The sequence below is a fragment of the Odoribacter sp. AF15-53 genome (genome assembly GCF_003479425.1).
Lineage (GTDB): Bacteria > Bacteroidota > Bacteroidia > Bacteroidales > Marinifilaceae > Butyricimonas.
Genome location: NZ_QUHC01000001.1, coordinates 346,030 through 807,402, shown reverse-complemented (window position 1 = coordinate 807,402; position 461,373 = coordinate 346,030). Strand labels below are relative to the sequence as shown.

Annotated in this window: 360 protein-coding genes, 6 tRNA genes, 1 other RNA gene, 5 pseudogenes and 1 riboswitch (2 of these 373 cut by a window edge); of the genes and pseudogenes, 163 read left to right on the top strand and 209 right to left on the bottom strand. The window is 45.0% G+C overall.

The features are described from left to right. The 11 genes from DWW52_RS03245 to DWW52_RS03195 all read right to left on the bottom strand — a co-directional run. A protein-coding gene (locus DWW52_RS03245; RefSeq protein ID WP_118714017.1) for a PKD-like family lipoprotein crosses the window boundary here: on the bottom strand, positions 1 to 992 show its 5' portion. 517 nt of this gene lie to the left of the window's left edge; only the first 992 of its 1,509 coding nucleotides appear in the window; it begins with the start codon at positions 990 to 992; the stop codon falls past the left edge of the window. A gap of 22 nt (positions 993 to 1,014) precedes the next feature. After that, positions 1,015 to 1,719, bottom strand: a complete 705-nt coding sequence (locus DWW52_RS03240; protein WP_148315319.1) for a DUF4843 domain-containing protein — start codon at positions 1,717 to 1,719, stop codon at positions 1,015 to 1,017. 13 nt (positions 1,720 to 1,732) lie between these two features. Then, on the bottom strand, positions 1,733 to 3,232 hold the full coding sequence (locus DWW52_RS03235; RefSeq protein WP_118714015.1) for a RagB/SusD family nutrient uptake outer membrane protein: 1,500 nt from the start codon (positions 3,230 to 3,232) through the stop codon (positions 1,733 to 1,735). A gap of 12 nt (positions 3,233 to 3,244) precedes the next feature. After that, positions 3,245 to 6,625, bottom strand: a complete 3,381-nt coding sequence (locus DWW52_RS03230; RefSeq protein WP_118714014.1) for a SusC/RagA family TonB-linked outer membrane protein — start codon at positions 6,623 to 6,625, stop codon at positions 3,245 to 3,247. 87 nt (positions 6,626 to 6,712) lie between these two features. Beyond that, positions 6,713 to 7,885 carry a FecR family protein gene (locus tag DWW52_RS03225; protein WP_118714013.1) on the bottom strand — a complete coding sequence of 391 codons (1,173 nt, stop codon included), beginning with the start codon at positions 7,883 to 7,885 and terminating at the stop codon, positions 6,713 to 6,715. 40 nt (positions 7,886 to 7,925) lie between these two features. Then, positions 7,926 to 8,525: an RNA polymerase sigma-70 factor gene (locus tag DWW52_RS03220; RefSeq protein WP_233556674.1), complete on the bottom strand. Its 600-nt coding sequence runs from the start codon at positions 8,523 to 8,525 to the stop codon at positions 7,926 to 7,928. Between the two features lie 146 nt (positions 8,526 to 8,671). Further along, positions 8,672 to 10,048, bottom strand: coding sequence for a TlpA disulfide reductase family protein (locus tag DWW52_RS03215; RefSeq protein ID WP_118714011.1), 1,377 nt, complete (start codon positions 10,046 to 10,048; stop codon positions 8,672 to 8,674). A 3-nt stretch (positions 10,049 to 10,051) separates the two neighbouring features. Continuing rightward, positions 10,052 to 11,011: a hypothetical protein gene (locus DWW52_RS03210; RefSeq protein WP_118714010.1), complete on the bottom strand. Its 960-nt coding sequence runs from the start codon at positions 11,009 to 11,011 to the stop codon at positions 10,052 to 10,054. Positions 11,012 to 11,022: 11 nt separating this feature from the next. Continuing rightward, positions 11,023 to 12,585, bottom strand: coding sequence for a RagB/SusD family nutrient uptake outer membrane protein (locus tag DWW52_RS03205; protein ID WP_118714009.1), 1,563 nt, complete (start codon positions 12,583 to 12,585; stop codon positions 11,023 to 11,025). Positions 12,586 to 12,597: 12 nt separating this feature from the next. Further along, positions 12,598 to 16,218: a SusC/RagA family TonB-linked outer membrane protein gene (locus tag DWW52_RS03200; protein ID WP_118714298.1), complete on the bottom strand. Its 3,621-nt coding sequence runs from the start codon at positions 16,216 to 16,218 to the stop codon at positions 12,598 to 12,600. Between the two features lie 166 nt (positions 16,219 to 16,384). Next, entirely contained in the window at positions 16,385 to 17,539 is a 1,155-nt protein-coding gene (locus tag DWW52_RS03195) for a FecR family protein (protein WP_118714008.1), read from the bottom strand. 103 nt (positions 17,540 to 17,642) lie between these two features. On the opposite strand from DWW52_RS03195, the gene DWW52_RS03190 reads away from it, so the two are divergent. Then, a complete protein-coding gene (locus DWW52_RS03190; RefSeq protein WP_158582469.1) occupies positions 17,643 to 18,197 on the top strand; it encodes an RNA polymerase sigma factor in 555 nt (184 codons plus the stop codon). A 157-nt stretch (positions 18,198 to 18,354) separates the two neighbouring features. Here DWW52_RS03190 and DWW52_RS03185 read toward each other — a convergent pair whose 3' ends face one another. The 15 genes from DWW52_RS03185 to DWW52_RS03115 form a co-directional block, all read right to left on the bottom strand. Continuing rightward, positions 18,355 to 19,860 carry a PKD-like family lipoprotein gene (locus DWW52_RS03185; RefSeq protein ID WP_158582468.1) on the bottom strand — a complete coding sequence of 502 codons (1,506 nt, stop codon included), beginning with the start codon at positions 19,858 to 19,860 and terminating at the stop codon, positions 18,355 to 18,357. An 11-nt stretch (positions 19,861 to 19,871) separates the two neighbouring features. Continuing rightward, positions 19,872 to 20,696 (bottom strand): DUF4843 domain-containing protein, encoded by an 825-nt coding sequence (locus DWW52_RS03180; protein WP_118714005.1) that lies wholly within the window; start codon positions 20,694 to 20,696, stop codon positions 19,872 to 19,874. 10 nt (positions 20,697 to 20,706) lie between these two features. Beyond that, positions 20,707 to 22,134 carry a RagB/SusD family nutrient uptake outer membrane protein gene (locus DWW52_RS03175; RefSeq protein WP_118714004.1) on the bottom strand — a complete coding sequence of 476 codons (1,428 nt, stop codon included), beginning with the start codon at positions 22,132 to 22,134 and terminating at the stop codon, positions 20,707 to 20,709. A gap of 12 nt (positions 22,135 to 22,146) precedes the next feature. Continuing rightward, positions 22,147 to 25,485 (bottom strand): SusC/RagA family TonB-linked outer membrane protein, encoded by a 3,339-nt coding sequence (locus DWW52_RS03170; protein WP_233556672.1) that lies wholly within the window; start codon positions 25,483 to 25,485, stop codon positions 22,147 to 22,149. Positions 25,486 to 25,660: 175 nt separating this feature from the next. Beyond that, complete coding sequence (locus DWW52_RS03165) at positions 25,661 to 26,818, bottom strand: FecR family protein (RefSeq protein WP_118714003.1); 1,158 nt, start codon at positions 26,816 to 26,818, stop codon at positions 25,661 to 25,663. Between the two features lie 83 nt (positions 26,819 to 26,901). Then, on the bottom strand, positions 26,902 to 27,462 hold the full coding sequence (locus DWW52_RS03160; RefSeq protein ID WP_118714002.1) for an RNA polymerase sigma-70 factor: 561 nt from the start codon (positions 27,460 to 27,462) through the stop codon (positions 26,902 to 26,904). A 175-nt stretch (positions 27,463 to 27,637) separates the two neighbouring features. Further along, complete coding sequence (locus DWW52_RS03155) at positions 27,638 to 28,195, bottom strand: YdeI family protein (protein ID WP_118714001.1); 558 nt, start codon at positions 28,193 to 28,195, stop codon at positions 27,638 to 27,640. Between the two features lie 317 nt (positions 28,196 to 28,512). Beyond that, positions 28,513 to 30,708 carry a S46 family peptidase gene (locus tag DWW52_RS03150; RefSeq protein WP_118714000.1) on the bottom strand — a complete coding sequence of 732 codons (2,196 nt, stop codon included), beginning with the start codon at positions 30,706 to 30,708 and terminating at the stop codon, positions 28,513 to 28,515. 4 nt (positions 30,709 to 30,712) lie between these two features. Then, entirely contained in the window at positions 30,713 to 32,953 is a 2,241-nt protein-coding gene (locus tag DWW52_RS03145; RefSeq protein ID WP_118713999.1) for a zinc-dependent metalloprotease, read from the bottom strand. A 171-nt stretch (positions 32,954 to 33,124) separates the two neighbouring features. Further along, a complete protein-coding gene (locus tag DWW52_RS03140) occupies positions 33,125 to 34,690 on the bottom strand; it encodes a DUF6850 family outer membrane beta-barrel protein (protein ID WP_118713998.1) in 1,566 nt (521 codons plus the stop codon). Positions 34,691 to 34,706: 16 nt separating this feature from the next. Then, on the bottom strand, positions 34,707 to 35,927 hold the full coding sequence (locus DWW52_RS03135; RefSeq protein ID WP_118713997.1) for a DUF4876 domain-containing protein: 1,221 nt from the start codon (positions 35,925 to 35,927) through the stop codon (positions 34,707 to 34,709). Between the two features lie 11 nt (positions 35,928 to 35,938). Then, positions 35,939 to 38,962, bottom strand: coding sequence for a TonB-dependent receptor (locus DWW52_RS03130; RefSeq protein WP_118713996.1), 3,024 nt, complete (start codon positions 38,960 to 38,962; stop codon positions 35,939 to 35,941). An 87-nt stretch (positions 38,963 to 39,049) separates the two neighbouring features. Then, the gene (locus DWW52_RS03125; RefSeq protein WP_118713995.1) at positions 39,050 to 40,228 is read right to left on the bottom strand and encodes a FecR family protein; all 1,179 of its coding nucleotides are present in this window, start codon (positions 40,226 to 40,228) and stop codon (positions 39,050 to 39,052) included. 55 nt (positions 40,229 to 40,283) lie between these two features. After that, positions 40,284 to 40,862, bottom strand: coding sequence for an RNA polymerase sigma-70 factor (locus DWW52_RS03120; protein WP_233556670.1), 579 nt, complete (start codon positions 40,860 to 40,862; stop codon positions 40,284 to 40,286). Between the two features lie 111 nt (positions 40,863 to 40,973). Beyond that, positions 40,974 to 41,867, bottom strand: coding sequence for a GNAT family N-acetyltransferase (locus tag DWW52_RS03115; protein ID WP_118713994.1), 894 nt, complete (start codon positions 41,865 to 41,867; stop codon positions 40,974 to 40,976). Positions 41,868 to 42,159: 292 nt separating this feature from the next. On the opposite strand from DWW52_RS03115, the gene queC reads away from it, so the two are divergent. Next, entirely contained in the window at positions 42,160 to 42,831 is a 672-nt protein-coding gene (queC, locus tag DWW52_RS03110) for a 7-cyano-7-deazaguanine synthase QueC (protein ID WP_118713993.1), read from the top strand. Between the two features lie 106 nt (positions 42,832 to 42,937). On the opposite strand, the gene DWW52_RS03105 is transcribed toward queC, so the two are convergent. From DWW52_RS03105 to DWW52_RS03095, 3 genes are all read right to left on the bottom strand, one after another. After that, positions 42,938 to 43,753: a carboxymuconolactone decarboxylase family protein gene (locus DWW52_RS03105; RefSeq protein ID WP_118713992.1), complete on the bottom strand. Its 816-nt coding sequence runs from the start codon at positions 43,751 to 43,753 to the stop codon at positions 42,938 to 42,940. 108 nt (positions 43,754 to 43,861) lie between these two features. Continuing rightward, entirely contained in the window at positions 43,862 to 44,944 is a 1,083-nt protein-coding gene (locus DWW52_RS03100; protein WP_118713991.1) for an alpha/beta hydrolase, read from the bottom strand. A gap of 11 nt (positions 44,945 to 44,955) precedes the next feature. Further along, positions 44,956 to 45,642 (bottom strand): dihydrofolate reductase family protein, encoded by a 687-nt coding sequence (locus DWW52_RS03095; protein ID WP_118713990.1) that lies wholly within the window; start codon positions 45,640 to 45,642, stop codon positions 44,956 to 44,958. A 650-nt stretch (positions 45,643 to 46,292) separates the two neighbouring features. On the opposite strand from DWW52_RS03095, the gene DWW52_RS03090 reads away from it, so the two are divergent. Both DWW52_RS03090 and DWW52_RS03085 read left to right on the top strand, forming a co-directional pair. Then, on the top strand, positions 46,293 to 46,829 hold the full coding sequence (locus tag DWW52_RS03090; RefSeq protein WP_118713989.1) for a 6-carboxytetrahydropterin synthase: 537 nt from the start codon (positions 46,293 to 46,295) through the stop codon (positions 46,827 to 46,829). Positions 46,830 to 46,854: 25 nt separating this feature from the next. Continuing rightward, positions 46,855 to 47,670 carry a 7-carboxy-7-deazaguanine synthase QueE gene (locus tag DWW52_RS03085; RefSeq protein WP_118713988.1) on the top strand — a complete coding sequence of 272 codons (816 nt, stop codon included), beginning with the start codon at positions 46,855 to 46,857 and terminating at the stop codon, positions 47,668 to 47,670. On the opposite strand, the gene DWW52_RS03080 is transcribed toward DWW52_RS03085, so the two are convergent. The 15 genes from DWW52_RS03080 to DWW52_RS03010 all read right to left on the bottom strand — a co-directional run bounded on the left by DWW52_RS03080 (position 47,641) and on the right by DWW52_RS03010 (position 71,764). After that, positions 47,641 to 48,276, bottom strand: a complete 636-nt coding sequence (locus DWW52_RS03080) for an RloB family protein (protein ID WP_118713987.1) — start codon at positions 48,274 to 48,276, stop codon at positions 47,641 to 47,643. The two genes, DWW52_RS03085 and DWW52_RS03080, sit on opposite strands and share 30 nt — an antisense overlap. 5 nt (positions 48,277 to 48,281) lie before the next feature. Then, on the bottom strand, positions 48,282 to 49,490 hold the full coding sequence (locus DWW52_RS03075) for an ATP/GTP-binding protein (RefSeq protein WP_118713986.1): 1,209 nt from the start codon (positions 49,488 to 49,490) through the stop codon (positions 48,282 to 48,284). Positions 49,491 to 50,049: 559 nt separating this feature from the next. Next, positions 50,050 to 50,553 (bottom strand): hypothetical protein, encoded by a 504-nt coding sequence (locus DWW52_RS03070; protein ID WP_118713985.1) that lies wholly within the window; start codon positions 50,551 to 50,553, stop codon positions 50,050 to 50,052. A gap of 126 nt (positions 50,554 to 50,679) precedes the next feature. Next, the gene (locus tag DWW52_RS03065; RefSeq protein ID WP_148315318.1) at positions 50,680 to 52,092 is read right to left on the bottom strand and encodes a hypothetical protein; all 1,413 of its coding nucleotides are present in this window, start codon (positions 52,090 to 52,092) and stop codon (positions 50,680 to 50,682) included. 20 nt (positions 52,093 to 52,112) lie between these two features. Then, positions 52,113 to 52,889 carry a DUF4843 domain-containing protein gene (locus DWW52_RS03060; protein WP_118713983.1) on the bottom strand — a complete coding sequence of 259 codons (777 nt, stop codon included), beginning with the start codon at positions 52,887 to 52,889 and terminating at the stop codon, positions 52,113 to 52,115. Positions 52,890 to 52,909: 20 nt separating this feature from the next. Beyond that, positions 52,910 to 54,343: a RagB/SusD family nutrient uptake outer membrane protein gene (locus DWW52_RS03055; RefSeq protein WP_118713982.1), complete on the bottom strand. Its 1,434-nt coding sequence runs from the start codon at positions 54,341 to 54,343 to the stop codon at positions 52,910 to 52,912. 22 nt (positions 54,344 to 54,365) lie between these two features. Then, a complete protein-coding gene (locus DWW52_RS03050) occupies positions 54,366 to 57,425 on the bottom strand; it encodes a SusC/RagA family TonB-linked outer membrane protein (protein WP_118713981.1) in 3,060 nt (1,019 codons plus the stop codon). 499 nt (positions 57,426 to 57,924) lie between these two features. Next, entirely contained in the window at positions 57,925 to 58,464 is a 540-nt protein-coding gene (locus DWW52_RS03045; protein WP_118713980.1) for a sigma-70 family RNA polymerase sigma factor, read from the bottom strand. Positions 58,465 to 58,747: 283 nt separating this feature from the next. After that, entirely contained in the window at positions 58,748 to 60,169 is a 1,422-nt protein-coding gene (locus tag DWW52_RS03040; protein ID WP_118713979.1) for a hypothetical protein, read from the bottom strand. Between the two features lie 24 nt (positions 60,170 to 60,193). Next, positions 60,194 to 60,976, bottom strand: coding sequence for a DUF4843 domain-containing protein (locus DWW52_RS03035; protein ID WP_118713978.1), 783 nt, complete (start codon positions 60,974 to 60,976; stop codon positions 60,194 to 60,196). Positions 60,977 to 60,994: 18 nt separating this feature from the next. Next, positions 60,995 to 62,449: a RagB/SusD family nutrient uptake outer membrane protein gene (locus tag DWW52_RS03030; RefSeq protein WP_118713977.1), complete on the bottom strand. Its 1,455-nt coding sequence runs from the start codon at positions 62,447 to 62,449 to the stop codon at positions 60,995 to 60,997. 22 nt (positions 62,450 to 62,471) lie between these two features. Further along, on the bottom strand, positions 62,472 to 65,801 hold the full coding sequence (locus DWW52_RS03025) for a SusC/RagA family TonB-linked outer membrane protein (RefSeq protein WP_118714295.1): 3,330 nt from the start codon (positions 65,799 to 65,801) through the stop codon (positions 62,472 to 62,474). 138 nt (positions 65,802 to 65,939) lie between these two features. Beyond that, positions 65,940 to 68,600, bottom strand: coding sequence for a zinc-dependent metalloprotease (locus DWW52_RS03020; RefSeq protein ID WP_233556668.1), 2,661 nt, complete (start codon positions 68,598 to 68,600; stop codon positions 65,940 to 65,942). Between the two features lie 38 nt (positions 68,601 to 68,638). Further along, entirely contained in the window at positions 68,639 to 69,799 is a 1,161-nt protein-coding gene (locus DWW52_RS03015) for a FecR family protein (protein WP_118713975.1), read from the bottom strand. A gap of 54 nt (positions 69,800 to 69,853) precedes the next feature. Further along, a complete protein-coding gene (locus DWW52_RS03010) occupies positions 69,854 to 71,764 on the bottom strand; it encodes a RecQ family ATP-dependent DNA helicase (protein ID WP_118714294.1) in 1,911 nt (636 codons plus the stop codon). A 109-nt stretch (positions 71,765 to 71,873) separates the two neighbouring features. Between DWW52_RS03010 and DWW52_RS03005 the strand changes: the two genes are divergently transcribed. The 7 genes from DWW52_RS03005 (at position 71,874) to DWW52_RS02975 (ending at position 79,353) form a co-directional block, all read left to right on the top strand. Beyond that, the gene (locus DWW52_RS03005) at positions 71,874 to 72,713 is read left to right on the top strand and encodes a peptidyl-prolyl cis-trans isomerase (protein ID WP_118713974.1); all 840 of its coding nucleotides are present in this window, start codon (positions 71,874 to 71,876) and stop codon (positions 72,711 to 72,713) included. Positions 72,714 to 72,825: 112 nt separating this feature from the next. Next, positions 72,826 to 74,163, top strand: a complete 1,338-nt coding sequence (locus DWW52_RS03000; protein ID WP_118713973.1) for a peptidylprolyl isomerase — start codon at positions 72,826 to 72,828, stop codon at positions 74,161 to 74,163. A 15-nt stretch (positions 74,164 to 74,178) separates the two neighbouring features. Then, positions 74,179 to 75,756 carry an OstA-like protein gene (locus DWW52_RS02995; RefSeq protein WP_118713972.1) on the top strand — a complete coding sequence of 526 codons (1,578 nt, stop codon included), beginning with the start codon at positions 74,179 to 74,181 and terminating at the stop codon, positions 75,754 to 75,756. A gap of 87 nt (positions 75,757 to 75,843) precedes the next feature. After that, on the top strand, positions 75,844 to 76,149 hold the full coding sequence (locus DWW52_RS02990) for a hypothetical protein (RefSeq protein ID WP_118713971.1): 306 nt from the start codon (positions 75,844 to 75,846) through the stop codon (positions 76,147 to 76,149). Next, complete coding sequence (locus tag DWW52_RS02985; protein WP_118713970.1) at positions 76,149 to 76,421, top strand: type II toxin-antitoxin system YafQ family toxin; 273 nt, start codon at positions 76,149 to 76,151, stop codon at positions 76,419 to 76,421. The genes DWW52_RS02990 and DWW52_RS02985 overlap by 1 nt, the downstream gene beginning before the upstream one ends. A gap of 85 nt (positions 76,422 to 76,506) precedes the next feature. Further along, complete coding sequence (locus DWW52_RS02980) at positions 76,507 to 78,276, top strand: O-antigen ligase family protein (protein WP_118713969.1); 1,770 nt, start codon at positions 76,507 to 76,509, stop codon at positions 78,274 to 78,276. Positions 78,277 to 78,321: 45 nt separating this feature from the next. Then, positions 78,322 to 79,353: a hypothetical protein gene (locus DWW52_RS02975; RefSeq protein ID WP_118713968.1), complete on the top strand. Its 1,032-nt coding sequence runs from the start codon at positions 78,322 to 78,324 to the stop codon at positions 79,351 to 79,353. A 6-nt stretch (positions 79,354 to 79,359) separates the two neighbouring features. Here DWW52_RS02975 and DWW52_RS02970 read toward each other — a convergent pair whose 3' ends face one another. Together DWW52_RS02970 and DWW52_RS02965 are read right to left on the bottom strand one after the other, a co-directional pair. Further along, positions 79,360 to 80,061: a response regulator transcription factor gene (locus tag DWW52_RS02970; RefSeq protein WP_118713967.1), complete on the bottom strand. Its 702-nt coding sequence runs from the start codon at positions 80,059 to 80,061 to the stop codon at positions 79,360 to 79,362. Next, positions 79,973 to 81,361: a sensor histidine kinase KdpD gene (locus tag DWW52_RS02965; protein ID WP_158582467.1), complete on the bottom strand. Its 1,389-nt coding sequence runs from the start codon at positions 81,359 to 81,361 to the stop codon at positions 79,973 to 79,975. Before DWW52_RS02965 ends, DWW52_RS02970 begins: the two co-directional genes overlap by 89 nt. 157 nt (positions 81,362 to 81,518) lie before the next feature. Here DWW52_RS02965 and DWW52_RS20985 point away from each other — a divergent pair, with 157 nt between their 5' ends. The 36 genes and pseudogenes from DWW52_RS20985 to lepB all read left to right on the top strand — a co-directional run bounded on the left by DWW52_RS20985 (position 81,519) and on the right by lepB (position 118,586). Further along, positions 81,519 to 81,752 (top strand): hypothetical protein, encoded by a 234-nt coding sequence (locus DWW52_RS20985; RefSeq protein ID WP_158582466.1) that lies wholly within the window; start codon positions 81,519 to 81,521, stop codon positions 81,750 to 81,752. Continuing rightward, positions 81,749 to 82,786, top strand: a complete 1,038-nt coding sequence (locus DWW52_RS02960) for a BF3164 family lipoprotein (RefSeq protein ID WP_158582465.1) — start codon at positions 81,749 to 81,751, stop codon at positions 82,784 to 82,786. Before DWW52_RS20985 ends, DWW52_RS02960 begins: the two co-directional genes overlap by 4 nt. A 9-nt stretch (positions 82,787 to 82,795) precedes the next feature. Next, positions 82,796 to 83,215, top strand: a complete 420-nt coding sequence (locus tag DWW52_RS02955) for a DUF1573 domain-containing protein (protein ID WP_118713964.1) — start codon at positions 82,796 to 82,798, stop codon at positions 83,213 to 83,215. Positions 83,216 to 83,415: 200 nt separating this feature from the next. Continuing rightward, positions 83,416 to 83,724: an NVEALA domain-containing protein gene (locus DWW52_RS02950; protein ID WP_148315317.1), complete on the top strand. Its 309-nt coding sequence runs from the start codon at positions 83,416 to 83,418 to the stop codon at positions 83,722 to 83,724. A 166-nt stretch (positions 83,725 to 83,890) separates the two neighbouring features. After that, the gene (locus DWW52_RS02945; RefSeq protein ID WP_118713962.1) at positions 83,891 to 84,922 is read left to right on the top strand and encodes a BF3164 family lipoprotein; all 1,032 of its coding nucleotides are present in this window, start codon (positions 83,891 to 83,893) and stop codon (positions 84,920 to 84,922) included. A 5-nt stretch (positions 84,923 to 84,927) separates the two neighbouring features. Further along, the gene (locus DWW52_RS02940) at positions 84,928 to 85,458 is read left to right on the top strand and encodes a redoxin domain-containing protein (RefSeq protein ID WP_118713961.1); all 531 of its coding nucleotides are present in this window, start codon (positions 84,928 to 84,930) and stop codon (positions 85,456 to 85,458) included. Positions 85,459 to 85,534: 76 nt separating this feature from the next. Beyond that, positions 85,535 to 86,503: a hypothetical protein gene (locus tag DWW52_RS02935; RefSeq protein ID WP_148315316.1), complete on the top strand. Its 969-nt coding sequence runs from the start codon at positions 85,535 to 85,537 to the stop codon at positions 86,501 to 86,503. 12 nt (positions 86,504 to 86,515) lie between these two features. After that, complete coding sequence (locus tag DWW52_RS02930; RefSeq protein WP_118713959.1) at positions 86,516 to 87,058, top strand: redoxin domain-containing protein; 543 nt, start codon at positions 86,516 to 86,518, stop codon at positions 87,056 to 87,058. Next, on the top strand, positions 87,055 to 88,086 hold the full coding sequence (locus tag DWW52_RS02925; RefSeq protein ID WP_118713958.1) for a hypothetical protein: 1,032 nt from the start codon (positions 87,055 to 87,057) through the stop codon (positions 88,084 to 88,086). Before DWW52_RS02930 ends, DWW52_RS02925 begins: the two co-directional genes overlap by 4 nt. A gap of 64 nt (positions 88,087 to 88,150) precedes the next feature. Beyond that, on the top strand, positions 88,151 to 89,287 hold the full coding sequence (locus DWW52_RS02920) for a 6-bladed beta-propeller (protein ID WP_118713957.1): 1,137 nt from the start codon (positions 88,151 to 88,153) through the stop codon (positions 89,285 to 89,287). A 32-nt stretch (positions 89,288 to 89,319) separates the two neighbouring features. Next, positions 89,320 to 91,461: a hypothetical protein gene (locus tag DWW52_RS02915; protein ID WP_118713956.1), complete on the top strand. Its 2,142-nt coding sequence runs from the start codon at positions 89,320 to 89,322 to the stop codon at positions 91,459 to 91,461. Further along, positions 91,439 to 92,629: pseudogene (locus DWW52_RS02905) on the top strand (6-bladed beta-propeller). The gene DWW52_RS02915 and the pseudogene DWW52_RS02905 overlap by 23 nt, the downstream one beginning before the upstream one ends. Positions 92,630 to 92,750: 121 nt before the next feature. Continuing rightward, positions 92,751 to 93,818: a 6-bladed beta-propeller gene (locus DWW52_RS02900; protein WP_233556666.1), complete on the top strand. Its 1,068-nt coding sequence runs from the start codon at positions 92,751 to 92,753 to the stop codon at positions 93,816 to 93,818. Between the two features lie 398 nt (positions 93,819 to 94,216). Next, positions 94,217 to 94,606, top strand: coding sequence for a hypothetical protein (locus DWW52_RS20930; protein ID WP_148315315.1), 390 nt, complete (start codon positions 94,217 to 94,219; stop codon positions 94,604 to 94,606). A 10-nt stretch (positions 94,607 to 94,616) separates the two neighbouring features. Beyond that, entirely contained in the window at positions 94,617 to 95,768 is a 1,152-nt protein-coding gene (locus tag DWW52_RS02895) for a 6-bladed beta-propeller (protein WP_158582463.1), read from the top strand. 87 nt (positions 95,769 to 95,855) lie between these two features. Further along, the gene (locus DWW52_RS02890; protein WP_148315314.1) at positions 95,856 to 96,389 is read left to right on the top strand and encodes a hypothetical protein; all 534 of its coding nucleotides are present in this window, start codon (positions 95,856 to 95,858) and stop codon (positions 96,387 to 96,389) included. Between the two features lie 63 nt (positions 96,390 to 96,452). After that, complete coding sequence (locus DWW52_RS02885) at positions 96,453 to 98,588, top strand: hypothetical protein (protein WP_118713950.1); 2,136 nt, start codon at positions 96,453 to 96,455, stop codon at positions 98,586 to 98,588. Positions 98,589 to 99,132: 544 nt separating this feature from the next. Beyond that, complete coding sequence (locus DWW52_RS02875) at positions 99,133 to 99,765, top strand: DUF6266 family protein (RefSeq protein WP_118713948.1); 633 nt, start codon at positions 99,133 to 99,135, stop codon at positions 99,763 to 99,765. Beyond that, the gene (locus DWW52_RS02870) at positions 99,762 to 100,460 is read left to right on the top strand and encodes a hypothetical protein (protein ID WP_118713947.1); all 699 of its coding nucleotides are present in this window, start codon (positions 99,762 to 99,764) and stop codon (positions 100,458 to 100,460) included. Before DWW52_RS02875 ends, DWW52_RS02870 begins: the two co-directional genes overlap by 4 nt. Next, positions 100,457 to 100,762 carry a helix-turn-helix domain-containing protein gene (locus DWW52_RS02865; protein WP_118713946.1) on the top strand — a complete coding sequence of 102 codons (306 nt, stop codon included), beginning with the start codon at positions 100,457 to 100,459 and terminating at the stop codon, positions 100,760 to 100,762. Before DWW52_RS02870 ends, DWW52_RS02865 begins: the two co-directional genes overlap by 4 nt. Further along, the gene (locus tag DWW52_RS02860; protein ID WP_233556664.1) at positions 100,738 to 101,127 is read left to right on the top strand and encodes a 3TM-type holin; all 390 of its coding nucleotides are present in this window, start codon (positions 100,738 to 100,740) and stop codon (positions 101,125 to 101,127) included. Before DWW52_RS02865 ends, DWW52_RS02860 begins: the two co-directional genes overlap by 25 nt. A 43-nt stretch (positions 101,128 to 101,170) precedes the next feature. Then, entirely contained in the window at positions 101,171 to 101,740 is a 570-nt protein-coding gene (locus DWW52_RS02855; RefSeq protein ID WP_118713944.1) for an N-acetylmuramoyl-L-alanine amidase, read from the top strand. A 121-nt stretch (positions 101,741 to 101,861) separates the two neighbouring features. Next, complete coding sequence (locus DWW52_RS02850) at positions 101,862 to 102,497, top strand: DUF6266 family protein (RefSeq protein ID WP_118713943.1); 636 nt, start codon at positions 101,862 to 101,864, stop codon at positions 102,495 to 102,497. Between the two features lie 262 nt (positions 102,498 to 102,759). Then, positions 102,760 to 102,924 (top strand): hypothetical protein, encoded by a 165-nt coding sequence (locus DWW52_RS20980; RefSeq protein ID WP_158582462.1) that lies wholly within the window; start codon positions 102,760 to 102,762, stop codon positions 102,922 to 102,924. A gap of 173 nt (positions 102,925 to 103,097) precedes the next feature. Further along, positions 103,098 to 104,318: an ATP/GTP-binding protein gene (locus DWW52_RS02845; protein WP_118713942.1), complete on the top strand. Its 1,221-nt coding sequence runs from the start codon at positions 103,098 to 103,100 to the stop codon at positions 104,316 to 104,318. A 3-nt stretch (positions 104,319 to 104,321) separates the two neighbouring features. Beyond that, entirely contained in the window at positions 104,322 to 104,957 is a 636-nt protein-coding gene (locus tag DWW52_RS02840; RefSeq protein ID WP_118713941.1) for an RloB family protein, read from the top strand. Between the two features lie 98 nt (positions 104,958 to 105,055). Continuing rightward, positions 105,056 to 106,084 (top strand): 6-bladed beta-propeller, encoded by a 1,029-nt coding sequence (locus tag DWW52_RS02835; RefSeq protein ID WP_118713940.1) that lies wholly within the window; start codon positions 105,056 to 105,058, stop codon positions 106,082 to 106,084. A gap of 341 nt (positions 106,085 to 106,425) precedes the next feature. Beyond that, positions 106,426 to 106,695, top strand: coding sequence for an NVEALA domain-containing protein (locus DWW52_RS02830; RefSeq protein WP_118713939.1), 270 nt, complete (start codon positions 106,426 to 106,428; stop codon positions 106,693 to 106,695). A gap of 60 nt (positions 106,696 to 106,755) precedes the next feature. Further along, positions 106,756 to 107,790, top strand: a complete 1,035-nt coding sequence (locus tag DWW52_RS02825; protein ID WP_118713938.1) for a 6-bladed beta-propeller — start codon at positions 106,756 to 106,758, stop codon at positions 107,788 to 107,790. A 350-nt stretch (positions 107,791 to 108,140) separates the two neighbouring features. Then, complete coding sequence (locus DWW52_RS02820) at positions 108,141 to 108,416, top strand: NVEALA domain-containing protein (RefSeq protein WP_118713937.1); 276 nt, start codon at positions 108,141 to 108,143, stop codon at positions 108,414 to 108,416. A 60-nt stretch (positions 108,417 to 108,476) separates the two neighbouring features. Then, positions 108,477 to 109,514 carry a 6-bladed beta-propeller gene (locus tag DWW52_RS02815; RefSeq protein ID WP_158582461.1) on the top strand — a complete coding sequence of 346 codons (1,038 nt, stop codon included), beginning with the start codon at positions 108,477 to 108,479 and terminating at the stop codon, positions 109,512 to 109,514. Further along, positions 109,511 to 110,077, top strand: coding sequence for a hypothetical protein (locus tag DWW52_RS02810; RefSeq protein ID WP_118713935.1), 567 nt, complete (start codon positions 109,511 to 109,513; stop codon positions 110,075 to 110,077). Before DWW52_RS02815 ends, DWW52_RS02810 begins: the two co-directional genes overlap by 4 nt. Positions 110,078 to 110,168: 91 nt before the next feature. Further along, entirely contained in the window at positions 110,169 to 111,245 is a 1,077-nt protein-coding gene (locus DWW52_RS02805; protein ID WP_118713934.1) for an efflux RND transporter periplasmic adaptor subunit, read from the top strand. 140 nt (positions 111,246 to 111,385) lie between these two features. Next, complete coding sequence (locus DWW52_RS02800; protein WP_118713933.1) at positions 111,386 to 114,541, top strand: efflux RND transporter permease subunit; 3,156 nt, start codon at positions 111,386 to 111,388, stop codon at positions 114,539 to 114,541. Between the two features lie 152 nt (positions 114,542 to 114,693). Then, positions 114,694 to 117,735 (top strand): efflux RND transporter permease subunit, encoded by a 3,042-nt coding sequence (locus tag DWW52_RS02795; RefSeq protein ID WP_118713932.1) that lies wholly within the window; start codon positions 114,694 to 114,696, stop codon positions 117,733 to 117,735. Next, a complete protein-coding gene (gene lepB, locus DWW52_RS02790; RefSeq protein ID WP_118713931.1) occupies positions 117,732 to 118,586 on the top strand; it encodes a signal peptidase I in 855 nt (284 codons plus the stop codon). The genes DWW52_RS02795 and lepB overlap by 4 nt, the downstream gene beginning before the upstream one ends. Here lepB and DWW52_RS02785 read toward each other — a convergent pair. Both DWW52_RS02785 and DWW52_RS02780 read right to left on the bottom strand, forming a co-directional pair. Continuing rightward, on the bottom strand, positions 118,583 to 119,266 hold the full coding sequence (locus DWW52_RS02785; RefSeq protein ID WP_158582460.1) for a response regulator transcription factor: 684 nt from the start codon (positions 119,264 to 119,266) through the stop codon (positions 118,583 to 118,585). The genes lepB and DWW52_RS02785 overlap by 4 nt on opposite strands. Before the next feature lie 23 nt (positions 119,267 to 119,289). Next, positions 119,290 to 120,195 (bottom strand): sensor histidine kinase KdpD, encoded by a 906-nt coding sequence (locus DWW52_RS02780; protein ID WP_158582459.1) that lies wholly within the window; start codon positions 120,193 to 120,195, stop codon positions 119,290 to 119,292. Positions 120,196 to 120,319: 124 nt separating this feature from the next. Here DWW52_RS02780 and DWW52_RS02775 point away from each other — a divergent pair, with 124 nt between their 5' ends. The 5 genes from DWW52_RS02775 to DWW52_RS02755 are packed head-to-tail and all read left to right on the top strand — an operon-like array spanning position 120,320 to position 126,136. Continuing rightward, on the top strand, positions 120,320 to 120,982 hold the full coding sequence (locus tag DWW52_RS02775; protein ID WP_118713928.1) for an ABC transporter ATP-binding protein: 663 nt from the start codon (positions 120,320 to 120,322) through the stop codon (positions 120,980 to 120,982). Positions 120,983 to 121,003: 21 nt separating this feature from the next. Then, entirely contained in the window at positions 121,004 to 122,227 is a 1,224-nt protein-coding gene (locus DWW52_RS02770; RefSeq protein WP_118713927.1) for an ABC transporter permease, read from the top strand. Beyond that, on the top strand, positions 122,224 to 123,387 hold the full coding sequence (locus DWW52_RS02765) for an ABC transporter permease (RefSeq protein ID WP_118713926.1): 1,164 nt from the start codon (positions 122,224 to 122,226) through the stop codon (positions 123,385 to 123,387). The genes DWW52_RS02770 and DWW52_RS02765 overlap by 4 nt, the downstream gene beginning before the upstream one ends. Positions 123,388 to 123,397: 10 nt before the next feature. Then, positions 123,398 to 124,861 (top strand): TolC family protein, encoded by a 1,464-nt coding sequence (locus tag DWW52_RS02760; RefSeq protein ID WP_118714293.1) that lies wholly within the window; start codon positions 123,398 to 123,400, stop codon positions 124,859 to 124,861. Positions 124,862 to 124,876: 15 nt separating this feature from the next. Beyond that, positions 124,877 to 126,136, top strand: coding sequence for an efflux RND transporter periplasmic adaptor subunit (locus tag DWW52_RS02755; RefSeq protein WP_118713925.1), 1,260 nt, complete (start codon positions 124,877 to 124,879; stop codon positions 126,134 to 126,136). A gap of 44 nt (positions 126,137 to 126,180) precedes the next feature. Here the strand turns inward: DWW52_RS02755 and uvrA are convergent, their stop codons facing one another. The 5 genes from uvrA to DWW52_RS02730 form a co-directional block, all read right to left on the bottom strand. Then, positions 126,181 to 129,021: an excinuclease ABC subunit UvrA gene (gene uvrA, locus DWW52_RS02750; protein WP_118713924.1), complete on the bottom strand. Its 2,841-nt coding sequence runs from the start codon at positions 129,019 to 129,021 to the stop codon at positions 126,181 to 126,183. 996 nt (positions 129,022 to 130,017) lie between these two features. Further along, positions 130,018 to 130,170 carry a DUF4295 domain-containing protein gene (locus DWW52_RS02745; protein ID WP_072025905.1) on the bottom strand — a complete coding sequence of 51 codons (153 nt, stop codon included), beginning with the start codon at positions 130,168 to 130,170 and terminating at the stop codon, positions 130,018 to 130,020. Between the two features lie 7 nt (positions 130,171 to 130,177). Further along, positions 130,178 to 130,366, bottom strand: a complete 189-nt coding sequence (gene rpmG, locus DWW52_RS02740) for a 50S ribosomal protein L33 (protein WP_027202636.1) — start codon at positions 130,364 to 130,366, stop codon at positions 130,178 to 130,180. 11 nt (positions 130,367 to 130,377) lie between these two features. Then, positions 130,378 to 130,620, bottom strand: a complete 243-nt coding sequence (gene rpmB, locus DWW52_RS02735; protein ID WP_027202637.1) for a 50S ribosomal protein L28 — start codon at positions 130,618 to 130,620, stop codon at positions 130,378 to 130,380. Between the two features lie 98 nt (positions 130,621 to 130,718). After that, positions 130,719 to 131,978 carry a 4Fe-4S binding protein gene (locus DWW52_RS02730; RefSeq protein ID WP_118713923.1) on the bottom strand — a complete coding sequence of 420 codons (1,260 nt, stop codon included), beginning with the start codon at positions 131,976 to 131,978 and terminating at the stop codon, positions 130,719 to 130,721. A gap of 116 nt (positions 131,979 to 132,094) precedes the next feature. Here DWW52_RS02730 and DWW52_RS02725 point away from each other — a divergent pair, with 116 nt between their 5' ends. After that, the gene (locus DWW52_RS02725) at positions 132,095 to 134,200 is read left to right on the top strand and encodes a M3 family metallopeptidase (RefSeq protein WP_118713922.1); all 2,106 of its coding nucleotides are present in this window, start codon (positions 132,095 to 132,097) and stop codon (positions 134,198 to 134,200) included. Positions 134,201 to 134,390: 190 nt separating this feature from the next. Here DWW52_RS02725 and nth read toward each other — a convergent pair whose 3' ends face one another. From nth to DWW52_RS02675, 10 genes are all read right to left on the bottom strand, one after another. Beyond that, positions 134,391 to 135,032 carry an endonuclease III gene (nth, locus tag DWW52_RS02720; protein WP_118713921.1) on the bottom strand — a complete coding sequence of 214 codons (642 nt, stop codon included), beginning with the start codon at positions 135,030 to 135,032 and terminating at the stop codon, positions 134,391 to 134,393. Between the two features lie 33 nt (positions 135,033 to 135,065). Then, positions 135,066 to 135,899: an SDR family oxidoreductase gene (locus DWW52_RS02715; protein ID WP_118713920.1), complete on the bottom strand. Its 834-nt coding sequence runs from the start codon at positions 135,897 to 135,899 to the stop codon at positions 135,066 to 135,068. A gap of 126 nt (positions 135,900 to 136,025) precedes the next feature. Beyond that, entirely contained in the window at positions 136,026 to 136,841 is an 816-nt protein-coding gene (locus DWW52_RS02710; protein WP_118713919.1) for an SDR family oxidoreductase, read from the bottom strand. Between the two features lie 13 nt (positions 136,842 to 136,854). Further along, positions 136,855 to 138,081, bottom strand: a complete 1,227-nt coding sequence (locus DWW52_RS02705; RefSeq protein WP_118713918.1) for an NADH:flavin oxidoreductase — start codon at positions 138,079 to 138,081, stop codon at positions 136,855 to 136,857. A gap of 9 nt (positions 138,082 to 138,090) precedes the next feature. Beyond that, positions 138,091 to 138,852, bottom strand: coding sequence for a DUF1295 domain-containing protein (locus DWW52_RS02700; RefSeq protein ID WP_233556662.1), 762 nt, complete (start codon positions 138,850 to 138,852; stop codon positions 138,091 to 138,093). Positions 138,853 to 139,035: 183 nt separating this feature from the next. Then, positions 139,036 to 139,785 (bottom strand): CDGSH iron-sulfur domain-containing protein, encoded by a 750-nt coding sequence (locus DWW52_RS02695; protein ID WP_118713916.1) that lies wholly within the window; start codon positions 139,783 to 139,785, stop codon positions 139,036 to 139,038. Between the two features lie 131 nt (positions 139,786 to 139,916). Then, the gene (locus tag DWW52_RS02690) at positions 139,917 to 140,687 is read right to left on the bottom strand and encodes a YaaA family protein (RefSeq protein WP_118713915.1); all 771 of its coding nucleotides are present in this window, start codon (positions 140,685 to 140,687) and stop codon (positions 139,917 to 139,919) included. Positions 140,688 to 140,690: 3 nt separating this feature from the next. Continuing rightward, positions 140,691 to 140,906 (bottom strand): heavy-metal-associated domain-containing protein, encoded by a 216-nt coding sequence (locus tag DWW52_RS02685; RefSeq protein ID WP_118713914.1) that lies wholly within the window; start codon positions 140,904 to 140,906, stop codon positions 140,691 to 140,693. 29 nt (positions 140,907 to 140,935) lie between these two features. Then, the gene (locus tag DWW52_RS02680) at positions 140,936 to 143,164 is read right to left on the bottom strand and encodes a cation-translocating P-type ATPase (RefSeq protein ID WP_118713913.1); all 2,229 of its coding nucleotides are present in this window, start codon (positions 143,162 to 143,164) and stop codon (positions 140,936 to 140,938) included. A 167-nt stretch (positions 143,165 to 143,331) separates the two neighbouring features. Next, on the bottom strand, positions 143,332 to 145,002 hold the full coding sequence (locus DWW52_RS02675; protein WP_118713912.1) for a putative transporter: 1,671 nt from the start codon (positions 145,000 to 145,002) through the stop codon (positions 143,332 to 143,334). 119 nt (positions 145,003 to 145,121) lie between these two features. Between DWW52_RS02675 and DWW52_RS02670 the strand changes: the two genes are divergently transcribed. Next, the gene (locus DWW52_RS02670) at positions 145,122 to 145,667 is read left to right on the top strand and encodes an RNA polymerase sigma-70 factor (RefSeq protein WP_158582458.1); all 546 of its coding nucleotides are present in this window, start codon (positions 145,122 to 145,124) and stop codon (positions 145,665 to 145,667) included. Here the strand turns inward: DWW52_RS02670 and DWW52_RS02665 are convergent. Together DWW52_RS02665 and DWW52_RS02660 are read right to left on the bottom strand one after the other, a co-directional pair. Beyond that, entirely contained in the window at positions 145,636 to 146,556 is a 921-nt protein-coding gene (locus DWW52_RS02665; protein WP_118713910.1) for a PHP domain-containing protein, read from the bottom strand. The two genes, DWW52_RS02670 and DWW52_RS02665, sit on opposite strands and share 32 nt — an antisense overlap. Then, positions 146,549 to 147,601: a winged helix DNA-binding domain-containing protein gene (locus tag DWW52_RS02660; RefSeq protein ID WP_118713909.1), complete on the bottom strand. Its 1,053-nt coding sequence runs from the start codon at positions 147,599 to 147,601 to the stop codon at positions 146,549 to 146,551. Before DWW52_RS02660 ends, DWW52_RS02665 begins: the two co-directional genes overlap by 8 nt. Positions 147,602 to 147,878: 277 nt before the next feature. Between DWW52_RS02660 and DWW52_RS02655 the strand changes: the two genes are divergently transcribed. The 6 genes from DWW52_RS02655 to DWW52_RS02630 all read left to right on the top strand — a co-directional run bounded on the left by DWW52_RS02655 (position 147,879) and on the right by DWW52_RS02630 (position 156,695). Next, a complete protein-coding gene (locus tag DWW52_RS02655; RefSeq protein WP_118713908.1) occupies positions 147,879 to 148,331 on the top strand; it encodes a DoxX protein in 453 nt (150 codons plus the stop codon). A gap of 612 nt (positions 148,332 to 148,943) precedes the next feature. Beyond that, positions 148,944 to 150,164 (top strand): FecR family protein, encoded by a 1,221-nt coding sequence (locus DWW52_RS02650; RefSeq protein ID WP_118713907.1) that lies wholly within the window; start codon positions 148,944 to 148,946, stop codon positions 150,162 to 150,164. Positions 150,165 to 150,305: 141 nt separating this feature from the next. Beyond that, complete coding sequence (locus DWW52_RS02645) at positions 150,306 to 153,815, top strand: SusC/RagA family TonB-linked outer membrane protein (RefSeq protein ID WP_118714292.1); 3,510 nt, start codon at positions 150,306 to 150,308, stop codon at positions 153,813 to 153,815. Positions 153,816 to 153,818: 3 nt separating this feature from the next. Beyond that, entirely contained in the window at positions 153,819 to 155,387 is a 1,569-nt protein-coding gene (locus DWW52_RS02640) for a RagB/SusD family nutrient uptake outer membrane protein (protein WP_118713906.1), read from the top strand. A gap of 30 nt (positions 155,388 to 155,417) precedes the next feature. Further along, positions 155,418 to 156,122, top strand: coding sequence for a hypothetical protein (locus DWW52_RS02635; RefSeq protein ID WP_118713905.1), 705 nt, complete (start codon positions 155,418 to 155,420; stop codon positions 156,120 to 156,122). A gap of 15 nt (positions 156,123 to 156,137) precedes the next feature. Further along, a complete protein-coding gene (locus DWW52_RS02630) occupies positions 156,138 to 156,695 on the top strand; it encodes a hypothetical protein (RefSeq protein ID WP_118713904.1) in 558 nt (185 codons plus the stop codon). Positions 156,696 to 156,980: 285 nt separating this feature from the next. Here the strand turns inward: DWW52_RS02630 and DWW52_RS02625 are convergent, their stop codons facing one another. The 6 genes from DWW52_RS02625 to DWW52_RS02600 all read right to left on the bottom strand — a co-directional run bounded on the left by DWW52_RS02625 (position 156,981) and on the right by DWW52_RS02600 (position 161,691). Further along, positions 156,981 to 157,367, bottom strand: coding sequence for a DUF3037 domain-containing protein (locus tag DWW52_RS02625; RefSeq protein WP_118713903.1), 387 nt, complete (start codon positions 157,365 to 157,367; stop codon positions 156,981 to 156,983). Beyond that, positions 157,342 to 158,127 carry a HipA family kinase gene (locus tag DWW52_RS02620; RefSeq protein ID WP_118713902.1) on the bottom strand — a complete coding sequence of 262 codons (786 nt, stop codon included), beginning with the start codon at positions 158,125 to 158,127 and terminating at the stop codon, positions 157,342 to 157,344. The genes DWW52_RS02625 and DWW52_RS02620 overlap by 26 nt, the downstream gene beginning before the upstream one ends. A 184-nt stretch (positions 158,128 to 158,311) precedes the next feature. Further along, a complete protein-coding gene (miaA, locus tag DWW52_RS02615; protein WP_118713901.1) occupies positions 158,312 to 159,199 on the bottom strand; it encodes a tRNA (adenosine(37)-N6)-dimethylallyltransferase MiaA in 888 nt (295 codons plus the stop codon). A gap of 204 nt (positions 159,200 to 159,403) precedes the next feature. Further along, the gene (locus tag DWW52_RS02610) at positions 159,404 to 160,009 is read right to left on the bottom strand and encodes a hypothetical protein (RefSeq protein ID WP_118713900.1); all 606 of its coding nucleotides are present in this window, start codon (positions 160,007 to 160,009) and stop codon (positions 159,404 to 159,406) included. A gap of 13 nt (positions 160,010 to 160,022) precedes the next feature. Continuing rightward, positions 160,023 to 160,340 carry a CCC motif membrane protein gene (locus tag DWW52_RS02605; RefSeq protein WP_118713899.1) on the bottom strand — a complete coding sequence of 106 codons (318 nt, stop codon included), beginning with the start codon at positions 160,338 to 160,340 and terminating at the stop codon, positions 160,023 to 160,025. 259 nt (positions 160,341 to 160,599) lie between these two features. Next, positions 160,600 to 161,691, bottom strand: coding sequence for an alanine--glyoxylate aminotransferase family protein (locus DWW52_RS02600; RefSeq protein ID WP_118713898.1), 1,092 nt, complete (start codon positions 161,689 to 161,691; stop codon positions 160,600 to 160,602). Between the two features lie 366 nt (positions 161,692 to 162,057). Between DWW52_RS02600 and DWW52_RS02595 the strand changes: the two genes are divergently transcribed. Beyond that, complete coding sequence (locus DWW52_RS02595) at positions 162,058 to 165,324, top strand: hypothetical protein (protein ID WP_118713897.1); 3,267 nt, start codon at positions 162,058 to 162,060, stop codon at positions 165,322 to 165,324. Positions 165,325 to 165,477: 153 nt separating this feature from the next. Here the strand turns inward: DWW52_RS02595 and DWW52_RS02590 are convergent, their stop codons facing one another. Further along, a complete protein-coding gene (locus tag DWW52_RS02590; RefSeq protein WP_118713896.1) occupies positions 165,478 to 165,861 on the bottom strand; it encodes a hypothetical protein in 384 nt (127 codons plus the stop codon). Positions 165,862 to 166,190: 329 nt separating this feature from the next. Here DWW52_RS02590 and rsfS point away from each other — a divergent pair, with 329 nt between their 5' ends. From rsfS to DWW52_RS02555, 7 genes are all read left to right on the top strand, one after another. After that, complete coding sequence (gene rsfS / locus DWW52_RS02585; RefSeq protein WP_118713895.1) at positions 166,191 to 166,547, top strand: ribosome silencing factor; 357 nt, start codon at positions 166,191 to 166,193, stop codon at positions 166,545 to 166,547. Between the two features lie 9 nt (positions 166,548 to 166,556). Further along, positions 166,557 to 168,530: an ATP-dependent zinc metalloprotease FtsH gene (gene ftsH, locus DWW52_RS02580; protein WP_118713894.1), complete on the top strand. Its 1,974-nt coding sequence runs from the start codon at positions 166,557 to 166,559 to the stop codon at positions 168,528 to 168,530. 57 nt (positions 168,531 to 168,587) lie between these two features. Then, the gene (locus tag DWW52_RS02575; protein ID WP_118713893.1) at positions 168,588 to 168,797 is read left to right on the top strand and encodes a putative signal transducing protein; all 210 of its coding nucleotides are present in this window, start codon (positions 168,588 to 168,590) and stop codon (positions 168,795 to 168,797) included. Beyond that, complete coding sequence (locus DWW52_RS02570) at positions 168,784 to 169,599, top strand: phosphatidate cytidylyltransferase (protein WP_118713892.1); 816 nt, start codon at positions 168,784 to 168,786, stop codon at positions 169,597 to 169,599. The genes DWW52_RS02575 and DWW52_RS02570 overlap by 14 nt, the downstream gene beginning before the upstream one ends. Before the next feature lie 36 nt (positions 169,600 to 169,635). Then, positions 169,636 to 170,307, top strand: a complete 672-nt coding sequence (locus tag DWW52_RS02565) for a phosphatidylserine decarboxylase family protein (protein WP_118713891.1) — start codon at positions 169,636 to 169,638, stop codon at positions 170,305 to 170,307. A gap of 32 nt (positions 170,308 to 170,339) precedes the next feature. After that, entirely contained in the window at positions 170,340 to 171,155 is an 816-nt protein-coding gene (gene panB / locus DWW52_RS02560; RefSeq protein WP_118713890.1) for a 3-methyl-2-oxobutanoate hydroxymethyltransferase, read from the top strand. A 290-nt stretch (positions 171,156 to 171,445) separates the two neighbouring features. Continuing rightward, positions 171,446 to 172,132: an RluA family pseudouridine synthase gene (locus tag DWW52_RS02555; RefSeq protein ID WP_118714291.1), complete on the top strand. Its 687-nt coding sequence runs from the start codon at positions 171,446 to 171,448 to the stop codon at positions 172,130 to 172,132. 33 nt (positions 172,133 to 172,165) lie between these two features. On the opposite strand, the gene DWW52_RS02550 is transcribed toward DWW52_RS02555, so the two are convergent. The 7 genes from DWW52_RS02550 to DWW52_RS02520 form a co-directional block, all read right to left on the bottom strand. After that, on the bottom strand, positions 172,166 to 174,802 hold the full coding sequence (locus DWW52_RS02550) for a zinc-dependent metalloprotease (RefSeq protein ID WP_118713889.1): 2,637 nt from the start codon (positions 174,800 to 174,802) through the stop codon (positions 172,166 to 172,168). Positions 174,803 to 174,995: 193 nt separating this feature from the next. Beyond that, on the bottom strand, positions 174,996 to 176,276 hold the full coding sequence (locus tag DWW52_RS02545; RefSeq protein WP_118713888.1) for a hypothetical protein: 1,281 nt from the start codon (positions 176,274 to 176,276) through the stop codon (positions 174,996 to 174,998). Between the two features lie 19 nt (positions 176,277 to 176,295). Continuing rightward, on the bottom strand, positions 176,296 to 176,499 hold the full coding sequence (locus DWW52_RS02540; protein WP_118713887.1) for a hypothetical protein: 204 nt from the start codon (positions 176,497 to 176,499) through the stop codon (positions 176,296 to 176,298). Positions 176,500 to 176,516: 17 nt separating this feature from the next. Then, entirely contained in the window at positions 176,517 to 177,890 is a 1,374-nt protein-coding gene (locus tag DWW52_RS02535; RefSeq protein ID WP_118713886.1) for a RagB/SusD family nutrient uptake outer membrane protein, read from the bottom strand. A 30-nt stretch (positions 177,891 to 177,920) separates the two neighbouring features. Next, on the bottom strand, positions 177,921 to 181,577 hold the full coding sequence (locus DWW52_RS02530) for a SusC/RagA family TonB-linked outer membrane protein (RefSeq protein WP_118713885.1): 3,657 nt from the start codon (positions 181,575 to 181,577) through the stop codon (positions 177,921 to 177,923). A 196-nt stretch (positions 181,578 to 181,773) separates the two neighbouring features. Next, positions 181,774 to 182,964 carry a FecR domain-containing protein gene (locus tag DWW52_RS02525; RefSeq protein WP_118713884.1) on the bottom strand — a complete coding sequence of 397 codons (1,191 nt, stop codon included), beginning with the start codon at positions 182,962 to 182,964 and terminating at the stop codon, positions 181,774 to 181,776. A 66-nt stretch (positions 182,965 to 183,030) separates the two neighbouring features. Further along, positions 183,031 to 183,567, bottom strand: coding sequence for an RNA polymerase sigma factor (locus DWW52_RS02520; protein WP_118713883.1), 537 nt, complete (start codon positions 183,565 to 183,567; stop codon positions 183,031 to 183,033). Between the two features lie 247 nt (positions 183,568 to 183,814). Here DWW52_RS02520 and DWW52_RS02515 point away from each other — a divergent pair, with 247 nt between their 5' ends. Together DWW52_RS02515 and DWW52_RS02510 are read left to right on the top strand one after the other, a co-directional pair. After that, positions 183,815 to 184,993 carry a metallophosphoesterase gene (locus DWW52_RS02515; protein ID WP_118713882.1) on the top strand — a complete coding sequence of 393 codons (1,179 nt, stop codon included), beginning with the start codon at positions 183,815 to 183,817 and terminating at the stop codon, positions 184,991 to 184,993. A 245-nt stretch (positions 184,994 to 185,238) separates the two neighbouring features. After that, positions 185,239 to 186,639 (top strand): S9 family peptidase, encoded by a 1,401-nt coding sequence (locus DWW52_RS02510; RefSeq protein WP_118713881.1) that lies wholly within the window; start codon positions 185,239 to 185,241, stop codon positions 186,637 to 186,639. Positions 186,640 to 186,685: 46 nt separating this feature from the next. On the opposite strand, the gene DWW52_RS02505 is transcribed toward DWW52_RS02510, so the two are convergent. The 7 genes from DWW52_RS02505 to DWW52_RS02475 all read right to left on the bottom strand — a co-directional run bounded on the left by DWW52_RS02505 (position 186,686) and on the right by DWW52_RS02475 (position 200,301). After that, a complete protein-coding gene (locus DWW52_RS02505) occupies positions 186,686 to 188,665 on the bottom strand; it encodes a TlpA disulfide reductase family protein (RefSeq protein WP_118713880.1) in 1,980 nt (659 codons plus the stop codon). Positions 188,666 to 188,839: 174 nt separating this feature from the next. Continuing rightward, the gene (locus DWW52_RS02500; protein ID WP_118713879.1) at positions 188,840 to 190,252 is read right to left on the bottom strand and encodes a RagB/SusD family nutrient uptake outer membrane protein; all 1,413 of its coding nucleotides are present in this window, start codon (positions 190,250 to 190,252) and stop codon (positions 188,840 to 188,842) included. Between the two features lie 12 nt (positions 190,253 to 190,264). Further along, positions 190,265 to 193,855, bottom strand: a complete 3,591-nt coding sequence (locus tag DWW52_RS02495; RefSeq protein WP_118713878.1) for a SusC/RagA family TonB-linked outer membrane protein — start codon at positions 193,853 to 193,855, stop codon at positions 190,265 to 190,267. A gap of 58 nt (positions 193,856 to 193,913) precedes the next feature. Then, positions 193,914 to 195,083, bottom strand: a complete 1,170-nt coding sequence (locus tag DWW52_RS02490; protein WP_118713877.1) for a FecR family protein — start codon at positions 195,081 to 195,083, stop codon at positions 193,914 to 193,916. A gap of 74 nt (positions 195,084 to 195,157) precedes the next feature. Beyond that, a complete protein-coding gene (locus DWW52_RS02485; RefSeq protein WP_118713876.1) occupies positions 195,158 to 195,721 on the bottom strand; it encodes an RNA polymerase sigma factor in 564 nt (187 codons plus the stop codon). 487 nt (positions 195,722 to 196,208) lie between these two features. Next, positions 196,209 to 198,392, bottom strand: a complete 2,184-nt coding sequence (locus DWW52_RS02480; RefSeq protein WP_118713875.1) for a bifunctional (p)ppGpp synthetase/guanosine-3',5'-bis(diphosphate) 3'-pyrophosphohydrolase — start codon at positions 198,390 to 198,392, stop codon at positions 196,209 to 196,211. A 121-nt stretch (positions 198,393 to 198,513) separates the two neighbouring features. Next, entirely contained in the window at positions 198,514 to 200,301 is a 1,788-nt protein-coding gene (locus tag DWW52_RS02475) for a LysM peptidoglycan-binding domain-containing protein (protein ID WP_118713874.1), read from the bottom strand. Positions 200,302 to 200,408: 107 nt separating this feature from the next. Between DWW52_RS02475 and DWW52_RS02470 the strand changes: the two genes are divergently transcribed. Together DWW52_RS02470 and DWW52_RS02465 are read left to right on the top strand one after the other, a co-directional pair. Next, positions 200,409 to 201,233 (top strand): PASTA domain-containing protein, encoded by an 825-nt coding sequence (locus DWW52_RS02470; RefSeq protein WP_118713873.1) that lies wholly within the window; start codon positions 200,409 to 200,411, stop codon positions 201,231 to 201,233. Next, a complete protein-coding gene (locus tag DWW52_RS02465; protein ID WP_118713872.1) occupies positions 201,230 to 202,297 on the top strand; it encodes an RluA family pseudouridine synthase in 1,068 nt (355 codons plus the stop codon). Before DWW52_RS02470 ends, DWW52_RS02465 begins: the two co-directional genes overlap by 4 nt. A gap of 2 nt (positions 202,298 to 202,299) precedes the next feature. Here DWW52_RS02465 and DWW52_RS02460 read toward each other — a convergent pair whose 3' ends face one another. After that, positions 202,300 to 203,076 (bottom strand): DUF1573 domain-containing protein, encoded by a 777-nt coding sequence (locus DWW52_RS02460; RefSeq protein ID WP_118713871.1) that lies wholly within the window; start codon positions 203,074 to 203,076, stop codon positions 202,300 to 202,302. Positions 203,077 to 203,317: 241 nt separating this feature from the next. Between DWW52_RS02460 and DWW52_RS02455 the strand changes: the two genes are divergently transcribed. The 7 genes from DWW52_RS02455 to DWW52_RS02425 all read left to right on the top strand — a co-directional run bounded on the left by DWW52_RS02455 (position 203,318) and on the right by DWW52_RS02425 (position 212,340). After that, positions 203,318 to 204,691, top strand: coding sequence for a leucine Rich Repeat (locus DWW52_RS02455; protein WP_118713870.1), 1,374 nt, complete (start codon positions 203,318 to 203,320; stop codon positions 204,689 to 204,691). Positions 204,692 to 204,699: 8 nt separating this feature from the next. Beyond that, positions 204,700 to 206,073, top strand: coding sequence for a C4-dicarboxylate transporter DcuC (gene dcuC, locus DWW52_RS02450; protein WP_118713869.1), 1,374 nt, complete (start codon positions 204,700 to 204,702; stop codon positions 206,071 to 206,073). A 2-nt stretch (positions 206,074 to 206,075) separates the two neighbouring features. After that, the gene (iadA, locus tag DWW52_RS02445) at positions 206,076 to 207,221 is read left to right on the top strand and encodes a beta-aspartyl-peptidase (RefSeq protein ID WP_118713868.1); all 1,146 of its coding nucleotides are present in this window, start codon (positions 206,076 to 206,078) and stop codon (positions 207,219 to 207,221) included. A 20-nt stretch (positions 207,222 to 207,241) separates the two neighbouring features. After that, positions 207,242 to 208,588, top strand: a complete 1,347-nt coding sequence (locus tag DWW52_RS02440) for a porin (RefSeq protein WP_118713867.1) — start codon at positions 207,242 to 207,244, stop codon at positions 208,586 to 208,588. 21 nt (positions 208,589 to 208,609) lie between these two features. Next, positions 208,610 to 210,142 carry a M14 family metallocarboxypeptidase gene (locus DWW52_RS02435; protein WP_158582457.1) on the top strand — a complete coding sequence of 511 codons (1,533 nt, stop codon included), beginning with the start codon at positions 208,610 to 208,612 and terminating at the stop codon, positions 210,140 to 210,142. Positions 210,143 to 210,157: 15 nt separating this feature from the next. Next, positions 210,158 to 211,381: a porin gene (locus DWW52_RS02430; protein ID WP_118713865.1), complete on the top strand. Its 1,224-nt coding sequence runs from the start codon at positions 210,158 to 210,160 to the stop codon at positions 211,379 to 211,381. A 68-nt stretch (positions 211,382 to 211,449) separates the two neighbouring features. Next, the gene (locus tag DWW52_RS02425; RefSeq protein ID WP_118713864.1) at positions 211,450 to 212,340 is read left to right on the top strand and encodes a hypothetical protein; all 891 of its coding nucleotides are present in this window, start codon (positions 211,450 to 211,452) and stop codon (positions 212,338 to 212,340) included. Positions 212,341 to 212,379: 39 nt separating this feature from the next. Here the strand turns inward: DWW52_RS02425 and DWW52_RS02420 are convergent. Then, positions 212,380 to 213,653, bottom strand: a pseudogene (locus tag DWW52_RS02420) (AAA family ATPase). 113 nt (positions 213,654 to 213,766) lie between these two features. On the opposite strand from DWW52_RS02420, the gene DWW52_RS02415 reads away from it, so the two are divergent. From DWW52_RS02415 to DWW52_RS21185, 7 genes and pseudogenes are all read left to right on the top strand, one after another. Then, on the top strand, positions 213,767 to 215,272 hold the full coding sequence (locus tag DWW52_RS02415) for a hypothetical protein (protein ID WP_148315313.1): 1,506 nt from the start codon (positions 213,767 to 213,769) through the stop codon (positions 215,270 to 215,272). Between the two features lie 410 nt (positions 215,273 to 215,682). Beyond that, complete coding sequence (nadB, locus tag DWW52_RS02410) at positions 215,683 to 217,248, top strand: L-aspartate oxidase (protein ID WP_118713862.1); 1,566 nt, start codon at positions 215,683 to 215,685, stop codon at positions 217,246 to 217,248. Between the two features lie 174 nt (positions 217,249 to 217,422). Continuing rightward, positions 217,423 to 218,259, top strand: a complete 837-nt coding sequence (nadC, locus tag DWW52_RS02405) for a carboxylating nicotinate-nucleotide diphosphorylase (RefSeq protein ID WP_118713861.1) — start codon at positions 217,423 to 217,425, stop codon at positions 218,257 to 218,259. Positions 218,260 to 218,357: 98 nt separating this feature from the next. Further along, positions 218,358 to 219,311, top strand: coding sequence for a quinolinate synthase NadA (nadA, locus tag DWW52_RS02400; protein ID WP_255418944.1), 954 nt, complete (start codon positions 218,358 to 218,360; stop codon positions 219,309 to 219,311). Positions 219,312 to 219,376: 65 nt separating this feature from the next. Beyond that, positions 219,377 to 221,827 carry a phenylalanine--tRNA ligase subunit beta gene (gene pheT / locus DWW52_RS02395; RefSeq protein WP_118713859.1) on the top strand — a complete coding sequence of 817 codons (2,451 nt, stop codon included), beginning with the start codon at positions 219,377 to 219,379 and terminating at the stop codon, positions 221,825 to 221,827. Between the two features lie 78 nt (positions 221,828 to 221,905). Next, a pseudogene (locus tag DWW52_RS21190) lies at positions 221,906 to 222,286 on the top strand (septation protein IspZ); the annotation flags it as partial. A gap of 135 nt (positions 222,287 to 222,421) precedes the next feature. Then, entirely contained in the window at positions 222,422 to 222,952 is a 531-nt protein-coding gene (locus DWW52_RS21185; protein ID WP_233556699.1) for an NUDIX domain-containing protein, read from the top strand. Between the two features lie 135 nt (positions 222,953 to 223,087). Here the strand turns inward: DWW52_RS21185 and DWW52_RS02385 are convergent, their stop codons facing one another. Next, positions 223,088 to 224,491: a nodulation protein NfeD gene (locus DWW52_RS02385; protein ID WP_118714290.1), complete on the bottom strand. Its 1,404-nt coding sequence runs from the start codon at positions 224,489 to 224,491 to the stop codon at positions 223,088 to 223,090. Between the two features lie 150 nt (positions 224,492 to 224,641). After that, positions 224,642 to 225,421, bottom strand: coding sequence for an EI24 domain-containing protein (locus DWW52_RS02380; RefSeq protein WP_118713857.1), 780 nt, complete (start codon positions 225,419 to 225,421; stop codon positions 224,642 to 224,644). Between the two features lie 238 nt (positions 225,422 to 225,659). Here DWW52_RS02380 and purB point away from each other — a divergent pair, with 238 nt between their 5' ends. The 3 genes from purB (at position 225,660) to DWW52_RS02365 (ending at position 229,791) form a co-directional block, all read left to right on the top strand. Next, entirely contained in the window at positions 225,660 to 227,000 is a 1,341-nt protein-coding gene (gene purB / locus DWW52_RS02375; protein WP_118713856.1) for an adenylosuccinate lyase, read from the top strand. Positions 227,001 to 227,089: 89 nt separating this feature from the next. Further along, positions 227,090 to 228,913 carry an ABC transporter ATP-binding protein gene (locus tag DWW52_RS02370; protein WP_118713855.1) on the top strand — a complete coding sequence of 608 codons (1,824 nt, stop codon included), beginning with the start codon at positions 227,090 to 227,092 and terminating at the stop codon, positions 228,911 to 228,913. 2 nt (positions 228,914 to 228,915) lie between these two features. Next, complete coding sequence (locus DWW52_RS02365; protein ID WP_118713854.1) at positions 228,916 to 229,791, top strand: NADPH-dependent 7-cyano-7-deazaguanine reductase QueF; 876 nt, start codon at positions 228,916 to 228,918, stop codon at positions 229,789 to 229,791. A 38-nt stretch (positions 229,792 to 229,829) separates the two neighbouring features. On the opposite strand, the gene DWW52_RS02360 is transcribed toward DWW52_RS02365, so the two are convergent. From DWW52_RS02360 to DWW52_RS02315, 10 genes are all read right to left on the bottom strand, one after another. Beyond that, positions 229,830 to 230,018, bottom strand: a complete 189-nt coding sequence (locus DWW52_RS02360) for a hypothetical protein (RefSeq protein WP_118713853.1) — start codon at positions 230,016 to 230,018, stop codon at positions 229,830 to 229,832. A gap of 642 nt (positions 230,019 to 230,660) precedes the next feature. Further along, positions 230,661 to 231,272 carry a porin family protein gene (locus tag DWW52_RS02355; protein WP_118713852.1) on the bottom strand — a complete coding sequence of 204 codons (612 nt, stop codon included), beginning with the start codon at positions 231,270 to 231,272 and terminating at the stop codon, positions 230,661 to 230,663. Between the two features lie 229 nt (positions 231,273 to 231,501). Next, positions 231,502 to 233,091: a S41 family peptidase gene (locus tag DWW52_RS02350; protein WP_118713851.1), complete on the bottom strand. Its 1,590-nt coding sequence runs from the start codon at positions 233,089 to 233,091 to the stop codon at positions 231,502 to 231,504. A gap of 95 nt (positions 233,092 to 233,186) precedes the next feature. Continuing rightward, positions 233,187 to 233,678: a metallophosphoesterase gene (locus DWW52_RS02345; RefSeq protein ID WP_118713850.1), complete on the bottom strand. Its 492-nt coding sequence runs from the start codon at positions 233,676 to 233,678 to the stop codon at positions 233,187 to 233,189. A gap of 130 nt (positions 233,679 to 233,808) precedes the next feature. Further along, complete coding sequence (locus DWW52_RS02340) at positions 233,809 to 236,886, bottom strand: AAA family ATPase (RefSeq protein WP_118713849.1); 3,078 nt, start codon at positions 236,884 to 236,886, stop codon at positions 233,809 to 233,811. 73 nt (positions 236,887 to 236,959) lie between these two features. After that, complete coding sequence (locus DWW52_RS02335; RefSeq protein ID WP_118713848.1) at positions 236,960 to 238,213, bottom strand: exonuclease SbcCD subunit D; 1,254 nt, start codon at positions 238,211 to 238,213, stop codon at positions 236,960 to 236,962. A 7-nt stretch (positions 238,214 to 238,220) separates the two neighbouring features. Then, the gene (locus DWW52_RS02330) at positions 238,221 to 239,189 is read right to left on the bottom strand and encodes a transglutaminase domain-containing protein (RefSeq protein WP_118713847.1); all 969 of its coding nucleotides are present in this window, start codon (positions 239,187 to 239,189) and stop codon (positions 238,221 to 238,223) included. Positions 239,190 to 239,210: 21 nt separating this feature from the next. Continuing rightward, complete coding sequence (nfo, locus tag DWW52_RS02325) at positions 239,211 to 240,056, bottom strand: deoxyribonuclease IV (protein ID WP_118714289.1); 846 nt, start codon at positions 240,054 to 240,056, stop codon at positions 239,211 to 239,213. Positions 240,057 to 240,214: 158 nt separating this feature from the next. Next, positions 240,215 to 240,775, bottom strand: a complete 561-nt coding sequence (locus DWW52_RS02320) for a hypothetical protein (protein WP_118713846.1) — start codon at positions 240,773 to 240,775, stop codon at positions 240,215 to 240,217. 2 nt (positions 240,776 to 240,777) lie between these two features. Continuing rightward, entirely contained in the window at positions 240,778 to 241,362 is a 585-nt protein-coding gene (locus DWW52_RS02315) for a hypothetical protein (protein ID WP_148315312.1), read from the bottom strand. 217 nt (positions 241,363 to 241,579) lie between these two features. Here DWW52_RS02315 and DWW52_RS02310 point away from each other — a divergent pair, with 217 nt between their 5' ends. Next, a complete protein-coding gene (locus DWW52_RS02310) occupies positions 241,580 to 243,157 on the top strand; it encodes a peptide chain release factor 3 (RefSeq protein ID WP_118713844.1) in 1,578 nt (525 codons plus the stop codon). A 213-nt stretch (positions 243,158 to 243,370) separates the two neighbouring features. Here the strand turns inward: DWW52_RS02310 and DWW52_RS02305 are convergent, their stop codons facing one another. Together DWW52_RS02305 and DWW52_RS20925 are read right to left on the bottom strand one after the other, a co-directional pair. Beyond that, positions 243,371 to 244,036, bottom strand: a complete 666-nt coding sequence (locus DWW52_RS02305; protein ID WP_118713843.1) for a hypothetical protein — start codon at positions 244,034 to 244,036, stop codon at positions 243,371 to 243,373. Between the two features lie 185 nt (positions 244,037 to 244,221). Beyond that, the gene (locus DWW52_RS20925) at positions 244,222 to 244,404 is read right to left on the bottom strand and encodes a hypothetical protein (protein ID WP_148315311.1); all 183 of its coding nucleotides are present in this window, start codon (positions 244,402 to 244,404) and stop codon (positions 244,222 to 244,224) included. 200 nt (positions 244,405 to 244,604) lie between these two features. On the opposite strand from DWW52_RS20925, the gene DWW52_RS02300 reads away from it, so the two are divergent. The 9 genes from DWW52_RS02300 (at position 244,605) to DWW52_RS02260 (ending at position 254,151) form a co-directional block, all read left to right on the top strand. Continuing rightward, entirely contained in the window at positions 244,605 to 245,276 is a 672-nt protein-coding gene (locus DWW52_RS02300; RefSeq protein WP_118713842.1) for a hypothetical protein, read from the top strand. Positions 245,277 to 245,307: 31 nt separating this feature from the next. Beyond that, positions 245,308 to 245,628 (top strand): MGMT family protein, encoded by a 321-nt coding sequence (locus DWW52_RS02295; protein WP_118713841.1) that lies wholly within the window; start codon positions 245,308 to 245,310, stop codon positions 245,626 to 245,628. Between the two features lie 113 nt (positions 245,629 to 245,741). Further along, a riboswitch (TPP riboswitch) is annotated at positions 245,742 to 245,855 on the top strand. A gap of 59 nt (positions 245,856 to 245,914) precedes the next feature. Then, positions 245,915 to 246,115: a sulfur carrier protein ThiS gene (gene thiS / locus DWW52_RS02290; RefSeq protein ID WP_118713840.1), complete on the top strand. Its 201-nt coding sequence runs from the start codon at positions 245,915 to 245,917 to the stop codon at positions 246,113 to 246,115. Positions 246,116 to 246,257: 142 nt separating this feature from the next. Then, a complete protein-coding gene (gene thiC / locus DWW52_RS02285; RefSeq protein WP_118713839.1) occupies positions 246,258 to 248,012 on the top strand; it encodes a phosphomethylpyrimidine synthase ThiC in 1,755 nt (584 codons plus the stop codon). 164 nt (positions 248,013 to 248,176) lie between these two features. Beyond that, a complete protein-coding gene (locus DWW52_RS02280) occupies positions 248,177 to 250,141 on the top strand; it encodes a thiamine phosphate synthase (RefSeq protein ID WP_118713838.1) in 1,965 nt (654 codons plus the stop codon). Positions 250,142 to 250,385: 244 nt separating this feature from the next. After that, a complete protein-coding gene (locus tag DWW52_RS02275; protein WP_118713837.1) occupies positions 250,386 to 251,153 on the top strand; it encodes a thiazole synthase in 768 nt (255 codons plus the stop codon). A gap of 250 nt (positions 251,154 to 251,403) precedes the next feature. After that, on the top strand, positions 251,404 to 252,513 hold the full coding sequence (gene thiH / locus DWW52_RS02270) for a 2-iminoacetate synthase ThiH (RefSeq protein WP_118713836.1): 1,110 nt from the start codon (positions 251,404 to 251,406) through the stop codon (positions 252,511 to 252,513). A 264-nt stretch (positions 252,514 to 252,777) separates the two neighbouring features. Continuing rightward, positions 252,778 to 253,383 carry a recombinase family protein gene (locus tag DWW52_RS02265; RefSeq protein WP_118713835.1) on the top strand — a complete coding sequence of 202 codons (606 nt, stop codon included), beginning with the start codon at positions 252,778 to 252,780 and terminating at the stop codon, positions 253,381 to 253,383. 36 nt (positions 253,384 to 253,419) lie between these two features. After that, on the top strand, positions 253,420 to 254,151 hold the full coding sequence (locus tag DWW52_RS02260) for a HesA/MoeB/ThiF family protein (RefSeq protein ID WP_118713834.1): 732 nt from the start codon (positions 253,420 to 253,422) through the stop codon (positions 254,149 to 254,151). Positions 254,152 to 254,254: 103 nt separating this feature from the next. Here the strand turns inward: DWW52_RS02260 and DWW52_RS02255 are convergent, their stop codons facing one another. From DWW52_RS02255 to DWW52_RS02235, 5 genes are all read right to left on the bottom strand, one after another. Then, the gene (locus tag DWW52_RS02255) at positions 254,255 to 255,556 is read right to left on the bottom strand and encodes a glucose-6-phosphate isomerase (protein ID WP_118713833.1); all 1,302 of its coding nucleotides are present in this window, start codon (positions 255,554 to 255,556) and stop codon (positions 254,255 to 254,257) included. A gap of 18 nt (positions 255,557 to 255,574) precedes the next feature. Then, on the bottom strand, positions 255,575 to 256,165 hold the full coding sequence (locus DWW52_RS02250) for a bifunctional nuclease family protein (protein WP_118713832.1): 591 nt from the start codon (positions 256,163 to 256,165) through the stop codon (positions 255,575 to 255,577). Between the two features lie 99 nt (positions 256,166 to 256,264). Beyond that, complete coding sequence (locus DWW52_RS02245) at positions 256,265 to 257,473, bottom strand: L-serine ammonia-lyase (RefSeq protein WP_118713831.1); 1,209 nt, start codon at positions 257,471 to 257,473, stop codon at positions 256,265 to 256,267. Between the two features lie 163 nt (positions 257,474 to 257,636). Then, positions 257,637 to 257,983: RNase P RNA component class A (gene rnpB, locus DWW52_RS02240), an RNA gene on the bottom strand. 165 nt (positions 257,984 to 258,148) lie between these two features. After that, a complete protein-coding gene (locus DWW52_RS02235) occupies positions 258,149 to 258,739 on the bottom strand; it encodes a YqgE/AlgH family protein (RefSeq protein ID WP_118713830.1) in 591 nt (196 codons plus the stop codon). A 72-nt stretch (positions 258,740 to 258,811) separates the two neighbouring features. On the opposite strand from DWW52_RS02235, the gene DWW52_RS02230 reads away from it, so the two are divergent. The 4 genes from DWW52_RS02230 (at position 258,812) to DWW52_RS02215 (ending at position 262,518) form a co-directional block, all read left to right on the top strand. After that, positions 258,812 to 259,399 (top strand): DUF4294 domain-containing protein, encoded by a 588-nt coding sequence (locus tag DWW52_RS02230; RefSeq protein WP_118713829.1) that lies wholly within the window; start codon positions 258,812 to 258,814, stop codon positions 259,397 to 259,399. Between the two features lie 59 nt (positions 259,400 to 259,458). Further along, positions 259,459 to 260,469: a DNA polymerase III subunit delta gene (holA, locus tag DWW52_RS02225; protein ID WP_118713828.1), complete on the top strand. Its 1,011-nt coding sequence runs from the start codon at positions 259,459 to 259,461 to the stop codon at positions 260,467 to 260,469. A 113-nt stretch (positions 260,470 to 260,582) separates the two neighbouring features. Further along, positions 260,583 to 261,089, top strand: a complete 507-nt coding sequence (locus DWW52_RS02220) for an HAD-IIIA family hydrolase (protein WP_118713827.1) — start codon at positions 260,583 to 260,585, stop codon at positions 261,087 to 261,089. A gap of 16 nt (positions 261,090 to 261,105) precedes the next feature. Next, positions 261,106 to 262,518 carry an L-lactate permease gene (locus DWW52_RS02215; RefSeq protein ID WP_118713826.1) on the top strand — a complete coding sequence of 471 codons (1,413 nt, stop codon included), beginning with the start codon at positions 261,106 to 261,108 and terminating at the stop codon, positions 262,516 to 262,518. Here DWW52_RS02215 and DWW52_RS02210 read toward each other — a convergent pair. The 4 genes from DWW52_RS02210 to DWW52_RS02195 all read right to left on the bottom strand — a co-directional run bounded on the left by DWW52_RS02210 (position 262,515) and on the right by DWW52_RS02195 (position 266,333). Continuing rightward, positions 262,515 to 263,735: an alanine dehydrogenase gene (locus tag DWW52_RS02210; RefSeq protein WP_118713825.1), complete on the bottom strand. Its 1,221-nt coding sequence runs from the start codon at positions 263,733 to 263,735 to the stop codon at positions 262,515 to 262,517. The genes DWW52_RS02215 and DWW52_RS02210 overlap by 4 nt on opposite strands. Positions 263,736 to 263,748: 13 nt before the next feature. Beyond that, a complete protein-coding gene (gene tsaE / locus DWW52_RS02205; RefSeq protein WP_118713824.1) occupies positions 263,749 to 264,168 on the bottom strand; it encodes a tRNA (adenosine(37)-N6)-threonylcarbamoyltransferase complex ATPase subunit type 1 TsaE in 420 nt (139 codons plus the stop codon). A gap of 104 nt (positions 264,169 to 264,272) precedes the next feature. After that, a complete protein-coding gene (locus tag DWW52_RS02200) occupies positions 264,273 to 265,721 on the bottom strand; it encodes a flotillin family protein (RefSeq protein WP_199691944.1) in 1,449 nt (482 codons plus the stop codon). Positions 265,722 to 265,757: 36 nt separating this feature from the next. Then, the gene (locus DWW52_RS02195; RefSeq protein WP_118713822.1) at positions 265,758 to 266,333 is read right to left on the bottom strand and encodes an NfeD family protein; all 576 of its coding nucleotides are present in this window, start codon (positions 266,331 to 266,333) and stop codon (positions 265,758 to 265,760) included. A gap of 366 nt (positions 266,334 to 266,699) precedes the next feature. On the opposite strand from DWW52_RS02195, the gene DWW52_RS02190 reads away from it, so the two are divergent. After that, entirely contained in the window at positions 266,700 to 267,065 is a 366-nt protein-coding gene (locus tag DWW52_RS02190) for a BlaI/MecI/CopY family transcriptional regulator (RefSeq protein WP_118713821.1), read from the top strand. An 8-nt stretch (positions 267,066 to 267,073) separates the two neighbouring features. Beyond that, positions 267,074 to 268,675, top strand: a complete 1,602-nt coding sequence (locus DWW52_RS02185) for a M56 family metallopeptidase (protein ID WP_118713820.1) — start codon at positions 267,074 to 267,076, stop codon at positions 268,673 to 268,675. Between the two features lie 65 nt (positions 268,676 to 268,740). Here the strand turns inward: DWW52_RS02185 and DWW52_RS02180 are convergent, their stop codons facing one another. From DWW52_RS02180 to DWW52_RS02145, 8 genes are all read right to left on the bottom strand, one after another. Then, positions 268,741 to 271,047 (bottom strand): Gldg family protein, encoded by a 2,307-nt coding sequence (locus DWW52_RS02180; RefSeq protein ID WP_233556660.1) that lies wholly within the window; start codon positions 271,045 to 271,047, stop codon positions 268,741 to 268,743. 23 nt (positions 271,048 to 271,070) lie between these two features. Beyond that, positions 271,071 to 271,997 carry an ABC transporter ATP-binding protein gene (locus tag DWW52_RS02175; RefSeq protein WP_118713819.1) on the bottom strand — a complete coding sequence of 309 codons (927 nt, stop codon included), beginning with the start codon at positions 271,995 to 271,997 and terminating at the stop codon, positions 271,071 to 271,073. Positions 271,998 to 272,119: 122 nt separating this feature from the next. Then, positions 272,120 to 273,394: a Calx-beta domain-containing protein gene (locus DWW52_RS02170; RefSeq protein WP_158582456.1), complete on the bottom strand. Its 1,275-nt coding sequence runs from the start codon at positions 273,392 to 273,394 to the stop codon at positions 272,120 to 272,122. Between the two features lie 11 nt (positions 273,395 to 273,405). Next, the gene (locus DWW52_RS02165) at positions 273,406 to 273,627 is read right to left on the bottom strand and encodes a hypothetical protein (RefSeq protein ID WP_118713817.1); all 222 of its coding nucleotides are present in this window, start codon (positions 273,625 to 273,627) and stop codon (positions 273,406 to 273,408) included. Positions 273,628 to 273,639: 12 nt separating this feature from the next. Next, complete coding sequence (locus DWW52_RS02160) at positions 273,640 to 275,019, bottom strand: RagB/SusD family nutrient uptake outer membrane protein (protein ID WP_118713816.1); 1,380 nt, start codon at positions 275,017 to 275,019, stop codon at positions 273,640 to 273,642. 26 nt (positions 275,020 to 275,045) lie between these two features. Then, positions 275,046 to 278,690: a SusC/RagA family TonB-linked outer membrane protein gene (locus DWW52_RS02155; protein ID WP_233556657.1), complete on the bottom strand. Its 3,645-nt coding sequence runs from the start codon at positions 278,688 to 278,690 to the stop codon at positions 275,046 to 275,048. Positions 278,691 to 278,768: 78 nt separating this feature from the next. Continuing rightward, positions 278,769 to 279,932, bottom strand: coding sequence for a FecR family protein (locus tag DWW52_RS02150; RefSeq protein ID WP_118713815.1), 1,164 nt, complete (start codon positions 279,930 to 279,932; stop codon positions 278,769 to 278,771). Between the two features lie 297 nt (positions 279,933 to 280,229). Further along, complete coding sequence (locus DWW52_RS02145; RefSeq protein ID WP_158582455.1) at positions 280,230 to 280,799, bottom strand: RNA polymerase sigma factor; 570 nt, start codon at positions 280,797 to 280,799, stop codon at positions 280,230 to 280,232. A 99-nt stretch (positions 280,800 to 280,898) separates the two neighbouring features. Here DWW52_RS02145 and DWW52_RS02140 point away from each other — a divergent pair, with 99 nt between their 5' ends. Both DWW52_RS02140 and DWW52_RS21180 read left to right on the top strand, forming a co-directional pair. Beyond that, positions 280,899 to 281,270, top strand: coding sequence for a hypothetical protein (locus DWW52_RS02140; RefSeq protein WP_148315310.1), 372 nt, complete (start codon positions 280,899 to 280,901; stop codon positions 281,268 to 281,270). Positions 281,271 to 281,313: 43 nt separating this feature from the next. Continuing rightward, positions 281,314 to 282,234, top strand: a pseudogene (locus tag DWW52_RS21180) (amino acid permease). A gap of 183 nt (positions 282,235 to 282,417) precedes the next feature. Here the strand turns inward: DWW52_RS21180 and DWW52_RS02125 are convergent. The 4 genes from DWW52_RS02125 to DWW52_RS02110 form a co-directional block, all read right to left on the bottom strand. Next, positions 282,418 to 282,639: a DUF2795 domain-containing protein gene (locus tag DWW52_RS02125; RefSeq protein WP_009135471.1), complete on the bottom strand. Its 222-nt coding sequence runs from the start codon at positions 282,637 to 282,639 to the stop codon at positions 282,418 to 282,420. A 159-nt stretch (positions 282,640 to 282,798) separates the two neighbouring features. Beyond that, on the bottom strand, positions 282,799 to 284,586 hold the full coding sequence (locus tag DWW52_RS02120; RefSeq protein ID WP_118713810.1) for a chloride channel protein: 1,788 nt from the start codon (positions 284,584 to 284,586) through the stop codon (positions 282,799 to 282,801). 21 nt (positions 284,587 to 284,607) lie between these two features. Continuing rightward, positions 284,608 to 285,720 (bottom strand): DUF4831 family protein, encoded by a 1,113-nt coding sequence (locus DWW52_RS02115; protein ID WP_118713809.1) that lies wholly within the window; start codon positions 285,718 to 285,720, stop codon positions 284,608 to 284,610. A gap of 4 nt (positions 285,721 to 285,724) precedes the next feature. Then, positions 285,725 to 287,260, bottom strand: coding sequence for an NAD(P)H-hydrate dehydratase (locus DWW52_RS02110; RefSeq protein ID WP_199691943.1), 1,536 nt, complete (start codon positions 287,258 to 287,260; stop codon positions 285,725 to 285,727). Positions 287,261 to 287,377: 117 nt separating this feature from the next. Between DWW52_RS02110 and DWW52_RS02105 the strand changes: the two genes are divergently transcribed. Further along, the gene (locus tag DWW52_RS02105; protein WP_118713808.1) at positions 287,378 to 288,937 is read left to right on the top strand and encodes a peptide MFS transporter; all 1,560 of its coding nucleotides are present in this window, start codon (positions 287,378 to 287,380) and stop codon (positions 288,935 to 288,937) included. A 70-nt stretch (positions 288,938 to 289,007) separates the two neighbouring features. Here the strand turns inward: DWW52_RS02105 and DWW52_RS02100 are convergent, their stop codons facing one another. From DWW52_RS02100 to proS, 3 genes are all read right to left on the bottom strand, one after another. Beyond that, positions 289,008 to 289,880, bottom strand: a complete 873-nt coding sequence (locus tag DWW52_RS02100) for a DUF3078 domain-containing protein (RefSeq protein WP_118713807.1) — start codon at positions 289,878 to 289,880, stop codon at positions 289,008 to 289,010. A gap of 137 nt (positions 289,881 to 290,017) precedes the next feature. Continuing rightward, positions 290,018 to 291,241, bottom strand: a complete 1,224-nt coding sequence (gene pepT / locus DWW52_RS02095; RefSeq protein ID WP_118713806.1) for a peptidase T — start codon at positions 291,239 to 291,241, stop codon at positions 290,018 to 290,020. 112 nt (positions 291,242 to 291,353) lie between these two features. Next, on the bottom strand, positions 291,354 to 292,829 hold the full coding sequence (proS, locus tag DWW52_RS02090; protein ID WP_118713805.1) for a proline--tRNA ligase: 1,476 nt from the start codon (positions 292,827 to 292,829) through the stop codon (positions 291,354 to 291,356). A 213-nt stretch (positions 292,830 to 293,042) separates the two neighbouring features. Here proS and DWW52_RS02085 point away from each other — a divergent pair, with 213 nt between their 5' ends. Together DWW52_RS02085 and DWW52_RS02080 are read left to right on the top strand one after the other, a co-directional pair. Beyond that, a complete protein-coding gene (locus tag DWW52_RS02085; RefSeq protein WP_118713804.1) occupies positions 293,043 to 294,257 on the top strand; it encodes a hypothetical protein in 1,215 nt (404 codons plus the stop codon). A 26-nt stretch (positions 294,258 to 294,283) separates the two neighbouring features. Further along, a complete protein-coding gene (locus DWW52_RS02080) occupies positions 294,284 to 295,771 on the top strand; it encodes an OmpP1/FadL family transporter (RefSeq protein WP_118713803.1) in 1,488 nt (495 codons plus the stop codon). 52 nt (positions 295,772 to 295,823) lie between these two features. On the opposite strand, the gene DWW52_RS02075 is transcribed toward DWW52_RS02080, so the two are convergent. Further along, entirely contained in the window at positions 295,824 to 296,441 is a 618-nt protein-coding gene (locus DWW52_RS02075) for a DUF4923 family protein (RefSeq protein WP_118713802.1), read from the bottom strand. A 166-nt stretch (positions 296,442 to 296,607) separates the two neighbouring features. Here DWW52_RS02075 and DWW52_RS02070 point away from each other — a divergent pair, with 166 nt between their 5' ends. Then, positions 296,608 to 297,120, top strand: coding sequence for a GNAT family N-acetyltransferase (locus DWW52_RS02070; protein ID WP_118713801.1), 513 nt, complete (start codon positions 296,608 to 296,610; stop codon positions 297,118 to 297,120). Positions 297,121 to 297,314: 194 nt separating this feature from the next. On the opposite strand, the gene DWW52_RS02065 is transcribed toward DWW52_RS02070, so the two are convergent. Then, positions 297,315 to 297,388: transfer RNA gene (locus DWW52_RS02065), tRNA-Arg, on the bottom strand. Between the two features lie 223 nt (positions 297,389 to 297,611). Here DWW52_RS02065 and tpx point away from each other — a divergent pair. Beyond that, on the top strand, positions 297,612 to 298,112 hold the full coding sequence (gene tpx / locus DWW52_RS02060) for a thiol peroxidase (protein ID WP_118713800.1): 501 nt from the start codon (positions 297,612 to 297,614) through the stop codon (positions 298,110 to 298,112). Positions 298,113 to 298,157: 45 nt separating this feature from the next. On the opposite strand, the gene DWW52_RS02055 is transcribed toward tpx, so the two are convergent. Then, positions 298,158 to 299,534 (bottom strand): tryptophanase, encoded by a 1,377-nt coding sequence (locus DWW52_RS02055; RefSeq protein WP_118713799.1) that lies wholly within the window; start codon positions 299,532 to 299,534, stop codon positions 298,158 to 298,160. 257 nt (positions 299,535 to 299,791) lie between these two features. Further along, positions 299,792 to 301,096, bottom strand: coding sequence for a DEAD/DEAH box helicase (locus DWW52_RS02050; RefSeq protein WP_118713798.1), 1,305 nt, complete (start codon positions 301,094 to 301,096; stop codon positions 299,792 to 299,794). A 236-nt stretch (positions 301,097 to 301,332) separates the two neighbouring features. On the opposite strand from DWW52_RS02050, the gene DWW52_RS02045 reads away from it, so the two are divergent. Beyond that, on the top strand, positions 301,333 to 301,581 hold the full coding sequence (locus DWW52_RS02045) for a DNA-binding protein (protein WP_118713797.1): 249 nt from the start codon (positions 301,333 to 301,335) through the stop codon (positions 301,579 to 301,581). A 152-nt stretch (positions 301,582 to 301,733) separates the two neighbouring features. Next, on the top strand, positions 301,734 to 302,912 hold the full coding sequence (locus tag DWW52_RS02040; protein WP_118713796.1) for a class I SAM-dependent rRNA methyltransferase: 1,179 nt from the start codon (positions 301,734 to 301,736) through the stop codon (positions 302,910 to 302,912). A 24-nt stretch (positions 302,913 to 302,936) separates the two neighbouring features. Here the strand turns inward: DWW52_RS02040 and DWW52_RS02035 are convergent, their stop codons facing one another. The 3 genes from DWW52_RS02035 to DWW52_RS02025 are packed head-to-tail and all read right to left on the bottom strand — an operon-like array spanning position 302,937 to position 306,817. After that, positions 302,937 to 304,334, bottom strand: a complete 1,398-nt coding sequence (locus DWW52_RS02035; protein ID WP_118713795.1) for a TlpA disulfide reductase family protein — start codon at positions 304,332 to 304,334, stop codon at positions 302,937 to 302,939. Positions 304,335 to 304,350: 16 nt separating this feature from the next. Beyond that, complete coding sequence (locus DWW52_RS02030) at positions 304,351 to 305,424, bottom strand: peroxiredoxin (protein WP_118713794.1); 1,074 nt, start codon at positions 305,422 to 305,424, stop codon at positions 304,351 to 304,353. 28 nt (positions 305,425 to 305,452) lie between these two features. Beyond that, positions 305,453 to 306,817, bottom strand: coding sequence for a TlpA disulfide reductase family protein (locus DWW52_RS02025; RefSeq protein ID WP_118713793.1), 1,365 nt, complete (start codon positions 306,815 to 306,817; stop codon positions 305,453 to 305,455). A 133-nt stretch (positions 306,818 to 306,950) separates the two neighbouring features. Here DWW52_RS02025 and DWW52_RS02020 point away from each other — a divergent pair, with 133 nt between their 5' ends. From DWW52_RS02020 to DWW52_RS01990, 7 genes are all read left to right on the top strand, one after another. Beyond that, entirely contained in the window at positions 306,951 to 307,526 is a 576-nt protein-coding gene (locus DWW52_RS02020) for an RNA polymerase sigma-70 factor (RefSeq protein ID WP_118713792.1), read from the top strand. A gap of 92 nt (positions 307,527 to 307,618) precedes the next feature. Continuing rightward, complete coding sequence (locus tag DWW52_RS02015; protein ID WP_118713791.1) at positions 307,619 to 308,755, top strand: FecR family protein; 1,137 nt, start codon at positions 307,619 to 307,621, stop codon at positions 308,753 to 308,755. Positions 308,756 to 308,913: 158 nt separating this feature from the next. Then, positions 308,914 to 312,513 carry a SusC/RagA family TonB-linked outer membrane protein gene (locus tag DWW52_RS02010; protein WP_158582454.1) on the top strand — a complete coding sequence of 1,200 codons (3,600 nt, stop codon included), beginning with the start codon at positions 308,914 to 308,916 and terminating at the stop codon, positions 312,511 to 312,513. Positions 312,514 to 312,577: 64 nt separating this feature from the next. Further along, entirely contained in the window at positions 312,578 to 313,624 is a 1,047-nt protein-coding gene (locus DWW52_RS02005) for a hypothetical protein (RefSeq protein ID WP_118713789.1), read from the top strand. A 12-nt stretch (positions 313,625 to 313,636) separates the two neighbouring features. Beyond that, positions 313,637 to 317,086, top strand: a complete 3,450-nt coding sequence (locus DWW52_RS02000) for a SusC/RagA family TonB-linked outer membrane protein (protein WP_118713788.1) — start codon at positions 313,637 to 313,639, stop codon at positions 317,084 to 317,086. A gap of 12 nt (positions 317,087 to 317,098) precedes the next feature. Beyond that, entirely contained in the window at positions 317,099 to 318,610 is a 1,512-nt protein-coding gene (locus DWW52_RS01995) for a RagB/SusD family nutrient uptake outer membrane protein (RefSeq protein ID WP_118713787.1), read from the top strand. A gap of 10 nt (positions 318,611 to 318,620) precedes the next feature. Beyond that, complete coding sequence (locus DWW52_RS01990) at positions 318,621 to 319,589, top strand: hypothetical protein (protein WP_118713786.1); 969 nt, start codon at positions 318,621 to 318,623, stop codon at positions 319,587 to 319,589. A gap of 33 nt (positions 319,590 to 319,622) precedes the next feature. Here DWW52_RS01990 and glmM read toward each other — a convergent pair whose 3' ends face one another. Together glmM and gcvH are read right to left on the bottom strand one after the other, a co-directional pair. Then, positions 319,623 to 321,005 carry a phosphoglucosamine mutase gene (glmM, locus tag DWW52_RS01985; RefSeq protein WP_118713785.1) on the bottom strand — a complete coding sequence of 461 codons (1,383 nt, stop codon included), beginning with the start codon at positions 321,003 to 321,005 and terminating at the stop codon, positions 319,623 to 319,625. A gap of 145 nt (positions 321,006 to 321,150) precedes the next feature. After that, positions 321,151 to 321,525, bottom strand: a complete 375-nt coding sequence (gene gcvH, locus DWW52_RS01980; RefSeq protein ID WP_118713784.1) for a glycine cleavage system protein GcvH — start codon at positions 321,523 to 321,525, stop codon at positions 321,151 to 321,153. Positions 321,526 to 321,826: 301 nt separating this feature from the next. On the opposite strand from gcvH, the gene DWW52_RS01975 reads away from it, so the two are divergent. The 4 genes from DWW52_RS01975 to DWW52_RS01960 all read left to right on the top strand — a co-directional run bounded on the left by DWW52_RS01975 (position 321,827) and on the right by DWW52_RS01960 (position 322,179). After that, positions 321,827 to 321,903 (top strand) — tRNA-Asp (locus DWW52_RS01975). Between the two features lie 22 nt (positions 321,904 to 321,925). After that, a tRNA-Asp gene (locus DWW52_RS01970) sits at positions 321,926 to 321,996 on the top strand. A 22-nt stretch (positions 321,997 to 322,018) separates the two neighbouring features. Further along, positions 322,019 to 322,089 (top strand) — tRNA-Asp (locus tag DWW52_RS01965). 16 nt (positions 322,090 to 322,105) lie between these two features. Beyond that, a tRNA-Asp gene (locus DWW52_RS01960) sits at positions 322,106 to 322,179 on the top strand. Between the two features lie 581 nt (positions 322,180 to 322,760). On the opposite strand, the gene DWW52_RS01955 is transcribed toward DWW52_RS01960, so the two are convergent. Next, positions 322,761 to 324,005 (bottom strand): competence/damage-inducible protein A, encoded by a 1,245-nt coding sequence (locus DWW52_RS01955; protein WP_118713783.1) that lies wholly within the window; start codon positions 324,003 to 324,005, stop codon positions 322,761 to 322,763. Positions 324,006 to 324,009: 4 nt separating this feature from the next. Next, entirely contained in the window at positions 324,010 to 325,257 is a 1,248-nt protein-coding gene (locus DWW52_RS01950; protein WP_118713782.1) for a M48 family metallopeptidase, read from the bottom strand. A 293-nt stretch (positions 325,258 to 325,550) separates the two neighbouring features. Between DWW52_RS01950 and DWW52_RS01945 the strand changes: the two genes are divergently transcribed. The 5 genes from DWW52_RS01945 to DWW52_RS01925 all read left to right on the top strand — a co-directional run bounded on the left by DWW52_RS01945 (position 325,551) and on the right by DWW52_RS01925 (position 332,362). After that, positions 325,551 to 328,121 (top strand): zinc-dependent metalloprotease, encoded by a 2,571-nt coding sequence (locus DWW52_RS01945; RefSeq protein WP_118713781.1) that lies wholly within the window; start codon positions 325,551 to 325,553, stop codon positions 328,119 to 328,121. Positions 328,122 to 328,301: 180 nt separating this feature from the next. Then, on the top strand, positions 328,302 to 329,114 hold the full coding sequence (locus tag DWW52_RS01940; RefSeq protein ID WP_118713780.1) for a helix-turn-helix transcriptional regulator: 813 nt from the start codon (positions 328,302 to 328,304) through the stop codon (positions 329,112 to 329,114). Positions 329,115 to 329,229: 115 nt separating this feature from the next. Further along, positions 329,230 to 330,393 (top strand): aldo/keto reductase, encoded by a 1,164-nt coding sequence (locus DWW52_RS01935; RefSeq protein ID WP_118713779.1) that lies wholly within the window; start codon positions 329,230 to 329,232, stop codon positions 330,391 to 330,393. A gap of 14 nt (positions 330,394 to 330,407) precedes the next feature. Then, positions 330,408 to 330,599, top strand: a complete 192-nt coding sequence (locus DWW52_RS01930; protein WP_118714285.1) for a twin-arginine translocase TatA/TatE family subunit — start codon at positions 330,408 to 330,410, stop codon at positions 330,597 to 330,599. A 152-nt stretch (positions 330,600 to 330,751) separates the two neighbouring features. Continuing rightward, positions 330,752 to 332,362, top strand: coding sequence for a fumarate hydratase (locus DWW52_RS01925; protein ID WP_118713778.1), 1,611 nt, complete (start codon positions 330,752 to 330,754; stop codon positions 332,360 to 332,362). 140 nt (positions 332,363 to 332,502) lie between these two features. On the opposite strand, the gene rd is transcribed toward DWW52_RS01925, so the two are convergent. Then, entirely contained in the window at positions 332,503 to 332,667 is a 165-nt protein-coding gene (gene rd, locus DWW52_RS01920) for a rubredoxin (protein WP_065219960.1), read from the bottom strand. A 48-nt stretch (positions 332,668 to 332,715) separates the two neighbouring features. Then, positions 332,716 to 334,092 carry an aldehyde dehydrogenase gene (locus tag DWW52_RS01915; protein WP_118713777.1) on the bottom strand — a complete coding sequence of 459 codons (1,377 nt, stop codon included), beginning with the start codon at positions 334,090 to 334,092 and terminating at the stop codon, positions 332,716 to 332,718. A gap of 119 nt (positions 334,093 to 334,211) precedes the next feature. Here DWW52_RS01915 and DWW52_RS01910 point away from each other — a divergent pair, with 119 nt between their 5' ends. Continuing rightward, positions 334,212 to 335,204: a DMT family transporter gene (locus DWW52_RS01910; protein ID WP_118713776.1), complete on the top strand. Its 993-nt coding sequence runs from the start codon at positions 334,212 to 334,214 to the stop codon at positions 335,202 to 335,204. A gap of 96 nt (positions 335,205 to 335,300) precedes the next feature. Here the strand turns inward: DWW52_RS01910 and DWW52_RS01905 are convergent, their stop codons facing one another. The 7 genes from DWW52_RS01905 to DWW52_RS01875 all read right to left on the bottom strand — a co-directional run bounded on the left by DWW52_RS01905 (position 335,301) and on the right by DWW52_RS01875 (position 340,387). Continuing rightward, positions 335,301 to 335,963, bottom strand: coding sequence for an HD domain-containing protein (locus DWW52_RS01905; protein ID WP_118713775.1), 663 nt, complete (start codon positions 335,961 to 335,963; stop codon positions 335,301 to 335,303). Positions 335,964 to 335,975: 12 nt separating this feature from the next. Next, entirely contained in the window at positions 335,976 to 336,338 is a 363-nt protein-coding gene (locus DWW52_RS01900; RefSeq protein ID WP_199691942.1) for an arsenate reductase family protein, read from the bottom strand. Beyond that, positions 336,338 to 337,498 (bottom strand): nicotinate phosphoribosyltransferase, encoded by a 1,161-nt coding sequence (gene pncB, locus DWW52_RS01895; RefSeq protein ID WP_118713773.1) that lies wholly within the window; start codon positions 337,496 to 337,498, stop codon positions 336,338 to 336,340. Before pncB ends, DWW52_RS01900 begins: the two co-directional genes overlap by 1 nt. A gap of 12 nt (positions 337,499 to 337,510) precedes the next feature. Continuing rightward, positions 337,511 to 338,293 carry an isochorismatase family protein gene (locus tag DWW52_RS01890; RefSeq protein WP_118713772.1) on the bottom strand — a complete coding sequence of 261 codons (783 nt, stop codon included), beginning with the start codon at positions 338,291 to 338,293 and terminating at the stop codon, positions 337,511 to 337,513. A 4-nt stretch (positions 338,294 to 338,297) separates the two neighbouring features. Continuing rightward, positions 338,298 to 338,894: a uracil-DNA glycosylase family protein gene (locus DWW52_RS01885; RefSeq protein ID WP_118713771.1), complete on the bottom strand. Its 597-nt coding sequence runs from the start codon at positions 338,892 to 338,894 to the stop codon at positions 338,298 to 338,300. A 71-nt stretch (positions 338,895 to 338,965) separates the two neighbouring features. Beyond that, on the bottom strand, positions 338,966 to 339,646 hold the full coding sequence (locus DWW52_RS01880) for an SIMPL domain-containing protein (RefSeq protein WP_118713770.1): 681 nt from the start codon (positions 339,644 to 339,646) through the stop codon (positions 338,966 to 338,968). 153 nt (positions 339,647 to 339,799) lie between these two features. Further along, a complete protein-coding gene (locus DWW52_RS01875; protein WP_118714284.1) occupies positions 339,800 to 340,387 on the bottom strand; it encodes a flavin reductase family protein in 588 nt (195 codons plus the stop codon). 611 nt (positions 340,388 to 340,998) lie between these two features. Between DWW52_RS01875 and DWW52_RS01865 the strand changes: the two genes are divergently transcribed. Then, on the top strand, positions 340,999 to 343,275 hold the full coding sequence (locus DWW52_RS01865; protein WP_118714283.1) for a PAS domain-containing sensor histidine kinase: 2,277 nt from the start codon (positions 340,999 to 341,001) through the stop codon (positions 343,273 to 343,275). A 131-nt stretch (positions 343,276 to 343,406) separates the two neighbouring features. On the opposite strand, the gene DWW52_RS01860 is transcribed toward DWW52_RS01865, so the two are convergent. From DWW52_RS01860 to DWW52_RS01810, 11 genes are all read right to left on the bottom strand, one after another. Continuing rightward, positions 343,407 to 344,012 (bottom strand): TlpA disulfide reductase family protein, encoded by a 606-nt coding sequence (locus DWW52_RS01860; RefSeq protein ID WP_233556655.1) that lies wholly within the window; start codon positions 344,010 to 344,012, stop codon positions 343,407 to 343,409. Between the two features lie 68 nt (positions 344,013 to 344,080). Further along, positions 344,081 to 344,686 carry a TlpA disulfide reductase family protein gene (locus DWW52_RS01855; RefSeq protein ID WP_118713768.1) on the bottom strand — a complete coding sequence of 202 codons (606 nt, stop codon included), beginning with the start codon at positions 344,684 to 344,686 and terminating at the stop codon, positions 344,081 to 344,083. A 15-nt stretch (positions 344,687 to 344,701) separates the two neighbouring features. Beyond that, on the bottom strand, positions 344,702 to 346,414 hold the full coding sequence (locus tag DWW52_RS01850; protein ID WP_118713767.1) for a hypothetical protein: 1,713 nt from the start codon (positions 346,412 to 346,414) through the stop codon (positions 344,702 to 344,704). Between the two features lie 32 nt (positions 346,415 to 346,446). Beyond that, positions 346,447 to 347,007, bottom strand: coding sequence for a TlpA disulfide reductase family protein (locus tag DWW52_RS01845; RefSeq protein WP_118713766.1), 561 nt, complete (start codon positions 347,005 to 347,007; stop codon positions 346,447 to 346,449). Position 347,008: 1 nt separating this feature from the next. Further along, positions 347,009 to 347,554 (bottom strand): TlpA disulfide reductase family protein, encoded by a 546-nt coding sequence (locus DWW52_RS01840; RefSeq protein WP_233556653.1) that lies wholly within the window; start codon positions 347,552 to 347,554, stop codon positions 347,009 to 347,011. A gap of 42 nt (positions 347,555 to 347,596) precedes the next feature. Beyond that, positions 347,597 to 349,033: a hypothetical protein gene (locus tag DWW52_RS01835; protein ID WP_118713764.1), complete on the bottom strand. Its 1,437-nt coding sequence runs from the start codon at positions 349,031 to 349,033 to the stop codon at positions 347,597 to 347,599. Positions 349,034 to 349,050: 17 nt separating this feature from the next. Then, on the bottom strand, positions 349,051 to 349,827 hold the full coding sequence (locus DWW52_RS01830) for a DUF4843 domain-containing protein (RefSeq protein WP_158582453.1): 777 nt from the start codon (positions 349,825 to 349,827) through the stop codon (positions 349,051 to 349,053). A gap of 21 nt (positions 349,828 to 349,848) precedes the next feature. After that, complete coding sequence (locus DWW52_RS01825) at positions 349,849 to 351,279, bottom strand: RagB/SusD family nutrient uptake outer membrane protein (protein ID WP_118713762.1); 1,431 nt, start codon at positions 351,277 to 351,279, stop codon at positions 349,849 to 349,851. A gap of 27 nt (positions 351,280 to 351,306) precedes the next feature. Beyond that, positions 351,307 to 354,609 carry a SusC/RagA family TonB-linked outer membrane protein gene (locus DWW52_RS01820; RefSeq protein ID WP_118713761.1) on the bottom strand — a complete coding sequence of 1,101 codons (3,303 nt, stop codon included), beginning with the start codon at positions 354,607 to 354,609 and terminating at the stop codon, positions 351,307 to 351,309. Positions 354,610 to 354,705: 96 nt separating this feature from the next. Next, positions 354,706 to 355,872 carry a FecR family protein gene (locus DWW52_RS01815; RefSeq protein ID WP_118713760.1) on the bottom strand — a complete coding sequence of 389 codons (1,167 nt, stop codon included), beginning with the start codon at positions 355,870 to 355,872 and terminating at the stop codon, positions 354,706 to 354,708. Positions 355,873 to 355,954: 82 nt separating this feature from the next. Further along, entirely contained in the window at positions 355,955 to 356,512 is a 558-nt protein-coding gene (locus DWW52_RS01810) for an RNA polymerase sigma factor (RefSeq protein ID WP_118713759.1), read from the bottom strand. A gap of 283 nt (positions 356,513 to 356,795) precedes the next feature. Here DWW52_RS01810 and DWW52_RS01805 point away from each other — a divergent pair, with 283 nt between their 5' ends. Then, on the top strand, positions 356,796 to 357,386 hold the full coding sequence (locus DWW52_RS01805; RefSeq protein WP_118713758.1) for a DUF4251 domain-containing protein: 591 nt from the start codon (positions 356,796 to 356,798) through the stop codon (positions 357,384 to 357,386). A 447-nt stretch (positions 357,387 to 357,833) separates the two neighbouring features. Here DWW52_RS01805 and coaD read toward each other — a convergent pair whose 3' ends face one another. Next, the gene (coaD, locus tag DWW52_RS01800; protein ID WP_118713757.1) at positions 357,834 to 358,307 is read right to left on the bottom strand and encodes a pantetheine-phosphate adenylyltransferase; all 474 of its coding nucleotides are present in this window, start codon (positions 358,305 to 358,307) and stop codon (positions 357,834 to 357,836) included. 203 nt (positions 358,308 to 358,510) lie between these two features. On the opposite strand from coaD, the gene DWW52_RS01795 reads away from it, so the two are divergent. The 3 genes from DWW52_RS01795 to DWW52_RS01785 all read left to right on the top strand — a co-directional run bounded on the left by DWW52_RS01795 (position 358,511) and on the right by DWW52_RS01785 (position 361,427). Further along, on the top strand, positions 358,511 to 360,355 hold the full coding sequence (locus tag DWW52_RS01795) for a biotin/lipoyl-containing protein (protein ID WP_118713756.1): 1,845 nt from the start codon (positions 358,511 to 358,513) through the stop codon (positions 360,353 to 360,355). 197 nt (positions 360,356 to 360,552) lie between these two features. Beyond that, a complete protein-coding gene (locus DWW52_RS01790) occupies positions 360,553 to 360,837 on the top strand; it encodes a DUF2089 family protein (RefSeq protein ID WP_118713755.1) in 285 nt (94 codons plus the stop codon). After that, entirely contained in the window at positions 360,834 to 361,427 is a 594-nt protein-coding gene (locus DWW52_RS01785; RefSeq protein WP_118713754.1) for a YIP1 family protein, read from the top strand. The genes DWW52_RS01790 and DWW52_RS01785 overlap by 4 nt, the downstream gene beginning before the upstream one ends. A gap of 214 nt (positions 361,428 to 361,641) precedes the next feature. Here the strand turns inward: DWW52_RS01785 and DWW52_RS01780 are convergent, their stop codons facing one another. Next, positions 361,642 to 362,055 (bottom strand): hypothetical protein, encoded by a 414-nt coding sequence (locus DWW52_RS01780; protein ID WP_118713753.1) that lies wholly within the window; start codon positions 362,053 to 362,055, stop codon positions 361,642 to 361,644. Between the two features lie 340 nt (positions 362,056 to 362,395). Here DWW52_RS01780 and DWW52_RS01775 point away from each other — a divergent pair, with 340 nt between their 5' ends. After that, positions 362,396 to 363,562, top strand: a complete 1,167-nt coding sequence (locus DWW52_RS01775) for a DUF4468 domain-containing protein (RefSeq protein ID WP_118713752.1) — start codon at positions 362,396 to 362,398, stop codon at positions 363,560 to 363,562. 116 nt (positions 363,563 to 363,678) lie between these two features. Continuing rightward, entirely contained in the window at positions 363,679 to 365,199 is a 1,521-nt protein-coding gene (locus DWW52_RS01770) for a hypothetical protein (protein ID WP_118713751.1), read from the top strand. On the opposite strand, the gene DWW52_RS01765 is transcribed toward DWW52_RS01770, so the two are convergent. Continuing rightward, positions 365,147 to 365,836, bottom strand: coding sequence for a vancomycin high temperature exclusion protein (locus DWW52_RS01765; RefSeq protein ID WP_118714281.1), 690 nt, complete (start codon positions 365,834 to 365,836; stop codon positions 365,147 to 365,149). The genes DWW52_RS01770 and DWW52_RS01765 overlap by 53 nt on opposite strands. Positions 365,837 to 365,940: 104 nt before the next feature. Between DWW52_RS01765 and DWW52_RS01760 the strand changes: the two genes are divergently transcribed. After that, on the top strand, positions 365,941 to 366,402 hold the full coding sequence (locus DWW52_RS01760; protein WP_118713750.1) for an aminoacyl-tRNA deacylase: 462 nt from the start codon (positions 365,941 to 365,943) through the stop codon (positions 366,400 to 366,402). On the opposite strand, the gene DWW52_RS01755 is transcribed toward DWW52_RS01760, so the two are convergent. From DWW52_RS01755 to DWW52_RS01745, 3 genes are all read right to left on the bottom strand, one after another. Beyond that, the gene (locus DWW52_RS01755; RefSeq protein WP_118713749.1) at positions 366,374 to 366,757 is read right to left on the bottom strand and encodes a VOC family protein; all 384 of its coding nucleotides are present in this window, start codon (positions 366,755 to 366,757) and stop codon (positions 366,374 to 366,376) included. The two genes, DWW52_RS01760 and DWW52_RS01755, sit on opposite strands and share 29 nt — an antisense overlap. A 112-nt stretch (positions 366,758 to 366,869) precedes the next feature. Further along, entirely contained in the window at positions 366,870 to 367,703 is an 834-nt protein-coding gene (locus tag DWW52_RS01750) for a helix-turn-helix domain-containing protein (protein ID WP_118713748.1), read from the bottom strand. After that, on the bottom strand, positions 367,696 to 368,553 hold the full coding sequence (locus DWW52_RS01745) for a LytTR family DNA-binding domain-containing protein (protein ID WP_199691941.1): 858 nt from the start codon (positions 368,551 to 368,553) through the stop codon (positions 367,696 to 367,698). The genes DWW52_RS01750 and DWW52_RS01745 overlap by 8 nt, the downstream gene beginning before the upstream one ends. Positions 368,554 to 368,735: 182 nt before the next feature. Between DWW52_RS01745 and DWW52_RS01740 the strand changes: the two genes are divergently transcribed. Both DWW52_RS01740 and DWW52_RS01735 read left to right on the top strand, forming a co-directional pair. Next, on the top strand, positions 368,736 to 369,896 hold the full coding sequence (locus DWW52_RS01740; RefSeq protein ID WP_118713747.1) for a DUF6051 family protein: 1,161 nt from the start codon (positions 368,736 to 368,738) through the stop codon (positions 369,894 to 369,896). A 199-nt stretch (positions 369,897 to 370,095) separates the two neighbouring features. Further along, positions 370,096 to 373,296, top strand: a complete 3,201-nt coding sequence (locus tag DWW52_RS01735; protein WP_158582452.1) for a carboxypeptidase regulatory-like domain-containing protein — start codon at positions 370,096 to 370,098, stop codon at positions 373,294 to 373,296. A 150-nt stretch (positions 373,297 to 373,446) separates the two neighbouring features. Here DWW52_RS01735 and DWW52_RS01730 read toward each other — a convergent pair whose 3' ends face one another. The 17 genes from DWW52_RS01730 to DWW52_RS01650 form a co-directional block, all read right to left on the bottom strand. After that, positions 373,447 to 375,312, bottom strand: a complete 1,866-nt coding sequence (locus DWW52_RS01730) for an SLC13 family permease (protein ID WP_118713745.1) — start codon at positions 375,310 to 375,312, stop codon at positions 373,447 to 373,449. 110 nt (positions 375,313 to 375,422) lie between these two features. Then, complete coding sequence (gene atpG / locus DWW52_RS01725; protein WP_118713744.1) at positions 375,423 to 376,295, bottom strand: ATP synthase F1 subunit gamma; 873 nt, start codon at positions 376,293 to 376,295, stop codon at positions 375,423 to 375,425. A gap of 159 nt (positions 376,296 to 376,454) precedes the next feature. Next, positions 376,455 to 378,029: a F0F1 ATP synthase subunit alpha gene (gene atpA, locus DWW52_RS01720; protein WP_118713743.1), complete on the bottom strand. Its 1,575-nt coding sequence runs from the start codon at positions 378,027 to 378,029 to the stop codon at positions 376,455 to 376,457. A gap of 5 nt (positions 378,030 to 378,034) precedes the next feature. Continuing rightward, on the bottom strand, positions 378,035 to 378,583 hold the full coding sequence (locus DWW52_RS01715) for a F0F1 ATP synthase subunit delta (protein WP_118713742.1): 549 nt from the start codon (positions 378,581 to 378,583) through the stop codon (positions 378,035 to 378,037). 12 nt (positions 378,584 to 378,595) lie between these two features. After that, positions 378,596 to 379,093, bottom strand: coding sequence for a F0F1 ATP synthase subunit B (atpF, locus tag DWW52_RS01710; protein ID WP_118713741.1), 498 nt, complete (start codon positions 379,091 to 379,093; stop codon positions 378,596 to 378,598). 9 nt (positions 379,094 to 379,102) lie between these two features. After that, positions 379,103 to 379,360, bottom strand: coding sequence for an ATP synthase F0 subunit C (atpE, locus tag DWW52_RS01705; protein ID WP_027202959.1), 258 nt, complete (start codon positions 379,358 to 379,360; stop codon positions 379,103 to 379,105). A 147-nt stretch (positions 379,361 to 379,507) separates the two neighbouring features. Beyond that, entirely contained in the window at positions 379,508 to 380,629 is a 1,122-nt protein-coding gene (gene atpB / locus DWW52_RS01700; protein WP_118713740.1) for a F0F1 ATP synthase subunit A, read from the bottom strand. A 7-nt stretch (positions 380,630 to 380,636) separates the two neighbouring features. Continuing rightward, positions 380,637 to 380,870 (bottom strand): ATP synthase F1 subunit epsilon, encoded by a 234-nt coding sequence (gene atpC / locus DWW52_RS01695; RefSeq protein ID WP_118713739.1) that lies wholly within the window; start codon positions 380,868 to 380,870, stop codon positions 380,637 to 380,639. A gap of 104 nt (positions 380,871 to 380,974) precedes the next feature. Further along, positions 380,975 to 382,483 (bottom strand): F0F1 ATP synthase subunit beta, encoded by a 1,509-nt coding sequence (gene atpD / locus DWW52_RS01690; protein WP_118713738.1) that lies wholly within the window; start codon positions 382,481 to 382,483, stop codon positions 380,975 to 380,977. Positions 382,484 to 382,640: 157 nt separating this feature from the next. Continuing rightward, positions 382,641 to 383,033: a hypothetical protein gene (locus tag DWW52_RS01685; RefSeq protein ID WP_148315309.1), complete on the bottom strand. Its 393-nt coding sequence runs from the start codon at positions 383,031 to 383,033 to the stop codon at positions 382,641 to 382,643. A gap of 138 nt (positions 383,034 to 383,171) precedes the next feature. Next, positions 383,172 to 384,830, bottom strand: coding sequence for a hypothetical protein (locus DWW52_RS01680; RefSeq protein ID WP_118713736.1), 1,659 nt, complete (start codon positions 384,828 to 384,830; stop codon positions 383,172 to 383,174). 16 nt (positions 384,831 to 384,846) lie between these two features. Further along, entirely contained in the window at positions 384,847 to 385,785 is a 939-nt protein-coding gene (locus DWW52_RS01675; protein ID WP_118713735.1) for a PstS family phosphate ABC transporter substrate-binding protein, read from the bottom strand. Between the two features lie 116 nt (positions 385,786 to 385,901). After that, positions 385,902 to 386,726, bottom strand: coding sequence for an energy transducer TonB (locus DWW52_RS01670; RefSeq protein ID WP_118713734.1), 825 nt, complete (start codon positions 386,724 to 386,726; stop codon positions 385,902 to 385,904). Positions 386,727 to 386,730: 4 nt separating this feature from the next. Next, positions 386,731 to 387,402 carry a biopolymer transporter ExbD gene (locus tag DWW52_RS01665; protein WP_118713733.1) on the bottom strand — a complete coding sequence of 224 codons (672 nt, stop codon included), beginning with the start codon at positions 387,400 to 387,402 and terminating at the stop codon, positions 386,731 to 386,733. Positions 387,403 to 387,508: 106 nt separating this feature from the next. Then, positions 387,509 to 388,111, bottom strand: coding sequence for a biopolymer transporter ExbD (locus DWW52_RS01660; protein WP_118713732.1), 603 nt, complete (start codon positions 388,109 to 388,111; stop codon positions 387,509 to 387,511). A 24-nt stretch (positions 388,112 to 388,135) separates the two neighbouring features. After that, complete coding sequence (locus tag DWW52_RS01655; RefSeq protein ID WP_118713731.1) at positions 388,136 to 388,951, bottom strand: MotA/TolQ/ExbB proton channel family protein; 816 nt, start codon at positions 388,949 to 388,951, stop codon at positions 388,136 to 388,138. A 366-nt stretch (positions 388,952 to 389,317) separates the two neighbouring features. After that, a complete protein-coding gene (locus DWW52_RS01650; protein WP_118713730.1) occupies positions 389,318 to 389,710 on the bottom strand; it encodes a hypothetical protein in 393 nt (130 codons plus the stop codon). A gap of 332 nt (positions 389,711 to 390,042) precedes the next feature. Between DWW52_RS01650 and DWW52_RS01645 the strand changes: the two genes are divergently transcribed. Both DWW52_RS01645 and pgl read left to right on the top strand, forming a co-directional pair. After that, entirely contained in the window at positions 390,043 to 391,392 is a 1,350-nt protein-coding gene (locus tag DWW52_RS01645) for an MATE family efflux transporter (protein WP_118713729.1), read from the top strand. A 213-nt stretch (positions 391,393 to 391,605) separates the two neighbouring features. Beyond that, entirely contained in the window at positions 391,606 to 392,304 is a 699-nt protein-coding gene (gene pgl, locus DWW52_RS01640; RefSeq protein WP_118713728.1) for a 6-phosphogluconolactonase, read from the top strand. 47 nt (positions 392,305 to 392,351) lie between these two features. Here pgl and DWW52_RS01635 read toward each other — a convergent pair whose 3' ends face one another. Both DWW52_RS01635 and DWW52_RS01630 read right to left on the bottom strand, forming a co-directional pair. Next, positions 392,352 to 392,702, bottom strand: a complete 351-nt coding sequence (locus DWW52_RS01635; RefSeq protein ID WP_118713727.1) for an RNA-binding protein — start codon at positions 392,700 to 392,702, stop codon at positions 392,352 to 392,354. Between the two features lie 450 nt (positions 392,703 to 393,152). Continuing rightward, complete coding sequence (locus DWW52_RS01630; protein WP_118713726.1) at positions 393,153 to 393,335, bottom strand: hypothetical protein; 183 nt, start codon at positions 393,333 to 393,335, stop codon at positions 393,153 to 393,155. 589 nt (positions 393,336 to 393,924) lie between these two features. Between DWW52_RS01630 and DWW52_RS01625 the strand changes: the two genes are divergently transcribed. Further along, positions 393,925 to 395,244 (top strand): MATE family efflux transporter, encoded by a 1,320-nt coding sequence (locus tag DWW52_RS01625; RefSeq protein WP_118713725.1) that lies wholly within the window; start codon positions 393,925 to 393,927, stop codon positions 395,242 to 395,244. Positions 395,245 to 395,279: 35 nt separating this feature from the next. On the opposite strand, the gene DWW52_RS01620 is transcribed toward DWW52_RS01625, so the two are convergent. Further along, positions 395,280 to 396,263: a helix-turn-helix domain-containing protein gene (locus DWW52_RS01620; protein WP_118713724.1), complete on the bottom strand. Its 984-nt coding sequence runs from the start codon at positions 396,261 to 396,263 to the stop codon at positions 395,280 to 395,282. Between the two features lie 632 nt (positions 396,264 to 396,895). Between DWW52_RS01620 and DWW52_RS01615 the strand changes: the two are divergent. Beyond that, a pseudogene (locus tag DWW52_RS01615) lies at positions 396,896 to 398,338 on the top strand (alpha-L-fucosidase); the annotation flags it as partial. 324 nt (positions 398,339 to 398,662) lie between these two features. On the opposite strand, the gene DWW52_RS01610 reads toward DWW52_RS01615, so the two are convergent. After that, positions 398,663 to 399,610 (bottom strand): alpha/beta hydrolase, encoded by a 948-nt coding sequence (locus DWW52_RS01610; protein WP_118713722.1) that lies wholly within the window; start codon positions 399,608 to 399,610, stop codon positions 398,663 to 398,665. Between the two features lie 433 nt (positions 399,611 to 400,043). On the opposite strand from DWW52_RS01610, the gene DWW52_RS01605 reads away from it, so the two are divergent. Beyond that, entirely contained in the window at positions 400,044 to 400,667 is a 624-nt protein-coding gene (locus DWW52_RS01605; protein WP_118713721.1) for a CatB-related O-acetyltransferase, read from the top strand. A 163-nt stretch (positions 400,668 to 400,830) separates the two neighbouring features. Here DWW52_RS01605 and DWW52_RS01600 read toward each other — a convergent pair whose 3' ends face one another. From DWW52_RS01600 to DWW52_RS01560, 9 genes are all read right to left on the bottom strand, one after another. Then, a complete protein-coding gene (locus DWW52_RS01600; protein ID WP_118713720.1) occupies positions 400,831 to 401,931 on the bottom strand; it encodes a thioredoxin family protein in 1,101 nt (366 codons plus the stop codon). A 4-nt stretch (positions 401,932 to 401,935) separates the two neighbouring features. Continuing rightward, positions 401,936 to 403,285 carry a TlpA disulfide reductase family protein gene (locus DWW52_RS21175; RefSeq protein WP_233556649.1) on the bottom strand — a complete coding sequence of 450 codons (1,350 nt, stop codon included), beginning with the start codon at positions 403,283 to 403,285 and terminating at the stop codon, positions 401,936 to 401,938. Positions 403,286 to 403,306: 21 nt separating this feature from the next. Next, positions 403,307 to 404,794, bottom strand: a complete 1,488-nt coding sequence (locus DWW52_RS01590) for a PKD-like family lipoprotein (RefSeq protein WP_118713719.1) — start codon at positions 404,792 to 404,794, stop codon at positions 403,307 to 403,309. 24 nt (positions 404,795 to 404,818) lie between these two features. Then, entirely contained in the window at positions 404,819 to 405,598 is a 780-nt protein-coding gene (locus tag DWW52_RS01585) for a DUF4843 domain-containing protein (protein ID WP_118713718.1), read from the bottom strand. A gap of 20 nt (positions 405,599 to 405,618) precedes the next feature. Further along, positions 405,619 to 407,091 (bottom strand): RagB/SusD family nutrient uptake outer membrane protein, encoded by a 1,473-nt coding sequence (locus DWW52_RS01580; protein ID WP_118713717.1) that lies wholly within the window; start codon positions 407,089 to 407,091, stop codon positions 405,619 to 405,621. A gap of 19 nt (positions 407,092 to 407,110) precedes the next feature. Next, the gene (locus tag DWW52_RS01575) at positions 407,111 to 410,479 is read right to left on the bottom strand and encodes a SusC/RagA family TonB-linked outer membrane protein (protein WP_158582451.1); all 3,369 of its coding nucleotides are present in this window, start codon (positions 410,477 to 410,479) and stop codon (positions 407,111 to 407,113) included. A 124-nt stretch (positions 410,480 to 410,603) separates the two neighbouring features. After that, positions 410,604 to 412,169, bottom strand: a complete 1,566-nt coding sequence (locus DWW52_RS01570; protein ID WP_118713715.1) for a M64 family metallopeptidase — start codon at positions 412,167 to 412,169, stop codon at positions 410,604 to 410,606. Between the two features lie 21 nt (positions 412,170 to 412,190). Beyond that, positions 412,191 to 413,636, bottom strand: coding sequence for an SUMF1/EgtB/PvdO family nonheme iron enzyme (locus DWW52_RS01565; RefSeq protein ID WP_118713714.1), 1,446 nt, complete (start codon positions 413,634 to 413,636; stop codon positions 412,191 to 412,193). Positions 413,637 to 413,651: 15 nt separating this feature from the next. Next, a complete protein-coding gene (locus DWW52_RS01560; protein WP_118713713.1) occupies positions 413,652 to 414,848 on the bottom strand; it encodes a FecR family protein in 1,197 nt (398 codons plus the stop codon). A 114-nt stretch (positions 414,849 to 414,962) separates the two neighbouring features. Between DWW52_RS01560 and DWW52_RS01555 the strand changes: the two genes are divergently transcribed. Next, a complete protein-coding gene (locus DWW52_RS01555) occupies positions 414,963 to 415,517 on the top strand; it encodes an RNA polymerase sigma factor (protein WP_118713712.1) in 555 nt (184 codons plus the stop codon). A 167-nt stretch (positions 415,518 to 415,684) separates the two neighbouring features. On the opposite strand, the gene DWW52_RS01550 is transcribed toward DWW52_RS01555, so the two are convergent. Next, a tRNA-Lys gene (locus tag DWW52_RS01550) sits at positions 415,685 to 415,760 on the bottom strand. A gap of 215 nt (positions 415,761 to 415,975) precedes the next feature. On the opposite strand from DWW52_RS01550, the gene DWW52_RS01545 reads away from it, so the two are divergent. The 3 genes from DWW52_RS01545 (at position 415,976) to DWW52_RS01535 (ending at position 420,537) form a co-directional block, all read left to right on the top strand. Beyond that, positions 415,976 to 417,379: a S41 family peptidase gene (locus DWW52_RS01545; protein ID WP_118713711.1), complete on the top strand. Its 1,404-nt coding sequence runs from the start codon at positions 415,976 to 415,978 to the stop codon at positions 417,377 to 417,379. A gap of 34 nt (positions 417,380 to 417,413) precedes the next feature. Further along, positions 417,414 to 417,971, top strand: coding sequence for a helix-hairpin-helix domain-containing protein (locus DWW52_RS01540; RefSeq protein WP_118713710.1), 558 nt, complete (start codon positions 417,414 to 417,416; stop codon positions 417,969 to 417,971). A 61-nt stretch (positions 417,972 to 418,032) separates the two neighbouring features. Then, a complete protein-coding gene (locus tag DWW52_RS01535; RefSeq protein ID WP_118713709.1) occupies positions 418,033 to 420,537 on the top strand; it encodes an AsmA-like C-terminal region-containing protein in 2,505 nt (834 codons plus the stop codon). Positions 420,538 to 420,631: 94 nt separating this feature from the next. Here DWW52_RS01535 and DWW52_RS01530 read toward each other — a convergent pair whose 3' ends face one another. From DWW52_RS01530 to asnA, 10 genes are all read right to left on the bottom strand, one after another. Next, positions 420,632 to 421,438, bottom strand: a complete 807-nt coding sequence (locus tag DWW52_RS01530; RefSeq protein WP_148315308.1) for a hypothetical protein — start codon at positions 421,436 to 421,438, stop codon at positions 420,632 to 420,634. Between the two features lie 12 nt (positions 421,439 to 421,450). Next, the gene (ettA, locus tag DWW52_RS01525) at positions 421,451 to 423,127 is read right to left on the bottom strand and encodes an energy-dependent translational throttle protein EttA (protein ID WP_118714278.1); all 1,677 of its coding nucleotides are present in this window, start codon (positions 423,125 to 423,127) and stop codon (positions 421,451 to 421,453) included. Between the two features lie 307 nt (positions 423,128 to 423,434). After that, positions 423,435 to 425,987, bottom strand: coding sequence for a zinc-dependent metalloprotease (locus DWW52_RS01520; protein ID WP_118713707.1), 2,553 nt, complete (start codon positions 425,985 to 425,987; stop codon positions 423,435 to 423,437). 105 nt (positions 425,988 to 426,092) lie between these two features. Then, positions 426,093 to 427,004: a hypothetical protein gene (locus tag DWW52_RS01515; protein ID WP_148315307.1), complete on the bottom strand. Its 912-nt coding sequence runs from the start codon at positions 427,002 to 427,004 to the stop codon at positions 426,093 to 426,095. Between the two features lie 14 nt (positions 427,005 to 427,018). After that, positions 427,019 to 428,458 (bottom strand): RagB/SusD family nutrient uptake outer membrane protein, encoded by a 1,440-nt coding sequence (locus DWW52_RS01510; RefSeq protein ID WP_118713705.1) that lies wholly within the window; start codon positions 428,456 to 428,458, stop codon positions 427,019 to 427,021. Positions 428,459 to 428,470: 12 nt separating this feature from the next. Continuing rightward, positions 428,471 to 432,064 (bottom strand): SusC/RagA family TonB-linked outer membrane protein, encoded by a 3,594-nt coding sequence (locus DWW52_RS01505; RefSeq protein ID WP_118713704.1) that lies wholly within the window; start codon positions 432,062 to 432,064, stop codon positions 428,471 to 428,473. A 79-nt stretch (positions 432,065 to 432,143) separates the two neighbouring features. Next, the gene (locus tag DWW52_RS01500) at positions 432,144 to 433,268 is read right to left on the bottom strand and encodes a FecR family protein (protein ID WP_148315306.1); all 1,125 of its coding nucleotides are present in this window, start codon (positions 433,266 to 433,268) and stop codon (positions 432,144 to 432,146) included. A 453-nt stretch (positions 433,269 to 433,721) separates the two neighbouring features. Beyond that, the gene (locus DWW52_RS01495; protein ID WP_233556647.1) at positions 433,722 to 436,502 is read right to left on the bottom strand and encodes an ATP-binding protein; all 2,781 of its coding nucleotides are present in this window, start codon (positions 436,500 to 436,502) and stop codon (positions 433,722 to 433,724) included. A gap of 93 nt (positions 436,503 to 436,595) precedes the next feature. Then, positions 436,596 to 437,066, bottom strand: a complete 471-nt coding sequence (locus tag DWW52_RS01490; protein ID WP_118713702.1) for an RNA polymerase sigma factor — start codon at positions 437,064 to 437,066, stop codon at positions 436,596 to 436,598. Between the two features lie 247 nt (positions 437,067 to 437,313). Further along, a complete protein-coding gene (gene asnA, locus DWW52_RS01480) occupies positions 437,314 to 438,348 on the bottom strand; it encodes an aspartate--ammonia ligase (protein WP_118713700.1) in 1,035 nt (344 codons plus the stop codon). Positions 438,349 to 438,607: 259 nt separating this feature from the next. On the opposite strand from asnA, the gene DWW52_RS01475 reads away from it, so the two are divergent. The 10 genes from DWW52_RS01475 to DWW52_RS01430 all read left to right on the top strand — a co-directional run bounded on the left by DWW52_RS01475 (position 438,608) and on the right by DWW52_RS01430 (position 452,542). Next, positions 438,608 to 439,159, top strand: a complete 552-nt coding sequence (locus DWW52_RS01475) for an RNA polymerase sigma factor (protein WP_118713699.1) — start codon at positions 438,608 to 438,610, stop codon at positions 439,157 to 439,159. A gap of 121 nt (positions 439,160 to 439,280) precedes the next feature. Next, positions 439,281 to 440,426, top strand: coding sequence for a FecR family protein (locus DWW52_RS01470; protein ID WP_158582450.1), 1,146 nt, complete (start codon positions 439,281 to 439,283; stop codon positions 440,424 to 440,426). A 168-nt stretch (positions 440,427 to 440,594) separates the two neighbouring features. After that, entirely contained in the window at positions 440,595 to 444,173 is a 3,579-nt protein-coding gene (locus tag DWW52_RS01465) for a SusC/RagA family TonB-linked outer membrane protein (protein ID WP_233556645.1), read from the top strand. Positions 444,174 to 444,184: 11 nt separating this feature from the next. Beyond that, positions 444,185 to 446,179 carry a RagB/SusD family nutrient uptake outer membrane protein gene (locus DWW52_RS01460; protein WP_118713696.1) on the top strand — a complete coding sequence of 665 codons (1,995 nt, stop codon included), beginning with the start codon at positions 444,185 to 444,187 and terminating at the stop codon, positions 446,177 to 446,179. A 32-nt stretch (positions 446,180 to 446,211) separates the two neighbouring features. Continuing rightward, positions 446,212 to 447,093 (top strand): hypothetical protein, encoded by an 882-nt coding sequence (locus DWW52_RS01455; protein WP_118713695.1) that lies wholly within the window; start codon positions 446,212 to 446,214, stop codon positions 447,091 to 447,093. Between the two features lie 18 nt (positions 447,094 to 447,111). Next, entirely contained in the window at positions 447,112 to 447,825 is a 714-nt protein-coding gene (locus DWW52_RS01450; RefSeq protein WP_118713694.1) for an FISUMP domain-containing protein, read from the top strand. Between the two features lie 163 nt (positions 447,826 to 447,988). Next, complete coding sequence (locus DWW52_RS01445; protein WP_118713693.1) at positions 447,989 to 449,581, top strand: thioredoxin family protein; 1,593 nt, start codon at positions 447,989 to 447,991, stop codon at positions 449,579 to 449,581. Between the two features lie 10 nt (positions 449,582 to 449,591). After that, positions 449,592 to 450,752: a TlpA disulfide reductase family protein gene (locus DWW52_RS01440; protein ID WP_158582449.1), complete on the top strand. Its 1,161-nt coding sequence runs from the start codon at positions 449,592 to 449,594 to the stop codon at positions 450,750 to 450,752. A gap of 208 nt (positions 450,753 to 450,960) precedes the next feature. Further along, a complete protein-coding gene (locus DWW52_RS01435) occupies positions 450,961 to 452,232 on the top strand; it encodes a sugar MFS transporter (protein ID WP_233556642.1) in 1,272 nt (423 codons plus the stop codon). A 76-nt stretch (positions 452,233 to 452,308) separates the two neighbouring features. Next, positions 452,309 to 452,542, top strand: a complete 234-nt coding sequence (locus DWW52_RS01430; protein WP_118713691.1) for a hypothetical protein — start codon at positions 452,309 to 452,311, stop codon at positions 452,540 to 452,542. Positions 452,543 to 452,639: 97 nt separating this feature from the next. Here DWW52_RS01430 and DWW52_RS01425 read toward each other — a convergent pair whose 3' ends face one another. From DWW52_RS01425 to DWW52_RS01410, 4 genes are all read right to left on the bottom strand, one after another. Then, the gene (locus DWW52_RS01425; protein ID WP_118713690.1) at positions 452,640 to 453,218 is read right to left on the bottom strand and encodes an LUD domain-containing protein; all 579 of its coding nucleotides are present in this window, start codon (positions 453,216 to 453,218) and stop codon (positions 452,640 to 452,642) included. A 121-nt stretch (positions 453,219 to 453,339) separates the two neighbouring features. Next, a complete protein-coding gene (locus tag DWW52_RS01420; RefSeq protein ID WP_118713689.1) occupies positions 453,340 to 454,707 on the bottom strand; it encodes a lactate utilization protein B in 1,368 nt (455 codons plus the stop codon). A gap of 125 nt (positions 454,708 to 454,832) precedes the next feature. Then, complete coding sequence (locus tag DWW52_RS01415) at positions 454,833 to 455,567, bottom strand: (Fe-S)-binding protein (protein WP_118713688.1); 735 nt, start codon at positions 455,565 to 455,567, stop codon at positions 454,833 to 454,835. 139 nt (positions 455,568 to 455,706) lie between these two features. Then, positions 455,707 to 457,206 carry an L-lactate permease gene (locus tag DWW52_RS01410; protein WP_118713687.1) on the bottom strand — a complete coding sequence of 500 codons (1,500 nt, stop codon included), beginning with the start codon at positions 457,204 to 457,206 and terminating at the stop codon, positions 455,707 to 455,709. A 481-nt stretch (positions 457,207 to 457,687) separates the two neighbouring features. Between DWW52_RS01410 and DWW52_RS01405 the strand changes: the two genes are divergently transcribed. From DWW52_RS01405 to DWW52_RS01395, 3 genes are read left to right on the top strand one after another with little or no spacing between them, the layout of a single operon-like run. Further along, the gene (locus DWW52_RS01405) at positions 457,688 to 458,266 is read left to right on the top strand and encodes a YIP1 family protein (RefSeq protein ID WP_118713686.1); all 579 of its coding nucleotides are present in this window, start codon (positions 457,688 to 457,690) and stop codon (positions 458,264 to 458,266) included. Positions 458,267 to 458,277: 11 nt separating this feature from the next. Next, entirely contained in the window at positions 458,278 to 458,727 is a 450-nt protein-coding gene (smpB, locus tag DWW52_RS01400) for an SsrA-binding protein SmpB (RefSeq protein WP_118713685.1), read from the top strand. Between the two features lie 18 nt (positions 458,728 to 458,745). Beyond that, on the top strand, positions 458,746 to 459,987 hold the full coding sequence (locus DWW52_RS01395; RefSeq protein ID WP_118713684.1) for a zinc-dependent metalloproteinase lipoprotein: 1,242 nt from the start codon (positions 458,746 to 458,748) through the stop codon (positions 459,985 to 459,987). Positions 459,988 to 460,396: 409 nt separating this feature from the next. Here DWW52_RS01395 and DWW52_RS01390 read toward each other — a convergent pair whose 3' ends face one another. Continuing rightward, positions 460,397 to 461,373 carry the 3' portion of an amidophosphoribosyltransferase gene (locus DWW52_RS01390; protein ID WP_118713683.1) on the bottom strand. It continues 910 nt past the right edge of the window, so only the last 977 of its 1,887 coding nucleotides appear in the window; its start codon lies off the right edge, out of view — the gene reads right to left on this strand; the stop codon is at positions 460,397 to 460,399.

Sequence of the window (461,373 nt, the reverse complement as noted above, 5' to 3'; positions counted from 1 at the left end):
GTTCCTTCCCCCATATTATCCAACGGGGTAAAGTTTTCCGAATTTACACCATCCGGATCCATTTTCATATTAATAACCATACCCGTGTAGAGTTGAGGTTCATCACATATAGCTATCATCCTGCTGTTCAATTCATCATACATATAGATATACCCTAAATATGCGCAGTAATACATCTTGGCAATTCGGGCATTATTAAATGCCGGTAAGGTATTGTATTGACATACTTGAAAATTTCCATTCGGGTTTATACGGGTATAAACATTCCCGTCAGTCCCCAAGATTGCTTCCAATCGATTGGCATATTCCGCTTGTTTAGGAACAAAACCGGTAGGATACGCCCCCCCGATAAACTCTTCCCGCGTGGTAATAGCTTTCGAGAAATCCAAACCGTCAATCTCCACCGCACCACTTTCTTGAATAACCAAGATTTGGTCACTTTCACGTGAAAAATGTCGTCCCATACGAATAGGACCTGTTCCCAACTCTTCTCCACGAAGAGTGGTATAAATGTTCTCAAAAAGATTATAGGTTCTATTATCCCCGTCCTCATCAACACGGATATAACTTAATATCGATTGGCCATTCTGCTCGGATAAGATCGTCCATCCCGTAGAATAGCGGGAACGACTTGCAACATATATACCGTAAGTCGTTAACGCTCCCGTTGGCACATGTTCCACAACAAGGCGAATTCTATAATTCGCTATTTCCGTAAAAGTATATCGCAACTCTTTTTCCCGAGAAATTGTATCACTCCATGTATCTTGTATATCACATACCCAAGTGTATGCAAATTCTGTAGAATCCACACCCTTGTAATCTATCTCTGGCTCGATAACATATACCTCTCCTATCGAAGGTTGAGTATAAGATATACGAATATCCACGGTCGTCAACTCCGACAAATCATAATTTCCCTCGTCATCGAAACAGGCGTATAGCAACGTCATTGCTATAAAACACCCTGATAATAATTTTATTATTTTCATATTCACGCTTGTCAAACTATATTTATAACTCTTCCAACCCTAATACAGGAACTGTCATCGGATGTCCGTCTTCATCTATCGTTTCCGGTTCACCCTCGTGATCAAGCAAGTATCGCTTGAATAACAGCGCAGCTGCCCGTATTTCACTGACACTCGCCCCGGTAAGGTCTGCTTCCGTAACTTCCAAGAACAAAAGGAACTTCTTTTGCGAATAACTTCCCAAATAATACGTTTCCACGTCAGAATTCCACCAATCCGGTCTGGCCACGGTATTTGAAAATTGGATAACAGCCACTGAATTTTCCACTTTACCTACTAGTAAATCAGAAGTCGCAACCAAACGGAGTACTAATCTCACTGACCTACGGCCCAAGTCCTCGGTTTTATTCAAACGAACGTAACACGTGTCATGGAATACTCCTTGACGGAATACCATGGTCTCCGGTAACAATGAATAGTGACGGCTTTCTGCCGTGGTAAATTCCTCGTCCACGACAACACTATAAGTCAAATCCCTCTCTGCCTTGTCTCCAGCTATTTTTACCGCTATTGGCAAATCATAATCGTCCGCATTGGGGTGATAGATGAACGTGAAAATAGTGGAATCTGTCGTTGCATTTTCGAATTCGATATAATGTATTCCCGTATTGTAAGTGGGAATCTCCCTTCTATCACATCCTATCCACATAAAAATAGATAGCAATATTACAAATATTCTGTTTCTCATGATTTTTTCCTTTTTATTGTGTAATACTTTCACTATCCGGAAGCGGAATTACATATTTTCCGGTCATATCGATTGGGTATTCCCCGTTATACATACTTCGGTTCAAACGTTTATATAGATAAAACGTCTGTCCCTCGGCAATAAACTCTCGCGTGGCATCATTGTACAATACCTCCAAAAACGCATCCCGAGTCAGCGAGGTGCCCACTTCATCTGCACCCCTTGCTCTTTTCAAGGTGTTCAATATAGATATAGCCTCGGTTAAATTATGGTCGGCCAGATACTCACTCATGATATAGAACACCTCACTCATCCGCATGACAGGTAAAAGGGGATACTGGTACTGCACGTTCCACAATGCACTGACATCCTTCACGGGAACCCATTTCAACGAAAAACCGGTACTTGTCGTGTTTGACCCGATCAAGTAGCGATACCTGAAATCTTGTTCATCTCCCGCGAATAAGTTCGTACTATTTTTTATCGGGCAATAATTACCTAGCCAGTAAAAATGAGCCCGGATATAATTATCATAAACTTCGTATATATTCGTATTGTAGAAGGCCAATAAAATATCCTCAAACAATTTACATCTACGAAACTCAACATTCGTGTTACTTATATTATTTTCAGGGGTAAAACCATACCATGTTTTCTCGTTATAGAAACGATAAACCTCCTTAGCATATTCATAAGCCGTAGCCTTATCCCCTTTATATTGATAAACTCGCGCCAACAAGGCCGTTGCCGCCACGTAGTTCATACGGGTTCCTCGGTAAGCGAAAAAATCTCCCCCCTTAGCAGTACTTGTTACATTCCCATCAAAACGCATACTTGCACTCTTCATCATATCAAGATTGTATAACGTATCGTTGTATGCCAATAGTTTTTGAGCCTGTTTCAAATCATGAATAATGCTATCCAATACCACGGACGTCGGCAAGTGTGTCGGGTGAGATGTCAGGTATTTCGATACATAGGGCACGTAAGCCGCATCATCTCCCGTGACCGGGGCCGGGGCAAATAATCTCAACATATCGAAATGCACGAGCGCCCGTATACCTTTTGCTTCCCCGATAAGGATATTTCTCTCGTTTTCCCCCTCGTAGAAGAAATCGTTCCCTTGTTGTTCCGCATTCTGGATAAGCACGTTGCAATTAGCGACCGTGTTAAAAGCCGCTTCCCAAATTGCTTGAGTAACCCTCTTTACATCCGCATTCTCATAGTCATAGTTCATAACGCTACCAGAAACATCATACATGGCAATCCAAGAAGTTGGATTATAATTCTGACCAAGAAAACTGATAAACCCCCACGAAAGATTATTCCCGTAAAGCGCCTCTCCTGAAAGATTCCGATAAATGCCGTTCAGCGCCGTTCTATAACCATCGTAAGTTGCAAACAGATCTTCTTTAGATATCTCATTTTCCGGTGTTACCTCGAACCAATCGGAACAAGAGGAAAGGGAAAACAGGAACAGAACAGATAACAATATATTCTTATATGTTTTCATAAGTAAATGATTTTAGAAACTAACACTTAAACCCAAATTAAAGGTCCGAGCAAACGGATAAGATAAACCTCGTTCCTGTTTGATAGAGGAGAATGTCGCCAAATCGTTCGTGCTAGCCTGCAAACGGAGCACATCCAAACCAATTCGCCTTACCCACTCAGGATTGAAATCATAAGACAACGAGATCGAATTTATACTGAATTCGTTATTATCCTGCACGAAACGAGACGTGGATTGAGTTGTTTGGTTTCTATTAGCAATATTCTTCAATGGAGTAATATCCCCCGGTTTCTGCCAACGCTGGCTTAACACCCGCTTATCCGCATTGGATTTACTCAAATCGACACATTCCACGTGACTTAACAAAGTCGAATTATATTCTTGCGCTCCAAAAGTATACATACAGCTCGTGTACAACGTCAAACGTTTCCACCGGATATTAATACCGAAGGCCCCTTGCCCTTTAGGTTCTGTATTTCCTATAATTTGTTGTTGAGAAGATGACCACACGCTAGTAACATTACCGGAACGATCTACAAACAACTCTTCTCCATCGGCAGGATTAATCCCCAGTGATTTCATCCCATAAATAGCTGTTAGCGAACCACCTTCCTCGTATTTCAAGAATGGAAGAGATTTATCCGCGGCATTAGCATAGCTAGTATATCTCAAAGTTAAATAATCATCCACCCGTTCATTATACGCTTTCAACGCCTCGGATATTTTCATCAATTTCCCCTCATTGTGAGCAAAGTTTACAAACGCATTTACCCCGAAATCTTTACGATTGATAATTGAAGCATTAAAACTTATTTCGTATCCTCGATTTCGTGTTTCTCCCATATTATCTTTGTAAGAAGTAAAACCAGCAGAAGACGGAATTGTCACATCCGTGATCATATCCACCGTCTGACGGTTATACCACGAGAAAGTTATATTGTATTTGCTCTGGAAAAAACTAAGATCAAAACCGATATTCGTTGAGTTAGTTTTCTCCCATACTAAATTTTCATTTCCGACTCCTTGCAAAGTGGCACCGATACCAGTAGAATACCAATCATCAAATAGAATGCTGTACATATCCCGGGCTGCATAAGGCGGATAGTTCACCTTACCGGTAGCCCCGTAAGTTCCACGAACCTTGAATTGATTAATCCATGGAAGTGACCGCATAAATTCGAAATTGTGTACGTTAATCCCAGCACCAAAAGACCAGAAAGATCCCCATTGCGATTCTGAACCGAATTCGGAAGAACCGTCAAAACGGATAGACGCGTCAGCTAAAAAGATATTATCCCAAGAATAATTTCCACTAAAGAAAATACCCATCAACCGGGTCTTGTTATCTTCCCCTGAAGGCTTTTCCACGATCTCTTTCGCGTGACCTATCGTGTGTAAAGCAGCAGAAGGAAATCCTCTGTAATGAGAAGACAAATTCCCGCTCTGTGACTCTTGAGCATTGATACCGAAAGAAAGATTCAAATAATTCTTCCCGATAGAATTGTTATAAGCCAAAAAAGCATTCAGATTCCAATTGAAGTTGTCCGTGGTGTTGACATACAAATCACCCCTAGAAAAAGGATCACTGTCTGTTGAACCATAAGTTGTTGACAAGGGATCTGTAAATTTTTTACTTTCTGATTCAGTCCTCGTGATCGCAAATTGACTTTGCAATTGAAGATGATCATTAATATACCAATAAAGGCTCAAATTATTCGTTAAATTGTAAGATTCACTCCGGCTAAAATTCCCCAAACTTGCTTCATAAAGAGGATTTGGTACACCGATATTCAATTGCTTCTTGAGTTTACCATCTTCATCATATATCGCATAATAAGGTTGTTGACTTGTATAGTCACTGAACGAACCATAAGGAGAATCAGATGATCTGGATATGTCATATGACACATTATCACGGATTTGTAATTTCCCTACCCGATAATCCACGTACACTCCGACACTCATACGATCACGATAAGACTTTTTCATGACACCTCCCTCGTGCGCATAACTCAAATCACTCCCGAATCGAAACCCTTCCGTACCTCCGGATACGTACAAACTATGAGAATGATTAAACTGGTTCTGGAGGGGTTGAGCCATCCAATCTGTATTTACCCCACTGGTTATGTAGTTCTTTTTTATTGCATATTGTTCAACATCATTAGGCAAACTAAGATCATATAACCCGGATAACACTTCCGCCCGCAATTTCTCCTCCGCATTCATCAGGTTGTAATCAGAAAGATCCGGAGCCGTCAGTGAAGCGTTAAACGTGTAAGACACCTGCAATTTACCCAATTCCGGGGTTACCGTTTCGATAACGATCACACCATTTGAAGCACGGGAACCGTACATGGCCGTAGCTGCGGCATCTTTCAGGATCGTGATACTGGCAATCCGGTTCGGGTCCATATCGTAGATTTTCTGTACTTCCACCTCGTAACCATCCAAAATAAAGATTGGTAAATTCGGATTCGTTGTCAACGAGAATTGAGATATATTCCCGCCTTGTTGTGCTTCCAACCGATCCAATTGAGTTACACCATCCATCCCGGTACGTCCCCGGATATAGAACTCGGGCAGCGTGTTCGGGTTAGAACCCATCTCGTTATTCTTCACCATCCGCAAAGAAGGATCGAATACTTGCAGCACGTCGATAACGTTTCTCGGGGATATTTTCAGGATGTCCTCCTTGGTAACCGTCGTGGCCGCCCCCGTGAAACTTTCTTTCCGAATATTGGCATAACCGGTCACGATAACTTCATCCATCCCCATGGCTTCGGGTTGCATCACGAGTCTCATCGGCTTAGGATTCGGTAAACCCAAAACTTTGTGAACTTGTTTTTTCATCCCCAGGAAAGAGACCTCTATATAGATTTCATCATCCAAAGGAACGACTAATCTGAATTTACCACTTACATCGGTAGCAACTCCAGTCGTTGTTCCCTGCAACACGACCGTTGCCCCGACAATGGGCATCGAATCTCTTTCCAAAACAATCCCCTCGATAACTACCTCTTGTACGGACTTTTTAGTTTCCTGACGTTTAACCACGATAATTTGTTCTCCCGAAATCCTGTACGTGTATTCTTTACCCTGGAATACACGTTCCAACACGCTCTCGACCGTCTCGTTATTGGCCACAACCGTGATATTGCCTACATCTTTTACTTGCACGTCATTGTAAAAGAACTTGTACGATGTTTGTTTCTTCATCTCCTGGAACAACACGGAGAGAGAAACATCTTTCAGGTTTAAAGAGACTCGTTGAGGCTCTACCGGGTCCCCTTTCACCGAAAAGCATAAGAAACTTGTCCCCATAATGGTCAATAAAACTACTCTCGTGAGAAATTTTAATGACAAAGACAATGAATACTTGTTTTTTTTCATAATTTTGTCATGTTAAGTTTATAATAAGCAAAGCTTAACGCAAGGAGCATTTAAAAGTGTTGGTCGCACGAAGGGATGCTCCTTTTGTTATCTTTTAAGAATAATTCTGTCCTTATCAATAGTATAAGTTATATTCAAATTCACACACACGGCCGCTATAGCTGCTTGAATATCTTCCCGGTCAAACTCCCCGCTAAACGATTGATTAAAAACAAGTCCTGTTTCATTCACGATAGAAACACCGTACCAACGCTCCAACTTCCAAACCACATCATCAAACTGTTCGTTATCTATCACGAGAATTCCATCTTTCCATCTCACTTTATTAAGCGCATCCACCTTCACAACATTAATACACCCGTTCTTCGTGTTGAAAATGAACTGTTGATCCGGTTCTATAATAACAGAACGACTTCCCACGCTCACCCGTACTTTCCCTTCTACCAACGTGGCACTTATTTCACCCCTGTCCCCATACGTGTTTACTTCAAAATGCGTTCCCAATACTTCCGTCTTTATTTCCCGGGACACGACAACGAAAGGACGTGTCGCATCCTTAGCTACTTCAAAATAGACATTTCCACGAGCCTCAACTTCCCGGCAATCTTTACCGAAATACGTCGGATAACGCAAAGAACTCTCGGAGTTAATCCATGCTTTCGTCCCGTCGGACAACCGGACAGAGAAACGTTCTCCCACGGGAACTATAATCTGGTTATACGCCAGTTCCATTTCCCCTGTCATTTCTAAAGAGTCTTTTATCTCGTACACGATCTCCCGTTGATTCGTCCTATTAATTCTCACGCTCCCTCCCGTTCCCCCGGTTAATTGCAATGAATCATCAAGCACGTTAACCTCTTTATTATCTGCCAGCCTCAATATAATCCCTCCCGTTTGGCAAATCTCGTTCTTCAATTTTACCGGAGTATTTTCCCGAGTTCGACTGAACCATAAAACAGAAGTTAAGGCCACCGCAACCACGGCCGCCACGGAAGCGATTCGCCGGATCAACCTCAGCCGTCGCTTGGGTTTTAAAGTATTCTCCATGAAACGATAGTAATCCTTCACCCCCGCGATAAGCATATCCTGATTGGCATGTCCACCGGCTGAAAGATTCCATAACTTCTTCAACTTCTCGAAATATACCTGGTTCTCCCCCTCTTCTATCCATTTCGAGAAATATAGAATTTCTTCTTGACTCGCCCGATTCGCCAATATCCGAACCAGTAATTCTTCTATATTGAAAGTTTCATCACTCATCTTTTGTGCTTTTATACACTAAAGACAGTTAAAAAAAACTTTACCCCCAATGAGATACTGAAAAAAATAAAATAATTTGCAACACCCAATCTAACTCATCCCGTAACTTTCTCAAAGCGATGGACATATGGCGTTCAACTGTTTTTTCCGAAATATTTAATTTCTCCGCAATCTCCCGATTTTTCAAGCCATCTATTTTACTCATCATGAAAACCTCCCGGCATTTCTCCGGTAAAGTGGCAATCGCATCTTGAATAGCCTGTTCGATATCGGATTTCCACAAAGCAATCTCAGCCTCCGGAGACTGTATGACGGTTGAAAAATAGACATCGGATAATTGTTCCCGCTCGTACTTCTGAATATTCTTCTGGTGGGCCAACGTATTCAAACATCCATGATACACCGACTTGAAAAGATAAGCCTTGACGGAAAGAGAAATATTCAAAGCCTCCCGGTTTTCCCATATCTTGTAATACACCTGCTGAACCACATCCCGGGCAGCCTCCATGTCATTCAACAAACGATCGGCATAATTCAATAAAGAGTCAAAATACGTGGTATATATATCTACAAATGCAGAAATCTCACCACGTCTCAACAACGTCAACAACTCTTTATCTTCTGAATAATCCACGACCATGTATATTTTCTTTATGCAAATATAAAAGATAAAATATTACTTCTGATACACCTAAAGAATAAAAATTAAAACAAATTCCGAGTTACTTACAATTCTTACATGCAAGCAACCCGGAATTCACACGCACCAATTTACTAAAAGTAATACTATTCCCGTGATAATTGATCTAACAGTATTTTCAACTCTTTCATGGAAGATTCTATCGGCTTATAAGCAAATGCCATTCGTATCTTGAAATCTCTATCAATCAAAATAAACCGAGGAATTCCATTGATCTGGTAACTATTTGCAAAATCCCTTTTCCCGGTATGCAACTCCAGAACATTTTCCGAATGATCGTGTTGTTTCAAATAGTTCAACCAAGGGGTAATTTTCTTATCCAAAGAAATAGCAATAAATTTTATATTTTTCCCGGTATATTCATCTGCCAATTCATGGAAATTCGGAGACAACGCTTTGCAAGGATTACACCAGGTTGCCCACACATCAATATACATGGGTATACCTTTATAATCTGATAATTTATGCACGTTTCCATCCATATCTTTAAACTCGCAATCCGTCACTTCCGCCCCTGTTAAAAGATTACGTTTCTCCTTAATCTGCCCGTTTATGACACGCAACACAACAGAATCTTTCACTTTCCCTTGAATTTCCAAAAGTTCAGGACTGTATAAACGAGTCACATCATTCAACACTTGCATCAAAGTATATTCTTCTTCAAAAAGAGAATACCCCGTTCGTTTGGCAAACTCCGGATCTATCTCGTAAACAATCCCCATAAGTGCCTGACTTGTCTGCCGGTATTGCAACACATCCTGTTCTTTATGGCGTTTGCATATCCGGTAAGCATCTTTTAAGAATTTCTTTGAAAAAGCAAGTTTAAAATTTCGATTCCATGACTCGAAATCCGCGGGAGTAGATTCTCGTTGCATATTCTGTGCTGAAATCCGGTAATAATTCTGTAGCGTACCAATCACCATAAAATCAATTCGACGTTGACAGTCACTCACGAATTTTTCCGAACAAGATATACCTTTCACGACTCGTTTTAATGAATCGGCATTAACAAATACCCGTTTTCTGTAATCCTTATAAACTATCGGGAAGGTTATTTTTCCCGGGTATAGCATCTGGAATTCTAAAAACCAAGATTGATTTAGCCATGCATTTTCTTTCGCCAGATCACCAGAAAATCTCGTCTTCGTCCGGTCTCTATCATTATAATCAATAACGATCACGCTACCCGGTTTAACAAACACATTCAAAGCACCCCAATCGTACAGCTTGTAATATTCCCCCTCCGGATCAGTTATTTCCAACGAAAAGATAAGCGAATCGCCCGGAATCACCCGATTGAACTCGATCATGTCGTACTTTGTCTCCTTGATCAATTCTACCGGGTAACGTTGAAATACCGGGTGTGGTTTAATAATCACCTTCGCATTCTGCGAAAAGGAAGGTAACACACACAATATCCCGACAAATCCCCCAAGAATCTTCTTTAAACCAATTCTTATCATAACTTACTTCAATTCCACTCCTATTGATTCCATAATACCACGCATAATTTCGAACTTCTCCAATACTTTGGGATACTCGGCATACGCCGCTTCAAAATCACGTTTACTATACGAAACCACGGCCATGATAAAATCTTCAACATCTTCATCTTCCGTCACAATCTGATAACGCCAATTAGTAATATCAGGATCCGTCACGTAAGGATAATTAGAACGAGAATAATCCAAGAAACCGTATACTTCCCAACGTGCTGGTTCCAAACATATATATCCTGGATATAGAGGCTTCCGTACCATCATTCCATAATAACTTCGTTGAGTAGCAGGATCATAACTTACTCGTTTGAAAGTTTCAAGCTCGGCTACCGGATTTTTGGCCAGATAATTAATTGACAGGAAAGTAACAAGCTCATTTACCCTTTCCACCTTCTCCTCGTGCGACATTCCAGCAATAAGAGGAATATCGGCAATAGCCAAAGTTTCCATCGCCTGATGCATTTTTTTCAATGTCTTATTTCCATATTGCTCTTCATATATAGAATCCAGCAAAAGAATGGACTGTATATGAAAAACTTCCGGCACCGCGGGGAAAAAGATCTTATCCACGAACTCTATTCCCGCCAATTTATCCGCATCCTCCCGAATTAACGAAATATGCTTGGATTGAATATTATTTATATTTGACGGGTTATTCAGGTTATAGTTCAAATCCAACACCTTATAATACACGATCGGGTTGCCGTAATGATCCGATCCTCGATCCTCGCTCCCAATTGTGTCATTGCAAAAGACCGGGATTCCCCAAGTAACATACACCTCGTAAGCGGCATGCTGTACCCTATCATCGGGATTATCCTGAAGCTTGAACCACTCCTTTTCAAGAAACGAAGGTTCCAAATCATTTTCTTTATCACATCCGGTGATAAAAAACAATATTCCCAAAAGCAATATATAATATTTCATATTCTCTAAAATTAAAAACGTTTAAACATCTCTCTCTGCGGGCGAGTCGCGTTATCTACCATGTTTCCCTTGTTAAATTCAATCACCGACCGCGGGATCGGGATCACGTAAGCAGGCTCCGAATTATACTCTTTCAACTCGTAACTCCCCAAATATTCTCGTGTCCACGTCGTTGAACTATAAAAATACTGATCATGAATAATTTTTTTAGTATATGGATACTTGGTATTTACGGCATAACGTCGTAAATCAAACCAACGATGCCCCTCGAAACAAAGTTCCCGACGGCGTTCATCACGAATCAATTCTATTAATTTCTCGCCCGTCCTCCTATCCAAAGCAACATAAGTATCCTGTTTCATCCGTTTACTTCTCAACTCTTCGATCACATTCATCACCTCATCCTCACGCGAAAGCATAGCTAAAGCTTCTGCCTTATTCAATAAAATCTCGGGTAAACGCACCAAACACTCGGACGACACGACACCATCTTCACGCTCGTCCGCCAATTTTTCCACCCAGTAAGAGGGATTATTCGGATCTTTATACACCCCCAACCAAGAACCGAATCTCAAATCATTTCCGGGTTCCCGATTGAACATTTCCAGTAAATCCTCCGAAACACTAAAATTATACATACTCATCATTCCCCCCGTGGAAGAAGCAAAACAATTCCCACCTTGAGAAAAAATCGTCTCCGGAGAATCCTTGTAAGTAACGCTAACCTCTTTACTTATCGTTCCCCCTTGCCCCGGATTCACCAATGCCAATCGTTCATTATAATCCAATAAAGCATACCCGCCTTGAAGTACGGTATCAACTGACAAAAGTACTTTCTCGTACTCCTCCATGTACAGGTACACCCGACTCAAAAAAGCATGTGCCGCATGAAAACCGGCACGATACACCGTCTTATGTTCCTTCCCTTTCAACAACCGGGCTGCCGTGGTAAGATCATCCACGATACGATCATACGTCTCTTCCAATGTATTACGTTGGAAATAAACATCTTCTATATACTCCGTGGTCTTCAACGGAACACCTAAATCAGTCGAAGCCGTTGACTTCGAGTAAGGCTTAGCATAAATATTCGCCAAATAAAAATAATACACACCCCGCAAAAAATAACACTCCCCTTTAATGCGTTCGATCTCTTCCGGCTGATCATTAATCGTTTCTGTTTTAGAAAGAATGACATTCAACGAACTGATATGCTTATACAAACGTTTCCAATCTCCATCACTGACCTCCTCACCTTCCTGCATGTAAGGATACTCCGCCCAAAGATAAAAATTCGCAAGAGCCGTAAAAGCAGAACCATCAGCATTCCACCCTGTTTCTACCTGTGTAATATCATCATCCATCACATGTATCCAAGGGAAATAATATCCATCCGTACTCCCCAATCCGATCACCGAATTTTCCGTGATTTTCATATATCCATCCCCGATCAACAATTCGTCCAGATCACTCGCTGTTTTCGCGTAAGTCAAATCCTGTGAATACTCTTCCAAAAAAGAGTCACACGAGCTAAAAAAGAACAATAACAAAACTACATATATACAATTCTTCATAACATCTAACCATTAAAACGTAACACCTAAATTAACGGAATACGAGGGACGAATCGACAAATTCAACTTATTTGTTGTCCCCGACTGCGAGGGATCCTGCCCCTTTAATTTTGAACTGCAAATCGTGAATAAATTGCTTCCTGAAATCCCGATATAGGCCGACCTCAACAAAAGCTTCTTACAAAACTCTTCCGGTAACGTGTAATTAAATACGAAAGATTGCAACTTCAGATAATTGCCGCTCACTGTCCGGATATCCGAATTATCATACATCTGCCATATATTATCTGCAAAATTAATCGAATTATTATTCCCCGTCTTCCACCACGGACGCAAGGTAGCAGAATATGCCGCGTTCGACAACAATCCCGGTATGTTCGTGTGCTCTTCATCCCCCGGACGCTGCCAACGTTTCACGAACTCCCGACGCACGTTCCGTTCCGGAAGAGGAGCAACCGTTGTCCCGTTACTGTTAGATCCGTATAATTGCATCAACCGGATTTTCGAACCGAAAGAATAAGAGAAATTAAAACTTAATGACATACGTTTATAGGAAAAAGTGTTCGACACCCCTCCTTGTAAAACGGGAACTCGCGTACCGGACACTTTCATCACCCGGCGGAATACCTCCTCGCGATCCATCTTCAAATACTCTTGCTCGTGCTCTTGTTCCACGTTATAAAACATCGGTCTCCCGTCCTCCGGAGAAAGTCCCTTGAATCTGTAAGAAAAAAACGTATTCAACGGCTCGCCTTTGATTAACGCCGTACCATCCAAATAATTGGTATAAAAAATCTCGTCCTGTTCCTTCTCGAAACTATCATTATTAACCGCTTTTGTTAACAACGTGTTCAGCACTTGGCCCAACTGCGGGTCGATATCCCAGCGGAAACCACCCACTTCCGCTCCGGCCTTTAAAGGTGTAAAATTAAAACTAATCTCGAAGCCTTTGTTCTCAACAGTACCGGAATTTATCACGTAAGATTCCACGCCGTTAATATCAGCCACGGTCTTGCTCAAAAAAGCATCCTTGGTCTTTTTGTAAAAATAAGAGAACGTTCCACGAATACGGTTATTAAAAAGGGCAAAATCCACAGATCCGTTCAATGCCCCAGTCTTCTCCCAACGCAAGTTAGGATTGGGATAATGTTCTATATTCGATTCGTATTCCCCGAAATAATCATTCATATTCCCTTTCTTGATAATCAATTCGGGAGTCTGGTTACTCAGCATGTTTCCCTGGTAACCGAAAGAAGCTCTCACGGACAAACCATTCACCCAATTCACATTGCGTAAAATATTCGCTTTCATATCCCAACTGGCAGAAACCGACCACACCGGCAATATTTTCTCGTTACTGCGATCCCCGAACTTGTTTGAAGCATCCGCACGTGTATTAAAATTAAACGAATAAGCATTATTTAACGTGTATGTCAACGTCAGGTAAGCAGACATCTCGTTTTGAACATTATCTGAAATCACACCTCTCGCATCTTTCTCGTTCAACGACCAAGATGCGAAAGAAGGATACACGTTAGGATCCAAAGTTGCGATCATCTTACCTCGCTCCGGCAAATACCCGCGATGTACTTGCCGCTTCCCGTCATATTTAGAAGAAGCCAATTCGAAACCCACGGCAGCATTAATCAAGTGTTTCTGCTCGCTATCCAGAAATTTCGTGAAATCAAACTGCAAACGAGTCGTGTAATTATCGTTCCGGGTATAATCCTCCCGATATTCCCCTCCCACGGGTAACAAACTGGTAGCCTTCTGATCGGGAGTCAACACAACCCCGTAATTCGTTCCCCGCAGATTAGCCGCGTAATAAGAATTCTCATCAACAAACGTTTCCTGCATCGTATTATTGATACTGTAAGAAAATATAAACTGCGTTTTCAACCAATCATTAAAGCGATAATTCAAATTCATATTCAAAGTAATCCCGGAATTATTATACTCATCCCGGTAATTCTCCATCTCGTGTAAAGCATTAAAAGCCAAAGATCGTTGGTGACTCGCGGCCGTCGTTCCCTCCACATTGTAAAAATAATAACTTCCATCTTCATTAAACGCCGGAATGGCACGAGAAGTATTATATGCATAATCCAGTATATTCACCTCACTGTTCACGTATTCCCGCACTCCTTTATTGGCCAACATCCCGAAGGAAAACGAAAATTTATTGAAATTTCCATTAATATTCAAACTGGAGGAATAACGATCATTCTTTTCTCCTTTAATTACCCCTTTTTCGTTAGAGTATCCCAAAGAAGCATAATAACGAATATTCGTGCTCCCCCCCGACAGACTCAGCGTGTGGCTATTAGAAAATACATCTTCCGTGATCAGATCGAACCAATCGGTATTTACAGTTTCCAATCTTGAAACCTCATCCGTAAATTGCTGGTAGTTGTAAATCCCACTATTATACTTTTCAAGGGCTCCTTCATAACCAACCCAATTATTAATTGTCGGGTATGACAATCCTTTCTCTATTATTTCCCGTGAATACGCGACACGCTCTTTAGAATTCATCAAATAAATGCTTTTATCCGAATAGCGGGGTCTTGCCGTAAACTTGCCATTCAGACTATACGTCACGGAAGGAGGCCCGGTTTTTCCTTTCTTGGTTGTAATATTTATCACCCCGTTAGCCGCTTTAGCCCCGTATAACGCCGTGGCGGAAGCATCTTTCAAAATATCAATACGCTCGATATCTTCCGGGTTAATCCCGGAAATAGCATTTCCCACCAGATTCACAAAATCCAGATTATTTATTAAAGTCGGACTTACATTCACCGGATCGCGTAACACGATACCATCCAATACCCACACGGGTTCCTGATTACCAAGAATAGTTGAAGTCCCCCGAATCCTTAATTTCGGAGCCGCTCCCACCTGTCCGGAATTCTGCATAAAAATCATTCCCGGCACGTGAGACTCCAGCAACTGATCCACGGTCTGCACTCCCGGCACCTTAATCCGATCCATATCAATTGACTGAACAGCACTCGTATTTTTTCTACGATCAATCGTCTGGTATCCGGTCACGACCACCTCCGACAACTCGGAATGTTCTTCTTTCATGACCACGTTAATCGTGTCTTGTCCCGTGTACTTCATTTCCACAGTCTCCATGCCGATAAACGAATATAACAAAGAAACCTTGTCTATATCAGGCAAAAACAGCGTGTATTTACCGTTCATGTCCGTGGCCGAGCCTAAAGTCAACCCTTTTACGATTACGGTAACTCCCGGCAACGGCATTTTCTTTTCATCCGTTACCCATCCAACAACCTGCTTAGCGGTCTGTTGTCCTCTTATTTCAGAAACTTTCTGTTGCTTGATAATAACCACATTATCCTCCATCAGATAAACAAATGAAGTCCCTGCAAAACATTTATCAAGAATTTCTCCAACCGTCGCATTCTTCAGGTCTATCGAAATCGGTTTGACCGTTTTAATAGCATCACTGTCATACACGAACGAGTAACCACACACCCGGCGAATCTCGCCAAATACCTCCACTAAAGTAGCTTTTTTCATGGATATATCCATCCTTTTCTGCTGTTGCGAATACACCGAAGAAACATTCAGACTCACTAAAAACAACCATAACAATAGCGTCTTCATAATAATAGACTTTCGTGGCAATTTTCTCGGAAAGAAATTACCGTTCCTAAGATTTTTTTTCATACTTTTGTTGATAACGTTAAAAATAATAATTGATTCCATCTGCATGGAGTTGATTATAGATGACAAAAGCGGGATATATGCCAGTATATTCTGCTTTTTGTTTTCATTCTTCAACCATTACCGTACGCCCGTTCACTTTAAATTTCATGCGTCCCGTTTTCTCTATTTTCCCCAAGACATCAGCTATATTATCATACCGCTTGATCTCTAAAGAAAAATGAGCTTCTTTCAATGACGGGGATACAAAAAACACCTCCATATCATACCAACGACCAAGTTTTTCCATGATTTCTTCCAGAGAAGCCTCGTTGAAAAAACATATTCCCCGTGTCCAACTGATAAATTGTTCGGCATCCACTTCCGTAACAACTAACTCATCTCCAGTAGCGACTACCTGTTGGCCCGGTTCTACAACACGTTCACCTTGCCCGTTCGACACGTTAATCCGTCCCTCAACCAGCGTGGTAACAACACCTCGTGTATCAGAATAAGCCTCCATATTGAATAAAGTTCCCAAAACCTTTACCGCCACGTCTTTGGTTTTCACGATAAAAGGCTGTTTTTCATTTTTCGCCACCTGAAAACAAATTTCTCCTTCCATCTGAACTTCCCGAATATCACCGGAGAACCGTACTGGATAAATCAATTTCGACTCGGAATTAAGCCATACTCTGGTTCCATCTGCCAATTCCAACTCGTACTCCCCCCCACGAGGAATTACTAACGTGTTATATTCCACGGTAGAAAGGTTCATCGTATCTTTCCTGTTATATTTTATAATATCACCCGAAGCGAACACCTCGGTTCCCCCGGTCTCGACAAGTACATTTAGAGTAGAATCCGAGATATTTATTCTCTCCCCGTTTCCTAAAATTAATATAGCCTTACGTTCTTTCATTCCCTTACTTACCGTTTCGGCCAAAGGCGTTGCCGGTTCTACTTTTTCCGTTCGAAATACAACGATCGTCACCATAGCAACAAGAACTGCCGCCGCCACAGCATACCACGCCCGCAGAATCCTGCGTTTACGGGGTAATTTATTTTCAAATAACTCCCATTCACGCCCTCTATCTAAACGATGAGTATCTCGTAAATCTGTTTTTAATCGCTGAATAATTCGCTCGTATTCTTTTTCGTGCCCGGGAGAAGCCTGCCGCCACTTTTCCAGCAAAGTAATCTCTTCGTCCGAAAGAATTCCAGCAATCTTCCCCGCGATCAACTCGGCCATCCGATAACGCTCTTTTAAATCTGCATCCATATCCTATATTTTCCTAAATTCACCCCTATAACGACTAACTTTCCGGAGTGGGTGAATGAGAGGATAAAAAAAAATCATATTTTTGCGGTATAAATACAGACAAGTGGCTAGTGTACTGACAAACAGACAGGATTTTAAATCCTTTTTCGAAAAATATTTCGAACCGGTATTTCAATTCACACGAAAATACACGGGTGACGAAGCCATTGCCCACGATATTACTCAGGATGCATTTATCAAATTATACGAGAAACGGGAAAACTTTGATGTCATCGAGAAAGCAAAATCATTCGTGTACATCACGGCTCGTAACCTTTGCCTTGATCATCTGAAACATTTAAAGATTGAACACGAATACGCCCGTTCATTTCCGCTTGATGAAGCGGAAGAGCAACAATTCTTCTTTGAAGAAATTACCTATCAGGAGACATTACGCATTTTATACGAGGCCATTGATAAACTTCCCCCACAAACCCGGGAAATCATTCTTGTCGGTCTTGACGGAAAGGACAATAACGAAATTGCCGCAACGCTTAACGTTTCAGTCAACACGGTCAAAACTTTAAAAAAGAACGCTTATAAAGTACTTCGGGAATCACTGAATAGTTATAAGGCTTGGCTATTATTAACCATCCTAACTTCTGAAAGGGATATCTAAGTTTACTTTAACATATTTCCAACATTATACAGAGTACCCTACCCCATAATTTTCCTAATGCATAACAATAAAAATGATACAGAAATGAGAATTTCTGTATCATTTTATCATTCTACAAACAATCTATAAACTAAATATTATAACATCACATTATTTATTAGTATAAGAAATTAGAAGTATTATTCTCCACGTAATTTATACACGCCACACGCCCGTTTCCTTCAAAAGTAGGTTTAGTCAACGGTTTCAGGTTACCGGCATCAAACTCGTGTAACCAAACTTTATACTTTCCGTCGGCATAAGTAGCAATGGCAAAACAATTAACTTGAGCTCCATAAACATCCGATGACATTTGATTCGGATAAGCAATATGCTGCATACAAGTTACTTCCTCTCCGGCGGGAAGATCCAAAATAGCCTCCTCGTGTTGATTATCTATGAGATATTTATATAACTTGTGATCTTTTACAAAATAAATAATCCCGTAATCTGCATTTACCGCTCTTTTTTCTGCCGTTACGAAATTAAGCGTTGAAGGGATAATATCAACTTTTACAATTGGATTAGAATTTCCCCACCCTGTAGACAAATTCAACTTAACTAACATATAGTCGGAGGTTGAATGTTTTTTCATTAGAGCGTATGAGATCCATCCGCGTGACTGTGCTTGAAAATTAATAGCACTTTCCCATAACATATCGGCTTCCATATCATTGCAACTAATCGGTGCCGTAGAAGCATCAACATATCTGTTAATTCTTTGATAAGCGACATAAACAAATGATTTACTCAAATTATCAAAATAATTGGGTCCTTGTAATCCGTTCAAGCTCTTGGAAAAACTGTATTGTCCGTATAAAGCGAAGAAAGAGGTTGCATTCGTCGCACTCATACTATAAACGCTATTATTATTAACCAAATTCATTGAAACTCCATCATTTTGAACTGAAATATCCTGAAAATTTTTAACATCAAGAGATTCAAAAAATAAAGATTCAAAAGGTTTTCTAATATTGCCACTACTAAGATCCAGCACGACAATTTCTTCTTTTGCAAGTGGAAGTAACACGCTAGCATAATTATACCCCCCACCGGAAGCGACATCAGAATATTTAGAAGTAAAAATACTTTTTACGGCCTCTCCTTTCAATTTTTTCCCATCATTGTAAAAAGCGATCCAATTGTCAATACGCCCTCCATCATAGATAAAATCATAATCGGTATATTTTTCCGTGGAACCTTCATCTTTCAACAAATACCAACCGGTAGAATTAATTGTCACCACGTTCAAAGTACTCCGGAATATTGTTGTCACTCCCGTTTCTTTATTCTTGACGTTTAACACCAAATAATAAGAACCCGGTTCTTCACATATTTCATAATTCAAATCTTTTGCGTATCCAATCGTATCCGGATGATAAATAATCCCGTCCTGACGAGCTGATGTCCAAAGCTCCCACACGTACTCCAAGTCCGCTTTCGATGTAACCGTCGGCGTGATGGATAATACATCTTGACGAGATACCTTAGTGTATTTCTCTGCAATACCTTCAATCGTAACACCATCTAATTCGGCATAATCATATTTGTTATCATCCTCGAAACAAGCCACGAAAAACAAACTTATAAAAAATAACCAAACAATATTATTTATCTTTTTCATGTCCATGCTTATTAAAATGTTACCAAATTACTTGTCGGATCACCCACAATCTCTCGCATCGGAGCCAATCCATTTGCAATATTCTCGGGATCACTATTGTATTTATCCAGTTCTGTTTTAAACTTACTCTGGTAATACGCTAACAATCCAGTAACGGAAGATGCCCCATACAAAGAACGCCACCACTCGTCATCAATTTTTCCACCTGCAACTTCTATCATAAATTCATGCTTCCTCATACTGTATTTTCCAAAATAATACGATCCTTGATAAGGAAGATCCCAAAAATTCGGTTTTATTAATTTATCAGCAAACGTAATTGCATACTCCACGTCCTTCGTTACACCTCCAATTTTAAATTCATCGTTTTCAATCAATTGCAACGTCAAATAATAAATTTCTTCTTTCAACGATACATCTCTCAAAAGAATAATCGGAATATTAGCACTCACTTCTCCCGCGGGAATAACCATTAATTTTCTAGCCTCTTCGCTATCAAAAGCCACAAAATGCTTACCCGCAACAGCATTATAAGGATTTTCTGTCACCACTGAATCTACTTTCACTCCATTTTCCACGGTGTACTCGACATCACATACTGTTACCTGTTTAAAATTCACCGCCCGATCATAATCTCTCGGTCCTCCCATAGTTTCCACGTACACGTAAAGCGTGTCCCGTACCACATCATCCGTATCATAATAAAATGTCATGGATTCAGCTCTTGTGTAACCACCTAAATACACCCTGGGTTCATCACCATAGAGCATCAGATCTGCCTCGCTACAACTTATCACAGATAAAAGTAACATCGCCAATATATATATACTTCTCATATCTATCAAATTACTTGTTGTTATACTCTATTTCTCGCTCGGGAAGAGGTGCTACATAAGACTCGGGGTTCAGCGGAATATAATTTAGAGACGAAGTTGCCCCTGTCCGCTTGTAAAAGAAAAACATTTGTCCTTCAGCATAAAATTCTTTATTGAACTCCTTCTTTAATTTATTCACCCGGTCTGTTGCCAAATCTACACTACTAACACCTCTTGCAGAAGCATATTCACCAAATAAACCATTTGCCTCTGTCATCGAGGAAGTTGCCTCCATCACGATAAAGTACATTTCCGTCAAACGCACGAGAGGGATCTCATTTTTCGCTTCATTTGTCGGCTGATAATATTTTTTACAAATATAAATTTCTTCCCCGTTTTTCGTCGTTGACACCCATTGTTTCGTCTTCCGAACATCTGCAGCACTCTCGTTCGTGGGAAACACATAATATGTGAATAGAAAATTGTCCACATATTTCCCATTCCCCGTCAAACTAAAATTACTAGTAGCCTTCGTGCCTAAATCATATACACTCAACCCTAAAATATTCTCCGAAGCACAAGCCAAATCACCACTCTCCATGGTCACGCCGTTTGCCAATGTCCACATTTTCTTACCGCTCGGATCCTTTGCCCCGATCACTTTATTAGCGTAAAGAGCCGCATTTGACATATCCTGCGTCCAAAAATACAATCGTGCTTTCAAAGCCAATACGCCGTAATAATTCATACGGACCTGACGGCATATCCAGAAATCGTCTTCCACTTCGCAAGTTGTCTCGTCCTTCAAATCCTCAATTGAATACTTTAATACCGGATCAACCTCTCCCAACAAACGTTCTGCCTCATTCAGATCACCCAACAACAACTCCACGAACTGCTCGTAAGTTGAGTAATCATGCACCTCGTTAGTCACGGTTTTCACGTAAGGCAATATTTTATCCTCCGAGATCTCGCCCGTAGGCATCGGGCCGAAAAGACGTAACACATCCAAATGACAAAAAGCACGTATGGCCAACGCCTCTCCTTTAATCAACTCATAATTTCCTTTCGTAAAAATACCCTTCTTTTCATCAATCACTTCAAGAATACCGTTCACGTCGGCTATCGCCTGATAATAAGTTTTGAAAATCGCAGTAAACCTGTCTTTTACCGAACTATTCGTGTAATTATATTGTTGAATATAATTGTCCGTGTACCCGGCTGTAGTCACCCAATGCTGTCCCAGGTACTCGATCGCACCCCACATCATTTCGCCCCCGTAAAGATTAGTATTCTTCAGGCGGATATAAGCCCCGGTAAGCACGTCCCGAAATCCTTTCTGAGTTTCCAACAAGACATCTTTTCTGACCTGCGTACGAGGATTCACATCTAGCCAATCATTACAACCGGAAAATATAAATCCCATCAATGTGATTGCTATTACAAATATCTTTTTCATAATTTTCCCTTTTTAAAACATTACAGACAAAGACATGGTATACTGCCTTGAAAATGGATAAGAAAGCCCTCTCTCCCGCTTGATCGTTGACAGATAAAACAACTCTCCGGTTCCAATCGTTGCATTTATCACCGATATACCCATATGACGCATCCATTTCCAATCTTTCAATTCATAAGTCAGATTCATATTCTGACACCAGAAAGAAGTTTCATCCTGCACAAAACGAGAAGAATAATTAGATGAAGTAGTCACGTTCACCCCTTTAAAGAAAGTTTTATCCCCCGGATTCTGCCAACGATCTTTAAACACACGCTCATCCACGTTATACCTCTTATCAGCATTTTCAACCCGGTCTATCAAAGTCTGGTTATATTTCTGGCCTCCCCAGTTGAAACCGAAAGACATATTCAACGAAAGATCCTTGTAACGCACCATTGTACTCAGATTCCCTCTATATTTCGGATTAGAAATACCACAATTTACCCGATCTGCCGCACTCCATAATTTTGTTACTTCTCCATTCTTTTTCAGATAAATTTCCTCTCCCGAACTAGGATCGATTCCCAAAGAAGGAACTGCATAAATTGCATTTTGCGAATCACCTTCCCGCAATATCCGATTCGGATTAGAACCTCCAATTGACGCCAACTTTTCATTTGCAGCCTTCATCGCTTCCGACAATTTCGTGATCTTATCCTTGTTATAGGCTAGATTACCCGTAACAGACCATAAAAATCTCCGCTCCGTATCCCGCAACATCCACACACTGGCCTTCAATTCAAATCCTTTATTTTCGACAGCACCAATATTCTCGGTATAACTATCAAAACCATTCGAATAAGGCAATTCCAAAGAAGACAACAAAGCGTGAGTCTTCTCCAAATAAACATCCATATCAATGCTCACACGATTATTCAAAAATCCGCCTTCAAACCCAATATTATATTTATCGACAGTCTGCCACTCCAAATTCTTATTCCCCAAAGCCATCTGGTAAGCTCCCATCCAAATATTGTAACGATCACCCACGTAATAAGAATACGTTTCCATCGCTTGATAAGAACTAAACTGCTGACTACCGGAAATCCCGTAAGAAGCACGTAATTTCAGTCTATTGATATAAAAATTATCTTGGAAGAAATTTTCATTATGCAAGTTCCAACCCAAACCCACAGCCGGGAAAAGTGCAAAACGCTTAGAAGAACCGAACTGGGAAGAACCGTCCGTACGAAGACTAAAATCCACATAATAACGATTATCGTAAGAGTAATTCACGTTCCCCACTAAACCGATTCTTCTGGATTTTGATTCCGAACCGGAGGGTTTACCATCTTTCTCGTACTGGAGAGCCATAGACAAAAAATCCAGAGACTCATCCGAGAACCCCTCGACATTAAAGGTGTACGACCGACCGTTCGACTCGCTTAATTCCGCATTCACCCCAGCATACACCAAATGTTTATCGGCAAACAACTTTCTGAAATTCGCCGTGAAACTAGCCTCGTATCTCAAATCTTTTCCTGTTTTATATTGGTAACTTCCTTTGCGGGCAATATCTTCCCCGGTATAAGAAACAAAACTAGAATGCGTTGACGGTTTAAACATATCCCCCTCATCCGTTTGTCCCGAAATACCCACACGTCCATTAAGAGTCAATTCCGGAATCGGGGTCCACTCTATGGAGAAATTATTCGTGATATTCGTGTAATTACTCTTATCATAAGTATTCAACGTAGCGTCATACAACGGATTAGGTACACCTTTTTCACTGTTCACCCCCGAAGAACCAGCCCAATATCCCCAATTGTAAGGAGAAAAATACCGTCGCACCTTTCCGTCTTCATCATAAGGTTCCCAGTACGGATTCAACTTCACGTAATCGGAAAAAGCCCCGTATGGTGATTCCTGAGCCTTATTCAAACCAATTGACAAACGATTACTAAAAATCAAATGATTGTGTTTATATGACAAATTAATTTCCCCGTTAAAATTCTCCCGTTTAGAATCCTTCATAACCCCTTCAGTCAAATTATACTGCAAAGAAAGCGAGTACCTGAAACTCGTATCCCCACCCTCTATTCTTAAATTATGACGATGTCCGACTCCCGTACGCAAAGGAATTGATAACCAATCCGTATTCACTCCTCTCTCCACTTGGGCTAAAACAGCATTATAATACTCTTTCAATTTAATTTCCCAATCCGGTCCTAAAGTCGTGGTATGATAATACCCGGAAATCTCCTCCAACCGTAATTTATCCCGTGAATTCAACACGTGATAATCACTCAAATCGGGAGTCTCTATATTCATTTCTCCTTTGTAATAAAACTTCAATTTACCCGGTTGCGGTTCTCTCGTGGTAATCACGATAACCCCATTTGCACCGCGTGATCCGTAAAGAGCTGTTGCAGAACCATCCTTCAAAATCGTTATAGACGCCACTTCATTTTCATCCAAATCCATCATACGCTGTAACGTGGTCTCAAAACCATCCAGAATTATCAACGGTGTATTTAAATCTACACTTGTATTATCCTGTAATTCTCCCACGTTCGGTAAACTGGCCGCACCACGAATCTGTACTTCCGGTAATCGGTTCGGATTCGAGCCCAAATCATTATTTGCAATCAGGTTAAAGGCCGGATCAATATTAGCCAGGGTCGAAATCAAATTACGACCTTTAAAGTCTTTCAATTCCTTATCCGTTACCACACGAACCGCTCCCGTGTAACTCTCCCGGTTCTTCTTGAAAATACCCGTTACCACCACATCCTGTAACGTCTCGGTCAACGAACGCATAGTCACGTTAATCGTATCCGTACCCGCATACTTGATTTCTTGGGTCTCCATCCCAACAAACGAGAATATCAAAACCACATCTTTCATACCGGGAATCGTCAACTTGTAACTTCCGTCCACGTTTGTTGCAGTCCCCAAAGAAGTCCCCTTCAACAAAATAGTCACGCCCGGTATAGGTTCTTTCTTCTCGTCAACCACTTTCCCCACGATCGTGATCTCCTTCTTCGCTTCCTGCTGAGCCGTGGATAACTCCTGTTGGCGAATCACGATAATATCTCCCTCGAAGCGATAAGTCAGCCCCGTGTTCGCCAGCACTCGCCGCAACACGCTCTCGACCGCCTCGTTATCAGCTTTCACGGAGATACGCCCAAAATCTTTTGTCAGTTCCGTGTTGAACACGAAAGACAACGCCGTTTGTTTTTGAATCTTTCCAAACAGCATTTTAATCGACACGTTCTTCAAATCCAAGTTCACTTTTTCCTGTTGGGCGTGCGTGTTAGCCACAACCGTAAAAGAAAAGACGAACATCAATAATACACATAATTTCATAATCAACCATTTTTTTTGCCACCCTGATCCAGGGCAATGGCTACATAATCGATTTTTTTTCATAACTTTGTAATTGAATATTAGTATTAATGATAGGAGATGCTCGAACATCTCTTATCGATTTGCTTTGTAAGACCGGAGGATGCTCGAACACCTTCCGGTTTTCCTCTTTATATTACTTTGAAACCCAGATACTCCTATCTTTCACGGAGAACGTCACACCGACAGCACTCCCGATAGCTTTTAAAATATTGTCAATTTGATCATAACGTCGCATGTGTCCCGTGAAATGTAATCCTTTCAACTGTGGATTCACGTAAAACACGTCCACATCATACCATAATGATAGCGTGTTCATGATCTGTTCAAGGCTCTCGTCCTCGAAAACGAAAAACCCGTCTTTCCACGCCACGTACGATTCCACGTCAACCTCTTTCACCTCGATCAAAGAACGTTCTTTATTGTATTCCGCCAATTGCGAGGGACTCATACGGCATTCTTCATCCATACCCTCGGCCATAATTCCGACACGTCCTTCCACCAACACCGTTTGTACAACCCCCTCACGTTGGGTATTCACGTTAAACGAGGTTCCGTACACCCGGATTCTCATTCCATCTACAACCACGTAGAAAGGGCGCTTCTCCTCTTTCTTCACCTCGAAATACGCCTCTCCCGACACGTGAACCTCCCGTTTTTCCTCGTCAAACACAACCGGGTATTTTAATTCTGTCGCGGAATTCAGATGCACGACAGACCCGTCTGATAACGTGATATTAAACTCTCCCCCGCGAGGAGTCTTCAATGTATTATACCGTACACTTTTCTCCTTTACATTCACTTTCGAATAGTCAATCCCTTGCCTGGAACTCGTTGCGCTCGCACCCGGACTTACCGTAATATCCCAAACCGAATCCTTTTGTAAATTCACGAACTGCCCATCTGCCAAAACTAAAGTTGCTTTTGCTTCACCGGGCACGATCTTTGCCATTATCGGAACCTCAATTTCAGTTTTAGTAGTATTCAATAATAAAAATACCCCTAAACTTAAAGGTAATAAAAATATAGCCGCGTATTTTAACCAACTATATCTAACGTGAGATTTCACTCCTACCCGTTTCTCAAAACGTTCGAAAGCGGCATCATGATTTATACTCTTAAAAGCCTTGTACTTTGATCCGAAATGCCGATTATTTTTCACCCGATCAAACAAAGCCTTGTTTTTCAATGATGCATCCAACCATTGTTGCAATTCCTGCTTCTCCTCGTCAGTTATAGCTCCCGACAAATAAAGATGCATTAATTGAATCATTTTATACTTATAATCATCCATGTTTATTCGTTTTATAACCTTAAGACAAGGAAGCCTCCCGAAAGAGGTACAAGAAATTGATTTTTTTTGAAAAAATATTCGAATCAGAACATTTGAAAAGCTAACATCACGAAATATATCCCACCCAGACGCTCCCGGATATAATGCATTGCCCGCTTTTTCTGTGTTTTCACGGTCATGACCGACAAATTCAATAACGAAGCAATCTCGTCATTGCTTTTTCCATCCATGTGAAGCTGGAATATTTCTTTACATCTGGCAGGTAACTCGTCCACGGTTTTAAACAACAATCGATACAACTCATCCTCCATCACTCGCAAGTCATCATATTCCTCCGATGACTCTTCCTGAATTACAGAAGCTGCATATTTATCCTCCACGATCTTATGTCTCAAATAATTTATACTGCCATTCCGAACCGAATTATAAAGGAAACTCTTGAAACTATTATAAGAAGCATACCGGGTATCCCGTTCCCAAATAGACACGAACAAATCCTGTACAATATCTTCAGCCACCTCTTGTCGTTCCACGTAATTCATGGAAAAAAGGACCAATGTATTGTAAAACTCACGGAACAACTCCCGAAAAGCTGTTACCGACTTGGAATGAATTCGTTGTAAAAACTCGTCTTCTTGCGACATCTATCCTATATTACATCCTAGTCATAAAACTTTTGTATCTAATCACAAAACTATACTTTTTTATCGATAATCCAAATAAAAAAGAGTATCCAACAAGCCTGCTTTTCATTCAAATTACCGATTTTAACTTGCTTGCAGGCAGGACACAAGTTAGACGCGAGACATTTTATTTGGATCAATAATATTTTTCAATTCCACCAAATCCTGTTATTATTTTATTTTCTTTCGTTTTATTAATAAAGTTGTTTAATCGCTTTTCAAATTCTTCCGGTCGTTTCCTTGCGGCTTCAATATATGCAATACGGATACGTTTATACGTCTCGGAAAAACGTTGATAATTTTTCCATATTATTTTATCTTCTTTTAACCTGTCAAGTATATCATTGGGAAAAATAAAAGGATCAGACAAAACATTTCGTATTTTATCCTCAAATTTAGGATGTATCATTTTATTATCCAATAACCACCTAAGTCTTTCTTTGTTAGCTTGCGAGTACGTACTTTTAGGGTTTCTAGGTGTGAAATGCTGAATTTTATGTTCTTTGTCAAGCGACTTTATTGTACTGTCAATCCACTCGAAACAAAGGGCTTCTTCAACAGCATCGTTATATGTAATACTTTTTTTACCTGAAGATTTATTGGGAAATACAAACCAGATTTCATTGGCAGTCTCAAAGTTATCAGCCAGCCACTTTCGCCAATCTTTTCTGTTTTCAAAATATTTTATTTCCATAGACTAATGCAATCTGATAAGACAATAAATTTGTAACAAGTTGTTTTCACTAGGGTGTCTAACAAGTTTACTTTCAAACTACCACCCCTAACCCCTCCTTACACAGGCGGGGAAACCGCTTGGTAATCAACCCTCCCCCTGTGTAAGGGGGAGCCGGAGGGGGTAGTTGTTTATCGCAATGCCGACTTTTTCAGTGGCCTCGTTTATAGAGGAGGTGACCGAAGGTCGGAGGAGTTTATTGAAAGAAAACAGGACTTGTTAGACACCCCCAAAGATACTAAATCTCAGAAAAACAAATCTGTTTTTCACCCAGAAGTTTATTTTATACTTATCTCATCAAACACGTATGAGAAAGGTGCGTATTTTTCCAGTACAAACAAAATATACCGGATATCCACCGCTATCCCCCGGCATATATCCGGATCATATTGGTAATCGGAAGCGACTCCTTGCCAGATACGATCAAAATTAATACCGACCAGTTCTCCCCTCGCATTTACCACCGGACTCCCCGAATTTCCACTGGTAGTATGTATATCGGTCATAAAACACATTCTTAACTTGCCCTCGTGATCCGCGTATCGTCCGAACTCCCGGGATTGATATAATTTCTGCATTTTCTTCGGCATGTAGTATTCCTCGTCCTCCGGATGATTCAAATATTTATCATACATCCCGTCCAGCGTCGTGTAATACCGATATGATAACCCGTCTTCCGGTTCCCCTCCACACACTTTACCGTAAGCAACGCGTAAAGAACCATTGGCATCCGGATACAACATTTTATCCCGGTTCATTTCCAACATTCCTTTCTGGAAACTCTTGTACAAAGGCACCATTTTCGTCTGCCACGCTCCTCGTTGACGAGCGATACGCTCCACGTAAATCCGGTAATAGCTAATAGCCAACTGGTACAACGGGTCTTCCGTGATCACTTTCACCCCATTTTCCTTACCCGATTCCAAAAAAGTCAATAAATCCCGCTCTTTCGTGAACATGGATTTGGCAAATATATCTTGCGACAACTTCTCCACATCCCCGTCATATTGCTGCAAATATTTGATCATCACCTCTGCATGAAACTTGGCCGGCATTCCTTCATAATAACGCACCAGCATATTACGAAATGTTTTACGATCAATCTCGTACGACCAGTTTCCAAAAAACTGTTTGGTCAACCCGATTAACCGTTTGGATTCATTTTTCTGGCTGGCCTCTTTCACCGGTTTACGCCCGTTATACATGGCAACTAATTTTTCAAACTTCCCGATAAAAGGAACAATCTCGGCACCGTTCAATCCCGCTTCCGAAAAATAATCATTTGCCAGGTTATATTCGGACAATTCCTTGTAAACTTCCCGCATATCATTTAACACAGACCCGTATTCGGACTTGCGTTCCGGGGAAGCTTCAACCCATTGTTGAAAAGCCTGTTCTTCTGCTTCTTTCTTTTCGATCAATCCCATACGTCGTACACCCTGAATCTCCCCTTTCCATTTCAAATAACTATTTGAAATAGAAGACAACCGGGTTGAATAACGCAATCGCAATTCCGGGTGTTCCTCCATTTCCTGTTTCAAAATAGCCAGTTTCTCCCCCCGAATCTTTACTTTTGCCGCATTCTGACCTTCAATAATCGCCTGTAAACCAAAAGAAGGCACGTATTGACGGGTAGAAGCCGGATAACCCAACACCATAGCGAAATCATCCTCTTTCACCCCTTTTAATGAAATTTTCAAATAATTCGTGGGCTTATAAGGCACGTTTTTCTGATTATACGCACGGGATTCATTATTCTCGTTCACGTAGACCCGTAAAAAAGCAAAATCCCCCGTGTGTCTGGGCCATTCCCAATTATCGCTCAATCCCCCGAATTTACTGATAGCCATAGGAGGAGCCGCCACCATCCGAACATCCTTGAACAAACGGTACACGGACATGACATATTGATTATTGGCAAAAAGACTCTGCACACGCATTTCCAGATTTTTTTCTTTTTTCACCTCCTCTGCCAACTTCTTCCCGTTCTCGTTCACCTTACGCACGTATTCTTCTCCCGATAAACCTTGCGTCCCCTCCGTCATCCTGTCGGTCACGTCCTCCATCCTAACCAATTGTTTCACCATTAACCCCCGGCAAAAACTCTCCTCTTCCCGTCGACTCGCCCAATACCCATATTTGAGAAAATCATTCTGCGGAGTAGAGAAACGCTCTATATAACTCATGATACAATGAAAATTCGTGATCAATAAGCCTTGATCCGACACGAAACTGGCCGTACAAAAACTGGCTAAATTATCCGGTCCTTCGGTAACCAAACCGATCACCGCATCTTTCAAACAAGCCTGATTCACACTATAAATCTCCTCGGCCGAAAGCTTCAAACCCTTCTTACGCATCTCCGCGAACTTCTGATTCTTCAACAATATCGGTAACCACATTCCCTCGTCAGCACGAACTTTACCTATTGTAATTGCAAAAATTACAACACACAACAATACTAATCTCCACATATTTTTATCGTTTTAAAATATCTAACATAAATTTTGCCTCTCCCGAAGATTTTGCCCACCGTTCCAACTTCTTTTCCAAACGAACAGCTTCCCCTCGAGCAATAGCGGTTCGCAAATTCTCTGACGCTTTTTTAGGTTCTTCTTTTCCATCTGTCTCACACAATTTTTTCAAAGCAATCACGTAAGCAATCTGCCTGTTCCGGGAGTATAAATCGTCACTATTCACCTTTTTAGCGAACAAATAATTTGTAACATCCGACAAATATTCATCTAAAGAATACGTGGAAGTTATCATTCTGGACAACAAATTCGGCGACAACAACGTCCCTATTATTTCACCCTGCCGCCCCATGATTAAATCTGTCTTGTCACCAATCAAGCCAAATAGTCTATCATCAACCATCCAACTACCGGACTCCTCCAGCTGTTTCAAAACAAACAAGACAGTTTCCCTCTGCCGCTCCCGGTCCACGGGAATATAACGACGTTCTCTCTGTCCGACAGTTCCCGGCAAATAATACACGCCTCCCAAGTAAGAAGCACAATTATTCATATACTTGTAAAACTGTTTTATCCCGGCCTCATACATCTCTTTCATCCGGTCATAACTTTCTCCCTCATCCGCACACCATTCCGTTAAATGCTTCATAATATACCGCAAATTAGCAATCCCGTAAGTAGCAGATTTCAAGAGATCGTCCCCAAGCATATCCGACTGTCCCGAAGGATCGGGAACCACTGGGCCCATCGCCATATTGGCAAACAAATAGACCGGATCATCCCCTTTTTCCCGGAACATCCGGTCCAGTAACGGCAATTCTTCCTCTGGTGTATTTGCCTCGTATAAAGGTGTATACCCCCAACGGATAGCAAAATAATCAAAAGGTCCCAGCAAAGGAGGCGTCATTTTCACGCCACGAGCCGCATCCCCCGGTTGAGCCACGTAATTATTACGAGCGTAATCCATGATAGAAGCCGTGGTTCCGAATTCTCTCGTGAAAGAAGGAGAACGTAAAGAATCAACCGGGTAGGCAAACGAAGCTCTCATATTGTGCTTCATCCCCAAAGTATGCCCCGTCTCGTGAGCCACGGCATAACGGATTAATTCCCCCATTGTCTCCTCATCCAACTCTTTCCCCCGTACAGACGGATCGGCTGCAGCCGTCTGGATAAAACGCCATTCCTGCAACAGGCGAACGACATTATGATACCACAAAATATCGGCCTGAATAATCTCTCCCGAACGGGGGTCCGTCCAGATTGGCCCGGATGCGTTAGCATCTATCGTGGGAATATACCGGAAACAATTCACGGTCAAATCTTCACTATTAAAATCCTTTGACGGGAAATCTTTCACTTGCATCACGTTTTTAAAACCAATAGCCTCGAAAGCCTTATTCCAGTCCAATATCCCCAAACGGGCATATTTCTTCACCAAAGGCGGTGTTGCCGGATCAAAATAAAAAACAATCGGCTTCATCGGTTCCACGAGTTCTCCCGCCATATACTTTTCTTTATCTTCCGGCTTCGGCTCTATTCTCCACCGGGAAATATACTTGGGACGGTATACCTTCTTGGTGGTATTATAAACCGTCTTGGCGGAAGAAAAATATCCGACTCGTTCGTCGTCATAACGGGGACGCATCTGCTCTTTCGGTAATACCAACAGAGTGTAATTAATCGTCACCCGAAACGGTTCCTTTCCACCGGTATAAGCATACAAGGTCGTCACGTTTACCCGGTTCTCATGATTAGAGAACCGGACAATTCCAGAAGCTTTCGGTTCCAATCTACCTTGCTTGATTCCTCCCGGTAACGGACTGACTTCATTAATCTCATCGCTGAAATAACGAGTCACATCAATCACGGTTACCCTCCTCTCTTCTTCTCTGGCAACCACATCAAACACGTGCAGCACCGGAACCGTATTATTCCGGGCTATCAACCGGGCCGCGGGATCATCCTCCCGCCACACAGCCTGAGACACCAACTTCTCCATGTTCAACATCTTTCCATTCGACACAAACCGTACCACGATCGGATTCCCCATCGTCTGCCCCGCCGAGATATTTTTCTGTACACTCAGGTCCACAACCCTAGCACCCAGAAGTAAATCCCGTCCTAAAAGAGAATCGGAAACTTCCAAGTGATAGGCCTTTCCCCGTTTTACTATTTTCAAAGGATTCTCTGCATCTACCCGCATCACACAAAATACCAATCCTAACAGTAACAATAATTTACACATACTACAATGAGTTTATAAAGTTTATAAGGTTTATAAGGTTCATAAAGTCACGGGTGTCCTTCGGACAGTGTTTATCGGCAGCCTTGCTACCGTAGACAAAGCGCTCGCTAGGGGCCACAAACTTTATAAACCTTATAAACTTTATGAACCTTATAAACCCCTATGTACTCCCTACCTCGTTAAAATCCCGATTGAAATTCCCCCGCTGAAACGAGACCCGAAACTATCCGTGAATACATTTCCGGCATACCCTTTCACGTAAGCTGTCATGGCTGTTTTTTTCAATTTCACGGGAAACGAATATTGTAAATCAATCTTTGTCTCCAATGTTTTCGCTTTATAAAAATCCATATCCGGGCTCATCACGTTTTCCGTGAATACATTTTCTTCTACCAGATGCATGTTTGTCTCCACGGGCAAAGAACCGTTCACGGTTGCCTGCAACCACAGCTTCCCGTTTGATTTATTTATCAAACGTCCGGCACCGTTCACCCCCACGCGCAAAGTAGAAATATCACGGGTGGATTCGGGTAAAATATAACGCTCTTCCCATCGCCCGAACGCGCCTTTAATCCCGGCAAACCAACAATAATCCTTGCGGGAAATATCTCCTCTATACAACGTGTAATCAGCACTCACGTTCAAATAATTATCCTTAAACGTCACGTAATTATACAAGGTAACCCATTTCTCGGACACCATTCCGTTACTATGCGTGATATTCACCTGTTCCTGCACGAATTCCTCGGCCTGTCCTCTGGTATAATCCGCATTTATATTCAAAGCCTGTAAGAAACGGGCATTTTCCACCCGAAAACCGGAATAAAAACTAAACTTCTGCGCGTTATAATCTCCCGGCTCTTGTCTCTCCCGATCCACGACATCTTCCATCAGACGCTCGTATCCCAAAGAAAACATCCACGCCCCCTTCTCTCCTTTCAACTTGTATTGCAAATCTCCACCAACCATGTTCCCCATCGTGCGGCGATTCACTTTTCCCAACTCCGTTGTCATCCAGTAATTCTCCATTCCCTTAAACAGATAATACTCGAACTGTTTTTCCCTCTGCACCGTGGTAATATTATCCAATCGCTCTTTCCGGAAACGATAATACACGTCAAAACCCAACGCGTGCTTCTCCGATACCTGATATGTAATCGAGGGAATAATAGCATAATCAGCCATCAAAACCCGGGAACGAGGGTCACGTAAACGAGATAAATCACCAACCACGTAATCCACTCCTACCCCAAAAGTAAAACGTCCGATAGAACCGGTTGCCAGTTTTACTTTCAGATCAAACAATTGCCGATCATAACTTCCTTTCACGCTACTACCGTAATTATAAGGGCCGGTATACTCTTTCACCATCATGTCCGCCCAAGCTCTCTCGCTCTCCCGATCCATGGTGAATTTAAAACTACCCCAAACATACAAATTACGAGCAATCTTGGAATAACGTTCCGCCAGGAAATTCAGGCCATTCACCCGACTTCCCTCCTGTGCCCGGTGATAATCCCCGGAAGAATGATACACGCCCAACCACGCGTCTCCATGATCCGCCACGGGATCAAATCCCAATCCGGCCGCGTTCCGAGTTGGCAACCACAATTGCCTTACCATCTCCAGCGTTTGTTTTTCCGGAGTCACCAAATCCGTCGTGTCCGTAGAAGTCTGACTTCTTCCAACCACACTCGCCAAGAGTGCCAGACACAAGTATATATATTTTCTATACATCACTTTATACTTTTAATTATTCCTGAGGTTGTAATTCCGGTTTCGTGTAAATCAACGGTCGTATATCTGACGTACACACGAAATCTTCCAATGAATTATTCGTATCCTGCAACACGACACGCCCATCCTCTTCTACCTTAGCAACTTTTCTCTCCATACTCTCTCCCGTTCTTCCGGCTGCTGTCGAAAGCGTCTGGTAAGAAGCGTCAATCGTGGCCGGCATTCTCTTCTTCGCGAGATCCACTCCTTGGGCATTATACTTTAAAAATTCCACGCCATCCAACACCATCTTGGTCTTTATTTGCAGATACCATTGAGAAGACGCGCTAGCGTTCGGCTTTTGTTTCTTTGGCAAATCCTGTATATTCTCCTCGTAACGGAACAGGATCAACTGGTTACCCCCACCCACAACCATATTCAACCAATCAATCGTGGGAAAAGCCTTATACACGTGCGGTAACTGTTCAACCAAAGCGTTCTGGGGTTTATTAACGGCTTTTACCTCGTAATCCGCATTGCTCAGATCCAATGACAACGGGGCATCAATCGTGTGATTGATAGCTTGCCTTGCAATCAGTATACTCTCTCCCGGCCCCACTTCCCGGGTAGGCAATTGAAACACATCCTTTGCATAAATATAATCTTCCTTCTCGTCGGCAAACCAAGGCGTACTCTCCGTTTCTAACAAAGCGATATAAAGATTCTCCGTCGAAACCGCCTGATCCGAATTATTATAGAGTTCGATATACTGATCCACGTCATAATTCCGGTTATTGGCATTCTTCGTACCGGAATAGTACACCTTGCTAAATATCAAACTTTGACGGATCCCGACCTGTAAAATCAACTCCCCGCTATAGTCCTCGTAAACACTTATATTTGCCAACACTCCGTTTACCATCACATCGTTATCTTCCACCGGGGGATTTACCATATTACCATAATCCTCCTCAGGCAAAATCGTCGAAACGGATAAGTTGTATACACCGGGTTGCAAATCATGAAACACGGCCATTCCTTCCGCATCCGTAACCGTCTTGTAAGAAGCCCGACTACCCTTAATCTCGACCTCTTTATTAGCATAACGGGTATCCACGAAATCAGATTCCTGATAACGAATCTTGATCGCCACCTCACGCACCGGGGAGATATCCGCCGTTGACGGCATACATCCCCCACACAGGGAAACTATCCCGCAGAAGACCATCAAATACCGAAATATATTTATTCTTTTCATATTCTCTGCAATTAAAGTTTAATAGAAAGTTCCACTCCAAAAGCAAACGAGTTCAAACTTCTCTCGCTCAATGTTTTTGTCTGGTTACTATGTTGCCAGGGTTGATAATACGGCAGGTTATTCACGTAAAACGAAAAACCTGCAAAATCAGCGATATTCTTCGTCAGTCGTAAATTTAACAACCATATCGGCGGTTGTTTTGTACCGCTCTTCGTCTTGGGATCAATAATCTGGTCTTTCAACAAATACCCCCCGATACGGCAATCCGGATCGTTCAACATCGTCTCCGAGATCTCGTGATACTCCAATTTATTTGTCAAATATCCCACGGGAACCCGTTTCGGATTTGTTGATTTCGTGTAAGAATACCAAACAACCTGACACACGGCAGAGGCTACCATTTTCAACCTGGGAATATGGCACACGGCCTGCAACTGGGTGCTGAATTGTTCTTGAATATCCTTTTGCTTCTTACTGGGATACATCACCAAGAGGGGTGGTGTTTCCGAATCCCCGGAATAACCGACCGGGCGACTGGAAAGCATTTTAGTCGAATAACTCTCCGTTCTCATATACCCTCCCCGCAGATATAAATTCGTCCGGATAGGGTTGATTCTACCAAATTCAAAATCAAACTCGATTCCCTGATTCAAGCTCCCGCTCGTGTTTCCCGTCTCCCCGGTAGTTGTCATCACCGTATCCCGCTTGTAAGGTTTGGAATAATCTATCGTGGGTTTACCCCCGTCCGGGTTCGGTATCACGCCACCATTCGACGTGTCATAATAATCAAACGCGTAAGTCACGTAATTAGACAAAGCACCGAATCCCAAATCATTCTTATCCCGAAAAGCGGATATCGACAACACCTTACCTTTCGGCAATTTCACGTCAAATCCCACCTCGTAACGAGTTGTCGTGGAATTCTTCAATTTTGAATTATCCACTTCTATAATCCGGGTATCGTACATCATCAATTGTTCATCCGGATTCCCCGTCCCGTAATTCACGATATCGCGATCCACGTATTTCAGATCCGGGTACAAATGTATCAATCCCGGAGTCTTGGCATTTTTACCGAAAGCAGCTTTCACATCCAACCATTTCGTTGGCGATAAAGCCAAGTTCACCCTGGGGGACAATGACCACACGCTCTCATCCTTACCGGGTTGCAAATTCGTGTAACGTACACCCGCTTGGATTTTTACCGGAAAATCCTTAATATTCAACGTGACATTATCCTCAAAATAAGCCGACAACTGGTGCAATGCCGGTATTTCCCGAAAACCTCTGGGACGTGCATTCGTGGGTTTCAAAGGCAACGCGTCATCCGTGTTATAATCTCCTTCTCCCCGGTTGCGACTATATTGATATTCCACACCCATGTTAAAACGTTGATTCAGGATACCGCTTTTCACGAAAAACTCGTTACTCACCTTGGTAAACAAATTTTCAGGTTTACCGATCGTTCCTCCCGAAGTCTTGTATGACGCGGGCAACACGATCGCCTCGTGAATACCTTCCTCTTTCGCCGTGTAAATTGCCTTACGCCCCGTGGCACTTGACACGATTGCCGATGTAAAATAATCGGAACGTCCCATCGTGTATCCCACGTTATAACGCAACGTCCGGCTTAACGCCATATTTAAGGCGAAACTTCCCTCGTGACTGAACTTCAACGTGTAATCTTTATTTTTAGTATACGTACCATAATCCACTTCATCCGGATCCTGATCCGTGTTATCCACGATTCCCGAATAAGCCGCCCGGGCCGTCATACGCCAAATTCCCAACGTATTGGAATAAGCCACCGAACCGTTTATCCGGTCAAAAGACTTGGTCTTCAACCGGGGATCACCGGAAGACCGCAAATAATCGAAACTCCCGTTCAACATACCTCGCTTCTCGCCCAGATTCCAACCTTTATTTAAAGAAGATTGAATAATAGAAGGATTCACTTTCACTCTCACATGGTAAGGACTCTCCCCCACGCTTGTCTTCACGATAACCGCACCGGCACTCAAATCCCCGTACTCCACGGAAGGAACACCGCGAATCACTTCAACCGACTCGATATTATCCGTCCCGATCTTACGTAAATCGTATCCACCTCCCACCACGTTAAACTCGTTCGAGTTCAAATTCGTGTTGTTCGACATCGGGATACCGTCCACCATGATTGAAACCCCGAAAGCATTATTCACATCCGAACTCAACGTTCGCAGGTAAAACTGCTCCGGGCTCGTCATCAAACTATTCTCCTTCAACAAGTTTCCAGGAAGTAATTGCATTAAATCCGCCAAGCTCGTTGCCTGCATGTGATCTATCGCCTGACGTCCGATCTTGGAACTCGTTGCCTGTCCGGCAGCATTTTTGGTCGCTACCACGTTCACTTCGTCCAAAGCCAGAGAGGTCTCGACCATCTTAACCTCCAACGAAAAATTCTCCTTCACGACAATCATTTTCCGGTAATTCTCGTACCCTAGAATCTGTAAATCCAACTCGGTTTCACCCAGCGGGACCTGACGTAAAACAGCCACCCCGTTCACATCCGTCACGCCATAAATTCCCAATTCCCTCATGATACAGGCCACCCCGGCTAAAGGATAACTGCCCGTACTGTCCTTCACCAGTAGCGTGATATCCGTTCGCTTCACATTTTGATTAGGCAATTCCACGGGCCGATCCACGATCACCACCTGCAAACCGATCATCCGGTACGTGTAACGGCTTCCCTTGAACACCCGGTTCAACACACTGTCCAACCGTTCATTTTGAACCGAAACGGTAATCCCTTTAAAACTCTTCTCCTGCGCATCATTAAAAAAGAAACGATAATCCGTCTGTTTCATTATTTCCTCAAAAAGTTGAGTCAAAGTAGCACCCTTCAACTCCAACGTCACATTCTGACGTACTGCTCTCTGAGCCAATCCTATGGTCGGTACGTATAAAATCGTCCCTACCATTATAGCCGCGAACAAAAATCTTTGGTCGAAAATTTTTATCCAGCGTCTACAATACTTACTGATTTTTTTCATAGTTTTGTAGCTACTAGTTGATAAATAAAGTTATTAAACTACCTTTAAAAGAGTATCCTCATGTTTGGTCGCATACCGGGTGCTCTTTTAATCTTTCAATACCACTTGTTTTCCATCTATCATATAATTCATATTCAAATTTGCACATACCGTTTCCAGAGCCATCACCACGTTCCCTCGCTCGAAAACACCACTAAACAACAAATCCTTTCCCCGGGTAGACTGGTCTTTAATAGAAACCCCGAACCAACGCTCCAATTTACGCATCACATCCGAAAAAGGCTCGTTTCTAACGACAAGTAAACCATCCTTCCATACTATTTCCCGGGAAGCATCTACCGCCTCCGAATTCATCTTTTTGGACATCAAGTCAAAGGTTATTCTTTCATCCGGCCGGGCTATAACGCTATTTCCACCCGCTCTCACCCGTACTGATCCTTCTACCAGTGTCATGAAAACCCGATCGTGATCCCCGTAAGTATTTACTTCAAAAGAAGTCCCCAACACTTCGGTAACCATATCCTTCATAACCACGATAAAAGGTCTCTTCGCGTCTTTTTCCACTTCAAAATACACGTTTCCCTTCACGGTCACCACCCGTCTTTCATTCCCGAACCGGGCCGGGTAACGAATCGCGCTTTCGGAATTTAACCATACCTTTGTCCCGTCGGACAACACGATCGACATACGTTCACCACCGGGAACCACCACCTCATTCATCACCTCTTCCTCCACCACCTGCTTATCCGATGACTCGTACACCAATCCTTTTCCGGCTTCCTGTCTGATTTGAACTTCACCCTTCTTTTCATGAATCACCTTCTCCCCCGTATCCGACACTTCCACGGCCTTACCATCTGCCAGAAACAACGTCACCCCGGTAGCGTTCTTCATGGGGATATCCACGTACTCCGCCACGCTTACCTCCCCCTCGTCTGTCTGTTCCGGTTTTAAAAACCAAAAAACAGACACCGCCAATATCACGATCGCAGCCGCGTATTTCCACATATCCCGTAATAAAAACGAAGTCTTCTTTTTCCGGGAAGAAACCATAAATCGTTTATAATCCTGCCATCCGGCTTCCACGGCCCGGTCATCGCATTGAATGCCAGAAGAAAGATTCCATATCTTTTTGAATTCTTCGAAATAGGTTTTATTCCCCTCCAGACGAATCCATTCCCCGAACACCCGCACATCTTCCCGATCCGCGCTATCATCTAAAATCCGGGTTAACAATTCATCTATATTCTCAAAAGTCTCTCGCATAAATTTTCCGTTTTATGCTCTTAAGACAAAACACTCCCGATTTACCCCTAAAGATTTACCCGAAAAAAATAAATAATTGTAGCAGCCACCCCAATTCTTTTCGTAACCGCTTGATTGCTATTGTCATTTGAGCCTCCACGGTTTTCAAGGATATTCCCAGTTGATCCGCGATCTCCCTATTTTTCAGCCCATCCACCTTACTCAACATGAAAATCTCTCTACATTTTCCCGGTAAACCCTCCACGGCTGTCATGATTGCCCGTTCCATCTCGGAACGCTCCAAAATCATCTCCGCCTCCGGGGTTTGTACCACGGTAGAAAAATAAAGTTCTTTCAATTGCTCTTCCTCGTACTTCCGAATCGTCTTTTTATGCGTGATCGAATTCAAACAATTATTATACACGGAACGGTACAAATAGGCTCGCGGGGACACCGCAATCGTCAACGTCACACGATTCTCCCACATCCGGTAATAAGCCTGTTGAACGGCATCTTTCGACGCCTCCGGATCCCCCAGAATACGGCTTGCATAATTCAACAGGTCTTTGAAATAAGTCTTGTAAACATACTCGAAAGCAAGTATGTTTCCCTCATTCAAAGCCGATACTAAAATTCCCGTATTCGTGTAATCCATAGCAAGAATAATACATCCGAAAAACAAAAATAGTAAATAAATCGGATATAGCAATACTTATTTAGAATAAATAAACACAATCCACGTGTTTCGGTCAATAAAAATTTCGCGTTATTTACCAATCCGGACTCTCATATACACCAAATCCCAAGGATCATACCGTTTCCGATGCTTTCTTCTTGATCGCGGGTATTTCCACCGGTAAAAATCTTTCACGGTACGTTGCCTTGTGAACTGAAAACGTTTGAAATAAGGCACCTTATCCCCACTTATAGCGACCGTCAACCACCGGAATTTATTCTGATAATAATCAATTACACAATGAACCAAGTACGTACCATAAAACTGACATTGAAAATCAGGATATACGGCTAAATTCACGATCCGACCTTCTTGATTCACGACCATGATCCCTATTACCATTTCTTCTTTTATCAAACCGAATACTTCACAAGTCTCCAAATAATTCCATTTCTTTTCTAAAGAGCAGTCCCCGTATTTTAACAATTCGATATACTCGTCCAATTCGCCCTCTAACTTCTCCACCCTTTGCGCCGGTTTTTCCAGACGCATAAACAACAGGGGATAAGGGGTCGGACAATCTGTTTCCTCCTCCCGCATCTCCCTATCGACAACAAACCCTCGCTTTTTATAAAATTCAAATACCCGCTCATCCGGAGTTCGGATACACAGCAATGTTTCCGCATGATAAACTTCAACAGCTTGCTTTAATAATCTACTACCATATCCCTTACCAAAATAATCCGGATGCACGTATAGCATATCAATATACGTTCTCCTTAAAGCTAAAAAAGCCACGAGATAACCATTTTCATCAACCATCCACATTCTAAAAACAAATGGTAATTTTTCCCTGATATCATTTTTATGTAACTCGATCATCCCTTCAGTCCACCAATCACACGTGGCACGTGTCGCGGCTTCAAATATCTCGACTGCTCGCTCTATCTTTTCCTCACTTGTCATTTCGTCTGCTTTCTTCATAGTATTCCATTTTAATGATTAAACACTTTTGACAAGAATCTCCCAAAAGCTGAATTACATTCAAAATCCGCCACCACCGCCTGTAATGGAACTTTTACGCCTCGATCCGAAATGAAGATTAACACAAATATAAAGAAAAAAACAATACCTGTATCCCCCCTTTATCTCATTTATTCTGTTTAAATTTGCAGCGCACACGATAAATTTACTTCCTTTCTACCTCCCCCGATGAATTGCTCAATGTTTGAAATATATTACCTTTGTACCCGTAATCAACAGGAGAGAGAAAACCATGAAAAAAGCACTTGTTTTATTGTCCGGGGGACTGGATTCCACCACGGCCCTATACGTTGCCAAAGAGCAAGGATTTGACGAAATCTACGCCATCACGTTCGAGTACGGACAGAAACACGATAAAGAAATAAAAGCGGCTAAAGCCGTGGCTAAAGCGGCCGGGGTTAAAGAACACAAATTCGTGAAAATCATGTTGAACCAATGGGATGGTTGTTCCCTCACGGACGAGAAAATGGATATTCACGACGGGGATATCAACCGCACAACCATTCCCGACACTTACGTTCCGGCCCGTAACATGGTATTCCTTTCCGTGGCCGCTTCCTATGCCGACGCGCTCGACATTACCGACATCTTCATCGGGGTCAGCGAGGTAGATTACTCCGGGTACGTGGATTGCCGCGAGGAATTCATCCGCTCCATGGAACAAACCATTAACCTGGGTACCGTTCTCGGGGCCGAGAAGAAACAAAAGATCACGCTCCACGCCCCTTTCATGCACATGACCAAAGCCGAAGAAGTACGCTTAGGCACACGCCTCGGGGTTGATTACAGTCTCACTTGGACTTGCTACCGCGGCGAAGAAAAACCTTGCGGGACGTGTGATAGTTGCCTCCTTCGTGCAAAAGCATTCGAAGAAGCGGGAATAAAAGACCCACTGGACAATTAAAATTCATTTATTTTAGTTATTTCTCTGATGCAAAGGTAAAAGCAAAGCCCCGCGACGTATTTGCCGCAAGGCTCAATTTATCTCATTCGGAGACCCAGCTTACAATTTATTTCAGTTTATCGTACTGCTCATCAGTCACGGGTTCCAGCCATTCGTTGGACGTGTTCTCTCCGGGAATCTCAAAAGCGAGGTGCGCGAACCAACTATCGGCCGCCGCGCCGTGCCAATGCTTCACACCCGCGGGGATATGGATGACCGTACCGGGCAAAATCTCCCGTGCCGGTTTACCCTCCTCCTGATACCAGCCCCGTCCGGCCACGCCGACAAGCATCTGACCGCCTCCTTTCGTGGCCTTATGAATGTGCCAGTTGTTGCGACAGCGAGGCTCGAACGTCACGTTAGCAAACGGAATCTGTTCGGTCGAAATGCGGGCGAGATAACTATTACCGATAAAATACCGCGCATATGCCGTGTTCGGTTCACCGATGGGAAAAATCATTTCACGCTGGAATGCAGCTTTAGCATCGTTACCGGTCGTATCTTCCGCCCATACGTCTTTAGCAAGACGGAAGGCCGCCCACGCTTTAGGCCATCCGGCATAGAAGCCAATGTGAGTGATGATTTCGGCAATTTCAGTACGGGTAATACCGTTATTCTTCGCAGACTGGAGATGAAATGTCAGCGAACTGTCCGTGATACCTTGACTGATGAGCGAGGTAATCGTAACCAGACTACGGTCGCGAAGACCAAGTTTGTCGGTCCGGCTCCATACCTCACCGAAAAGAACATCGTCGTTAAGTTCCGCGAATTTAGGAGCGAACTCACCGAGCTGATCACGCCCAGCCGTTTGTACTATCTTTTTTTGTGCCATAACATTAAGTGTTAAAATGCTAAATACTGAAATTAAAATGATTCTATTCATGATTCTTTATTGAATGAAGTTATTTGATGTCGAACTCTTCCATTTCCCATGCAGACAGACGAACCGTTCCCGCACCGAGTAAGTTTCCGCGATCCATATTCTACGCTTTTAATTATTCCTGTTCAAAAACTTTTTGAAGAAATCGCTTATCTTGTCGAATGGAATCACGCCGAGGTTATCGTACAGGTCGGTATGGTTTGCACCGGGGACTATCAAAAGTTCCTTGTTGTCACCAGTCAGCCGTTTATAGGCATCCTCGCTGAAATAGCGTGAATGGGCCTCGGCACCATGCACCAGCAGCACGGCACCGCGTATCTCGTCGATATAAGAGAGAATTGGCATATTGATGAATGCCAGAGAACTGGTTTTGGAAATTCCTTTTGTGGAATTGGGCGAACGGTGGTGGTAACCGCGTTCGGTCTTGTAATAATCATGATACTGACGGACAAAAAGCGGAGCGTCTTCCGGAACAGGATCGACCACGCCGCCATCACGCTCGTAATTACCGCTCAGATAGTCCTTCGTGCGCTGTACGTTCAAAGCCTGACGCAGCCTATAACGTGCATCGGCATTATCGTTGGCATCGAAATAACCTTTAGCATTCACGCGGCTCATGTCATACATGGTCGAGGTAACGGTAGCCTTGATTCGCGTATCATTGGCCGCGGCATTCAAAGCAAATCCGCCCCAACCACAGATGCCGAGTATACCGATACGCTCAGCGTCTACATCCTCGCGTGTCAGCAGGTAATCGACCGCCGCGCTGAAATCTTCCGTGCTAATCTCGGGCGACGTGAGATAACGGGGTTCTCCGCCGCTTTCCCCATAAAACGAAGGGTCGAAAGCAAGGGTCAGAAAACCGTACTCGGCAAGTGTCTGGGCATAACGTCCCGACACCTGCTCCTTTACGGCCCCATAAGGACCGCTCACGGCGATAGCCGCAAGATGTCCCCGTGCATTTCTCGGTTTATACAGGTCGGCCGCAAGCGTAATGCCGTAGCGGTTGTGAAAAATTATCTTTACATGTTCAACCTTATCGCTCTGTGGGAAGGTCTTGTCCCATTCTTTAGTTAATTCCAATGTATCCATATCTATTGATTTTATCTCTTTTTCTATTGTCCTTCCCGAGGATGCCAATGCACCAGCAAAGGTTAGGAACGTAATCATGGTAATTACTTGTATCTTCTTCATCTTAATCGTATTTATTCATCCTTCCTTGTCTTGTAACGAAGCCAGACTATACCGGAATCCCATTGCTCCACGCTTTCCAGTTTCAGACGGAACGGGTTGCATTCCTGTCGGGTAATACCGTCGAAAACAGCCGTTTGTCCTTCACGACCGTCAATACCTGGTGCAACCATGATGCTGACCTCGTCAATCAGTCCGGCTTCAAGAAAGCCGCCACAGATATGTCCGCCCCCCACGATTGCCAAACGTCTTACACCAAAGTGCTCGTAGAGTACCTCCATTGCCTTGGGCAGGTCAATACGCTCTTTTCCGTTCGCGATCCATGAAATACCTTGCGAACGGAGCGTTTCCAAATACGTTTCGGACACTTGCTCGCTAACAATACAGAGTATCGGATGACCGTCCGCCTCGTCGGCTTGCCAACGAAGTTTTCCGTGGGTATCGACAACAATCGTGTATTCATCGGACTGCCGGGCTACGTGTACGGATTCCCGTCCGACGGCATTACCCGTCTCCGGGGTAGTTTCTTCTTTCACGGCGGTACACTCAAGGGCAGTCGTGACACGCCCGGAAAGTTTCGAGCAAGGGCCTAGTTTTTCCAATGCAACGTAATATTCATCCGTGCTCAATTGCCCGACCATCGGGCAGTCGATGCGACCATCGACCGAAATCATCATGTGACTAATAATGTATGGTTTCATATTCTTAATTATTATTTTAATATACGGTAAAAGTAAGACAACTTTGTCGTTCAGATAATAGACCAATTACGGATTAAGCTACCTTTTTTACAGGAACCGGTAATTATTACAACTTCCCCTTTCATCGTTTTCATGATTTCCACGTTTTAATGTTTTAATGCAAAGGTAAAAAGAGAGCCTCGCGACAACTTTGCCGAGAAGCTCAAATTACTTTGTCGTGAAGTTCATTCCGACATTCATCCTCGTCTGTCCGGTTCAAATCACGCTAGAGGCGTAACCGTATGTCTTTTCAGTAAGTGTTACCTTAAAGAGAACAAGGATGAAAGGTAGATGACGGTAACTCGCACCAGTGTCTCACTAGTAAGTTCATTGAAAGTTAACTGAAAGTTGATTGAAAGTTGATTGAATATTCAATTGATGCATAATCGAAGCATAATCGAAGCCTAATTGAAGAATTAGTGAATCACCGGTTTATCCCCGGCGAAAGTATAGTAGAATACGAGTAAAGAACCCTCGTTTTTTTATGGATTCTACCGGGTGAAAGAATCATTATATCATTTGCAATTTCCCGAAATCTCCCTACTTTTGTTCAAATTGTTCTCATGCAATTAAAACCGAACAATCAAAATCATTAAAATTAAAATTAATACATGCTTATCAGGAAGTTATTCAAATTCGAAGGGGCGCACATCGTGAGGAACTGCTCGTCACACCGTTGCCGGGAAAACATACACGGACATTCTTATATCGTGGAGGTATTCATCACTTCCGACAAACTGGACCGGGGATACATGGTGATGGACTTCGTGTTACTTGACAAGGTGAAAGAACTCGTGGACAGTTTCGATCACACCTACTCGCTGTGGAAAGAGGAATCCGATGAATTGAAATCCTTCGTGTACAAATACAACCGTCGGGTAGCCGAAATCCCGGTCTCCCCTTCCGCCGAGGGATACGCTTTGTTGCTCCTCTACCTGATCGACAAAATCCTCCAAAACACGGAACACAAAAATGGCGAGGGTAACGTGCAATTATCTTCCGTGCGGGTACACGAAACGGCAACCGGGTACGCCGAAGCATTCCGGGAAGATTTGAAACTCGTGAACTTCGACATTCACGACATACACTTCTCCGAAGCCATTCAGGAAGAATGGAAAGAGAACGAGTGGTGGAAGAAATTGAATTAAAAAACAGAAAATAAAAACGCGACATATGTTACATTTGGCGAAAGACGGTATTTTCCCGATCACGAAAGATAAAGACGGTAACCTGTTAAAAAACCTGCCCGCCTCGGGCCTGCAAGTCCCGGGCACGATTCAGGGCGAGGGAAAATTAAACGGTATACCTTCCTTATTTATCCGGCTAGCCGGATGTAACTTGCATTGTACGTGGAAAACGCTTGCCGGCAACATTTGCGAGTGTGACACGGCATACGCGGCCTTCAAGGTCGAAAACTCGTTCTCGTTGCCCGTGGAAGAAATCGTGCAGACCATTCGCCACAACCGAGGTAACATCGACCACATCGTGATCACGGGCGGGGAACCTTTTCTACAAGCGGATGAGGTTCGGGAATTATGCCGCCAGTTGAAGGTTCTGGCCCCTTTCCACATCACGGTGGAAACCAACGCCACCATTTACCCCGAACACGTTGTCGAACACGTCGATTTCTTCAGCCTTTCCCCCAAACTATCCGGCTCCGTACCTCCCCCTCCACACACCGAACACCACGACAAAACCCGGATAAACCTCCCGGCCATCCAGTCGTTCATCACGCACGCCCGGGAGAACGGCAAAGACTTTCAACTCAAATTCGTCTACTCCGGCGAAAATGACATCATCGAAATCAAAAACCTTTTAGCCCGGTTACACGACTGGAAAAAAGAAGACATCCTACTCATGCCCATGGGAGCAAATCCCGACGAACTACGCCTTTCCATCCCCCAGACATTGGAACATTGCATCCGCTACGGGTGGCGTTACTGCGATCGGTTGCACATATCACTGTTCGGGAATAAACAAGGGGTTTAATCCCAATTTATCAAACGCCTCGAACACGTTTGAATACGGGACGTGATGATTACTCAAATCCATTGGCAATCCACGAGCGTTACTCATAGCAATTCCAAGCTTATCCCGAAGTTGAAAATACAAATTACTCTTAGAAAAATATTCAACGCTCTTTTCGTAATTTTCAAGACGTCCCTCTTTTTTCAATTCCATAATTACCTCGTTACAATTACGGAATTGACGATCAGTAAAAATAAAATGTAATAACAACCAGAATTCAAAAGCAGGATTACTCTCTATAAAATATATCGAATCCCGATACTTCTTCACACATGTAGCTTTTTCCTTCATGTAAGCTTGTTTACGAGTGATATCCGCGTTAATGTAATCCATATCAACTAGACAAAAGACCACATCATACTCTTTTGCTAGCAAGGATCGGGCTTTCGTCAAGATATCACTATAATCCGGATGTTTCGGTTTATCAGGTTTCAGAGTTATATTGCATTTTTTCAAGATTTCCTTCTCTCTCTCTCGTAATCCATCGAAATAGAAAAACTCAGTGATTCCCTCACCAATAATAGCATAAGACTTACGAGTCTCTTTCATTCTTTTCATTCGAGCCATAGCTATCATTTTTTAGGTATAAAAATACTACCTAACATGGGTTTAGCTCCAAATTTCCCCGCATTATAGGCGTTCAGAAATGATACCCCATTGCGAATATTAAAATCATCCAATGAAAATAATTCCGTTGAACCGTCATCTCGTTTCTCGGTAAACCAAACCACATCTTTACGCAAATCATCAGTATCCAATAATTGGAGGTTATGCGTGCTAAAAACGAGCTGAGAACGTGTCGAATTAACCAAGAATAAGTTAATAAAATGAAAGAATAAATCCGGATGTAAAGAGTTCTCAAGCTCGTCAACGGGTATAATAGCATTCCTTTCCAACAATGTATTCAGTATGGTTCCCAAACCATAATAACGCATTGTTCCAGCCGATTCAAGCGTGTCAGGCAGATAATGCACGGAAGCTTCCCCGGCAATAGAAATAGTATGTTCGAACATCAATTCCGTATTTTTCTTATCATTCTCGTTTTGTTGAACATCAAAACCCGAAATATTAAAATCAGCACGATGCAACAAATCCAGCAAGAAAGCTTTGTTTTCTTTCTCCGCTTCAACCTCTCCTGTAGCCCAAGTTTTCAGGTCTATTTGAGGTAGCAACACGGGTAACCATTGTTTCTGAAAATAATTATATACACGTTCTAATTCGGGAAATATAAAGTTTGCCGTGGCATAAGCCGAAATCACGCTCATATTACTAAGCGTATTTACCTGCAATTTCTCTTGTTCGGCAACATTTAATTTCACTTTACTCCCCAATTGAATTCGAGTAATTCCATTAATCGTAACACGAGAAAAAACTTCCGCCGGTTGCTTACCCGGATAATACTTTAATGTTTCCTTCAACACGGCCCCATTATTCACTTCTATACAGTAAATATGCTTTACCTCCTCCACGAAAAAGATCAACTCAAAAATCCCGGGCTCTTTCTTTGTAACATCATCCAACAAAAACGGAGTAAATCCAATAGGCTGGGTTTTATTAATTTTAGGAGAAATAGCTAATTTGCGCAAAAAGTCAAGAGCCAAAAGCACGTTCGTTTTACCGGAAGCGTTAGCACCATAAAGAATACCAAGTTTCAGAATCCTCGTATCATTAATTACAGTCGTGTAATATTGCTCGGCAACCTTATCAGAAGAGGCTTCAAAACTTAATACCTGCCAATCCTTGGCCGATCTAAAATTCCTATATTTAAACTCTAAAATCATATTTCAATATATCAATCATGCATATATTTTGCAAATATACGAAATTAAACAAACAAACCAACACTTGTATATTGAATTCACACGTGAAATTAACCAGACCAAGAAGAAATCAGAAGGTAATTAAAAAAAGATAAGCAACCACGACACGCAAACCGACATGCCTTATATAGCACAAAGACGACTTCACTTGGCTATATCTCGTCTATGTCTCGTCTTTATCTTGTCTTTAATCACGGATCAAGACATGAATTCGGCTCGAAATTACCTAAAATTCAACATGAAGAAATTTACACATTTCCCTGAGAATGTCCACTCTTGCGTCATACTTGGTCTTACATCTATTCGATATCTCTTCGACAAATCTTCCTTATCTCTTCGTTCCTATATAAGCCTCTTTTGACGATAGTATAACGAAAAGATAAGGAATAGATGTAAGACCAAGTATGTATTTACAAATACATTACTATTTGTAAATACATATTGTTTCTCCCCAATTAAAGGATTCCTGTAAAAACAAAAAAACAATAGGATGAAGCAAAGAAAAAATCAATTAATACCTTTATTGAAGTGCCGCAGCATACTCCTGATCATCCATCAAGGGACCTAGTTGATCTCTTTTTAAATGACATTTGTACACCCAAACTTGATTAGGTTGCATTTGATAAGGCGTTTCTATCATGGGATTAATTCCCTTTATAACGCCGGCACAGGGAGCATATAAATTGGTTGTTCCACCAACTCCTTCTATTTCCGCTAATAATTCATTTTTCACGAAAGTATCACCTACCGCCTTAGCCGGAGAAATAAAAGTAACTTTATTTCCGATGGCTGCTACCATAGAATATGAAATCCCCACTTGGATATGATTTTCTCCATTTCTTAACCAAGTATGATCTTTCAAATAAAAATTACCATTCCGTTCCAATTGAGAATAATACCCCTGATCTTGTGCCTGTGAAGGAAATGAAGGCATATTCATATTACCAGCCTCGATGTCCCGATTTCCTCCTGAAAACACAACTGTAAGAACTAAAATTTGAATAACAAAAAAAACTCTTTTCATGCCCCTTTATTTTTCTGATTATTAAATAAAACACGCTTACACGTCGTTAGCAAAGTTAATAATTGTATTTAACTTTCAAGAGTATTAATGCAAATAATAATTTGTGTTTTTATGTTGCAAGTTTTACTACACTCGTTTTTTATAAACAATCTTTACCGGTTTATCCGCTATTTCATGATACTTGTTTACTAAAACAGCTGTTTTCACATCGTAGATATACAAATGACCTTTCAGCTCTCCTACCCTGTCTTTCTCGTATAAACCAACATACAGTAACTTCTCTTCCGCATCCATTGATAGGCTGGTTACTTCCATACCCGAAGGAATCTGAATCACGGGTGTTGTCGGTAATTTTTGTTTCAGATCCCAACAATATATTCCGTCATCACAAGTGTAGTACAAGCATTCACATGGATTACTTCCAGCAAGCAAGGTATTCCGGTTCACTTTTATCGGGAGAGAAGCATCATAAAGATGTAAAATCGTGGGATTTCCCAAAGAGGAAGTCGTCCACGACAAATACAGGTAAGAAGGCATCAGTTTATGAGTAGCTATCACGTACATCTTGGTTCCCACGGGACAAATGGACAAAATATCAAAATCTGCATACCTGGCTAAAGAACTATTCACACCTCCCGTTTTAGGGGAATAAAACGTAGAGGTCTCGTAATCAACAAATATCGGTTTATCACATGCCACGGCTGCATCAACATTCAACTCTTCAAAATAATCAGTCAAAACCAATTCGTCCAGCATAAAATCATACACGTATCCACGTCTATCTTCGGAAACAAGATACATGTTATTTTGCGAGGAAATTCCCGCAAAATTGATAAAAGCACATCCGGGGAAGGTCCCTTTAAATGAAGTCATGCCCTCAATATCAAACGTACGGGAATCCATATTGTATATTCTCCCCGTGTTTCCGGAACAAACCAACAAGCGATTACCCGCTTGTACCATATCTGTCACATCCTCCATTTCAATCATCGGATTGATCAAATCCATTATATCCGTACGAAAAACAGGTTCTTCTCCATCGTTTATTTCCTCTTTCGTGAGGGGCCGCATAAAAGAGATTCGTCCTTTTCCTGTTTCATCCCGACTTAAAACAGTAATACCTTCACCAAACTCCGTATCAACGTGTAAAACAAAATATTTATATCGAACGGTCTGTCCATTCTCTACTCTTAAACGTAACCCGAAAGTACCCAACTCCCGGAAAGCGTATTTAAGTTCCGGATCATGTGATACAACATGTAGAGAATCTTTAATCGGGTAAGAAGCCATTTCCTCATTCACTAAATTCAATGTTCCATAACTCCACTCGTAAGTTAGAGGTAACTCTTCCCCGGATTGTTCCACCTGCAAAGATTTCATCACAAACTCCTCGCCAAAATAAGCGGTCAACGTGTCACGATCCGCCGAGATTGTAATTTCAGACAATTCCCGGTCACCTAATGAAGTGTGATCATCCAAACAAGCACATAACACCAAGCAGGCAAAACATATTATTTCAATTAAATATCTCATTCTCATAGATCATGTCTTATCAACGTTTAACGAATAAAACGGTCAGGATTCACCATAGCGAAACCTTCATATGTATTCGCCGGATCACAATAAAAATCGTAAGCAGGTTTAAACACGTATTTTATCCAAATGATATTTCCGGGAAATTGGAAAAATCCGGCCGGAGCCTTTTCCAAATATTGTCCGTACTCTTTTACCTTTTCAGCGTAAAACATAGGTTTTAACTCTTCTAATGCCCAAAAATTCTCTAATATTTTAAGGTATAATCTATCATTATTATTATTGTATTCTCCAAAATAAACAGCATACCACCATACCGGAACCGCTAGTTTTCCATCAATAATTGAAAGACAATAATAATCGTCTTCCATAGGTTTGAAATTATCATTTTCTTTAAATCTTAAATAAAGAATAACAGGATGGTCCACAATATCCTCCGTACGTTTTAATTTTAGGGATAAAATCCCATCAACTTCATTTTTCGGAATAATCAAGGAACTAAATTCATAATGTTTTCCTAGTTCTGCTGTCGTAGAATCTGAAACAATTTCCACATCAAAATGTTGATCTTTGTCAACTGGCATACCCATACTTTTCACGGGTATATGGTATTCGCACTCTTTTCCTTCGTAAATTGCAAAACTAAAAAACATGGTATCCGGAGCCACATGCGAAACAAATTTACTAAGATCCCAATAAAAATAAATACTCCTTTTCTGATCAGGATCGTAAAAAATCGCCCTGTTCGAGCAAGCCCCCAGCAACAAAGTAATACCAAGATATATTAAATATTTAAATTTCATAGGCCATTATTCTTTTCTATTCAACGAGGATCAAGTTCTTCACTCGGTAGAGGTAAAGTATATATATTATCGCTTCCTTTCAAGGTTGTGCCCAAAGCATGAACATAAACATCCCTATTCAACCGTTTCAAACAAAACCACCACTGTCCCTCCCCGAATAACTCTTTTCTACGTTCGTTCATAATATCATCCAGCGTAATTTCCCGTCCAACCTCTCGATCTGCAAATTTAATCATCCCTCTAACAGCTACAACCGAATCAAGATATACACGTGCACCCTTGCTATCCCCTTCTTCCAATAATGCTTCTGCCATAATGTAATACATTTCAGGAATCCGAATCATACTATAGCCTAAATATGCCCCACTTGTATAGGCGGAAATATCATTTTTCTCATCCATTATTTTAGTACATATATTTTTTGCTTGACCGTTATTATCTAATGTTGTAAACCAAGCTGACCGACGTTTATCTACTCCCGGCAGGGGACCTTGTGAATCATCGTAAATCGAATTCCAGCCACTTGGAAGAGTTAAAGTCATTTTTACAACATGCCTATCATACAAATAAGAACTTATCTTTGTCGTGTACAATCCCCATATTGTCTCGGATAACGAAACTCTCCGCTTCATAAAAGTTGCCAAGTTTTCTATACTCTCAAATCGAAATTTCCCGGACCGAATTACTTTATCCGCATACCTTTTTGCATTAGATAAATCCCCTTTCATCCAATACACCCTTGCCAACATAGCCTGTGCAGCATACAAATTAAAATGTAATTCTCTAGCTCCCGTAAAACCTGTTTCCTTACCCTTCCGGACATCCGGCATCAAAGTCTCATCTTCACTCAAACATTTCTCCGCTTCTTCCAAATCTGCAATAATTTTTGCATACACCTCCTCAACAGAGGAAAACGGGGTAACTTTGAAAGTATATTTCGTTACATAAGGAATTGCCTCTGTCTTAGCATTTTCATCCGTAGATTTAATATGAACCGCAAACAAACGTAATAGATCAAAATGAATTGCCGCTCTTAATCCTAACGCTTCACCCCGATATAAATTATAATACTTAAAATCTTTTACACTTTTATTCTCCAGATTATCAATAATATTATTCAAATAACTAATTATTAGATAACTAGCTATCCACATGTCCTTTACAATATACCTCGCAGACGGTGCCGCTAAATTTAAACTCGAAACATAGGTCAAATATCCATCATCCGTAATAAAATTCTGTCCCAGCAATTCCGGAATCAAAACCGACATATCCCCACCATACATATCCTCCTTCACCATCGACATGTAAACCCCGTACAACGCATCCTCCACACCTTCCGCCGTGCTAAACATATCATCGTTCACGACTTCGGATTCGGGGTTTATATCCAAGAAATTCCCGCATCCCAAGAAGAATAAAGATACACACGATAGCAATAATATTTTTTTCATCATTCTCTGTCTTTATCAATTATCAAAATGTCGGTCTAAACGTGATATAAAAAGTCCGTTGGAAGGGATATTCCGTACCCCGTTCCTGTTTCACCGAGGAGAAACGGGCGATGTCGGCAACACCTATTCCCAGATTCAGTTTCTTAATCCCGATCTTGCGCAAATAGCCGGGATTAAACTCGTAATTCAGCACGACGCTCGTGATAGCAAACGTGTTATCCCGCTCCACGAAGCGTTCGGAAAAACGATTTTCATCACTCACGCTTTCCGGGATTCCCAGAAAACGAACCAGATCACCCGGTTTCTTCCACCGCTCGGTGAAAGCCCGGCGATCCACGTTCCGGTAGGGATCAATATATTCCACCTTATTCGCTAAAGTCGTGTTATAAATATCACCACCAAACTTGTACGTGGCAGAGACATTCAACGAGAATCCCCGGTAAGAAAAACTCGTGAAAAGACTACCTTCCAGCAAAGGATTGGTATTCCCCACTTCCACCCGTTCGTTCTTATCGTAAGTAAACGTGTAATTCCCGTTCTTCTTGATGTATACTTCCAAACCGGAAGCCGGATCAATACCCGCTGAACGCATGGCATAAATCCCGAATTGAGACCCGCCTTCCACGAACATCGGCTGAGGTTTCACGCCATAATAGGCTGCCATGTTCTCCGCTTTCAAGGCGTCCGAAATACTGGTCAATTTATCAAACACGTGCGAACCGTTCACCATGACCATCCAAAACATATCGTTCTTTTTCAACAACTTGGCCGAAACCGAAAACTCGTAACCCGAATTCTGCAATTTACCCATGTTCACCAGCACGGACGAAACGCCAACCGAAGCGGGTAACGTCAGGGGCATCAAGGCATCCTTGGTTTTGTTCACGTAATAACTGGCCTCCACGTTCACCCGATCTTTCCACAGGGAAGCCGTCAATCCCCAGTTATATTTCAGCGTAACCTGCCATTTCATATCGGGGTTCCCCATCGTGATCGGCACGGCACCCATACCGCCGTAATGAATCAGATCGGGATCGTAAAGATAGGTGGTCAACGCTTGATAAGGCGTGAAGGTAACGTTTGCCGTCGATCCGACACTAAATCGTAAACGTAAAACATCCAACCAATTCAGATTCATGAAATTCTCCTCGTGAAGATTCCAACCGATACCCGCGGACCATACCGGGGCAAACCGATGTTTACTGCCGAACTTGGAAGAACCTGCCGTTTTGTAGGAACCGTTGATAAAATAACGCCCTAACAAATCGAAGCTACCGTTCACGAAGAAGCCCACTTCCGCCGATTCCTTCTCTCCACCCAAGGGGCGAGTCGTGGCATATTGCGAGGCAAATTTAATATCAGTCATCTTGTCTTTCAGGAAACCTTCCGCCTTCACCTGCATCGTCGACGATTTATCTTTCCCGATATCCGAACCCGCGCTCAGGGCAAAAACAGTGGTTCCCATGTCATTCAGCAACAAGCGATAATTCAGTACCAACTTGCCCCTCCAATTCGTTCTCTCGTTTGAAAGCGCCGTGTAGGTACCCTTCTTGTTCTGAGGCAATTCTTGTAAAGCGAAACTGGCATCCTCCGGCGACACGTACACCTTATTCCAGCTATCACTCTGCCGGACACTGACCTCACCCGATACGAACAGATTCTCGGCAACATCCCATCGCAATGAAAGATAATTCGTGACCGCTTTATTCTGACTCTTCGAGAAGCTGGCAAGCGTGGCATTATACAACGGGTTCACGTGACGATCAATCGTCCGGTTCACCGGATCGAAATAATAATTTTTGATATAATCCCCGTTTTCGTCATAAACCGGGTTATAGGGATTCAGCTTCGTGTATTGCGCGAAACTCCCGTACGGGCTATTCTTGCTATCCGTCATGGTATACGACAGTAGATAATTTGCCAACAAGTTACGGGCAAAGTGGTACGATAAAGAAACGTTGACCCCGTAATTTCGGCGGTAATCTCCTTTCATCACCCCGTAAGCATCGGAAAAACGCCCGGTTAGCTTGTACTCGATCCCGCCTCCCCGTCCGGTCATCGTGGCCGAGTGACTTTGAGTAAAAGCATTCCGCAACGGCTTGGTCGCCCAATCCGTATTGACACCCCTGCGAATATTCTCCAACTTGTAATCGTAGGCAGGATCGAGACTACCGTCCACCCGGTCACAAAGTCCCGCCAAACGTTCTAATTCCAGCTTCTCCTCGGCATTACACAAGCGAAGAGAGGTTAAATCCGGAAAACTAAACGTAGGCGCAAAGTTGTAATTGAATTTCATCCTGTCGGACTTCACCCTGACACGTTCTACCAGTATCACGCCATTCGCCGCTTTCTCCCCGTAAAGCACGGCAGCGGAAGCGTCTTTCAACACGAGAACTTTCTCTATATCGTAAATATCCAAATCGTACAAATCCTCGACAGATATTTCCACCCCATCAAGCATGATCAAGGGTGTGTTCACCCCGGCCTGATCTTTTGTCATGATCGAACTCGCTCCACGAATCAGGATTTCGGGCACGACATTCGGGTTGGAACCCGCCTCGTTATTCTCCAAGATTTTCAAACCGGGAGTCAGTATAGACAACGCCTGCAGCAGGTTGGTCGGCGACACACGGATCAAATCTTCACCCTTGATCACGGTAAATTCCCCGGTAAAAGCATTCTTCGCCTGCGTGTAGTACCCGGTTACAATCACGTCATCCAGTTCTTTCGTGTCTTCTTCCAGAGTCACCCGAAGATGTTGGGATTTTGTCACCATGATCTCCCTAGTTTTCATCCCGACAAAACTAAAAAGCAGGATCATTTCTTTCTGTTCGGGAATTCCCAACTTAAACTTTCCGCTACCATCCGTGGCACATCCCAAAGAAGTTCCTTTCAGCACGATCGCCACGCCCGGAAGTAGCTCCCCGTCGGCATCTCTCACTTCACCCGTGATCGTCACCAAAGGAGAATGAGCCTGCCCCGACACGGATCCCCCTGTCAGGCACACGAAACAAACCAGCAGAAAATACCTCACAACCTCCCGACATCTACTGCCGAACATCAATACCAAGTCAATTCTCATCTAATTTTACCTTTAAATACGCTCATGCAAAATATGCCACAATCAATCCATATTTCAAACATATTATCAAATAACGGTCACTACCTTAATTGTACAACCCCGTACAAGACAAAAAAAACGTTTTTACACCATAATCAACGACATGACAGGAACTTTTTATATCATCCATTCACTTTCTGTCGCGTAAATTTCATCACTTTCCGGTTTCTCAAAAATACTTAGAAACACGAGAAACAAAAGTAATAGAATAATTAAAAACCATCAATTCAAAATACAACTATTTTAGTAATTTGCAAGAATAGGGAAGAAAAAATAAGAGAGTTGCAAATTTTCCAACTAAAAAAACAAAAAAAACACCCCTTTTGTCAAAAGAATCAGAGAGATATACAAATTTTGAGCACATGGTATAAAATATTCCCGAATTTGTCTTCCATATTCGATAAAATCCAGGTAATACTATCGAGTATAAAAGACAGTATGCTCACGGAAAGATGACCCGCTAAAAAAAAAGCCGCAAGCACCACTGATAAGGCCCCATGTTTTTACGAAGTTGTTTCAGTGCCTCGCTCTTCTTATTCTTGACCGTTTGTTCGGAAAGTTCCAACTCCTCTGATATCTCTCTTGTGGAATACCCCTCCAAGCTCATGGCCATGATTTCATGATAATCGCCCGATAACTTGGCGATCTCCGCCCAGATAATCCGTTTCACTTCATGCTCTATGATCTCGTTCTCGATGTCCAGACTTGAAGGCTGTTGTAACAAGACTTTATTTTTTATATCCAGATGCCTCAATTCATTCAGACAGGCATTCCGCACGCAAGTATACAGGTAACCGACAATCGTCTGAAATGACGTGAACTGTTTCCGCTTTTCCCAAGTTCTTATAAAACTCTCATGCACGATATCCACGCAAACATCTTCTTCATGCAAAAATCGACTCGCGTAAACGCTCAGCGTTGCAAAATAATGATCATACAACGACTCCAAGGCTTTTTCATCCCCTTTCACAAAACTACCGTATAAAGCTTTTTGTTCCATTAAAATCAATATTTACAACACGTTTCGAGAATTGAAAAATTACAACTCAGATTGAAAAAAACACCATTTGTCACAATCAATACTATTTCAAAAATACATAAAAAACTTCTTTTTTCAAACAATCGAAATGTTAATTCTACAAACAGAGAATAATCTCTTATTTGCCAACATTGCTTTAGATTGCGTCAACAAGCGCAACAAATGATATTTACGACATAAACCGTGGAAAGACAATTCAAGCCTTTCCACGATTTTCATAAATCATTTCACACAAACATCTATTTTAAACCCGTTCCTTGTAAAGCACTTGAACAGGCTTATCCGCTACATTGCTATACTTTTCAACCAAAACCCCGGTATCCGCATTATAAATATATAAACTCCCCTTCAACTCCTTCGTGCTATTCGCTTCATACAACCCGACGTAAAGAAGTTTCTGATCCGGATCAACTGAAATCGTTGTTATTTCCATTCCATCAGGAACCGTAATAGAAGATGTTGTCGGCAACTCGCGAGTGGGATCCCAACGATAAATGGCATTATTGTACGTGTAGTAAATGCAATTATACACTTTCGTACCTACCATCATTGAATTGCGATCCAAGCAAATAGATCGCACACTCTTGTAATCCACGATATTAGCCGCAGAAGGTTTACCAAACGAAGCCGTGGTTCGAGCCAGATAAACGTGTAACGGATCATTCTTATAAGTGGCAAACACGTACAAGTAAGTGTTTACAAAACAAGCATTCACGATATCATAATCCGTAAAGATCGCCCCACTGGTGACAATACCACTTGAAGTATTGGGGGCATACAAGGTTGAATTCTCGTAATTTATAAAAACCGGTTTATTATAGCGTACCCCGGCATCTACCTCCAGATTCACAAAAGCTCCCAACACTAACAACTCGTCCATATCTGTCTCGTAAACATAAGCCCTGTTGTCTTCCGATAACACGTGCATATTACTGTAAGCCGATATTGCCACGAATTGTTTGACATTCGCGTTAGGGAATTTACTCGTGAACGAAGTAGCCGTTTCCACGTCAAACGTGCGGGAATCCATGTTATAAATTCTCCCGTTACTTCCCGAACTGATCATTAGCCGTCCCCCGTTTTGGACCATATCCGTCACGTTCTCCAATTCCATTCCGGGATTGGCAATCTCCATGATATCCGTACGAAAAGCCGGAAGTTTTCCCGAAGCGATCTCCTCCTTGGTCAACGTCTTCATAAAAGATACACGTCCTTTCCCGACATTATCCCGGCTTAAAATGGTGATACCCTCCGAAAATTCGGTATCAATCTGCAAGATGAAATATTTAAAACTGGTCGTTTCCCCGTTATCAACCTTCAAGCGTAAACCGAAAGTCCCCAAATCCCGGAATGCATACCGGAGTTCAGGATCGGTAGACACCACGTGCAACGTATCCTTGATCGGGTAAGGCTTCACGACACCACTGGAAATATCCAGTTGCCCGTACGCCCATTCATAAGTCAAAGGTAACTCTTTCCCGGATTGCTCTATATTCAAATGACTTATCACGAGTTCCTCCCCGAAAGAAGTCGTCAGGGTATCATGAGCGGCAGAAATAGTCACCTGCGACACCTCCTTCTTTCCCAAGGTTGAATCGTCATCATAGCAGGAATACAGTCCAACCATGAAACATAACAGTGTGATTATATATAACTTTGTTTTCATAACTTACCAATTAATTTTAAAAGTTTAGCGGATAAATCGGTCCGGATTTACCATCTTAAACCCCTCGTAAGTATTTGCCGGATCGCTATAAAACTCGTAAGCAGGCTTGAACACGTAATTGATCCAAATGATATTTCCTTTCAACTGGTAGAATCCCGCGTTAGCATTTTCCAAGTACAACCCGAATTCTTCCACTTTTTCCTTGAAGAAAATCGGTTTCAACTCTTCCAATTGCCAAAAATATTCCAACATCTTCCGATAAAGTCGATCATTGTTCTGGGCGTATACACCCAAGAAATTAGGAGCCCACCACTGGGGTTCCGGTAGAGCACCATCCACGATCGACAACCGGTAATAATTATTGGCAATCGGTTTGAAATGGTCATTTTCCTTAAACTTGAAATAAAGTATTACCGGATTATTCATAATATCCTCCGTACGTTCCAGTATAACGGATAATTCCCCGTCTACTTTATTTTCAGGTACAACCAATTTACCGAATTTGAAATGCTTGTTTATCACGGCTGTCGAAGAGTCAGCCAAAACTTCCACCTCGTAAGCCTGTTCCTCATCAATAGGCATACCGGCCACTTTGATCGGGACCTTGTACTCGTACTCCGTTTCGTTGTAGAGAGCAAAACTAAAGAACACGGTGTCGCTTTGCGTCTTCGTGACTGAATTATAACGATCCCACGTGAAATAAATAGATCTTTTCTGGTTCACGTTATAGTACACGGCATCGTTGCTACACGCCCATATCCCCATGCAAAGGAATATTCCGATATATAGTAGATATTTATTTTTCATAACGCTCTATTTTAGTTGTTATTCAGGACGATAATCTTCCTCTTCCACGGGTCGCGGCAATGCGTAAATCTTGTCGCTACCGGGAATAATCGTTCCGGTAGTACCGCTTAGCTTGATAGAACGATTCAATCTCTTCAAACAGAACCACCATTGTCCCTCGCCAAAAAACTCTTTCCGACGTTCCACCATGATACTATCCAACGTTACATTAACAGCGGGTATCCTCTCTGCAAATTTCTCCATTCCCCGGGCACTTACCACGGAATCCAGATAAACCGTGGCACCCGTAACGTCCCCCTCTCCCAGTAAAGCCTCTGCCATAATATAATACATTTCCGGAATACGCACCATACTTGTTCCCAGGTAAGGACCACCACTATAACTCGTGTTGAGTGACGTCGTGTCGGAAACCGGTCCCATGATCTTCACGAGTATATCCACGGTATTACCGCTCCGGTCATAAGTCCCGAACCAGCTGTCCCAACGATAATCCTTCTTTCCCAAGGGACCTTCGTAAGCGTAAATGCTTTTGAAATCCGTGGTGAGATCACCAAGTCCCTGCCGCCGGATATGCGAGGTCAACCAGTCGGAATACACTTCGGCGTTATACAATCCCCATATTGTCTCGTCCATCGACACGTTTTTTTGCATAAACGTCCCCAATGAAGTTTTACTGACAAAACGGAATTTTCCGGACCGGATGACCTTATCCGCGTACACTTTGGCATTATCCATGTCGCCTTTCATCCAGTACACCCGGGCTAACATCGCTTGTGCGGCATAAAGATTAAAATGTAACACCCGGGCCCCGGTAAATCCTTTCTCGTTCCCCACGCGGTTAGCCGGCATCAACGATTCGTCTTCCGTCAGGTAACCTTCCGCCCTCTTGAGTTCCGTGATAATCTTCCCGTAGGCCTCTTCCACCGAAGAATAGGGGGTTACTTTGAAATCATATTCCGTCACGTAAGGAATTGCCTTCGCTTTCGCCGCCTCGTTCGTGGAGGTGATATGCACGGCAAAGAATCGCAACAAATCAAAATGTATCGCGGCTCTTAATCCCAGAGCCTCACCCATATACAGGTTGTAATGGCGAAAATCCTTCTCACTCTTTTCTTCCAGATTCTCGATAATATTATTCAGGTAACTAATCGTCAAATAACTGGTTTTCCAGATATTCTTGTACATGTTTCTAGTCTCGCTCCGCTCGTATTCGAAACGTCCCAGATAAGGCAGGTATTGATAAGTTGAAGTGAAATTCTGCCCCAGAATCTCCGGTATCATCGTTGACATCAACCGACCGTACATATCCTTGGTCGCCATGGTCATGTACACGCCGTAAAGTGCATCTTCAACACCGCTTGCCGTGTTGAACATATCTTTATTCACCACCTCCGAATCCGGATTCACGTCCAGAAAACTATCACACCGAATAAAGAAGAACGGTATACACAGTAGAATTATTATCTTTTTCATACGCTTTCTGATTTACTGTTTACTAAAAAGTCGGTCTGAACGTAATATTAAAGCTCCTTTCGAAAGGATAAGAAGTTCCCCGCTCCAGTTTCATCGAAGAAAAACGGGCGATATCGCTCATCCCGAAACCGACGTTCAAGCGCTTAACTCCCAATTTCTTCAACCATTCCGGCTTAAACTCGTAGGCAATCGAAATATTCCGAATTTCAAACAAGTTGTCCCGCTCCACGAAACGTTCGGAATAACGTTTATTATCACTTTGACTTTCGGGTATACCCAAGAAGCGCTTCAAGTCCCCCGGTTCTTTCCACCGATCGGTAAAAGCCCGCCGATCCACGTTTTCCCACGGGTTGATATTTTCCACCTTATCGGCTAACGTGTTGTTATAAGCGTCTCCCCCGAACTTGTAACCGGTGGTTATGTTCAAGGAAAATCCCTTGTACGAAATAGTCGAGAAAATACTTCCCTCCAGTATAGGATTCGTGTTTCCCACTTCTACCCGTTCATTCTTGTCGTAATTGAACGCGTATTCCCCGTTTTTATTAATAAATAGTTCTTTGCCCGAAGCCGGATCAATCCCGGCCGTACGCATGGCATAGATTCCGAACTGAGAACCACCTTCCTGGAACATCAACGAGGGACGGGCTCCCAATGACTGGGCTACCTCTATTGATTTCAAGGCGGTCGATATATTCGTCAATTTATCCATCACGTGAGAACCGTTTACCGTAACCATCCAAAACAATCCCTTTTGCTTGATCACGTGAGCAGAAATGGCAAACTCGTACCCCGAGTTTTCCAGTTTTCCCATGTTAACCTGCACGGAAGAAACTCCCACAGACCAGGGTAAAGATATAGGCATCAAAGCATCTTTTGTTTTGTTTTTATAATAACTGGCATCAATATTAACCCGCTCGTTGAACAACGTGGCACTCAGCCCCCAGTTGTACTTCATCGTGATCTGCCAATTCAAATCCGGGTTCCCCATCGTGATCGGCACGGCCCCGATCCCGGCGTAATGAATCAAATCCGTCGTGTAATTATAAGTCGTCATCGCCTGATAGGGAGAGAAGGTCACGTTGGCAGTAGAACCCACGCTAAAACGCAACCGTAGCATGTTCAACCAACTCACGTTTTCCATGAAACTCTCCTTATCGACATTCCAACCGATACCGGCCGACCATACTGGGGCAAAACGATGCTCGCTTCCGAAACGGGACGATCCGGCCGATTTATACGAACCGTTCAAGAAATAACGTCCCAACAACTCGAAACTACCCGTGCCATAAAAACCGACTTCTCTCGTTTTTTTGTCTCCCCCGGACGGGCGAGTGGACGCGTATTGGGAGGCAAATTTAATATCAGTCATCCCGTCTTTCAAAAATCCCTCAGCTTTAGTCGATATAGTAGAGGAATTCCCCATCTTGAAATCGGAACCCACGTTAAGGGTCAACACGGTGTTTCCCGCTTCATTCAAAGGCAATCGATAATTCAATGCGATCTTTCCGGCCCAGTTCGTACTCTCGTTATGCGTGAAAGAATAGGAACCTTTCTGGTTCAAAAACTTATCCTCGAAAGAAGAATCGTCGGGAGACACGTATACTTTACTATACGAATCGTTCATGCTCACGTTAATATCACCCGTGATAAAAAAGGATTTCTGGATATCCCAACGCATACTCAAATAATTCGAAAACGACTTGTTACGTCCTTTATTAAAACTGGACAAAGTGGCATCATACAAAGGATTTCCCTGATTCCGGGAATCATTAGCATTTTGCAGCAACGGATCAAAATAGTAAAGTTTAATGTATTCCCCATACTCGTCACGCACCGGATTATACGGGTTTAATTTCGTGTAAGTCGAGAAATCGCCATAAGGACTTGCCTTACTGTCCGTCATCGTGAACGCAAAACGATAATTAAACGTTAATTTATTGGTCAAATGATACGCGAAAGAGAAATTAGCACCGTAATTCCGGCGGTTATCTCCTTTCATCACACCGTAAGAATCTCTAAAAGTACCGCTAGCCCGGTACTCGATCCCGTTTCCCCTTCCGGTCAACGTTACCGAATGATTATGCGAAAAAGCCCAACGCAACGGTTTAGAGGGCCAATCCGTGTAAACTCCCCGGCGAATATTATCCAATTTATAATAATAAGCGGGATCAAGACTACCATTCACCTCGTCATATAGTCCGGCCAGACGCTCCAGTTCCAGTTTTTGTTCCGCGTTGCACAAGCGCAAAGAGGTCAAATCCGGGTAACTGAAATTAGGCGTGAAATTATAAGTTAAACGGGGTTTGGCCTCCTTTACTTTCGTTCTCTCGACCAAGATAACCCCACTGGCAGCCTTATCCCCATATAACACCGCGGCAGAAGCATCCTTCAACACGGTAACCTGACCAATATCATAAATGTCCAAATCATATAATTCTTCTATCGAAATCTCAACTCCATCCAGCATAATCAAGGGCGTGTTCACGTCAGCCTGATTCTCGGTCATGATAGAATTGGCCCCTCGTATCAAAATCTCGGGAATGGCATTCGGGTTAGACCCTTGTTCGTTATTCTCTACTATTCGTAAACCCGGCACCAAAGACGCTAAAGCCTGAATAACATTTGTCGGGGACACCTTTAACAAATCCTCCCCCTTCACCGTGGTCAACTCTCCCGTGTACGCGTTCTTGGCCTGCGTGTAGTACCCGGTAACAACAACATCCTCCAATTCACGGGTATCCTCTTTCAGCACAACGTGTAACTCTTCAGATTTGGTGATCGCAAAAGTTTGACTTTCCATCCCGATAAAATTGAAAATCAACACCATCTCTTTCTGCACGGGAATTTCCAGCTTGAATTTTCCCTCGCTATCCGTGGCCACCCCAAAAGAAGTTCCTTTCAACAAAACCGTGGCTCCCGGAAGCGGATTGCCGTCGGCATCTTTCACATCTCCCGTTACTGTAACCTTATCCACGCCTTTGACTTCTTGTCGCTTTTTAATAATAACGACATCATTGACAAGCGTGTACGTGTAGGGGGTATTCTTTAAACAATAATCCAGAATTTCCCGCACCGTAGCATTCTTAAATTCTCTCGTGATGAGAGGAATACCTTTTATTTCTTCGTGGTTATAGACAAAATCAAGTGATGTCTCCTTTTTCAATGTATTCAAAACCTGCAACATCGTGGCATTTTCGAATTTCAGGTTCAACGGAGTTTTCTCGTCGAATTTCGGTGACGGAGAGTCACAAAAACCCGAAAGGCTGTGTAAAATCAGGCAACAAAACAGCAGACACACTCTCGGAATCCACCGGTATTTGTTGGCAAATTTCATAGACACGTTTTTTCTCATTTTCAATCTGTTTAGGTTCATTAAAAACATTCGAAGACCCCTCGTTGATCTTCCGGCTCTTAAAACCCGGAGAAATTTAATGATTCCCGATAAAGTATTTCCCTTCATGGTTTTAAGAGCCTTACAGACCTCGTGTATTTACTTTTTATTCAATGCATTTAACGCTTCATCCAAAGCATAAAGCATCGTTTGATAATGTGCTTTCGTATCGGTATCCGACGAAGCAAGCCTACTATTTAACAAATTCTTTACCCGTAAAGCATAGGCATAGAAATAAGTCTTGGAATCATCTATCGTGCGGGTATTCACCCGGTATTGCCAATCATATCCATGACCGAAAGAGGTCAATTGTTTGGCCACGATGCCTTTACCTTGAACTTGTTCCAGTTCCCGCAACGCATTTTGGTATTGTCCCACCAATCCGGTCGGGTCCAAACCGTAAGCCACGATCTCATCCACGGAAGGCATAAAGGCGTTTTCCATTCCCAAGCCCTCATCCGGGTCTGTCAACACCTTCACCAGTTTACTCTTTTTAGTAATCACATCAGCTGCCTGGTCAACCACCAAACGCTGTAATATCTTCTCCCCCTCTGTCGGTTTGCGATTCTGCACAGCACTCTCCCATATCTGGCTATACAGATCGTCAAAATAAGCCTTCAACGTGTAGGGATTCTGAGACACGTGAGCAGACAAAACCACATTCTTGTAAGTACCCAACAATTCCGTTGCCGTGTAATAACACACGATCGGAGGTAAAGCCACACGCAAACCGAATTGATCGGTAAGGCTAGGATTATTCAGCCAATCGCTATTTTTCAATTGCTTGATCACCCACAAGAAAGACTTGCGTTGAAGATCTTTCGGAACCGATTGATAAGTCTTCCCTGCCGTACCCGGTTTTACTTCTGTCAGGTAAATACCACCCACGTTATACATGACGTTCTTCAAATAACGATAGTATTGATTTCCCAACTCGTTATACAAATTTTCCCGGTGAGAACCATCCGTGTCATCTTGGAACCAATCGTTCATATTAGCCACGATATACTTCAAGTTCTTGATACCGTAATCCCCGGCTTTTATAGCATCATCACCCAAATCTTCCTCCAACGCACTCGGATCATAACGAGCAATCACCTGTTGTTTCCCGTAACGATACATCGGGTCTCCCGCATGCTCGTCAATCCAACTTTCCAAAGTTGCTTGCTCCTCTTTCGCTGACAGGCCGTACAAAGGCGTGTACAACCATTTAATCACGTATTCATCGTAAATACCCAAGTCTGGTGGTGTCAGTTTCACCCCTTTATCCTCAGGTTGGGCCACATAATTAAACCGCGCATAATCCATGATAGAAGGTGTAGTCCCGTATTTCTGCGTGAACTTGGCCGAACGCAAAGAATCAACAGGATAAGCGGCGGAAGCCGACATATTGTGCATCAATCCGAGCGTGTGGCCAACCTCGTGAGCAATAATATATTCAATGGATTCCTCCAGAATATTATCCGGTAACTTTTTAGTCCGCACGGAAGGATCAACCTGTGATGTCTGTAAAAAACGCCATTGGTTGGCTAACTTCACCACGTCATTGAAAACAATCACCGAAGCATTAATAATCTCCCCGGTTCTCGGATCTGTCCAAGAGGGCCCCATAGCATTTGAAATCGCTGCCGGAACATAACGGATACAAGAATATTTCAAGTTATCCGGGTCGAAATTCGGATCGTCTTTCGGGAAATCACGAACTTGAATCACATCCTTGAACCCGATCTTCTCGAAGGCTTTATTCCAACGCAAAGCGGCTTTCCGAATTGGCTCCTTCCACATAGTCGGGAAAGCATCATCAATATAATACACGATCGGTTTCACGGGTTCCACAAGTTCCCCCCGTTTGTAAGCCTCCACGTCTTTCGGTTCCACCCGCCAACGATTAGCCAGCGTGTAAATTTGAATCTGATCCTCGTCCGTGGATATATGCTGTTTCGTGTTGGAAACAAACACTCCAATCCGGGTATCGCTGATTCGAGGATGCATCTTCTCCTCCGGCAACAACAACAACGTGCGAGTAGCCTTAACCGTCAGCGGCTCGTTTTTCTTCACGATAAACATTCCCATCATCTTGGCTGACACGGAATAAGACAGGTAGGATTTTACCGTCACGTTATCATCAAAAGCCTTGATATCATCCAGGATAGAACCCGAACTATTGAACGTGGCCGTGATCTCGACCAAACCGCCCCCGCTGGAAATCGGTGCTAATCGCTCCGAATTACCGGTAAACAGAGAAGTCATGTCGATCAAAAATGCCGAACTGTCATTCGTGTAACAATATATCTTAAACGAGTTGATAATCGGATCCATAAAACTTCTAGCCATCACCTCCCGGATATGTCCCTCGTTGAGATTACAGGTTGCCGACACGTTCACCTCACGCATGAAAATAGTACTATCCGTTTTCGTGAATTTAATGTGCATCGGGTCTTTCGGTTTGTAACCGATAGCACACAAATTATTATCACTTGCCTCGGAAATCGTGGAAGCCAGTAACATTTCCCGCTCCAGATATTTCATGGGAATCTCGAAATAGACTTTCCCCTCCACCTTATGCAAGGTCACGAAATTTCCCTGGGCTGTTTCGCATAATTTGTTCTTTACCAATTTATCATATTTACTCTGCCGCTTCACCGGCTCTTTTTTCGTTTCCGTTGCGACTGTTTTCTTCTTTCTCACAGAAGCAAATGAAGTTTGAGCGCATGGCAATACTAATAGTATTACCATACCTAAGGTAATCCATCTTTTCATGTATAAAACTTTAAATAAAAATTATAATAACACCTATTTTATTCCTGATGCGTGTAAACCATTATTTGTTTGTTATCAACCTTAAAAGTCACATTGGCAGCTTGTTCCATAATTTGCAGAACAGCCGTTATACTCTCGTATCTGGGGATAAACCCGGAGAACTTGTATTCTTTAATCACGACATTTTCAAACACGAAATCCACGTCATACCAACGAGAAATCTTCTTCAACAAATCTTCCAGCCGCTCCTCGTTGAAACTGAACTGATCCTTGGTCCAGGAGATATAAGAATCCACATTTACCTCCCGGGTCGAAATCTCCGAACCGATAACGGATGCCATCAGACCGGGAGTCAAGACGACCGCGGAGGCACCACATTCTATATTTACCCGTCCCTCGACAAGCGTGGTCATGGAAACGGGGTCATTCCGGTAAGCGGATATATTGAACGTGGTACCTAGCACACGCACGTCATATTTATCACAATGCACGATAAAAGGTTTTGCCACATTCTTCGCCACCTCGAAAAAGCCTTCCCCTTCCAGGTATACTTCCCGCGTATCACCAGAGAAAGCCTGCGGGAACCTCAACCGGGAATCGGAATTCAACATGACTTTCGTTCCGTCCGCCAGTTGCAAAGAATACGCACCACCCCGGGGAATTTCCAGCGTGTTGTATACCAATGAATCCGCGGTCTTCACCGTGTGATAGATTAATGTTTCCCCGTTATTGCTCACGAAAGGCAATTCCTTGGTAAGCGTGTCCGCCACGCCGGGCACGATCTGTAAGGTATCCCCACCCGCCAAGATCAACGAGGCCTTTTTACCGAAAGAAAAATGCTTCACGGGTTCCACGTGGGCTACAACCGGGTTCTTCTCCCGATCCACGGATAACACCAGGTAAGAAGATACTCCCAATAACACGATTGCCGCAGCGACAGCAACACGATAGAAACGATAAATCGAACGTCTCCCGTGAATCCCCTTCTTGACCACCATCCACTCCCGACGATTATGAAACTGCTCGTACAAAGGGTACTCGGAATGTTCCAGATACTCACGCTCCAATCGCTGATACATCTCCTCATTTGCCTTCGAACGGGATTTCCAAGCCGAAAAAAGAGATTCCTCCCCGGGAGTAAGCTCCCCGCGAAGACTTTTCACGATAAGTTGAATAATATGATCTGTTTCTTTCTCCATTCTTGTGTTATTTTCCTTTATAACACTTCACGAGAAAAAAGGTACCGACAAATTTCAAGATTTTTTTACCAACCCTAAAACTAAAGTTGAAACATAGTGAATTTTCCCTTCATCCAACAACTTCCGCACCCGGTCAACCACCAGTTGCTCGTCTTCCCCGAACAGTCGCACCAACTCCCTGACGTTGACATCCCGTTCCGCGAGCAATTGCAAGATTTGTTCCTCCAAACTCTTTCGTTCCCTCGCCTGTAACCGCTTCTTTTTCCCGATACAGACATCACATATCCCGCAGGCCTTCTCTTCTTTCTGACCGAAATACTCCATCAGCAAAAGCTGTCGGCAAGTCTCGTCATCCTGTATATACCGGGCCATGGCCTCGATCTTGGCCACGAACAATTCCTTCCGGTTCTCGTAGGCTTCCCGCCCGATCGTGATGTAAGACAAGGGTAAACGGGGTTGATAATACACGATATAAGGCTTCGCATCCCCCGGCACGTAACGGATAATCTTGCGTTTCGCCAAGGAGACAAACGCATCGTACAGTGTTTTCCGTTTCACATCCAGTTGATCGGCTAGAAACCCCTCGTCCACGTAAACATCCTGCACGAATATCCCGGCGTAATTTCTCATCAGAAGTACCATTAACTTTTCCAGCAAAGGATCGCCCGTTTCGAACTCGTACAACCGATCCCTTAACACGGTAAACATCACCCGGGAACGGGAATTAATATCCGTCGTGTAAGCCAGGTACCCCGCCACTTGCAATATCCCGATCGAAGACATCACCCTCGCCTCGTTCAACTTGAAATTACGGGCAAATACCTTTAAATTAAACTCCAACGCCCGGCCTTCACCCTCTCCTTCTCCCAACTGGTAGTAATTTGCCAAAGCCTCGTACACCCTTAATATATAATCTTTCGGCGGGAAAGCGTCATCGATCCTTTTCTTCAAACCGCCCAAAGCCGCCCGGCTCGAAAGCAACACGGCATACGCCCGCTTCCCGTCACGTCCGGCACGCCCGGCCTCCTGGAAATACGCCTCCGGACTATCCGGCACGTCGTAATGCACCACGACCCGGACATCCGGCTTGTCGATTCCCATCCCGAAAGCATTCGTCGCCACGATCACGGGAACCTTCCCGCTCTTCCAGTCCTCCTGACGACGTGATCGCTGCAAAGAAGACAACCCGGCGTGATAGAAATCGGATTTTATACCCGCCTTGTTCAAGAACGCGGCAATGGAAGAAGCCTTCAACCGGGTACGGACGTACACGATAGCCCCTCCCTGAACTTTAGACAATATATTATATAATTCCAAAGCCTTCGCCTCCGTATCTCGGATCACGTAAGAAATATTCTCCCGCCGGAAACTTTTTGACAGGACATTCGGGGTCGAAAAATGCAATTGTTTCTGTATATCTTCCACCACCTCGGGAGTTGCCGTTGCCGTGAGGGCTAGGGTGACCACCCCGGGAAAGAATTCACGCACCTCCGCTATTCGCAAGTATGGGGGGCGAAAATCATACCCCCATTGCGAGATACAGTGAGCCTCGTCCACCGTAATCATACACACGTTCATCAACCGCAATTTTTCCCGAAATCGTTCCGAGTACAATCGCTCCGGTGAAACGTAAAGGAACTTCACCGTGTCGTAAATACATTTATTAATAATCGACTCGACCCGTTCCGGCTTCATGCCCGTGTAAATAGCTTCCGCCGGAATCTGCCTGTTCTTCAAATCTTCCACCTGATCCTTCATCAAGGCGATCAACGGGGTCACCACCACGCAAATCCCCTCCATCGCTAATCCCGACACCTGATACGTGAGCGATTTACCCCCTCCCGTCGGCATGAGGGCAAGCGTGTCCTTCCCCTCCAGCACGGAACGGATGATATCTTCCTGCAAGGACCGAAAATCATCGTATCCCCAGTAAGTCTTTAATATCTCCTTTATATCACGGGTCATAACTTGAATTGCATCCACAAAAATACAAAATACATGAAAAAACTCTCGTAATTCGAGATATTTAAATCGCTTTTTATTATTTTCGCCCAAATATAAATCAGACCAGAACATGAAACTACAACATATACTGTTTTTTATCCCTTTTTTATGGGCATGTAACGAGAAGTTCACAGCCAACGATCTCCCCGTGGCAAAGGTTTTCGACAAATATCTGCTGAAATCGGAAGTCACGAACTTCATTCCCACGGGCACTTCAACAAACGACAGCCTCATCATGGCACAAAGTTACGTGAGAAACTGGATCACGAGAGAGTTATTGTTGCACAAGGCCACCCAAAACCTGAACGACGAGGAAAAAAATATCCGGAAACAGGTGGAAGATTACTCCTCCTCGATCCTGATTCATAAATACAAAGAGAAATTAATCTCTCAAAAATTAAGCCGGGAAGTAAGCGAACGGGAGATAGCGCAATACTACGACGCCAATAAATTCAACTTCATATTAAACACTCCCGTCGTGAGAGCCTTGTTCGTGGTAATTCCCAAATCCGTCCCCAACATTGACAATCCCCGGAAATGGTTCCGTTCGAAAGAGGCCAAGGATCAAGAAGCACTTGAAGAATATTGCATTACTTCCGCCAGAAAATACGATAATTTCAACGATCAATGGATCGAGTTGCGCAACTTGTTAAACCTGTTGCCCATCACCTCTGCCGAATGGGAAAGCAAGTATAAGAACAAGGAATACATCGAGATCGAGGACGACGAGAATTACTATTTCCTGAAGATAAACGAAATCCGGCAGGAACATGAAACGGCACCTCTCGGTTACGTGCAGAAAGAGATCGAGATATTGTTACTGAACAAACGTAAAATCTCCTTCGAAGAGAACCTTGAAAAAGACATTAACGCGGAAGGAATTCGAAAAGATTACGTCAAAATATACTAACAGAATTTGAAAAATGAAAATAAAAATGCGAAAACGGCCGGATTATTCGCGGATTTGAAGAAAAAGTATTAGTTTAGAGCGTTTTTATTGAGTATAACCTTATTAATAAATTATGAGATATTTATCACTGCTTGTACTGTTATTTTTAGCAAGTTACGTCTCGGCCCAAAAAAACGTGGTCGACAAGATCGTGGCTATCGTGGGTGAAGAAATCGTGTTGAAATCAGATATCGAGAACCAACTTTTGCATGAACAATCGCAAACGATCGTCAATTCGACGAAAGATGCTCGCGCCAGAATTTTCGAGAATCTACTGGTTCAAAAGCTATTAGTAGCTCAAGCTAAAATAGATAGCGTCACGGTTACCGACACGGAAGTTGAAAATGCCTTGAACTCCCAGTTGGATCAATACGTTCGTCATATCGGTTCCCGGGAACGGTTGGAAACCTATTTCGGTAAATCATACGATGACATCAAAAACGAGATGCGTGCCCCGCTCCGCGAGCAAATAATCACCCAGCAGATGCAATCGAAGATCGTGAACAACGTGCGGGTAACCCCCTCGGAAGTCAGGTATTTCTACCGGAAATTCAATAAAGACAGTCTTCCCGAAGTTCCAGACAAATACGAAATTCAACAAATCGTGGTAAAACCGAGAATCAGTGACGTCGAGAAAGAACGTATCCGCAACCGGTTGAGAGAATTCCGTGAAGATATCCTCGAAGGAAAACAAACGTTCAACACGCTGGCCGTGCTTTACTCGGAAGACCCGGGATCGGCAGCCAAAGGTGGGGAACTCGGTTACCAATCCAAGAACGACCTGGCCCCGGAATTCGCGGAAGCCGCGTTCAGCTTGAAACCCGGCAGAGTATCCAAAATCATTGAAACCGAATTCGGTTTTCACATCCTGCAATACATCGACCGTCAGGGAGATAAAGTAAACGTGCGTCACATCCTGCTTCGTCCCCGTATTTCCGAAACAGAACGGGAAGAAGCCATCCAACACCTGGATTCCGTGTTAATGTATATCAACGACAAGGAAGTAACATTCGAACAAGCCGCCTATATTTTCTCCATGGATAAAAAAACCAAGAACAACGGGGGACTAATCTTCAACGAGGAGGATGCCGATTCCAAATTGCCGAAAGAATTAATTCAAGGTGAAATGGCCCGTCAGGTAAATAACATGAAAGTAGGTGAAATATCAGCACCTTTCCTTGATCAAACCCGGACTGGCGAAGAGTACAAGATTATCAAGATAAAAGCATACTACCCTTCACACACGGCCAACCTGGACGATGACTGGTTAAGTTTTGAAAACGGTTTAAAAAGCAAAAAACAACAGGAAGTCCTCGATAAATGGATCAAGGAAAAACAGGAAAATACCTATATCCATATCGATGATGAATTTAAAGATATGAAGTTCCACTACGACGGGTGGTTCAAGTAATTCAATTTTTCCGCGATGAGAGTAGTTTTTTGGGTTGGGATAATATGTATTGTATGGGGATTACTCCCCCTACAATCAGTAGTAGCACAGGGAAATAAAAAGGCTCAGGTCAAAATTGTAAACGCTGACAGCCTGCATGTCGGTACAGAAGGTAAACCGTCCAGATTTGTCGGTAACGTCCACATGACGCACGAAAACACGCTCATGTGGTGTGACAGCCTTTACCAATACGACCTTCCCGACTCCAGTTATCTTGAAGCATTCGGACATGTCCGGGTGATCAAAAACGATAGCATCCGTATGTCCGGTGATTACATGTATTACGACGCCAACAAAAAACTAATTCAAGTACGTAGAAACGTCGTTCTCAAAGACCCCCAAATCACCTTGACCACCAACTATCTTGACTACGACGGACTGTTCGACATCGGGTATTATTTCAACTGGGGAAGACTAAAAGACAGCACGAACACTTTGGATAGTAAAAAAGGGAACTATTTTACCCAAACCAAAATGGCATTCTTTAAAGATAGCGTGAAAGTAGTCTCTCCCGATTACACGATCTATTCGGATACCTTGAAATACAACACGGAAACAAAAATAGTCTCCATCTTGGGCCCCACGAACATATACGGCAAGGGCGAGGATAACAACACCCTTTACTCCGAGGACGGGTGGTATGACTCGCAACTGGGACATGCCGAATTATACAAGAATAACCGGATAACCCACCTCTCCTACGGTGGGGTTGCCGACACGATGGTCATCGACAGTATCACGGGGATGGCAAATCTTTACCAGAATGTCACCCTCGTCGACACGATCAATGACGTGATCGTGAAAGGAGAATACGCGCAAATGGATCGGGAACGTAACAGGGCATTCGTCACGGACAGCGCCCTCCTGATCATGGTCGGAAAACAGGATTCCCTTTTCCTGCATGCGGACACGCTTTTCATGGATCAGGATTCCGCGAAAAATCAAATCGTAAGGGCCTATTACAAGGTGAAATTCTATAGTCAGGATATGCAAGGATTATGCGATTCCATGGTATACCTGTCAGTCGATTCAACCATCACTCTTTTCAATGAACCGGTAACCTGGGCAAGCGGTAACCAGATGACCGCGGAGAAAATCACACTACTCACGGGAGACGGGAAAATAAAGGAATTCTATCTGAATACTAAAGCCTTCATGGTTGCCCGACGGGAAGAAACCGAGATGTACGACCAGATCAAAGGGCGTAATATGACCGGATATTTCAAGGACAACGAGCTATACATGGTATACGTGAACGGTAACGGCGAAACCATCTATTTCCCGGATGACAAGGGGGCTATCATCGGTATCAACACCGCCACGAGTTCCAATATCCGTATCATGATCGACAAACGAAAAGTAACAGACATCATCTTCATGAATAAACCTGACGGGGAACTGAATCCCCTCTTCCTCGCTGATCCCGAAGAAGCCCGGTTAAAAGATTTCCGGTGGTTGAAATACATGCAACCATTAAACAAATACGACATTTTCAAAGAAACACCAACAGAACCAATCGAAAATGGAGAATTGAAAATTGAAAATGAAGAATGATTCTCGGTTACTTTATTGTCCCCAAATACGCTTGATTTTCAACCACAAATTCCCTATATTTGTAAATACAAATAAAAAGGAATAGCCATGATGACCAACAAACCAAAACCTTACAAACAGCAAAAGAAAAAACAACAGGCCTTACATGAACCCTCCGTCACGTATCAATACGAAACGGAACAAGTTGCTGCACTCAAATTAGAAGCCATGGAAGAGATTATGGATCTTGATCAAACAGAGTTACTTCTCAAAATAGTGAAATACTTGAAAAAAATAAAGCACGCCAGCAATAAACAAATTAATCCAGATACATTGCAAGCCATGCAGGATGCCAAAGAAGGAAACACCATCCAATGTGATAGTTTTGAAGATTATCTTAAAGCTGTCGAATAATGTATAAAATAGAATTTACTCACCAATATCTAAAAGATATCAAATTAGCCCGTAAACGTCATCTAGACGAGAGTAAATTAAACTATATTATCCAACTATTATCTCAGGGGAAACCTCTTCCTCGTCAAAATAAGGATCATGCATTAACCGGGCAATATACAGGTTTCCGTGAATGCCATATTCAACCTGATTGGTTATTAATATACTCCACCAATCACAGTATACAAATTGTTAGACTCGTACGAACAGGTACTCATGCTGATCTATTTTAATTACCCGCAAAATTCTCATAATTTTCTCATAATTCCCTAATGCAGCCCGTTGCATATTTTTTACATTTGTAAAAAATAAAACAAGATGCGATTTCGGGAACACATAAAAACATATTTGCCGGGCATCGTGGTATTCACGTTAGTCCTGCTCTTGCTGTCAACGGCTTTCGCCGTAGACGAAACTTTGGGTAACCGGGTTGCTAAAATTTTCTGTTTTTACAAAATTATCATCATAGTAAGTCTAGCCTGCCTCCCGCTGGCCTGGATACGCCCGTTCCGGTTCACGATAACCGACATGCTGGTTGTTCTTTACGTGGGATATACTCTTTGGAATTTCCACTATTCGGGATCGGCAGCCACCACACGGGCAGGATTACTCGTGTTGGTTGCCGTCACTTATTTTCTTTTCAGAAGATTAACCACGTTCGCCCCATTAGGCTTTACTCACGCGGCCCTGCTCCTCACGGGAGCCATCGAGGCGCTTTGGGGACTCGCCCAACTCTACGGGTTCACCCCTTCTCATCACAGTCGTTTTGAATTAACAGGCTCATTCTTTAACCCGGGTCCTTATTCCGGTTTTCTTGTTGCCGTATTACCCCTGACATTATATTACACGCTTACGGCCCGTCGATTCGTCCGGGTACTGTCGGGAATTGTTCTGGTACTTTTCATCCTGGTACTTCCCGCCACGATGAGCCGGGGAGCCTGGTTAGCCGCAATGGCTGGATGCTCGTTCGTGTTGAGCGATTACTTCCACTTCCGTCGTCACTTGGATTCTCTTTACCGGAAACACAGGATGTATTTTACCATTATCTCCGCGAGCCTGCTGCTTGTTGCCACGGGATTACTAACCGGGATATACCACATGAAAAAGGAATCCGCGGACGGACGTTGGCTTATCTGGAAGGTATCTTCCACCCTCGTATTCTCCCATCCGGCAACGGGAGTCGGTTTCGGTAACTTTCCCGGGGCTTACGGCGATGCGCAAGCGGCTTATTTCTCGGCAGACAATCGTTCCCCGCAAGAAGAACTTGTTGCCGATGCCCCGGAAACCGCCTTCAACGAGTTCGTGCAAATCACGACGGAAACGGGAATCATCGGTCTCCTCCTTTTCCTGGGAATTATCTTTTTCGCACTCCGGGCCACGTGTTCTGCCGGTATCACCAGACAGGCGGGAATCATCGGTTCCCTGGTAGCCTTTCTCGTGTTCGCCTGTTTCTCCTACCCGTTCAACGTGCTACCCTTACTCATCGTCTTCACCTTACTCGTGGCACAATGTCCCGCCTCCCGCATATCCACGGGATCACGCTGGATCACGGCATTATTCTACCTCTCTCTTCTCCTCCCGGTCTACCTCATCACCACCGGGAGCGAAACACGGGAACAAGCTTATCGACGCTGGCGATCCGAACAACTTTATTTCAACATGCAGATATTCGAGCGAACGGTCGATAATTACCGGAAGCTCTACCCTATTCTGAAAGACCAACCCGCGTTCCTTTTCGAATACGGCCAATGCCTTTCCCGTACCCAACAACCGGAAGCGAGCAACCGCATCCTCGAAGAAGCCGCCCACCTCTCCTCCGACCCCATGATCCACAACATCATGGGCAAAAACTACCAGACGTTGAAACAATACCCCCAAGCCGAGGCTGCCTACCTGAAAGCCTCCCATATGGTCCCCAACCGCCTCTACCCGCTCTACCTCCTCGCCAAGATGTACGACGAAAGCGGCCAAACCGACAAGGCCATCACCACCGCCCGCCTAGTACTCGAAAAAGCCCCGAAAATCCCCTCCTCGGCCACCGAAGAGATAAAACGGGATATGCAAAAATTAATTACCGATTCCCGATAAAATTTAGTATATTTGTTATGGCGTTTAATAATAAATCCCGTAACGATGAAATCTTACTTTACTCTCGCTAGTACCCTTCTGACGAGCATCATCATATTCTGTTCTTGTTCAACCTCTTCCAGAAAAAACGTTGAACGTTTGACCTTACGTCCCACGGCCGTCATTCTCGACAGCATGTTCACCCAAATGCCGGGGGTATTAATCTTATGTGATCACTACTTGGTTTGGGAAGACCCGTTCAATCCTGATTATTTTTTACATGTTGTTGATATTGATGCTAAACAAGAAATCGGGGTAATGGGAGAATTCGGACGAGGACCCAAAGAATTTAATATGCCAGTTCTCGCCAAGTCTATCGGCAATAAAATATTCGCCTATGATCTCAACCTGGATCAACAAGCTTACTATTCTATTGACAGTTTATTAGCTGGCAAAGATCCGTTTATTTCACATCCTCTTGATCCAATTAAGAATTGTTTGGATGTTATTCAAATCGCAGAAAATGAATTTATTTCCATACAACCCGAAAACGAACATCCATTCCAATGGATTCACGCGGATTCATCCATATCGTTCTTCGGGGAAAGTCCGTTAAAAGAAAAAGTAGACATGGACTACACCACCCGGATGGGAGGTTTATATTACAATCCATATAACAAGAAATTTATTTATAATACATGTCTATTTCCATATTTTGCTCTATATGAACAAAAGGACAGCATTTTTCAGCTAAAATGGGAAAAAACAGCTCCTAAAACATCTTATGAAATCAAGGATGGAAAATTCCATTTTTTTGATGATGATAATAGACCTCTCGAAATTGTACTAACCAAAGATTATATCGTTGCCCTGCAACAAGATAAAGACACGGAATTTCCGACCACGAAACGAACCTCTGGAATCCGGGATTTTTCCACGGTTCCCACGACCCTACTCGTGTACGATTACGATTTCAACCTGAAAAAAATCATCAACATGGGTATGCCTATCCTGCGTATAGCATCAAAAGGAGACTCGAACACGCTATATACCGTGGGGATCGACTTGGATTTTTGCATTTTACGCTACGAGTTATGATCTTATTCATAACTCCATGGTTATAAGTTTATAAGTTCCGCCAAAGCCTCTTAACAGTTCTATAGATTCATCCGGTTTCAATTTTTTCCTCAAATCTGAAATATAAGACGAAAGTTCACTTGCTTTCACCTCATTTTCAACTCCCCATAACCACATACATAATTCCTTTATGGTAATATCTTCATTTTTTCTCGTGCACAACATCCACATCACTTTTGCAAGCATAGGTTTCAAGTGTTGCTTTTGCCCCTTCACGATAAGTACTCTTTTATCCTTATCAAAAGTAGTATCTGCCGACAACCGAAACACCACTCGCTCGCCTTCTTCCACCCGTTTCAACGTATCCCTCAATCTCTTGTCCAAACGAATTAGCAAGGATTGGGGTGGCCAATTTTTACTCACGAAATCATCTGCACCACCATCCTTGCCCAACACGGACAATTCATACTGATCAAACTCACTAAGTACCACGATAGGGACACGTACTCCCCTCTCTCTTATCTTTTCGATCACTTCAGCTCCACCCATACTCGGCATATCCATATCAAGCAGCACAATATCATACTCTCCTCTAAAAAAGCTCTTTATTGCTTCGACTCCATTCTCCACGGCATGCACGTCATACCCCAGATCGGACAGCATCTCCGTATAATTCTCCCGAACAGACTTGTTGTCCTCCGCGTACAAAAGCTTTATCTTTTTTTCCATGATAGTGAATTTTTATTATAAACTTTGATCCTACCCCCAGTTCGCTCTTCTCGGTGATTTTCCCTCCATGTTTTCTCACGACCTTTTTCACGAAAGCTAACCCAAGACCGTATCCTTTTACTTCTTTCTCTTTTCCAACTCGTCGGAACTCCTCATAAATATAAGGAAGATCTTTTTTATCAATCCCTCTTCCCTGATCCTCGACCGAAATCACGATTTTCTTTCCTTCTTCATAACAAGCTATAGTAATATTAGCCACGTCACCGGAATATTTTACCGCATTATCTATCAAATTACGTAATGCGAACAAAAACAAATCCGATAACATCAAACATTCTGTTAACCTGTAATCAAGAGACACGTTCACCTCTTTTCTCCCCTGGTAAGCTAATTTAAACTCAGCGATCAACTTCCTCACTTCTTCCTGTAATCTGATTTCTTTCCACGCAACCCGTCTAGCATGCAGCATGGCAGCCATTCCCAACACACTAGCCATATCTAACTTCAATTCCCCTAGCATCTCCTCACACTCCTTGTAGCAATCTCTTCCATCCCGACTTTTAAATGCTTCCGGATTTTTCATGTATACATTATAAAGTGTACTCTCAACTGCCGCAACCGGATTTTTCAAATCATGTATTCGTTGCCGGAAAGCGTTCTCTTGCAACTCCTTCCCCCTCCTGTATTTTTGAATCAGTCTCATGAAAAAAATGATCAATCCAATTATAATAGCTCCCACGATGCCTCCACCCCACACCCGACCCCAGAATTTTTTATAAAAAACCTTCCACGAATAATCAAAAAACAACCCTATCTTCTCCCCACCAATATACCCTAATCTCACGTATCCTGCCTCATCCATGTCCATATATGTCTTATTTTCCAGTGGATACGTCTCTATCAAATTCCCCAACGAATCCACCCTCCTAAATACAACAGGCATATTCCAAACGTCTTTCCCCAAACGAGATTTTACCAAACTATCCAAACATGCCAATGTCATTGAATTTTCCAAATTCATATCACAATCTATACTTGTATACACTCGGAATAGATCCTCCGTGGGATCGATTTTAAAAGAATACTTTTTTCCATCCACATACATATCCAATCCATATTCATCTGGAAAAAAATAAGACTTTTTTCTCTTCGCAGAATTCATTGATTCCGACTTGTTCCAAACCCCCACACTCAATGTCATTTGTTGCAATAACTTATCTTTTAAATTATATTTCTCCCCCACAAACCACTCGTGCATAACATACCCACAAGAAATAATTACCAATATAATCATGACCATACCAATAATTATTTCCTTATGTAATAACTTTTTTTTAATCCTTTCAAAATCTAGCATAATTTTGCCATAATTAAATTGTCTATTTCCGATTTATTTCTCATATTTTTGTTTCAAAAACAATCGTACATAGGTGCAAGTTAAACAAAAATTCCATATAATGAAAAAAATTATGAGAAAATTATCACTATCCATCACAACAATCCTATTATTAGGATTATGTACCAGCTTTTCGAATCCGACAAAGGAAAAAGAAATGACATTACGTAATATCGAAGCACTTTCTAAAGGAGAAATAGACCCTTACAAGGACTGCGTTGATGCTCGAGGTAAATGTTTCTTAGAAAATGGGTGGGTTTTCCCGGGAATGACTTTAAAAGAATTAAAACCATGAAAAAACATCTTGTAACACTACTCTTGGTTCCACTGTTCGCATCCTGTTCCACGGATAACAGTTACCTTTCCGTTTCCCCGGACATTCAAGCCACGGGAAACGATGTTACTTCCACGCTGGTTGCCGATCTTTCTGCTTATGGAATCACATCTCCATCAAAGATCACGAAACATGGGGATATTCTCGCGGTGGGCTTGCGTAACAAGCTCACGAACGTTAATCTCGTCAACCTTTCCACCCGTTCCTCGCAAGATTGGTTACCACTCGGTGACGGAACAAACGAGGCTTACACGGTCGATAACCTCTCCGTGAATAGTCAAGGGGAGATTTCTGCTTTCGATTTTGAAACAGGCAAACTCCACCGTTATAATCCATCCGGGGTAAGCCGTGGTTCCACAACACCCCCACTTGCTTTAACGAATGATGCCATTCACCTCTCCGCAGTACAAGGAGATAATTTTGTTATCTCCACGGGATTATACGAACAAGGTCGCTACCGTTATTATTCATTGGAGGACGACAGCGAATCCTATTTCATCGATTATCCCGTTCATCCGGGTTACCCGGACCTATCTCCATATTCGACAAGTGTTCTTTGGGCAAGTACAGTCCTTTGCCTCCGACCGGATAACAAGGCTTTCGTCTGCACGGACATCCGTAGCGGTCAAATCGACATTTGTCGTATCGAGGGCAAAACGATCACGCTTACCTGCCGTCATTGCTATTACTATCCCCACGTGGATGCACGCAATGAAGGGGCTGTTCGAGTAGCTTACTACGCGGATAATATTACCGGGTTTCAGGACGTGGCAGTCTCGAACGATCGTATTTTCGTGCTTTATTCCGGTAAAACCTATAAAGCCGAACGACAGAAAATAGCGAACTGCCCGACCCTACTCGTCTTCGATTGGGACGGAACGCTGTTGGAGACTCGCACCATTCCTCAAATGGCAACCTATATCTCCTATGACCTGGAAGAGAATGCACTTTACGGGACAACACCCGACGCGAAACTAGTTCGATACGATATATAATAATAAGGTATGAAAAAGAGATTTCCCGTATATTTTATCTTGTTATTGGTTGCTTCCCTAGGAGCCCTCACCTCGTGGTTCGCGTTTATCCCCCAGCCCTCCGACTGGACAAACGCCCCGGCCACGACCGTGGAAATCCAACAGGATTCGCTTGACTTGAAAACGATCCATTACGATGACCACCCGCAAGTGACGTACACCATCAAAAACACGGGAACACACCCTCTCATCATAAAAGACGTGCAAACCTCGTGCGGTTGTACCGACCCGCATTGGGATAAACGCCCTGTTCTTCCCGGAAAAACAGGAACTATACTCGTCACGTTCAAGCCCAACTCGCTCGGACGTTTCACGAAAACGATACAAGTGTTATGTAACACCTCACCCGTATTACACGAGCTTAAGCTAGAAGGCCATGTAATAGAATAGATATTAACCATTTAAAAACATTCAGGGGGGAAAATAGCGGTGCCGGCTCAACCCTAGCAAGTTCCCGACACCGCCCCATTTCCTCAAAAAAGAAGAAAGGACAAAGATAATAAAAATTGAGACACACGTCATCTCTCTCGTTGAAAGGATATATACTTGAAAAAGGACGGAATGGAAGTAATAACATAAATGATAAGTTTATGAAAAAGAAAATTTTAGGCTTAGTAGCTTGCCTTGGTATTGCATTATTTTTTGCAATCAACGTAAGCATCAATCTATCTAAAGACCACTCGAAAAACGGACTTGCGTTAAAGAACATTGAGGCATTGGCTAGAGGAGAAGGAGATAGTGCAACTGGCGGTTCAAAAGCGTATACGGGAAAACATTTTGTAGGTGGTGCTGCTGTTGCGCATATTAAAACTGACGGTGTAAGTGCAGGATGCTGGTGTGTAACATACAATGGTTTCGAACCTGATGGTGAATCTGTTTGTACATGTAATAATGTATAAAATGTAAATTTAGTAACATGAAATATCAATATTTCATGTTACTAATAATTCACACTAAATTATAAAACCTTTATGAGCTCTTTTCTATAAGAGGATATGAACAAATCGACATTAACTCAATTACATAACCTACCCTTTTAGAATAGGGTACAATTATCACTTACAAATGAAAAACTTATTTCTTTTCTTATTAATATGCACCATTACTTCATGTTCAAACCATGACTTAATAAAAGGCCATCATCTTGTTGTTGAGAATTTTCCTGAAAAAATTCAATTAATTGGCAATAAAGTAGAAACAATTAACAGTATCGGAATTAATAAACTGTACGTGATTGATACATTTCTATTATGTTTCAAAGCATCCGGACTTGAAGAATTTTTTGATGTTTATAGTACACAATCCATGGAATATCTTGGAAAATGTGTCTCTCCAGGAAGAGGTCCAAATGAATTTTTATCTATTCAATACAATAATCAATACATTCAAGATTCAACAAAAATCCAGATGTGGATAAAGGATGATGCTACTTTAAAACTGGCATTATTAAATTTAACGAAATCATTAAAGACACAAAAAACAATAATTGATAGCAACATTTATTTAAGTGCATTAAACTATGGATGTGGTTTTATCAATAAAGATATTCTAATCAATATAAGCAATGAACCTCCAAAAACATATTTAAAAACTTACAATTTAAAAACAGATTCAATATACCCTACTATTACAATGTTCAAAGACCCGTATGACAACGAAGATGAAACAATGCATAATATGATGATAGAATTTAAACCTGACAAACAAAAATTCATATCAGCATTTAGAAGATTTAATCAAATAAATATATTTTCAACAAAATTTACCAATATTCTATCTATTTCGGTTTACAAACCCACAATTTCCACTAGGAAAGTTCTTCAAACTTCAAGAGAAGATCGTATTGAATTTTTCTCAGATATTTATGCAACAGACACATATTTTTTTACACTTTACATTAATCAGCCCAAATCTACGTGGGACCAACATTTTGACTACATAGAAATACAAAAATGGGATTGGGAAGGTAATCCTATACTAAAATTTTTAATAAGTGATAATTTAATCTATTTTACTGTTGATACAAAACATAAATGTATATATGGATTAAATTCAAATGAAGAAATTTTTAAATATGATATTAAAGAATACATTTAATAATTATGAAAACGGAAGCACATATACTATATGTATTAATCTTAATCCTTCTTTCTTGCAATCATCCAAAAGAGAATGCTGAAGAAATCGTAAATCAATGGTTACAAAAAGAAATAAAATTTCCGGCTTCTATAAACAATACAAAACAAGATTCTATTTGGCAACTAATGCTTAACAAAGACTTTAAACTACTTACAATAATCGACACAAATAGCTGTACAGAATGTAGGTTAAGATTTTACGATTGGGAGAAATACATTAAAGATGCGGATTCTACGAATTCTAACCTTGCATTTCTTTTCATTATTCATGCCAAAAATTATAGTATTGTAGACACAATGAGAAAAAAGAATAAATTTACTTATCCTATGTTTTATGATTATGAAAATAAAGTAGGTAAACTGAATAAATTTCCCTCAAACCCTCTTTTTCAAACATTTTTATTAGACAAAGATAATAAAGTAATTCTGTTAGGGAGTCCTATTAACAATTATCATATGTGGAACCTCTATAAAGAAATATTTACAAAAAAATAACAACAATTCCATCATGAAACTCATCTTCTATACTATAATTTTCTTAATCATAATTTCCTGTACTCAACAGAATATCATGATCGGTAAGAATATCCTCATTAAAGAATTTCCCCAAGAAATCAATCTTACCGGAGGGAAACTCGATATTACAAGTATTGGAGTAAATGCCCTATATGTGGTTGACACATTTTTGATATGCCATAAATTTTATGGACTTGATGATTTTTTTGATATCTATAGTACAAACACCCTACAATCATTAGGAAAATTTCTCTCTCCGGGTAGAGGTCCAAATGAATTTTTAAGCGTCGCATATGAAGGACAATATTATAAAGATTCTTTAAACACGTACCTGTGGATCAAAGATGGTTCACTTATGAAATTAGTTTTGTTCAATCTAACAGAATCTATACGCCAACAAAAAACGATTCTTGATAGTTGTATTTATTTATCGAATGATTGTATTGGAGATAGTTTTATTTTTGGTGATACACTAGTAAGTATTGTAAATTCTTCTTACAATCACATTTTAAGTACATACGATCTGAAAAAAGATTCTCTTCTGCAAAGTCCAATTATTATGCTGAGTGACCCATTTAAAAATGTTGGCGCATATCTATTAAATATGGGTAATTGTTTACGTCCTGATCATAAAAAATTTGCATCGATGATGTTATACTTCAATCAAATTAATATATTCTCGCCTCAATTTACCGATGTCATAACCCTCTCTATCTACAAACCAACAGTTCCGATAAAAGAAGTCAGCCTTATCGAGGAAAGAGATAGAACTTGGTATTTTTCTGATATAGCTGCCACAAATTTATATATTTATGCTCTATACATAAATCATCCTAGCCCATACATACATGAATTTGAAAAAGGTGTTGAAATCCTACAATTCGACTGGGAAGGTACTCCGATACGTAAATTTATTATTACGGATAACATTATTAATTTTATTCTAGATATACCCAAAAAATGTATCTACGGATTTAAAATGAACGAAGAAATTTACAAATATGATATTAGCGATTATCTCTAATACACCATATATATGAAACAATTTACAATACTCATTTCCATATTATTTATCTTCTTTTCCTGTGCTTCACGACAAGAGAGAACGGAAGATATCGTAAATAAATGGCTAGATCAGGAAATTAAATTTTCAGACTCACTCAACACGCAACAGGATTCTCTTTGGCAACTGATGCTTGATAAAGATTTTAAACTTCTCACTATTATTGATACGAATAGTTGTACCGGATGTCATTTAAAATTACACGAATGGAATAAACTCATTAAAGAGATGGATACAATCAATCCCAATGTAGCATTCCTTTTTGTTGTTCATGTAAAAGATTACACCATTGTTGATGTCCTCAAAAAACGAAATAAATTTACTTATCCCATTTTTTACGACTACAAAAATAAAATTGGGAAATTAAATGATTTTCCCAAAGCACCCCGTTTTCAAACATTTCTTTTAAATAAAAACAATAAAGTTATTTTACTTGGAAATCCTATTGGAAGTCATCGCATGTGGGAATTGTATAAAAAAGTTCTCTCTGAAGAATCATTAATAGCACAACCATGAAGTCTCTAACGCCCTTTATAATAATCCTAACCACTCTATCCTGTACCAGCCATGACATCATGATTGGTAAGAATATCCTCATAAAAGAATTTCCCCAAGAAGTCAAGCTTACCGGAGAAAGAGTAGATATTACCAGTATTGGTGTAAACGACATTTTCGTTGTCGATACTTTTTTAATCTGCTTTAAAGCAGACGGGCTTGATGATTTCTTTGACATTTATAGCACGAACACTTACCAATCATTAGGAAAATTTCTCTCCCCCGGTAGGGGTCCGGATGAATTTTTAAACGCTATATACATGGGACAGTATTTCAAAGATTCTTTAAATACATACATGTGGGTAAAAGATGGGGCTCTTATGAAATTAGTTCTATTTAACGTGACAGAATCAATTCGTCAACAAAAAACCATTCTTGATAGCTGTATTTACCTGTCTGAAGATTGTAGAGGAGAATGTTTTGTGCTTGGGGACACGTTAATTAGCATTGTAAATTCTTCTTACAATCATATTTTAAACACATACGATCTGAAAAAAGATACTTTATCACAACAGCCAATTATCATGTTTAGTGACCCTCTTAAGAATGAGCATCAATATCTATTCGGCATGACAAATCAACTACGGTCCGACCACAAAAGATTTGTATCTAACATGGCAAATTTCAACCAAATAAATATATTCTCCCCTCAATTCACAGATATTATTACCCTCTCTCTTTACGAGCCTACCGTTTCCATGAAAGAGATAAGCTTTATACCAGAAAGGGAAAGAATCAGGTATTTCTCCGGCTTACAAATCACGGACTCTTCTATCTACGCCCTCTATATTAACCTCCCGACTCCAATTTTCCGGGAACATAATAAAAATGTCGAAATTCAACAATTTGACTGGGAAGGGACACCTATACGAAAATTTATTATCACGAATGATATCATTTATTTCACCTTGGATACTCGACATAAATGCATATATACCTTTAAAGATAACGAGGAAATTGATAAATATGACATTAGCGATTATTTTTAGTCAATGATGCACAAGAATACAGCGATGACACAAACAAACGTTTACAAAAAATAGCAAACACTCCATGCCCAACAAAACATTCATATCCGTTTTATTAAGTTGTATCCTCTTGGCTTGCAACTCGACCTCAAAGAATCAAGAGAATACCCTTGCCCCCTGTATATTAAGAGACAACGGGGCTGATTCTAAAATAAACCTATCAGAGATCATCACAAAACATTACCGGATAATTCCTCTTGAAACTAAAAAGACGAGCCTCGTCGGGAGTGTAAATAAAATAATAAAACGGGACAGTATATTCTATATATTGTCGAATGAATGTAAAATACAAACCTTTAATCATGAAGGGAAACACTTGTACACGCTCGAAAAAATGGGACGAGGCCCCGAAGAATACACTTATATCGGGGATTTTGATGTCTACACGATGAACGGACAAAAAGAAATCTGGTTATGCGACGTGAATTGTATAAAGATATATGACGCGACCACCATGCAGCATATAAAAAATATCTATTATCCTTTCGTTATCAACAAATTCAAGAAAATGCAGGATAATCATATCTTACTCATGACGGGACAAAACAAAAAATTAATTTCACTATCTGATCCATCCGGAACGATTATAGACTCTTGCCTGATCACGAAAGCGACCAACACGATGTTCAAACCCGTGCAGTTTATTCCCTACAAGGACAAATTTATATACCAAATTGATTTTACAAATAGCTGTGTCATCTATGATCCTGAACACGAACAGTTCCACGAGAATTTTATCGTCGACACGGAAAACAACTGGTTAAGTGAACGACAGTATGATGCCCTGTTTCAAGAATTCGAATACGATTTCTTTAGATACTTGAAAAACTACACTTTCATCAAAACACTTCGATACCTGAACAACACGTTATACATCGTATCGCACAAGGACAAAAAACGTTACCTGCACATCGTATCGGGTTCAAAACAACAAACGATACAATTCGCCCCGAACACGAGAATCGTCAACGACATTTTTTCTTCCACGAACGATTTAAATTTTATTTCGTCACTGAACATGGGAGAAAGCGACAACAGCCTGTTGCTCCTTATCGAACCCTCGAATCAAGACATCCGGCAAATCAAAAAAGGTAGTGATTCCAACCGCGTGATTGCCCGAATAAATGCTAACGACAATCCCGTGATTCTCGAATATTTTTAAAACCGATCTCCTTCCATATTAAACCCATCATCATGAAACCAATCCTATATACCACCCTGATCTGTACTCTAATCCTCGCGTGTACCCGCTACCCGGCGGGCGTGGAAGAAACCCTCTCGCAAGCCGGGAAGAACCGGGGTGAATTGGAAAAAGTGTTACGCCATTACCGACAACACCCGGAAGATTCACTTAAATACCAAGCCGCCTGCTTCCTCATTGATAACATGAAATGGCACCTGTCGACCGAACAAGCCATATTCCCGGACTCGTCCATATACGAATGGCACGCCCGGTTCGATAGTCTTTACAAGGATATGACAAAGGGCATTCGAGACACGGCCTTAAACACCAGAAAAAATGCCGAAAAATTCTGGGAAAACTATACGGTTGCCAGGAAACTGGTCAACGCCATTCCTCCCGACACCCCCGTTATCGTCAAGGGAATATTCCCCGATCCGCAACACATATCTTCCGGTTTCCTGATTTCCCATATCGAGAACGCTTTCCACGTGTGGACAAATTCTCCCCATGCCTCGTACCTCTCGTTTGAACAATTTAAAGAAATGATTCTCCCCTATCGTGCCATAACAGGTTATCCCTTTTACGAGAACGGGAAAAGAGCAAACGATATTTTTAGCAAGTATTTAAACATGAGCGACGAAAAAACTTACAATCGTTTCATAAATAGATACTCACACTACACGTATGCCATCCGCTACATGTTCTATCTCCCTCAAAAACAACATGTGGGACTCTACGATCTATTTTTAGGCTCCAAATATGACTGCATTTCCATCGCTGATAATTTTTGCACCGTCTTCCGGGCTTACGGTATCCCCACGGCCGTCGATTGTAATATCTCTTTCCGCGAAAGAACGGGAAGACATTTTCATTGCACACTGTTGGACAGCGCGGGGAAGCGATACAAATATAACCAAATTACAAGTCGCGACACGCTTCATCAATCTGCCTCCTCTTCCATCAGCTATTTCAGAAATACTTTCGCGGCGCGGGCAGATAGCCCCTTCATGCTAAAAGCGAAAGACGAGGTGGTGCCGGATTATTTTGACACACCTTGTATCAAGGAAGTAACCGACGAAAACTACCGGACAACCCGAATAGAAATCCCGCTAAACAGAACGATCTCCAACAACCTGGTTTATCTCTACACCTTCAATAACCTCACGGGTGGGCTCGTCCCGGCAACCTGGGGGAGCGTCAATCATCAACAAAAAGAAACGAACTTCCAGAACGTGGTTTACAACGTGCTTTATTTTCCCGTGTACCTGAAAGGCGACAGCGTTATCCCGTACGCCGACCCGTTCTATATTTCCTCGCCCGACACGCTTTACACCTCTCCCACGTTTACCACCCTCCGAGCCGAACAACCGGAAAAAAGAGGAAAACTACTTCTACTCCGCAAATTCCCCGAAAAGAAATACCTGCAACAACAAGCTCGCTTCATGATCGGGGGACGTTTCGAGGGAGCCAACCGGGAAGACTTCAAGGACTCCGTGCTACTAGCCACGATCGAAACTACCCCCATACTCAACCTGCAGGAAATCATCCCGAAGGTATGCCGTCCCTTCCGTTACTATCGTTATGTAGCCCCGGACACTTGGCCAATCAGTAACATGGGATTCCTCGAATTCCTCACTGACGAATACACGCCCCAAGATTCACTCCAGGCGGTAATACCTCTCCCGGTATTCACGCCCGAAGACATCGACAAGAACCGGGATGATAAGACGTACCGTAGATTACACCCGGACGATAGCATTAAATATTACTATTTGCGAAATCACCCCGCGTACAATCCCATCATGCAATATTCCTCTTATGCCGGTAAAGATCTGATGCCATTGAAACGTCCCATGAAAGTGAAAAAAATACGCTTTGCCCCGGCAAACGCGGAGAATCATATCGTCGTGGGCCACTCTTACGTGCTGATGTACTGGGATAACGCCTGGAAAAAAGCGGGAACCCGGATTGCCCGTTACAACTTTCTGGAATTTGACAACGTTCCGCTCGGTCGCATCTACTGGCTACGGGATCTTACCGCGGGAAAAGAAGAACTTCCATTCTTCTATAAAAACGGAAAACAACTATTCATCTATCACGACACCATTGTTCCCCGTCCCGCCGAATTTTATGATTTCGAGAATCATTATTAACCCCATCATCACCATGAAAACAATCTATATTTTACTGATTATCATCATCACTTGCGTTTCCTGCCAGAGGCAACAAGTAGAAAACATTAAATTCAAAAAACTGGCTATAGACTTCGATAAACACAATGCACAATCACTTGATTTAATAAATTCAATAGACAGCATAAGAATCGTACCGTTAGAAACAGATTCAACTTTTATCATCGGGGGTATCAAGAATCTTCGTTACGACGCTCCCTATCTCTTTATCGAAGATCCCCTATCCCAATGCTTGTACGTATACGATGTAAACGGAAACGGGATATCTAAAATAGCAAATAATGGATGAGGGGCAGGAGAATTTATATCTATCACGGATTTCACGATATTAAACAATAATACCATAGTGATCATGGATAACATGGGAGGAAAAATTATCTTCTATAATCTTCACGGGGATTTTCTTCGTGAAATTAACATAGAGGACCCGCACATGGATATTACTTGCATATCAGTCATTGATAATGATTATCTTACATTATTTACGGACTATAGGGATACAATTTCATGCGTTTCAATTTTGGACATCACGAACGGCAAGATAAAAAGAATACCTTTCAACCTCCCTCCTTACGCCCAAAACAGTCAATTATCATTAAACAGGACTTTCTCGAAATATAAAGATTCCGTCCTGTTCAAAACCGTATTTGACTACAACGTGTTTCAAATAACACCCGATAGTATCATCCCGCGTTATCAATTCGATTTCAAAAGATACAACATCCCCCTGACATCTTTTGACGGAGAAATTGAAACATATATAGCCTATGCTCGACGGAATGATTATATCTCTAATCTTGATGACTTGCTTGAAAACAATAAATATATCTACTGTAATTTTTTTAAAGGTGGTAACGCCTATGATCTATATTACAATAAACAACAGCAACAACCCTACATATTCAACACGACAACTTTACCGGATGAATTCAAATCCCTATATTCTGTTCCCAAATACGCGAAAGATAACTATTTCATTTTCACCCTTGCAGACGAGGATTGCCTTCATACACTTTTAAAATTTCATCAGGCTTCCATGAATCATATAAAACTAATATACACCCCGTTAACCTCTCAAAAAAATCTTGAAAACAACAATCCACATCTAGTATTCATTTATACCCAATAACAAAAAAACACTTTCAATGAAGAAGAATCACTATATAATCATATTGCTAATTATCAGCTGCTTTAGTTGTAAAAACAAGGACACAAACATCAAATGTATCCATTTTGATTTCGACCAAAACATGAAAGATATCCATTCCACGGGTCTATTAAAAGACTGTAAAATAATCGCCCTAGAAACTAGAGACAGCGTGTTGATTGGAAGAATAGACAAGGCGATTGTATATAAAGACCGATTGTACGTTGCCACATTCGGCGATGATCAATCTGTTTTTATTTTTGATTTAAAAGGTAATTTTATCCATAAAATCAATACAGTGGGACGTGCCCCTGGAGAATATTTACAATTGTTTGATATCTTCATAAACAAAAGGAATCACACCTTAAACTTATTATCCAGAATAGATCGGAAAGTACTAAGTTATGATATAAACAATCTAAAACTTGTTGAAATATATCCTATTCCCGAAACATTATACAAGATGTTTTCATGGCAAAAAGGTTATATCGGATATGCGGGAAATTATACCCAAGACGAAAATAAACGTTACAATTTATGGGAACTGGACTCCAATTTTCAAACTATTAATCTAAGTGTAAATATAGATCCCAGTTGGTTAGGTAAAAGTAGTAATATTAAATCTTTTTCGTCTTATAAAGATTCTCTTTATTATATAGCCCCCACGGACTTTAACGTATATCGTTACGATGGCAAAAACATGTCTACATGCCACTCTGTAAATTTTGGTAAATATCATTTACCCGAGGAACAAATCTCGTACAAAAAATACGAAGAATATTGCTGGCCCCCCAACTACATCACAACAATTAGAAAATTTCAAGAAACTCAGGATTATTACATTTATTTAGTTCTGGAATCCGGTCAAAATCGTCTGTGTTTATACAATAAAAACAATCAAGAAACAAACATTTGTGAACTTACTCCTTATACAAAAAAATACCTAACTACCTTTGGTAATATCATTGATATCACACAAGATTACATCATAACCTCCGTTGAGGCAGCGGACATATGCGAGTATCTAAAAGGAAAAAACGAATATGTTAATTTTGAAAAAAACTATCCCGAACAGATTCATAGAATGAGAGAAGAACTACCTGATATCAACGAAGATTCAAATCCCTGTATTGTCATTTATTCTATACAACATTACTCACAATCTTCCTGAAAATTCTCATAATTCTATCATATTTCTATTGATTTTTCCCGATTTTTTACTATATATTTGAAGTATCTGTTTAACGGCGAAGCGTGTAGAAACAATTTAATATACTCGATATGAAAAATAACAAAAAACATACTGGTGTTATGCAACACCTTATCTCCAATCACACGAACTTAGGCTAGAAAGCCGTGCGATTGAAAGAATATTAATTTTTAAAAATTATCAGGGGGAAAATAGCGGTGCCGGCTCAACCCTAGCAAGTTCCCGACACCGCCCCATTTCCTCAAAAAAGAAGAAAGGACAAAGATAATAAAAATTGAGACACACGTCATCTCTCTCGTTGAAAGGATATATACTTGAAAAAGGACGAAATGGAAATATAAATTAAAACCAGAACAAAGATGAAAAAGATTACATTATTTTCAGTATCAATAGCACTCGTCATATTTATGGCTATTAACGTGAATATGATTCTTACGGATCAAAAGCAAGAAGGACAATTATTTTTAACCAATCTCGAACAAACAGCAAAGGCCAATTACGAAATCCCCGACGCGGACGTAACATGTAATTACCACCCTTTCAATCACGTCACGGGTGGACGTTGTTGGACAAGTGCTAATGGATGTCCATACTGTAGTTATTCGTTCTTTGCCTATTATTGTAAACGTACAGAAAATCCCACTGATCTTTGCGGTTACACGATATGGACCCTACAAGGAGGGAGTATAGGACATGAAAGTTATTGCCGATTTGTCAAGTCTATGCAAGAACAAGTCTCATATATTTAAAAATAAATCTATGAAACCAACATTATTTTTCCTTATTCTTTTAACGTTTATCAGTTGTAAACATGATAAAAAGGGGGGGCAGGACAATGCCCCCGTTTACCAATTTGATTTATCCCGAAACGACAAAGTTTCAATACTTGAAATCTGTGACAGTATTCAAATTATAAAAATACCCACAAATGATAGTTGCCTGCTATCATCCGCTGCTAGACTAAAAGCTGATAACAAACACTTTTATATACAATCACAAAATGGTATATATATATTAGATCGACAAGGCAACTATCTCCACAGAATATACAACGTAGGAAGAGGACCGGGAGAATATGATAGCATAGAAGAATTCGTAATAGATCCTTTTAACCAAAGCATCCTATTAGTAACATGTTGGACCGGTATACATGAGTATGATTTCAACGGAAAATACTTACAAACCTTCCGTCCAGAAGGCGTAATTCATCGAATCTTTCCTTTCGATAAAGATATCATCGTATGTTTACGGGGAACAAATAGAAAAAAAATTCATTATTTCTCTCGCAAAAAGGAGGAATACATTTCCAGCACATTTACTTTCCCTAAGATAATTGATATGGTATTTGCTTATCCTGGATTTTCAAAAGAAAAAATTAATTATCAACCCATTACTCCACTAAATACCTACTATAAAATTGAAAAAGATAGAATTACACCTATTTTTCATTTTTCTACAGGCAATTCTCCGTACACTTTAGAACAAATCAAGTTTCCCTCTATCTATGATAAAATAGAGCAAGGTAAGGCCACGGCACAAGATCAAGTTGCTCAAAGAGCATGGCTTATTAAAACATTTCCAATAACAATCATGGATACTCGTGTATTCGGAAATTCAATTATTGCTCAATTTTACGATGTAAGAAAAGGCCCCGAGAATGCTAAAATTTTTTATGTCCTTTATAATACACGAGATAATACCTATAAAAAGTTTAACCAATTCTCAGAGAAGATTAACTGGAAAAGCCTTAACTATTTCAACGAAAATGAAATCGTTTATCTCTGTGAATATGAACAAAGAGAAGAATACATTCCCTATCAATTACTGGACGAAAAAAGCAAACAGATATACGACAACATGAAAGAAAATGATAACCAACTTATCGTCAGGTTAAAATTAAAAAGCAAATAATACATGAAAAACAATACACGAAATTTATACATCGTGATCATTATGCTTCTCTTGATATCGGGGAATATCGTACTGATATATAAACACGTGGAGACCAAGAAAAAATTAATTCAATATTATAGCCAATACAGTAATGACTATTTTTATGAATACCGCAGGAAAATACAATCTATTGAAATAGAAAACGAATATCTTGAATTTTCTCCCGAAATCCACATCGGGAAAGACACGTTAACCTCTATCTCATTAGCGAACAAAATAAAAAAGAGTACTTTGATTTGCTATTTCCCTATGAGTAGTTGCCCTCCATGTATTAATCTTTTACTGGAAAAAATAAAGAATGCTTTCCCTGATTACGCCCAACGGGATGATATTATATTTTTTTCAAATGATGTTGAATATAAATTAAGAAATAATTTTTACGGTAAGCAAATTTTCCAGTATGCAGACAAAAAACAAGTTATTCCAGCCGAGAAATATAGCACGCCTTATTTATTCATTCTTGATAAGGAAATGAAAACAAAATTATTCTTCTTCATGGACAAACAAACACCTGATTATACCGATGACTACTTGAACATTGTAAAACAAAAAATTTTTAATCATGAAACCAAGCTATGATTCTCGTTAGAAAAATAAAATCTAATCTGTCAATCCCAATATGATACCTAACATGACGTAACCATGAAAAAAATCATCATCCCATTCATCATCCTAGCCCTGCTCTCCTGTTCTCACTATCCTCCCGGCGTGGAAGAAACGCTCTCGCAAGCCGGGAAAAACCGGGGAGAGCTGGAAAAAGTCCTGCGTCATTACCGGGAATCCCCGGAAGATTCGCTTAAATACCGGGCGGCCTGCTTCCTGATCGACAACATGAAATGGCATCTATCGACAGAGCAAACCGTTTTCCCCGATTCCTCCCTGCTCGAATGGCATTCCCGGTTTGACGGGCTATACCGGGAAATGATGAAAGGGATAAAAGATTCGGCCCTGTACACGGAAGCCAACATTGAATCACGCCAACAACACGCGTTCATCGCCCATAAACTGGAAACCATGATTCTCCCCGACACGCCCGTCATTGTCAAGGGAGTATTCCCCGATCCGCGACACGTGAATTCCGATTTCCTGATCTCGCATATCGAGAATGCATTCCGCGTGTGGAAAGAATCACCTTACGCTTCATATCTCCCGTTCGAGCAATTTAAAGAAATGATCCTTCCCTACCGAGCCATGACAGGTTACGCTTTTTACGAGAACGGGAAAAAACTAAACGACATTTTCAGCAAACACCTGAACACGAGCGACGAAAAAACTTATTCCAGGTACATGAGTCGCTACACGCTCTACACGAACACCATTCACCAGATGTTCACCCTCCCTCACCAGCAACACGTGGGGCTCTACGATCTTTTCCTGGGATACCAGGTGGACTGCATATCTCTAAGTAACAATTTCTGCAACGTGTTCAGGGCCTTCGGCATACCCACGGCGGTCGATTACAACATCTCTTTCCGGGAAAAAGCCGGGAGACATTTCCATTGCACGCTCGTGGATAGCACGGGCTCGCGTACCAAGTACAGCCCGACCAGAAGCCGCGACCCGTTCAATCTCTCGGCCTCCTCCTCGCCCAGTTTCTTCAGAAGCACTTTTGCCGCGCAAGCCGACAGCCCGCACATGCTGAAAGCAAAAGACGAGGTAGTCCCGGAGGCTTTCGAAACGCCTTGTCTCAAAGAAGTGACAAGCGAAAATTACCGGGTCGCCCAAGTGGAGATTCCTCTAAACGCGGACATATCCAACAACCTGGTTTACCTCTACACGTTCAACAACATTCCCGGGGGAATCGTCCCCGCCACCTGGGGACTCGTTGATCACCAGCACAAAACAACTCACTTTAAAAACGTGGTTTACAACATACTCTACCTTCCCGTCTACCTGAAAGGCGACAGCATTATCCCTTACGCCGACCCGTTCTACCTCACCTCGCCCGACACGCTCTACACGTCCCACTCGTTCGTCACCCTTCGCCCCGCCCAACCGGAGAAAAGAGGAGATTTGCTCCTACACCGGAAATTTCCCGAAAAAACACACCTGCAAGAAAAAGCACGACTCATGATCGGGGGACGTTTCGAGGGAGCCAACCGGGAAGACTTCAAGGATTCCGTGCTACTCGGCACGATCGAAACGGCACCCGTTCTCAACTTACAGGAATACACCCCGAAGATATGCCGGGCCTTCCAGTATTACCGTTACGTCACATCGCCAACCAGCCGGTACAGCAACATGGGTATTCTCGAATTTCTCACGGACGAGTACACGCCCGAAGATTTACTCCCCATGCCAACACCACTTCCCACGTTTACTCCCGAAGCCGCCAAGGCAAAACAAGATGACAGGGCATATCGCAAATTACAGGTCGACACCAGTAAATACAAGTATTTGCGATATCAACCGGCCTACAATTCATCCATGCAACACGCCTCTTTCTCGAAAATAGACCTGATGCCATTGAAACGCCCCATGAAAGTGAAAAAGATACGCTTCGCCCCGGCAAACGCCGAAAACCATATCGTCGTGGGACACACTTATCAATTGCTATACTGGGATAACGATTGGAAAAAGGCGGGAACCCGAATTGCCCGTTATAACTTTTTAAAATTTGACAACGTCCCGCTCGATCGCATCTACTGGTTACGGGATCTCTCGGCAGGAAACGAAGAACTCCCCTTTTTCTACAAAGACGGGAAACAACTATTCATCTACCGGGACACGATTATTCCCCACCCCACCGAATTCTATTATTTTGATAACTATTTCTGAGTAGACAAAATTAGTCCATAAAGTCCATAAGGTCTATAAGGTCCATAAGGTCATCGACCCCGCGGGCGCTTTGTTCACGGCAGCTTTGCTGCCGACAAATACTGTCCGAAGGACACCCGTGACTTTAGGAGCCAAAGGCTCAACTTTATGGACTTTATAGACTTTATGAACTTTATGGACTTTATAGACTTTATGGACTTTTTTTCTCGCGAAATCCAATTTGTCCTGATTTGGCGCTGATTGTCACACATTTCCCGTCATGTTCCCCCACCCGATATGCCCTACTTTTGTCAACAAGAAATCCGGAGAGCCCCACGAGGTCAAAGGGTGTTCGAGGAGAGATAAGGGAGAGATAAGGCACGACAAACAGATGACAGACGTTTCGCCCACGTTCGACAGCCGTTTGGGAACTGTGAATGATACGACGACAACACGTCCGTGAATAATTCATGAAGCCCGACTTCTCCCCCGACTCTCCCCGACATCCCCCCGCTCTCTCCCGGATGTCCTGTTTAAATAATAATTAACCTTTAAATTAAAAAAGATGGCAAAACACAACAATGGTTTATTAAGGGGCCTGCGAGGTCGCATCGGGAACACGATTTTTTACAAACATGGTAATCAAGACTGTATCCGGGCCGCCCCGCTGGAATACCACGACGCGAACACGCCCGAACAACAACGAAATCGAACACGCCTGACGATAGCCCTGCGTTTCTATCAACAGCTCGCCGAGACTCCACTCAAACCGATCTGGAAGATCGAGGGACACCGTCTAAAAACAAACGGTTTCGCCCTTTTCATGAAAACGAACATCAGTATGTTCACACACGAGGGAAAAATCAGCGATTTCTCGCGCTTGCAACTCGGCATCGGCAAACAACAACATGTCAACAACATGACGGCCTCTGTCGACGAGCAAGACAACGTCACCCTGCAATGGGACGATAATTCGGGATGCCCCTCCGCCCTGGCAACCGATCGGTTGATGGTCGTCGTGCTATTCAGCAACCGATCGTTCACCCCGGTAATCCTCGACAACGTGCAGGCCTTGCGGGAAGACGGGTACGCGTCGTTCCACCTGGAACGAAAAAAGAGAATAAACGCGCATATCTACTGTTTTTTCGCCTCGCAAGACGGGAAACATTTTTCAAATGATAAATACTTTAAATTATGAAACAACACGAAATTTTACACGAGTACCTGTCCGCGCTTTACAAGGCTGAAGTCGACGTGACGGATGATCTGCACGAACCGCTGCATTTCAACGAGGCGGAAAGCTTGGCCGCGTATCGCATCGACCTGCTCGACGTGGAAATCCCGGCAATCTCCTGCCTCATGGATATCCGCGAGAAGGGACTGGAAGACAACGCCATCATCGTCGCCATGCTGGGTACCATCATCGAGCTGGAAACCATCTTCGGGGAAGAAAACGGGCATGCCACCCACCGCTACCTGCAAATCACGCACGAGGGACTTCCCCTCCCCCCGGAAGAGCTCACCCCCGACGAACGGGAATTACTTGACGAGTATCTCCGGCTGCAACGGGCCTCTTTCCGGCACCTGGCAAGGTGGTTCAACACGTTGAAGACAAGCGTGTCGTTTCCCTGCACCTTACGGGCAGACGACATGGACATCGCCGAGATGATGGCCTTGCACCTGCACACGTCGCTCGTGGTATTCCCTACCGACAAATACCTGATAAAAGAATTTATCCTCTATTTCTGTCACGTGTGGAATCTCCCCGCCACGAAAGATTATTACACGATTGTCAGTCACGCCCTGGCACGTCCCCACCCGACCGCTTTTCTCGAAAAAATCGTGAGGGAATTACAGAATTACATTGAAACATTAGATCGTAAAAGAATATGAAACCACTGAATGATAACACGGATCCTTTGGAAAGATTCTCCATACTCCTGTACTATGTCGTGGACCTTCTCGAAAGTTTCGCGCAAAACTTCACGGAATTGCACGAGTATGTCAGCAAATCAGTTGAAAATATCCCGCCGAACTTGATGGATAAAGAGAAATTGTGCCGGACGCTGAATATCGCCGAACGCACCTTGTATCGTATCATCAAGGAATACGATATCCCCGTCCATCAACTCGGGAAACGGAACTATTTTTACTGGGAAGAAGTCGAGAAATGTCTAAGCAGAAAAAATACATGAAACCCGTAACCAATCTGGTCAGCGCGGTTGGCGAAGTCGTCGACCGCCTGACCCTCCCCGGAAGGGAGAAGAAACAACTGGAAACGGATATTCTACAACTATTGCTATCCGTGGAAGAAAAGACACTGGAGGAACAAGCCTCCGTGATCCGGGAAGAAGCGCGGGGCAACTGGCTGCAACGATCGTGGCGACCGATCGTGATGCTCACCTTCGCCCTGATCGTCCTGGCGGGAACCTTCATGAACCTGCCGATCCTTGCCGACACTTCCCGCTTCTGGGACTTGCTGGAAATCGGACTCGGCGGGTACATCATCGGCCGGGGCAGCGAGCAAATCGCCTGTTCCCTGCTCAAAAGAAAGAAATAACCCCCAGAATTCATTTTAAATTCTAAATTTTAAATTCTCTATCGTGGACATATTAAACCACCGTCTGGTGGACTGCGAGGCAGTTCACTTGACATGCTCCAAGAACACGAGGCCGCTCGTGTCCCCGGACACCATCGTCCTGCATTACACGGCCGGAACAAACGCCCTATCGACAGCCTATTACCTGACCCGGCCGGACGTGGCGGCTTCCGCCCACCTCGTGATCGACCGGAACGGGGACATCATCCAGCTCGTGCCTTTCAACGTGGAAGCCTGGCATGCCGGGAAGAGTTTTCATCTCGGACGGGTTAACCTGAACCATTACTCGATCGGTATCGAACTCGACAATCTCGGAAAACTCCGCCGGGAAGGTGACAAATTCATCGCCGAATGCGGCAAGGAAGTACCCGCATCAGAAGTGTTCGTTGACGAACAGGAAGACCAACCCACTTACTGGCACCGTTACCCGGAAACCCAACTACGAACGGTTGTCCTCGTGTGCGCGCTACTCTCGGAACATTACCCGATCCGCTACCTCTTGCGCCACTCGGACATCACACCCCGCAAGATCGATCCCGGTCCGGCATTCCCGCAAGAAATACTGGAAATGTAGAATGGGAAAGGGAAGCTCGTGCAGCGGAATAACTTGTAACTTGTTTACTTGCAACTCGCCGAAGGCGATTCCCCATTCTAAACTCTAAATTTTTATTCTTTAATCTTTAAATTTTAACATTATGGCAAAATTTAATTCCTACCTTTTAGGTAAAGTCAAGAAATCAGTTGGTAACGTTACCATGTGCGTTTTTAACAGAGAGAACATCGCGAAAGCCAAAATTTTCTCCCGCAAGGACGTGAAGACACCCGAAATCCTGACCCAGAGAGCCAAGATGAAAGCTCTTGTCGGGATCGCCCGGAAGATGCTCCCCGTCATCCGGAAAGGATTCACCGGGGTCGGTCGCGGCAACACGTCAAACGCGTTCGTCGCGCTTAACATGGGAGCTATCGAGGTCGACGAGAACTACGTGGCCACGATGAACTTCGAGCAGATGCTTTGCGCCTCCGGAGCTTTGTACACGCCCAAAGTCAGCGTGACATTCGACACGGAAAACAAGGTTTACTCCTTCACCCAAGAAATGCAAGACGACGAGGGAGACGGTTTCTCCTGCACTAACGACAAGGTGTATGCCGCCCTGTACGAAACCGCTCTTAACCGGGCCAAACTCGTGACGCTTAGAACGCGCGGAGAATCCGGTAGCACGAGTACGTCCTTACCGGAAGACTGGGAACCGTCGAAGGTTCACGCTTATTGTTTCGCCACGTCGAAAAACGGGAAAATGGTTTCCGACAGTCGCCATTTAACCATCGAGTAAGGATCTGGGACAAACGCGTAAAAACGCTTTTAGTCCCTTCGAGTCAAAGGTCTGTAAAGTCCATAAAGTTTATAAAGTCTATGGACCCTAGCGGGCGCTTTATCCACGGCAGCCAAGCTGCCAATAAGTCTAGTCCACAGGATTCCCGTGACTTCATGAACTGAAAGCTCAATTTTATGCCCCAGGCTAAACGCATTTCGATACACGTTTAGCCTGGGTAAAAATCCCTCTCTTTCTAAATTTTAAATTCTAAATTATTATCATGAACAACTACTTTTTAATCGGTATGTTTTCCACCCTTAGCCTGAACACCTTTCTCTCGCAAATGGCCGACAGCCTTATCGCGGGAGTCGTGAGTCTTCTGGGTGGCGTGTTAAGTTCCATTATCGTTGCCTGGCTGAAAAGCCGCTGGCGAACGAATCATTGACATTTTATTAAAAATGGGGGGAGAAAAAGACTTTTCCCCCCTCAAAGACGGTAGAAAGCATATTTCAACGAATAAAAAGAAGCACGAAATAATATAATTCGCTCGACAAATATCAACATACTCGAAAATAAATGGTATATTTGTGATAAATTCTCGAATAAAGCAATTAAAATATGATTATTCAATTTACAATAGGAAATTTTCTGTCTTTTAAAGAGCAATCTACACTTTCATTAACGGCATCGGCTTTGAAAGAAATACAAGTGTCGGCTGAAGATATAATTTTTAATGTAGGAAGTGCCGGTTTATCGTTAATGAAAAGTGCGATTGTCTATGGGGCAAATGCGTCCGGTAAATCTAATTTTATTAAAGCGTTTGAGTTCTTTAAATGGTATGCAATGAATTCTTCAAAAGATATTCAAGCTGGAGAACGTGTAAATATTGAAAGTTTTCGACTAAACTCACTTACAGCGGGAGAACCGAGCTATTTTGAAGCAATCTTCTGTGATGAAGAAAATCAATATCGCTATGGTTTCGAGGCTGATTATTCGTTGGTACACTCGGAATGGCTCTATCTGAAAACAAATAAAAAGAGGGCTAAAGAAATTGAATTATTCTATCGAGAAAAAGACGATTTCGATATTCATCCTAAATTTGTCGTAGGTAAAGAACTTACCGCCAAACGCATGATTAGGGCAAATGCATTATTACTCTCGGTAGCGGCACAATTCAATGATCCGACAGCAGTCGAGATCATGAAGTGGCTAAATGATACCACTATTATCTCTGGTTCTAATGATGAAAAAATATGGAATACAGCGACAATCCAATTGGATGACATGAAGATGAAACAGAGAATTGTCGAATTTTCCCGTTATGCTGATTTAGGCATTGAAAATATTGAAAAAATTGATAATACTATTGTCAGCACACATACGCAATACGACGATGAAGGTCGCGAAGTCAAAGTTATTACGTTCCCATTCAAGAAGAATGAATCGGAAGGTACAATAAAGTATTTTTCTCTAGCATACCCTATTATTGATGCCTTGGATAATGGAAAGCGTCTGATTATAGATGAATTTGATTCCAAAATGCATCCTCTTCTTACATGCAGGATTATTGCCTTGTTTAATTCAAAAGAAACAAATCCGAAAAATGCCCAATTAATTATCACCACGCACGATACTAATTTATTGAGTGCTAATATATTTAGACGGGACCAGATTTGGTTCACACAAAAAGATCGTTATGGAGCAACCGAACTTTATTCGTTGGCAGAATATAAAGTACGCAATGATGCTTCATTTTCAAAAGATTACTTATCTGGAAAATATGGAGCAATTCCCATTGTCGGAGATTTAACCCGTTTGTTTAATACCAAAGAACAATAAACCATGCCAGCTACAAAAAGGAAAAAGATCAACCCTCGTGTCGAAAGAAAACTTACCCGTATCAGTAGTGTGCGTGAGGTGAAACAAACATTTCTGATTATTTGTGAAGGAGTTAATACTGAACCAGACTATTTTAATGCTTTTCGTTTAACTTCTGCCAACGTGAAGGCTGTTGGTCAAGGCATGGGAACATTAGCATTAGTACAAAAAGCGATCAACATAAAAGATCAAGAAAAGCAAAAAGGACGAATATACAGTCAAAATTGGGTTGTCTTCGATAAAGATGATTTTCCTGAACATGACTTTAACTCCGCTATCTCATTGGCTCGCCAACATGGTTTCGAAGTAGCTTATAGCAACCAAGCTTTTGAGTTTTGGTTTCTACTTCACTTTAACCTATACCAGGGAGCTTTACATCGTTCCAGATATGAAAAAATGCTAACTGTTTTGCTCGGATTTCCTTATACAAAAAAAACTGGCGTAAGTTCTAAAATGTTTAATGCTTTATTTTTCAAACAAGAACAAGCTATTAATCACGCTAAAACCATCATGAAACAATTTGATGGAAATAACCCGGCACAACAAGAGTCTTCCACTACTGTTTATTTGTTAGTAGAAGAGTTGAATAAATTTCTATAATATAAAACGCTTAATTCATGATATATGAAAAATATCAATCTATAAAGCTGCATTTAAACTCATCAATAACATGGATAATATTGATAAAGGATTAAAACATGAAAAACATTTTATTATTATCACTTCTTTTATTGCTACTCTCTTGTAAAGAGAATAGCAATAAAATCCCTATCGATTTATCAAAACATGTTCCAGAAATCTACTTCTCGGAATTTGCCGATTCCATAAGTTACTTAACTCTTGATATGCGTGATTCCTGTTTAATTTCCGAAGTGGATCAAATATATAAAGATTCAAATCTCATTTTTGTAAAAGATAGAAGACGTAATGGCATTTTCATTTTTGATGAAAATAATCGCTATAAAAACAGAATTAATTATTATGGACGAGGCCCCGGTGAATTTATTCGCTTATCAACTGCATGCATAAACCCAACAGATAAGCAAATCGGTATATATGACAGTTTTAGCCGAAAAATTCTTATCTATTCTTATGAAGGAAAATTCATTAAAGAAGTTTTTGTAAACGACTATGTTCTTGATTTTACTTTCACCAGTAACAAAGGATTTATCTTTATATACCCATCATATATGACTTCGAAAGAAAGAAGTGGGTTGTGGCTAACCGATTCTAACGGTATATTCGTAAAACACTTGTATCACCTAAATCCCGAACATAAAGCAAGTATGTTTTTTTATTTTTCCTATACGCCACAATTAGATCATAATCAAGGAATCTTATATTACGATCGTTGGGCCGACCGACTTTTACAAGTAAATCAAGACTCCTCTAAATGTATATACGAATTTGATTTACGTGAAAAGATTCCTGAAAGCTTAAAAAAAGACCCTGATTTCAGACTGGAAGAACATTTTCTTTCAACCTGTTTTTTCAACATGCCCAATTATTTTCTTGCATGTTATGCATCTATAAATAATCGTTACTGGGTCCTTTTCAATAAAAAAGATCATTCCATAAAAGTTGCATCCAAACTTATCAACGACATAGATGACATCAAAGTAGAGACATTTCCCTGTTTCTTGGATGAAAATACGTTGGCCTTTGAACTCCAAGACGATGAAAATAACTACGATATAAGATTATTATTATTACACGCAAAACAATAAGGAGCCTTTATTTTAGATAGTTATATAAAAAATATCGTCCCCCTAAAAATTGCCATAATTCTAGCATAATTGCTTTGTTTTTTCCCGAATTTTTAGTATATATTTGAAGCGTTGTTTCCTATGCGAAGGATGTAGAAACAAAATTATAAATCCGAGAGTAAGGGCGATGCCGGGAAAGTCCATCGCAAAGCAATCCCGACAATCGCCTGCCCTCTCCTAATTAAAGAAAGGAGGTTTAGCAAAAGTAAAAAGAATTAGTAGAAAAAGATGTACGTCATCTTCAAAATCGTTCATTGAAATGAACACAAGCAGAGTAAAACAAATTTTAATTTATCAAAGCTATGAAAAAAGGAATAGTTCTCATTTTTACAATTTTTAGTATTGCTATCATGGCAAGTATTGGGATTAATTTTAACATATCCCAAGAAACAACAACGCTTTCAATGAAAAACATTGAAGCAATGGCACGTGGAGAGGTTGATATAAATCCAAACACAATGTATAATCACAAACTCACACAAGGCAAAGATAGCAGAGGTAACGCAAAAGCATGTTGCGTAGCCACCCCCGCAGAAAGTTGTAATCCAAAATTACAAGTTAACTGCAATTAAATTTCATAATAGAGTCATTTAAAAATAAATGACTCTATCACTTTGATAAAGTATTAAAATATGAAAAACATTTTATTATTATCATTACTCCTTTTATTATTATCCAATTGTCAAGAGAAGGAATCACATAAAATTTCAATCGATTTGTCCAAATATGTTTCAGAAATCTATTTCTCGGAATTCACCGATTCCTTAAGTTTTTTAACCCTTGATATGCGTGATTCCTGTTTAATTTCTGAAGTGGATCAAATATATAAAGATTCAAATCTCATTTTTGTAAAAGATAGAAGAGGTAATGGCATTTTCATTTTTGACGAAAATAATCGATATAAAAACAGAATTAATTACTATGGACGAGGCCCCGGTGAATTTATTCGCTTATCTACGGCATGCATAAACCCAACAGATAAGCAAATTGGCATATATGATGATTTTAGCCGAAAAATTCTTATCTATTCTTATGAAGGCGTTTTTATTAAAGAGATTCTAGTAAATGACTATATCTATGATTTCGCTTTTACAAGCAATAAAGGATTCATTTTTATATATCCATTTTACTATCCTGCAACAGAAAGAGACGGTTTATGGCTAACAGACTCTAATGGTATTTTTGTAAAACATTTATACCATATCGATCCGAAACATAAAGTAAGAATGTTTTTTGACAACTATTACAAGCTTTTACCGAACCATCGTCAAGGAATTATATTTTATGATCGTTGGGCAGACCAATTTCTACAAGTAAACCAAGATTCCGCAACATGTTTATACGAATTTGACTTACGTCAGAGAATTCCAGAATCTTTAAAAAAAGATCCAGAATATGTATCGGATAAACATTTTATCCTAACTTGCTTTTTTAACATGTCTCGATACATACTTTCAGGTTATGCATCTGCAAATGATTACTACTGGGTGTTATTCAACAAAAAAGATCATTCTATAAAAGTTGCACCTAAACTCATAAACGACATGAATAACATCAAAATTGAAAGCTTTCCCTGTTTCTTGGATGAAAACACGTTGGCCTTTGAACTCCAAGACGATGAAAATAACTACGATATAAGATTATTATTATTACACGCAAAACAATAAGGAGCCTTTATTTTAGATAGTTATATAAAAAATATCGTCCCCCTAAAAATTGCCATAATTCTAGCATAATTGCTTTGTTTTTTCCCGAATTTTTAGTATATATTTGAAGCGTTGTTTCCTATGCGAAGGATGTAGAAACAAAATTATAAATCCGAGAGTAAGGGCGATGCCGGGAAAGTCCATCGCAAAGCAATCCCGACAATCGCCTGCCCTCTCCTAATTAAAGAAAGGAGGTTTAGCAAAAGTAAAAAGAATTAGTAGAAAAAGATGTACGTCATCTTGTAATTGTTCATGAAATATTGAACTAATGTGTGCGTAAATACAATAGAAGAAAATAAATAATTAAGAGTATGAAGAAAAAAATTATTGCAGTAGCTGTATTTTTAAGTATTGCTATAATAGCAAGCATCGGAATAAATTTTAATATATCCAATGAAGAACCTACCCTCTCGATGAAGAACATCGAAGCCATGGCTCGTGGTGAAGTCGACATAAATCCTAATACAATGTATAATCACACATTAATACGTCACTATAATGACGATGGAGTAAGTATAAAAAAAATATGCTGCGAAGCTGAAGCTGCAGCGAATTGTAATCCAAAACTACAATTGAATTGCAATTAAACAATAAGACGAACGAAAGGTTGAATGATCAACCTTTCGTTAAATATTAAAAGCATAAATATGAAAAATAATATCATCTATTATTATTTTTTGAGTCTACTTTTTATAGCATGTACAAAAAATGATACCACAAAAATACTCGTTGATTTATCAAAACATCAAAATGAGATATATTTGTCTGATTTCATTGATTCTACAAAATTTCTTACACTTGACATGCGTGATTCTTGTTTAATTTCTGAAATTGAACATGTATATGTAGATTCCAATTTTATTATAATTCAGGATGGTGGGGGAAATGGTATTTTTATTTTTGACGAACAGCATAGATTCAGAAATAGAATAAATAATTACGGCCGAGGTCCAGGGGAGTACATTAGAATAACCAATACAAGTATTAATCTTGCTGATCACCAAATTGGTATTTACGACTCCACTAGTGAAAAAATTGTAATATTTTCTTATACGGGTGATTTTATTAAAGAGATTCCCATCGAACAGGATATTATTAGGGATTTTGCTTTCACAGGTAACCAACAATTTATTTTCATGCGTCCAAGTTTTTCTTCCAATAAAGAAAAAAATGGAATTTGGATTGTTGATTCTAACGCCCAATTTGTAAAACATTTATATCATGCCAAACCTAAAAATAAAACAGAACCCTTTTTCTCGTCTAATTATAGAAATTCTATAAACAATCAAGAAATTACATTTTACGATCGATTGACTGATCAATTTTTACAAATTAATCAAGATACAGCCATTTGTATTTATGAATTCAATTTATTAGACCAAATGCCTCAATCTTTAAAAAATACCCCAACGTTTACTATCAATGAATATTATATTGCAAGCTGTTTTTACAATATGCCCAAACATTTACTTGTATGCTATGTTTCCCAAAAAGGTTATTACTGGATGCTATTTAATAAAATAACACGAACTTTGAAAATAGCACCCAAAATAGTAAACGATATAAGTAAGACTAAAATAGAATCGTTCCCTTTATTCTTAAATGAAAACATTCTTGCATTTGAACTTCCTATGGAAGAATCTGATTGTAATATCAGGCTAGAACTACTATACACAAAACAATGAAAAGTTACTATATTATTATTTGTTGCATATTATTTTCATGTAATTGGAATCAAAAAAAGTATAAGAAATATGCACAAAAAACGATTGTCGAATGGACCGGTAAACAGATAACCTTACCACGTGATTCAGATACATATATTTTTGATAAAAAAGTAACATGTGATAGTATACTAGACAAAAAAGTAAAAATACTCGTTTACACGGATTCCGTGGGGTGTACTGCTTGTAAATTAAATTTATACGATTGGAAATTAAGAATAGATTCCTTGCACGATAACCCGGATTTAAGTTTTATATTTTTTGTACATGCCCAACATACCAATCAATTCTCGAATAGGCTTCGAGGAGAAGCATTCAATTACCCTATCTTCTTTGATGAAAAAAATATAATTGAAAAATTAAACCACTTCCCAAAAGATTACCGTTTGCAAACTTTCCTATTAGATAGTAATAACCATGTTGTACTAATCGGAAACCCATTAGGAAATGAAAGCATGTGGAATTTATATAAAGAAGAAATCAAAAAATTGACAAAAACTAAAATTTCAAACGATGAAACTTAAAATTCTCATAATTTTATCATATTTCCCCTCGTTTCTTAAAAAAGAATTACCCAACTTTGGAAAATAATCAAGGATCGAAAATGTTTGTTATATGTGTTACAGATTTATACCACCCCTAGCCCTCCTATTCCTATTGCTGGCATGCAACGGGAAAGGGAAACAAAAAGAAGAAAGCGAAGAGGAAAACTACGCCAAGATCGAACAACAAGAGGAAAAAACGATCGTGAAAGTGCAGGTTGCACGGGAAGATCGGTTCAATCTGGAGTTGGTTAGTAACGGGAAGGCGGAGGCTAACCGGAAGGCAACGCTTAACTTTGAAGTACCGGATGTCGTGAGACAAGTAAACGTGAAAAACGGGGATCGGGTGAGACAAGGCGACGTAATCGCCATTGTCGATGACGTGAAGGCCAAACAAACATTGGAAGATGCTCACCTGGCGTTGAAAAAAGCGGTTCTTGATTTGAAATTGGCTGTTATAAACGAGGGATTGAAAGACTTGAGCGACACGGTGAAATTAACGCCAGTACGAAAAGAAGCCATATACCTGCAATCGGGGTACACGTCCAGCATACAAGCCTACGCGAAAGCTCAAAAAGACTATGCCCTCGTGAAAACAAAAGCTCCCTTCAATGGGATCATCGCAGACCTCGAAGCAAAACCATATAACCAAACTTCCGCATACAAATCTTTGTGCACGCTGATTGACTATTCTAAAATGGAAGTCGTGTTCAACGTACTGGAAACGGAAATCACAAACCTGACTCCCGGTATGAGGGTCGAGATCACCCCCTACGCCAGCCATGAAAACACGCTGACCGGGAAGATCACGGAGGTGAATCCCCGGATTGACGAGAACGGGATGGTAAAAGTGAAAGCGGTAACCGATAACCAACAGGGATTACTGGTAGACGGGATGAACGTGAGCATCCTGATCAAACGACAAATAGATCATAAAATCATCATACCGAAATCGGCCGTCCTCCCCCGACAAGGGAAAAAAGTCGTGTTCGTCTACCAAAAAGGAAAAGCCATCTGGCGATACGTCACCACGGGATACGAAAACAGCTCGGAAGTCAGCGTGGAAGAAGGTATTATCCCCGGTGACACGGTGATCTACGAGAATAATTTGGGGTTATCACACATGAACCCCGTAACAATTGAAAATTGAAAATGAAAAGAGTCCATAAAGTCACAAGTGTCCTCCGGACAATATCCATAGACAGCATAGCTGTCGTAGACAAAGCGCCCCGCAGGGGTCTACGAACTTTTGACTTTATAAACCTTATAGACTTTATAAACTAATTTAGCATGCGTTTTTCAGCTTTTTCGATAAACACGATTTTCATCGTAATGATGATACTGGGGATCAGCTTGATCCCGAGGTTGTCGTTGCAACTGGAACCGTCGTCCAGATCGAACAAGCTGAACGTGTCGTTCTCGTGGGCAAATGCCAATCCCGAATTGTTAGAAACAGAGGTAACGACCAAACTGGAAGGTGCTTTCGCACGGGTACGCGGGTTAAACGAAATTCATTCCTCCACGGGAAACGGGTACGGGGGAATTGAATTGACGATCGACCCGGAAGAAAACATGGATGCCGTGAAGTTATACCTTTCCTCGATCATCCGCTCCGTGACTCCGGGGCTACCGGAAGGTGTCCGTGTTTCGGGGATCAGCGGGGGTGAAATTCATGACGGACGGATACAGGAATCCGAGCATCAGTTATTGATGACCTACGTGCTGACCGGACCGGGAAACTCAAAAGAGGTCGGAACATTCGCTGAAGATCGTATTGTCCCCATTATCTCGACCATGCCGGGAGTGGAAAGCATGAACGTGACAGGGATCGTCCCGTTTGAATGGGTGATGCAATACGACCGGGAGTTATTCGCCGATATCGGTCTCAACGCGAGTGATATTTCTAATGCCATTTCCAGTTATTATTTCCGGCAAGACGGTGGAAAAATTCTCACGGAAACCACGCCGGAAAAGAAATACTCGTACATCGTATTCAAGGGAAATGCCGATGATGACAAAACAGACATCATGAACCTCCCGATCAAAGTGATTAACGGAAAAATCATTTACCTGCGGAATATCGTGACGCTGGATTACCGGGAAAGCGATCCCGGAGCCTACTACCGGATTAACGGACTCAACCGGATCAACCTGAATGTCTATGCCGAGAAAAACGCCAACATGATTGAACTCGCCGGACGGGTGAAAACAGAAATGAAGCAACTGGCAGAGAGTTTCCCGGATAACTATACCATCGAATTAATCCGGGACAACAGCTCGGAAATCAAGGACGAATTATCACAAATTCTCAACCGCACGGGTGTCACCATCTTAATTTTACTCTTATTTGTCTATCTCGTAAGCCGGGATTTCCGTTACCTGACAATTATCACCATCTGCCTGATGGCCAATCTTTCGATCGCTCTCGTATTTTACTATTTCTTCAAAATAGAACTCCATCTTTACACGTTGGCTGGAATCACCGTATCGTTCGGCATTATCATTGACAGCGTGATCGTGATGACCGACCATTACCGCCATTTCCATGACCGCAAAGCGTTTCTAGCCGTGCTTGCCGCCACGCTGACCACCGTGGGAGCATTGACCGTGATTTTCAACATGGATAACGATGTCATGCGGAACATGTGGGACTTCTCGGCCGTGATTATCATTAACCTCGGTGTTTCTCTTGCCGTGGCCCTCTTCTTCGTCCCGGCACTCATGGAAAAAATACCGCTGAAACCCTTGAATACAAAACGTAAAATACGCCGTCAGAAACGGATCGTCCGGTTCAACAGAAGGTATGCACGCTTCACCCGTTTCGCCCGGAAATACCGGAAAATAGCCGTTATCCTAGCCATTCTCGGGTTCGGACTCCCGGTTTTCCTGCTCCCGGCAAGTGTTGACCGGGACAAATGGTACAGCTCCGCGTACAACGCCATTTTCGGCAGCGAAACCTACCTCACGATCAAACCTTACGTCGATAAAGCACTGGGTGGCTCCCTACGTTTGTTCATGGAAGGAGGCGGCGACTCGTGGATGCATAACGGGAAAGCCGCGGCAAGCCAGAAAACCCGGCTCACCCTGAACATGAATATGCCGCACGGGGCCACGATAAAACAGATGAACGAAGCTTTCGAAAAACTGGAGAATTTCCTCTCCGGATTCGAAACCATCGCCACGTTCACCTCGGAAGTCTCCTCGGCCAACCGGGGAGAAATGGTGATCACGTTCAAGGAAGACCACGAGAAAGACGGTTCACCCGAACAGTTGAAAAACGAACTGATCCGCTTTGCCAACACGATCGGGAACGGGGATTCGGAAGTAAACGGCGTGGGACGGGGATTCTCGAACCGGACAAACGAAGAATCCCGTACCGAGAGTATCAAAGTGATCGGCTACAATTATCGTAAAGTGCTGCAATACGCTGACCTGTTAAAGAGCCGGTTGGAAAAAAATATCCGGGTGAAAAAACTTTATATCGGTAGCGACCGATCCCAAAAAGCCAAAGCTTTCACCGTGGAAGTAGATAAAAGCAAACTTGCCCGGAACAACTCGGATATCTCTAAACTACTGGGAAACCTACACATGCTCACCTATTCCGGTACGTCGTCCACTCAGGCTTATATCGACAACGAATACACCTCTATCGACATTCGCCCGTACAAAAAGGTTGAAGCCAGCGTGTGGGACGTGAGAAACCAACCGTTGCGAGGCGATAAATCCGTGTTCCGCCTGAAAGACGTGGGAAGCATCACGGAGGAAAAGAATTTTGAAAACATCACCAAAAGAAACCAGGAATACGAGGTCGAGGTACAATACGATTTTATCGGAGCTTACCGGTTATCGGAAAAAGTAAAAGAAAGGGAAATGAAAGCCATGAACCAGATTATGCCCGTCGGGTTCCGGGTGAAAGAAGGAAACGAGTGGAGAAACTACTGGCAACGGGATATCGGGGGAATCGACGCCCGCCTGCTTTATATCCTGCTGGTGATCGCGATTATTTACTTTATTTGTGCTATCCTGCTGGAGTCCTTGCGGCAGGCCGTCATGGTGATCTGTATCACGCCGATCTCGTTTATCGGATGCTTCCTCGGGGGATACTTCTTCGGGGTCGGTTTCGATGAAGGTTGTCTGGCTGCCTTTATCCTGTTGAGCGGCTTGTCCGTGAACGCCGTACTTTATATCCTAAATGATTACAATATCAAGATTCGGCAAGGTGCGCCACGAGGGATACAAACTTATTTAAAAGCATACAATACCAAAATCATACCGATTTTCCTAACGATAGCCTCCACCCTGCTGGGATTCATACCCTTCCTGATCGGAGACATCAACCCGTTCTGGAAAAGTCTGGCAATCGGCACGATGAGCGGACTGACGTTCTCTCTCCCGGTGCTGATCGTATATTTACCGATGACATTTTCAATTGAAAAGAGTCCATAAGGTTCATAAAGTCTGTAGACCCCTGCGGGGCACTTTGTCTACGGCTGCTTGAGCTGCCGAATTACGGAATCGACAATCACCCAATCACAGAATAAATCGGCCTTGTGCGGCTGGAATCTAAAATCTAAAATCACTAAATCTAAAATTAAAGCATGGTTCGATTTCTATTACAACGTCCGGTAGCAGTCATTATGAGTACGATAGCTTTTATCGTGCTGGGAATCGTGGCTTCATTCCGGTTACCCGTATCGCTCATGCCGGAGATTGATATCCCGGAAATCACGGTACACTACACCTGGGACAACGCTTCAATCAACGAAGTGGAGAACACCCTTACTGCCGGATTACGAGGACAGTTGCAACAGATTCCCAAACTGACGGAAATTCAGTCGGAATCAAAAGAAGGTAACGGGCTGATCACCATGAAATTCGAGTACGGGACTTCACTGGATTACGCTTTTATCGAAGTCAACCAAAAAGTAGATGCCAGCGTGAACAGTTTCCCGAAAGAGGTGCAACGCCCGACGATCATCAAGGCTTCCACGTCCGATCTACCCGTGTTTTACATCAATATAAACCTGAAAGAAAACGATTCGGAAGAGGAATTCCTGGAGTTCTGCGAATTTACCGATGCCGTTCTGAAAAAGAGACTGGAACAACTGCCGGATGTCGCCATGGTCGATATCAGCGGGATGTACTCCCCGGAACTCTATATTTTTCCCGATGAGGCGAAACTACGAAGCTTGAAAATCACGCAAAATGATTTAAAATCCGCCATTGACAACAGTAACCAAGTATCCGGAAGCCTTTCCGTGAAAGACGGCTATTACCAGTACAGCATCAGTTTCGCTTCCCAGATCATGTCGTCGGAAGAACTGCAAGAAGTGTACTTGAATATCAACGGAAGACTCCTACAAATCAAAGATGTTGCCCAGGTTGGAATCCGTCCCCGGGAAAAGCGAGGCATATTCTTCAACGGGGACAAACAATCGCTCTGCCTGGCCGTTATCAAGCAATCGAACGCTCGCATGTCGGACATGAAAGAAAAAGTGACAAAATTGCTCGATCAATTCCGGGAAGAATATTCCGACGTGGAGTTCTCCGTATCCCGGGATCAAGCCCTATTGCTGAATTACTCTATCGACAATCTCGCCCAAAGTTTGTGGCAAGGTATACTGCTGGCAATCGTGTCCATGTTGTTCTTCCTACGGGATGCCCGCTCTCCTTTGATCATAGCGATCAGTATCCCCGTTTCGGTCGTGATCAGCATGCTGTTTTTCCAGCTAATAGGAATCTCGATCAACACCATATCGCTATCGGGATTAATCCTGGGAGTGGGTATGATGGTGGACAACTCGATCATCACGATCGACAACATCAATCAACACCGGATGAGAGGAAAATCATTATTCCAATCCTGCCTGGACGGAACCAACGAAATCATCACCCCCCTACTCTCCTCGGTCCTGACGACCTGCGCCATCTTTGTCCCGTTGATATTCATGAGCGGTATTGCCGGAGCCTTGTTCTACGATCAAGCCATGGCCGTGTCGATCGGCCTGTTTGTCTCCCTGGCAGTTTCGATCACGATTGTTCCCGTGGTATTCCACCTGTTGTTCATGCGTGCTAAAGAAGGACGTGTTACCCGATTTATACAACGTATCAGTTTCAAACACCTCGATACATATTACACGAATATATTCAATTTCATTTTCCGACACAGACGTACGGCTGTTGCCAGTTGTCTTATCACCCTCGTTCTGGGAACGATTATCGCTACCCGCCTCCATCTGGAACGTATGCCCGCTATTGAAACAAATGAAATGATTTTACGAATTGACTGGAACGCCAGTATTCACATGGATGAAAACGAAAAACGAGTAAAAGATATTATCGCCCGTTTCGGGAACAAGTGCGAAGAAATCAGTTGCCACACGGGCGAAAAGATGTTCTTCCTTAACCGGGAAAAGAACCAAAACATCAACGAAGCGGAGTTTTACATCCGTACCCGCGATTTCCGGGACTTGGAACACACCATAACTTCAATCCGGGAATACATAAAATCGGATTACCCGGTAGCCAAAGTCGACATCGCCAAGGTTGATAACCTTTTCGAACAGTTGTTCAAAGACGATGATGTCCCCCTGATCGTATATCTTAGCGGAGAATCACGCCGGGGAAGCGTGGAACTCGATAGCGTGAACCTGTTTATAGAACATTTGGACTCGCTCATGCCGGGGCTTCAACTGGACAAACCTTCCACCTCCGAACGTATCGTGGTAGAGATTTTACCCGACAGGCTGGCCCTTTATAAAGTGAATCAAAGCTCGCTGATCAACATACTGGAAAAGAATATCAGTAAAATGAATATCGGAAAACTGAACACGGGAAGCCGATACGTCCCCATCGTCATCACGGGGGAAGAAAAAACGATTCTCGACATCATCCGCTCTTCTTTCGTAAGCAATAATGATCAACTGGATATCCCGGTCTCGGCCCTTACCCGGATTGAAAAGGAACTGGACTACAAAAGTATCATCGGGCGCAAGGAAGGAGTCGTGATACCGATCAACATTTACAACGTGGGAGATTCCACCGCACAAATCATCCAAACAATCAAGCAGGAGGCGGGAAGCCGGAACCTGAACACGATATTTGACGGCCAATATTTCTCCGGCAAGGAAACACTGTGGGAAATGGTCATGGTGGTGATCGTCGCCATTCTCATGTTGTATTTCATTCTTGCCGCCCAGTTCGAATCGCTTACCCTGCCCCTGATCCTCCTGATCGAGATACCGTTGGACGTGGCGTTCACGGTCCTTATCCTATGGATTTCCGGTATCTCGCTCAACCTGATGTCCATGATCGGGATCGTGGTGATGAGCGGTATCGTCATCAACGATTCGATCCTGAAGATCGACACCATTATCCGCTTGCAACGATCGGGCCTCCCGTTGGAAGAAGCAATTCACGAAGGTGGCGTGCGTCGGTTAAAACCGATATTAATGACCAGCTTGACAACCATCTTCGCCCTCGTCCCCATGCTGTGGGGAAATGACATCGGTACCCAGCTGCAACGCCCCATGTCGATCACGCTTATCTCCGGAATGACGATCGGGACTTTCGTCAGTTTGTTTATCATTCCCTTGTTTTATTACTATTTAGAACGTATTTTTATATCGAGAAAACAATGAAAAAAGTCATCAAATCCATATTCCAATACGTGGGAGCCATCCTACTAGCGATCGTGATCGCCGCCCTGTTGCGGCTCTTCATCGTGGACTTTTACAGTATTCCCTCCGATTCGATGTACCCGACGATAGAACCGGGTGATTTTATCGTGGTGAACAAGATGTACATGGGTGCCCGCTTCTACAAGAATTTCGACTTTCTCGATGGCGCACACCCGGAAACGGTTCGCACCCCGGGATATACCTCGTTAAAACGCAACGACGTAATCGTTTTCAACTTCCCGACACATGCCAACGGCCGTTGGGACATGGATCTGCAAACCTTTTACGTGAAACGCTGTATCGCCCTACCGGGTGATTCGCTCTCGATCATCGACGGAATCAACTATATCAACGGCCAAAGCGGTTACGGCAACCTGGAAGACCAGCAACGCCTGCACCACTATCGCGGTGACTACGCCCCCGGAATATACAACGCCTTCCCCTTCGACTACTGGCATCGCTGGAACATCCAGAATTTCGGTCCCCTGTATATCCCCTCGGCAGGCACGACCATCACCATCGACACGCTGAACTTCTCCCTGTATCGTCACCTGATCGCCTACGAGACCCAAGTCCCGGTACACGAGCTACAACGCCAACTATACCTGGGCGATTCCCTTATCCGTGAATACACCTTCCAAAAGAACTGGTACTTCGTCGCCGGAAACCAAGTATTCAACTCCCGCGATTCCCGCTACATCGGTCCCATCCCCGAAGACTTCATCGTGGGCAAAGCCTCCTTCGTTCTCACCTCCAAAGACCCGCACACGAAAGAATACGTCTGGCGACGCTTCTTCAAAAAGATACATTAATATACTAACATCTTGTACCCATCCCCGAAATCATTCTCGATCACGATGGATTCATCTGGGGACAGCGCTTTTCGAAGCGTAGACACGTAACGGGCCAACTCCCGTTCCTTGGTCTGGTTATGTACTCCCCAGATATTATCGCACAACTCCTCCTTCGGGCACAACTCGTTCAATCGCAAACAAAGTAAACGCAATACTCGGGTCTCGGTAGCTTTCAATTTTTCCTGCTTATCACCAATGGTAAGAATCCGGGTAATGTGATCAAAAGTGGTCTTACGAGAGATTCGGAAAAGGGCCAAATCCTTCGGAGAGGTCTTTTGACGAGCATGTTCAATGGCTTTATCCAAGCGGGCACGAATCTCCTCCACGTGCATCCCTTTCACCAAATAATCATCTGCTCCCTCGTACAACGCTTTATAGTGATTCAGAGAACTCAGTATCAAAATAGGCACAACATCCCCCCGCTCCCGAATCAAACGGATCAACTCGTAACCATCTTTACCCGGCAGGTCCATGTCAAATAAAAGAACATCCCAGCCACCCTGTTGGTACATATCCCACGCCTCGTCGCCATCCCTGGCAACACTTACCTCGAAACCCGCCTTGCGAAACACTTCCGTGTAAATTATCGCAGAGGTATCATCATCCTCAGCATATAATAATTTCATTTTCTCTGTCATCTTTACTACAAATTTACTACAAATTACCATTCTTTTAAATAGATCGAGAATGTACTTCCTTTTCCCAACTCGCTCTCCACGCTCACCCGACCACCATGCGCCTTCACGATTTGGCGGACATAGGCAAGTCCCAGACCATAACCTTTCTCTTTCTTGTGTCTTTCTTTCCCCGAAGCCCGGTAATATTTCTCAAATATATGTTTCTGATGTTCCTTGGAGATCCCCCTCCCCTTGTCCGCCACGGAAATACCAATCCCGTTCCCTTTCAAAAAACAACAGATAAACACTTCGGCTTTCCCATCAGAATACTTGACCGCATTATCCAATAAATTGCGTATCACGCAAAACAAATGTATGGAAGAAGCATAGATAGCAGGTATCGGAATCCGATAATCGAATTGGATATCGACCTCCTTCTTTCCCCGGTTGGCCAAACGTTGTTCTTCTATCAATTCATTTATTCCTGCTTTCAAATCAAACAGTTTACGCTCCACGCGGGCTTCGCATATCTCACTCAAAGAACTCAATAACGAAGTACTGGCTTTCCGCATATTCTCGATTTCTTTTTCCACCAAAGTGTATTTCTGTTGTACCCCCTCGTTGACCGGAGCTTCCTCCCGGATTAATTCCAAAAGCGTACTCACGCTATTCAGCGGAGTTTTGAAATCATGGACGATCTGTTGCATCATCCCCTCCTGTAAAGAAGATAATTTACGTTGTCGATAAAGAGTATAGACCAACACGGCTAAACCCAACAGCAAAAGGATGAATAATGCCGCCACACCCGATACCTGCCATAACGAGAATTCATTTCCTTCGGCCTGATAAATCTGATAGACAGCAAGGGATTGAACAAGTAGTAATCCCAACACCATCAGGATAGCAATTATTCCTATATAATTATACTTTTTCCCCATTGATTCACACAAAAATTACTACAATTTTACTACAAACGCCACTTTTTAATATAGAATTTATCACTCAACTTTGTCAGTAAGAAATAATTCACCGGACGAAGATAAGAAATAATAAATTTAGAAAAAACCAATAACCATGATTACACTTGTCAACCTGAACAAAATCTATCGCACGAAAGAAATAGAGACCCAAGCACTGGAAAATATCAACTTGAATATCGAGGAAAAAGAATTTGTCTCCATCATGGGCCCCTCGGGCTGCGGTAAAAGTACTCTACTGAACATTATCGGATTACTGGATTCACCCACTAGCGGAGAGTTATTCCTAGACGGCGTGGAGGTTTCCAGCCTCTCGGATAAAGTGATGGCAAAACTACGCAACCGGAAACTTGGCTTCGTTTTTCAGAACTTTCATCTGATTCCAGCTTTAAACGTACTGGATAACGTGGAACTCCCCCTGCTGTATCGTAGCGGGGTCAGTGCCTCCGAACGCCGCAAAAAGGCATTGGCCGTCCTCGAAAAAGTAGGTCTTTCTCATCGCACGAAACATTTCCCCACCCAACTTTCCGGGGGACAATGCCAGCGTGTAGCCATCGCCCGTGCCCTGATCGGGGAACCTGCAATCCTGCTGGCAGACGAGCCTACCGGAAACTTGGATAGTAAAATGGGAGCCGAAATTATTGATATCCTCACCAAGCTAAACCGGGAGGGAACGACCATAGTAATGGTCACTCACGATGAAGGTGTCGCGGGAAAAACCGACCGCATCATTCGGATGTCTGACGGGAACATACTCTAATAGTTAAAGAAACGGTAAACCATGAAACAACTAAAATTATATATACAATCAGCCCTTTACAACATACGGCACAACCCGGCATACGCATCCTTTTTTATCGGGGGTACGGCACTCTCGTTCATTTTCGTCACGATCGCGCTGCAAATTACCAGTATCATGTTTTATAAAACCCCACCCAATGTTAATAGCAAGCGAATCGTACTCGTTAGCTGCTGGGATCAAGATAAAAAGGGACAATATATTGCCAGGTTAGACAAGGAAGGTATCACCAATCTAATGAAATACGTGAAAAATTATGAAACCTATTCATTTATACAGATGCAACCCATGACGTTTATCGTTAACGAACAAATGCGTTCTAACGTAGTACACTTCGTCAATGCAGATTACTGGAAAATATACAAGTTCAATTTTATCGAGGGAAGACCCTTCACGGAAAACGACTATCACACACCGGTACTCGTAATTTCAGCAAGTTGCGCGAAACTTTATTTCAAAAATGGTAGTGCTATCAACCAGAAAATAGAATTCCAAGGGAACACATTCCAAGTTATCGGTGTTGTAGAAGATTTCTCGATGCTAGCCATGGGAGGAGCTCACTCCGTGTGGGCCCCCTATACTTTTAATAAATTTTTCCCGAATATGACAAGCCAATATGAATTGCACGTATTGTTTCCCGAAAACTTCACCCCGGAACAAATGTCACAAAACGTGGTGGATGCTTTACGCCGTAACGCTGAAACCCAACACATGGAAGTAGATATTGACACATCAATGTACCCAAATGATTATTCACTCAGAATGGATCAAATGTTTAACGGTATACTAACTTACGGTATTCCGATTGTTATCTTTTTACTATTAATTATTCCGGCAATCAATATCATCACGCTCAGTATAGCCAACACGGCCAACCGGGCGGAAGAGATTGCCATACGCCGGGCCTTGGGTGCAGACAAATCCTCCGCTTTTTTTCAAAGTATCACAGAATATATTATCCTCGTATTTTTGGGTACCTGCTTGGGATTACTGCTCGTCTATCCCGTGTTCTACGTGATAAACAACATTTTCATAGAAGCGACACCAGTAAGCGGTTTCACCTTATTTCCAGAATTAAATATTAGTGTTGTCCTGTTAGGCGTCCTCCCGTTAGCTATGCTATTCAGCCTGCTATCCGGTGGGCTACCCGCTTACTTAATCGCCAAGAAAAATATTGCCAATACATTGAAAGGAGGCTCAAAATGATAAAACATATTCTTACCTTGATCTGGAACCAGAAATATCACTATGTCGGAATCTTTATCGAACAAGCCTTGATATTCATTATCCTAATGTTCTGCTTCATTAACGTTAGTAATGACGTGAAACAATACACGTCTCCGGGAATACTTACAACAGATAATACATACACAATCCGTTTGGGAGAAATAATTTCACAGTCAGACGAAGATCAAATTTTTAGAGGATTTTCTTCTTTTATAAGAAAAATGAAAGAAAAAGATTGCGTCGAATCTATTTCCATCACCAACGATATCCTTCCCTATCAAAATAGCGGGCAATTTCAACAAAAAGACACGCTAACGATTGATGATAAAAAAATCATCAGTTTCATAAAATTATCCAACGCGGCTGGCTATACAGTATTCAAGCCGGATTTGGAAGAAGGAACATGGTTACAAGATGAAAAGCTTGCAGACGGAACCTATCCTACCGTCATAAGCAAACAACTGGCAGACAAAGCGAATTGGCAATCTCCTTTGGGAAAACGGATTCAATATGACGGATTTACCTTTACCGTGGTAGGAGTTATTTCCGGCATCAAATATCTACCATTGGATTCTCCCTTTCCAGCTATAATACTTTCCATACAAGCCTATGGAAATTCAGGTGGAGAATTCACGTTCAGGATAAAACCCGGAGAAGACGAAACCTTTCTTCGGGAAGCGTATATCGAATTTAAAAAAACGTTCCCGGATAATCAAGCCACGCCGTTAATCGGAAAAGTAGACCAATGGAAGATGAGCCATCTCGTGAATACTATACTCAGTTTCTCGTTACAAATCGTCCCGTCCTCTTTTTTACTGATCTTCTCATTTATCGGAACATTCGGTATTTTCTGGATGTATTCCAAAAAGAGAAAAAAAGAATTCGCCCTGCGATTGGCCATTGGTTCCACACCTTACGGCCTTGCTCGTTTCGTGTTATTTGAAGGTCTCACATTAACCCTAGTCGCCCTCCTTCCCGGTCTTATCGTTTTTTGCCTGGCTTACGAATTTTCTCCTATAAACCTGATCGCCGTGGGACTCACGCTAGCTATCATGTTCTTATTCTCCGCATTTAGTGCATGGTACCCGGCGTTTCTTGTATCACGTATCAACCCGGCAGAAACATTACATTATGAATAAACGCATTACCATGAAAAATATCGTACTTATACTTTTAATACTGGCCCGCATCTTTCCCCTATCGGGACAAACCATCGAGAAACATCTCTCGCTGGAAGAAGCTCTAAAGATCGCCCGAGAGCAATCTTTAGATGCTCTGGTGGCCAAAAACCAAATGCGTATCGCCTACTGGCAGTACCGGGATTACCGGGCAGACCTTTTGCCCAGTATGACGTTATCCGGCACGCTTCCCAGTCTGGACCGTTCTATCTCGAATTACTTGAAAGAAGACGGGACCTATAAATTCATATCTAGTAGCTCCATTTCCGAGCAACTATCCTTGTCTATCGACCAGAACATCCCGTTTACCGGAGGTAAAATCTCTATCGAATCAATGACACAACGCATGGACGAACTGGAAGGAAACAAGCGAACGGATTACATGAGTATTCCCGTATCCATATCGCTTAACCAACCCTTGATCACCTCCAATCCCTTAAAATGGGCCACGCGCATCGAGCCGGAACGTTATAAACAAGCCCAGCAACAGTACGCTGCCAACCAGGAGGCAATAGCGATCCGCACCCTGAATCACTATTTTGACTTATTGCTGGCTAAAGAAAATACCCATATAGCCAAACAAAATTTACAAAATGCGGATAAACTTTACGAAGTCGCCCTAGGCAAAAAGAAGATCGGTCTGATTTCCGATAACGACTTACTACAATTAAAATTAAACAAGTTGAATGCCTCGACCAGTGTTATCCGGGCGGAACAGGAATACGAGCAAACCATGTTTTCATTCCGTAATCACCTGGGATATAACGACCGCGTAGTGGTAATCCCGGAAATACCCCGTGAATGTCCGGTCGTGGACGTAACACTTGCCCAAGTCTTAGAATTGGCATCCGTCAATAATCCTTTCTCCCGTGACATTCTGTGTCGACAACTGGAAGCCCGTCAACAAATTGCCATGGCCAAAGCCAACCGGGGATTCCGTGCCGACTTGTACGCCTCGATCGGGTATACCGGAAACGGTCCTAAATTCAAACATGCTTACCAAGACCTGCGTAGCCGGGAAATGGTCAGCCTGGGAATTAGTATCCCCATTCTTGACTGGGGAAAAGGGCGTGGAAAAGTAGAACTAGCCCGTTCCCAGCAAGAAATCGTGGAAAATCAATTGAAACAGGAAAGCATGAACTTTGAACAAAATGTAATGACAATCGTCCGTCAATACCAAGAACAAACCCGCCTGACAGATATTGCCCGTCTGGCTGACACGGTATCTCAACAACGATACAAAACGGCGTTCGAAACTTTTCTTATGGGCAAAATCAGTGTCCTCGATATTAACTCCGCCCAAACGGAACGAGACAATGCCAAACGAAACTATATCAGCCAATTATATTCATCTTGGTTATATTTTTACACGTTGCGACAAATCACCTTATTTGATTTCGAACGCAAAGAAAACATTATCAATGAATACATATAACCTTAAAAAATCATCATGGACAGACAGTTATCACCTCAAATTATCCGCCAACGGAAAATAAAATTCATACTTCGTACGGGACTCACGTTGCTTGCCTTCATTTTGATCATCACTCTATTGGTCAACGTGTTCAAACCCGGAGTTCGAGCCAAAGATATCATGATCTCAACCGTTGATCAAGGCACGTTGGAGATATCCATTTACTCCTCCGGAAAAGTGGTACCTCTCTCCGAAGAGATCATCACGTCACCCCTCTCCTCCAAAATACTGGAAATATACAAGAAAGCCGGGGAACAGGTAAAAAAAGGCGAACCTATTATCCAACTTGACCTGGAAGCCTTCAACACAGAATACGAGACCAAACGAGAAGAACTCGCTCTAAAGCACAGCAAATTGGAGCAACAAAGAACCGCATCCCAAGGTCAACTTGACGAGATGAAGATGCAAATCGAAATCAACGAGATGAAACTCAAACGCATGGCCGTATTACTTGCTAACGAACGATATCTCGACAGCATCGGGGCCAGCACCACCGATAAGGTCAAACAGGAAGAACTAAACTACAACGTAGAACAATTACAATTAAAACAACAAAAACAAAAATACCAGAATCAACTGAAAGCCGCCCAAGTTGAAATAAATGGACTGGAACTGGATTACAGAATTGCCACCAAAAACCTGAACCTGATGAAGAAAACACAGGGAGAAGCTCAAATCCGCTCCCCCAAGGATGCCACCCTGACTTACGTGAACGATCAGATCGGAACATCCGTGTCACAAGGCTCTCAACTGGCGATCGTTTCCGACCTTTCACATTTCAAGATCGAAGCCGATATCGCTGACAATTATGCCGATAAGATTTTATCCGGTAATAAAGTCACCGTGCAAATCGGTAAAGAGAAATTAAGCGGGATCGTCGGAAACGTCTCTCCTTCCGTGCAAAACGGTACCATCCGTTTTAACGTTTCTCTCACCGATCCCGATCACGCTCGACTTCGTCCCGGGCTGAAAGTTGACGTACACGTCATACACGGGCTAAAAGACGATGTCCTGCGCCTGAATAGCGGTTCCTATTACATCGGTCCCGGAGAATACGACCTATGGGTTATTGACAACGGGATCGCAACCCGGCGAAAGATTACCCTCGGCGAAAGTAGTTTTGAATACGTGGAAGTCATTCAAGGACTTCAAAAAGGCGAACAAGTTATTATTTCAGACATGAACCGCTATCAAAACAAAAACACACTGAAAATAATTGAAAATGAAAGAATTTAGAATGAACGTTTTTCTAATTCATTCTAAACTCTAAATTTTAAACTTTAAACTATTTTCAGTTCTTCCTTCAAGAAAGGAGCGGTAACCGAATCCTTGTTAAGCGCAACCTCTTCCGGGGTTCCGGTACAAACGACCGTTCCTCCCATTTTACCCCCACCGGGTCCCATGTCAATGATATAATCGGCAACTTTAATCACGTCCAGGTTATGCTCGATGACAATAACCGTATTCCCTTTATCCACCAACTTCTGTAATACTCCCAACAAGATATTGATATCCTCGAAATGGAGTCCTGTCGTGGGCTCATCCAGGATGTACAAGGTACTTCCCGTGTCCTTCTTGGAAAGTTCGGTAGCCAACTTGATACGTTGCGATTCTCCACCGCTCAACGTAGTACAAGGCTGCCCGATCTTGATATATCCCAAACCGACGTCCTGCAACATCTTCAATTTGGATTGAAGATAAGGTAAGTTTTCAAAGAACTCTACCGCCTGGTTGATCGTCAGGTTGAGTACGTCTCCGATAGATTTTCCCTTGTACCGGACCTCCAAAGTCTCTTTGTTGTAACGTTTACCGTCGCAGGCTTCACAATGGACATAAACATCCGGCAAGAAATTCATCTCTATCGTTTTCACTCCCGCACCTTTACATACTTCACAACGACCTCCGCTCACGTTAAACGAGAAACGTCCTGCCGTGTATCCCCGAATCTGAGACTCCGGTAATTTCTCGAATATCTTGCGTATATCGGTAAACAACCCCGTGTAAGTTGCCGGATTCGAGCGAGGACTTTTACCCAGCGGACTTTGATCTACCACGACAACCTTGTCAATCTCGGTAACTCCCTGAATCGAGGCATAAGGTAACGGCGCTGTCAAAGAATTATAGTAATGAGCACTTAAAATCGGATGCAACGTCCCGTTTATCAAGGAGGATTTTCCACTCCCGCTGACTCCTGTCACGCAAATAAACTTTCCCAGGGGGAAATCCACGCTCACGTTTTTAAGATTATTTCCCGTACACCCTTTTAACGTTATCTTTTTCCCGTTTCCCGGTCGACGTCCCGCTGGAATAGCAATCACTTTCTCGCCTTTCAGGTATTGGGCTGTCAGACTATCACTCTTTAAAATATCGGAATATTCACCAATAGCCATGATCTCCCCTCCTTTTCTCCCGGCCTTGGGTCCGAGGTCCACGATATAATCGGCATTTTCCATCATCTCCTTATCATGCTCCACGACAATCACCGAATTACCGTTATCCCGCAATTCCTGCAAAGAATGAATCAATTTACGGTTATCTTTCTGGTGTAACCCGATACTCGGCTCATCCAGAATATACAACACGTTTACCAACTGCGAACCGATCTGCGTGGCCAAACGGATACGCTGGGATTCTCCTCCCGACAACGTCAACGACTGACGATTTAGCGCGAGATATTCCAACCCGACATCCAGCATAAACTTTAAACGGGTACGAATCTCTTTCAAAATCTCTCCCGCTATCTGTTTTTGTTTATCCTCCAGGTGTTCCTCCACGTTCGTTATCCATTCATACAAATCAGATAACTCCATGTTGGCCAATTCGGAAATATTCTTCCCGTTGATATAAAAATGCAGGGCTTCCTGGTTCAATCGTTGACCGTTACACACGTCACAAGTTGTCACGGAAATAAATTGTTCTGCCCATTTATTCGCTTTCTTGGAAGTCGAATTCTCTTCCTGCATGGTGACATACTTCAATATTCCCTCGTACGTCGTCAGGAAATTCGAAGAAACACCGATTTCCGCATTCTCCAGACGGAATTGTCCCGGGTAACCGTACAAAATATCCGTCAACGCCTCCTCGGGCAAATCCCGGATCGGTTGCTTGATATCCGCACCGTGTTTCCTCAATATCGTCTCAATCTGGTAAAAGATAAGAGAAGCCTTGTATTTACCCAAAGGTAAAATTCCCCCCGCGTGTATCGAGAGAGAATTATCCGGGATAATCTTCTCCATCGCCACCTCGTTGACAATCCCCAGTCCCTTACACTTCTTACAAGCCCCGTGAGGTGAGTTAAAGGAAAAAGTATGAGGAGCCGGATCCTTGTATGAAAGACCGGTATCCGGACACATCAAATGACGACTATAATATTTTATCTCTTCCGACTCGTAGTCTTTCACTGTCATCACACCCTTACCGTGCTTCATCGCCGTGGCCACGGAATTCTTCAACCGTTTCAGATCAACCTGATCCATAACAATCTTGTCGACCACGATCTCGATATCGTGCATCTTGTACCGATCCACGCTCATCCCGATCGTGATCTCTCGCAACTCACCGTCTACACGGGCAGAAATAAAACCGTTCTTCCTCAAATTCTCGAATAACTCCCGGTAATGTCCCTTACGGCCCTTCACGACAGGAGCCAACAACAAAATGCGTCTCCCGGCAAAATCCCGCTGCAACAATTCCAATATCTGTTCGTCCGTGTACTTCACCATCTTACTTCCCGAAGCGTAGGAATAAGCCACTCCCGCCCTGGCATAGAGCAAACGTAAAAAGTCGTATATCTCGGTTGTCGTCCCCACGGTAGAACGAGGATTTTTATTCGTAGTCTTCTGTTCGATGGAAATGACAGGACTCAACCCCGTGATCTTATCCACATCGGGTCGCTCCATTCCTCCCAAAAAACGGCGGGCATACGCCGAAAAAGTTTCCAGGTACCTACGTTGGCCCTCGGCATATATCGTGTCAAATGCCAGTGAAGACTTTCCACTCCCACTCAACCCGGTAATAACCGTCAACTTATCACGAGGAATCGTCAAGTCTATATTTTTCAGATTATGTTCCCTTGCGCCGTATATAGCTATATTGCAATCTTCTTCTTCTCTGTATTCCATGAAAATCCTATTCCTTAAAAATCAATTTACAAAGATACAGAAAAAACGAACATGAACAATTGAAAATGGAATGTTGAAAATGGAAAAGAAATTCCTTGCGGGTAAAGGTTAAGATTTAAAATGAAAACAGAGTGTAAGAATTGCGTGAGGAAATCACCTAATCGAAAATCATTAAATCACAGAATTAATAGGATCTAAAATAAAAAAAAGGAGGGATTCTCTGTATCGCCTTAAATGGAATATACTGGGACTGACGAAAAGATGTTGTATGTATGTGTGTGTGCGTGCGTCTGTGTGTGTGGTGTGTGTGCGTGGTGTCCCGTAGGATATATTCCAGTAATTTTAAGAACTCTATCAGAAAATCAGCTTAAACCTCGGTCAAAGCTATCCCCTCTCTTTATGCTAGATGATTCAATCTAATAACAGCTAAAAATAAATCATAAGTTCATCATCTAATATACTCTCTTTAACGTCTCCGAAAAAGAAAGGTTTCGTTTTTTCCCGAAAAAAATCAGGAAAATTTATTTTTTCAATTATTCAAACTAACTCATTGTTTTTTATCGATCACTTGATGTTCTCGTTGTAAAACTATGGTCTTGTACGGGGAGATTTCAAATAGGTTACTCTTTTCTTGAAAAAAATTACCCTAAATCATATTATTTTTTCAATAAACAGAAAAATCAATGTAAATCAAATACTTAACATCTTTAAAAAATACATTTTCCTAACCTACTCCTCCCGATATTATTGCCTGATAAACACGAGCAACCCTCTCCGGGATCTTGGCTATACCTTAATAACACCTTGACAAAACTTCAAGTAATGATTGACTGCCGACCTAATTAACTTCCAATCAACTTTCAGTTAACTTTCAATTAACTTATACCTGAAACGCGGGACCGACAACCTACTATCCCCCCCTCGTCCCCCCGACAGGAGAACAACAAAAAAAGAGCGTCTTTCAACGCTCTTTTTTTATATGAAGATTTTAAAATCTTACTTTTTCACGGCTTCTTTCACCTGATCGTTAGGAACCATTTGTTCCTTAAAAGTATAGGCACCGGTTTTCGGAGATTTCACCATTTTGATGATTTTCGCAAATCCCCTACCATCTGCTGTTTTAAGTGTTGCAACAACTTTCTTTGCCATAGCTTAATTATTTTATTTCTCTGTGTAAAGTTACTCTTCTCAGAATCGGGTTGTATTTACGCAACTCCATTCTCTCGGGGGTGTTCTTTCTATTTTTGGTAGTGATATAACGAGAGGTTCCCGGCATACCGGATTCTTTATGCTCCGTGCACTCCAAAATCACCTGTATTCTGTTTCCTTTGCTCTTCTTTGCCATCTCTTCTTACTTTATACGTTCTTAATTAAACCATTGGCAGTAGCTTCCTTCAAACAAGCACTAATACCTTTCTTGTTGATCAGGCGCAATCCGGCTGCAGATACATTCAAACGGATCCATCTATCTTCTTCTGGCCAATAAAAATTCCTCTTAAACAGGTTGATTTCGAATGTTCTCTTCACTCTTCTCTTCGAGTGAGAAACATGGTTACCAACCATCGCTTTCTTTCCAGTTATTTGACAAATTCTTGACATCTCTCAATATTTTTATAAACGCTTTCCAAACAGGATGCAAATTACGCACTTTTTATTCAAACAATCAAATGTTTCGATAAAAAAGTTTCAAGTTTTTTTTACCTCAATATAAAATATAATATCACGAGGAAGATTGCCAGTGCTACAAACTCCCCGATCATCTTTTTCCGTCTATCCGAACTTTCCTTTGTATCGGCCTTTCTCAATAAATCAAGCAACGCACCCGTGGGACAGAAATAGTTACACCAGGGACGTGCAAAAAATATTGACAAGAGTAAAAACAACACCGCCAAAGCGATCACCCACCCTGTCGCTGCCGTTAATAAAAATGCAGGGAAAGGCTCCAACGAGGCCAAATCCAGGGGAAATCCCCACAATAATAAAGCGAGAATTACCATGAAATAAACAATCCGGGTATATTTAAAAATATTTTTCCATACCCCTTTGGGAGCTATTTTTTTCTTGCGCATCTTCCCCATCAACTCCTGTGCAGCCCCAAAAGGACACAAATAAGCACAATAATAAGCCTTACTCAAGAATAACGGACAAGCCAACGCCAACACGGCAATAACAGGCAGCAAGATACGAGCACCCCACGGAATTCCATTCAGCAACCAGTTAAACAACAATTCAAGAGAAACAAAATACCCGGACCAGAAGCCAAGAATCAACACGGAAGATACTTGCAGAACATAACGCCAACGTTTCATCCGCCCCCCCAAAAACATGCTGGCTAATGCCAGAAGTACCACGACGCCGCCCAACACGTGCTGCAATAATTTCATCCAATCCAAGTCAAGACCTCCCCCGTCACGCTCCAGGTAAAACGCTAACGCTCTCTTCACACTTCCCCGGATCGCATCACTCGACATCGTCGCCCCACTCACGGCCTCCACGTTCAACTGTTCCGCTTCCTCCAGCGTCTTACCGTCCCATGCCGAAAATAGATTCTTTTTTTCCAATCGTTTCAGAAAGCCGGGAGACTCGCTGTTATTTAACAAGGTAAGTCCCAAAATCACATCCTCGTTCGACACGGCCAGAAACAACGGGACATTCCCCGCGTAACCGATCAGATCATCCGCTATCGGGGTCGTGACAAGCAATTTACCAATCACCTGTTGCCCCGCTTTCACGTCATAACGAACATCGTTTATTTTTTCAATTCCCGTACTCGATGGAAAATATTTTTTTACCGCATCCAGGGGTACAACATTCGAAAGCTCCGTCTTCGCTTGTTCTTCCCGAGGCTCCTCGTTTGCCATTTTGAAATTCAACGAGATCAAGTAAATAATCACGCACAATAAAATTACCTTGGGTAATTTCGTGATAAAGGTTGCTACATTTTCTTTTACACTCATAGTTTTAGCTCATCCATTTTGAAGAGTACAAAAATAAGGAGAAAATTATTTATTTGTATAATCTACCCGACTTAATTATATTTGTAGCATTCATAAACCATTAACAAGATTTATAGATGAAGAAAGTCACTTACTTAGTTTGTTGCGTAGGACTAGCGCTGCAATCCTGCCAATCAGGGCAAGTGAAGAATGAAAATCCATTTTTCAACGCGTACGAAACCCCTCATGAGGTTCCCCCCTTCCATTTAATCAAGAACAAACATTATCTCCCCGCTTACGAGGAAGGGATGAGACAGCATCAGGCTGAAATCAACGCCATTATCAACAACCCGGAAGCCCCGACATTCAAAAACACGATCGATGCTCTTGAAGCCTCCGGTGAATTACTAAACAAAGTATCCTCCGTATTCGGTAACCAACAAGGCGCGAATACCAACGATTCGATCAAGGCTATCGCCAAAAAGATTACCCCGAAACTCACGGCTCATTGGGATGCCATCAATCTAAACGACAAACTTTTCGAACGGATCAAAACGGTGTATAATAACAAGGAGAAAGAAAACCTGACTCCCGAACAATTGACCGTACTGGATAAATATTACCAGGGATTCGTACGAGGCGGGGCAAACCTGTCACCGGCAGACAAGGAAATATTCAAGAAACTGAATAGCGAGTTATCCATGCTAAGCCTGCAATTCGGCGAGAACCTATTGAATGAAACCAACAGCTTCAAGCTGGTTATTGATAACAAAAAAGACCTCTCCGGCCTACCGGAAAACGTGATCACCACGGCCGCTACCGCGGCCAAGAACGCCGGGTTAGACGGGAAATGGGTATTTACCCTCCACAACCCGAGCCTGCTCCCGTTCCTGCAATACGCTGACAACCGGGATTTAAGAGAAAAAATCTACAAGGCATACATCAATCGTTGTAACAACGACAACGAATTCGATAACAAAGAAATCATCTCGAAAATAACCTCATTGCGGGTACAAAAAGCACAATTGCTCGGTTACGACACCCATGCCGCTTTCGTTCTGGACAACAACATGGCCAAGACACCGGAGAACGTGTACAATCTATGCAATCAAATCTGGAATGCCGCCCTGCCGATTGCCAAAAAAGAAGCCGCGGAACTTCAAGCCATGATCCGGAAAGAAGGGAAAAACTTTAAACTCCAACCTTGGGACTGGCGTTATTACGCTGAAAAAGTAAAGAAAGCCAAGTACGGATTGGATGAAAACGAACTTCGTCAATATTTCCCCTTAGAAAACGTAAGAGAGGGAGCCTTCTACACGGCGAATAAATTGTATGGTATCACGTTTACCCAACGTGCGGATATCCCCACGCCTCACCCGGATGCCTTGGCTTTCGAGGTGAAAGAAGCCAACGGTGACCATATCGGTATTCTTTACATGGATTTCCACCCGCGGGAAAGCAAACGCTCCGGCGCGTGGATGAACTCCTACCGTAAACAATCCGCACTAGGTAAAAAAGTTACACCAATCATCACGAACGTCTGCAACTTCACCAAACCGACAGGAGACGTTCCGGCACTATTAAGCTTTGATGAAGCACAGACCCTTTTCCATGAATTCGGTCACGCTCTTCACGGGTTATTATCCCAATGTAGGTATAATAAAGTATCAGGAACTTCCGTACCCCGGGATTTCGTGGAACTTCCGTCTCAGGTTATGGAAAACTGGGCGGCTGACCCGGAGGTGTTGAAAGTTTACGCCCGTCACTATAAAACCGGCCAACCGATACCCCAGGAATTAATTGATAAACTGGAAAATAGCGGACATTTCAATCAAGGATTCGTTACGACTGAATTTATGGCCGCCGCGTTACTTGATATGGCTTACCACACCCGCACTACAACCGATCCGGTAAACCCGAACGAGTTCGAGAAAGCCACTTTACAAAAAATCGGTCTTATCCCGGAAATCACGGTTCGCTACCGGAGTCCTTACTTCCAACATATCTTTGCAGGAGGCTATTCTTCGGGATATTATGCCTACACCTGGGCGGAAGTACTGGATGCCGATGCTTTTGAAGCGTTTAGAGAGACCGGGAACATTTTTGATCCAGAAAAAGCAAAATCGTTCCGGGAGAACATTCTTTCCAAGGGAGGTTCCGAAGATGCCATGATGCTTTATCAAAAGTTCAGAGGTAAAGAACCGTCCATCGATCCATTGCTAAAACGCAAAGGACTTAAATAGCAAAGTCAAAAAAATCAGAGATAAAAAATTATCTCTGATTTTTTTTCATACACCCACGCAACCTTTTTTAAAATTCTGCATCTATTCTATGAATTCACACTAAGTAATAAAAACGTTTTTTAAAGAAATGGATGCTCGAAGTAGTTCCAATTTTAGGGTTAGTAGTAAATAGTGAAAAAGCTGTCTCTCGTCAAGACAGCTTTTTTTGATTATACCGGCACCATTCGGCAATACCACATTCCTCGCATTTCGGTTTCCGGGCCACGCAAACATACCTCCCGTGCAAGATCAACCAATGATGAGCCGTTGATAACCATTCTGCCGGGATATGCGCTACAAGTTGTTTTTCCGTTTCAAGCGGAGTCTTGGCCCCCGTCACCAACCCGATCCGGTCGGCCACCCGGAACACGTGCGTGTCGACAGGCATTGCCGGACGTTTGAAAGCCACCGCCTCCATGACGTTTGCCGTCTTGCGTCCCACGCCGGGTAACGTCTGCAACAACTCGAAATCATCCGGCACCACCCCGTTGAAATCTTCCATTAATTTTTTCGCCATCGCCGACAAATGCTTCGATTTATTATTCGGGTAAGAGATTGATTTAATCAATTCAAAAATTTCCTCCACCGTCGCTTTTGACATCGACGATGCATCCGGGAATCGCTCGAACAATCCGGGAGTTACCATGTTCACTCGTTTATCGGTACATTGTGCCGACAAGATGACCGCTACCAACAATTGGAACGGATCAGTGTAATGTAATTCAGTATCGGCAACCGGCATTCGTTCCCGAAACCACGCTAACACCTTATCATATCTTTCCTCTAATCGCATAACATATATTCTTTGAACACAAAGATAAGAAAGCTATTTTAAATCCCGCAATAACCGCTCTGTTTGAAGCCACAAATTTCGACAAGCTTCCCCGTCAAGAGCTATTTTTGGATATTCGACCTGCCGCTTTCCCTTGAAGAAACCACCTGTTACCCCGGCATAACGCTCGGAAGTGGCCAAAAGAATCGCCGTGGCAGCCCCCCGTTCCGGTGATTTTATAAAAGGACGGAAAAACAAATCAGCCAACGGGTCATACCACCGATGCATCGTGATCATCCCCGTGTTCACCACTCCCGGATCGACGACATTCACGGTAACCCGTCGCCCTTCCAGCCGCCGGGCAAGTTCAATCGTGAACATCAACAAGGCCAGCTTGGAATTCGGGTAAGCCTTGAAACGCCGGTAATGTTCCGGATCAAGTTTAAAAAACTTGTCATCCACCCGTCCCATTTTACTGGTAAGCGATGAAGTATTGATTATCCTGGATTTTTCTCTCAGTCCCATGCTCGGGAGCAACAAATTCGTCAACAACCACGTCCCCACGTAATTCACCCCCACGGTAGTCTCCAACCCGTCGACCGTCGTAGTAAAATCCCGGCACATCGTCCCGGCATTATTGATCAACACGCTTACTTCCCGTCCGTTCAATCCCTTGACAAAAGCCCGGATTGAAGCAATCGACGCCAAATCCAACGCATGCAACTCCACCCGTCCGTTCCCCGTCTCCCGCACGACCTCATCCCTTATTCCCGCTGCCCGTTCTACATTTCGACAAGCCATAATTACAGGTCCACCCATCCGAGCCATCGCCCTCGTGATAGCCAGTCCCATACCTCCATTAGCTCCCGTAACGATAACTAAACCCATGAAATTTTAGATTTTTAATTTTAAATTTAAGATTGAGAGATCCCCGATTCCGTGATTCAGCAGCACAAGCTGCTGTTGACAAAGCGCCCCACAGGGAGCCATGAATCTTATGGACTCTTTTCATTTTCAATTGTCCATTTTCAATTGTCTCATCACTTTCCTCATCCCCCACCTCACCACTCCGTAAGGCAGTAGCGACAATATCCCGATAAAGAAATAATTAATCACCCCGGGGATCATCTGTGCCCGGTGACGAAACATTCCGTTGAGCGCACGCCGGGCAAGCGTATCGGGCTTCATCATCACCCCGATCCGCACCGCTAATCGTTGCAAATGGAGGGGTAAATTATATAAATCCGTAGCAATCGCACCCGGGCAAACCGTCGTGACATTAACCCCGTAATCAAGCATTTCCAAGCGAAAGGCACGAGAAAAACTTTTCAGGAAACATTTCGTGGAGGCATAAAGTGAAATACCCGGATAAGGAAACCAAGCTGACATGGAAGACATATTAAGAATATAGCCCTTTCCCCGTTTTTTCATATCCTCACCGAAATAGCGACAAAGCAACACGACCGTGTTCATGTGCAACATCAGCATCGTACGTACGATAGCAACCGACAGGTTCACCACGTGTTTCAAACGGAAAATACCGGCATTATTTACCAATACCTCAACCTGCAAACCCAACGCCACGCAAAACCCGTGTAAATGTTCGGCAGCATCGGGTAAGGATAAATCCAGATAAAGCGGCCATGTCTGCACCCCATACATCCGAGCAAACTCCACGGCATGTTGAGCAAGACGCTCCTGCTCGTTACTAACCATCACGACATCATATCCCCGGATACACAATTCGCGGGCATACTCCAAACCGATCCCGGAACTGGCTCCTGTCACCAAAGCCACCGGGTTAGCTTTAGCCTGATTTAGTACCTCCATGAGCTATCTTGTTTCAATATTTCCTAGATGCAGTTTCCAATTCCCGCAACAACTTCCCGGGAAGATCTTTTATATGCTTATGACACGCCATCTCGCGAGAATACATACGGGCAATACAATAATTCGCATGTTCGCAAGCGTTCCGGGCATTCTCTTCCCGTGCCATCCGGTTCACGAAATCCGGTTCGTTCAACAAAGCCCTGGCCATGGACACGCCGTCAAACCCAGCATCTAGCACCATATCTATCTTCTCCCGGGATATCAATCCTCCCACGTAAACAAGGGGTAATTTCACGGCTTCCCGGAATTTTATCGCATCTTCAAAGAAATAAGCCTCTTTAAACGGAACGGTAGGAATCATCAGGTGCCCGGCAAGCCGAACACCTATCGGCAACCAGAATTGTTGCATGTAGTAAGTCAAACTTTTTATCGGCATCGCACCCCGCATCACGTACATCGGGGCCCTACTCACGAAACCGCCACTCAGTATCAACGCATGCGCACCCGCCTCTTCCAACGCCTTAGCCACCTCGATACATTCCGGAACTTCCATCCCTCCCCGGAAACCATCCCTCGTGTTCATTTTCACCAACACGGCCATATCATCCCCCGCCGCTTCCATCACTTCGGCCATCACCATACGCATAAACCGCATCCGGTTCTCCAGCGAACCACCAAACTCGTCCCGCCTATGATTCGTGTAGGGAGAAAGGAACTGACTGATCAAATAACCATGACCGGCATGAATCTCCACCGCATCAAATCCCGCTTCCCTCGCCATATTCACGGCCTGCCCGAAAGCCTTCGCCATATCAACGATCTCCTCCTTCTTCATTCCCCTTACCCATGTCGGAGAATATATATTAAAACCACTGGAAGCCGATATCGGTGTACACCCGCAAATACCCCGGTGCGACATGTTCCCGCAATGCCCCATCTGGATAGATGCAGCCGCACCCGTGGCATGTATATCATCCGTGAGCCGACGTAACGCCGGGATAATCTCCGGCCTCAACCACAATTGATGTGGAAACGACAAACCACTCCTAACAACAGCCGCATAAGCGATTGTTGTCATCCCGATTCCTCCCCGGGCAACCGAAAGATGATAATCATGCAACATCTCCGAAGGAGCATTCCCCGGACACATACCCTCGAACGCAGCGGCCCGGATAGTCCGGTTACGCAACGTCAGCGGTCCGATTGTTAATGGTGTGAATAACTTAGATTCTCGTGTCATATCGTATCTTTAATATATAAAAGGGATCACTCGTTTAAGATGAAGTTTTCTCATCTCATCCCCGAACATCCCTGAATATTTGTTATAAATCGTATTAGCTCGTGGTACCAGATTGGCAAACGTCCATACGGCAAAAACCGCACCGGAGAGAGACCAGGTAAGTATGGCAAATCCTGTCCATTCCACAATCTCCCCGAAATAATTTGCCGAAGTCACGTAACGAAACATCCCACCCCGGGGTAAATAATGTCCCGTATCCCCGGGACGACGTAAATGACGAATAATATGATCGGAATGAATGTTGATGCACATTCCCCCGAAGAACACCAGCGTCCCGATAATAAACTGCGGGGAGGTCAACCACCCTGACGCGTAAAGGCCTTCCGGGGCAAAATAAAAAATCCAGCCCCCCTGCATACAAGCATTTAGCACGTTGAACGTGATCCCCATCAGCATAATCCCCAAAGGCATACGTCCTTTTCCTTTGAGCAACAAAGGAAAAATAAAAGCACGTTGCAAATAATGTATTTCGAAGAAAATAAAGAAAATCAACGGGACCAATTCACAACGCCTGTCCGAGAAATACCAGAAAAGAGCCATCGCAATGAAAACAGGCGCTTCCATTAGCACCCATCCCAACCGATTGTTAATCGGCCGCCCCCACTTGGCATCAAAAAACATCCCGTATCCCGCCTTCACAAAGTAAAGAGCGAAAAAAACAATAACGGCAATCCCCGTCATCACTGCTAGAAAGACATGAAATCCATCCATTTTACAAATTTGTTGGTTCACGGATTACCAACAAATTTTATGCCAAGAACCAATAAATGTTAAATTATAAATGGAAATGCAAAGGTCCCCACGCGTTTATCACGAAATTAACTAGGAAATATACCCCACCGGGGACAAATCTTCACGCAAACAAATACTTATCAGTTCTTGATTCACATTCTTTTACTTTACATTCCCATGCGGTCCCGGAAGTCCGTCCCGGAAACGGATACTAGCATGCGTTCCATCACAGAAAGGCTTGTTGGAAGAAGCCCCGCAACGGCACAACGTAACCCGGTTACGAAGTTCATATCTCACACCCTCGGTATCGTCAATCGGAATCCCGCCTCTCACAAACAAAGGTCCGCTACAACGCTCCTGCGGGTCCTCAAGCAAAACCAATGAAGGATCCAACTTGTTCTCGATAAATTCACCTTTATCCTTATCCCATGCTTTCAATCGACCTGCCGGACAATAATTGGCTTCCCGTATGGTCAACTTCCGGGCTTCCTCGTCATCCGACTCTTCCACGAGATTCCAAACCTTCCCGTAAGCATCACAGAAACGAGCAAAAGCACAATACTTCTCGTTATCCGTCAACTCTAACGTGGGCCCGTCAAGCACATCAGCCTCATTCAATAAAGGGATATTATCAGCCGTCAACGTGGGATCCCAATTCACGTTCAAATGTGCCCCGTCACAAAACGGTTTATTCGCCGAAGCCCCGCAACGACATAACGCCGTCGGCTCGTCTTTCAATTCATATTCCACCCCATCCCTGTATGACCACGAGGTTCCCTCGTCGTTCTGCACGATAAACTGTTGTTTCATGGGGGGACGACCATACACGAGGAAAGGTCCTTTCTTATCAACTACGATCGAATATTTCTTGTCAATGATCGGTGTTCCCGGTTCTATGTTACGTTCTTTCATGGCTAAACTTGATTTACATTATAGTAGATATACCCGAAAACGATCATTTTTGTTTCCTTGCGTGCTAAATATTTTACAAAAAGTTGCAGGTTGGGAGGCAACATGAAATTGGGACCTGCAACCTTCCCCTCCTATTTCTTCTCCCGCGTAAAAATATAACGTTCCAGATCCGAAATTCCGGCATTAAACGTATACCCGTTCCAACTGAAAGCCTTCAACTCTTCGGTATCCTCAACACGATTTAAAATAATATACCGCGTCATAATCCCCCTAGCTATCTTCGCATAGGTACGCACGGTCTCGTATTTACCATCACGCCACTCCTGAAATTCCGGTGTTATAACCGTCACTTGTTTTCGCAACTCTTCCATTTGCAGCGCACCTTGGATATCCATACTGGCAAGATTCACCAACACACCACCCGCCTTACGGACAGATTCCAATAATGGAGCAGTTAATTTCGGAATCCAGTAATCATACAAATTCCCCTTCGCCGAATCGTTCAATTTCACGGCAAATGCAATTCGGTAGGCTTGAATCAAATCTAACGGACGTACCAAACCGTAAAGCGTGGAGATTATCCGAAGCCGATCTTGAGCGTATTTCAGATCATCCAGGGAAAACGAAGCCGGATCAATCGCCTTGAACACACTCCCATTATAAGCCAGTAACGCCTGTTTACGGGGATTCGAAAGCGATCCAAATCGCTGATAACGCTCGTAATTCTCCTTTGCCAATTTATCACTGATTTTCAACATCTTCTCTAAATCCGATGCAGAAAACCGCCGCATCCGCTCGGCCAGATACTCCGCTTCTTCCGCATATTCCGGGGCCGTTCCCGGAAGCTCCCGTTCCTCCACGGACATATCCATGGTCTTTGCCGGTGATAAAATAATTAACATAGCCTACCTGATTTCTTCAATTTTATACCCTACCCCCTCGAACGCTTTCCTGACAGAACGCGTGTCTCCGGTCTTCAACGTAACGGTCAACACCTTATCCGGATGTTGCAAATCAACACTCCATTCCATAACATCTTTCATACTATTCAAAAACGGGGTGACTTTCGATACGCAGCCACTGCATTTTAACGTTGTCCTGAATTTAAACTTCCTTTCCATGTCGCTTTTTTTATTGGTTTATATAATAGTCATATTTTCTTCCATTTAATCCTCAAACTATTAGTTACCACGGACACAGAACTGAATGCCATTGCTGCAGCCGCAATCATCGGGTTTAATAAAAAGCCGTTGATCCCGTATAACACCCCCGCCGCCAAAGGAATACCGATTATATTGTAAATAAACGCCCAAAACAAATTCTGCCGGATTGCCCGCACCGTTTGATGAGAAAGAGCTATTGCGCGAGGAATCACGTTCAGGTCGGAGGTAATCAACGTCACTTTGGCCACGTCCATGGCTATATCTGACCCCTTACCCATGGCAATACTCACGTCAGCCTGAGCTAACGCTTGCGAATCGTTAATCCCGTCTCCCACCATGGCAACCACCTTACTCCCGTGCTGCAAAGCTTCCACGAAATTGGCCTTCTCCCCCGGCATCACCTCCGCCTTGAAATGACGGATTCCCACCTGATCCGCCACGGCACGAGCCGTTAACGCATTATCCCCGGTGAGCATGTACACCTCGATCCCTTTCTCGTGGAGCGTGGCCACGGCTTGCCGGGAACTATCCTTGATCTTATCGGCAATAGCTATTAACGCCAGCACCCGACCTTCCCCGGCAAAAAAGACAACCGTCTTACCGTTGCCTTCCCACCGGATAGCAAGCTTCTCGTTCTCCTCCTGCAAGGTCATGCCATTAGCCTCCAGCAAAGCCCTATTCCCGACAAGATAGACCCCCGTACCGACTTTTGCCGTGACTCCTTTCCCGGTCTGGTTCTCGAAATCCGAAATCGTGACATCATTCACGGTAAAATCACGAAATTTCTGTACCACAGCATCAGCCAGCGGATGCTCCGAACGCCTCTCGATTTCTAACAGGATTGAAATCTCTCGCATAGCCTCGGCTCCCGAAGTCCAGTGAATATCCGTCACAACAGGCTTTCCTTCCGTAATCGTCCCGGTCTTGTCCAGCACGATAACATTCACCTTATACATCAACTCAAGACTTTCCGCATCCTTGATCAATATATTATGTTCCGCCCCTTTACCGATTCCAACCATAATAGCCGTCGGCGTTGCCAATCCCAAGGCACACGGGCAAGCAATAACCAATACCGTTATCGAAGTCAGCAAGGCATGCGTGAAAGCCAAGTCGCCCCCGATCAACATCCACACGATAAAAGTGACCACCGCAATTCCCATCACCACCGGAACAAATATCCCGGCGATACGGTCCACCAACTTCTGCACGGGAGCTTTACTTCCCTGGGCCTCCTGCACCATACGAATAATATTCGCCAGAACGGTTTCTCCCCCCACCTTATCGGCACGGAAGCGGAAACTTCCCTTCTCGTTGATCGTTCCGGCATACACGAGTTGCCCTTTCACCTTCTCCACGGGTATCGACTCGCCCGTAATCATGCTCTCGTTCACGAACGAAGCCCCTTCCGTGACCTCCCCGTCCACGGGGATTTTCTCCCCGGGTTTCACGACCAAAGTATCACCTACCATGACTTCCCGGATTGGCACTTCTATCTCGCTACCATCAGCTAAAATTTTAACTACCGTCTTAGGTTGTAACCCCATCAGCTTCTTGATCGCCGTGGAGGTACTGAATTTCGCCTTGGCCTCCAGCAAACGCCCTAACAAAATCAATGCGATAATCACGGCTGCCGCCTCATAGTACACATGAGCTTCCAATCCCCGACTCGTCCAATACTTCGGCCATATCGTGTTAAACAGGCTGAACAAAAAAGCCACGCCAGTGCTTACAGCCACTAGCGTATCCATATTCGCTCGTCCATGTTTTAATTGCAGGTAAGCATGAACAAAAAAGTCCCTTCCAAAAAACGCCATCACCGGGACTGTAAAAGCAAGCATGATCCAATTCCCGTAAGGCATGTGCATAAAGAACATACCAATCACGAACACGGGTATTGCCAACACGATAGCCCCTATTGTCTTTCGCTTCAGGGCAAGAAACTCCTCTCGTTGCAAACGATCGGCCTGTTCCACGTCTTCCGTATTCTCCACCACCAGTTCATATCCCGAAGCCTCCACCGCTTTTTGAAGTTCCGCCGGGGTCACCTCTCGCGGGTTGTAATCCACCAGAACCGTGGACCCGGCAAAATTTACCTTTGCCCCGTAAACCCCCTTTTGGGCATTGAGTGTCGTTTCCACATTTAAAGCGCAAACGGCACAGCTCATGCCCAAAACCTGAAAAGTCTCTTTTATATGATTCTCTTTTCCTAACATTTCACATGATTTGAATATATGTTTACGAATACCGTAACGTTAAGTTACATACTAACCACTAATAACAAATAATGGCATCAAATCCCATACCACCATTCTATATTATTTTAACATTTTCACAAGAAATCGTCAGATACATTGACGAATTACGAGGATTTTTCCCCGACTTACAGAAATAACATCAATATCACCTGGGCCATAATCACCCGCATGAACATCGTCAACGGGTAAACCGTCGCATAGGCTACCGAAGGGGTATCACTCTCTATCGTGGTATTCACGTAATTCAGAGCCATCGGGTTTGCCATACTCCCACACAACATACCGGTTATCGAACCGAAATCTATTTTCAACCACTTGATCGAGATGACCGCCACCAACAACACCGGAACTACCGTAATCGCAAATCCCAAAGCCACCCACAGCGCCCCTTCCGGGCGGAATACTGTTTCGAAGAAATGAGTCCCCGCATCAAGTCCCAGACAGGCAAGATACATGGAAAGTCCCAAAGCCCGAAGCATCAAGTTGGCACTAATCGTCGTGTAAGTAACCATGTGAATCCGGGGACCGAACGCACCCACGAGAATTCCCATGACTATCGGCCCTCCCGCCAATCCTAACTTCACCGGTAAACTGATTCCCGGAATAGTCAAAGGAACCGATCCGAGCAACAATCCTAACACCATCCCGATGAAAATAGCCACCAGATTCGGCTCATCCAAATCCTTCACGGCATTACCCACCACCTTCTCCACGTTAGCAATCGCCGCTTCCTCCCCGACTACCGTCAGACGGTCACCCACCTGTAAGGTCAAATCAGGCGTAGGCAGCAACACGATTCCCGCCCGGTAAATGCGGGTAATGTTAATCCCGTACAGGTTCCTCAACCGTAACGCTCCCAATCGTTTCCCGTTAATTTCGGGACGAGTGATCACGATACGATGCGACACCAGTTGGCTATCAATCGTGTCCCAATCAATATCTTCCTTATTCCAATCCCTCGCGTCCCGTTGCCCGATCAGCATGGCCAACGCCTCGACATCCCCCTCCGTCGTGATTGCCAACAAACAATCCCCCTCTTTCACCAACGTATCGGAAGCTGGAATAATCGCTTTATCCTCCCGCCATAACCGGGATACAACGAATTTCTTGGCCGATTGTCGGGCGATCTCCTGAATTGTCTTCCCGATCACTCCCGGATTACTCACGAGAAATCCCATCACCACCGTCTTCTTATGTTTATCCTCATTCTCCTTTTTGAAGAAAATACTAGAAGCAAAAAGTTTACGGACAAAAATAATGGCAAGAATCACCCCGACAACACCCAACGGATAAGCTACGGCACATCCCAACGCCATATCCGATTGTTGAATAGCGGGATCATTCAACTGCTTCAACGTCTGCTGAGCGGCTCCCAAAGCTGGCGTGTTCGTCACCGCCCCGCTCAGAATTCCCATCATATCCGGCAGCGACACCCCAGTTGTCCAATGAAATCCCAACGTCATCACGATTCCCAACAACACGACCAGCATCGCCAGCATATTCAACTTCAAGCCTCCCTTCCCCAAGGAAGAGAAAAAACCGGGCCCAACCTGCAATCCCAACGCGTAAACGAAAATAATCAACCCGAAACTCTCGGCGTAATTCAACATCTGCGGATCAATCGACAACCCGAGATGTCCCGCCATAATCCCCGCAAAAAACACAAACGTCACTCCCAAGGACACGCCCCACATGCTGATTTTCCCCAATGCCAACCCCACCGCCGACACCAGCGATACAACGATTACTGCCTGTATCACCGAATGTTCCGTCAATAAACTAGTCAACCATTCCATAATCTTCTCTTTGGATGTCAAAATTAACTAAAAAAACAGGAATACGTACTAGAAGCTATTTTGTTTTTATTCTCATTTATTCTAACTTTGCGAATAACCAATGTTGAAACATGGAACGTGTGCAAACTAACAAACAGGCCTGCTCGACTTTCGAGCAAATATTCAAACAACATTACCGGACGCTTTGCTTCCACGCCATGAGTCTAGTAAATGACTTGGATGCCTCCAAGGATATTGTTCATGACGCCTTTCTCAGTCTATGGAACCACTGGAACTCGGTCGATTTCTCCCGTCCCATACTTCCCTACCTGCTCAATCTCACCCGAAACCGGGCCCTCAATTACCTGGAACATCAAAAAATCCGACATACTCACATGCAGCAGCATCTTGCCGATGATCCGACCTATACCCTTTCCGACGATTCCGCACGAGAAGAGCTTATTGAACAGATCATGGAGCGAATCAACCATCTCCCCGAACGCTGCTCACAAGTCATGCAACTCTGTTTCATAGAGTGTAAAAAATACAAAGAAATCGCTGAAGAACTCAACATTTCCGTCAACACCGTGAAAACCCATATCTCCCTTGGTCTAAAAACCTTACGGGAGGAATTTCCCGCTTCCCTGCTACTGCTCATTCTCTCGAATCCAAATTCACAGACGTAACAACCTGCCTCTTTAATTTCAAGACACTATCTTGTAAATATTCCATGTATCGTTCATCCCTCTTGTACTCTCCTATCCGGATAAGCGGTTTCGTCTTACCGTGAAAATCACTCCCGCCCGTCATCAATAAATTTCTCTGTTGCACGACATGAGCAAAATAATCCATCTGACGTTCATCATGATAATTATTAAATACCTCCATTCCACAAGCCCCTCGATCCAGTAATTTCTCAACTAGCTCCTCTTTTCCCTTTAAATTCAAGCCAGGATGAGCTATAACCGGTATTCCCCCGTTATCCATAATCAATTCTATCACATCCTTATACTCCATATAATCAATCTTCACGTACGCGGGCTTTCCCTGAGAGAAAAAATCATGATAAAAATTGAGATACGGCATGTCGCCCCTCGCTCCCCCCGCTTGGTAAGGCAATAACCCCGGACACTCGTATTTTTTATCCCCTAGCAAAACTTCCGCAATCAATTCACCCGTGGGAAGTTTTTCCCCGGCCTTATTCAAAACTTCTCCCGCATCCACCTTTATCCCCAAGCGATCCAGATTATCAATCATACCGGAGAAAGAATCCATCACCTTCCGGGAAATATCTTTCTCCAACTCCTCAAAATCCCGACTTTGCCAGTCAACACCAAACCCCAAGACATGCAAGTCAACCCCGTTAAACACGCAATCAATCTCGATCCCCGGTATAAAATCAAGTGCCCGTTCTCTAGCAATCTCAATAGCTTCACGAGTTCCCCGCACGCTGTTATGATCCGTAATCGAAAACGTATTCACCCGATTCTCAACACATGCCCCCACTACCTGCAAAACTTCCAATTCCCCGTCGCTACTATACGTGGAATGAATATGTAAATCTATTTTATCCATTATCTTTATCATTAAATATCCTGAATCGCTCTTTTGCCTTACTCAACTCTTCCTCGTCAACATCAATATCCGGCACGAAAAACGAAGACTCGATCACCGTCTGTTTTCTTTTGACCATTTTCCAATTTCCGACAATCTTCCCGTTACACAAAATCACAGGATAAAATAACCCGAACGTATTGAAAGCCTTGGCATAGTACTCCGGATTTATGCTCATCGAACGATCTTTATAACTAATAAGATACTCGTCATAAGAGGGTAACAAATGCAAAACACGTTTCGTCCTTACCCTCCGTCCACAAGATTCATGAATAAACCAATCGTTCCCCTCCATACGCTCCGTGATCAGTTCCGCATCAATCAACCCGATCGCCTGTTTCGCCTCCGACACCGATAACCCGGACCACCATACAAAATCCTGTAAACTGGCAGGAGAATGACTCCTGAAATATTTTATAGCCAACTTTGCCAACGCCTCCTCCCGATGTAACTCGCTCGTTGCCGGGACACGCTCGTCCAACAACGCATAAGTCCTTTGCTTACCTTTATCCACCCCGCTACAGATAACCCCATCCACTTCCGCCCGTCCCACGAAACATCCGATCCGAGAATCATCAACAACAATACCCGCCCGACTCAACACCTCTCCGATTTCTTGACGAGTCAGACTCTTGTTACCCTCCAACGCGGCCACGATCAAATCATTACATTTACCATGTAACTCTTCTGTTATTTCATGATGTCGCCAATAAGATTCGTATGCCGACTTTATCCGCCTACCCGACAATTTTATCATCCAACGAATATCTTCAGCCGCCACCAGATGCCACGTCGGACGCATCACGTGAGTCCGCAAAATCTCCCCTTTTTCCAACGCTTCCTCCACCTTCTGCAAATTTGCCTTCTTCAACCTCACCCCAACGGCCCACTTCGCCATATTATAATCCTGCCCCTGAATCGCCCCCATCCACGCCACGAGCTCCCGAGGATCATCAAAACCCGGATTCACTAACTGCTGACTTCTCAATCGAATATCTGTTATCATATTTCCATTTTTGACAAAAATAAAAGAAAACTACCAGCAATAAAATCAAAAGACAACAAAATAATTCCAAGCTATCCAACGATTTCCTGTTATACCTAGTTCAATTAATAGCCACGGATGAAAATGTGAAGATTGTCAAAGTTACTATTCTACTTAATTCCAGTACGATCATTGACACATTTACCTATCCCCTCTGAAACATATAACCTCTTTTACCCGTTTTATAAACAAAAATTGTTACTTGATTCTGAAAACCAACAATTATAACACGAATTATATGGTCAAAAAAATAGATTATTTTTCTTTGTTTGCTCGCATAGCTATTGCCCTAGGGTTCTTATCAGCAGTTGCAGACCGCTTAGGTTTATGGACTCCCTTATTGGGAAGTGAAAATGTTGTTTGGGGAAACATGAAAAGTTTTACCGCTTACACTGGAGTTTTATTGCCCTGCGTTCCAAAAATTTTGTTACCGCTATTTGCCTGGGCAGCCACAATAGCAGAAATCATTCTCGGCATACTGTTATTAATAGGTTTTCAAAAACGTTTGGTTGCTCTTCTTAGTGGTATTTTATTACTAACTTTCGCTTTTTCTATGTTGTTCTCTTTGAATATAAAAGCGCCATTAGATTATAGCGTATTTGCAGCTACCGCATGTGCTTTTTTACTTTACAAAGAGAATGGAACTAAAATATCACCAGCATCTCAAAGAACATCGCGAAATGCTATTTAAATCACTTGGTATCAACTAAGCTAGACAAAGATAGGTTCAAGCATTATCAAACAATCCCCAAAAACATTTTCTCCTCCTACCCATCCATCTTGCTTTAATTTATCTACCGTCTTTACCCTCAACTCTGGTTCATGCTTATTCACAGAAACAGCAAATAAAGTTCTCAAATCGATAGCAATATCATATACTAAAGAAACCTTTTGCCCTCATGTTATCAGTAATCCATTTACGTCTTAGACTCCTATCCGTCCCCTCAAGTAATTTATCAATTACATCTTCACTCAACTCGTTACCATTAGCATCTCTTATTTTCACTTCATAAAGTTTCGGACGATCACTCCTATCAAAAGTTATGTGTTCCTGGTTTACACCCGCCAATAAAGGATGTAAAGGACGCATCGCCGAAATAGATATACCCTCTAGAATAACGAATCCAACTATAGCAGAAATGCTAACTGTTTATCCAGAACTCCTTTTATACAACCAACTTATACACCAACAACTTCCCCTCAAACCCCACCAAAGAAAAATTTTCTAAAAAAATATCTTTTTTCACCCACCCATTTTCCAAGTTCACCTGTGAATATAACAGAAAGGAGAAAATAAAGAAAAATGGAAGAAAAACACGAAAAGATAGAATACATTCTAGAACGACTTCGGGAGCCGGAACGGTTATTGGAGGAAGAATTCGTGAGCTGGCTGCAGGAGGAGACGAACAAGCGGGTGTTCGAGGAGGTGATCACGAACCGGATGGCATTTCTACAAAAAGAATATGGCCAGCAGGTGGAACCGGAGCTGGAATGGCAACAACTGTGGAAACAGATGCAAGAGGATACCCACACCTTGAAACCGGACAGGAAGAGAAGAAGAGCCGAACAGAAAATATGGTACTCCGTTGCTGCCGGGATATGCATATTACTAGCCTTGGCAGGTGGTTGGTTGTTACAACAGAAAGACAATGACAAACCTATTCTTTCTGCAAAAATGGAACACGTGGGAAAACGAAGTGCCGAGTTGATTGTATCCACGGGAGAAATTATCGACCTGTCACGATTGGAATTCAATCAAAAGGTAGTAGATGGAGCGTTAATCACAAACGACACGATGAAAATGCTCTCCTACCGGGGGGATTCGAGAAAAATAACGGGAAAATCCCCGACCGACAAGGAAGAACAAACATCACAGGACATCGTGTATCATACCCTACGCATCCCGGCCGGGGCCGACTATCAAGTCACGCTAGCCGACGGGACAAAAGTATGGTTAAACTGTGAATCAACATTACGATACCCGGTGGAATTTGGAAAAGAGCAACGGGAAGTCTTCCTCGACGGAGAAGGGTACTTCGAGGTAAATAAGGCTGCAGAGTGGCCATTTATCGTGAACACGGAAGGTATGAAGGTACAAGTGACGGGAACAAAATTCAACGTGAAATCCTACTCCACCGAAGCTGTCGTCCATGCCACCCTCGTGGAAGGTTCCGTGCGGGCATACACCGATCATACGCACGTCCAGCTAACCCCTTCCGAACAATTCAGGTTAGACAAGACGACCGGAAAAACGTCCGTGCAAAAAGTAGATACGGAAGTTTACACGGGATGGATCGAAGGCATGTTCGTATTCCGCAACCAACGTATGGAGGAAGTGATGAACGATCTTGCCCGGTGGTACAAGATGACGGTATTCTACTCTTCCCCGGAAGTGAAAGACATCCGTATTTCAGCTAACTTGGGTCGATACGAAAACATTGACGACTTACTGGAAATTATCAACGAAAGCGGTAAAGTGGTTGCCATCCGCAAGGCAAACACCATTACCATTCACGCCCGATAATAAATAAAGGATCGGGGCCTGCGCCAACATTTCCCGATCCTCTGTATTAATTAGTTATAATTAAAACATTTCAAAGGTATGAAAAAAAGATGGAAGAGTGATTTTCCGTTAAGGGGAAAATTGCAAAAAATTATTAGATGTATGAAACTAACCTTTCTATTACTTACGTGTTTCGTGGTCCAGACTTTCGCAAGTCTGCACGCACAGACGGTCACGATCAAGAAACAAAACGCCACCCTGGAAGAAGTTATCTGGGAACTCAAGCAGCAAACTCATTTCACGTTCATGTACAACAACGAAGATATCATTCCCGTAAAAGGTATCAACTTAAACGAGACGGAAGTTGACGTGGAAAAGATTCTCGAAAAATGCCTGAAACACACGAACCTGGAATACGTCGTCTTAAACAACGCTATCGTCATCAAGCTAAAAATCAGTACAATGGATGAAAAGAAATCCATCACTCTGAAAGGCTGGGTACACGACAAGAAAAAGACCCCGATCCCAGGCGTAACCATAAAACTTGCCAATACCAACATCGGAACGGCCACGAACAACAATGGGTGGTTCTCCTTGCAACTTCCCATAACCAAAGGCACGCTAGAATTCTCGTTTGTCGGTTTCAAGTCCCAGAAAGTAAATTTCACGGAAAGGACGGACACGCTCCGCATTACCCTGGAAGAAGATATTCAAACCCTCGACGAGACGGTTGTCGTCGCCTACGGGACAACAACCCGCAGGAAATCAACAGGAGCCGTTTCCGTGGTAAAAGCGGAAGAATTCAAAGGAATTCCGTCCGCCAACATCGCCAATCTTTTACAAGGACGCGTGGCAGGGCTTGACATCACCAATCTTTCCGGGGCCCCCGGTGGCGGTGACGTGGCAATCACGGTCAGGGGATACAACTCGCTTGACGTTGAAGCCGGGCGAAGATTCTCGAACCCATTGTGGGTAATTGACGGGGTTCCTTTAAATTCCTTCACCTCTCCCATCACGGGTACGAACCTACTGTCAGACCTGAATCCCGACATGATCGAATCCATACAGATACTAAAAGATGCTTCCTCTGCGGCGATATACGGTTCGAGAGCGGCAAACGGGGTAATCATCGTGACAACAAAGAAAGGGAGACAAAACCAGAATGCCACCTTTTCCGTGAACTTCTCCGAAACATGGAGCATTCTCCCCGAATTCCCGGCACTAACAACCGGACGGGCCGAAAGGTTACTACGTCTGAAAAGCACTGAAAACCGGTACCGTGCCTACTTGGACAAGAAAACCAACAGTTACAAGTACCCCCAAAGTCTATGGGAGCAATACGAGAACACCCAAGGAATGTACAACGGGTTCTGGTACCCGGACAAAAACAACGTGCCGGAAGGAAACGGAAGCATGTATCAGGATAGCCTGAATGCTTTCTACAACCACTCGACCAACTTCTTCCCCATCTATTTCGAAACGGGTAAAGTAACAAACGCAAACGTACAAACTTACGGCGGGAGCGAGCGAGTTACTTACGGCATCGGGTTGGGCTACTACAACGAAACGGGTGTTTTCAAGGGAACCGGGTTCAAACGTATTGACTTGAATTCCAACATGAGTGTTATCCCAGTTCCTAAATTAAACGTCGATATTCGCTTCAACGCCTCCCTGGCACAAAAGAAAAGGGCTTCCTCCAGCGCTGACGACCACTTGCGCTTCAGTGGAGCCTTGGTCCCCGTTGAAACCATCCCCGGCGAACCCTACAAACTTTCCTCGTTGCTCCCCGGCGAGAACTCCGTCGTGTGGCAGGAAGTACTAAAAGCGTACGAGGGAACCAAAGAAACGAACCGGGCGATCCGCCTGCGCAGCAACTTCCGGCTGGGTTACGACATCATCGATGGCCTCAACATATCAAGCTCGCTTGCAGCCGACTACGCCATAAGTCGCAGGAACTATTTCTCCCCCTCGTACCTGTCCAGTGACAACAACTCCATTTCAATCGGCGAGACAGGCATCAACCTCATGGTTTTAAACGAAAATCTATTAAGCTACAAAAAGATCATCCAAGAAAACCACGGCATTGATTTCATCGTCGGCTTCTCCTACCAGTATGACCAGGAAGAATACAATGGAGGATCAGCCCGGAAATCACCGAGCGACAAAATCTATTACGCCCCCTACGGGATGCCGGACCTTGAAACCGTGGGCTGGGGTGATTACACTGAAGTACGGGCACTAAAAGACTACCAGTCGGACATGCAGGAAAAATCACTGGTATCCTACTTTGCCCGCTTAGAATACGGCTACAAGGATAAATACCTCTTTTCTGCCAGCATCCGCCGAGACGGCAGTTCCACGTTCGGAAAAAGCAACCGTTGGGGAACCTTCCCTTCCATTGCGGCCGCATGGAGCTTCTCGGAAGAAGATTTCATACGAGATAACTTCGGTTGGGTATCCTTCGGAAAACTCCGAGCCAGCTGGGGGCGTTCGGGAATGCATTTCTCCCAGAACTACCTGGCCCTGGGGATCATGAATGTCGGGGGAACCTCCTATCTCGGAAACGGCTACATCGAGCCACAATGGGGCGATGGCCTTTACAACAATGAATTATCCTGGGAAGAAACAGACCAGTACGATTTCGGACTGGACCTCGACATGTTCGACCACCGCTTGAGCATCACGATAGATTATTACTACCGTTACACCGACAAACTACTGGATCGCGTACGTCTACCGAGTGCCGGGATAAACACGGGCTACAACATGCAATGGAGGAACACGGCCGCCGTGTCGAATGAAGGATTAGAACTAATGGTCAAATACGAGATATTCCGCAAACCCGATCTATACTGGAAAATATCCGTGAACGCCGCCCGCAACTGGAACCGTTTCGAGAAATCATACACGGGCAAGGACCTGGATGGCGTCAGGGTCATCGGGAAATCACTAAACGGGGTATACGCACTAAAGACAGACGGGTACGTGAATTACCAGGAGGAAGTCCCTGTCTATTACAACCAAATAGGAATAAAAGCACCCTTGGCCTCTGAAATGGGAAGTGCAACCTTCTACAAACCGGGAGACTACAAATTCGTGGACGTGGACGGCAACCGCAAAATAACAGCCTTTGACGACGAGGTATATTGTGGCAGCGCCCTCCCAAAAATCACGGGAGGAATCGTGAACGAGTTCCAGTGGAAAAACTTCGATATCAACCTATTATTAAGCTTTCAACTAGGACGCCACATGTTAAACATCACTCGCACAAGAACCTTATCCGGCTTCGGGGCCGCCGAATACCCGGCAATCGTGATGAACCTCGACAAGGTATCTTTCTGGGAAAAACCCGGCGACACCCCCGACTTTCCGAAATGGCAATACGACTGGGACACCTACCTGTGGGGCGGGCGATACGTTGACCGGAATGTTGAAAAAGTAAACTGGTTAAAGATTAAAACCCTCTCCATCGGCTACACCCTACCTAAGGTCTGGATGCAAAAATGCGGACTGGGAGAACTCCGCATCTTTGCCAGTGGAGAAAATCTATGCACGTTCACCAACTACTCCGGCATCGAGCCCGAAATCGTGGACATTCGCAACGGCGAGGACGTGGGAGCGTCTTATCCCCTAGCCCGCAAACTAACGTTAGGTCTAACATTAAAATTCTAAACGATGAAAATACGATACATCATTTTAACGTTCCTCGTGGCATTCATAACACTATCCTGCGAGGACTGGATTGAACTAAGACCGGAAAACTCCGTCACCTTCGAAAACGCCTTCGACACAGAGAAAGACATCGAAGCCGCCTTGTTCGGGACCGAACAAAGCCTGCGGGTAAACATGACTGCCGCCTCCTGGCAACCGCAAACACGAGGGGAATACTCGGATTATCGTTCAGCCAATTCCGATGATTTACTGGTCGAACAAAATCCCCTGTATTACGAAGGCCAATGGTCGTGGAACTACAACGTCATAGCGTCCGCCAACGTCCCGTTACCCTATCTCGACAAAGTAGAAATGCCGCAAGAAAGACGGGACTTTTACAGGGGGGAAATCTCCTTCTTCAAAGCGTTCATCTACCTGGATTTAATCCGTCGCTGGGGTGACTGCGTGCTAATCCGGGATGAAGTCGAACTGAAACCGATCGGCAAAACCTCCTGGCCCAAGGTAGCCGACCACGCCATCAGCCTAGCCAGAGAAGCGATACGCCTCCTGCCGGAATGGGACAAATTGAAAGAATGCAACGGTAACCCGGTAACTCACCGCGCCCGCCCGTGCAAAGGAGCCGCACAAGCGGTACTGGCCCATTTATGCGCGTGGAAAGCGGGATGCAAATACATGGCTCTGCCGGAAGACCGGGACTACGACGAACAACAACTCTGGCGGGCGGCCGATTCCGCCTGCACGGCAATCATAAACAGGCGCGACATCTACGATCTCGAAGCGACCCCCGACGAGGTATGCACCAAAACATTCGTGGACGGCGGCAAAGAATGTATCTTCGAAAGCGTCTTCCGGGGATACTGGAACGAGTTTGACGAAATGAACGAATCAAACTGGACAAACCTTGGACGCCATTACGAAGCCTACCCAGCCATCACGGGTAAAAAAACCGGTGACAACAAGAAAACATACTACCGGATATTAAACTCCACCGTACGCGAAATGTTCAAAGAATACACGGTAAGCAACATCACCGTGCACGATTCGCGCCGGGACGCCTGGTTCTACGAATTCGAAACCATGGAACAGGAAAGCGAGGAAATCACCGGGGGATACGCCTATCCCTACAAATGGCGTTACGCACGGGTAGCGACCGATGGGTGGCAGGCCGGGAATTTCATCAACTTCGACCAGAACAAACTATTCTGGAGATTGGCCGACATCTACCTATTACGCGCCGAATGCCGGGCCCGGCTGAACGACAGGACGGGAGCCATCGCCGACTTGAACACGATCCGGGACCGAGCGAACGCCCAACGATATGACGAATCCGAGTACGACGGGAACCTACGCTACGCCATATTCAAGGAACGGGAGAAAGAACTGCTAATGGAAGGCAGTCGCTACTTCGACGTGCTGCGCAACGGGTATTACAAAACCGAACTCTATGGCAACTTCCGGAACGTCTCCGATCAGGACGTGGTCGACGGCGTGTTCTTCAACTCGCTCGAAAGCGCCCTGTTTTGGGACAACCCCTTGATGCGCCAAAACACCTACTGGCTGAAACGACAATAATAAAATCCACCATCTAAACAAAGAGAGATAATGAAAGCAATCAAATATACATTCGTTTACGCGCTCATTCTGATAGGATTCTCCGCTTGTGACACCAAACAAGACTGGCTGGACACGGGCATCTGTTCGCCTTATCACGATTGTAGCATCATGGACTATTTACGAGGGGATACTGCAAATTGGAAACTAACGGTCGAGCTAATCGAGCGGGCCGGGCTCACGGACCTTTTCGAGGGAACCGACCCGGCCTACAAGGAAATCACCTTCTTCGCTCCCCCGTCCCTCTCCATCCTTCGCCACGTGTGGGATCAAGCCACTGGGAGAGAACAATTCCCCGGGGAACCCGATCGCTGGAGAGCCCTCACCGACGATGAGAAAGATCACCCGGAACGTCTGGTACAAGCTCTCGACAAGGACTGGTGCCGGGAAATGGTATTACGCCACGTCATCAAAGGTAAACACCTGAAAGACGATATCGCCTTCCGCGACCGGAACCACGACATCGAGGCGGAAGAACAAACCGGGGGTACCGACCTCACGGCTGAAAGCGGAAACAAACTACGCGCCTACCGCGAACAAACCAACTATGGAGGCGTGCCCGACGCCGGGGCCATCTTCATGTACCTCTACTCCTTCGACGTCATGGAAATGGTGCCGTTGGCAACCCCGGACATTCAACCACTAAACGGCGTGGTTCACGCATTAAACTACAACTACGTGTTGGGAAAAATCTAATTAAAACTCGAAACGATGAAAAACTTAATCATACTAGGAACATTTATCCTTGCCGCATACCTCGTGACTGGCTGTCAGGATGTAACCATCGGTTTTCTGCAAACGGAAAACGCAAGCTATAACCCCGATTCCATGGTCGTGAAAAAAGAACTGGATGTCACACCCCCCAGATTGGAAGAAGTCGACAACCCGATATATTACGAACTACTGGAAGAAGACCCCGAATATTACACACCGGAAAAACTCACCAGCTGGGGAATCTACCCGACACAAATCATCGAGGTCGGGGCCGGCGAAGACTATCAGCGATCTCAATGGGGACAACCCTGGGTAAGCAACCCCATCGAAGGAGTTGACGGAACGAACCAGATTCACGTCTCCATCAAAGAAATCAAAACGACCGCAGGAAACGCCGTCAAGATGCGTGAATACCTGAAAGTCTACGGTGACGGAACCTTTGAAGTACCCCTAAAACACAACATTCCCATCGGGCGCTACGTAATCTCGCTGAATTTTAGCAACGAAGGCTACTCCAAAGACGTGGAGGACTGTTTCACGATAATCGTGAAATAAGTCCGAGTCGAAGGCTCTTGAGTCCATAAAGTCATGGACCCCTGCGGGGCGCTTTATTCACGGCAGCTTCGGCTACCGTTAAACCCCGTCCGAAGGACACCCGTAACTTTATGGACTTTTAGATTTTAGATTGAGTGATTCCCGATTCCGTGATTCAGCAGTACAAGCTGCTGTTGACAAAACGCCCCGCAGGGGTCCACAGACTTTATGGACTTTATAGACTTTATGGACTTTAGGAGCCTTCGGCTCGACTTTATGGACTAGAGTGAAAGCGTTTTGACGCTTTCACTCCACAAACTCCTCGAACAACCTCTCGAACGTCACCTCCGGATCGGTCAGTAAACCGGGATGCGGGCGCGAGGTTTGGATAACCGTGCTGCGGACGGCCGTAAGCCAGCGAAAACGTTCCGGGATATCCAACCCGGCGATCGGTCCCCCGTCACGGGAACCCGAACAAACCTGATCGTACACCCGCAGGTTCTCCCGGATCACGCCGATGTCTATTTCCGGGAACAACATCTTCAACTTGGCCTCGTGAAGCATGTATTTCGCCCGCAGGAACTTCTTCCGCTTGGAAAACAGGATGATCCCCACGTTAATAAACTCCTCTCGTTCCACCCGCGGCACTACCCGGATAACCGCGTATTCATACAAATATCTCTCCTCTGGCATGTTGGGCTTCTTTTATAAATATATCCGAATGTGCCACCCGCTCCGTCAAGAAACGGGCGTACGTGTCGCGAATCTCCTCGTTCGATATACCCGGATCGTTCCAGTTCAACCAATCGTCGGGAATCAACCCCACAATCTCCCGGATTTTCCCTGGCGTGAGCAGCGCCTTCAACCCCGCATCCACCTCCGTCAACAAGCTCGCCTGCGGCAACAAGACGTGATTCTTCACTTCCGCAAACGGGCCAAAAGCATGCTTCTGCCAGTTTGTCCACGAGTAATGGAAATAGAGCGACGAACCGTGATCAATCAGCCACAACTCTTTGTACCACATCAGCAGATTCGTGTTGCGAATCGTCCGGTCTATATTCGTCAACAAGGCATCGAGCCAAACGATCTTCGAGGCCAACTCCGCATCGACCGCATTCACCGTGGGATCGAAAGCCAGCGCACCCGACAGGAAATGCAACCCCAGGTTCAATCCCCGGCTCGCCTTCAGTAAATCCTGAATCTCCTCGTCCCCTTCCGCCTGCCCGAAAGCCTCGTCAAGTTGCAGGAACACGAGTTCAGGAACACGCAATCCCAACACACGGGCCACCTCCCCGCCAATCAACTCGGCAATCAGAGCCTTCGTCCCGTGCCCGGCCCCCCGGAACTTCACCACGTACTTGAACCCGTCACCCGCCTCTGCCAAAGCCGGCAACGAACCACCTTCCCGCAAAGGCATGATATACCTCGTCACATTTTCCATTCGTAATTCCATATTCTCTCCCCTTTTAACAACAAAGATAAGGAAACAATTCAAAATTGAAAATGACCTACCCCCTCCTTATGCGGAAAGATAAACAAACCCGGGCAAACGCCTCAACTCTATACTGCGGTTCGGATAGCCAGCATATAGATTTGTAAAGTTCATAAGGTTTATAAAGTTTATGAACCTTATCGACTTATTCTAAAACTCGTAAGATTTCTTCTTTCTGAGAGGGATGAAACCAGTGGATTTCCGGGGAGTTACGGTACCAAGTGAGTTGTTTCTTGGCGTAACGACGGGTATTACGTTTGATCAAACGAATGGCTTCCTCCCGGTCGAACTTGCCGTCGAAGTAATCGAACCACTCCTTGTAACCCACGGTGTTCAAGGCGTTCAAGTGACGCAAGGGGTAAAGCGCACGGGCCTCGGCTTCCATCCCGTCCACCACCATCTGGTCCACTCGGTGATTGATACGGTCGAACAACTCCTCCCGGTCGCGGTTCAAGCCGATTTTCACGATAGCGAACTCCCGCTCCTTCACGCTTCCGGTTAGGAAAGAAGAGTAAGGTTGCCCGGTCGTCAGGCAGACTTCCAAGGCGTGCATAATTCGTTTGGCATTCTTCAGGTCGACCGTACCGTACGACACGGGGTCCAGTTTCTTCAACAACAGGCGCAACGCCTCGATTCCCTCCCGCTCATGCATCTCCTTCACGGACCGGCGCACCTCCTCGTCAACGGTCGGCATCTCGTCGATTCCCTTACACACGGCATCAATGTACATCATCGAACCGCCCGCCATGACGACGACCTCTCTCTCCTCGAACAACTCCCGTATTTTACGAAGGGCCTGCTGCTCGAACTCCCAACAATTAAAATAGTCGTGAACCGACTCTGTCTGTATAAAAAAATGAGGAACGGCCTCCAGTTGCTCTCGCCCCGGTACGGCAGTTCCTATACACATTTCTTTGTAAATCTGTCGTGAATCACACGATATGATCGACGTGTTATAATACCTGGCAAGCTCGATACTCAAATCAGTCTTCCCCACCCCCGTCGGTCCAAGTAATACGATCAGCGTCTTCAAGATATTAAATTTTAGATTCTAAATTCTAAGCTTTTAGTTTTTATCTTTCAAACTCCCTTCCCCTCCGGGACTCCCTCTATAAACAGAGGGAGAGCAGAGTTACTCTCCGGCTTCGGGCAAAATCTACAGCCCCTTTTCTGTTTATAGTGGAAACAGCCTTGTGCGATGGCATTAACCTGCAGACTTTAACTTGCCGAAGACAATTTAAAGCCTGTCAATATAATCATCCAGGCTCTCGTAACGCTCGTCACGATAGTACTCGTCACCGTCACGATCTTGACGGTCATCATCGTCGTAGTCTCCGCTACCACCAAATTCTTCCATGAAACTATCATCGTAGTCACCGTCGTACTCCTCCGCGGGCTTGTCGAAATCCCAGTTTTCGTTCTCCTCGTTATAGGAGAATTGTTCGGGAATATCACCCTCGCAAGCGATACACACCGGCATCACGTCCGAAGAATCACGGATATACTCCCCGGCATACTCTACCTTGTAATACTTGTTAGAGAAGAAATCATACACGTATTCCAGTTCAAGGCATCCCGGTTTGATGATATCGCTGATTTTCGTGTTGTCCATGACAAGATTCTCGCTCTCCTCGTCCTCCACAGCCATGTCCATCAATGCGATCTCTTTCACCCGGTTGCCCATCCGGTCAAGCGTGAAAAAAGAAGCCATTTGAGAACTGTCGTAATTTAACGTCTCAACAATTTTATCGTGAAATTGTTGGAAAGTCTGTTCACCCCCGACGGCAATTTCACATCTAAAATCCGAACTATTCGGTAAACTGATTTCAAATCTGTAGTCCATATTGTTATTTAATTTAACCTTGCAAAAACATTGATCCGACACTTAACGCCGTGATACCTAGTACCATCAAAAGCATAAAAGCTAAAACAGCCAACCCGATACAAATTCCGATAATGCCGCATATCCTCCCGGCTCGCAGATTCTTGAAAGAGGACTCCGTGTACTCGTTGGGATTAGCGTAATATGCCAACCTCGGCTTCGAGGCCAAAGCCACCGCCACGATCCCCAGAATAAGACCCACGAACCAGCAAAGTACTAAAGACAATATCCCTAAAATCAACACGGCGGTTGCGTTAGGAAGCTCTTTTTGTCTCGTTTCAATTATCTCCATTATCGCAATTTTAACAGGTCATTTAATTTGAGCAAATATGAAATTAAAATCATTATCAAGCAAACAAAATCAGTAAATTTTACGATCCCAGAACAATTTTTTTATTCTTGACCGAAAAACAACCACGGAGCCGTTCCCACAAAAACTTCTCGTGAAAAGTACATAAAGTCTCAAGTGTCCTTCGGACAGGATTTGGCAGAAGCCAATGCTGCCGTGGACAAAGCGCCCCGCAAGAGTCCATTGACTTTATAGACCTTTTTTACACGTCATGTACCACTGTCTCCAGGATATCCATCGCCTCCTTGATCAGGTTGATGTTCGCCTGTGACCCCATGTGTCCAATGCGGAAAACTTTCCCAGCCAGCTTACCGTAGTTGCCGCCCACTACCATCCCCTGCACTCGCAATTCGGAATCCAGACGTTCCCAAGTCATGTGTTCCGGCACGTAAATGGCGGTAACTGTCGGAGAACAAACGGCATCCTCGGCAGGATACAATTTTAATCCCATCTCTTTCACACGCTCGCGACAATAAGCGGCTACTTTTTCGTGGCGGGCAATACAACTCTCCAGCCCTTCCTCGAAAATCAACTCGCAGGCCCGGTGCAACTGAGCGGTTCCCTGCCAGTAGGGAGTGTACGGGAAACAACCCGTCTCCGGGGCTGTCAGGAAAGGCAACAAAGCCTCGTAACCGGCATAATTTACCTCTTTCACGATCTCCCAAGCCCGATCGCTCACGGACAGAAACGACATGTTCGCCGGGGCAGAAAGACATTTCTGCGATCCTCCCAGAGCCAAGTCCACGTTCCAGTCGTCAATATGTATAGGTGTACCCCCCAGACCCGACACGATGTCGACACATAATAAAGGTACACCATGTTTTTCTTTCAATTCCCCGATCTCTTTCACCGGGTTCATTGTCCCGCTGGGAGTCTCGTTCTGAACCATCGTGATCATCTTCGGTTTGAACTCCACGATCGCTTTCTCAATAGCGGCAAAGTCATGAAACGTCTCGTCATACCCGAAATCCAGGGTAAGCGCCTCGCATCCCAGAGACTTGGCCATATCCCCAAACCCTTCGCCGAATAACCCGGTGGAAAGCACCAACACCCGATCGCCCGGTTTCAACGTGCTCTTCAAGGCCGCCCACAGTACCAGCATACCCTCACCAGTCTGGATCACGACCCGACTTTGGGTCTTCATCATCTTTTGTAGTAATTTCTCCGTTTCCCGGTACAAGGTCAAATACTCGGGTTCAAAATCCGCCGACCCGAAATTCTGGGCCGCAACTTTCAAAATCTCTTGCGGGACTGTTACCGGTCCCGGCACCAATGGTATCATGTACTTTTCCATCTTAAACAATTTAAACTTTAACGTTCAAAACTCCTACAAAACTCTCGACAAGTATATTATCTCGCTCATTACGAGCCAACAAACTAAATCATCCTGTTTCCCATGGCTCGGTAAACGATAAACCGCAAGCTCTGGTTTGCAAAACTAGAAAAAGATTTGTTAAAAACATTATTCTAAGCTGAAAAATTAAATGCAATTCCAAGGGACAACCATGTACCACTTCTCTTAAAATTACCCTATTCACGAATACCACAGATCGAAAAGAATCCAACAAACCGTTCATAAAAATAAAATGTACTGACATTTTTATTTTATTACATTTTTGATTAATATTGTAACATATTACGAACTACAAACAAGGGAATTATGAATGTACACAATATTCATATTATTGCTCGTTATAATTTCAAATTATTATTAAGAAATAAACTATTATACTCTTTCTTCCTGTTTACATACGGTGTTATCTTGTATGTACTGGTACGGGAACAAAGTTTCCTACTTTCACCTTCTCAATCCAGTTTCAAGCACCTCCCCTCTTTCATCCCATACATGAACGTTTTCCTTTTTTCCACGTTTCAAACACTCCCGTTGATCGTGCTGGCTTGTCGTTTTTTGTACAAAAACAAGAATATCGACACACTGGAAGCCATATATTATCGGCCGGAAAGCAACAAGGAATACGTGTGGGGCATATTCTTAGCTTTCGTTTACACTTTCGGGGGTGCGGCCATTATATCCCTGGTAATTGCGATGTTAATCCATCTTTTTGCCACTACAGCACCTTTCGATATTACGATTTACTTGTTTTATTTATCTTCGATGATTCTCCCTTCAAGCGTGTTCTTGATCGGACTAACCTTTTTCTTGGTTAACCAGCTCAGAAATCAGGTTTTCAGCTTGATAATTCTCCTAGGATACATCGCCGCAACCATTGTGTATATCCGAGATTTTCAACAAAGCCTCCTCGACCCGCTTGGTATCACCCTCCCCAACACGTTCTCCGATTTCACTGGACATCCTGACCTAAAATCCTACCTGATGCAACGCGGATGTTGGTTTTTCCTCGGTCTAGGCTTGATCCAGTTAACGGTTATCAATTTTAACCGTATCCCCAATCATTCCGGGAAAAAAGGGAACACGATCGTCATGATATTATTTATGGCTCTCGGGGTATTATGTGGGGGAGCGTATTTCCTCTCTAATCAAAAGGTTTACTCACTCCGCCGGACCTACTCAACAATATACGATAAATACGAATTCGCAGGAAAAGCCACGTTGCTTTCACAAGACATAAAGTACGAGCAAAAAGGCGATCGGATGATTGTAAACAGTGAATTGCTCGTCCAAAACCAAACAAACAACGAGCTCGAAAGAATTATCTTTTACCTGAATCCCCGGTTAGACCTCATTTCTTTAACAAAGGCCGACGCAGATATACCATTCAAGCGAGAACACCAAGTCATTCTAGTTCAGCAATCACTAGCATCGAGGGATTCCCTAAGAATACACATGCGATACGAAGGGAAAATAGATGAAAACATCTGCTATTTAGACGTGCCAAACAAAATGCTCGCCAGTTTTGACCAACGAATGTACCAGGCTTGCCGCTTCGGGAAAAATCACGCATACCTGCGAGAAAATTTCACGTTACTAATTCCAGAAGTTTTATGGTACCCGACAACAGTCCCCCCCATATCGCTCCAACAAAAGCATAACCTTCCCAAGAATTTCGCACGTTACTCCTTGCAAGTATCTTCCCAAGGAAATCACAAGGTCATTTCCCAGGGTAAAAGCCGTGTTCTAGATAAAAAAATCATCTTCAAGAATGAACACCCGCTTCCCGGACTCACTCTTTGTATCGGCGACTACAGCTCCCACCAGATCGTTCTGGACTCGATTACTTACGAACTTAATATCTTAAAGAAACACGAATATTTGTTAAAAGCTCTCACGAATGTTCAGGATTTATCCATCCCAGAAATGATTCGAAAATTAAGATACCGAGCCGAATCGGGAACAGGAAGAAGCTATCCTTACGATCGTTTTGTATTGACAGAAATTCCAATTAATCAAGACTCTTATTTCAGAATTGAACGGGGAGGAAGCGAATTCGTCCAACCAGAACTTGTCTTTTTCCCGGAATGCGGGATCAACACACCTATTTACTTGCCCGTAAAATCCGCATACCGGATCAATGAAAATTTACAAGATTTTCTATTGAAAGAAGAATGTCCATACTATTCTTTCTCCTGGGAAAATATCTTGGGAATATATCGCCTGGGCCTTTCATATTACAAGGGTGATCATGAACGCTCGAACAACAAACACCAGACATCAGCCTTGTTTCTCGACCAAACAACTCACATATATTCAAAAGAATATCCTTTTATCAATAGCCTTATAAATTTGATCGTGCAAGACAACAATCCCACAAGCAAGGGAGGACGCAGGACTATCACGCCAGAGATTGAACGCCAAGCTATTGATTATTTAACAACAAAGAGCATTCAAGAGGCTATGCACGACAAAACGCTACATCCGACAGTCTTAAACACAATATGGACATTAAAAAGCAGAGAACTAGTTGATCAATTCGATTTTGAAGGGATACCACGGGATAGTCTCGTGGCATTTATCAACACTTTTTTAACACGACATCAATTCAAGGAAGTCGACTTTTACCGCTTTGAAAAAGAATTCGAAACGAAATTCTGCATCGGATGGGGACATGTCTTACCCACATGGTATACCCGTAATCAAATCCCCAAATACTTAGTTAAATATGAACCTATTGCCCGGGTTAATCGAAACAAAAACAAATATATTGGCCGGTTAGAATTCAGCATCTTCAACGATAGTAAAGTAGACGGCATAATAAATATTCAGATAAACACGGAATTACCGGGAGGCGTTGAAGCAAGAAGAGTCGCCTCGGCGGAGGGACGAAGAGAATTCGTATTCAATTACCGTAGTTACAAAATCGAGGCCGGAACAGGCAAACATTTCGCATTTCTGACAAACGACGTGCGAACGGTAGACTTGAATACTAACATTTCCCAAAATATGCCAAACAAACTGTCTCTCAACGCTACCGGATTCTTTACTCCCGACACGTCTCAGTTTACCCGTACCGTTACAAAAGATTACTTTTTACCAGATTCGAATGAAATTATCGTGGATAATGAAGATGAGGGTTTCAGAATAATGCAATCTATATCACGAATAAAATCATCCGACACCTCGACACCTACCGGCAAGTGGAAAACACACGTTACTCAAGACGGTTATGGCCTGTCTACCCGAAGTTATTTATACAAAAAAGCGACATCAGACACTTACAGTCTCGCATGGAGTGCCCAGCTTCCCAAGAAAGGAAGATATGAAGCGCTCGTTTATATTCCCCGGAACAGACTTTTCGTTATATTAAGCGGTCCGCAAAAATACAAAATCTTACCCCGGGGAGGGGAAGAGGAAATTGTTGTTACCGATAATATCCAACGACAACATGGATGGATTTCCCTGGGCTATTTTGATTGTTTACCCGGAGAAAGTAAAATCTATCTCAGTGACGACGGCAATGATAACCAAGTCATCTTCGGAGATGCTATAAAATGGGTTTATATAGAGTAAAACCAACAAAGAAAGTGGCCAGTAATAAAAATTCATATATTTATCACAAACCACTTTCATTCAATTATTCTACAAATGAAGAATCTTAATAAACTTCAATGGAGCTCTTACCTCCAGCAACAATATATCCTGTTTCATTTGTAAATCTAACCATTAATGTGCCATACCTTTAGGAATATCATCATTAACAGGCAATTGAAATCTGACACGTAGGCTCTCACCAATCATTACGGGTAATGTATTCTCTAAATACGCTGAAGCATCCCCATGAATTCCTGTATCATAATATGATCCGTCAGCCATCATAATATCAGCATCAACATTTAAACTAAAAATGTCATTTAAAAGCACATATGCTTCAATATACATCTCGGTGGTTGATCCCTGTTGTAATACAACAGGATTACCAACAGGTTGTCCCTCAACATTCCAATAAGTGAACAAAGGATCTCCTCCTAATTGATCAAAAATGATACAATACACTGCACCACAAAGAATTATCATGGCACTTAAAACCAATAATTTAATTTTTTTCATAACGTTTAGTATTAAGTAAATTAATACAAACAAAAATACAAATAAATTAATACTCAATAAAATATATTACATACATTACAATAAACATAAACCAAGCTCTAAAAATAGAGATTAAAGTTTAAATTAAAACTTTTCACAATTCTTCCCCTGTTCTTGAATTTTACCTGCGAAAAAACAAACCTATTCCGCTGCCAAATCGTCATAATAGCAAATAAGATGAAAAGTAGGTACATTTTTTGCTAAAAACAAAGAAGAGTACTTGCCAAAACAGGTTTGGATTAAATTAAAAATGTATATTTGTACTTTAATTAGAAATTAGTTTTTTAAGAATGAGTGGAGCAGAAAAATTAGTGGAACAAATAATTAAAACGCTGAACGAGAACAAGGGTGTTGATATTGTAAAGATTGATTTAAGAAGAATTGAGAACTGTTTCTGTAGTTTTTTCGTAATATGTCATGGAACTTCCAACACGCACGTGGCCAGTCTCACGGACTTTGCCCGCGAGGAGGTGAACAAGGAACTGGGAGAAAAACCATTACACGTGGAGGGAGAACAACAAGCCCAATGGGTGGTTCTGGATTATGGAAACGTGGTTGTACATATATTCCAGAAAGAACTGAGAGATTACTATCAACTTGAAGACTTTTGGGTGGACGCGGAAATAACGAATGTAGAAGAAAATTAAAAATAAAATATGGCTGAGAATAACAAAAAAGATAGCTTCAACTTTCCCCCGGTAGGCGGGAAAAATAACAGGAATCCAAAATTCAGCAGTTACTGGTCGTTTATCGTCATCGCTGCTTTCATTATCGGTTTCCAGTTTTTCAGTATGCCTTCGAACCCGGAAAGGATTTCATGGCAAAAGTTTAAAACGGACCTCCTTGCCAAGGGAGAGGTAAAAGATATTTTCATCGTGAAAAACGGGGGAAAGGCGGAAATCGTCCTAAAGCCCGAAAAGATCGAGGGACACAGCGAACTGGTGGCGAAAGGATTTAACCAGAAAAGCACGGGACCGCAATATTACGTGCCGTTCGGGACCCTGGAACAATTCGAGAAGAATCTTCAGGAAGCGCAGAAAGAGTACCCCGAAGCAGGCGACGTGGTCATTGACTACAAGGACGACTTCAACTGGGGCGAGATCATCATGTACTTCCTGCCGATCGCCCTGTTCGTGGGGATATGGATATTCTTCATGCGCCGCATGAGCAAGGGTGCTGGCGGCGGTGGTGGCGGCGGCGGTATTTTCAACGTCGGCAAATCCAAGGCAAAATTATTTGACAAAGAATCCAATATCAAGATCACGTTTAAAGACGTGGCCGGGTTGGCCGAGGCCAAACAGGAGGTAGAAGAGATCGTTTCCTTCCTTAAATCCCCGGATAAATACACCAAACTGGGAGGTAAAATTCCCAAGGGAGCCTTGCTGGTAGGCCCTCCGGGAACCGGTAAGACGTTAATGGCAAAGGCCATGGCGGGAGAAGCCAACGTTCCGTTCTTCTCCATGTCGGGATCGGACTTCGTAGAAATGTTCGTCGGAGTAGGAGCCTCCCGCGTGCGCGACTTGTTCAAACAGGCGAAAGAAAAAGCCCCCTGTATCATCTTCATCGACGAGATCGACGCAATCGGTCGGGCGAGAGGAAGAAACCCGAACATGGGAGCCAATGACGAACGGGAAAACACATTGAACCAGTTGTTGACAGAAATGGACGGTTTTGAGACGAATTCAGGAGTGATCATCCTGGCCGCCACGAATCGCGCCGATATACTGGACAGCGCCTTGTTGCGTGCCGGACGTTTTGACCGTCAGATATACGTGGACTTACCGGAACTGAAAGACCGGGAGGAGATTTTCAAGGTTCACCTGAAACCGTTGAAACTGGCTGAAGATATTGATTATTCATTCCTCGCAAAACAGACCCCGGGATTCTCCGGTGCCGACATTGCCAACGTGGCCAACGAGGCCGCCCTGATCGCCGCCCGGAGGAATAAACAGGCGGTTGACAAACAGGATTTTCTCGATTCAATCGACCGTATCGTGGGCGGGCTGGAGAACCGTAGCAAGGTAATCAAACCCAGCGAGAAGAAAACGATCGCTTATCACGAGGCCGGACATGCCACCGTATCGTGGTTGGTACAACACGCACACCCGCTTCTGAAAGTGACGATCGTGCCAAGAGGAAAAGCCCTCGGGGCAGCGTGGTACCTGCCGCAAGAACGCCAGATTACCACGAAAGAGCAATTGCTTGACCAGATGTGTTCCGTGCTGGGCGGTCGTGCCGCCGAAGAAATCGTGTTCGGACAAATATCCACGGGAGCGCAGAATGACCTGGAACGAGCCACAAAACAGGCTTATGCCATGGTAGCTATATATGGTATGAGCGAAAAAATAGGTATGTTGAGTTACTACGACTCCACCGGGCAGAGCGATTATAGCTTCACGAAACCCTATTCGGAGAAAACGGCCGAGCTGATTGACGCCGAGGTCAAAGCGATGGTCTCCGCAGCTTACGAGCGTACCAAACAAATATTAAGTGAACACAGGGAGCAACATCGCCAGGTGGCTGAACTTCTGATCGAACGGGAGGTTATCTTTAGCGATGACTTGGAGAATATACTCGGAAAACGTCCCTGGAAAGACGAAGAGGAAGAAATTCAACCTCAAGAACTATAAGCGGACAAGGGAATTTCCGATACAGTAAAACAGTATAAACTTTAAAAACCGAAGATTATGGACAATTGGGTATCTGTTTTTGAAACAACTGAAACATTCGTCGCCGAACGGATGAAAGAGGTGCTGATTGAAGCGGGAATTCCTGCCGTGGTTCTCAACCAACTCGATTCTTCTTACAAAGTATTTGGTGAAATCAACGTCATGGTGAACAAGGAGGATCTGCAAAAAGCCGAGACAGTTATAAAAGAATACAATGATCGTGAGTAATTTCCTGAAAAGGGCAATCAGCGGTTTGCTGTTTGTCATCGTACTAACAGGGTGTATTTTCATACACCCCATTTGTTTTTACATCCTGTTTTTTATTATCAACGTTTTAGGACTACTGGAGTTCAGCCGCATGGCCCGGCACATGAATGTCCACGTCAACCTCCCCTTCTGTCTTATATGCGGGAGCCTGTTGTTCACCGTCGGTTTCCTGCACAACTACATCGGTTACAAGGACGGTTACCTTTATTTCTTCCTGTTGACTTTTATCATGGCCATCTGCGAGTTGTATCGCAAGAAAGGAAACGGGTTCCAAAATATTGCGTTCTCTTACTACGCCCTGCTGTATATCAGCTTGCCTTTTACCCTGTTGATTTATTTACCGTTCATGACATCGGGCAAATGGATGCCGGAGATTATTTTCTTCCCCTTCTTGCTTGTGTGGGTTAACGACACGTTCGCCTACCTGTTTGGCTCCCAGTTCGGGAAACATAAACTTTTCCCCCGGATTTCCCCAAAAAAATCGTGGGAAGGAGCTATTGGCGGCGGGTTGAGTACGATCGTCGTCGGCTTGTGCGTGGCCCCTTATATCGAGGGTTACCGGATCGTTGACACGGCTATCATCTCGTGTATCGTGGTCGTGTTCGGGATATACGGAGACTTACTGGAGTCCATGTTCAAACGCAGTATCGAGATCAAGGATTCGGGTAATATCTTACCGGGACACGGGGGAATACTGGACAGATTTGACGCAATTATTTTTACAATTCCCGCTATTTTTGTTTATATGGAATTCATGTATTAACTTTGCCGACTGTTTTACTAACGTAACGAAATTAATATGAAGATACATAAAGCCGGACATATATTATTGTTTAAAGCATTCGTACTCATTGCTTTTATCAACGTACTCGTGTATGCCTTCATTCCTAGCATCATCGTTTTCCGGGCCGTACTAATCGTCAGTGGAATCTGTTACCTGCTTATGGTGAACTTCTTCCGTTTCCCGAACAGGCAAATCACAGTGAAAAATAATACCATCCTCGCCCCCGCCGACGGGAAAATCGTGGTAGTGGAAGAAACATTCGAACCGGAATACCTGAAAAAAGAATGTATCCAGGTATCTATATTCATGAACATCTTCAACGTTCATATCAACTGGTTCCCCATTAACGGAATAATCAAGTTTTTTAAATATCACCAGGGAAGATATATGGCAGCCTACCTGCCCAAGTCCTCCACTGAAAACGAAAGAACAACCATCGCTATCGAGGCAACCAACGGACAGGAAATCGTGATGAGGCAGATTGCCGGTGCCATGGCTAAACGTATTGTTTCATACGCTCCTGTCGGCGGGAAAGCCAGCCAGGACGAACATGCCGGATTCATCAAGTTTGGTTCGCGAGTAGATTTGTACCTGCCGCTAGGAACCAAGATTGACGTGAAACTCGGACAGAAAGTGACAGGATCGCAAACCCTTATCGGAACATTTCAAGAACCCGAATCCAAGTAATTACGTCACGGATTCGTAAATCATTAATTACCATGTCTGTTCAGAAAAAAGTAAAAAGAGTAACCACCCACGTGTTATCAGAAATGAAGCTCAAGGGTGAAAAAATAAGCATGTTGACGGCCTACGATTTCTCCATGGCCCAGATTATTGATAATGCGGGGATCGACGTGATTCTCGTCGGTGACTCTGCCTCCAACGTCATGGCCGGAAACGAAACCACCCTGCCGATCACGTTGGATCAGATGATTTATCACGGGGCTTCCGTGGTAAGAGGCGTTGACCGGGCGCTGGTTGTAGTAGACTTGCCTTTCGGGAGCTATCAGGGAAACAGTAAAGAGGCACTTTGCTCGGCAATCCGGATCATGAAAGAGACGAGCGCAGATGCCGTGAAACTGGAAGGAGGAAAAGAGATCGTTGAATCGGTCAACCGTATCCTTTCCGCCGGAATCCCGGTCATGGGACACCTCGGACTGACACCGCAAAGTATCCATAAATTCGGTACTTACGTGGTTCGTGCCCAAGAAGACGAAGAAGCTAAAAAACTGATCGAAGACGCGCACCTTCTGGAAGAAGCGGGATGCTTCGGTATCGTGTTGGAGAAGATTCCGGCTAAACTGGCCACTCAGGTTGCCAAAGAACTGACCATCCCGATCATCGGTATCGGTGCGGGCGGTGGCGTTGACGGACAAGTACTCGTGATCCATGACATGCTAGGAATCAACCAGGAGTTTTCACCCCGTTTCCTACGTCGTTACCACAACCTGTACGCAGAAATGACGGGAGCAGTGAGCAACTACATCAACGATGTGAAAAGCGGAAACTTCCCAAACGAAAGAGAACAGTATTAAAAAAGGCAAGCCTTTTTTAGTAAGATAAAAGATAAAAACTAAACTTCTCCGGCCTTCGGCCAAGTGAGCCCGAAGCAGTCTCGAACCGCCTTCCGCTCGACAGACAAGGAGCAAGCTCCCAAGCTGTCCTCGCTCACTCGGCAGTTTCCTCTATAAACAGAGGAGGAGCTGGAGACTCTTATCAAAAACGGTGAGTGTTCTAACTCACCCTTTATATAATAGAGGGTGTACGGCGTAACCGGGAGGAGTTTAATTAATAAAGCAACTAAAATTTAAAATCAATGAAAGGTTTGGAAATACTATACGAAGACAACCACATTATCGCCATCAATAAACGGGTTTCCGATATTGTGCAGGCAGACCAAACGGGTGATGAACCTCTCAGCGAGCGGGTAAAAGCCTATATCAAAGAGAACTATAATAAACCGGGGGATGTCTTTCTTGGTATTCCTCACCGGGTGGATCGCCCGGTAAGCGGGGTTGTCCTGTTCGCCAAAACCAGTAAAGCGCTGGTAAGACTGAACAAGATGTTCCAGGAACACGATCAGGAAATCACCAAGATATACTGGGCGATTGTCGGTAATCTTCCGGAAGAAGATCACGCCCGACTGACTCATTACATGGTACGGGACGCCGAAAAAAACAAATCGTACGCTTACAACAAGCCCAAAAACGGGGCGAAAGAAGCGATACTGGAATACAAACTACTAGGAGCCGGACAACGTTATTACCTGCTGGAAGTGAAACTTTGCACGGGACGTCATCACCAAATCCGCTGCCAGTTAGCCAAAATCGGTTGCCCGATCAAGGGAGATTTGAAATACGGATTCCCCCGTTCCAACGAAGGAGGCGGAATCAACCTTCATGCCCGGTCGATCACGTTTATCCACCCGGTAAAACAGGAGAAAATCACGGTTACCGCTCCCCCTCCATTAAATGATAACCTCTGGAAATTCTTTTACGAGAGTTTGAAATAATAAATAAGCCCGCTAATACGGGCTTATTTATTTTCAGTTACTATCTTTTAGTGCTTTATTCAACTTCATCAACAAGGCCTGATAGTGTATTTTCGAATCTCCCGTGGCCCCGCCAACTTTGGAATTCAACAAACGTTGAACCTTCAACGCCATATCCTGCAAGTATATCTTCGAGTTATCAATCTCGCTCGTGTTGACACGTCTCACGAAACCATACCCGTAACCGAATTCATTCAACGCCATCTGTTGCGCCACGTAACCACTCCCCTTCTCCTCTTCTAACTGGCGGAACTGATCCAGATACTTGTAGATCAACCCGGTTTCATCCAGACCGTAAGCGGCAATCTCTTCCACCGAGGGCATGTACGCCGCATCGGTCAACATCCGCAAGGCCCCACCCCCGGCCTCTTTCAACGAACTACTGGAAACGTCCACGATAAACTGTTGCAACATCTTGTCCGCATCTGTCAATGCCCGGCCCTTCACCGTACTTTCAAAAGCACCATTATACAAATCCGTCAGGAATTCCTTGACCGTGTAAGGATTCGAGGCGATGTGCGAGGAAAGTATAATATTCCCCGTCAAACGTTCCAGCTGATCCAGTACCCGCTTTTGCAGCACGGGAGTCATATCCACGCCCAAGGCGAAATTTTTCTTCAAATCGGTATTGCTCAACCAGTCCGAGGTCTTAAACTCTTTCAGAATCCAAGCCAAAGAAGCCTTTTGTGTCGCTTTCGAAACCGGTTCGTGGCGTTGTCCTTTCGTGCCGTCCTTCACCTCAGTCAGGTAAATACCGCCCACATTGTACATCACGTTCATGATATACCGATAGTATTGATTGGCCAACTGCTTGTAAAGTTCCTCCCGGTGCGTGAAATCGGTGTCGTCCGTCACCCATTCGCCCAGGTTCGACAGGATGTATTTCAGGTTCTTGATCCCGAACTCTCCAGCTTTCATCGGATCGTCGCCCAAATCCTCCTCGATAGCACTCGGATCATAACGGGAATAAATTTGCTGTCTCCCGTAACGATAACGGGGATCCCCGGCTTTCTCGTCCACCCAGCCTTCAAGAATAGCTTGCTCTTCCCACTCGTTATTCACTTCCGGTAGCGGTTGATAAGCCCATTTAATCAGAAAATAATCATACACTCCCAAATCGGGCGGAGTTAATCTCACGCCCTTGTCTCCGGGTTGCGCCACGTAATTGAAACGGGCGTAATCCATGATACACGGGGTGGTTCCGTACGTGTTGGTGAAAGAAGCGGAGCGCAAAGAGTCCACCGGGTAAGCGGCAGAAGCCGACATATTGTGCATGAATCCCAGACAGTGTCCCACCTCGTGAGCCACCACGTAAGCGATTGATTCTTCCACGATATCGTCCGGCATCTTCCTGGCCCGCACGGAAGGATCAATCTGGGCCGTCTGCACGAACCGCCAGTTATTAATCAGACGGATCACGTCGTTGTACACCAACACCGAAGCATTGATAATCTCCCCCGTTGTCGGGTCCACCCACGACGGTCCCATGGCGTTTGCCGTGGTCGAGGGCAAATACCGGATACAGGAGAATTTCAGGTTATCCGGGTCAAACTCCGGGTCATCTTTCGGAAAATCACGCACCTGCACGGCGTTCTTAAAACCAATCTTCTCGAAAGCGGCATTCCACCTCAGCGTCCCTTCCTTAATCGGTTGCTTCCACAATTCCGGGAAAGCATCATCAATATAAAACACAATCGGTTTCACCGGCTCTACCAGTTCCCCCCGCTTGTAAGCAGCCATATCCTTGGGTTCTATCCGCCAGCGGTTGGCCAACGTGTAGTTTTGGATACCATCCTTCTCCGTTGACACGTGTTGTTTGCTCGTAATAAAGATTCCTACCCTCGAATCGGAAATCCGGGGACGCATCTTCTCCTCTGGCAGCAACAACAGGGAACGGGTCACCGTGGCTGTCAACGGCATGTTATCCAGAAATGAGAACGACATAAACTTTAACGACACCTTGTAAGACAACATGGACTTCACGCTCAGGTTATCATCAAAAGCTTTGATCTCGCCCAGCGCCACCCCGTCTTTATTAAATACCGCATTCAACTGGATTAATCCCATAATTGTCGTCGGTAGAAAAGCGAACTCCTTCATATCCGTTGTGAAGATTGGGGTCACATCGATCACGAGCGTCGTACTATCATTATTGTAAGCCGCAATCTTGTACGAATAAAGAACGGCATCCGCAAAGTTCTTGTCGATCGCTACCTGCAACGACGGTTCTTTCGGGTTCGAAGTCACGTAAGCGTTCACTTCGTTCAAATAAATCGTACTATCGATCTTCGTGAACCGTATATGCAGCGGATCGTTCTGCTTGTATCCTACGTCGCAGAAATCGTTACTGGAAGTCGAGGTCAGCGTGGAAGCCAGCAACATTTCCCGTCCCAGGAACTTTACCGGGATTTCGAAGTACAGCTTTCCATCCACCTTGTGCAAGGTGATGAAGTTACTCTTCACCGTCTCGCACGACTTTTTCTGAAACAACTTGTCATAAGCACTTTTCTTCTCCACGGCTTTAGCCGTAATGGCATTTTTACCTTTCTTCTTCCGGTCTGCAGCATGAGCATCCCGCGAGTAAGGCAGCACGAAAAGAGCCACAAACAATACTAACATCCATTTTTTCATACTTTTCATTTTTATGGTAAGACAATAATAAGTTTATAAAGTTCATAAAGTCGAGCCAAGAGCTCTTAAAGTCCATAAGGTCACGGATGTCCTTCGGACGTATTCATCGGCAGCGAAGCTGCCGTAAAGAAAGCGCCCCACGGGGGTCCACGGACTTTATAGACTTTATGGACCTTATGAACTTTAAGACTCTTTATTCAACTTTCTTAAACCGGAACACCAATGGATAGAGATCCTTCATCGGGAACTCGTCCGGTTCTCCCCATCCGGGGTGCATCTGGTCATAATACGAACGGGTCAGGAAGTCCGTCGGCTCGTAATCCACGATTCTCAACTCCAACGTCTGGCTCTTGTCCAACAACCGTATACCCACGAAAACCCGTCGCTCGCTGATATTCGTAGCCGAATAATTCACGTTCGCCTTCTCCAGATACAAGGTAATCACGTCCCGTGTCGGCATTCCGGTTTCTTCGTAAAGTCTCCAAGGACCTTCCTCCCCAAACTCGGCTTTACAATTCCGCAAATACTTGGTCAGATCACCCTGCACCTGATCAATATTTAACGTGTTATCCGCGCCGGCAACAAACTCGATAATATCCGTGAGCCTGTTATCCAACGGGAGATTGTCGCAATCGTTCGGGTCAACGTACCCGGCCATCCGTCGAATGAAACTCTCGCTTGGGAACTCCCCGTTATACGCCCATTTCCCAACCAGAGCTTTAAACGTTGTCGGCCCGGAAACCGTGATCGTTGTAGCCGAGAAATTCCCCCGTTCGAACAACCCGCCTTCATGCAAGCGGAAGATCACCTTATCTTTCCCCTCTTCATGTTTCAGGAAACGAAGCGTCACGTCGGCGGTCGATTTATACCTCCCGACCATCACCAACTCCTGGGCTTCCCCGACAATCTCGTAATGTTCTCCCAACACGGCAGTGGAAGCCGGATCTATATCAAAGGGAACACGTACCTCATTCGTCGAGGTATAATACATCTGCCCATTCAGTAATAATCCCATTTTGACGATCACCTCGTTTTTCAGGTCGTACTTTGTCTCCTCGAATGAACACGAGAAAACATCCTTGGTTTCCACGGGAATCATCGCCACCCGGTTATTCCAAAGCTGATACCCAGCCACTTCTCTCAATGCCAGACGAATCTCCCTCTGGGAGGTCACATTATCTTTCGGGGTAATCCAGATCGTGTCTATCGTTTGTCCGGGTTGAAGCGTGAAAGCATCTTTCTCGATCGTGTAATCCTCATCCAGTATGGCAGTACCCGAAATATCAATAGGAACGCTTATTGCCTCTGTCGGGGCAACCGAAGCCACCAACTCTACCGCTAGAGGAGTAACATCTCTCAATATATAAATAGGTCGTCCGAAACTCAATCTCGGCGTGCTGTCATCATCATCCGAACAAGCTGTCAGGAAACAAGCCGATAACATCAACACGTATATAAATAATATCTTTCGCATAACTCGCTATTTTATCCTGTTAATTACCATAAACTTCATAATAGGCCTCTCTTTTTGCCTCCACCATGTCACTCTCCGCGTTTGTCAATTTCGGCGGTGTGGGTAGTATAAAGTTGTCATTAATATCCGACACACGGGGCGGCATCTCTTTCACGTCCTCGCTACACCCGAACAGGGCAAAAACGATCATGATTGCGGCTGCTATATATTTCAATGTTTTCATATCTTTCACTTTTTAATTTAATACTCGCCATAACCGGGATTCTGTTCCAAAGCGGAATTCAATAGGATGTCCCCCTTGGGTATCGGGAAAGTGTACAGGAATTTCTGGGTCTCGTATTTCCTCCCGGCGTATCCCCACCAGAACTCCGGTCGCCCGTTCCGCTTCAACTCGAACCACCGATCGCCGTTTTCCATATAAAACTCCTTGCGCCGTTCGTTCAGTATGGCAGCCAACAGGGGAGTCAACGCCTTTCCCGTGGCATCCGTCGTTATCAGGGCTGTCGGGTCAACCACCGGCAAGGTTGCCTCCGTGTAATCCGTATAAGGTGCGATTCGGTGCGAGCGAATGAGATTCAGGTAATAAAGGGCATCTTTCGTGTTATTCAGATGCGCATAACTCTCAGCCATGATCAGGCACATCTCCGCACTCCGGATAACAGATCGCAACACTTTATTATTTAACAACTTATTATTGAAATACATTCCATAGCGAACATCATTCTCTTTTTCCGTGAAGAGGTCGACCAATCTTTGTGAAACGGGACGTCCCTTCACGTAACCGAATTCCAATTCGGTATATCCCAACGACTTTTTAATCCCCGAACGCAACAACTCGTTCCCCTTCTGCTCGACTTCACTCTTCATCATCGCCACGTACTCCTCGCCTTTTACCAGCGGGTACATATCCAGTACCTCCTTGGCCGTAGCTGCTGCCAGTTCCCACTCCTGCGCCCAAAAATAAGTCCGGGCGAGGTAGAACTTCATCACGTTTACATCGAAACGATACTGCTTATCCGTCTGGTTCATGCCGATCGCCGTCGTCAAATCGCCGACGATAAAATCAATCGTCTCCTGCATCGTCGAACGGGCCGGTTTACCCTCCATGTCGAACTTTTCTACCAGCGGGACCCCATTCATCGTTACGGCGGTCGCCTTATCGTAAGGCTCGCAATATCCCCGCATCAGGTTGTAATAACAAACTCCCCGCAGGGCAAAAGCGATGGCAGCCGTTTTCTTGCCCAGTTCGGAAATCCGGTCATCCATGTTCTCCAGAACAATATTACAATCCTTGATTATCGAGTAGAGCGTTGCATAACGGGTTGTCATACTATTAATATCCGCCCCGATATACAAGGGAACCCGGTTCGTCGTGTTCAAATCCCCGTCGAGATTATCGGAATACCCCTCATAGGACACGGTCGTCCCGTAAGCCCCCAGTATCGCATAATCGCTTCCCTCGTCAATATTCCGTAAATAAGTATGCATCAACGCGGAGAACTCCTCGGCTGTCTTCGGGATCACTTGTCCCTTGTCCTTCACGTCCAAATACTCGGTACATGAAGCGAGCGTGAAAAACAGCGCTAAACCAATATATAAACTTATCTTTTTCATAAATCTACTTTCTATAATTAGACCTGTATACTAGAATCCCACGTTTATTCCCCAGGAAATGGAACGAGTTAGCGGGTAAGTCGTACCCGAGGTTTCCGGATCAATTCCCGAATAATTCGTGAACGTGAAGAAATTATTGAACGAGAGAGACAACTGTACCGAAGAAAGCCGCAGATATCTCAGCCAATCTTGTGGCAACCCGTAAGACAACGTGATATCCCTTATCCTCAGGAAAGACACGTTCTCCAAGTAAGTCCCGTCCGTGATGTTCACTTTCGTCACGTTATACTCGTCCAAAGCAAGACTCGGTCCGAGGTAATCAACGATACGGGGATACTTCACACCCATGTCACCCTCTTTCTTCCAACGATTCACCATGTCTTTCCGCACGTTCAAGTGATTGCGGTACAAGTCACTATAAGCCGTTTGCGGTTTCTCTCCCGTGATATAAGAGGTCACGACCTCGTAATTTGCCGGGGAATTTATCTTGTCGATTTTCTTCGCTCCCGAGGAAAGATAAGCACTCGCACTCAATCGTAAACTGCGGTAGCGGGCTTCCAAGCTGAAACCTCCCGTCACCGGGGCAACCGACGTTCCCCGGTAATACCGGTAATTATCGGGCACCTGCAAATCCGAACCCTTGTAAATCTGGGCATCCGGTCGCAACTCGTACGTGTACACCCCGTCCCGCGGGTCTATACCCGTGTAACGTCCGGTAAACACAGCATCCAACGGGTAGCCCTCGTATTTACCATCCATCATGATAGACTCACCGTCCCGTTCAAACTTGGTCAGTTTATTCCGGTTCAGGGCAATATTACCTCCCAGCGTCAACCCATACGCTTTCCGGTCCAGCACTTTCACGCGTAATGTTCCTTCCAAACCTTTATTCACGACGGTCGACGTGTTGTAAGGCTGGTTTACAAAACCGGTTGTTGACACCATATCCACGCTCGACACCAGGTCCGTACTCTTCCGGTAATATCCCTCGACAACCCCGGTAATCCGGTCATCGAACAAGCCGAAATCAAGGGCCAGTTTCATATCTCGCGTCTTCTCCCACCGCACTTTAGGATTAGGAGCCGAACTCACGCTACCGGTGCGCAATCCTTCCCAGTAATTGGTAGAGTATCCCAGCACCAGTTCTTTTTTCACCGACTTCACGATATTTCCCGTGTATCCCATGGCAGCCCGCAAGCTCAACCTGCTCACCACCGGGTAAAGCGAATGCATGAAGGATTCCCTGTCCGCATGCCACAACACCCCCAAAGACCACGTGGGATTAAACTGCTCGTCGCTACCGAAATTGTTCGACCCGTCCGTCCGGAACGTCACGCTCAACAAGTAACGCTCCAGAAAAGCGTAATCCAGCGAGGCATAGAACGATGCGAAACGATTCTCCGTTGTTGCCTCACGGGCCAATAGATCGACCAGCTCGGCGTAACTGTTCACGTCATTAACCGACGGATTAGGCGGAAGAGGTATCGACGAATTTCCCGTGACATCGTCATAACCGTACCTTTTCTGCGAGGTCATCACTGTCTTGTCTCCTCTCAACTCGGCCCCGCCCAACAAGGAAAGCCGGTGATTCGCCCCGTACGCATCGTCGTAGGTAAAAAACCCCCGGACATTATAACTATCCGCGTTGGACTCCGACCGCTCGATATTCCCGTAAGGAACCAGATCCCGGTTATTCTTGTCAAAATATAGACGATCCTCAAAAGCCGCGTAGGAATCCTTCTGCTTGATATCAAGCATTCGGTTATTCGTATAAGTATACGAGGCCAAACCGTCAAATCCTACCTTCTTCGAGAACTGGTACTTCAGATTCACCCGTACCACCACATTCGACTGATCGGCATCCCCCGATGTTTCACGCATTTCCCTCAGAATATTGAAACCGTTGGACGGGATCATGGGAATCGTTGCTCCCTGCCCGTCACTCAAGGCCCCCAAAAGGAAATAAGTCATATCCGCACGATAACTACCGTCCTCGTTATACGGTTTCTCGTAAGGATTCGCAAAGTAAGCGTACTCGAAAGCGTTCACGTTCATCGAGGCCCCACGGGACTTCTGTTTCGCCAGTTCAATCCCGAAACCCAGATCAATCTGTTTTGCCGGCTTCGTGTTCACCTTCGCATTAATATTGTATCGTTCGTAATCCGTCTCCTTCAACAACCCGTTATTCTGATTATATCCCAAGGAAACGTAATAAGTAACATCCTCGGAACCTCCCGAAAATGAAATATTATGCGATGTCGAGAACGAATTACGGAAGATCACGTCAAACCAGTCCGTTGAACTCTTCCCCAAGTTCGCGATATAAATATCCTGCTCGGCCGCGGTCATCGCCTCGAAACCATCCTGCGTCCAAAGCAAGTTATTCTTGCCTAGCTTGTCGGCACGCAACATACCCACGATTCCCACGATAGGCACGTGCTCTTTCTTCTCGCTCCCCATATTATAAGCATGAGCACTTGCCGAGAACTCGTCCCACAACTCCTGTTCCCACGCCAGCTTTTCCGACGAATTCATCAATTTCGCATCCCGTTGAGGTTTCAGCCCCAGCGAGAAAGTAGCCGAATAATTGATAGCCATCTTTCCCGGCTTCCCCTTCTTCGTGGTAATCACGATCACGCCTCCAGCCGCCCGCGACCCGTAAATAGCCGCCGCCGAAGCATCCTTCAATATTGTCACATTCGCTATATCATTCGGGTTAATGCCTGCCACACCTTGCACGAAGATATCATTCAATCCCCCAGAATTAATACGGTTACTGGAAATCTTTGGTACATCCTGCTGCAAGGGCACCCCGTCGATCACCCACAAAGGTTCCGCATTACCATCAAGCGTGTTCGTTCCCCGGATTCTCACCTTGGCCGACTCCCCAGGCCGTCCCGAAACAGCCATCACACTTACCCCGGCAACCTGTCCCTGCAGCAACATATCCACTGTGGGAATCGGTTTGTTCATGAACGCCTCCTCCCCGATCGAGGCCGTCGAACCCGTCGAACGGTTCTTTGTCGTCTGCCCGTATCCCGTGATGATCACCTCGTCCAGCTCGTCCACCTTCTCCTTCATCACCACATGCAGCATCCGATCTACGTCCGCCACCTTCACCTCCCGCGTTTCCATTCCCACAAACGAGAACAGTAACACGATATTTTTCTGTTCGGGAATCGTCATTTGGAATTTCCCGGCGACATCCGTGGTCACACCCACGTAAGTCCCTTTCAACAAAACGGTCACCCCCACGACCGGTACCGAATCTTGATCCGTGACCACGCCTTTCAGCGTCACCTTCTTCACCTCCTGCCGAGTCGGGAGATTGGGGCGAATTATCACCACGTGATCCTCTATCTCGTAAGAGAATCCCGTTCCATCCAAGCACCTGTCCAGCACCTCTTTTATCGACGCGTCTTTCACGTCCAGGGATTTCACCCGCACATTCTGGATATCGTCCAAGTTATAAACAAACGTGTACTCGCTACTCTTGCGAATCCGGGAAAAGACTTCCGTCAGGCTGATATCCGTTTCCCTCAACGTCAATTTTAGATCCTGCGAGTAAACGCTTGCCGACAGACCGGCACTCTGCAAGAACAAGCACAAGCATAAGAATTTCACGGTCAACAATTTTCTCCACAGCTTTAATTTCATTAAACTGTTAGGGTTGTCACTTTTTTTCATACATTTGTTATTAAGTTTCACATTTTACACGATGATGAGCTTAGTAGGCAGGTAATGGGGCTACATTACCTGCTTGCATCATTTTAAAGTTACATTACAATTTTTCGGGTTTATCGTCCTTGTAAATCTTCGACAAAATTAACCATTGTCAACCACTCCGCGAATCCCCGATAATAGTGATTTTTCCGTGTCGGGATCACTCGATCAAATCGTAGGAATCCAACCATTTATGAACCCGCACGGCCTTACCTTGGATCAAAAACTTCACTTTTCGTGTTTTCTCGATTTTAGTTAGTAAATCCTGAATCTCATCGTAACGCTTCATCTCGACCGAGAAACGCGATTTTTTCAATTCTTCATCTTCAAATACAATATCAACGTCATACCACCGCGACAATCGTTCCGTGATCGTCTCCAGATCCGCTCCCTCGAAATAGAACACGCCGTCCTTCCACAACGTAAAACTCTTCGCATCTACTTCCCGCATGATCATCTCTCCCGTTTCCGCCATCACCTCCACCTGCCGGCCGGGTAACATCATCACCGCCCCCGTCCCGTGAGTCAGGCAAACCCGTCCCTCCACGAGCGTCGTGACTGTCCGCCCCCGGTAAGTCGACACGTTGAAACTCGTTCCTAACACGCGTATATCCGTTCCCCGTGCCATCACGTGAAAAGGCCACTTCTCGTTCCTTGCCACCTCGAAATAAGCCTCACCCTCGATCTCCACCACCCGCTTGTCCCCGGCAAAACGAACCGGAAAACGTAACTCCGAATCCGAATTCAACCACACCCTCGTTCCGTCCGGCAACTCCAGCATATACTCCCCACCCCGCGGCACGAACAGCGTGTTGATTCCCGCCGTCAGGGTATCCGCCACCGGTTCCCCCATCGCCCGGTACACGATCTTCTTCCCGTCCGTCACGACCTTCATACCCGGCAAATCCAACTTCACCTCCAGCTTCTCATCCAAGTTCAAGGCTCTCCCGTTGGCCATCACCAACCGGGCCTTTCCCCCACCCGGCACGATCCCCGCACTCACCACTACAGGTTGTTCCCCGTCCAACCACGAGGCAACCCCGAAATACCCGCCAATTAACAGGGGTAACACGAGAACCGCCGCATAACGACCGATTTTCCGCCAAATAACATATTTTCTGAAATGCTCGCGCTCAAACTTCTGCCACTCCCGCTTCACGCATTCCTTTTCCACTTCCTCGTCCTCTTTCCCGGCAGCAACATAAGCCCTGATCTCGTCGTATTCCCTTGCGTGAACCGGGTGTTCCTCCCTCCACGCATCCAGCCGGGCCTGATCTTCCCCGGAGATCACACCGGCAAGTTCCTCCGCAATCCAAAGGGCTATCCTAAAATGTTTCCGCAACAGACTCATACTATATAAATTTAGCGTTTACATAGAAGACGATCGAGGAAAAAAAGTGGGTGAGCGTAAAATAAATTATTTTTCTATTAAAATAAACAGGATCATCAACATATCCCTAGAAAGCAACGTTCTCAACGTCACGTAGGCGCTTTTCTTCAACGACTTCACCGTGTTCACCGACACACCAAGTTGCCCGGAAATCTCCGTGTTATTCAACCCTTTCAGGTTCAACAGGATAATAGAACGTGTCTGCGGCGGCAACTTGTCTATCGCCTCGTACAAGATTCGGAAAGCCTCCTGCCGGGTCACTTCCGCCAGGAAATCCTCCTCCTCTTCCGCCTTCTCCTCCTCCAGCCGGGCACGATACTCCGCCTTGATCTTCTGGTGCTTACAATAATCCAAATAAATACGACGGGCCACCGTGTACACGAAAGCCTTGGCATTCTCCATCGTCTCGAACTCCTCCCGATGCTCGAACACTCTCGTGAACGCCTCCTGCGTGAAATCCCGCGACAACTCGCTCTCTCCCGTGTAGCGCTGCATCAGGTTATACACGGGAAGGAAAAACGTTTCAAAAAACACCTTAAACTCTTTACGTGACGTTATCGCCATAACAAAACGAATTACTCTTTCACAAATCTACACAAAACAATTGAAAATTAAAAAGAAAAAACACTGGATGGAGCAATAAAGTACTCATAGACATTTTGACTATATCATTTTCTTATGCATTTGCCCTGATATCAATAAGATTAATCAAAGAAAGATAAAAAATCTTACACCAGAAAGTTACGTGAAAAGAAATGATAACTTTGTTAAATAAACAGATGAATCGAATGATAACAAAAACGAATAACGTATGATTGGAAAACTATCTATTTACCTCTTTCTACTACTACTTATCCCGGACATTTACATCTATAAATTATATATTACCCGGCCAACAGGCAACACGCCGCTTGGTTGGCTCTGGTTCGTCCCCTCGTTGATTCTACTGGCTGCCCTCGTCTGGATTCTCTTATCCTCGCGGGATGCTCTCGCCATACAGAAATACATCGGGGTTTTCACCATCAGTTACATGGCGATCGTCCTGCCGAAAGCCATTTTCATGGCTTGCTCGTTACTCGACTTCCCGCTAAAATACCTGCTGAAATGGCAAGTTCACCCCTTTAGCTGGATAAGCGTTATCACCGGGATAGCCTTGGTCATCATAGTACTTTACGGGGCCTTCTGGGGTAGAAAACAATTCGACGTCAAGCAAGTCACGTTCACCTCGCCCAACCTTCCTGCCGCCTTCGACGGGTATCGTATTGCGCAGATTTCGGACATCCACACGGGTAGCTGGAACGGGGATCGGGAAGCCCTGCAAAAAGCGGTGGACCTGATCAATGCCCAGCAGACCGACCTCATCGTCTTCACGGGGGATATCGTCAACACGAAAGCCTCGGAACTGGAACCATTCGAGGACATCCTCGCCCGGTTAAAAGCCCCCGACGGCGTGTTCTCCATCCTCGGCAACCACGACTATGGCCCGTATTACGCCTGGCCGACAACCGAAGATCGGGACCGGAATATACAGGACATACAAGACAAACAGAACGCCATGGGCTGGCAGCTATTGAACAACTCCCACGTGATGCTGAAACACGGCACCGACAGCATCGCCCTCATCGGCGTGGAAAACAACGGAGAACCACCCTTCTCCCAATACAGCGACCTCCCGAAAGCCATTAAAGGCACGGAACAAAGTGCGTTCAAGCTACTGTTAAGCCACAACCCCACCCACTGGCGGCGGGAAGTCCTCGACACTGACATCGACCTCATGCTGGCAGGCCACACCCATGCCATGCAATTCGCCCTCGGACGCCTCTCCCCTTCCCGATTCATGTACCCCGAATGGAGCGGGCTATACATGGAAGGCAAACAAGGCCTGTACGTTAACGTCGGTCTCGGTTACATCGGCCTGATACCCATCCGCTTCGGTGCATGGCCGGAAATCACCGTAATCACGCTGAAACAATTGAAAATGGAGAATTGAAAATTGAAAATGAAATAAAGTCTATAAAGTCCATAAGGTCCATGGACCCCTGCGGGGCGCTTTGTCTACGGCAGCTTGAGCTGCCGAATCACGGAATCGCCAATCACCCAATCACGGAATAAGTCGGCCTTGGGCGGTGAGGATCTAAAATCTCTAAATCTAAAATTTAAAATTATTAAATCTAAAATTGATTGACACTTTTTCGTCTCTCGGATGTTTAGAGATAAAACTAAAATTAAATTGATATGTTTTATCTCAAAATTACTGTATTCATTATTTTATTTCCCTTGCTTACCCAAGCCCAGACGAGGCAATGCTGGCAAGGGCAACAGGGTAGCAAACGGGTTCTCGTGGAATTAATCACCACGCCCGAAGGGAACCACCAATTATTCTTCACTCTTCCCGAAGCTTGGGTAAACCGGGTCGAAGCCGATTCCCTCGCGATCACCCCGAACGGCATATCAGGAAGCCGCAACCCGGAGAATATCCGCTTCAACGGGACATTCACCTCAAACAGGGATTCTCTCTCGGCCACTCTCACGCAATATAACCAAACGTTACACCTGCGTATGGGAAGAGTCGATTCACTACAACCGCACTACTACCCGCAAAATCCCCGTCCACCCTATCCCTACCAGTCGGAAGAGGTTACCTACACCTCGTGCGATTCCATCCACGTGTCAGGCACGCTGACCCTCCCCCGAGGAAAAGGCCCCTTCCCCGCCGTGATCATCGTGTCGGGCACAGGAAAACAGGATCGGGACGGAACGTTTGCCGGGCATAAACCCTTTTTCCGCATTGCCGACTACCTCTCCCGTCAGGGCTTCATCGTGTTGCGGACGGATGACCGGGGAACGGGAAAAACAAACGGCGTGTACGAGGAAGCCACGACAAGCGATTTCGCCCGGGATGCCCAAGCCGGAATCTCTTACCTGAAAACACGTCGGGAAACCGACACGCATCGCATCGGGATCATCGGGCACAGCGAGGGCGGTCAAGTCGCTTTCATGCTCGGGGCCGAATCTCCCGACGTGGCCTTCGTCATTTCCCTGGCTGGGGTCGGCGTGGACGGCTTGCAGATACTAAAACTACAAAACGAGGCCATCCTGACTACCACGCCCGGCATGACCCCGGAACGGGTCGCACAATTCATGAGCGTCTTCAACACCCTGTTCGACAAGGTACACGCCACCCCATTGGATCAACCCCTGGAACAACCCTTGAGGGAAGCCTTCGACCAATGGGTGGCCCGACAGGATGAAACCACGCTTAAAGCCGTCAACTTCGACAACGGGAGAGGTGACATGTTTTTCAGCCGCTACCTCTATCAGGCACAAGGCCGCTGGTACCGGGAAATGATCAACTACGACCCCGAACGCTACATTCCCCGCATCCGTAAACCCGTGCTGGCCTTGAACGGTGATAAAGACATCATGGTCCCCTCCCGGGAGAACCTCGCATCCATCAAACAACTACTGGACAAAGGCGGCAATAAACACTACCGGATCGTGGAACTCCCCGGACTGAACCACATGTTCCAACGTTGCGTGACCTGCACCCGGGAAGAAATCCCCGAACTGGAAGACGTCTTCTCCGAAGAAGCCCTGCAAATCATGGGTTCGTGGTTAGAAAAAGTCACGAAATAAAAATGCCCCGGGAATCTCTTCCCGGGGCATACAACAAACACTATTATCATTTCTCTGCCTTCAACGTCTCGATGATGAAACCGATCTCTTCCGCCAAAGCCGAGGGGCTACCAAAGTAACCGTTTGAACTCCAACGCAGATAACCGTTCCCGTCAATAATCATCTTGTGAGGGATTCCCGAGAACTTAAACGCCTTGGAATAAGCCGAGTAAACGGCATCCCGTTTCTTCGTTTTCAGGTTCACGTTATCGCAAAGCACATCCAACGAATAATTCTTCTCTTTCAGAAACTCCCGGATATTTTCCCGGAAATTCGAGGCCGTTTCCATCGTGGAAATAAAATAGAAGCCCACGTTCGGGTCATTCTTGTATTTATTCACCGCCATCTGCATTCCCGGCAAAGAAGCCTTGCAAGGAGAACACCACGTGGCCCAGAAATCAAGCACGATAATTTTCCCTTTCATCTTGGACAAATCCACCTTTTTACCGTCCAAATCCTCCAAAGCGAACAAATCAATCTTCTCCTTAATCAAAGAATTCTTCAACTTGGCATGCATCTCTTCGGTTTGTTCTTGGGATTTCAACGAATTCACATAAGCATCGAACCCTTGATCATCCTTGTTCTTCGTCAGGTAATCTTTCCGCAACCGATCCAGCATCTCCGGGCTAACGGCATTCTCCCGCACGCTCGAAATAATCGTGGGAATCACCAACGAGCTATACCCGTTCTTCTCTAGCAAACGCACGTACAAATCGTTAAACTCCGCCGATTTAAAATTATACGCTCCCTTGATCTCTTCCATAATGCTCAACGCCTCTGCAGACTCCCCGGCAGCAGCAAGTGCGATAGCGTGTCCGAGGAAAGTGTTACTATAATCGGTACGCAACCTCTTCGCCCATTCCGCCGGAGAATACACGCGGTCATTCCCCCAACGATCACGGGTCGTAAACTCCTCGAATATCACCTTGCCGTGGGGTAACACCTTTTCCACCTTGGCCTGTCCCGTGTTTAACGGAACCTGCACGATATGCCAGTAAAACGTCGGGAGCATCGAGAATGGCACATCTTTCAAATATTTCTTCACCCCGCTATAATCGTCCTTCTTCATGATCCGGTTGTACACGACACTCTGGAATATCTTGCCGTAATACAATCGTGTGGTTTCCGTCTCCACGTCTCTAAACTTCTCCGTCGGGAAACGTTGCAAGAACGCATCCAGCTTCGCCTCTTTACCATCTAGATCCAGCTCTCGGAAAAGTTTCCAAATCTCCTTATCCCGTGCCAGAATCCCGTTCGGGTAATCCGTCAGGATCTTCTTCTCCACCCCTGTCGCTTTTGCCGTGTCTCTCACGATATTACGGGCCACCTCCAACGCTTTTAACAAAGTTTCTTCATCCACTCGCGGCAGATTCATCACGTAATCAATATCACCAAGCATCTGCTCGTGCTTCTCGCCGGGTGCGATCTTATTCAAGAACTTCGCCGCGTAATAAAACACGTACTTCCGGGCCTCCGGGTCTTTCAAGAGCTGCTGGTTCAACCAGTAACGCATAACCTCATCATCAATATAAGCCTCTTCCTCGCAATACCCCGGCAAAGACTCCAACGTCTTGTTCCGCAACATCCCCCAAGCCACGTACGCGGAAGGCAGATTCTGCCCGTTCTTGTTGAATGTCATCGTGGCATACGTGACACGACCACCCGTGTCCTTCTTGTCCCCGGCGTAAAACTTACACACCACCAACGCACACCGCAACGGCACTTGCCAAGTTGCCTCCCAAACCGTATCATTCTTCACCAACTTCAAATCCTCCGCCTCCCAACGCATATTCTGCCACGAATAAACCGTCCCGTAAACAGTCTGCTCGTCGGCCAGCGAAGTCAACGAATTATCATACGTGAACTTCACGTCCTGCCCCACCACCGGCACCAACGGAATAACGTTAAACGGCTTGCGTTCCTGTGCTTTAACAACACACGTGAATAGAAGTACCATCATACTTCCTAACAAAGTGATTCTTTTCATACAATACGATTTAATCTGTTTATAAAGTTTATAAGGTTCATAAAGTTTATAAAGTAGTGAATCCTAGCAAGCACTTTAGTAACGGCAGTTTGAAAGCAGACTTATTAGACTCACTCATTAACCTTATCCGAAAGACTCCCGTCACTTTATAACTTTATGAACCTTATAACTCATTTATTTTATCTGTCCTATCTCCGGGTTCTCTTCCAAGTACAATTCACCCATCGGGAAAGTGTACCGAACCGCACCTGGTGTCAAAGTATAAGTCGTTCCCTTGAATACCCGGGTAACCGTCTGTGTCGGGAAATCCGGATCATTCGTCAAACGCCGTTGATCCAACCAGCGCAATCCGTGACACATCAACTCTCTCCGACGCTCCTGCAACACGTGCCCCAAAGCCTCTTTCGCCGTCGCAGCACTCAACGTGTAATCTTCTCCCTCCGCGTAACGATACTCCCGCAAATCATTCACGAGACTCATCGCCTCCTCGATCTCCCCCTCGCGAGCCCAGCACTCCGCCTCGATCAACATCATCTCCGGCACGCAAGGTCCCATGTTCCGGGCCTCGTACGTGGGATAACTACTAGCATACAAGTTATTTTTATAATGCACCCGCCCCGAGTATGTCATGCCCAAATCCTCCATCGACCGGGTGAAATACCGGTAACGCAGATCATGTTCCTTGTCGAACATATTTAATAAATCATCACTTAATACCAACTGAGAGGCACCTCCCCACGATTCCACGCGAAAAGCGTTCACGGGTAACTTGGCGAAAATAACTTCCTTGTCATCCATGTTCCTCGGGTAAGCAACACTACCGTCAATATAAGTATTTAAATTCTCTAACCTGTCCTGTAACTCCAATGCTTCCACGGCATTAATCTTAGCTTCTGTATAATTTCCCATTAACAGGTAAGCTCTTGCTTTTAAAGCATAAACGGCACATTTGCTCGGGTAAAAATTAAATTCCGGCACGTCAGACAAATACTCAAAAGCATCATCTAAATCCTGAATAATCTGCTCGTACACCTTGGCAACCGAAGCCCGGGGTAAGGAACCTTCTACCCGGGGAGTCGTCAACAACGGTACCCCTTGATCAGTTACAGCCGTCGCCTCGTTATAAGGCTTCCCGTACACGTTCACGAGAGCTAGATAAGCATCTGCACGGTGTACCAACGCCTCGGCACGGATCGCCAACTTCTCCGCCTGTGTGCCGTTCTTACTATCCATCACCTCGTCAATCACCACATTCATATTATAAATAATCTGGTAGACTTTATTCATCTCCCCGTCATTCTCTGACTGGCTATAAATCTCATCCGCCCATGTGTACACGGGAATAAATTTATCCGTCTCGTAAATAGCCGCCTGCTGCGTCTCATCCGACACGTAAATATCATCCGAAGCCACCTCTTGATAAGAAAGCGTGTAGCGGAAATTCTCCGTGTTATTCATCAGGTAACGGTAATTTACCGTCTCCTCGGGTATCAACTTTCCCTTGGTTTTGATATCCACCCAATCCGAGCAAGCGGAAAGGGAACAGGAAAATCCAACGATCAAACTGTATATTATATTCTTGTTCATATCAACCACGAATTAGAAATTAAGGTTTAAAGAGAAATTGTAAGACGGTGTCGGTGCCATCGTCAGATTACGGCTATTCGGGATAAAATCGGGATCAATACCGGCATTATTCTTTTTCCAGATTAACCCGAGATTGGTAGCAGTAAACCCAATAGAACCGCTATTAATCATTAACTTATTCAACCATCGGGACGGGATATCGTACGTCAACGATACCTCTCTCAACCGGATATGGTCACCTTTCAGCACATGTATATCCGCACCCCGGTAACGCGTGAAACTATTGGCATTTGTACCAATACGCGGCACGTCGGTTGTCTCCTCGTCACCCGCTACACGCCACCGTTTGGCCATATCTTCATTAATCTCGTAATACGTGTTTCTTCCACCCGCTTGTTGCGCGATCGTCGGTTTCTGGAAAATATGCCCGAACTTGTAAGTAATACCCACGTAAAGCGACAGTCCCTTGTAAGAGAAAGTGTTGAAGAACCCACCAAAATACTTGGGTGTCAAGGTTCCCATGTACACGAGATCATCATTCGTCACGTTCTCGGTTGATTTGATGATTTCCCCGTCCGCGTTATAAACGAGTGCATCTCCATTTTCGTCCAAACCCGCCCAGCGATAAGCCCAGAAATTACTCATACTATATCCTTCCAGCATACTCGCACTACCGCCACCACTGGAATAAAAATAGGATGACATCTCGTAAGGCGATGACTTCACCTCATTCGAATTGTAAGAGAACGTGAGGTTTGCCCGGTACGTGAAATCTTTTCTTTGCACGATTGTCCCGTTCAACGCCAAGTCTATACCTTTACCGTTCACTTTCGCCGCATTTCGGGAAAGCGTGTAAGAGGACGACGCGTTTGCCCCGAAAATCGGGTTGATCTGGTAATCCGCGAACAAATCTCGGGAATACTTGCGATACAACTCGATCGTACCGGAAAGCCGGTGATTTAGCACGGCGAAGTCCAACCCGAAATTCAACACCCCCGTCTTCTCCCAGCGAACGGAAGGATTAGCTGCGAAATTAATACTTGAAGAAGGTAATTGCGTGTACCCGTCGTTACCTGTCGTCAAGGATATTTGCGTGAAAGGATACTGGTTCTGGTCAATATTCCCGTTATACCCGTAAGTCGTTCGGAATGTTAATTGATTCAGCCAACCCACGTTATCTTGAATGAAATCCTCCCTGCCGATATGCCATGACAACCCGGTTGACCACATCGGGGTAGCCCGGTATTTCCGGTCAACACCAAAATTATTGTAATCGTCATAACGCACGCTACCTGTCACCACATATTTATTCATCAACGTGTAAGACAAATTTCCGTAATACGACAGGAAACGGCGTTGATAATCTGTTTCCGGACTACCATCCAAGAGATAAGAATTCCAACCCCATATATTCGTGTAAGGATTCTGTATTTGCGAGGCAGCCAGCAACGTTTGTTCGTTATAACCGTAATAATACGCTCCGTTTTGCCAAGTTCTAGTCTCGCGAAACTCGATACCTGCCAACGCGGATACCTGGTGAATCTCGGCAATCGTATTATCGTAATTCAACTGTCCCCGCAAACTATAATTCCGAGCATCGGTATGAGCCACGTTCAACAACGCACCCCCGGGAAGCCCGTGTGTCAGCGTGCCGGTACTCTCGTCATACCTCGTGGCATAATTATATCGATCCCTTGCCGCATACGTGTTCTCGTTTTCATAATTCCTCACCTTGTTATTCGTCTTCTCGTACATGAACGAACCGTCCAAGGCCAAACCCTTCACTCCCGGCACGGGGATATTCAACCCCATAGTCAAGGCTACCGCCTGTTCTTTTCGCATGTTATCCTTATTATCCAGCTCGTCAAGATAATTGTACCTCCAACTCTGGTAGCCCAACGCCTCTCTCTCCTTCACGAAAACCTCGTCGTACCTGTAATAATCTACCCGGTTCCCGTTATCGTCCACCAGTTGGTCATACGGCATCAACGGGAGAATTCCCAGCGAAGCCTGCATCGAGGAAAGCCCTAACCCGTTATCTTTAATATTAAGCAATGAAGCCCTGATTCCCGTGGTTAACGTGGCCCAGTTCATAAGTTTGAAATTCAAATTAGAAGTCAACGTGAAACGGTCACCATTATTTCCTTTCGTGTTCGAACGCTCGTTCGCATAGGAAGCCGAGAGGAAATAAGACATCTGCTCGGAAGCCCCGCTGAACGACAAATTATATTGTTGCGAGAAGGACGACTGCAATAAGTACTTCTTCACGTCCCGGTAAGCACTACGGCTAGCCAGCTTCTCCAATTCGGCATTCGCCACGTCCTGAGAAATCACGCCATCTTTCGCGTCCAAAAGTAACTTTGCCGCCGTAGAGATAGCGTAGCCGGCCCCCCATGCCGAACTCACCGGGCGGGTGATATACCCTTTATCCACCATCTCTCGCTCGTAATCAATCATCTCGGCCGAAGTCATCACCGGTAACGTGCTGAAACGAGGCGACGCTGAAGTCATGACATTCATCCCGAAATTTATAGTCGTTCCCGGTTTCCCGCTCTTTTTTCCTTTCTTCGTCTCGATCACGATAACCCCGTTAGCGGCACGAGCCCCCCAGATAGAAGCGGCGGCAGCATCCTTCAGGAATGTGATCGACTCCACGTCATTCGGGTTCAAGTTCTTCAACTCCAGATCCGTCGGAAAACCGTCAACAACCAACAATGGTCGGGTCATAGCGTCTGAAAAACTGCTCTTTCCCCGGATATTCATCGAAATATTGCTCTGCTCCTCCAACTGCCCGTCTTGACGGTTCGACCCGTACAAGAAAGTCATGTCGGACTTTTTCACGTCCACGTACACCCCCGGAACGACACCCTCCAAACGGTTCAAGATATTCGGACTGGGGCGCTTCTCCAACTCCTTGGCGGTCACCACGCTAAATGAACCCGTGGCACGCTCTTTCGGCAAGCGGGAATATCCCGTTGAAACCACCACCACCTCGTCCAGCGACTCGATCGACTCTTTCATCTTCACGTTCATCGGCTTCTCGTCATTCACGGCACGGGTCTGCGACTCGAAACCGATCATCGAGAAAAGCAACGTGTCGCCCTTCGCGCACACGGCCGTGTAATTCCCCTCAACATCCGAAATATACCCCAACGTCGTACCCTTGATCAAGATATTCACGCCCGGAAGCGGCAATCCCCGCTCGTCCGTCACCTTACCGGATATCCTTAACTTATCATCTTGTTGTTGAGCCTGTCTCGCCGGACTGATAACCACCGTGTTGTCTACGATCGAGAACGAGAGCCCCGATCCTTTCAAACAAAACTCTAACACCGCCTTCACGTCGGCATTCGTGAAATCCGGGTTTAACCCCACGATTCCCCCCACCTTCGCGTCATTATACAAAAAGGTAAGTTCCGTCTGCTTCTGAATCTCCTTCGCTACCTGAATAAACGAACTGTTCTTCATCTTCACGGTCACGTTCTGCGCCACCGCGCCAAGCGATGACACCAACAGTAGAACGACCGTCAACTTCATCATTATCTGGCTTTTTAATAGACATAAACCTCCCGGAAGAGACTTATTTCGGTTCTTCTTCATCATATAAATTATTAATTTAGTTAGTTTTACACACCGGACCCCCTCGTGGCCATCGAGAGAATCACTCCGTAGTTATATACACGTCATTACCATGTAGTTCAAATCGCACGTCTCCCGTCATCTGCAACATTTTCATCACTTGGGAGAAATCGTCGTATCGTCTCAAATCACCCGATAAAGATATCCGTCTCGCCCCCTCGTCCTTGAATATCACACGAATATCATACCATCGTTCCAACGTCTGCATGATCCTTTCCAGGGGTTGCCGCTCGAACACGAACCGCCCGTCCTTCCAACTGGTAAAGTTACGTGCGTCCACCTCCCGCTTGATCATCTCGCCCGACAACGCGTCCACTTCCGCCTGTTCCCCCGGTCGCAACAGGATCGAATTGCCCGGGCTATATATTTTCACGGAACCTTCCGCCAGGGTTGTCTGCGACTGTCCCTCCTCCGGGTAAGCCCGGATATTGAAAGACGTCCCCAGCACGGTCACCGTTGAACTCGCGAACTGCACGATAAAAGGCTTCTTCGCGTCCTTCGACACCTCGAAATAAGCCTCTCCCTGCACGAACACCCGCCGTTCCTTCGCCCCGAAGACCACCGGGTACTGGATCGAGGTCTCCGAGTTCAGCCACACCCTCGTCCCGTCCGAAAGCGTGAGGCAAAACTCGCCACCCCGCGGGATTTCCAGTTTATTGTACACGATCGACCGATTTCCCGTGGCGTTAGCGTAAGTCAAGCCGGAGGAAGTCGCGTTAATCCGCGTCCCTTCCGTGACGATCGTGCTGTCCACCGCATCATGCCCCAACGGGATCGTCTGTCCGTCCGACAACGTCAACAACGCTTTGCTCGTGCCGGGGAGAATCGTCGTGCCCGACGCCACCTGCTCGATCACCGGGTCCGCCTCCCGGTTCACGCTAATATAAAGAACGGTCGCCAGCATGAACGGGATAACCACCGCCGCCACGCGAGCCACGTTCATCAACACTCTTCTTTTATGCCGCTGCTGGTATTTCCGTTGTAGGAAACGCCCGTAAGCCACCCGGTAATCGAACACCTCCTGCTTCTCCATCCCGGTAACGTAGAAATCGTCGGAGATCATCTTCCGGAAAGCATCTTCATTCAGCGCGGACGCCTTCCGCCAACCGGACAAACGTTGTTCCTCGCTCCCGGAAAGTTGTCCTTTCAGGCTTTTCTGGATTAATCGCGCTATTTCAAATGCTTCTTTCATCTTAATCTCTTTTTATACCCCGAAAACAACCGAGAGCAAAAAAAGTGTCACGGAAATGACACTTTCTTTCAATTTTAACAATTCGATAATAACAACAGGATAGCGGTGATATCCCCTAAACGACTCTTCAGGAACTGTTTACCCCGCTTTTTATGAGACTTCACCGAATCTATAGAAAGATTTAATTTCTCGGCAATCTCCGCGTTGTCGAATCCCTCCATGACCAACTGGAACACCAGTCCCGTCTGTTCCGGTAAATCCTGTATCGCATCCGACAGCAAGGCCAACAACTCCTGCTCCACGATCTGGTTAAAGAAAAAGGTAGTCTGTTCCCGTTCCTCGATCGACGACAGGTACTCCTGCTCGATCCGCGCGTGTTTCAGGTAATTCAGGCATTGATTTTTCGTCACCAGGTAGAGATACGATTTTAAAGCCACCACGACCTCGAACGTCGGCTTATCAGCGTACAGCTTGAAAAATATTTCCTGCACGATATCTTCGGCCACGTCCGGGTCATTCACGAAACTCGTCGCAAACGCACAAAGCGAGGCGTAATACCTCTCGAACAACAGCTTGAAAGCACGGTCATCACCTGCCTTTAATTGCTGTAACCACTTCAATTCATCTTGTTCCGACATATATTACGTGTACTGGTCCATCTCCTAGAAAGTTACAAATATACGAAAAGTTTACTACTTCAAGTTCTGGATTTAAAATGAAAAAATACCCACACGCGCAGAGAGGTAATACATAGCCTGCATCCTGACAATATTTACTTTTACATACAATACTTGACAATGAATTAACACGCTCATCGTAAAAAAACAACATAACTCATTAATTATAAAAGAATTATTACCCATATTCTCGCAAGTACCTCCCGGCTTACTTATCTGGAACTTATTAGGAACTTATCAGGAACTTATCAGGAACATATCGTTAAGTAGCATACAAGTAATCATGCTCTTTTAAATAACAATACGGCGAAGAATCCCGGCAGACCCAGCGCACACTTTCGTAGATAGCCACCTGCTCTACAAACAGAGGAAGAGCTGGAATACGATCCCAACTCTAAAAGTACGGGCTAGCGCGGGCCGTTAATCTGTAACTCGCTGAAGGCGACTCTCACTCCTTCACCGAATCTTGGCGATACACCCGCATCACCCCTTGTATATGCTTCAACCGGGAGATCAATTGTGACAAGTGTTCCGTGTCGCTCACCAGCACGGTGATCTGCCCGTCAAATACCCCCTCGCTCGAGTTGATCGACAACCCTCGCAAGGTGATCTTCGGGTCTTTAGCGATCACCTCGGTAATCTTCGTCACCATCCCGGCATCCTCGCGTCCGACGATACTCAACACGGTCTGGTAGGACGTAGTCCCGCCGTTCGTCCACGCCGCCTGCACGATACGGTAAGGATAACGGCGTTGCAGGTCAATCACGTTCTTGCACTGCGTCCGGTGAATCTTGATCCCCTCGCCAATAGAAACGAAACCGATGATATCATCCCCGAACACGGGATTACAGCAACGTGAAAACTTGTACACCACGTTATCCACGTTCCGGTCGATCAGTAACACGTCCTCGCTGATCGGGCGGGAAGGGGTCACCCGTACCTCCTCTTTCGGGAGTACAACGGCACGCTCCTCCTCCTTCGGGCGGGTGATAAACTCCTTGATTTCCGCCATGTCGATCTCCTCCTCGGCTATCGCCTGGTAAAGATCAATGGCGAACTTATATTTATAATGTTGTTGCAGGCGATGAATCGTCTCGTCCGTCAACTCCAGTTTCCAGTTCTTGAAGCGGCGGGCCAGCATCTCCTTGCCGAGCGTGGCCTGCGCCCTGGAATCTTCCGTCAGGAATTGCCGGATCTTGTTGCGCGCTTTCGACGTGGTGGCGATATTCAACCAGTCAGCGTTCGGCTGCTGGTTGTTCGAGGTCAGGATTGACACCTGATCACCGTTCTTCAACACGTAACGCAACGTTTCGTTCCGCTGGTTGACCTTTCCTCCCACGCAACGGGAACCCACCGCCGTGTGAATGGCATAGGCGAAGTCAAGCAACGTCGCTCCTGCGGGCAAAGTCTTCAAATCCCCCGCCGGGGTAAACACGTGCACCTCCTTGTCTTGCAAGTTAATCTTGATATCGTCGAGCATGTCCACGGCGCCCACCTCCGAGCTTTCCAGTATCTCCCGCAACTCCGTCAGCCACTCCTCGATCGCCTTGTCGGCCGTTCCCCCCTTGTACTTCCAGTGGGCGGCGAACCCTTTCTCCGCGATCTCGTCCATGCGCTCCGTGCGAATCTGCACCTCCACCCAGCGGTTATTCGGGCCGAGCACGGTGGTCTGCAACGACTCGTACCCGTTCGACTTGGGCACGGAAATCCAGTCCCGCAGGCGTTGTGGGTTGGGCGTGTACTTGTCGGCCACGATCGAGTAAGCCCGCCAGCAATCGGCCTTCTCCTCCGGCCCGGTACTGTCGAGGATGAAACGAACGGCGAAGATGTCGTATATCTCCTCGAACTCCACCTGCTTCTTACGCATCTTGTTCAGGATCGAGGCGATCGTCTTCGTCCGCCACTTCACCTTGAATTTGATCCCCCGGTTCGTGAACTCCTCCACGATCGGGGCGATAAACTCGTTGATGTATTTCTCCCGAGCCTCCCGTGAACCTTCCAGCTTGAGGGATATCTCCCGGTATACTTCCGGTTCCCCGTAACGCAAGGCACGATCCTCCATTTCCGACTTGATGTTGTACAACCCCAGACGATGAGCGAACGGTATATATATGTAGCTCGTTTCACGCGACAACTCCCGTTGCTGCTCCGGGGGTAAATTCTCGGCATGCCGCAAGTCATACAACTTCTCGGCGAGGAAAATCAACTGCACCCGCACGTCCTCGGCGAAACTCAGCAACAACTTCCGGAAGTTATCGGAATCCACCACCCGGTGCGTGGCGTAAATGCGACTGATATCCCGCAATCCGGATAAAATTTGTGCAACCTTGTCACCAAACCGCGCTCTCACCTGCTCCACCGTCAACGCCCCCGACTCGGTAGCCCGGTGAAGCATCAGGCAGATGATCGAGGTTCGCCCCAACCCGATCTCGGACGTGATAATCAGCCCGGTATCCAACAGGCGAAGGATATCCGCCTCGGTCACCGCTTGCGGGTTCACCTCGCTACTCATCGCCGTGTCGAACGCCTTGCGCACGAGCCGGATATCCTCGGCCGAGACCAGATTCTTACAGGATTTTAATAACGCTCTATATCTTTGTTGAATAATCGTGTGTGTCGTTAATTCAGTCATAACAGGTTCATTTAATCGCCTTCGGCGAGTTACAGGTTACATTTGCCTTCGGCGAGTTACAAGTTATTTACCGCGCACTAGCCAGTGCTTTTTTGAACTTTTATCTTTTAGTTTTGAACTTTTATCTTTTGAACTCCCTCACCGGGGTGACGATGATCTCGAATCCCCTATTATAATTAATAAGGTATAATCCCCGGTTCTCCAACCCGCCGAAACCACTCACGGGGCGGAAACGGAAGCGAGTGAACAATCCGCTCTCATCTTTCTCCCGCAAAACGTTCATCGTGTTCGCCCGTTCGGCATTCACCAGCGGGATGAAAAACATGCTCATGTCAAACGCCCGGTTAGCCGGGTTTCCCGGTTCCGCGTGGAAATACTCCCGGTGTCGAGCTGAAAACGCCTTCGCGCTCTCTCCCTGGTAATCCACGTAACTGTTGGTCATCATCTTCACGTTCAATTTATAGAAGACCTCGTCATCAATAGAGGTAAATTTCAACCAATCGGGGAAACCGATCACCGTGATACGGTAGTGATCCGCCAGGGCCGACAACACGGGCAACGTCCGGCTTGCCGCGGCCTCGTTGACCGTCGAGAACAGGATAATATTCTCCACGTCCGGCCTCATCCGCTTTCGCAGGGAGTCCAAGTGCATATGAGTATGCCAGCGCAAATCGGTCATCGTGTTGCTCCCGTTCTCCTGCAAACGAGCACGCACCAGTCCCGACAAGCGTCCCTCTTCACCCCCGCTCCCCCCGCCATCCGGGATAATATTTATCAGGTGAGCCTGTGCGCTGTTTGCCACGATCCAACTCGCCATCTCCTCCACCAGCGAAGCGGTAGATATATTCATCTGCACGAAATTCGGGTAACGGGCGATATCCCCGCCTCTTGAAGAAAGCGGGTATATCATGGGAATCCCCCTGTTCCCCAGTTGCTCGGCAATAGTTTTATAGATATTGGCGTACACGGGTCCGATGATCAAATCCGGATTCAACAGGTTCAACTCGCCCGCTAACCGCTGCACCTGGCTAACATCCCGCTCTGTGTCGTAAACGTGCAAGTCAATCGTGTAACCGAGACGTTTCAGGCTATCCACGGCCATCAACACCCCTTGATAAAATTGCACGAAAGGCTCCGAACGGGCATTCAGACGCCAACGCTCGTCCCGAACGTTCACGCCCAGCGTGTCCACCGGGATCTCTTCCATAGACGACGGCAACTTGTTATCCTTCACGCACAAAGGCAACAGGAGAGCCACCTTCACGTGTCCCGCCTCGTGCGCCACGTCGGGAATCAGGATCACGGTATCGCCCACGGTTTGTCGCACCAGTCCCTCCAGCGAATCCCTAGCCGGGGGAAAAGCCTGTTGGTGATTCTCCTCGTGTTTCTGCATCTCCTCCTGCTTCACCTGTCGCGCTTCCCTCGCCTGACGCTCGATCCAGCGCAGTTCCGCCTCCAGCACGTCCCGGTCGATCTGCTTCAACGCCAGTTTCACCACGGCCCCCTGGGCGATCGGGCGACTCACGTCATACTCCGGGTTATCTTTCAGGATCCGTTTCATCTTGATCTTGAACTTCCGGGAGAGCGAGTACAAGGTCTCCTTCGGCTGCATCCGGTGGTAATAGAACTTATCATCCACCGTCTTGAAAGGCTCCACCACGGGAATCCGCAGCACGTCACCGATCGACAACGCGTTATCCTTCTTGTCGTTCAACGCCTTCACCTCGTCAACGCTCACGCCGTAAGCCTTGCAAATAGAGAAAAGCGTCTCTTTCGCCTTCACCGAGTGCAAGTAATAGGACTTTCCTTCAAGCACGATTTTTTCTCCCGACTTTTCTATTTTGATTTCTTGGGCCTTGACATATCCCGCCAACCCCAGTAAAAGGAATACTAAAACAAATCTTATCATCTTTATTACTTCTTATTTCATGAGCAAAAATAGTAAAATAGTAGTGATAATTGAAAAATCTCTGCTATTTTTGCATTTCTATAAATATAACAAACTATATTGACTCTATGGGTTTCTTTAAAAAAGGACATATTCTCGTGTTACTGATCAACATCGTGGTCGCTTGCATCATACTGTTCGTGATCGGATACATCGTACTACAACGACTGGACAAATACACGAATCACGGTTATTATATCGCCGTCCCGGAACTCCGGGGACTTACTCCCAACGAGGCTGAACCCTTCGCCAAGGATAAGAATTTACAGATCGTTATCGTCGATTCTATCTACGACAATAACGCCAAACCGGGCACGATCGTGGAACAATTCCCGTCGCCCAACTCCCGCGTGAAGAATAACCGGGCCATTCAGTTGACGATAAACGCTAACGCCCCGGAAAAGATCATATTCCCGAATCTCCGCAACATGCCCTTCCGGCAGTCGTTGCAACGCCTGAGGTCCCTGGGCCTTAACGTGGGAAGAATCGAATACGTCCCCTCCAATTTCAGGAATCTGGTGCTTGACTTCAAACACGAGGGCCAGACGCTCGAACCCAACAGCATCATCCAGAAAGGAGAAACCGTGGATATCGTCCTCGGAAACGGCAACACGTCCAACGACCAGGTGGCGATCCCCTTGTTGCTGGGCAAGACGCTGCAAGAGGCGAAAACCATCTTGTTGCAGTCATTCCTCAATTTCGGGGAGATCATTCCCGACGAAACGATCAAAACCGACGCCGAGCAGTTATCTGCCATCATCTACCAGCAGGAACCCGCGCACGAGGAGAATATCACGATGAAAATGGGGGGCGATATCACGCTCTACCTCACGATAGATAAAGAAAAAATAATGGCGCTGGACTCCCTGTCCATCGAGGAGCAACAACCATGATAGAAGAAATAGAAGATTTAGAAGAACTCAACGAGGAGGAACCGGAACAAGAACAGGAAATGTACGAGCATTTCCGTTTGGAAGTTGACCCCGGTCAGAATTTATTGCGTATAGACCGTTTCCTGGTCGACCGGCTGCCCAACGTTTCGCGCACCAAGATACAGGAAGCCGCCGAGGCCCAATGCGTGCAGGTGAACGATAAACCCGTGAAATCAAATTACCGGGTGAAACCGAAAGACATCGTCACGTTGATGCTCCCCCATCCCAAACGGGAGATACGGGTCATCCCCGAAGATATCCCGCTCAATATCGTGTACGAGGACGACTATCTGCTGGTGATCAACAAGGAACCGGGCATGGTGGTACACCCCTCCTACGGGCACTACACGGGAACCCTAGTCAACGCCCTGGCATGGCACCTGAAAGGCAACCCGCTCTTCAAGGAGAACGATCCCCGCCCGGGACTGGTTCACCGGATAGATAAAGATACCTCCGGCCTGCTTGTTATCGCCAAGACCGAAGAGGCCAAAACCAAACTGGCCGCCCAGTTCTTCCACAAGACTTCCAGCCGAAAATACGTTGCCGTGTGCTGGGGAAACATGGAAGACGACAACGGCACGATCATAGGCAACATCGGGAGAAGCATCGCCAACCGGAAGATCATGGGAGTATTCCCGGAAGGCTGCGATTACGGGAAACACGCGGTCACCCACTACCACGTGCTGGAACGCCTCGGGTATGTCAACGTCGTGGAATGCGTGCTAGAAACCGGACGCACCCACCAAATCCGGGCACATTTCAAATCAATCAAGCACCCGTTATTCAACGACCCCGAATACGGCGGCAACGAGATCCTGAAAGGAACCACCTTCACGAAATACAAGCAATTCGTGCAGAATTGCTTCGCCATCTGTCCCCGTCAGGCGCTACACGCCAAGACCCTAGGTTTCGAACACCCGGGTACCGGGGAATGGGTCGACTTCGACTCCGAAATACCACGAGACATGCAATGCCTTATCGAGAAATGGCGAGGGTACGTGGCGAACCGGGAAGTGGAGGAATAAAGTCATTCCACCGTTCCCTTCACAACCAACTGGATCGTTGGCTGGTGGGGGTCGTTGCAATAGACGGTGATAAGTTTGCGTTGTTTACCCTTTCGCCCGGCGGAATGAAAGATAACATGCAGTTCGATCTCTTTGCCGGGAAGGATAACGCGTTGGCTGGGTAACACGGCCGTGCAGCCACAGGTGGTTTCGATCTTGCGGACGATCAGGTTGCGGCCTCCCGTGTTTTTAACTTTAAAAACGGTAGCGGCTTCCTCCCCTTCCTCAAGAGTCCCGAAATCAAACTCCGTCGTGTCCATCGTCCACCGGGGAGCCTGTTTCTTTTCCTCCTCGCTCCAATCGTCAAAATCCTCCCGCACGTTCACGTCGACCATAAACCCGTAATTGTAGTTCACCTCCCCGCCCACGATAAAACGCATCACGTTATAATAATTCCCCAGTATGTTCTCATTCTTCACGCAAAAAGTCATGATCAACGTATCGCACGTCCCCGCTTCCACGACGTACCCGCCCAAGTTCCAATCCTCCACGGTATGCCCGATCTTCCGGCAAGTGATTTCCGGGAAATTGTTGAATCCCTCCAGACGAATCCCCTCACTCGTGGGATTATATACTAACAAGGTATCGTTATACTCCTTCCCCACGAACACATCCTTCCATCCCGTCCGATCCTTGCTGAAAAACAAATCGCCCGCCGGGTAGATACACTCCTTCGGAGCCTTGCTCCAAAAACACGCTCCCATCAAAAGAACCATGACAATCAATCCATATACTTTCATCCTGATAGAATAAATTCATTTCACGAATTCAAAATTACTATTTACATCTGATTTTATTCCCTCATGTACAAAAATTTGATACTAAAATGTACTTTTGTTCTGAAAAACGACATAAATAACTGGAAAAAAGCAATAATTAATGATTTGTTAGTGGAATTTTTATCGTTCTGTTTATCCCTTGAAGATAAATTTGTTCATACTAAAATGCATCAAAATCATTAATTATAAATTTTAGTCCACTATGAAAACAAAAAATCTATGTTTTGCATTCATCCTGTCCCTGCTCGCTTTCCAAGCCTGCACGACAGATGACGTATCGTTGACGGAAAACAACGGACCGGGTGACGGAAGCAACCTTTACGCGATCAAGGATAATGCTTTCGGGGAATACCTCAAATACCTGGGTGTTACCGGGGTATATTCGAAAGTATCGAACGAAACGGGTAGCCCGGTGATCTCCTATGTCATCGATACCGTAGAATCAGCGACATTCACGGGTGACATTAACCTGAGCAAAACCGCAGCTTCCATCACGAAACTGGAAAACGCGGGATTAACCACGGCCGCGGACAAGATTCAGGATATTGACGGTATCCAGTATTTCACGGGACTAAACTCGCTGGCACTCACGTCGAACAACATTACCGCTCTTGATCTATCGACGTTGGTGAACCTGACCGAACTGAAAATGAACTTTAACAAGGTCGGTTCTTTGGACCTGTCACACAACACGAAACTAACAACACTCAATTATAGAGGTAGCGGTGAAGCCGAGGAAGGACAAAAGCTCACTTCCATCGACCTGACTCACAACACGGAACTCACCACGTTGGATTTACAGATCCACCAGTTGACAACCATCGACTTATCCAAAAACACGAAACTCGTGTCCGTCAACCTGTCGAGCAACCCCGGAGTCCCGTTCTCGATCCCGGAAAGCATCTACAACAACCTGACGACCAGCGAGGGTGTCGTATCGGGCAACCCAACCCCTCCCGTCGGAGAGGAGTACTACGCCATTCCCAACAAGGCGTTCGGGGAATACCTGAACTATCGGTTGAAAGACCTGGGTATCGTGTCGGAGGAAAACGGCTCGTACAAGATCGACAAGGCGAAGGCTGCCGCTTACACCGGGGAATTAGACCTGAGAAAAAGAAAAGATGACATGGCCGAACTCGTAACAGCCGGGTTATCTACCGCCAATGATGCTATAACCGATCTGAGCGGTATCGAATGCTTCACGAAATTAACCGTGTTAAGATTGGTTTCCAACAGCTTAACATCGCTGGACATCACAGTTTTGACGGAACTCACCACGCTGGATTTAAACAATAATCAAATCACCTCTTTAGATTTAACTAAAAACGTGAAACTAACCGAGTTAAGTTACAACGCCAGCACGAAATCCGGGGCCAAGAAATTGAGTAGCATCGACCTGACAAAGAACACGGAATTAACCTCGTTGAGCATGAAAACTCACGAGTTGACCGCGATCGACCTATCCCGGAACACGAAACTGACTTCTGTCGATCTGAGCGGGAACACGGGAGCACCGTTCACGATTCCGGCCGAGATTTACGATAATTTGACCACCGCCAAAGGTGTACAAAAATAATTACACGTATGATTTATATAGGAGCACTTATATCCATCCAATTCATCGCCCTGACGGCTTACTGGCTGTTCAAGAAGTATCACGCCCAGGCGGTATTACTCTTCAGCGGTCTGGTCATGTTGACCCTTGCCTTGTTGCTAGGTTTCGACATCCCGGAACTGAAGAACGCCACCGGGTTGAAAGAATTCGACCTCTTCAAGGTGATACAGGAGATTTTCAGCGATAAAGGCGCCGGGGTAGGATTGATGATCATGACCATCGGGGGATTCGTGGCCTACATGAAACACATCAAGGCCAGCGACGCCCTGGTGTATGTTTCCATGCAACCCTTGTCGATCTTCCGGAAGTACCCCTATCTGGCAGCCTCGCTGGTGATACCGATCGGGCAGCTTTTGTTCATCTGTACCCCCTCGGCCACCGGGCTGGGATTGTTGCTCGTGGCTTCGATCTACCCAGTACTGGTAAGCCTGGGTGTCAGCAAGCTGTCGGCCGTATCGGTCATCTCGGCATGCACGGTATTCGACATGGGCCCCGCCTCGGCCAACACGGCCCGGGCCTCCGAACTCGTGGGCATGAATAACGTGATGTACTTTATCGAACATCAAATGCCGCTGACCATTCCCATGACGATCCTGCTCATGATCGTGTATTATTTCAGTAATCGCTACTACGACAAAAAAGACGCCGTGAACAAACCTGTCGAGGAAACAAAACGGGAAGATTTCAAGGTCGACGTCCCGTTGATCTACGCAATCCTCCCGGTATTACCGCTGATCCTGTTGATCGTATTCTCGAAATACATTCAACTGTTCAGTTTCTCGGTGGAACTCGACACGACAACGGCCATGCTCATGTCGTTCTTTATCGCCATCATATTCGAATTAATCCGCCAACGCGACATCAAGAAAGTATTCGCTTCGATCAAAACCTTCTGGGAAGGCATGGGAAAAGTATTCGCTACCGTGATCACCCTGATCGTGGCGGCTGAAGTATTTTCAAGAGGATTGATCAGCCTAGGATTCATTGATTCCCTCGTGATGCTCTCCCAACACATTGGATTCTCCGGGATAGGCATTGCCATCTTGATGACCTTGCTCATCTTCGCGGCCTCCATGCTGATGGGAAGCGGCAACGCTTCATTCTTCTCGTTCGGCCCGCTAGTGCCGTCCATAGCGGCAAAAGTCGGGCTTGACGGGGTAAACATGATCCTGCCGATGCAATTGGCCTCCAGCATGGGACGGGCCGCGTCGCCGATCGCCGGGGTGATTATCGCCATATCGGAAATCGCCGGGGTATCCTCGTTCGATCTGGCCCGACGGAACTTGATCCCGCTATCGGTAACGATGATTGTTATGTTGGTTTATCACTTTCTTATAGTCTGAATATGAATATTACAATAATAAAAAACGCCAATATTTACGCCCCCGAAAAACTGGGGATAAAAGATATTCTCGTGTGTAACGGGAAAATAGTCATGGTGGACGAGAAGATCGAGTTGACGAGTGTAGTCCACTCGCTGATCGACGCCGGGGGCATGATCGTGACCCCCGGTCTCATCGACCAGCACATGCACATCATCGGTGCCGGGGGAAAAAGCGGTTACTTCTCGATCACGCCGGAAGTGCAACCGAGCGAACTGATCCGTTGCGGGACGACCACCGTGGTCGGTATGCTGGGCACGGACGGAATCACGAAAGAACTGACCACGTTGTACGCCAAGTGCAAATCGTTGGAACAATACGGGATAGGGGCATACATGCTCACGAGTTACTTCGCCGTACCTCCCAAGACGATCACCGGGAGCGTGACGGAAGATATGTTATTCATCGACAAGATTATCGGCTGCAAGGTGGCTATCAGCGACGAACGCAGCTCCTTCCCCACGAAACAGGAATTGTTGCGCCTGATCAACCAGGTACACGTGGGCGGATTGACATCCGGCAAAGGAGGCGTTCTCCACGTTCACCTCGGCGCACTCCCCTCCCGCATGCAAATGCTGCTGGAAATCGCACGGGAATACCCGACACTGGTGAAACACATTTCGCCCACCCACGTGGGCAGAACGGCCGCCCTCTTCGATGAAGCCGTGGAATTCGCGGCACTGGGAGGAATGATCGACATATCCACGGGAGGAACCAAGTTCGACGAACCCTATAAAATCCTGTTACACGGGATAGAGAAAGGAGTACCCGTAGAACAAATGACATTCAGCAGCGACGGCAACGCCGGAATGAGCAAAAAAGACCCGGAAACTGGGGAACAGATCTTCTACAAGGCCCCTTTGCACCTCAACCTGCAACAAGTGCGGAAACTGGTGAAAGAAGGCGGTATGCCCCTCGAAGACGCCATCCGTCCGGTGACCTCCAACCCGGCCCGGAACATGACGTTACGCGCGAAGGGACGAATCGCCCCCGACCGTGACGCCGATCTGTGTTTCTTCGACAATGACCTGAACTTGCAGAGCGTGATCGTGGGAGGTGTGACCTGGATGCAGGAAGGGAAACTGGTGAAAGTTGGAAATTTTGAATGAGATAACTTGAAAACGAAAAGATGAAAAAATATAAGTTCATACTAATGTTACTCGTGTTGCTCCCTTGGAGTCCCGTGTTCTCGCAGGAAACGGAAACAGAGGACGATGACACGGAAAACGTAACGGTAGATTCCGATGCGGCTAAAATCATCGTGAATAAATACCGTTTGGGTGACGGGATCACGTTTTCCGCCCCGGACGGAGGCTACAATATCAACCTGCGGGGATTTATCCAGACCACGTTCGAAACCCGGAAATACGAGGGCGACGACCAATTTTACTCCCGTTTTCGCATGAGACGCCTACGCCTGCGCCTCTCCGGTGATGCGTGGGGCGGTAAAGTAGGTTACCGGCTGCAAACCGATTTTGCCCAAGCCAACGGGGGCGACGGCGAATTAAGCGGGATGTTGCTGGACGCTTTTATTTCCTATAAACCCGTGAAAGGTCTGACTTTCACTTTCGGACAAAAATCCACGCCTACCGATAACCGAGAACTCGGAATCACCTCGAACACGCTGCAACTGGTTGACCGCAGCAAACTATCCTCTTATTTCGGTTCCATCCGAGAAGTCGGGATTTTTGTCGACGGATCGTTCCGCGTCGGCCACACGGCCTACCTCCGCCCCTCGATCACGATCACGGACGGTGACGGTAGCGCCACCTTCACCCGCCGCCACGGGGGATTCAAATACGGGGCACGCATCAACTACCTACCCTTCGGTCTGTTCCGGGCATACGGGGAAACCCGCGGTGGTGACATGGCACGGGAAGTAACCCCGAAACTATCCATCGGAGCAACATACAGTTACAACGTCGGGATCAGTGACCGGAGAGGCCGGGAAAGCGGTTCGATTCTCTACCTGAACGACGAGAACAAGGAAGCCTTGCCAGATTACATCAAATTCGGGGCAGACTTCCATTTTAAATACATGGGATTCTCCGTGCTGGGCGAATTCGTGAAAACGTGGGCCCACGTTCCGAGTGAAATCACGCAGCGGGTCAGAAACGACGGCACGACATCCACGGATTTCGGCGGAAACATGAAAGACTACGTGAAAGCCCGCATGATGCTGGGAGCGGGATACAACATCCAGGCCGGCTACATGTTCCGGAACCGCCTGTCAATCGACGCCCGCTACACGCACTTCGATCCGGACGACAAATCGTTCCTGCACAACGAACTCTATTTCAACCGGAATAACTTCTATGAAGTCGGTCTTTCCAAATACCTGACCAAGTCGTACGCCATCAAGGTGCAAGCCTCGGTCGTGTTCGTGGATGCCGAACCGGGAAGCAAGAACGTGAACAGCGTGGTGACCGAAGGAAACGAAACCCTCCTGCAAGCCATGATTCAATTCTCATTCTAAAAACTGCAAAAAATGAATACCATGATAAAATATTTATTCGCACTATTGATTCTCGTCCAAGCGGGTACGGTATGGGCACAACAACCAGCCAAGGTTGCCAAGAAGTACTTCGCCGATCCCGAGATAGATATTCAAACGCCGTGGTTCCAGAAAGGGAATAAATTCACGACTTACGACGAAATGATGACCTACATCAACAAGCTCGTCGCACAACATCCCGGAATCGCCACCTTATCGTACATCGGTAAGACACAAAAAGGCGTGGAAATCCCAGCCGTGAGAATTGTCGGTAAAACAAGAAATACCAAACTGCGGGTCCTGTTTCTCGGACGGGTACACGGAGATGAACCCGGAAGCACGGAGGCCATGCTTTATACCCTGGATCGCCTGTTGAACGACCCGAACATGACTTACTTGTTGGAACGTCTGGAAATCACCATTATTCCCATGGTAAACATCGACGGGGGAAGCCACCTGGAACGGGTGACGGCCAACACGCTGGACCTGAACCGGGACCAGAGTAAACTAGCTACACCGGAAGCCGTGGCCCTACGGGGATTCTACAACCGATACGCTCCCCAAGTGGTGATTGATTTCCATGAATTCCAACCGTTACGGGCGGACTACACGTTAATCAGTTCGGACAACATCACGAATTCATTCGACGCCATGTTCCTTTACTCGGGCAACCTCAACGTACCGCAGGAACTACGAGATTTGACCTCCCGGAAGTTCGTCGGCAACGCACGCAAAGCTCTGGATGCAAAGCAACTGCGTCATCACGACTATTTCACCACGACCAAGAAGTTCGGGGAAGTTGTTTTCAACGTGGGAGGTATCAACCCGCGATCAACGGCAAACGCTTTCTCTTTGGGGAACTCGGTAGCCATCCTCATGGAACTGAGAGGCGTGAAGATTGGGAAAACCTCTTTGAAAAGAAGAATCGTCACCGCTTTCACCCTGGCCGAATCATACTTGAAAACAGCTTACGAGAATTGTGACGAGGTAATGCGGGTTACGGAACAAGCCGCCCGCAATCGCCAGGACATCGTGGTCACGAGTAAAGCTAAATCCGTCGATGATTACGTGCTGCCATTCATCAGCATGAACACGAACGAAATGATTGACCTGACCGTGAACGCCAGCTTATCGCTGGAATCCACCCCTACCCTCACACGGAAACGCCCGGAAGCCTATTACATTTCGGCCTCCCACCCGGAAATCGCCCGGAAACTCCGGGAATTGGGCGTGACCGTGGAAACCCTGGGCCAACCGGAAACGATCAACGTGGAAGCCTACACCGTGGATTCCTACAAGGCCGAATACACGCTATTCGAGAAATTCTACCCGGTAAAGGTTAAAACGACCGTTGACACGAAACAAGTATCCTTTCCTGCCGGAACATTCGTGGTTCCCATGAACCAGAGGAATGGTAACGTGGCCGCCTCGGTACTCGAACCGGAAGCCGCCAACGGATTTATCAACTACCGGGTTTACGAAACAGAAGCGGGAGCAGAACTACCGGTTTACCGAAAAATGAACAGTGACAAATAAGGGAATAACAGCATTATGAAAACATTATTTATAGCAATCATAACATTATTATCAGCGACCGCAGTAGTTGCACAGGATAATAAAAACACCGCCAAATTCGAATTGGGTAAAGGACTGGATATTAACCTGAATAATGGCGAGTATAATTTCAACATCAACGGCTTTATCCAGGTTTACGGGGCTTACCGGAATGAAAAAGACGGAGAAGACGAGTCGGTATTCGGCGTGAAGAACGCATTTTTCGGCCTTAAAGGCGGGGCTTTATACAACAAGTTCACGTTCATGCTAGAAGCAAACTTCGCAGATTCCAACCCGTTGATGGAGGCTTGGGCCGCTTATAACCTGAAAAATTACCTGACGATCACGGCCGGACAGAAACAAACTTTCACGAACAACCGGGAAATGATCATGCACGAGAAGAACCTGAGCATGCCCGACCGGAGCATCGTGAGTCAATACTTTTCGGGTACCGGACGGGAACTCGGACTATTCTTCGAAAGCCGTCTTTACGTCGGTAAAGTAAGTGTGAAACCTTCTATCGCCATCACCACGGGAGACGGGAGAAATTCTTTCGGTTCCAGTTCTATCGACGTGGATATGGGCGGTCTGAAATACGGGGGACGCGTGGATGTACTTCCTTTGGGTGAATTCAAACCGGGCAATGACGGCGTGGGAGCTGACTTTGCACGGGAAGAATCCCCGAAATTGTTAATCGGGGGAGCCATGAGTTATAACGACGGGGCAAGCAACAAGGTGGGAGAAGGACATGGTGATTTCATCCTCTACGACAAGGACGGAGATTCTAAATTCCCGGCACTCCGCAAGATCGCTGCCGATTTGTTATTCAAATGGCAAGGTTTCAGTTTCATGGCCGAATATGTGAACGCCACGGCCACCGACCTGAAAGGCATTTACACGAAAAGCACGGGTGACCTTCCCTTGCAACCGGAAGAGATCGCCAACTACCTGAGCCTCGGGAACGGGTATAACGTGCAGGTAGGCTATCTATTGAAAAGCGGCTGGGGATTCGACGCCCGTTTCAGCAAGGTAAAACCCGAATTCAAAGAAACGGCCAAATCCGTGTTACTCGAAACGAACGAGTATGGCATAAGCGTGGCAAAATACTTTGTCGACAACCGTCTGATGTGCCAAGGGGCTTTCTCTTACCTGAAAAACCCGAACTTCAAAACGGCCAACGAGAAGATTAACGCGGAACTGTCAGTACAAATCATCTTTTAATTTAAGATGGAGTGATTCATGATTTCGAATGCAGATTGTAAATCACTCCATCATATAATATTTTGTCTATGAAAATCAATTTAATCATATCCCTGTTTATCGCTACCGTGCTGTGTAGCTGTGAATGGAAAAGCGACGAGGAGGACCTCGTGCTGAACAAACTGGGTACGGGACATGGTATCGTGACCTACACGGATTACACCCCACTGAAAAGCAAGCCGATCAACCTTCATTTCTACATCCCGGAAGGCGATATCAAGAGTATGCCGATCGTGTTCATCTTTCCCGGAACCGGAAGAAATGCCAACGATTACCTGGCTGCCTGGATGAACAAGTTCAAGGACAAACAAGCCATTGCCATCGCCCTGGAATTCCCGCAGGATTACTACTCCACGAGCGAATATATCGAGGGAAACATGTTCAAGAATAACAAGCCGCTTCCCGAAGAACAATGGTCCTACTCCGTTATCGAAGCCATATTCAGCTATGTGAAGGAAGAAACCGGGAACCAGGCCAGTAAATACAGCATGTTCGGACACTCTGCCGGGGCACAATTCGTACACCGATTCGTGACGTTCAAGCAAAACACCCACCTGGACAAGGCAATCGCCGCCAACTCCGGCTGGTACACCGTCCCCAACACGCAAATCGAATACCCCTACGGGCTGAAAAACTCCGGTTACACGGACAACACGACCCTCACGCACCTGTTCAGTTCTTCCCTGATCGTGGCATTAGGTGATCAGGACACGGACCCGAACGACAGCTCGTTGCGCCACACACCCGAAGCCGATGCACAGGGATTATACCGATTCGCCCGCGGAGAACACTATTACAGCGAGTGCGAACGCATCAGCAAGGCCAACAACATGCTCTTTAGTTGGAAAAAAATAGTGGTAAAAGGCGTGGCCCATGACTTCGTCGCCATGATGACTCAAACCGTCGATTACCTGTTCTAAACAATGGAAAATGGAAAGTTGAAAATGGAATATGAGTTTTTAACTTTCCATTCCCAATTGTAATTGCCAACGACTGATATTTCTCTCTTCCTTGCTGAATTCTACACCAACCTTGACAAGTTCCCTACCATCCGTTTGGAAAGGAATTAAATAACCCTTATCATCATTGAAGTATAAAATGGAATCATAAAATCCATGAATCCATATTTAACTTCATCATTAGGAAATTCTAATAAATAATTACCAAATCTCTTATCGTATTCCTTTATCGTCAAATATCCACTTTGGTATATCAGAGGAATTGGATTCTTGGCCTCTACCCGATACTCGGCAAAAGAAGATGCAGTAGCCTCCACCCCGTCGATTAACGTACGCAGATCGTAGTCACTCTTCTTCAACAATTCCACCAAAAACGTCGGAGTTCCTGTTTGGAACCAATAACTACCGAACGTCTTCGCCTTCATCGCATTCAACAGGCTAAAAGGATTAAACACGCCTACCGAATTCGGGAAAAAATGATACCCGTCATAAAGGCGTTCCATATCCTGCACGGTTTCATCGTACGTCATCCCGTTTGCTTGGGCAAAAATTTCAAGTTCCGGTTGGAAATTCTCCAGTAATTCTGCCCGGGTGATACCACAAACCGTGGCATAATCCGGCCATAAACTAATATCTTGCAATTGATTCAAATCGCTGAACACGCTCACCTGTGCGAATTTCGTTACTCCCGTCAAGAAAACAAAACGCAAATAACGGTCGGCACTCTTCAACACCCCGTAAAACGCCTTTAACGTCTTCCGGTACTCCTCCAGCAACGCCTCGTCTGTCAAGGCTTGTAACAAAGGTTTATCGTACTCGTCCACCAGCACCACGACCCCGCGACCGGCCTGTTCACTAGCCCGACGTATAATCCCGGCCAATCTCCCGGATAAGGTTGTATCCCGTTCATCCTTTCCCCAACGATCTTCCCACAAATTCAAATGACGGTCGAGAATAGCGTACAATCGTTCTACCGAATCATACTTCTCGGCATTCAAATCCAAATGTAACACCGGGTACGTTTTCCACTCCTGTTCCAGTTTCTCGATAGCCAAGCCGTTAAACAACTCCTTCTTCCCTTCAAAAAATGCCTCGAAAGTCGAAAGTAACAAGCTTTTTCCAAAACGACGGGGGCGACTTAGAAAGTAAGGCGTACTTGTTGAAGCCATCTTCCATACAAAATCGGTCTTATCTACATATAAATACCCCTCCTGACGAAGTTTCTCAAAAGTCTGTATCCCTATCGGGAGATTTCTCTTTATTACTTGTTCCATCTTGACATTTTTATCGTTAAGACAAAGATAATATATAAAATCCATAATTTTCATCGCGTACAAAAAGAATAATCATTTTCAATATTCACGAGCAAATATTATATTTGCAAAGAATGAAAAACACCAAACGACATAACATTTCACGGAATCGCTTCTGCTCACAACGCCTTATGTTCGTGAGTATTTTACTCATTTCTATCTTTGTTATCACCCCGTGTGAAGCCCTTTTCGCACAATCCGACAACAATGTAACAGAGAAGAATGACACAATTCCACCGGATAAAAATCGTTACATATACCTGAAAAAAAGGATGCAACTCGACTTCGACGTTTTGCTGCAACCGCAACAACAAACTTACTTCGGGCCATTATTACAGATTAACTCCAACGAGAACGATTATTATAACCTGTTCCTCGACTACCGGAAGGGGGAATTACAACAACTCATCGTTTACTCCAAGGAGAACCTACGCAAACTGCCAATTCCCCGGTTCAAAACGGACGGGAACGAACAGGAGATCAACATCAAACTCACGCTCTTCCAACAAAAGAACGAATTTACCCTACAGGTCGGTGACACGTTGTACACGATCAACAACCTCGGATTCGAACCCAAAGCCGGGTACAAATTCGCCTTCGTGGCGGATAAGGAAAAGGTGCTCGATCCCAGCGGGAAACCAGCCTTGCAAATCAGCAACATTCATTTTATCGAAACGACCGATAAACACGTACCCAAAAGTATCTGGTACTGGTTTCTATTTATATTAATTATTGATTTACTCGTGTTCAGCGGGGTTCATATCCGGAAAAAACTATTACGCCGCAAACAAACCGCCTCTGCCGTTCAACTGGAAAGCGAAATCGACATGCCGCAAAACGGCCTGCCCGCTTACACGCCTCGAACGACCAATGCTATATACCTGTTCGGCGGTTTCCACATTTACGACATGGAGGGAAACAACATCACTAAAAAGTTCACACCCCTATTAAAAGAATTGTTCTTGCTATTAATAACGCATACTCCGGAAAAAGGTATCACGTCCGAACGCTTGAAAGAACTCTTGTGGTTTGACAAAACCGAACAGAGCGCCAAAAACAACCGGGCCGTTAATATCGGCAAACTCCGCAGCCTGCTGGATGCGCTGGGGGAAAACGAAGTAAGCAACAAAACCGGAAGTTGGGAATTACTACTGAACACGGAAAGCATCTACGTGGATTACTACGAGTACCTGTCATTATATAACCGGGGGAAACTCACCACACGGGAAGATATCTTGAAACTGCTTCAACTCACCCGTCAAGGCGGATTCCTCTCGGACTCCGGGTACGAATGGCTGGATCGTTTTAAAGCAAACGTGTCTGATTACGTCATCGACACCCTCGTTAGCTACTCGGAAACCTCCGTGAACACGACCACAGAACCCGATATGGCTCTACAAATCGCCGATTCCATATCCGTATTCGACCAACTCAACGAATACGCCCTCCAATTGCGCGTAAACGCCTACGCCGCCCTCGGCAAACACTCCCTGGCCAAAAAGAGCTACGAGAAATTCGCCAAAGAGTACCTGAATGCTTACGGCGAAAAATTCAATAAATCATTCACGGAAATAAGATAGGATAAGAACGTGCTTTGAAATAAGACCTATCCTAACGATCTCTCTTCTATCGCTGCACTTGGACATCAAGAGAATTCTTACACAACACCAACGGAACATAGACCGAAATGTATGTTTATGTTATGCTGATACTATGTAGGTGTTATGTTCTTGATCAAGAGAAAGGATTACCCAACCATAGACAACGGGTGACTCGCTCTCGAATAATATAAAAGACCATACAGTATTGATGAACTTGGACGAAATCACTGAATCAATCATATCACCTCATCGAAAATCATAAATCAAGAAATTAGTCCGGCCTTGTGCAGTAGGAATCTAAAATCTAAGCCTTTTTTGAAAAAACTGCGTCAAGAGGCGGTATATAGATAAAAAAATCCTAATTTCGTGCCAATTTACATGACAGAAAAATGCGTAATTACGATTATATCATTGTCGGGAGTGGTTTAGCGGGTCTTTACACGGCCTATCGTGCTTCTGCCCACGGGAAAGTAGCACTGTTAACTAAATCCAATATCAGGGAAAGTAATTCTTATTTTGCCCAAGGAGGAATCGCGGCTGTCACCGGAGAAGACGACGCGCCATTATTCCATTTTCAGGACACGATCACGGCCGGAAGAGGTCTATGCGACTATCCGGCGGTTAACGTGCTGGTAAACGAAGGCCCTGTCCGCATACAGGAATTAATCAATGATGGGATGCGCTTCGACACGGAAAACGGGGAACTGGCCCTGGGCCTAGAAGGAGGACATCACCAGAAACGAATTCTCCACGCCGGGGGGGATGCCACCGGAAGGATGATCACGAACTTCGTGATTGACAAAGTGGAACATTGTCCCACTGTCGAAGTTTTCGACAATCACGCTGTTATCGCCTTGTTGCAGGATGAATACGGATGCTACGGCGTCAGATGCTGGGATTTTAACAAAAACCGGGAAGAAGTATTCACGGGACACAATGTGTTCCTGACTTCGGGCGGTACATCAGCCATATACAAACGAACGACCAACCCGCACACGACTATCGGTGACGGACTGGCCCTGACTTATAACGCGGGATGCAAAATCGTGGATATGGAATTCATCCAGTTCCACCCTTCCGCTATCTATACCCCTACCGGAGAAGCCTACCTGGTAAGCGAAGCCGTACGTGGTGAAGGGGCTCATCTTCTGAATCAACAGGGAGAACGTTTCATGGTCGGGAAACACGAACTGGCTGAACTCGCCCCTCGTGACATCGTGGCCCAATCCATATTCCAACAGATGAAAGAACATCATCAGGATTACGTCTATCTCTCGTTAAAACACCTTGACCCGGAAAAGATCAAGAAACGCTTCCCGAATATCTTCGAGAAATGTGCCGAACTGGGAATTGACATGACGGATCGTATACCCGTCGCTCCCGCGGCTCATTACACCGTGGGCGGCGTGCAAACGGATCTCACCGGACGTTCCAACATTCCTCACCTATACGTGTGTGGAGAACTGGCCTCATCCGGTATTATGGGAGCCAACCGATTGGCTTCCAATTCGCTCATCGAATGCTTGGTATTCGGTAAACGAGCCGTCGAGGATTCGGTTCGCAACCGACGGGAAGCACCGATTCCCGAAACAACCCCGTTGTTCACGTTAAACAATCAAAAACGAGAGGCTTACCTGTCGTTGAAAAACGAGGTCGCCAACATCATGACCCAAGAAGCCGGAATCATCCGTACCGAAAACGGGTTGCAGGAAGGATTAAATGCCTTGAACCGATTGGAAGAAACCGAAAAGTTCGAAGCAAACGAATATTACTCGCTGGTAAGCAAGAATCTACTCACGGTAGCCAAACTGATCATCCGTTCCGCCCTCTTCCGCAAAGAGAGCCGGGGTGGACACTTCCGTTCCGACTACCCTACATCGAACGACAGGTTCCTATGCCATATTATCCAACAAAAGGAACAAGAGATTAAAACAACGCCAGTGATAAACAATTGAAAATGGAAAGAGTCCATAAGATCCATAAAGTCCATAAGGTCTATAAAGTCAATGGACCCCTGCGGGGCGCTTTGTCTACGGCAGTCAAACTGCCGTTAAATACGGTCCGAAGGACACCCGTGACTTTATGGACCTTATGGACTTTTATATTCTAAAATTTAAAATCTAAAATATATGTACGATTCGCTCATTGAAAGACTCATCGACCTTGCCATAGAAGAAGACATCGCAACGGGAGACATCACGACCAACGCCATTATTCCGGTACACGCGAAAGCTATGGCCGAGATGAAAGCAAAAGCCGACGGCGTTATTTCCGGATTGGAAATCGCGAAACGAGTATTCGAAAGATTTGAAAAAGATATCGTGTGGGAACCCTTGGTTTCTGACGGCACAGCCGTGAAGAAGGGAGATATCATCCTGCGCATTCAGGCCAGTTACCGGACTTTATTGTGCGGGGAACGGCTATCATTAAATATATTACAACGGATGTCCGGCATCGCGACCGCCACCTCCCTGTACATGAAAGAACTTGCCGGCACACACACGCTATTACTGGATACCCGCAAAACAGCTCCCGGATTACGGGTACTGGATAAAATGGCCGTTCATCACGGGGGTGGCTCCAATCACAGGATGGGCCTGTACGACATGATCATGCTGAAAGACAATCATATCAAGATCGCCGGAGGTATACCGAACGCCGTGAAAGCGGTAAAGGCCAATCTTCCTCTCAGTATCAAAGTGGAAGTGGAAACCACCACGCTCGAAGAGGTACAACAAGCCCTTGATGCCAAAGCCGATATCATCATGCTTGATAACATGAGCAACGAAATGATGACCGAAGCCGTGAAACTCATCGCTGGCAAGGCCAAAACAGAAGCCTCCGGCAACATGAGTATCCCCCGCCTGAAAGGCGTCGCCGCCACCGGTGTCGACTACATCAGCGTGGGAGCCTTGACTCACTCGGTTACGGCAATGGATATCAGTATGAACATAAAAATGAGTTAAAAGATAAAAACTAAAAGATAAAAGTTGAGGATTATAAAAAATTACCTTCGTAATTTTCAATCTAAAATCTAAAATTCAAAATCTAAAATTAATACGTTATCTTTGAAGCTCCAAAAAACAAGGTTATGACGCATACAGAGATTATCAATAGGATAAAACAACTCAAGAAAGAGAAAAACGCCATTATTCTGGCACACTATTATACCCGTCCCGAAGTACAGGATATAGCGGACTACCTAGGTGACTCGCTGGGTCTCTCTCGCATGGCCGGAGACACGGATGCCGATATCATCGTCTTCTGCGGTGTGCATTTCATGGCAGAGACAGCATCAATTATATCCCCAAACAAAAAAGTTCTGATCCCGGCAGAAGGTGCCGGATGTTCGTTGGCCGAAGGAGTTAGCGGTTACGACTTGCGGGAATGGAAAAAAGCGAACCCGGAAGGGCTTATCGTCAGCTACGTGAACACCACGGCCGAGGTGAAAGCTTACACCGATTATTGCTGCACCTCCTCCAACGCCTTAAAAGTGGTTCAAAGCCTGCCAAAAGACAAAAAAATTCTCTTCGTTCCCGACAAGAATCTGGGTGCTTACATTCAAAAAGTAACCGGACGGGAAATGGAAATTTGGAACGGCGACTGTTGCGTGCATGAAAGAATCGACTCTCAAATGGTGCTGGATAAACTGGAACAATACCCGGATGCCGACGTGCTTATTCACCCGGAATCCAGTTGTTCGCATGATGATCGTGTACTAAATCATCCCCGTGCATTCATGTATTCCACGGCAGGAATCATCAAACATGCCAAGGAATCACCCAAACAACGGTTTATCATCGCCACGGAGTTGGAAACAATCCATAAATTACAGGCCGATAACCCGACGAAAGAGTTTATCCCCATTCACCCGACGGCCATCTGCGCCCAGATGAAAAAAGTAACTCTTGAAAAAGTCCTCGATGCCCTTGAAAAAGAACAATACGAAGTACGGGTTCCGGAAGAGTTGAGAGAAAAAGCCTGGTTACCCATTCAAAGAATGCTAGATATCAATTGAAAATGAAAAGCGAGGAATCGCATGGGGAAATCTAAAATTTAAAACCTAAAATCTAAAATTAAAATATGAACGTATCACTGAACTGGTTGAAAGACTATCTAAAGATAGATCAAAACACGGAAGAGATTTGTAAAATCCTGACAAGTATCGGACTTGAAGTTGGCGGATACGAAGAATTTGAAGCTATAAAGGGAGGATTAAAAGGATTGGTTATCGGCCATGTACTGACTTGCGAGGCACATCCCGATTCTGACCATTTACACGTGACCACCGTAGATTTGGGTACGGGAGAACCGGAACAAATCGTGTGCGGGGCGCCTAACGTGGCTGCCGGACAAAAAGTTGTCGTGGCTACCGTCGGAACAACTCTCTACAAAGGTGATGAAGAGTTCGTGATCAAGAAATCAAAAATACGGGGCGTGGCCTCCAACGGAATGATCTGTGCCGAAGACGAAATCGGTATCGGAACCGACCACGCGGGAATCATGGTATTGCCGGAAAATACCCCGGTAGGTATTCCCGCCGCGGACTATTTCAATGTATACCGGGACACTATTATCGAGGTAGATATCACCCCCAACCGCATCGACGGGGCTTCCCACCTGGGAGTTGCCCGTGATCTAGCCGCTTACCTGCAACAAAGACAAGATATTCATTACACTCTTCCCTCCGTGGAAGCCTTCCAACCGGACAGTACAGATGCCAAAATCTCCGTACGCATGGAACGCCCGGAAGCATGCCGTCGGTATGCCGGGATATGTATTGAAGGCGTCGAGGTAAAACCGTCTCCGGAATGGTTACAAAACCGGATGAAAGCCATTGGCCTCCACCCAATCAACAACATCGTGGACGTGACCAATTACATCCTGTTCGGACTCGGTCAACCGCTGCACTCTTTCGATAAAGATAAAATCAAAGGAAACGAAGTTATCGTGAAAAGCGTTGCCAAAGGCACGAAATTCATCACCCTGGACGGGGTTGAGAGAGAACTGCACGAGGACGACCTGATGATCTGTAACAGCGAAACACCCATGTGTATCGCCGGGGTATTCGGGGGACAGGAAAGCGGTATTTCTAACACCACCACGAACGTCTTCCTCGAAAGCGCTTGCTTTGACCCGGTATTCGTTCGTAAAACGGCTCGCCGTCACGGTCTGAATACCGATGCTTCTTTCCGTTATGAACGCGGAACCGACCCGAACATCGTGATCTATGCCCTCAAACTGGCTGCCATGATGATCAAGGAAGTTGCCGGGGGAAAAATCACGTGTGCCCCGATCGACATTTACCCGGAACCCGTCAAGGATTTCGAAGTCGCGATAAAATACGCTCACGTGGATCGTCTCATCGGTAAGAAAATAGATCACGAAGTAATCAAAAATATACTCCGTTCACTTGAAATCAAAATCGTTGAGGAGTGCGAAGAGGGTCTTTTATTAAATGTCCCCCCCTACCGTGTCGACGTGCAACGAGAAGCTGACGTGATCGAGGACATCCTTCGCATCTACGGATTCAACAACGTGGAAGTACCTGCCAGCGTGAGATCCACGTTAAGCTATTCAGAAAAACCGGATGACTTCCAGTTGAAGAACATCATTTCCGACATACTGGCCTCAAACGGTTTCTGTGAAATAATGAATAACTCTCTGACGAAAGCCAGCTATTACGAGGACTTGAAAACCTTCGATCCGGCCAACACGGTCATGTTATTCAACCCGCTTAGTACCGATCTGGGAGCCATGCGTCAATCCTTGTTGTTTAGCGGACTGGAAAACATCGCTTACAACATCAACCGGAAAAACCAGAACCTTAAATTATTCGAGTTCGGTAAGACCTATATGTTCAACAAGAAAGAAGGCATTGACAACCCGTTGAAACAATACAAAGAAGAATACATGCTTTCACTTTTCATCACGGGTAATAAAAACGCAGCCTCATGGAACGCGAAAGAGACGAAAACGGACTTCTTCTACCTGAAAGCATATTGCGAGATGATCCTGAACCGCCTCGGACTTCAAGCCGATAACCTGAAGATTGATGCCAGCGACAAGGACATATTCCGGGAAGGCTTGACTTATAAAGCCGGGGACAAACATATCGTATCTTTGGGAATCCTGAGCAAGGCTCCTTTAAAGAAAGCGGATATCAATCAAGAGGTTTATTATGCTGAATTCTCGTGGGAGAATATCCTCAAGGTGATCAAGAACCTCTCGGTTTCTTATACCCCGCTTCCGAAATTCCCTTCCGTGAAGCGAGACCTTGCCTTGTTGCTTGACAAGAAAGTGACTTTCAAAGAGATCAAGGAAACGGCTTTCCGTTCCGAGAAATCATTATTGAAATCCGTATCGTTATTCGACGTTTACGAGGGCGAAAAACTCGGTGCCGACAAGAAATCGTACGCCGTTAGTTTCACCCTGCTGGACGAGGAGAAAACTCTCACGGACAAACAAATAGATAAAATCATGAACAAGTTGATCGGTACTTACAAGCACCTTTTCAACGCGGAAATCAGATAAACCAAATGGAAAGAAGAGAATGTACATTCTCTTCTTTCCATTTCAATTTCAATTCTCAATTTTCAATTTTCAATTATTATGAAGTCTCTCCTCCCCTCCTTCGTCCTCATCCTTTTATACTTCATCGCTGAAGAATTCTTCGGCCCTAAAATCGGATTGATTACCGTGATTGTACTAGGAGCCGGAGAGTTTTTCTACTCGTGGATCAAAGAGAAACAGATCAATAAAATGACACTTGTCAACACCCTGTTTTTCATTGCTCTGGGAGCTATCAGCCTATTGTTGGAAGGAACTTCTTTCGAGAAAATACAACAAACAATCGTGGAAGCCGCCATGTGCGTCTTACTGGGAGTATTCGCATTCTCGAAAGCGGACATGACCAAAACCTTACCGGAATCATACCGCAAGACGTTGCAGATCACGCCGGAACAACAGCAAGCCATGCACCGGATGCTGCGCCTGCTGTTCTACCTGCTTATCGCACACACGGCTCTTGCTTTCGCTTCGGCCTTCCTGTTTGACGAAGAGATTCACCAATTTATCGAAGGACCGCTACTGTATATACTGATTATTCTCTTCTTCCTTACTCTATTCGTGAAAAACAGGCTTCTTGCCAAGGCTGCCAGCCAGGATGAATGGCTACCCGTGGTGAACGAGAAGGGAGAAGTGGTCGGTAAAGCCACTCGCCGGAGTTGCCATTCCGGTTCCATGCTCCTGCACCCCGTCGTACACCTTCACCTGATCAATGAACGAGGCGACATTTACCTGCAAAAACGGAGCATGAAAAAAGACCTTCTTCCCGGCATGTGGGATACCGCCGTCGGGGGACACGTGGGACTGGGTGAAAAAATCGAAGATGCCTTAAAACGGGAAACATCCGAAGAACTGGGAATCACCAAATTTAAAGCCCGTTTCCTCGGTTCTTACGTGTGGGAAAGCTCCCGTGAACGAGAACTCGTTTTCCCCTTCCTTTGCACGTCTCATGACGCTATACACATCAATAACGACGAAGTTGACGAGGGACGTTTCTGGTCACGCAAAGAGATCGAACAAAACATGAATGCAAATATCTTTACCCCTAACTTCTTACACGAATATAACCGTTTATTGAAAAACATTAAATAAATAGACAGGATCACTCTAAACTTTCCAGTCTCTCTTCGGCAACCTCGTTACCGCCCGTAGCCGCTGCTCGTACCAGACGCAAGCCTCTTTTTTATCCCGCACCACGCCATCCCCTGTTTATCAACGCTTATACTCTCACGCCTTGACCACGTATACCTGACCGGCCTGATACTTTAACACCCGTACCGAAGTACCCCGTGTGATAAAAGCACCTGTTTCCGACACGGCATCGTACACGTCATCCCCGATCGAGACCTTCCCCGCCGGACGTAAGTCTGTGAAGGCCACCCCTTCCTTTCCTATTTCTTCCTTAACCGCCATATCCACTCCCACGAAACCATCCTCCACTTTCTGTTCCGCATGCAAGGCAAAGTTCAACCTTCTGGAACCGAACAGCTTTTGACTCAACCATATACTCCCGAACAACGACACCAACGAACAACTCACCACGAAGAACAACGAGCGAATAATAGCACTCGTGAAATCCGGTAAAAACTCGAAAGTAAAATCGTCAATACCGGCCAAGGCCAATGAGCCCACCACACACACGATCCCCAGTATTCCCGTCACCCCGAACCCCGGTATCACAAATATCTCCAGCAACAACAAGATCAATCCCACCACGAACAGAATAATCTCCACGTAGTTCGCAAACCCTTCCAAGTACAACGGGGCAAAATATAATAAACAGGCCGTAACCGCTGCCACAAGCGGGAACCCGACACCCGGAGTCTGTAACTCGAAATAAATTCCCCCGATAATAACCATGATCAAAATCCCCTGCACGATCGGGCTGATCAGAAAACCGATCAATTGATCCAACGTCGTGGGTTCGTATTGACGCAACTCGTAATTCGTAACCCCCTCTTTCTGCAACACCTCCGCCACGTTCTCCGCAATCCCGTCACAATAACCGTACTGCATGGCCTCGTGCGGGGTGAATGTCACCACTTTCCCGCTATCGGTCACCCCTTCGACCACCACACGATCATCCACCATCGCTTCGGCAATTAACGGGTCCCGATGCCAACGAACCACCGTACGCCCGTTCTCCGTCACGGTATCCTTCCCGTGCGCCTGTGCCGTTGCCCGAATCATGGACCGCATATACGATTGATACTTGTCGGGCATGGCCTCACCCGTCTGGTTCACGACTGTAGCGGCACCTATATTCGCCCCCTCCCGCATGTAAATCCGGTCACATGCAATAGAGATCAACGCTCCTGCCGATGCCGCGTTATTATCAATAAACACCCACACGGGTTTCGGGTAATTCAATATCAGGCTACGCAGAGAATCGGCATACACCACCATTCCCCCGTACGTGTTCATGTGTACCAGAATCACGTCGGCCCCCTCGTCGGTGGCCCGGTCAAAAGACCTTTTTGTCAACCGCCATATACCCGGTCCGATTTCGTCCTTTATATCCACCTTATACACCAACTCCCGTTTCTCGTCCACACCCCTCGTTTCGTCCTCCCCGGCAAATACCGGGCAAAAACACGCTAACAACAATATAACAAACAACCACTTTTTCATTTTCAATTCCTTTTTCGCCTCCGGCAAATTATAAAAGAGAATCGCCTTCAGCGAGTTACAAGTTTGCAGGTTACAAGTTACAGGTCATTTCCCCGCACGAACCAACACTCTTTTCACTCTAAACTCTAAATTCTAAACTCTAAACTAAATTCAATTCTCAATTTTCAATTGTTTCTCTATCGCCACCGTTCCAGCCACCACGGAAAGCAACGACACGAAACTACAAACCACGATACTCGCCAACGGTATCATCAGCGACAACGTGAACACCGTCCCGATCGCCGTCACCGTCCCCGCGTTACGTCGCATATACATCACGCTCTCCTTCACCCGGAAACGCTTCCTCTCCACGGCATAATCCATAAAAGCAAACCCGTAAAAATAAGCGCTTACCCCGAATGTCAATATAGGCGTAATTAATCCCGCTACCGGGATAAACGAACAAACAAACAGGAACAACGTCATCAATAACTGAAACAGCGCGCAACGCAACGAGATCACGATACCCCGTCCGATTTCCCACGCCAACTGTCCCAAGTTAAACGAATACTCTCTTCCCGAAACGATAGCTTCCGTCCGTTCCGACAGCCATGAATAAACCGGTGACATCACCACCATAACCACGTATCCCCCGAACGAAATAAATAATATATAGTAAAGTATCCGCACGAACACCTTCACGATAACCCCGGCCGTTCCCGACAACCATGTCAACCATGAAATCCCCTCGATCCAAGACGTGATCTTCTCCTCGATCACCCCGGAAAGCCCATCACCCAGATACCCCACGGCATAATTTCCCATCACAAACAGCAAGATAATAATCACCACGGGAAACAACATGAACCCTCTCAAGCGTGGCGAGAACAACAATCTCGCCGCCTCCCCGTACGCTCGTATCCCTCTCGAAAAATCCCGGATGAAATTCATAACTCGTCTTTTAAAATCCCTGTAAATCTAAACATTTTTTCGCAAACTCAGACAATGAAGGATTGAAAGTTTAGAGTTTAAAATTTAAAGTTTAACGGGAAAAGAGCGTTAGCTCGTGCGGGAAAATAACTTGTAACCTGTAAACTTGTAACCTGTAACTCTTTTTTGTATTTTTGCAAGTCGAAGTAATTTTCGAACAACAAATGATAGTGTGAAAAACAATTAAACAGATAATATTATGCAGGCATTAACAGCTATTTCGCCGATTGACGGCAGGTACAGGGACAAAGTAGAAGGGTTGGCAAACTACTTCTCCGAAAGCGCCCTGATTCGTTACAGGGTAATGGTAGAGGTCGAATACTTCATCGCGCTTTGCGAGTTACCGTTGCCACAATTGCGGGGATTTGATCCCGCGCTGTTCGACAGCTTGAAAGAAATATACCTCGATTTCACCGTCGAGGATGCCCAGAAAATCAAGGACATCGAGAAAGTAACCAACCACGACGTGAAAGCCGTGGAATACTTCATCAAAGAACGGTTCGACGCCTTGAACCTCCACGATTACAAAGAATTCATCCACTTCGGCCTGACCTCACAGGACATCAATAACACGGCAGTTCCCTGCTCGTTCCGTGATGCCATCCACGACGTGTATTATCCCGTGATCGACGAACTTATCGCCAAGCTGGAAGAACTTGCCGAAGAGTGGAAAGAGATTCCCATGTTAGCGAAAACCCACGGGCAACCGGCCTCACCCACTCGTTTGGGAAAAGAAATCCGGGTATTCGTCTACCGGTTGACCAAACAACTGGAACTACTGAAAAAAGTCGCTTGCTCCGGTAAATTCGGGGGAGCCACGGGTAATTTCAACGCCCACAACGTGGCGTATCCCGAAATCGACTGGACGGCCTTCGCCAACAAGTTCCTCACCGAAAAACTAAAGATCGAACGCGAACAATACACCACGCAAATATCAAACTACGACAACTTTGCCGCCGTGTTCGACAACCTGCGCCGCCTCAACAACATCGTCATAGACCTCGACCGTGACTTTTGGACGTATATCTCCATGTCATACTTCAAACAGAAAATCAAAGCCGGAGAAGTAGGTTCATCTGCCATGCCTCACAAGGTAAACCCGATCGACTTCGAAAACTCCGAAGGAAACCTGGGAATGGCAAACGCCGTGCTCGATCACCTCAGCAACAAACTGCCGATCTCCCGTCTGCAACGTGACCTCACGGATTCCACCGTGTTGCGTAACGTCGGAGTACCCTTGGCCCACACGATCATCGCCTTCAAGTCCACGTTAAAAGGACTCAACAAGCTAATCATCAACCGGGCTGCAATCGAGGCCGACCTGGAGGAGAACTGGGCCGTGGTAGCCGAGGCCATTCAAACGATACTCCGCCGGGAGTCTTATCCCAACCCGTACGAGGCCCTGAAAGCGCTTACCCGCACCAACAGCAAGGTCACCCAAGCCTCTATCGCCGAATTCATCGATACCCTCGATGTATCCGCCGAACTGAAAGAACAACTGAAACAAATCAGCCCGTCCAACTACACGGGAAAACTATAAAACCATTGAAAATGGAGAATTGAAAACGAGGATTTTATTTTCAATTCTCCATTTCAAATTCTAAATCTTAAATCCTAAATTCCCCGTTAATGCGTGATTTTATCCAAATACTGAAGAGGTTCATCCCTCCTTACAAGGCCCGGCTCGGGAAAAATATATTTTATAACATTCTTTCCGCCGTGTTCGGTTCCATATCATTCGTGCTGCTCGCACCCGTGCTGAATATTCTTTTTAATGTAACAAAAGATGTCACGGAACTCATGCCTTTCGAACTAGACAAGGAGGTTTTAATGAACAACTTCAACTACTACATCACGCTCTTGAAAGAGTATTTCTCGGCCCCGACAACATTGTTGATTGCCGGGGGATTTTTCGTATTGGCCGCGTTATTTAAAACCGGTTTTTCCTACCTCGCCGCTTACGAGATCGTGTATATCCGGAATGGCGTGGTCCGTGATATCCGCCGGAAAATATACCAGAAAATACTGTCTTTACCCCTGCCATTCTTCTCCGAGGAACGCAAAGGAGATATTATCGCCCGTACCACGGGAGACGTGCAGGAAGTGGAAAACTCGATCATGAACTCGCTGGAAATGTTTTTCCAGAACCCGATCATCATCCTGATTTATCTCTCTGCCATGGTCTTCATGAGCTGGCAACTGACCCTCTTCGTGCTGGTACTTCTACCGATCATGGGAACACTCATCGGGAAAGTGGGAAAAACACTGAAAAAACGATCCAAGGAAGGACAGGACAAAATGGGCGAAATCCTCTCGAACATCGAGGAAACCCTCTCTGGCTTGCGCGTGATCAAGGCGTTCAATGCCGAGGACAAAATGGATACTCTCTTCACCACGCATAACGAACAATACCGACGCATCATGAACCGCCTCATGTGGCGGCGTTCCCTCGCCCACCCGATGAGCGAATTCCTTGGAACGATTGTCGTGGTAATGGTCGTGTGGTTCGGCGGAACCTTGATCCTGAGACATTCCCCGATCATGGAAGCCTCGGACTTTATCGCCTATATCGCCCTCTTCTACTCGATCATCAACCCGGCAAAACAATTCTCCACGGCGTTGTACAGCATCCAGAAAGGAGCCGCCGCCATGGATCGTATCGACCAGATATTGAACGCCGAATCGTCCATCCTGGAACCCGAACACCCGAAACCCTTGACTGAATTCAACCGGGAAATCAAATACAATAACGTCAGTTTCGCCTATCGCCCCGACCGGATGGTTCTGAAAAACGTGAACGTCACGATCGAGAAAGGCAAAACCATTGCCCTCGTCGGGCAATCGGGTTCGGGAAAGAGTACCTTTGTCGATCTGCTCCCCCGTTTCTACGACGTCATCAAGGGAGAGATCACGATTGACGGCATTAACATCAAGGATGTATCGCTGCACTGCTTGCGCGAATTAATGGGGAATGTCAATCAAGACCCGATCCTCTTCAACGACACCATATTCAACAACATCGCCTTCGGCGTGGAATCAGCCACGCGGGAAGAAGTGGAACAGGCGGCACGTATTGCCAACGCCCACGAGTTCATCATGCAAACCGAAAAAGGCTATGACACCTACATCGGTGATCGCGGGGGTAAACTAAGCGGCGGTCAACGCCAACGCTTGAGTATCGCCCGTGCCGTGCTGAAAAACCCGCCGATCATGATCCTCGACGAGGCAACGTCGGCATTGGATACCGAGTCGGAAAAACTCGTGCAGGAAGCCCTCGACAACTTGATGAAGAACCGCACTTCGATCGTCGTGGCTCACCGCTTGTCGACAATTCGCAACGCCGACATAATCTGCGTTTTCCACGAGGGAGAGATTGTCGAACGGGGACGGCATGAAGAATTGCTGGCGCTAGACGGCATCTACACGAAATTGTACAACATGCAAAACTTCTAGTCATGGACATCGAAGCGAAAGTTCTGGGGCAACGGGTAGAATACCCCTCCGATTACTGCCCGCTTATCCTCGTCCCGGTGCCGCGTAACCTGAACCGGGAGATATACGATATCCACGATCCGGAGGAACTATTCCAAGGCTACGACACGTGGCACGCCTACGAGGCGGGTTTTCTGACGAATAACGGCTTACCCGTGTGCGGCTTGCTAAAGATTATCTATCCCGCGAACAGCCCGTACATCGTGGAAAGTAAATCGTTGAAACTTTACTTGAACTCGTTGAACATGACCCATCTTGGAGAGAACATCACCGAGGGAATAGAGTCCTTTTCCAAGATCGTGCAATCAGATCTTGAACAGATATTGCAAACCCGCGTGGATGTAACCTTTTTCCCCCGGGAACCCGAAGAACTGTATTTTGATTTCGAAGCTTACTCGCTATTGGAAGACCTGCCGGAAATGGACACGGTGACCTTCACCCAATACACGGAAACTCCCTCCCTCTTGAAAGAGCAACCGGTTGAAAGCGGGGAAATCAAAGTATGCAGCCATCTGCTGCGAAGCAACTGCAAGATCACGAAACAACCGGACTGGGGAAGCGTGTACATCCGCATGAAAGCCAATCGCCTGCCGAACAACGTGTCCCTGTTGAAATACATCGTATCCCTGCGGAACGAGAACCATTTCCACGAGGAGATATGCGAAATGATTTACAAACGCCTCTGGGACCTGTTTCAACCGGAAATACTTGCCGTATCGTGTATCTACACCCGTCGCGGAGGTATTGACATCTGTCCCTCACGGGCGAACAAAGCGGAATACCTCCCCGAATTCATTCATGATCACAAAGTCCTTACTCGCAAACTATTAAGACAATAAAAAAGGGGCCACACTCGTGACCCCTCTGCAACCAGACATCAGATTCGGACGGATCTAATGATGTTCAGAGCTTTCAACTCGTTCAAGATATCACCGGTAGAACCCGTCAGCCGGACCCTCTTCCCGTGAGCTAATTTGTAAACCTTCCAGACCGTCGTGTTATACTTTCTCGCAAGCTTGAAATACACGGACCTGTTACTCGACTTGAAAATCTTTAGTAAAATCATAGCTCTTCTCTTATTGCATGCACACTCTATTATATTAACACGTTAATTCATTAAACGAAGGTTTTAAGCGATTATACATAGCGTGTTTAACAAGCTAAACAGGGAAGAATACGATAACCTTTTTAACTTTTGATAATGAACACATTAAATAGTAGTTACAACTGTTTGTGAATTAAAATAAAATACGTACATTTGCAATATCATTAAATGTTCGTTAATTAATATTCAAAATTTCACAAATAACCACTATCATTCTACAAGCATACAGATAGATAGCGTGAAAAACTGTAGAATACAATAATTCCATTATTCCTTCCGGCGTGTTTCCGGATAGTTTCACCTGTATCTCATTACAGTCTCACCTATATAGTAACTATTTATCAATATAACATCAAGCAAAAATTCACGAACCCGCCAATCAACTTTCAGTCAACTTCCAGTTAACTTTCAATTAACTTACAAGTGAAGCACTAATGCATGTACGGTAAAATACAGGCGAATGAGCGAAATTAAAGACAGGATAAACAAATCACCAAATGTTCATATATGAAAAGAACGAGACTCAATGAATCTCGTTCTTTTCAATTAAATAGTTAAGGCCCAGTCTCTATAATTGACCACGCGAGCCTTATAAATCAATTTCTAGAATTTCCAACCCGCGGATAACTGAAATACCCTATTCTGGTTATTCCCGCCAAATTTATCTTTCTCGACCACGTTGGTCAAACCTAAATTATAACGAGCGGAAACAACTAATCCCATGTCAAAATCATAAGACAACCCCATGGCGAAACTCAAATCCACCGTGTTCAGATGATCTATATCCGTTTTTACTTCCGTCCCGCCGGATTTCGTTTTATTCTTCCCGTTCAAGGCAAAACCTAATTGAGGACCGAGATCCACGCTAATTCCTTCCCAAACGTAGAATTTAGCCAATACTGGAATATTCAAATAGTTTACGCGAGCCCACGTCTTAACGCCACCGCTTTTTCCCTTATCTCCTTGACGAGAATAGATCAACTCGGTCTGCAAACCGAACAGGTCATTAAACTTGAACTCGGCGAAAGCTCCAAGATGAAAGCTGAATTTACTCTTATTCAAACCATCACTAATACTTGCCACGTTAAAACCGAATTTCGGACCAAAATAGAATTCCGTTCCGGTTATACCTTCCACCTTATTCTTGAACGCGGTTTGGGCTTGTACACTACCTAAGGTGACCACTGCAATCACTACTAACAAAAACTTCTTCATTCCTCTAACATTTTAGGTTACTCAATTATAATGTGTAATAAGTATTAAAACTAAATAATATTCACAACAAAAAACAGGCCAAGGGATGAAATAACAAACAAGTTTGTTATTTCAGTTACAGGTTACAAGTCGTGCCTTCGGCCCTGCAAGTTACAGGTTCGTCTTCAAGAAATGTCAAGAACCTGTAACTTGTAACCTGTTAACCTGCAACTTATCAAGTAACGTCCCGTTACTTGATAATCTTCCCGTACGTCCCGTCCTGCAATGCCTTTATCCCGGCTTTCAGCACCTTGTTCTGTTCATTCGAGATACGATACAACTCGTTCATATTCCAAAGATCACGGGCGATCAACGACTTCACGAACAACTTGATTTCCGGCACGATCGGGACGAAAAGTTTTTCGTCCTTCTTCACGCCCTGTTTCTCACCGATCTTCACGATCTCGTCAACCATGGCATCTGTCACTTGAAAATCCTTCTTGAAAGCCTCGAACTTCGGGTACTTCTTTTTAAGAGATTCCCGGTTCTTATCGACATAGTTCAACACATATTCATTGATCACGCCCTTTGCCAGCAGGCGGTTGAAATAGGTGTAATTAATTCCCGTGTCAACCGGAACGAACACGTCGGGAATGATACCACCCCCTCCGTACACCAAACGATGATCCTTCTTCGTGTAATATTTAGTCGAATCCGTCAACTCGATACTATCGGCACTGAACATCTCGCCACTCGTGTAACGCTCGTACACCTCGGCCTGGTAATCTTTCCCCTTGTAAGGTTTCTGGATACAACGACCGGAGGGCGTGAAATAATGCGACACCGTAAGGCGAACCATCGAACCGTCCGTCAGCGGGAACTGGCGTTGCACCAATCCTTTACCGAAAGAACGACGTCCCACGATCAACCCGCGATCCCAATCCTGTATGGCTCCCGACACGATTTCACTGGCAGAAGCGGAATTCCCGTCGATCAGCACAACCACCCGACCGTCTTGGAACAACCCAGCAGGCGTGGACGATTCGGCGATACGTTGACCGTTAGGCGTATCCGTGTAAACGATCAATTTCTGCCCGTCCAGCAAATGATCGGCCAGACCGATCGCGGCACCCATGTACCCGCCACCGTTCCCCTGCAGGTCAATGATAAGGTCTTTCATTCCCTGGGCTTTCAACTCCTTCACCGCCTTCTCGAACTCCTCCACCGTCGTGGCGGCAAAGCGGGCAATCTTGATATAACCGATATTCTTGTCGATCATGTAAGAAGCGTCAACACTATAAATCGGAATCATATCACGTATGATATTAAAATCAATGATCTCGTTCCCTCTCTTCACTTTCACCTTCACGACAGAGCCTTTTTCCCCTTTCAAGCGTTTTCGCACGTCCGTGTTGCTGATACCGATCCCGGTAATATTCTCCCCGTCAACGGCGATAATCCGGTCTCCCGCCAGCAAGCCGACCTTCTCGGAAGGCCCCCCGGCAACGACATCCACCACTATTAATGTATCGTTTAGCACGTTAAACTGGATACCAATACCGAAAAAGCCACCATCCAACGGCTCGTTTGCCTCCTCGACTTCTTCCTTGGAAATATACACGGAATGCGGGTCAAGGTCAGCCAGCACCTTCACGATAGCATCTTCCGTCAGTTTCTTCAAATTCACGGTATCCACGTAAGCGGCATCAATCATTTGCATCAATCGCTGGTATTTCACCGCTTGTTCCTGCACGGCACGGGGATTCCGTTGTGCGGCAGCGTTTTCCCAACTTAAACAGGCGATTAGCAAGGCTACCGCCGATAGTAATACTCTTTTCATACTTATATACTTTATTATTCTTCTCTTTCTACGAGTTATTTGCACAAATGTAACAATCCGAAAGCATTAAATGTACTAACAGAGTCTTAAAATATTCATTTTTCCAACTCGATGAGTTCCAGGTTCTCGATCCGGTCCCCGTTGATATCGAAACGGACAGCCGTTCGCACCGCGTGGAACCCGAATTTCCCAGCCGCCCCCGGATTGATATGCAAACACCCCAACGCCTGATCGTATTTCACTTTCGCGATATGCGAGTGACCGCACACGAAAAGCTGGGGACGTTCCCGCCGCAAGGTCTCCGCGATCTTACGGTCATAATGTCCGGGATACCCCCCGATATGCGTGATCACCACCTTCACGTTCTCGCAACGGAAGACCTCCTTCTCCGGGAATATCCGCCGTAATATCCCCCCGTCAATGTTCCCGTACACCGCGTGCAACGTGAATTGTTTCGCCAAAGCATCCGTTATCGCCACATCCCCGATATCCCCACAATGCCACACCTCGTTACAATCTTTAAAAAACTCCACGATCTTCGGGTCCAACCACCCGTGAGTATCTGATAATAAACCAACTTTTACCATGTATCAATTTTAGATTTTAGATTTCCAACTACCCCCACCGGCTCCCCCTTACACAGGGGGAGAGCTGATTACCAAGCGGTCTCCCCTCCTGTGTAAGGAGGGGCTGGGGGTGGTAGTTCATTTTCAATTCTCAATTTTCAATTCTTATCGTGCTTCCCTCCTCCACCGAGTTCTCCACGAACAAGCACACGGGAATCTCCTGCTGCATCTCCTCGACATGGGAAATCAACCCGACCACCCGGTTCTCGGCACGCAGTGACTTGAGCGTGTCAAAAACGACACCCAAGGATTCCCGGTCCAGCGAACCGAAACCCTCGTCGAGAAAGAAGAAATTCTGGTTACTTCCCGTGAGATGACGGATATTATCGGTCAGCGCCAAGGCCAGCGAGAGCGAAGCCTGGAATACCTGCCCGCCGGAAAGCGTACGGGCACTCCGGGTACGCCCCTCGTTCATGAAATCACGCACGATAAAATCATTATCCTCGCTCAATTCCAATTTCAGGCGTTGTCGGGTCATCCGGTAGAACCGCTCGTTTGCCGCGTTACACAAGTTTTGCAGGTACATCGACGAAACGAACTTCACGAAATCATTCCCCCGGAACAATCCTTTCAGCATTTGCAGGTTTGCCAGCCGCAGTTCCAATCCTTCCAGTTCCTTCCCGATCTTCTCCCGGGCAGCGACACGAGTTTCCATATCCTTGATCTGGTTCTCCAAGGCCCCCAGCTTCGCCAGTATCACCTGTTCTCGCTCCTTCAACGCCCTCAACCCTTCTTCAAATGCCTCGAACACCTCCACGTCATGAGACACCCCCTCAAGCAACGCCCGCAACTCCGCAATCCGAACTTCCAGAACGTGCAATCGCTGTTCGTATTGACGAATCCTTTCCCTAGCCCCGGACACGTCAAACGTGGACTCTGTCAAATAACGCCGCAAATCACCCGCGTTCTTATAAACAGAACCTTTCAACAACTCTTTCAACCGTTCATCACGCTCCGCGAATTCCCGTTGTAACCGGATCACTTCCTTACTTTTTTCCTCCACGCTCCCCTCGAGTTTCCGGTACTCCGCCTCGATCGCTCTCGACTTCTCGAAATCCCGCTGATATTCACTCCCAACCCGTTCGAAACGTTCCCTACAAGTTTCCAGCTCTCGTTGAATCCCCGTATCGGGCATATCCTCGTAGGCCGCGACGTCAAACCCGGCCAGTTGTCCCCGCAACAATTCCACCCGCGAATCCCGTTGCACGACCTCCCGGTTGATCTCGTCAAGACGGGCTATATATTTTTCCAACTCCACCCGTTTTCGCTCGATCGCTTCCTCCGTGAGCTTGCACGTTTTCTCCAACTCCCGCTTCTTCTCGTTTAGAAGGGTCGTCCGGTTTATCTCCCGCATGATCATTTGCAAGTCATCTGCCGGATACTTTTCCCACGTGAAACGGGAACGATGCGCCCGCAACTTCTCCTCCACGGCCTTCAATTTCCGGGTCAATTGCTCCCTTCTCTCCAAGGCCGACTGGCCCCGTTCGTTGATAACCGTCAGGCGGGAAGCGATACGATCCAACTGTTTTTCCTCGTTCTCCAAAGCCTCGATCCGGGCCGCTTTCACCTTCAGGTCTTCCGCCACTTCCGCGGCGTGCAAGGGGGCGGGATGAGACAACGCCCCGCAAAGAGGACAGGGTTCACCCTCCGACAATTCCCCGGCAAAATCAGCCAACCGCTGGCGGCTATTCTGGTGCATCCACTCGTCTCGTATCTTTTTTATATCAGTACCAACCCGTTCCCGTTCTTCCTGACATGCCCGTTGCAATGCGGGGCAATCAAGGGGAGGCACTCCCTTGAAAGCGGGATGTTGTTGTTGTATGATTTCGACATCACGTTGTATCAGATGTAGTTCTTTCTCCACGCCCGCTATCTCCTCCCGCAACCGGGCATTCTCTTCCCCGATATGTTGTTGCATATTGTACCATTCCCGGATATCCGACAACACCTTCATGTCGGGCATAGCTTGTTGCACGTCTTCCAATTCCTTTTTCCGGTCATTCAGCGATTCCCGTAACTTTCCCGCTTCCTCCCTACCGGCAATCACCAGTTTTTCGCCTTTCCCGTGACGTTCCCGCAAATCACCCTGTTCTTTCCGAACAGCCCGTAAATGCAACAACAATCCCAATCGTTCGGCTCTTTCCCTCAAACCGTCCCGCTGTTCGTACTCCTGTTTCAAACGACTAAAGTGTTCCGAGAACGCGGTTAATTCTTCTCGCTTTACCCGCAGCACCTCCCAGTAATTAGCGAGAACCCCCGCCGCCTCGTTCGCTCGTCGTTCCGCTTCCTCGTATTGATTCAAAGGTTGCAAGAAACGTTCGACAAACCGCTCATGTTCGCAAACGCGACTTTGCAAAAGCTTAAATTCCTCACCACTAGCATCCAACGTGTCCTTTTCAGCCTTTCGTTTATCCAACTCGTCCACGAGTTGCTTCACCTTCTTCAAACGCTCTTCTTCCTTTTGCCCGTCGGCAATCTCTTTCTTCACTCTCGCGCTCTCCTCCCGCACCCCGGCATACTCTTCTTTCCGCTCCGCCAGTTGCTCCGCACTCACCTCGCCCAATCCCGTGAGTTGTCCCCGGAGATCAATCACTCGCCGGATAGTCTCGCCTTCGAGGTAAGCCACCCGCCCGCCAAGATCGTAACGGCGCAACTCGCCGAACAACTCCATCATCATGTCGGTACGCTCCTTATCCCGCAACAACAGGAATTCCTGGAACTTCCCTTGCGGGATGATCACCACCCGTTTGAAATTCTGCACGTTCAAGCCGATCGCGTCAATCACTTCTTCCCGCGTACAGGGCAGCCACTCGTCGCCCTCCCGCACGTGATAAAGGTATTTTGGGGAGGATACATCCGTGAACTTTTTCTTGTTCCGCCGACTTTCCACCGTCGCCCGGTAGAGCCGCCCGTCTTCCCCCGCCCGGAACTCGAAGTCCACGAAAAGGCGATTGGATTGCAGGTTCATCAAATTATATTTCACCTCGTTGTTCAAACGGTCGATCGTCCCGTAGATCACGTAAATCATCGCGTCAAGGATCGTGGACTTGCCACTCCCCACGGGCCCGAAAATCCCGAACAACCGAGCTTCCGTCAGGCGGGTAAAATCTATCGTCTGGCGCTCCCTATATGAATAAATTCCTTCTAAAGTTAATTTAACTGGCAACATAAGCGATTAAAAATTGAAAGTTGAACGACCACCCTTATCCCCTCCTTACACGGAAGGGAAAAACGCTTGGTAATCAACTCTCCCCTTTCCCCAAAATCCTACTTCCTTTTTCATTTTCAATGGTTAACGCCTCCCGGAAAAGTGACATAATCTCGTCGTTCGGTTCCACGCCCTTGCGTTGACGAAAGTACTCGGCGAAAAGCGCGTTGACATCCGATCGCAGGTCGTGAATAGAAGCCACGCGATCGCTCGTGATCGAGGCGTCACGCACTTCGGGAAGAATACAAACAATACCGTCATGCGCCGCGTGCAGCGACTTTATTTCCAAAGCCGTGAGGTACGTGTCCGTGGCCACGGTCAATTCCACCCACGTGTCGGGATGTTCCGCCAACCATCGTAAAGCCGCGTCGACTCCCTCGAAACGTTTCCGAACAAGTACCCGCCCACCGGTGAGGCGACGCCTGTTGACAACGGCCTCCCTACCGGGTTCAAGCTCGACAATCGTGACGTACTTGTCCTGCTCCGCCTCGCTAAAACTGTAACTCAGCGGGCTACCACCGTACACGACAGGGCAAGGCTCCGTGTCGACCGTCTGCCAGCGATGCAGGTGTCCCAGAGCCACGTACTGCACGCCCGGAGGTATTGACGAAGAATACACCGCGTCGGCACCACCGATATTGATCGGGCGTTCATCGTCCGGTTCATCGGGCACGTTCCCCCCTTCTTTCATCATGAAAAGGTGAGCCACCAAAAGATTTACCCCGCTGGCATCGCAATATTTCCCGGCGAGAGCCGCCCAGTGTTCCCGGAGCAATTCCCGCAAGGCGATCTCCTGATCCTCGACCCCCAAGTAACGGTGTAATCTCGGACTGTTCGCGTAAGGGGTATGTATAACCCGCAACGGGTAATCATATCCCGGCAAACAGAACTCGGCAAACCCCTCTTCCGAACGGGTCAGGGCCACCCCTCCTTCCGTCACGCCCGTTCTCAGGGCGAGCAAGGGATTCCCCGCGAAGAAAATCCCACTTTCCCGTGCCAGCACGTCGGGCGAGTCCACCCGGTCGGGCGAATCGTGATTCCCGGCAATGGCTATCACCGGCCGCCGTCCCCCTTTGGCCAGCCCGTGCAACGTGCGATACAGCAACTCGATTGCTTCCACGGGAGGGTTAAAGGTATCGAACAAATCACCCGCCACCACGACGGCATCCACCGCCTCCTCATCGGCCACCCGGATAATCTCGTCCATCACCAGCACCTGTTCATCCACCCGTTCCACGTCATTCAATCGTTTTCCCAGATGCCAATCCGAAGTATGTAATATTTTCATCCTGTACTTATTTTATAGAAGCCTCCACGTTCCGGAGTCCCTCGTCTATACTTTCCTTCACCCGTCGCGCGTCGTCCGGTAAATCCCGGGCATACTCTCGCGCTATCCTGAAATAATCCCGCACCCGTTCCAGTATCGCCCGCGTTCTCCTGTTATAATTCAACAAAAACACCCCCTCGTTATAAAAAGTCACCGCCATCACCTCCTTGTTCAACGGGTTAAAACGATTCGCCCGCCGCGCGAAAAGCATCTGCTGTTCATCCCGCGGTAAAGCCATGAAAGCGTCTATACTGTCCTTGTAATTATAGTAACCCGCGCTCCCCGTTTCCTTCAAAGCCCCCTCGATAAACTCCTCCACGCTATAAGGTCGATCCACCAGTTGCCACGCGGGATCGGCCGGCAAGTGAGTTTCCAAGAAATCCCTTCCCCGGGTCAACACGTGGGCAGGATTCCAACGTTTCGTGAAAACCCATTCGCCCGTCGCCGTTTTCCCCAACGTCCCGATCGCCCACAGCATATCGACGTGCCACCATTCTCCCTCCACGTGCACGGCGTTCCACACGTGATTAATCCGCTTGCACGCGGTAGCCCGGTCCATACCTTCTTCCTGCACGTATCCCTCCACGCGTCCGTTCCTGATGTTCAACCGATCGCAAAACGCCCGGAATAACCCGGCAAAATCCTCGCAAATACCCTTCCCGTTCTTCAACACCTCCCGGTAATCGCCCCCCGTCTCTCCTGTCAGGAATTTATCCACGTCGAGCGTCATGTACTTGTAGAACCAGCCGGAAAGCAAGATCACCCTCTCCCGGTCTGTCGTGCCCAATCGTGCCACGTGAGCGACGATCTCCTCGAAAGTCGCGTCCCCGGCAACGCTACCGCCCCGCTCCCTCAACTCTTCCTCCCGGTCCGTTACCTGGGCGAAGACGGGAACACACGATAGCATGATACCTATTAACAACAACCATTTCAGCATTTCGCACGCGTTAAGACCGTACTATTTCATAAACCCCTTCAGCATCCGGATTTCGTCGGGCCACAGCGTCTCGTCCGGGGTTTCGAGGATCAACGGGATACCGTCAAACCGCTCGTCCTGCATGATCCATTTAAAAGGCTCCACGCCCAACGTCCCTTTTCCGAGGCTATCGTGCCTATCAACCCGTGACCCGAGTTCTTTCTTGGCGTCATTCAGGTGCATCCCTCTCAGGTAGCGGAAACCGATAACGTTGTCGAAATGCTCGAAAGTCTCCGTGAAACCGGAAAAAGTCGCCAGGTCATACCCCGCGGCGAAAGCGTGACACGTGTCGATGCAGACCCCCACGCGGCTCTTATCCTCCACCTTGTCGATAATAAAGGCAATCTGTTCAAACGTGTAACCGAGGTTCGAGCCCTGTCCCGCCGTGTTCTCGATCACGGCCGTCACGCCGCGGGTCTTGTCCAGCGCCCGGTTGATCGACTCGGCGATCAGCGTCAGGCACTCCTCGTCACTGATCTGTTTCAACGTGCTGCCGGGGTGAAAGTTCAAACGATCGAGCCCCAGTTGCTCGCAACGCCGCATCTCGTCGAGAAAAGCCTCCCGCGACTTCTCCAGGGCATCCGCGTCGGGATTCCCGAGGTTGATCAGGTAACTGTCGTGCGGCAAAACCTGCCGGGGCGTGTACCCGAACTCCTCGCAACGTTGTTTGAACAAATCAATACTCGCCGCCGATAACGGTGCCGCTTTCCATTGCCGCTGGTTCTTGGTGAACAAGGCGAAAGCCGTCGCCCCGATCTCGCGGGCATTCAACGGGGCGTTCTCCACTCCTCCCGATGCACTCACGTGCGCTCCTACAAACTTCTCCACTTTCACAATATAAAATTTAGAATTTAAAATTTAATCTCGTTACAAAGTTACAACTTTTAAACCATTACTCCTCGTCCGAAGGACTCTCGTGATTTCAAGAACCAAAGGTTCAATTTATAAATCTTAGCACGGTCGTGTCACACGCCCGCGTACCCCTGCTAACTGAAGACTATACCTAAATTGGTCTCGATCAATATCACCTGTCCCCCCGTCATGAACGTCCGGTCGATAATCCATATCCGTTTCCCCTCGAACTCCTCCTCAAATCGATCAACATCCTCCCCGTTCTTGAACCCCTCGAACAGCTCGTTCAAATCCCTCACCTTAACCTTCGACAAAAACGAACCGGGCACCGACCGCACCACCAGCAGGGGCGACTGGGCGGGTTTCTTCTTCCCGGAATAAAAACGATGCTGCCGCTTCATGTCAACATTTTCATGAGAGAAAATGAGATAACGCCCCTTACACTTCATATTGTAATGAATCAATGGCGTGAGCAACTGCGTGGAATCAGACCACGCCTCCCGGTATAATCCCCCCTCCCGCGGGCCGGGTGTAACCGCGAAAAAGACATCCCCCGCGTTCGGCTCCCACGCGGAATCCCTCGCCGCGGTGAAATACTCCCGCAAGCAAGCGGGTACCTCTCCCGTCTCGCTCTTCACCGAGTCCCGCCCCGGGGTCCCCAGCAAAACCATGAATAAAGCAATCAATTTAATCATAACTATCGTTTTTTAATGTGATAATTCCTTTTAACCCAATCTACCAAATCTTTTTCTAGACCGCTCAAAGATTCGTACATATCAGTATCCTCGAAACCTATATAAAGGAAATATTTCGCTATAGCTTCGTCAACATTGAAAAGTACTTGTATCCACATGAGATACTCGGGATCTACCATCATCTGTGGATGATCTATCTCGTCTTTTCCGCAGCCTCGCAAGAGATGATACCACTCGTGCAAGGCAATCAATAGTAACCCGTTCATATCGTATTCGCGAATCTTATCCTCGTTAAAATAAAATATACCCTCTTTAGTAGTTTTAATAACACGCAACATAACCGGTACTGGTTGAAAACTTAGATTTTTAAGATAAATAAAAGTGTAATCCGTTTGAAAAAAAAACAGCGCTTTAATATCTTCGATCGCCATTTCAAATGAATCAAGATAATTACGTGGCGGCGAAATCCCCGAACGACTTTCCACCCCTATACACTCTCGACTCTCGTTGAGATTCATGTAACCGGGGTCAGTAGAACATTCCCAAAGCAACCCGATCATGCCGATAATAATTAAACCTTTCTTCATAATCACGAATTTATACTTGCAAGGTAAAAAAACAAACGTGTTAACAAGTTCAAAGCACTTCTCGCGTGTCATGAATTATCCCTTATGACAAATTTACGACAAAAAAATGAAAACCAACGGGGAAAAAGTCAAAAATCCAGCCACATTTTACATTCTAAATACTTACTTTTGCACCCGCGAATCAAAAATCACAGAATCATTTAATCACTAAATTGTCATGAGCTTCAAGGAAGAAATAGCCAAACGCCGCACCTTCGGCATCATCAGCCACCCCGACGCGGGGAAAACCACCCTAACCGAGAAACTACTGCTTTTCGGTGGTGCCATCCACATCGCGGGAGCCGTGAAATCGAACAAGATCAAGAAAACGGCCACTTCCGACTTCATGGAGATCGAGCGCCAGAGAGGGATCTCGGTAGCCACCTCCGTCATGGGTTTCGAGTACAAGAACGTCAAGATCAACATCCTCGACACGCCGGGTCACCAGGACTTCGCCGAAGATACCTTCCGCGTGCTGACGGCTTGCGACAGCGTGATTATCGTGATCGACTCGGCGAAAGGTGTCGAGACGCAAACCCGCAAGCTGATGCAGGTGTGCCGCATGCGCAAAACCCCCGTGATCGTGTTCATCAACAAGCTCGACCGGCCGGGACACGATCCCTTCGACCTGCTGGACGAGGTGGAGAAAGAGTTGCAGATTCAAGTCACCCCGTTGAGCTGGCCGATCGGTAACGGCGACGTGTTCAAGGGGATTTACAATATTCACCGGGAGAACCTTTGCCTGTATTCCGCCAGCGTGCAGACCATCCAGGACGGGATCGAGATCAACGACATCAATTCCGGCGAGCTCGACGAGCATATCGGGGAACGTTCCGCCGCGAAGCTGCGTGAAGACCTCGAACTGGTGCGCGAGGTATACCCCGCCGTCAACCGGGAAGAATACCTCGAAGGTCGTTTAGCCCCCGTCTTCTTCGGGTCGGCGCTCAACAATTTCGGTATCCGCGAGATGCTCGACTGTTTCATCGAGATCGCCCCGACTCCCCTCCCGCGGGAAACGGAGGAACGCGTCGTGCAACCGGACGAGGAGAAATTCACTGGGTTCGTTTTCAAGATTCACGCGAACATGGACCCCAATCATCGCGACCGCATCGCTTTCGTGAAAGTATGTTCTGGCACGTTCCACCGCAACACGAATTACTTGCACGTGGGACTGGGCAAGAACCTGAAATTCTCGACCCCCACGGCGTTCATGGCCTCCAAGAAATCAATCATCGACGAGGCTTACCCCGGCGACATCGTCGGCCTGCATGACACGGGTAATTTCAAGATCGGCGACACCCTGACGGAAGGCGAGAAATTGCACTTCAAGGGTATTCCCAGTTTCTCCCCGGAATTGTTCAAATACATCGAGAACGCCGACCCGATGAAATCCAAGCAACTGGCGAAAGGTATCGACCAGCTCATGGACGAGGGCGTGGCACAGTTATTCACGAACCAGTTCAACAACCGGAAGATCATCGGCACGGTGGGAGCCCTCCAGTTCGAGGTCATCGAGTACCGCCTGCTGCACGAGTACGGCGCCGCCTGTCGCTGGGAGAACATCAACCTCTACAAGGCTTGCTGGATCGAGGCCCTCGACAACAAGGAACTCGAAGATTTCAAGCTACACAAGGCCCAGTACCTCGCCAAGGATAAATGGGGACGCGACGTCTTCCTCGCCGAATCCCAGTACATGCTACAAATGGCACAAACGAACTACAAGAAACTGGTATTCCATTTCACCTCGGAATTTTGAATCTAGTTCAAAATTTAGAGTTTAGAATGAAAAAGCCTCGCGCGGCGGGAATCTAAAATTAAAAAGGGGTTGCCCCAAAAGTCTCTTCCCTACAAAATCACTCCCCCCTTACACAGGGGGGAGAGTTTATTACCAAGCGGTTTCCCCTCCCGTGCAAGGAGGGGCCAGGGGGAGTAGTTCCACGTAAATTGACTTTTCAGACATCCCTTTTTTCTAACTAGCCGGGTAGATGCACGTCGAGTTAGAAACGCGCCACTTGTTCTTCGAGACGGTGAAGACGTAAACGAAAAGGTTATTCTTGTCCCATTTCCTCGGCACGGAGAACGAGGTTGAACCACTTTCCGCACGCGTTCTCATGGGTACGAGTTCCCCGATCTCGTTCGTCCCGTCCAGCACGAACGCGTAGACCATGTCATCGAGCTTGGCCCGTGAACCAGCCCGGTCATCCTCTTCTTGCTTGAACATGAACACGCCCGACTCCTCGTCAAAGGTAGCCGTCACCTCGATATCGAGCAAATTTCCCTTCGAGACCACCATGCCCGGGAAATCGTAAACCCAGACGAACTTTCCTTTCTCGTTCGTCGTGACCTTGCAAAGCGTCACGGCGTTGTACTTCATGAACTTGCCCAACGGCTTCTCGCCCCTTTTCACCGGGGGAAAGCCGAGCATGATCGCGTCACCTACCACGTAAGACATGTGACTGCAACCACCGAACCCGCTGATCCGCTTGTCGCGTTCGTCCTTCACCTCCTCGTCACGGAAGGTGGGCAGGGCCGCCTTGTTATTCACGGTGACTTTACCGGCTTTCGTCGTCCGATAAGTCTTGTCACCCACGTCCCCGTGGATCTCGGAACATAAATCAGATTTTATTGTTCCCATAATAATTTGTTTTAAATAATTTATTTTATTTCCGATCCTCCTTGCCCGACCGGGCCGGATGTAAGTACCCTCGCGATGATGACAGGAGTGTCATTACCCGATACCACAATATTACAACATTAGAACAATAAATACAAGAAAAAACCAATAAATTTTTAAATATTTTTTATACAAAATTACGTTTATTACAATTCTGGACGTGCAAACCACCGGTCAGTTCGCGCGACAACCACCGGCACGCTACACCCCTCGAAACCTGGCACCACGCCTGCCCTGCAACGATTTAACTCCCACCCGGGAACTCCTCTCAAGCTCCCTGTTCCCCACCTGCTCTCCACCTGTTCCCCACCTGTCCTCCACCTGTGCATGGCAGTTGGGGAAGTGTTAAAAACGATGTAACGGCCAAGCAAGCACGAGAAGAGCATGAAGGCAGTCCAATATTAGAATACCGAGAACAACAAGAGCCGACGAGCGAAAACCAAGCTAAAAAGAGGCCATAACGTAAATTAACGAGCAAATTATTTTTTAATCTCGAAAAAAAACATATATTTGTGAAAATAACTAGCGTATGAACGAATCTCTGATTTATCTCCTGCTGAAAGGCGGCAAAAAAAGCATTCGCGAAGGGAATCGTATTTATTTCCTGCGAATGGGTAAATTATGTTCTCGCAAATTGAACGACAACAACTCGGGCGAGAACTGGAAACACACGCCAAAAAGAAACCTGTATACCGGTACTTTCGCCGGCAACAGGTACATGTCCTCTCACATGAAGGACGCTTACGAGAATCTGCCCGTGTGGCAAACCGCCGCCGCGTTCCGGACGGGGGGTATCCTGTCGGGCGATAATTACCGCCACAGCATGAACCACGCGTACGTGGATAAAGAAGGCAATGTGACGGATTTCAAACACTTCACGGTAAGCGAGGGCTCGCTGGTGCTTCCCCCGGACATGACCCTGGAGCGGGAAGGGAACACGATCAGGCTGACGTGGCACGACGACCGCGACGCCCCCTCGGCCAGCGGTTCCGACTGCCCGTACGCGATCATCATCGGTGACAGGCGTCCCGATGCCCTGATATTCGCACGCGACAACGAGGCCACCCGCGCCGGGGGGTCGGCGACCTTCACGGTCAAGGCACGCGAGGGCGAGAACCTGCACGTCTACCCGTTTTTCGGGAACGCCGGGAGCAACGCGTTCTCCCCGAACGAGTATTTCTACGCGCCCGCGAGTAAATAAAACGAACCCCAGCCAGTAAAGAAGATCAAGAATGAAGAAAAACATCCCCACCCGGGAAACTTTTTTTAACGAGGTATACGAGATCGTGCGGCAGATACCTCCCGGAAGAGTGCTTACTTACGGCCGGATCGCGGCGTTGGCGGGTTGTCCCGCCCACGCCCGCCGGGTCGGCCAGGCGATGGCCCACGCCCCGGCGGACGAGACGCTCCCCTGTCACCGGGTGGTGAATCACGCGGGAGACACCGCCCCGGGATGGACGGCCCAGCGGGAATTGCTGGAGGCGGAAGGCGTGGTGTTCAAGGCGAACGGGAAGGTGGACATGAAGAAATTCGAGTGGGAAATAGAGGCGTGATCCAGGTTACACTCTTCATGAACGGGAAACGGGAACGGTCTCGCGCGGGGGACGTTTATCAAATTTTATAAATCATTTCCCGTTTTCAATTATTATTCGTAGCTTTGTCGAGAAATATTCTGAAGGGGTGCCTAAGAAGCGAGGGAAATTCCCGAACTTTGGCTGAGATTATACCCGTGAACCTGATCCGGATAATGCCGGCGGAGGGAGAGAGAGTTATAATACACGCGAGATTCTGTTCGAAAGCAACCCTGATGAATTTTATAAACGATAAAACTATCAGGTTATGCAAATTTCTATAAACGACAAAACTTTCGAATGTCAAGACGGGTGTACACTTCCCGAAGTCCTCGAAGCCAACAATATCAAGACGGAAAACATCGCCGTTGCCGTCGACTTTAACGTCATCCCCCGACCCGAATGGGGAAAAACCATCCTGCAAGACGGGAGCAAGATCATCATCATCAAGGCCGTGCAGGGAGGATGAAATTATTCCGTGATTTCATGATTGACGATTTAGTGATTCGACACTCAAGCTACCGTGGACAAAGCGTCCCAGGGGGATACATCAACTTCATGGACCCTTTTGCCATTCTAAATTTTAAATTCTAAATTTTACATTAAATAAAATGAGTCAAGACTTTACCATTTCAAGTGGCCCGTTACCGGGATCAGAGAAAATTTACGTGAAAGGTGAAATGTTTGATATCAAGGTGCCGATGCGCCGGATCAACCTCACCCCGACCGTCGATACCGACGGGCAAAAGATTGAAAACGAACCGGTTGTCGTGTACGACACGTCGGGCCCTTATACCGATCCGGGGTACAAGGTGGACTTGCACAAGGGATTACCCAAGATACGGGAACAATGGATCGCCGACCGGGACGACACGATACGGCTCGACGGGCTGAGTTCCGAGTACGGGCGGGCACGCCAGAACGATAAATCGCTCGACGCCCTGCGTTTCGAACACGTGAACACCACGCCGAGAGTGGCAAAACCGGGACATCGCGTGTCCCAGATGCACTACGCCCGGCAGGGGATCATCACCCCGGAAATGGAATTTATCGCCATCCGCGAGAACCAGCTCGTCGATAAGATACGGGAAGCCTACAAGAAAGAAAAAGGCGAACCCCTCGGTGCTAACTTTCCCGAATACATCACCCCCGAATTCGTGCGGCAGGAAGTGGCCGCCGGGCGGGCGATCATCCCGGCGAACATTAACCACCCCGAGAGCGAACCGATGATTATCGGGCGCAATTTCCTCGTGAAGATCAACGCCAACATCGGCAACTCGCCCATCACCTCCTCGATTTCCGAGGAAGTGGAAAAAGCCGTCTGGGCCTTCCGCTGGGGGGCCGACACGATCATGGACCTGTCGACCGGCAAAAATATTCACGAGACCCGCGAGTGGATCATCCGTAACTCGCCCGTGCCCGTGGGTACCGTACCCCTCTATCAAGCCCTCGAAAAAGTGCGGGGCAAGGTGGAAGACCTGACCTGGGAAATATTCCGGGACACCCTCATCGAGCAGGCCGAACAAGGGGTGGACTATTTCACGATCCACGCCGGGTTGCGCTGGCATCACGTGCCGCTGACGCTGAAACGCCTCACGGGCATCGTGTCCCGCGGAGGAGCGATCATGGCGCACTGGTGTACCACGCACAAACAGGAAAGTTTCTTGTATGACCATTTCGAGGATATATGCGAGATCCTCGCCAAATATGACGTCGGCATCTCCATCGGTGACGGGCTCCGCCCGGGATGTATCGCCGACTCGAACGACGAGGCACAGATCGCCGAGTTGAAAACGCTCGGGGAACTCGCCCAAGTGGCCTGGAAGCACGACGTGCAGGTGATCATCGAGGGACCGGGACACGTGCCCATGCAAAAGATACGCGAGAACATGGACCTCGAACTGGAATATTGCCACGAGGCCCCGTTCTACACCCTCGGCCCGCTGGTGACGGACATCGCGCCGGGTTACGACCACATCACCTCGGCCATCGGCGGGGCCATGATCGGGTGGTACGGGACATCCATGCTCTGTTACGTGACGCAGAAAGAACACCTCGGATTGCCGAACCGGGACGACGTGAAAGAGGGCGTGATCACCTTCAAGCTCGCCGCCCACGCCGCCGATCTCGCCAAGGGACACCCCGCCGCTTATTACCGGGATTACGCCATGAGCAAGGCCCGGTTCGAGTTCCGCTGGAAAGACCAGTTCCACCTGGCCCTCGACTCGGAGAAAGCCCTGCGCTTCCACGACGAGACCCTCCCGGCCGAGGGACACAAGGAAGCTCACTTCTGCTCCATGTGCGGCGAACATTTCTGTTCCATGCGGGCCAGCGAGAAGTTGAGAAAGAAAATAAAGGGTTCATAAAGTTTATAAAGTTTATAAAGTTTATAAGGTTTATGGACCCCCGCGGGGCGCTTTGTCTACGGCAGCTTGAGCTGCCGTTTAACCCTGTCCGAAGGACTCCCGTAACTTTATAAACTTTATAAACCTTACAAACTTTATGAACTATATCCAAAATTACAAGATATATGGTTATCATCATCACCCCACCCCGTTCCCTGCCGGACGAAGAGTCGATCGTGAACCGGCTCTTCGAGAACGGACTGCACCTGTTGCACTTGCGAAAACCGGGGGCTGACCGGGAAACGTTGGAAAACTTTATCCGGGGGATTGCCCCTCGTTTCCGGGAACGCGTTATCGTGCATGATCACTTCGAACTGGTTGAAGAATACGGGTTGAAAGGTATCCACCTGAAACACGATCAGGCCGCCACCTTCACGGAACGGGAACGCTACCCGCACGTGAGCGTGTCCTGTCACTCCTTCGAGGAAATCGGGTCGCTCGCCTTCACCCCGGATTACGTGTTCCTGAGCCCCGTGTTTGACAGTATATCCAAGCCGGGATACAATACCGCGTTTGACCTGAACTTGTTAAAAGAAAAGTTGAAAACGGTCCCCGTTCCCGTCGTGGCCCTGGGAGGGATCACCCCCGACAAGGTGACAGCCTGCCGGAAAACCGGTTTTGACGGGGTGGCCTTGCTGGGATACATCTGGGAAAAACCGTCGGAAGCGCTTTCCCGCTTCCTGAAAATATTCCCCGACGAGGTGATGAGCATCGCGGGATTCGACCAGAGTTCCGGGGCCGGGGTCACGGCCGACATCAAGACTTTCGAAAGTTGTCGAGTATACGGGCTAGGGGTAAGTAGCGCCATCACGTTCCAGAACCAGAACGAGTACCTCGGAACCAAATGGATGACTCCGGGCGAAATCATCCGGCAGTGCGAGGTATCGTTCCGGGAATTCAGTCCCTCGTTCGTCAAGATCGGGTTAATCGAGAGCTTCGACTCGCTCGACCAGATCGTGACTTACCTCACGACGGCCTTGCCCAAGGTGAAAATCATCTGGGACCCGATCCTGAAAGCCAGTGCCGGGTTCCGATTCCACGACGGGGAAAAAGCAAGCCGGTTGCAGGATATACTGGACAAGATTTATCTTATCACCCCGAACACGGATGAACTGGAAACACTTTTCGGAAGTCATCCTGACGTGGCACGATTACAGGAAATCGCGCGGGAATCGCGCCTCAACATCCTCTGGAAAGGAGGTCACAATGCCGAAACGCTGGCCTCCGACCGGCTGATCACCGGGGACAAGGTATACACTTTCTCGGTAACCCGCGGCACGAGCGGGAAACACGGGACGGGATGCGTCCTGTCGTCCGCCATCGCCTCGTATCTTACCCTCGGTTACCCGCTTCCCGAAGCCTGCCGGCACGGGCAACGCTACGTCTCGGACTTCATCGGTTCCAACGACACCAACCTGGGGATGCACCACCAGGTGAAGGCCACGGGGATCGCGGTCGATCTGGCACGGATTCCCCTGCAATACATCACGGATTACAAGGAAGGCGTTTCCATTCCCGAACAGGTGGAAGCCGTGTGCCGGGGAGGATGTCGCTGGGTACAACTGCGCATGAAAGAAGCCACCCGGGAAGAGTTTACCCGCGTCGGGCGAATCGTGAAGGAGATTTGCCGGCGTCACGGGGCCCTGTTCCTCGTTAATGACAACGTGGACATCGCCCTGGAACTGGACGCCGACGGGGTACACCTCGGCAAGGAAGACATGAATCCTCTCGAAGCCCGCAAGATTCTCGGTTACACGAAAATCATCGGGGGTACTTGCAACACTTTCGAGGACGTGGTCGCCCGGTTTCGTCAACAGGTAGACTATATCGGTCTCGGCCCGTTTACCTACACGTCAACGAAAAAACGTCTCAGCCCCATACTCGGGATCGAAGGCTACCGGAATATCCTGGACGCCTGCCGGAAAGCGGGCATTCATATCCCGATTCACGCGATCGGCGGTATTAGAGAAAATGATATTCAACCGATTTTAAGCACCGGGGTAACGGGTATCGCCCTCTCCTCCCTGCTTAAAAACAGTGATGACATAACGGAAAAAACAAAACAAATTCAAGAGGAAATGAGTCCATAAGGTCCATAAAGTCTATAAAGTCTATAAAGTCCGTAAAGTCACGGGAGTACTTCGGACAGGGTTTAACGGCAGCCAAGCTGCCGTGGACAAAGCGCCCCGCAGGGGTCCATTGACTTTATAGACTTTATGGACCTTATAGACTTTATGGACCTTATGGACTTTATGGACTTTATGGACTTTATGGACCTTATGGACCTTACGGACTTTATGGACTCATTAAAATCATTAAATCTAAAATTAATAAATGGAAGCATTAAAAATCGCGGATAAAGTTTTTACCTCGCGCCTGTTTACCGGAACCGGTAAATTCGCATCAAATCAACTCATGGAAGACGCTATCCTGGCCTCGGAGTCACAACTCGTAACCGTCGCCTTGAAACGTGTAAACATGGATGGCAAAGAAGATGATATTCTGGCTCATTTGCAAGCACCTCATATCACCCTGTTACCCAACACATCCGGCGTGAGATCGGCAAAAGAAGCCGTGTTCGCCGCCCAACTGGCCAGGGAAGCCCTGGGAACAAACTGGTTGAAACTGGAAATACACCCGGACCCGAAATACCTGTTGCCCGACCCGATCGAAACCCTCAAAGCCACGGAAGAACTGGCAAAGCTGGGCTTCGTGGTGTTACCCTACATTCAGGCCGACCCGGTATTGTGTAAACACCTCGAAAACGCGGGTGCCGCCACGGTCATGCCGCTAGGCGCCCCGATCGGAACCAACAAAGGGCTTGTTACCCGGGATTTACTCGAAATTATCATCGAACAAAGTAATGTCCCCGTGATCGTGGACGCGGGAATCGGCGCTCCCTCTCACGCCGCCGCCGCCATGGAAATGGGCGCCGCCGCCGTGTTAGTGAATACCGCGATAGCCGTATCCCCGAACCCGGTGGAAATGGGACGGGCATTCAAACTGGCCGTTGAAGCCGGACGCATGGCTTTCGAGGCAAAACTGGCGAAACAATATCGCCACGCCCAAGCCAGTTCACCGTTGACGGCTTTTTTGGATTAAAGAGTTTATAAAGTTTATAAAGTTATAAGGTTTATAAAGTTATCGCTCCCTGCAGGAGCACATGGGCGATGATAGCTTAAACTGTTAAAAACTTCCCCCGGGGATATTATGGACGTTATAAACCTTATGTCACTGACCTGTCGCGGTTAGCTTTATCACTGACAACTTCGTTGCCATAAACAAAGCGCCCGCAGGGTCCACTAACTTTATAAACTTTACGAACCTTACAAACTTTATAAACTAAAAGAAGATGAATTCATTTTACGATACCCTTAAAACCTACGACTGGGACGATGTGAAACAAAACATCATGGATAAGTCGAAGAACGACGCGATCGCGGCGATCAACAACCCGCACCGCTCGCTAGACGATTTCATGGCATTAATCTCCCCGGCGGCAACCCCGTTGCTGGAAGACATGGCCATCGAAGCCAACCGCCTCACGCTCGAAAGATTCGGGAATACCATTCAACTGTATATCCCGCTCTACGTTTCGAACTATTGCACGAACTTCTGCGTTTACTGCGGTTTCAACCACGATAACGAGATTCATCGCAAGATGCTCACGCTGGAAGAAGTACAAGCGGAAACCGAGGTGATCACGAGTTGGGGATTCAAACACCTGCTACTCGTTTCGGGAGAGGCTCCCGCCGTGACGACGGTTGACTATTACGAGAAAGTGATTCGTGCCGTGCGGGACAAGTTCTCGCAAATCGCCCTCGAAGTGCAACCCCTTGACACGGCCGATTACGCTCGCCTGCACGAGGCCGGGTTAAGCTTCGTCTGCGTGTACCAGGAAACGTATAACGAGAAACAGTACCCGCTGTATCACCCCAAGGGACGGAAGGCCAATTACCGTTATCGTCTGGAAACTCCCGACAGGGTATGCACGGCCGGGGTACAGAAAATGGGTATCGGGGCCTTGCTCGGGCTGGAAGACTGGCGTACGGATTCCTTCTTCACGGCCCTGCACCTGAAATACCTGGAAAAGAACTACTGGCGCTCCAAATACTCGATCTCCCTCCCCCGCCTGCGCCCGCATGCCGGGGCTTTCATGCCTAAAGACCCGATCAACGACAAGCAAATGGTGCAACTTATCTGTGCCTACCGTCTACTGGATCAACAGGCAGAAATCTCCATTTCCACGCGGGAAAGCCGGGAATTCCGGGACCACGTGATGCACCTGGGAGCCACCTCGATGAGTGCCGGATCAAGCACGGAACCGGGAGGATACGTCGTACCTCACAAAGAGCTGGAACAATTCGCTATTAACGATAACCGTACCCCGCAAGAAATGGTTGAAGCCATTAAAGCACAGGGATACGAACCCGTCTGGAAGGATTGGGACGCGTGGATGTAGGGAGTTCGCCTCCGGCGAGTTGCAGGTTACAAGTTAGCAGGTTACAAGTTCGAGACAAAACGTACAAGGAATAAAAGCGTTTAGCGATGAATTCACCTACGATATAAGCAAAGTTAGAGAACGTGTAACTTGCAACCAGTCAACCGGTAACCTGCAACCCGCCAAGGACGAACACATGATAACTTCTTTTAACTTTTGAAAAGCAATAAATATTCTCCTCCTTTTGCTACGTTTGTCTTTTTAATTCTCTAAAATCAAATTATTATGGTAGTTGCGTATTTACGAGTCAGCACAAACAAACAACACCTGGAAAATCAGGAGGAGGAGATCAAGAAATTTGCCGCCCACCGGGGACTTGATATTGACAAGTGGTATCACGACGTCGTCAGTGGGAAAGTACACAGTAACGACCGGAAACTCGGCGATCTCCTCCTAACTTTACAAGAGGGCGACTGCCTTATCGTCACGGAAGTATCACGTTTGAGTAGGACGTTAATCGACATCATGAACATCATCAACACTTGTATCCAGCGTAAAATTGTTCTCCATAGCACGAAAGAAGGATACACTTTCGAGAACAATTTGAACAGCAAGATACTGGGCTTCGCTTTCGGCCTGGTGGCGGAAATCGAACGTAACCTAATCTCAATCCGTACGAGAGAAGCTCTCGCCGTGAGGAAAGCGGAAGGAATAAAACTGGGCCGCCCGTTCGGCAGTTGCCCGCAATTAAACGTGCTGATACAAAACAAGGAAAAGATCATCGAGCTAATGGACAACTGCGTACCTTACAAGAAAATAGCCAAGAAGTACAAGGTATCCATCTGCACGGTAAACCGATTTGTCAAGCATCACATCAACGAATGTAAATAACTCTGGTAAAACAAATTAGAATTAACTCAACAGCATATGTCACTAACCTCTAAAGAAAAGGAACGTTACAATCGACATATTATCCTACAAGACATTGGAATTCGAGGACAAGAAAAAATTAAAGCTACAAACGTGCTGGTAGTAGGAGCCGGAGGATTAGGCTCACCCATATTATACTACTTGACAGCCGCAGGAATCGGTCACGTTGGCATCATGGACGACGACGTGGTATCGGAGTCCAACCTGCAACGGCAAATCCTGTACGACACGACACACGTGGGAACCTCCAAAGCCACCGTTGCCGCGGACAAATTAAACCGGTTAAATCCATTTTGCAGGATTACCCCATACACAACCCGTCTATCGCAGGATAACGCCCTGGAAATTATTTCAGAATATGATATTGTCATAGACGCGACCGATAATCTCTATGCCCGTTACCTGATTAATGACGCGTGCGTGGAATTAAATAAACCTTTTATTTACGGCAGTATATGCGAATTCAGCGGTCAACTGTCCGTTTTTAATTATCATGATGGTCCTACCTACCGGGACCTTTTCGAGTACAGCGATGACATCAAGAACTTCTCGCAGCCATCAGGTGTTATCGGCGCTCTTCCCGGAATTATCGGGTCGTTGCAAGTAAACGAAACCATTAAAATTATTCTCGAAAAACCGGGTGTACTCTCCGGAAAGTTATTAACCATAGATATATTGAACAATACCTATCTTACTTTTACCATTCAGAAGAAAGCAAGGAGTTTGTAAGGTTTATAAAGTTTATAAAGTTTATAAAGTTTATAAAGTTTATAAAGTTTATAAGGTTCGTAAGGTTCATAAAGTTACGAACTTTATGAACCTTATAAACCCTTTAGCTTCTTTTCTCGTATCCCGGTTTACCAAGCAACATGAACATGTTGTTCTTGTACGCCTCCACTCCCGGCTGGTCAAAAGCGTTCACGCCAAGGATTCCGCCGGATATAGCACAGGCCATCTCGTAGAAATAGAATAACTGCCCCAGGTAATATTCGGTCAATTCCGGGATAATAACCCTCATGTTCGGGACCCCACCTTCCACGTGAGCCAGTTGAGTACCCAGTTCGGCCATTTTATTCACCTCGTCAACACGTTTACCCGCCAGATAGTTCAATTTATCCAGATCGTGGGCATCACAAGGCACTTGCACCCTATATTTCGTCTTCTCGATAGAAAGAACCGTCTCGAACAGATTCCGACGCCCTTCCTGTATATACTGTCCCATGGAATGCAAATCCGTCGTGAAATCAACACTGGCGGGGAAGATACCCTTGCTTTCCTTTCCCTCGCTCTCGCCGTATAGTTGTTTCCACCATTCAGCGACATAATGCAGTTTCGGGTTGAAATTTACCGTGATCTCGATCACGTATCCCTTCTCGTACAAGGCGTTCCGAACGGAAGCGTAGGTGACAGCAAGTTTCGCGTCACTTTCCTTCATGCAACTCCACATATCCACGGCACCTTTTACCAGAGAACGGATATCCAACCCGGCCAGGGCGACGGGTAGTAAACCCACCGGGGTCAGCACGGAATAGCGCCCACCCACGTTATCGGGAATCACGAATGTCTCGTATTCCTCTTTATCGGCCATTGCCCGCAAAGCTCCTTTCTTCTCGTCGGTGATTGCAACTATTCTCTCTCTCGAAACCGCCACTCCTTCCTGTTCGATCAACTGGTCCTTCAATAAACGGAAAGCCACGGCAGGCTCGGTTGTCGTTCCCGATTTGGAGATCACGCATATCCCGAATTTCTTGTCTTTCAAAAACGCCTGCAATTCATATAAATAATCCTCGCTGACATTATTCCCGGCAAAAACGACTCTGGTTCCCGAATAGACATCAAAACTACCGGACATCGCCTCGATCACGGCTTTGGCACCCAGATAAGACCCCCCGATGCCGATGATGACAACCACGTCGGTTTGTTCTCTCAACCTGTCGGTACAACTGGAAATTCGTTCCAATTCGTTCTCGGTAATCTGAACGGGGAGATCTAGCCAGCCCAGGAAATCACTTCCTTTGCAAGTCCCGTTTTTCAAACTCTTTAAGGCTTTAATTGCCTTTTCCTGTTGCGCGGAAATCTCTTTTTCCCCAACGAACGATAAGACTTTCGAGTAGTCAAGTTTAATGCTTTCCATTGTATTTATATTTAAATATTATTCCCCTCTTTTGGCTTTCAGCATATCCCTGTAACGAGAAGCGTTCTCGTAATCCTCGTTCTTCACGGCCTCGTCCAACATCCGGGTTAATTCTTCCTCGGTAAAATCATCCGATGATGACTTCGCGTCCCCCGGTTCCACGGTTGTTTTCCCGCTAAATTCGCCCGTTTCCAGATCGGAAACCGGTATCGCCGTTTTGGCTATCACGCCAGGGGCAACATAGATCGGGCAATTATAACGTAACGCCAAAGCGATAGCGTCTGACGTGCGGGAATCAATTTTCAAAACCTCTTCCCCGTGACGAAAACGCAATTCCGAGTAAAAGATTCCGGATTCCCAACGATAAATATAGACTTCCTCCAGAGTCGCACCCAACTGGTCTGCCAGACTCTTTATCAAATCGTGTGTCAACGGACGCTGCGAACGCAAATGCTCCAGGTGAATCGCGATGGATTGTGCCTCGGCTATCCCGATGATAATAGGAATTCGAAAAGTGTCATTCTCTTCTGCCAGAACCAACGCGTATGCCCCCGTTTGAGACATACTGTTATAGGATAACCCGAAAACTTTTAATCTAATTCTATCCATAAGCCTTACGTAACTTTAGATCTACGTTTTTAGATTTACGATTGTTACTTCCAAGCTCGATAATCTAGTCTCATTCACACAACCCTAAATCCGAATCTATTATTTTTTCAAGGGAGCCCTGTAGATACGGGCCAATCCCCCTAGACTTGTTTCCCTGTATTTTGCCTGCATGTCACATCCCGTCTGCATCATGGTCTCTACCACGTCATCGAAAGAGACTTTATGACGTCCATCCGAGAAAAGGGAGTAAATCGCGCATTCGCGGGCTTTCTGCGAGATAAACGCGTTCCGCTCGATGCAAGGAATTTGCACGTACCCGCCAACCGGGTCACAGGTCAATCCCAAGTTATGCTCGAATCCCATTTCAGCCGCGTATTCCACCTGCATCGGGCTTCCTCCCAATATCTGCGCCGCAGCCCCGGCAGCCATGGCACAAGCCGTTCCCAGCTCACCCTGGCATCCTACCTCGGCCCCGGATATTGAACCGTTCGTTTTCACGATGTTACCGATCAACCCGGCTGTTGCCAATCCTTTTATAATCCGCTTGTCACTGATATCCTGATCATGCTTCAAGAAGAATAGCACGGAAGGAACTACCCCGGCTGAACCACAAGTAGGAGCCGTCACGATCCGTCCCCCGGCGGCGTTCTCTTCGGCAACGGCCAAAGCGGACGCGAATACCATTCCCATGTGACGCAAAGTTCCCGCGGACTGTTGGGCCCGCACGTGATAAGCACAGGCCTTGCGCGCCAAACGCAAGTTTCCGGGCAACACACCCTCGTTCTCCAAGCCGTTGTGAATACTTTCCACCATCACTTTCCAAACCTCTTCCAGGTAATCAAAGATTTCCGGTCCCTCGTGCAACTCCACGTACTCGACGAAAGAGCGCCCCTCAGCCTTGCACCAGTTCAATATATCGGTCATCTTCGTATCCGGGTAGATATCTTCCCGGTTAAAAGTTCCTTGCTCATCCCACAAGGCTCCGCCACCGACACTATATACCTCCCAACGATCCTTGACTTCCCCGTTTTCCAGAGCCTCGAACAACATTCCGTTCGGGTGATGCGGAAGAGATTTGTCGGATTCCCACACGATCTCCGTGTCATCCGGCCGATTTATCATCTTCTGAATGGCCACGTCCGTGCCGTGTCCTACCCCCGTCAACGCCAAACTACCGAATAATGTCACCCGATAGCGTTCTGCATCCGGATTTCTTTCTTTAAAATAAAGAGCCGCACGTCCCGGCCCCATCGTGTGACTGGAAGAAGGTCCATAACCTATTCTAAATATTTCTCTGATTGATTTCACTTTACTAATTTTTTATTCGTCTCCGGCGTAAAATCGCCTTCGGCGTGTTACAAGTTACAAGTTGGCAGGTTACAAGTTTATACCCCGCACAAGCTGGCGCTTTTTTCACTCTAAATTCTGAACTCTAAACTTTAAACTAAATTCAATTCTTCATTTTCAATAAAAAAAAGGCAGGCCTATAAGCCGGGTTCTGTACCTTGCGGTTTCTATCATTTATCTACTCCGTGAATCACTTCACGGCTCTAGCGACCTACCCCCTGGCATTGGTCGGGCAAACCTAAGCGCCAGTGTACATGGTCTTGCAACTCGTGAGGTGTACGGCTATCCCGGTCACCCGGAATACCGGTGAGCTCTTACCTCACCTTTTCACCCTTATTCCGCGAACGGAACGGTTATTTTCTGTTACACTACTGCCCCCTCTCGAAGGCCTTCCCGTTAGGAAACACGATGCCCTGCGTTGCCCGGACTTTCCTCTCTCCCTCGCGGGACAGCGATAGAACGGCCTGCCTTTATTCATTTCAAATCCTATTAAGTGAGTGATTTATGATTTCCGATTAAGTGATTTCTCCACACAATTCTCGCACTCCTTTTTTGTAATCACAGAATCATTCAATCGGCAATCACCGAATTATTTCACTTTAAATCAAACTCAAAGAACTCTTTCTCAACTTTCAATTAATTAAGAATCGGGTCTTCCGGGAAATTCGCCCAAAGCTTGTGTCTTCCCCCCAAAGAACTCATCGCCTGCTCCCACAATCCATCGTTCGGGACAGAAAACAATATTTCTGTCGGGATCGTTCCCACCATCCATGAATTCTCTTGCAATTCACTATCTAACTGGTTCTCGGTCCAACCACTATACCCGGCAAAAAAACGAATCTCACCTTCCAATATCTTTCCGGCTTTCAACATCCCCGTTAAAGCCTGGAAATTCCCTCCCCAGTATATTCCCTTCGCGATCTCTACCGAATCGGGGATATCCTCTCTCCGGTGAATATAATACAACTGATTTCGTTCCACGGGTCCCCCGATATACACCGGGAAAGACACCCCCTCCAGCTCTTTCACCAATTCGGACGTCGTGTAAGGCAATGGTTTGTTCAACACGAACCCCACGCCTCCATTCTCGTCATACTCCACCATGTAAACCACGGAACGATTAAAATATTTTCCTTCCAGAAAAGGTTCGGCAATCAACACCTTCCCCACCTCGACACGATCATCGTTATGACGTATCTGAAACAGTTCCTGAAACTCCTTTTCCACTAGTTATTATTTTTACAAGTCAAATATATCTACTAAATTTGTATTACAAAGCGTTAATGCAAAGATAACAAAATGTGGAAAATATTTGGCATATTGCTTCTATCTTTATTTATTAACAACTTTGCCGAAGCGCAAAGTGTTGTCCCGGCTGTTATTATCGGCAGAGATACCGTTCCACATGTCCTTCTCGGTGAAGTTGATGTCGTCGCCAGAATCAAAAATCCCCGGAAATATGCCCGTCAACAACAAAGAAACCAGCGAATGATATACAACGTGCGGAAAGTATTCCCGTACGCCAAGATTGCCGCCGCCAAAATCAACGAGATCGAGAACCAGTTAGCGCGAGTGAATTCGGAATTAAAACGCAAGCAAATCATCAAAAAAGAGTACAAAGAACTCATGCAGACGTTCAAACAACCGCTAATGAAATTAACCGTCACCCAAGGAAAGATTCTCGTGCGCCTGATCTACCGGGAAACCAACAACACCTCGTTCAACCACATCAGAGAATACAAGGGGACCGTGAACGCTTATTTCTGGCAATCATTGGCTCTTTTGTTCGGCAATAACTTGAAAGCCGATTACGAACCGGAGGGACGGGACCGGGAAATCGAACAAATCGTGCGCACCATCGAAAAAGAGAATCTAGGAATGAAATAATTCATTTTTTGCATTTCTAAATCTTCGTATATCCAAATTTCCCAATTATCTTTGCCCTTATGAAATACGAAGAGATTGTCACGGATTTAAAGGCGGGAAAATATGCCCCGATTTACTTCTTATCAGGAGAAGAACCTTATTTTCTGGATGAGATAGCGACCAGAATTGAAAAAAACGCCCTCTCGGAAGACGAAAAGGCTTTCAATCAGACCATCTTGTACGGTAACGATGTTTCCATGACAACCGTGACCGACACGGCCCGCCGTTTCCCCATGATGTCACAACGCCAAGTTGTTATCGTCAAGGAGGCCCAGAATATCCGGGACTTTGAAAACCTACTCCCGTACATCGAGCATTTGCAACCGACAACCATTCTGGTATTTCTCTACAAAAACAAGAAACCCGATAAACGCAAGGGGGTATTCAAAAAACTGAGTAGTTCCTCGAACTGCGTCTATTTCGAATCAGCCAAGCTTTACGACAACAAAATCCCGGACTGGATCATCTCGTACTGCAAAGACAAGAAATACATGATCTCCCTGAAAGCCGCCGGGATACTAGCCGAGAGTCTTGGAAACGATCTCAGCAAGGTTGCCAACGAACTCGATAAACTGATGCTCTTACTTCCCGGAGGAGGCGAGATCAAAGAGAACCTGGTAGAAGAACACACGGGCATCAGCAAGGAATTCAACACGTTCGAACTCACGGCTGCCATTATCCAGATGGATCACCTGAAAGCCAACCGCATCGTGAACTATTTCGAGGCCAATCCTAAAAATAACCCACTAGTACTCACGATCACTATGTTATTCCGCTATTTCTTGAATCTACTGACTTACCACTATCAGAAAAAGAGTACACCGAATCAACAGGAAATGGCCCGGCTGCTGGGAATCAATCCTTACTTCATGAAAGACTATACCGAAGGAGCGAAAAAATATAATGCCATGAAATGTGCCAACATTATCTCTTGGCTCAGAGAATACGACCTCAAATCCAAGGGAGTGGGAAACGCGAATATCTCTGACGGCGAGCTTTTAAAGGAATTAATTTTTAAAATAATGCACTAAACAATTGAAAATGGAGAATTGAAAATGAAAAAAGCGTTGGCCTTGTGTTGGGAATCACTTAATCTGAAATCACAAATCACAGAATTGATAGGATCTAAAATTTAAAATCTAAAATGAATAAGGCTATTTTTCTTGACCGGGACGGTACGATCAACTCTGACGAAGGACACTACTATATATATAGGATAGAAGATTTCGTGTTTAACCCCGGCGTGATCGACGGAATCCGCCGCCTCAACGAAGCGGGTTACCTGATTATTGTCGTAACCAACCAAGGGGGTGTCGCGAAAGGCGAATACACTACCGAAGATGTTGAAAACCTGCATGCATACATGTGTGCGGAACTGGAAAAACACGGGGCCCACATAGACAAGATATATTATTGTCCTCACCACAGCAGCATCGCCCCCTGCGAGTGTCGCAAACCATCGCCTTACATGATCGAACAAGCCATTCGAGAATTTGATATTGACAAATCCGCCACCCTATTGATCGGGGACGGTGGCCGGGATATAGAAGCCGCCGAAGCCGCCGGGATACGAGGTATAAAAATCCCGAAGAACAGTGACTTAACCCCGGTTATCGACACTATTCTGAAGCAATTGAAAACGGAAAATTGAAGATCATAACAGTATCATGTCCGAAATCTTGTTTGCTCTACTACCTATGGCTATTTTGGTCATATCCATGGGAATATGCAAATGGCCGGGGGATAAGAGTAGCCTGTTCACCCTTATTATCACGATCCTGTTGGCTATCTTTATCTTCAAAGCACCCGTTCAGGAAATCGGTACGACCTTATTAAACAGTTCCTATCGAGCCTGCGTCACTATCCTATCCGTTATCTGGATAGCCGTTTTCAGCTACAACCTTTTGTTACATTCCGGGAAAATCGAAATACTTAAAGGTCAGTTAGCCGCCATATCCACGGACAAAAGCGTACAGGTGTTACTCATCACCTGGGGATTTGGCGGTTTACTGGAAGGCATGGCCGGTTACGGCACGTCGGTCGCCATTCCTGCGGCGATTCTCGTAACTCTCGGTTTCCGCCCGTTATTCGCCGTCTTGGTCAGTCTTATCGCCAACAGCGAGCCGACCACCTTCGGGGCCGTCGGGATTGCAGAAACCGTCCTTGCCGAGGAAACCGGTTGTCCGTTACCGGAGTTATGCAAAGCCACGATTCAACAACTATTTCCCTTTATCTTCCTGATACCCATCACCCTCACAATACTGGCAGACCGACGTCGACAAGCCTTACCCAAGAACCTCCTGCTCGGCACTCTCGTCGGGGGAGTATCCTATCTGGCCCAATATCTCACGGCCAACTACCTCGGACCAGAAACACCGGCTATCATCGGCAGTATATGTTCCATCATTGCTATTATCATCTGGAGTCACTTCCATCCTTCCGGTCAGAAAAGTTCTTTCACGAACGGGTATACCGCCCGACAAATCTACCAAGCGTGGAGCATATACGGGTTTATCATTCTCTTCATCCTGTTGGCCATCCCGTTCCACTTCAAGGGAACCGCTTTACTCTTGCTCGGGGGAGCTTTCATCGGCGGGCAAATCCAAGGCGTGAAAACCAAAAAACAACTCGTACTTTTAGGCAAAACTCTCGTGCAAATCCGTACCACGATCATCATGGTTATCGCCCTCGTCGGGATATCCGCGCTCATGGAGATATCCGGTATGATACGACTCATGGCCGACACCTTGACCACCCTGGCTGGTAACGGGTATGCCTTCTGGTCCCCCCTCGTCGGGGAAGCCGGAACATTCCTCACGGGTAGCGGGACTTCTGCCAACATTCTTTTCGGTAAATTGCAAGTAGGAATAGCGGAAAATATAAACGTCGAGCCTTCTTGGCTGACTGCCGCGAATACAACCGGGACTACCGCCGGGAAAATTATCTCCCCTCAAAGTATAGCTATCGCCACCTCGGCCTGTCAGTTACAAGGCAAAGAAGGAGAAATCCTGAAACAAGCCTTCCCTTACGCTCTCGTGTACGGTATTTTACTAGGAATAATCGTGGCGCTTGGAAGTTAAAAAGCAGCCAACAACAAATCAATATCACGGGACACCAGACCGTACTTATCCGCGATGACCTTTTTAGTCAGTACCCCGTTATAGATATAAACACCATGTCGTAACCCGACATCGCTTTTGATAGCAGAATTAAACCCTCCTTCACGGGAAACCTTGTCAAACAAGGGCGTGAACAGGTTACTATACGCAATAGAAGCCGTACGTGCCACCCTCGACGGGACATTCGGGACACAATAATGAATCACCCCGTTATACACGTATGTCGGATTCTCGTGAGTCGTAGGACCGGAAGTCTCGATACACCCGCCATGTTCGATAGACATATCGACGATAACCGCCCCCTGTTTCATCAATTTCACCTGCTCCTCCGAAACGGTAATCCCGAAATCATCATCAAAGAAACGCAAAGCCCCGATCAACACGTCGGCTGACAATAACGCCCGCTCCAGTACAGGTTTGTGGAACACGGAAGTGTAAACCCGTTGTCCCAGACAATGATTCAAACGCCTCAAACGCTCCAAGGAATGATCGAAAACTTTCACCACCGCACCCAAAGCCAAAGCCGTGCGTGCGGCATATTCACCCAGCGTTCCGGCACCCAAGATAACCACCTCGGCAGGTGTCACTCCAGTCACACCTCCCAACAAAATCCCTTTCCCCTCCCGCGAATTACTCAGATACTCGCTAGCTATCATAATCGCCGAACTCCCCGAAATCTCGCTCATCATCTGGACCACGGGATAAAGCCCATTTCCATCTTTCAGTATATCAAAACCCACGGCAGTCACTTTTTTCTGCATCATCTCCACGATCGCCTCTTTCCGCAATTCAAAAAGCTCTATCGGGGACAAAATCACCTGACGATCGCGCATCACCTCCACGTCTTCCTGCATCACCGGTGTGGGTTTCAAAATAATATCAGCGGTATACACCTCCTCGCACGTGTCCAACATCTGGGCTCCCGCATCCGCGTATTCCCGGTCATGGTAATGTGCCGCCTCTCCGGCTCCTCGTTGTATCATTATCGTGTGCCCCATATCCACCATCACGGCCACCGATTCCGGGGTTAGACAAATCCGGTTCTCCCGGCGTTCTGTCTCGTTCGGCAAACCTATTGTCAACCGTTTCTGTTTATATTCCCCGAAAACCTCTTTTTCTTGGTACAGAAACCATTCCCTGTTGATAAGTGCACCCAATAATTTACCCGAGTTATCCATAATATCCCCTTTATTATTTTTCTTCTATCACCAGTTCTCTCCGGCCGTCAGCCAACTCGGAGAATTTACATATCAACGTATTATCCGGCAATAACGGCTCGACCATTTCCGGCCACTCGATAAAACAACGATTCCCGCTATAAAAATACTCCTCGTAACCGAAATCCATCGCTTCCTCGATATTTTTCACCCGGTAGAAATCAAAATGATATACCGAATCTCCCTTTGCCGTCAAATACTCATTCACGATCGCAAACGTCGGGGAATTCACGTCATCCTCTATTCCCAAACATTCCGCCACCGCTTTCACGAATGTCGTTTTACCCACTCCCATCGGCCCGTACAAGGCGTATATCGTGTTATCCCCCGTACTCGCCAAAAACTCTTTGGCCACCCGATTCAAATCATCTACGCCGTCAATTACCCAACGCATAATTTCACCTGAATTTATAAATCTATTAAATACTTTTGTGGTATACTCTTCACAAGTATACCACAAAGATAATTATTAGTAAACGAAAAAACGAAATCAAAAGTTTATTTCTCCGGTTCAACAGTAACCTCTTCCTGTTGCCCGGCATCTACCGCTTTTTCTTCCGTCGAAGCTCCTTTCAAGAAAGTAGGCAAATTCAACCCGGCCATGTTAAACAAATCATTCAACGGGGGCACGGACTTCATCATCCCGGAAATGAAATTGGCAGTTGAAGTATTACCGTTCCCGGCGTTATTACCGTCCCAAACCGTAACTTTATCAATCTTTATATTCTTGACAGCTTCCACTTGTGTCCTCACCAATTCCGGCAATTTATCCGTAATCAACATCATCACGGCCTTATCCGGATCACCAGCAGCAGCTTGCACGATCCGAGCATACCCTTCCGCTTGTTTCGTCAGCACCTCGTACATACCTCTGGCCTCAGCATCCATTTTGGCAAAAATAGCATCCGCTTCACCTTTCGCCAAACGACGCAAACGCTCGGCTTCCGCCTCGGCATCAATAATCGCTTTCTCTTTGTCAATCTGTGCCGGAACCACGATATTAGCAGCTTGCGTGGCTTTTTCTCTCTCGGCACGAGCTTTCTCAGCTTCCCGCTCTGCCAAGTATGCCTCTTCCAAAGCCTTAGCCGACTGCACTTTCTCCGCAGCAATAGCCTTACGGGCAGCCTCGGCCTCTCTTTCCCGACGAATTGCATCCGAATCGGCGATCAAAATCTTGGCGTTATTCTCACCCTCTACCGCCGTGGCATTAGCCTCCGCAGTACGGATACGGGTATCCCGCACGGTTTCCGCAATACGGATATCCTTATCTCGATCGGCCTCGGCCTTACCGATCTCCCCGAACCGATTCTGTTCGGCCACGCTCTTCTTAGCATCATTAATAGCCTTGGCTGCAGCTTCTTTTCCGAGCGCCTCGATATACCCCGACTCATCGCGGATATCCGTCACGTTCACGTTAATCAATTTCAAACCAATCTTGCGTAATTCCGCTTCCACGTTAGCGCTCACGTTAGCCAAGAACTTATCCCGGTCCGAGTTGATCTCCTCGATATCCATCGTGGCGATCACCAGACGCAACTGCCCGAAAAGAATATCTTTTGCCAAATCCTGAATATTCTCCAAGCGTTGTCCCAGTAAACGCTCCGCGGCATTCGTCATACTATCCGACTCGGTCGAGATTCCCACCGTGAAACGACAGGGAACATCCACCCGAATATTCTGTTTACTCAATGCATTCGTTAAATTACATTCTATCGAGATCGGCGTCAAATCCAGGAATGCATAACTCTGAAACACGGGCCAGATAAAGGCGGCTCCACCATGAATACAACGCGCAGAACTCACTCCTCCGGTCGCATTCTTTCCGGTTTTACCGTACACGACAAGAATTTTGTCGGACGGACAACGTTTATAACGGGATAATATCGCCGCAAACGTAACAAACAACACCGCCACCACGGCGACAATCAAATACAAACTTCCTTCCATTTCCATGTATTTTAGTATTAATGATAAATAGTCCTCTTAAAAACGTTCGACCAGCAACGTGCTGTCATTGATCACTTCCACCACTTTTATCGGGGCACCCGTTTCCAGTTCTTCTCCCAACGTGAGCGCATCAAATTCCCGGATCGCTCCCTGTATCGAGATCTGCACCTTCCCCTCTCCCCCTTTCCCGGCCGGAATCTTCAAATATACGTTTCCCTTACACCCTAAAGCGTTCGCCATATTTATAGTGCCACTTTGTTCCATCCGGCTCATAAACCTGAAAATAGCCATCACCGCCATGACTAACAACACACCGATCGCAGCCGACACGAGAATTAACACGAACTGGTTCCCGATCGCCCCTTGAAAAGAGATAATCGACCACCCGAATCCCAACAAGAAATTGATAAAATTACGGAAAGTAAATAACTGAAAAGGCCCGCTATCACCATCTCCCGGCATATCAGTCCCCGTGTCAATGTCCATCCCTCCATCCGTATCCATTCCGACGAAAGTCATAATCGTTTGTATAATAAACACCAAACTAGCAAATAGTGTGATACACCACACCGATTGCATAAATAAACCTAGAGAACTCCACCATTCTTCCATCGCATTAAATTTTAATTAGTAACATATATTTCCCCTCTCGCTCGCACACAACTACACAAATATAAACATTTTCACAAGACTTCCTAGCATATAGTTAAAACTAAATACACTCCTTCTTTAAATATAAGCACCCCGTTCTTTCTCCCCTTCAAATACTACCGACAACCGTATTTCAACAATATTTGAACCGTATTTAATCATAGCGGAACGCATAGTTACCAGCCATTTACAATACATCAAAAAAACATCCCTGATTTTAATTTGTATTAGTATACTTAACATGAACTACTCTTTAAAGTTTATTAACTACAAAAATTAGTTTTATAACTAGAAAATATAGTTCTTTGCAACAAAAGAGACAAAACCATGAAAGGACTAACAAGTAAAGAAGAAGAAATCATGGGCTTTTTCTGGGAGCAAGGCCCTTTATTCGTGAAACAGCTACTCGCATTTTACGAGGAACCGAAACCCCATTTCAACACCCTTTCCACTATCGTCCGCGGACTTGAAGAGAAAGGCTATCTTTCCCACGAAGTTTACGGAAACACATATCAATATTATGCGATGATCAGTGAAGAAGAATTTCACAAAGGGACCTTAAAAAACGTGATCAGTAAATACTTCAATAACTCATACCTCAGTGCCGTATCCTCGCTCGTTCGGGAAGAAGATATCTCGCTGGAAGAATTGAAACAACTCATTTCGGAAGTAGAAAAAGCACATCACAAATAAAACGACTTATGGGAACTTTTTTTGTCTACATATTAAAAGCCTCCGTTTGCCTTGCCGCATTTTACCTGTTTTACAGGCTATTACTTAGCAAGGATACTTTCCATCGTTTCAACCGGATCGCACTACTGGGCATATTGTTCCTATCCCTCGTTATCCCGTTTTGCGAAATTACCGTTCACGAAAATATAGAAGTACAACAGACTCTATTAGACATAGAACAATTGCTCGCACTGGCGGACAACACGCCACAATTGATTCAACAACCAACGATATCCTCGATCCCGTTATGGATTCCCGTTCTCCTGTTTACCTATTTTTCAGGTATCCTTTTTTTCTTCGGGCGTAACATTTACTCGTTATTCCACATGCTCCATTTATTACACGGCGGGAAGAAAGAAAAACTGGAAAAAAGTATCACGCTTGTCACTCACGATAAAAATATAGCTCCTTTCAGCTGGATGAAATACGTTGTCATTTCCGAGAAAGACCTGCGAGAGAACAGCAAAGAAATATTAACTCACGAACTGGCCCATATTCACAACCGGCACTCGATAGATTTATTCATCAGCGAAATTTGCATCTGCTTTCAATGGTTCAACCCGGCCTCTTGGCTCCTAAAACAGGAATTACAAAACATCCACGAGTACGAGGCCGATGAAACAGTCATTCGTCAAGGCATTAACGCAAAACAATATCAATTATTAATCATAAAAAAAGCTGTCGGCACAAGGCTCTACTCTATGGCCAACAGCTTTAATCACAGTAAACTTAAAAAACGAATCACTATGATGTTAAAAGAAAAATCCAGTCCTTGGGCTCGCGTGAAGTACCTGTACGTACTTCCTATCGCAGCGATCACGTTAACCGCTTTTGCCCGTCCCGAAATCACGAACGAATTGAACGAGATTTCAGCAATCAAAGTTAACGATATTACTTCAATTCTCGAAACGAATAAGGTAAATAATTCTGTATTAGAAGTTGATTCTACAAAAAAATCAACCGTTCAGCAACATCAATCAAAAAACTATTTTATACTACAAAAAGATTCTACTCAAAAAAAATCAGGAACAACAAAAATCAAAATTAGAGAAGAGGATGATTCCGCAACCCCAAAAGAAAGTCTTATTGAAATAACCCAAGCTTTTTTAGTGCCAAATGATTCCACACATACTTCGCAGATAACCCTGTCCTCTCTCGGCTTACTCATTGTTAACGGTAAAGAAGTTTCCATGGACTCTATACAGAAAATCGATCAAAGCCGTATTAAAACAATTACAGTCCTTAAAGATAAAACCGCAAGAACCTTGTACGGGGACAAGGCAAAAAATGGAGTCATTTCGATCTCGATAGCTTCAGAGAATGACCCTACCATAACAAACCTATATTACAATCTTGTAGATGGAACAACCGTTTTATTAAATCCTAAAACAACCACAAAAACAGCCACCTACATGGTCACGCAGAAAGATGCGTCCAACAGTAAAAAAGTAGAACTAAAAGGTGAAGCCTATTTCAGTGTTGTTAGCGCAGATTCTTTAGTCATGTACACGATAGCTTGCGATACGATCGTAATGACTAGCGATACATTAAAAATTGAAAAGAAAAAATAGACTGAAAATTCAAAAAGAATAAAACAAAAGCGTGTGGCAAAACAATTGGCCACACGCTTTTATCTCTACCTCCCCCGTCTTCTCAGCCAGATAAATACCGCCAACAACAGCAACACCCCGGGATATCCCCACATAAACGCAATTTTTGCTCCATTCATGGCTTCCTGGCTCAAATAAACCGTATCATCGGGTGGAATCGGGCGACGAATATCAATAGGAGCCACCCCATCCGACAACCAGTAAAACACCCCCGCAATCACAGTGAAGTTAGACGCTTTCACCGTCTTTCGGTAAATACTCACCTCTCCGTTACTAATGCAATCTGCATCCCCAAGAATAACAATCTTTTGCTCCTTATCTCCCACTTTCCGCAAAAGAGCCAACGCCGTGGGATATGACTTCTCCACCTCCCCGACAGCCGGATTCAGGCGAACGGTATCATCAACAAAATTAGTGGTTTCCAATTCATTCCAACTCCCCATCGTGTCGCTTACCAACATCGGGATCACCTTATACCCCTTATCTTCCGTGTAAGTCAACCCGGTACATCCCGGCATCGTTACGCAGCGATTGTTTTTCAACAAACCCTCGAACACGTATGCCAGCTCACAAATTTCTGGTGTAGGACGGGCTTTTATAAAATCCGGTAAGAAATTCTCGTTCTGTTCCACCAGACATCCCGGCATGAAAGATACGCCAAAATACTCCACTAATGGATTCATATACTCCTGACGGCCAGGTTCCCCGGCAATTAACAAATTTCCACCACGAGCTACGTAATCATCCAGGTACTTTATTTGTTCATTCGTAACCGGACTTCGCAACTCAGCTATCACCAGTATAGATATATCAGCGGGAATCTCCTTATCCAAAGACACATCCTCAAAAGCAAATCCTTGATTAATTAATGAATACCGGAACGGCTTATCTTGAGCAAAACGATTATAATTCCGGTCCCCGTCCTGCTTGCTATCCCTCTCTCCATGCCCGACTAGAAAACCCACTTTCGGCATTGTCGTGGCTACCAATCCTTTCAAAGCGATCGAAATCTCCGCCTCCGATGGTAGCCGCTTATTATCATCAAACACCCTCAAAAACGTCTTCTCCCCACTCTCCCGTTCGATCAAACGCACGAAACGATTCCCCTCGGAAGAGAGATCTATCCGTTCCCGGATCTGTTCCGGCGAAAGAAACATCCCGAAATCCAGCTCTAATCCCTTGGCCAACTCTCTTGCCCGTTCTTCATCGCTCATGTCCGGATAGCGCTTATCCAAATCCTCGTTCTTCACCTTGTCATAGTAATAAACGTACTTCATTTTAATCTCCGGTTTGAAACGCACGTACTTCTCGAAACGTTCTAAATCTGCATTAATCGAACCCGGTAAAGCAATCCAATAATTCTCATCCAGCAAATTCGTGTAAGTCGTGATCGTCAACCCGCCTTCCAACTGTTTTACGATATCCTGACTATTGGGCGTCAACGTGTTCACCTTGGTATAAGTCGCATCATAAAAAAACTTGCATGCCGGACGTGAAGAAAAATACCCGACAACCACTACCACTAAAAACATTCCCACGTATTTCCCCACAACAGCACTCAACGCTTTTTTTTGCCGATCGGCCTGCAATTTAATGATACTCCACGCCAGAAATAACATGATCACCACGATAAAATAGATGATGTCCTCGCTGCATATCAACCCGTTAATAAACTCTTCCGCCCGTCCCGAAATAGAAAGCCAGTATGTCACATCCCGCACAAAAGCAATATCCTGCCCCACCGAACCGATAAAATTCAACACCGATAACACCGCCAATGTACCCATCGCCGCCACCATCTGATAAGAGGTTAAGCACGACATGAACAACCCGATGGAAGCATATGCGCAAATCAACAGGTAAATCCCCAATAATCCCGAAAACGCCAATGAAAGATCAAACGCCTTCACCGTGCATGCACCGAAAATAACATATACCCAAAGTATCCCCACCAACACAAAACCGTACACCATCATCGCCAAGAACTTTCCCAACACGATATGGGTATTGGTCACCGGAGAAGAATATAACAATTTAACCTCCCCGCTACTAAATTCACGGCTCATCACTCCCATGGTCAACAAAGGAATATACAAGTAAAGATATTGTAATACAGTGGAAAAAAGTCCCATCCAACCACCAAAAATATTCTTGGTAACACTTTGTAAACCATATCCTATTTCCTGACTTTTTACCAAATCGCCCATGACCCCGCTAAAACTCATACTGGTTTGAAACGTGAAAATCACAATAATCAACCAGGCAATCGGGGAATAAAACAAAGTCTGTAACTCCGTCTTTGAAATCTTATATATCATACTCAATGTCTTCATCTTCAATAATCTTTTAGCGTGAATCACTTCTTGTTCTTTGACAACTCGGCAAAAATAGAATCCAGTGAACTCTTCTCCAGACGAATCTCTGTCAATTCCCAGTCTCGGGCTACACTCGCTTGTACTACCCGGTTCGTGGCCTCCCGCACATCTGTAAAATGTACCCGATAATTCGTTCCGCCCAATTCCTCCACTTTGGATACGCCGGGAATGGCGGCCAACTCCCCCACCGGAGGCTCTGCTGCCAAAGAAACAAACAACGTGTTGGGCACGATGTAATTATCAAAATCCGTCACCGTCCCCGCAAACACCAGCTTTCCCTGTTCTATCATCCGTATGTAATCGCACGTGGCCTGAACTTCCGACAGGATATGAGTGGAAAGAATCACCGTACGTTCCCCCGCAATCTCCTGAATCAAATGTCGGATCTCCACGATCTGGTTCGGGTCCAACCCGTTTGTCGGTTCATCCAGTACCACGAACTCCGGATTATGAATAATCGCCTGCGCAATCCCGATACGCTGTTGATACCCACCGGAAAGATTACGAATTAACCGTTTACGGAAATGCGTGATATCACAACGATTCATCACGGCCTTCACCGCCGCAGAAACCCCGGAAGACGGAATCCACCGAAGATTAGCCGTGAACCTCAGGTACTCCTCCACCGTCAAATCCATATTCAAAGGCGGCTTCTGCGGCAAGAAACCGATATGCCGTTTAGCATCCACGGGGTTCTCCGCCAGATCCACGCCCCGAATATACACTTTCCCCTCCGTCTGCTTCAACACCCCACACATGATATTCATAATCGTTGATTTCCCAGCCCCGTTAGAGCCCAACAATCCGTATATTCCATTTTTCGTGATCTCGAAATTAATATCTCGAATCGCCCATTGCACACTGTAACGATGAGACAAATTCTCTACTTTTACTATTGATTCTCCCATAAATAGACTATTTGTAATTCCCATACAACTATAAATACCCAGGCATACCTCTGGCATAGCAGGTTACAAGCCCGACTCTCACGGACTTATAACCTGTTAATTTATAATGAATAAACGTTCTTTTAATTCTCCCGAACGAACTTAAACACCAAAGTAAAATCCCGTTTCATCGGCTCTTTACTAAAAGCAGAAGAAGTTGATCGATACTGATACGTTTTCTGCAAGAAATCCGTAGGTTCATAATCGAACACCCGTAATTCCAACGTATTTCCACCATCCAACAACCTGAACCCGATTTGTGCCTTGCGAATCTTCGTACTCGTAACCGAATAATTCACGTTCGCTTCACTCATTTCCATTGTCAACACGGACTGGAAAGGAGGATTATCCCCCATCTCGTACAAATACTCCTCTTCTTCTTTCACCGAAGATAAATCACAATCCCGCAGGTAACGAGCCAAATCACCCGTTATCTGGCTAACATCCATTCGATTCGTGGCCCCGGTTTTAAATATCAACTTATCCGTCACAGGGTTATTCTCCGGTAAATATTCCAGATCGGATTCATCCCCGCTCAACACAGAACTCTTCACGTGGGCGAGGCTTGTAAACCCGTCCATGCGCCAAATTCCCGCCAAATCCTCAAATCGTGTAGGTCCGTCAATTGTGATTATCGTGCGATTTCTTTCTCCCGCCAGATAATGCAAATCCTCATCAGACATACGAAGCACAATCTTGTCCTTTCCGGCTTCTTTCTTCAAACATTTAAGCTTTACCTGAGCAGACGTGCCACCTATCGGCATCACCAATTGCTGATTACCACCCACGATTTCGAAATGTATCCCCAACTCGGCTGTCGAAGAAGGATCAATCTCAAACGGGACCAAAACAGGATAAGACGGGTTCTTATAACTACTTCCCCCGATATACATATTCATTGAAACCGTCACGAAATTTTTCAACTCGTATGTATCCGTCACGAAAGAAGTCGTGATTACCTCCTTTGTCTCCACGGGAATCAACGCCACCCGGTAATTCCCGTACTCGTACCCGACCACGTTTCCCAATTCCAAACGGATTTGCCTGTCGGAATAGATATTATCAACCGGGGTGATCACGATCTTGGCCGAATTCTCACCCGGAGCCACCACGAACTCTCGAGCGGATAATGAATAATCCTCCCCCTCGACCGCCGTGCCGAAAACCTCAAAAGGAACGACCAGTTCCTGCCCCGCAGGCTCCGACAACCCGATTTCCACCTCTATCGCCTGATTCGACGACAAAATATAAACCGCCCTTTTGAAAGAAACTGTCCGGGCATTATCGTCATCGTCCGAACAAGCCGTAAAACACATTATTAACGTGAATACCGCTACTAATTTTAATACCTTTTGCATAATCATCTCGTTTATTGGTTACTGGAAACAGACCGAACCCCTATGGCCTTCTCGTATGCATTCTTTTGAGCCTCAATAATATCCCTCTCCGCATCTGTCAGTCTAGGTAATGCAGGAAGAACAAAATCCATGTCATTGAATGCCTCTTCCCTAGGCGGAAGTTCATCCGGTTTCTCACATCCCCAACAAAAAAGGATAAACAACATTGTACAATAGAAATATATTTTTTTCATAGCTTTATTCTTTTAAAGTTTTTCATATCCGGGATTCTGCACCAAATTCTCGTTAGCTATAATATCAGCCTTCCGAAGTGGGAAGGTGTAAAGGAATTTTTCAGTCGTATATTTTATCTGGTTATACCCGAACCAGAATTCCGGCGACCCATTTCGCTTCAACTCAAACCAACGATCTCCTTCCATAAACAACTCTTTCCTACGCTCGTTCAAGATAGCAGCCACCAAGGGTGTCAACTTCGTACCCGTCGCATCCACTTTTATAACCTCCCCCTCACTTGCGGCCGGTAAGGTCGCCATCGAGTAAGGCTCGTAATTGGAAATTCGCTTGGAACGCAACAGATTCAGATATTTCAAAGCATTATCGTTGTCCGAAAGATGAGCGTAACTCTCGGCGAGGATCAAACACATCTCGGCTGAACGCACGCAAGTACGAATCCCTTTCGTGCTAAAAAATTTAGAATCGAAAAAGGTAGAGTAACGGATATCTCGTCCTTTTTCTGTGAACAAACTAATTAAAGACATATTCACCGGACGCGTTTTCACATTCTTCAAATACCTATTGTAAGACGTCAATGATCCTGTGATAAACGTACGGAACAACATTTCTCCGGACATTCCCTGCGGGGATTGAATCATCTCTTTATACTCATCCCCCTCAACTAGCGGGTATTTATTCAATACCTCCCGGGCTACTTTTATCGCATTCTCCCAATCCTGAGCCCAAAAATAAGTACGGGCCAAATAAGCACGGGCTACATCCACCGTGAACCGATACTGTTCGTCTGTCTGGTTCATCCTGATCGCCGTATCCAGATCGGACACGATAAAATTAACCAATTGTTGTATATTTCCGCGTTCCGGCTTTGCTTCAAGATCAAAATGAGCGACGTTAGGAACCCCCATAATCTCTGTCGCCCGATCTTTACTATAAGCCTCACAACACTCCCGCATCAAATTAAAATACATCACTCCCCGCATCGCATACGAAGTTGCCAGAATCTTTTTTCCCAATTCCGTATCCCGATCTTTCAGATTATCAATAATAATATTGTAATCCTTGATCAGGCTATAATAGTTCATAAACCGATACTGCGATGAAGCGATATTCGTTCCCACGTACAAGTAAGACAACGCATTACTCGTCATTAAACTGGTATTCAAGTTATCAGAATAACATTCCAGCTCGATCATCCAAGCAAAAGACCCCAGCATGTTGGTTGCCCCTGCCGATCCTTTATCTATATCCGACAACTGTTTATTGATCAACGTGGCATAATCTTCATCCGTTTTAGGTAAAGTCTGCCCGTAATTCTTTACCTCCAGATAGCTATCACAAGAACAACACATTCCCACGATCCATAGCATCATATATAACTTCAAACTTTTCATAGACATTGCTTTTAATAATTATTAAACTAAAAACCAACGCTTAAACCGAAAGACATTGAACGGGTGATCGGGTAAGTCGCACCCGGTGTTTCCGGATCAATCCCCGAATAATCCGTGAACGTGAAGAAATTATTCATTGTGAAATACATCATCACGGACGACAATCCCATACGCTGTAACATCGGCTTCGGAAAACTATAAGAAAGCGTGATATCCCGGATTCTCAAATAAGAATTACTTTCATAAAAAGCCCCGTTCACAATAGTATTGCTCATCGCGTTATAAGTCCGCAATGACAAGGATTCTCCCAAATAATCCACGATTCGCGGGTACTTCGTCCCGATAGTTCGATCCTCGGTCCACCGATCTGTCATATCCTTGGTCACGTTCAAATGATTACGATACAAGTCACTATAAGGCGATTGGGGTGTCTCGTTCCCGTACCAAGCCACCTTATCACAATTTGCAGGTGAATCCATCAGGCTCTTGGTCTTTCCCCCACAAGCATACGAGGCCCCGACATTCAGGCTCAAGTTACGGTAAACAAACTGTACATTAAATCCACCTGTCACCGGGGCATTCTCTGTTCCAATATAATAACGATAGTTTTTTATATCATTCAAATCCGAAGTTTCCTTTATATTCGCATCCGGTCTTAATTTATAAAGATAATACCCCGTCCACGGATCTATCCCTATCAACTTTCCCCCGAAAATGGCATCCTGAGGGTAACCTTCAAACTTTCCATCCACCAACGTCACCCCGTTAGAATTCCGATAACGAGCCAACTTGTTATAATTCCAGGCCACGTTAGTCCCCACATTTATCTTAAAATCGGATATATCCAACGCCACAACCCGTAACGTACCCTCGATTCCCTTGTTCACAATATCAGAAGCATTATAAACCATTGACCTAAAACCGGTTGTACTCGAAAGAACCGAATTGGAAATCACGTCATAACTCTTCCGGTAATACCCCTCGACCAATCCGCTTACCCGTTCGTCAAACAACCCAAAATCAACGGCCACTTTCATATCACGGGTCTTCTCCCACCGCAAACGCGGGTTAGGAGCCTTATCAATACTCCCAGTCTTCTCCCCGTTCCAGTAAGCAGAACCGTATTTAATCACCAACTGTTTGTAAACACCCTGCACAACATTTCCCGTATACCCGGCAGCAGCACGCAAAGTCAACCGATTAATGTAAGGCCACAAAGCCGACATAAAATTCTCCTGATCCATATGCCACGCAGCACCCAACGACCAAGTCGGGTTAAACTGTTCCTTGCTACCGAAATTATTAGAACCGTCCGTACGAAAAGAGGCATTTAAAATATAACGATCCAGAAAAGTGTAATCCAACGAAGCATAGAAAGAAGCAAACGTGTTCTCCTTGATTGATTGACCAGACAATTGATCCATTAAATTCGCATAAGCAGAAGCATCGTCACTACCAGGCTCAGGATTCACCGGAGTTGAGAAATTACCGGTATCCGGATCATACCCGTAGCGTTTCGTATAAAAACGTTTCGACTTGTTTCCCCGCAATTCTGCCCCGGCCAACACAGAAATCGAATGGTCGTTCCAATAAGTGTCGACATACGAAAACTGCCCTCTTGCATTATAACTATCACCAGAAGATGCCGTTTGCGTGATCGAACCGTAAGGAGTCCAATTCGCATTCGTGTTATCAAAATAAAGCCTATCCGTAAAAGCCGCATACGTGTCTTTACCAATAACATCCTCCGACTTGTTATGATCATACGTGTAAGAAAGTAATCCTGTGAAAGCAATCTTGTTCGTGATATTATACCTCAGATTTAAGGAACCGGAAGTCGTCATCTTGTCATTTCTTCCCGAAGTCTCATCAATCTCCCTCAAAATATTGAATCCGTTCGCCGGCAAAAGATCAACCCCTATATCCCCATCATTGATGGCGGACAAATTCTGATAAGTCATATCCGCCCGGTAACTCCCATCAGCATTGTACGGGCGCTCGTAAGGATTTGCGAAGTAAGCGTATGTAAACGGATCGACACTACCGGAATACGAACCGGATTCCAGACGGGCTACTTTAATTGTTGCGTCTATCGACAGTTTCGGCAAAGGCATCATGCGCAATCTAAAATTCAAATTATACCGCTCGTAATCCGTTTTCCGCACCAACCCTTCCTGACTCGTGTAACCCAAGGAAAAATAGTAAGTATACTTCTGATCTCCCCCGGAAAGAGAGAGGTGATGATTCATCTCGAAAGAATTCTGGAACAACTCGTCAAACCAATCCGTGGAATGAGAAGATAAATCATTCAAATAAGCCTCCTTCTCAGAATCACTCATCGGACTGAAATTCTCCGAATCCGTCCATAATATCCCGTTCTTCCCTAATTTATTCGCCCGTACCATACCCGTGATCCCGACAACTGCAACATGAGTGGCCCCTTTCGAGGCAAAAGCATCTGCCGAGAACTCGTCCCACAACTCCTGTTCCCAAGCCAGCTTCTCTTTTGAATTCATGAGGTTCGCATCCCGTTGGGGCTTCAATCCCATTGTCAGGCTCATGGAATAATTCACCTTCATCTTACCCGGACGCCCCGACTTCGTGGTTATAACAATAACACCACCCGCAGCACGGGACCCATAAATTGCAGCAGCAGCAGCATCTTTCAATATTGTTACATTCTCGATATCGCTCGGGTTTATTCCTCCCACCCCGTTTATGAAAATCTCGTTCAGATTACCGGATTTAATCTGCGTCGTATTAATATCAGGAAGATCATCCTGCAAAGGCACACCATCAACTACCCACAAAGGTTCGGCATCCCCCTGTATCGTGTTTATACCTCGAACCCGAATCTTTGCAGACTCACCCGGTCGACCCGATTTAGCCGTGACGGAAACACCAGCTACCAATCCCTGCAAAATATCATCTACCGAGGTTGGAATCTTATTCTCGAACGCCTCCCTGGTCAACACAGCCACCGATCCAGCCGCTTTTCGTTTCGTGGTTTCCGAGTATCCCGTGATCACCACCTCATCCAACTCATCCGCTTTTTCCCGCATCACGACCTGAATCTCTCTCTGGAAATCCATGACCTTAACTTCCTGCTTCTCCATTCCCACGAACGAGAGCACCAGCACAATTTCCTTTTCTCGTGGAATAGTAAGCATGAAACGCCCCGCCGTATCTGTCACGACACCTAGATTCGTTCCCTTGATCAACACAGTCACCCCCGGAAGAGCATTACCACGCACATCTCGCACAATTCCTTTCAGACGTTCCTGCTCGATCGTCTTTTGCGGCACGTTCTTCTCCTTAATTATAGCGATCACGCCATTCACCAACTCGTAAGTATACCCGCTGCCATCCAACAATCTCGTCAACAACTCATTCAACTCCACATCCTTTAAATGCAACGTGATATTACCCACCCGTTCCAGATCGTTACCATTATAAATAAACCCTTTCCCCGTCAACTGCTCTACTTTCTTGATACAGGACTTCAGGTTCGCATTCTCCACCTTGTACTCGGCAACACGCTGAGCCTTCACTTCCGAAAAACCGTTCAGATGAAACGCCATGAGCAAGATAATTAAATACTTCATGGCAAGCAATGTCCCCTTCCCTAACAATGGAATGAGCAACACCCTACATTTCGACTTTTTTTTCATACATTTGTAGTGTTTATTTTGTTAAACATCATATAGAGATTGGCAGAAGGTTGTGGTTAGCTATTCTGCCGATCTTTTTTATTTATCAATATATATCACATTTCCTTGCACTTCTATTTTCAAATCAGAAACTCGTTCTATTAGATCGATAATAATCCTCATGTCATCAAAACGAGGTAATTTTCCCGTGAACACCTCACTCCTTGCTTCCGGCCGGACATAAAACACACGCACATTATACCACCGTTGTAATATTGTGAACACCTCTTCAACCGTATTATTATCAAACTGGAAAGTCCCATCACGCCAAGACACAAACACGTCGGTATCCACGTGACACACCTCCATCTTCCGGCTCTCCCGGTGGAATACCACCTGTTTTCCGGGTAAAAGATCCACCTTTTTTTCAGGATTCTTCCGGTCACACAACCGCACATGCCCGCTACAAAGCGTGGTATGAAGCAATGAATCATCCGAATAAGCCGAAACATTAAACGAAGTTCCTAACACACGCACGTTAAATTCATCCGTTTTCACGATAAACGGCTTTTGTTCATCTTTTGTCACTTTGAAATAAGCTTCTCCCTTCAACTCTACCTCTCTCAACCCACCACCGAAAGCAACCGGATAACGTAACTCGGACATCGCATTCAGCCAAACCCTCGTTCCGTCCGCCAAAGCCAGAGAATACTCCCCTCCCAACGGAGTTCGGATCGTGTTGTACTGCACGACAGCCACCTTCTCTCCTTTATTATCGTAAGAAATCACGTTATTCTCCACCCGAATATCGGAACTCTTTTCCCGCAGTTTTATTTCCATCCCCTCGTGTAATCCTATTTTTTTCCCGTCGGCCAGAATTAGTTCCGCTTGTTTTCCTCCCGCAGACAATGCCACCGGAATCTCACGCCGTACCTCTTTCTCCCGACTAACATACCAATAAGCTATTATCCCAAACAGCATGAACACAACAGCCGCATAAGGTAATATTTTCTTTATCAACCTGCTCGAAGCATTCCTATACATTCGCCACTGATTCGCCCTGAAAGCCTTCGCCACGTCCACACTCTCGTACTGATCGAACTTGTTTCTCAACCTGACAGAAGAAGATAACTTTTTATAAAGAGCTTTATTTCTATCACTCTCTTCAAGCCATACCTCCAATTCCCGATTCTCCTCTCCCGTCAAATTCCCTAAAACAGACTTAACAATAATTCCTTTTATCTTTTCGTAATCCGCACTCATAATTCATTACATTTTATAATACATACACATGAAATTGAAAAACGTGCAAAACGATCCCGTATTTTATCCAAAAATATCTATTATAAAACACATAGATTACTCTAGTTCTTCCTTCTATGAAGGTTCTATCTCGCTTCTATTGCGATGAAAAAATCATCGCTGATCGACAGGCATGACAAACTAGCAGATACATTTTCAGTACATCCTATAAATACCTGAAAAAACAAATATTTTCACTAATAAAGATTAATTCTCCAATAGACCAGAAAGGCAACAAAAGAATAAGAAGAACGAAAACTAGAATCTACACCAATAACATATTAACACGACAGCAAACAAACAGGATACATCGTTTTGTAACAATTCCCGTCCCCGTCTCAACTGACTCCGGACGGTTTCCTCTGAAATTTGCAGCAAAGCAGCGATTTCATGGTTCTCTTTCCCGTCCAGTTTCAATAAAAAAATCTGACGACAACGATCCGGTAATTTCTGAACAGCGGCATACAACTCTTTGTACACCTCTTCTTCCATAATCTCCGACAAAAAATCCTCTTCTGATTGTTTTTCAAATCCTTCGATAGAAACGGAACGGGTATCTCTCAAATAATTTAACGATCGGTTACGCACAGAATAATAAATATAAGCGAGAAAGGATTTATCTCTCACCAATTTTTTCCGGTTTTCCCACAACCGACAGAAAAAATCCTGCACTATATCCTCCGACGCCTCCCGATTACCCGTGTATTTTGAAGAGTAAAGCAACAAAGGAGTGTAGAACTCATAAAAAATCCTTGAATAAGCATTCTTATCACCATCCGCCAACCGAGTCACTAATATTTCCAAAGATTCATTCATACACCATTTCATATATTCAATATATACAAAGATAGTAATTTTCGGAAATAACACACAATCCCTAAAAATGATGAAAAAATAATGAATCCTCCCTATCATTGAGGAAACGATATGACAACAGGTAATAACCGTTCCTCTCTGGTTCCCGTACAACCGCATATAGAGCAGAAAGACACGAAATTAGGATTGATCGGACTTATCGCAATCGTTATCGGGGAAGTTATCGGTGGTGGTATTTTCAATATTCCGAAAATATTGGGAGAGGGAGCAAGCTTGGAAGCCATTCTGATCGGTTGGATGATTTCCACCACGGGAATACTAAGTATAGCACTTACTTTCAAAACATTGAATTCTGCACGTTCTGATTTATCCGATGGTATTTACATACTCGTACCGGGTTCGGTAATTATGCGGGATTCAACAGCGCTTGGGGATATTGGGTGGGAACAGCGCTGGGAAATATCGTGTTCTCGATCATGTTAAACGACGCCTTCGGGTTATTCTTCCCCGTCCTCCTCGAACACGGATGGCCGACGCTGATCTTTACTCCTGTTTCACGTGGACATTCGTTCTCATCGTGTCGTTCGGGATTCGCATCGCCTCGATCATTAACACGATTTCTACTTTTATCAAATTCTTCTCCCTAACCTTAATTGTTATATTACTCCTCTGTTTTGCTAACTATGATTTACGACACTTCGATTTCTGGGGAAAAGCCAGTCACTTGGGGCCCATCCCGCATCAAATCAACAGTACCATACTTACCACGCTCTTCTTCTTCATGGGTATCGAAGAAGCTATCGTGGTGGCGGCCCATGCCCAGAAGAGTTTTGACGTGGAAAAAGCAACTGTCATCGGTTACCTGATTTGCCTCTTCCTGAACGTCATGGTTTGCGTGCTATCATTCAGTTTCTACCCCCAACCGGAGATGGCTCACCTGAACGATCCCGCATTGGCCCAAATCATGGGGAAGGACGTGGGGAATTGGGCCAGAATCTTTGTCAACATCACCGTGATTATCGCCGTGGTCGGAGCTTGGCTAGTTGCCACGATCATAACGACCTAACTCCCGGCACAAGCGGCCACGGACTGGGTTCTTCCCCATTTTTTCGCCCGGCATAATAAAAAAGACGCTCCTATCAGCGCATTACTGATCACGGCAATAATAATTCAAGTGTTTCTGTTTTTGATCATCCGGGTTCACGATGTTTACGTTTTTTTCGTGGATCTTTCGGGAATCATGATTCTCCCGACCTATATACTGAGTGCCATGTTTCTGGTAAAAGTAGCCTTGAAGAAAAAAATATGTGTCGATCGTCCCGTGGCAAGACAATTTGCCATCATCACGGGTACGACCTTGTATTGTTTCTGGGTAATTTACACCGAAAATATCCGTTTCTTACTCTTATCCTCGATCGTTTACTTGATCAGAATTCTGTTCTATTAGCTGACGAACCGGCAACACACGTCTGGACGAGCCCACCTGTTCACACTCATGGACCGATACTTCATCGCCCTCCTCGTGACCGCCCTGGTATTCTCCATTCTATGGGAGTGGGGATATTTTATATGACAAAACCACCCCATGCGGGGTGGTAATATCTCTATGTTCACGAATAACGTGAATCAGTTAATACTCGTCCTCGTTAAAGAAAAAATCATCTTTACTCGGATAATCAGGCCAAATATCTTCAATACTCTCAAATATTTCTTCATCATCCTCAATATCCTGAAGATTCTCGATCACTTCCATAGGTGCCCCGGAACGAATGGCGTAGTCTATCAACTCATCTTTTGATGCTGGCCAAGGCGCATCTTCCAATTTAGAGGCAAGTTCTAGTGTCCAATACATAGTTATATCGTTTTTATAGTAATTTCTAATTTTTGCCGCGAATATATACTTAATTTCTAATAATACAACTCCTTTTCTTTAATAAGAAGTTATTTAGACACGTTATATGTAATATGTCGCAATAATAACGAAAAACAATGCAAATGGTTACACTAGAAATCATTCATCATCAGAGAAATGGATCAGCACTTTACGATAAGTATTGAAAATCTTTGCCTTAGACACGAATCCCACGTATTTATGATCCTGCAACACGGGTAAATTCCATGCCCCAGAGTCCTCGAATTTCTTCATCACGACCTCCATAGAGTCGTTCATGTCGATTACGACAGAGGGAGTTGTCATGAAATCCCGCACGTAAGTTTTCGGATACATCTCCTGATTGAACATCACTTTACGGATATCATCCAACAACACAATTCCTAACAACTGGTGATCGGAATTCAGAACGGGAAACAAGTTACGACTGGACTTCGAAACCACTTTCACCAGATCACCCAAGGTTGCGCCAACCTCTATCGTCTTGAAATCAGTCTCCACCACCTTGTTCAATTTCATCAACGTCAACACGGCTTTATCTTTGTTATGCGTCAACAAGTCTCCTTGTCTCGCCAACCGACGGGCATAGATCGAGTAAGGTTCCATTCCTTGACTTGTGAGATAAGAAATCACCGAGGTAAGCATCAAGGGCAGAAACAATGCGTAACCTCCCGAAATCTCGGCAATCAAGAACATTGCCGTCAAGGGTGCTTTCATAACCCCAGACATCGTTCCCGCCATACCTGCCAACACGAAATGACTGGGTTCAACCACCCGGATTCCACTCATGTTAATCAACATGGCCAGCAGGAATCCGGCAACTCCACCCGTGAACAGGCTCGGAGCGAACACACCACCCACACCCCCACTACCGTTGGTTAATGCCGTGGCTATCACTTTCACGAAGACCAAACCTACCACGAAAAGAATCAGCATCCAAGCGCTATCCCGGAATCCGAAAAAATAGGTATTATTCAATAATTTGTCGGAATGTCCGGCCATCAAATCGTCCAAAGCAGAGTAACCTTCACCGTATAACGGGGGAAACACGAAAATAACAACTCCAAGCAATGCCCCCCCGATCGCTATTCTTTTCCACGTGCTCTTAATACGTTCCAAGAATTGTTCAACCCGAAGATTCATCCGCACGAAATAAACGGATAATATCCCGGCAAAAATACCCAGTACTACGTAATAAGGAAAGTTCGCCATCACGAATTTATCCGTGATCTGGTAAGAGAACACAAACCCGTCACCCATCAAAAAGAAGGTCACCACGTAAGAAGTGATAGCCGTGAACATCAAGGGGACCAAAGAAGCCATAGTCAAGTCGAGCATCAATACCTCCATGGTGAAGACGATCCCGGCAATAGGAGCCTTAAAAATCCCGGCAATGGCACCTGCTGCCCCACAACCGATCATAAGTGTCATCACCTTGTAGTTCATGCGGAACAAACGCGCCAGATTGGAACCGATAGAAGCCCCGGTCAACACAATGGTTGCTTCGGTTCCGACTGATCCTCCAAAACCGATGGTCAAGGTACTGGCAATCATAGAGGAGTAATTATTATGCGGTTTAATCATGCTATTCCGACGGGAAATAGCGTACAATACTTTCGTCACCCCGTGACTAATTCCCTCTTTGACAAAATATTTCACGAACAAGGTCGTGAGCAATATCCCGATAAAAGGATACACGAAAAAGAGTAAGTTACCACTGTCTACCTGCATCCGCTCCGTGAAAAACGCATGAGTGAAATGCACCATGTTTTTCAGTACGACCCCAGCCAACCCGGTAACAATACCGACCAGGATACTCAACATAACAATAAATTGTTTTTCTTTGATGTTGCGAACACGCCACACCAAAAATTTCCCCAATATCCCCTTTTCGTTCATCTCCGCCATAACTAGAATCGTATATCTACCTTACTTTTTCATTATACTTTTCAATGAACCGTATTGCGGGTAGAAATCAATAGAGATTCCCTCGTTATTAATAACATCCAACGGGAATTGCTTGATAAAACCGAGTTGCGGAATAACGCATCTCACGGTCATCACGTTCTCTTTACCTTTTAATAAACACAAATCAGCAACCGCTGGTTCCCGATAGGATAAAGACGGAACCGGACGGGAATTTCCTGCCTGTGCGGCTTCTTTCTTCGGGACATAGATGTTTTTCAACTCGACAATATACGGGATTGCAGACACGTTATTTTTAGCCGTTATACCATCATTCGCTGAAAATCGGAACAAAACAACTGATTCATCTGCTTTTTCCGGAACATACGAGAATGTTTGCACCACCTCACGAGTCTCTTTCTTTCCCATGAATAAACTCATGTAGTTTGCTTCAAATTTGTCCATAGCTTTTAAGGCTTCGGCCGTAGCCGTTCCTGCTGCAAGCATGTCCAATCTCTTTTTACGAATCGCAAATATATCTTCCGTGATTTCTTTCACGTAATCCTCGCTCTCTTTTAGCACCTGACGTTCGATTGGGTCCCACACCTTACGAATCTCCCCCTCTACCTCCATCTCCGTGAAATTGGAATCAAGCACTTCCTTTTGAGTAGACCGGATTCCGAAACGCACGTAATTAATACCTGATTCTGAATTATTCTTTACTTCCTCGTAAATGATATCCTCGTTACGGGTCTGGTTGGTAGTACCACTTCCCACCCCGGCAAGGAAGCCATCGGGAGTAATGTTTAAAAGAATCGAATTATATTCCCCGGATGCATTTACGGTATACATGGCTTTCGGGTCGGGCAAGGCTCTTGGAACAAACTGGATTTTCTTGATCATCCACTCCTCTCCCTCACTTGTGATTTCCGGACGGATTCCTAATTGTTGCTCGGCATATTGACGGAATGGCCCCGGGATCAACCGGTTGCATTCCATGGTTACCACGACATCATAACTGATTTTCGGTAAGGTGTAATCAATCGATACTTGTGTTGTCAATTCTCTCTTCTTTTGCCCGAAAACAGTAAGGGATACTAATCCCATCAACCCGATTATAAAAAATAACTTTTTCATCTTTTTATCGCTGTTTAGCAATGTTATATGTTTCCATTTTTTTCCACACCAAACCTAACTTATCGGCTATATCCCCGGCTCGTGTTCCTCTCATTCCCTGCATTTCTGCGGCGTAATCACCAGCCAGACCATGAGCGTAAACCCCAACCAAAGCTGCATCCAAGGGTGCGTGTCCGCTTGCCAGCAATGCTGCAATAATACCTGTCAACACGTCGCCTGAACCACCTTTCGCCATACCCGGATTACCTGTCATATTAAAATAACATTCTCCACCGGGAGAGGCTATCACCGTATGCGCACCTTTCAATACAACATACACTTGGTGTAGACTTGCAAAGGTGCTTAATTTATTTAATCTATCAAAATCATTTGCACTTTTTCCTGCTAATCTTTCAAATTCCTTAAGATGGGGCGTTAATACGGCTTTTTTCGGAAGAATTTCCAGTAAACCGGGATCTGCCGCTAAGAGATTCAACGCATCGGCATCCAACACGATTTTACCTTTCCATTCGGACAATAACTCACGCAATCCCCTTGCCGTGACCGGAGAGGTGCCGATTCCCGGACCGATCCCGATAGCCTGAAAACGGGAAAGACAATCTATCCCGGAAAAACAAAGATCATCCTGATCCTCTTCGACCAACGCCTCCGGCACAGAAAGATGAATAACTTCCTTCAATTTACGGGGTACATGCACCGAAAGCAAACCCGTTCCGGAGCGAATAGCCCCTTTGGCGGACAACACGGCCGCCCCCATCATCGAATACGAACCCGCTATTAATAAGGCATTACCCAACGTGCCTTTGTGCGAAAATTTACCGGGTATCAACAAGCGGGAAGCTACCGCATCCTCGGTTAAACAGTAGTAAGAAGAGGAACACTCTTGCAATATAGTCGGATGCAAGTGAATATCCAATACTTCCCATCTTCCAACGTAATGTTCATTTTCTGGGAACATGAAAGCCAACTTCGGGAACTGGAATGTAAACGTATAATCGGCTTCAATGATAGCCCCGTCATTATTCCCGTTATCTTCTCCCATTAAACCGGACGGAATATCTATCGCCACCACCGGATTGGACAAATGGTTCACACGATGTATAATTTCCCCTAAAAATCCGCTTACAGAACGATTCAACCCGGCACCCAAAATGGCATCTACCAGCACGGCATTTTCATCCAAATAAAGATTATTCGCTTCTTTCACCCCGATATAATGTCCGCCTCCCTCGATGAATCGTTTTCTGTTCACGACACAATCCGGTGATAACCTGTCATCTTCATGCAACCCGAAAACCTTGACTGCCATACCCTTTTCATGTAACAATCTTGCCACGGCATACCCATCTCCCCCGTTATTTCCGGAGCCTGCTAAAATGTTAAAAATATGGCTGTTCGGGAAAAAAATCAATAATTTTTCAGTAAAAACGGTTGCAGCTCTCTCCATCAAATTCAACGATGTTACCGGCTCATTTTCAATCGTATATTCATCCAATTTTCGTAAATCCGAAGTCTTGAAAATCTTATTATTCTTCAACATACCCATAGGTTTCAAACGTTTTCAATGACTAAAGATAAAAAAAAAAATTATATTTGCGGACTTAAAGCGTGAATGAAATAATTTAATATTTACCAATACAAATTAAAAACAAAAGTTATGTTCAAAAATCATCCTAAAGGGTTGCTTACTGCGGCTCTAAGTAATATGGGAGAACGTTTCGGCTACTACATCATGAATGCCGTATTAGTGTTGTTCCTATGTTCTAAATTTGGTTTGAGTGAAGCTGCCAGTGGTACTATCTACTCTTTCTTTTACGCTGGTATATACATTTTAAGCCTTGTCGGAGGTCTTATTGCAGACCGTACGCAAAACTACAAGGGAACCATCAAGACCGGTCTTATAATCATGGCATTAGGATACATTATTCTATCTGTTCCTATCCTCGCCACATCAGCAAACACGACTTGGTTGTTGACTCTTACTTGTTTTGCTTTGTTCCTTATCGCATTCGGTAACGGTTTGTTCAAAGGTAACTTGCAGGCAATCGTGGGTCAAATGTACGATAATTTTGAGACGGAAGCAGCCAAACAAGGTCCGGAAGCTCTCAAAATTGCAAAAGACAAAAGAGATTCAGGTTTCCAGATTTTTTATGTATTCATCAACATTGGAGGTCTTATTGCCCCGTTCATAGCTCCGGTTTTACGCCAATGGTGGCTGGGGACAAACGGAATGTCTTACAATGCACAGCTCCCAGCCCTTTGCCACGAGTATATTAACAATGCTGCCACTATGGCACCCGAAGCTCTTGCAAACTTGAAGCAACTTATGACTGCCGCTGGTGGAGCTATCACCGATCTGGCAGCCTCTTGCCATCAATACCTACAAATTTTCAATGAAGGTATTCACTATTCTTTCATTGCATCTGTTGCAGCCATGCTTATCTCTCTTGTAATTTTCTTTGTTTCACAAAAAACTTTCCCGAATCCTGCGAAGAAAGCTGTAACACAAAGCGTGGATTATACCCCGGAGGAGAAAGCTGCTATGGCTAAAGAAATTAAACAGAGAATGTATGCGTTATTTGCTGTTTTGGGGATAGTTATTTTCTTCTGGTTCTCGTTCCATCAGAACGGTATGTCCCTTTCATTCTTCGCCCGCGACTTCGTAGATTCGTCAGCTGTTGCTCCTGAAGTATGGCAAGCAATCAACCCCTTCTTCGTAATTGTCCTTACCCCCATAATTATGGCTATCTTTGGATTTCTTGCAAGACGTGGTAAAGAGATTTCAACTCCAAGAAAGATCGCAATTGGTATGTTCATCGCAGGAATGGCATTCTTGTTCCTTGCTATTTTCTCTATGATGAAAGGTTATCCTTCTGCAGATTCATTCAAATTACTTCCCATTGCTGAGCAAATGGCAAGCAAAGCTCACTGGTGGGTTCTTATCGTTACTTACTTCTTCCTGACAGTTGCAGAGTTGTTTATCTCTCCTCTTGGATTATCATTTGTATCAAAAGTAGCTCCCAAAAGTATGCTTGGTTTGTGTCAAGGTTTATGGCTAGCAGCTACCGCTCTCGGTAACCTTCTGCTTTGGATTGGACCTCTTATGTATAACGCATGGCCAATTTGGCAATGTTGGTCTGTATTCTTAATTGTATGCCTTGTATCTATGAGTGTTATGCTTGGTATGGTTAAATGGCTTGAAAGAGTTACAAAATAGAATTCATTTCAATATATAAAAAAAGAGTTCAGAAATTCTGAACTCTTTTTTTATATCTAATAATCTATTCTTAGAAATGAATTTGAAGACCAACACCCAGTACCTCTTTGAACTGCACTCTCGGTCCTGCCGATCCGTCTTTCTGTGCAATCTTCACATCATTATCATATAACAAGTTTGTAGACAACGTTGTTGAAAACCATTTATTAATAGCCATATTCAACTGTACATCCCAACGAACATCAATGTTTTGAGGATCTTCAAGATAATTAGAATACAATTCCAGACGGGAATAAATCGTCATATTCGGCAAAAACTCGTAGTTTACTTCAGCCTTCAAATTAGCACCAAACTCCGACAATAAATGCTTTCCCTTATCCACGCCGAAAGCACCTTCATCCGACAAACGATCGTTTGCCACGATAGTTCCTCGCCATGAAGCAGGAGTAAAAGTGGCGGTAAATATTTTATTCGGGCTCCACGTGGCACCAACACCAATAACTAAATATCCGGGCGCCATAAATTTAGATATAAAATCAGAATCCTCAATGTTATAATCATATCCTTTGGCAAACTGCGTATTAAAGTTCAACAAAGCACTCCAATACCATGATTTATACATCTGATAACCATACGTCGAAGCAAAGTAAATCTTATCATTTGTCTTCCGAGCGCTTTTCCCGTCATTCTTTGTCAAACCGTACCCCAATTCCAAACGATTCTGCCATAATTGACGATCCCGCTTGAAATCGGCACTATACGTTATCTGGCTATCAAATGCCATGGCTGATTCACCTCCGGCCGACCAACTACTCAAACTTACCTGCGTTAATTTTAACCCGAAGAAACCGGCTTTATTCCACGCTGTATCTCTTACCGGTTGTGCTTCCAATTGACTCCAGCCCAAGAGAAAAAGGGCTACCAAAAAAAATCCTCTCATCATATTCGCATTTTATTATTTAGGTTTTAATTCAAATTTATATAAAGTATTTTTTTACTAGTAAACGTAAAACATTAAGGAATTGTTATAAAAAAAGCAGGTTAAAAATAACCTGCCTTATATCAAGCATCGTTTGATACTTATATCTTCGCACAAAATTCCGAAATTTTCACGATCAGGCTCACGATTTTAGTCATGGAAGACACAGGAATATACTCGTAACGACCATGTCCGTTGTGCGCCCCATTGGACAAATTCGGCGTCGGCACCCCCATGAAAGATAATTTTGACCCGTTGGTTCCCCCGCGAATCGGAACGATCAAAGGTTTGATACCTAACTCCGTCATGGCCTGCTTGGCGATCTCCACAATGTACCTTACCGGTTCCAAACGCTCTTTCATGTTAGCATACTGATCTTTCATCTCCAAAAGCACCGGTAACTCGTATTTTCGAGAATATTCCCGTACCCCGTTTTCAATTACGTCTTTCCGCCACTCGAACCGTTCCTTGTCAAAATCGCGAATCAGAATCTCTAACAATGTCTCCTCCACAGTCCCTTTGATCGAGTATATATGGAAAAATCCTTCATAACCAGAAGTATACTCGGGAGCATCTTTCTTGGGTAAACTAGCCATGAATTCGTTTGCCACCTTGATCGAGTTTACCATCTTATTCTTGGCATATCCCGGATGGAAATTACGTCCCTTGAATGTCAAACGAGCTAATGCAGCGTTAAAATTCTCGCATTCCAACTCCCCGATCTCTCCCCCATCCAAAGTATAAGCGAATTTAGCCCCGAATTTTTTCAGGTCAAAATGATCTACCCCCTCCCCGATCTCTTCATCTGGCGTGAAACAAACGGCTATCCGCCCGTGTTTTATTTCCGGATGCTGGATCAGGTATTCCATTGCTGTCAGTATCTCGGCAATCCCGGCCTTATCATCCGCCCCCAAAAGCGTGTTACCATCCGTGACAATCAAATCCGAACCGACATAATTCATCAGTTCCGGAAAATCGTCCGGAGACAAGGTAAACCCCTTTTCCTTGTTCAACAAGATATCATTTCCCTTGTAATTCTCGATGATCTGTGGTTTCACGTGTTTACCCGTCATATCCGGACTGGTATCCATGTGAGCTATAAATCCTATCGAGGAACACTCTTTATCAGTATTAGCAGGCACGAAACCCATCACATAACCATAATCATCCACGGCAACATCCTGCATCCCGATTTTCTGCATCTCCTCACAAAGAAGATAAGCGAATTCTAACTGTCCGGGAGTACTGGGAACCAATCCAGTTTCCCTATCGGACTCCGTGTGGATTTTGGCATACCTGATAAAACGTTCAACTACTGGCAACATAAAATAAATTTAAATTTTAAATTATAGATTTTAAATTATAGAAATTAGATTCTAGTTTTTCCATCTCCTTCAATCTTTTTCAATCTAAAATCTAAAATCATTCAATTTAAAATTAATAAGCTCTCGCTATCAACACCCTCCTGCGAGACGGTTTGCCCGTCACCATACATTTACCCTCTTCTTCGGGTGAATCGAAAGGAATACAGCGAATTGTGGCTTTCGTCTCGTTCTTGATAAGTTCTTCCGTCTCCGGGGTTCCATCCCAATGGCACAAGAAGAACCCGCCTTTCTTATCCAGCAAGGTTTTAAATTCCTCGTAAGAATCGACTTTCGTGATCATCTTGGAACGACGTTCCACGGCCAATTTATATATATTTTCTTGTATTTCTTCCAGTAAAGTTTCGATATGTTGTTCGATACCTTCTAGCGGCAGGGTTTCCTTTGTCAACGTGTCACGACGAGCGATTTCTATCGTTCCGTTCTCAAGATCGCGCTCTCCCATCGCCAAACGTACCGGAACACCTTTCAGCTCGTAATCAGCGAACTTCCAACCCGGTTTCTGAGTATCCCGATCGTCAAACTTCACGCTGATACCCGCTTTATTCAACTTATCCATAAGCCCGCTAACCGTTTGACGGATTTTTTCCAATCCTTCCATACTCTTGTAAATCGGCACGATAACCACTTGAAGCGGAGCTAATCTAGGAGGCAATACCAAACCGTTATCATCAGAATGCGCCATAATCAAGGCTCCCATTAAACGGGTAGAAACTCCCCACGATGTAGCCCACACGTACTCCTGTTTTCCCTCTTTCGTGGTAAATTGTACATCGAAAGCCTTCGCAAAATTCTGTCCCAAGAAATGAGAAGTACCCGATTGAAGCGCTTTCCCGTCTTGCATCATGGCCTCGATAGTCAAAGTATCCAAAGCCCCGGCAAAACGCTCGGTTTCACTCTTATGCCCCATGATTACCGGCATGGCCATCCATTTTTCTGCAAATTCAGCATACACGCGAATCATCTTTTGAGCTTCCTCTATAGCTTCCTCTTTCGTGGCATGAGCCGTATGCCCTTCTTGCCACAAGAACTCGGCCGTACGCAAAAACATCCGCGTACGCATTTCCCAACGCATCACGTTAGCCCATTGATTACAAAGGATTGGAAGATCCCGGTAAGATTGTATCCAGTTTTTATAAGTGTTCCAGATAATGGTCTCGGAAGTCGGGCGAATAATAAATTCTTCCTCTAGTTTAGCTGCAGGATCAACCACCACGCCTCCTCCATTTGGATCGTTCTTTAATCGATAATGAGTTACAACCGCACATTCTTTCGCAAATCCCTCCACGTGATCAGCCTCTTTTGAAAAGAAAGATTTGGGGATCAACAACGGAAAATACGCATTACTATGTCCTGTTTCCTTGAACATCTTGTCCAGTTGTTGTTGCATTTTTTCCCATATGGCATAACCGTAAGGTTTAATTACCATACATCCTCTCACAGCTGAATTCTCTGCTAATCCGGCTTTTACAACCAGATCATTGTACCATTGCGAATAATTCTCTTCTCTTGAAGTTAAAAACTTAGCCATCTCATTATTTTTTGATAAAACTGCAGCAAATTTAAAACAAAATCTAGGATTTCCGATTAATATTTTCTATTTTTATATCGGTAGAAATTAAAACAAGCTATACACGTGCATTTGTAACAAGAAACAAGGAGTAAATGGTACGTATTTTGTTAGTAAGTAATAAACCAACAACCAATATATTTGTCATACAATAAAGGAATTAATATTATAACTATGAAGATAGCATTATACTTTTCAGCATTAGCAGTCATTTTAGGTGCCTGCTCTTCCTCGCAAAACTTCACGCAAGCGCAGGAAGATGATATCTACTATGTTCCTGGCAAGCATTCCCTCTTCGTTCAAGAAGTAAAAAAGAAAACAGGGGTGGATATTGCGGTGAACAACTCTTCAAGTTCCCAAAACAATAAAAATGTAAACGATAAAACTTATCCGAAAGAAAAAGATAACAGTGTAAATCCAAAATCTTACGCTATAGGTATGGCTCGCTACGCCACGGAAAAACAAGTGCAAAAAGAAGAAGCCAGAACCGGACAAACCGTAAACCGGATCGCAATCCCGGAAGGTGATGGTTACTGGATCGGAGGTTTTAAAGGAAGTGACAATGATCTGGAAGAATGTGTTCGTATCATGAACCGCTACCCGGAAGGCTTTGCCTATTTCGGAAACGGATACGAGATCGCCCAGAATCTTTCATTCAGCCCGGATTGGAATGTTTACACGGTAGACGGGCGTTATTGGTGGTTCCCAAGTAATTCAAATATTAACTTGTACACGCAATTGATTTTTGGAAATTACCCGAAATACATCTGGACCGTAGTTTGGAACGATCCTCGCTTCGATAGCTATGCCTGGAGTTCTAACGTGAGCTTTGGTTGGAATCGTTGGGGCTGGGGAGGCTCTTTCGGTTGGGGTAACTCTTGGGGTTGGGACCCTTATTGGAACAACTATTACGGATATAACCCATGGGGCTGGGGATACGGGTATTATGATCCTTGGGGTTGGAACCCGTACTGGAACAATTATTACGGATATTACCCACACTGGGGACATCGCCCGGGTTGGGGCCACCATCATCCGAACTGGGGTGGCAGCCATCGCCCGGATTGGGGCGGTGCGAGCAAACCGACGTTAACAACCCGGTATGCTCCCAAGAAAGAATACACGACCAACAGGAATGCCCGGTCGTACAGTACTTATTCAAGGACGTCCAGAAGTAATAATTACAACTCGACGAGAACGAACTCGCATTATGATTCCGGAACAAACTACAACCGGACAAATAACAATTCCGGCTACTCATCAGGAAGTTATTCAAGGGGAAGTAATAGCAACAGTTCATACGGCACCAGCTCTACCACCCGTTCAAGTAGCGGCAGCAGCAGTAACGGCGGACGTGTTGAAAGGACAAATACCGGACATCGAAAATAAATTGTATAACGAACCAAATATAGGGTATGAAGACTTTATATATACTATCAATAATGCTCTTCTTCACACTTTTTGCCTCGGCACAAAACGAGGAAGATGCACTTAAATTCTCTCGAATATTTCCTTACGGAACGGCAAGATCTGCCGCCATGGGTGGAGCATTTGGAGCCTTGGGGGGTGATCTTTCCACCTTAAGCACGAACCCCGGAGGTATCGGAGTATTCCGTAAATCGGAGGTCAGTTTTACCTCGATGCTTGACTTTGCTCACGCCAAAACAAACGGTTTTGATTACGAGAAAAACATGTATTTATTGGGAGACTTGGGATTCGTCTTATCCTTCTCGCCCAGAAGTGATAAATGGAAAAATATCAATTTCGGCTTTAACTACACGAATCTCAATAATTTCAACAGGAACATCTATCAAGGGAACTTCATATCAAAAGGCTCTTCCCTACTTGACGTATGGAAAAACGAAGCAGACGGAACAATCAGAGAGGGTCTAAATCCATTCACCACGAGTTTGGCTTATGATGCCTACCTTCTTAATTTATCTAAGGGAAGTTCAGATCAATACGATATTCCTATTGATAGCACGAATTCCATGGAAGAACTGAAATACACCAGAGAACGCGGTTATCAAGCTGAATATGCTATTTCGGTAGGGGCTAATTACGATGATAAGTTTTATTTCGGGGTCACACTAGGTATTCAATCCCTTCATTTCAAATCTTTCTCTTATTATACAGAATGGCTTTATGGAGATAACATCAACAGCAAACTAAAAGGATTCACTCTTGAACAAGAGTTTACCTCTAGTGGAACTGGCGTTAACTTCAAGGTAGGAATGATCTATCGGCCTATTCCCGCTATTCGAATCGGTGTTGCCGTACACACCCCGACTTACTATAACATAGATGCCTATGCACTTAACTGGGTTAGTTCTGAATTCGTTGAACTACCGTTTGAAGGGGCCGATCCCAGCAAAGAATTCAAGTATGGTAATGGAGCACATACGAATTTCGAGTACAAACTCAAAACACCTTGGAGAGTCATGGGAAGCGTGGCCACGGTTATCGGCCAAAAAGCTATCATCAGTGCTGATTACGAGTACGTGGATTACTCGGCAACCAAATTCACGAACAATGGTTCCAATAACGAATACATGGCAACTAACAATGCCATTAAAACAATCTACAAAGGCACGCACAACTTCCGTGTAGGAGCAGAATATAGGTTTAATAGTATATTTTGTTTACGTGGTGGGTATAATTACCTAGCATCTCCTTATTCCAAAGGTGAAATGAATGAAAAGAATAAAATTCAAACAATCTCGGGAGGAGCAGGACTTAATCTTGGCGTATTCTACGCAGACTTGGCTTATCTTCACAAAAGTTCTAAAATTAACGGATTATTCTATTATTACGAAACAGAAGATGTGACAATCTCATCTCCAGAATTCCAAACCAAATTCAAAGATAACGAATTCAGGTTAACAGTAGGATTGAGATTCTAGATACAAGAAAGGGTGCTTTTCAAGCACCCTTTCTTTTTATCCTTAATCGTCATTATTTCTTCATTTCAAATCCCAGAAGAATCTCGTCATATCCCTCCATTAACGAAGCGGTTGTATTATTTGATTTCTTCAACGCAGAAGACAGCACGTTCAGAAACTTGATTAACTTCTCAGTGTTAAAAAGCAATGAAACTTGTTCTCCAGATTTCACGAGTTGTACATCAACACTCTTTATCGTGATTGTTTTTGCCAACATATAATTCAACGTCATCACTCGACTTTTCTCATCCAGAGAATACGTTCCTTTCAACACTTTCTTGCCGATCGTATTGGTAAATGTACTATCACTATTAAACGTGTAACTGAAATTCCCCGGAACAATCCCCAACTTCGTGTAAACATTCACCATTTTTTTCTCTAACGCTGACGTAACCAATGAACCACTCGCCTCTTTCAACAAATCTCCGCTCGTCATCTTACAAGCCGGCTCCACATACGTCCAATTTCCTTGAAGATCCGAAAACTTAATCACATTTCCGGTAACTAAATTCACAACATCTTTCACCTTCGAGGAATTCAAGATGTCTTTCAACGATTGTGCATACACAGATTGCAAATTTCCCGTTAAAAAACATGCAAACACGACCAAAACAGTAGCTATTCGTTTCATAAATATAATGTTAAAGGTTTAAATCCCATCAAAAACGATAGCAAAGATAATTTTAAAGTTTAACAAGGCAAAATCATAATTCATCAATAAAACCATAATTATCCCCGCAGGAAACGTAATTCTATCTCGAAACAATTAATTTTGCAATCCACTAAAAATTTGAAAAATGATACTAGCAACTCCACGATTAACCCTAAGAAAGCTTACACAAGATGATTTCGATGATGTATGTAAATTATTACAAGATCCCGTGGTGATGTACGCTTACGAGGGTGCTTTTAACGATCAGGAAGTACAAGAATGGCTGAACAAGCAATTCAAACGATACGACAAAGACGGCTTTGGCCTATGGGGAGTCGTGGAAAAAAGTAATCGAGAACTCATTGGTCAATGCGGTATCACACTTCAAGAATACAATAATCAACAAATCCCGGAAATCGGCTACCTGCTTCGGCAAGAATACTGGCACCAGGGATATGCCACGGAAGCCGCCATCGCTTGTAAAAAATACGCTTTCAAAAATCTCGGTTTTCATGAAATATATTCCATCATCCGAGACACGAACATCGCTTCCCAAAAAGTAGCCCAGAGAAACGGCATGAAAATAATAGATACTTTTGTCAAGCATTACCGGAATGTCGATATGCCACATTTTTTATTTCGTGTCACAAAAGGATAGTGCTTGAATTATACGACACACATCATCTATTCATACTTCCTACGGGTATTCGTGTTTATTGCAACAAAGAACAAAAAGTCCACCTAATTTTTCATGTGAGCCTCTTTTAGGCCTTTTTTTGCTTTCTGATAGGAAAGAAAAAATCCTGAAATATTGATTTTCAGGATTCTGCTTCGTTTGTTCATTATCTCTAGTGATCCGGTTGGGATTCGAACCCAAGACCTACGGCTTAGAAGGCCGTTGCTCTATCCAGCTGAGCTACCGAACCGGGTGTCGTTCATTTCGACGGTGCAAATATAGCGGTTTTCGCTATAAATACAAACTTTAGTAGATACTTTTTTGAATAAAATATATTTTTATCTTTTATCGGGTATCGCAAACCTTTTTAAGGAATGTCCCGTATAAAGAAGATAAAATTCTTATTGCAAGAAAAGAATTAAAACTTTACATTTGAAAAAAGATATTGTTCAAACATTTTAATTAAAAGAATTATGGCAAAAGTAACACTTGCTGGAAACAGTATAAACACGAAAAGTAATTTACCTTCAGTAGGTTCCGTAGCTCCCGATTTTTCGTTGGTAAAAACAGACTTGTCGGAACTAGCATTGTCAAGCTTGAAAGGACAACGGGTTGTATTGAATATTTTCCCGAGTCTTGACACGAGCGTGTGCGCTACTTCTGTCCGCACGTTCAATAAACTGGCGGCCGAAATGAAGAGCACGGTCGTGCTGGCCATCTCGAAAGACCTTCCTTTCGCCCATGCCCGTTTCTGCACAACGGAAGGTATCGACAAGGTAATTCCCCTTTCGGCGTTCCGCTGTCAGGCTTTCGGGGAGAAGTACGGGATTGAAATGATTGATGGGCCGTTAGCCGGGTTACTGGCTCGTTCTGTTGTCGTAATTGATGAGAATGGGAAGATTGTTTACGAAGAACTGGTTCCGGAGATAACTCACGAACCGAACTACGAGGCCGCTTTAGCCAGCTTAAAATAAACATGAAAAGAGGGAAGTTTAAATACTTCCCTCCTTTTTTACTTTTTATTTAACTCGTTCCAATTGAACCGTGAAGTGGCGCATCAGAGGAGCTTCCCAGGTGATACGAACCCCCTTGGTAATTTGCTCGCGACGATCGAACACGTTTTTCAAAGCGACAGCGATAACATCCATGTGATTGTTCGTGTACACTCTTCTCGGGATGGCCATACGCAGAAGATCCAGACCACCGAAACGGTTTTCACGGGTAACCGGGTCACGGTCAGCCAGGATATAACCAATCTCGCACGCACGAATACCAGCTTCCAGGTAAAGTTCGACGGTTAATGTCTGGGCCGGGAATTGTTCCTTCGGAACGTGAGTCAACACTTTCGGGGCGTCAACAAACAAGGCGTGACCACCGGCAGGACGCTGGTATGGAATCCCGAACTCGTCCAAACGAGAGGCCAGGTATTGTACTTGCTTGATACGGGTTTCAAGGTTATCGAATTCCGTGTTTTCATCCAGACCGATTGCCAAGGCATTCATGTCGCGACCGTTCATACCACCATAGGTCAAGTATCCCTCGAACTGAACGCAGAAGCCTTTAGCACCGTCATACCAATCCTGATGGCGAGTTGCGATAAAACCACCCATATTCACGATCGCGTCTTTCTTGGCACTCATTGTCATTCCATCGGCATAGCTGAACATCTCTTTCACGATCTCTTTGATCGTCTTATCCTTGTATCCTTCCTCGCGGGTTTTGATGAAATAAGCATTTTCAGCGAAACGAGCAGAGTCAAACACGACACGCTTGCCATACTTGTCAGCGATAGCACGAACTTCCTTGATATTCTTCATGGAAACCGGTTGTCCACCAGCCGTGTTATTCGTAATCGTCACAATAATGAACGGGATTTTATCAGCATGTTCCGCCAACACTTTTTCCAGTTTCACCGGGTCAAGATTTCCCTTGAAAGGAATTTCCAGCTGGGTATTTTTCGCCTCGTCGATTGTCACGTCCCAAGCGATGGCTTTACGTCCCTCGATATGCCCCTTGGTCGTGTCGAAATGAGAGTTGCCCGGAACGATATCTCCCTCTTTCACGAGGTAAGAGAACAACACGTTCTCGGCCGCACGTCCCTGGTGAGTCGGGATCACGTAATCGAACCCAGTCAAACGGGTAATCATGTTTTTCAAGTTGAAGAAAGAAGACGCACCCGCGTAACTTTCATCACCCAACATCATCCCGGCCCATTGGCGATCACTCATGGAGCCGGTACCGGAATCGGTAATCAAATCAATATATACTTGTTCTGAACGCAACTGGAACACGTTGTAGTGTGCCTCTTTAATCCATTGTTCTCTCTCTTCGCGAGTACTCTTACGAATGGGTTCAACCATTTTAATCTTCCACGATTCTGCAAAAGGTAATTCCATAATCTTTAAACTTTAAGTAGTTAATGATATAAATAAATTATAATATAATTCACCGAAGACATGACCTGACGGCCATCAATTAAAATAAGGAAATAAACGGGGGGACACGAAAGATCACCACCTTTAGTCTACAAAGGTATCGCGTTTCTTGATATTTAAGAAAAGTTTACTCACTAATATGACACTTTTATCTTTCATCGAAGCAAATTTGAGAAAAATAAAAAAAAAGACCAAGGATTTCTTGATCTTTTTTTTCACTATTTCTTCTTTTTCTTCGCCATTCGTTTCTTCATCACGTTCCTCCGGTTGTCCTCAGCCGTGTAACTATTCTTCGCTTTCTTGGCATGGAAGGCCCCTCCCCCTTGCGGTTTCCCCCGCTGGTAAACGATATTATTCGTCTGGACTTGTTCCTCTTCCAACAACAGCTGGGATATCTCCAGTTTATCGGGTAAATCCAGAATCTCGATCTCCTGGTTGATCAAACGTTCGATATCCATGAAACGATCTTCCTCGATCTCCGACACGAAACTGATCGCCTCACCCTCTTTCCCGGCACGGGCGGTACGCCCGATACGATGCACGTACTCCTCGGCCAGGGAAGGAATATCAAAATTGATCACGTGGCTCACGTCCTGCACGTCGATACCGCGGGCCGCCACGTCGGAAGCCACCATGATACGGGTCTCCCCCGCCTTGAAGGACCGAAGAGCTTTCAAACGGGTATTCTGGGCCTTGTTCGAGTGAATAACGCTTAATTCTCCTTTCCAGTAATCGGCCAGCCGCTCCACGATACGGTCGGCATTCTTCTTCGTCTCGGTAAAGATCATCACCTTATTAAACCTTTCCTTTTCGGCAAGTAATACCTTCAACAAATTGATCTTGGTCGATATATTTGGCACGTCATAACGATACTGCTTCACGTGTTCCACGGGAGTAGCCTGGCGGGCCACTTCAACGCGAACCGGATCGTTCAGGAAATCGCGGGACAGGGCCTCCACGGCCTCCGAGAATGTCGCAGAGAATAACATGGTCTGGTGTTTTTCGGGCAGTACCTCGAAAATCCCCTTCAACTGCGGCAGGAATCCCAAATCCATCAAACGATCGGCCTCGTCCACCACGACGGTTTTTATCATCTTGGTACGAATGATACCATTGTAGTATATATCCATGAAACGCCCGGGCGTGGCGACGAGCAAATCAACCCCCTCAAACACCCGATCCTGCTGGGTACGGATATTCGTTCCCCCGTACACCCCGACACAACGGATATCCATGAACTCGGTCAATAACTCGACACTCTCGCACACCTGTACGACCAGTTCCCGCGTGGGAACCACCACCAATGCGCGGGGAACGCCCCCTTGCGCATAGTGCAATTTCATCAACATCGGGATCAGGTAAGCCAAGGTTTTTCCCGTACCCGTCTGTGCTATACCAATCAAATCCTTCCCGGAACGGCTAACGGAAAACACTTCTTGCTGGATAGGGGTCGGGGTCTCGAAACCGGCCTCTTCCAACGCCATCAATATTTGTTTGCTTACATTTAAATCCTGAAATCCCATACGTGTTATGTTTTAAGAACTATGCGGTTACAAAGGTACAAAAAGTAGCGCATCGAGTGAAATAAATTTATTCATAAAATAAATTGCATCTAAATACTAGAAATAATTTACTAGCATTCAACATAATACGATAACACACACACGTAACAAACACACACCAGGCTTATTTTTTATTTGCTTTTATCAAAATAATGTTCTAAATTTATTGCAGATAAAACCTCTAAAATTACTACGTTATGACTTATACTATTACTTTTAACGAGCTGAGAAAAATCAAAGACATGCTACCTCACGGAAGCATGCAGAGAATTGCAGAAGACTTGGGTATCAGTACAGACACCGTACGTAACTACTTCGGAGCCGATAATTATGACAACGGGGGATCAAGCGCAGGCATACATGTTGAACAAGGCCCGGACGGGGGACTTGTCGTTCTGGATGACACGGTCATTCTGGACAAGGCAAGAGAACTTTTGAACGTGTAGCAAAAAGATTTTAGTACCGGGAAATCGCTAAATAGCATTCCCGGTATTTTTTTACCGCTTTTTTTACCTATTTTTGCACGGGAATTCAGGGCATCCAACTTGCAACCTGATAACTTGTAACTTGTAACGTCGCCCCGCGACACAAAAAGAATATGAGCAAAATAGTTCTAAAAGCCGGTAAAGAAAGATCTTTGTACAGACTCCACCCGTGGGTATTCTCGGGAGCCATCGCGAAAAAAGATAACGACATTCAGGAAGGTGATGTCGTGAAAGTATATAATCACGACAACGAATACCTGGCTGTCGGGCATTACCAGATCGGCAGTATTGCCATGCGCGTGCTCAGTTTCAAGGAAGAAGAAATTGATTATCCTTTTTGGGTGGAACGTATCCGCCAGGCTTACCAGACACGGGTTGCCATCGGTTTGGTCACGAACCCGGACAACAACGTCTACCGCCTGATTCACGGCGAGGGAGACGACCTTTCGGGTCTTATCATCGACTATTATGCGGGAGTAGCTGTCGTGCAATTCCACTCCGTGGGCATGTACAAGGCAAGAAAGGAAATCACGAAAGCCCTTCTGGAAGTCATGGGGGATAAAATCACGGCCATATACGACAAATCCGAGGGAACCCTCCCCTACAAGGCCGGGTTGAATCCTAAAAACGGCTACCTGTACGGTCATGCCGATAACTTCGTGGCTATCGAGAACGGGCTAAAATTCAACGTAGATTGGTTGGAAGGACAAAAGACAGGCTTCTTCGTGGACCAACGTGAAAACCGACGTCTCCTAGAACAATATGCACGAGACAAAAACGTGCTCAACATGTTCTGTTACACGGGAGGCTTCTCGTTCTACGCCATGCGAGGCGGGGCAAAACTTGTGCATTCGGTAGACGCATCGGCCAGAGCCATCGAATTGACTAACCAAAACGTGGAACTCAATTTCCCCGGGGATTCCCGCCACGAGGCTTTCGTGGAAGATGCCTTCAAGTTCCTCGAAAAATCACACAACAAATACGACCTGATCATTCTTGATCCTCCCGCCTTCGCCAAGCACCAAAACGTGCTGGATAACGCCATTCAAGGGTACAAGAAACTGAATCGCAAAGGGATCGAAGTCGTGAAACCCGGGGGACTGGTTTTCACATTCTCCTGCTCGCAGGTAATGACGAAAGACCTGTTCCGTCAAACGGTCTTCACGGCCGCAGCCAACACGGGAAGAAAGGTAAAAATATTACACCAGTTAACCCAACCCGCCGATCACCCGATCAGCATTTACCACCCGGAAGGGGAATACCTGAAAGGGTTGGTGTTGTATGTAGAATAAAAAAGTGCCGATTGGCACTTTTTTTTATTTCTCAAATAAGTTATTTATCATGTCTCTCATCGGAACGATTTTATCCGCCCCACAAACATTCAAAAGAACTTTCCCATCCGGCCCAATCAAGATTAACTGGGGAAGAGAGGTTACAGAATTGAATTGTTGTTTATCGGACAATTTCACCTCTGAAAATAATATGTTTTTCCACGGTAAGGCTTCTTCTTTTATCCCTTCCAACCACTTCTGCCGATCCTTGTCTTTCGAAATGCCAAGTACATCAAATTTACCAGAAGGATAATATTTATCATACAATACCTTTATTTCAGGAAGAATATTCCGACATGGCCCGCACCAAGAAGCCCAGAAATCCAACAACACGTACTTCCCTCGATAATCTGACAGGCTAATTTTTTCTCCCCGAGAAGTCTCCGCTGTAAAATTCTTAAACGGAATCCCGCTTCTTGTTAAATAAGTTTTTTCCATTTCTTCCGTTAAACTCCTTAACAGAGTATCTCTCTTTGCCTGTTCGTCTAATTCCATGTGATACCCCACGAGACGATCAAAACTTCTCAATTGGATCACGGAAGACAAATCTTCCAACACCTCCCGAGAACAAGCCCGATTACAAGCGGCAAGGTAATAGGCATATTCCATATCCTTTTTCGTAACAGATATAAATTCATTTCTTTCCGTCTTATTCATTCCCTGCATATTGAGCAAATCACCCCACATACACGGGTAAAAGAACATATTATACACATATGCAGGAGTAAAAATCTTTGCATACAAATCTAACATCTTCTTTACCTGATCCACACCAGCAATCTCTCTTTGTTCCAATTGATCAAACATTTGATATTTTAATTCAAGCGGGATATTCGCAATAACCAGTACGTCATTTATTTTCCCAGCGTTCACGGCCTGACGGAATACTTTCCAATAGGCCTTCTCCCTTTTATTTCGCAATTTATTCAACTGCTTCTCGACCCGCCCCGCTAACATGGTATCATTATTCAAATAGGCTTTCATGTAGTCCTCTATCAAATCCTTCTTCCCAACAATATATTGCCGGTTAACTTTCTCGAAAAGATGATAAAAAACACTTGATTTATCTCCCTTAACCTCTATTTTCAATGGACGACTCTCAACGACTTTCACTTCTACCGTTTCATCATCTCCCACCATAAATAAAGACGAGAATCCGTATTTTGAAACTAAACGCAATACTTTAGGAGTTTTATTCACTTGATATACAGCTATATCATTCTCAAAATTTAACGGAACCTGTTTATTCCACGCAAAAGCCCACAATTCCGATATCCATAGAGAATCTGTTCCGGTATACTCTATTCTAATTTGTTGCCCGTACACGAATGTCGAAATAAACAACATACAGGATATGATTATATACTTCAATTTATTCATCATGTCTATTCACTATTTATTATTTTATCAATTTACCCGGAATCTTATAAATATCTTCCCGGCGCAATTCTTTTGCCACGATTCGTCCCTCCGGGTCTATCAATAATATGAAGGGTATTGAATTCCTATTAAATAAATTCCACAATACCTGCTTCGTATCACGTAAATTCACAAAATCATTCATCTTTTTGCTTTCCACGGCTTGCAGCCAATTCTTCTCTTTTTTATCTGTAGAGATCGCAACAACTTGTAATCCTTTATCTTTTAATAGATCATAGGCTTTACGAATATTTACCAATTCAGCACTACAAGGTCCACACCAAGAAGCCCAAAAATCAATCAACACGTAACTACCCCGAAAATTTGAAATTTTGATATTTTCACCTGTTATGGAAGGTAGTTCAAAATCAGGAATAGGTTCTCCCAATTTCAACTTCATTTCCTTATCTCTAAATTCAATTAAATTCTTATATAATTGACTATTACACACCGCAGAATCTGTATACAAATCTAACATGTCATTAAGTTGTTCCAGTGAAAAATCTCTTTTCCCTAGATTCAAAAGATATAACAATCCCCAAGAATTCGGATTTTCCTGCAATGATTTAAAAAAAATCGCATACTTCGTGGAATCTTCCAATCCGAACTTTCTACTACGGGTTACATGCCCTTTGTACAAAGCTTTATAATAGCTCAAAGCTTCATTTTCTTCCCCCCCCTCTACAATCAAATTTACATCTTTAAATTTATAGCCAGTAGGATTTAAAATAGTTTTTTCCTCTTGCAATAAAACGCTGTATACATTCACGTCCGGGGCATCAATCACAAAACTATTGGCCGCAGCCTTGTTCTTCACGCTAAAACCAACAACCTCAGGGTGTTTATTGATTCCGGTAAAACAAACTTGATTTCCTTCTCCCATAACCATAGAATCGGCAAGCACTCCCTGAAGTGTCTTTTGATCCAATTTGTAAAGATAAATCACATCTCCTGGCTTACTCCCATAAATCGAAATCGTCAGGCGATAAGGTTTTTGGGCAAACACCATTACTGTAATAACCAGTGACAGTACAAACAATACTACTTTTTTCATACATGTATCTTTATATAGATAAATACCTTTATCTACGTTCCAATAAATTATTTAATATTTTGTAAATCACACCTTTTGAGACATACGGTAACCGATTTAATATTAATTTCCCTTCCGGGTCAATAATAGCAAAATGTGGTACACCAGTTATTCCAAACAATTCATATAATTCCTTTCGGTCTTGTTGCCACCGCAGTTGAAGTCCCTTCATGTCGGATTCTTCAATTTTCTCTATCCAAGTTTCTCTTTCCTGCTCTTTATTTACAGACATAGAAAGAAAAACAACATTCTTTCCTTCAAATTTTTCTTCCATGGCAGAAATATAAGGAATTTCCCCGCAACAAGGGACACACCAAGTTGCCCAAACATCCAAAAGAATCCATGAACCTTTGTATTGATCCAGATTTATGATTTCACCTTTCACGTTCTCACCGGATAATTTCGGATAAGTATTTAATACATCTGTTTTCCTTTCTTTGAATTGTTCTTCCAAATCTGCCCACAAGGCGAGAATTTTTTCCACGTGTTCCGGGTTTAATTCAGTAAGACATTTATCAATTTGTTCTCTATCATCGGGAGTCGCCCAGAACATCAATCCCTCTAAATTTTCGAAAAGCATCCGTTCCCGAACTCGTTTTGATTTAAAATAATCAACCAGTTTTAATTCATTTTCATAATAACGGAAAGGATCTCCCAATCGTTTTACAGGATCAAATAAACGTAAATAATCCGCATAAAGGTGAGCTATATTCCAGTAACTCACGGAACACACACTCCGTTCATCCTCGGAATCCCCGATTACTTCTGAAATACATTTTAACGCCTTTGCCGGAACATTCCCAAACATTACCCCTCCTTGCTCGGTACAATATTTTATTAGCATGGGAAAATACTTAAGTTCTAACTCCACAACTTTCCCGAAATTCTTTGAATAATCAGGATTTTGTTTTTTAAACCGCTCGAACCGCACATTCAACGTATCGCCAATATTATTCACGTTCCATTGGGGTTTACGCCCAGGTTTCGAGCAAACATTTCGGTCAATAAAATAATCTATTTTCAATGCGTTCAGCTCACATAAAAAATTGTTCTGCCGGGCGCATAAACTTCCATCATTAACAACCTCTAGAATCTGATCTTTCAATTTTACTTTCAGTTTTTCGCCTTTCTCTAAAAAGAAATCATAAGGTTTAAAAGCAAAATAAAAAGATTCTCCAAACATTTTAGCCCCTTTAAATGTCATCACATACGGTTCTCCATCTTTTAATTGAACACCCTGTCGCTGATAAACAATTCGGTGATCTCCTTCAGGTAAAAACTCGATTCGGGCTTCTTGGCTACATCCAGTAAAAACCGAACATAAAAAGTACAAGCAAAAAAATACATTCTTCATAAATAATAAATTTGGTTTTAAAGTTGATTTATTGAATTCAATCTCTATAAAAACAATTCAGAACAAGAATGTGTCTAAAATTTATTTACCAACCTTATCTTATTCGAAAAAAAAACTATAAGTTTGTCCTGGTATGAAGCATGTGGAAACAGATATTTCTTTTTTGAAACAATTAAATGCCCGTCAACACGAAGCATTTAAAGTACTATTCAAGGACTATTATCAAGACCTTGCCTATTACTCGTGCAAAATATTAAAAGACCCCATTGCGGCGGAAGATATCGCACAGGATGTATTCATCCGATTATGGGAAAAAGAAAATCACTTCGAAAATCACTTAGCCCTTAAATCCTATTTATATCTTTCTGCCCGGAATAATTGTTTAAATTACCTTCGTCACCACCAGATCGTCTCCGAATTTGAAAATAAATTGCCAGAAGAAACCTCTGACGAATCAACTTGGAACACGATTGTAGAATCGGAGATTATCAGTATTCTCTCGGAATATATCAATCAACTTCCTCCCGAATGCAAAAAAATCATGGAATTCGTTTTGCAGGGATACAATAGCAGTGAAATAGCCTCTCAAACCGGAGCTACAGCCAGTACTGTCAGAACACAGAAACAACGTGGAATATCCTTGTTAAGAAAGATGATGTCCCCGGAACTTTTCACGTTATTTATCGCATTTTTCCGCTCTTCAGAATAACCTAAAACATTATCTGCATTTTTTTCAAAAAAAATATATATTTATTTAGACACATAGACTTCGTCAATTGTTTTAATAATAAAATATTTCTAATGATGCAGATCAAAAAAGAAATCGAAGAAGCGAACAAAATTCTCAAAGAGATTGAGGAAGCCTTGAATACCGAGGATTGGGAACACGTGGCCACCCACGATAATTACTTAAAAAAGGAAATCGGTACTCCCCGACAACTATATAGTAATATAAAACTTCACGAGAGTTTCAATATTGAAAATGCTTTAGGGAAATTCACTCAAAAGACACAATCTCCCCGCAAGATAAAAACAATATACAAATATATAGCAGCTGCCTGTGTACTTCTTGCTAGCATGACTTATCTGACATTCCATTATTGGGGGAAAGAAAAAGCTGAATTAACGCCATATTCCTTACAACATGCCTATTTAATTCTCGATAACGGGCAACATGTTAACCTGAACCAAAAAGTAAATCTTGACAAGGATGGTGTAACAATAACAAATCCAGGGGCGTCGAAGGTCATCTATACCGCTAATCAAAACGTGGAAACAACGACCCAAAATAAACTCATCGTCCCACTAGGAGCAGAAAAATATATCCTGCAACTTAGTGACGGAACAATTGTTAAAATAAATGTCGGTAGTGAATTAACATTTCCATCCGTATTTACAGGAGATAATCGTATCGTCGAACTATCAGGGGAAGCGTATTTTGACGTAACCCATTCAACGACCCCTTTTATTGTTCGTAGTAAAAATATGGATGTAAAAGTACTTGGAACAACTTTCAACATGATGGTTTACCCGGAGGAACCAGTTATTAACACGACACTTATATCCGGGAAGGTCATGGTTACTTGTCATAGTGATAAAGATAGTATCACCCAAACAGCCGTTCTAAATCCCGGCATGCAGGCAAATTACCAAAAAGAGGTTCAGAGATTAGAGATTAATCCTGTTGATTGTGAATATTATACAGCTTGGATAAAAGGAGATCTATCGTTTGAAAACGCAAGTATGGAAGAAATCATGCGTATCATTGCACGGAATTATAACCTCAAAATAGTTTTTGATTCCGAGGAATTAAAAGACATCAAATGTTTTATTTCTATCAAAAAAGAAAAAGGATTTGAAGAGATTTTAAAGATTATCAATATGGCAACCGGAGTACAGTTCAGAACTGAAAACGATGTAATACATATATATAAATAAAAAATCGAGAGATGAGTTCAGCATCTCCCGATATAACAGATTAAATTATTATCCAATAAATTAACCTTAAAACCATTACAAAGTTATGAAATAAATCGATGTATTCCTAACAATAAATGGCAATGAGAACCAAAATGGTCATTTCGTGGATATTTTTCGTGGTCTTTTTAGGGACTTCAAGATCTTTATTTGCCCAAACAATCAGCATAAATATTAAAAATGTAACACTAGAAGAAACATTAAAAAAAATCAAACAAGTGAGTGGATTCGACATGGTTTTTAAAATGAAAGACATAAAAGATATTAAAGAACGCATCAGCCTTCAGGTCGAGGATAAAGATATTCGTGACGTTCTGCAATCGTGTTTACAAGAACACGGTCTTATCTTTAACATCTATAATAAAACCATTATCATATCCCGCAAACCAATACAAACTCCAGAAATGCGAACGATCAAAGGATACATCCATGATGATTCACACCAACCCCTAGCAGAAGCTAGTATCAGATTGGAAGGTAGTCAACTCGGAACGATATCTAACAAAAATGGGGAATTTATATTCCGGATTCCGGCTCGAAATAAATCCCGTCTAGTCGTTAGCTACATCGGGAAAAAAACAGCATATATTCCCCTCTCCCACGACTCTCTTTACCTCATTATGCTGGAAACTGCCGTTTCTCAAGTCGAGAATGTCATAGTAAATGGATATCAAACCATAGCAAAAAACGAAATGACCGGGGCCGTTTCTACCATAAAAGGGAAAGATATACGAACATCCGGGAGCAATTCCTTGGAAGCTGCCTTTCAAGGGATGCTCAACGGGCTGGAAGTAATTATCCCCTCTGGAAACATCGGTTCAACAGGACATATGAAAATACGGGGAGCCTCCACAGTGGTCGGCAACCCGGAACCTCTCGTAGTAGTAGACGGTATCATCCGGGAAAACGCATGGGCATTTGATCAGAACACGTTATACGATCTTCTAAATAACGGGAATCTAGCTAACGCCACCCGAGCCAGCATTATGGGAAACAATCTCTCTGGTATTAACGTGGATGACATCGCAAGTATCACCTTGTTAAAAGATGTTTCAGCAACGGCAATCTATGGTATCAGAGCTACTAACGGAGTTATTGTGATTACAACCAAACAAGGGAACATCAACAATCAAAAAATAACGTTTCGAAGTGATATTACTTTTTCACCCGTTCCAAGCTACAGGAATACAAATGTGATGAATTCAACCGAACGAGTCAACCTGTCTAAAGAAATAATAGAAGCCGGGATAGCCTTACCCGATATGCCGCAGGACATCGGTTATGAAGCTATATACCGGGATATGATCTCAAAAAAAATCAGTTATCCGGAATTCAATAAACAAGTCTCCCAGCTAGAAAAACAAAACACCAACTGGTTCAAAATTCTAGGAAGAACTGCTATCAGCCAAAATTATCATTTAAATATTACCTCCGGAAAAAAAAATATATCTTACTACGCCTCTTTGGGGTATCGAGATGAACGTAATGCCTTTAAAGGGAATGATAGACAAACATTCACCGGGATGTTAAATTTCAATATCATTCCCTCCAACAACATAAAATTAACCTTGTACCTTTCAGGAAGTGACATAAAAACCGATGGCTATTACATGAGCATAAACCCGGAACAATATGCATTAAATACGAGCAGAGCGATCGGTCCTTCCCAATTTTATCAAAAAGGGAAAGGCTCGATTTTAAATTACATTATGGACAACACAAGCAAAATCGTACAAAAACCGGTTCATTTTAACCTGTTACATGAGTTACAACACACAGGTAATAATAATCATGCCACAAATATTCACCTCAATGCCCAGTTGACATGGCAAATATTATCCAATTTAAGTATCAATTTTACTTCCGCATGGTCCTCTGAAAGAAGTCGGAGTAAACTTTGGGCCGATGAGTATTCCTGGAATATTGCTTTATTACGAGGAGCTGATTATGGTGTACTACAATCCTCTGAAGAATTTCCATTTCTAAAATATTTATCCCCACTTTTAGAAGGCGGTCTCTTAGATTACTCGAACATGACACACGAAGCTTACACGTTAAAAGGTCAAGCCAATTATCGCTGTCTATTCGGTAAAAAACAACTTCATGCTTTCAGCATGACTTTGGGCATTGAAATCCGTCAAAACAAATACACGGGCGAAACTGGTATCGAATTAGGATACACTCCCAATAAAATATCGGAATACAACTATTCATCACAAGAAAAACGATTCCAATACATCCGAAACAATTTCCCAGGTATTTATCCTAGAGAACCCCAAAATTATTCTTTGAAAGATCATGAAATGCACCTAATCGATCGGGTTGAAAACGTATTTTCACTTTACGGGACACTGGGATACACGTTCAATTCTCTATACACATTTACACTTAACATTCGTAATGATGCTTCTAACCGATTTGGTAAAAACACAAATAACCGATTTTATCCGGTATGGTCCACAGGTTTTAGATGGGACTTGCACCAAGAAAAATGGCTTCCCCGTCAAAAATGGATTAACGAAATTACATTACGCACCTCTTATGGTCACCAAGGTAACGTTGTTTCCAACATATCCCCGAATACATTAGTCAGCTATGTTTCCAAAGATTTGATCACGAATGAAGAACAACTACAATTAGACCAGCTTTCGAATCCAGACTTAAAATGGGAAAAAACAACTTCTTTGAATATCGGAACTGATTTTTCCTTATTCCAAAACCGGCTGAACATATCTTTTGATCTCTACAAGAAAAAAATAAGTGATATTGTTGTAGAAAAAGAAATTCCAATAGAAAATGGATTTCAAAAAATGTTCATCAATAGCGGAACTCTTGATAATCAAGGTTACGAATTAGAAATTGAAGCTATTCCCGTACAAACAAATCTTTGGGAATGGAGAATCCGTTTCACAGCCGGACACACCAAAGATATATTAGATCGAAGCGATGCTGATCAACAAACATTAGAACATTTCACGAATGGTTCGGCAATTGTCGATCGTTTCCCCATATCCGCATTCTGGTCATTCCCGTTTATCGGATTATCCCCGACAAACGGAAGTCCCCTATTCGCCACGATGGATCAACCCAATGGAGTATCACAAAAAGTCCCTGACTCTCTTCTGGAATATCTCATGTACAGTGGATGCAGTGAACCTCGTTTATTCGGAGGAATTCAAACCAATATCCGTTACAAACGAATCACATTAAATGCTATTTTCAATTATCAAGCGGGGCATTACAAGCGTTTAAATCCTTTTATATCAAGTTCAAGAGATGGAATGATGGCCATTCCCAGACCGGAAATGAATGCCTCCCGAGAATTACTATATCGTTGGAAACAAGCGGGAGACGAAAAAGCAACTAACATCCCTTCTTTACAAAACAAGGATGAAGATGTTTCTTGTTATCTGCCCGATAATTCACTATCAATAAACAGTTATGGCGATATATACCGCTACTCTCTATATAACAGAAGCAACGCTAGAGTCGTATCCGCCAGTCATATCCGTTGTAACCGGATATCGTTAAGCTACCATACAACACTAGCACGAATTGCTGACTTAAATTTAAGTTTCACGATCACGAATCCATTCATTATTAAGAATCGAAAATTAAAACAACAAGACCCAGAAATCTCAACATCCGATGCAGACTACTACACTCCGACAATGAGCGGACCTAAAAACTACTCATTGGGAATAGAAATAATCTTTTAACAATTTAATTATAAACAAAAAACAGAAATTATCAAACCATTAATTTAATCTTAAAACCAATTTTATGAGAACTAACACGTATTTATTCATCATCTGTTTACTCCTCCCGATATGTCAAAGTTGTATCAAGGAGTTACATGACCTCCCGCCCCGCCCGGAGATCACGGTAAAACTAAACGGAGTTGTCCGCGATTCAATCATCATTGCACCAGGAGAGGAAGTCAATATTGAAGTAGAATGTAATGCCCAGAAAGGTATTTTACAGGAAGTAACCATTAAAGATAAAGTTAGCACGAATCTTCCCAGTTTTCCCTTAACACAAGATTCCTCCCAACTTCAAAATAAATCCAGCTATTCGTACCGTTTCAAGGCAAACGATTATATGGCCGACGGGGGACAAGCCTACCAGACGTACAACTTTCAGGTCATTTGTCAAGATAACAATACCCCGAAACAATTAAGAAGTAAAACGATCTCTATTCTTGTAGCTGAAGAATTAAAGAGTTACACGGTTACTTTAGGTGCACAAGATAACAAAGAATACGGAGGATTCTTAAATATCACTACCGGAAAAAGTTACACCCTGAAAGAGGTTCGCCAAATGAATATGGACGAATTATTAGAAATCAGTCTATGCTATTTCTGGGGAGAAGAAGGCGTAGTTCCTACTTACGAACAAAACCAAAGATTTATCCCCCTTGTTGGTTCCAATTATTACACAACAAGCTGGTATTCCTACCTCTCGCAAGCAGAATACGCTGAAATATTCAAGCCTTATTCAATCCCTCTTATAGAACAAATCCCTGTTGGAGAAAATTCTAAAATGAGTATTCAATTTCCCTATCTTCTTAAAGCTATTTCAAGAAGTCCTTTTGAAGATTACAACCTTACTACTGATTTACTAAAATACGCACAAACTTCTTCTACTACGTCGGAAGCCCCGGTCGTTTACGGAATTTACATATTTATCGAATGTCGATACACGAATTGGCCCGAAGACCAATCTACTCAACAAAAAAGGCCACACGTGATCCGGATAAATTCACTTGTTCCCGGTCCTCAAGGGTCTATCACATTGGACATCAAAGCTTCCACCGATTTTAACTACTAATATAAATTCCACATGAAAAACAATATACAACATATAAAACACACCATAATAAATGGAGTTTTGCTCGTATTATTATTTATAATCCCGGATAACCTACTTGCCCAAAAAAATCAAGTTACCGTATCCGGTTGTGTAACCGATGTTACAGGTATGACATTACCTTCAGCCAGTGTAACATTAAAAAGTGACAATAAAATCGGTGTACTTACTAATGCAAAAGGAGAATTCACAATAACAATTCCCGAAAATTCCACGCTTGTTTTCTCTTTTGTTGGGATGAAAACCCAAGAAGTTACCATTGAGAAGAAAAAAATATTCTACAAAATAGTTCTTGAAGAAAAAAATCAGGATTTGGAAGAAGTGGTTGTTACCGGTTACCAAAGACTTAAACGTCACGAAGTAGTCGGTTCTACCTATACAGTGAAAGGCGATGACATCCGAATTGCCGGGGTAAACCGCCTCGACATGGCTTTACAGGGACTTATCCCCGGAGTCAGCATCACCATTCCTTCCGGGATGATCGGAACCGCTGCTCAAGTAAGAGTTCGCGGGACTTCAACCATCGTGGGAAACGCTTCACCGATATGGGTCGTTGACGGTATGATTCGCGAAGAACCACTTCCCTTCGAAGGACAGCAACTGAATGACATTCTCAGTTCAGGTGATATGTCCAGTGCCATGACTAGTATATCAGGAAGTAGCATATCTGGCGTAAACCCGGATGACATTGAAAGCATTACTTTTCTGAAAGATGCCTCTGCTGCTGCCATTTATGGAGTACGAGCAGCCAACGGAGTAATTGTAATAACTACCAAAAGAGGGACAAACACTCAAGGACGTATCAGTGTGAATTTCCGAAGTGATATATCAATTACCCCGAAACGTACTTATGCCCAAACTGATAGAATGAATTCTTCAGAAAGAATTGAATTATCCAAAGAAATTATCGAATCAGGTCTTCCTTTTTCTCAGTTCCCGGAAAATATCGGTTACGAAGGTCTTTACCAACAATTAATCACCAAAAAAATCTCCAACGAGGAATTCAACCATCAGGTAACCAGTATGGAAAAAAGAAATACGGACTGGTTCGATATTCTTGCCCGAAACGCTATCAGTCAAAACTACACGTTAAGTTTAAGCGGAGGGAACGAAAAATTAAACTTTTACGGTTCTGTTGGGTATAATAACTCTCTTAACAGCTACAAGGGAAACGACCAGAAAAGAAAAACGGTAACTTTGAACGTGGACACCAAATTACGGGAAAATCTAAGAACATACTTAAAATTCTCTGCAAATCAATCCATCACGAACGCTTATTACACAGGAGTAAATCCCGAAGATTACGCACTCAGTACTAGCCGTATATTAGCTTCTGACGAATGGTACTTAACAAATGAAACAACCCCGGAATTCAAATATACAGAAAACAACAGTACGAAAATAATTAAACGAGATATTCGTTACAATTTTCTCAATGAATTGAAACATACCGGCAACGAGAATAAAAATACAAACTTCGACGTGCAAGGAAACATTATTTGGAACATTCTCCCAGAACTAAAATGGGAAATGACGGGAGCTTTCTCTAAAACAACAACCACGGCAAATTTATGGGCCGATGATCATTCTTATGCCGTATCAAAAATCAGAGGTGCTAATTATGGCGAACTCGTGACCAGTGAAAAAGATGCTTGGTTGGCACTAGCTTCTGCCCTACCTTATGGTGGTATTCTAAATTATAATTTTACAGAACAACAAAGTTATACCTTCCGAAATCAATTAAATTACGGTAAAACGTTTGGTAAAGATGGGGTACATGCCATAAATATTGTCCTCGGAAACGAAATAAGAAGTAACACGTATACCGGACAAAAAGGCTTGGAATACGGTTACATGCCCGATCGGGGAAAAAGTATTGATTATAACTACTCAACGCAAGGTATTATCGAATACGTGAGAAAAATATACCCGAATTCCAATATTATTGATTTGACCACGCCTGATTTTTCCGAACGCCATTCGACATCCATTATCGACAGGGTCGAAAATAACATGTCTTTTTATGCTATTCTAGGATACACGTTCAGTACCAAATACAGTTTCTCGTTCAACCTACGTAACGATGCATCCAACCGATTTGGGGAAAACACGAATAATCGTTTCAATCCCACTTGGTCAGCCGGTATCCGCTGGGAAATTGGACAGGAAAATTTCTTCCGTCAATTTGGTTGGCTAAACGCACTTACATTCAGAGGATCGTACGGTTACCAAGGAACAGCGGCTTCAAACGTGGGCCCCGACATCATAGCTCAATTCAACATTGCCCCGGACGTCCTAACTGGAGAACAATTCTTAGCGATCAAACAATTCGCTAACAAAGACCTAAAATGGGAAAAAACCGGTAACCTAAACCTAGGAATTGACATTTCTTTGTTTGGCAATCGTTTGTTTGGAACAGTTGAATATTATTACAAAAAAACGACCGATGTCATCTCTCCCGTAGCGATTCCAACTGAAAACGGAACAACAAGCATGAGCATCAATAACGGAACTGTTATTAACAAGGGGTACGATTTGGCCGTAACCGTTGTCCCGTTACAGCATAAAGACTTACGTTGGAGTATTAGTGCCACGACCAGCTTCAACCGAAATAAAATAAAAGATAATGTGGATATTCCAAACCTTGAAAAAATTACGAACGGAAGTGTAATTGTCGACGGTTACGCATTAGGTAGTTTCTGGTCATTTCCTTACATTGGTCTATCTAATGAAGGACGTCCAAAATTCGCAATCATCGACGAAACTCCCGGAACCCTAACACCCGTATCCGGCTCTTTATTGGAATACATGGTATATAGCGGCGTAAAAGATCCGATATTCAGTGGAGGTTTGTCAACTTCATTCAGGTACAAACAATTTACTCTGGGCGCAACATTTAACATCCAACTCGGTCATCACAAACGCTTAAACCCATTCATGCGAAGTTCCACCTCATCCAACGGAGCCGGAGCTCTTACAATCCCGAATCCGGAAAAAAATGCCAGCAACATATTAGCCAAACGTTGGCGCAATCCCGGAGACGAAAAGTACACGAACATTCCAGCTTTATTAGCAAAAGACGAAGATTTGAAAAACTATCTACCGGATAATTCCCTATCTATAGACAATTATAACGCAACATATCGTTATACAATGTACAATCTTTCTGATTATCGGGTTGTCAAAGCCAATCATCTGCGTTGTAATAATATAAATGTGGCCTACGCATTCTCTAGAAAACAACTGGAAAAAACAGGTTTAAGTAGTTTGGTATTCGGTTTGACGGTCACAGATCCTTTCATCATAAAAAGTAAAGGATTAGGAAAACAAGACCCGGAAACTCTAAGCTCAAATGCCAACAAAATCATTCCAGTTGTCGATCGCCAACGCAAATTTTCATTAAGCATCAGTCTAGGTTTTTAAACATTAACAGATATGAAAAACATTATACAATACATACTATTAGTTACCGTGATCAGTTTATCCTCATGTAATGATTTTTTGGAGGAATCTTCACAAGACGAAGTCATTCCTTCTTCCATCGAGGATTTGGACCAACTACTCGCATACGAAGGATACCCTAGAAGTGCAATATCCCTAATGCCCTACCTTTTTCTACTGGACGATGACGTGGAACAATATATGACGACTTCAACAAACACACAAAACCAAACCGAAGTATTCAGTTATATCTATCTATGGGGAGGTCGAGGAAGTAGTGATAATACAACCATGTTTGATGATTGTAAAGAAATCATGTCAAAAGCAAATAGAAAAATCGAACTAGATTCCTATAAAGCTTTCTACAAACTCATCGCCGGATGTAACGTTGTACTTGATTTAATTGACGAAGTTACTGGAGAAGAAAACATCAAAACCCGGGTAAGAGGAGAAGCTTTAGTATTACGTTCCTTCTACTATTTCAATTTAATAAATTTATATGCTTACCCATATAACGCACCCAATGCCCCTCATGGAAACTCCAAAGGAATCCCTCTAAAACTAACAAGCGAAATTGCACCCACCAACGTTCCCTGCAGCAATGTTTCGGTAGTCTATGATAGAATCATCAAAGATATCGAAGAAGGCATCGCCTGCTTAACAAAAATAGAGGCCAAAGGTTCGAAATACCGGATCGGAATCAATGCCGCACATCTACTTGCTAGCCGTTACTATCTGTTCATGGAGAATTGGGAAAAAGTAAAAGAACATACCTCTGCATTAATCGATTTTTATGGGGGAAAACTCCCCATTTTCAATATGACTACAGTAAACTATCCGACACAATTGAATTTCTTGAACTCTTATACATTTCCGTTCTTTTTTAAAGTAGATAATTCTGAGATTTTATTCTTCTACTCCACATCAAACGAAAATGCTTTAATGAATTCCTCTTGGATGTCCGAAGCATTCCAAGCTTCAACGGCCTTAATCTCATGTTTCCAAAGCAATGACCAGCGATTAAACGGTTATTTATGTCCAAGAGACGGTAGACGCAAAAGCTCAAAAGTTGGCCTTATCGGCTCTCCTTTCCCGTTTGGTTCCTGCTTGCGCTTGAGTGAAGTATACCTAAACCGTGCCGAAGCCTACATCCAACTAGCTAAAGCGGGAAAAAACGAGTATCTGACTAACGCCATAGATGACCTAAATAAAATTCGGGAAAAACGTATCCGTAATTACGCTACTCAAAGCTGGACGACAAGTATGTTCAACAATGATGCAAACACCATTCTTGAGAAATGCCGGGAAGAACGCCGACGTGAGTTTTGTATCGAAAGTATGCGTTGGTTCGATTTACGTCGCTACGGAATGAAAGGCTTCTCTCACAATATTGATGAATCTACCGTTCCGGGTGACGAATACACGATTCAGTTAGAAACGGAATCTCCAAGATGGGTTTTACCAATTATGCAAGAACACAAGAAAAATAATCCTAGTTTAAACTAAAATACAGATTATGAAAAAGATTAATATAAAAACAATTATCAATCTAAGCTTTGGATTCACCCTACTATTCTTTGCCTACTCATGCAATAATGAAGACGATGTTAGTATCTCTGAAAAAAGTGAAACTCGTTTCGACATCCCACAAGGTAATCATGATTTTGATAAACAAATCGTAGCTTGGTCCAAAGATTATGATATTAATGTTCTGTACAAATTTACCTTGCCCGATTTAAATTACAACTTCACGGCAAGCAAAGAATTAAATTACAAGATTACGCAATGGGCTGACGAAGAAGGAATCCGTGCCGCCGTCCGATTTTTAAAAGAAGATTTTATCGATTTATATCCGGACTCTATCAAAAAAACATTGCTCCCATCAAAAATTCTTTTAGCAGGAATGTTATATCCGGAAGACAAATATGAACCTCTGTTGGACACGATGGCATATTCTCAGAATTGTAAATTAGGAATCATTATTCAAGGCTTGGATCATGTCACGCTTCCTCGTGTTGATAAAGAGTTTGCTTCTCGTATTTCAATTCCTACGTACCGAAAAAGGATGAAATTAGCTATTAATCGTACATTTATTAATTTCTTACTTTTCCCCACGGATGAAAATATAGCTCAGTTACCAAGTACAGATATCATAAACACGTTCTGTTCCTTTTCTCTGGTTCATTCATCACATCCGGACATCACCAGTCCATACTCTTATGAAAACTCTTGGACAAACCCGGAAGACACATACAAACTTGGATTTCTGGAAGGAAACTATAATTCATTCAGTAAAAAGTATACCCCCTTCAGTGAAAATGAAGACCTAACCTGTTACATTAACTTTATCTTCACACAAAGCAAAAGCGAATTAGAGACGAATTCTCTATACACGAAATATCCGCTTATCAAAGAAAAATGCGATTATCTGATAAAAATATTCGCTCAACATGGTATTGATTTACATTACATTGGAGAAAAATAATAACTAAAAGGGAGCCGATCGGCTCCCTTCTTTTCAATATAAACTCTTTGCCACTTTAATCACGTCTTCCGCCAACCGATTGGCAGCCATCTCATCCTTTGACTCGGAATAAATCCGGATGATCGGTTCGGTATTCGATTTCCGCAGGTGGACCCACCCGTCTTTGAAATCAATCTTCACGCCGTCGATATCGGTAATCTCTTCCGATGCATATTTTTGTTTCAAACCTTCCAGGATTTTATCCACGTCCATCTCCGGTGATAAAGTCAATTTATTCTTGGAAATAAAATATTGCGGATAAGTTGCTTTCAAGGCCGTCATGCTCTTTCCTTCGGCCACGAAATGAGAAAGGAACAAACCGACACCCACCAAGGCATCCCGTCCGTAATGGCTTTCCGGGTAAATTACTCCCCCGTTTCCTTCACCCCCGATAACAGTATTCGTTTCCTTCATCTTGGCCACCACGTTCACCTCTCCCACAGCTGCAGCGTTATACTGTTGTCCATGAACCAAGGTAACATCCCGCAAAGCCCGTGAAGACGAGAGATTAGAAACCGTATTTCCCGGCGTATGCTTCAACACGTAATCAGCAACAGCCACCAGCGTGTACTCTTCCACGAACATCTCCCCGTTCTCGCATACTAACGCCAGACGATCAACATCCGGGTCCACGACAATACCCAAATCAGCGCCACACGCCTTGATCTTCTCCGAGATTTGCGTCAGGTTCTCCGGTATGGGTTCCGGGTTATGCGCAAAGCGTCCCGTGGGTTCACAATTCAACTCAACGACCTCTTTCACTCCCAAAGCTCTTAGCAAGGCGGGAATCACCGTTCCTCCTACCGAATTCACGGCATCCACGACCACTTTCAAGTTCGCCTTGGCTATCGCTTCCCGGTTCACCAGTTTTAGGTCCAACACGTGTTGGATATGGTAATCCGTGTAATCTTTATGAGTAATCGTACCCAAGTCATCCACCTCTGCATATTCGAATGATTCCTGTTCTGCCATTTGAAGCACCCGTGCACCATCTTCGGCGGAAAGGAATTCTCCCCGGTTATTCAATAATTTCAAAGCATTCCATTGTTTCGGGTTATGACTTGCCGTCAGGATAATTCCCCCATCCGCTTTTTCTGCCGTAACGGCAATCTCAGTCGTCGGGGTCGTAGCCAACCCGATGTTCACCACGTCATGCCCCAATCCCGATAAAGTAGCTTCCACTAACTTCGCGTACATATCCCCGGAGATACGGGCATCACGTCCCAACACGATCTTGGCTCTCTCCTTACCGGCTCCCGTTTTTAACCAAGTAGCATAAGCCGAAACAAATTTCACGATATCCAGCGGGGTCAGATTATCACCCGGACGTCCGCCAACCGTACCACGGATACCGGATATTGATTTTATTAATGTCATAGAAATTGAAAATTGAGAATTGAAAATTGAAAAAGAGCAACCGTTCCTTCAACGTTCAACCAGTAAATACAATATTATAAAACAAATGGGACTGAATCCATTACCCGGATAGAGTAACGCTCACAGTCCCATTATTATCAATAAATTAGATAGATGCCTTGTAAGCGTCAGCGCTTAACAAACCGTCTAATTGTGCCTCGTCATCCACTTTTACCTTGATGATCCAACCCTTTCCATAAGGATCTTTGTTCACCAAGTCAGGTTGATCTTCCAATTCCGAGTTGAATTCCAATACCTCTCCGGAGACCGGCATGTACAAATCAGAAACCGTCTTTACAGCTTCAATACTACCAAAAGTATCTCCAGCCTCTAAGTTGTCGCCTTCTGTTTCAACCTCAACAAACACGATGTCACCTAATTGACTTTGTGCATAGTCAGTAATTCCAACATATGCTTCCTCACCTTCAACACGAATCCATTCGTGTTCTTTAGTGTACTTTAATTCTGCAGGTACGTTCATTATCTTAATAAGTTAAATTAAATTTGACAATTATTATATGCCACAAATATAAGGAAAAAATTAAACTCCAAAACCGGAAATCGAAATTTTAGAGACCACTTTATCACTTTTATTAATAACCCTTTCATTCTCAACAATAATACCACTCATCCCTTTATTTGCGGGCACTCAAGAATCATCTACCCAATAAATAAAAACGTAATTTTTTTCTATTTTTCAATATCGAAATATTGCATAATAAGAAAAACTACCTATCTTTGCACCGCAATTGAGAGTAACGGTGGTTACTTGATGCAAAAAAGGTTCGGTAGTTCAGCTGGTTAGAATACATGCCTGTCACGCATGGGGTCGCGGGGTCGAGTCCCGTCCGAACCGCCATTTTTGAAAACATTTTGGTCTGGTAGTTCAGCTGGTTAGAATACCTGCCTGTCACGCATGGGGTCGCGGGGTCGAGTCCCGTCCGAACCGCCATTTTTGAAAACATTTTGGTCTGGTAGTTCAGCTGGTTAGAATACCTGCCTGTCACGCATGGGGTCGCGGGGTCGAGTCCCGTCCGAACCGCCATTTTTGAAAACATTTTGGTCTGGTAGTTCAGCTGGTTAGAATACCTGCCTGTCACGCATGGGGTCGCGGGTTCGAGTCCCGTCCAGACCGCAAAATTAAAGTTTTGAAAACAAAAGTTTCAAAACTTTTTTTATTCCCTTTTTGAATCTATATCACAATAACCAAAGACGGCAAAACAAGAGAGGTTGGAAAACAACACGAGTTTCAATACTTTCATAACAGATGATTTACTTCCCCAATATATCAAATTATTCGTGCATCCACAAAAAAAGCGGGTAACCATCTCGGCCCCGCCACTCTGTGGTAAAATTAGAATTCTCAATTGTTATTCGATAACAATATTTATATGTGTTATTCACATTAACCAACAAAATATAAAAAGCCTCCGGACTTTAAATTAAGATCTCACCCAAAATTTAACACGGCGTATAGCTACGCACCGGAGGCTTTATAATACCTTCAGCGTTGCTATACGTTGCATTATTTTCCGAGTGAGATATGCAAATGTAATTCATATTTTCGAATTAGAAACAGGAAATTCAAAAAATTTACCGAGACCCGCCTTTTTACTATAATTTTCAATAAAATTTACCCGACAGAATCTTCACGTTTCTATCGGTTTTTATCATAATTCCTTGTCTATTTTCGATGCTTTTCGACAGACCTGTCAACTACTTGCTTAACGAGCCGTTGCGCACTTCTTCGATCACCATTTCGATCGCTTTCATCGTTGCCTTACCAATATTCCGTTCACGGGTAAAAGAGAAGACAAACTTCTGGGCTATCGTGCGTTCCGGCCCGGCAACCCCGATCCACACCGTTCCCACAGGCTTCTCTGGCGTACCCCCGGTCGATCCTGCCACTCCCGAAGTGGAAACGGCATAATCCGTCCCTATCAGACGGCGAACCCCCTCCGCCATTTGCCGGACCACGGGCTCACTGACCGCCCCGAATTCCTCCAGATCCTCCCGACGAACTCCTAGCACCCGCTCCTTCACATCATTCGCGTATGCCACCACGCTTCCCCTGAAATAAGCAGAAGCCCCGGCAATCGACGTGAGTTGTGCGGCGATATTTCCCCCGGTACAACTCTCTGCCGTGGCGATCGTTTTCCCTCTCATCAGGAACAACTCGCCCAGTTCCCGTTCGGTCCCCCCATTCTCGCCCTCCGTGTAACGCTGTCCTTCAAGCGCCTCTTTCAAACTATCGTAACGGGCATCCAGGTTATACACTTGATCCCCCTTTGCCATCAACCGCAACTTCACGAATCCCGGCGAAGGCAGATAAGCCAACCCGAACCCTTCCGGCAGATGTTCTTCCCATTTCTCCAACAGAATCGCCAGTTCCGATTCCGGGATGTCATATACTTTCAGCATCCGGTAATCCAGATGCAGATGCGGGAACAAACGTTGCAATTCCGGGATTACACATTGCATCATCAAATCCTCCATTTCAAACGGCACTCCCGGAAGAGACACCAGCACCTTGCCATCCCGTTCGAACCACATCCCGGAAGCAGTCCCCTTGCGATTATACAACACCTTGGCCGATTCGGGTAAAAGCGCCTGGCTCCGATTCCCCTCGTTCATCCGCATTCCCCCGTTTTCCAGTAACTTCTCGATCCACTTCAGCACCTCCTCGTTCATCACCAAGCGGGTATCGAAATAATCCGCCAGCACTTTTTTCGTCACGTCATCCTTCGTGGGCCCCAGTCCCCCAGTCACGACAACCAAGTCTGCCTGCTTCATCCCGTAATCCACCCACTGCCAAATCTCCTCCCGTTGATCGGCAATAGACAAGATATCGGCTACTTCTGCCCCCAGACGGGTCAATTGCTTTGAAATATATTGAGAATTCGTGTCGAGAATTTGCCCTAACAAAATCTCGTCCCCGATCGTGATAATAATTGCTTTCATCGTTTTATATTTTATTCTTAAATACGTTTATAGCACCAATCCGTTTCAACAAAGAAGGGTGAGAATAGTAAATATACTCGTACAGCGGGTGAGGCGTCAGGTTACTCAACGACTTCACCGATATCTTCTTCAACCCGGACACGAGATAAGCCCCCTCGTAATTCCGGGCGGCAAAACCATCCGCCTCGTACTCGTTATGCCTCGACCACACGTTCATCCCGATCCCCAGTACCAAACTAACAGGCGAATACAGGATAGCGAAAGCGATCAGCCCCAACTGGAAATACGCCCGGTCACCCCCCAACGCCTCCGACAAGGCGGCACAATTCACGCAGAGCGAGAACAACCAAAGAATAATACCCATTTGCAGGATCGACACCCCCATCGAACGCAACGTGTGGCGTTTCCTGTAGTGTCCGATCTCGTGAGCCAGCACGGCCACGATCTCCTCCTCCGTCAAATCGTCAATCAGCGTGTCGTACAACACGACCCGCTTCTTCGGCCCCAGTCCCGTGAAATAAGCGTTCGCTTTCGTCGAGCGTTTCGAACCGTCAATCACGTAAATATTATCCAGCTTGAACCCGACTTTCTCGGCAAAAGCCCGTATCTTATCCCGCAACGATCCTTCTTGCAAAGGCGTTTGCTTGTTAAACAAGGGAACAATCAACTGCGAATAGAACATGACCATGAAAACCGAGAACACGGTCACCGCTCCCCACGCGTATAGCCAGAAATAAGGTCCAGCCCACGTGTAAAACCACACCACGAGAGCCAGCAATACACATCCCAGTACCAACGAAAGCAACAACTCCTTCACGGTATCCAACCAATACACCCGCCTCGTCGTTTTATTGAAACCATACTTCTCCTCGATCCGGAAAGTTGCGTAATAATCAAAAGGGATATCCAGCACGGAAGAAACGAGCGAAAGCCCCACCACAAACAGGATCGTCTGCAAAACGATACTATCCGTCCATGCGACCACCCAACCGTTATACCACCCGAAACCTCCCGCCACGAGGAACACGATCATCACGATAAAACTGAATCCCGAACTCCAACTGTCCAACCGACCGTTTTCCCGCTTGTACGCCTGAAATCGCCCGTACTCTTTCTCGTCATAAATACCCTTCAAACTGTCGGGCAACACGGGCGACATGTGCTTGGAATTCACGTATTCCAACACCCGCTCCAGCACGAAATCCAAACACAGAAAAACAACAATAATAATAAATATCGTCTCGGAATTCATTTTGTCTTTTTTAACATTTATACCCTGTAACTTGTAACCTACAAACCTGTAACGTAACGCCGTCACTCGAATGCAAAGGTACAATAAATATTGTCTTTCAAACTAAACTTTAACAAAACGGTAAGACAATTCCTATTGTTTTTTACCTACCTTCGCCCGCTGTCAAAAACTTTCAGGCAGAAGAACTGGAAGACGCAGTCCCCCTCCGATAGCCCGAATAGCATTGGAGTGCAATAAATTAGAAAACAAATCTAATAAACGAGATATAATTAATTGATTAAACGAAGAGAACTATGAGGAAAATTTTACTGGCAGTTGTTGCCCTGTCGTTATTCGCAGGCTCCACGGCACAAGCTTTCCCTTTCAAGAAAAAGAAGAAAAAAGCGAAAACCGAACAACCTGCAACCCCTCCCGCTCCTAAAGAATCCGCTTTTGACAAGCAAGTAAAAGGAGCCAAATATTTACCGGGAGTTATCGATGCTTACTACACCCCGAAAGGTACTTTAATGTGGGCCATTCAAGCCCGGAATCTCGACAAAATCTACTTGTTGGCCAACCGTCTTTCCGAGACCAGCGCCGCAACTGATTTCGTGGCTGGTCAAATGATCAACGACCCGTTCATGGTTCGTTTCTCGACCGACTCGACCAACGTCTACATGCACGCCGTGCTATACGAGGATGTCCTTCGTGAAGGTGACCCGATCACACCGTCTTTCCGCCGGAACTTCAACGATCCGATCATGAAGACTTTCGAAGTAAAAGCCAGCAAAGGCGATACCCTATTAATCGACATGACGGCCTTCTTCGGACGGGAAGAAAAAAGCCTGTCCCCGCTCGCTCCCAGTCCCATGACCGGGAAAAAATCAACCGCCATGTTCGACCCGTCGGCATCCCGCGTGAAAGAGGTGAAAAACTTCCCTCGTAACATGGAAATCTCCTCGCAAATGAACTATAACGGTCAAAACGGGCCTTATACCCTTATCGTTCGTCGTTCAGTTGTCGAACTAGATAAAGATCCCATGCCTATCCGTTACAAGGACAGACGCGTTGGCTTCTTCAGCTCCCCACGCAACTTTTACACGAGCGACAAAGACCGCGTGGAAGACTACGAATTCATCCACCGCTGGCGCATGGAACCCAAGGATATGGCCGCTTACTTGCGCGGTGAACTCGTGGAACCCGTGAAACCGATCATTTTCTACGTGGACAACGCTTTCCCCGAAAAATGGAGAGGAGCCGTTAAACAAGGTATCGAGGACTGGAACATCGCTTTCGAGAAAGCCGGTTTCAAGAACGCAGTCATCGCCAAAGATTACCCGACCGACGATCCTAATTTCGACCCGGACGATATCCGTTACAACTGCGTGCGTTACGCCGTTACCTCTACCGCCAATGCCATGGGACCGAGTTACGTGGACCCCCGGAGTGGCGAGATTCTCGTGGCCGATGTTATCTGGTATCACAACGTGATCTCCCTCGTGCATGACTGGCGTTTCGTTCAGACCGGAGCTGTTGACCCCCGCGTTCGTACCGAGGTATTCAGCGACGACGTGATGAACGAATCCTTGCGTTACGTGGCATCTCACGAGATCGGACACACCCTCGGATTGATGCACAACATGGGTGCAAGCTACTCTTTCCCCGTGGACTCTCTGCGCAGCCCGTCATTCACCAAGAAATTCGGTACAACCCCGAGTATTATGGACTACGCTCGTAACAACTACGTGGCACAACCCGGTGACTACGAACGCGGCGTGAACCTCGTTCCGCCCGTACTGGGAGTATACGACATTTACGCTATCAACTGGGGTTACCGGATCGTTCCGAACGCCAAAACTCCGGATGACGAAGTAGCCACTTTAAATAGCTGGATCGAAGAGAAATCTAATGATCCGATGTATCGTTTCGGGGCTCAACAATTCCCCGCTACACTTGACCCGACTGATCAAACCGAGGACTTGGGTGACAATCACGTGAAAGCCAATTCACTTTGCATCAAGAACCTCAAGATTATCATGAAAAACCTTGAAGAATGGTGCGCCAAACCGGGTGCCTCTTACAAGGACATGAAAGTATATTACAAGGGAATCGTGGATCAATATCAACGGATGCTCAGCCATGTACTGGCTTACCCCGGAGGTGTTGAATTCTCAGACCTCGTGCAGGACGGCAAAGGTGGTGCGGCAAAAAGTTACATTTCCAAAGCCAAACAACAAGAAGCTATCAAATGGTTGATAAACGAGGTTACTACCTGCCCGAAATGGTTGATCACGAACGAACTAAGAGAAAAATTGGAATTAAACCCGAACATGTACGACCAGTTACAATATGCTGTTGTAGGTAAAATCTTCAACCCGGTTGCCATGGGTAGCATTTACGAGGGAGAACGTTCAGGCCAGAAAGACGCCTACAAGCTGGATGCTTACGTGAACGACGCTTACAAACTGATCGTTGCCCCGACACTTGCATCTCGTTCACTTTCTCACGAGGAAATGAACCTGCAAGCTGCCATGATCTCCGTGGCCAGCCAACTTAGCGGTCTCCAAGCCGCTCCGGCATCTGCTGGCTCGCAAAGAGGATTCTCCTCTATCGACCCGGCACAAGCCTTGGCCTCTTTAGAGAACAGCGTGAACAGCCAACATAAATTATGCAGCCATGCCGCTTGCAACTTGGGCGAACGCGACTATTTCCGCGTAACAATGGGAGCACCCTCGATCCCGGCATCAGTGGGACGTCCGGCGATGTTATCCTTATTAAAGAAAGTACAAGCTCTTTACAAGGAGAAACGGGGAACCGGAAACGCCGCAACTCGCGCATTCTACGATTACCAGATCACCTCTATCGACAAGTTGTTGAAGAACTAATAATCTGATAAATCAGAAGATTAACGTAAAACAAACCCGTCTAACAATAAACAAGTTAGACGGGCTTTTTATTAAACTATTCCATGAAATCGAACCCCACAACAAAATAAATGGCAAGAAAATTCTTTTTCTTTACAGAAAAATGTATTTTCGAAGGGCATTACAAATTGATCGAATATTATGGAAGAACTAAAGGTACTTGATTACTCCAACGTGTTCATCGCAAGTTTTTTCACAGATGACCATCAATGTTCGCATCCGAACCGCGAACATACCTTGATTTATCTTTGTTCCGGAGAACTGGAAATCGAAGAAAAAGGGAAAAAGACCATTCTACACGAGGGGGAATGCGCTTTTATGCGGCGAGACAACCAAATGCACCTGCACAAACATGTCAAAGAAGGAAGACCTTACCACTCGATCGTTTTGAAATTCTCCCGTAACTTCCTACGCGAATTTTATCAGAATATAGATAAATCTGTGTTACCGGAAGATGTAGAGCGGGATAAACAAAGCCTATACCTGTTGCCCGCCGGACGTCCTGACATTAAAAGCCTGTTCGAATCCATTCTACCCTATTTCGAATCCGGCATAAAACCTTCCGAGGAACTATTGAAACTCAAAATGCAGGAGGGAACGTACATCTTGCTCAACACAGACAAGCACCTCTACGCCTCACTATTCGATTTTGTTACCCCGTGGAAGATAGACATCATCGACTACCTGAACGAAAACTACATGTGCGACCTTTCGATGGAAGAGATCGCCAGTTACACGGGACGTAGCCTCGCAACCTTCAAGCGCGACTTCGCCAAAATCAGTAACCTTACCCCCCAGAAATGGATCATCCGCCGTCGATTGGAAGCCGCCCATGAGCTAATCAGAAAAGGACGAAAGAAAGTTTCGGAAGTCTGCTTCGATGTCGGCTTCAAAAACCTATCACATTTCTCCAAAATCTACAAGGAAACATACGGAGTTGCCCCGACAAAATAACACGTGATCTTGTGAACAAAGTTATTTGAGCTTCGCAGCAAAACCGCAGCGAGGCTCTCTCTTTATCTTTGTATCAAATCAAAAAACAAGTATAAACCTATAAACGAAACGTATTATGGAAGAAAGTAACAAAATAAACATCAGCCGTCGCGGATTCTTGAAAACGGCGGCTTTGACGGGAGCGGCTTTAGCCATGCCTGCGGGATTAAACAAAGTTTTCGCCTCCGAACCGCAACAACCGGACTTCTCCGGTAATAACGGCAATACAGCACGCATCACGAGACATCGGGTATTGGGAAAGGGTGCGGCGTCAATGGAAGTTTCGGACCTCGGTTTCGGCATAATGGGCATGACCTACAATCGTAGTCAACATCCCGACAAGAAAACGTGCATCCGCCTGCTTCACGAAGCGGTAGACCGGGGCGTAACGCTTTTCGACACGGCCATCATCTACGGTCCGCTAACCAACGAACTACTGGCAGGAGAAGCTCTCTCCGAATTCAAAGGACGCATTCATGTAACGACCAAATTCGGTCATGAGGTCATCAACGGCAAGGGAACAGGTCGTCAGGACAGCCGCCCGTCCACAATCCGCCGTTACTGCGAAGAATCATTGCGCCGCTTGCGTACCGATTCAATCCCGCTCTTCTACCAGCATCGTTTCGACCCGAAAGTACCGATCGAAGACGTTGCGGGAACGATTGCCGATTTGATAAAAGAAGGCAAAGTTCAACGTTGGGGATTATGCGAGGTAAGTCCCGAAGTGATCCGCAAAGCACACGCCGTACAACCGTTGACGGCCATACAAAGCGAATACCACCTGATGCACCGGGCGGTCGAAGAGAACGGAGTACTGGAAACCTGCCGAGAATTGGGGATCGGCTTTGTCCCGTACAGCCCCATCAACCGCGGATTCATGGGCGGCTGTATCAACGAATACACCGCATTCGATCCGGATAATGACAACCGCCAAACACTACCCCGCTTCACGCCCGAAGCGATCCGAGCGAACACCCGTATCGTCAATACCCTGCAAGCCTTCGGCCGTACACGAGGCATGACCTCTGCGCAAGTCGCATTAGCATGGCTATTGCAAAAGGCATCATGGATCGTCCCAATTCCCGGCACGACGAAACTCGCACATCTCGAAGAAAACCTGCGAGCATCGGAATTCACCGTGACACCCGATGAATGGAAAGAACTAGAAGAGACGATAGCGGCCATTCCCGTCACAGGCAACCGTTACAACGCCGAACAACAAAAACAAGTAGGATTCTAAACACAACAAACATGATGACAACACCTTTACTCATTGGCGGTATCGGCATGCAAGAAATGCTGTTAATCGCCCTAGTCGTGCTGCTGTTCTTCGGCGGCAAAAAGATTCCCGAACTGATGAAAGGCATCGGTAAAGGCGTTCGCTCCTTCAAAGAAGGGATGAACAACCTAGAGAAAGAGATCGAAGAATCAACGAAAAAGGAGTAAACTAATCTTTAACAAGTTCCGTCATCCACGAATATTTCCGTTAAAAGTAATTGGACTTCTCGTTTATTAATTCTAATTTCGTTGCGTCATATTAAAGAAATTTTTCCGTTATAGAAAACGAAAATATTTAGAACACTAAACAATAAAGAATCATGGCAGAATTCAAGTATCAGGAACCATTTCCAATTCAAAAAGACGAAACGGAATATCGTTTATTGACGAAGGACTACGTGAAGACCATAGAAGTCGAGGGAGGTAAAATATTAAAGATTCAAAAAGAAGGGCTTGAACTCCTCGCCCGGGAAGCATACACCGACGTGTCATTTTACCTGCGGGCTTCTCACTTGCAGAAACTGGCCAATATACTGAAAGACCCAGAAGCTAGCGACAACGACAAATTCGTGGCTCACACCATGTTGATGAACCAAGTCGTGACGGCGGAAGGAGAACTTCCCACCTGCCAGGACACGGGAACTGCCATCGCCATTGGTAAAAAAGGCGAGAATGTGTGGACCGACGGCAACGACGCCGAGGCTATCAGCAAGGGAGTATTCGAGACTTACCGAGATCGTAACCTGCGCTATTCACAGGTAGTCCCCTACACCATGTTCAACGAAAAGAACAGCGGAACCAACCTCCCGGCACAGATCGACCTCTACGCCACGAAAGGCAACAAATACGAGTTTCTATTCATCACCAAGGGCGGTGGCTCGGCTAACAAAACCTTTTTGTACCAGCAAACCAAAGCCCTGTTGAACGAGGAATCTCTCACGAAATTCATCAAGGACAAGGTGAAAGACCTGGGAACCTCCGCGTGTCCTCCCTACCACCTGGCCGTGGTGATCGGTGGCACGTCGGCCGAAGCCTGCTTGACTACCGTGAAAAAAGCCTCCGCGGGATATTACGACCATCTTCCCACTGAGGGGAACGAGGGCGGGCAAGCCTTCCGCGACCTGGAATGGGAAGCCAAAATCCAGAAGATATGCCAAGACATGGGTATCGGTGCGCAATTCGGCGGTAAATACTGGGTACACGACGTGCGTGTCATCCGTATGCCCCGTCATGCGGCTTCCTGTCCCGTGGGTATCGGCGTGAGCTGTAGTGCCGACCGGAACATCAAGGCCAAGATCACCGAAGACGGTATCTTCCTCGAACAACTGGAAAAGAACCCGGCCCGTTTCCTACCGGCCGAAAACCCGGCGCTGGCTCCTGCCGTGAACATCGACCTCGACCAACCCATGGAAAACGTGTTGAAAGAACTAAGCAAATACCCGGTAAAAACCCGCCTGAACCTGTCGGGAACTCTGATCGTGGCCCGCGACATCGCTCACGCCCGGATCAAAGCCATGCTGGATGAGGGGAAACCCATGCCGGAATACTTCAAGAACCACCCGATCTATTACGCCGGACCGGCCAAAACCCCGAAAGGAATGGCATCCGGTAGCTTCGGACCGACCACGGCCGGACGCATGGACCCGTACGTTGACCTCTTCCAGGATCACGGCGGATCAATGATCATGGTTGCCAAAGGAAATCGTTCACAAGCCGTCACCGACGCCTGCAAGAAACACGGAGGCTTCTACCTCGGTTCCATCGGGGGCCCGGCAGCGATCCTCGCAAAAGAAAGCATCAAATCGGTAGAGATCGTCGCTTTTGAAGAATTAGGCATGGAAGCTATCCGCAAAATCCGGGTAGAAAACTTCCCGGCATTCATCATCGTCGATGACAAGGGAAATGACTTCTTCGCAGAATGGAGCCATTGAGTTTATAAGGTTCATAAAGTTACAGGTGTCCTTCTGACAGGATTTATTGGCAGTTCAATCTGCCGCCCCGCAGGGTTCCAACAACCTTATAAACCTTACAAACCGGAATAAAAAATGGGAAGTTTTAAACTTCCCATTTTTTATTCCTCAACCGGCTCAAAATCCTCTTTACCAACGCCGCAAAGCGGGCAAACCCAATCTTCCGGTATATCCTCAAAAGCAGTTCCGGGTGCTATTCCACCATCAGGATCCCCAACCGCAGGATCATAAATATAACTACATACTGTGCAAATGTACTTTTTCATAGCATAAATATTTAAAAGTTTCAACAAATATAATAAACTCACCAGACATTACATGAATTTTTTCAACAAATTCAAATGTTTATACGGGGCATAACGAAAAGGGTTATCAAAAAACGTAAAAGATTTCACGACGGAACGCAAATTACTGAAAAGTTCGAAACTCGCCTTCCCGTGATACTTCCCCATCCCGCTCATCCCCACGCCTCCGAAAGGCAAACGGGGATTCGCCAGGTGGACAAGCATGTCATTCACGCAAGCCCCTCCCGAACTCGTGCGGGCCAGCACTTCGCAGGCCTCCCGCCGGGGGCCGAAATAATAGAGTGCCAGCGGTTTATCCCGCCCGTTCACGAAACGGATCGCCTCCCCCACCTCCCGGTAAGTCAGCACGGGCAACAGGGGACCGAAAATCTCCTCCCGCATGACGGGACTGTCGCTCTCCACCTCGATCAACACTGTCGGGGCAACGTACCTCTCCTCGATCCTCACCTCGCCCCCGATCACTACCTGTCCCGACGAACTCATCAAGCGTGCCAGTCGCTCCGTTCCCGCCCGGTGGACGATCCGCGGGTAATCGGGACTCCGGTAAGGATCGTCCCCGTAAAAACGCCCGATCGCCCGTTTCATGGCCTCGACAAACGCCGTCCGTTGCTCCTCGTGCACCAGCACGTAATCCGGGGCAACACACGTTTGCCCGGCGTTAACAAACTTTCCCCACACCACGCGGCGAGCCGCAATCTCCAGATCCGCCTCCCGTCCCACGATACAAGGACTCTTCCCTCCCAACTCCAGCGTCACCGGGGTCAGGTGCCTCGCCGCCGCCTCCATCACGTGCCGCCCGAACCGGGACCCACCCGTGAAAAATATATAATCAAAACGTTCCCGCAACAACTCCTCAACCACCTCCCCATCTCCCTCGAACACGGCCACGTGTCCCGGTTCAAAAACGGAATCCACGATCTCCCGGATCACTCCCGTCGTCGTCGGGGCGAAAGGCGACGGCTTCAATAACACGCAATTCCCCGCCGAAACGGCCCCGATCAAAGGTTCTAGCAACAACAGAAAAGGATAATTCCAAGGTGCAATAACCAACACCACCCCGTACGGCTCGTGTAACACCCGGCTCCTCGACGGCCAAAAAGCCAGCGGGGTAGCCACCCGTTGCTCCCTCGTCCAACGCCCCAAACGCCTCACGTGATAATCAATCTCACCCAGCACCATCCCGATCTCCGTCAAGTAAGCCTCACCCTCCGACTTTCCCAAATCACTCCACAACGCAGCGTTCACCCGTTCCACCCGTTCCCGTATCGCCTGTCTCAACGCTTTCAGTCGCCCGACCCGGTACGCAACATCCCGTGTCACCCCCGTTTCGAAAAACTCCCTCGAACTCCTCGTATATCTCATCTCCTTTACTTCCGGTTCAATCATAATTCAGTCCCCCCGTGTTTTAGGTTGTTATAAATACTAAAACAAAGGTATATTTTATTTTGACAAAAAACCTTTTCCCGGACGAATCGTTATATCCCAGGAACACAAGAAAAGGAAACATGAAAATAGGAGCTTTATATGCCTTACTATCCATCATCACCTGGTCGGTCATCAGCGTCATCACCCGCTTCTGCTTGTTGAACTACGACGCCAACATACTAGTTTTCGCCTCGATGCAGATTTTCGCCGGGGGCGTGGCGTTATTGCTGATCCGTAAACCCGTGACCGCACAAGGGTGGAAAGCGGGCGTCGGCTACTCGTGGTTGTACACCCTGTTACAGATACTCCGCAACTTCTTCCTTGCGGCCGTCTACCTGTATATCACCAGCACGGAAACCAGCCTCCTCATCAACATAGAAGTAGTCGTTACGGCCATCCTCGCCTACATCTTCTTCAAGCGCAAACCACACAGCAGCGACATCGTGGGAATGCTGGTCATCACCGTCGGCATCGTCCTGTTCATCCGCTCCCTGCCGGAGGCCATCCAGTTGCGGGTAAGCATACTCGTCTCCCTCGCTGTCCTAGCGAGCTGCACACGGGCTATCGTGGTCGAGAAAACCACCGTGGCCAGCCCAAACACCACCGTCCGCCAGAAATGCGGGATCTCCGGGTTCACCATGTTCTGGGGAGGCACGGCGGTGATGATCCTCCTGATACTGATCGCTCTGGCGGAACACTTCTTCGCCAAAGAACTCCTCGCAATCCCCTTCTCGCTACTCTACCTGCCCCGCCTCGACGAGATATTCCACCCGACGACCATCATTGCCGCCTGCATCACGGGATTCTTCCTAACTTCCGTGTCAACCTACCTCTACTACGCCACGCTACAAACGGCCACAGCCGAAACGTTCATGACGTTTAGAGCTTTCCAACCCATGATGACCTTCGGCCTCGAAGCGTGGATCGCTGTCTACTCGATCGACCTCCGTCCCGACCTCGACACGCGCGACTACATCCTTGCCTGCATCATCATCCTCGGCTCGCTACTTATATTAATCATGCCCCCGAAACGCGTGGAAGACAACCGCTCCAAACAGTACATGACCGACTAACAACAGGTATCCTTCGGACCGTGTTTAAACGGTAGCTCGTACTAACATTGACAAAGCGCCCCGCAGGAATCCTCGAACTTTATAAACGTTACAGAATTACAGCAGTCTTTGCCCGTTGATCACCAGTTCGAAATGAATTTTCAGGAACTCGGCTGCCTTACGGCTTAATAGCATGCGCCCGAGGAAAATCTCGAAATAATCCATCACGGCGGAAATAGAGGTATCAATCTTCAGGTCGAGGATAATGGCCGAATGATCGTCGTTAAAATAAATGCTAGACTCCTCCACGGCATAATTCACCCGGTCGTGGATATCGAAACTGGAAAAATCCCGGTTACGTACCCTCGTCCGCCGCACGTCCGTCTTGTCCGCCAGGATCAACGCTGCCGCAATAGGATTCACCGCCGCGGCAGTACCCTCGTCGTGGTTACCGATAGCACTGATCACCTGGGCGATCTCCCCCGGATCCATCCCCATGCGATCCAGCAGGCGAAACGCCATCACCGCCCCGCTCTGGGCATGATCAATGCGGTTCACGATATTCCCTATATCGTGCATGTACCCGGCAATCTTGGCCAGCTCGGCCGTGCGCCTCGGGTAATTCAACGTCAATAAAATCATCTCCGCCATCGTAGCCGTCTTCACCACGTGCGGGAACGAATGCTCCGTGTAGCCGAGGGCACACAACGCCTTGTCGGCCTCCGTGATATAACACTTTATACTCTCGTCGTTCCGAATATCCTCGTATGTAACCAACATAAAAACGTATTATTATTTTTGTAACACCTTTTCCCACTCTTCCGGCTTGAAGCCCACCAGCACGAAATCCTCGCCCACTAGCAGGGGACGCTTCACCAGCTTCCCGTCTGACGCCAGCAGCTCCAACTGCCCCGCCTCGCTCATCCCATCGAGCTTGTCCTTCAACTGCATGGACTTGTAGACCAAACCGCTTGTGTTAAAGAACTTCCGCAAAGGCAAACCACCTCGCACCCCCCACTCCCGCAACTCGTCGATCGTCGGGCGATCGTCCACGATATGTCGATCCGCATAACACACTCCATGCTCGTCCAACCACTTCCGGGCCTTCCGGCAAGTACCGCATGCCGGGTACTCCAAAAACAAACATTCCTTCATTATTTCAATCTTAACATTCTCAAACATAAATCTATCTCGTCCGGATCGCCCGTGTGCTTCCCGGCAACGTCCGACAATTTCACGGTAGGCAGGAACTCCCCGCTCCCTTTCGGCCGGCACTCAAACAATTTGATCACCATATTCAGGGGCTTCACCCCCACATCATTGGTGATATAAGTGCCGATCCCGTACACGTCGTGCAAACGTCCGGCCACGAACGCCTTGATCTTCCGTACCCCCTCCAGATCGAGGGCATCGCTGTACACGACAGTCTTCGTCCTCGGGTCCACGCGGTGAAGGCGATAGTGTTCTAGGGCCTTCTCGGTGAACTCGAAAGGATCGCCGCTATCCCAGCGCAAGCCGTCGAACAGCTTGGCGTACTTCGTGTTGAAACTGGCGAAAAAATTATCAGAAGTGTACGTATCGGCCAAGGCGATCCCCAAGTAACCGTCGTACACGTCCACCCAGTTCTCCAACGCCAGCGCGTTCGCCGAACGGTAACCGTAATGCGCCCCGTGGTACATGAACCACTCGTGCGGGTGAGTTCCCATCGGGGTCAGGTTGTACTTCATGGCAAAATAAACGTTGCTCGTCCCGTTCAACAACCCCTTCATGTTCTCTTTCAGGATACCGATCACCCGGTCTTGCACATCGAACGAGAATCTCCGGCGGGTGCCGAACTCCGACAACTCGGCCCCCATGTCGACGAAAGCGTCGGCCTTCTCGATGGCCTTCCGTTCCCAATCATGGGGTTCCTGTCCCGTCATCTGGTAGTACAACTCCGAGATCATCGCCATCAGGGGCACTTCCCACAAAACGGTCCGGTACCACGCCCCCCGGATTTCCACGTCCAGACGGCCCCCATCCTGACTCACCGTCACCTCAGCCGGGTTAAAACGAAACCCTTTCAGGAGGTCGAAAAACACCGAATCGAAATAGTAACACTTCGCCCGCATGAAACGCTCGTTGTCACGGGATAGCACCACGTCGGCCATCGCGTCGACCTCTTCCCGCAAAGCGGCGGCAAACCCCGGGGGGAAAACCGTGTTCCCCCGGTTCACGAAACGATAGACGACTTCCGAGTCCGGAAACTTCTTCTGGATAGCGTTCATCGTCGTGAACTTATACAAATCGTTATCTAAAAAATCATGAATAATCATACTATCCCCCTTTCACGAAAACAACAAAGATTCCGACTTCACGAAACGGGCTCCCATCCGGGCGGCCTTCTCATAAATAGGGATTGCCAAATCCTCGCATCCCCGTATATTACTTGTGCAATCCTCCAAGATCACCAGCTTCCGCACGATGTCGGGGTAATCGAACAACTGCTTCAACGTGTTGGCTACGCAATGGCTCCTCGCCTCTCCCGCTATCCAGATCACGTCGTGGCATTCAAGTTCCTCTTTCAACTTCACGTTAAACATTGTGTCCGGGGCGTTCGCCAACGGGACATTCGCCCGGAAAGCCCCGAAAAACTCGGTCGAGGGATTCAACGCCTTTTCCACCACCTCGTAATACTTCCCTCCACGCGCCCAAACCGTCACCGCCTCCATCAACACGGGGATGATCGCAGCCCCCTCGCTCCCATGCAAACAATGCTCCGGCCAGATCATGTGCTTGTATTCCCCCGTCTCGATCAACCGACGCAGGTAATCGATCACTTCGTCCTTGTTCCCGAAAGGCGTCCACTCGCCCGACACCACGTCCCACCACGAGATGGTCGTGAACGATGCGGGATGCTCGCCCTTGGCGTTCTTCCAGTAAGCCGGGTGGGCAATATCCATCACGTGGTGCTGGTCGGCCGTCAGTATAATCTTGTCAATATCATTCTCTCGCTCCCGGATCAGGAGGCTCAATCGCTCGGCGTCCTTCTCCGCCCCCGGCACGTAAAGCGAACCGGTAGGCAAGCAAAAATCGTTTTGCATATCCACGATAAAAAGTACCGTCTTCATCTTCCTACAACATTCCTAAATCATGAAACATCACCCGATACACCCCCGCTTTCTCCTCCAAAGGCTTCGGGTAAGCCCGGGAAGACGAGGGCATCCGGTACAACCGTAAAGCCCTCCCTTTATACATAAAATCGCAGAACCCTCCCACCCGGGGAGATTCGGCTCCCACGATCTCCAACAACGTGTCGGTCGCCTTCTGGCCTGTGGTCACAATGGCCCGGCAGCCTGGGATCCGTTCGAGAATAGCGTCCAGATCCACCGGGGTAACCACCTCCAGGAACTGATCGGACGCATTCCCCTTGTGACGGATAATCTCCGTCGCCGTGTCGAACAGGGCCACGCCCGTCTCCTGCAGGAAGGCCACGAGCCGATCCCGGCTAAAAGCCTTCCGTCCCTCCTCCAGGAAATAATCCTTATCCCCGAAAAAGAGCAAACCGTATATTCTCCACATATCGTTTTGCAAGTTCGGGTAGTAGAATTCCATCGACCACCTCGCCCGTGGGGGAGGAAAACTCCCCAGCATCAAAAGCCGGGCATTCCCCGGTAAAAACGGCTCTAACGGATGCCGCTCCGTAACCTTCTCAATCTCTTTTTCTATCATCTTCTTACCAACTCTTCATTCTCCGGTACCCGCCCCACGAGCTTTCGCCCGGTAAACGGGACTACCGTATCTTATCGTGCCAATAATTTAAATCTCACCTGTATCGTTCCCTGCAAAGCGATCTTCTCGAAATCGATACCGGGCTCCTCGCCTCTCATAGCATTCATGGCCACGTTCGAGAATTGTCCGGCAAAACCGCCCCAACGCTCTTCACCGATATAAATTGCGGCCCCGATGTACTGCCCGATAGCCGCCGCCAACGCCTCGGCCTTCTCCTTCGCGACCTTGATAGCATCCACCTTGATGTCCCGGCGGAACTTCTCCATCTGGGAATGATCCACCCGGTCGATCTCGGCATCCACGCCCCCCATCACTTCCAGCCCGGCAAACACGCGGTCCAGAGTCTTCACGTCATGCACGAGCAGGATGTACTCCTTTTTCATCTTCAACGGTCCACTTTTCAGTTTATAACGATTGCCCGACATACTCCGCACGGACAAATCCTTCTTCACGTCGATCCCGGCCTTCTGCAACACGGCAAACAGTTTCTTCTCCTGTTGCTCCAACTCCGTCTTGCTCCTCTGTTCTTTATCCCGCAACACAATCTTCACGTAAATCTCGTCCGGCACGACCTCCATAACTGCCGTACCGTACACCTCGATATAATCACGCTTCTCCTCATCCCGGTTCTGCGCTATCGCGCAAGTCAATATCCCCAAGAACAGGCCGACTAACAATAACATCTTTTTCATAAGCAATAAGTTTTTAGTTAGATACGCAAGTTACAACATTCTCGTTATCTTTTATCACTCTTTTTCTCTTTTTTTCAATAGATACAAGAACAAAAAAACACGAGACATCCCGCACGTCGACGCTAGAAATAAAAACCCCGCGGAAAATAAAACTCATGTTCTTTTGTTCCTCTGTCTTTTCTTTTTCTCCACCGACCAACCGAACTTGCCGATCTTTTTCCCCAGTTCGAAATAGCCGCCGTGCAAATACACCAGAGGATCAGCTTCCGCCAACTCGAACTTACCCGTCTCCGGGTCCAAGTAACGATCGTCAGCCTGCACGTTTACCACGTCAGCAATAAACATATGGTGCGATCCCAACGGCACGATCTCCCTCACCCGGCACTCGATCGAGACGGGCGATTCCTCGATAATCGGAGCCTTGACCACCCCGGCTTTTCCCGGTGTCAGGTGCATCTCCTCGAACTTGTTGTAATCCCTCCCCGAACGCACGCCACACCAATCGGTGGCATACGCCATGTCTTTCGTCGTGAGATTGATCACGAACTCCATGTTCCGTTGAATAATCGGGTAAGAATACCGCTCCGGCCGTACCGAAATGTAACACATCGGCGGATTCGTACACAAAGTGCCCGTCCATGCCACTGTCAGCACGGCATATTCTTCCGGCACACTCCCGCAAGTCACCAGCACGGCAGGCAAAGGATATATCATATTTCCCGGTTTCCAGTTATGTTTCATCATCATCAAGTTTACGCCTCAAAGATACCTAAAATAAAAAAACTGCCAAACAGACAGTCCGGAAGTAAAAGTCCATAAAGTCCGTAAAATCACGGGTGTCCTCCGGACTGTATTTAACGGCAACTCCAGCAGCCATAGACAAAGCGCCCGCAGGGGTCCACGGACCTTATGGACTTTATAGACCTTATGGACTTTACGGACTTATTGCCCCCTTCTGGCACGAACTTTGCGTATACCCCGCACGAATAGGACCAGCTATTTTTAATAACCGATCTCTACTCATTATATAACTTATTATTTAAACATTTAAATTATAGGAGGTTTTATCATGGGTGCAGCCGGAAACAAAAAACCGAAGAAAAGCAAAAACAAAAAAGACGTACCATCTTACGTGAGCGAAGAATTAGCACACGAAACACCGCTTAAAAACAAGAAGCACAAATAGGTACATCCGTGGGAATGAAGAGGAGAGCTTTTCAAACTCCCTCTTCCCTGTTTCAAAAACTTACATTCAATTTATTCCCTCCAAGGCCTTCATTTCAAACGAGACGAGAAACATTATTTCGCGAATATTCTTATCTTTGTATCCCTATTCATGAATGTTGGCGTCTATGATAAAAATTTCTCAAATCGGAACGTACATTACCTGTCTCTTTTTCTGTCTCGCATGGCAGGTATCCCCGGCTCACGCAGATCAATACAAAATTGCCCTCATTCATTCCTACGAAGAAGGATATATTGACGCGAAAAGAACTCTCGAAATATTGAAAGACGAATTACGTGCCAACGGCTTGAAATGCGATATCCGGGAATACTTCCTGCATTGTGAAGAATACGAAGAAGCCCCCGAAAACGAACGCATGTCACTTTTTATCGACAACCTCTCCTCGTGGGGGGCAGATCTGGTAGCCGTGCTTGACGACCAGGCGACTTACGCCTTGATGGCATGCAACAATCCCCGGATTCGTCGCGTTCCCGTCGTGTTCGGCGGGGTAAACTTTCCCAACGAAGGCCTCCTGAAACAATATCCCAACGTCACCGGTCACGTGGATTTTCCCGATTATTGCCGCACGAGTCACATGATAGAACGCATCATGGGACCGTCACGTATCTGCCTATTGAACGGGATGACCTACCTCGATCGCAAAATATGGGAAGCCCTGAATGAACAATGCGAGGGGAAAATTGATATTTCCAGTCAGGGATTATCAAACCACGTGAAAAGACACGCCGCGAACAAAGAAGAACTGAACATCCTGCCCACCGGGGAAAAATACGAGAACGAAACCATCAACAAGACCAGGATCATAAGAATGGAGAGTGATCTCATGGCGATCCGTGATTTGATGTGGGTTGGTCGCGGAAGTCACACCACGTTCCTTCTTACCAAACGGGACTACACGACCCGGAACGCCGCCGCCCTGTTCAGTAATCCCAGCTTCGCAACGATCAACGAGGGGTTTGGGGTTCAAGATAACCTGCTCGGTGGATATTTCGCCCCGCTCGAAACGCAATTAAAAGACATGGCCACGGCTATCAAGGAAAGACTCCGGGGCCAAATGCCGAATCAACAAGTAAGCTCGTACGACAAACAGTACGTTCTGAACTGGCACATGCTGGAAAAGTATGAAATTCCCACCAGTAGCATTCCCCAAGAGTATATCATCATGTATATACCCTTCACCGAGCGGTATCATTATTTTATACTCTACGGCTCAATCCTACTCGGCATCATCGTGTTGGCTATTATCATCCTCCTTTCGATCAGCTATTTACGCGAACGCAAACGTAAACGCGAAGCCCTGCATAACCTGCAATACGAACACGAGACCCTATGTCTCGCCATCGAAGGCGGGGCCACTTACGTGTGGCGATTGGAAGAGGATGCAATCATCTGCGACTCGCAATTCCTCGAATTAATCCACCATCCCAACGATCGTATCGCGTTGGCAAAACTCCTCACGTTCATCCATCCCGAAGACCGGGATCGATTCCAAAGAAACTACGCCCAAATCCGGAATCATCCCCAATATAAAGGACAATACCGGTGCAGTTTCAGCGGCGAGTACCAATGGTGGGAAATCCGTTACAACACGATCAACACCGCGGGGCATGCCCCGCTCATAACTTGTTTGTTGCAAAACATCCAGGAAGTCAAAGACCGGGAAGAAGAATTAATCCAAGCCCGTAAACTGGCAGAACGTGCCGAATTAAAACAATCGTTCCTCAACAACATGAGCCACGAAATCCGCACCCCGCTCAATGCCATCGTCGGGTTCTCGAACATGCTAACCAGCGATCCCGATCTCTCGGAAGAAGAAAAACAGGAGTTTAACACGATCATCAACACGAACACCGACCTGTTATTGAAGCTAGTGAACGACGTGCTGGAATTGTCTCGTATCGAATCGGGGTCACTCTCCTTTCATATCAAAGAAGAGAGCGTGCGTGACATGCTCGAATCCTTCTACCAGACCTACCATTTCCAAGTACATCCACCACTGGAGTTCATCAAGGACTTCCCCGACGAGGATATCACGCTACACATTGACGCCATGCGCTTGCAACAAGTGATCACCAACTTCCTGAACAACGCTAATAAATTCACCTCATCCGGCTACCTCAAACTGGGTTATTACTGCCGTACCGAAGAAAATCACGTGTATATTTACGTGGAAGACACCGGAAAAGGCATCCCGGCCACGGAACTGGAAATGGTGTTCGAACGTTTCTACAAACGGGACGAATTCGCACAAGGTGTCGGGTTGGGACTATCCATCTGCCGCGGCATCGTGGAACGCATGAACGGACGAATCGAAGTCTCATCGGAAGAAGGAAAAGGAAGCCGCTTCACGGTCGTGCTACCCATTCAACTGACTGACAATTAAAAAGAGGCCAAGTTATAAACCCGGCCTCGTTGAAACAAATCAATCATTTAATTGATATCCAGATACTTGTAAAAAAAACAAGCATCCGAGTGTTCTATTTTAACCTTGATACGAAAATCCGTTCCTAGTCATCAAATTCCCGGCAAAGCCAGAAGAGTCTTTTCCGTCTCCGGATCGGAAGGACGTGTCATGAGCGAGTTCACGAACTTTCCCTCTTTATCTAACAAAATAAAACGAGGGATCAGCGAGACTAAATAGTCTTGCCAGAAAGTCGTATCTTTACCCATGCACAACTGAATACCTTTCAATTTATCCTTCTTCACCATTTTTTTCCATACCTCGATATCCTTATCACAGGAAAGGCTCACGAAAACGATTTTTTTCTTCGACAGCTTCTTCTCCAGTTTCTTCAAAAAGGGAATCTCCTGGCAGCAAGGATCGCACCACGTTGCCCACACGTCAATATACACGTATTTTCCCCTGAAATCCTTCAACGAATAGACTTTCCCTTTCTGGTTTGGAAATTCAAAATCCGGTGCGGTCATTCCCGCGAGTAATTCATTTTTCACTTTATCCCCAGCCTCTTTGCTCTGATTTTCTATGGCATCCAAGACCATTTTAAGCATCGCTTTTCTCGGCTGCGTCGTGTCTATTTTCTCTTTTACCTCTTGCGCCGATAATAACAAAGGGAAGCAAAGCAGGAAAAGTAAACTACATAATTTTATCATTTTTAACATAATATCTGATTTCATTTATTCTTCTGCAAAAAAATCAATTCAAAAAATAATCATGAATGGAAACTTGTTCAAATTCCCGGCAGAGCCAGCAGAGTCTTTTCCGTCCGCGGGTCGGAAGGAGGTGTCATGTACACGTTCACGATCTTTCCTTCTTTGTCCAACAGGATAAAACGCGGGATAGCCGTGATCCCGTAAGCATCCCGGAACTTCATATCCTTGCCCATACACAACTGCACTCCTCCCAACGTATCCTTCGCCACCATTTTTTTCCATACCGCCACATCCTTGTCGCAAGAAAGACTCACGAAGACGATCTTCTTCTTCTCCATCTTCTTTTCCAGTTTCTTCAAGGAAGGAATCTCTTTGCAACAGGGACCGCACCACGTTGCCCACACGTCGATATACACGTATTTCCCCTTGAAATCCTTCAACGAATAGATATTCCCCTCGATATCCGGGTATTTAAAGTCCGGTGCCTCCGAACCAACGGACAGTTTCGCCTTCACTTTATCCTCGACTTTTTTTGCCTGGTTGGACAAGGCTTCCATCACCATATCAAATGTCAATTCTTTCGTCTTCACCGTGTCTTTTTTCTCTTTCGCTTCCTGCGCCGACAAGAACAATGGAAAGCAAAACAGGCTGATCAAACTACATAAACTTATCTTTTTCATCATGATTCCTGGTTTTATTTATTTTTTTACAGAGAGAACCACCTCGTACGTCTGGTTGGGTTCAAAGAAACAATCGTGGATAAATATAAAATTCTCGTTCACCTCGACAACCCCCTCGAATGCCAGCTTCTTGGCTAATTTCGGGTTATTCAGTCTTTCCGGGAAAAAGTAAGAGAAAGGCAGGCGTCCCAAGGTAGTACTGTTAAACATAGTCGTCTTCTCCTTGTAATAATTACCTGAAATTTGCCGACGGTCGAACCGGCTGTCGGTCTGAATCGTCAGCACGTACTTGTTCCCTTTCCGTTCCGTGGTCACCTTGTAATGCAAATCTTCCGGTGACGCTTGCAAGCGGGCGTCCCATTTCGGGTCACCGTAATACACGAACGCATCCCGGTCATACAGGTAGCCCATCTGGTCAAGGGTGACCATGTCCGCCCCGATAGCCTTCGTGACCTCGGCGACGTTACTCTCCCAATCCCGGTTCACATCGTCGGTTTCCGGGTAATCCACGTCCTGGAACTTCGGGTTCCAATCGTTCAGGCGGCTCAATATAAATTGCATATTCATAAATACCGCCTCGGCAAACGTGTAGCGTCCGGGGTTGAAAATCCAGAGTTTCCACGTTCCCCATCCGGCTTGCTCGTGCCATTGCCGCTTGCAGTAACCTGCCAATGCGCTCACGTTCCCGTCCTTCATCCAGGCAGTCACTTGATTATCCGCCTTGCCAAAGGTCGCACCGCCATAATATCCGGTAGCCAGATACACCCTGCGATTCTCTCCCCGCGGAAAATACTCCGGTCCCTGCTTAAAATCCAAGAACAATTTGCCTTCTTTCGCGCGTACCACCTCATCTACCCCGCGGTGAAGCGTTGTATAATCTACACCATAGGAAGAAGTCAACAAAAACTCCGGATCCAACTGTTTGTACAGATCCAGGAACTTGAACAGGATCGAATCCACCTCGATTTCATGCCGCGTCAACGTATCCTGCTCGCGTGTTTTTTCTTCCCATGCCGTCATGGTTTTAATTTTCGTCTTTGCACTATTAGCTTGTATTTTGGCGTTAATTTCCTTCACCAGATTGGTCAGTGAATCGCTCACGGGCTGATTCGTTTCGCTCTTTTCTTTTATCACCTCGTTCAACTGCTTCAATTGTTCAATAAGCACGGGATCCGCGTTTTTAAACGCCTCTCTTATGCCCTTAAACATATCTCTCTGCACATCCTGGCTGATCACGCCACATTTGTCGAAACACGAGGTGTACTCCATTTCCTGAGCCGTACTCAATGCCGTGCGAATCACCATCGGCGTCCGGGCATCCTCCACCACACGCAACGCGCTCTCCGCGTCATACCCCGTGATCATCCCCCACAAGAAAGCCTCGAAGATTCCGGAACCCGCTTCCCGGCTCACCCGGTGCATCTTTCGGATATACTCCGGGGTGATATTCTCCGGTTTCTCTACCACGGCTACGTACCGGGGATGAGCTTTCTTCAAAGGCTCCAGCACCTCACCCGGCAATTTGTCAAAAGGGATAACCAAAGCATCATGCAACGTTTGCAATGCCTCGACCACCTTGTTCCAGGCGGCGTCATCCTGTACCGCCTTGCTCACCAGCACCACGTACTCGCTTTTCCCGCCCTTCACGTCTTTTTTGGCGGAAGCGGGTACGGAAAACAAGAACACGGATAATAGCAATATACACCCGAATAAATCAAATCTTTTTCTCATTCTATCCTATTTAATAATTTCCAATCCTATTTTCAGATACCCTCCAATTCCGACAAGGTTTTTTCCGCTTGCGGCTCGGATGGCATACTGAAATTCACATCCAGTATCCGCCCTTTCTTATCCAGCAGGATAAAACGGGGAATCGCCACGACTCCGAAATCAGCCAGAAGCGGGGTATCCTCTCCCTCCGGGCATATCCATTGCGGGATTCGCTTCTTCTCGGCTTTCATGGTTCGTAACCAGGCTTCCCGGTGCTTATCCACGGAAACACACACGAACACGATATTCTTGTTATGAAACCTCTCTTCCAGTTCCTCGAAATAAGGCGTCTGCTCGACACACGCGCCGCACCACGTCGCCCAAATATCGATGTACACGTATTTCCCCCGGAACTTCTTCAATGACACCCGCTTTCCCTCCACATCCTTGAACTCGTAATTCGGCATAATATCCCCTTTTTTCAGTAAAACAGCTTTCTTGGCATCCGTTTTCCGGGTCATCGTGTCCCGTTGCGGGGAATTTGCTTTCACGCACGTTCCCGTCACGACCAGGGCAAGAACGAAAACGATTTTTATCCAAATACTCTTTTTCATATCAAATACCTTTTAATGCTTTTAAAGTCTTCTCGGTCTTCGGGTCGGAAGGTCTTGTCATATCCGGATTGACCACCTTGCCTTTCTTATCTATCAGGATAAAACGGGGGATGCCTTGCACCCCGTAAGCCTCCTGGAAGCGACGGTTACAGTCGAAATTCAACTGTACTCCCTCCATCTTGTTCTGGCGGAGGTAATTCAGCCACTCCTCCATATCCTCGTCGCAGGAGATACTCACGAAAACAATCTTTTTCCCCTTGAACAATTTTTCCAACCGTTGCAGGTGGGGAATCTCCGCCACGCAAGGCGAACACCACGTTGCCCAGAGATCGACGTACACGTACTTTCCCTTGAAACTTTTCAATGAAACCAACCGGTTGTTCGTGTCCACCGCCATAAAATCCGGCGAAGCATCACCCCGTTTCAATTTCCCGGTATCCGCACCCGCTTCACGCTTTGCCGATACCCGCTCTTCCTTGTCTTTCCCGGCTGCCAGGGAGCACCCGACTCCCGACAGCAGGAACAACCAAATTAAAAATACTTTCATACTCATATTTTCATACCATAATTTACAACAATACGAACACTTTTAATTAGCCGGTTTATATAGTATCTTTATCGGCTTATCCGCGATACCGGGGTATTCCTTCACGACCTTATGGTTTTCAACATCATACACCAGCACGCTTCCTTTCAATTCGGTTTCTGCCGAAGGGTTCCACACGCCGAGGTACAAATACTTCTCATTCGTGCTCGACGCAAAACAGGTGATCTCTCCATCAGCGGTATAAACCGGATCCGTCGGCAGAGGTACTATTGTTGTCTCTTCTATCATTTTCCATTGATAAAGAGCGGAACCATTCGTGTAAAAACACACATGAAACACACTATTTTCTATCATTTGAGCCTCTTCGGTCAGGGTCGCCATAGTTGCTGTTTCCAACGTGCTAGCAGGATCCCGTGCAAAAATACTTGTAAATATACTAGTAGACTGAGCGTATTTTGAAATTTTCACTCTACCACTTTTCTCGTTAGTTGCTATCGTCCATAAATCACCTGAATTCGTAATAAAAACGTTATTAATACGATATTCTTTAAATACATCCCCACTATTAAACGCCCTATATCTAAAATAATCGATTCTCGAATTCTCGTTATCCACGAAACAATGAACACCATTTTTAGTTGAACAATAACGGTCGTAAACGGAAATTTCGGGATAAAACCCATCATCATAAGCAATACCATATTCCAAATTTAACTGACCGAAGTCTCCCCGCTCCGATAAAACCGGAACCGTGTTAGTTGCCATTATATTTCCCATTTTAATTGGACGCATCCACGGTAAATCGACCTTCAAATCTACTCTACTCAACAAGTCAAAAGTCCTGTTATTGAAAATGTATATCACCTGATCCTCCCGACAGGAAATAGCTAACCTTTGACCTTCCTTCACGACATCCGTCGGGTCATTAAACGGGAACTCCGGATTTACAGTCTCGAAAGCGTTCAATTTAAACTCGTATTCCGATCCCGTCACGAGTTCATCCTCGTTCTGGGTACGCAAAAATGACGTTCTGCCCTTTTTTTGCTCGTCCGCACTCAACACCAACAAACCCTCGTTGAATCCCGTTTGCACGAAAACACGATAATAATGCATCTCGCTCACGTCTTCGTTGCTCACGCGCAACCGAACCTGAAATTCACCCAATTTGGGGAAAGTGTATTTTAAAACAGGCTCCGTGGAAATATATTTCAACGAATCCACATCCTGCTTCTCTTCTCCCTCGGCGAGTATATACCTGGCACGCCATTCGTAATGCAACTCTTGCCCGTCCATATCCTGCGATACATTAGCTTGAATCTCCTGTTCCGAACCGTAGTCGCAATAAAACGTATCCCGTTCCGACTGTATGGTGATATGTGATAATTGTATATGCGCGTCTTTCGATTTATCGTCAATACAGGCACTCATTCCTGCCAGCACGAAACTCAAGATCAACAAATATTTTGTCATTTTATTCATAGTCATTGATTTTAGAATTAATATTTAGGCTTAGGAATTTCCACTCCCGGCTCCGGGTGCTCCAAGAAATAATTATACAAGGGGAAAAGAAGATACTTTTTTACAGGAACCTGCCCGATATAACGGCTATCAAAAATAGCGTATCCATATTCTTCAAAATTTCCGACGCAGATTTCCTCCCAACTTTCATAAATAGTCGGGTTCGTTTGTTTCACCTCATGATAAAGCTCCATGAACTTGGACTCCACTTTCTTGTTGTACGTTCCTAAAACCTCAACACTGTTCCACCACCAGGGTTCTTTCACGGCAACATACTCTATAAACAGATGACATACGGAAGTTTTATATTCACTCAAAGGTATGATTTCAAAATCGTCCGAACTCACCAGTTTGAAAGCAAGCTCCACCCGACGGTTCTTCAGTTCCGGATCCCGGTCGCGATATAACGTGATGTACAGGTAATCCTGCACCGTATCAGCCGGAAAAATCAAATCCGGAAACTTGTAATGAACGTCTTTCACCGCCGTCGTGCTGCTATCGATAACCTCGATCTTGTAGGAACGTTCATGATCTTTAGGCATCCCCATAAGTGCCACGACAACTCTGAATGTTGCCGTGTCAACCAAAGCACTTTCATTCAAAGAAACATAATTCGAGTCCGTACCGATCAGATACAAAACATCTTTCGAATTCGTGTCATACCTCAGGTAATCGCGATCGCAACTCAAACAGCACCATGCCATCCAAACAGCCATCACCCCTTTTAATATTTTAACTATCTCACGTGTTTTCATAAATTTCATTATTACATTAAACTATTCCTCTTCATCCATATAGCGGTAGTCGAACTCGTCATCCGGTATCGTGATCGTGTACAATTCGTCCGTACCCGGAACGGTTTCCTGCTTGGAATAAATAAGCAAATCCCGGTTCTGCCGTTTCATGTTGAACCACTCCTGTCCTTCGCCGAAAAACTCCCGGTAGCGTTCCTCGTTGATATCCTTCAAGGTCACGGTCTTCCCCGCGTCTTTCAAAGAAGGTCTTCCCCGGGATGTTGACATCTGATCAAAATAAGCCGTCGCCTTTGCCGGATCATCTTCCATCCATCCCTCTGCCGCTATCAAATACATTTCCGAGATACGAATCATATTCAACCCGGGAGTACCTTTGTAAGGCGAAGCGGACGGATTATAATAATGATCCTCGTCAAAGAATTTCAAAAAATAGGTGATTTTTGCGGCATCACCATCATCAAACTTTCTACTCCGGAACCACTTCCCACGCAAATCATTATCCGTTCCTCCCGAAACATAGAACGATGAAATATCCGTTCTCGGGCGTAAACCGGTACCGAGAGTATAAAAATATTTCGTCAGGTCGGTCATCGGGTCGCGTTGCTCGATTCCCCATATCGCCTCTTTCCCGGACACGACAAACGCCATGAGGTTTGGCATCTCCGAATTTTCCGCCAATTCGTATCTTTTAGAAAGGATAACCTGTTCCGCATAGAACCGTGCGCTATCCAAATTTCCTATCGTCAAGTATACGCGAGCCAGCGTGGCACGGGCTGCATCCAGATTAAAATGCAGGTTACGCTTTTTCATGAAATTCTCATCCTCCCTGGGGATAATTTTCTCCGTGGCGACCAGCAGGCGTTCCGACTCTCTCAAATCCGACAAAATCTTCCCGTACACCTCTTTCACCGTACTGAACGGGGTTACTTTAGCCATCCACCGGGTCACATAAGGAATAGCCTGCGCATCAGGCTTTGAAGTGTAACTGGGAGCAAACAACCGTACCAGGTCGAAATGCATGAATGCCCTCATTCCCAACGCTTCGCCCAAATAACAATCGTGATATTTAAAGTCCTTCCCGTACTTTTCCACGTTTGTAACAATGTCGTTCACGTAACCGATAGCAGTATACATGCCTGCCCAAGCAGTTGCATACACTTCCTTGGGGTCTGACAAATCATGATTATAATCCATCATATCGGTCAAAGCCGACGCAAGGTTCGAACCATTATAAGACTGAGCCAGAGCTTCCGGAAGATAATACCGCATCATGCGCCCGTACACCTCATCAGTTCCCAGGTTCGAGTAAGCCCCGTATATGGCATCTTCACACCCTTCGGGAGTTTTAAATAAATCGGAATCTTTAATGTCCGACTTCGGTTGCACGGTCAGGAAATCATCACATCCCCCTAACATGACCGCCAAAATCCATATTGCTATATATTTTCTCATAATCCCTTATTTTAAATTAAACACGTGTTAAAAAGTCGGACTAACCGTGAAGTTGAACCCTCTCATGTAAGGATAATTCGTTCCTCTTTCGTATTTTACCGTCGAGATGCGTCCGATATCCGATATCGTCACACCCAGTACCAATCTTCTCAACCCGATTCGTTTTACCCAATCCGGGTTCACGTCATACATCACCCCGATGGAAGTAAAGCTGACCTCGTTCTTTTTCTCCACGAAACGTTCCGACTGGGCGAACCCATACGTGCGGTCGATCGTGATATAATCTACTATATCACCCGGCTTCTTCCACCTTTCGGTAAAAGCCCGTTTATCCACGTTCGCTTTGGGATCTATATTCTCGATCTTCGAAGCCCTCGTGCTATTGTAAATATATCCCCCGAAGGTGAACGACAAAGCCAGATTCAGCGATACCCGCTTGTAGGTGAATGACGTGGAAAAACTTCCCTCGAATTTCGGGGTTTTACTTCCCAGTGCCACCTTGTCCTGCGGGTCATACTTGAACGTACGCGACCCGTCTTTTTTGATGAAAATCTCCCTTCCCGTGGCAGGATCGATCCCCAGGGAACGAACGGCGAAAATAGCGTCGTCCGATTCACCCTCTTCCAACTGGATCTTGGGAGCCACGTATTGGGTAGAATCGCGGTTCGCGTCACTATCTCTCTTCAACGCGTTACTAATCTTCTGTACCTTATTTTTCGCTTGATGGCTATTCAACGATGCCCGCCAGTACATATCATTTGTCCGGATAAGCACCCCGGAAACCTTCCACTCGTACCCGGTATTCAACTTCTCTCCTAAATTGGACTTCGTGGAAGATATACCGGCAGAAGGCGGCATCGAAATATCCAGCAGCAAATCCTTCGTCGTCTGGCGATAAGTCTCGAATGAAACCTCCAGCCGTTCGTTCAGGAACGCGGCGGACACTCCTAAATTCAACTGCAACTGCCGTTCCGCCTTCAACTCATCGTTTCCCATCGTCAGGGGGCGTGCCCCTACCACCCCGGCATAAGAATTATTCACGCTATACTTATAAATCGTGTACGGTTTTATATCACTGAAATTACCATTTCCCACGTATCCCATACTTCCCCTCAACCGGAGCAAATTCACCCAACTATCTTTCAGGAAATTCTCCTGGTGAATATTCCACCCGATTCCGGCACTCCAATAAGAAGAGTACAAATCCTTTGTCCCGTAACTCGAGTTCCCGGAAGTCCGGAACGAAGCATCCACGAAATACCGGTTCTTCACGATCAGGTTCATGTTACCGAACAACCCCGCTGCCGTGGTAATACTCTCCGCTCCGCCCGGACCACCATCGGTCGGATAACGGGATGCAAAAGAAATATCATTCAAATCCGGTTTCAGAAACCCTACTCCCGAAAACGAAAAACTATTTGTCTTCCTCTTTTCCAAACTTCCCCCCACGTTAAGGGTCAACAAAGAAGATTTATCCTCGTTCAACCCGAGATTATAACTCGCCGTAGTTTGCATATTCCATGACACCCCATTGGAACCGCTCACATCGTAACTTCCTTTCTGTTCCGGGTCGCTTACCCCAAGCCACGTGGAAGATTCCGGGGAATCAAACTTCTCGCTGTGTGCATCCGACCAAGCGAGATTAAAAGTTCCCGTCATGTACAATCCTTTTATCACATCCAGACGGAAAGTCAGGCTATTGGAGAAAGTCTTGCTCATTTGTTCTTCAAAGCTGTTCGTCGTGGCATCATACAAGGGATTCCGTTTGTCCCAGGACAATTTTTTATTCCAGTTTCCATCTTCGTCCTTCGGCGCATCATAAGGATTCAGCACCGCGAAATCCGCGAAGTTCCCGTAAGGAGAGGTCTTTGAATCCGTCTTTCCCCAATCGGAACGGAAACTCAAGGTCAGCCGGTCTTCCAAACGGTAAGAAAAATAAAAAGCAGCCCCGTAATTCTGGCGATAATCCCCTTTCATCACTCCCCGGGTATCATTGAAACGAAGCGTCACGCTATAATCCAAGCCACCGCCTCTACCGGAAAGATTCAACGAATTATTGAACGACCAGCTGTTGCGCAAGGGTTTCGACACCCAATCCGTGTTCACCCCGGCATTCACCCGCTCCAGCTTCGCGTAATAATCTTGGTCATATTGCCCGTAAGGGGAATCATACAACTTGTACATCCGTTCCAATTCCAGCTTTTGCGCCGCGTTACAGAAATTGAATGAAGACACGTCCGGGAACTGCACGTTCGGCACAAAATTATACCGCACCCGCAATTTACTATCCGTCACCCGCTTCCGTGTCACCACGATCACCCCGTTCGATGCCTTATCCCCGTATATCGCCGTTGCCGACGCATCTTTCAGCACGTCCACCCGGTCAATATCAAACATATCCAAGTCGTACAACTGCTCCAGCGTGATCTCCACCCCGTCCAGCATAATCAAGGGACGGTTCAACCCCTGCTGTTCCTTGGCTGAAATCGACGAGGTTCCCCGGATAACAATCTCCGGCACGTAATTCGGGTTCGACCCTTGCTCGTTATTCTCCAGTATCCGCATACCCGGAGTCAACACGGCAAGAGCCTGTAGCAGATTCGTTTGAGACACCCGCATGATTTCTTCCGACTTGATCGTCGTCACGGAACCCGTGTAACTGTTCCGGTTCTGCGTGAACAACCCGTTCACCACCACCTCGTCTATCGCCGCGGCCTCCTCTTTCAGTACGACATTTATAGTATCTCTCCCGACATAAGCGATTTCCTTCGTCTCCATCCCGATAAAAGAAAACACCAGCGTAAACTGCTCCAAAGGGACCTCGACCGCGTACCTGCCTTTTACATTCGTGGCACTTCCCACCTTTAACTCCTTCACCAACACCGTCACCCCCGGCAATGGATTATGCCTCTCGTCCCGGACAACCCCGCTCACCTGTATCAACTTACGGACAGAATCCCGTGCAACCTCCCGGCCCGGACGAATCACCACGTAATCCCGCGTTATCTCGAATTCCAATTTCGTATCCCGTAACAGCAACCGATACAACTCTTCTAGGGTAAATTCCCGACGATCCAGTTTCACCGCACGATTCATATCCAGCTCGTTGTTACTGAACAAGGTAAATTTTCCCGTCTGCGCCTCTACTTGTTCGAAAATAGATTTCAGCTTCAGTGTCTGTTCCTTTAATTTTACCGTCTGGGCCAAGCTCTCGGCCGATAATTGACACACGATACAGACAGTTAATAAAAACATTAATCGCATAACACGCAACACTCTTTCGTAAGGTATTTTTTCGCTCCAATACCCTAGCATTCGCTTTTTTTTCATAGATTTGTAGCTTAAGTTATTACTATTTTATGCTCTCCTGCCAAAAAGAGCATGAAAAACAAAAGTGGAACGGGAAGCATGCACATACTTCCCGTTTCATTTTTCCGATATTATTATTGTATTCTCTTTTACACTAAATTGTACCTTGGTTACGAGTTCTATTAAATCAATAAATTCCTTAAAATCAATATCTTTCCGGATAGCCCCCGTGAAATGATATTTCCGGCAACTCTCGTTGGCAAAAAAGAAATTCACGTTATACCATCGCTGTAATTTCAACACCAACTCGTCCAAAGGCATATCCTGAAAACGAAAAATACCCTCTTGCCACGACATGTACAGTTTAACATCCACCTTCTTCACCTCCGGGCATTCGTTCCCGGCTTGCATCTCAAACTGTTCACCCGGTTTCAATCGATATAATTGATCTCGATACAAAACCTCCACCGCCCCGTTTACCAGAGTCGTTTGTTCAAACTTGTCATCCGTGTAACTGCACACGTTAAAAGAAGTTCCCAAAACCCGAATGGCCGACTTTTCCGTGCGGACAATAAAAGGATGATCCACGTTCTTCGTCACCTCGAAATAAGCCTCCCCTTTTAAATCAACCACTCGCTCCTCCCCCTCAAAATTGGTCGGGAACCTCAATTCACTCCCGGAATTAATCCACACCCTCGTTCCATCGCTCAATATAACCCGGTATTCACCACCTTGCGGCACCTGAACCATACTAACCTCTACTTGCGCCACATTTCCCTGAATAACCAACGTATTAATAGAATCCTTTGCCACGACATTTCCCTGTTTTGTCACGATCTCCTGTTCCCGCTTGTCATGCAACACGACCTGCTCTCCACCGGGCAACTTCAAAACCGCCTTGTACGATCCCGGCTCTACACGCAACTCGGAAACCACCAAGTTTTTCCCTTTATAACTCAACCGATCAAACAACACCATCCCGACAACAAAAGGCACTATTATAGCCGCAGCTGTCAGCCAAGGTACAAAAATCCGTCGCCTGCCCCAGCCTGATTTTCTCGTTGTTTTTCGATCCACTTGACACCATGCCGCATCCGTATCAACCTGTCGAAATCGCCCGATAATTCTTCCCGCCCCGGCATACCTTTTTAATTTATCCACCTCTTCCATGCATTCCGGATGTACCTGAATCCATTCTCTCAAAAAGACTTGTTCCTCCCTGCTCAACCCTTCCCTACTGGATTTTAAAATCAATAGAACGATATCTTCCGGCAATTCACGCATAATAACTCATTTTAATTTTACCCTACGACGGGAAAAAATTAAAAATGGGTGACAAAACACGAGAATTATTTTGAAAAAATCATCAGAGGAACAAAAGGATCAAAGAATAAGCCCGGTCATTCAAATTGGAACGCAACGTGACCAAAGCCCTGGAAAGCGTGGTTTTCACGGTATTAACAGAAATATTCAAATCCCCGGCGACCTCCTTGTAACGCTTTCCACCCATTACCACGGCCACGAATATTTCACGGGTACGATCAGGTAGTTTATCTATTTCCCGGTAAATATCGTCAATACGGGTATTCCAATCCGTCTCGTCCGGCATCTCCGAATCGGCAAAATCCAAAAGACTATCCATCGCCTCCAACTTCACTTCCGCCATCTTTCCCAGCTCGTCCATACAACGATTGCGCACAGACTGGTACAAATACGAACGCAGATAATGTTCGACCATCTGAAAACTATTCTTTTCCCAGAAACGGATGAACACCTCCTGCACGATATCCTCCGCTTCCTCCTGATGAACCACGAACTTCAGTGCATACATCACCAAAGGCCGATAAAACGACCTGAAAAGTAACTCCAACCCGCGTTTATCACCTTGCCGCAAAAGTTCTAATATACGATCCGCTTGTTCCATTATTCACCTCCGAAACCATGACACGCACCCTATCGATATTTCAATTTTCAACCGATCTTGTATCTATTTCGCTCTCAAAAGTATTTATTTTATTCAAAAACCCAAAATATAAAATTAATCTTTTTTAAAGACAGAAGAACAACCCTTGCGATTTTCCTGACGTATACGCCATAGAATTTGAATATTCTATCAGTCAATCTTTCATAGACTAGCAGGGGAGATGGTGGGGAATATCGAAATTCACAAACTAAACTAATCAGATTAAAATAAAAAAAGAGACGCTATGAAAAAAATTATTTTTTTATTGGCAATGACTACATTCCTGTTCAGTGATTTTGCAATGCAAGCACAAACAAGAAAAGAGATCAGGGAACAAAGAAAAGCCCACAGACAAATTATCCGCACGCACAACAAAATGGTACGCCAGTTACAAAATATGATTGCCTACCAGGATGCGGTAAAAGCACTTAAAAGTAACAGTTGGGTTCTGCAGGCCAACACGTTATTCAACAATTACGGGATGGCAATTCCCGTGACGAACAACACGAACTTCGTGGCCATGGATAACAACCAGGTTTCCTTGCAATTGGCATTCAACGGATTCAACCCCGGTCCGAACGGGCTAGGAGGAGTCACGCTCACCGGCTGGCCTTCCAGCATTCACCAAAGCGTGGACAAAAACGGGAATGTCACCTACACCTTTAATGTGATGGGAGCAGCGTTATTCGCACAAGTTACCGTACGTATCGGTTACGGTAGTAATTACGCTACCGCCACGGTAAGCTCCAACACGAGCGGCAGAGAACTAACCTTCTCCGGAACATTGGTTCCATACAACCAATCGAATATTTTCCAGAGCGGATTCAGTTTCTAAATAGACAATATATAAAAAAACTCTCGTTTAATATTCAATTACTCAATTACACACACTAGAAAAAGGCCGATCGAAAAGCGATTGGCTTTTTTCATTTGAAATTTACTACAATCTAAAAAACGCATTTTAATGGCATCTCTACACGTGATAAATATTTAATCTCCCCCGATTTCTCTTTACAAATTCCCGATTAACCAATTAAAGGAACATTTATCACGGAGTCGGACAAAGTTAAAGAAGCATAAATCCTACTAAAATGGGGGTTAACTGGCGGTTAGGTGGCGGCCAAGTGTAGGCTAACCCAAGCTATAGTCTGTAAATAACCGGACAATAGACAAGCAAAAGAGCTGTTTATCCCCGTTTATAGGGTTCTGTAACCTCTTTGATTTCCTTTATTTAATGATTTATGATCTTACTAATTTCTTTAAATTGGCAATCAAATATTTTTTATTGCCGCAAATCTTCCGTAGTCACGTTCGTGGGTAAGAATTTATTGGCATTTCCCCCGTTCATGAAGATATCACGCACGATCGTGGAACTGATAAAGGTATGTTCGGGTGAAGTCAACAGGAATACGGTTTCGACAGACGAATCCATCGCTTTATTCGCTTGTCCCACGGCACGTTCGTACTCGAAATCCGCCGCGGTACGCAAGCCACGAATGATAAAACTGGCACCCACTTGCTCGCAGAAATCCACTGTCAGCCCCGAGTAACTCATCACGCAGACATCTTCAACATCCTCGAATACTTTGCGGATAATAGCAATACGCGTGTCGACATCCAGAAACTCCTTTTTCACCGCGTTAATTCCCACGGCTATAACAATTTTATCGAACATTTTTAAACCACGCTTCACGATCTCCTCGTGACCAATCGTGAACGGATCAAAGGATCCCGGAAATACTGCTATCTTCTCCATAACACAATTTATTAGATTACGATCAGTGTTTCAATCCAAAACATCCGATCTCAAGTTACAAATTAAAATCATATTTTTGAAGAATCAAAAAATTTGTTAGTTTTTCTGCGATATTTCAGGAATATTATTAGGAAAGCTCTATTTTTTTCAATAGATTTGGAGCATAAAATAAAAAAACACATAACAATTAATTCTTATAAAAAATGGCACGAAAATTACTTATCAGAGATCTAACACTCAGAGACGGTCAACAATCTTCATTCGCAACCCGGATGAACCAAAACCAAGTAGACCGCGTGTTACCTTTTTACAAAGATGCTAAGTTCTACGCAATGGAAGTATGGGGAGGAGCAGTACCCGACTCCGTAATGCGTTATCTGAACGAGAATCCGTGGGATCGTTTGGAAAAAATCAAAGCCGTTATCGGTGATGTTTCCAAATTGACCGCACTTTCCAGAGGCCGAAACTTATTCGGTTACGCTCCTTACACAGACGAGATTATCGAGGGTTTCTGTAAAAATGCTATCGAATCCGGTCTAGGCATCATGCGTATTTTCGATGCTTTGAATGACGTGAACAACGTGAAAGCCACGATCAAATACGTGAAAAAATACGGTGGGATCGCTGACTGTGCCGTTTGTTACACGATCGACCCAAAATACCCGAAATTAAGTTTGATGGACAAACTGAAAGGGAAAAAGAATCCTGATCCCGTGTTCACGAACGAATATTTCTTGAATAAGGCAAAAGAAATGGAAGCTCTCGGGGCCGACATGATCACGATCAAGGATATGAGTGGATTGATTAACCCGGCTCGTATCTCCGAGTTAATCCCGTTATTCAAGAGTAACTTGAAGATTCCGGTAGATTTCCACACGCACTGTACCCCGGGATACGGACTTGGAGCCGTTCTTTCCGCAATCATACACGGCGTGGATATCGTGGACACCAATATCTGGAACTTCGCTGGTGGTCCGGCTGCTCCAGCTATCGAGTTGATCTACATCTTCTGCCAGAAACTGGGCGTTGAACTGGATATCAACATGGAGGCTGTTGCCAAAATCAACAAAGAGTTGTACACGATTCGTAAAGAATTGGAAGCATACGATGCCGTTAAACAATTCCCGAACCCGTTCAACCCGCTCACGGATAAGCTCCCGGCTAACATTGATAAATTATTCGACGATGCTATCGCCGCTGCCAAGAGTAACAACGAAGAAGCATTGTTGAAAGCTTGTCACGCAATCGAGGCTTACTTTAACTTCCCGAAACCGAACGAACTCGTAAAGAAAGCCGAGGTTCCCGGAGGTATGTACACCAACATGGTTGCCCAGTTGAAACAATTAAATTCCATGGATATCCTTGAGGATGCCATGAAATTGATCCCGACGGTTCGTTTAGCCGCAGGTCTTCCTCCTTTGGTTACCCCGACCAGCCAGATCGTGGGTGCTCAAGCCGTGAACTGCGCTTTGGATATCAAGAACGGTAAACCGATGTATTCAAACGTGTCCAACCAATTCGTGGCCTTGGTGAAAGGTGAATACGGAAAGACACCGGTACCTGTAAATCCGGAATTCCGTTTGAAAATTGCAGGAACTCGCGAAGAGATCCCGTATGACACGTCAAAATATCAAATGCAGGAAAATCCTGTTTTGACTGAATTCGGTGGAGTGAAATTGGCCGAGAACGAGAAAGAAGTTCTTTTGATGGAACTCTTCCCCGCTGTTGCCAAAAACTTCCTGACCAAGCAGAAAGAAGCCCGTTATATGGCTACCCACAAGACGGCTGAAGCACAACAAACCGTTAACGTTCAGAAAGAAGAACCGATTACCGGAAAAGTTGTTGAAGCCCCGATGCCGGGTAATATCTTCAAGATTCTCGTGAAACCGGGTGACGTGGTTACCAAAGGACAAAACGTTCTCGTGCTGGAAGCCATGAAAATGGAAAACAACATCACGACGGACTACGCTGGTAAAGTAAAACGTATCCTTACCCAAGAAGGAAAATCCGTTACCGCCGGAACAAAATTGATCGAAATCGAGGCTTAAGCCTAGATTCACATATCACGAAGGGCTACTTGACGAGTTTCAAGTAGCCCTTTCTTTTTCGAATATAAAATAATTCATCGCATGAATAAAAAGATCATCTACACATTAATTATATTCAAACATAACTAAATTTTATTCATATCAATATTGATAATATTGAAATTTGTATTACATTTGTGATATAAACGATTTATATCATGGATACACTAAAAAAACGATTACCATTAAAATGTCCCTCCTGTGATGCTTCCCTGAAAGTCGGACGTCTGTTCTGTGAAACATGCCCGACCGAGGTTTGCGGCTCTTTTGAGTTACCCCTATTGGCCAAGCTTACAGAAAAAGAGCAGCAATTTGTTATCGACTTTATAAAATCCAGCGGCAGCCTGAAAGATATGTCTAAAAATATGGGAATTAGTTATCCCACGGTTCGCAACATACTGGATGATCTGATTGATAAACTGAATAACATGGAAACATTATGAAAAAACAATGGCTCAAATTATGGTTCAATCCTTTTGAACGCATCGCAGGCTTCCGGGCCCTTCTCTGGGGATTTATCGGGTTAATCATTTCAACGCTCCTGTCTTTCCTTTCTCAATGGCACTACCACGGTTTACTACATTTCGGTCCGGCTCCCAACCCGGCATGGTGGTGCTTTGCCGTGGAACATCTCACGGTATGGTTGATTCCTGCCACCTTGTTCTATCTGGGAGGATTACTGTTTTCCCGTTCCCGAATCCGCTTGATTGACGTGTTCGGCACGGTCGCTTTCGCGCAATTACCCTTTATCTTGATGAACCTATTCGCATTCTTGCCTCCCATGCAGAAAATGCTAAAGATAAATCTAGCCTCGCTCCCTTTACAAGAAATCACGGAACAACCCGTATTTCTGGCGAGCGTATGGATTTCCCTGCTCTCGTTTATTTTCCTGATTTGGGTACTCATCCTGATGTTCAAAGCCTTAAAGGTATCCTGTAATCTGAAAGGCTACCGACTGGGAATCGTGTATTGTGTTACCGTTATCGGGGGAGATTTGATTTGTCGATTGATTATTGGACTATGTTACAAATAGAATATAGAAACAACTACCCCCTCCGGCTCCCCCTTACACAGAGAGAGAGTTGATTACCACGCAGTTTTCCCGCCTGTGTAAGGTGGGGACAGGGGTGGTTGTTCAAATAATGGGACTTTTTCAGTGCCCTAATAAACAGAGGAAGAGTTAGAAAAAACGGATTTTTGACACTCCCTCAATATTTTGGAAATCGACCATCTATGAATGTAGGCTTTCAATATTTCGGGAAGCCTACTTCTTCCCCATCCTCGGCGATATATTCGTCCAAGTCCTGACAATCGGTGTTCTCATCTTCCTCGAATTGCATGGAAAGATTATTCACACGGGCAAATTGATGACAACTCTTGAAATCGGCATAACGTTCCTCGATCTCTTCCTGAAATAATTTCACACGCTCTTCCACGGACAAACCTTCCAGCTCTTCTTCATGTTCCAGCAAGATATCCAATATAAACTCTGCCGCCCAGCTACCCAACTCTCGCTCCAAAGCCCAATCGGGTTCGTGTTCGTCCAAAACACGGAAAATCTCGTGTAAATAGGGCGTATCTCCCCAATCCTCGTACAACTGGATGACATCGTCCTCTTCCCCGTATTCTTCTTTTAATCTTTCAAGCACCTCTTCATTCATGATTACCTAATTTTTCATTTATTTCAAGGTGCTAAAGTATGAAAATAGGTCGAAAGTTCAAAAGGAACTCCCAACCTAAATATTACATCGGCCAGACCGAATTTGTCCCGCCACGGCGCACGCCGGAAAATCTCTTGACCTGAAATCACGAAATCAACGAATAAGCTTCAGCCTCATGCGGTTGAAATCTAAAATCCAAAATTTAAAATCTAAAATTTATTAACTCGTTTGATGTATAAAATATTTCTGTAACTTTGAATGCAGCTTCGCTCATCACGAGGAAGCGTTTGTGCGAGATTTTGTTCTTTTAGTTTTGAAACACACATTAAATTTTAATATCATGATGAAGAATTTATTACTCATTCTTTGTTTTCTTCCCATGTTCGCTTTCGCGCAGGAAGAGGATAACAGCAAGTACATGGTCGGAGCCGTGCCTGAAGTAAACGGGAAAGTTGTTTTCTCCCGAGAGATCAACGCCCCGAATCTTTCCAAAGATCAAATCTTTGATGCCATTCTGAAATGGGCAAACACCCGTTTTAAAACAGATAAGGGAAACTGGGGCATGGTTGCTTATTCCAACAAGGAAGAGGGACAAATCGCTTGTTATGGCAATGAATATCTCGTTTTTGCAGATAAAACGTTCTCTCTGGACCGGTCAAAAATAAATTACCGGATGAATTTTACTTGTCTGCCCGGAAAATGCAACGTGGAAATAACAAACATCACGTATCTTTACCCGGAAGATAGCAGAGAGCGGTTGGCAGCAGAAGAATGGATTACTGATAAACAGGCCATGAATAAGGATCAAACCAAATTGATCAACCGGATTGCCAAATTCCGGATCAAAACCGTTGATCTGGTTGAAAACCTGAATGAAGCCGCGCAAAAAAGCCTAGGCGTTCAAAATATCGCAACGGTAGCCGCCGCGACAGCGCCCACGGGACAAACAACAACTCCGGTACAATCCGTATCTACAATCTCAGCAGCACCGGGTGATGCCCTACAAGGTTACAAACGTATCGCTCCCGATAAGATTCCGGGAAACATCATCAAGATGTTGTCAGAAGACTGGATGTTAATCACGGGCGGTAATGACGAGAAATTTAATCCGATGACAGCAAGCTGGGGTGGTCTCGGTTACTTGTACAACAAACCGGTTACATTCTGTTTCATCAATCCCGCACGTTACACGTACGATATCATGGACAAGGGCGACACCTACACGCTGACATTCTACACGGAAACTTACCGGGAAGCTTTAAATTACTGCGGACACAATTCCGGTAAAGACAAAGATAAGGTGAAAGAAGCCGGATTAACCCCGATCACCACTCCTTCCGGTAGTAAGGCTTTCTCGGAAGCATGGATGATCATAGAATGTCGCAAAATGGTTTCCCAAACCATCAACATTGACGGCATCTCAGACCCGGAATTGAGAAAACAATGGGCCGGTAAAGCCATGCATAAAATGTTTATCGGTGAAATCTTAAATGTTTGGGTGAAATAACCCGCCATAACAAGATTAAAATACAATTTCAAAATATCACGACAGGATTGATCTTGTCGTGATATTTTTTTCCAAAATCTTTCCTATCTTTGATTTTCAACACAAAATCAAATGCTATGGATAAAGCCGTTTATTATATCCGGGGAGTTTTATCGTTGATTGCCATCCTGTTCTTCAATCAACTCCAAGCGCAAGAAATCCGTTTACAAATAGTCAATACCAAAGGGGAAGCGCAATTCGGGGTATACGCGGTAGAGACTAAAAATCACTACTTATTGGCGAGTACCGATATTGATGGGGAGTGTGTCATCAGAACCTATAAGTTACAAACTGATGATTCGATCCAATTCCAAGGTATAGGATATCAAACCGTGAAATATAGCTTGAAGGATTTACTCCTTGTGAAAAAAATAGTTCTCGTCCCGTTAGCGTATGAACTGGATGAAACCACCGTGGGGAAAGGTATTTCCATGAAAGAACTCTTAAAAAAGGCCGCTTTAAAACTCAAAAAACAGGCTCCCGATATTGTTCCTCTATGTAAATATTTCGGCAAAACTTTATACGAGAAAATTACAGAATGTGAATCCAATACCGTCGAGTACCGCCGGGAATACGGTTATTATTTCTCATCCGGGGACGTGAAACCCCGGAGTGCATGGGATACTCATTTTCGATCTTATATCGTTCCTCTCAACGTCGCCAGAAGTTATAATCTCACGAATGACGGAAAGGACACGATTAACCCGACATTTGTATCAGATGAAGAAGCCCGTTTTGATATCGGTACCCGCAAGATTTTTACATTCATGCGGAGTATTCAACTGTATGCTCCCTTGTTCAGCGACATACGCAATTATGATATCTACCCGTTGGAGTCGAATAATTCCGACTATCGGTTTGCTTTCAAAACTAAAAGCAGCGCTTATCCCTACAAGACAAGACTCACGTGCAGAGGGACCTTCACAATTGACGGCGAACGCCACGAGCTAAAAACGATGGACTTTGATTACGTGGATTACCAGCTATTTCGACAAGTGCTTCTATCCAAATACCGTAAAGTGAATTCCCCGTTCGCCACGAAAGCCAAATTCTCTTTCGCCTACACGCCGACAAAAGAATGTTATATCCAATCTTGCACGCAAGAAACGACCTGGAAATACGATTTGGGAGATAATTTCATTGTCTTCGAACAACCTTCCCGAAGTCTCCCTTCCGGCAATCGCCTGATCGAGAAAGAAGCATTTTATTGTTTCAATTATCAGCAGATCCCGGCCAAATGGCAAACTTCCCGTGTGCTGTCAAAAATTCATTTGGCACAGCGCTACCCCACGGGAACTTATAATAAAGAAGTATTTCAGGACCTCACGCCACTTCTGGATAACCGGAAAGCGATACAGGATTTAAGTCAATACATGGATATCGAAGAACAATTCCAACGTAATTCGGACATTCCCTATTACGGGCAATACCTGATCATAGGAATCAATAGCGGTTTGATCCCGCTCACGGACTTTCACCCGGAATTAATCTCGAACCGGGAAGAAGTATTTTCTCTGGTCAAAAAATTCGAGCAATTTTCCGAGACTATTCCGGAATTTCAATCCGATTACCCAAATGGCGAGGTTGTTTACCCGTGAAAAAATCAAGATACACTTTCACTCTAGCAAATAATTCCCGGATTTGAGTCTTCATGCCTTTGTTTATACTGACATCCAAGGCATTAAAACCTATGGCCGAAATCCCGTAATGCCGGGCAAGAAAAATCGCACGTTCATTATGGAATTGTTGGGAGATCACGGTCACGCTATCCTGCCCGAAAATCTCCTTTGAACGCACGACAGAATCAAGCGTACGCAATCCGGCAAAATCGAGCACCAACGCCTCTTTGGGAATCCCTCTTTTAAGCAGTGAATCCTTCATTGCCTGAGGCTCGTTATAATTGTGACGCCGATTATCCCCGCTAATTAATATATACTTGATTTTCCCAGCGTTATATAACGCAACCGCCGCATCAATACGATGCTTAAAATAAAGGTTCGTTCTCCCTCCTTTCACCCTGGGTGAAGTTCCAAGCAACAATCCCACTTTATTGTATGGTATTAGTGTCGTATCCTCAAAAACCTTATCTCCAGCATATTGTGAAATTCGATAGTTACAGAACAAGATACCCGCACAACACACGAAAACAGGCAGAAACACGACGTACACGAATACGCGTCTCGCAACCTTCCAGCGTTTACGTCCTTTCGTTTTTGACGGCTCACCCGTGGGCATTTTACCTTTATGTTCCTTCAATACCATTTTCATTTCCTTTCCTACAAAGATAAAGTATTCCCCGACATTTATTATCTTTGTTAGGTACAATAAAAACAATTTTTATGCTAACCATACCCCAACTTGCTCAATACCTTCAAGATGAACAAGCCTGTTTTGAAATTATCGAACACTCGTCCCCCATCCTTTCCGTGAAGGATGCCGAGAAATATTTTGATAGTAGCAAGGCGGCTCCGGTTTTTATCATGAAGACAGAAAAAGGACTCCTCGCACTTGTAATCAGCGCACAAAGGGGAAGAATAGATTTTAAACAAATGGGTAAAAATCTCGGTTACACGAAATTTAAAATGGCTGATCGGGATGAAATTACCCGGGTAACCGAATATGAAACGGGAGCCATTCCCCTAATCGGTCATGGACTCCCTTGTTTCATTGACAATCAATTATTCGAACAGGATTTCATTTACGGTGGTTCCGGTGACGTACTACACACCTTGAAAATCACGCCCCAAGATCTCATTCGTCTGACGTCTCCTACTATGCTAACGGAAGAATGTTTCGGGTAAATAGCCCGATCCTATTCCCCTCGGTATCCAGAAAATAAGCGAAATACTCGTTCGAACCTTCACAAGTTTCACAAGGCGGGGACGACACCTTACCTCCAGCTTCTTTCACTCTTTCCAAAGCTTCATCCAAGGCTTCCGTGAAAAACGAAATAGTAATCCCATTCGAGGTTGGCACGTACCCTTTCAAACTAAACACACACCCGATAGGAGTTCCTTCACCCAAAGAGATAAAAGCCATTTTCTCATCACCATTTTCAAGAATTTCCAGTTCTTTCTTGAATACCATCTCGTAAAACCGTACTGCCCGTTCGATGTCGACAGCAGGAATTTCAAAAAAAGCTACTAATGGTTTCATATTACTTTTGTCTTTAATGATTAATAAGACAAAAATAGACCATCCTCCCCGCTCGATTATTGGAAAAAAGAGACATTTGTACAAATGAAAATGGGGAATTGAAAATGGGGAATCAACCTTCCAAAAACCAACTGATACTCTCGGCGTCTTCAGAAAAACACATCAGTTGGAAAAGGGTGCTGGAAGTATGACCGGTCAAGGTTTTAATCTCGTTGGCCAGATGAGCGCTATCGTAGTATCCGGCATGGAAAGCCAGTGTGGCCAGATCGGTTTCGGGCATCCGGTTCTTGAGTTCCACGGCATGCAAAAAACGAATCACCCGCAAATATTGTTTGGGCATTAATCCCACGTAAGCGGCAAATACCCGCTCAAATTGCTTCTTGCTCAGACAGGCGTAATCAGCTAATTGCTCCACGTTCAACATGCCCCGATTTTGAAGCAATCGAGTTATCACCATTCTCATCCGATTATTTTCAAATTCATTTCTTCGTTTCAACCGCTGTAACAGGAAGCGTTCCAAACTCTGAACCCGTTCATCAAAACCGAGAGCCGTCATGATTTGATCTTCTAATTCCTGCCCTTCCTTTCCCAAGACTTCTCCCAGAGAATAGCAACCGTTTGCCAACTCGCCCAACGGCATATGTAATAAATCCCGCACTCCCACGGGAGTAAAGACAACGGCCATTAAACCCACTCTTCCCGTAGGCAAAATATCCAAATATCCCGTACGTTGTCCGTAAAGCGAGGCTCTCGGATGTGATTCCCTCTGACCGGATGAGACCAATTGATACCGATCCCCGTAATAAAACACGATCTCTATAAAGCCCTGCGGGGTCAGACGATGCGGCTCGCATAACGGATACGTGTCTTCCATATCCAACATCCAGTAATATTGAACATACCCGGAAAGCTCCCGGCAAGGTTGTATATATTGATATTTACTCATTCGAAGAGGAATAACACATAAACCAATGTGTCACTTTCTCGCTATAGGTTTTTGAGATAGGTATATCAGGAACTTTTTCAACATCAAACTCTAAATAGACGCCGTCTTTCTCTCGCCGGATCACTTTCACCTGTTCGAAATTTACCATATAAGAGCGATGACATCTTAAAACGTTCGTTCCCTCGAATGCCTCCTCCATCGCCTTCAAGGTATTACGCAACATAAATTTCGTCACCACCCCCTTGTTCAAGTACCATACCCGCACGTAATTATCAGCCGATTCGATATAAAGTAAATTGGAATGCTTTATTGACAGTCTCAACTCCCCTTTCTCATCCCGAAAAGAAATTACACTCGCCCCCCCGATCGCATCTCCCTTGTTTTCTTCAATCATTCTCAATTTCTGTTCCTTGTCTCTCCACGAGAAATAAAGCATCAGAATGGCGTAAGGCAATAAAAGAACCAACGTGGTGTTTTCTGCCGACTCGCTAAAAACTTCCAGTATATCCGCCTCTTTCTTCAAAGACACGGAATAAATCGTGTAGAACAACGACATAAAAAAGATTTCCGACACGATCCAAATCCCGTATTCCAGATAATTAATCGAGCGTTTCTTCGTGTAATAATACATGATGACACGGCTGATAGCCACCACGAGTACTCCCGTAAGAATGACCAAACTCGAAAAAAGGAAAAATTTAAACTCGGATACCGGATACCATGTAAGTGAGCTGAATGGCTTGTAAATATTGATAAAAATCAAGTCAAAAAATGCCGTGAACAACACCAACCGTATCAGATTCGATCTTTCGTAATGGTAAGCTGGTATTTTCCGGGTCAACACGTTCATCTCTCACTAATTTTTATAAATTTCAAACAAAGATACATTATTTCCCGTAAACAATCTCACCCCACAGGAACAAATTTCATCCCTAAATATGGAATTCTGTCCCTTTAGGGGCTGATATACACCACTAATTTTGAAAACCCGAAATTGTAGTGTTAGTTTGTAATTAAATTAATCGCAAGACTATGGAAATCTCAATTAGAACAAAACAATTAAAAGCTATTTTCTCTTATGACAAGAAAATAGACGTGGAGGACCGACCGTTGGAAATTCGCCCTTATCACTTTACTCAATATGTAGGAGTGAAAGAAATAGAACAATTCCAACAACTTCTTCCGGCTACAGGCTTTTGTTCAACACCGGATAACAGCATTCAGGAGAACAAAAGTTTCTCGTACTCCATCTTCACTCCTAAAGGAGCTCGGAAATTAGATCAGGCAATTCTACTATTGCATGGACTGAATGAACGGAATTGGGATAAATACCTCACGTGGGCCGAATACCTGTCCCTCGCCACCGGGAAAGCCGTAATCCTTTTCCCCATCGCATTCCACATGAACCGGACTCCCAACAACTGGTACAATCCCAGAGCTTTGATGCCATGGGTTGCCAAACGCAAACAAGAAGTCGAACACCTTAACAACTCCACTTTTGTCAACGTGGCCCTGAGTTACCGACTCTCCGACACGCCCTTGCGTTTTTACATCTCCGGGAAAGAGTCCCTGTTCAATTTGTGGCAACTATTTACTGAAATCAAAACCGGGCAACACCCGTTATTCAAGAAGGACACCTCTATCAATATCTTTGCCTACTCGATAGGAGCGTTCCTGTCACAAATTCTGATGATCGCCAACCCCGATCGCTTACTAGACGACAGTAAACTCTTCATGTTCTGTGGCGGATCTATTTTCAGTCAAATGGATGGTAGTGCAAGAGATATCATGGATTACGAGGCTTATCGAAAAGTGAAGAATTACTTCTTAAACAACTTCCTAGTACGTAACGAACATCATAATCTTTTGCCCGTGTTGTACCAAGAAGACTTTATGGAAAAAGCCTTCAAGGCAATGATACGCCCGAATGTTATGCAGGAATACAGGGAAAAGTTCTTCGAAAAAGTGCAAAACCGTGTTCGCATCATTACCCTGAAAAAAGATACGGTCATGCCCACGATTGGCGCTATCGAAGCCTTAGGCCCCAAAAGTGCAAAAACGATACTGGAAGAACTAGATTTTCCTTACGAATACTCTCATCAAAATCCTTTTCCGACCAACACGGGTGCCAGTCCTGAATTATTGTATACCTCCTTTGAAAGTATATTCAATCGGGTAGCCAATTTTTTATAAAATAAGCTATACAGGGATATTTTAAAAACATGAAAATCTTGTAATTTGACAAAATAATGTGATATTTGTACTTTAAACGTTTGTTGTATACAGAGGTGAATTAAACATTACATAAGACATGATCTGTCGGATTTTAATCATGTGCCTGTTATTTACAGGGTACTTTTCGATTGCCATTGGCCAAGTTACAAGTTCATTCATGAATGGCTATGTTTCCGACGGGATTGATTCTCTTCCGGGAGCTACCGTGATCGTCACGCATATTCCTTCAGGATCTCGTTATAGCACGATCACCAACAAGCAAGGGTATTATCAATTGCAAGGTATGCGTCCCGGAGGCCCTTACAAAGTAGAAATCTCTTATGTTGGTTTTCACGGTTTTGTAGTTACGGGTATCCAGTTGCGACTGGCCGAAGCATACACATGTAATGCCATTCTGATCCCGTCCACGACCTTAGACGAAGTCATTGTAAGAAGTACAAAATCCAAATATTCAAACGGGAAAACCGGGGCAAGCACACATATTGATGCCTCCCAGATCAAGCTTTACCCTAATATCAGCCGCTCGCTAGGAGATATTTTGAAACTTTCACCTTATTCCAACGGTAGAGGATTCGGGGGACGGGATCAGCGTATGAACAATTACAGCGTGGACGGGGCGAATTTCAATTATAATATGGGTTTGGACGGTAACATCCTCCCCGGAGGGGGTAACCCGATTTCGATAGACGCAATTGAAGAAATCATGCTGAATATTGCCGCTTATGATGTTCGCCAGACCAATTTCGTGGGGGCAGCCATTAATATTGTTACTAAAAGTGGGACCAACAATCTGGCTGGATCAGCCTATTCGTATATCAAAAATGAACATTTACGAGGCAATAAAGTAGCGGACAACGACCTGGGAGAAAGAGAAAAAGAGGCTCGTACCATATACGGAATCACTCTGGGAGGACCTATACTAAAAAATAGAGTCTTTTTCTTCGTCAATGGAGAATATGAATATTCCCCCTACCCGATTCATAAATGGAAGCTTTCGGAAGATGGCCAAGAGGATATAACAAATAATACCTCCAGAGTTACTGCTGAAGACATGAGTCAATTTTCAAAAGATTTGAAAGAAATGTACGGGTATAACACCGGTTCATGGACTGATTTTGAAGGAAAGTCTTCCGTGTATCGCCTCTTGACCCGTCTGGACTGGAATATTAACGATTATCACAAACTAATGCTCCGGTACAATTACACGACCAATAAAAAAGATAATAACGTGATCGGACCTGCATTAGGCATTACCGGGGGCCCCGTGAGTCGCTATTCCATGAGTTTCCGGAATTCCATGTGGCAGGATGTGAATAACGTACATTCGTTAACGGGAGAGTTACACAGTCATTTGAAGAAAAATATTAATAACCAGCTATTAATAAGTTTCACTTTTAATGATGGCAATAACCGGGAATGTAACGGGGATTTTCCCACGATAGATATCATGAAACCGGACGAGAGCGGAAGTGACTATGCTTTTATGAATGCCGGTTATGATCAACACGCATGGAATAACGGTATCACTGAAAAAGTATGGGCAATCACGGATAATCTCTCGATCCAGACCGGAAAACATTTTATTACTACCGGCATCAGTTTTGAATCACAAAACCTGAAGAATTGCTATTTACGCTACGGTGCGGGGTACTACCGTTATAAAAACTATGAAGATTTCGTGAATAAAGCCGCCCCGGTTGCCTTTGCCCTCTGTTATTCACTTTCAGATGACAAACGGGCCCCGGCCGAGGTAAATTATCGTCAGTTTTCAGCCTACGTGCAGGATGAATATAGCATCCTGCCCAATTTAAAATTCACCTACGGGCTTCGCATGGATATCCCGATTTATACAAGTAAACGGTACGAGAATCCGTCTATCTCAGAATACTCTTTCAACGGGGTTAAATTAAGTACGGCTTACTGGCCTCAATCCACCCCTTTATTTTCTCCGCGGGTGGGATTCAGTTATGATTTATTCTGCAACAATATACTGAAAATTCGTGGGGGTACTGGTATTTTTACAGGACGATTCCCCATGATATTTTTATCCAAGATGCAGGAAGGCAGTGGAATGTTAAAGAACACCGTTTCTATCCAAAAAGCAGGAGATCCCTTGCTTGCCGCTTTAGCAGGAGATGTTCGGACCAGAGAAGAGATATTACGGGACCTCGCTCCCCTGTTTCCCGATTATTTCCCCACGGAACCGGGTACGGTAAATAATATCGCAACCATTGATCGCCATTTCAAACTCCCTCAAGTATGGAAAAGTTCATTGGCCATAGATTATCAATTCCCCTTCTCCTTCCATTCTCTTATCACGCTGGAAGGAACCTTTATGAAAGATCTGAATGCTATCGTGTACCGGGATATGAACGTGATCGGTGAGAATGACTCTAGAATGACTCGTTTTACCGGTCCCGACAATCGTTACCGCTACCCCGGAAACATTGAAAAACGTTATCATGAAAATATAACCAATGCTATCCTGATGACAAACACGAGTAAAGGGTTCAGTACGAATTTTACAGCAACCGTAAACATGCAACCTCTTGAAGGATTGGAAATCATGGCCGCTTACACGTATACCATTTCAAAATCCATAACCAACAACAGGAGCAATCAAGTTGATAACGCCTGGACACAAGAACCTTCCGTGAATGGTCCCAACTATCTGAAATTACATCGTTCCCAATATACACAAACCCCGCATCGGGTGATCGCTCAAGTGAGTTATTCGAAAAAATATGCCAAACATTTCTCCACCTCTGTTTCTCTTTTTTACATGGGAGAACGTGCCGGAAATTATTCGTATATATACGATGGCGATATGAATAACGACGGTATCTCCAATTGGGATTTGATATACATCCCAAAAGACAAAAACGAATTGAATTTTGCCGACAAAAAAGTAGGAGACATTATTTTCACGGCAGAAGAACAACGAGAAGCATTCTGGGCTTTCGTGAACCAAGATCCTTACCTGAAAAAACACAAAGGAGAATATGCAGAGGGCTATGCGGCCTTTCTTCCTTGGTGTAATCGCTATAATCTACGCGTGATTCAAGATTTCAAAATCAAAACAGGCAAATTCACCAACACATTACAATTGTCCGTGGATATCATGAATCTTGCCAATTTACTAAACAATTCCTGGGGGGTGACAAAAGTTGCTACCGGAGGGAATAACGGCGTATTACTTAAACTCAAAGAAATAAATGAAACCGGAGAACCTGTTTACACGATGAGTACCATAAAAAAGAACGGAAAGGATATTCTACCCTACAAAACATTCGAATCAGGTCTATCATCCGATAATTGCTGGCAATTACAAATCGGAATTCGTTACATCTTTAATTAATGAATATGAAGTTTCTAATCGGGATCATATTACTTTTTTCTTTACTTCTTACAGGATGCAGCAAGCCTTCAAAACGCATTGTTGTAATTCATTCCTATGAAGAAAATATGAAATATGATTTGATCAACTAGTTATTTCCATCCCGATACATCAGAATGGAAATAATAACGGTAATATCAATATCATCACAATTCCCATAATCACCTGCAAAGGTAATCCCACTTTCACGTAATCCATAAACGTGTATTTCCCGGCAGACATCACCAAAGCATTAGGTGGCGTGGAGAAGGGAGAAGCAAAACACATACTTGCCGCCACGGTCACCGCAAACAAAAACGGATAAGGACTCACACCCGTATCTATTGCCGCTTTCAGTGCAATCGGGGCTAAAAGAACTGCCGTAGCCGTGTTACTAATAAACATCGTCAATAATGAAGTCGTGAAATAAATACCTGCCAACAGAATAATTGGTCCATAACTTCCCAAATGACTTACCAGACTTGAAGAAATCATCGTTGAAGCCCCCGTCTTCTCCAATGCCAAAGACATCGGAAGCATAGCTGCAATCAACACGATACTCTCCCAGTTAATCGTCTTATAAGCATCTTCCACGTTACGCAAACATCCGGTCAATACCATCAACAACGCAGCCACAATGACCGCAGCCACGGGAGGTACCGGAATAAAATCGAACACCATCGTAACAATCATCAGGAGCATAATCATGGCAGCAATCGGGGCTTTGTGATCCAATGTCACTTTTGCGGCTTCCGCCAACGGTTGCCCGACAACCACCCATTCCGATTGCGCCTCGTTCAAACGGGCTATATTATTCCATGTTCCCTGCACTAATAAAGCATCTCCCGCGTGCATTTTCTCATCTTTCAAATCCTGCAGAAGATATTTCCCGCCTCGTTGAATTCCTAACACGTTAATGTTGTATTTTTCCCGAAATCCTGAATCTTTCACCGCACGATTGATTAACTGCGAATTAGGCATTAACAAAACTTCGGCAATACCTATTTCACCAAACTCCATTTCCCGATGTGTTTTCTTTTCAGACACCTCCTCGATATGAGTATCCAATAATTCCAGATTATTCTCCCCAGTCAATAACTCTACCTGAGAAAAAACGCCTAAAATATACAACACATCTCCCGCCTGTAATGACGTATTCGGTCCCGCCAACTCCTGATCAATGGTCTTCATAAAAGGATTTTGAGACTTCGCCTCTCGCCGGATTTCCAATATAGTCACGTTATATCTCCCGGTTACATTCAATTCCGCCAAAGTCTTCCCCCGGAATACAGAATTCTCTTTCACTCCTACCCGGAATAAATTTTGGGCAATCTGGTACTCGTAAGCCAAATCCTTGACCGACTTGTTACGAGACTTCTTCTCGGCTTTTTTCTCCTCCTTTTTTACCAAAAACATTCTACTTAACGGGATCAGCACGATAATACCCACTAACACGCAAATAATCCCCACGGGGGTAAATGAAAAAAATGATAAACCTTCTAGTCCAGCCTCTAATAATGTATTTTGAATGACAAGGTTAGGAGGTGTACCGATTAAAGTTGCCATTCCCCCCATACTACTTGCGAACGCCAGAGGCATTAGATAACGGCTAGGACTCACCTTCGCACTAACCGCCATACTGACCACGATCGGCAACATCAAAGCCACCGTTCCCGTGTTACTCACAAACGCCCCGATAGCAGAAGTTACCAACATGATTAAAATAAAAAGCTTCAACTCGCTCTTTCCCGCAAGTTGGAGTATCTTACTACTGATCATTTTAGCCAGCCCGGTCTGGAATATAGCCCCTCCCACGACAAATAACCCCACCATCATGATCACGATCGAATTGGAAAAGCCCGAAAGTGCCTCTTCCGGGGTTAAAATACCGCACAAGATTAAAAGAACCAATGCACAAAGTGCAACCACATCAGACCGAATTTTCCCGTTTACAAAAAAGAAAGCAGATAATGCTAAAATAATCAGCGTTATACCCATACAAGATTTAAGTTTGCATTAAAATTAAGTTACCTATTTCCCCCATACACCTCAAATAGTACAAACACTTTTTTCTATACAAATTTAGAAATTAAAATCTAAAATTCACGTTATTCTACAGATCCTCCCGCGATATCCATCAACTCTGCCGTGATATTCTGTTGTCTCAATTTGTTATACTCCAACTGCAATCCTTTCAACAGCTTGATAGCATTATCATTTGCCATCTGCATCGACAGAATCCGGGAAGCCTGTTCTGAAGTTTGATTTTCCAACAAATAACGATACATCGTGGAATGAATCACCAAGGGATAAATCGTCTCCAATATCTCCTCGCACCCCGGTTCATAGATATACACCTTATTTCGTTCCGTATCGGAAAGCGTCTTTGTCTCCCGGGGAACCCACGGAAGCAACTGTTCCCGGCTGATAACCTGAGTTCCCATACTCTTGAAATGAGCGTAAATCACGTCAACCCGATCCACTTCTTTTGCCAGAAAACGACGAATTAACTCATCTGCCAGCGCGGTGGCTCCTTCCGCATATTGCTTTTTCTCGAAAAGATCGGGAATAGGCATCGTTTCCACCCCCAAAGTCCGTTTCACCTCGTTCACGATCTTCCTTCCCACGGGATAAACCGATATCGGAGATTTTACCTTTCCGCTATACTCTTTCAACGTCTCCAACAATTTCTTATACAGCGTCAGGTTGAAAGCCCCGCAAAGCCCCTCGTTGGCTGCAAAAATAACAATAGCCACTCGTTGAACCGGACGCTCCTGACTCAACGGGGATCGATGATCACGTGTCTCTTCGGCAATATGATCCAGTATATTTTGCAACTGTTCCATGTAAGGCCGAGCATGATTCAAAGCATTCTCGGACTTCCTCAACCGGGCCGAAGAAATCATCTTCATCGCTCCGGTAATCTTTTGAGAAGAATGTACTGAACTTATCCTTCCCTTCAATTCACGTGTTGTCGCCATATTATTAGTCTATAAAGTTCATAAAGTCTATAAAGTTCATAAAGTCCATAAAATTCATAAAGTTACGGGTGTCCTCCGGACTAAGTTTATCTACAGACAAAGCACCCCGTAGAGGGGCTCTGACCTTATAGACTTTATGGACTTTACGGACCTTATGGACTAACTAAAAGTTTGTGCTACATCCAAGGCCACTTCTTCCAACAATTTAGAAACATTCTCATCCAGAACTCCTTTTCGCAATTCATCCAACACATCTTTCCGGTATTTAGAACGTAATACCTCCAAAAACATCTTCTCGAATTCGGCCACGTGTTTTAACTCCACGTTTCGCAACAGACCTTGTGTCCCGCAATAAATCACCGCGATCTCCTCTTCCACGGGCATCGGGGCATGTTGGGGCTGTATCAGTAATTGAGCATTCTTACGTCCCTTGTCAATCACCATTTCCGTCACGGAATCCATATCCCCGCCAAACTTGGAAAACGCTTCTAACTCCCTGTATTGGGCCTGATCTATCTTTAAAGTTCCAGCAATTTTCTTCATCGCTTTCACCTGGGCATTACCCCCGACACGGGATACTGAAATACCTACGTTAATAGCAGGACGAACACCCTCATTAAATAACCCGGATTCCAAGAATATCTGTCCGTCCGTGATTGAAATCACGTTTGTCGGGATATACGCGGATACATCTCCGGCCTGCGTCTCGATAATCGGTAAAGCCGTCAGCGAACCGCCTCCCTTAACCATCGGTTTCAAAACATCAGGCAAATCATTCATCGTCTGCGCCATTTCATCACTGGATATAATCCGGGCTGCCCGTTCCAACAAACGAGAATGCAAATAGAAAATATCCCCCGGATAAGCCTCACGACCTGACGGACGACGTAAAATCAATGAAATCTCCCGGTAAGCCACCGCTTGCTTGGAAAGGTCATCATACACCACCAAAGCGTGCCGCCCGCTATCCCGGAAATATTCTCCGATTGTAGCACCTGCAAACGGCGCGTAATAACGCATAGCCGCCGAATCGGAAGCATTTGCCGCCACGATCACCGTGTATTGCAACGCCCCCCGTTCCTGCAACGTGTTTACCAACATGGCTACCGAAGAAGCTTTCTGACCGATTGCCACGTAAATACAATAAATCGGATCGCCATTCTCGAAATTCCTCTTTTGATTCAAAATCGTATCCACGGCAATAGAAGTCTTCCCCGTCTGGCGGTCACCGATAATCAACTCTCGTTGTCCCCGCCCGATCGGAACCATGGAGTCGATCGCCTTGATACCCGTCTGCAACGGTTCTTTCACCGGCTGACGATAGATTACCCCCGGAGCTTTCCGTTCCAACGGTAACTGCATCATTTCTCCCGCGATCGGACCGGCCCCGTCAATCGGGTCTCCCAACGTGTTGATCACACGTCCGAGCAATCCTTCACCCACTTTCACGGATGCGATACTTCCCGTACGCTTCACCGTGTAATTCTCTTTCACCCGATCACCCGCATTCATCAGAATAACACCCACGTTATCTTCCTCCAAGTTCATCGCAACCCCTCGAACGCCATTTTCAAATTCCAGCAACTCGTTTGCCCGAACATTATCCAAACCGAACACGTGAGCCACCCCGTCACCAACCTCCATCACGGTACCCACCTCCTCAAAGGCCATTCGTGTATCGACCTCCTTGAGTTGCATCTCTAAAATATCTGATATCTCATTCGCTTTCAACATAACTCTTACAATTGAAAATTATCCACCATCTGTAGCTGTATTTCTTTCAGCTCTTTTAACAACGAGGCATCCAATTGGCGGGATCCCACTTCCAGAACAAAGCCGCCGATGATCGAAGGATTAACCTTATGAACAAACTCTATGGTCTTATCGGTATGATTCCGTACAAACTCTTTGATTTTATCCATAGTCTCATCCGACAACTCCATCGCGGTCGTGATTTTCACCCGAATAATCCCGTTGGCAGCCCGGTAGATTTTCTGAAACATCAAACAAATCGACCTGACATACATCTCCCGGTGATTCTTTATTACCAAACGAATACCTTTAATATACGCTTCTCCCGGTTCTATCCCGATAGCCGTAGAAAGAAGCATTTCCTTATCCTCAGGTGATAACAACGGATTCAATAGAGCTTTCTGCAAGTCCGGGTGAGCGATATAGTTTCTCTCGAACAACTTCATCTTCTCGTATACCGCATCTGTAGCATTCAATTCCTGCGCGTATCGGAACATCGCCTTTGCATACCTTCGAGCAATTAATCCTTCGTCCATAATCTCCTCCTTTTACTCCTTATTTTCAAGCTCGTTCAACAACCTACCGATCATCTCCATCTGAGTCTTATCGGTAGCCAAGTCCTTACGCATCACTTTCTCCGCGATCTGCAAAGACAATGATGCCACTTGTTTACGCAATTGTAATTCTGCTTCCCGTTTCGATTGCTCTATTGATAAATTGGCAGCTTCCCTTACCTGTTTTGCCTCGTTTTCTGCCGCTTTCCGGGCATCCGCTATCATCTCCCGTTTCAGTCGTTCCGTCTGCTGCAATACCTCCAACTGTTGCCTGTGCGCTTCCGCCAGCAACGCCTTGGCCTCCTCTTGTGCCTTCTCTCTATCTCGTTTAGCTTCCCGGGTATACTCTACGCCTTTATCAATAAAGTCAGCCCGCTCGTCCATCATCCGGACAATAGCCGGCCAGGCGTATTTCGCCAGAATGCCGAAGAGAATCAAAAAGACAACCAGCATCCAAAACACTAATCCGAATTCCGGTGTAAATAATGACATAGCTTCTTTTTATACAAACAATGCTAATAAACAAACGATAATCGCGAAAAGGGCAACACCCTCGATCAAAGCCGCGATCACGATCATATTGGTTCTAATATTGTTAGTCTCTTCCGGTTGACGGGCAATAGCATCCATCGCCGAAGAACCGATCTTACCGATACCAATACCCGCAGCAATAGCTGCCAAACCTGCTCCAACGCATGCACCTATCTTTGCCAGACTTAACCCGGCTGCTGCTACTTCCAATAAAATCAAACTTTCCATAACCTTATTAATTTTAAATTCTATTAATTTCTTGATTTATGATTTCCGATTAAGTGATTTTCCCGCACAATTCTCACGCTCTTTTTTATAATCACAGAATCATTGAATCGTCAATCACAGAATCATTTCACTCTAAATTTTTAGTCTTTAACCTTCTTTCTTTACTCTCGCCAACCCGATAAAGATTGTCGAAAGTAACATAAACACGTAAGCCTGAATAAACCCGATCAACACGTGAATCAAGTTCATAAACACGGCGAATGATACAGAGAATACCGTTGTTATCCCTAACACGACCTGTCCCATAACACTGAACAGGAATATTAATGAAATCAACACCAGTACAATCAAGTGTCCTCCCAGCATATTCGCGAAAAGACGAATCATTAATGCTACCGGTTTCGTGAACACGCCGAATATCTCGATGACAGGCAATAAAGGCACCGGGCATTTCAACCCAAGAGGAACATCCGGCCAGAAAATCTCTTTCCAGTATTCTTTTGTTCCTGAAACATTGATTACGACAAACGTACACAATGCCAATACCAACGTGATTGACATATTACCCATCACGTTAGCACCTCCCGGAAACACGGCCACCAACCCCATCATGTTTGAAACAAAGATGAAAAAGAACAAGGTCAACAAGTAAGGGGCATACCGTCTGGATTCCTTACCCAGCACGCTCACAATTACCTCCTTATACAACATCTCCACGATCATCTCCAAACCACCCATTCCCCGACGAGGAGCCTTATATTTTTTATTCCGGTAGAAACGAACCAACGAGAACACGATCAACATCGTGATCAAGGCACTGATCATCACGGAAAAAGCATTCTTGGTAATCGAAAAATCATACGGTCGATATTCATTCCCGAAAGTATCTACACCCACAATCTTTCCCTCGTGATCCCCTTCATGGGCCACGTGAAATCCATCGTATGTTTTTCCTCCCGTCAAACGGGAAGAACTGAACAAATGCCAACCGCCTTCGTTATCTCTCACGATCACGGGCAGAGGAATCGTCACGTTTCCGACAATCGTCCACCCGTACTCATCCCCCAAATGCTCGAAAATCGTCGCTTTCGGATCAAAAGCCTTCACCTCCTGTTCTTCCTGTTGCATGACAGAATCAACCCGCACGACAAGCCCGTCCTCGATCTGTTGTAGTTCATTCCCGACAACACTTGCTCCTGTTGCCCCGACATTCAATGCCCACACCCATAAAACAAATGTCATCCATATATATTTCACTCCATTCTTCATACGTGTATCAATTTATACAAACAACCACGTTATTGTCCCGCACTTCCACGACTCCTCCACGAATTTCCACGCTCTTCTCTTCACCGGCACCCTTGTAAAACACCGTACCCTGCGTCAACGTGGATATCAACGGGGCATGATTTTCTAACACGGTAAACTGCCCAACCGTACCGGGCAATTTCACCATTTGCACCTCACCTTTGTAAAGCACTTTTTCCGGAGATACTATTCTTAAAATCATGACCTTTACAATTTTAAATTTACAATTTCAAATTATAAACTTTAGATACTCATCACACATCGTAGAGTTGCAATTTAGAATCTAAAATTTAAGACCTAAAATCATTAGTTCTTTCTCGCTTTCTCGATCATCTCTTTTCCCTTCTTGATCACGTCATCAATCGTCCCGGTATTCATAAACGCCTGTTCGGGATATTCGTCCATATCACCGTCAAGAATCATCTTGAACCCGCGAATCGTCTCTTCCAAAGGAACCATTACCCCAGGAATACCCGTGAATTGCTCTGCCACGTGGAAAGGCTGTGACAAGAAACGTTGTGCCCTACGAGCCCGTGCCACAACCACCTTGTCCGAATCAGACAACTCATCGACACCCAAGATAGCAATAATATCCTGTAACTCATTGTAATGTTGCAACAACTCAACCACTCGCTGCGCGGTCTGATAGTGTTCCTCTCCGACAATAGCAGGGTCCAAGATACGGGAAGAAGACTCCAACGGGTCAACTGCCGGATAAATACCCAACTCAGTGATCTTACGACTCAACACGGTAGTCGCGTCCAAGAAACTGAAAGTCGTCGCCGGTGCGGGGTCCGTCAAGTCATCGGCCGGCACATAAATCGCCTGAATTGAGGTAATCGAACCATTCTTTGTTGAAGTAATACGCTCTTGCAACTTACCCATTTCCGAAGCCAGCGTGGGTTGATATCCCACCGCCGAGGGCATACGTCCCAACAGGGCCGATACCTCCGAGCCTGCCTGTGTGAATCGGAATATATTATCAATAAAAAATAAAATCTCTTTTCCACCCTCGTTAAAATCCCGGAACATCTCGGCCACGGTCAAGCCCGATAAGGCTACCCGCAAACGGGCTCCCGGTGGTTCATTCATCTGTCCGAAGACCAAAGTAGCCTGAGACTTGTTCACCTTCTCCATATCCACGCTCTCCAAATCCCATTTTCCCTTCTCCATCTGCTCTCTGAACTTGTCCCCGTAATTGATAACGCCCGACTCGATCATCTCCCGTAATAAATCATTCCCTTCCCGCGTACGTTCTCCAACCCCGGCGAACACCGAATATCCGTTATGCCCTTTGGCGATATTATTAATCATTTCCATAATCAACACGGTCTTACCCACTCCGGCACCACCGAACAGACCGATCTTTCCACCTTTCGAGTAAGGCTCCAACAAATCAATCACCTTGATACCCGTAAGCAGCAATTCTTCCTTGATCGACAGATCTTCAAACTTCGGGGCTTCCCGATGTATAGAATTTGTATTCGTGTAATCCAACGGGGCCAGATAATCAATTGCATCTCCGGTCACGTTCAACAAACGCCCTTTAATCTGGTCGCCGGTAGGCATGGTCAACGTCCGTCCCAAATCCAGCGCTTTCATTCCCCGGAATAAACCATCGGTCGTATCCATAGCCACGCAACGCACCGTATCCTCACCCACGTGTTGTTCCACCTCGACAATCAACTTAGAACCGTTGTCCCTCTCGATCTCCAGAGCCTCGTAAATAGGGGGTAAATCAACTCCACCACCTTCAAAAATAACGTCCACGACAGGACCAATCACCTGTGTTACGTATCCGACTTTCTGTGCCATAATATATGATTTAAACGTTCTTTAAATACCAACTTATAACTTTAACGTATATTCACTCGGAATGGTTTCTTTCCGGCGATAGAATATTCGAATCATGTTCCCGATATTCCTGCTAAAAAGGACCGGGTCCATGACAAACTTCGTGCTGATCAAAATGTTAAATGATCACCTTGTTTATTCCATAAATATAAAACCCCTGAATATGCTTTACAGACAAATAATCAAAGATTTCATCACGCCAGGCGAGGTGACAAATTCCACCATTAATCCCCTGTTCGGTAAACTCTTTTGTAGAAGTCCCTCGTTTTTCTCTTTGCACCCCTACATCTCCGGGTAAATCAATCTGATCTGCCAAAAAAAATGCCTTTTCAAGAAAATCATAAACGGCAGCCAAAGCATTTGCAGAAAAAGTTGCTGTTACCTCTGAAACATTCATGGAATTCTCGATTACATCTATCCGTCTTTCTACCGCCATGCCTTCGGGCATCACTTGCCTCCCGAAACACACCGTGAAAAACACGATTGATATAACTCGTAAAATCCACTTCATAACTTCATTCTCTTTAAAGTATTTCAAATATAGTAACACTTTCGGAGTAATGCAATTTCCATACCAAAATCGTACTTTTTTATGGAAATAAGAAAAGAGGCTGTCTCTTTATCTCCTGACAACCTCCAGAACTCTCGTTCACAGCTTAATACTCTCTAAAGCTTTTAAAGCAACTTCGTCTTTATTATCCAAGGTCAGCACCTTCGAGAAAAAGGCTTTTGCCTCCCCGTATTCTTGTTTTGCCGGATCGGGATTTCCGTTATTCTTCGTGGTTATACCATCAGCAATCACGTAATGGTAATACCCCAGATATTTATAACTCTCTATCAACTCCCGTTTGTAACGCTCCGGCTGGGCGAGGGCGATCTCTATAACTTTCTCGTAATAAGGCTTAGCCAATCCTTGCGTTGTTTCCGGGTCAAGCATGGAATTTACCCTGGCCCGCCAGAAATAACTCACGTAACTATTCGGCACCTGAACACTCAAAGCCCCGAACAAAGTATCGGCTTTCACTAAATCATCTTTTTGCATCTCGGGAACCGAATCCTGACATGCCATATTATAGTAACATCTTCCCAGTTTCAACAAATCCTCGGCAGCCGGTTCCTGCACGAAATCCATATATTGATTATAATAAACCACGGCCGAATCCAACTCGTGATCTTTCACGAAAAGATCGGCAATATCTCTCAATAACTCCTGACGTTTACAATCCGAAGTCAATGCTTTCTTGTAATACGTGATGGCTTCACCATACGCCTTACTAGCGGTCAATTGTTCGGCATAACAAAGATAATCCTGACATATTTGATTCTCCTCGGGGGTCGACTCGATAAAATGTTTGATCGCTTCCAGACACTTTTCCCTGTCTTCCTGCTTGGATAAACAATAAGCGTACAAACGTTTTGCCACCAAATTCTCCGGTTTCTCTTTCAACACGGATTGAAGTACAGGCAACATCTCCTCGTATTGTTTGTCATAATAAAGAATCCCGGCATACCGTAGCAAATTCTCCGAATCGTAATACCCGGAACGAATAAACTTCGAATAATTTTCGGCTGCCGCTTTGCTATTGCCGGCCATCTCGTGTAATTCTCCCAGCGAACGATAAGTCCCTCCGAACTCCGGGAATAGCTCACTCACCTTATTCAATTTTTCCAACGACAACGAACGATTTGTTGTCATATACAATTGAGCCTGTTTCAGGTAAGCCCCCACGCAATCCGGGGAAAAATAAGTAGCCATCTCGTATTTAGCACAAGCATCTCCCACTTTTCCCTCCGCCACCAGAATATCACCTTCTACCAAGTAAGGCAAACCACTCTTGGAATCAAATTCTTTTGCCTGGTTCACGTGTTCTCTGGCTTTCACCATATCTTTCGCGTTCATGTAAGCTTTAGCAATGGCCAACTGCACGCCCGCATCTTTCTTGTATCCCTTGGTCGTGATCGCTTCCTTGAACTGCTCTTCAGCCCCTTTCACGTCATTACTTAACTTCAATCCGGCCAGCCCGATCAAGTTATACGGGTAATCCGGTTTCAACGTCAAACCTTCTTGATAATATATACCGGCAGAATCCGGAACTCCCGTCTCCAGATAACATTCACCCAGATAATAACAAGCCTCTGCCCGTAAAGCTTCATCTTGTAATTGCTTCAGGTTATTCAGGAAAAAAACCTTTGCCTCACCCAACATCCCCGACTCGTAAAGATTTATTCCGACTTTATTATCCGCCGCTTTCACGCTCGTCCCCAACAGCAAGAAAAACAGTCCGTATATAATTGATTTCGTTTTCATGGTCTTAAATTTTAGTTTAAATTTGGTCTCTCACGTTTACAATATTAACCGGCATCGTCGCGGGCAACAATCCTGCTTTCAGAATAATCCGCTGTCCCCTTGATCCCGTGATAAAAGAGGTTAATCCGGTAGGAAGAGCACTCCGGGGATCGTTCAACAAAATATAAATATCGCGAGATAACGGATACTGGCCCGTGTAAAGATAATACTGGTAAGGTTGATAACTATTCCCGTAAGTAGGTTGATCCGCACGGCTGATCCGGGCCACTTGTATTCCTTTTTGAAAATCCCGGCACAGGGAATCCTGTTCATCACTGATCCAGTTTACCCCGATCACCCCCATGGCCCCCGGCGTGCGAGACACATAATCTATCACTTCCCGGTTGGTTCCGGCTGCATGACAACGATCAGACAATCGTCCCCGTCCGCATATAGAATCCAACACGTAACGCACCGTACTCGAATTCGGGTGATCAAACACCACGTGAATATCGCCCAGTTTGGAACCCGAAGAAATCTGATTCCAACGGGTAACCTCTCCTGAAAACACCTTCTGCAACATGCTTATATTAAATATCGAATCGGCATTTTGCCTGTTCACGATCAAGGCTATTCCATCAGTGGCTATCTTTATGGACTCCGGAAAAAACTTATTGCTGTGGAATGACTCTAATTCGTCCCCCGATAAAGGACGGGTGGCCAGAACCCAACGAACACTGTCTCTTAACAACAGGTTTATAGCTTCCACCTCACTCGTGTATATCGGGACAATACCCGTCTGATTATATTGAGCCTCAAAAACCGCAATCTCATCCTCGGCCAAGGGAGACAGTGTTTCATCGACCGCAACACGGATTACCCCGCTGAACAGGGTATCCTGCGTTCCTGACGTTTTCCCTTTACAAGCCATAAAGGAAGTCAGGCATAACAGCCAAAAGCCGATTCGAATATTCATACTATTTATTAAGTTACAGGTTACAAGTTTTCAAATTACAGGTTTTGCAAGTCACAGGTTTCAAGTGATGTCCCCAAGCTCTCGACCTGTAACTTGCTCCTCTGCAACAACAATATTTACTGCTGCAATCTAAAAGAGATCGGTAAAGTAAACCGCACGGATACGGGTTCCCCTCGCTGTCTACCGGGAATCCACTTCCGCATCGCTTGCACCACGCGAATGGCTTCCTTATCCAGCGTCGGGTCGACCGAACGCAACACTTGCACGTCACGTACCGCCCCATCCCGCCCGATCACGAATTGCACGATAACTTTTCCCTCGATATTCATCTCTTGTGCAATACTCGGGTATTTGATCTCTTTACCGATCCACTTCATCAAAGCGGCCATACCACCCGGGTATTCAGGGGCTTGTTCCACCACCTGAAAAACCTCATCATCACTTGCCACGATCAACTTGTGATCTTCCAGATCGGCAATATCCTTACCGTTTTCATCATCGTTACCTTTCACATCAGCCACGGAAATCGCGGCCTTCGCCTGGTTCACTTCCTCTTGGGTCTTGATCTCGTCCTCTTCACGTACCTCCTCGTCTTTCTTGATCACGGGAGCCGTAAACTTGATCGTTGTTTTCAAAGTTGGAGGAGGCGGGACGTTCACCGCCACGATCTTGTTCTCCTCTTTCACCTCCGGTAATTCCATCTTCAAATCGGATAGTTCCGTCACCGTCACCATCTTCTCCTGAGCCTTAACCGGGGTCAGGAAACGGATAAACGCCGGAAGAACCATTGCCAGAATCACGCAGCCTATTATCACGAAATAGGCCGTCAAGTGGCGCCGGGGAGAGTGTTTACGAAGCTCGTAAGCCCCGTAATCCTTATTCTTCCCCTCGAATATCAGATCGCACCACTCCACCGAATTTACATTTATATCCTTTGCCATGATCTTACTGTTTTGCCTCCCGGTACTCGATAACCTCTTTCAAGTCATCGGCATACCCGTCGTGTGTCTTATCCTGTAATAAACGTAAATCTCCGGGTGTGATATCCATGATCGCGTAACGCCCGATATTACAGATTTGCATCTCGTCAAGAACATCGATCAAATTCTTGTAATTAGAGAAATCGGTCGCTTTTATTAACACCACGGGAGAATCCTTATCTTTCCTCACCTCGGAAGTTTCTTTCAGGTACTCCTCGTTCGTGATCTCCAAGTTCGCTTTCTTCTGTTTCAGTTCCCTCACTTTCTGCATCACCACCTGGTTACGTCCTAACAAAATAGCACGCAAACCGTTCGGAGAAAAGTCGGTTTCCTTCACCATATCGGGATTCTCGTAATCCGGCTCTCCCATATAGTAATACACTCTTCCCTCTTTTCCCAACAGGATCGTCATCGCCTTGGAAGCCTTCACTTTATTCTGCTCCTCTTCATTCAGTAAATCTTTCCTGGGCATACTGATCTCCATTGTCTGGGGTTTACTCATGGATGTACAGAGCATGAAGAAAGTAATTAAAAGCATGTTCATATCCACCATCGGGGTAAAATCCACCCGGATACTGAACTTCTTCTGTTTTCCTTTCTTGCGTTCCCCGCCACCCTTTTCTTGTATTTCTGACATAATACTAATCGTTACAAATTATAATTCAGTTGTGAGTTCCAGTTTGCAGCCCCAAGGTTTTCAAGTTCGAACTTGCAACCTGTAACCTGCCAACCTGTAACCCTTTTCACACTTGCGGCATGTTCCGTAAAGAGGTAATCAGGTTATACCGATTCTCTCGCAAGTCCTGCAATGTTGCCATGATATCCTTAATCAACGGGTAAGGTGTTTTCTGGTCAGCCTTGATAGCAATAACCAAATCTTTATTCACCTCCCGGGCAAATTGCATCCACGACTTGAACTGATTGTTCGTGCTGTCGCACGGGATGCCGTAATTCATGATCACTTTATCCTGATCTTCCGCGGGAAGCGCCAGGAATTGCTTCATTCCTTGAATAGGCACCCCGAAAGAATTACACAGGCTAAACTTTTTCAATTCCTGATCGGTAAACTCGATCTGGTAGCTCTCGCCCATTTTTTTCAGTACCTCGATACGATCCTGTGGTTTATCCAGTCCCATGAACACTTTTCCCGTTGGCTCGACAAGTATCGAGACGATATTAGATTCAGGAATTTTGATCTCGGAAACCGACTGCGGCGGGTTCACCTGCACCGGTTCTTTCTGGATAAACGTGGAAGTCAGCATGAAGAACGTCAACAGCAACACCGTCACGTCGCTCATGGCGGTCATGTCTATAAATGTTGATTTCTTTTTAATTTTCTGACTCATAACGTACTATATTATAATTGTAACTTAACGTTGTTTGATAGTGAACGTTTGCACGATATAAGCACCGATCTCGTCGATACTATGCGTGATCCCGTCAATCTTACTGGTAAAGAAATTGTAAGCGATAACCGCGCAAGCCCCCGTGGCAATACCGAAAGCCGTATTCACCAAGGCTTCGGAAATACCGGTTGAAAGTGCGATAGAGTCGGTTCCCCCGGCGGATGACAGGGCAGCGAACGATTTGATCATACCGATTACCGTACCGAGCAATCCCATCAATGTACCCAAAGTAGTAATCGTGGCGATAACCCCCAAATTCTGTTCCATGGTCGGTAATTCAAGCATGGTTGCCTCTTCCAAATCTTTCCGGACCGCCAGTTGCTTTTCTTCCTTCGACAGGGTATCACAAGCGTTCACTTGCGTGTAAGTCGAGAGCGATGCCTTAATCACGTTAGCAACCGTACCTTTCTGCTCGTCACAAGCCTGACGGGCAGCCTCGATATCTCCTTGTTCCAGTTGATCTTTTACTTTTGTCACGAATTGTTGTAAATTCTTTTTACCTTTCGCTTTTCTCAACGCGAGCATCCTTTCCACGCTCAAGGTCAAAACCGTGAATAACAACGTCTGGATAATAGGAACGATCACCCCTCCTTTATATATAGTACCTAACAGGTTCCCGGGAAGAGGGTGATTATTCGGGTCATTGTTGATGAAATTGGCGGGATTACCGTACACGAAATGATAAATAACCATTGCCAGGATAAAGCAAAGAATGATTATCGGAAATGCAGAAATACCTAAACTTCTCTTTGTTCCTTTTGTTGTTGCAGTCTTTTTCATAGTGAGATTTTTTTATTATTTTATAATGCTATGTATAATGCTAAGAAAACTAACCCGAATATTGCTAACATAACCACGATCGGGTATAAGGTTTGAACCAATGCTGATTTGGTGAAACTCTTGCTATTTGTTTTACTCTTTTCCATAGGTCTATCAATATTATTCGTTTATGAACAATTTTAATTAAAAAATATACCGAAAAATAAGAATACAGACAGTCTACCCGTACTTCTGATGAAGCACCGATCACGACAACAATCACGTGTATATCAAAGCATTACATCTTCATCTATTCGCAAATAGAAGCATACGACATACTGATACCACTATTCGTGATACAAGGGATTAGACTTGACCGGGGAAAGGCTAAACAATGATTTCACGCAGGTCTATCACGTAGAAGCCCTGAATATGCCGAATACCTAACAAATCGGAGAAATACTCGAATGTCTTTTCCTCCAACATTTTGAATTCGGACCTGCGTGAAGAGAGTTGTATTTTTTTGTAGAACGAAATAGAGAACTGTTCCCGACTACTTCCTGTTGTAACCTGCTGGTTCGAAAATTCAAGCGTACGCTCAAAAACACCATGCCGATCAATCGGGTTCGTGGAGAGTTGGAACACGTCCGATGTATTCTCGACGTTAATCTTATCGGCGACAGGAACCATCCCCTTGGAATCTGTGCTTCCAAAAAGGTTTACCCCGATCGTTAAGAAGAAAAGTAACGACGAAAAATATCGAACCATCAATCCTTTCATTTCTCTCTGTTTTAAGTATACCAAAAGTATACATTTATTTCTACTTTCGCAATTTTTTGACTTAATATATAGTTAAATTACTAAAATTTTAGTGATTTAACTACACGTTATACGAAAACGCAAAACACGTTTGTTTCAATCCGCACAAGTAAAATTCTTTTTTTTGAATTATTTTTAACCAAATATTGTAAACCAAGTATTCACTTCAGGAACAATCGTTCAATATCCCCTCTTTTTCAACTTCTTACAGGAAAGGAAAAAGAAAAATAACTATTATTCTTAATTCTCCGTTTTCAATTGTAATTTCGTCCCCGTTTTAAAACAATCTAAAAATGAGAATTAGTTCCGTATATTATAAACAAAATATCCGTATCGCTTTCCCCATCATGCTCTCGCTGGCGGGACAAGCCATCGTGCAAATGGCAGATAATATCATGGTCGGTCAACTCGGAGCCCCCGAACTAGCGGCAGTTTCACTGGCTGGAGCCATTATCATGAACACGATGGTCGTGGGCATGGGTATTGCCACCGGACTAACCCCTCTTGTAGGACAAGCGTTCGCCCTTAACGACAAAGAACGTATCGCCGGATTTTTCCAGAACTCGCTCGTGTTGAACACGGCGGTTGCACTCTTACTTACCCTTTTCTTGTTCATCCTCATGCCTTACCTTTCCATGATGGGCCAACCGACCGAGGTCGTGGCATTATGCAAAGGATACTATATACTAACTTCCCTCTCGGTTATTCCTTTTATCTTGTTCATGACATTCAAACAGTACATGGAAGGAATCGGTAACACGAAAGTAGCCATGGTGATCACGATTTCGTGTAACGTGATGAATATTTTCCTCAACTACATATTCATATATGGTAAATTCGGCGCACCATTCCTCGGTGTGGCAGGTGCGGGACTGGCTACGCTAATCTCCAGAACGATGATGCCCATGGCGTTTTTCTTTTATATCCATCGTTCTGCCGTTTATAATCCCGTGTTTCGCTTTTTCCGGATGGCCAATACCAATAGCCGGAAAATCAAACAACTATTACAGGTAGGATATCCCATTGCCGGCCAGATGGTGGTCGAATTCCTATCGTTGAGCCTCATCACCGTGATGATGGGCTGGCTAGGGACGATAGCTCTCGCCGCCAACCAGATCGTGATGTCCATGATCTCGCTCACGTTCATGATTTCCAGCGGGATCGCCGGCGCTTCCACGATCCTCGTCAGTCACGAGTACGGACGGGGAAATATCGCCAAAGTACGCCGATACGCTCATGCCTCACTCCGGCTCGCCGTGGTATTCATGGCGGGAGCCGCCATCATCTACGCGCTCTTCGGAGCCCCGATAGCTTCCATCTTCACCCCCGATCCCGCCGTGATCGAAGTGGCCCGCCAGCTGTTCTTCGTGGTTGCGGTATTCGAAATTTTCGATGGCCTGCAAGTCACGGCTCTCGGAGCCTTGCGGGGAATTACCGACGTGCAACGCCCCATGATCTACGCCCTCATTTCCTACCTACTTGTCGCCGTTCCCCTGGGATACATCGCCGGGATCGCACTAAACTTCGGTCCTTGTGGCCTGCTTTCCGGATTTTGTGGCGGTCTCATGTTCGCCGCCACCCTGTTTATCAGACGATTCAATAAATCAATGAAGAAGCAACTGAAAAGTAGAAATGATTTGTAAGTTTAGAGTTTAGAATTTAGAGTTTAAAGCGAGAAGAGCGTTGGTCCGCACAGGTAAATAACTTGTAACTTGCCGCAGGCAAATGTAACTTGCAACCTGTAACTCGCCAAAGGCGATTAATTATAAGTTTTCTTAACCTTTTTTCTTGGTTTAGTCATGAATAAACCGTAACTTGCATCGTATAAATAGGAACTAACTAGATATGTACAAACCATGAAAATAGAGGTATATAAAACTCCAGAAGAGACGTTACGTTCGATGACCGAAGCCTTGATCGCGGCGATAAAGAAAAGTAAATCAAAACCTTATCACCTGGCTTTATCCGGTGGCTCTACCGCACAACAACTTTTCAAACTCTGGGTAAAAGAATACCGGGATAACATCCCCTGGGATATCCTTCGTTTCTACTGGGTAGACGAACGTTGCGTGTCCCCGGAAGATGATGAAAGTAATTTCAAACACGCCGAACGCTTGTTATTCATGCCACTGGATATTCCTCAATATCACATTCATCGCATCTGGGGAGAACAAGACCCCAAAGTGGAGGCTGAACGTTATTCTGAAATGGTGAAATGGGAACTTCCCGGCTACTCGAACGTACCCCGTTTCGATTGCACGATACTGGGAATCGGAACAGACGGACACGTGGCCTCCATATTCAGCAATTCGACAAACTTGTTAACTGACCATCGGGTATACGCGGTATCACATCACCCAAGAACCGGACAACAACGTATCACGATGACGGGAACTGTTATTCTTAAAAGTACAACCATACTGATTCCCGTCGTGGGAGCGGATAAACAGGAAATCATGGAACACCTCGTTCATAAACAAGGAGAGTACCCGGCATCATATATCCTATCACACGCACCAACGGCAACCCTCTTCACGGACCGGGTTACAGAATAAAAAAGAGGTGGCTTTCCAACCACCTCTTTTCCTATATCCTAAATAAGTTAGAATCTTTTCTCGAAGCTACGGCCACCGCCATTACCACGACGATCACGGTCACGACCGCCACCGCCACGGTTAAAACCGCCACGACCACCACCAGCCGGACGATCGGTTCTCGGTTTTGCAACATTCACGTTGATCACCTTACCGTCATATTCAGCTTGATTCAACTCGTCAATAGCTTTTTGACCTTGGGTATCGTCAGACATTTCAACGAAACCGAAACCTCTTGATCTACCGGTTTCTCTGTCCATGATAACTTTTGCTGAAGAAACTTCACCGTACTCTTCGAATAACTCTCTTAAGTCACTGTCATTCACGTCGTAACTTAAATTTGAAATGTAAATGTTCATTAATACAAACTTTAAAATTAATAATTGAATTACTTGAGGTTGGATCTTGTCTATGAAAGTCTGCTTAACGATACATTTAATAATACGATGAAGGCAAACGCTCTGTAGCGATCAAATCAAAACTCAAAATCACGACAAATTTACGATAATAATGGATATAAACAAACAATTAGCATACAAATTTATACAAGCGAAAAAAATAAAAAATTTCACTTATCACTCTCTATTATTTCGTTTCTCATCCTCCTACAAAGGCCTGTTCAGATCGTACACGTGAGCCTCACGCAGAAGGACTTTTTAACTCCTCCGCTTCTCAGGAATAATATGAGTGATAAAATTAAACTTCATCTTCGCGGAATACAACGTTCCCCGAAGATTCCGTGTATCATTTATACTAATATTCATTTCGCGACGACCACAAATCACAAGTCCGCCTATCCCTGAACAGTTTTAATGACAACGTTTCTTCCCGGGATGCTTTTCCGCTTCCCGATCCTCGAATTCCGTCTTATCAAACTGTTCTTGTGGCATTTGATCCATCCCGACCCAACTCTTGTCTTGCTTGGAGGGTATATTCTTGGCATGTCGATCAACTGTCTCCTCATTCTCTTTTTTCTCTACACTCTCTTTCATAATCTTTATGCTTTAAATGATCCACGGGACAAACCTCCCGACTATACCCGATTATACGTCTCCTCGACAGCACAAGTTACACGACATTGCCAACCGCAAAATCCCCGGTATCTCCCCGTACCTTCTTCTATATCCAGACGACACGTCAAGGTAAAATCAGGCACAAGTTACCGCTGCACATCGGCAACTTATCGGTAACTTATCGGCAACTTATCGTTAACTTACCCTCACGACCACCACGCAACCACCTGGAAACAAGCACGAAGTCCCCTCTACAGCCTTCACTCGACCCAACGTTCGTGAAAGCATTATTAACAAAAGTGTTAAAATATAATACAAACAAACCGTCCGGATACAATATATTCCGAATCTTTTTCGTAAGTTTGCCCCGTTAACCGAATTATTCAACATGAAAGCACAACTCTGTATATAGCTACGCTTCTTGAATAGCATTCCGTCAAAGGCTTCGGGCCTGACGGGGACAACCCACGTCCCCGGGAACAGAGTTTATTACCTTTTACATTTACCGGACATATCGAACGGTTCACCCGAGTGAACACGCTTCGGCATGTGCTATTTAAGTTGAATTATGAATTTTACAAGCAAACAAATCTGGCTCATCAACTACCCTGTCATGATGAGCGTGCTAGTCGAGCAACTTATCAACATCACGGATGCCATATTTCTCGGGCACGTCGGCGAGACGGAACTGGGGGCCTCCGCGATCGCGGGCATGTACTACCTTGCCCTTTACATTCTGGGATTCGGTTTCAGTCTCGGGCTGCAAGTGATGATCGCCCGCCGGAACGGGGAACAACGTCCGGGGGAAGCCGGGAAAGTATTCTTGCTGGGATTATTTTTCCTTTCCGCACTGGCGCTCACCCTTTGCGGACTATCCAAAATATTCTCGCCAATCGTGCTATGTCAATTACTCTCCTCGCCGAAAATATACGAGGCGGTGATGCAATACCTGGACTGGCGAACCTTCGGGCTACTCTTCGCCTTCCCGATGCTGGCTTTCCGGGCGTTCTTCGTGGGCATCACCCGGACTCGCGTACTCGTGGTCAGTGCCACAACGCTTGCCTGCACGAACGTGGTATTGAACTACGTGTTTATCTTCGGGGCGGGAGCAATCCCGGCCCTGGGGATCACGGGCGCTGCCTTGGCCTCTTCGATCTCGGAGCTGGGCGGCTTGCTCGTGCTCGTCGTTTACACCCGGCTGAAAATTGACCGACGGCACCACGGCCTGTTCCCCCTCCTCGACTGGCGATTACAGGGACAACTCTTTCACCTCTCCGCGTGGAGCATGATGCACTCCTTTATCAGCGTGGCCCCCTGGTTCCTTTTCTTTGTCGCAATCGAACATCTTGGCACGACACAACTGGCGATAGCCAACATCATCCGGAGCATCTCCACGGTCTTTTTCGTCATCGTCAGTTCATTCTCCACGACCACGGGATCGCTCGTCAGCAACCTGGTGGGAGCCGGGGCAAAGGATTTTATCAAACCCTTATGCCAGAAAATCATTCGATTGGGATACATCACGGGCGTTCCGTTAATCGTGGCCGCCTTGCTATTCCCGGATACCGTCATAGGGATTTACACGCCTGACAACCAGTTGACAGGTATGGCATACTGGCCCTTTGTCGTCATGTTATCGAACTATTTCCTGTCCCTCCCGGCACACGTGTATTGTAACGCCGTGTCAGGCACGGGTGCCACCCGGGCGGCATTCTTCTACCAGTGCATCACGATCGCGGTATACCTCGCCTACGTCACGTTTCTTAACCAGTTTGGTAATATCCCGCTAGCCGTGTACTGGAGTGCCGAACACCTCTACGTACTCCTGCTGTTCCTCTTCTCGTGGTGTCACCTGAAAAGAACGCGAGAACGGATCGTGAAAGTGTAACGACAAATGACAGACGCAATTCGAGAGGTAACCACTCAAATCGTGTCTGTCATTTCCTGCACCAGACAACGTTGATCATTAAAAAAACGTACCCGCTCCTTCTCTCCGCTCACGGAAATCAACGTGGAAGAACGTTTCAACGAGGACATCCAATTTTTCAACCGGTGGAATGTCTCCACGTCAAACGACGTGATCGAGTTCAGCGTGAACGCCTTCAACATGCTCAAGTGATAATTCTGACCGCCCAGGTAACAATAACTCGTGTCAAGATTAATATTCGAAAGGTAAACGTAAATCTCGTTGCCCGTGTCATCGTAACATCCCTTGGCAACAAAACGCTCCATGCCCTCCAGCAATTCCAGCAACTCGGCTTGCAGCACCTTCAACTCTTCCGGGGTAATCAGGTTAATACTGACGAAGAACAGGATATCCGTTACCAGGTAGCGGAACACGAGGTGATCAAATATAAAATAACACGACCTGATCTCGCGTACTTCACGCAGGAACTCCCGTTGAATCTTTTTCACCCGATCGCAACTGCCCACATCCCGGAAAGGCTTCATCGTATCGACATCACTGTACTGGTACAACCATTTGAACAGATAAAAACGTGTAATGTTGGGATAATAATAATAAAAACACTTGGGTAAAATATTCGTCGAGAAACCGGCCTCCCAGTCCGGTTCTTTCCTCGCGTAAGCAAGTATCTCGACGAAATTCTGCATCATCTTGAAATCGGCCTCCAGCGGGTTAGCGTACTCTACCAGTTTCAACTGGAACGGACGACTTTTCAGCGCGTCCGAGTCGGCTAAATTATCCAACGAGATCCCCAATTTCTTGGCAATGGTTACAACCTCCATAAACGTGAACGGAACGTCTCCCCTCAGCCGACGATAGACCGCCTCCCGTTCGAGGTACAACATATCGGTCAACGTGGTGGTCAGCTCGGCACCTCTCGGAATCTTCCTTCTCAACTCCGAGAGAAAAACATCATACAGTGAAGAATCTTTTATATTCATACGTGAATCTTATAAATAACCCTATCCAAAAATAAAGGAAATCCCGCCATACCAACGAAACACGAGGAAGATAATATGGCTAATTTCGACACGGGGTACCTATTTTTTCTCCGAAATCAAACATCCGACATTAACACCCGCTGACCAGTCATAAAAATAGCCACAATCTCATCGTTGTCCTTCATTCGCGTAAACAAACAAGCGAGAAAAATGATTTTCTCACTTTCCCGTAAAACCAATAAACACAAGCACTTGATTATTGATTACAATAATCTAACAGATTACGATATCTTTACATTGATTTAACGAGTATCAATAGAATACTTCTTTTTTTCATAATTTGATCGCAGGGGACTGCCAATCCCCGGTTAGTCAGTAAAAGAGCTCGAAACAGCTGGCCGTGATGGTCCCAGGAGCTCCAGGGGTCCGCGAATCTTCAAATAATAACCCAAATACACACTACCAACTCGTGGACCCCTACCCAAAACATAAGTCCCGCAATTTGACACCCCACGATGAATATAACTAGCAATAGAGTCCAAAGACCGGAGGAGTTTATTTGTTAAAACTTTCAATTATCATTATATTTTTTTAATTTTGTCTGCAACAGGCTAAAGAACAAATACAACAGCATGAATCATTACATACAAACGATCTGCACGATCATCCTATTCACGCTTTGCGGTTGTGCCTCCGCACCCCAAGCCGTGCTTCCCGTACCTGAAGAAAAACAAATCGAGTGGCAGAAAATGGAGACTTACGCGTTCATCCACTTCGGGCTGAACACGTTTAACGACAAGGAATGGGGATACGGGGATGCCGATCCCTCGCTTTTCAATCCCTCCCGTCTCGACTGCGGCCAATGGGCCAGTACTCTCGCCGCGTGCGGTATGAAAGGCGTTATCCTCACGGCAAAACACCATGACGGCTTTTGCCTGTGGCCCTCGAAATACACGGATTACAGCGTGAAAAACGCTCCTTGGAAAAACGGACAGGGCGACCTCGTGCGAGAGCTCGCGGAAGCCTGCCACGAACACGGGCTAAAACTCGGCCTGTACCTCTCCCCGTGGGATCGCCACCAAGCGACCTACGGCACTCCCGAATACGTGGAATATTACCGGAACCAACTCGATGAATTACTTACCAACTACGGCGATATATTCGAGGTATGGTTTGACGGGGCTAACGGTGGAGACGGTTGGTACGGCGGGGCAAACGAAACCCGCTCCATTGATCGCCGAACCTACTACGACTTTCCTCGTCTTTTCGAGATCGTCGGGCAGCTCCAACCGCGAGCCGTGATCTTCTCTGACGGGGGACCCGGTTGTCGCTGGGTTGGAAACGAAAGAGGCTTCGCGGGCGAAACCAACTGGTCTTTCCTGCGGGCAGGCGTCGTTTACCCCGGTTATCCCAACGGCAACGAGTTACAACAAGGACATCCCGACGGGGATCAATGGACGACTGCCGAATGTGACGTGTCCATCCGTCCGGGATGGTTCTATCACGCCGGGGAAGACAACAGCGTGAAAAGCGTGGAACACCTTACCGATCTTTATTATAAAAGCGTGGGCCGCAACGCCACCCTACTCCTGAACTTCCCCGTTGACACGTCCGGCAGGATCAACCCGATCGACTCACTCCGGGCCATTCAATGGCACCAACGCGTCCGGCAGGAATTAAGCAACAACCTGCTCGCCGGAACCCATCCCGTGGCGACCAACTCGCGGGGCAACAACTTTTCCCCCGACAGAGTTATTGATCCCGATTACAATACCTACTGGGCAACCCGGGACGACATCACTTCCGCCACCCTGACCTTTACTTTTAAAGAACCGCAAGCTATCAACCGCCTGCTCATCCAGGAATATATCCCGCTGGGCCAACGGGTAAAATCTTTCTCCATCGAGGCAAAAGTCGGGGATCAATGGAAAGCCGTGAACCCGGGAGAAGCCACCACCACGATCGGGTACAAGAGAATTCTGCGCTTCGACACGGTCAAGGCACAAGCCATACGAATCAACTTCCTGGAAGCCAGAGGTCCACTCTGCATTAATAACGTGGAAGCCTATCATGCAGAGATCGACCTAAATTAAGCGGGAGATAAGGAAAAAATCGAGCTACAAAGACGAGACATAGACGAGATAAAGACGAGACAAAGACTAGTTGACTCGTCTTTGTTATCCCGAAATCATGCTTTCACGCCCCTACTCCCACACGAACATTCCCCAATCACCTCCCAATCACGGACGTTTATTCCCAAAATCACGGATGTCTCCCAGACAAGAATTACCGGCAGCCCTGCTGCCGTGGACAAAGCGCCCGCTAGGGTCTATTGACCTTATAAACTTTATAGACTTCATAAACCTTTGACTAGAAGGATTAGAAGCGTTTTGACGCTTTTAGTCCTTCTGTACCAACCACTCGAAAACGAGTTGATACACTTTCTCCCGCACCTCTTTCCGGGACAGCACCAGATCATGCAACCCTCCCGGAACGGCAACGACATCTACCTTTCCCCGGATATTCCGGGCCATTCGCCGGATATCATTCACGTTTAAAATAGCATCCCGGGATTGCACCTGTCCCTCGTCTGAAAAGTCCGTTACAGACCTCTCCGAATGCAACACGAGAACAGGACATCGCACTTCAAAAGGCCGCTTCAACTCCTGCTGTGCCTTATAAATAGCCCGTATCCACCCCAGATTAATCCGGGGAGCGACATGCGGTTTCCATCCCAGATCATACTCCCACTCGCCTCGACTCTCCCGGTGCAGGAACTTACCGTACTGTTCCGTGAACCCTCCCGCGATCCGTATACCCGGAAGATACCCCCCGACAAAAGAGGCCAACGGGATAAACTTCTTCACGATCCAACTCTTGTTAAAGTCAAAAAACGGACTGTTCAACACCACCCCGTCAAAAAGAGCCGAATCCCCGTGTTCTTTCGCGTACAAGGTAACAATCAACCCACCCGTGGAATGTCCCAGCAATAGAGTCGTGTGATTGCCTTCCTGCCAGATGATCTCCAAGGCAAGCGTGATTTCCTCGAAATAAGCCCTCAAATCCCGAATATCATTAAACGTCTGGTGAGGTAACCACGAACGCCCGTATTTTCGTAAATCTAGGGCATAAAAATGAATTCCCTGTTCGTTAAACCGACACGCCAGTTCTCGCTGGAAAAAATAATCATTGAAACCATGAATATAAAGCACGGCCCGGTTACTTTCCGCTCCCGCCTGTTTACGCACGAGCGTGGCTATCGCCCGTCCCTCGTAATCATCCTTCAAAGGTAGCGTTCTCCGCTGAAAACCTTCCTTCAATATATCTTCCTCGTAAAAAGTATCCATAAGCCTGATTATTTTTTTCACTCTTGGAACAAAGGTACGAAAAGCCGGACTTATCCGCAAACACATCCGAGCAAGCCATTCGCTAATGGCTGTCAAAACCTGAAGTGAATGTCCTGAAAATAACAACAAAGAAAAACAAGTAAATTAAATACCAACCTCGCCAAAACTTTCCTACTTAAATAGCATCCTGTCTCACGATTTTTATTAATTTTGTTCGACTAAAGAAGAAATATATACTTGTTCATCAATATGAAATGGCAGTTATGCATATAGCTACGTTCAACGAATAGCAATCCCGAACAGGCTATTCAGCGACCGACAGACTTTTACAAGTTTGCCAGTTATCATTATACCAGTATTCCATCAAAAATTCCTATTACACATCGTGTTGTAAACAATAACACGACTTATTAAACTCATTAATTATTTTACCATGATGACAAAAATATACCCACGTACAGGAGATAAACAGACCGTATACCTAAACACGGTAGTAAAAGATCCTTCCATAGAAATTGGCGACTACACGATCTACAATGATTTTGTCGACGACCCGACACAATTCGAGAAGAATAACGTGCTTTATCACTATCCCATAAACCACGAACGCCTTGTCATAGGTAAATTTTGCAGCATCGCCCGCGGTGCGAAATTCATCTTCAATTGTGCCAACCACACGCTTAAATCTTTATCCACGTATACTTTTCCCTTATTTCATGAAGAATGGGACTTAGAAAAGTCAGACATCGCCTCGGCATGGGACAACAAAGGCGATATCATCATCGGTAACGATGTTTGGATCGGCTATGAAGCCATAATCATGGCTGGCGTACACATCGGCGACGGGGCTATCATCGGGACTCGGGCGGTAGTTACGAAAGACGTCCCTCCTTACACGATCGTGGGAGGCGTTCCGGCTAAAGAGATCAGGAAACGATTCGACCCGGATACAATAAAACGGTTACAATCACTAAAGTGGTGGAACTGGCCCACGCCCAAAATACGACAGGAATTACCCCATCTTATGAATGGAAATTTGGATAATCCGGTATATTAGAGGGAGGAACACCTGCAAATTTCTCGGCAAAAGTAAAGAAATGATGTTAAATAATCATTTTTATATATTTAATTGCGAAGTCTAAGGCAGTTCTTACCGGTACAAAAAAATTCCCCGAAAGCCGGGAATCGGCTTTCGGGGAATGCAGTATATTTATTCACGATCAATTAAGATATCTTGAGTAAGACTCTATTGTTTTTTCGTACATTTCTTTTGCTTTCGGGTCTTTCTCGTATTTTGAGCATTGTTTCATCATCTTGACGATATACGGGGCGATTTCTTGAGGTGTTTTAAAATTAAAACCAGAAACGCCTACTTGCGATATAATATCACGGGTTTCCGTATCGACTTTTTTTATCCAGGATAATGCTTTCTCGAACAATTTCTCCCCGTCTTTACTCTCTGCCACATCAATATTTTCTTTGAAGAAGCGGCTCAGCGGGGTTGCAAATTGGGGATGGGCATCAATAAATTGCACGATTTGCCGGACTTCTCCGTATTTTTTATGAGAACCGGTGACACGAATATTTATCATTCTATTGATACGATTGAACATGAACTCATTGTATTTCTTCTTTCCGATAACGGTGATCACCTCCTTCGGATGATCAACCATATACTGGAATACACCGGAATCGAGGAACGTGACGTAATCGTAATAGGATTTCCACCAACGCTCGGTGAAGTAGTCCTCGAGCGGACCTTGTTCCAGAAGTTTATACATGGTTTCCTCCAATTCTTTCTTCAAAAAAGCTTCCCGTAGGAACTGAATATATTCGAAAGCGCAGGAGGGATCCTCTTGCAATTGCTTCTTACGGGCTTCAAACGTGTTTTCCGGTTGCAGAATACCGTTTATTTTGTCGCAGAATGTCTTCAAGCCTGAAGCGCAACCGGCAATTCGCACCATTTCATTACCATCCGTGTCCAGCACAATAAAAGAAGGATAGGCGGCAATCTTAAATCTTGAGTGGATGCCGTCCGGATCATTTTTGTCCAAATCATGATAATAAATCATGATCAGGTTATTTTGATCCCGCAATTCCCGAAATTCCGGGGTGGGATACACGTCCCGTTCCAATTGCTTGCAGGGACCGCAAAAAGTAGCGGAACACATCACCATCACCCGCTTGTTTTCGGCTTTGCCTTTGGCGATTGCCTCGTTAAGGGAGCCTTTGAAGAAAAGGTCGTCCGGGATCGCTTTAGTTTGTGCCCGAAGGGCGAAACAACTTAACAACAGTGTACATATCAATAAGAAACTTTTCATGCCATTACTTTTTTAGTTCATTCAATAATAATTTTTTTAATTGTGGATCTGAGGGTCTGGGGGCATTTGTCGACACGATATTTCCGCGTTTGTCAAAGACCATGAATCGGGGAATCGCCGTGATTTGGTAACTTTCGGCAATGGCTGAGAATCCGTTGGCAAAAAGATGAATTCCCCCCATTTGTTCGGATTTAATCATTTCTTTCCACGTGTTTTTGTCTTTTGCCTTGTCGACGGAAACCGCAAGAAACACGATATCCTGCTGTCCTTCCAGCTCTTTTTCCAGTTTTTTCAAATGCGGAATTTCTCCTTTACATGGTCCGCACCACGTTGCCCAAACGTCCACCACGACCACCTTGCCTTTGAAGTCGCTCAAGGAAACCATTTTCCCGTCAATGTCTGGATAGGTGAAGTCGATCGCCGGTTGACCAGCGCCCATATAGCCGTTCTTTTCCTTGTAGGCGTCGATTTTTGCCAATTGTGATTTTTCCGTGATTGATTTACCGTACTTCTCGTAATCTTTCAGGAAATCGTCATACGTCCGGTAAGCATCCATTTTCATCTGTGACAGGAAATAGTTGGCTTTAACTGCATCGGCAGCCTGGTCGAGATTAAATTCTTTACCTTTTACAACAGTTTGATTCACTTTTAAAATCGTGAGGAAAAGACTGCAAAACGGCATTTTGGCATACAAGGGAGAATCGAATTTCACCTGTTCCCCGATGGTGTTAAGCAGGGGAAGCCGTTCTTCCTTGCTGGGGGCTGCCAAACTTGGCAGGAAATGGAAGTAGCAGATTCCATATAAAGCCTGTGTTTCAATGAACAATTTCAAGAAAGCATCAAACTCCGTATCCTTGCTCTTGACCTTTGTCGCGTACTCTTTCGAGGTTTTCAGGAAATCATCCACTTGGGGATACAATTCCCGGAAAGTGTAGTTGACATCGTTGTCGGGGAGTACACGTTGATACTCCCGTTCCCAAGCTTCCAGAATGCGATTGTTCGGGGATACGTTTCCTTCTAACGTGTAATTTCCCACTTGTTTCGTTATATTTAATTTGATACGCTCCCCGTTTTTCCCGCAGAATATCGCCTTATCCTTGGTAGCTGTATTTTGTGTTACCCCGATGGCAAGCAATTCTGTTTGGGGAAGATTCACGGCAAAGCAGAAATTCCCGTCATTCAGTTTGGCGGTGGCGACCAGTTCCCAGAACCCGTCTACCGAACGGTACAACCCGACCTCGTTCACGTATTTCACCTCCATTTTTCCCTCGACCAGAAGCGGGGTATCGTTCTTGGCGTGTACAGCCCCGAGACCAAAAATTAAAAATGTCAATGCAAAAATAAATGTCTTCATGAATTTTGATATATTAAAAAATTATACAACTTCTATTTGCACTGGGCATCCTTCTCCCTCGATCACGATCGGTTCCTTGGACAAATCCGGTTTCCCGGCAAGCATTTCGTGGAAATAAAGTTTATAATGCCCTCCTTGCTCCGTGGCAACCACCAAATATTCCCTTGCACTGCTGAAAGGCAGTGTCCCGGTGAAATGTTTGATCATGGTGATTCGACCTTCCAGACCGGGCAGGATGTTCTCCGCTTCGGAAACAGAATTGTAGTCGAACAGGTTTAAACGATTCCCGATAGAGTAATAGATATACGGGAAAGTTGTGTTGTGTCCGTAAGTCTCGGCTTGAACGATTTTTTTATCGGATGTAATCTCCTTGGCCTCCAAAAGCGGGGAGAAAAATCTACCGTCGTATTTGTCGTATTCCGCTGTTTCCATGCGGTACATGAGTAACTGATCGGTGGTCCGGTTTTTCATCAGGGCATACCCGTTGCTACCAGTTTTCCCCATGTAAATCAAATCGCTGTTCATGTTGTTGGGCGTTAACAGCTCTGAGGTCGGGGCGTTGGTTTTATCCGTGTTGGAGAAGCACTTCAGATCACCGTTCCAATTGATTAGAAAACGAGAGTTCGCCTCGTCGTAAAACATATAGTATAGATAACCGCATATCACGTGTTTATTACAACTGCAACTGATTGATTCGTCTGCAGGAGCATTGGAAACCCGCATCGGCAAACCGAATTTATGTGCGGCGGTTGGTATCAGTAAATAATTCCAATAAAACCCGTTGTTTGACAGATAAGATAAACTTGTACTGTTTTTTACAAAACAGCGGGGTTGTTCGCTGCTCTTCTCCTCGTAAAACATCGTGTTGAGGTCGTACACGGGAGCCATGTGTTCGAGCGTCAGCATGCGGGCATCCTTGTCCGAGTTGATCCAGACGGTTTTAACTCTTTCTTGAGGTTTTCCATCTTCATCAATATAGTTGATGTCGGGACAGATCACGAGCGATTGCGGTTTACCCGATATCCGGCTGCTCGTGTTTTTCAGAATGTCAACGAGCAATTCCTTTTCCGGGTTAATCAAATCAAGTTCCGTTTCTCCGTCTATCTCTTTTAGGATATAACACCCGGTAGTATATTGCGTACGGACGATCACTTTCGTGTTGAAAAATTGTTTGTCACCGTTATGCTTGTTCTCCACGATCAGGGTCAACGTGTAGGTATCCGCACCTTCTGTAACCTTGTAATCCAAATCCGGCTCGAATGAGATGGTGTCAACCGGAGCCTGCACGATGGTGGTGGAAAACAGGGTCCACGTGAAATTGTAATTCTCCTTGTTCGGGAATTGCGGGGAGATTTGCAACCGGTCAAGCATACTGTAAACCGGGTATTCCGGCTCGATCCCCTCCATCTCGATCGGGGGAATCGGGTTATAGTCGTAATTTCCTTTATCTTCATAACAAGCTTCCAGCGAGAAGATAAACAGGAATAATAGGTAAAAATATTTTTTCATAGCCTTTTGAATATGTGTGTTGATTTATGGGAAACGTACTAGTATGCCTTCGATAGCTCCAGCTTCCGGGGCTTCCCGTAGGGGACCCTCTCCATTGGCTTCTCGACGGGCATTTTCTTCATCCAGCAAATTATTTAATCGAGTCTGCCAGAACAATAGATAAGGAAAATCGTTCATTAACACGTCAATAAATGCATCATCCCATAACTCCGAGCTGTTATCCAGCATAAAACGATATTTGACCTCACCCCATTTCCCGAAAGATTTTTCAAATGATGAATCCCACTTTTCAGGTTTCTCTAGCATGTCGGAAAAGAAGATGGTTTTCACGCTGGCTTCCGGATTTACTGCCACGAACTCTTCGGTATCGACGATGCGGACCCGCAAAGCTACCCGCTCGTGTGCGAGCGAAGGAGCGCGCAGGAGAATCACCGGAATACGTGCTATTGCGCTACCGGCAGGTACCACGGAAAATTGATCGTATTCCGGTGAATCAAAAGGAACGTAATGCACTCCGGGCACGGCATTGGCGATGCCATTGCCCGCTTCAAGAAGGGCATCCGCCTGTTCCAATAATACCCGGCGGTCATACGAGGTAACGAATCCCATCGTGCGCATCTCGAGGTAAATGGTGTCGCGCTCGATGGAGGAGTGGTCATAGATAAAGGTCTTGGTAATATCTTTATTCACGTTTCCCTCTAACAGGAAACCGATTTTATTGGTCGGGTAATCATAGAGTTCCGACGAATCGTGGCATCCTGCCAAAAATAGAATTCCCAATAATAAAATGATTTGATGTTTCATATCTTTGAATCTTTTTTCATTTAAAACTCTCCATCCGGAAGAGGTACCACATAATTTTTTTCTTGAGCACGCATGATTCCCCACAACATGGACTCCGTCATTTTACGTTTATAGGTGAAGAACATCTGACCTTCGCCCCAGAATTCGCGGTGGTATTGATTCATGATATCGCTTTCGCGTTCGGCAAGCGAGGTATAATCCGTATGGTGCAGGTTGCGGCTTCCCTTGTACTCCCGCATCAGCCGGTTGCTCTCCTGTAAATTGGAGGCTGTTTCTGCCGCGATCAAGTACATCTCAGCCAATCGCACCACGGGCACCATCTGCATGGTAACGTAATTATCTGCCGCGCTTACGGATTGATTATTTTCTAAACCAAGTCCCTGGTCATCCTGCAAAAATTTTTTCAACACCACTTTCCGGGTTGATCCTCCCCCGGCAAGGGACTGTTCCTCGAAAAGTTGCAGGCGGTTGTCAAATGTTTCGTTGATAAATACATCCGTAATCATTTTTTGTTTCGATTCTGCTGCCGAAATGGCGTTTTGTCCCTCGAAAATGTTCTCGACTTTTTTATCCAAATCGTAGACGTGGAAAGCCAATAGGGTTTCCGAAGGCAAGGTGTAAGCCTTGTTGGAGAAATCGTCGGCAAGGGAAAGGGAAATCACCGGTTCTCCATGCACTTGGGCGTTGATGACTTCGGTTGCGTACAGGTAAGCCAGTTGTCGGTCTCCGATGTACAGGTAAAATCTTGCCTGCAATGCCTTTATCGCCAAATAGTTGAATTTCAATCGTCGAAATCCATTGTCTTCGTGGTTATCCCCCCACAACTTGATGGGATCGTTCAATTCGGCATAGGTGTATTCCATCAGCGGGTCCGATATGCTCAACAACGTCTCGGCATTCGTGAAATCCTGCATCAGCTTTTCGGTGTAAGTGGCGTAATCGTAAGCGGGCACCTGCTCTTCCGAGGCAATTTCCGCATAGGGCAGCGACACTTGTATCGTTGCGCTTTCCAGGGGAACCTGTCCGAAAAGGCGTAATAACTCGAAATGGCAGAAAGCCCGAATGGCAAGAGCTTCGCCTTTCAGGCGGTTGAAGGTCTCTTGGGTTGTGATAACCTCTCCACCTTGCTCGTCGAGATAGCGCAACAGGTCATTGGCTTGGGCGATCGTATTATACATTTTGGAATAAACGTTTTTAAAGATGGACTTGGCATACTCGCTCTCGTAGTTTAGCTGACGTAACACCCTCATTTCACCCTCGGGAGCCTCCCAGTGTTGCCCCATGTATTCCAAAGCATCGTATGTTAGTGTTTTGCCATATAGATCATCATGTTTTAGTTTGGCATAGCAGCCGGCAAGGGCATCCTTGAACCCGTTTTCCGTGCTGTAAATCTCTTCCCGGTCAATCTCCAGTTTGGGTTTGATGTCCAGCCACGAATTGCAAGAAGCGAACAGGAAACCCGCGAGAATATTGATAATGATTTTTCTTTTCATAAAACCGTTTCTTTAGGAATTAAAACATTAATTTCAAGCTGAAAGCACACCTGCGGGAAAAGGGATAAACCAGACCGCGTTCCCGTTTAATCGTGGAGACATAGAAGAGATCCGACACGTTCACGGAAAACTCCAGCATCGACATGTGCAGGTTCTTCTCGATCCAGTTGCCTGTGAACTGGTACGAGGCGCTTGCTCCCTGCAATGAGAACATATTGTCGTCCTGCACGAAGCGCGAGGAGGCTTTGGTGGCACCGGCAAGATTCCCTTCCAGATCGTAGAAGCTCTTGTAGAAAGTCAATTGTCCGGGATAGAACCAACGCTCTTTCAACACGCGTCTGTCCACGTTTTTGTTCAAGGCGCTGCGGGGTATTTCAACCCGGTTGATTAAGGTGGTATTATATTGCTGTCCACCGAAATGGAAACCGAAAGAGAGGTTTAACGAGAATCCTTTGTAGCGGAAGTTGGAACTGAAGTTTCCCCTGAATTTAGGTTCCGTGTTACCTACCAACCGTTTGGCATTGGCATTCCACTCGTAGGTGATGTTACCCTCCTTGTCGTAAAAGAGTTCTTGTCCTGTACTCGGGTCGATTCCCAAGGACTTGACTGCGTAAATGTCGGTTGTGGAACCGCCTTCAAACATCAGGGAAGGCATCTCGACATTGTTGTTCATGTACTCTTCGGTTTGGCGTTTGATCTCGGGAGAAAGTTCCAGAATCTTATTTTTATTGCGGGACATTTTTCCCGTTATAATCCATGTGAAACCGCTGCTCGTGCGAATGGGATAACCGCTCAACATAAGTTCCAGACCGGTATTTTGCACTTTCCCGATATTGTCCGAGAAGGAAGAAAATCCTGTTGATGCCAGGAGCGTCCGGGGGGAAAGCAGGTTATCCGTGACATTCTTATAATAATCCAGAGAACCGGTAATGCTCCGTTTAAACAGGGCGAAATTCAATCCCGCATTGATCATGCTGGTTTTCTGCCATTTCAGGTTTTCGTTCCCGTATCCCATCAGGAAAGCGGGGGTAAAATCGAGATAACGGTCGTTTACGTCATATTCATAAGTGGTTGAAGCTTGGTAAGAGGAGAATTGTTGTGAACCGGTCATCCCGTAAGAGAAACGAAGCTGCAGCTGGTCGACGATCCCCGTGTTTTTCATGAATTCCTCATTGTGCACGTTCCACCCGATTCCGCTACTCCAGAAGGGAGCGAAACGTTTGTTCGAACCGAATTGTGAAGAACCGTCCATACGGAAGGAAAAGTCCGCGTAGTAGCGGTTTTTGAACGTGTAGTTGAAGTTAAAGGTATACCCCACGCGGCGGGTCGTGCTTTCACTGCCGCTAGGCTTCCCGTTTTCCTCGTAGCCGACGGCATTAGGCAGGAAGTCGAACCGGTCGTTGTATCCTCGCATGATAAAGTTGTAGCTATATTGTTTGGATTGGGCGGCAGAGATGTTCAAACCGAAATACAGTTGATGCGTCTCGGCAAGCGTTTTAGCATAACTGAGCGTGATGTCGCTGTCCACGCTCGAAGATTGCCCGGTGGTGTAGTCATAAGAGCCCCGTTTGGACAGGGTGGTCGATCTGAATTCAAAGCTGTTGGGAGATTTGAACACGTCGTGCGTGTTGAAATTTTTGGATACCCCGATTTTCCCGCGCACGATGAAACCTGCAAACGGTCGCCACTCTATCGAGAAATTGTCAGAAAATATCTCTGTCATACTCTGGTCCTTGTTGTCGAATTGAGCTTCGTAGAGCGGATTCCGCACGTAGGTATCAGTGGGAGCAAAATAATACCTCTCATAATAGTCGCCGTTTTCATCACGTAACCTCCAATAGGGATTCATGGCAGCGTATTCCGAGAAACTCCCGTAATTACTCTCGTCTCCCCGGCTGCGTGAGTAATTGGCCTGATTCATGAAGGTAAAGTTGTTTCTTTGGTATATCAGGTTGATGACCCCGCTGAAATTTGTCCGCTTGGAGTTTTTCATAACTCCGATGGTCTCGTTGTAATTTCCTTCGACACTCCACCGGAACTCATTGCTACCCCCGTCGAGTTTCAGGTTGTAGGATTGCCCGACTCCGGTGCGTAACGGTTGGCTTAACCAATAGGTGTCGACACCTCCCAATACATCGCGGCGAATATCATAGTACGCCTTTTTGCCTTCGGCATCCCGGTCGGGATGAATGGAACTATATAATCCCATCTGGTATTCGAAATCAATTTTTTCAAGTGCATCCAGCAAATCATAGGAACTCAAATCGGGGATTTCCACGTTCACGCCCGCAGAGGCGGAAAGGCGGAGTTTGCCGGCTTGCGGTTGTTTTGTCGTGATGACAATTACCCCGTTGGCTCCCCGAGAACCGTAGATCGCCGTGGCGGAAGCATCCTTCATGATATTGATGGACTGCACCTCATTATCGTTCATGTCGATCAACTGCTGAAGAGTGATTTCAAAACCGTCTTTGATGATCAGCGGGGTGTTCAATTGAGCGCTAACTCCTTCGTTCAGGTCTTTCATCGACATCGGGAGAGCCGAGTTGCCTCGGATGTTGATATTAGGCACACGGTTCGGGTTGCTACCGGACATATTGTCCTGCACAAGATTGATGGCGGGGTCGATGTTGCGAAGGGTTTGCAGCAGATTCTGCCCTTGGTACATTTTCAACTCTTTTGCCGTGATGGTGGAAACGGCACCGGTATAACTCTCTCTCGGCTTGTCGAAGATACCGGTTACGACGACCTCATCCAGGGTTTCGGCATCCTCTTCCAATACGACATTCAACTCTTTTTCCCCGCGGTAGATGCGCTCTTGGGTCTTCATCCCGATGAAGGTGAATTTCAAGCGGATGTTATCGCTTTTCGCAACCTCGAGGGTGTATTTTCCGTTGGCATCCGTGGCAGTTCCGATGGTGGTGCCGCTCAGTACAACCGTTACCCCCGGAAGCGGGGCTCCGCTTGCGTCGGTTACTTTACCGGATATCTTGATGCTGGCAACCTGTTGCCCGGAAGCATTCGTCTTTTTTGTCACCGGCGTGATGATGATTTTTTCACCCTCGATTTTAAAGGTGTATTTCTCACCCAGCCCGATTTTCAGGGCTTCGCTCACTTTCAACTGCAGTTGTGGCAATTTCACCAGCTGTTGTACATCAACCTCATCGTCGCTGTAGAAGAAACGACATTTCGCTTGAGTCCCGATTTCCGAGAATAATTGTTTCAGCTGGAGTACTTGTTTGGAAAATTTTACTGTTTTGTCCCCGATCGGGTCGGCTGACGCATGAAAACCGACCGTCAGTAGGAACAAGGTGATCCATACGAAATGGATATTGATTTTTCCCCGATGTATTTTTCCCGGGAAAAGCACATTCCTTTCTTTTTCTTTCATAAATTTTCGTACATTTGAAATGTTCATATTGGTTGTTTACTCTTCGTATATAAAAGCAATCTTTCGAGTGAACCGAGTGTAAGAGATAATAGTTGCGACCTATTATCTCTTTCTTTTGCTTACTCTATTTCTTTATATTTTTTTTGTCGTATTCGAGGAAAACATCCAGGCTATACTCGTTCTCCATGCCCGCAAGTTTGTAAATCCTTCGCAAAATGATTTCGCGGTTGACCGGTCCGAAATACAATACAGCGTTTTGATTTCGCATGATGTTATCGTTAATGCTGCGCCAAACCCCGTATTGGCAATATCTTCCTCCTTGAATAATCCCCACTTCGGGATAATTCATCTCCAAAAGGGCTTTCCAATTTTTATTGTCGAATTCGGCAGGCTTGTTTGTAAATTCAACGTTTTGCCAATGCCCGAATGCTTCTCTCTCTCTTTTGGTGGCGGCGATGTCAGCCTCTGTAATAGATGCATTATCGCTATAATACTCATCTGATAATTTCCCGAAAGCATGTCCCAGAAATTCATGCGCAATCATGGTTGAGTACGTGTCATGATTGAATCGTCCTTCTCCATCCCATATTCCACCCATACCGATAGAGGGACCGGAACCTGACAATTGGGCGACACCGCAATATCGGTTGATATTGACAGACAATAACACGGTGATGTCCTGACCCGGGATATCAGTATTGTACACCGGAGAATGTTCCCAAGCAAAAGTAGTGGGAGAGATTGTAAATCCGTTTGTATTTATTACCTGATTTACAAAAGAACAACCGAAAAAGGTTTCAGAGGGAGTTCCGTCCGTATGGAAAGAATTCGTTTGGGAAACGGCAGTGATACCGTAAACATTGAAATATTCGCGGAAAGACTTGAAAGGTTCGTAAGCGAAAATGGATTCCAAACTACGTTCCATGATTTGTTGCCAATACCCGTTTCTACCCATATCACTCTTAATGAATCCGTCACCGGTAATCAACAAATTGATACCCTTCCCTTTCGTTGCCTTGTTCAGCGTGATGCAGCTTCCGTGTTTGAACTCCTCCACTTTCTTGATTTCGACCGTGGTTTTCAGGTTCGGATCTTCTGTTGATGTGAGGGTCAATAGCGTGCTTTTCTCTCCGGAATCATCCGGTCCGAATTTGGACGTGATTTTGATTTGCCCGTTCCCGTTTCCGGAGGCTTGGTTAAGGCTGCACCACGACTCGTCGTCAAGCGTTGCCGTCCAACCTCCTTCGTAGACCACGTCTACCGCATAGGTGGCATTATCTCCCAGGCCGAACTCCACGACAATCGGGTCGGCATAAAATTCGATTCCGTTTAAGATAAGATTGATGATCTGCATCTCTGAGAATCTGTCCGTCGCTTGCACGATCAGTTTGGCGCTCTTCATTTCCGCATCGTTGCGGGGTTTGGGGGTGATCACGATCATTCCTTGTCCCTTGCCACTCGTTTTGTCGAGCGTGCACCACGAGTCATCGTTTAATTTTGCATTCCAGCTACCGGCATAATTGATGAATACGGTATCCGCCTTATCCGAACTGAATCGGAGGGCTGAAGCGGATACATTCAACTTCGACTTCGAAATCAACTCCTCGTTGTCTTTGTCATCGCTACAGGCTGCAAATCCCAGCAGTAGCAAAAGCATGAACCAATAATTGATATGTGTTAGTTTTATCATAATATGCTATTTAAATGTTTTTTACAAAGGCATTACAATTCTGAATCCCACTTTATCATCTCCTTGTTCCGGATTGACGGCGCGGAGTGCTGGATTGGGCATATTACGGAATCCGCAACGACAGAAAAGGTACATATCACTCCATGAACCGCCGCGGAATACTCGATAGGTACCGGAATCTGCCCCGACAGGATCCGTTACATCATCAGCCGCATAGTTGCCGTACCAGTCGCTACACCACTCACGTACATTACCGTGCATATTATATAGCCCGAATGCGTTGGGGGTGTAAGAATCCACGGCTACCGTAGAGGTACTTGGCGTGTTGCCGTTCATAACCATGTTGCCGTTCTCGCACTCCATCTGCCAGTTGAAATTGGCGAGATTTTTGGTCAATGTCATGCCGTTGCCCAGACCAAATGATTTATCCTCTATACCGCCGCGGCACGCATATTCCCATTGCGCCTCGGTAGGTAACGAACCTCCCGCGTATGCAGCGAATTCTCTCGCTCCGTACCAGGTCACATAAATGACAGGGAAATTCTCTTTTCCTGTAGCGGGTTCCCATTCCGTACCGTTGTAATGTACCCCCCAATCGGATGCCTGTCCCTCGGATGAAATGATCATGGTCTTCCCGTTGTAGACCCCATCGGCTCCGATGCCTTTCGCATTCAGGAAGAAGCAGAACTGTTCGTTCGTGATTTCATATTTACTCATTTTGAATCCTTGGGAAAGAGTTACCTGATGAGCAGGGCGTTCGTCATTTTGTGATCCCATTTCTGTAAAACTGCTTACTCCCATCTGGAATGTTCCGGCGGGAATCTCCACGGTCTCCACCCGAAGGCTTCCTTTGTTGTCGACCGTCACGGCACACGTGGCTGTTTTTCCCCCATCTTCGGTGGTCACGGTGAGGGTGGCGTTCCCGAATTCAAGAGCTGAAACATTTCCATTCTCATCCACGGAAAGCACCGACGGGTTACTGGATGTCCACGTCACCGTCTGGTTGGTGGCATTCTCGGGTATGATAATGGGGATTAAGGTCAGGCTTTCACCCTTTTTCAATACCAAAGTCGATTCGCTGAGCCGGATTTCACTCACGAGTATCGGTGCGGGAGTCAGCGTCACGAGACAAAAGTCCACCTTTTCCCCGTCTTCGGTCTTCACCATAATTGTGGCAGAGCCCACTTCCTTTGCCCACAACATCCCGGTGGAGTCCACGTCGGCAATTTCCGGTTTGTTGGAGCTCCAAGTAACATTTTGATTCTCGGCGTTCTCCGGAAAAATCGTGGCAACGAGCTGTTCGTTCATGCCTACCACCATGGACATGGTATTTTGTGCCAATTTGACTTTTTGTACTTTTGATCCCAATGCTTCTTCCAACGAATCGTCGTCGGAACAGGCTGTGACGAGTAATAGTGTGCTCGCCACAAGAAGCACACTTGAAAAGAATAAATGGATTTTTTTCATAATTTTAGCTTCGCATTAATTTTGGAAATGATTGTTATTGGTCGAATTATCTAACTTTTTCTCGGTAATCGTTATTTGTTTCCCGTCAAGGATAAATCTGATATCAGTGGTCCTTTCTATCAGGCGTAGGAATACCTCTAGAGATTCCTTTTTATTTATGGTCGCCGTAAAACGTTTATTCTTGATGGCCTCGTTTTCGTAATTCCAGGTGATGTCGTACCATCTTTGCAGTTTCCGCGTGATCTCTTCAAACGTGGCAGCATCAAAGACGAGCATTCCCGACCCCCACGGGATTAGTATCGCCTCCTCGTCGGGAATATCCCTCACGTGACCGGTTCCCTCTTCCTTACTCCAAAAATATTGTTGGTGAGGTTTCAGAGGTACAGCCTTCTCACCTTGGGTCACCTCTATGGCTCCCTCGATGAGCGTGGCTTGCCAAAACGGGTCATCTGTATACGCGCTGACATGAAATTCCGTACCGGTTACCGTGATGGTCCCTTGATCGGTATGCACGTGAAACGGTGCCGTTTTATCTTTTTTCACCGAAAAGGCGGCCTCACCCGATAAGTATACCTCTCGGCAATCTGCTTGAAAGCGTTCCGGGAACCGCAGGGAGGTACATGCGTTTAAGAACACAACGGTTCCGTCCGGTAATTCGATTTTATAATCTTCTTTCTTGGGCACGTTCAGCGTGATAAAAGAGGCTGGAGCCTTGCTTGCAGTATCATGGTGAGTGTAAGCCAATTTATTTTTATCGGACTCATCTTGGATGAGTTTGAAACCCTCTGGAAGCGAGTCGTGGGCGGATTGCTTGTCGCCCAACAAAAAACGCTTGCCATTGGGGAAAATCAACTCGATGTTATCGGAAGACATGGCAACAGTTTGAGGTTGCGACGATTTGTCGGGTATCCAAAAAATGGCTGCCATCACCCCGCACGCTAGAATGGCGGCAGCAGAAGCGGTCCCGAGTATCCAACGGCGGATACGAGAACGTTTCATTTTTTGGACCATTATTTTGTACTCTTTGTTTATATCGGTCTGTTCTTCTAAAACTTTTCTCTTCGTGAAAGAATTGCCGGTAGAAATTTGCTCGAACAACTTCCTGTTCTCCTCGGAAGCGGCCAACCATTCTTGTAGCTGTTTTTCTTCCGCAGGTGTCTGTATATCCAAACGTTGGCGAGAAATCAATCTCGCTATATCAAATTCATTCATACGCACTGTTATTAAAAGTTCATATAAATAACCCCACGCAAAAGAAAAAGTATAGGTCGAAATCGAAAAAAAATAAATATTTTTACGGCATCTTTTTCAGATACATGGTCTTTTATGGAAGATAAAGAGATTTTAAAAAGGATAAACCAAGGGTGGGAACCGGCATTCAAGGAATTGTTCGGTCGTTATTACACGACCCTGTGCGCCTTTGCATTCCGTATCGTGAAAAATGAAGAGAGTGCCAAAGATATCGTGCAAGAAGTTTTTATAAAGTTATGGTCGAATAGAGAACAATTGAAAGATATTTCACTCAAATCTTATCTCTTTGTCTGTGTGCGCAATACTTCGCTCACGTTTTTGCGCGACCGGAAACGCAAGGAAGATCAGCTGGTTCAAATTCCTTGGGAAGAAGAGGAAACCGCATCTTACCTGATCGAAGAAGAAAACAATCGTTTGCTGTTTGAAGCAATCGCTAAACTTCCCCCGCGCAGTGCGGAAGTGATATCTCTCGGTTTGGAGGGATTGAAACAGGATGAAATTGCCAAACAGATGGATATCAGTATCAACACGGTGAAGTTCTTGAAATACGAAGCGATCAGAAAGTTGAAAGAATTACTGAAACCGTTAATTTTCTGGTTCTTTTTAATGAAAATAAACTCTAAAAGTTAGAAAAATCTTTTAGAGTTCATTTTATTATTTACTTCCCTTTTTCTTGAAAGTTTTGGCTGTTAGTGTTTTGATCGAATGATAGTGTTACGTGAGCCCTCCATTCCCTGATTATCTGAACAACAATCTAATTTCCAACAAAAAAAGGCAACTACTTTCGTAATCGCCTTTGGTGATCCAGCTGGGACTCGAACCCAGGACCCCAACATTAAAAGTGTTGTGCTCTACCGGCTGAGCTACTGAATCCTTCAATTGTGTTTCTCAATTGCGGTTGCAAAGGTATATCTTTTTACTTCTCTCACAAATTTATTTCCAATTATTTTCACGTATTTTTCACATGGCAAAAGTAAAAACTTCATAATGACAGGATTGGATATTCTATTTTCAAACAAATTCTGGCCACCTATTGGAATTATCAACTTTTTTCACTTCTTTTACAAAACTCTTACAAGCAATCTCTAATGAATACATTAAAAAAACTACTTTTGGCATTAACATGTTTGTCACTTTTTACAGCTTGTAACAAAGATGACTCACAAGATGAAGAACTTCCCCTCCGGATGAATCAATTCATTCAAAACTGTTTATCGACATTTTACTTCTGGAATGACCAAATGCCCAACTTGTCACCGGAATCCGTGAATGACCCCAACAAATATTTCAAACAACTTTTATTCAAGGATGACAAATGGTCATTGATCACGGATGACGTTGATGGTCTCATGGCCGAATTGGCCGGAACCAATGAAACATACGGGTACGAACTAGCTGGCGGGCAATTTAAAGATAGTAAACAATGTTTCGCCATCGTACTATACACCTACCCGGGCTCTCCCGCCCGCAAGTTCCTAGACCGAGGAGATGCTATCACACAAATTAACTGGAAAAATATCACGGAAGACGATTTTCCCGAATTCGACAAACCCGGAACCATCACCCTTGGCATAGCGAAAGTCCAAGGCAACACGATCGGTCCGGTCGAAAGGATTGTCACCCTTGAATCAAAAGTCATGGATTCCGATCCGGTCCTCGTATCTCAATTTTTCGAAAAAGGGGCTCATAAAATCGGTTATCTCATGTACACCAGTTTCACATCCAATTTCAATTCAAGCCTAGAAAAAACATTCAACGAATTTAAAGCCAAAGGCATCACCGACCTTATTCTCGATCTCAGATACAATCACGGGGGTGATGACCAAGCGGCCGCATTCCTGTGTAGTGCCATCGCCCCGAAAGACAAAGCCGTGAAAGGTGCGCTCCTTTCCAAAGAACGATGGAACACGGCCTGCCAACAAGTATTTGAAAATGATCCCCAGTACGATGAACTCTTAAACAGGTATTTCATCGACGTGAATTGTAACCTCGATCTACCTTCAAAAAAAGTATACATATTAACCAGCCATGAAACCGCTTCCGCTTCCGAGTACACGATCGCTAGCCTGAAAGCATTCATGGACGTCACGCTCGTGGGAACCCGAACCTACGGGAAATATTTCACCATGTATTCTTTCGCTCCCCAGTATGAAGAAAACGGGAAGATAGTTCAGGACAAAGAACTGGCCAATTGGTTAATTTTCCCGGTATGTTCCCGATTTACCAACATCAACGGTTATCCGGACTTTTCAAACGGTTTGGAACCGGATGTCTACGTCGAGGATGACCCATTCAACGGGATTGGACTGGGTTGGCAAAACGAACCCTTGTTAGCAAAAGCGATAGCTCTCATCAGTGGAGAAAACCCGATGCCAATGAAGGCTCAAAACGACATTATTGCACGGGGAAAGAATACAGCATCTTCCTTTATCATGCTTCCAAAAACATTAAATGACATCAAGGATAATCGAGTGATCTACATGAAACAATAACCCGTGTTCTATTTATAAAATAAACAGAAAAATCATGTTTATCAGGAAATCGGAAAAAAAAGGAATCATCACGCTGGGAATCCTTATCACGGCCCTTTTCGTGTTACCACAAACTATTCGCAGGAGTGAATGCCCGGTATTCCTGATCCCTCACGCAGAACGCCCGGATACCGTACAATACCATTCTGCCCGCAACAACGTCCGTCCACCCGTTGAATTAAACACGGCCGACAGCGTTACACTCGTCGGCATCAGGGGAATCGGCCCGTATTACGCGAGCAAGATTCTCCGTTACCGGAAACAACTTGGCGGTTACCATTCTCCCCGTCAGCTCAAAGACATCAAATTTCAATATCTCGACATCGACACCCTCCTGCCCCGCTTCACGGCAAATCCCGCCTTCATCCGGAAACGGGAATTGGACACCATGAGCTTCAAAGCCATACTTCATCACCCCTACCTGCAATACGAAGAAGTCCAACTCATCTTCAACGCCAAACGGAAATTCGGCAAAATCAACTATTCTATTTTAGAATCAGAAAAAATTCTACCATTATTTAAACTCAAAAAAATAAAACCTTACTTCAAATAATTTTGTATAACTTTGTATAGAACAATTTAGATAACACAACCACACATGTAATTTATAAAGTATGAAAAAGGTTTTTATTACACTAGCAATCATTCTCGTGCTAATCATTGTCACCCTGATGGTTATCCCCGTCTTTTTCAAAAGTGACATTCTACGATTAATAGAGGAAAAGTCCTCCAAATACATCCAAGCCGAACTGGCTATCGGAGACGTGCACCTGAGCATGTTCAAGAATTTCCCGAATTTGAGCGTTTCGCTGGATAATGTTATTATATCCAAAGAAGAGGCCACCACCCGGGACACCCTGATTAACATACCTCTTTTCGAGGCATCCGTCAACCTGCGTTCCCTCATTTCCGGTAAAGAAATCATCATTAACAACATCTTGTTAAGGGATTGCGAGTTCATGCCCAAAGTCAACGCCGAGGGAAAAGCGAATTGGGACATCATGGTTCCCTCCGACACAACTGTCACGGAAAACAAAGAGGTTGTCGCAGACACAACCAAGGACTCGGATTTCGACACGGCTATCGCCTTCAATAATATCGAAGTCCGGAACCTGATGCTTGATTACAAGGATGAACAGGCGCAAACTTACGCCCATGTTGATGCCGTGGACCTTACATTACAAGGTAATTTATCGGAAACCAACACCATGTTAAACCTGTTGCTGGGACTGAAAAACATATCCCTACGTCAGGGAAACAGCGTGTGGGTGAACAACACGAACTTCAACTGGCAAGCAGATATCGCCGCGAACCTCAAAGAACTCCAATTTGACATCAAGAAAAACGATATGGCCATCAACGATCTGAAACTAGATCTGACCGGAAATATTGATATTGATGACGATAAATACAAAATGGACTTGAAATTAAACGCCCCCGACACTAAATTCGAGAGTCTGCTAGCGTTAATACCCAAAGACTTTCAGAAAGAAATAGAGGGAGTTAAGACTTCCGGAGAATTCCAACTCAGTCTGGAAGCCAAGGGTGAATATTACGAGAATCACCTACCCACTTTCGATCTTCGTTTCAACATATTGAATGCAAACTTGAAATACCCGGATCTTCCCGAATCGGTAGAAAAAATCAATTTAAAACTAAGTATCACCAACCCGGGAGGAACTATTGCTGAAACGAAAGCAGATTTAAGTACTCTCACCTTCACGATCGCCAACAACCCGTTCAGCATGAACTTACTCGTGGTCAACCCGGATGATCCCACGTTAAAAGGTGGAATGAAAGGCGTCATCAATTTCGAAAGCCTGAAGAAAGCACTTCCCTTGAAAGATATCACCCTCAACGGAGTGTTAACAACAGACCTTTCTTTTGACGGTAAATATCAATACATCGAAAAAGAACAATACGAAAAGTTCACGGCAAACGGTAAGATCGCTTTGAAAAACGTGTTATTCAAAAATGCAGATTTCCCCGCAGGAATCTCTGTTCCGTCCGGTGAAGTAACCATTACCCCAGCACGTTTGAACCTGAAGAACTTGAAAGTAATGATCAACTCCTCCGACTTCGCACTGGAAGGTTATCTATCCAATTACCTGCCCTATTTCTTCAAGGATCAGACATTGAAAGGAAATTTCACCTTGAACTCGAACAAGATCAACTTGAACGAATTCATGGCAACCATAGCAACCACCGAAGCCGACACGACCAAACCTGTCGAAACTCAAACCACGGCAGCCCCGGCCGAAGCTTCAAGCGTGTTGGCAATACCGAAAAATATCCAACTGGCATTCGGCACAAACATCAAACAAATCCTGTTTGATAGTCTCACGATCTCCTCGGTCAAGGGGAACATCGAAACCGCCGGAGGAATCGCTACATTAAAGAACTTAAGCATGGATATGCTCAACGGTAACCTTATCATGAACGGGGCTTACAACACGGCAACCCCGGCAAAACCTTCTGTGGACCTGAACCTGCGGGTAACCGATTTCGATATTCATTCCGCTTACAACGCCTTCTCTTTTATCAAGGAGAGCATCCCGGTAGCCATGAACTGTAACGGGCAAATCTCGGCAGCCATGAAATTCAGTGCAGATCTGGACAAGGAAATGAGCCCGATCATGACGACGGCTAACGGAGGCGGGAGCCTGTCCACGAAAGGATTTATTATCAATGATAACCCTGCCATGAACCAACTGGCCTCTTTGCTGAAAAACGACGAACTGAGTCGTTTGAGTATCGCCAGTTTAAAAGTCGATTTCAAAATCGAGAACGGGAACATCATCGTGGAACCCTTTACCACGAATATCGCGGGTAACCCGACAACATTCTCCGGGAACCAATCCGTCGATGGCAAAATGGACTATACCATGTCTATGAATATCGCCCGGAAATATTTCGGGAAAGACATTGACAACGTGCTGAAAGCCATCCCCGGTTCCAACAACATTCAATCATTGGATGTCGACGTTAAACTCGGCGGAACACTTTCCAAACCGACCATCACCCCCGACTTATCCAAGGCACTAAAGAAAATAGAGAAAGAAGCCGGTAAAGAATTAAAAAATAGCCTTCTAAAAGGTTTGGACAAATTATTCAAATAATAAAACGTTGAATAATAAAAACGGGAGGAGCGTGATAAATAGAATTATCACGCTCCTCCCGTTATATTTTCCTTCAATAATACGCCTGCCTGTCCTAACAATCAAATCCCGGTCTCTTAAAATAACGGGCTTTCGGGAAAAAGCGGTCTATTTCCCATTCCAATTGTTCTAGAATCACTACAAGATGTGATATATTCGGCTCAAAACGATACAACTTATCCCGCAATAACATCCACGCATTCCTAGAAATCTCCACCGCCAACAAGGCTACCTTTGCCGACCCGTTATAATCATCCTCCTCTTGCGTCGCGTTAATCTTATCAGAATAAATATAATAACCGTAAAGAGATCGCTTAATCTTGGAATGGATCAAATCCATGTACCAATTCACCTCCAACAAAGCATCTTCCACCTCTTTCGTCCGGGGCATTTCACCTTCCTTAAGCTTGACCTCCTCAAACCACTGGTAAATAGTCTCCTGACACTTCTCTGCAAGTGTGCCGTATATACGGTCACACTTCACCATATCCTCTTGTTCTATCTGACGGGCTGCCCCCTCGTCCTCGTCCTCCAAATCCTCGAAATCCTCATCCCAAAAACCCCGATCCACCTTCTCGGATGAATAAATATCCTCTATGCCGACCCCACGTTCTTCCGCCAACTCACGTAACACATCAAAAGTAGAATCAAAGATATTTTTCAGACGGGCCAACGCGGACTCATCATCCTCCGGCATCTCCTCGCCCAAGTTCACTTTCGTCCTCTCCTTCAATTTCTTTCCCATCATGAAACTCATGCACCGAAGCTGCAATTTACATCGCTCACACCATCTGTCGCAATAATTGTAGATACCCGGCACGAAGCCGTTATCTACAATCTTTTTTTCTTTTTTCTTAGGCACGCTTTTGTACTCTTAACCGATTAATTTCTTATAACGTATACGCTTCGGAGTCACATCTCCCAAACGTTTCTTCTTGCTTTCCTCGTATTCGGAGTAACTCCCCTCGAAATAAACGACCTTGGAATCTCCCTCGAAAGCGAGGATATGAGTCGCAATTCGATCCAGGAACCAACGATCATGCGAAACGACAACAGCACACCCCGCAAAATTCTCCAATCCCTCTTCCAACGCCCGCAGCGTGTTCACGTCAATATCATTCGTCGGCTCATCCAACAATAGCACGTTAGCATCCTCCTTCAAGGCCAGCGCCAGGTGCAGGCGGTTACGTTCTCCCCCGGACAACACGCCGCACTTCTTCTCTTGATCCGTCCCGGAGAAATTGAACTTCGAAACATAAGCCCGTGCATTCACCTCCCGGCCACCAAGATTTATCAAATCACTCCCACCGGAAATCACCTGATAAACCGTCTTCTCCGGATCTATCGCCTTGTGCTGCTGGTCCACATAAGCCACTTTCACCGTGGGTCCCACTTCGAAAGTTCCCTTATCCGCTTGCTCCGCCCCCATAATCAAGCGGAACAAAGTAGTCTTTCCCGCACCATTCGGCCCGATCACCCCGACGATACCTGCCGGTGGCAACTTGAATTCCAGATCATCGAACAACACCTTATCCCCGAACGCTTTGGCCACGTGATCAGCCTCGATCACCTTGTTACCTAACCGGGGACCGTTCGGGATAAATATCTCCAATTTCTCCTCCTTCTCTTTAACATCCTCATCCATCATTCGATCATAAGCCTTCAGACGAGCCTTACTTTTCGCCTGACGAGCCTTGGGGGCCATCCGCACCCATTCCAACTCCCGTTCCAGCGTCTTCCTGCGCTTGCTGGCCTGCTTCTCCTCCTGCGCCAAACGATTAGCCTTCTGCTCCAACCAAGAAGAATAATTCCCTTCCCATGGAATTCCCTCCCCACGATCCAGCTCCAGAATCCAACCGGCCACGTTATCCAAGAAGTAACGGTCATGCGTCACGCAAATCACCGTACCCGGGTATTGATGCAAATGCTGTTCCAACCATTCCACCGACTCGGCATCCAAATGGTTCGTCGGCTCGTCCAGCAACAAGATATCCGGTTCCTGCAACAACAGACGACACAAAGCTACCCGGCGGCGTTCACCTCCGGAAAGCACTTTCACCTCCGCGTCCGGTTCCGGACAACGCAAGGCATCCATCGCCCGTTCCAGTTTCTGGTCAATCTCCCATCCCCCGTGATGCTCTATCAACTCGGTCAATTCGCCCTGACGAGCCATCAACTTCTCCATCTCATCGTCACTCATCGGCTCGGCAAACTTCATGTTCACCTCCTCGTACTCTTTCAGCAAATCCATCACGCCCTGCACACCTTCCCGCACGACCTCGATCACGGTTTTCGTGTCATCCAGTTGCGGTTCCTGAGGCAGGTACCCGATAGAATGTTCTTTCGACCAAATTACCTTCCCCTCGTAATTCGGATCCAACCCGGCGATAATCTTCAACAACGTCGATTTTCCCGAACCATTCAAACCGATCACGCCAATCTTGGCACCGTAAAAAAAGGAAAGATAAATATCCTTTATAATCTTTCTTTGTGGTGGTATTGTTTTACTCACCCCCATCATGGAAAAAATAATTTTCTTCTCTTCTGACATACCCATTAACTTACATGATATTATGTTTCACATCTAGCACACAACTAATTATCCTTAAAATGGATACAAAGATATATTATATCTTCAAATTAAAAAAATATACTTAATCCGTTATACGAAACAATACCTAATTTTGTTTCAAAATTCTATAAGAAATTCATTATTATCCTTCAAAACACCTGAATAATTAACAAAAAACAGGAATCCTGTAAAGCAATAACAAATTAACTATCAGATATATTAAAAAGAAATTCCCGCAATTCTAACGAATAGCGGGAATAAAAAAACACAAATCTCTATAAATTAATTAATCGAATAAATAATTCAATTTTAACACTAACAAGCGATAATGTTCACGAGTTTTATCATTTCCAACATTCGTTCGGTTCTTAGCCATGTGGTACACTTTGCGCATATATTTCATCACGACCGGACGTTTACTTGATCGATCAATTCTCGGTGATAAAACAATTTCTCCCAACGGATCGGTCGCATCAAAATGATGACGTGACTCACAATACGCATGACAACTGCAAGTCGTTTCGTGCGCCAATCCCGTCAACGAGCTACTTCCCGCACTCTTGAACTCCCCCTTATCCATGAACTCCTTCAAATTATCCACGAACGTATTTTGAAACGCCATATCGCTCAGGTTCAAATTACCCGTCTTTCGGGTAAACATGGCATCAAAAATAATTCCCAGGTAATTATCCACGGTAAACACATTTTTCCCGTCGATCTCGTTAATCTGGAAACGCCCGATCACCTCTCGGGTCAACATCTCGCTAAAGAATTGCGTTTGAGCCACGTAAGCCTTTGCCGTCGGTCCGATAATCGCCGTAACCTTATCATTTGTAATCCAATATTGGAATTCATTCAAATTCTTCAAAATGAACTTCAAAGCAGCCGTTTGCTTATCTTTGGGTACATACTCGTAAAGAGCAACATCATCCCCGTAATATTTCGGATTAATATACATACCGCCCACGTTCACCATGGCATGTCCCATGAAACGGAAAAATTGCTCTATAATCTCTTTATAGGTCCCTTTAACAGCCTCGTATCCTTCCTCGTTCACGGCCATCCAATCCGCAAAATTAGCTGCCACGTATTTCAGATTTTTGATTCCATACGTATTTGCCTTTATCACGTCATCACTCAAATCTTCTGCCTGAGAACGGGGATCAAAATTGAATCGGAATACTTGTTTCCCATAGAAACACATCTTGTTCCCGATCTGTTCTCTCACCCATCCCCGCAAAATCTCCTTCTCGTCATCCGCATTCTTCACGTTCGGAAGTACCTTATAACCATACTTGATTGCAAACTTGTCATACTCACCAATCAACGGGGGAGTCAACTTCACGCCTTTCTCCATATCTCCCGGTTGCGCCACGTAGTTAAAACGAGCGTAATCCATGATAGAAGGTGTAGTCCCGTACTTTTGTGTGAATTCCGGATCTCTCAATTTCTCCACCGGGTAGGCTGCCGAAGCTCCGAAATTATGCATCAACCCCAGCGTGTGGCCAATTTCATGAGCTGCCACGTAACGCATAGCCTCGCCCATATTCTCGTCCGTCATCACGGGACAACGCACCGTAGGATCTACCGCCCCTGTTTGAATCATCCGCCATTTATTCAACAGACTCACGACACCGTACCAAGAAATCACATCCCCACACAATATCTCCCCGGAACGAGGATCTATCCACGACGGTCCCATTGAATTCTCGCGAGCGGAAGCCACGAAACGGTAACAATTATAATGAATATCATCCGGATCAAAATTCGGATCATCCGTCGGGTAATCTTTCACGATAATCGCGTTCTTGAACCCGATCGCCTCGAAAGCGATATTCCAGTCGGCAATTCCCAGCTTCACGTACTTCCTCCATTTGGCCGGAATAGACGGGTCCACGTACCACACAATCGGTTTCACAGGTTCCACCAACTCCCCGGCCAGATACTTACTCATATCTTTCGGTTGCAAATCCCAGCGATTAATAATCCCGTAACGTTGCAATTGATCCTGATGCTCGTCAAACAAAAAACGAGTGGCATCAAAAAATCCGACCCGCTCGTCAGCATACCGGGGAACCATCGGCGTCTCCGGCAATAGAATAATATTACGCGCCTCGATCGTGGTTAACGGCCCCTCTTTCTCCGTCGTGTAAGTCATCATACTCTTCACGATAATATTATCCTCGAAAGCCTTAAACTCCTCGATCCTGGAACGGTCACTCTGGAACGAACCGCCAAAAGCCACAACCGCACGAGCGGCAGCCGGAAGATCGGGGAACGGGGAGAACTCCGCTATCCATGATAAGAATAAAGAAGTTGCATCAATCACGCAACTACTAGAATCCTTCGACATCACTTCAATCTTAAACGCTTTCCAGATCGGCGGGTTGCTATGTCTCTTAAACGCCTCGTACATCTCCGAATTCTCTTTGCACTGGTATTCCAAATGCGGAAAATGCATGTACACCTTATTCTCGTCACAAGAGAACGTGATCAACAACGGTTCCCTGTTAATCGTCCCCGGATCAATCTGCCACGTGCGACTCGTCGAAGAAACCCGTGAACTGATCAAGAAATCCCGGCTCATAATCATCTTTGGAATCTCCAGATAAATCTTATCCTTCTTCTTGATCACGTTGAACATTCCCTTCTTCACCTCCGCATCCTTCATAAACTTCTCGTACTCGCTCACGGAAGCCGTTTTAGAGGTGGAATCTTTCGATTCCACCTTCTCCGTCCCCGCTTTCTTCTTTTTCTTCTTTCCCCACATTCCATCCGCGGCACTCACACTAGTAACACTAAAACATAGTAATATTATAACATACAATAATTTATTCATACAGATAATCAATTAACTATTCAATAACAATACATTTTTTAACACTAAAAGTAAGAGAATGCCCTTTTCCCGAGAGCACACTCTTGTTCCAAGACTTTCCTTCAATCACTTTTTTGATTTATACGTCATCGTACGGTAATCAATCCCGAAATCATCTTTCAACGCTTGATCCAATATATCATGTGCTTTTTTTAATTTCTCGTGATCCGCAATAGCTTTATCTATAGTTTCCTGTGGAGTAGTAAATAAAAACTCAAAAAACTTCTCCAAATATCCGGCTTTAGAAGAAGACATGGCATATCCCCATTCCATAGTCCAATTATCTCCAAAATTCCAATCCCATTTTGCGGTAGGATATCCTTTTTCCCAAACAAGATTCATATCCGCAACATCTTCTTCTTTTGCTCCCGGAAACGGATACCACCAATTCTCTTTCTTGCCGAACTCCTCATCTGTCGGGTAAAGATAAAACTCCTCCGGAACCATCCATCCAATCTTTTTCGTACAATAATCCAAAAAAGTCTTATTCCAACTTCTTGAGAGCGTTTCTTTTTCTTCTTCACTCATATCCAGACTCCCATCATTCACCAAAAAAGCGATATAATAAGTAGTAGTATAGATATTGACATATTGACCCGTGTTAAGATTTTGTATCGAATCCGCTACAATTATCGCATTCGGAAACAAATTATATTTCACATCATCACGATACCCGTTAAGAAACATTTCTTCTATAAACTGCAATCTCTTTAAAAGACTCTCTGTTTCCTGCTTAGGTTGAACCATGTGTACATCATTCTTCGACTGGAAGTTAAACATATAATCTGCCGTATCCGGATCTAAGATCAACAATTTTCCATATTTACAATAATATTGAGAAAGATACCGCACCACGGGGTCTGTTGACGTTGTATCGTAGACTCTTCCATATTCCACATATTCGGCATGAATTGTCTCATCATCAAAACATCCGACAAACAACAGTCCACACCACAAAAACATTAATACTTTTTTCATAACTATTCTTGCATTTATTTGGTTTGGATTTCAACCCGTTTCGGTTGCTCTATTTTATAATTACGTCGTTGAATATCCAACGGTAACGGCAATACATAATTCGGACTCTCCGCTTCCAAAATATATGTAAAGTAAGTTCCATCCATACTGAAATTATAAAATTTATGTTCTATCACCAATCCCCAACGTCGAATATCAAACCAACGAATATCTTCAAAACAAAACTCTTTTCTTTTTTCATTACGCAGATACGTTCTAGCATCATCTACATTCGTAGCCTCCAAATGTCCGCTCCCATCTTCCAAGCGTTTCGAATAAACCTCATTAATATCTTTCATTCCCAACTTCCATTCACCTTTCTCGATATAGGCTTCTGCTCGATTAAAATAAATTTCTTCAACCCTATAATTCATATCTCCACATCCAGATGTCGATGCTCCATATTTCCGAATATTGTGTTTATTACCATCCCATGAAACATTAGGATATTTACGTATATCATTACTCACAAATAGCGCAACCAAATCCTCTGCCGGACAATATCTACCAGAACTATAGTCCGAAACAGAAGAGCCCGGATAACCGTCCCGATTAAACCAGGAAAAAATCATACTATTATTATCCTTATTCAACATCGGTTTTTGACTATCCTGATAAGTTAACATCTCGCTCACAGGAATAATGGTTCGCATTGTTTCTTTCAAAGCATCATTACAAACCGTAATCACATCATCGTACCTCTTTTGCTCCAAGTAAATACGCGACAAGAACAAACGGACGACATCTTTATTGGGACGGAAAATAGTATTCTTTTGCTCACCTTGCTCTAAATGCTGCAAAGCGCTTTTCAAATTTTCTTCTATCAATCCATACACTTCACGCAATGTAGCCCTCTCGTATAATTCATCTTTTATACTCGTTTCCTTATTAATAGGTACACCCATGGCAGTTCTGGCCTGTTCCTCACCACGATAAGGTTCTCCATACATATTCAATAAATACCAGTAAGACATCGCCCGAAGCGCTTGTACTTCTCCTAACAAACGATGTTTTACACCTTCCGCATCATCCGCAAATTTATTAACATCAGCCTCAATGATATTACACATTAACACCTTGTGATAAAAATGTTCCCAAGCGGGATCAATCTTTTCATCTCCTTTAGGAGTAATCTGACTCTCTTTAGCCCATCCATACCAATTCTGATATGATTCCCGAGTATCTACCGTACGATCCCCTATCCACGAAGGAACAAATGTTCCAAAATCATCACTCATGATCCATAAATTATAGCATGAGGCACCCATAGATTGTTGTATCAATTCTCCCAATACCAGTTCGCTATACTGATCCAATTCATCTGGTATCACCTTGTCGTTATCCTTGTAGTCGAGAAAATCACTACAAGAGATACACATAAAATATAAAGAAATTATATATACTATCTGTTTCATCTCTTATCTCAGTTAAAAGGTTACATTCATTGTAAACGAATAGGTTTGTTGAGGAGGAATCGTCCCTGACCCCATTGTCACTTGCTCCGGATCACGTCCATGCAACCCTTTCGGTTTGATCACAAAAGGATTACTCACAGCTAAACTCATGGACAATGATTTCAGATATAACTTTCGAACGATATCATTATCAAATGAATAAGATAACGATAAGGATTTACATCGTAAAAAGTTTCCGGAAACCACCCGCATGTCTGCATTATTATACATTTGCCAATAATTTGATGACACGTTATTCATAATATCCGTTTTATTTATTGGATTATCCCCTCCCCTGTACATTCCTGCTACGGAATAAAATTCATCTGTCAATGCAGGAATATTAGTGTACTTCTCATCCCCCGGTTTCCTCCAACGTTTCACGAAATCAGATCCCATATTTTGCCCGGGATAAGGGATTTTAAAACTACTCCCTTGGTACAAATCGTTCAAACGTATCTTGGAACCAATAGACAATACAAATGTTGTATTAAGACTCAATTTTTTGTAATGAAACCCCATGGATAAACCACCCGTAAGATCCGCTTCACGTTTTCCACTATACGCCATCGCTGAAGCAAAAGCTTGTTCTTGGGTAGTAATCGTTACATTTCCGTCTGCATCATGATCCTCCAAACCCAAATATGTTGGAATCCCATTTTCGTCTAGCCCCCCGAATCGATAAGAATAGAAGGAATTTAGTGAATACCCATCTTTTACCAGTGTACCGCTCAAATATTCTCCATAAGACACACTTTGATTTGCAGTCGTAGCAACTTCATTATACGTTTTACTCGTATTAAATGTAAAATTCCATTTAAAATCTTTCGTTTTAATCGGGGTTGCAGATAATCCCAATTCCCATCCCCTATTTGTCAAATCACCACCATTAATCGTGACTGATTTCGCTCCATTCGTACTTGTCACCTCCAAAGATAATAATTGATCCTTACTCTTTTTACTCCAAGAATCAAAAGATCCCGAAAGCTTTCCTTTAAACAAATCGAAATCAACAGAAATATTAAAAGCCTCTGTTTTTTCCCATTTCAATCCCTTGTTCGGCAAAGACTGAAGAGTTGCTTTGTATTCTTCTGAATTTGTATCAAAAGATCCCAAAGAAATAATCATATTAGGATTATGCGCATCCGTCACATTCGCTTGAATACCGTAAGAACTACGAATACCCAAATTGGAGATTACATTTAATAGCGGTTCCATAAAACGCTCATCCGTCACGTTCCATCGAGCGGATACGGACCAAATAGGTAAAAATCGAGCCTGTTCTCCCAACTTGTTAGACCCTTCCCCACGAATATTGGCACTCATGATATATTTACCTTTATAGGCGTAAGACAAAGATCCATAATAAGCAATACTATTATTCGTAGCATCCGTAATCGTAGGCTTCATCTGTACCATTCGCAAAGCGGCCTCTCGCCAATCATCCAACCGTGATATTGACACGAACTTCTGCCCCCGTTCCGGTAAATACCCCCAATCTTCCTTTTTATACCCCTTTGCTTTTTGGGATTGCATATCCAAACCTCCTACGAGAGATAGGCTATGTACATCATTAAATGATTTATTCACACTGAAAGAAACCCGTGCTGTAAAAGAATCGGCCTCGTTCGTATTTGTATTCAATATACCTCCATAGGGTATCTGGCAGACATTATTTCTATAATTATCCAAATTTTCACCCAATTGATTTTTATCATACCCGTAAGGTAATTGCCGATAAGTAGAAACCATATAACTACGTTCGCCATACCAACTTTCACGCTTTGTAGAACTGGTATTATAAGACAGAACCGCATTAGCCGACAACCAAGACGCAAATTTATAATCTAAATTAATGTTTGTATTAACACTTCTAGTTTTATCTTCAGCCCCAGAATGATGCAATTCATTAAATACATTATACGGTAAAGGGATATCGGTATACCCGGCCTCGTAATCATAGAAGAACCAACTACCATCCTCATTATATGCCGGAATAGCGCGAGAAGTATTGAAAGCATATTGTAACAAGTCCACAGAAGGACGATTCGTTGTCGTTATACTAGCTCCCAACATAACTGTTGCACGGAAACGATTCGATATTTTAAATCCCATGTTCGACATAAAACTAAAGCGTTCCTCTTGCTCCTGTAAAGGAGCTCCTTGCTGATCGGCATAACCTGCAGAAAAATAAAAATCAACCCGTTCATTCGCTCCCGAGACAGACAGCGTGTGCTGATGACTAAACGAATTACGGAACAACAAATCAAACCAATCCGTATTCATCTCTTTCATTTTTTGCACTTCATCAGAAAATTGTTTCTGATTGATCATTCCACCACGTAACTGATACAAAGCACCTTCAAATCCGGCATTCGTGGGAGAAAAACCCACAAATTCCAATCCCCTTCGATAAATCTCCTCTGAAACCTCGATTCTTTCCTTAGAATTCATCAAAAACAAATTATCATAACTCGGCCTCTCTATAAAATTCATCGAATTACTATAACGAATGGAAGGCGCTCCCGGTTTTCCCCTCTTCGTGGTAATCACGATAACACCATTAGCCGCTTTCGTCCCGTATAATGCCGTGGCCGAAGCATCCTTTAACACATCGATACGTTCGATATCCTCCGGGTTCAAACCGGAGATAGCATTACCAATCAGATTCACCTGATCCATACTGTTCAACTGTGCTGCATCCAAGGGCACGGGATCTTGTAAAACCACACCATCCAACACCCACACCGGCTCACGATTACCAATAATCGTGGAAGAACCACGAATACGAATTTTCGGAGCCGCCCCCACTGTCGAGGTCATCTGCATTACTGACATCCCCGGAACCTTACCCTGCAACATCTGGTCAATAGAAGTTCCCACCGGTTCCATGATATCTTCCGCTTTCAAAGAAACAATCGAAGAAGTAGACTCTCTTTTTTTCAATACTTGAAAACCTGTTACAACAACCTCTTCCACCTCGTTCATCATCTCCTTCATCTCCACACTAATCGGAGTTTCCGATTTTACAAACACAGTCTTTGTTTCCATCCCCAGGAAAGAGAAAATCAACGCGCTGTTCTTCGCCACCTTGATCTGGAAATTTCCCTTGTTATCCGTGGCCGTACCCGTGGCGGTACCCTTGATAAGCACGGCCACTCCCGGAATCGGATTTCCCTTCTCGTCCTTCACGACACCTTTCGCCACAATTGATTCGTCTTTCTTCACTTCTTTAATCGTGATCAGGTTCTTCTCGATCTTGTAAACCAAATCGGTTTCCTTGAAAGCCTCGTCCAATATTTGCGCCACCGTGGCTTTTTTCAAATCCATCGTGATCTTTTTCTTACAAGCATCAATCACGGCCGTGGAATACACCAAACGATAATCATGTTTTTTGATAATCTCCAAGACCTCTTTCACGCTGGCTTCCTTCACGTTGATGTTTATCTTGCCTTCCTTGTTTTGAGCGTAAATCGGTAGACTCAAACACAATATAAAAAGGCATAATAAACCTTGAAGGGGAATTTTTTTGACATGACTTCCCCAGAAATCAAACATTTTTTTCATACATTTGTAAATTAGAATTTAACATTTGTGCCTTCTAGGAGGCTTTGAAAAAGGCGAGTGTTGGTAGCACTCGCTTTTCTCATCTATACACGCTTACTGTTTTTCCGCTTATTTTAAATTTGACATTACTTACTTCCGACATCACTTCCAAAATCCCATTCACCTCGGCATACTTATCTATCCGTACGAAAAACTTCTCGCTCTTCGTTTCCGGGGTCTCATAAAACACGGTAAAACCGTACCATTCGGCCAACTTATCCATGATTTGTTCCAACTCCACGTCCCGGAACAAAAACATGTTATCCTTCCAACAGATAATCTCTTCCACGTCCTCCACGTCCATGACAGGTATCTTACTCACGACTTCACCGACTACGGCCTGTTGATTCGGTTGCAAAATCACCTTGACATTCCCTTTCTTCACTTGCACGCCCCCTTTAACCAATGTCGTGGCCACCTTTTGATCCGTCAAGTACTTCACGTTAAACTGGGTTCCCAAAACCCGAATATCCCCGTTCCCCGTGTGGACAATAAAAGGACACTTCTCGTCTCTTGCCACCTCTAGATATACCTCGCCGCTTTTTAGATACACCTCCCGTTTCTCTCCGACGAATACCACGGGATATTTCAACTCTGTCTCTTCGTTAAACCAGACCTTCGTGCCGTCCGCCAAGACCACGTGATATTCCCCGCCTTTGGGCACCATCACGGTATGATACTCCACGGTAACCCGATTTTCCGGCGAATCATTTTTCGAATAAACCAGTTCATTACCGTCGCTCGTGGCGTTCGAGGTAACCTCTCTCTTCCCCTCTTCACGGGCTAACTGCAACACGGAGCCATCATTCAGGACCAACACGGGTTGTTTACGAACCGGGGCAGATAACTTCTCTTCAATTTGATTCCGAACCACCGTAATAGGTTCCGTCGGTTTACTAGTACTCAGTAACACGTAAGCCACAACAGCCAAAGGCAGTATCAATATTGCCGCGTAACGTACCATCTTCATCACCCGATTCGGTTTCCTTCTCGCGGCAACAATCCGCTCGTGCAAAACCTTACCCGTGATCGTCTTCTTCATCCGCCCATACGCCTCGTCATCAATATGCAGCTTAGCGCGTAATTCTTCCAGTCGCACCGCCTCATCTTCCGACAAACAATCAAAGATATCCTTCGTGATTAATTTATTTAATTCTTTCATCATATTCTCTGTCTCTGTATCCGTGTTACACACGAAACGGGAAAATGTATGAAAAGAAATTAAAGTTTTAACATTTATTACTATTTATCTCTTTTTCAGCTCGAAAATAGAATCTTTTTCCACCATTATTTCGTGTTGAGCCTCGTATTACCTTCACATTTTCATGTAATAGCAAGTTTAATTAACCATGAAACAGGTAAAATATTTTGAGCCTGTTTAAATTTCTCTCAAATTCAGGGAGTATATGCCCCCCCCTTTGAGATGAAACTGACCTCGGCAATCTCACCTCAATCGCTACACTTGAACAATAAAGAAATCCCTACATAACACTAACGGAACATAGACCGAAATATGTGTTTATGCTATGTTAGTGTTATGTAGTTGTTATGTTCTTGATCAAGAGAAAGGGTAACTCAACCATAAGTCACAGAGAGCAATGAACAGGACTAAAAAAAACTATTTTATCGCATGTGTGAACCAAAACCGAGAACCCTTTCCCGGTTCGGATTCTACCCCGATACGCCCTCCCAATTGCTCCACGATACTCTTGCATATTGACAAGCCTAATCCCGTACCGTGGGCAAAACTGTTCAATTTCACGAACCGATCAAAAATAGTCTTCTGCTTCTCGGGTTCTATCCCCATACCCGTATCCGTGACCGAAACTTCCACCTCTTTCCCTTTCAAAACAGATCGAACAACAATCTCTCCCGAAGTGGTAAACTTGAAAGCATTATTCACGAAATTAGATATCACCTGATGTATCCGGTTTTTATCACTATAAACATGACACTCCCCGGGCCACTTTTCAAAACGAAGTTTCACTCCTTGCGGAACCTTCATTTGTAAGGAAGCAACAACATCCTCGCACAATTGATTTATTTCCACGTTATTATACACCATTTCAAACGTCCCCGCCTCGATCTTCGACAAATCCAGTATATCTGAAATCAATTGTAATAACAATTCGTTATTCTCCTCCACGATACTGATATACTGCAACTTTTCGGTCTCTTCCTGAGCGTAAGCCAGCAAATTGGAGAAACCAACAATCGCATTCAACGGGGTACGAATCTCGTGACTCATGTTTGCCAAAAAAGCCGATTTCAGTCGATCCGATTCTTCCGCCTTATCCCTGGCCTTAATCAATTTCGCCTCGGTTTCCTTCAACTCCGTGATATCATAATTAATGCAGATCATCTCTATCATCCCATCCTGCGGGCGATAATCCCGCACAAGCACGTTTACCCGGGTCCAAGTGTAATGCCCGTCAGCACGACGAATACGCATATCATGCCTCAAATGCGACCTTTTCCCCGATATAACATCCGCCAAGAAAGCAAGCATCAAAGCCCGGTCATCCGGATGAAAATGGGCATGCACCCCGATAATCTCCGGTAACGGTGTACCGCTCTCTTCCCCCACGTTCCTATACCAGCTATCCAAACCATACCCGTCCCGCGTCAAGGCGTTAAAGTGAGCGTAACCGACCATCGCATAATCCCCCACCAAGGTGAAAAAATCCTTGAATTCCTGAATCTGGTTATACGCTTGGGTCTCTTCCGTACGATCTAGATTGATCAACAAATAATTGATCAAATTATTTTGCGCATCATACAACGTCGTTATTTTCGTCAGTAAATTAACCTGTCCCTTTTTACTTGTTGGGTAAAGCCCGTTCAATTTAGAGAAATCATAGACCAGCGTGAAACTGGCATTTTCCCGGTTCCTGATTTTCTCCTTCATTTCTTCCGGTAAAAGAGTGATATCAAACAAATTAACTCCCAGAGCGTCCTCTTTCTTCTCCAGTCCGAAAATCTCAAGTTCTTTTTCATTCAAATCTACCAGGTAACCGTCCTTGTCATACAACTCGATACCTACCGGAAGATTCTGGTATATATTACGCAATATACGCTCGCTACGATCCAAGGCTTCATGGGCTGAGAACGTGTCGGTCATGTCCGAGAACATCAACACGACCTCATCTTTACACGGAGAATACATCACCGAATGGAAATATTTTCCCATCTCCTCCAACCGGTAATTCATATCCCGTGCCACTCCCTCACGTACCACGCGTTCCAAATCGGGCAAACGTTCCTGAAAATGGGGATCGACATCACTAGCATACTTACCAACCCAACTCTCTCCCTCCGAGTTGTAAAGTGTATGTGCCATCCGGTTCGAATCCAGGAACACGTAATCCCTCACGTGCCCCCGTTCGTCATAAAACAACTTCATACGCACGTAACCCACCGGCATGTGCTTATACAAATCGGCCAGAAAATGCTTCTCTTTCTGGGCCTTTTCCTCCGATTTGCGGAGTTCCAGACAAATACTAATAATATTCGCCATCGAGGCAAACCACTGGTAATCCTCATTTTTCCACACGTGCGATTTATCCAGAATATCAATACCGGCATACCCCGACACGCCATCCTTCGAAAACATCGGCACGACAAGCGAAGATTTCACCCCTTGCCATATAAGGCGTTCCTTTTCCACGTTGGCCTCTTCGGGCAATTCATCCAAACTAGCAAGAATAATCGGGGAAGCCTCCTCGGATAATTGTTTCGTCCACCAGGGAATACTGCTCATCGGGAAATCATCCATGTAATCTTTCTTCTTGAATGACTTGTAATTTCCCGCCTCGTACTGACAGGTCTGCGTGCGCCGTTCCCAGTCATACTCGACAATATAAGTACATCCCTCGGGATAATGCTGCATAATATCCCCCAGGATCTTGTTGATAACACTGCTCATATCCCCGGAACGGAGCAATGAAAATAACGAACGGGAAATACTATTCTGTTGAACGAATAAATTATTCACCCGTTCCATAGCCGTCTCTTCCGTATCCATCATCTCCGGGATATCCAGACACTCCATAAAACCGTATGTTTTCATGTTTCCCTCTGCATCGATCTCCTTGGAACACAACTTCACCCGCACCCAAATCACGTTTCCTTTCACCTCGATCGGGTAAATCTGATCGTACACGTTTTGGGTTTTACCAAAACGGAATTCATAAGTCGTACGTAAACGATAATCTTCCCGGATCAAACGGCGGAAATCCGCGAAACTAATAATCCCGTCTTCACCCAAACCCAATAAATCCCGGAGAAAATCAGAACAGATGTAACATTCTCTACGAAAGTCTGCTTCCCACCATCCCATACGTGCTTTATTCAATAACTTTTGAATACATGCACTATCGAACCGACCATTATTATCCACGCTCTTTTATTTTATGTGTAACTAACGCCTACTGATGCAAAAATAATAAAATATCCCATATCAATATTCTTTATTCAAAAATAAACGCAAGAATCAGATTTCCTTTTTCAATGCCTGTCGGATCTTCGCGTAAGCCTCTTTTTTATAATGACGTACAGTATTATACTCCATCCCGATCTGTTCCGCAATTTCCCTTGTATCGTAGCCTTGCAAGGACAACTCCAATATCACACGTTCCGTGCGCGGAAGGCGGTCGATAAACTCGTGCATGTAGTCGTGAGTATCCACGACAATAAACTCTGTCATTAATTCAGGCGAAATATCCATGTAGACCGGGCGGGAATTACGTATAAAATTCAAGCATAAATTCTTCACCGTGGAATAAAGATAAGAACGTTGTTCAGACTCGTTCCGCTCTTCCACGATTTTGTTATAGCCGTTCACGAAAGCCTGATGCACAATGTCCTCTGCCTCATCAGGGCAATAACGTGCTGCATAAACACGTAACTCATGCTTCAACTTGCAATAGAGTTGAGCGATTATCTTCTCTCGTTCTTCTGTCATATATAGCCGACCCCAACGAAAACCTCATTTCCCGACATAATCAATAATAGAAATAAACCTTCGTTTAAATATAGTCATTTCTTCTATAAGAAGAATTGCAGACAAAACAACCGTATTAGGTGTATATTCGTGATTTTGAGGCAAGAATAAAAAATACATTAATTTTAGCGTTTGTGTGTTATTATTGCTATTTTTGAGCATCACTAAACGAACCATTAATGATACAAGAAATTCACTCCGGCAAAAACTAAAATAGAAAGACTCCAGCCTGTTCACAAGCCTCGATCACATCAGCCGGCCATATGCCGGCCTGAACTTCCCCGATATGACATTTTCCGAGTAACAACATGCAGAGTCTCGATTGCCCGATGCCCCCTCCCATAGTTTGAGGCAACCGGCCTTGCAACAAGAGAGAGTGAAAATACAACTTCTCACGCTCTTCACATCCTCTTACCCGCAATTGATGTCTCAAAGATTCCCGATCCACCCGTATCCCCATGGATGAAATCTCCAACACTGCATCCAACACGGGGTTCCAAACGAGAATATCCCCGTTCAACCCGGGTAATCCATCCTCTCCCATCCACGACCAATCGTCATAATCCGGCGAGCGATCGTCATGTAAGGTTCCATCCCCCAATTCACCCCCGATTCCCCGGATAAACACGGCTCCCTGTTCCCGGGTGATCGCCTCCTCCCGTTCTTTAGGTGAAAGAGCAGGATATTTTTGTCTTAACTCCTCCGCGTGAATAAAATAAATCTCCTCGGGTAGAAACGGGGATAAAACCGGGAATCGCTCGCTCAATAAAAATTCCGTACGTTTCAATGCCGCATAAATCCGTCGCACGCAAGTGTAAAGTCGCTCGACATTACGCTCTTCGGGGGTAATCACCTTTTCCCAATCCCATTGATCCACGTAAACAGAATGAATATTATCCGTCACCTCGTCCGGTCGCAAAGCGTTCATATCCGTGTATATCCCCATCCCCGGTTGTATATGATGCCGCCAAAGAGCGTAACGTTTCCATTTTGCCAGCGATTGCACGATTTCAGCCTGCCCATCTCCCTGTCGCAACGAAAAACTCACGGGGCTCTCCTTGCCGCTCAGATTGTCATTTAACCCCGTGCCGGACAGCACGGCCAACGGTGCCGTAATTCGTCTCAATTTCAACTCTGCCGCCAAGGCCAGTTGAAACGTATCCTTGATAAATTTAATTGCGTGTTCCGTCTCCCATACATCTAGCGAGGAACGATAATCTACCGGTAAAATCAAATGTTTCATAAGTTCAAAATTTTAAGAAAATAAAAAAGCCCCCCGGAAAAGGGAGGCTACAGGTTAAAAATAAATATCTTAAATCAACGCCATAACTTTCCCTTTCGCAATCGACGATTATTGCAATTATTCAAAAAGTTTATGTTGGCATTCAATCTCATATTCTGATCTGTTTGAATTGCAAATATACATAATCTGACCATTTAAACCAAGAAGATTTCCGGTTTTAAACTTTTCATCATATATTTGTGTGGACAAAATTCCCGACATGAGCGACTGTATAAATGGTATAAACACTTTCAAACAACTTTACACGGATTATTTCCAAGCCGTGTGGGGATTTTGTAACACTTATCTAAAAGACAGGGAACAATCCATGGATGTCACCCAAGAAACCTTTTTCAAACTATACGAACGTCTCAACGATTCTTACACGAAACAAAACGCGATCGCATTCATTTACATCACGGCAAAAAATATATGCATGGATATCCTGAGGCACAATAAATTCAAGCTGGAAGATGCCGAACAATTGAAGGAAGTATTGCCATCCAATGACTCCTTCTTGGACGAAATTGCCAGCCAGGAAATGATCCGGTGCGTACGATCGGCCATAGATCAGCTCACGGGACGCAGCCTCGAAATCGCAAATCTATCACTTGACGGGAAATCCAACCAGGAAATTGCCGACATGCTGGGCATCTCCATTAACTCGGTAAAATCTCTCAAAAAAGAGATGTATACCAAACTGCGAAAAATCATCGGACACGACTATATCGTACTCCTTTTCGCGAAACACATGTTGCACGTTGAGCAATAATCATCATTCTTTTTGAAAAAAATCAAAAAATAGACTCACCCGCTTTTCCTACTCATCCGTATTCAAATAGGAAATTGCATATTCCATATAAATAAACGAAATCGGAAACATGGAAAAAGACATGCTAACAAAATTAGAAGTTGCCCGACTGGTTGCCCTTCAACGTTTGGGAATTCTACCGGAGGCGAAAGAACAAAAACTTTCGGCATGGGTAGAACGAAGTGAAAGGAACCGGGCTTTCTACGAACAATTATATAAAAGACCACTGAGCAAGGATTCCACCCCTCCTTCGACAGAAGAGGGATGGATTTCATTCGAGAAAAAATATAACATCGGCAAAAGAAAAAGTCGGTCACGTCATGGGATCATCTACCGAATCTCTGTAAGCGCCGCCGTGTTACTCTTTGCCATAACAGGCTCGTTCTACTATTTCTCACGATCGACAAAAGAAATCATCGTCACACCACAACCCGCCTCCGCCGTGCAACTGGTACTAGAAAACGGGAATAAAATCACGCTCGACGATCAACCTTCCTCTATCCTAGCTTTACACAAGAATGCAAAGCTTCATGCGGGGAAACAGGAGATTGACTACGCTGCCGCAGAAAAAGGACATGTTCAAATAGAAGAAGTTTACCACACGATCATCGTTCCCAAGTACGGGGAATACACGGTACGATTATCCGACAACACGATCGTGAAACTTAATTCCGAGAGTACATTAACTTTCCCAGTACAATTTAAAGGACAGGAACGAAAAATCCTCCTGACAGGAGAAGCTTACCTGGAAGTAACACGTGATACCACACGACATTTCATTGTCGAAGCAGCCGGAACAACAATCGCCGTACTGGGAACAACGTTTAACGTGAAAGCCCCCGGAACGGATTCTGAAGTACAAACCACCCTCGTGAACGGTAAAGTGGAAGTCGGTAACGGGATCACAACACGAATTATCCGGCCTGGGGAACAAGCCATTACCCTGCCCGGTAATGCAGAAATAGAAGTAAAAAAAGTGGACACGAACGTCGTTACCGCTTGGGTTCGGGACATGTTCTATTTCGACGAGCAACCGCTTGAACAGATCATGGAAGAACTGTCTCGCTGGTATGAATTTGACGTAGTTTTCGAAAACAATGAATTAAAACAACGCCGGTTCACGCTTGAAGCCTCCCGGTACGAGAATATAGATAAGGTACTTGATCTAATCGAAGCAACACACGTGGTCAAGTGCAGGAAGGAGGGTAAAAACGTATACATCAGATAATTTATAAAATAGAAATGGGACATGTTCGTAGCACGTCCCATCGCTATAATTCATAAACACTCCCCGGTCAAAGCGAGTGTCAGTATAAATCAGTAAAACAAAATTATGGAAAAAGATTGTTTTATTCACGTTTGTGCGCGTGAAAAATTAAAAAAACTACTACTAGTTATGAAATTAAGCAGCTTGTTCATGCTATTATTCTGCGTGAATCTGTCCGCCGGAGTCCACGCCCAAGAAGCGAGATTGTCGGTCGAAGTAGAGAACTGTAACATCCGGGAAATTATCCGGATCATTAAACAACAGAGCGATTACACGTTTGTCTACAACGTGGAGGAACTGGATCACATCGGCTCGATCACGTTGAAAATGAAAGACTCTGACGTGAGAACCATTCTTGAAGCCTGTTTAAAAAACAGCGGGTACACGTATTCGATCCTCGATAAAGTAATCGTAATCCGAAAAATTGAAATTCCGCAAGAACAAGAAATCAAAAAGATCCGGGGTGTTGTCACCGACAAACAGAAATCCCCCCTCCCCGGTGTGACGGTCATGATCAAAGGTACAACCATCGGCGTGGCCACCGACAAAGACGGAAAGTTCCAAATCGTATCCCCTAAAGATACTTCTAACATCGTTTTGTTAGTTTCTTTCGTGGGGATGAAAACTCAAACGGTAACTTACAAAGGCCAAGAAAACCTTTCTATCGTGCTGGAAGAAGATTCACAAGAGATGGACGAAGTGGTCGTGACGGGTTATCAGGTGGTTGATCGTAAAAAAAATACAAGTGCTGTATCTACCGTAAAAATGGATGATATCATGATTCCCGGAGCAACTTCAGTAGACCAAATGCTACAGGGACAAGTACCGGACTTAATGTTCATGAGCAACTCTGGAGAAGTGGGTGTCGTACCCAAATTACGTATCCGGGGAACTTCTACCCTAATCGGTAATCGTGAACCCTTGTGGGTGGTAGACGGTATCATCGTACAGGATCCCGTAAATATTAGCCCGGAAGAGTTAAACGACCCGGACTACATCAATCGTATCGGTAATGCCATTGCTGGATTGAACCCACAAGATATCGAACGTCTGGATATACTAAAAGATGCAGCAGCCACCGCCATTTACGGGACCAAAGCTGCAAATGGTGTTATCGTCATTACAACGAAAAAAGGGCAAGTAGGTCGACCGATTGTTCGTTATAACATGACAACCACTCTTAGACAACGCCCACGTTATTCCGATCGAAAAATAAATTTGATGAACTCGAAGGAACGCATACAATTCTCCAAAGAACTTTTTGATGATCACTATGTATATAATGATTACGTGAATCTTGTCGGTTTCGAGGATTTAATCTTTAAACTTTACAACGGAGCCATCACTCCGGCCGAATTTGACAAAGAAGTGGCTCGTATAGAAACCATGAATACAGATTGGTTCAAATTGCTAACCGAGGATAGTTGGTCTCACTCGCACACGCTAAGCGTATCGGGAGGTTCTGAAGATGCCCGTTATTACGCTTCTATTGGTTATTCCCGTGACAACGACGTAATCAAGGGGAACAAAAACGAACGTTATACCGCAGCACTCAACATGGACGTGAACATGACGAAATGGCTCACGGCCTCGTTCAATATGAATGGGAATGTATCCAATCGGGACTATTATCCTCAAAGCATTGCACCCATGGACTACGCCTATAAAACCAGCCGTGCAATTCCCGCCTATGACGAAAACGGAGAATATTATTATTACAAGAAAAAAGTTACGACCAGCAACTTCACTGAATATAATTATAACATACTCAATGAACTGGAAAACAGCTCCTACGAACAAGAAGGAACCGGATTAACTGTAACAGCCAATTTACAATTCAAATTCACGGACTGGCTGAATGCTAATGCCGTTGTATCCTATAACACATCCAATACCACACAAGAAGAATACTGGGGTGAAAAAACTTGGAGAGCGAGTACTTTGCGAGGCACGGAATACGGTGTTGCACTAACAGAAGATGACAAAGAGTACAGCGAAATGCCCTTCGGAGGCGAGTTACAACACTCAGAAACTCGTAATAATTCTTACACGGTACGTCTACAATTAAACGCCAATAAATCTCTGGGGGCAGAGCAACAGCACAACATTTTTGCCAGTGCCGGTTACGAAATGAGTTCAACGACGTACAAAGGGTACAATAATACCTCTCGCGGCTATTATCCAGACCGGGGAATGAGCTTCGTGCAAAACATCGCCCTAGAAGACTATGCGAACTACAGAGACTGGATAGCAGAACATACTCCATCATTAACAGACGATCTAACGAATATCATATCCGGTTATGTATCGGCCTCCTACAGCTATAAAGGTTGGTTCACCCTCAACGGAAACGCCCGTGTTGACGGAAGTAATCGATTTGGGGATCAAAGCAATAACCGCTTCAACCCGATCTGGTCACTTTCTGCCAACTGGAATTTATCAGAGATTAACTGGTTGAAACGTAACTGGATTGATTTCATCACACTCAAAACGTCATTCGGTTATCAAGGTAACATGCTCAATTCCGAATCTCCCGTGATGATCATCTCGAAAGAACCGCTCGACACGTATTACAATGAACAGACAGCCACGCTAAAACAAAATGCCAACCCAGACTTAAAATGGGAAAAGACCAGTTCATACAACCTGGGGCTAGATTTTTCGCTTTTCCGGCGCAAACTGATGGTAGAAGCTTCTTATTATTTGAAAAAAACGAAAAAAGCTTTCATGTCCAAAACAATCGCTTCAATGAACGGTATAAACAACAACACATTTACCATCAACCGCGGTAACGTGAATAACAGCGGTTACAGTTTTGCCCTCACAATCTCTCCTTTCGACACGAAAGATTTTCGCTGGACCTTATCCACTTCGTTCAGTCGCACGATTAACAAACTCAAAAACGATCCGGCAGCCGACACGTACGAGTTAAATGATTTCCTTGACGGCACAGCTCTCGTAAAAGGAAAAGCAGTCGGGACTTTTTATTCCTACAAATTCACGGGCTTGAGTCCTGTAGACGGGGGTCCCATGTTTGATGACATGGGTGATGAATATGACAAACTGTTAAATTTGAGCAAATATGAAACCTATACCCGTCTATTAGAAGCTTCCGGACGACGAGAACCCATCATGTCGGGAGGATTAAACACGACCCTCCGTTACAAAAAACTCCGGATAAGTGGCTCATTTGCTTATAGTTTAGGTAATAAAGTCAGACTTTTCGGTATGTACGGGCAAGCATCCGGTTCCAACATAGACCTGACGACCATTTACCCGGAACGAAACATGGATCGCATGGTGATGAATCGTTGGAAAAAACCGGGAGACGAAAAGCATACCACGATTCCGGCAATTATAGGTAGCGGACATCCCTCTTATAATAAATACAGCAGCCACTGGTCCACAACAATAGATGGTATTCAAAAAATTGCTTACAGTGCATGGGATATGTATGATTACAGTAATCACCGTGTTGTGAGCGGCAATTATTTGAAATGCAATAACCTCAGTTTCACCTATGAATTCGGGACCGAGCAAATTTCAAAAATCGGCATGTCTCGTTTGGAATTAACCCTCTCAGGTAGTAACTTGTTTACTATTTGCTCAAAAAAATTGAGAGGACAAGCTCCCACACAAAGCGGATTTGCTGAAATTCAGTTGTCCGACCGTCCCACCTATTCTATCAGTTTAAATGTATCATTCTAAATTCCAGCAATATGAAAAAATATATATTTCTATATTTACTAGTCTGGCTGACAACCTCATGCTCGGATTTTCTCGAAGAATATTCGAATGACCTGGCGAAAGTTGAAAGTTACTCCGATCTTGACGAACTATTAATCGGTGACGGTTACTGGTACCCGTCCACAGCCTACACTTCCAGTAGTATGTTAAGAATTGACGGAGACACGTACTTGATGCCTTTGCATTTAATGTCTGATGAAACAGAAATCTATCGTAAATACGAAAATGACAAACTACGAATCCAAGATAATTTTTTCGGTTGGATCACCTGGCAGAGACAAGTGGGAAGCAGTTATAAAACCGGTCAAATTGGTTCAGAGGATAAAGATTGGAATGAATTGTACAAACGTATCAACATCGTGAATCAGATTATCGGTGAAATTGACAAACAATCTGCCTCCAATCGGCAAGATGAACTTGAAAAAGTTAGAATCAAAGGAGAATCTGCATTTTTAAGAGCCATTTATTATTTCACACTGGCAAACATGTACGCCCAACCTTACTCCCCAAACACGGCCCAAAACACGGCCGGTATTCCGGTGAAACGCACACAGCAGATCGAGGACAAAGAATACACAAGTGCCCCGTTATCGGAAGTGTACAATATCATTCTTGAAGATCTGGAAACCGCTCGTACTTGTTTGCAACAAACCTCGGTGAAAAATCATCCTTACCGGGCAGATATCGTTGCCGCCCACTTGTTAAGCAGCCGTGTTTACCTTTACATGCAGGACTGGCAAAATGCCTATAATCACGCGGACAGCGTCCTCAGGCGTAAAGAACAACTCACAGACCTCAATAGCCGAGAAGGAGATGACTCGAACATCCTAAACCGGTCATCTGTCGAAACAATCTTTTCCATGGGAGGCCACTTGTTAAGCTCGGCTCTTTACGGCACCAACGGTACTAGCTGGGGAACACTTTATAACACGCCGACTTATATCATCCCCGACAACCTAGTTGAACTCTACGGACCCACTGATAATGACAACGATTTACGACGCGGGATATACATCAAGCAAATAGAACCTGAATTTGGATACGGGAAAGCTTCCCCGGTATGGGTATTCGCTAAAGTCAACGGACCTCAACAATACACCAACGGGCGTACGGCATGTGACGTGGGAGATGTTTTCCTTATGCGTACGGCGGAAGCCTATCTCAACGGGGCAGAAGCCGCGGCTCAACTAGGCAACGAAGGAGAAGCCGTTCGATTATTACGATTACTTCGCAGTCACCGGGTGAAAAACGAGAACGCCACTTATGATAACGGAGGGGAACTCATCAGATTTATTCGTGAAGAACGGGAACGGGAGCTTTGCCTGGAAGGACACCGCTGGTTTGATCTTCGCCGTTATATGGTAGACACACGCTATCCTTTCACAAAACGAATCACGCATTACTACACGGACTTCAAACCCAATGGAAGTTTTTCTTATCAACAACAAACCATGCGTTACGTGCTGGAAGAAAACGATCCGGCCTACACGTTAGCCCTCCCGATTGAGGTAACGAACTTCCAAAATACCTTACCCTCCGTTAAACGTCCCGATCGTCCCGGAAGCATATATGACGAATATGCAGATCTTGCTTCCATTGGAGAAGCAGACGGTAAAAAAACCGGGCTGGAAGTCGGACTAGAAGACATGGAAGCTGGCAATAAATACAATGATACTAGAAACAACAATAACTACTATCGCTATTACAAAGCCGACTATTCTCAACAAAATGCCTATCGGAATGCTTATCAACAGGCTTTCAAGGAAGCTTATGCCCAAGCATATAGCGTGGTAAAATCAGCAGCCTATTTAAAAGGTGAAGAAGATGCTCAGAAAGCTATCGATTACGAAGACGAATCAGGTTCATGGGATGGTTATGACAAATTCTTTAATGACAATCAATTTGAAACCGAGCAAGAAAAGAATGATTATCTCAAAGGATTCGAAGACGTTTACTACGGCTATTAGAATATATTCAAATAACATAAAATGCAAGAACAATGAAATATATACATATTATATGGGTAGCCCTCATGGCAGGATATTGTTGGGCTTGTTCTGAAAGTAGCTTGACCCCGTCGGAACCTTATCACAATTTCGGAGCCGATGCCAATGCTACTGACGAAGAATCCGTTTTACGTCGCAATTTTTTCGAGGCTAACGGCTTCTATATTATCTTTAACGACACGATTAGCAAAGAATATATCGGGAAGGACAATGACGGGAAACCCTTGTACAAAACCGAAACTGTAGATCCGGCCTGGAGCTTCTATGACAAGGACACGTATACGGATTATGAATTCACGTACTGTTCCACGATAGAAGAAAAAAAGAAGGGAGCTGATTTTGTCTCCAAACTGGTTTCAATTATGCAAAAACATAATCTAACACGTCCCTATTCCGTACTGGTCGTCAACGGCATCACCACGATAAGGGAAGACGAATACGACGGCACATTTATCTCTCATCCCGATTTCATCAATTCATTACGTTGTTTTATCGTTACCTTACCGAAAGACACGGAAGATGAAGACCAACAATATTTATTTGTTGCCAATATGGCTGGCAGTGGTTTAGCTTTGAAATACGAAGGAGAACTAACGGCATTCTATGCTCAAGCCGATTCGCGTTGGGGTTCACTATATGAAGATTATCATTACGGGGATAATTCTCTAGAAGAATTTTATGATTTAGGATTTTTATTTGTGACTTCAGATCAATATTATCCCAGTAAAGGTGAAGACGTGGCGGCCTACATGTACCTGCTAATGACGAAAAGCGAGGAGGAAGTCTATGCCGAATTCGCCGAGAATTATCCCAAAATATGGACTAAATACCAACTCATGCGCAATGTAGCCCAAAAAGCAGGTATTAAATTCTAACTCAAAAAAGTGAAAAAGATGAAAACATATTTCTATCTACTGATTGTACTCATGTTCACATGTATCGCATGTGACGATGATTCCTCGCTCCCCACGATAAAACCACTTGATGAAGGGACTTGGACAGACCCGGACACCCAAGAAGAATACGGTTGGGTGCGCATTGGTAACCAACAATGGATGACTTCTAACTTGAAAGCAGGTACGCCTTACTATGCAATCGAGTATGATCTTGATAAATGGGAAATTTATAGCACCGACATATCCGAAACAGAGGAAGGAACAGAAGAAGAACGCTTGGATTACAAAAAATTCGGTAATTTATATGAATGGGATCGGGCATGCGAAGTGTGTGCAGCCTTAAAAGACGGTTGGCGACTTCCTTCCGACGAGGACTGGCAGGAACTCGAACGGGCTCTCGGTATGTCTATCGACGAGTCCGCCAGCGAAGGCTGGAGGGGGGATGGCGTGGCGGACCTCATGTGTCAAGGTAAAGAAGGATCCGGATTGAATCTGCTAATTGCCGGGAACGCATCTCTGACACCATTCATGGCAAGACTGGCAGTACAATTCGTTTACGAGAAAGGATTTTACTGGTCGTCAACCCAAGATTCAAACGGTAAAGTCTACTACCGGAAATTAGACTGTAATCTATCAACAGTTTTCCGCACCAGTATAGACCCTCTAACCGTCCCGATGATGCGTGTTCGTTGCGTTAGAGACGTCCAATAATTAAAGTCCGGATAAAAATCACTTTTCCATTTTCCATTTTTATGCTGAACGAGGAAAATGGGAAGGTTTATCCTCACTTGTATGTCTATCCAAATATGACGCAGAAGCCCTGCGCATAGAACTAGAGACATTACTCCCAAAAGAAAATTAATACAATAAAGATATGAGATTATTGATTATTATTTGTTTGTTTTTCCAACTCCCGTTGTTCGCGCAAGAAGGCGTGAACTTCCGGGAATTGGGTTACGAGGAAGCTCTTGCTCAAGCCAAGACAGAGAACAAACTAGTGTTTATCGACTGTTACACCTCATGGTGTGGGCCATGCAAAGAGATGACCAACAAAGTATTCCCGCAAAAAGCAGCAGGAGACTACTTCAATCCTCGCTTCGTGTGCGTGAAATACGACATGGAAAAAGGCGAAGGCATCGCACTCGCCAAGAAATTCGACGTGCACGCTTATCCCTCCTTCTTGATCGTTCGTCCTGACGGAACCATTCAGCACAAGTTAGTCGGAGGTAGCGATTTGGAAAAATTCATTCAACGGGTGGAGAAAGGAATGAACCCGGAGACCAGTCTAGTGTACCAACACGAATTATACAAGACAGGCAAAATGAGTAAACAACAATTAATGGCGTACAAAAATGCTCTCTCGGAAGCGGACGATGACGAGGGAGCTCGAAAAGTGTACGGGGAATTACTCGCTCAACTTACAGATGAAGAAAAAGTACAACCTGAATTCTGGAGCATCTACGAGGACGAGAGTTGCGTGATCGGCTCACCCGTGTCGAACTTCATGCTGGAACACCTGGAGAACATTCGGAAAAACTCCGGTCAAGAAAAGGTGGACAGCTACCTGATAAACAAGTATTGGAAGCTTTTAGGCGATTACGTGATGGGATACAACAAACCGGATGATGCCTCCATCGAGACCTTAAAACAACAAGTTCCCCAACTTGGAGTCAAGAACCAAGAAGAATTAAATCAATTATTAAAACTGGCAGAACTGGTATATAACCAACAGGCAGATGAAATCGCCGCATTGATCGAAACCAAACTACCGGAATTGAATCTAAACGCCCTGAAAACCCACGCTTTCGCCTTCCGAACAATACAATGGAAACTGGATCATGCTACTCCGCGACATATTATTGACTTGAGCGAGAAACTCACGAAACTCGTCATCTCGGACATGGAGCATAAAAGCGAAAATTTAACCGTAAAGGATTTAGATACCTACGAGTTGATCCTCTCCGCCTTTCAATGGGACAGAGACAAGAAAACTTACGCCCGGCTAGCCGATATCGGTGAAAAAGTGATTGCCGGAACGCCGGACAACGAAATCCCCCGTTACCTGATGTATGACTATAAAAAATATAGAGCCCTCTCTTATTCGGGAATCCATTTTCAAGAACAGACTCTAGAACAGTTATTGGAAAAGAACAAGGAAAACGGGCAAAGAATCCTCGTTTACTGCTATTCCGGCAACAAAGCCAGCAGAGAAACAAGTAGAAATATACTGACAGACGAAAACCTTGGAGACTACGTGAACACGAGATTCGCCTGTATACAAGTAAACATCGGAAAGAAAGAGGGCAAAGAATTACGTGCGAACTACGGGATTACACACACACCGACCCTCCTCCTGTTGAATCGGGACAGCTCTCTATGCTTGAAAATAGATGATTACAGTTCTGCCGAAAATATCATTGAAACCATAAAAAAATCTCTTGATAAACGTAAAAACAATATCCAATAATATGATCAAAATGAAACATTTAAGCTCACTTTTATTGCTCGGTCTCATCGCTTGCAACCAAAAACAGACCGACCATTTCGTGTTACGGGGAACAATCCCGGGAGCCACGGACAGCACGGAAATCATATTAGCCTCCAACGGTAAATACCACAAAAAGATCGCCGAGGGATATATCATTAACGGTAAATTCGAACTTCGGGGCAAGGCAGATCAACCCGTCTACTGCCGCCTGTGCATGAATGATCAAGATATCCTTGACCGTGTCGAATCAAAAAAACAGGAACAAAGAAGATACATGGAAATAGGCTTTTTCGTTGAAAACGGTGAACTGACTTTCCAAACGTCCCACATTGACAGCCTGCCCAAATCCTTCTGGCAATATGACGAACGCAAGGAAAAAAATTACACGCTTCAGGGATCTGACGCACAAAACATTTTCTATCGCTATCAACAACAAACCATTCCTTCAAGATACAGGATTCACTCGCTTAACAACACTTACAGGGAAAAAGGAAATATCGAGGACTTTAAAACGTTGTCCTCGGAACGGGCAAAGTTGGAAGAGAGCACCAAAAACTTCATCCGTCAAAACCAAAACCTAGCCGTAAACCTCTATCTCGTCGAACAACTGAAAAAAGAACCTTTCACCTACGACCAGGCTTACCTCGACGTGTTGGCGGGATTATTCGCCTCCTATCAGGATACTTGTGCCACGCTAAAAGAGTTCCGGCAATACCTCCGGGATGCCCAAGCGTTCGTGCAAGGTAAAGCCTTGGAGAACGGGGAAATGACAACCCCGGCGGGTAAAACGGTCTCCCTTCTCGCCCAACTCAAAAAAGAGGGATACACGGTCATTGATTTCTGGGCCTCCTGGTGTGGCCCCTGCCGTGCCAGCTTCCCCCACTTGCGGGAAATGTACCGGTTGTACGGGGAAAAGATCGGGTTCATCAGCCTATCTGTTGACAAAGACGAAAAAGAATGGCAAAAGGCCCTCGGAGAAGAAAAACTACCTTGGCCACAATTCCTTGCAGCCAAAGAACTCGTGAAGAATGTAGGCTCTTTATATAACATAACATCCATTCCCACGTTTTTACTGATTGATCCTAACGGAAAAATCATTTTCTCCGGACATAGCAACGGAGAGCTAGAAACAGAACTGGCAAAATTATGAACATCTCTATTTAAGTTTTCACGTAGATTGTTATTTCTAGTTTGGATGGCCGGGACAACAGGAACACCCCCTGTATCCCGGTTTTCCTTTTCCCGAAGCTTTTCTCTTGAATAATTTTACCCAATTTCATCCATCATTATCAAAAATTAATAACTTTGTCATCTCTTGAAGTGTTTACGTGTTTATGTATATTTTTAACGAAAAGATGATGGAACAAAAGAAAAATTCTTACAGCATGGGGATTATCATTATCGGAATCCTCTTCTTTATTTTCGGGTTCGTCACGTGGTTAAACGCCACCTTGATCCCCTATCTGAAAATCGCTTGCGAGTTGCAACATGAATGGCAAGGCTACCTCGTAACTTTCGCCTTCTACATCGCCTACTTCGTGATGGCTCTTCCCTCTTCCTGGGTTTTACGCAAAACAGGCTACAAGAACGGAATGATGCTCGGTCTGCTCGTGATGGCGATAGGAGCGTTACTGTTCATCCCGGCGGCTATGACCCGCACTTACGGATTATTCCTCCTCGGCCTGTTCATCATGGGTACGGGATTATCCGTGTTACAAACAGCCTCCAACCCTTACGTGATTGAACTGGGAGCCCCGGAAAGTGCCGCACAGCGAGTAAGTATCATGGGAATCTGTAACAAGGTGGCAGGAGCAATCAGTCCCCTTATTCTCGGGTCAATCATGTTAAAAGACATTGATGTGCTGGAAGCCAAATTACAAACCATGGATGCCGTGCAAAAAGCAAGCGAACTTGACATGCTGGCCTCTAAATCTATCGTACCCTATATCGTGATCATGATTTCACTTGTCGTACTAGCCCTGTTCGTTCGTTTCTCCCCGCTCCCGCAGATCGAGGACCCGGAAGAAGAAGAAGGCAGCACCCAGCACGGAGGGAAATCAAGCATATTCAGTTTTCCGCACCTGTGGATCGGTATCGTTACCCTATTCCTGTACGTGGGTGTTGAGGTCATCGCCATCGACACGATCATCGGCTACGCCAAATCATTACACATGGATATGGATACGGCACGTGTATTCCCGACTTATGGAATGATCGCCATGATCGTCGGTTACATCATCGGAATCATCGCTATTCCGAAATACATCAGTCAGGAAAAAGCCTTGGCCTGCTGTGCCATGTTGGGAATTATCCTCGGCGTGTGTGTTGCGATCCTTCCGGCAAATGCCTCTATCTGGTGCCTGACCTTGTTAAGTCTGGCAAACTCGTTAATGTGGCCCGCCATCTTCCCATTAGCAATCTTCGGGTTGGGACGTCACACGAAGACCGGATCGGCCCTGTTGATCATGGCTATTGCCGGGGGAGCCTTACTTCCGATGCTATACGGTTCGTTGACCGTGTCTCTCGGATTCCAAGGAGCATACTGGATGGTATTGCCCTGTTACCTGTTCATCCTCTACTTCGCTGTAGCCGGACACCGGGTTGGAATCAAACACCTTTATAATAAATAGTTACAGATTACAAGTTACAGGTTACAAGTTCAGCTAACCTGTAACTTGAAACCTGCAAACCGTAACCTTTATCAACATGAACAAAACGAAAGCCATTAAAAACAAGAAAATCTTCGGGATTGCCGCCATGGCTTTCCTCTGCGTGGGAATCGTCCATGTCGGGTATCAAGCCCTCGAAATCGCCTCTCATGACGAATGGAGTGCCCCTTGGTACATCGCCTTCCTTTCACCGGGATTAATTTACATATTCCCGCTCATCGTGTGCCTTATCGCCTACCTGTTCTTCTCGAAAGAAGCAACAAAAGGATAAAGGTTGCCTGCGGCAAGTTACAAGTTACAGGTTGCAAGTTACAGGTTAATGTCCCTCGCAAGGCCCTCCCTTTTTCACTTTAAACTAAATTTAATTTTTAGCTTAGAATAACTGTAACCGCTCTTGCCCCGTGTGCCCCAATCACGAGCGCCTGTTCGATATCGGCCGTTTTCGACGGGCCGGCAATAAAGCAGCCGTAACCGAAATCATCAAAACCCGGCTGTTTGTAAGCCTCGTGCATGTTATTCACCAGCCGATTCCGGTCAAGCAAAATAACCAACGCCTCGGAAATAAAAAAGATCGCCTTGTAGCGGGTATGTTGATTGATCCACACCATACCATTTTCCAGTACCCCAAACTCGCCCCGGATTACTCCCACGTCCGTACCGTTCAACTCTCTGGGATCATCCAGATTGTCGGGATTCACCGTGACACACGTGATCTCCGGCAGGTTCGAAGCGATCGACTTGGCATTCGGGTACACGCTCCGAATCACCTCGTTCACATCCTGCCCCTCCTCCAACAACACAAAATTAGCACCCACGGCCTTCAATATCTTCTCAAACTGAGCCAACGGATCAGCATACGTTATCGGGGTAAACTCCATCCCCGGTCGTTCCACCGGATCAATCGCATGCTTTTTCAATCTTGCCAATATATCCTCTTTACTACTCATATTCTTATCTATTAATTTCTTGATTTATGATTGCCGATTAAGTGATTCGGCAGCTCAAACTGCCGTAAACAAAGCGCCCCGCAGGGATCCACAGACCTTATGGACTTTATGGACCCTTTTTTCATTTCACTTTCCCCTTCTTCCACATTTCGTTAAACGTCTCCTTTGCGAACTCCGGAAGCTCCCTCCCGATCCCCCAGGCATCCAAGCTGTTGTATAGCACGAAACGAGGCATGTGCTCGGCCACCCGTCCCGCGGCGATAGCGTTATAGAACAACCCCGGATGATCCATGATAAACTTCATCCCCTTCACCATCATCTTCTTCATCGGATCGGCCAGATGCAACGGGGCCAGATTCTGCCGCCACTTGTAAATCTGTTCCGCCAAATCAATCTTCACCGGGCAGACATTCGAGCAGGAATAACACAGCGAACATGCAGACACGTTCCCCGAATACTTCTCCGGTGACTTCAACATTCCCAGGTTAATCCCCACTGGACCGGGAATAAAATAAGAATAAGAATACCCTCCCGTCCGACGATACACGGGACAAGTATTGATGCACGACCCGCAACGGATACACTTCAACATATTCACGTGTTCCGTGCAAGCAAGAATATCGCTCCGCCCATTATCCACGATCACGATATGCATCTCCTGCCCCTCCACGGGTTTCTTGTAATGGGACGTGTAAGTCGTCGAAGGCTGTCCCGTAGCCGAACGAGCCAGCAACCGCACGTACAGCGCAAGAGCATCGTAATCCGGCACCACCTTCTCTAACCCCATGATAGCGATATGCACTTTCGGAAAAGAAGTTCCCATATCGGCATTTCCCTCGTTCGTGCAGACCACGAAAGCACCCGACGAAGCCACGGCAAAATTAACCCCCGTCATGGCAATATCGGCGTGCAGGAATTTCTCCCGCAAGGCGGCCCGGGCCGCATGTGTCAGGTAAGTCGGGTCACTGTTTCCCGGTTCCGTGTGCAGTTCCTTCTCGAACACCTTCCCCACCTCTTCCCGTTTCACGTGAATGGCGGGCAACACGATATGACTCGGCGGTGTCCCCATGAACTGCATGATGCGCTCGCCCAAGTCGGACTCCACCGCATCAATTCCCCGGGCTTCCAGATAAGGACTCAACCCACATTCCTCCGCCAGCATCGACTTGCTCTTCACAAGATTCTTCCCTCCGTGCTTGCTGATAATATCGTAAACAATCTGGTTATGCTCCTCGGCATTCTTTGCCCAATGAACGTGAATCCCGTTCGCCGTGGCGTTCCGTTCAAACATCTCCAGATAATATGGTAAATTGGCAATCGTGTGTAACTTCGTTTTACTGGCCATTTCCCGCAACGCCTCCCATTCGGGAACATCGTGAGCCATTTTATCCCGTTTCTCCCGCACGAAAAATAAAGCCTGATCGTGCCATGCCGTCCTCTCCCGGTCAGCAATAAACTTCTTGGCAGCTTTAGCGTGTGAACTCATAATAATATTATTTTAGGTCTATAAAGTCCATGGACCCCTGCAGGGCGCTTTGCTCACGGCAGCTTGAGCTGCCGATAAACACTGTCCGAAGAACACCCGTGACCTTATGGACCTTATGGACTTTCAACTCATTTCGCATTTAATATCTCAACTATATGTATCGTCTTTATCGGTAACTTCTCTCGCCGGATAAGCCCTTCCATGTGCATCAGGCACGAACTGTCGGCCCCGGTGATATACTCCGCCCCGGTAGAAATGTGATCCAGCACCTTGTCCTGTCCCATGCATACCGACGTGGCTTCCTCCTCGACCGAGAACATCCCGCCAAAACCGCAACACTCGTCCACCCGCTTCGGCTCGAAAATCTCCACGTCCTTCACCAGCGACAGCAAATCCCGCAACTTCGAGTAACGGGGAACCACCAACTCGCTCGGAGACGAAAGATGCAACAAGCGCTCACCATGACAACTGTTATGAATACTCACCTTGTGCGGGAACGAGGCGTCCAGCTTGTCCACCTTAATCACATCATGCAGGAACTCGCAAATCTCATAAATGCGGCCACTGATACAGGCATGTTCCTCCCGGTGCAACAACATCGGATAATGTTCCTTCACGAAAACCACGCAACTCGCCGATGGCCCCACCACATAATCATACTTCTCGAACAACGCCTCCATCCGTTCGGCCAACTTCCCCGAATCCTTCTCGAACCCCCCGTTCGCCATGGGCTGCCCGCAACACGTCTGGTCCAACGGGTAATCAACATCCAAGCCCAACGAGGTCAACAACTTGTACGATGCCACCCCCACGTTCGGATAGATCGCATTAATGTAACAGGGAATAAATAATCCTATTTTCATATTATAATAAATTAGTTACAAGTTACAGGTTATAAGCTGCAAGTTACAAATTTTCAAGAAACAAATCAACTTGTAACCTGAAGGACTGAAAGCCCAACCTGTAACCTGCAACCAACCGGGGTGATCGTTTACCTTTTCGTCAAGCGAAAAGGTAAACGATTATCCCGGTTATAATCACGTAAACCAAAGCGTACGGCAAAGCCGCCTTCAAAATATTGCCCTCCTTGCCCTGCTCGTCACAAGCGGAGGTAGCGATAGCTATACTTTGCGGGGATATGATCTTACCTCCCGTGGCTCCTGCCGTATTGGCCGCTGAAAGCCAGTTCGGGTCGACCCCGATATGCCCGGCCACTCCTGCCTGCAACTTACCGAACAGGATATTCGCCGAGGTATCACTTCCCGTCAGGAACGTACCCAACGCCCCGATTGTCGGAGCGAACAACGGGTACAAGGCCCCCGTGGCCGCAGACAAGGCCATCGCCAGTTGATTAATCATACCCGACGTCTCCATGATCGACGAGAACCCCACCAGGCAAATCACCGTCACGATCGTCTTCCGCAACTGCACGACCGACCGCCACAGCAGCACCAGCAAATCCTTCACCTTACCGCCTTGGATCAATCCCCCGATAAAAGAACCGATAAACAACAGCACCCCGCCCTGCGTCAACCACTGTATCGTGTAATTCCGCACCTCCCCGTTAATCGTGAAACTGACCGAAGAATTGCATACCCCTGCCAACATCTCCCGCACCGCCGGAAACAAAGGACTCGTGAACAAGATCAACACCATGATCAACACGTAAACCGTCCACGCCCGGAAAACCTCCCCGCCCGAATAAGTCATCGGCACGGACTTCTCCTCGCCCCTTCCCGTCAACTTACCCAGAACAACAATCACGATAATCGAAGCGATAGCCCCAACGATAGCGGGAGTCTCCGCCCCCACGTAACGTGCAGCGAGATACTGTGCCACGAGCGACACTCCCCCGACCAGCACGCTCAACACCAGATTCTTCGGCAACGCTTTCATCCTCGGATCGGCCAGAAACGTGATCACCAGCGGTACGAGGAACATCAACACAGACAACTGCAGCACCACCGCCGTACTCAACGGGATCACGGGTAACCCCGTTTCCTGCGCCAACACGATCACCGGAACGCCGACTGCCCCGAAAGCTGTCGGCACGCTATTGGCGATCAGGCTCACCAATGCCGAGAACACGGGACGATAACCGAGGCTCATCAATATTGCCGCCGGGATAGCCACCGCCGTCCCGAACCCCGCCATTCCTTCGAGTAAACCGCCGAATCCCCACGTGATCAGCAACACCTGCACGCTCTTGTCCGTCGATATCGAGGAAAACTGCTGTTTCAGCACCTCGATCTTCTTCGTCTGCAACAAAACGTTATAACTGTATATCGCCATCAGAATAATAAACAGGATAGGCACCAACGCCTTCAACATACCGTAAAGAAAAGAATTGATCGTGTCAGGAACCGGGCTATGAAACGCCAAGATAGCCAAAAAAGCCGTGATAAACAAAGTGATAATACTACTTTTATCCCCCGACACTTTCAACACCCCCATCAAAATAATTAAAACCAAAATTGGAATTGAAGCATAAAAAATTTCCATACACGTCATACATTAAACATTAAACTTCTCTTCACCTACCTCCGGCAACCGATCTCCCGGTTGTTTGCTTCACGTTAACTTTAACGAAGAAATGAAATAAATGTTACAAAAAGAGTTCATAAAGTCTATAAAGTCCATAAGGTTTATAAGGTTTACAAAGTTAATGGACCCCTGCGGGGTGCTTTGTTTACGGCAGCTTAAGCTGCCGATAATAAAACGGGTTGGGCGAAAGTCTCTTCCCTATAAAATTACTACCCCCTCCGACTCCCCCTTACACAGGGGGAGAGTTGATTACCAAGCGGTTTTCCCTCCTGTGTAAGGAAGGGCTAGGGGTGGTAGTTCCATGTAAATTGACTTTACGGACTTTATAGACCTTATGAACTTTATAGACCTTATGGACTTTATGGACCTTATGGACTTTACAGACTTTGTGGACTTCTTTTGAACTAATCTCGATAAAAAACAGTATTTTTGCCCTGCTATGAAAAAACAGGATATTACAAACATATTTGCGAGAACCCGGAGGATACTATTCCAGCCGGAAGCCGAGTGGCAAGCGATCAGGCAGGAAAACATCGAAGGTACCGATCTTTTCCGCAATTATCTCGTGCCTCTCTCCGGGATAGCCGCCACGTGTGCACTCCTCCTGCAACTACGCGTGACCAGTCCTTTCTATGCGATTTGTACCGGACTAATCCTTTTCGTTGCCTCCGTGGCGGGTACCTATATCACGTACCGGGTATCGAGGGAATACCTCTCGAACAAGGTCGTGGAAGCCAACGGACTATCACTCCGTCTTGCCGTCTATAGCTCGGCGATCTTCATCCCGTTCCACTGCCTGGCCTGCGGAATGTCGGAAGGCTTCATCTCCCAGTTAATGGCGATATGTAGCCTATTGTGCCTCCGCACGCTCTACGTAGGGCTGAACCAATCCACAGCGCTTGACGTACAATACCGTAAAAGCGCCCTCGTCATCATCGGGCTGCTCGTGATCGTTGCCCCAGTCATCGTCCAGCAACTGCTGATGATCGTGTTTAGGATACCTAGTATTTACGCTTAACATCAACACACATGCAAAACGACATCAACATAAAAAACAGGAGAGCTTCTTTCGACTACGAGTTTCTCGAAGAATACACCGCCGGGATCATGCTCACCGGGACCGAAATCAAGTCCATCCGGGCTGGTAAAGCCGGGCTGGTGGACTCCTACTGCTACTTCCACAACGGCGAACTGTGGATCAAGGGAATGTACGTCGCCGAGTACAAACTGGGCACCTACTACAACCACATCGAACGCCGCGAACGCAAGTTATTACTGCAAAAGAAAGAACTTGTCAAGCTCGAACGCAAGACCAAGGAATCGGGACTGACCATCGTCCCCGTCCGCCTCTTCCTCAACGAGAAAGGATTCGCCAAACTCCGCATAGCCCTTGCCAAGGGAAAGAAAGAATACGACAAACGCGAATCCCTCAAGCAGAAAGACGCCAAACGGGAAATGGATCGTTACATGAAAAAATAACCTTATAAACCGCAGCGCATGAAAAATAATCTCTTCCTGTACGTCCTGTTCATCGTCCTCACCGCTTGCAGCAAGGACAACGACAAATTCCAATTATCCACCAACGAGCGGGAATTCAACATTGACAACACCGGGACAACCCTGCGCTTCGGTATTGAAAGCAGTTCCGACTGGAACATCGACAACCACAACACGTGGTACACCGCCACCAAAGTCACCCACGACAACAGCGACTCCCTCGTGATCACCGTGCAGACCAACATCGCCCGTCAGAAACGTTCCGGCGAGATGACCCTCTCCAACAAGGATAAGCGTCTCTCCCTTGCCATCAACCAGGCCGCGGCTACCGAAGAATATCATTTCAAACTCCCGATCATCTTCCATGTCCTGTACAAGGATGCCTCCGCCCCCTACCAAAACATACCGGCATGGTATTTACAGCAAGTCCTCGATGACGTGAATGCATACTATAACGGCACGATCAACCGGAACCCCGGTTTCAACCCAGTCGACATGAACGTGGAATTCACGCTTGCCACCCACGATCCCAGTGGGGCACTTCTTAAAGAACCGGGCATTCATCGTATCCTCCGGAATAATATCACGCTGGATTGCCAGAAGTTCCTAGAAAACGAATACGATGATGCCAAATGGTTATGGGACCAGAACAAATATATAAACGTGGTGATATTCACCTTCACGGAACAAAACACCGCGGGGATCTCTTTCATGGCCTACACACCATCCACTTATCCCCTCGAAGGTCTACCCTCCGGGGATGCATATTTCACAAACCCGCCCACGAAACAAGCGCATTGTATCGCTCTTAATAACGTCACTGCAGGTACAGAAATATACCTTCCAACGCAAGAAGTGCAAGATCGCATGAGTCAATCCCTCGCCCACGAACTGGGACATTACCTCGGGTTATTCCATGCCTTCTCCAAGGACAGTAAAGTGGAAACGGATTACTGCGCCGACACCCCCGATTACAACCGGGCCGCATACGAGCAATGGCTGAACACCATTCCTTCATTTACATTAACCGAAGCCTACCAACGCAACTCGCGCAACGGGAACACCTTCACGTCCACCAATACCATGGACTACTTCTACGGGTGGCTAAACCTCTTCACCGACGACCAGCGCGCCCGCGTCCGCCACGTGCTGGAATACAGCCCCCTCGTGCCGGGACCGAAAATCCCCTCTAACCTTACCCGTGGCACCGGAATCACGGAACCGGGAATCATCATGAAATAATTGAAAATAAAAAATAACTCCCCCCTCCAACTCCCCCTTACACAGGGGGAGAGGTGAGTTACTCACCGTCTTCGGGAAGAGACTCCAGTTTCTCCTCTATAAACGAAGCTCTGAAAAAGGCCCATTATTTGAACTACCACCCCTACCCCCTCCTTACACAGGCGGGAAAACCGCTTGGTTATCACCCCTCCCCCTGTGTAAGGGGGAGTCGGAGGGGGTAGTTGTTTATCGCAATGCCGACTTTTCCATCGGCCTCATAAACAGAGGATAAACTGGTGACGGAGGAATCAAAATCGCCAGCAACGCACTTAGTTAGAGGTCAAAATGAAAAAAGGGAGTGCCTTGCGCAGGGGTATTACCCTGCAACTTGCCGCAGGCAAATGTAACCTGTAACTCACCGCAGGCAACCCTAGTACGACCTTTCGTTCCGGCCCTCCACCCAGTTGATGTAGGCGGTGTTCACCACCTTGTTGCCACCGGGCGTGGGATAATTTCCCGTGAAATACCAGTCACCCGTGTCGTTCGGGCAAGCGAGGTGCAGGTTGTCAACGGACTGGAACACCACTTTTACCTCGGCGTTCAGATGCTCGTCACGCACCATGGCAGCGATCTTGTCGGAGATTTCCTCCTCGGTGAAGGGAGCATAAATCTCCTTCACGTGATTCACCACTTGTTCCTTTGGCAATCCCTGTTGCGCTTTGCATTTCCGGTACACCTCGTCGATCAGTTCGGCCATATGCCGTTCTTTCAGCAACTCAATGGCAGCGTTGAAGGCTATAAACTCGTTCATCCGGGTCATGTCGATCCCGTAACAATCGGGGTAACGGATTTGCGGGGCGGATGACACAACCACGATCCGCTTCGGCCCGAGACGATCGAGGATACGGAGGATACTCTTCTTCAAAGTCGTTCCCCGCACGATCGAATCGTCGATCACCACGAGGTTATCAGTCGGTTGCACGGCCCCGTAAGTCACGTCGTACACATGCCCCACCAGCCCGTCACGCCCGGAATCGGAGGTGATGAACGTGCGCAGTTTGGCATCCTTGATCACGATCTTTTCTATCCGGGGTTCGCGACAGATGATCGCATCGAGCGTCTCCTCGCACCACGTGGCTTTCCCTTCCCGAATCAACCGTTTCTTCTCCTCGACCATGTACTGCTGTACCCCCTTTACCATCCCGTAAAAAGAAGTCTCCGCCGTGTTCGGGATAAACGAGAACACCGTGTTATCGAGATCACCGTCAACGGCCTCTACCAGGCGAGGCGTCAGCAACTCGCCCAGCCGTTTCCGTTCCCGGTATATATTTTTGTCATTCCCGCGTGAGAAATAAATACGCTCGAACGAACAACTAGCCCGTTGTTTCGGCTCGCGCACGAGTTCCT

Bases quoted from the DNA above. Each gene is read 5' to 3' on its own strand.
- DWW52_RS01670 (WP_118713734.1), bottom strand. From the start codon at position 386,726: ATGGCAAAGGATATAAATGTAAATTCGGTGGAGTGGTGCGATCTGATA.
- DWW52_RS02320 (WP_118713846.1), bottom strand. From the start codon at position 240,775: ATGATTAAATTGATTGCTTTATTCATGGTTTTGCTGGGGACCCCGGGG.
- DWW52_RS01760 (WP_118713750.1), top strand. From the start codon at position 365,941: ATGCTAACCATACCCCAACTTGCTCAATACCTTCAAGATGAACAAGCC.
- DWW52_RS01465 (WP_233556645.1), top strand. From the start codon at position 440,595: ATGAAATTAAGCAGCTTGTTCATGCTATTATTCTGCGTGAATCTGTCC.
- DWW52_RS02800 (WP_118713933.1), top strand. From the start codon at position 111,386: ATGCGTTTTTCAGCTTTTTCGATAAACACGATTTTCATCGTAATGATG.
- DWW52_RS02335 (WP_118713848.1), bottom strand. From the start codon at position 238,213: ATGAAAATATTACATACTTCGGATTGGCATCTGGGAAAACGATTGAAT.
- DWW52_RS02105 (WP_118713808.1), top strand. From the start codon at position 287,378: ATGTTCAAAAATCATCCTAAAGGGTTGCTTACTGCGGCTCTAAGTAAT.
- DWW52_RS01795 (WP_118713756.1), top strand. From the start codon at position 358,511: ATGGCACGAAAATTACTTATCAGAGATCTAACACTCAGAGACGGTCAA.
- DWW52_RS02195 (WP_118713822.1), bottom strand. From the start codon at position 266,333: ATGGAAGAATGGTGGAGTTCTCTAGGTTTATTTATGCAATCGGTGTGG.
- atpA (WP_118713743.1), bottom strand. From the start codon at position 378,029: ATGTTGAAAGCGAATGAGATATCAGATATTTTAGAGATGCAACTCAAG.
- DWW52_RS02465 (WP_118713872.1), top strand. From the start codon at position 201,230: ATGATAGAAGAAATAGAAGATTTAGAAGAACTCAACGAGGAGGAACCG.
- DWW52_RS02170 (WP_158582456.1), bottom strand. From the start codon at position 273,394: ATGCAAAAGGTATTAAAATTAGTAGCGGTATTCACGTTAATAATGTGT.
- DWW52_RS03060 (WP_118713983.1), bottom strand. From the start codon at position 52,889: ATGAAATTTAAATATTTAATATATCTTGGTATTACTTTGTTGCTGGGG.
- DWW52_RS01875 (WP_118714284.1), bottom strand. From the start codon at position 340,387: ATGAAACATAACTGGAAACCGGGAAATATGATATATCCTTTGCCTGCC.
- DWW52_RS02730 (WP_118713923.1), bottom strand. From the start codon at position 131,978: ATGAGTGTAAAAGAAAATGTAGCAACCTTTATCACGAAATTACCCAAG.
- DWW52_RS01540 (WP_118713710.1), top strand. From the start codon at position 417,414: ATGTTTATCAGGAAATCGGAAAAAAAAGGAATCATCACGCTGGGAATC.
- DWW52_RS01620 (WP_118713724.1), bottom strand. From the start codon at position 396,263: ATGAATATAAAAGATTCTTCACTGTATGATGTTTTTCTCTCGGAGTTG.
- DWW52_RS02540 (WP_118713887.1), bottom strand. From the start codon at position 176,499: ATGAAAACATTGAAATATATAGCAGCCGCAATCATGATCGTTTTTGCC.
- DWW52_RS01545 (WP_118713711.1), top strand. From the start codon at position 415,976: ATGAATACATTAAAAAAACTACTTTTGGCATTAACATGTTTGTCACTT.
- DWW52_RS02520 (WP_118713883.1), bottom strand. From the start codon at position 183,567: ATGGCGATAACGTCACGTAAAGAGTTTAAGGTGTTTTTTGAAACGTTT.
- DWW52_RS02110 (WP_199691943.1), bottom strand. From the start codon at position 287,260: ATGTTGAAGAATAATAAGATTTTCAAGACTTCGGATTTACGAAAATTG.
- DWW52_RS20980 (WP_158582462.1), top strand. From the start codon at position 102,760: ATGAACAACTACTTTTTAATCGGTATGTTTTCCACCCTTAGCCTGAAC.
- DWW52_RS01730 (WP_118713745.1), bottom strand. From the start codon at position 375,312: ATGGGTATAACGCTGATTATTTTAGCATTATCTGCTTTCTTTTTTGTA.
- DWW52_RS03235 (WP_118714015.1), bottom strand. From the start codon at position 3,232: ATGAAAACATATAAGAATATATTGTTATCTGTTCTGTTCCTGTTTTCC.
- DWW52_RS02360 (WP_118713853.1), bottom strand. From the start codon at position 230,018: ATGATTTTACTAAAGATTTTCAAGTCGAGTAACAGGTCCGTGTATTTC.
- DWW52_RS01825 (WP_118713762.1), bottom strand. From the start codon at position 351,279: ATGAGAAAATATATAGCAATATGGATTTTGGCGGTCATGTTAGGGGGA.
- DWW52_RS20985 (WP_158582466.1), top strand. From the start codon at position 81,519: ATGAAAAAAATTATGAGAAAATTATCACTATCCATCACAACAATCCTA.
- DWW52_RS02785 (WP_158582460.1), bottom strand. From the start codon at position 119,266: ATGACAGAGAAAATGAAATTATTATATGCTGAGGATGATGATACCTCT.
- DWW52_RS02665 (WP_118713910.1), bottom strand. From the start codon at position 146,556: ATGGATAAAATAGATTTACATATTCATTCCACGTATAGTAGCGACGGG.
- DWW52_RS02275 (WP_118713837.1), top strand. From the start codon at position 250,386: ATGGAAGCATTAAAAATCGCGGATAAAGTTTTTACCTCGCGCCTGTTT.
- DWW52_RS01925 (WP_118713778.1), top strand. From the start codon at position 330,752: ATGGCAGAATTCAAGTATCAGGAACCATTTCCAATTCAAAAAGACGAA.
- DWW52_RS03165 (WP_118714003.1), bottom strand. From the start codon at position 26,818: ATGGATGATTATAAGTATAAAATGATTCAATTAATGCATCTTTATTTG.
- DWW52_RS01580 (WP_118713717.1), bottom strand. From the start codon at position 407,091: ATGAAAAGAAAAATCATTATCAATATTCTCGCGGGTTTCCTGTTCGCT.
- DWW52_RS02805 (WP_118713934.1), top strand. From the start codon at position 110,169: ATGTGTTACAGATTTATACCACCCCTAGCCCTCCTATTCCTATTGCTG.
- DWW52_RS03005 (WP_118713974.1), top strand. From the start codon at position 71,874: ATGAAACTACAACATATACTGTTTTTTATCCCTTTTTTATGGGCATGT.
- DWW52_RS02635 (WP_118713905.1), top strand. From the start codon at position 155,418: ATGAAAGCAATCAAATATACATTCGTTTACGCGCTCATTCTGATAGGA.
- ettA (WP_118714278.1), bottom strand. From the start codon at position 423,127: ATGTCAGAAGAGAAGAAAATTATTTTTTCCATGATGGGGGTGAGTAAA.
- DWW52_RS03130 (WP_118713996.1), bottom strand. From the start codon at position 38,962: ATGAAAAAAATCAGTAAGTATTGTAGACGCTGGATAAAAATTTTCGAC.
- DWW52_RS02605 (WP_118713899.1), bottom strand. From the start codon at position 160,340: ATGGAGATAATTGAAACGAGACAAAAAGAGCTTCCTAACGCAACCGCC.
- nadB (WP_118713862.1), top strand. From the start codon at position 215,683: ATGCGTAATTACGATTATATCATTGTCGGGAGTGGTTTAGCGGGTCTT.
- tsaE (WP_118713824.1), bottom strand. From the start codon at position 264,168: ATGCGTTGGGTAATTGACGGCGTAGATGATTTGAATCGGGTGGCCAAA.
- holA (WP_118713828.1), top strand. From the start codon at position 259,459: ATGAAATACGAAGAGATTGTCACGGATTTAAAGGCGGGAAAATATGCC.
- DWW52_RS01410 (WP_118713687.1), bottom strand. From the start codon at position 457,206: ATGGAAATTTTTTATGCTTCAATTCCAATTTTGGTTTTAATTATTTTG.
- DWW52_RS03120 (WP_233556670.1), bottom strand. From the start codon at position 40,862: ATGGATTACACGAATACGGGAATTTTAGTATCGGCTTTGAATGAGGGA.
- DWW52_RS01675 (WP_118713735.1), bottom strand. From the start codon at position 385,785: ATGAATATTCGAATCGGCTTTTGGCTGTTATGCCTGACTTCCTTTATG.
- DWW52_RS02145 (WP_158582455.1), bottom strand. From the start codon at position 280,799: ATGAAATGGTGTATGAATGAATCTTTGGAAATATTAGTGACTCGGTTG.
- pncB (WP_118713773.1), bottom strand. From the start codon at position 337,498: ATGATTATTCATGATTTTTTAGATAACGATTTGTATAAGTTCACGACG.
- DWW52_RS02875 (WP_118713948.1), top strand. From the start codon at position 99,133: ATGGCAAAACACAACAATGGTTTATTAAGGGGCCTGCGAGGTCGCATC.
- DWW52_RS01885 (WP_118713771.1), bottom strand. From the start codon at position 338,894: ATGATAGAAAAAGAGATTGAGAAGGTTACGGAGCGGCATCCGTTAGAG.
- DWW52_RS02380 (WP_118713857.1), bottom strand. From the start codon at position 225,421: ATGAATTTCATCCGGGATTTTTCGAGAGGGATACGAGCGTACGGGGAG.
- asnA (WP_118713700.1), bottom strand. From the start codon at position 438,348: ATGAAACATTTGATTTTACCGGTAGATTATCGTTCCTCGCTAGATGTA.
- DWW52_RS02975 (WP_118713968.1), top strand. From the start codon at position 78,322: ATGAAATCTTACTTTACTCTCGCTAGTACCCTTCTGACGAGCATCATC.
- DWW52_RS02970 (WP_118713967.1), bottom strand. From the start codon at position 80,061: ATGGAAAAAAAGATAAAGCTTTTGTACGCGGAGGACAACAAGTCTGTT.
- DWW52_RS01850 (WP_118713767.1), bottom strand. From the start codon at position 346,414: ATGAGAAAAAGATTTGATTTATTCGGGTGTATATTGCTATTATCCGTG.
- DWW52_RS01555 (WP_118713712.1), top strand. From the start codon at position 414,963: ATGGAAGATAAAGAGATTTTAAAAAGGATAAACCAAGGGTGGGAACCG.
- DWW52_RS02330 (WP_118713847.1), bottom strand. From the start codon at position 239,189: ATGCTGAAATGGTTGTTGTTAATAGGTATCATGCTATCGTGTGTTCCC.
- DWW52_RS01890 (WP_118713772.1), bottom strand. From the start codon at position 338,293: ATGAAGACGGTACTTTTTATCGTGGATATGCAAAACGATTTTTGCTTG.
- DWW52_RS03180 (WP_118714005.1), bottom strand. From the start codon at position 20,696: ATGAGAAGTATATATATATTGGCGATGTTACTTTTATCTGTGATAAGT.
- atpB (WP_118713740.1), bottom strand. From the start codon at position 380,629: ATGAAGAATGGAGTGAAATATATATGGATGACATTTGTTTTATGGGTG.
- DWW52_RS01715 (WP_118713742.1), bottom strand. From the start codon at position 378,583: ATGGACGAAGGATTAATTGCTCGAAGGTATGCAAAGGCGATGTTCCGA.
- DWW52_RS01900 (WP_199691942.1), bottom strand. From the start codon at position 336,338: ATGAAGGAATGTTTGTTTTTGGAGTACCCGGCATGCGGTACTTGCCGG.
- DWW52_RS02700 (WP_233556662.1), bottom strand. From the start codon at position 138,852: ATGGATGGATTTCATGTCTTTCTAGCAGTGATGACGGGGATTGCCGTT.
- DWW52_RS02505 (WP_118713880.1), bottom strand. From the start codon at position 188,665: ATGAAAAGAATCACTTTGTTAGGAAGTATGATGGTACTTCTATTCACG.
- iadA (WP_118713868.1), top strand. From the start codon at position 206,076: ATGAATATTACAATAATAAAAAACGCCAATATTTACGCCCCCGAAAAA.
- rd (WP_065219960.1), bottom strand. From the start codon at position 332,667: ATGAAAAAGTACATTTGCACAGTATGTAGTTATATTTATGATCCTGCG.
- DWW52_RS01770 (WP_118713751.1), top strand. From the start codon at position 363,679: ATGGATAAAGCCGTTTATTATATCCGGGGAGTTTTATCGTTGATTGCC.
- DWW52_RS01830 (WP_158582453.1), bottom strand. From the start codon at position 349,827: ATGAAAACACGTGAGATAGTTAAAATATTAAAAGGGGTGATGGCTGTT.
- DWW52_RS02990 (WP_118713971.1), top strand. From the start codon at position 75,844: ATGATGACCAACAAACCAAAACCTTACAAACAGCAAAAGAAAAAACAA.
- DWW52_RS02155 (WP_233556657.1), bottom strand. From the start codon at position 278,690: ATGAAAAAAAAGTCGAAATGTAGGGTGTTGCTCATTCCATTGTTAGGG.
- DWW52_RS01535 (WP_118713709.1), top strand. From the start codon at position 418,033: ATGAAAAAGGTTTTTATTACACTAGCAATCATTCTCGTGCTAATCATT.
- DWW52_RS01835 (WP_118713764.1), bottom strand. From the start codon at position 349,033: ATGAATAAAATGACAAAATATTTGTTGATCTTGAGTTTCGTGCTGGCA.
- DWW52_RS01660 (WP_118713732.1), bottom strand. From the start codon at position 388,111: ATGAGTCAGAAAATTAAAAAGAAATCAACATTTATAGACATGACCGCC.
- DWW52_RS03030 (WP_118713977.1), bottom strand. From the start codon at position 62,449: ATGAAAAAGATAATAATTCTACTGTGTATACCGTTCTTCTTTATTCGG.
- DWW52_RS03100 (WP_118713991.1), bottom strand. From the start codon at position 44,944: ATGAAGAAGATACAAGTAATTACCATGATTACGTTCCTAACCTTTGCT.
- DWW52_RS01590 (WP_118713719.1), bottom strand. From the start codon at position 404,794: ATGAAAAAATATTTTTACCTATTATTCCTGTTTATCTTCTCGCTGGAA.
- DWW52_RS02885 (WP_118713950.1), top strand. From the start codon at position 96,453: ATGAAAAAAATCATCATCCCATTCATCATCCTAGCCCTGCTCTCCTGT.
- DWW52_RS02470 (WP_118713873.1), top strand. From the start codon at position 200,409: ATGGGTTTCTTTAAAAAAGGACATATTCTCGTGTTACTGATCAACATC.
- DWW52_RS03240 (WP_148315319.1), bottom strand. From the start codon at position 1,719: ATGAGAAACAGAATATTTGTAATATTGCTATCTATTTTTATGTGGATA.
- DWW52_RS03075 (WP_118713986.1), bottom strand. From the start codon at position 49,490: ATGATTTTAGAGTTTAAATATAGGAATTTTAGATCGGCCAAGGATTGG.
- DWW52_RS02655 (WP_118713908.1), top strand. From the start codon at position 147,879: ATGGTCAAAAAAATAGATTATTTTTCTTTGTTTGCTCGCATAGCTATT.
- DWW52_RS03080 (WP_118713987.1), bottom strand. From the start codon at position 48,276: ATGGCTCGAATGAAAAGAATGAAAGAGACTCGTAAGTCTTATGCTATT.
- DWW52_RS01845 (WP_118713766.1), bottom strand. From the start codon at position 347,007: ATGAAAAAGAGTATTTGGATAAAAATCGTTTTCGTTCTTGCCCTGGTC.
- DWW52_RS02215 (WP_118713826.1), top strand. From the start codon at position 261,106: ATGTCCGAAATCTTGTTTGCTCTACTACCTATGGCTATTTTGGTCATA.
- DWW52_RS01455 (WP_118713695.1), top strand. From the start codon at position 446,212: ATGAAATATATACATATTATATGGGTAGCCCTCATGGCAGGATATTGT.
- DWW52_RS01655 (WP_118713731.1), bottom strand. From the start codon at position 388,951: ATGAAAAAGACTGCAACAACAAAAGGAACAAAGAGAAGTTTAGGTATT.
- DWW52_RS01515 (WP_148315307.1), bottom strand. From the start codon at position 427,004: ATGAAAAAAGTATTAATGTTTTTGTGGTGTGGACTGTTGTTTGTCGGA.
- DWW52_RS03000 (WP_118713973.1), top strand. From the start codon at position 72,826: ATGAGATATTTATCACTGCTTGTACTGTTATTTTTAGCAAGTTACGTC.
- DWW52_RS02945 (WP_118713962.1), top strand. From the start codon at position 83,891: ATGAAAAACTTATTTCTTTTCTTATTAATATGCACCATTACTTCATGT.
- DWW52_RS02705 (WP_118713918.1), bottom strand. From the start codon at position 138,081: ATGACACGAGAATCTAAGTTATTCACACCATTAACAATCGGACCGCTG.
- DWW52_RS02530 (WP_118713885.1), bottom strand. From the start codon at position 181,577: ATGAAAAAAAGTGACAACCCTAACAGTTTAATGAAATTAAAGCTGTGG.
- DWW52_RS02690 (WP_118713915.1), bottom strand. From the start codon at position 140,687: ATGTTAATTATTTTATCACCGGCAAAGACCATGGATATGTCCGTGGAG.
- DWW52_RS01805 (WP_118713758.1), top strand. From the start codon at position 356,796: ATGAAAAAAATTATTTTTTTATTGGCAATGACTACATTCCTGTTCAGT.
- nth (WP_118713921.1), bottom strand. From the start codon at position 135,032: ATGCGATTAGAGGAAAGATATGATAAGGTGTTAGCGTGGTTTCGGGAA.
- DWW52_RS02770 (WP_118713927.1), top strand. From the start codon at position 121,004: ATGAAACAACTAAAATTATATATACAATCAGCCCTTTACAACATACGG.
- DWW52_RS01990 (WP_118713786.1), top strand. From the start codon at position 318,621: ATGAAAAAGATTAATATAAAAACAATTATCAATCTAAGCTTTGGATTC.
- DWW52_RS01735 (WP_158582452.1), top strand. From the start codon at position 370,096: ATGAATGGCTATGTTTCCGACGGGATTGATTCTCTTCCGGGAGCTACC.
- DWW52_RS02595 (WP_118713897.1), top strand. From the start codon at position 162,058: ATGAATGTACACAATATTCATATTATTGCTCGTTATAATTTCAAATTA.
- DWW52_RS02745 (WP_072025905.1), bottom strand. From the start codon at position 130,170: ATGGCAAAGAAAGTTGTTGCAACACTTAAAACAGCAGATGGTAGGGGA.
- DWW52_RS01510 (WP_118713705.1), bottom strand. From the start codon at position 428,458: ATGAAACAGATAGTATATATAATTTCTTTATATTTTATGTGTATCTCT.
- DWW52_RS03185 (WP_158582468.1), bottom strand. From the start codon at position 19,860: ATGAAAAAGATAAATAATATTGTTTGGTTATTTTTTATAAGTTTGTTT.
- DWW52_RS02385 (WP_118714290.1), bottom strand. From the start codon at position 224,491: ATGAAAAAGTGGTTGTTTGTTATATTGTTGTTAGCGTGTTTTTGCCCG.
- DWW52_RS01520 (WP_118713707.1), bottom strand. From the start codon at position 425,987: ATGAATAAATTATTGTATGTTATAATATTACTATGTTTTAGTGTTACT.
- DWW52_RS02260 (WP_118713834.1), top strand. From the start codon at position 253,420: ATGTCACTAACCTCTAAAGAAAAGGAACGTTACAATCGACATATTATC.
- DWW52_RS01940 (WP_118713780.1), top strand. From the start codon at position 328,302: ATGGAAGAACTAAAGGTACTTGATTACTCCAACGTGTTCATCGCAAGT.
- DWW52_RS01930 (WP_118714285.1), top strand. From the start codon at position 330,408: ATGACAACACCTTTACTCATTGGCGGTATCGGCATGCAAGAAATGCTG.
- DWW52_RS02840 (WP_118713941.1), top strand. From the start codon at position 104,322: ATGCCAGCTACAAAAAGGAAAAAGATCAACCCTCGTGTCGAAAGAAAA.
- DWW52_RS02165 (WP_118713817.1), bottom strand. From the start codon at position 273,627: ATGAAAAAAATATATTTCTATTGTACAATGTTGTTTATCCTTTTTTGT.
- DWW52_RS01435 (WP_233556642.1), top strand. From the start codon at position 450,961: ATGGAACAAAAGAAAAATTCTTACAGCATGGGGATTATCATTATCGGA.
- DWW52_RS01470 (WP_158582450.1), top strand. From the start codon at position 439,281: ATGCTAACAAAATTAGAAGTTGCCCGACTGGTTGCCCTTCAACGTTTG.
- DWW52_RS02315 (WP_148315312.1), bottom strand. From the start codon at position 241,362: ATGAAGAAAGGTTTAATTATTATCGGCATGATCGGGTTGCTTTGGGAA.
- dcuC (WP_118713869.1), top strand. From the start codon at position 204,700: ATGATTTATATAGGAGCACTTATATCCATCCAATTCATCGCCCTGACG.
- DWW52_RS03125 (WP_118713995.1), bottom strand. From the start codon at position 40,228: ATGCGAGAGACTTTTGAGAATATAGATGAATTGTTAACCCGGATTTTA.
- DWW52_RS03150 (WP_118714000.1), bottom strand. From the start codon at position 30,708: ATGTGGAGATTAGTATTGTTGTGTGTTGTAATTTTTGCAATTACAATA.
- DWW52_RS02340 (WP_118713849.1), bottom strand. From the start codon at position 236,886: ATGTTGCCAGTTAAATTAACTTTAGAAGGAATTTATTCATATAGGGAG.
- DWW52_RS03175 (WP_118714004.1), bottom strand. From the start codon at position 22,134: ATGAAAAAGATATTTGTAATAGCAATCACATTGATGGGATTTATATTT.
- DWW52_RS02620 (WP_118713902.1), bottom strand. From the start codon at position 158,127: ATGGAATTACGAATGGAAAATGTGACGAGGTATATCATGCCTTTGCGG.
- DWW52_RS02955 (WP_118713964.1), top strand. From the start codon at position 82,796: ATGAAAAAGAGATTTCCCGTATATTTTATCTTGTTATTGGTTGCTTCC.
- DWW52_RS03135 (WP_118713997.1), bottom strand. From the start codon at position 35,927: ATGAAAAGAATAAATATATTTCGGTATTTGATGGTCTTCTGCGGGATA.
- DWW52_RS02550 (WP_118713889.1), bottom strand. From the start codon at position 174,802: ATGAAAAAATGGATGTTAGTATTGTTTGTGGCTCTTTTCGTGCTGCCT.
- DWW52_RS02040 (WP_118713796.1), top strand. From the start codon at position 301,734: ATGAGCAAAATAGTTCTAAAAGCCGGTAAAGAAAGATCTTTGTACAGA.
- thiC (WP_118713839.1), top strand. From the start codon at position 246,258: ATGAGTCAAGACTTTACCATTTCAAGTGGCCCGTTACCGGGATCAGAG.
- rpmB (WP_027202637.1), bottom strand. From the start codon at position 130,620: ATGTCAAGAATTTGTCAAATAACTGGAAAGAAAGCGATGGTTGGTAAC.
- DWW52_RS02915 (WP_118713956.1), top strand. From the start codon at position 89,320: ATGAAACCAATCCTATATACCACCCTGATCTGTACTCTAATCCTCGCG.
- DWW52_RS02310 (WP_118713844.1), top strand. From the start codon at position 241,580: ATGAGCTTCAAGGAAGAAATAGCCAAACGCCGCACCTTCGGCATCATC.
- DWW52_RS02895 (WP_158582463.1), top strand. From the start codon at position 94,617: ATGAAACCAACATTATTTTTCCTTATTCTTTTAACGTTTATCAGTTGT.
- DWW52_RS02255 (WP_118713833.1), bottom strand. From the start codon at position 255,556: ATGGAAAGCATTAAACTTGACTACTCGAAAGTCTTATCGTTCGTTGGG.
- DWW52_RS02250 (WP_118713832.1), bottom strand. From the start codon at position 256,165: ATGGATAGAATTAGATTAAAAGTTTTCGGGTTATCCTATAACAGTATG.
- DWW52_RS02070 (WP_118713801.1), top strand. From the start codon at position 296,608: ATGATACTAGCAACTCCACGATTAACCCTAAGAAAGCTTACACAAGAT.
- DWW52_RS02820 (WP_118713937.1), top strand. From the start codon at position 108,141: ATGAAGAAAAAAATTATTGCAGTAGCTGTATTTTTAAGTATTGCTATA.
- DWW52_RS02435 (WP_158582457.1), top strand. From the start codon at position 208,610: ATGATAAAATATTTATTCGCACTATTGATTCTCGTCCAAGCGGGTACG.
- DWW52_RS03045 (WP_118713980.1), bottom strand. From the start codon at position 58,464: ATGGAACAAAAAGCTTTATACGGTAGTTTTGTGAAAGGGGATGAAAAA.
- glmM (WP_118713785.1), bottom strand. From the start codon at position 321,005: ATGACATTAATAAAATCAATATCCGGTATCCGTGGTACGGTTGGCGGA.
- DWW52_RS03040 (WP_118713979.1), bottom strand. From the start codon at position 60,169: ATGAAAACAAAGTTATATATAATCACACTGTTATGTTTCATGGTTGGA.
- DWW52_RS03140 (WP_118713998.1), bottom strand. From the start codon at position 34,690: ATGTATAGAAAATATATATACTTGTGTCTGGCACTCTTGGCGAGTGTG.
- ftsH (WP_118713894.1), top strand. From the start codon at position 166,557: ATGGCTGAGAATAACAAAAAAGATAGCTTCAACTTTCCCCCGGTAGGC.
- DWW52_RS02140 (WP_148315310.1), top strand. From the start codon at position 280,899: ATGACAACAGGTAATAACCGTTCCTCTCTGGTTCCCGTACAACCGCAT.
- DWW52_RS01665 (WP_118713733.1), bottom strand. From the start codon at position 387,402: ATGTCAGAAATACAAGAAAAGGGTGGCGGGGAACGCAAGAAAGGAAAA.
- DWW52_RS01475 (WP_118713699.1), top strand. From the start codon at position 438,608: ATGAGCGACTGTATAAATGGTATAAACACTTTCAAACAACTTTACACG.
- DWW52_RS03055 (WP_118713982.1), bottom strand. From the start codon at position 54,343: ATGAAAAAAATATTATTGCTATCGTGTGTATCTTTATTCTTCTTGGGA.
- DWW52_RS02920 (WP_118713957.1), top strand. From the start codon at position 88,151: ATGCCCAACAAAACATTCATATCCGTTTTATTAAGTTGTATCCTCTTG.
- DWW52_RS01820 (WP_118713761.1), bottom strand. From the start codon at position 354,609: ATGAAAAAAAAGCGAATGCTAGGGTATTGGAGCGAAAAAATACCTTAC.
- DWW52_RS02025 (WP_118713793.1), bottom strand. From the start codon at position 306,817: ATGAAGAATGTATTTTTTTGCTTGTACTTTTTATGTTCGGTTTTTACT.
- DWW52_RS01585 (WP_118713718.1), bottom strand. From the start codon at position 405,598: ATGAAACATCAAATCATTTTATTATTGGGAATTCTATTTTTGGCAGGA.
- DWW52_RS03095 (WP_118713990.1), bottom strand. From the start codon at position 45,642: ATGAAACCATACATTATTAGTCACATGATGATTTCGGTCGATGGTCGC.
- DWW52_RS02575 (WP_118713893.1), top strand. From the start codon at position 168,588: ATGGACAATTGGGTATCTGTTTTTGAAACAACTGAAACATTCGTCGCC.
- DWW52_RS02510 (WP_118713881.1), top strand. From the start codon at position 185,239: ATGTTTTATCTCAAAATTACTGTATTCATTATTTTATTTCCCTTGCTT.
- DWW52_RS02610 (WP_118713900.1), bottom strand. From the start codon at position 160,009: ATGGACTACAGATTTGAAATCAGTTTACCGAATAGTTCGGATTTTAGA.
- DWW52_RS02980 (WP_118713969.1), top strand. From the start codon at position 76,507: ATGCGATTTCGGGAACACATAAAAACATATTTGCCGGGCATCGTGGTA.
- DWW52_RS01815 (WP_118713760.1), bottom strand. From the start codon at position 355,872: ATGCGTGAATTGCCGGAAGATATCGTTCTATTGATTTTAAAATCCAGT.
- DWW52_RS02965 (WP_158582467.1), bottom strand. From the start codon at position 81,361: ATGGTCATGATTATATTGGTAATTATTTCTTGTGGGTATGTTATGCAC.
- DWW52_RS02760 (WP_118714293.1), top strand. From the start codon at position 123,398: ATGAAAAATATCGTACTTATACTTTTAATACTGGCCCGCATCTTTCCC.
- DWW52_RS01630 (WP_118713726.1), bottom strand. From the start codon at position 393,335: ATGAAAGAGAGTGTAGAGAAAAAAGAGAATGAGGAGACAGTTGATCGA.
- DWW52_RS02930 (WP_118713959.1), top strand. From the start codon at position 86,516: ATGAAACAATTTACAATACTCATTTCCATATTATTTATCTTCTTTTCC.
- DWW52_RS02570 (WP_118713892.1), top strand. From the start codon at position 168,784: ATGATCGTGAGTAATTTCCTGAAAAGGGCAATCAGCGGTTTGCTGTTT.
- DWW52_RS03085 (WP_118713988.1), top strand. From the start codon at position 46,855: ATGTTACATTTGGCGAAAGACGGTATTTTCCCGATCACGAAAGATAAA.
- DWW52_RS01395 (WP_118713684.1), top strand. From the start codon at position 458,746: ATGAAAAATAATCTCTTCCTGTACGTCCTGTTCATCGTCCTCACCGCT.
- DWW52_RS01430 (WP_118713691.1), top strand. From the start codon at position 452,309: ATGAACAAAACGAAAGCCATTAAAAACAAGAAAATCTTCGGGATTGCC.
- DWW52_RS02150 (WP_118713815.1), bottom strand. From the start codon at position 279,932: ATGAGTGCGGATTACGAAAAGATAAAAGGAATTATTGTTAAGTCTGTT.
- DWW52_RS02305 (WP_118713843.1), bottom strand. From the start codon at position 244,036: ATGGGAACAATAAAATCTGATTTATGTTCCGAGATCCACGGGGACGTG.
- DWW52_RS02370 (WP_118713855.1), top strand. From the start codon at position 227,090: ATGCGTGATTTTATCCAAATACTGAAGAGGTTCATCCCTCCTTACAAG.
- DWW52_RS02160 (WP_118713816.1), bottom strand. From the start codon at position 275,019: ATGAAAAGTTTGAAGTTATATATGATGCTATGGATCGTGGGAATGTGT.
- DWW52_RS02940 (WP_118713961.1), top strand. From the start codon at position 84,928: ATGAAAACGGAAGCACATATACTATATGTATTAATCTTAATCCTTCTT.
- DWW52_RS02725 (WP_118713922.1), top strand. From the start codon at position 132,095: ATGAAGAAAGTCACTTACTTAGTTTGTTGCGTAGGACTAGCGCTGCAA.
- DWW52_RS01445 (WP_118713693.1), top strand. From the start codon at position 447,989: ATGAGATTATTGATTATTATTTGTTTGTTTTTCCAACTCCCGTTGTTC.
- DWW52_RS02545 (WP_118713888.1), bottom strand. From the start codon at position 176,276: ATGCGAAAGATATTATTTATATACGTGTTGATGTTATCGGCTTGTTTC.
- rsfS (WP_118713895.1), top strand. From the start codon at position 166,191: ATGAGTGGAGCAGAAAAATTAGTGGAACAAATAATTAAAACGCTGAAC.
- DWW52_RS01450 (WP_118713694.1), top strand. From the start codon at position 447,112: ATGAAAACATATTTCTATCTACTGATTGTACTCATGTTCACATGTATC.
- DWW52_RS01775 (WP_118713752.1), top strand. From the start codon at position 362,396: ATGATGAAGAATTTATTACTCATTCTTTGTTTTCTTCCCATGTTCGCT.
- DWW52_RS02650 (WP_118713907.1), top strand. From the start codon at position 148,944: ATGGAAGAAAAACACGAAAAGATAGAATACATTCTAGAACGACTTCGG.
- DWW52_RS03200 (WP_118714298.1), bottom strand. From the start codon at position 16,218: ATGAAGACGCTATTGTTATGGTTGTTTTTAGTGAGTCTGAATGTTTCT.
- rpmG (WP_027202636.1), bottom strand. From the start codon at position 130,366: ATGGCAAAGAAGAGCAAAGGAAACAGAATACAGGTGATTTTGGAGTGC.
- queC (WP_118713993.1), top strand. From the start codon at position 42,160: ATGAAAAAAGCACTTGTTTTATTGTCCGGGGGACTGGATTCCACCACG.
- DWW52_RS03210 (WP_118714010.1), bottom strand. From the start codon at position 11,011: ATGAAATATTATATATTGCTTTTGGGAATATTGTTTTTTATCACCGGA.
- DWW52_RS01860 (WP_233556655.1), bottom strand. From the start codon at position 344,012: ATGTTAAAAATGATAAAATTATGTAGTTTACTTTTCCTGCTTTGCTTC.
- DWW52_RS03155 (WP_118714001.1), bottom strand. From the start codon at position 28,195: ATGGAAATAAAATATTTTGAAAACAGAAAAGATTGGCGAAAGTGGCTG.
- DWW52_RS02125 (WP_009135471.1), bottom strand. From the start codon at position 282,639: ATGTATTGGACACTAGAACTTGCCTCTAAATTGGAAGATGCGCCTTGG.
- DWW52_RS21175 (WP_233556649.1), bottom strand. From the start codon at position 403,285: ATGAAGACATTTATTTTTGCATTGACATTTTTAATTTTTGGTCTCGGG.
- DWW52_RS01905 (WP_118713775.1), bottom strand. From the start codon at position 335,963: ATGTTGGTTACATACGAGGATATTCGGAACGACGAGAGTATAAAGTGT.
- panB (WP_118713890.1), top strand. From the start codon at position 170,340: ATGTCTGTTCAGAAAAAAGTAAAAAGAGTAACCACCCACGTGTTATCA.
- atpE (WP_027202959.1), bottom strand. From the start codon at position 379,360: ATGGAAAGTTTGATTTTATTGGAAGTAGCAGCAGCCGGGTTAAGTCTG.
- uvrA (WP_118713924.1), bottom strand. From the start codon at position 129,021: ATGGAATACAGAGAAGAAGAAGATTGCAATATAGCTATATACGGCGCA.
- DWW52_RS02765 (WP_118713926.1), top strand. From the start codon at position 122,224: ATGATAAAACATATTCTTACCTTGATCTGGAACCAGAAATATCACTAT.
- DWW52_RS03225 (WP_118714013.1), bottom strand. From the start codon at position 7,885: ATGAGTGATGAAACTTTCAATATAGAAGAATTACTGGTTCGGATATTG.
- DWW52_RS03220 (WP_233556674.1), bottom strand. From the start codon at position 8,525: ATGGTCGTGGATTATTCAGAAGATAAAGAGTTGTTGACGTTGTTGAGA.
- DWW52_RS02020 (WP_118713792.1), top strand. From the start codon at position 306,951: ATGAAGCATGTGGAAACAGATATTTCTTTTTTGAAACAATTAAATGCC.
- DWW52_RS02710 (WP_118713919.1), bottom strand. From the start codon at position 136,841: ATGGAGGTACTAAATCAGGCTAAAGCTAACCCGGTGGCTTTGGTGACA.
- DWW52_RS02475 (WP_118713874.1), bottom strand. From the start codon at position 200,301: ATGATAAGATTTGTTTTAGTATTCCTTTTACTGGGGTTGGCGGGATAT.
- DWW52_RS20925 (WP_148315311.1), bottom strand. From the start codon at position 244,404: ATGCACAGGTGGAGGACAGGTGGGGAACAGGTGGAGAGCAGGTGGGGA.
- atpF (WP_118713741.1), bottom strand. From the start codon at position 379,093: ATGTCATTATTTACACCGGAATTCGGATTAGTGTTTTGGATGCTGGTT.
- DWW52_RS02640 (WP_118713906.1), top strand. From the start codon at position 153,819: ATGAAAATACGATACATCATTTTAACGTTCCTCGTGGCATTCATAACA.
- DWW52_RS01415 (WP_118713688.1), bottom strand. From the start codon at position 455,567: ATGAAAATAGGATTATTTATTCCCTGTTACATTAATGCGATCTATCCG.
- DWW52_RS02430 (WP_118713865.1), top strand. From the start codon at position 210,158: ATGAAAACATTATTTATAGCAATCATAACATTATTATCAGCGACCGCA.
- DWW52_RS02365 (WP_118713854.1), top strand. From the start codon at position 228,916: ATGGACATCGAAGCGAAAGTTCTGGGGCAACGGGTAGAATACCCCTCC.
- DWW52_RS01565 (WP_118713714.1), bottom strand. From the start codon at position 413,636: ATGAAAAAAATCCATTTATTCTTTTCAAGTGTGCTTCTTGTGGCGAGC.
- DWW52_RS02815 (WP_158582461.1), top strand. From the start codon at position 108,477: ATGAAAAATAATATCATCTATTATTATTTTTTGAGTCTACTTTTTATA.
- DWW52_RS02460 (WP_118713871.1), bottom strand. From the start codon at position 203,076: ATGAAAGTATATGGATTGATTGTCATGGTTCTTTTGATGGGAGCGTGT.
- DWW52_RS02775 (WP_118713928.1), top strand. From the start codon at position 120,320: ATGATTACACTTGTCAACCTGAACAAAATCTATCGCACGAAAGAAATA.
- DWW52_RS03025 (WP_118714295.1), bottom strand. From the start codon at position 65,801: ATGAGAAAAAACGTGTCTATGAAATTTGCCAACAAATACCGGTGGATT.
- DWW52_RS02180 (WP_233556660.1), bottom strand. From the start codon at position 271,047: ATGAAGACATTGAGTATGATATATAAGATTTCAAAGACGGAGTTACAG.
- DWW52_RS02695 (WP_118713916.1), bottom strand. From the start codon at position 139,785: ATGAAAGAACGTAACATAGAACCGGGAACACCGATCATTGACAAGAAA.
- atpD (WP_118713738.1), bottom strand. From the start codon at position 382,483: ATGGCACAGAAAGTCGGATACGTAACACAGGTGATTGGTCCTGTCGTG.
- DWW52_RS02045 (WP_118713797.1), top strand. From the start codon at position 301,333: ATGACTTATACTATTACTTTTAACGAGCTGAGAAAAATCAAAGACATG.
- DWW52_RS03105 (WP_118713992.1), bottom strand. From the start codon at position 43,753: ATGAATAGAATCATTTTAATTTCAGTATTTAGCATTTTAACACTTAAT.
- DWW52_RS02935 (WP_148315316.1), top strand. From the start codon at position 85,535: ATGATCGGTAAGAATATCCTCATTAAAGAATTTCCCCAAGAAATCAAT.
- DWW52_RS01610 (WP_118713722.1), bottom strand. From the start codon at position 399,610: ATGGATACTTTTTACGAGGAAGATATATTGAAGGAAGGTTTTCAGCGG.
- DWW52_RS02080 (WP_118713803.1), top strand. From the start codon at position 294,284: ATGAAGACTTTATATATACTATCAATAATGCTCTTCTTCACACTTTTT.
- DWW52_RS02630 (WP_118713904.1), top strand. From the start codon at position 156,138: ATGAAAAACTTAATCATACTAGGAACATTTATCCTTGCCGCATACCTC.
- DWW52_RS02590 (WP_118713896.1), bottom strand. From the start codon at position 165,861: ATGAAAAAAATTAAATTATTGGTTTTAAGTGCCATGATAATTCTTTGT.
- DWW52_RS02455 (WP_118713870.1), top strand. From the start codon at position 203,318: ATGAAAACAAAAAATCTATGTTTTGCATTCATCCTGTCCCTGCTCGCT.
- DWW52_RS02500 (WP_118713879.1), bottom strand. From the start codon at position 190,252: ATGAACAAGAATATAATATACAGTTTGATCGTTGGATTTTCCTGTTCC.
- DWW52_RS02715 (WP_118713920.1), bottom strand. From the start codon at position 135,899: ATGGGTTTAGTTATCGTTACGGGAGCTAATGGAGGTATGGGACTGGCT.
- thiH (WP_118713836.1), top strand. From the start codon at position 251,404: ATGAATTCATTTTACGATACCCTTAAAACCTACGACTGGGACGATGTG.
- DWW52_RS02000 (WP_118713788.1), top strand. From the start codon at position 313,637: ATGAAAAACAATATACAACATATAAAACACACCATAATAAATGGAGTT.
- DWW52_RS02355 (WP_118713852.1), bottom strand. From the start codon at position 231,272: ATGAAGAAGTTTTTGTTAGTAGTGATTGCAGTGGTCACCTTAGGTAGT.
- DWW52_RS01405 (WP_118713686.1), top strand. From the start codon at position 457,688: ATGAAAAAACAGGATATTACAAACATATTTGCGAGAACCCGGAGGATA.
- DWW52_RS01575 (WP_158582451.1), bottom strand. From the start codon at position 410,479: ATGAAAGAAAAAGAAAGGAATGTGCTTTTCCCGGGAAAAATACATCGG.
- DWW52_RS02265 (WP_118713835.1), top strand. From the start codon at position 252,778: ATGGTAGTTGCGTATTTACGAGTCAGCACAAACAAACAACACCTGGAA.
- pepT (WP_118713806.1), bottom strand. From the start codon at position 291,241: ATGTTGCCAGTAGTTGAACGTTTTATCAGGTATGCCAAAATCCACACG.
- DWW52_RS01780 (WP_118713753.1), bottom strand. From the start codon at position 362,055: ATGAATGAAGAGGTGCTTGAAAGATTAAAAGAAGAATACGGGGAAGAG.
- DWW52_RS03170 (WP_233556672.1), bottom strand. From the start codon at position 25,485: ATGAAATTATGTGTATTATTGATGTTCGTCTTTTCTTTTACGGTTGTG.
- DWW52_RS01955 (WP_118713783.1), bottom strand. From the start codon at position 324,005: ATGAAAGCAATTATTATCACGATCGGGGACGAGATTTTGTTAGGGCAA.
- pheT (WP_118713859.1), top strand. From the start codon at position 219,377: ATGAACGTATCACTGAACTGGTTGAAAGACTATCTAAAGATAGATCAA.
- DWW52_RS02210 (WP_118713825.1), bottom strand. From the start codon at position 263,735: ATGGATAACTCGGGTAAATTATTGGGTGCACTTATCAACAGGGAATGG.
- DWW52_RS02190 (WP_118713821.1), top strand. From the start codon at position 266,700: ATGAAAGGACTAACAAGTAAAGAAGAAGAAATCATGGGCTTTTTCTGG.
- DWW52_RS01785 (WP_118713754.1), top strand. From the start codon at position 360,834: ATGAAAAAACAATGGCTCAAATTATGGTTCAATCCTTTTGAACGCATC.
- DWW52_RS01460 (WP_118713696.1), top strand. From the start codon at position 444,185: ATGAAAAAATATATATTTCTATATTTACTAGTCTGGCTGACAACCTCA.
- DWW52_RS03020 (WP_233556668.1), bottom strand. From the start codon at position 68,600: ATGAAAAGATGGATTACCTTAGGTATGGTAATACTATTAGTATTGCCA.
- DWW52_RS02985 (WP_118713970.1), top strand. From the start codon at position 76,149: ATGTATAAAATAGAATTTACTCACCAATATCTAAAAGATATCAAATTA.
- DWW52_RS02480 (WP_118713875.1), bottom strand. From the start codon at position 198,392: ATGACTGAATTAACGACACACACGATTATTCAACAAAGATATAGAGCG.
- DWW52_RS02850 (WP_118713943.1), top strand. From the start codon at position 101,862: ATGGCAAAATTTAATTCCTACCTTTTAGGTAAAGTCAAGAAATCAGTT.
- DWW52_RS02870 (WP_118713947.1), top strand. From the start codon at position 99,762: ATGAAACAACACGAAATTTTACACGAGTACCTGTCCGCGCTTTACAAG.
- DWW52_RS01600 (WP_118713720.1), bottom strand. From the start codon at position 401,931: ATGAAAAGTTTCTTATTGATATGTACACTGTTGTTAAGTTGTTTCGCC.
- DWW52_RS02425 (WP_118713864.1), top strand. From the start codon at position 211,450: ATGAAAATCAATTTAATCATATCCCTGTTTATCGCTACCGTGCTGTGT.
- DWW52_RS02280 (WP_118713838.1), top strand. From the start codon at position 248,177: ATGGTTATCATCATCACCCCACCCCGTTCCCTGCCGGACGAAGAGTCG.
- DWW52_RS02415 (WP_148315313.1), top strand. From the start codon at position 213,767: ATGAAAAACACCAAACGACATAACATTTCACGGAATCGCTTCTGCTCA.
- DWW52_RS01680 (WP_118713736.1), bottom strand. From the start codon at position 384,830: ATGAAAACGAAATCAATTATATACGGACTGTTTTTCTTGCTGTTGGGG.
- DWW52_RS02865 (WP_118713946.1), top strand. From the start codon at position 100,457: ATGAAACCACTGAATGATAACACGGATCCTTTGGAAAGATTCTCCATA.
- DWW52_RS03010 (WP_118714294.1), bottom strand. From the start codon at position 71,764: ATGACCCGTGATATAAAGGAGATATTAAAGACTTACTGGGGATACGAT.
- DWW52_RS01880 (WP_118713770.1), bottom strand. From the start codon at position 339,646: ATGAAAAAGATGTTATTGTTAGTCGGCCTGTTCTTGGGGATATTGACT.
- DWW52_RS02625 (WP_118713903.1), bottom strand. From the start codon at position 157,367: ATGCCAGAGGAGAGATATTTGTATGAATACGCGGTTATCCGGGTAGTG.
- DWW52_RS02795 (WP_118713932.1), top strand. From the start codon at position 114,694: ATGGTTCGATTTCTATTACAACGTCCGGTAGCAGTCATTATGAGTACG.
- DWW52_RS01505 (WP_118713704.1), bottom strand. From the start codon at position 432,064: ATGAAAAAAATGTTTGATTTCTGGGGAAGTCATGTCAAAAAAATTCCC.
- DWW52_RS01490 (WP_118713702.1), bottom strand. From the start codon at position 437,066: ATGACAGAAGAACGAGAGAAGATAATCGCTCAACTCTATTGCAAGTTG.
- DWW52_RS02230 (WP_118713829.1), top strand. From the start codon at position 258,812: ATGTGGAAAATATTTGGCATATTGCTTCTATCTTTATTTATTAACAAC.
- DWW52_RS03015 (WP_118713975.1), bottom strand. From the start codon at position 69,799: ATGGAGAAAGAAACAGATCATATTATTCAACTTATCGTGAAAAGTCTT.
- DWW52_RS02120 (WP_118713810.1), bottom strand. From the start codon at position 284,586: ATGGCGGAGATGAACGAAAAGGGGATATTGGGGAAATTTTTGGTGTGG.
- atpG (WP_118713744.1), bottom strand. From the start codon at position 376,295: ATGGCGACAACACGTGAATTGAAGGGAAGGATAAGTTCAGTACATTCT.
- DWW52_RS02005 (WP_118713789.1), top strand. From the start codon at position 312,578: ATGAGAACTAACACGTATTTATTCATCATCTGTTTACTCCTCCCGATA.
- DWW52_RS02490 (WP_118713877.1), bottom strand. From the start codon at position 195,083: ATGAAAGAAGCATTTGAAATAGCGCGATTAATCCAGAAAAGCCTGAAA.
- DWW52_RS02830 (WP_118713939.1), top strand. From the start codon at position 106,426: ATGAAAAAAGGAATAGTTCTCATTTTTACAATTTTTAGTATTGCTATC.
- DWW52_RS02030 (WP_118713794.1), bottom strand. From the start codon at position 305,424: ATGAAAAAAGTAGTATTGTTTGTACTGTCACTGGTTATTACAGTAATG.
- DWW52_RS01740 (WP_118713747.1), top strand. From the start codon at position 368,736: ATGGAAATCTCAATTAGAACAAAACAATTAAAAGCTATTTTCTCTTAT.
- DWW52_RS02810 (WP_118713935.1), top strand. From the start codon at position 109,511: ATGAAAAGTTACTATATTATTATTTGTTGCATATTATTTTCATGTAAT.
- proS (WP_118713805.1), bottom strand. From the start codon at position 292,829: ATGGCTAAGTTTTTAACTTCAAGAGAAGAGAATTATTCGCAATGGTAC.
- DWW52_RS03070 (WP_118713985.1), bottom strand. From the start codon at position 50,553: ATGAAAAGAGTTTTTTTTGTTATTCAAATTTTAGTTCTTACAGTTGTG.
- DWW52_RS01790 (WP_118713755.1), top strand. From the start codon at position 360,553: ATGGATACACTAAAAAAACGATTACCATTAAAATGTCCCTCCTGTGAT.
- DWW52_RS02485 (WP_118713876.1), bottom strand. From the start codon at position 195,721: ATGTCGGAACAAGATGAATTGAAGTGGTTACAGCAATTAAAGGCAGGT.
- DWW52_RS01605 (WP_118713721.1), top strand. From the start codon at position 400,044: ATGATGACAAAAATATACCCACGTACAGGAGATAAACAGACCGTATAC.
- DWW52_RS02995 (WP_118713972.1), top strand. From the start codon at position 74,179: ATGAGAGTAGTTTTTTGGGTTGGGATAATATGTATTGTATGGGGATTA.
- DWW52_RS02115 (WP_118713809.1), bottom strand. From the start codon at position 285,720: ATGAAAAAGTTATTTTTTATAATCGGGTTGATGGGATTAGTATCCCTT.
- DWW52_RS03145 (WP_118713999.1), bottom strand. From the start codon at position 32,953: ATGTGTAAATTATTGTTACTGTTAGGATTGGTATTTTGTGTGATGCGG.
- DWW52_RS01865 (WP_118714283.1), top strand. From the start codon at position 340,999: ATGATAAAAATTTCTCAAATCGGAACGTACATTACCTGTCTCTTTTTC.
- DWW52_RS01810 (WP_118713759.1), bottom strand. From the start codon at position 356,512: ATGGAACAAGCGGATCGTATATTAGAACTTTTGCGGCAAGGTGATAAA.
- DWW52_RS02345 (WP_118713850.1), bottom strand. From the start codon at position 233,678: ATGGTAAAAGTTGGTTTATTATCAGATACTCACGGGTGGTTGGACCCG.
- DWW52_RS01625 (WP_118713725.1), top strand. From the start codon at position 393,925: ATGAATTTTACAAGCAAACAAATCTGGCTCATCAACTACCCTGTCATG.
- DWW52_RS02220 (WP_118713827.1), top strand. From the start codon at position 260,583: ATGAATAAGGCTATTTTTCTTGACCGGGACGGTACGATCAACTCTGAC.
- DWW52_RS01645 (WP_118713729.1), top strand. From the start codon at position 390,043: ATGAGAATTAGTTCCGTATATTATAAACAAAATATCCGTATCGCTTTC.
- DWW52_RS01635 (WP_118713727.1), bottom strand. From the start codon at position 392,702: ATGAACATTTACATTTCAAATTTAAGTTACGACGTGAATGACAGTGAC.
- nadC (WP_118713861.1), top strand. From the start codon at position 217,423: ATGTACGATTCGCTCATTGAAAGACTCATCGACCTTGCCATAGAAGAA.
- DWW52_RS03065 (WP_148315318.1), bottom strand. From the start codon at position 52,092: ATGAGAATGAGATATTTAATTGAAATAATATGTTTTGCCTGCTTGGTG.
- DWW52_RS02175 (WP_118713819.1), bottom strand. From the start codon at position 271,997: ATGGGAGAATCAATAGTAAAAGTAGAGAATTTGTCTCATCGTTACAGT.
- DWW52_RS02015 (WP_118713791.1), top strand. From the start codon at position 307,619: ATGATGCAGATCAAAAAAGAAATCGAAGAAGCGAACAAAATTCTCAAA.
- DWW52_RS02845 (WP_118713942.1), top strand. From the start codon at position 103,098: ATGATTATTCAATTTACAATAGGAAATTTTCTGTCTTTTAAAGAGCAA.
- DWW52_RS02350 (WP_118713851.1), bottom strand. From the start codon at position 233,091: ATGAAAAGAGTATTACTATCGGCGGTAGCCTTGCTAATCGCCTGTTTA.
- DWW52_RS01570 (WP_118713715.1), bottom strand. From the start codon at position 412,169: ATGATAAAACTAACACATATCAATTATTGGTTCATGCTTTTGCTACTG.
- DWW52_RS02185 (WP_118713820.1), top strand. From the start codon at position 267,074: ATGGGAACTTTTTTTGTCTACATATTAAAAGCCTCCGTTTGCCTTGCC.
- coaD (WP_118713757.1), bottom strand. From the start codon at position 358,307: ATGGAGAAGATAGCAGTATTTCCGGGATCCTTTGATCCGTTCACGATT.
- DWW52_RS02295 (WP_118713841.1), top strand. From the start codon at position 245,308: ATGAAGAAAAACATCCCCACCCGGGAAACTTTTTTTAACGAGGTATAC.
- DWW52_RS03160 (WP_118714002.1), bottom strand. From the start codon at position 27,462: ATGTCGCAAGAAGACGAGTTTTTACAACGAATTCATTCCAAGTCGGTA.
- DWW52_RS01765 (WP_118714281.1), bottom strand. From the start codon at position 365,836: ATGCCCACGGGTGAGCCGTCAAAAACGAAAGGACGTAAACGCTGGAAG.
- DWW52_RS02035 (WP_118713795.1), bottom strand. From the start codon at position 304,334: ATGATGAATAAATTGAAGTATATAATCATATCCTGTATGTTGTTTATT.
- DWW52_RS01755 (WP_118713749.1), bottom strand. From the start codon at position 366,757: ATGAAACCATTAGTAGCTTTTTTTGAAATTCCTGCTGTCGACATCGAA.
- DWW52_RS02055 (WP_118713799.1), bottom strand. From the start codon at position 299,534: ATGGAATTACCTTTTGCAGAATCGTGGAAGATTAAAATGGTTGAACCC.
- DWW52_RS02100 (WP_118713807.1), bottom strand. From the start codon at position 289,880: ATGATGAGAGGATTTTTTTTGGTAGCCCTTTTTCTCTTGGGCTGGAGT.
- DWW52_RS02075 (WP_118713802.1), bottom strand. From the start codon at position 296,441: ATGAAACGAATAGCTACTGTTTTGGTCGTGTTTGCATGTTTTTTAACG.
- DWW52_RS02675 (WP_118713912.1), bottom strand. From the start codon at position 145,002: ATGGAATGGTTGACTAGTTTATTGACGGAACATTCGGTGATACAGGCA.
- purB (WP_118713856.1), top strand. From the start codon at position 225,660: ATGCAGGCATTAACAGCTATTTCGCCGATTGACGGCAGGTACAGGGAC.
- DWW52_RS02825 (WP_118713938.1), top strand. From the start codon at position 106,756: ATGAAAAACATTTTATTATTATCATTACTCCTTTTATTATTATCCAAT.
- DWW52_RS02495 (WP_118713878.1), bottom strand. From the start codon at position 193,855: ATGATGAAGAAGAACCGAAATAAGTCTCTTCCGGGAGGTTTATGTCTA.
- DWW52_RS02535 (WP_118713886.1), bottom strand. From the start codon at position 177,890: ATGAAAAAGATAAGTTTATATATTGGTTTAGCGCTGTTTTTCACGCTC.
- smpB (WP_118713685.1), top strand. From the start codon at position 458,278: ATGCAAAACGACATCAACATAAAAAACAGGAGAGCTTCTTTCGACTAC.
- lepB (WP_118713931.1), top strand. From the start codon at position 117,732: ATGAAAAAAGTCATCAAATCCATATTCCAATACGTGGGAGCCATCCTA.
- DWW52_RS01560 (WP_118713713.1), bottom strand. From the start codon at position 414,848: ATGAATGAATTTGATATAGCGAGATTGATTTCTCGCCAACGTTTGGAT.
- DWW52_RS02835 (WP_118713940.1), top strand. From the start codon at position 105,056: ATGAAAAACATTTTATTATTATCACTTCTTTTATTGCTACTCTCTTGT.
- DWW52_RS01950 (WP_118713782.1), bottom strand. From the start codon at position 325,257: ATGAATTCCGAGACGATATTTATTATTATTGTTGTTTTTCTGTGTTTG.
- DWW52_RS02900 (WP_233556666.1), top strand. From the start codon at position 92,751: ATGAAAGATATCCATTCCACGGGTCTATTAAAAGACTGTAAAATAATC.
- DWW52_RS02050 (WP_118713798.1), bottom strand. From the start codon at position 301,096: ATGGGATTTCAGGATTTAAATGTAAGCAAACAAATATTGATGGCGTTG.
- DWW52_RS01440 (WP_158582449.1), top strand. From the start codon at position 449,592: ATGAAACATTTAAGCTCACTTTTATTGCTCGGTCTCATCGCTTGCAAC.
- DWW52_RS02950 (WP_148315317.1), top strand. From the start codon at position 83,416: ATGAAAAAGAAAATTTTAGGCTTAGTAGCTTGCCTTGGTATTGCATTA.
- DWW52_RS01650 (WP_118713730.1), bottom strand. From the start codon at position 389,710: ATGAAAGGATTGATGGTTCGATATTTTTCGTCGTTACTTTTCTTCTTA.
- DWW52_RS02660 (WP_118713909.1), bottom strand. From the start codon at position 147,601: ATGATAACAGATATTCGATTGAGAAGTCAGCAGTTAGTGAATCCGGGT.
- pgl (WP_118713728.1), top strand. From the start codon at position 391,606: ATGAAAATAGAGGTATATAAAACTCCAGAAGAGACGTTACGTTCGATG.
- DWW52_RS20930 (WP_148315315.1), top strand. From the start codon at position 94,217: ATGAAAAAGATTACATTATTTTCAGTATCAATAGCACTCGTCATATTT.
- DWW52_RS02525 (WP_118713884.1), bottom strand. From the start codon at position 182,964: ATGAGTCTGTTGCGGAAACATTTTAGGATAGCCCTTTGGATTGCGGAG.
- DWW52_RS01425 (WP_118713690.1), bottom strand. From the start codon at position 453,218: ATGAGTAGTAAAGAGGATATATTGGCAAGATTGAAAAAGCATGCGATT.
- atpC (WP_118713739.1), bottom strand. From the start codon at position 380,870: ATGATTTTAAGAATAGTATCTCCGGAAAAAGTGCTTTACAAAGGTGAG.
- DWW52_RS02515 (WP_118713882.1), top strand. From the start codon at position 183,815: ATGATTGGAAAACTATCTATTTACCTCTTTCTACTACTACTTATCCCG.
- DWW52_RS02680 (WP_118713913.1), bottom strand. From the start codon at position 143,164: ATGTTAGGAAAAGAGAATCATATAAAAGAGACTTTTCAGGTTTTGGGC.
- DWW52_RS03215 (WP_118714011.1), bottom strand. From the start codon at position 10,048: ATGATAAGAATTGGTTTAAAGAAGATTCTTGGGGGATTTGTCGGGATA.
- thiS (WP_118713840.1), top strand. From the start codon at position 245,915: ATGCAAATTTCTATAAACGACAAAACTTTCGAATGTCAAGACGGGTGT.
- DWW52_RS03195 (WP_118714008.1), bottom strand. From the start codon at position 17,539: ATGGATGCAGATTTAAAAGAGCGTTATCGGATGGCCGAGTTGATCGCG.
- DWW52_RS03090 (WP_118713989.1), top strand. From the start codon at position 46,293: ATGCTTATCAGGAAGTTATTCAAATTCGAAGGGGCGCACATCGTGAGG.
- DWW52_RS01840 (WP_233556653.1), bottom strand. From the start codon at position 347,554: ATGAAAGTATTTTTAATTTGGTTGTTCCTGCTGTCGGGAGTCGGGTGC.
- DWW52_RS02925 (WP_118713958.1), top strand. From the start codon at position 87,055: ATGAAGTCTCTAACGCCCTTTATAATAATCCTAACCACTCTATCCTGT.
- DWW52_RS02860 (WP_233556664.1), top strand. From the start codon at position 100,738: ATGTCTAAGCAGAAAAAATACATGAAACCCGTAACCAATCTGGTCAGC.
- DWW52_RS02200 (WP_199691944.1), bottom strand. From the start codon at position 265,721: ATGGAAGGAAGTTTGTATTTGATTGTCGCCGTGGTGGCGGTGTTGTTT.
- DWW52_RS02755 (WP_118713925.1), top strand. From the start codon at position 124,877: ATGGACAGACAGTTATCACCTCAAATTATCCGCCAACGGAAAATAAAA.
- DWW52_RS01915 (WP_118713777.1), bottom strand. From the start codon at position 334,092: ATGATTGAACCGGAAGTAAAGGAGATGAGATATACGAGGAGTTCGAGG.
- DWW52_RS01685 (WP_148315309.1), bottom strand. From the start codon at position 383,033: ATGAAGTGGATTTTACGAGTTATATCAATCGTGTTTTTCACGGTGTGT.
- DWW52_RS01750 (WP_118713748.1), bottom strand. From the start codon at position 367,703: ATGAGTAAATATCAATATATACAACCTTGCCGGGAGCTTTCCGGGTAT.
- gcvH (WP_118713784.1), bottom strand. From the start codon at position 321,525: ATGAACGTACCTGCAGAATTAAAGTACACTAAAGAACACGAATGGATT.
- DWW52_RS01995 (WP_118713787.1), top strand. From the start codon at position 317,099: ATGAAAAACATTATACAATACATACTATTAGTTACCGTGATCAGTTTA.
- DWW52_RS02565 (WP_118713891.1), top strand. From the start codon at position 169,636: ATGAAGATACATAAAGCCGGACATATATTATTGTTTAAAGCATTCGTA.
- DWW52_RS02085 (WP_118713804.1), top strand. From the start codon at position 293,043: ATGAAGATAGCATTATACTTTTCAGCATTAGCAGTCATTTTAGGTGCC.
- DWW52_RS01745 (WP_199691941.1), bottom strand. From the start codon at position 368,553: ATGAACGTGTTGACCCGGAAAATACCAGCTTACCATTACGAAAGATCG.
- DWW52_RS02645 (WP_118714292.1), top strand. From the start codon at position 150,306: ATGAAACTAACCTTTCTATTACTTACGTGTTTCGTGGTCCAGACTTTC.
- DWW52_RS03035 (WP_118713978.1), bottom strand. From the start codon at position 60,976: ATGAAAAATAAATATCTACTATATATCGGAATATTCCTTTGCATGGGG.
- DWW52_RS01910 (WP_118713776.1), top strand. From the start codon at position 334,212: ATGAAAATAGGAGCTTTATATGCCTTACTATCCATCATCACCTGGTCG.
- DWW52_RS01855 (WP_118713768.1), bottom strand. From the start codon at position 344,686: ATGATGAAAAAGATAAGTTTATGTAGTTTGATCAGCCTGTTTTGCTTT.
- DWW52_RS02960 (WP_158582465.1), top strand. From the start codon at position 81,749: ATGAAAAAACATCTTGTAACACTACTCTTGGTTCCACTGTTCGCATCC.
- DWW52_RS03230 (WP_118714014.1), bottom strand. From the start codon at position 6,625: ATGAAAAAAAACAAGTATTCATTGTCTTTGTCATTAAAATTTCTCACG.
- DWW52_RS03205 (WP_118714009.1), bottom strand. From the start codon at position 12,585: ATGAAGAATTGTATATATGTAGTTTTGTTATTGTTCTTTTTTAGCTCG.
- DWW52_RS02440 (WP_118713867.1), top strand. From the start codon at position 207,242: ATGAAAAAATATAAGTTCATACTAATGTTACTCGTGTTGCTCCCTTGG.
- DWW52_RS01500 (WP_148315306.1), bottom strand. From the start codon at position 433,268: ATGATGAAAGAATTAAATAAATTAATCACGAAGGATATCTTTGATTGT.
- DWW52_RS03050 (WP_118713981.1), bottom strand. From the start codon at position 57,425: ATGAGAATTGACTTGGTATTGATGTTCGGCAGTAGATGTCGGGAGGTT.
- DWW52_RS03115 (WP_118713994.1), bottom strand. From the start codon at position 41,867: ATGAAGAAAGCAGACGAAATGACAAGTGAGGAAAAGATAGAGCGAGCA.
- DWW52_RS02685 (WP_118713914.1), bottom strand. From the start codon at position 140,906: ATGGAAAGGAAGTTTAAATTCAGGACAACGTTAAAATGCAGTGGCTGC.
- tpx (WP_118713800.1), top strand. From the start codon at position 297,612: ATGGCAAAAGTAACACTTGCTGGAAACAGTATAAACACGAAAAGTAAT.
- DWW52_RS02300 (WP_118713842.1), top strand. From the start codon at position 244,605: ATGAACGAATCTCTGATTTATCTCCTGCTGAAAGGCGGCAAAAAAAGC.
- DWW52_RS02600 (WP_118713898.1), bottom strand. From the start codon at position 161,691: ATGGAAAAGTACATGATACCATTGGTGCCGGGACCGGTAACAGTCCCG.
- DWW52_RS01945 (WP_118713781.1), top strand. From the start codon at position 325,551: ATGAGGAAAATTTTACTGGCAGTTGTTGCCCTGTCGTTATTCGCAGGC.
- DWW52_RS01935 (WP_118713779.1), top strand. From the start codon at position 329,230: ATGGAAGAAAGTAACAAAATAAACATCAGCCGTCGCGGATTCTTGAAA.